This window comes from Streptomyces misionensis (genome assembly GCF_900104815.1).
Lineage (GTDB): Bacteria > Actinomycetota > Actinomycetes > Streptomycetales > Streptomycetaceae > Streptomyces > Streptomyces misionensis.
Genome location: NZ_FNTD01000004.1, coordinates 6564107 through 7025479, shown reverse-complemented (window position 1 = coordinate 7025479; position 461373 = coordinate 6564107). Strand labels below are relative to the sequence as shown.

At 73.3% G+C, this 461373-nt stretch carries 371 protein-coding genes, 4 tRNA genes, 13 pseudogenes and 2 riboswitches (2 of these 390 only partly in view); of the genes and pseudogenes, 173 read left to right on the top strand and 215 right to left on the bottom strand.

All coding sequences use genetic code 11. From position 1 onward, the window contains the following. On the bottom strand, nucleotides 1-918 hold the 5' portion of the coding sequence (locus BLW85_RS33290) for an extracellular catalytic domain type 1 short-chain-length polyhydroxyalkanoate depolymerase (RefSeq protein ID WP_074994850.1). It extends 549 nt beyond the left edge of the window; 918 of the gene's 1467 nt are visible here — the first part of the coding sequence; the start codon lies at nucleotides 916-918; its stop codon lies beyond the left edge, outside the window. A 433-nt stretch (nucleotides 919-1351) separates the two neighbouring features. Between BLW85_RS33290 and BLW85_RS33285 the strand changes: the two genes are divergently transcribed. Then, on the top strand, nucleotides 1352-2179 hold the full coding sequence (locus BLW85_RS33285) for a 3-hydroxybutyrate dehydrogenase (protein ID WP_074994847.1): 828 nt from the start codon (nucleotides 1352-1354) through the stop codon (nucleotides 2177-2179). A 170-nt stretch (nucleotides 2180-2349) separates the two neighbouring features. Next, nucleotides 2350-2446, top strand: a pseudogene (locus BLW85_RS39585). Nucleotides 2447-2510: 64 nt separating this feature from the next. Here BLW85_RS39585 and BLW85_RS33280 read toward each other — a convergent pair. Next, the gene (locus BLW85_RS33280; RefSeq protein WP_074994845.1) at nucleotides 2511-3083 is read right to left on the bottom strand and encodes a hypothetical protein; all 573 of its coding nucleotides are present in this window, start codon (nucleotides 3081-3083) and stop codon (nucleotides 2511-2513) included. A gap of 237 nt (nucleotides 3084-3320) precedes the next feature. On the opposite strand from BLW85_RS33280, the gene BLW85_RS33275 reads away from it, so the two are divergent. Next, nucleotides 3321-4718, top strand: a complete 1398-nt coding sequence (locus tag BLW85_RS33275; protein ID WP_079172493.1) for an eCIS core domain-containing protein — start codon at nucleotides 3321-3323, stop codon at nucleotides 4716-4718. A 145-nt stretch (nucleotides 4719-4863) separates the two neighbouring features. Continuing rightward, a complete protein-coding gene (locus tag BLW85_RS33270) occupies nucleotides 4864-6840 on the top strand; it encodes a lamin tail domain-containing protein (protein WP_074994842.1) in 1977 nt (658 codons plus the stop codon). Nucleotides 6841-6878: 38 nt separating this feature from the next. On the opposite strand, the gene BLW85_RS33265 is transcribed toward BLW85_RS33270, so the two are convergent. Next, nucleotides 6879-7367, bottom strand: coding sequence for a GNAT family N-acetyltransferase (locus BLW85_RS33265; protein WP_070026069.1), 489 nt, complete (start codon nucleotides 7365-7367; stop codon nucleotides 6879-6881). 222 nt (nucleotides 7368-7589) lie between these two features. On the opposite strand from BLW85_RS33265, the gene BLW85_RS33260 reads away from it, so the two are divergent. From BLW85_RS33260 to BLW85_RS33215, 10 genes are all read left to right on the top strand, one after another. After that, complete coding sequence (locus tag BLW85_RS33260) at nucleotides 7590-9344, top strand: fatty acyl-AMP ligase (RefSeq protein WP_167381450.1); 1755 nt, start codon at nucleotides 7590-7592, stop codon at nucleotides 9342-9344. A gap of 74 nt (nucleotides 9345-9418) precedes the next feature. Then, the gene (locus tag BLW85_RS33255) at nucleotides 9419-9685 is read left to right on the top strand and encodes an acyl carrier protein (protein ID WP_070026068.1); all 267 of its coding nucleotides are present in this window, start codon (nucleotides 9419-9421) and stop codon (nucleotides 9683-9685) included. After that, entirely contained in the window at nucleotides 9682-11040 is a 1359-nt protein-coding gene (locus BLW85_RS33250; protein ID WP_074994839.1) for a condensation domain-containing protein, read from the top strand. Before BLW85_RS33255 ends, BLW85_RS33250 begins: the two co-directional genes overlap by 4 nt. Continuing rightward, entirely contained in the window at nucleotides 11037-11834 is a 798-nt protein-coding gene (locus BLW85_RS33245; protein WP_074994837.1) for an FkbM family methyltransferase, read from the top strand. The genes BLW85_RS33250 and BLW85_RS33245 overlap by 4 nt, the downstream gene beginning before the upstream one ends. 86 nt (nucleotides 11835-11920) lie before the next feature. Continuing rightward, the gene (locus BLW85_RS33240; protein WP_074994834.1) at nucleotides 11921-16927 is read left to right on the top strand and encodes a non-ribosomal peptide synthetase; all 5007 of its coding nucleotides are present in this window, start codon (nucleotides 11921-11923) and stop codon (nucleotides 16925-16927) included. Further along, entirely contained in the window at nucleotides 16924-18180 is a 1257-nt protein-coding gene (locus tag BLW85_RS33235; RefSeq protein ID WP_070026064.1) for an MFS transporter, read from the top strand. The genes BLW85_RS33240 and BLW85_RS33235 overlap by 4 nt, the downstream gene beginning before the upstream one ends. A 5-nt stretch (nucleotides 18181-18185) precedes the next feature. Further along, a complete protein-coding gene (locus BLW85_RS33230) occupies nucleotides 18186-19127 on the top strand; it encodes a TauD/TfdA family dioxygenase (RefSeq protein WP_079172491.1) in 942 nt (313 codons plus the stop codon). Between the two features lie 77 nt (nucleotides 19128-19204). Continuing rightward, the gene (locus BLW85_RS33225; protein ID WP_074994832.1) at nucleotides 19205-26095 is read left to right on the top strand and encodes a non-ribosomal peptide synthetase; all 6891 of its coding nucleotides are present in this window, start codon (nucleotides 19205-19207) and stop codon (nucleotides 26093-26095) included. Beyond that, nucleotides 26035-29991: a non-ribosomal peptide synthetase gene (locus BLW85_RS33220; protein ID WP_074994830.1), complete on the top strand. Its 3957-nt coding sequence runs from the start codon at nucleotides 26035-26037 to the stop codon at nucleotides 29989-29991. The genes BLW85_RS33225 and BLW85_RS33220 overlap by 61 nt, the downstream gene beginning before the upstream one ends. Beyond that, nucleotides 29984-31060, top strand: coding sequence for a serine hydrolase domain-containing protein (locus BLW85_RS33215; protein WP_074994828.1), 1077 nt, complete (start codon nucleotides 29984-29986; stop codon nucleotides 31058-31060). The genes BLW85_RS33220 and BLW85_RS33215 overlap by 8 nt, the downstream gene beginning before the upstream one ends. An 87-nt stretch (nucleotides 31061-31147) precedes the next feature. Here BLW85_RS33215 and BLW85_RS33210 read toward each other — a convergent pair whose 3' ends face one another. Further along, on the bottom strand, nucleotides 31148-32128 hold the full coding sequence (locus tag BLW85_RS33210) for a GlxA family transcriptional regulator (RefSeq protein ID WP_074994825.1): 981 nt from the start codon (nucleotides 32126-32128) through the stop codon (nucleotides 31148-31150). 130 nt (nucleotides 32129-32258) lie between these two features. On the opposite strand from BLW85_RS33210, the gene BLW85_RS33205 reads away from it, so the two are divergent. Beyond that, complete coding sequence (locus BLW85_RS33205; protein WP_074996299.1) at nucleotides 32259-33224, top strand: NADP-dependent oxidoreductase; 966 nt, start codon at nucleotides 32259-32261, stop codon at nucleotides 33222-33224. Between the two features lie 90 nt (nucleotides 33225-33314). Here the strand turns inward: BLW85_RS33205 and BLW85_RS33200 are convergent, their stop codons facing one another. From BLW85_RS33200 to BLW85_RS33125, 16 genes are all read right to left on the bottom strand, one after another. Further along, entirely contained in the window at nucleotides 33315-34028 is a 714-nt protein-coding gene (locus BLW85_RS33200) for an alpha/beta fold hydrolase (protein ID WP_074994822.1), read from the bottom strand. Between the two features lie 98 nt (nucleotides 34029-34126). Beyond that, nucleotides 34127-34801, bottom strand: coding sequence for a helix-turn-helix transcriptional regulator (locus BLW85_RS33195; protein WP_244174955.1), 675 nt, complete (start codon nucleotides 34799-34801; stop codon nucleotides 34127-34129). Between the two features lie 232 nt (nucleotides 34802-35033). Continuing rightward, nucleotides 35034-35828 (bottom strand): alpha/beta fold hydrolase, encoded by a 795-nt coding sequence (locus BLW85_RS33190; RefSeq protein WP_244174954.1) that lies wholly within the window; start codon nucleotides 35826-35828, stop codon nucleotides 35034-35036. 372 nt (nucleotides 35829-36200) lie between these two features. Further along, nucleotides 36201-37451 carry a PucR family transcriptional regulator gene (locus BLW85_RS33185; RefSeq protein ID WP_070026057.1) on the bottom strand — a complete coding sequence of 417 codons (1251 nt, stop codon included), beginning with the start codon at nucleotides 37449-37451 and terminating at the stop codon, nucleotides 36201-36203. A gap of 527 nt (nucleotides 37452-37978) precedes the next feature. Next, nucleotides 37979-39226: an ATP-grasp domain-containing protein gene (locus BLW85_RS33180; protein ID WP_074994815.1), complete on the bottom strand. Its 1248-nt coding sequence runs from the start codon at nucleotides 39224-39226 to the stop codon at nucleotides 37979-37981. Between the two features lie 110 nt (nucleotides 39227-39336). Further along, nucleotides 39337-40392, bottom strand: coding sequence for a hypothetical protein (locus BLW85_RS38570; RefSeq protein ID WP_074994813.1), 1056 nt, complete (start codon nucleotides 40390-40392; stop codon nucleotides 39337-39339). Next, nucleotides 40382-41638, bottom strand: coding sequence for an MFS transporter (locus BLW85_RS33170; protein WP_070026054.1), 1257 nt, complete (start codon nucleotides 41636-41638; stop codon nucleotides 40382-40384). The genes BLW85_RS38570 and BLW85_RS33170 overlap by 11 nt, the downstream gene beginning before the upstream one ends. Continuing rightward, nucleotides 41635-42804: an ATP-grasp domain-containing protein gene (locus BLW85_RS33165; RefSeq protein ID WP_074994811.1), complete on the bottom strand. Its 1170-nt coding sequence runs from the start codon at nucleotides 42802-42804 to the stop codon at nucleotides 41635-41637. The genes BLW85_RS33170 and BLW85_RS33165 overlap by 4 nt, the downstream gene beginning before the upstream one ends. Beyond that, complete coding sequence (locus BLW85_RS33160) at nucleotides 42805-43965, bottom strand: ATP-grasp domain-containing protein (RefSeq protein ID WP_074994809.1); 1161 nt, start codon at nucleotides 43963-43965, stop codon at nucleotides 42805-42807. Continuing rightward, nucleotides 43962-44414, bottom strand: a complete 453-nt coding sequence (locus BLW85_RS33155) for a GNAT family N-acetyltransferase (RefSeq protein ID WP_070026051.1) — start codon at nucleotides 44412-44414, stop codon at nucleotides 43962-43964. The genes BLW85_RS33160 and BLW85_RS33155 overlap by 4 nt, the downstream gene beginning before the upstream one ends. Continuing rightward, nucleotides 44411-45175, bottom strand: coding sequence for a class I SAM-dependent methyltransferase (locus BLW85_RS33150; RefSeq protein WP_070026050.1), 765 nt, complete (start codon nucleotides 45173-45175; stop codon nucleotides 44411-44413). The genes BLW85_RS33155 and BLW85_RS33150 overlap by 4 nt, the downstream gene beginning before the upstream one ends. Before the next feature lie 5 nt (nucleotides 45176-45180). Further along, nucleotides 45181-45678: a LeuD/DmdB family oxidoreductase small subunit gene (locus tag BLW85_RS33145; RefSeq protein ID WP_071828592.1), complete on the bottom strand. Its 498-nt coding sequence runs from the start codon at nucleotides 45676-45678 to the stop codon at nucleotides 45181-45183. Then, nucleotides 45675-46910 carry a 3-isopropylmalate dehydratase large subunit gene (locus BLW85_RS33140; RefSeq protein ID WP_070026048.1) on the bottom strand — a complete coding sequence of 412 codons (1236 nt, stop codon included), beginning with the start codon at nucleotides 46908-46910 and terminating at the stop codon, nucleotides 45675-45677. The genes BLW85_RS33145 and BLW85_RS33140 overlap by 4 nt, the downstream gene beginning before the upstream one ends. An 8-nt stretch (nucleotides 46911-46918) precedes the next feature. Continuing rightward, nucleotides 46919-48049: a homocitrate synthase/isopropylmalate synthase family protein gene (locus tag BLW85_RS33135; protein WP_079172489.1), complete on the bottom strand. Its 1131-nt coding sequence runs from the start codon at nucleotides 48047-48049 to the stop codon at nucleotides 46919-46921. Nucleotides 48050-48063: 14 nt separating this feature from the next. Next, nucleotides 48064-49416, bottom strand: coding sequence for an LLM class flavin-dependent oxidoreductase (locus BLW85_RS33130; RefSeq protein ID WP_074994806.1), 1353 nt, complete (start codon nucleotides 49414-49416; stop codon nucleotides 48064-48066). A 17-nt stretch (nucleotides 49417-49433) separates the two neighbouring features. Then, a complete protein-coding gene (locus tag BLW85_RS33125) occupies nucleotides 49434-50438 on the bottom strand; it encodes an isocitrate lyase/phosphoenolpyruvate mutase family protein (RefSeq protein ID WP_079172487.1) in 1005 nt (334 codons plus the stop codon). Nucleotides 50439-50832: 394 nt separating this feature from the next. On the opposite strand from BLW85_RS33125, the gene BLW85_RS33120 reads away from it, so the two are divergent. Further along, on the top strand, nucleotides 50833-52005 hold the full coding sequence (locus BLW85_RS33120; RefSeq protein WP_074994804.1) for an RHS repeat-associated core domain-containing protein: 1173 nt from the start codon (nucleotides 50833-50835) through the stop codon (nucleotides 52003-52005). A gap of 300 nt (nucleotides 52006-52305) precedes the next feature. On the opposite strand, the gene BLW85_RS33115 is transcribed toward BLW85_RS33120, so the two are convergent. From BLW85_RS33115 to BLW85_RS38940, 3 genes are all read right to left on the bottom strand, one after another. Further along, complete coding sequence (locus BLW85_RS33115; protein ID WP_208624931.1) at nucleotides 52306-53724, bottom strand: ISL3 family transposase; 1419 nt, start codon at nucleotides 53722-53724, stop codon at nucleotides 52306-52308. A 500-nt stretch (nucleotides 53725-54224) separates the two neighbouring features. Beyond that, nucleotides 54225-54353, bottom strand: a complete 129-nt coding sequence (locus BLW85_RS40660) for a hypothetical protein (RefSeq protein ID WP_279628622.1) — start codon at nucleotides 54351-54353, stop codon at nucleotides 54225-54227. A gap of 19 nt (nucleotides 54354-54372) precedes the next feature. Beyond that, nucleotides 54373-54990, bottom strand: coding sequence for a hypothetical protein (locus BLW85_RS38940; RefSeq protein WP_167381360.1), 618 nt, complete (start codon nucleotides 54988-54990; stop codon nucleotides 54373-54375). A 271-nt stretch (nucleotides 54991-55261) separates the two neighbouring features. Here BLW85_RS38940 and BLW85_RS33100 point away from each other — a divergent pair, with 271 nt between their 5' ends. From BLW85_RS33100 to BLW85_RS33085, 4 genes and pseudogenes are all read left to right on the top strand, one after another. After that, a complete protein-coding gene (locus BLW85_RS33100) occupies nucleotides 55262-55624 on the top strand; it encodes a transposase (RefSeq protein ID WP_079172485.1) in 363 nt (120 codons plus the stop codon). A gap of 12 nt (nucleotides 55625-55636) precedes the next feature. Beyond that, nucleotides 55637-55816 (top strand): annotated as a pseudogene (locus BLW85_RS33095) (hypothetical protein); the annotation flags it as partial. Between the two features lie 170 nt (nucleotides 55817-55986). Then, nucleotides 55987-56421, top strand: a complete 435-nt coding sequence (locus tag BLW85_RS33090) for a hypothetical protein (RefSeq protein ID WP_074994799.1) — start codon at nucleotides 55987-55989, stop codon at nucleotides 56419-56421. Nucleotides 56422-56446: 25 nt separating this feature from the next. Next, nucleotides 56447-56718 (top strand): annotated as a pseudogene (locus BLW85_RS33085) (transposase); the annotation flags it as partial. 293 nt (nucleotides 56719-57011) lie between these two features. On the opposite strand, the gene nrfD reads toward BLW85_RS33085, so the two are convergent. From nrfD to BLW85_RS33050, 6 genes and pseudogenes are all read right to left on the bottom strand, one after another. Further along, a complete protein-coding gene (gene nrfD, locus BLW85_RS33080; protein WP_079172484.1) occupies nucleotides 57012-58130 on the bottom strand; it encodes an NrfD/PsrC family molybdoenzyme membrane anchor subunit in 1119 nt (372 codons plus the stop codon). After that, entirely contained in the window at nucleotides 58127-59161 is a 1035-nt protein-coding gene (locus tag BLW85_RS33075) for a 4Fe-4S dicluster domain-containing protein (RefSeq protein WP_070026043.1), read from the bottom strand. Before BLW85_RS33075 ends, nrfD begins: the two co-directional genes overlap by 4 nt. Before the next feature lie 92 nt (nucleotides 59162-59253). Beyond that, nucleotides 59254-62475, bottom strand: a pseudogene (gene fdh, locus BLW85_RS33070) (formate dehydrogenase); the annotation flags it as partial. A 270-nt stretch (nucleotides 62476-62745) separates the two neighbouring features. Then, nucleotides 62746-63675, bottom strand: coding sequence for a LysR family transcriptional regulator (locus BLW85_RS33060; RefSeq protein WP_074994788.1), 930 nt, complete (start codon nucleotides 63673-63675; stop codon nucleotides 62746-62748). Between the two features lie 174 nt (nucleotides 63676-63849). After that, nucleotides 63850-64683: a formate dehydrogenase accessory sulfurtransferase FdhD gene (gene fdhD, locus BLW85_RS33055; protein ID WP_074994785.1), complete on the bottom strand. Its 834-nt coding sequence runs from the start codon at nucleotides 64681-64683 to the stop codon at nucleotides 63850-63852. A gap of 237 nt (nucleotides 64684-64920) precedes the next feature. Beyond that, nucleotides 64921-67212 (bottom strand): FdhF/YdeP family oxidoreductase, encoded by a 2292-nt coding sequence (locus BLW85_RS33050; RefSeq protein ID WP_074994783.1) that lies wholly within the window; start codon nucleotides 67210-67212, stop codon nucleotides 64921-64923. A gap of 794 nt (nucleotides 67213-68006) precedes the next feature. Between BLW85_RS33050 and moaA the strand changes: the two genes are divergently transcribed. The 6 genes and pseudogenes from moaA (at nucleotide 68007) to BLW85_RS33020 (ending at nucleotide 73055) form a co-directional block, all read left to right on the top strand. Beyond that, on the top strand, nucleotides 68007-68987 hold the full coding sequence (gene moaA / locus BLW85_RS33045; RefSeq protein ID WP_244175057.1) for a GTP 3',8-cyclase MoaA: 981 nt from the start codon (nucleotides 68007-68009) through the stop codon (nucleotides 68985-68987). A 110-nt stretch (nucleotides 68988-69097) separates the two neighbouring features. After that, a pseudogene (locus tag BLW85_RS33040) lies at nucleotides 69098-69346 on the top strand (DUF6457 domain-containing protein); the annotation flags it as partial. Beyond that, complete coding sequence (locus tag BLW85_RS33035; RefSeq protein WP_079172482.1) at nucleotides 69343-70611, top strand: molybdopterin molybdotransferase MoeA; 1269 nt, start codon at nucleotides 69343-69345, stop codon at nucleotides 70609-70611. The pseudogene BLW85_RS33040 and the gene BLW85_RS33035, both read left to right, overlap by 4 nt. Nucleotides 70612-70663: 52 nt before the next feature. Further along, nucleotides 70664-70768 (top strand): annotated as a pseudogene (locus BLW85_RS40385) (ubiquitin family protein); the annotation flags it as partial. Between the two features lie 71 nt (nucleotides 70769-70839). Continuing rightward, on the top strand, nucleotides 70840-71283 hold the full coding sequence (locus BLW85_RS33025; protein ID WP_070026036.1) for a molybdenum cofactor biosynthesis protein MoaE: 444 nt from the start codon (nucleotides 70840-70842) through the stop codon (nucleotides 71281-71283). Nucleotides 71284-71303: 20 nt separating this feature from the next. After that, nucleotides 71304-73055: an FUSC family protein gene (locus BLW85_RS33020; protein WP_074996296.1), complete on the top strand. Its 1752-nt coding sequence runs from the start codon at nucleotides 71304-71306 to the stop codon at nucleotides 73053-73055. 71 nt (nucleotides 73056-73126) lie between these two features. Here BLW85_RS33020 and BLW85_RS40810 read toward each other — a convergent pair. After that, nucleotides 73127-73301, bottom strand: a pseudogene (locus BLW85_RS40810) (transposase family protein); the annotation flags it as partial. Between the two features lie 163 nt (nucleotides 73302-73464). Here BLW85_RS40810 and BLW85_RS33010 point away from each other — a divergent pair. Continuing rightward, entirely contained in the window at nucleotides 73465-74844 is a 1380-nt protein-coding gene (locus BLW85_RS33010; protein ID WP_070026034.1) for an MFS transporter, read from the top strand. Between the two features lie 218 nt (nucleotides 74845-75062). Next, a complete protein-coding gene (locus BLW85_RS33005; protein WP_074994775.1) occupies nucleotides 75063-77015 on the top strand; it encodes a helix-turn-helix domain-containing protein in 1953 nt (650 codons plus the stop codon). Nucleotides 77016-77045: 30 nt separating this feature from the next. Here the strand turns inward: BLW85_RS33005 and BLW85_RS33000 are convergent, their stop codons facing one another. Genes BLW85_RS33000 through BLW85_RS32975 form a run of 6 tightly spaced genes read right to left on the bottom strand, consistent with a single transcriptional unit; the run spans nucleotide 77046 to nucleotide 82830 of the window. Beyond that, complete coding sequence (locus BLW85_RS33000; protein WP_074994772.1) at nucleotides 77046-77969, bottom strand: alpha/beta fold hydrolase; 924 nt, start codon at nucleotides 77967-77969, stop codon at nucleotides 77046-77048. After that, complete coding sequence (locus tag BLW85_RS32995; protein WP_074994769.1) at nucleotides 77966-79099, bottom strand: branched-chain amino acid ABC transporter permease; 1134 nt, start codon at nucleotides 79097-79099, stop codon at nucleotides 77966-77968. Before BLW85_RS32995 ends, BLW85_RS33000 begins: the two co-directional genes overlap by 4 nt. After that, complete coding sequence (locus tag BLW85_RS32990; protein WP_070029723.1) at nucleotides 79096-79983, bottom strand: branched-chain amino acid ABC transporter permease; 888 nt, start codon at nucleotides 79981-79983, stop codon at nucleotides 79096-79098. Before BLW85_RS32990 ends, BLW85_RS32995 begins: the two co-directional genes overlap by 4 nt. Next, the gene (locus tag BLW85_RS32985; protein WP_074994766.1) at nucleotides 79983-80786 is read right to left on the bottom strand and encodes an ABC transporter ATP-binding protein; all 804 of its coding nucleotides are present in this window, start codon (nucleotides 80784-80786) and stop codon (nucleotides 79983-79985) included. Before BLW85_RS32985 ends, BLW85_RS32990 begins: the two co-directional genes overlap by 1 nt. Then, nucleotides 80783-81595 carry an ABC transporter ATP-binding protein gene (locus BLW85_RS32980; protein WP_079172481.1) on the bottom strand — a complete coding sequence of 271 codons (813 nt, stop codon included), beginning with the start codon at nucleotides 81593-81595 and terminating at the stop codon, nucleotides 80783-80785. Before BLW85_RS32980 ends, BLW85_RS32985 begins: the two co-directional genes overlap by 4 nt. Beyond that, entirely contained in the window at nucleotides 81595-82830 is a 1236-nt protein-coding gene (locus BLW85_RS32975; protein ID WP_070029720.1) for a substrate-binding domain-containing protein, read from the bottom strand. The genes BLW85_RS32980 and BLW85_RS32975 overlap by 1 nt, the downstream gene beginning before the upstream one ends. A 225-nt stretch (nucleotides 82831-83055) precedes the next feature. Between BLW85_RS32975 and BLW85_RS32970 the strand changes: the two genes are divergently transcribed. Further along, nucleotides 83056-83856: a CoA transferase subunit A gene (locus BLW85_RS32970; RefSeq protein ID WP_074994763.1), complete on the top strand. Its 801-nt coding sequence runs from the start codon at nucleotides 83056-83058 to the stop codon at nucleotides 83854-83856. A gap of 2 nt (nucleotides 83857-83858) precedes the next feature. Further along, nucleotides 83859-84497 (top strand): 3-oxoacid CoA-transferase subunit B, encoded by a 639-nt coding sequence (locus BLW85_RS32965; RefSeq protein ID WP_070029753.1) that lies wholly within the window; start codon nucleotides 83859-83861, stop codon nucleotides 84495-84497. A 76-nt stretch (nucleotides 84498-84573) separates the two neighbouring features. Here BLW85_RS32965 and BLW85_RS32960 read toward each other — a convergent pair whose 3' ends face one another. The 8 genes from BLW85_RS32960 to BLW85_RS32925 all read right to left on the bottom strand — a co-directional run bounded on the left by BLW85_RS32960 (nucleotide 84574) and on the right by BLW85_RS32925 (nucleotide 99321). Continuing rightward, a complete protein-coding gene (locus BLW85_RS32960) occupies nucleotides 84574-85695 on the bottom strand; it encodes a hypothetical protein (protein ID WP_074994760.1) in 1122 nt (373 codons plus the stop codon). A gap of 173 nt (nucleotides 85696-85868) precedes the next feature. Then, the gene (locus tag BLW85_RS32955; protein ID WP_074994757.1) at nucleotides 85869-87215 is read right to left on the bottom strand and encodes an MFS transporter; all 1347 of its coding nucleotides are present in this window, start codon (nucleotides 87213-87215) and stop codon (nucleotides 85869-85871) included. A gap of 268 nt (nucleotides 87216-87483) precedes the next feature. Continuing rightward, on the bottom strand, nucleotides 87484-88179 hold the full coding sequence (locus tag BLW85_RS32950) for a formyltransferase family protein (RefSeq protein ID WP_070029716.1): 696 nt from the start codon (nucleotides 88177-88179) through the stop codon (nucleotides 87484-87486). A gap of 34 nt (nucleotides 88180-88213) precedes the next feature. Beyond that, nucleotides 88214-88411: an MbtH family NRPS accessory protein gene (locus BLW85_RS32945; protein ID WP_070029715.1), complete on the bottom strand. Its 198-nt coding sequence runs from the start codon at nucleotides 88409-88411 to the stop codon at nucleotides 88214-88216. After that, nucleotides 88408-89649 carry a cytochrome P450 gene (locus tag BLW85_RS32940; protein ID WP_070029714.1) on the bottom strand — a complete coding sequence of 414 codons (1242 nt, stop codon included), beginning with the start codon at nucleotides 89647-89649 and terminating at the stop codon, nucleotides 88408-88410. The genes BLW85_RS32945 and BLW85_RS32940 overlap by 4 nt, the downstream gene beginning before the upstream one ends. Then, nucleotides 89646-91427, bottom strand: a complete 1782-nt coding sequence (locus BLW85_RS32935; protein WP_070029713.1) for a beta-ketoacyl synthase N-terminal-like domain-containing protein — start codon at nucleotides 91425-91427, stop codon at nucleotides 89646-89648. The genes BLW85_RS32940 and BLW85_RS32935 overlap by 4 nt, the downstream gene beginning before the upstream one ends. A 32-nt stretch (nucleotides 91428-91459) precedes the next feature. Beyond that, nucleotides 91460-93280 carry a non-ribosomal peptide synthetase gene (locus BLW85_RS32930; RefSeq protein WP_074994754.1) on the bottom strand — a complete coding sequence of 607 codons (1821 nt, stop codon included), beginning with the start codon at nucleotides 93278-93280 and terminating at the stop codon, nucleotides 91460-91462. Further along, on the bottom strand, nucleotides 93277-99321 hold the full coding sequence (locus tag BLW85_RS32925) for a type I polyketide synthase (protein ID WP_074994751.1): 6045 nt from the start codon (nucleotides 99319-99321) through the stop codon (nucleotides 93277-93279). The genes BLW85_RS32930 and BLW85_RS32925 overlap by 4 nt, the downstream gene beginning before the upstream one ends. 1101 nt (nucleotides 99322-100422) lie before the next feature. On the opposite strand from BLW85_RS32925, the gene BLW85_RS32920 reads away from it, so the two are divergent. The 4 genes from BLW85_RS32920 (at nucleotide 100423) to BLW85_RS32905 (ending at nucleotide 104518) form a co-directional block, all read left to right on the top strand. Then, nucleotides 100423-102204 carry a fatty acyl-AMP ligase gene (locus BLW85_RS32920; RefSeq protein WP_074994748.1) on the top strand — a complete coding sequence of 594 codons (1782 nt, stop codon included), beginning with the start codon at nucleotides 100423-100425 and terminating at the stop codon, nucleotides 102202-102204. Then, on the top strand, nucleotides 102201-103202 hold the full coding sequence (locus BLW85_RS32915) for a beta-ketoacyl-ACP synthase III (RefSeq protein ID WP_425275354.1): 1002 nt from the start codon (nucleotides 102201-102203) through the stop codon (nucleotides 103200-103202). Before BLW85_RS32920 ends, BLW85_RS32915 begins: the two co-directional genes overlap by 4 nt. A gap of 219 nt (nucleotides 103203-103421) precedes the next feature. Continuing rightward, nucleotides 103422-103964 carry an MOSC domain-containing protein gene (locus tag BLW85_RS32910; protein WP_074994742.1) on the top strand — a complete coding sequence of 181 codons (543 nt, stop codon included), beginning with the start codon at nucleotides 103422-103424 and terminating at the stop codon, nucleotides 103962-103964. After that, complete coding sequence (locus tag BLW85_RS32905) at nucleotides 103961-104518, top strand: GNAT family N-acetyltransferase (protein WP_425275353.1); 558 nt, start codon at nucleotides 103961-103963, stop codon at nucleotides 104516-104518. The genes BLW85_RS32910 and BLW85_RS32905 overlap by 4 nt, the downstream gene beginning before the upstream one ends. A gap of 65 nt (nucleotides 104519-104583) precedes the next feature. Here BLW85_RS32905 and BLW85_RS32900 read toward each other — a convergent pair whose 3' ends face one another. The 3 genes from BLW85_RS32900 to BLW85_RS32890 all read right to left on the bottom strand — a co-directional run bounded on the left by BLW85_RS32900 (nucleotide 104584) and on the right by BLW85_RS32890 (nucleotide 107296). After that, the gene (locus BLW85_RS32900; protein ID WP_074994739.1) at nucleotides 104584-105639 is read right to left on the bottom strand and encodes an enoyl-CoA hydratase/isomerase family protein; all 1056 of its coding nucleotides are present in this window, start codon (nucleotides 105637-105639) and stop codon (nucleotides 104584-104586) included. Nucleotides 105640-105743: 104 nt separating this feature from the next. Continuing rightward, nucleotides 105744-106577, bottom strand: a complete 834-nt coding sequence (locus BLW85_RS32895; protein WP_070029707.1) for a sterol desaturase family protein — start codon at nucleotides 106575-106577, stop codon at nucleotides 105744-105746. Then, on the bottom strand, nucleotides 106574-107296 hold the full coding sequence (locus BLW85_RS32890; protein ID WP_070029706.1) for a FadR/GntR family transcriptional regulator: 723 nt from the start codon (nucleotides 107294-107296) through the stop codon (nucleotides 106574-106576). Before BLW85_RS32890 ends, BLW85_RS32895 begins: the two co-directional genes overlap by 4 nt. Before the next feature lie 246 nt (nucleotides 107297-107542). Here BLW85_RS32890 and BLW85_RS32885 point away from each other — a divergent pair, with 246 nt between their 5' ends. Genes BLW85_RS32885 through BLW85_RS32875 form a run of 3 tightly spaced genes read left to right on the top strand, consistent with a single transcriptional unit; the run spans nucleotide 107543 to nucleotide 110304 of the window. Further along, nucleotides 107543-107752: a ferredoxin gene (locus tag BLW85_RS32885; RefSeq protein WP_070029705.1), complete on the top strand. Its 210-nt coding sequence runs from the start codon at nucleotides 107543-107545 to the stop codon at nucleotides 107750-107752. After that, nucleotides 107742-109097 carry an NAD(P)/FAD-dependent oxidoreductase gene (locus BLW85_RS32880; RefSeq protein WP_074994736.1) on the top strand — a complete coding sequence of 452 codons (1356 nt, stop codon included), beginning with the start codon at nucleotides 107742-107744 and terminating at the stop codon, nucleotides 109095-109097. The genes BLW85_RS32885 and BLW85_RS32880 overlap by 11 nt, the downstream gene beginning before the upstream one ends. Nucleotides 109098-109122: 25 nt before the next feature. Beyond that, nucleotides 109123-110304 carry a cytochrome P450 gene (locus tag BLW85_RS32875; RefSeq protein ID WP_074994733.1) on the top strand — a complete coding sequence of 394 codons (1182 nt, stop codon included), beginning with the start codon at nucleotides 109123-109125 and terminating at the stop codon, nucleotides 110302-110304. 44 nt (nucleotides 110305-110348) lie between these two features. Here BLW85_RS32875 and BLW85_RS32870 read toward each other — a convergent pair whose 3' ends face one another. The 7 genes from BLW85_RS32870 to BLW85_RS32840 all read right to left on the bottom strand — a co-directional run bounded on the left by BLW85_RS32870 (nucleotide 110349) and on the right by BLW85_RS32840 (nucleotide 119763). Further along, nucleotides 110349-111086, bottom strand: coding sequence for a thioesterase II family protein (locus BLW85_RS32870; protein WP_070029702.1), 738 nt, complete (start codon nucleotides 111084-111086; stop codon nucleotides 110349-110351). 71 nt (nucleotides 111087-111157) lie between these two features. Then, complete coding sequence (locus BLW85_RS32865; protein ID WP_074994730.1) at nucleotides 111158-111586, bottom strand: cold shock domain-containing protein; 429 nt, start codon at nucleotides 111584-111586, stop codon at nucleotides 111158-111160. Between the two features lie 98 nt (nucleotides 111587-111684). After that, complete coding sequence (locus BLW85_RS32860; RefSeq protein ID WP_403423734.1) at nucleotides 111685-114075, bottom strand: glycoside hydrolase family 65 protein; 2391 nt, start codon at nucleotides 114073-114075, stop codon at nucleotides 111685-111687. 2 nt (nucleotides 114076-114077) lie between these two features. Beyond that, nucleotides 114078-116183, bottom strand: a complete 2106-nt coding sequence (locus BLW85_RS32855) for a xanthine dehydrogenase family protein molybdopterin-binding subunit (protein ID WP_074994725.1) — start codon at nucleotides 116181-116183, stop codon at nucleotides 114078-114080. 33 nt (nucleotides 116184-116216) lie between these two features. Further along, nucleotides 116217-117212 carry an FAD binding domain-containing protein gene (locus BLW85_RS32850; protein ID WP_070029698.1) on the bottom strand — a complete coding sequence of 332 codons (996 nt, stop codon included), beginning with the start codon at nucleotides 117210-117212 and terminating at the stop codon, nucleotides 116217-116219. Continuing rightward, complete coding sequence (locus tag BLW85_RS32845; RefSeq protein WP_074994722.1) at nucleotides 117209-117748, bottom strand: 2Fe-2S iron-sulfur cluster-binding protein; 540 nt, start codon at nucleotides 117746-117748, stop codon at nucleotides 117209-117211. The genes BLW85_RS32850 and BLW85_RS32845 overlap by 4 nt, the downstream gene beginning before the upstream one ends. A gap of 128 nt (nucleotides 117749-117876) precedes the next feature. After that, nucleotides 117877-119763 carry an ABC transporter ATP-binding protein gene (locus tag BLW85_RS32840; protein ID WP_074996294.1) on the bottom strand — a complete coding sequence of 629 codons (1887 nt, stop codon included), beginning with the start codon at nucleotides 119761-119763 and terminating at the stop codon, nucleotides 117877-117879. 171 nt (nucleotides 119764-119934) lie between these two features. Here BLW85_RS32840 and BLW85_RS32835 point away from each other — a divergent pair, with 171 nt between their 5' ends. Then, complete coding sequence (locus tag BLW85_RS32835) at nucleotides 119935-120918, top strand: lysylphosphatidylglycerol synthase transmembrane domain-containing protein (RefSeq protein ID WP_208624930.1); 984 nt, start codon at nucleotides 119935-119937, stop codon at nucleotides 120916-120918. A gap of 43 nt (nucleotides 120919-120961) precedes the next feature. Continuing rightward, a complete protein-coding gene (locus BLW85_RS32830; RefSeq protein WP_070029748.1) occupies nucleotides 120962-121720 on the top strand; it encodes a crotonase/enoyl-CoA hydratase family protein in 759 nt (252 codons plus the stop codon). Nucleotides 121721-121747: 27 nt separating this feature from the next. On the opposite strand, the gene BLW85_RS32825 is transcribed toward BLW85_RS32830, so the two are convergent. Genes BLW85_RS32825 through BLW85_RS32810 form a run of 4 tightly spaced genes read right to left on the bottom strand, consistent with a single transcriptional unit; the run spans nucleotide 121748 to nucleotide 127265 of the window. After that, the gene (locus BLW85_RS32825) at nucleotides 121748-123037 is read right to left on the bottom strand and encodes a hypothetical protein (protein WP_208624929.1); all 1290 of its coding nucleotides are present in this window, start codon (nucleotides 123035-123037) and stop codon (nucleotides 121748-121750) included. Between the two features lie 39 nt (nucleotides 123038-123076). Beyond that, on the bottom strand, nucleotides 123077-124309 hold the full coding sequence (locus BLW85_RS32820; protein WP_074994719.1) for an FAD-dependent oxidoreductase: 1233 nt from the start codon (nucleotides 124307-124309) through the stop codon (nucleotides 123077-123079). Beyond that, nucleotides 124306-125838, bottom strand: a complete 1533-nt coding sequence (locus BLW85_RS32815) for an FAD-dependent oxidoreductase (RefSeq protein WP_079172480.1) — start codon at nucleotides 125836-125838, stop codon at nucleotides 124306-124308. Before BLW85_RS32815 ends, BLW85_RS32820 begins: the two co-directional genes overlap by 4 nt. Then, nucleotides 125835-127265 (bottom strand): FGGY family carbohydrate kinase, encoded by a 1431-nt coding sequence (locus BLW85_RS32810; protein ID WP_070029695.1) that lies wholly within the window; start codon nucleotides 127263-127265, stop codon nucleotides 125835-125837. Before BLW85_RS32810 ends, BLW85_RS32815 begins: the two co-directional genes overlap by 4 nt. Before the next feature lie 316 nt (nucleotides 127266-127581). Between BLW85_RS32810 and BLW85_RS40970 the strand changes: the two genes are divergently transcribed. From BLW85_RS40970 to BLW85_RS32785, 5 genes are all read left to right on the top strand, one after another. Then, on the top strand, nucleotides 127582-128862 hold the full coding sequence (locus BLW85_RS40970) for a TrbL/VirB6 family protein (protein ID WP_425275352.1): 1281 nt from the start codon (nucleotides 127582-127584) through the stop codon (nucleotides 128860-128862). Between the two features lie 104 nt (nucleotides 128863-128966). Further along, complete coding sequence (locus BLW85_RS32800; protein ID WP_070029694.1) at nucleotides 128967-130496, top strand: amino acid permease; 1530 nt, start codon at nucleotides 128967-128969, stop codon at nucleotides 130494-130496. 189 nt (nucleotides 130497-130685) lie between these two features. After that, a complete protein-coding gene (locus BLW85_RS32795; protein WP_070029693.1) occupies nucleotides 130686-131759 on the top strand; it encodes a mechanosensitive ion channel family protein in 1074 nt (357 codons plus the stop codon). Between the two features lie 38 nt (nucleotides 131760-131797). Next, complete coding sequence (locus BLW85_RS32790) at nucleotides 131798-132214, top strand: DUF4186 domain-containing protein (RefSeq protein ID WP_070029692.1); 417 nt, start codon at nucleotides 131798-131800, stop codon at nucleotides 132212-132214. A gap of 116 nt (nucleotides 132215-132330) precedes the next feature. Continuing rightward, nucleotides 132331-134550 (top strand): NADP-dependent isocitrate dehydrogenase, encoded by a 2220-nt coding sequence (locus BLW85_RS32785; protein ID WP_074994717.1) that lies wholly within the window; start codon nucleotides 132331-132333, stop codon nucleotides 134548-134550. A 56-nt stretch (nucleotides 134551-134606) separates the two neighbouring features. On the opposite strand, the gene BLW85_RS32780 is transcribed toward BLW85_RS32785, so the two are convergent. Further along, nucleotides 134607-135062: a hypothetical protein gene (locus tag BLW85_RS32780; protein ID WP_070029690.1), complete on the bottom strand. Its 456-nt coding sequence runs from the start codon at nucleotides 135060-135062 to the stop codon at nucleotides 134607-134609. 261 nt (nucleotides 135063-135323) lie between these two features. On the opposite strand from BLW85_RS32780, the gene BLW85_RS32775 reads away from it, so the two are divergent. From BLW85_RS32775 to BLW85_RS32760, 4 genes are all read left to right on the top strand, one after another. Continuing rightward, nucleotides 135324-136634, top strand: coding sequence for a bifunctional o-acetylhomoserine/o-acetylserine sulfhydrylase (locus BLW85_RS32775; protein ID WP_070029689.1), 1311 nt, complete (start codon nucleotides 135324-135326; stop codon nucleotides 136632-136634). Then, nucleotides 136635-137771, top strand: coding sequence for a homoserine O-acetyltransferase MetX (metX, locus tag BLW85_RS32770; protein ID WP_071828588.1), 1137 nt, complete (start codon nucleotides 136635-136637; stop codon nucleotides 137769-137771). A gap of 75 nt (nucleotides 137772-137846) precedes the next feature. Continuing rightward, on the top strand, nucleotides 137847-138626 hold the full coding sequence (locus BLW85_RS32765) for an N-formylglutamate amidohydrolase (protein ID WP_074994714.1): 780 nt from the start codon (nucleotides 137847-137849) through the stop codon (nucleotides 138624-138626). A 125-nt stretch (nucleotides 138627-138751) separates the two neighbouring features. Beyond that, nucleotides 138752-139978, top strand: coding sequence for a cytochrome P450 (locus tag BLW85_RS32760; protein WP_074994712.1), 1227 nt, complete (start codon nucleotides 138752-138754; stop codon nucleotides 139976-139978). A gap of 9 nt (nucleotides 139979-139987) precedes the next feature. Here the strand turns inward: BLW85_RS32760 and BLW85_RS32755 are convergent, their stop codons facing one another. The 3 genes from BLW85_RS32755 to BLW85_RS32745 are packed head-to-tail and all read right to left on the bottom strand — an operon-like array spanning nucleotide 139988 to nucleotide 142532. Beyond that, a complete protein-coding gene (locus BLW85_RS32755) occupies nucleotides 139988-140476 on the bottom strand; it encodes a hypothetical protein (RefSeq protein WP_403423574.1) in 489 nt (162 codons plus the stop codon). Beyond that, nucleotides 140473-141048 (bottom strand): RNA polymerase sigma factor, encoded by a 576-nt coding sequence (locus BLW85_RS32750; protein ID WP_070029685.1) that lies wholly within the window; start codon nucleotides 141046-141048, stop codon nucleotides 140473-140475. Before BLW85_RS32750 ends, BLW85_RS32755 begins: the two co-directional genes overlap by 4 nt. Nucleotides 141049-141107: 59 nt before the next feature. After that, a complete protein-coding gene (locus BLW85_RS32745) occupies nucleotides 141108-142532 on the bottom strand; it encodes a S8/S53 family peptidase (RefSeq protein WP_070029684.1) in 1425 nt (474 codons plus the stop codon). Nucleotides 142533-142605: 73 nt separating this feature from the next. Between BLW85_RS32745 and BLW85_RS32740 the strand changes: the two genes are divergently transcribed. Then, complete coding sequence (locus tag BLW85_RS32740) at nucleotides 142606-145218, top strand: CHAT domain-containing protein (RefSeq protein WP_107409223.1); 2613 nt, start codon at nucleotides 142606-142608, stop codon at nucleotides 145216-145218. 43 nt (nucleotides 145219-145261) lie between these two features. Here the strand turns inward: BLW85_RS32740 and BLW85_RS32735 are convergent, their stop codons facing one another. After that, the gene (locus tag BLW85_RS32735) at nucleotides 145262-147022 is read right to left on the bottom strand and encodes a LuxR family transcriptional regulator AbsR2 (RefSeq protein ID WP_074994708.1); all 1761 of its coding nucleotides are present in this window, start codon (nucleotides 147020-147022) and stop codon (nucleotides 145262-145264) included. Nucleotides 147023-147117: 95 nt separating this feature from the next. Here BLW85_RS32735 and absR1 point away from each other — a divergent pair, with 95 nt between their 5' ends. Then, nucleotides 147118-148203 carry a beta-glucuronidase AbsR1 gene (gene absR1 / locus BLW85_RS32730; RefSeq protein ID WP_074994706.1) on the top strand — a complete coding sequence of 362 codons (1086 nt, stop codon included), beginning with the start codon at nucleotides 147118-147120 and terminating at the stop codon, nucleotides 148201-148203. A gap of 102 nt (nucleotides 148204-148305) precedes the next feature. Here absR1 and BLW85_RS32725 read toward each other — a convergent pair whose 3' ends face one another. The 10 genes from BLW85_RS32725 to BLW85_RS32690 form a co-directional block, all read right to left on the bottom strand. Then, nucleotides 148306-149685 (bottom strand): NtaA/DmoA family FMN-dependent monooxygenase, encoded by a 1380-nt coding sequence (locus BLW85_RS32725; RefSeq protein WP_074994704.1) that lies wholly within the window; start codon nucleotides 149683-149685, stop codon nucleotides 148306-148308. 19 nt (nucleotides 149686-149704) lie between these two features. Further along, nucleotides 149705-150934: an LLM class flavin-dependent oxidoreductase gene (locus tag BLW85_RS32720; RefSeq protein ID WP_074994702.1), complete on the bottom strand. Its 1230-nt coding sequence runs from the start codon at nucleotides 150932-150934 to the stop codon at nucleotides 149705-149707. 142 nt (nucleotides 150935-151076) lie between these two features. Beyond that, nucleotides 151077-151199 carry a putative leader peptide gene (locus BLW85_RS40655; RefSeq protein WP_275657241.1) on the bottom strand — a complete coding sequence of 41 codons (123 nt, stop codon included), beginning with the start codon at nucleotides 151197-151199 and terminating at the stop codon, nucleotides 151077-151079. 138 nt (nucleotides 151200-151337) lie between these two features. Beyond that, nucleotides 151338-152357 carry an ABC transporter substrate-binding protein gene (locus tag BLW85_RS32710; RefSeq protein WP_074994700.1) on the bottom strand — a complete coding sequence of 340 codons (1020 nt, stop codon included), beginning with the start codon at nucleotides 152355-152357 and terminating at the stop codon, nucleotides 151338-151340. Nucleotides 152358-152400: 43 nt separating this feature from the next. After that, nucleotides 152401-153189: an amino acid ABC transporter ATP-binding protein gene (locus BLW85_RS32705; protein WP_070029676.1), complete on the bottom strand. Its 789-nt coding sequence runs from the start codon at nucleotides 153187-153189 to the stop codon at nucleotides 152401-152403. Beyond that, nucleotides 153186-154166: an amino acid ABC transporter permease gene (locus BLW85_RS32700; protein ID WP_074994699.1), complete on the bottom strand. Its 981-nt coding sequence runs from the start codon at nucleotides 154164-154166 to the stop codon at nucleotides 153186-153188. Before BLW85_RS32700 ends, BLW85_RS32705 begins: the two co-directional genes overlap by 4 nt. 170 nt (nucleotides 154167-154336) lie before the next feature. Beyond that, nucleotides 154337-154486, bottom strand: coding sequence for a hypothetical protein (locus BLW85_RS39580; protein ID WP_167381447.1), 150 nt, complete (start codon nucleotides 154484-154486; stop codon nucleotides 154337-154339). Nucleotides 154487-154519: 33 nt separating this feature from the next. Then, nucleotides 154520-154630, bottom strand: a riboswitch (SAM riboswitch). Nucleotides 154631-154708: 78 nt separating this feature from the next. Then, nucleotides 154709-155599 carry a glutathione S-transferase C-terminal domain-containing protein gene (locus tag BLW85_RS32695; protein ID WP_074994696.1) on the bottom strand — a complete coding sequence of 297 codons (891 nt, stop codon included), beginning with the start codon at nucleotides 155597-155599 and terminating at the stop codon, nucleotides 154709-154711. A 123-nt stretch (nucleotides 155600-155722) separates the two neighbouring features. Beyond that, nucleotides 155723-155845 (bottom strand): putative leader peptide, encoded by a 123-nt coding sequence (locus BLW85_RS40650; RefSeq protein ID WP_257585193.1) that lies wholly within the window; start codon nucleotides 155843-155845, stop codon nucleotides 155723-155725. A 215-nt stretch (nucleotides 155846-156060) separates the two neighbouring features. Further along, complete coding sequence (locus tag BLW85_RS32690) at nucleotides 156061-157218, bottom strand: hypothetical protein (RefSeq protein ID WP_143060482.1); 1158 nt, start codon at nucleotides 157216-157218, stop codon at nucleotides 156061-156063. A 200-nt stretch (nucleotides 157219-157418) separates the two neighbouring features. On the opposite strand from BLW85_RS32690, the gene BLW85_RS32685 reads away from it, so the two are divergent. Further along, on the top strand, nucleotides 157419-158831 hold the full coding sequence (locus BLW85_RS32685) for an amino acid permease (protein WP_074994693.1): 1413 nt from the start codon (nucleotides 157419-157421) through the stop codon (nucleotides 158829-158831). A 122-nt stretch (nucleotides 158832-158953) separates the two neighbouring features. Here BLW85_RS32685 and BLW85_RS32680 read toward each other — a convergent pair whose 3' ends face one another. From BLW85_RS32680 to BLW85_RS32660, 5 genes are all read right to left on the bottom strand, one after another. Beyond that, the gene (locus tag BLW85_RS32680) at nucleotides 158954-160324 is read right to left on the bottom strand and encodes a cryptochrome/photolyase family protein (protein WP_074994691.1); all 1371 of its coding nucleotides are present in this window, start codon (nucleotides 160322-160324) and stop codon (nucleotides 158954-158956) included. Nucleotides 160325-160328: 4 nt separating this feature from the next. Next, nucleotides 160329-161885 carry an SDR family oxidoreductase gene (locus BLW85_RS32675; RefSeq protein ID WP_070029671.1) on the bottom strand — a complete coding sequence of 519 codons (1557 nt, stop codon included), beginning with the start codon at nucleotides 161883-161885 and terminating at the stop codon, nucleotides 160329-160331. Nucleotides 161886-162102: 217 nt separating this feature from the next. Continuing rightward, nucleotides 162103-164274: a DEAD/DEAH box helicase gene (locus BLW85_RS32670; RefSeq protein WP_079172478.1), complete on the bottom strand. Its 2172-nt coding sequence runs from the start codon at nucleotides 164272-164274 to the stop codon at nucleotides 162103-162105. Between the two features lie 152 nt (nucleotides 164275-164426). After that, nucleotides 164427-165065: a response regulator gene (locus BLW85_RS32665; RefSeq protein ID WP_070029670.1), complete on the bottom strand. Its 639-nt coding sequence runs from the start codon at nucleotides 165063-165065 to the stop codon at nucleotides 164427-164429. Then, complete coding sequence (locus BLW85_RS32660) at nucleotides 165062-166282, bottom strand: sensor histidine kinase (RefSeq protein WP_074994689.1); 1221 nt, start codon at nucleotides 166280-166282, stop codon at nucleotides 165062-165064. Before BLW85_RS32660 ends, BLW85_RS32665 begins: the two co-directional genes overlap by 4 nt. A gap of 171 nt (nucleotides 166283-166453) precedes the next feature. On the opposite strand from BLW85_RS32660, the gene BLW85_RS32655 reads away from it, so the two are divergent. Further along, nucleotides 166454-167539 (top strand): ABC transporter permease, encoded by a 1086-nt coding sequence (locus tag BLW85_RS32655; RefSeq protein ID WP_074994687.1) that lies wholly within the window; start codon nucleotides 166454-166456, stop codon nucleotides 167537-167539. After that, nucleotides 167536-168216 (top strand): ABC transporter ATP-binding protein, encoded by a 681-nt coding sequence (locus tag BLW85_RS32650; protein ID WP_070029667.1) that lies wholly within the window; start codon nucleotides 167536-167538, stop codon nucleotides 168214-168216. The genes BLW85_RS32655 and BLW85_RS32650 overlap by 4 nt, the downstream gene beginning before the upstream one ends. Before the next feature lie 22 nt (nucleotides 168217-168238). Here BLW85_RS32650 and BLW85_RS32645 read toward each other — a convergent pair whose 3' ends face one another. From BLW85_RS32645 to BLW85_RS32620, 6 genes are all read right to left on the bottom strand, one after another. Then, a complete protein-coding gene (locus BLW85_RS32645) occupies nucleotides 168239-168649 on the bottom strand; it encodes a DUF3592 domain-containing protein (protein WP_244174952.1) in 411 nt (136 codons plus the stop codon). Nucleotides 168650-168742: 93 nt separating this feature from the next. After that, on the bottom strand, nucleotides 168743-169387 hold the full coding sequence (locus tag BLW85_RS32640) for an HAD family hydrolase (protein ID WP_070029666.1): 645 nt from the start codon (nucleotides 169385-169387) through the stop codon (nucleotides 168743-168745). Next, nucleotides 169384-170532 (bottom strand): hypothetical protein, encoded by a 1149-nt coding sequence (locus tag BLW85_RS32635; RefSeq protein ID WP_074994685.1) that lies wholly within the window; start codon nucleotides 170530-170532, stop codon nucleotides 169384-169386. Before BLW85_RS32635 ends, BLW85_RS32640 begins: the two co-directional genes overlap by 4 nt. Before the next feature lie 60 nt (nucleotides 170533-170592). Beyond that, on the bottom strand, nucleotides 170593-172203 hold the full coding sequence (locus tag BLW85_RS32630; RefSeq protein WP_074994683.1) for an amino acid adenylation domain-containing protein: 1611 nt from the start codon (nucleotides 172201-172203) through the stop codon (nucleotides 170593-170595). A 32-nt stretch (nucleotides 172204-172235) separates the two neighbouring features. Continuing rightward, entirely contained in the window at nucleotides 172236-172973 is a 738-nt protein-coding gene (locus tag BLW85_RS32625; RefSeq protein WP_167381446.1) for a thioesterase II family protein, read from the bottom strand. A 52-nt stretch (nucleotides 172974-173025) separates the two neighbouring features. After that, on the bottom strand, nucleotides 173026-173274 hold the full coding sequence (locus tag BLW85_RS32620) for an acyl carrier protein (RefSeq protein ID WP_167381445.1): 249 nt from the start codon (nucleotides 173272-173274) through the stop codon (nucleotides 173026-173028). Between the two features lie 315 nt (nucleotides 173275-173589). Here BLW85_RS32620 and BLW85_RS32615 point away from each other — a divergent pair, with 315 nt between their 5' ends. The 9 genes from BLW85_RS32615 (at nucleotide 173590) to BLW85_RS32575 (ending at nucleotide 191629) form a co-directional block, all read left to right on the top strand. Next, nucleotides 173590-174834, top strand: coding sequence for an ATP-grasp domain-containing protein (locus BLW85_RS32615; RefSeq protein ID WP_143060481.1), 1245 nt, complete (start codon nucleotides 173590-173592; stop codon nucleotides 174832-174834). Nucleotides 174835-174960: 126 nt separating this feature from the next. Next, entirely contained in the window at nucleotides 174961-178146 is a 3186-nt protein-coding gene (locus BLW85_RS32610; protein WP_143060480.1) for a non-ribosomal peptide synthetase, read from the top strand. Then, nucleotides 178143-181295 carry a non-ribosomal peptide synthetase gene (locus BLW85_RS32605; protein WP_074994673.1) on the top strand — a complete coding sequence of 1051 codons (3153 nt, stop codon included), beginning with the start codon at nucleotides 178143-178145 and terminating at the stop codon, nucleotides 181293-181295. Before BLW85_RS32610 ends, BLW85_RS32605 begins: the two co-directional genes overlap by 4 nt. A gap of 25 nt (nucleotides 181296-181320) precedes the next feature. Beyond that, the gene (locus BLW85_RS32600) at nucleotides 181321-184308 is read left to right on the top strand and encodes a type I polyketide synthase (protein ID WP_074994670.1); all 2988 of its coding nucleotides are present in this window, start codon (nucleotides 181321-181323) and stop codon (nucleotides 184306-184308) included. Beyond that, a complete protein-coding gene (locus BLW85_RS32595) occupies nucleotides 184305-185453 on the top strand; it encodes a MupA/Atu3671 family FMN-dependent luciferase-like monooxygenase (RefSeq protein WP_074994668.1) in 1149 nt (382 codons plus the stop codon). Before BLW85_RS32600 ends, BLW85_RS32595 begins: the two co-directional genes overlap by 4 nt. Nucleotides 185454-185455: 2 nt before the next feature. Then, entirely contained in the window at nucleotides 185456-188485 is a 3030-nt protein-coding gene (locus tag BLW85_RS32590) for a condensation domain-containing protein (protein WP_143060479.1), read from the top strand. Continuing rightward, nucleotides 188482-189786, top strand: coding sequence for an MFS transporter (locus tag BLW85_RS32585; RefSeq protein WP_074994663.1), 1305 nt, complete (start codon nucleotides 188482-188484; stop codon nucleotides 189784-189786). The genes BLW85_RS32590 and BLW85_RS32585 overlap by 4 nt, the downstream gene beginning before the upstream one ends. 82 nt (nucleotides 189787-189868) lie before the next feature. After that, nucleotides 189869-190858 (top strand): LLM class flavin-dependent oxidoreductase, encoded by a 990-nt coding sequence (locus tag BLW85_RS32580; protein ID WP_079172476.1) that lies wholly within the window; start codon nucleotides 189869-189871, stop codon nucleotides 190856-190858. A 93-nt stretch (nucleotides 190859-190951) separates the two neighbouring features. Next, a complete protein-coding gene (locus BLW85_RS32575) occupies nucleotides 190952-191629 on the top strand; it encodes a hypothetical protein (RefSeq protein ID WP_070029655.1) in 678 nt (225 codons plus the stop codon). A 167-nt stretch (nucleotides 191630-191796) separates the two neighbouring features. On the opposite strand, the gene BLW85_RS32570 is transcribed toward BLW85_RS32575, so the two are convergent. Next, nucleotides 191797-192525 carry a DUF4232 domain-containing protein gene (locus tag BLW85_RS32570; protein WP_074994660.1) on the bottom strand — a complete coding sequence of 243 codons (729 nt, stop codon included), beginning with the start codon at nucleotides 192523-192525 and terminating at the stop codon, nucleotides 191797-191799. Between the two features lie 305 nt (nucleotides 192526-192830). On the opposite strand from BLW85_RS32570, the gene BLW85_RS32565 reads away from it, so the two are divergent. After that, nucleotides 192831-195137, top strand: a complete 2307-nt coding sequence (locus tag BLW85_RS32565) for a helix-turn-helix domain-containing protein (protein WP_074994657.1) — start codon at nucleotides 192831-192833, stop codon at nucleotides 195135-195137. Between the two features lie 136 nt (nucleotides 195138-195273). Beyond that, on the top strand, nucleotides 195274-196047 hold the full coding sequence (locus tag BLW85_RS32560) for a DUF1206 domain-containing protein (protein ID WP_074994654.1): 774 nt from the start codon (nucleotides 195274-195276) through the stop codon (nucleotides 196045-196047). 207 nt (nucleotides 196048-196254) lie between these two features. Here the strand turns inward: BLW85_RS32560 and BLW85_RS32555 are convergent, their stop codons facing one another. From BLW85_RS32555 to crtI, 3 genes are read right to left on the bottom strand one after another with little or no spacing between them, the layout of a single operon-like run. Next, nucleotides 196255-197256 carry a DUF5914 domain-containing protein gene (locus BLW85_RS32555; protein WP_074994651.1) on the bottom strand — a complete coding sequence of 334 codons (1002 nt, stop codon included), beginning with the start codon at nucleotides 197254-197256 and terminating at the stop codon, nucleotides 196255-196257. Next, nucleotides 197253-198269, bottom strand: coding sequence for a phytoene/squalene synthase family protein (locus BLW85_RS32550; protein ID WP_070029651.1), 1017 nt, complete (start codon nucleotides 198267-198269; stop codon nucleotides 197253-197255). The genes BLW85_RS32555 and BLW85_RS32550 overlap by 4 nt, the downstream gene beginning before the upstream one ends. Beyond that, a complete protein-coding gene (gene crtI, locus BLW85_RS32545) occupies nucleotides 198266-199807 on the bottom strand; it encodes a phytoene desaturase family protein (protein WP_074994648.1) in 1542 nt (513 codons plus the stop codon). The genes BLW85_RS32550 and crtI overlap by 4 nt, the downstream gene beginning before the upstream one ends. Nucleotides 199808-200131: 324 nt before the next feature. On the opposite strand from crtI, the gene BLW85_RS32540 reads away from it, so the two are divergent. From BLW85_RS32540 to BLW85_RS32530, 3 genes are read left to right on the top strand one after another with little or no spacing between them, the layout of a single operon-like run. Then, a complete protein-coding gene (locus BLW85_RS32540; RefSeq protein ID WP_074994646.1) occupies nucleotides 200132-201343 on the top strand; it encodes a lycopene cyclase family protein in 1212 nt (403 codons plus the stop codon). A gap of 53 nt (nucleotides 201344-201396) precedes the next feature. Then, on the top strand, nucleotides 201397-202131 hold the full coding sequence (locus BLW85_RS32535) for a class I SAM-dependent methyltransferase (RefSeq protein ID WP_074994644.1): 735 nt from the start codon (nucleotides 201397-201399) through the stop codon (nucleotides 202129-202131). Then, nucleotides 202128-203708 carry an FAD-dependent oxidoreductase gene (locus BLW85_RS32530; RefSeq protein WP_074994641.1) on the top strand — a complete coding sequence of 527 codons (1581 nt, stop codon included), beginning with the start codon at nucleotides 202128-202130 and terminating at the stop codon, nucleotides 203706-203708. The genes BLW85_RS32535 and BLW85_RS32530 overlap by 4 nt, the downstream gene beginning before the upstream one ends. Nucleotides 203709-203711: 3 nt before the next feature. On the opposite strand, the gene BLW85_RS32525 is transcribed toward BLW85_RS32530, so the two are convergent. Beyond that, nucleotides 203712-204209: an MSMEG_6728 family protein gene (locus BLW85_RS32525; RefSeq protein ID WP_074994638.1), complete on the bottom strand. Its 498-nt coding sequence runs from the start codon at nucleotides 204207-204209 to the stop codon at nucleotides 203712-203714. A 69-nt stretch (nucleotides 204210-204278) separates the two neighbouring features. Beyond that, nucleotides 204279-204644 carry a helix-turn-helix transcriptional regulator gene (locus BLW85_RS32520; protein WP_070029646.1) on the bottom strand — a complete coding sequence of 122 codons (366 nt, stop codon included), beginning with the start codon at nucleotides 204642-204644 and terminating at the stop codon, nucleotides 204279-204281. Nucleotides 204645-204774: 130 nt separating this feature from the next. Here BLW85_RS32520 and BLW85_RS32515 point away from each other — a divergent pair, with 130 nt between their 5' ends. After that, nucleotides 204775-205188: an STAS domain-containing protein gene (locus BLW85_RS32515; protein WP_079172475.1), complete on the top strand. Its 414-nt coding sequence runs from the start codon at nucleotides 204775-204777 to the stop codon at nucleotides 205186-205188. Between the two features lie 4 nt (nucleotides 205189-205192). Here BLW85_RS32515 and BLW85_RS32510 read toward each other — a convergent pair whose 3' ends face one another. Continuing rightward, nucleotides 205193-206365: a PP2C family protein-serine/threonine phosphatase gene (locus tag BLW85_RS32510; protein WP_070029644.1), complete on the bottom strand. Its 1173-nt coding sequence runs from the start codon at nucleotides 206363-206365 to the stop codon at nucleotides 205193-205195. A 152-nt stretch (nucleotides 206366-206517) separates the two neighbouring features. Between BLW85_RS32510 and BLW85_RS32505 the strand changes: the two genes are divergently transcribed. Further along, on the top strand, nucleotides 206518-207006 hold the full coding sequence (locus BLW85_RS32505) for a MarR family winged helix-turn-helix transcriptional regulator (protein ID WP_239697711.1): 489 nt from the start codon (nucleotides 206518-206520) through the stop codon (nucleotides 207004-207006). A gap of 268 nt (nucleotides 207007-207274) precedes the next feature. Here BLW85_RS32505 and BLW85_RS32500 read toward each other — a convergent pair whose 3' ends face one another. The 7 genes from BLW85_RS32500 to BLW85_RS32470 form a co-directional block, all read right to left on the bottom strand. Beyond that, nucleotides 207275-207670: an STAS domain-containing protein gene (locus BLW85_RS32500; protein WP_074994632.1), complete on the bottom strand. Its 396-nt coding sequence runs from the start codon at nucleotides 207668-207670 to the stop codon at nucleotides 207275-207277. After that, nucleotides 207667-208752 carry a cobalamin B12-binding domain-containing protein gene (locus BLW85_RS32495; protein WP_074994630.1) on the bottom strand — a complete coding sequence of 362 codons (1086 nt, stop codon included), beginning with the start codon at nucleotides 208750-208752 and terminating at the stop codon, nucleotides 207667-207669. The genes BLW85_RS32500 and BLW85_RS32495 overlap by 4 nt, the downstream gene beginning before the upstream one ends. Then, nucleotides 208749-210419 (bottom strand): PP2C family protein-serine/threonine phosphatase, encoded by a 1671-nt coding sequence (locus tag BLW85_RS32490; protein ID WP_425275375.1) that lies wholly within the window; start codon nucleotides 210417-210419, stop codon nucleotides 208749-208751. Before BLW85_RS32490 ends, BLW85_RS32495 begins: the two co-directional genes overlap by 4 nt. A gap of 215 nt (nucleotides 210420-210634) precedes the next feature. Next, a complete protein-coding gene (locus BLW85_RS32485; RefSeq protein WP_070029640.1) occupies nucleotides 210635-211114 on the bottom strand; it encodes an ATP-binding protein in 480 nt (159 codons plus the stop codon). A gap of 115 nt (nucleotides 211115-211229) precedes the next feature. Next, nucleotides 211230-212168, bottom strand: a complete 939-nt coding sequence (locus tag BLW85_RS32480; protein ID WP_079172669.1) for an RNA polymerase sigma factor SigF — start codon at nucleotides 212166-212168, stop codon at nucleotides 211230-211232. Nucleotides 212169-212218: 50 nt separating this feature from the next. Further along, nucleotides 212219-212581 (bottom strand): STAS domain-containing protein, encoded by a 363-nt coding sequence (locus BLW85_RS32475; RefSeq protein ID WP_177329977.1) that lies wholly within the window; start codon nucleotides 212579-212581, stop codon nucleotides 212219-212221. A 98-nt stretch (nucleotides 212582-212679) separates the two neighbouring features. Next, nucleotides 212680-213558: a helix-turn-helix transcriptional regulator gene (locus BLW85_RS32470; RefSeq protein ID WP_074994621.1), complete on the bottom strand. Its 879-nt coding sequence runs from the start codon at nucleotides 213556-213558 to the stop codon at nucleotides 212680-212682. 150 nt (nucleotides 213559-213708) lie between these two features. Between BLW85_RS32470 and BLW85_RS32465 the strand changes: the two genes are divergently transcribed. Together BLW85_RS32465 and BLW85_RS32455 are read left to right on the top strand one after the other, a co-directional pair. After that, on the top strand, nucleotides 213709-214470 hold the full coding sequence (locus tag BLW85_RS32465; RefSeq protein ID WP_074994618.1) for an SDR family oxidoreductase: 762 nt from the start codon (nucleotides 213709-213711) through the stop codon (nucleotides 214468-214470). Nucleotides 214471-215043: 573 nt separating this feature from the next. Then, nucleotides 215044-215544, top strand: a complete 501-nt coding sequence (locus BLW85_RS32455; RefSeq protein ID WP_244174951.1) for a hypothetical protein — start codon at nucleotides 215044-215046, stop codon at nucleotides 215542-215544. 134 nt (nucleotides 215545-215678) lie between these two features. Here the strand turns inward: BLW85_RS32455 and BLW85_RS32450 are convergent. Both BLW85_RS32450 and BLW85_RS32445 read right to left on the bottom strand, forming a co-directional pair. Further along, nucleotides 215679-215752, bottom strand: a tRNA-Pro gene (locus BLW85_RS32450). A gap of 84 nt (nucleotides 215753-215836) precedes the next feature. Next, entirely contained in the window at nucleotides 215837-216388 is a 552-nt protein-coding gene (locus BLW85_RS32445; RefSeq protein WP_070029634.1) for a hypothetical protein, read from the bottom strand. Nucleotides 216389-216518: 130 nt separating this feature from the next. Here BLW85_RS32445 and BLW85_RS32440 point away from each other — a divergent pair, with 130 nt between their 5' ends. Then, nucleotides 216519-216863, top strand: a complete 345-nt coding sequence (locus tag BLW85_RS32440; protein ID WP_074994613.1) for a cupin domain-containing protein — start codon at nucleotides 216519-216521, stop codon at nucleotides 216861-216863. On the opposite strand, the gene BLW85_RS32435 is transcribed toward BLW85_RS32440, so the two are convergent. Beyond that, entirely contained in the window at nucleotides 216853-217890 is a 1038-nt protein-coding gene (locus BLW85_RS32435; protein ID WP_074994610.1) for a LacI family DNA-binding transcriptional regulator, read from the bottom strand. The genes BLW85_RS32440 and BLW85_RS32435 overlap by 11 nt on opposite strands. A 129-nt stretch (nucleotides 217891-218019) precedes the next feature. Between BLW85_RS32435 and BLW85_RS32430 the strand changes: the two genes are divergently transcribed. Then, complete coding sequence (locus tag BLW85_RS32430; protein WP_074994607.1) at nucleotides 218020-219171, top strand: Gfo/Idh/MocA family protein; 1152 nt, start codon at nucleotides 218020-218022, stop codon at nucleotides 219169-219171. Between the two features lie 49 nt (nucleotides 219172-219220). Further along, nucleotides 219221-220225 carry a Gfo/Idh/MocA family protein gene (locus tag BLW85_RS32425; RefSeq protein ID WP_074994605.1) on the top strand — a complete coding sequence of 335 codons (1005 nt, stop codon included), beginning with the start codon at nucleotides 219221-219223 and terminating at the stop codon, nucleotides 220223-220225. Between the two features lie 40 nt (nucleotides 220226-220265). Here BLW85_RS32425 and BLW85_RS32420 read toward each other — a convergent pair whose 3' ends face one another. The 6 genes from BLW85_RS32420 to BLW85_RS32395 all read right to left on the bottom strand — a co-directional run bounded on the left by BLW85_RS32420 (nucleotide 220266) and on the right by BLW85_RS32395 (nucleotide 224894). Further along, on the bottom strand, nucleotides 220266-220457 hold the full coding sequence (locus BLW85_RS32420; RefSeq protein ID WP_070029629.1) for a hypothetical protein: 192 nt from the start codon (nucleotides 220455-220457) through the stop codon (nucleotides 220266-220268). A gap of 123 nt (nucleotides 220458-220580) precedes the next feature. After that, nucleotides 220581-221009 carry a nucleotidyltransferase domain-containing protein gene (locus BLW85_RS32415; protein WP_074996286.1) on the bottom strand — a complete coding sequence of 143 codons (429 nt, stop codon included), beginning with the start codon at nucleotides 221007-221009 and terminating at the stop codon, nucleotides 220581-220583. Then, nucleotides 221006-221908 (bottom strand): sugar phosphate isomerase/epimerase family protein, encoded by a 903-nt coding sequence (locus BLW85_RS32410; RefSeq protein WP_070029628.1) that lies wholly within the window; start codon nucleotides 221906-221908, stop codon nucleotides 221006-221008. The genes BLW85_RS32415 and BLW85_RS32410 overlap by 4 nt, the downstream gene beginning before the upstream one ends. A gap of 2 nt (nucleotides 221909-221910) precedes the next feature. Beyond that, nucleotides 221911-222810, bottom strand: coding sequence for an ATP-binding cassette domain-containing protein (locus BLW85_RS32405; protein WP_074994602.1), 900 nt, complete (start codon nucleotides 222808-222810; stop codon nucleotides 221911-221913). Nucleotides 222811-222813: 3 nt separating this feature from the next. Continuing rightward, nucleotides 222814-223878, bottom strand: coding sequence for an ABC transporter permease (locus tag BLW85_RS32400; RefSeq protein WP_074994599.1), 1065 nt, complete (start codon nucleotides 223876-223878; stop codon nucleotides 222814-222816). Next, the gene (locus tag BLW85_RS32395) at nucleotides 223875-224894 is read right to left on the bottom strand and encodes a substrate-binding domain-containing protein (protein ID WP_074994597.1); all 1020 of its coding nucleotides are present in this window, start codon (nucleotides 224892-224894) and stop codon (nucleotides 223875-223877) included. Before BLW85_RS32395 ends, BLW85_RS32400 begins: the two co-directional genes overlap by 4 nt. Before the next feature lie 346 nt (nucleotides 224895-225240). Here BLW85_RS32395 and BLW85_RS32390 point away from each other — a divergent pair, with 346 nt between their 5' ends. The 3 genes from BLW85_RS32390 to BLW85_RS32380 are packed head-to-tail and all read left to right on the top strand — an operon-like array spanning nucleotide 225241 to nucleotide 228409. Further along, nucleotides 225241-226554, top strand: a complete 1314-nt coding sequence (locus BLW85_RS32390) for an ABC transporter substrate-binding protein (RefSeq protein WP_070029624.1) — start codon at nucleotides 225241-225243, stop codon at nucleotides 226552-226554. 8 nt (nucleotides 226555-226562) lie between these two features. Continuing rightward, complete coding sequence (locus BLW85_RS32385; RefSeq protein ID WP_070029623.1) at nucleotides 226563-227525, top strand: carbohydrate ABC transporter permease; 963 nt, start codon at nucleotides 226563-226565, stop codon at nucleotides 227523-227525. Continuing rightward, nucleotides 227522-228409, top strand: coding sequence for a carbohydrate ABC transporter permease (locus tag BLW85_RS32380; RefSeq protein ID WP_074994594.1), 888 nt, complete (start codon nucleotides 227522-227524; stop codon nucleotides 228407-228409). Before BLW85_RS32385 ends, BLW85_RS32380 begins: the two co-directional genes overlap by 4 nt. A 74-nt stretch (nucleotides 228410-228483) precedes the next feature. On the opposite strand, the gene BLW85_RS32375 is transcribed toward BLW85_RS32380, so the two are convergent. The 3 genes from BLW85_RS32375 to BLW85_RS32365 all read right to left on the bottom strand — a co-directional run bounded on the left by BLW85_RS32375 (nucleotide 228484) and on the right by BLW85_RS32365 (nucleotide 231305). Beyond that, nucleotides 228484-229542 (bottom strand): CU044_5270 family protein, encoded by a 1059-nt coding sequence (locus BLW85_RS32375; protein ID WP_074994592.1) that lies wholly within the window; start codon nucleotides 229540-229542, stop codon nucleotides 228484-228486. Beyond that, nucleotides 229539-230165, bottom strand: a complete 627-nt coding sequence (locus tag BLW85_RS32370) for an RNA polymerase sigma factor (protein WP_070029735.1) — start codon at nucleotides 230163-230165, stop codon at nucleotides 229539-229541. Before BLW85_RS32370 ends, BLW85_RS32375 begins: the two co-directional genes overlap by 4 nt. A gap of 120 nt (nucleotides 230166-230285) precedes the next feature. Further along, on the bottom strand, nucleotides 230286-231305 hold the full coding sequence (locus tag BLW85_RS32365) for a LacI family DNA-binding transcriptional regulator (protein WP_070029620.1): 1020 nt from the start codon (nucleotides 231303-231305) through the stop codon (nucleotides 230286-230288). A 224-nt stretch (nucleotides 231306-231529) separates the two neighbouring features. On the opposite strand from BLW85_RS32365, the gene BLW85_RS32360 reads away from it, so the two are divergent. The 3 genes from BLW85_RS32360 (at nucleotide 231530) to BLW85_RS32350 (ending at nucleotide 236904) form a co-directional block, all read left to right on the top strand. Next, complete coding sequence (locus BLW85_RS32360; protein ID WP_074994590.1) at nucleotides 231530-234733, top strand: glycosyl hydrolase 115 family protein; 3204 nt, start codon at nucleotides 231530-231532, stop codon at nucleotides 234731-234733. 17 nt (nucleotides 234734-234750) lie between these two features. Further along, nucleotides 234751-236088 (top strand): SGNH/GDSL hydrolase family protein, encoded by a 1338-nt coding sequence (locus BLW85_RS32355; RefSeq protein WP_070029618.1) that lies wholly within the window; start codon nucleotides 234751-234753, stop codon nucleotides 236086-236088. Nucleotides 236089-236223: 135 nt separating this feature from the next. Continuing rightward, entirely contained in the window at nucleotides 236224-236904 is a 681-nt protein-coding gene (locus BLW85_RS32350; RefSeq protein ID WP_074994588.1) for a pyridoxamine 5'-phosphate oxidase family protein, read from the top strand. 65 nt (nucleotides 236905-236969) lie between these two features. On the opposite strand, the gene BLW85_RS32345 is transcribed toward BLW85_RS32350, so the two are convergent. Next, a tRNA-Pro gene (locus tag BLW85_RS32345) sits at nucleotides 236970-237043 on the bottom strand. A gap of 107 nt (nucleotides 237044-237150) precedes the next feature. Here BLW85_RS32345 and BLW85_RS32340 point away from each other — a divergent pair. Together BLW85_RS32340 and cobF are read left to right on the top strand one after the other, a co-directional pair. Further along, on the top strand, nucleotides 237151-237657 hold the full coding sequence (locus BLW85_RS32340; protein ID WP_070029616.1) for a DUF309 domain-containing protein: 507 nt from the start codon (nucleotides 237151-237153) through the stop codon (nucleotides 237655-237657). Nucleotides 237658-237715: 58 nt separating this feature from the next. Continuing rightward, nucleotides 237716-238489 carry a precorrin-6A synthase (deacetylating) gene (gene cobF, locus BLW85_RS32335; RefSeq protein WP_070029615.1) on the top strand — a complete coding sequence of 258 codons (774 nt, stop codon included), beginning with the start codon at nucleotides 237716-237718 and terminating at the stop codon, nucleotides 238487-238489. Between the two features lie 9 nt (nucleotides 238490-238498). Here cobF and BLW85_RS32330 read toward each other — a convergent pair whose 3' ends face one another. After that, complete coding sequence (locus BLW85_RS32330) at nucleotides 238499-239335, bottom strand: cobalt-precorrin-6A reductase (RefSeq protein ID WP_079172474.1); 837 nt, start codon at nucleotides 239333-239335, stop codon at nucleotides 238499-238501. A gap of 61 nt (nucleotides 239336-239396) precedes the next feature. On the opposite strand from BLW85_RS32330, the gene BLW85_RS32325 reads away from it, so the two are divergent. Next, nucleotides 239397-240239: a TIGR01458 family HAD-type hydrolase gene (locus BLW85_RS32325; protein WP_208624924.1), complete on the top strand. Its 843-nt coding sequence runs from the start codon at nucleotides 239397-239399 to the stop codon at nucleotides 240237-240239. On the opposite strand, the gene BLW85_RS32320 is transcribed toward BLW85_RS32325, so the two are convergent. From BLW85_RS32320 to BLW85_RS32310, 3 genes are all read right to left on the bottom strand, one after another. Continuing rightward, nucleotides 240236-241015, bottom strand: a complete 780-nt coding sequence (locus BLW85_RS32320) for a sulfite exporter TauE/SafE family protein (protein ID WP_074994582.1) — start codon at nucleotides 241013-241015, stop codon at nucleotides 240236-240238. The two genes, BLW85_RS32325 and BLW85_RS32320, sit on opposite strands and share 4 nt — an antisense overlap. Before the next feature lie 65 nt (nucleotides 241016-241080). Beyond that, nucleotides 241081-242589, bottom strand: a complete 1509-nt coding sequence (locus BLW85_RS32315; RefSeq protein ID WP_074994579.1) for a long-chain-fatty-acid--CoA ligase — start codon at nucleotides 242587-242589, stop codon at nucleotides 241081-241083. A gap of 77 nt (nucleotides 242590-242666) precedes the next feature. Further along, nucleotides 242667-243854, bottom strand: coding sequence for a thiolase family protein (locus BLW85_RS32310; RefSeq protein WP_074994576.1), 1188 nt, complete (start codon nucleotides 243852-243854; stop codon nucleotides 242667-242669). Nucleotides 243855-243996: 142 nt separating this feature from the next. Here BLW85_RS32310 and BLW85_RS32305 point away from each other — a divergent pair, with 142 nt between their 5' ends. The 4 genes from BLW85_RS32305 to BLW85_RS32290 all read left to right on the top strand — a co-directional run bounded on the left by BLW85_RS32305 (nucleotide 243997) and on the right by BLW85_RS32290 (nucleotide 246426). After that, on the top strand, nucleotides 243997-244806 hold the full coding sequence (locus BLW85_RS32305; protein WP_070029611.1) for an alpha/beta hydrolase: 810 nt from the start codon (nucleotides 243997-243999) through the stop codon (nucleotides 244804-244806). 105 nt (nucleotides 244807-244911) lie between these two features. Further along, on the top strand, nucleotides 244912-245388 hold the full coding sequence (locus tag BLW85_RS32300) for a Dps family protein (protein WP_070029610.1): 477 nt from the start codon (nucleotides 244912-244914) through the stop codon (nucleotides 245386-245388). A 43-nt stretch (nucleotides 245389-245431) separates the two neighbouring features. After that, entirely contained in the window at nucleotides 245432-245782 is a 351-nt protein-coding gene (locus BLW85_RS32295) for a DUF3140 domain-containing protein (protein ID WP_070029609.1), read from the top strand. Continuing rightward, complete coding sequence (locus BLW85_RS32290; protein ID WP_074994573.1) at nucleotides 245779-246426, top strand: endonuclease; 648 nt, start codon at nucleotides 245779-245781, stop codon at nucleotides 246424-246426. The genes BLW85_RS32295 and BLW85_RS32290 overlap by 4 nt, the downstream gene beginning before the upstream one ends. A gap of 104 nt (nucleotides 246427-246530) precedes the next feature. On the opposite strand, the gene BLW85_RS32285 is transcribed toward BLW85_RS32290, so the two are convergent. After that, complete coding sequence (locus tag BLW85_RS32285; RefSeq protein ID WP_070029732.1) at nucleotides 246531-247385, bottom strand: Cof-type HAD-IIB family hydrolase; 855 nt, start codon at nucleotides 247383-247385, stop codon at nucleotides 246531-246533. Between the two features lie 125 nt (nucleotides 247386-247510). Between BLW85_RS32285 and BLW85_RS32280 the strand changes: the two genes are divergently transcribed. From BLW85_RS32280 to BLW85_RS32260, 5 genes are all read left to right on the top strand, one after another. Next, nucleotides 247511-248359: an SAM-dependent methyltransferase gene (locus BLW85_RS32280; protein ID WP_107409220.1), complete on the top strand. Its 849-nt coding sequence runs from the start codon at nucleotides 247511-247513 to the stop codon at nucleotides 248357-248359. Nucleotides 248360-248393: 34 nt separating this feature from the next. Further along, nucleotides 248394-249797, top strand: a complete 1404-nt coding sequence (locus BLW85_RS32275; RefSeq protein ID WP_074994568.1) for a type I glutamate--ammonia ligase — start codon at nucleotides 248394-248396, stop codon at nucleotides 249795-249797. 2 nt (nucleotides 249798-249799) lie between these two features. Beyond that, nucleotides 249800-250978 (top strand): amidohydrolase family protein, encoded by a 1179-nt coding sequence (locus tag BLW85_RS32270; protein ID WP_074994565.1) that lies wholly within the window; start codon nucleotides 249800-249802, stop codon nucleotides 250976-250978. 16 nt (nucleotides 250979-250994) lie between these two features. Then, nucleotides 250995-251522, top strand: a complete 528-nt coding sequence (locus tag BLW85_RS32265; RefSeq protein ID WP_070029604.1) for an NUDIX hydrolase family protein — start codon at nucleotides 250995-250997, stop codon at nucleotides 251520-251522. A 382-nt stretch (nucleotides 251523-251904) separates the two neighbouring features. Continuing rightward, nucleotides 251905-252702 carry a COG4705 family protein gene (locus BLW85_RS32260; protein WP_070029603.1) on the top strand — a complete coding sequence of 266 codons (798 nt, stop codon included), beginning with the start codon at nucleotides 251905-251907 and terminating at the stop codon, nucleotides 252700-252702. 74 nt (nucleotides 252703-252776) lie between these two features. Here the strand turns inward: BLW85_RS32260 and BLW85_RS32255 are convergent, their stop codons facing one another. Further along, entirely contained in the window at nucleotides 252777-253442 is a 666-nt protein-coding gene (locus BLW85_RS32255) for a chaplin (RefSeq protein WP_074994563.1), read from the bottom strand. 223 nt (nucleotides 253443-253665) lie between these two features. Further along, on the bottom strand, nucleotides 253666-255642 hold the full coding sequence (locus BLW85_RS40805; RefSeq protein ID WP_074994561.1) for an FAD/NAD(P)-binding protein: 1977 nt from the start codon (nucleotides 255640-255642) through the stop codon (nucleotides 253666-253668). A gap of 130 nt (nucleotides 255643-255772) precedes the next feature. Here BLW85_RS40805 and BLW85_RS32245 point away from each other — a divergent pair, with 130 nt between their 5' ends. The 3 genes from BLW85_RS32245 to fxsT all read left to right on the top strand — a co-directional run bounded on the left by BLW85_RS32245 (nucleotide 255773) and on the right by fxsT (nucleotide 261899). Continuing rightward, nucleotides 255773-256081 carry a trypco2 family protein gene (locus BLW85_RS32245; RefSeq protein WP_070029600.1) on the top strand — a complete coding sequence of 103 codons (309 nt, stop codon included), beginning with the start codon at nucleotides 255773-255775 and terminating at the stop codon, nucleotides 256079-256081. Nucleotides 256082-256211: 130 nt separating this feature from the next. Next, a complete protein-coding gene (locus tag BLW85_RS32240; protein WP_143060478.1) occupies nucleotides 256212-257696 on the top strand; it encodes a VMAP-C domain-containing protein in 1485 nt (494 codons plus the stop codon). A gap of 273 nt (nucleotides 257697-257969) precedes the next feature. Beyond that, nucleotides 257970-261899, top strand: coding sequence for an FxSxx-COOH system tetratricopeptide repeat protein (gene fxsT / locus BLW85_RS32230; RefSeq protein ID WP_107409218.1), 3930 nt, complete (start codon nucleotides 257970-257972; stop codon nucleotides 261897-261899). Between the two features lie 139 nt (nucleotides 261900-262038). Here the strand turns inward: fxsT and BLW85_RS32225 are convergent, their stop codons facing one another. The 3 genes from BLW85_RS32225 to BLW85_RS32220 all read right to left on the bottom strand — a co-directional run bounded on the left by BLW85_RS32225 (nucleotide 262039) and on the right by BLW85_RS32220 (nucleotide 265285). Then, the gene (locus tag BLW85_RS32225) at nucleotides 262039-263895 is read right to left on the bottom strand and encodes an HEXXH motif domain-containing protein (RefSeq protein WP_074994555.1); all 1857 of its coding nucleotides are present in this window, start codon (nucleotides 263893-263895) and stop codon (nucleotides 262039-262041) included. Nucleotides 263896-263931: 36 nt separating this feature from the next. Continuing rightward, nucleotides 263932-264096 (bottom strand): hypothetical protein, encoded by a 165-nt coding sequence (locus BLW85_RS39575; RefSeq protein ID WP_167381444.1) that lies wholly within the window; start codon nucleotides 264094-264096, stop codon nucleotides 263932-263934. A gap of 127 nt (nucleotides 264097-264223) precedes the next feature. Continuing rightward, a complete protein-coding gene (locus BLW85_RS32220) occupies nucleotides 264224-265285 on the bottom strand; it encodes an effector-associated domain 2-containing protein (protein ID WP_074994552.1) in 1062 nt (353 codons plus the stop codon). Between the two features lie 592 nt (nucleotides 265286-265877). Between BLW85_RS32220 and BLW85_RS32215 the strand changes: the two genes are divergently transcribed. The 4 genes from BLW85_RS32215 (at nucleotide 265878) to BLW85_RS32200 (ending at nucleotide 273380) form a co-directional block, all read left to right on the top strand. Then, nucleotides 265878-267461, top strand: coding sequence for a glycoside hydrolase family 27 protein (locus tag BLW85_RS32215; protein WP_074994549.1), 1584 nt, complete (start codon nucleotides 265878-265880; stop codon nucleotides 267459-267461). Between the two features lie 217 nt (nucleotides 267462-267678). Next, complete coding sequence (locus BLW85_RS32210; RefSeq protein WP_074994547.1) at nucleotides 267679-269199, top strand: arabinofuranosidase catalytic domain-containing protein; 1521 nt, start codon at nucleotides 267679-267681, stop codon at nucleotides 269197-269199. A 152-nt stretch (nucleotides 269200-269351) separates the two neighbouring features. Further along, nucleotides 269352-270791, top strand: coding sequence for a lectin (locus BLW85_RS32205; RefSeq protein WP_074996283.1), 1440 nt, complete (start codon nucleotides 269352-269354; stop codon nucleotides 270789-270791). 180 nt (nucleotides 270792-270971) lie between these two features. Then, nucleotides 270972-273380: a ricin-type beta-trefoil lectin domain protein gene (locus tag BLW85_RS32200; protein ID WP_074994544.1), complete on the top strand. Its 2409-nt coding sequence runs from the start codon at nucleotides 270972-270974 to the stop codon at nucleotides 273378-273380. 227 nt (nucleotides 273381-273607) lie between these two features. On the opposite strand, the gene BLW85_RS32195 is transcribed toward BLW85_RS32200, so the two are convergent. From BLW85_RS32195 to BLW85_RS32180, 5 genes are all read right to left on the bottom strand, one after another. Next, entirely contained in the window at nucleotides 273608-275047 is a 1440-nt protein-coding gene (locus tag BLW85_RS32195; RefSeq protein WP_074994542.1) for a glycoside hydrolase family 10 protein, read from the bottom strand. A gap of 73 nt (nucleotides 275048-275120) precedes the next feature. Continuing rightward, entirely contained in the window at nucleotides 275121-275243 is a 123-nt protein-coding gene (locus BLW85_RS40645; protein WP_279628620.1) for a hypothetical protein, read from the bottom strand. Nucleotides 275244-275410: 167 nt separating this feature from the next. Continuing rightward, nucleotides 275411-276694: an extracellular catalytic domain type 1 short-chain-length polyhydroxyalkanoate depolymerase gene (locus BLW85_RS32190; RefSeq protein ID WP_074994541.1), complete on the bottom strand. Its 1284-nt coding sequence runs from the start codon at nucleotides 276692-276694 to the stop codon at nucleotides 275411-275413. A 394-nt stretch (nucleotides 276695-277088) separates the two neighbouring features. Beyond that, a complete protein-coding gene (locus BLW85_RS32185) occupies nucleotides 277089-278051 on the bottom strand; it encodes a PaaX family transcriptional regulator (RefSeq protein ID WP_074994539.1) in 963 nt (320 codons plus the stop codon). A 263-nt stretch (nucleotides 278052-278314) separates the two neighbouring features. Beyond that, nucleotides 278315-278388 (bottom strand) — tRNA-Pro (locus BLW85_RS32180). A gap of 126 nt (nucleotides 278389-278514) precedes the next feature. Here BLW85_RS32180 and BLW85_RS32175 point away from each other — a divergent pair. Together BLW85_RS32175 and BLW85_RS32170 are read left to right on the top strand one after the other, a co-directional pair. Continuing rightward, on the top strand, nucleotides 278515-279222 hold the full coding sequence (locus BLW85_RS32175) for a thiamine pyrophosphate-dependent enzyme (protein WP_074994536.1): 708 nt from the start codon (nucleotides 278515-278517) through the stop codon (nucleotides 279220-279222). Nucleotides 279223-279290: 68 nt separating this feature from the next. After that, entirely contained in the window at nucleotides 279291-280214 is a 924-nt protein-coding gene (locus BLW85_RS32170) for a transketolase family protein (RefSeq protein ID WP_074994533.1), read from the top strand. Nucleotides 280215-280251: 37 nt separating this feature from the next. On the opposite strand, the gene BLW85_RS32165 is transcribed toward BLW85_RS32170, so the two are convergent. The 13 genes and pseudogenes from BLW85_RS32165 to BLW85_RS32100 all read right to left on the bottom strand — a co-directional run bounded on the left by BLW85_RS32165 (nucleotide 280252) and on the right by BLW85_RS32100 (nucleotide 294112). Then, complete coding sequence (locus BLW85_RS32165; RefSeq protein ID WP_074994531.1) at nucleotides 280252-281562, bottom strand: MFS transporter; 1311 nt, start codon at nucleotides 281560-281562, stop codon at nucleotides 280252-280254. Nucleotides 281563-281632: 70 nt separating this feature from the next. After that, nucleotides 281633-281992 carry an MmcQ/YjbR family DNA-binding protein gene (locus BLW85_RS32160; protein ID WP_074994529.1) on the bottom strand — a complete coding sequence of 120 codons (360 nt, stop codon included), beginning with the start codon at nucleotides 281990-281992 and terminating at the stop codon, nucleotides 281633-281635. A gap of 60 nt (nucleotides 281993-282052) precedes the next feature. Beyond that, nucleotides 282053-282958 carry a LysR family transcriptional regulator gene (locus BLW85_RS32155; protein ID WP_074994527.1) on the bottom strand — a complete coding sequence of 302 codons (906 nt, stop codon included), beginning with the start codon at nucleotides 282956-282958 and terminating at the stop codon, nucleotides 282053-282055. A 30-nt stretch (nucleotides 282959-282988) separates the two neighbouring features. Continuing rightward, complete coding sequence (locus tag BLW85_RS32150) at nucleotides 282989-284182, bottom strand: glycine C-acetyltransferase (protein ID WP_074994525.1); 1194 nt, start codon at nucleotides 284180-284182, stop codon at nucleotides 282989-282991. 29 nt (nucleotides 284183-284211) lie between these two features. Next, nucleotides 284212-285240, bottom strand: coding sequence for an L-threonine 3-dehydrogenase (gene tdh, locus BLW85_RS32145; RefSeq protein ID WP_074994523.1), 1029 nt, complete (start codon nucleotides 285238-285240; stop codon nucleotides 284212-284214). A gap of 180 nt (nucleotides 285241-285420) precedes the next feature. Next, nucleotides 285421-285995, bottom strand: a pseudogene (locus BLW85_RS32140) (GAF domain-containing protein). A 63-nt stretch (nucleotides 285996-286058) separates the two neighbouring features. Beyond that, nucleotides 286059-286661, bottom strand: a complete 603-nt coding sequence (locus BLW85_RS32135; protein WP_070029582.1) for a GTP-binding protein — start codon at nucleotides 286659-286661, stop codon at nucleotides 286059-286061. Next, on the bottom strand, nucleotides 286639-287010 hold the full coding sequence (locus BLW85_RS32130) for a DUF742 domain-containing protein (protein ID WP_070029581.1): 372 nt from the start codon (nucleotides 287008-287010) through the stop codon (nucleotides 286639-286641). Before BLW85_RS32130 ends, BLW85_RS32135 begins: the two co-directional genes overlap by 23 nt. Nucleotides 287011-287012: 2 nt before the next feature. Continuing rightward, nucleotides 287013-287447: a roadblock/LC7 domain-containing protein gene (locus BLW85_RS32125; protein ID WP_074994520.1), complete on the bottom strand. Its 435-nt coding sequence runs from the start codon at nucleotides 287445-287447 to the stop codon at nucleotides 287013-287015. 62 nt (nucleotides 287448-287509) lie between these two features. Then, a complete protein-coding gene (locus tag BLW85_RS32120) occupies nucleotides 287510-289327 on the bottom strand; it encodes a sensor histidine kinase (protein WP_244174950.1) in 1818 nt (605 codons plus the stop codon). Nucleotides 289328-289686: 359 nt separating this feature from the next. Beyond that, nucleotides 289687-290853 (bottom strand): MBL fold metallo-hydrolase, encoded by a 1167-nt coding sequence (locus BLW85_RS32110; protein ID WP_070029579.1) that lies wholly within the window; start codon nucleotides 290851-290853, stop codon nucleotides 289687-289689. 228 nt (nucleotides 290854-291081) lie between these two features. After that, nucleotides 291082-291867: an SGNH/GDSL hydrolase family protein gene (locus tag BLW85_RS32105; protein ID WP_070029578.1), complete on the bottom strand. Its 786-nt coding sequence runs from the start codon at nucleotides 291865-291867 to the stop codon at nucleotides 291082-291084. A gap of 160 nt (nucleotides 291868-292027) precedes the next feature. Further along, nucleotides 292028-294112, bottom strand: a complete 2085-nt coding sequence (locus tag BLW85_RS32100; RefSeq protein ID WP_074994517.1) for an alpha-galactosidase — start codon at nucleotides 294110-294112, stop codon at nucleotides 292028-292030. 171 nt (nucleotides 294113-294283) lie between these two features. Between BLW85_RS32100 and BLW85_RS32095 the strand changes: the two genes are divergently transcribed. Next, nucleotides 294284-295081, top strand: coding sequence for a tyrosine-protein phosphatase (locus BLW85_RS32095; RefSeq protein ID WP_074994515.1), 798 nt, complete (start codon nucleotides 294284-294286; stop codon nucleotides 295079-295081). 20 nt (nucleotides 295082-295101) lie between these two features. Here BLW85_RS32095 and BLW85_RS32090 read toward each other — a convergent pair whose 3' ends face one another. The 20 genes from BLW85_RS32090 to BLW85_RS32000 form a co-directional block, all read right to left on the bottom strand. Further along, nucleotides 295102-295224 (bottom strand): DUF6126 family protein, encoded by a 123-nt coding sequence (locus BLW85_RS32090; protein ID WP_070029575.1) that lies wholly within the window; start codon nucleotides 295222-295224, stop codon nucleotides 295102-295104. Next, nucleotides 295221-295847: a helix-turn-helix domain-containing protein gene (locus BLW85_RS32085; RefSeq protein ID WP_070029574.1), complete on the bottom strand. Its 627-nt coding sequence runs from the start codon at nucleotides 295845-295847 to the stop codon at nucleotides 295221-295223. The genes BLW85_RS32090 and BLW85_RS32085 overlap by 4 nt, the downstream gene beginning before the upstream one ends. A gap of 153 nt (nucleotides 295848-296000) precedes the next feature. Then, nucleotides 296001-297386: an aspartate aminotransferase family protein gene (locus BLW85_RS32080; protein ID WP_070029573.1), complete on the bottom strand. Its 1386-nt coding sequence runs from the start codon at nucleotides 297384-297386 to the stop codon at nucleotides 296001-296003. After that, nucleotides 297383-299281 (bottom strand): 1-deoxy-D-xylulose-5-phosphate synthase, encoded by a 1899-nt coding sequence (gene dxs / locus BLW85_RS32075; protein WP_074994512.1) that lies wholly within the window; start codon nucleotides 299279-299281, stop codon nucleotides 297383-297385. The genes BLW85_RS32080 and dxs overlap by 4 nt, the downstream gene beginning before the upstream one ends. A 38-nt stretch (nucleotides 299282-299319) precedes the next feature. After that, nucleotides 299320-300435, bottom strand: a complete 1116-nt coding sequence (gene ispG / locus BLW85_RS32070) for a flavodoxin-dependent (E)-4-hydroxy-3-methylbut-2-enyl-diphosphate synthase (protein ID WP_070029571.1) — start codon at nucleotides 300433-300435, stop codon at nucleotides 299320-299322. Between the two features lie 4 nt (nucleotides 300436-300439). Next, complete coding sequence (hpnH, locus tag BLW85_RS32065) at nucleotides 300440-301462, bottom strand: adenosyl-hopene transferase HpnH (RefSeq protein WP_070029570.1); 1023 nt, start codon at nucleotides 301460-301462, stop codon at nucleotides 300440-300442. Between the two features lie 5 nt (nucleotides 301463-301467). Then, the gene (locus tag BLW85_RS32060) at nucleotides 301468-302109 is read right to left on the bottom strand and encodes a phosphorylase family protein (protein ID WP_070029569.1); all 642 of its coding nucleotides are present in this window, start codon (nucleotides 302107-302109) and stop codon (nucleotides 301468-301470) included. A gap of 1 nt (nucleotide 302110) precedes the next feature. Then, complete coding sequence (gene shc / locus BLW85_RS32055; RefSeq protein WP_070029568.1) at nucleotides 302111-304183, bottom strand: squalene--hopene cyclase; 2073 nt, start codon at nucleotides 304181-304183, stop codon at nucleotides 302111-302113. A 117-nt stretch (nucleotides 304184-304300) separates the two neighbouring features. After that, nucleotides 304301-305431, bottom strand: coding sequence for a polyprenyl synthetase family protein (locus BLW85_RS32050; protein WP_071828778.1), 1131 nt, complete (start codon nucleotides 305429-305431; stop codon nucleotides 304301-304303). Beyond that, nucleotides 305431-306855, bottom strand: a complete 1425-nt coding sequence (hpnE, locus tag BLW85_RS32045; protein WP_074994509.1) for a hydroxysqualene dehydroxylase HpnE — start codon at nucleotides 306853-306855, stop codon at nucleotides 305431-305433. The genes BLW85_RS32050 and hpnE overlap by 1 nt, the downstream gene beginning before the upstream one ends. After that, a complete protein-coding gene (locus tag BLW85_RS40965) occupies nucleotides 306852-306980 on the bottom strand; it encodes a DUF6380 family protein (protein WP_403423662.1) in 129 nt (42 codons plus the stop codon). Before BLW85_RS40965 ends, hpnE begins: the two co-directional genes overlap by 4 nt. Beyond that, nucleotides 306980-307942, bottom strand: a complete 963-nt coding sequence (gene hpnD / locus BLW85_RS32040) for a presqualene diphosphate synthase HpnD (protein ID WP_070029565.1) — start codon at nucleotides 307940-307942, stop codon at nucleotides 306980-306982. The genes BLW85_RS40965 and hpnD overlap by 1 nt, the downstream gene beginning before the upstream one ends. Then, nucleotides 307939-308835, bottom strand: coding sequence for a squalene synthase HpnC (gene hpnC, locus BLW85_RS32035; RefSeq protein ID WP_070029564.1), 897 nt, complete (start codon nucleotides 308833-308835; stop codon nucleotides 307939-307941). The genes hpnD and hpnC overlap by 4 nt, the downstream gene beginning before the upstream one ends. A 359-nt stretch (nucleotides 308836-309194) precedes the next feature. Beyond that, nucleotides 309195-309977 carry an ABC transporter ATP-binding protein gene (locus BLW85_RS32030; RefSeq protein ID WP_070029563.1) on the bottom strand — a complete coding sequence of 261 codons (783 nt, stop codon included), beginning with the start codon at nucleotides 309975-309977 and terminating at the stop codon, nucleotides 309195-309197. Further along, nucleotides 309970-310899, bottom strand: a complete 930-nt coding sequence (locus BLW85_RS32025; RefSeq protein WP_074994506.1) for an ABC transporter permease — start codon at nucleotides 310897-310899, stop codon at nucleotides 309970-309972. Before BLW85_RS32025 ends, BLW85_RS32030 begins: the two co-directional genes overlap by 8 nt. 55 nt (nucleotides 310900-310954) lie before the next feature. After that, complete coding sequence (locus tag BLW85_RS32020; protein WP_074996281.1) at nucleotides 310955-311800, bottom strand: glycosyltransferase family 2 protein; 846 nt, start codon at nucleotides 311798-311800, stop codon at nucleotides 310955-310957. A gap of 32 nt (nucleotides 311801-311832) precedes the next feature. After that, nucleotides 311833-312612, bottom strand: coding sequence for a CDP-alcohol phosphatidyltransferase family protein (locus BLW85_RS32015; RefSeq protein WP_074996282.1), 780 nt, complete (start codon nucleotides 312610-312612; stop codon nucleotides 311833-311835). Next, a complete protein-coding gene (locus BLW85_RS32010; RefSeq protein WP_070029560.1) occupies nucleotides 312590-313651 on the bottom strand; it encodes an iron-containing alcohol dehydrogenase family protein in 1062 nt (353 codons plus the stop codon). The genes BLW85_RS32015 and BLW85_RS32010 overlap by 23 nt, the downstream gene beginning before the upstream one ends. After that, nucleotides 313639-314391 (bottom strand): phosphocholine cytidylyltransferase family protein, encoded by a 753-nt coding sequence (locus BLW85_RS32005; RefSeq protein WP_070029559.1) that lies wholly within the window; start codon nucleotides 314389-314391, stop codon nucleotides 313639-313641. Before BLW85_RS32005 ends, BLW85_RS32010 begins: the two co-directional genes overlap by 13 nt. Beyond that, the gene (locus BLW85_RS32000; RefSeq protein ID WP_070029558.1) at nucleotides 314388-316187 is read right to left on the bottom strand and encodes a DUF5941 domain-containing protein; all 1800 of its coding nucleotides are present in this window, start codon (nucleotides 316185-316187) and stop codon (nucleotides 314388-314390) included. Before BLW85_RS32000 ends, BLW85_RS32005 begins: the two co-directional genes overlap by 4 nt. Nucleotides 316188-316737: 550 nt before the next feature. On the opposite strand from BLW85_RS32000, the gene galE reads away from it, so the two are divergent. The 3 genes from galE (at nucleotide 316738) to idi (ending at nucleotide 319593) form a co-directional block, all read left to right on the top strand. After that, a complete protein-coding gene (gene galE, locus BLW85_RS31995; protein ID WP_074994503.1) occupies nucleotides 316738-317709 on the top strand; it encodes a UDP-glucose 4-epimerase GalE in 972 nt (323 codons plus the stop codon). Nucleotides 317710-317842: 133 nt separating this feature from the next. Next, a complete protein-coding gene (locus tag BLW85_RS31990; protein WP_074994500.1) occupies nucleotides 317843-318784 on the top strand; it encodes a cation diffusion facilitator family transporter in 942 nt (313 codons plus the stop codon). Nucleotides 318785-318999: 215 nt separating this feature from the next. Next, nucleotides 319000-319593 carry an isopentenyl-diphosphate Delta-isomerase gene (gene idi, locus BLW85_RS31985; RefSeq protein ID WP_070029555.1) on the top strand — a complete coding sequence of 198 codons (594 nt, stop codon included), beginning with the start codon at nucleotides 319000-319002 and terminating at the stop codon, nucleotides 319591-319593. A gap of 44 nt (nucleotides 319594-319637) precedes the next feature. Here idi and BLW85_RS31980 read toward each other — a convergent pair whose 3' ends face one another. Next, nucleotides 319638-320120 carry an ATP-binding protein gene (locus tag BLW85_RS31980; RefSeq protein ID WP_070029554.1) on the bottom strand — a complete coding sequence of 161 codons (483 nt, stop codon included), beginning with the start codon at nucleotides 320118-320120 and terminating at the stop codon, nucleotides 319638-319640. Nucleotides 320121-320267: 147 nt separating this feature from the next. Next, the gene (locus BLW85_RS31975; protein WP_070029553.1) at nucleotides 320268-320849 is read right to left on the bottom strand and encodes an HdeD family acid-resistance protein; all 582 of its coding nucleotides are present in this window, start codon (nucleotides 320847-320849) and stop codon (nucleotides 320268-320270) included. Between the two features lie 120 nt (nucleotides 320850-320969). Here BLW85_RS31975 and BLW85_RS31970 point away from each other — a divergent pair, with 120 nt between their 5' ends. The 3 genes from BLW85_RS31970 to BLW85_RS31960 all read left to right on the top strand — a co-directional run bounded on the left by BLW85_RS31970 (nucleotide 320970) and on the right by BLW85_RS31960 (nucleotide 324889). Continuing rightward, on the top strand, nucleotides 320970-321719 hold the full coding sequence (locus BLW85_RS31970; RefSeq protein WP_074994497.1) for an enoyl-CoA hydratase/isomerase family protein: 750 nt from the start codon (nucleotides 320970-320972) through the stop codon (nucleotides 321717-321719). Between the two features lie 291 nt (nucleotides 321720-322010). Next, nucleotides 322011-322334, top strand: coding sequence for a hypothetical protein (locus tag BLW85_RS31965; protein ID WP_167381359.1), 324 nt, complete (start codon nucleotides 322011-322013; stop codon nucleotides 322332-322334). Nucleotides 322335-322492: 158 nt separating this feature from the next. Continuing rightward, complete coding sequence (locus tag BLW85_RS31960; protein WP_074994492.1) at nucleotides 322493-324889, top strand: Tex family protein; 2397 nt, start codon at nucleotides 322493-322495, stop codon at nucleotides 324887-324889. A 138-nt stretch (nucleotides 324890-325027) separates the two neighbouring features. Here the strand turns inward: BLW85_RS31960 and BLW85_RS31955 are convergent, their stop codons facing one another. Then, nucleotides 325028-326668 carry an ABC-F family ATP-binding cassette domain-containing protein gene (locus tag BLW85_RS31955; RefSeq protein ID WP_070029549.1) on the bottom strand — a complete coding sequence of 547 codons (1641 nt, stop codon included), beginning with the start codon at nucleotides 326666-326668 and terminating at the stop codon, nucleotides 325028-325030. Between the two features lie 359 nt (nucleotides 326669-327027). On the opposite strand from BLW85_RS31955, the gene BLW85_RS31945 reads away from it, so the two are divergent. Then, the gene (locus tag BLW85_RS31945; protein ID WP_074996280.1) at nucleotides 327028-327945 is read left to right on the top strand and encodes an FAD-dependent oxidoreductase; all 918 of its coding nucleotides are present in this window, start codon (nucleotides 327028-327030) and stop codon (nucleotides 327943-327945) included. 60 nt (nucleotides 327946-328005) lie between these two features. On the opposite strand, the gene BLW85_RS31940 is transcribed toward BLW85_RS31945, so the two are convergent. Next, nucleotides 328006-329979, bottom strand: a complete 1974-nt coding sequence (locus BLW85_RS31940; RefSeq protein WP_074994487.1) for a Xaa-Pro dipeptidyl-peptidase — start codon at nucleotides 329977-329979, stop codon at nucleotides 328006-328008. A 185-nt stretch (nucleotides 329980-330164) separates the two neighbouring features. Between BLW85_RS31940 and BLW85_RS31935 the strand changes: the two genes are divergently transcribed. Next, on the top strand, nucleotides 330165-331661 hold the full coding sequence (locus BLW85_RS31935) for a M1 family metallopeptidase (protein WP_074994485.1): 1497 nt from the start codon (nucleotides 330165-330167) through the stop codon (nucleotides 331659-331661). Nucleotides 331662-331740: 79 nt separating this feature from the next. On the opposite strand, the gene BLW85_RS31930 is transcribed toward BLW85_RS31935, so the two are convergent. The 5 genes from BLW85_RS31930 to BLW85_RS31910 are packed head-to-tail and all read right to left on the bottom strand — an operon-like array spanning nucleotide 331741 to nucleotide 339547. Beyond that, on the bottom strand, nucleotides 331741-333285 hold the full coding sequence (locus BLW85_RS31930) for an MFS transporter (RefSeq protein WP_074994482.1): 1545 nt from the start codon (nucleotides 333283-333285) through the stop codon (nucleotides 331741-331743). Between the two features lie 58 nt (nucleotides 333286-333343). Then, nucleotides 333344-333706 (bottom strand): nitrite reductase small subunit NirD, encoded by a 363-nt coding sequence (nirD, locus tag BLW85_RS31925; RefSeq protein WP_070029545.1) that lies wholly within the window; start codon nucleotides 333704-333706, stop codon nucleotides 333344-333346. After that, the gene (nirB, locus tag BLW85_RS31920; protein WP_074994479.1) at nucleotides 333706-336234 is read right to left on the bottom strand and encodes a nitrite reductase large subunit NirB; all 2529 of its coding nucleotides are present in this window, start codon (nucleotides 336232-336234) and stop codon (nucleotides 333706-333708) included. Before nirB ends, nirD begins: the two co-directional genes overlap by 1 nt. Beyond that, a complete protein-coding gene (locus BLW85_RS38560) occupies nucleotides 336234-337451 on the bottom strand; it encodes an NAD(P)/FAD-dependent oxidoreductase (RefSeq protein WP_074996279.1) in 1218 nt (405 codons plus the stop codon). The genes nirB and BLW85_RS38560 overlap by 1 nt, the downstream gene beginning before the upstream one ends. After that, nucleotides 337448-339547 (bottom strand): molybdopterin oxidoreductase family protein, encoded by a 2100-nt coding sequence (locus tag BLW85_RS31910; RefSeq protein ID WP_074994477.1) that lies wholly within the window; start codon nucleotides 339545-339547, stop codon nucleotides 337448-337450. The genes BLW85_RS38560 and BLW85_RS31910 overlap by 4 nt, the downstream gene beginning before the upstream one ends. 190 nt (nucleotides 339548-339737) lie before the next feature. On the opposite strand from BLW85_RS31910, the gene BLW85_RS31905 reads away from it, so the two are divergent. Next, nucleotides 339738-340886 carry a uroporphyrinogen-III synthase gene (locus tag BLW85_RS31905; protein ID WP_070029542.1) on the top strand — a complete coding sequence of 383 codons (1149 nt, stop codon included), beginning with the start codon at nucleotides 339738-339740 and terminating at the stop codon, nucleotides 340884-340886. Continuing rightward, nucleotides 340883-341623 carry a sirohydrochlorin chelatase gene (locus tag BLW85_RS31900; RefSeq protein ID WP_074994475.1) on the top strand — a complete coding sequence of 247 codons (741 nt, stop codon included), beginning with the start codon at nucleotides 340883-340885 and terminating at the stop codon, nucleotides 341621-341623. The genes BLW85_RS31905 and BLW85_RS31900 overlap by 4 nt, the downstream gene beginning before the upstream one ends. Before the next feature lie 30 nt (nucleotides 341624-341653). On the opposite strand, the gene BLW85_RS31895 is transcribed toward BLW85_RS31900, so the two are convergent. Together BLW85_RS31895 and BLW85_RS31890 are read right to left on the bottom strand one after the other, a co-directional pair. Continuing rightward, nucleotides 341654-342175 (bottom strand): macro domain-containing protein, encoded by a 522-nt coding sequence (locus BLW85_RS31895; RefSeq protein WP_074994472.1) that lies wholly within the window; start codon nucleotides 342173-342175, stop codon nucleotides 341654-341656. 42 nt (nucleotides 342176-342217) lie between these two features. After that, nucleotides 342218-343684, bottom strand: a complete 1467-nt coding sequence (locus BLW85_RS31890) for an amino acid permease (RefSeq protein WP_070029539.1) — start codon at nucleotides 343682-343684, stop codon at nucleotides 342218-342220. A 313-nt stretch (nucleotides 343685-343997) separates the two neighbouring features. Between BLW85_RS31890 and BLW85_RS31885 the strand changes: the two genes are divergently transcribed. Continuing rightward, a complete protein-coding gene (locus tag BLW85_RS31885; RefSeq protein WP_070029538.1) occupies nucleotides 343998-344708 on the top strand; it encodes a MerR family transcriptional regulator in 711 nt (236 codons plus the stop codon). A gap of 64 nt (nucleotides 344709-344772) precedes the next feature. Here the strand turns inward: BLW85_RS31885 and BLW85_RS31880 are convergent, their stop codons facing one another. The 3 genes from BLW85_RS31880 to BLW85_RS31870 are packed head-to-tail and all read right to left on the bottom strand — an operon-like array spanning nucleotide 344773 to nucleotide 349423. Next, the gene (locus BLW85_RS31880; RefSeq protein WP_074994470.1) at nucleotides 344773-346962 is read right to left on the bottom strand and encodes a 3-hydroxyacyl-CoA dehydrogenase NAD-binding domain-containing protein; all 2190 of its coding nucleotides are present in this window, start codon (nucleotides 346960-346962) and stop codon (nucleotides 344773-344775) included. A 41-nt stretch (nucleotides 346963-347003) separates the two neighbouring features. Continuing rightward, the gene (locus tag BLW85_RS31875; protein ID WP_070029536.1) at nucleotides 347004-348218 is read right to left on the bottom strand and encodes an acetyl-CoA C-acetyltransferase; all 1215 of its coding nucleotides are present in this window, start codon (nucleotides 348216-348218) and stop codon (nucleotides 347004-347006) included. Continuing rightward, nucleotides 348215-349423, bottom strand: coding sequence for a CaiB/BaiF CoA transferase family protein (locus BLW85_RS31870; protein ID WP_079172468.1), 1209 nt, complete (start codon nucleotides 349421-349423; stop codon nucleotides 348215-348217). Before BLW85_RS31870 ends, BLW85_RS31875 begins: the two co-directional genes overlap by 4 nt. A 197-nt stretch (nucleotides 349424-349620) precedes the next feature. On the opposite strand from BLW85_RS31870, the gene BLW85_RS31865 reads away from it, so the two are divergent. Next, nucleotides 349621-350799, top strand: coding sequence for a saccharopine dehydrogenase family protein (locus BLW85_RS31865; protein ID WP_074994468.1), 1179 nt, complete (start codon nucleotides 349621-349623; stop codon nucleotides 350797-350799). A 152-nt stretch (nucleotides 350800-350951) separates the two neighbouring features. Beyond that, a complete protein-coding gene (locus BLW85_RS31860; RefSeq protein WP_070029534.1) occupies nucleotides 350952-351140 on the top strand; it encodes a hypothetical protein in 189 nt (62 codons plus the stop codon). On the opposite strand, the gene BLW85_RS31855 is transcribed toward BLW85_RS31860, so the two are convergent. Next, entirely contained in the window at nucleotides 351104-351838 is a 735-nt protein-coding gene (locus BLW85_RS31855; protein ID WP_074994465.1) for an endonuclease V, read from the bottom strand. The two genes, BLW85_RS31860 and BLW85_RS31855, sit on opposite strands and share 37 nt — an antisense overlap. Nucleotides 351839-351894: 56 nt before the next feature. On the opposite strand from BLW85_RS31855, the gene BLW85_RS31850 reads away from it, so the two are divergent. Then, on the top strand, nucleotides 351895-352191 hold the full coding sequence (locus BLW85_RS31850; RefSeq protein WP_070029532.1) for a YciI family protein: 297 nt from the start codon (nucleotides 351895-351897) through the stop codon (nucleotides 352189-352191). A 23-nt stretch (nucleotides 352192-352214) separates the two neighbouring features. Here BLW85_RS31850 and BLW85_RS31845 read toward each other — a convergent pair whose 3' ends face one another. Both BLW85_RS31845 and BLW85_RS31840 read right to left on the bottom strand, forming a co-directional pair. Next, entirely contained in the window at nucleotides 352215-352553 is a 339-nt protein-coding gene (locus BLW85_RS31845; protein ID WP_070029531.1) for a plasmid stabilization protein, read from the bottom strand. Between the two features lie 57 nt (nucleotides 352554-352610). Then, the gene (locus tag BLW85_RS31840) at nucleotides 352611-353717 is read right to left on the bottom strand and encodes a WD40/YVTN/BNR-like repeat-containing protein (RefSeq protein ID WP_074994462.1); all 1107 of its coding nucleotides are present in this window, start codon (nucleotides 353715-353717) and stop codon (nucleotides 352611-352613) included. Nucleotides 353718-353935: 218 nt separating this feature from the next. Between BLW85_RS31840 and ssgD the strand changes: the two genes are divergently transcribed. From ssgD to BLW85_RS31820, 4 genes are all read left to right on the top strand, one after another. Then, nucleotides 353936-354352 (top strand): spore wall synthesis regulator SsgD, encoded by a 417-nt coding sequence (gene ssgD, locus BLW85_RS31835; protein ID WP_070029529.1) that lies wholly within the window; start codon nucleotides 353936-353938, stop codon nucleotides 354350-354352. A 304-nt stretch (nucleotides 354353-354656) separates the two neighbouring features. Then, on the top strand, nucleotides 354657-356273 hold the full coding sequence (locus tag BLW85_RS31830; RefSeq protein WP_074994459.1) for an ABC-F family ATP-binding cassette domain-containing protein: 1617 nt from the start codon (nucleotides 354657-354659) through the stop codon (nucleotides 356271-356273). A 271-nt stretch (nucleotides 356274-356544) separates the two neighbouring features. After that, on the top strand, nucleotides 356545-357321 hold the full coding sequence (gene ddaH / locus BLW85_RS31825; RefSeq protein WP_070029527.1) for a dimethylargininase: 777 nt from the start codon (nucleotides 356545-356547) through the stop codon (nucleotides 357319-357321). Between the two features lie 225 nt (nucleotides 357322-357546). After that, complete coding sequence (locus BLW85_RS31820) at nucleotides 357547-358524, top strand: acyl-ACP desaturase (RefSeq protein WP_070029526.1); 978 nt, start codon at nucleotides 357547-357549, stop codon at nucleotides 358522-358524. Between the two features lie 143 nt (nucleotides 358525-358667). Here the strand turns inward: BLW85_RS31820 and BLW85_RS31815 are convergent, their stop codons facing one another. Next, nucleotides 358668-358913: a WhiB family transcriptional regulator gene (locus tag BLW85_RS31815; protein ID WP_070029525.1), complete on the bottom strand. Its 246-nt coding sequence runs from the start codon at nucleotides 358911-358913 to the stop codon at nucleotides 358668-358670. Between the two features lie 264 nt (nucleotides 358914-359177). Between BLW85_RS31815 and BLW85_RS31810 the strand changes: the two genes are divergently transcribed. Next, a complete protein-coding gene (locus BLW85_RS31810; protein WP_070029524.1) occupies nucleotides 359178-359957 on the top strand; it encodes a VOC family protein in 780 nt (259 codons plus the stop codon). Nucleotides 359958-359964: 7 nt separating this feature from the next. Here the strand turns inward: BLW85_RS31810 and BLW85_RS31805 are convergent, their stop codons facing one another. Further along, nucleotides 359965-361059 (bottom strand): LacI family DNA-binding transcriptional regulator, encoded by a 1095-nt coding sequence (locus BLW85_RS31805; RefSeq protein WP_425275351.1) that lies wholly within the window; start codon nucleotides 361057-361059, stop codon nucleotides 359965-359967. Between the two features lie 72 nt (nucleotides 361060-361131). Beyond that, on the bottom strand, nucleotides 361132-362148 hold the full coding sequence (ligD, locus tag BLW85_RS31800) for a non-homologous end-joining DNA ligase (RefSeq protein ID WP_208624922.1): 1017 nt from the start codon (nucleotides 362146-362148) through the stop codon (nucleotides 361132-361134). Nucleotides 362149-362222: 74 nt separating this feature from the next. Here ligD and BLW85_RS31795 point away from each other — a divergent pair, with 74 nt between their 5' ends. Continuing rightward, the gene (locus BLW85_RS31795) at nucleotides 362223-363293 is read left to right on the top strand and encodes an ATP-dependent DNA ligase (protein ID WP_074994453.1); all 1071 of its coding nucleotides are present in this window, start codon (nucleotides 362223-362225) and stop codon (nucleotides 363291-363293) included. Between the two features lies 1 nt (nucleotide 363294). On the opposite strand, the gene BLW85_RS31790 is transcribed toward BLW85_RS31795, so the two are convergent. After that, on the bottom strand, nucleotides 363295-364485 hold the full coding sequence (locus BLW85_RS31790) for a zinc-dependent alcohol dehydrogenase (protein ID WP_074994451.1): 1191 nt from the start codon (nucleotides 364483-364485) through the stop codon (nucleotides 363295-363297). Nucleotides 364486-364663: 178 nt separating this feature from the next. Here BLW85_RS31790 and BLW85_RS31785 point away from each other — a divergent pair, with 178 nt between their 5' ends. After that, on the top strand, nucleotides 364664-365608 hold the full coding sequence (locus BLW85_RS31785; protein ID WP_074994448.1) for a DUF3048 domain-containing protein: 945 nt from the start codon (nucleotides 364664-364666) through the stop codon (nucleotides 365606-365608). 28 nt (nucleotides 365609-365636) lie between these two features. Here BLW85_RS31785 and BLW85_RS31780 read toward each other — a convergent pair. Continuing rightward, nucleotides 365637-368313, bottom strand: a pseudogene (locus tag BLW85_RS31780) (ATP-binding protein). A gap of 170 nt (nucleotides 368314-368483) precedes the next feature. On the opposite strand from BLW85_RS31780, the gene BLW85_RS31775 reads away from it, so the two are divergent. After that, the gene (locus BLW85_RS31775) at nucleotides 368484-369776 is read left to right on the top strand and encodes an MFS transporter (protein ID WP_074994446.1); all 1293 of its coding nucleotides are present in this window, start codon (nucleotides 368484-368486) and stop codon (nucleotides 369774-369776) included. Further along, nucleotides 369773-370948, top strand: coding sequence for an anhydro-N-acetylmuramic acid kinase (locus BLW85_RS31770; RefSeq protein ID WP_074994444.1), 1176 nt, complete (start codon nucleotides 369773-369775; stop codon nucleotides 370946-370948). The genes BLW85_RS31775 and BLW85_RS31770 overlap by 4 nt, the downstream gene beginning before the upstream one ends. A gap of 66 nt (nucleotides 370949-371014) precedes the next feature. Here BLW85_RS31770 and BLW85_RS31765 read toward each other — a convergent pair whose 3' ends face one another. Further along, entirely contained in the window at nucleotides 371015-371356 is a 342-nt protein-coding gene (locus BLW85_RS31765) for a hypothetical protein (protein WP_074994443.1), read from the bottom strand. A gap of 257 nt (nucleotides 371357-371613) precedes the next feature. Between BLW85_RS31765 and BLW85_RS31760 the strand changes: the two genes are divergently transcribed. Then, nucleotides 371614-372414 carry a hypothetical protein gene (locus BLW85_RS31760; protein ID WP_244174949.1) on the top strand — a complete coding sequence of 267 codons (801 nt, stop codon included), beginning with the start codon at nucleotides 371614-371616 and terminating at the stop codon, nucleotides 372412-372414. Between the two features lie 170 nt (nucleotides 372415-372584). Next, complete coding sequence (locus BLW85_RS31755; protein WP_074994439.1) at nucleotides 372585-373826, top strand: DUF2510 domain-containing protein; 1242 nt, start codon at nucleotides 372585-372587, stop codon at nucleotides 373824-373826. Nucleotides 373827-373968: 142 nt separating this feature from the next. On the opposite strand, the gene BLW85_RS31750 is transcribed toward BLW85_RS31755, so the two are convergent. Next, the gene (locus BLW85_RS31750) at nucleotides 373969-374583 is read right to left on the bottom strand and encodes a TetR/AcrR family transcriptional regulator (RefSeq protein WP_071828782.1); all 615 of its coding nucleotides are present in this window, start codon (nucleotides 374581-374583) and stop codon (nucleotides 373969-373971) included. 229 nt (nucleotides 374584-374812) lie between these two features. On the opposite strand from BLW85_RS31750, the gene BLW85_RS31745 reads away from it, so the two are divergent. Both BLW85_RS31745 and BLW85_RS31740 read left to right on the top strand, forming a co-directional pair. Next, the gene (locus BLW85_RS31745) at nucleotides 374813-375613 is read left to right on the top strand and encodes a phosphatase PAP2 family protein (protein WP_070029512.1); all 801 of its coding nucleotides are present in this window, start codon (nucleotides 374813-374815) and stop codon (nucleotides 375611-375613) included. Further along, nucleotides 375610-376599: a DMT family protein gene (locus tag BLW85_RS31740; protein WP_074994437.1), complete on the top strand. Its 990-nt coding sequence runs from the start codon at nucleotides 375610-375612 to the stop codon at nucleotides 376597-376599. Before BLW85_RS31745 ends, BLW85_RS31740 begins: the two co-directional genes overlap by 4 nt. Before the next feature lie 87 nt (nucleotides 376600-376686). On the opposite strand, the gene BLW85_RS31735 is transcribed toward BLW85_RS31740, so the two are convergent. The 3 genes from BLW85_RS31735 to BLW85_RS31725 all read right to left on the bottom strand — a co-directional run bounded on the left by BLW85_RS31735 (nucleotide 376687) and on the right by BLW85_RS31725 (nucleotide 380466). Next, nucleotides 376687-377535, bottom strand: coding sequence for an LURP-one-related family protein (locus BLW85_RS31735; protein ID WP_074994435.1), 849 nt, complete (start codon nucleotides 377533-377535; stop codon nucleotides 376687-376689). A 66-nt stretch (nucleotides 377536-377601) separates the two neighbouring features. Then, nucleotides 377602-379650: a phosphocholine-specific phospholipase C gene (locus BLW85_RS31730; RefSeq protein ID WP_074994433.1), complete on the bottom strand. Its 2049-nt coding sequence runs from the start codon at nucleotides 379648-379650 to the stop codon at nucleotides 377602-377604. Between the two features lie 144 nt (nucleotides 379651-379794). Beyond that, nucleotides 379795-380466, bottom strand: a complete 672-nt coding sequence (locus BLW85_RS31725; protein WP_074994431.1) for an MmyB family transcriptional regulator — start codon at nucleotides 380464-380466, stop codon at nucleotides 379795-379797. Between the two features lie 257 nt (nucleotides 380467-380723). Here BLW85_RS31725 and BLW85_RS31720 point away from each other — a divergent pair, with 257 nt between their 5' ends. Then, nucleotides 380724-381380, top strand: coding sequence for a helix-turn-helix domain-containing protein (locus BLW85_RS31720; protein ID WP_074994429.1), 657 nt, complete (start codon nucleotides 380724-380726; stop codon nucleotides 381378-381380). A 142-nt stretch (nucleotides 381381-381522) separates the two neighbouring features. Continuing rightward, nucleotides 381523-381753, top strand: a complete 231-nt coding sequence (locus tag BLW85_RS31715; RefSeq protein WP_070029506.1) for a hypothetical protein — start codon at nucleotides 381523-381525, stop codon at nucleotides 381751-381753. 89 nt (nucleotides 381754-381842) lie between these two features. Here BLW85_RS31715 and BLW85_RS31710 read toward each other — a convergent pair whose 3' ends face one another. From BLW85_RS31710 to BLW85_RS31700, 3 genes are all read right to left on the bottom strand, one after another. Further along, on the bottom strand, nucleotides 381843-382523 hold the full coding sequence (locus BLW85_RS31710; RefSeq protein ID WP_070029505.1) for a 4'-phosphopantetheinyl transferase family protein: 681 nt from the start codon (nucleotides 382521-382523) through the stop codon (nucleotides 381843-381845). Continuing rightward, nucleotides 382471-383373, bottom strand: a complete 903-nt coding sequence (locus BLW85_RS31705) for a metallophosphoesterase family protein (protein WP_070029504.1) — start codon at nucleotides 383371-383373, stop codon at nucleotides 382471-382473. The genes BLW85_RS31710 and BLW85_RS31705 overlap by 53 nt, the downstream gene beginning before the upstream one ends. Before the next feature lie 82 nt (nucleotides 383374-383455). Then, nucleotides 383456-384793, bottom strand: coding sequence for a 6-phospho-beta-glucosidase (locus BLW85_RS31700; protein WP_074994426.1), 1338 nt, complete (start codon nucleotides 384791-384793; stop codon nucleotides 383456-383458). Nucleotides 384794-385005: 212 nt separating this feature from the next. Between BLW85_RS31700 and BLW85_RS31695 the strand changes: the two genes are divergently transcribed. Continuing rightward, nucleotides 385006-385848 carry a hypothetical protein gene (locus tag BLW85_RS31695; protein ID WP_070029502.1) on the top strand — a complete coding sequence of 281 codons (843 nt, stop codon included), beginning with the start codon at nucleotides 385006-385008 and terminating at the stop codon, nucleotides 385846-385848. 268 nt (nucleotides 385849-386116) lie between these two features. Continuing rightward, complete coding sequence (locus BLW85_RS31690) at nucleotides 386117-387520, top strand: glycoside hydrolase family 16 protein (RefSeq protein ID WP_074994424.1); 1404 nt, start codon at nucleotides 386117-386119, stop codon at nucleotides 387518-387520. Nucleotides 387521-387607: 87 nt separating this feature from the next. Here BLW85_RS31690 and BLW85_RS31685 read toward each other — a convergent pair whose 3' ends face one another. Then, nucleotides 387608-388501, bottom strand: coding sequence for a helix-turn-helix domain-containing protein (locus BLW85_RS31685; protein WP_074996278.1), 894 nt, complete (start codon nucleotides 388499-388501; stop codon nucleotides 387608-387610). Nucleotides 388502-388647: 146 nt separating this feature from the next. Here BLW85_RS31685 and tkt point away from each other — a divergent pair, with 146 nt between their 5' ends. The 8 genes from tkt to BLW85_RS31645 all read left to right on the top strand — a co-directional run bounded on the left by tkt (nucleotide 388648) and on the right by BLW85_RS31645 (nucleotide 398325). Further along, nucleotides 388648-390723 carry a transketolase gene (tkt, locus tag BLW85_RS31680; protein ID WP_070029499.1) on the top strand — a complete coding sequence of 692 codons (2076 nt, stop codon included), beginning with the start codon at nucleotides 388648-388650 and terminating at the stop codon, nucleotides 390721-390723. 19 nt (nucleotides 390724-390742) lie between these two features. Next, nucleotides 390743-391888 (top strand): transaldolase, encoded by a 1146-nt coding sequence (tal, locus tag BLW85_RS31675; protein ID WP_074994422.1) that lies wholly within the window; start codon nucleotides 390743-390745, stop codon nucleotides 391886-391888. Next, nucleotides 391885-393471, top strand: coding sequence for a glucose-6-phosphate dehydrogenase (gene zwf, locus BLW85_RS31670; protein WP_070029497.1), 1587 nt, complete (start codon nucleotides 391885-391887; stop codon nucleotides 393469-393471). Before tal ends, zwf begins: the two co-directional genes overlap by 4 nt. Continuing rightward, complete coding sequence (gene opcA, locus BLW85_RS31665; RefSeq protein ID WP_074994419.1) at nucleotides 393468-394394, top strand: glucose-6-phosphate dehydrogenase assembly protein OpcA; 927 nt, start codon at nucleotides 393468-393470, stop codon at nucleotides 394392-394394. Before zwf ends, opcA begins: the two co-directional genes overlap by 4 nt. A gap of 1 nt (nucleotide 394395) precedes the next feature. Then, complete coding sequence (gene pgi / locus BLW85_RS31660; RefSeq protein ID WP_074994416.1) at nucleotides 394396-396042, top strand: glucose-6-phosphate isomerase; 1647 nt, start codon at nucleotides 394396-394398, stop codon at nucleotides 396040-396042. Between the two features lie 7 nt (nucleotides 396043-396049). Next, entirely contained in the window at nucleotides 396050-396928 is an 879-nt protein-coding gene (gene gnd, locus BLW85_RS31655) for a phosphogluconate dehydrogenase (NAD(+)-dependent, decarboxylating) (protein WP_070021990.1), read from the top strand. 2 nt (nucleotides 396929-396930) lie between these two features. Next, a complete protein-coding gene (locus tag BLW85_RS31650; protein ID WP_070021989.1) occupies nucleotides 396931-397524 on the top strand; it encodes a histidine phosphatase family protein in 594 nt (197 codons plus the stop codon). A 135-nt stretch (nucleotides 397525-397659) separates the two neighbouring features. Further along, nucleotides 397660-398325, top strand: coding sequence for a TetR/AcrR family transcriptional regulator (locus BLW85_RS31645; protein ID WP_074994414.1), 666 nt, complete (start codon nucleotides 397660-397662; stop codon nucleotides 398323-398325). 13 nt (nucleotides 398326-398338) lie between these two features. On the opposite strand, the gene BLW85_RS31640 is transcribed toward BLW85_RS31645, so the two are convergent. After that, a complete protein-coding gene (locus BLW85_RS31640; protein ID WP_074994411.1) occupies nucleotides 398339-398935 on the bottom strand; it encodes a TetR/AcrR family transcriptional regulator in 597 nt (198 codons plus the stop codon). Between the two features lie 138 nt (nucleotides 398936-399073). Between BLW85_RS31640 and BLW85_RS31635 the strand changes: the two are divergent. After that, nucleotides 399074-399963: pseudogene (locus BLW85_RS31635) on the top strand (NAD(P)-dependent oxidoreductase). A 38-nt stretch (nucleotides 399964-400001) separates the two neighbouring features. Here BLW85_RS31635 and BLW85_RS31630 read toward each other — a convergent pair. The 3 genes from BLW85_RS31630 to BLW85_RS31620 form a co-directional block, all read right to left on the bottom strand. After that, nucleotides 400002-400442, bottom strand: coding sequence for a PPOX class F420-dependent oxidoreductase (locus BLW85_RS31630; protein WP_074994408.1), 441 nt, complete (start codon nucleotides 400440-400442; stop codon nucleotides 400002-400004). A gap of 131 nt (nucleotides 400443-400573) precedes the next feature. Then, nucleotides 400574-401281, bottom strand: a complete 708-nt coding sequence (locus BLW85_RS31625; RefSeq protein ID WP_074994406.1) for a YcnI family copper-binding membrane protein — start codon at nucleotides 401279-401281, stop codon at nucleotides 400574-400576. Between the two features lie 38 nt (nucleotides 401282-401319). Then, complete coding sequence (locus tag BLW85_RS31620; RefSeq protein WP_079172467.1) at nucleotides 401320-401886, bottom strand: hypothetical protein; 567 nt, start codon at nucleotides 401884-401886, stop codon at nucleotides 401320-401322. 413 nt (nucleotides 401887-402299) lie between these two features. Between BLW85_RS31620 and BLW85_RS31615 the strand changes: the two genes are divergently transcribed. Beyond that, complete coding sequence (locus BLW85_RS31615; RefSeq protein WP_341867957.1) at nucleotides 402300-403028, top strand: serine hydrolase; 729 nt, start codon at nucleotides 402300-402302, stop codon at nucleotides 403026-403028. Between the two features lie 69 nt (nucleotides 403029-403097). Here BLW85_RS31615 and BLW85_RS31610 read toward each other — a convergent pair whose 3' ends face one another. The 4 genes from BLW85_RS31610 to BLW85_RS31595 are packed head-to-tail and all read right to left on the bottom strand — an operon-like array spanning nucleotide 403098 to nucleotide 407655. Beyond that, complete coding sequence (locus tag BLW85_RS31610) at nucleotides 403098-404462, bottom strand: GH1 family beta-glucosidase (protein ID WP_074996277.1); 1365 nt, start codon at nucleotides 404460-404462, stop codon at nucleotides 403098-403100. 32 nt (nucleotides 404463-404494) lie between these two features. After that, nucleotides 404495-405334, bottom strand: coding sequence for a carbohydrate ABC transporter permease (locus tag BLW85_RS31605; RefSeq protein WP_074994400.1), 840 nt, complete (start codon nucleotides 405332-405334; stop codon nucleotides 404495-404497). A gap of 7 nt (nucleotides 405335-405341) precedes the next feature. Continuing rightward, nucleotides 405342-406334, bottom strand: a complete 993-nt coding sequence (locus BLW85_RS31600; protein ID WP_070021979.1) for a carbohydrate ABC transporter permease — start codon at nucleotides 406332-406334, stop codon at nucleotides 405342-405344. A 4-nt stretch (nucleotides 406335-406338) separates the two neighbouring features. Then, complete coding sequence (locus BLW85_RS31595) at nucleotides 406339-407655, bottom strand: ABC transporter substrate-binding protein (protein WP_070021978.1); 1317 nt, start codon at nucleotides 407653-407655, stop codon at nucleotides 406339-406341. Between the two features lie 379 nt (nucleotides 407656-408034). Between BLW85_RS31595 and BLW85_RS31590 the strand changes: the two genes are divergently transcribed. From BLW85_RS31590 to metC, 9 genes are all read left to right on the top strand, one after another. Next, complete coding sequence (locus tag BLW85_RS31590; RefSeq protein ID WP_074994398.1) at nucleotides 408035-409345, top strand: S53 family peptidase; 1311 nt, start codon at nucleotides 408035-408037, stop codon at nucleotides 409343-409345. A 145-nt stretch (nucleotides 409346-409490) separates the two neighbouring features. Next, on the top strand, nucleotides 409491-409934 hold the full coding sequence (locus tag BLW85_RS31585) for an ASCH domain-containing protein (protein ID WP_070021977.1): 444 nt from the start codon (nucleotides 409491-409493) through the stop codon (nucleotides 409932-409934). A 147-nt stretch (nucleotides 409935-410081) separates the two neighbouring features. Continuing rightward, nucleotides 410082-411938, top strand: a complete 1857-nt coding sequence (locus BLW85_RS40365; RefSeq protein ID WP_074994396.1) for an eCIS core domain-containing protein — start codon at nucleotides 410082-410084, stop codon at nucleotides 411936-411938. 443 nt (nucleotides 411939-412381) lie between these two features. After that, entirely contained in the window at nucleotides 412382-413602 is a 1221-nt protein-coding gene (locus BLW85_RS31575; RefSeq protein ID WP_244174948.1) for an ATP-grasp domain-containing protein, read from the top strand. 107 nt (nucleotides 413603-413709) lie between these two features. After that, on the top strand, nucleotides 413710-414951 hold the full coding sequence (locus BLW85_RS31570) for a radical SAM protein (RefSeq protein WP_074994392.1): 1242 nt from the start codon (nucleotides 413710-413712) through the stop codon (nucleotides 414949-414951). Between the two features lie 20 nt (nucleotides 414952-414971). Then, complete coding sequence (locus tag BLW85_RS31565; protein WP_074994390.1) at nucleotides 414972-416192, top strand: ATP-grasp domain-containing protein; 1221 nt, start codon at nucleotides 414972-414974, stop codon at nucleotides 416190-416192. Then, nucleotides 416189-417061, top strand: coding sequence for a sulfurtransferase (locus tag BLW85_RS31560; protein ID WP_074994388.1), 873 nt, complete (start codon nucleotides 416189-416191; stop codon nucleotides 417059-417061). The genes BLW85_RS31565 and BLW85_RS31560 overlap by 4 nt, the downstream gene beginning before the upstream one ends. After that, complete coding sequence (locus BLW85_RS31555) at nucleotides 417058-418320, top strand: MFS transporter (protein ID WP_074994386.1); 1263 nt, start codon at nucleotides 417058-417060, stop codon at nucleotides 418318-418320. The genes BLW85_RS31560 and BLW85_RS31555 overlap by 4 nt, the downstream gene beginning before the upstream one ends. Further along, nucleotides 418317-419561: a cystathionine beta-lyase gene (gene metC / locus BLW85_RS31550; protein WP_074994384.1), complete on the top strand. Its 1245-nt coding sequence runs from the start codon at nucleotides 418317-418319 to the stop codon at nucleotides 419559-419561. Before BLW85_RS31555 ends, metC begins: the two co-directional genes overlap by 4 nt. On the opposite strand, the gene BLW85_RS31545 is transcribed toward metC, so the two are convergent. Both BLW85_RS31545 and BLW85_RS31540 read right to left on the bottom strand, forming a co-directional pair. After that, complete coding sequence (locus tag BLW85_RS31545; protein WP_107409215.1) at nucleotides 419518-420936, bottom strand: purine-cytosine permease family protein; 1419 nt, start codon at nucleotides 420934-420936, stop codon at nucleotides 419518-419520. The genes metC and BLW85_RS31545 overlap by 44 nt on opposite strands. A 133-nt stretch (nucleotides 420937-421069) precedes the next feature. Continuing rightward, complete coding sequence (locus BLW85_RS31540; protein ID WP_074994382.1) at nucleotides 421070-422071, bottom strand: helix-turn-helix transcriptional regulator; 1002 nt, start codon at nucleotides 422069-422071, stop codon at nucleotides 421070-421072. A gap of 89 nt (nucleotides 422072-422160) precedes the next feature. Here BLW85_RS31540 and BLW85_RS31535 point away from each other — a divergent pair, with 89 nt between their 5' ends. The 7 genes from BLW85_RS31535 to acs all read left to right on the top strand — a co-directional run bounded on the left by BLW85_RS31535 (nucleotide 422161) and on the right by acs (nucleotide 429576). Then, nucleotides 422161-422559 (top strand): VOC family protein, encoded by a 399-nt coding sequence (locus tag BLW85_RS31535; protein ID WP_070021968.1) that lies wholly within the window; start codon nucleotides 422161-422163, stop codon nucleotides 422557-422559. Nucleotides 422560-422665: 106 nt separating this feature from the next. Next, nucleotides 422666-423895 carry a sensor histidine kinase gene (locus tag BLW85_RS31530; protein WP_074996276.1) on the top strand — a complete coding sequence of 410 codons (1230 nt, stop codon included), beginning with the start codon at nucleotides 422666-422668 and terminating at the stop codon, nucleotides 423893-423895. Nucleotides 423896-423926: 31 nt separating this feature from the next. Next, complete coding sequence (locus BLW85_RS31525) at nucleotides 423927-424748, top strand: LytR/AlgR family response regulator transcription factor (protein WP_074994380.1); 822 nt, start codon at nucleotides 423927-423929, stop codon at nucleotides 424746-424748. Then, the gene (locus BLW85_RS31520; protein WP_070021966.1) at nucleotides 424741-425115 is read left to right on the top strand and encodes a hypothetical protein; all 375 of its coding nucleotides are present in this window, start codon (nucleotides 424741-424743) and stop codon (nucleotides 425113-425115) included. Before BLW85_RS31525 ends, BLW85_RS31520 begins: the two co-directional genes overlap by 8 nt. A gap of 10 nt (nucleotides 425116-425125) precedes the next feature. Continuing rightward, nucleotides 425126-426685 carry a sodium/solute symporter gene (locus tag BLW85_RS31515; protein WP_074994377.1) on the top strand — a complete coding sequence of 520 codons (1560 nt, stop codon included), beginning with the start codon at nucleotides 425126-425128 and terminating at the stop codon, nucleotides 426683-426685. Nucleotides 426686-426947: 262 nt separating this feature from the next. Then, a complete protein-coding gene (locus tag BLW85_RS31510) occupies nucleotides 426948-427580 on the top strand; it encodes an acetate uptake transporter (protein WP_079172465.1) in 633 nt (210 codons plus the stop codon). 43 nt (nucleotides 427581-427623) lie between these two features. Next, a complete protein-coding gene (gene acs / locus BLW85_RS31505; RefSeq protein ID WP_074994375.1) occupies nucleotides 427624-429576 on the top strand; it encodes an acetate--CoA ligase in 1953 nt (650 codons plus the stop codon). 7 nt (nucleotides 429577-429583) lie between these two features. Here acs and BLW85_RS31500 read toward each other — a convergent pair whose 3' ends face one another. Both BLW85_RS31500 and BLW85_RS40360 read right to left on the bottom strand, forming a co-directional pair. Continuing rightward, nucleotides 429584-430984 (bottom strand): M1 family metallopeptidase, encoded by a 1401-nt coding sequence (locus BLW85_RS31500; protein WP_244174947.1) that lies wholly within the window; start codon nucleotides 430982-430984, stop codon nucleotides 429584-429586. Between the two features lie 184 nt (nucleotides 430985-431168). Further along, nucleotides 431169-431285 (bottom strand): annotated as a pseudogene (locus tag BLW85_RS40360) (restriction endonuclease); the annotation flags it as partial. 64 nt (nucleotides 431286-431349) lie between these two features. After that, nucleotides 431350-431490: riboswitch (SAM riboswitch) on the top strand. Nucleotides 431491-431685: 195 nt separating this feature from the next. Between BLW85_RS40360 and BLW85_RS31490 the strand changes: the two are divergent. Both BLW85_RS31490 and BLW85_RS31485 read left to right on the top strand, forming a co-directional pair. Beyond that, nucleotides 431686-432399, top strand: a pseudogene (locus BLW85_RS31490) (IclR family transcriptional regulator); the annotation flags it as partial. An 89-nt stretch (nucleotides 432400-432488) separates the two neighbouring features. Continuing rightward, the gene (locus tag BLW85_RS31485) at nucleotides 432489-433151 is read left to right on the top strand and encodes a 2'-5' RNA ligase family protein (protein ID WP_079172463.1); all 663 of its coding nucleotides are present in this window, start codon (nucleotides 432489-432491) and stop codon (nucleotides 433149-433151) included. 101 nt (nucleotides 433152-433252) lie between these two features. Here BLW85_RS31485 and BLW85_RS31480 read toward each other — a convergent pair whose 3' ends face one another. From BLW85_RS31480 to BLW85_RS31470, 3 genes are read right to left on the bottom strand one after another with little or no spacing between them, the layout of a single operon-like run. Further along, on the bottom strand, nucleotides 433253-434122 hold the full coding sequence (locus BLW85_RS31480) for a copper homeostasis protein CutC (protein ID WP_208624921.1): 870 nt from the start codon (nucleotides 434120-434122) through the stop codon (nucleotides 433253-433255). Next, nucleotides 434119-435642 carry a M81 family metallopeptidase gene (locus BLW85_RS31475; protein WP_074994372.1) on the bottom strand — a complete coding sequence of 508 codons (1524 nt, stop codon included), beginning with the start codon at nucleotides 435640-435642 and terminating at the stop codon, nucleotides 434119-434121. The genes BLW85_RS31480 and BLW85_RS31475 overlap by 4 nt, the downstream gene beginning before the upstream one ends. Before the next feature lie 24 nt (nucleotides 435643-435666). Then, nucleotides 435667-436896 carry an ROK family protein gene (locus tag BLW85_RS31470; protein ID WP_070022361.1) on the bottom strand — a complete coding sequence of 410 codons (1230 nt, stop codon included), beginning with the start codon at nucleotides 436894-436896 and terminating at the stop codon, nucleotides 435667-435669. A 311-nt stretch (nucleotides 436897-437207) separates the two neighbouring features. On the opposite strand from BLW85_RS31470, the gene BLW85_RS31465 reads away from it, so the two are divergent. The 6 genes and pseudogenes from BLW85_RS31465 to BLW85_RS40355 form a co-directional block, all read left to right on the top strand. Continuing rightward, on the top strand, nucleotides 437208-439025 hold the full coding sequence (locus tag BLW85_RS31465; RefSeq protein WP_074994369.1) for a peptide ABC transporter substrate-binding protein: 1818 nt from the start codon (nucleotides 437208-437210) through the stop codon (nucleotides 439023-439025). Between the two features lie 50 nt (nucleotides 439026-439075). Continuing rightward, nucleotides 439076-440035 carry an ABC transporter permease gene (locus BLW85_RS31460; RefSeq protein ID WP_070022363.1) on the top strand — a complete coding sequence of 320 codons (960 nt, stop codon included), beginning with the start codon at nucleotides 439076-439078 and terminating at the stop codon, nucleotides 440033-440035. Then, nucleotides 440032-440931, top strand: coding sequence for an ABC transporter permease (locus tag BLW85_RS31455; RefSeq protein WP_074994366.1), 900 nt, complete (start codon nucleotides 440032-440034; stop codon nucleotides 440929-440931). The genes BLW85_RS31460 and BLW85_RS31455 overlap by 4 nt, the downstream gene beginning before the upstream one ends. After that, entirely contained in the window at nucleotides 440928-442655 is a 1728-nt protein-coding gene (locus BLW85_RS31450; protein ID WP_074994364.1) for a dipeptide ABC transporter ATP-binding protein, read from the top strand. The genes BLW85_RS31455 and BLW85_RS31450 overlap by 4 nt, the downstream gene beginning before the upstream one ends. Continuing rightward, complete coding sequence (locus tag BLW85_RS31445; RefSeq protein WP_074994362.1) at nucleotides 442652-443620, top strand: ROK family protein; 969 nt, start codon at nucleotides 442652-442654, stop codon at nucleotides 443618-443620. The genes BLW85_RS31450 and BLW85_RS31445 overlap by 4 nt, the downstream gene beginning before the upstream one ends. After that, nucleotides 443602-444171: pseudogene (locus BLW85_RS40355) on the top strand (maleylpyruvate isomerase family mycothiol-dependent enzyme); the annotation flags it as partial. The gene BLW85_RS31445 and the pseudogene BLW85_RS40355, both read left to right, overlap by 19 nt. A gap of 113 nt (nucleotides 444172-444284) precedes the next feature. Here the strand turns inward: BLW85_RS40355 and BLW85_RS31435 are convergent. Further along, complete coding sequence (locus tag BLW85_RS31435; RefSeq protein WP_244174946.1) at nucleotides 444285-445436, bottom strand: MFS transporter; 1152 nt, start codon at nucleotides 445434-445436, stop codon at nucleotides 444285-444287. A gap of 100 nt (nucleotides 445437-445536) precedes the next feature. Between BLW85_RS31435 and BLW85_RS31430 the strand changes: the two genes are divergently transcribed. Further along, entirely contained in the window at nucleotides 445537-446469 is a 933-nt protein-coding gene (locus tag BLW85_RS31430) for a LysR family transcriptional regulator (protein WP_074994357.1), read from the top strand. 147 nt (nucleotides 446470-446616) lie between these two features. Then, nucleotides 446617-447843 carry a cytochrome P450 gene (locus BLW85_RS31425; protein ID WP_070022371.1) on the top strand — a complete coding sequence of 409 codons (1227 nt, stop codon included), beginning with the start codon at nucleotides 446617-446619 and terminating at the stop codon, nucleotides 447841-447843. Between the two features lie 205 nt (nucleotides 447844-448048). On the opposite strand, the gene BLW85_RS31420 is transcribed toward BLW85_RS31425, so the two are convergent. The 7 genes from BLW85_RS31420 to BLW85_RS31390 form a co-directional block, all read right to left on the bottom strand. Further along, complete coding sequence (locus BLW85_RS31420) at nucleotides 448049-449305, bottom strand: cytochrome P450 (protein ID WP_074994354.1); 1257 nt, start codon at nucleotides 449303-449305, stop codon at nucleotides 448049-448051. Beyond that, a complete protein-coding gene (locus BLW85_RS31415) occupies nucleotides 449302-449919 on the bottom strand; it encodes a GTP-binding protein (RefSeq protein ID WP_074994351.1) in 618 nt (205 codons plus the stop codon). Before BLW85_RS31415 ends, BLW85_RS31420 begins: the two co-directional genes overlap by 4 nt. Then, nucleotides 449900-450256: a DUF742 domain-containing protein gene (locus tag BLW85_RS31410; RefSeq protein WP_070022374.1), complete on the bottom strand. Its 357-nt coding sequence runs from the start codon at nucleotides 450254-450256 to the stop codon at nucleotides 449900-449902. Before BLW85_RS31410 ends, BLW85_RS31415 begins: the two co-directional genes overlap by 20 nt. Continuing rightward, complete coding sequence (locus BLW85_RS31405; RefSeq protein ID WP_070022375.1) at nucleotides 450253-450711, bottom strand: roadblock/LC7 domain-containing protein; 459 nt, start codon at nucleotides 450709-450711, stop codon at nucleotides 450253-450255. Before BLW85_RS31405 ends, BLW85_RS31410 begins: the two co-directional genes overlap by 4 nt. A gap of 81 nt (nucleotides 450712-450792) precedes the next feature. Then, nucleotides 450793-452589, bottom strand: a complete 1797-nt coding sequence (locus BLW85_RS31400) for an ATP-binding protein (RefSeq protein ID WP_074994348.1) — start codon at nucleotides 452587-452589, stop codon at nucleotides 450793-450795. Nucleotides 452590-453269: 680 nt separating this feature from the next. Next, a tRNA-Leu gene (locus BLW85_RS31395) sits at nucleotides 453270-453357 on the bottom strand. Between the two features lie 202 nt (nucleotides 453358-453559). Beyond that, nucleotides 453560-454507 (bottom strand): beta-ketoacyl-ACP synthase III, encoded by a 948-nt coding sequence (locus tag BLW85_RS31390; protein WP_074994345.1) that lies wholly within the window; start codon nucleotides 454505-454507, stop codon nucleotides 453560-453562. A 303-nt stretch (nucleotides 454508-454810) separates the two neighbouring features. On the opposite strand from BLW85_RS31390, the gene fdhD (BLW85_RS31385) reads away from it, so the two are divergent. Beyond that, the gene (gene fdhD / locus BLW85_RS31385) at nucleotides 454811-455659 is read left to right on the top strand and encodes a formate dehydrogenase accessory sulfurtransferase FdhD (RefSeq protein WP_070023467.1); all 849 of its coding nucleotides are present in this window, start codon (nucleotides 454811-454813) and stop codon (nucleotides 455657-455659) included. Between the two features lie 152 nt (nucleotides 455660-455811). On the opposite strand, the gene BLW85_RS31380 is transcribed toward fdhD (BLW85_RS31385), so the two are convergent. Further along, nucleotides 455812-456249 (bottom strand): MarR family winged helix-turn-helix transcriptional regulator, encoded by a 438-nt coding sequence (locus tag BLW85_RS31380; RefSeq protein WP_070023468.1) that lies wholly within the window; start codon nucleotides 456247-456249, stop codon nucleotides 455812-455814. A gap of 133 nt (nucleotides 456250-456382) precedes the next feature. Here BLW85_RS31380 and BLW85_RS31375 point away from each other — a divergent pair, with 133 nt between their 5' ends. Beyond that, entirely contained in the window at nucleotides 456383-457300 is a 918-nt protein-coding gene (locus tag BLW85_RS31375; RefSeq protein WP_074996271.1) for a quinone oxidoreductase family protein, read from the top strand. A gap of 47 nt (nucleotides 457301-457347) precedes the next feature. On the opposite strand, the gene BLW85_RS31370 is transcribed toward BLW85_RS31375, so the two are convergent. Continuing rightward, a complete protein-coding gene (locus tag BLW85_RS31370) occupies nucleotides 457348-458364 on the bottom strand; it encodes a bile acid:sodium symporter family protein (protein ID WP_079172462.1) in 1017 nt (338 codons plus the stop codon). Nucleotides 458365-458531: 167 nt separating this feature from the next. Between BLW85_RS31370 and BLW85_RS31365 the strand changes: the two genes are divergently transcribed. Next, the gene (locus BLW85_RS31365) at nucleotides 458532-459401 is read left to right on the top strand and encodes a LysR substrate-binding domain-containing protein (protein WP_074994340.1); all 870 of its coding nucleotides are present in this window, start codon (nucleotides 458532-458534) and stop codon (nucleotides 459399-459401) included. A 373-nt stretch (nucleotides 459402-459774) separates the two neighbouring features. Continuing rightward, nucleotides 459775-461373 carry the 5' portion of an AMP-dependent synthetase/ligase gene (locus tag BLW85_RS31360; RefSeq protein WP_070023471.1) on the top strand. It continues 228 nt past the right edge of the window, so the window shows 1599 of its 1827 coding nt (coding positions 1-1599); its start codon is at nucleotides 459775-459777; the stop codon falls past the right edge of the window.

Sequence of the window (461373 nt, the reverse complement as noted above, 5' to 3'; positions counted from 1 at the left end):
GGCGCCCGAACCGGGGTTCACGGCGAGGCCGTGCGTCATGCCGGAGATCGAGAACAGGGCGACGGCGGGCTTGCCGGTGCTGTCGTCGTAGAGGCTCTCGGTGGTGCCGCCGGTCAGGCTCCGGGTGCTGGAGGCGGTCTGGCCGATGCCCCATACATCGGTCCACTGGTCGCGCAGTTCGGTGCCGTTGACCTGGTTGACGGTGGTGTCGGACGTCCCCTGCCAGATGGCGACCCGCGGCCACGGCCCCGGGTAACCCGGGTAGGAGTTGCGGACCTTGTCGCCCCACTGCTTCGGGGTGAGGTTCTGGCTGCCGGACTGGCAGCCGGAGGCCGCGGTCAGCGTGGTGGCGCACTGCGCCGGCAGACCGGAGTCGACGGAGCCGCCGGCGAACACGTCCGGGTAGTCGGCGAGCAGGTCCGCGGCCATGCCGCCGCCGGCGGACAGGCCGGTGACGAAGATGCGGCCGCGGTCCGAGCCGTACTGCGCCACGGCGGTGTCGACCATCTGCATCACCGAGGCCGCCTCGCCCTTGCCGCGGGTGTCCTTGGTCGAGTCGAACCAGTTGAAGCAGGACAGGCTGTTGTTGGCCGGGCTGGTCTGCGGGTAGACCACGGCGAAGCCCCACTGGTCGGCGAACTTCTGCCAGCCGGAGTGCGTGTGGTAGTCGCTCGCCGACTGGGTGCAGCCATGCAGGGCCACCACCAGCGGCGCGTGGGCGGGCAGGCCGGCCGGGGCGTACTCGTACATCGCCAGGTTGCCGGGGTTCGAACCGAAGTCGGTGACCTGTGTGAGGGTGCCGGCCGCCGCCGCGCTCGACGCGAGGGGGCCGGCGACGGTCAGGCCCGCCGCGCAGGCGGCCAGCGCGGCGGCGAGTGCGGTGCGCCGGATGAATCCACGCCAGGTGGAGTGAAGCATGCTGCGACTCCGATGAGTGGTGGGGGTGGGAGGGGAGCGCGGGCCCGGCGCGCCGCCCGGCGGTCCCACCCCGCCCGGCTCCGCCCCGCGCCCGCTGCGCCGGCCGTCGCGGCACCCGGCCGCGTGCGGCCCGCCGTCGTACCGGCTTGCTGGAAGCGGACCGTACGACCGGCCGGTCCGGCGCGACATGTGAGGGACAGCCAGGACCGCGCTGCCCGGCGTGGCTCGTCCCCCCATGGTGTCCGCGGTGGCGCTGTGCCTGCGGCGGCGGGCGCCGACCGGTGTGCCCGTGCCTGCCGGGCGCTGCGGACGGGCCATGGCCCGGGGCGTCCACCGGTCGTCGGCACATGGTGGCGGGCCCCATCTCGTCCGTCGAAAATATGTCGGCGACCGACGTGCATCGCGTCCTGGTTCGTCCCTACGGTTGTCGGCCATGGACAGCACCAAGAGCTCCGACGAGGGCTCGTCCCAGCATCCCGGGCCCGGCGACGCCGCCGCGTCCGCTCCGGCCCCGGCCCGCTTCCTCACCGGCCGCAAGGTTCTGGTCACCGGTGCGGCCGCCGGGATCGGCCGGGCCTGTGCCGAGGGCTTCGCCGCGGCCGGTGCCGAGGTCTACGTGGTGGACCGGGCCGCCGAGGCCGCCAAGGAGGTGGCCCGGGTGATCGGCGGCATCGCCGTCGTGGCGGACCTCTCGCAGGCCGACGCCGTGGACGCGCTGCCGGACGACGCCGACATCGTGGTCAACAACGCGGGCCTCCAGCACGTCGCCCCCGTGCACGAGTTTCCGCCCGAGCGCTTCGCGCTGATCCAACGCGTCATGGTGGAGGCGCCGTTCCGCATCCTGCGCCGCACACTGCCCCACATGTACGCGCGGGAGTGGGGCAGGGTCGTCAACATCTCCTCCGTGCACGGGCTGCGGGCCAGCGCCTACAAGTCGGCGTACGTCGCGGCCAAGCACGCGCTGGAGGGCCTGAGCAAGGTGGTCGCGCTGGAGGGCGCGGCGCACGGCGTCACCAGCAACTGCATCAACCCCGGCTATGTGCGCACGGCGCTGGTCGAGGAGCAGGTCGCCGACCAGGCGCGCGCCCACGGCATCTCCGAGGCGGAGGTGCTGGACCGGGTGTTCCTGGACCGCACGGCGATCAAGCGCCTGATCGAGCCGGAGGAGGTCGCCGAGGCGGCCCTGTGGCTGTGCACGGCACGCAGCGGCCACATCACCGGCAGCTCGATCCCCCTGGACGGGGGCTGGACGGCCCGTTGAGGGCCGGTCGTCTCGGGTCGCCGGGCCGCGCGGAGCGACGGCTGCGGGAGCGCGAGATCGAGGGCGTGACGTGCTGGTCCCCGGAGTGCCGACGTGTCAGCCCCGTGTCAGGGGTCCATGCGATTCTCTTTCACGTGAACGGCCCCCGGAACCAGCGGGGCCGGGAGCGAGGAGAGGTGCCCGGAGTGGTTGATCGGGGACCGGCGAGCGCGTCTCGGGGTCGGATCCCTTCAGGGGTCCACGCAGGTTCGAATCCTGCCCTCTCCGCACCATGCGGCGCGCCGCCCGCCGGGGAACACCGGGAGGGCGGCGCGCCGTCGCGGGCAATCGGTCAGCGGTCGGCGACGGCTCGGGGATCGACCTCGCAGTGCGCGATCTCCGCCACGCGCCCCGTGCTCACCGCGGACACCCGGAGGGTCGTCCTGCCCTTCGCGGGCACCGACACCTCGTTGCCCGTGTCGGCGATGGCGAAGCCCCGCGCGTCCTTGAAGCTCATCTTCACCATGAAGACCCCGTCGCGTCCGTTCGGGTTCCTGACCTCGACGGTCGCGTACGGGTCCGCGGTGCTCGCGCAGTGCACGAGCACCGCGGTGCCGTCCCTGAGGGGCCGGGCGGCGGCGCGGGAGGAGGACGCCGTAGGGGTGGGGGTGGGAGTGCGGGTGGGCCGTGACCGGCGCGACCCGCCGCCCGTACTCGTACTCGTACTCGTCGCGGAGTCGTCCGGGCCGCTGCCGGACGAGCCGCTGTCCCGCGCCGTCGACGAACCGTCGTGGTCCTGGTGGGAGCTGCTGCAACCGCCACCACCGTGGCTCCTGTGGCCATGAGCCGATGAGAAGCCGGTCAGGGCCAGCACGACCATCGCCGACACCGCCGTGACCTTGAGCGTGCGCCCCCGTGTGTACATGCCATCACCCTATCCGGAGCCGTCCGGGACGGGTTCGACGGGCGGCCCTCCGCCCTGCCGCCGGAGCCGGGACAGTGGACCGCGGGTGCCGAAGCCCCGCCAAAGGAGCCGCACCGCGCCGGGAGGTGTCCGTTCGGGCAACGGTTCATGCCCTCGCTTCCGTCCGCCCGGCCCTGTACGCAGGTCCGGGCGGGCACGAAAGTGGACGCCCGGTACTTCAGGTCACCGGAGGATGCCATGCGCGCTCAGCGGACCGCTCAGCAGACCGGCGACGAGACGCTCCGTTCCGCTCCCGGGAACACGCGGCGGTCGTCCCCCACCGCGGCCGTCCTGCCCGGCGGTGCGCTCTCCGCCATGAGCCCCGCGGCGGTGTCGGCCCTTCAGCGCTCCGTCGGGAACGCCGCCGTCTGCCGCATGCTCGAAGAACAGCGCGCCCGCTCGGGCGGCGGCCGGCCGGACTCCCGTGACGGGCAGCCGTCACCGGTGGTGCAGCGCTCACGCGTGCACGACGTGCTGAACACTCCGGGACGGCCCCTGGACCCGGCCGTCCGGGCCGAGTTGGAGCCCCGGATGGGCGCGGACTTCTCCGGTGTCCGCGTCCACGACGACGCCGCGGCACGCGCCTCCGCCGCCGAGGTCGGTGCCCGCGCCTACACTTCCGGGCAGCACATCGTCATCGGCGAGGGCGGCGCCGACGAACACACCCTGGCCCACGAACTCACCCACGTCATCCAGCAACGGCAGGGCCCGGTCGCCGGCACCGACAACGGCGGCGGCCTGCGGATCTCCGACCCTTCCGATCCGTTCGAACGAGAAGCCGAGGCGAACGCCCGCCGGGTGCTGGCGGACCACGCCCCGCTCCAGCGGATCACCGGCACGCCCCTCGCGTCGTCCACCACGGTCCAGCGGATGAAGGACGACGAGTTCGATGAACTGATGAACGACAGGGACATCGACGCATCGGGCGACGAAATGGACTTCGAGTTCGCGCTCGAGGAGGCCCTGCGTTTCGCGCCTCGCGGCACCGGGACGGAGGAGGAACCCGCCGAAGAGGCCGTCGAGAAGCCCATGGACGGCGCGTCCCGCCTGAAGCGCGCCAACGAGCGCCGTACCAAGCGCGGAGTGCCGGCGAAGGGCGACCTCATCGGGAGCAAGCCGGTGACACCGTTCGGATCGGTCTCCCTGAACCAGGGATACGAGGGTGACCTGGGGGCCGTCGTCAAGAGCAGGAAGGACGACTACCCCGGCACACAGGGGCGGGAGTGGGAGAAGTACGCCCACCTCCTGCCGCGCCTGAGTCCCGCACAGCGGGTGGCCCTCGCGGACGCGGTGGGAGCGGGCTCGCTGACTCCCGAGAACGCGCGCCTCTTCCAGCAGGACGGCGAAGCCCGGCGTGCCGCCGCCGTGCTGTACGGCATGGCGCACAACGCCGAGGAACTCCGGTACCCCGGAGCGAGCAAGGCGTTGCGCGCGGCCCTGCGGAACAACGACGGGAACTACTCCGTGGACGAGTTCTGCGAGAACTTCCCGATGGCGAAGCCCGGTGGCGCGGGGTCGTTCCGAGGGGAACCCCGGCTGTCGTCGCCGACGCGAGCCACGTTGGAGGCGATGTCCGACTCCTCCGAGGAGGAATGAGCGCTTTCGATCCACACCGCGCCCACCGCGCGGGCCTCCGGCTCGGGTGCGGGTGTCCGGGCACGCCCGGCGTTCCGGTAGGCGGCAGGTGGAGTTCGGCTGGAGTTCACGCTGTCTCAAGCGCGTGTCGCGAGAGTCCCGCCTCGTGCCTACCTCACACTCGCGTGCCGGCGTCGCCTCCGTATGCGCCGCGGCTCTGACGCTCTCAGGACTGCTCGTCACAGGGGTGCTCGCCGCCCAGCCCGCGGCCGCGGCGGACCCGGCCGACTACCAGAACGTCCGGATCAACGAGGTCACCTCGTCGAACAACGACACGGTCGAGCTGTACAACGCCGGCTCGACCGCGGTGAGCGTCAGCGGCTGGAAGGTGTCCGACGACAGCTTCTCGCCGCAGTCGTTCAGCCCGTCCTCCGGCACGATCCCGGCCGGCGGCTTCGTCACCTTCGACTCGCCCAAGGGGCTGGGCGATGCGGACAAGCTGGTGATCTACACGGCCGGCGGCACGGTGGTCGACCGCGTCGAGTGGGCCACCGGCAAGGCCAAGCCCGCGATGGCGCGCTGCGGCGGCGACGGCACCGGCGCGTGGGTCACCACGACCTCGGCGACCACGTTCGGCGCCCCGAACTCACCCGGCTGCCCCGCCTCGGTCCCGGCGGCGAGCCGGGTGCGGATCAACGAGGTCACCTCCGGCGACGCGGACACCGTGGAGCTGTACAACGGCGGCACCAGCGCGGTCGCCGTCGGGTCGTGGAAGTACGTCGACGGTGACACCTCCCACTCCCCCGCCGCCCTCTCGTCCTCCTCGCCGAGCGCGACCAGCATCCCCGCCGGCGGCTACGTCACCTTCGACTCCGCCCTCGGACTCGGCGACAACGACTCGCTCTTCCTCGTCGACGGCAACGGCGACACGATCGACTCGGTGACCTGGGCGACCGGTGGCGCCAAGCCGTCGAGCGAGCGCTGCGCCAACGGCACCGGCTGGTTCCGGACCTCCACCACCGCGACCTTCGGGGGCGCGAACTCCTGCTCGGGCGGCAGCGGAGGCAGCGGCGGCGGTGACACCGGTCGGCTGCTGGGCGGCGGCGGCTCGCTCACCAGCGGCTGCGCCCCCGAGGCGCCCACCGGCACGGGTTCCGCCCCGGCGGGCACCCTGGCGTGGCCGGGCGGGAAGGACGTCACGATCGCCGACGACGTCTGCGCCTTCACCACTTCCACCGGTCCCGAAGGCCGGGATCTGAGCGGCCTGGCGTTCGACCCGTCGAACCCGTCGGTGCTGTGGGCGGCGAAGAACAAGAACTGGCTGTTCAAGCTGGTCAAGAGCAACGGCAAGTGGATCCCGGACCCGTCGTGGAGCGCGACCGGCAAGCAGCTCCGCTTCCTGGGCGGCTCCGGCGAGCCGGACTCCGAGGGGCTGACGGTCGGCGGCAACGGGCACGTCTACGTGACCTCCGAGCGCGACAACGCCAAGAACACGGTCCCCAAGGACACGATCATGGAGTTCGACCCGTCCGCCGCCGGCTCGACGCTCACACCGCTCCGCCAGTGGGACATGACCGCCCAGTTCCCGCAGCTGAACACCGGCAGCAAGGACGACGCCAACCTGGGCTTCGAGGGCGTCGGCTACGTGCCGGACAGCTGGCTGACCGCCAACGGCTGGGTGGACCCGCTCACCGGTGCCGCCTACGACCCGGCGAACTACCCGCTGCACGGGTCGGGCCTGTTCTTCGCCGGCCTGGAGTGGGACGGCACGCTGCACGTCTACGGCCTGAACTCCGACGGCACGTTCACCACGTTCGGCACGATCTCCACCGGCAAGTCCTCCGTGATGGACGTGACGTTCGACGCCGGAACCCAGCACATCATCGCCACCTGCGACAACACCTGCTCAGAGACGCACACCTTCATGAAGGTCGACTCCACCGGCGCGATCGTCCCGGACGTGACGTACACGAACCCGGCCGTCATGCCCACCGACAACCTGGAAGGGTTCGCCATCGCGCCGGCCTCGACCTGTGCGGACGGCTCACGCGAGGCGGTCTGGACCGACGACGGCGTCTACGGCTTCGGCCCCGGCAGCTCCTCGTACGGGCACGCCCTCTACAGCGGCACCTTCCCCTGCTGAACTCCCGGCCCTGACCCAGGGCGAGCCGACGGACCGCCTCACCGCGCGGGGATGCGGAACTCGAATTCGGGGCGGTCCCACGGCACGGCGGGCGGGGTCGCGCGCGCGGTCCCCGTCCGCACCGCACCGACGCGGTGGTAGAAGTCCTCGGCGGGAAGGTGCGACACCACCTTGACCCGGTCGAGCCCGGCGGCACGGGCCTCGCACTGCATGTGCTCGACGAGCATCCGTCCGATACCCCGCCCTTGCGCTTCGTCCGCGACGAACAGCAGGTCGAGCTCCGGCGGGGCGAGGACGAGCGAGTAGAACCCGAGGACCCGGCCGCCGTCCTCCGCACCGCCGACGGCCACGAAACTGCGGTGGGCCTCGATGTAGTCGGGACCGACCCGGTAGCCCTCGACCGCGGACGCGTACTGCCCCTGGTAGGCGCCCGAGCCGCGCACGAGCCGCGTGAGCCGCCTGGCGTCGCGCGCGACGGTCCTCCGTATCGTGATCGACCGGCCGACCGGGGAAGTGCGTGAACCCATCGGGCGAGTATGTCGCACCTTGGAGTGCCCGCCCGCGGCGGGTCGGCGGTCGAGGCGGCGCGGGCCGACGGTCGAGGCGGCGCGGGCCGTCCCTCCCCCACCGGCGCCTGCGCCGGTGGTTCCCGGGTGTATAGCACCGGTATAGCGGGGCGAACCATGCTGTGGCCTGCCCATTCCTGTTCATGTGGCGGCAGGCGGGGCCCCGGCCGATGGAGCCGGAGAGTGTCCGCGGGGAGGGCCGAGGAGGCGTGGATCGTGTGTGCGGCGGAGCAAGTCCGAAGCGGTCCGGCCGGAACCGGCTTCCGGTCCTTCGTCGACGGCTTTCGCGCGCGGGCCGGGGAGGAACCGGAACGCGTCGCGGTCCGGTTCCGCACCGGTGAGCGCGAAGAGGTCCTCACCTACGGCGAGTTGGAGGCCGCCGCCCGTGCGGTCGGCCGGTGGGTCGGCGGGCGCTGCCCTCCCGGGGAGCGGGTGCTGCTCTCCTGCTCCCCCGGCACCGGGTTCGCCATGGCGTTCCTGGGCTGTCTGTACGCCGGTGTCCTGCCGGTTCCGGTGCCCGCGCGGGGAACCTACGCCCGGCAGGAGACGCGGATCACCGGGATCGCGGCCGACTGCGGTGCGCGGCTCGTGCTCGACGACGAGGTGATCGAGACGGCGCGGGTGCCGGTCACCGGCGGGGACGGCACGCCCGCGGCCGTGGATCCGCGCACCGTCGCCTTCCTGCAGTACACCTCCGGATCCACCGGCGATCCGAAGGGCGTGATGGTCTCCCACGGCGCGCTGGTGCACAACATCCGGCTGCTGGCCCGCAACCAGGGCTGGCACTCCGGGATGACGTGGTGCAGCTGGCTGCCGGCCCACCACGACATGGGTCTCATCGCCATGCTGCTGGCGCCGCTGTACCTCGGCGGCACGGTGGTGCTGATGTCGCCGACCGACTTCCTGAAGCGTCCGGTGAGCTGGCTGCGGCTGATCGACCGGTACGGCGCCGAGGTCAGCTGTGCGCCCGACTTCGCGTACGACCTGTGCGCGCGCAAGCTCACCGAGGAGCAGACGGCGGGCCTCGACCTGTCGCGCTGGCGGCAGGCGCTCGACGGCGCAGAGCCGATCGATCCGGCCACCCTGGCCCGCTTCGCAGAACGGTTTCAGTCCGCCGGGTTCCGGCGGGAGGCGCTGACACCCGGGTACGGGCTGGCGGAGGCGACGCTCTGTGTGTCGTCGGCCGCGGTGGACGAGCCGCCCGACGTACGGCTCTTCGACGCGGCCGGGCTGGCCGGCGGGGTGCTGCGGCCCCCCGGGCCGGACGCGGCGACGGTGTCGCTCGTCGGCTGCGGGGCGCCCCGGGGGCTCGACGTCAGGATCGTGGACCCCGTCTCGGGCCGGGAGCGTCCGCAGGGCGCGATCGGTGAGGTGTGGGTCCGCGGCGGCAGCGTCGCGCTCGGCTACTGGCGGCGGCCCGAGGAGACGGCCCGGGTCTTCGAAGCGGTCACCGCGGCGGGCGAGGGCGGGTTCCTGCGCACCGGCGATCTGGGCGCACGGGTGGACGGACAGCTCTTCGTCACCGGGCGGCTCAAGGAAATGATCAGTGTCCGGGGGCGGAACCTGTACCCGCAGGACATCGAGAGGGAACTGCGCTCCCTCGAACCCGCGTTCCACGGGCTGCCGGGCGCGGCCTTCGGGGTGCCGGTGGGGGCGCGCGAGGAGATCGTCGTCGTACAGGAGGTGCGGGCCCGCGACCTCGGGGACGAGGGGCCCGAGGCGCTGGCACGCCGTGTCCGGGCCGCGCTGTCCGCGCGCCTCGGCGTGCGGGTCGGCGGGGTGGTCCTCGTCCGCCTCGGCCAGGTGCGCCGCACCACCAGCGGCAAGGTGCAGCGGGCCCTGATGCGCACGCTGTTCCGGGCGGGCGCCCCGGACGCCTTCCACGCCGTGCTGGACCCCGAGCTGCGAACCGTGCTCGCCCCGGCCCGGCAGCGGTGATCCGACAGGTCCGACGCCCGAGCCCGCCCTCCGTCCGCCCGAACGGTCCCCGACCGCACCGAACAGGAGCCCCCGTGCCCGAACCGACCGCGCGTGTCCAGCCGGACGAGATCCGGCGGTGGCTGACCGAGCGGGCCGCCTACTACCTGGAGTGCCCGGTCGAGGAGCTGGACCCGGGATCGCCGCTGGCCGAGCTGGGGCTGGACTCCGTCTACGCGCTCACCCTGTGCGGTGACGTCGAGGACAGGTACGGACTGGTCCTCGAACCGTCCGCCGCCTGGGACCATCCGACGCTCGACGCCCTCACCGCCCACCTCCTGGCCGCGCTGGAGCGCGGGTGACCGCCGCTCGCGGGGCCGTGCCCGCGCTGATGACCGCGGGTCAGCGCCAGCTGTGGCTCGCCCACCAGCTCGCGCCCGACAGCGCGGCGCTCAACGTGGTCCTGGCCGTACGGGTGCGCGGTGAGCTGGCGGCGGCCCCGCTGGCCCGTGCGCTGACCGCCCTGGTGGCGCGGCACGAACTGCTGCGCTCCCGTTTCGTCACCGGGGCGGACGGCCTGCCGGTGCGCGAGCTGCGCCACGGGTACGCGCCGGAACCGGACGAGCGGCGGGCCGAGGGCGGCGCGGACGGCCTGTTCGAATCGGCCCGCCGGGTCGGGCAGGAGCCCCTTGATCCCGCGCGGGAGGTCTTCCGGCTGGTCGTGCTGCGCCACCGGGACGACGACAACGTCCTCGTCCTGGTCGCACACCACCTCGTCAGCGACGCCACCTCGCAGGTCCTGCTGCTGCGGGACCTGCTCGACGGCTACGCCGCGGAACGCGCCGGGCGGCCGGCCCCGCCGCGGCCCCGGCCCGTCGCGTGGGACGCGTACGTACGGGCCGAGCGGGAGCGTGCCGGATCCGCCCGCGGCCGGGCGGCACGCGGGCACTGGCGGCGGGTCTGCGCCGGGGTGCCGGCGGCCGGGCCCGCTCCCGCCCGGCGCGGGGCGGCGCGCGGACCCGCGGCCGGGGCCACCGTGCGCCGGTCGCTGCCGCCGGACACCGCCGAACGGCTGGCCGCCGTGAGCGCGTCCGCCGGGGTGACGCCCTTCGCGTGGCTGCTCGCCGCCTTCCAGGCCGCCCTGTACCGCTCGGGCGGCGCGGCGCACGCGCTGGTCGGCGTGCCCGCGACCACGCGCTGGGTGCCCGGGGCCCGGGAGGCCGTCGGCTATTTCATCGACACCTTCCCGGTGGTGGCCCGTTTCGACGCGGGCACCTCCTTCCGGACGGCGGCCCGGGCGGCGCACGGCGGGCTGGGGAACGGCATGCGGTACCTGGGCTGTCCGGTCGGACTCCCGGACGGGGCCCGGCTGTTCCGCACGATCGTCACGCTCATCAGGGCCGACCGGCTGCCGGTCCCCGGGCTCCTGGACGGCGAGACGCGGTACGCGGGGCTCGGGCTCTCGCTCCTCGACGTGCCGCAGCAGGAGGGGCAGACGGACCTCGCGGTGGAGATCGTGCAGAGCGGCGGCGGTCTCACCGTCCTGCTCCGCCACGACACCGCGACGTCGGAGCCTGCCGCGGTCGAACGCCTCGGTGACACACTGCTGCGGCTGGTCGACGCCTCGCTCGACGATCCCCGCGCCCGGATCGACCGGGTCGTGCTGACCGATCCCGGGGAGCTGGCCTTCCTGCTCTCCCTGGGAGCCGGTTCATGACCGGCGGCTCCGGGGCGCCGCCCGCGCGGCCCCGCAGGATCACCCTGCCCGACGGGCCGGAGGTGTGGTGCACCAGCGTGCCCGCGGCCACCACGATGTGGCGCGAGATGGCACCACCCGGGACGTACGACCGGGCGGCCGCGTCGCTCACCGAGGGCGCCACCGTCCTCGACATCGGGGCCAACATCGGTCTGATGTCGGTGCTGTGCGCCCGCAAGGCACCGGCCGTGCGGGTGATCGCCGCCGAGCCGGCGCCCGAGCTGTTCGCCTGTCTGCGTCTCAACCTCGAACTGCACTGCGCCAGTTGGGAGGCCGAGTGCGTGGCGGTCGCCGACCGGCCGGGTGAACTGCCCTTCACCTACTACCCGCAGGCGCCCGGCAACTCGGGGCTGTTCGCCGACCCGGTCGCCGACCGGGAGGTCACCCGGCGCTATCTCACCAACACCGGACTCGACCCCGAGGACGCCGCCGAGCTGACCGAAGGACTGCACGAGGGCGTCGCGTACCGGGTCCCGGCCGTCACCGTCTCCGAACTGATCCGCCGGCACCGGGTGGCGCGGGTGGACCTGCTCAAGGTGGATGTGGAGCGGGCCGAACTCGATGTGCTGCGCGGGGTGGCCGACGAGGACTGGCCACGCGTCGACCGGGTGGTCGCGGAGGCCCACGACGAGGACGGGCGGCTCGCGCGGTGCGAGCGGCTGCTGCGCTCGAAGGGCTTCGAGGTGACCGTGTCCCAGGACCCGCTGCTGACGGGGACGGTCCTGTACGAGGTCGAGGCCGGACGCCCGGCATGACCCGACGGGCCGGGTTCCGGGTCACCCCCACCGCACCACCGCTCTCGTCCGTTCGTGCCGATCCCTCTCGCGATCATGGAGCCGTAGTGAACGCCGTATTGCTGCCGAAACGGTTCGCCGAGCAAGCGCGGCGCACGCCGCACGCGGTCGCCGTCGTCGACGGCGAGCACACCGTCGACTACCGGGAACTGGACCGCGCGGCCAACCGCACGGCCCGTCTGCTGCGCGGGCTGGGTGCCGGGCCCGGCACCCTGGTCGCAGTGGCCCTGGAGCGCGGACCGGACCTGATCGTCGCCCTGCTCGCGGTCTGGAAGGCGTCGGCGGCGTACGTCCCGCTCGACCCCGGCCAGCCGCCGGCCCGGCTGACCGGCATGGTCCGGGACTCCGGCGCGGCCCTGGTGCTCGCCGACGAGCCGCTGGCCGGCCCGGTGCGCGACGCGGGCGCCCGGCCGCTGTCACCGGCCCGCGTCCGCGCCGAGGCCGCCCGGCTGCCCGCCACGCCGCCCGACGGCACGGCGGACCCGGACGACCTCGCCTATGCGATCTTCACCTCGGGCTCCACCGGCCGGCCCAAGGCGGTCGCCGTCACCCACGCCGGGATCGCGGGCCGGGTCGGCTGGGGCGTCGCCGCCCACCGCATCGGCCCCGGGGACCGGGTGCTGCTGAAGACCTCCATCGCCTTCGACGCCGCCGGCTGGGAGATCCTGGCTCCCCTGACCAGCGGCGGCACCATCGTCCTCGCCCCGCCCGGCGCGGAACGGGACCCGGCGGCCCTGCTGGACGCCGTCGCCCGGCACCAGGTGACGGTGCTCCAGGCCGTGCCGTCCGTGCTGCGGCTGCTGGCCGAGGAAGACCCGGGCGGCCGGGCCTGGGCCGACTGCGGGGCACTCCGGCTGCTGTGCTCCGCCGGGGAGCCGCTGTACGCGGAACTCGCCGCCCGGATCGGGGAGTTGACCGCGGGACGCGTCGAGTTGTGGAACACCTACGGGCCCACCGAGTGCAGCATCGACGTCACCGCCCAGCGGGTCGACCCCGGGCAGACCACCGGAGCCGTCCCCATCGGCCGCGCCATCACCGGCATGCGGGTCCTGGTCCTCGGCCCGGCCGGCGAACCGGTGCCGGTGGGCGTGCCCGGCGAGCTGTACGCGGGCGGCCCCGGAGTCGCCCGCGGCTACCTGGGCCGCCCCGCCCTGACCGCCGAGCGCTTCGTGCCCGACCCCTACGGCCCGCCCGGCGCGCGTCTGTACCGCACCGGCGACCTGGTCCAGTGGCGGGACGACCTGACCCTGGAGTACCTCGGCCGGATCGACCACCAGGTCAAGGTGAACGGCGTCCGTATCGAGCCCGGCGAGATCGAGTCGGCACTCGCCGCGCACCCCGCCGTCAGCGGCGCCGTCGTCACGCCCTGCGGCCGCGAGGGCGACGCCGCCCACCGGCTGGCCGCCCATGTGACCACGCGCGAGCCGGTCACCGACGAGGCCCTGCGCGCCTTCCTCGCCGAGCGGCTGCCCGAGAGCCATGTGCCGGCCGTCTTCCGCACGGTGGACGGGTTCCCGCTCACGGTCGGCGGCAAGGCGGACCGGGCCGCGCTGGTCGCGGCCGAGGAACTGCGCGGCGACGGAGGCGCGCCGTACGTCGCCCCGCGCGACGCGGGCGAGGAACTGGTCGCGGGCGTCTGGGCCGAACTCCTCGGCCGGGAGCGGATCGGTGCGCACGACGACTTCTTCGCCCTCGGCGGCACCTCGCTGCACCTCGCCCGGCTCGCCGCTCGGCTGCGCGCCGCGTCGGGCGGACGGGTGCCGCTGCGCGGCCTGTTCGCGGCCGCCACGGTCGAGGCCCAGGCCCGGCTGCTCGGTCCGGCGCCCGCCGCCGCACCCGGGGGCGCGGTCGACGGCGAACCGGTCCGCCCGGTGCCGCGGGACGGGGACCTGCCGCTGTCCCCGGGGCAGCGCAGGCTCTGGTTCCTGGACCGGCTGGCCCCCGCGAGCGCCGAATGGGTCGCCCCCGTCATGCTGCGGTTGCCGGCCGGCACGGGCGAGGCCGCCGTCCGTGCCGCACTGCGCGAACTGACGGCCCGGCACGAGGCGTTGCGCACCCGCTATCCGTCCGTCGACGGCGAGCCCCGGCAGCGGATCGCGGCGCCGTACGACGCCCGTGCCGAACCGGAGTTGCGCACCGAGGACACCGAACGGGCCGCGCTGGCCGCACTGTTCGGCGAGGAGCTGCGGCGCGGTTTCGACCTGGAGCGCGGCCCGCTGTGGCGCGCCCTGCTCGCCAGGATCACGGGTGAGGACCACCTGCTGCTGCTGACGGTGCACCACATCGGCTGCGACGGCTGGTCCAGCACGGTCATCGAGCGCGAGCTGGGCGAGCTGTGCGCCGCCCACGAGGCGGGCCGTGCGCCCGAACTCGCGCCGCCCCAGGTGCAGTACGCCGACTACGCGGCATGGCAGCGGCGACGGCTGACCGACGAGTACACCCGGTCCGAACTCGACCACTGGAGGGGCGAGTTGGCCGGGCTCGAAGCTCTGGAACTGCCCGTCGACCGGCCCCGGCCGGCCGAGCGGGACGCGCGGGGCGCGGTCGTCTCCTTCGAGATCGACCCCGAGGTCTCCCGGCGCCTGACCGACCTGGGCCGGGCCGACGGCGCGACCCCCTTCATGACGCTGCTGACGGCCTTCGCCGCGCTGCTGGCCCGGCACACCGGTCAGTGGGACGTGCCGGTCGGCACCCCGGTCCCGGGACGCGACCGGCCGGAGACCGCCTCCACGGTCGGCTTCTTCCTGAACTCGCTGGTGGTGCGGTGCCGGCTGGACGCCACGGCCGGCTTCCGGCAGGCCCTGGCCCGGGTGCGGGACACCGCGCGGAGTGCCTTCGCCCACCAGGACCTGCCCTTCGAGCGGCTCGTGGAGGAACTGGGCCCGGAGCGCGACCTGTCCCGCACTCCCCTGTACCAGGTCGCCTTCGACCTGCACAGCGAGGGCGCGACCAGCGTCGCCGCCCGGCCGGAGGACGCCGCCGCCCTCGCCCGGGCCTGGCGGGTCGCCAAGACCGATCTCTCGCTGTTCGTGCGCCTGCGGCCCGACGGCTCCTTCGGCGCCGCGCTGGAGTACGCGACCGCGCTCTTCGACGAGGCCACCGTGGCACGGCTGGCCGACCGCTTCACCCGGCTGCTGCGCGCCGTGGCCGACCGTCCGGAGCAGCCGCTCGCGCAGGTGGAGCTGATCCCGGCGGCGCAGCGGCGGCGGCAACTCGTGGAGTGGAACGCGACGGCCGCCCCCACACGGCCCGGCACGGTCCTCGACTGGTTCGAGGACCAGGCCGCCCGCACCCCGGGGGCAGACGCCGTGGTCCTCGGCGGGCGGACACTGCGCTACGGCGAACTGGACGCCCGCGCCGGCCGCCTCGCCCGGCATCTGCGGGCCCTCGGCGTGGCGGCGGAGTCCCGGGTGGGCGTGCTGCTCGACCGGGGCCCGGAGCTGATCACCGCCCTGCTGGCGGTCTGGAAGGCGGGCGCCGCCTATGTGCCGTTCGACCCCGAGCACCCGGCCGGGCGGATCGCCGCGCTGCTCGACGAGGCACGGGTGACGGCCCTGATCACCGTCCGGGACCTGCTGGTGGATGCGCCCGCGACGGTGGTGCCCGTACTGCTCGACGAGGACGCGCGGGACGTCGCCCCCCGGCCCGCCGCCGCCCCTTCGGCACCGGGCGGGGACCCGGGCCCCGACCGGCTGGCGTACGTCGTCTTCACCTCGGGGTCGACCGGCCGGGCCAAGGGCGTCGAGGTCACCCACCGAGGGCTGGCCAACCACGTGGACTGGGCCGCGCGGGAACTGGCGTCCCGCGGACCGGGCGGCGCCCCGCTGTTCTCCTCGGTCGCCTACGACCTGGTCGTGCCCACCCTGTGGGCGCCGCTGGTCACCGGTGGCGCCGTCACGGTCGTCCCGCCCGGCACCGACCTGTCCGCGCTCGGCCGGGCGCTCGGCGCGTCGGCGCCGTACGCCTTCGTGAAGCTGACACCGGGCCACCTCGACGTGCTGGCCGACCAGCTCGCCCCCGCCGAGGCCGCCGCGCTCGCGCCGGTCCTGGTGGTGGCCGGGGAACCGTTCACCCGGTCCATTGCCGAACGCTGGCGCGCCCTCGCGCCCGACGCCGAGCTGATCAACGAGTACGGGCCCACCGAGGCCACCGTCGGCACGAGCGTCCACCCCGTGCCCGGCACGATCGGCACCGACGTCCTGCCGATCGGCCGGCCCCTGCCCAACGTCACCCAGTACGTCCTGGACGCCGAGCTGCGGCCGGTGCCCACCGGGGTGACCGGCGAGCTGTACATCGGGGGCGGCGGCGTCGCCCGCGGCTACACCGGACGGCCCGGGCTGACCGCCGGACGTTTCCTGCCCGACCCGTTCGCCGCCCGGCCCGGCGCCCGGCTGTACCGCTCCGGTGACCTGGTGCGCCAACGCGACGACGGGACCGTCGTGTTCGTCGGACGGGCCGACGACCAGATCAAGCTCCGCGGCCACCGGATCGAACCCGGCGAGGTCCGCGCCGTGCTGACGGGGCATCCGGACGTGCGGGACGCGGTCGTCGGTCTGCACCGGCCCGAGGGCGGCGAGCCGTTCCTGGTCGCCCACTACGTGCCCGCCGAACCGGCGCCGCGCACGGAGCGGCTGGCCGAGCACTGTGCCCGGTCGCTGCCGGAGGCCTGGGTGCCGTCGGCCTTCGTGCCGGTGCCGGCCATTCCGCTCAACGCCAACGGCAAGGTCGACCGGCGGGCGCTGCCCGCGCCGGGCCGGGGCGCCGGCGCCGGCAGCGTCGCACCCAGCGGCCCGGTACAGGAGCGCCTCGCCGCCATCTGGACCGAGCTGCTGGGCAGCGAACCCGGCGTCCACGACAGCTTCTTCGCGCAGGGCGGCAACTCGATCACCGGTATCCGCCTCGTCGCCCGCATCCAGGAAGCCTTCGAGATCGACCTGCCGGTGCGGGCGCTCTTCGAGACGCCCACGGTCGCCGGACTCGCCTCCGCCGTCGAGGAGATCATCGTGGCGGAGGCCGGCGCCCTCTCCGACGAAGAGATAGCCGACCGGCTGTGAGCGGCACCGGGGCGGCGGTGCGCGCCGAGGACGTGCTGCCCCTGCGCCGGAACCGGGACTTCCTGCTGCTGTGGTCCGGGGCCGCCGTGTCCTTCCTCGGCAGCCGCGTCAACGCCCTGTCGTACCCGCTGCTGGTGCTCTGGCACACGGACTCCCCCATCGCCATGTCGGCGGTGTCCATCGCCGCTCTGCTGCCCCAGCTGCTGGTGCAGTTGCCGGCCGGGGCGCTGGTGGACCGCTGGGACCGGCGCAGGGTGATGGTGCTGTGCGAGGCGGGCCGCTTCCTGGCCCTCGGCAGCGTGGCCGTGGTGCTCGTCGCGGGCGGCTTCTCCCTGGCCCACCTGGTCCTGGTGGCCTTCACCGAGTCGGTCCTCGCCGTCTTCTACCGGCTCGCCGAGCGCGGCGCCGTACGCAACGTGGTGCACCCCGCGCAGCTGCGGACCGCGCTGTCGCGCAACGAGGCCAGGGGCAGGGCCGCCGGGCTGTTCGGGCAGCCCGGCGGGGTGCTGCTGCAGGCGCTGGCCCGCTGGGCGCCGTTCGCCTGCACCGCCCTCGGGTACCTCGCTTCCCTGATCGCGCTGCTGCTGATCAGGAAGGACTTCCAGGAGCGGCGGACCGCGGCGCGCCCGGACCTGCGCCGCGAGGTGGTGCACGGCCTCAGGTGGCTGCTCGCCCAGCGTTATCTGCGGGCCGCGCTCGGCTATCTGTCGGTCGGCAACCTCCTGCTCCAGGTGGTGCCGCTGGCCCTGGTCGTGCTGATCAAGGACGACGGGCACGACAAGGCGCTGCTCGCCGTCGTCGTGGGCCTCGGCGGGCTCGGCGGTGTGCTCGGCGCGCTGACCGGCGGCTGGTGGGAGCGCCGCTTCCGGCTGCGGACCGTCTTCGTCGGCGGCCTGGCGGCCTGGGCGGTGCTCGTGCTCGCCATGACCCGGACCCACGCGCCCGTGGCGCTCGGCGCGCTGTTCGCGGGCACGGGTTTCGTCGGGTCCGTGTTCAACGTGGTCGGCGCCGTCCACCAGGTGCGCATCACCCCGGACGCCCTTCAGGGGCGGGTGGTCGGCAGCGTCTACCTCCTCGGTTCCGGCGCCAACGTCCTCGGCCCGCTGCTCGGCGGACCGGCCCTCCAGTCCTGGGGCGGCACGCCGACCCTGGTGGTGACCGGCGGCCTACTGGCCGCGCTCGCCGTCGCCGCCGCGCTCAGCCGCGCCCTGCACGACGACCCCGTTCCCGGTACGCCCCGCAGCAGGGAGTGATCAGCATGGCATCCGGCACGACCCTCAGCGCGATCGTGGAGGCCACGGGCCCCGACGATCTCGTCGAGCACCTCACCCGGCACCGCGCCGCGTTGCGCGGCCTCCTCCTGGAGCACGGAGCGCTGCTGCTGCGCGGCTTCGACACCGGCGGGATCGACGGGTTCGAGCAGGCGGTGCGCGCCTTCACGGGCTGCGCGCCCCTCGAATACGCCGAGCGCTCCTCGCCGCGCAGCACCATCAAGGGCCGGGTCTACACCTCGACCGACTACCCGCCGGGCGAGGAGATCTTCCTGCACAACGAGAACTCCTACCAGGCGTCCTGGCCGCGCACCCTGTTCTTCCACTGCGCGCGGCCCGCGCACACCCGGGGCGCGACGCCGCTCGCCGACACCCGGCGGATCCACGCGGCGATCCCGCCCGCGGTGCGCGAGGAGTTCCGCGCGCGGGGCTGGCGCGTGGTGCGCAACTTCCATCCGGATCTGGGCAGTCGCTGGCAGGACGCCTTCCGCACCGAGGACCGGGCCGTCGTGGAGGCGTACTGCCGGCAGCGGGGCATCGCCGTGGAATGGCGGCCCGGCGGAGGACTGCGCACCACCGCCGTGCGGTCCGCGATCCGGGTGCACCCGGGGACCGGCGAGGAGGTGTGGTTCAACCACGCGACGTTCTTCCACGTCACCACGCTCGCCGACGAGATCCGGCAGGGGCTGCGGGAGATGTTCCCGGAGGAGGACCTGCCGACGCACACGTACTACGGCGACGGCGGACGCATCCCCGACGAGGTCGTCGCGGAACTGCGGGCCGTGTACCGCGCCGAGTCCACCCGCTTCGACTGGCGGCGCGACGACGTGCTGATCGTCGACAACATGCTCGCCGCCCACGGCCGGGAACCGTTCACCGGCCCGCGCAGGATCGCCGTCGCCATGGCCGAGTCGTACGACGGCGGCTGACGGCGGCCGAGCCACGCGTCCCGGCACCGCACGCACACCGACCACCGCACCGAGAATTTCCGAGGAGATGTCGCAGGATGACTGGTACCGAGGCCGGAGCAGCCGGCCGAGACGCGCTGCGCGCCGAGTTCCTGCGCCGCCGGCTCGCGGGAGAGGCGAGCGGGCGGCGGACGGTCATCGCGCGCGCGGACCGCGGCCGGCCGCTGCCGCTCTCCTCCGGCCAGCGGCAGATGTGGTTCCTGAACCGGCTGGAACCCCAGAGCCCCGAATACCTGGTGCCGCTGGCCCTGCGGCTGCGCGGCCCCCTGGACCGCTTTGCCCTGGGCCGGGCCTGGCACCGGCTGATCGCCCGGCACGAGATCCTGCGCACGCGCTACGCGATGGACGGGGGCGAGCCGGTACAGCTCATCGACGCCGCGACCGACGACGCGGTCCCGGCCGTGCACGACCTGTCGGCGCTGCCCGCGACGGAGCGCGAGGCGGAGGTGCGGCGGCGCCTGGCGCGCGAGAGCGCGCGCCCGATGGACCTGGAGCACGAATGGCCCGTGCGGGCACTGCTGTTGCGGTGCGCCGACGACGACCACGTGCTCCTCGTCGTCGTGCACCACATCGCCTGCGACGCCTGGTCGACCCAACTGCTCGCGGACGAACTCGCCACCGGCTACCGCGCGTTCGCGGCGGGCGGGGACGGGGAGGCGGCGGACGGGGCGGGCGAGGCGGCGCTCCAGTACGCGGACTACGCCGCCTGGGAGCACGCGCGGTCCGCGACCCCGGCGCTGCGACGCCGGCTGGAGCACTGGCGCGGCCGGCTGGCCGGGCTCACCCCGCTCGACCTGCCGTCCGACCGTCGCCGTCCCCCGGTCCGCGGCCACGACGGCGACGCGGTCACCGCCCGGCTGCCGGCCGGCCCGGCCCGGGCGGTGCGCGCCCTCGCCGACGCCCGCTCCACCACCCCGTTCGCCGTGCTGCTCACCGCGTACCAGGCCCTGCTGTCGCGGTACACCGGCGCCACCGACATCCCGGTCGGCACGGTGGTCTCCGGGCGCGGCCGGCCCGAACTGCAGCGGATGATCGGCTACGGCATCAACAGCCTGGTGCTGCGCACCCGTTGGGACGGCGACCCGGCCTTCGGCACCCTGCTCGACACCGTCCGCGCGACCGTGCTCGACGCCTTCGACCACCAGGACGTCCCCTTCCCGCTGCTCGTGGCCGAACTGGAGCCGGAACGCGACCGCTCCCGCACCCCGCTCTTCCAGACGCTCTTCACCCTGCGGGAGCGGACCGTCACCGACGACCGGCTGCCGGGCCTGCGCGTGGAGCGCCTGACCCCGGCCCGGCCCCGGGCCCGGTTCGACCTGGCGCTCGTCGCCGAGGCGGACCCCGACGGCTACGCACTGCGCCTCGAATACGCCACCGAACTCTACGACCGCGGCACCGCACGGCGCCTCCTGGACCACTTCGTGCGCCTGCTGACCGACGCGGTGGCCGCCCCGGACACCCCGCTCTCGGCGCTGGAACCGCCGTCCGCCGCGGAGCGCGCCGAACTCGGCGCGGAGCCCCGCCCGCCGGCCGGCGACATCCGCACCGTGCCCGAACTCTTCGCCGCGCAGGCGGCCCGGACCCCCGGCGCCGTCGCCGTCGTCGCGGGCGGACAGCGGCTGACGTACGGCGAACTCGACGCCCGCGCCAACCGGTTGGCCCACCACCTCGCGGCGCTCGGCGTGGGCCCGGAAAGCAGGGTCGGCGTCTTCCTGGAGCGGGACGCCGAGCTGCTGCCCGCCCTGCTCGGCGTGCTGAAGGCCGGCGGGGCGTACGTCGCGCTCGACCCGGCCCTGCCGGACGACCGGATCGCGTTCATGCTGCGCGACGCCGACGTCACCACGGTCGTCACCGACCGGGCGCACACCGGCCGGCTGGCCGGCCCGCGTCCCGGGCGGCTCGTCGTCCTCGACGCGCCGGACGAACGGCGGTCGATCGAGGCCCGGCCGCGCACGGCCCCCGCCGCGGGCGCCGGGCCCGACGGGCTCGTCTACGTCATCTACACCTCGGGGTCCACCGGCCGCCCCAAGGGCGTCGCCGTCACCCACCGCAATGTCGTACGGCTGCTCGCCACGGCCCGCCCGCACCTGGGCTTCGGAGCCGATGACGTGTGGTCGATGTGCCACAGCCACGCCTTCGACGTCTCCGTCTTCGAGATGTGGGGCGCGCTGCTGCACGGCGGCATCCTGGTCGTGGTGCCGGCCGAGGTCACCCGTTCACCGGACGACCTGGTCGACCTGCTGGCCGCCGAGCGGGTGACCGTGCTCAGCCAGACACCGTCCGCCTTCCGGGGCCTGGTCGCCGCGGCCGCGGCGGACGACCCGCGGCTGACCGGGCTCGCGCTGCGCACCGTCGTCTTCGCCGGGGAGCGCCTGGACATCCCGGAACTCGCCCCGTGGGTACGGAAGACGGGCCTCGACGCGCCCCGCCTGGTGAACATGTACGGCATCACCGAGACGACCGTGCACGCCACCGCGCACCGGGTCACCGAGGCCGATCTCGACCCCCGCGCGGGCAACCCGATCGGCCGGCCGCTGGCCGACCTCGTGCTGCACCTGCTCGACGCCCACGGCCGTCCGGTACCCGTCGGGGCCCGGGGGGAGATCCACGTCGGCGGTCCCGGGGTGGCCCGCGGCTATCTCGGCCGGCCCGCGCTGACCGCGGAACGGTTCGTGCCCGATCCCTTCGGCCCGCCCGGCGCCCGCCTGTACCGCTCGGGCGACCTGGCCCGCCGCCGCGCCGACGGCGGCCTGGAGTTCCTGGGCCGCGCCGACGACCAGGTCAAGGTCCGCGGCTACCGGATCGAACCCGGCGAGGTGAGCGCCGCCCTGACCGCGGTGGACGGTGTCCGGGACGCGGTGGTGCTGGTACGGGACGGGCGGCTCGTCGCCTACGTCGTACCGGAGGGCGCGGCCCCGCCCGGCGGCGGCGAACTGCGCGGCGCGCTCGGCCGGACCCTGCCCGCGTACATGGTGCCCGCCCACGTCGTGCCGATCGACGCGGTGCCGCTGACGACGAACGGCAAGGTGGACCGGGCCGCGCTGCCCGCCCCCGGCGCGGACCTCGCGGAGGAGGACCGCATCGCCCCGCGCACCCCGGCCGAGGAGCGGATCGCCGCGGTGTGGAGCGGTGTCCTCGGCCTGCCCCGGGTCGGCGTGCTGGACAACTTCTTCGATCTGGGCGGCGACTCGATCAGAGCCGTGGAACTCGTCGGGGAACTGCGCGCCGCCGGTGTCGACGTCGCCGTGCGCGACGTGTTCGCGGAACGCACCGTGGCCGGTCTGGCCGCACTGGCCGCGGGCCGGGCGGCGGCCGGGACGGAACCCGCGGTCCGGCCCTTCGAGCTGGTCCCCGCCGAGGACCGGCCACTGCTCCCGGCCGGGCTGAGCGACGCCTACCCGATGTCGCGGACCCAGACCGGGATGGCCGTCGACCTGCTCACCGGCGAGGGCCGCAGCAACTACCAGAACGTCGCCTCCGGGCGGATCCGGGACGCGCGGCCCTTCGACGCGGACGCGCTGCGCGAGGCGGCCCGGTACCTCGCGGACCGGCACGACGTGCTGCGCACCTCCTTCGACCTGGACACGTACTCCGTGCCCCTGCAACTGGTGCACGCGTGGGCCGAGATACCCGTCGAGGTGCACGCGCTGCCCGGTCTCGGTCCCGACGAGGTGCGGGCACGGCTCGCCGAGTTCCACGAACGGCAGCGGACCGACCTGCTCGACCTGTCCCGCGCCCCGCTGCTGCGGATCGCCGTCCACCGCACGGACGGCGGCTGGTGGCTGTCCGTCACCGAGTTCCACGGGATCGTGGAGGGCTGGAGCCACCACTCGCTGCTGCGGGAACTGACCGAGCTGTACTTCGCCTTCCGCGACGGCTCGGGCCCCGCGCCCCGGCCGCAGGCCCAGGTCCGCTACGCCGACGCGATCGCCGGCGAGCTGCGCGCCCTGGCCTCGGACGAGGACCGCGCCTACTGGACGGGCGTGGTCACCGACCGTCCCCCGTTCTCGCTGCCCGCCGGATGGGGCGACGGCGAGGGCCCGGACGAGGACTTCTGGGAGTCGGTGCCCTTCGCCGACCTGGAGGACGGGCTGCGCGCGCTGGCCTCCGCCGCCGGCGTCTCGCTCAAGAGCGTGCTGGTCGCCGCGCACGGCAAGGTGCTGAGCGCGCTCACCGACCAGCCGGAGTTCACCAGTGGCGTGGTCACCCACATCCGGCCGGAGGCGGCGGGGGCCGACCGCGTCTACGGCATGCACCTCAACACCGTGCCCCTCGCCTTCGGGCGCGGCGCCCGCACCTGGCGCGAACTGGTGCGGTCGGTCTTCGACCGGGAGGTGGAGATGTGGCCGCACCGGCGCTTCCCCATGCCGGAGATCCAGCGGCTCGCGGGCGGCGGACGGGTCGTGGACGTGCTGATCAACCACGTCGACTTCGACCGGCTCGACAACGCGGCCTTCGACCGGGACAGCATCATCGCGCCCGGCACCACCGAGTTCCAGCTGGCGGTGACCACCCTCAACAAGAACATCGGGCTGAAGACCAGCACCCGGGTGCTGAGCCGGGCCAACGCGGCCCGGGTGGCCGGGATGTACCGGTCCGTGCTGGAGGCGATGGCGGCCGACCCCGACGGCGACGCGCGCGGAATCCGGCTGCCCGCCGGCGACCTCCGGGTGATCGAGGCACTGCGACGGCCCGGCTGCGGCCACACCGGCCCCCTGCTGCCCCGGCTGATCGCCGAACAGGCGGCCCGCACCCCGCACGCGCCCGCCGTGTCCGTGGGGGAACGCACCCTGACCTACGCCGAACTCGTCGCCCGCGCCGACCGGGTGGCCCAGCTGCTGCGGGCGCGCGGCGCCGGCCCCGAGACCGTGGTCGGGGTACGGCTGGAACGGGGCACGGAGCTGGTCCCCTGTCTGCTCGGCATCTGGCGCACCGGCGCGGCCTATCTGCCGCTCGACCCGGACCAGCCCGCCGCACGGGCCGTCGAGACGCTCGCCGACGCCGGGGCCCGCCTGGTCCTCACCCAGGAGAAGTCCGCCGCCGAGCTGGACCACCCCGGTGTGCTCGCGGTCGACACGGACCTGTTCGCCGGCTCCCCCGACGCGCCCGCCGGGTTCCCGGAGCCGCCCGAGGACCCGGACCGGCTGGCGTACGTCGTCTACACCTCCGGCTCCACCGGCCGCCCCAAGGGCGTCCAGGTCACCCACGGCGGCCTCGCGGGTCACGTCGCCTGGGCGGCCGGCCGGCTGGCGGGCGGCCCCGGGGGCGGGGGTGGCTCCGCGCTGTTCTCCTCGTACGCCTTCGACCTCGTCGTCCCCGCCATCTGGGCGCCGCTGGCGGTCGGGCAGCGGCTGTGGCTGCTGGAGCCGGACGCCGATCTGTCCGAGCTGGGCGCCCGGCTGTCGGCAGCGGGCCCCTTCAGCTTCCTCAAGCTGACCCCCGGTCACCTGGAGGTGCTGAGCCGGCAGCTGGACGCGGAGCGGGCCGCCGCCCTGGCCGCGACGGTGCTGGTCGCCGGCGAGGCGTTCCCGGGGCCGCTGGCCGACCACTGGCGCGCCCTGCTCGGACCGGGCCGGCTGGTCAACGAGTACGGCCCCACCGAGGCCACCGTCGGCACCTGCGTGTACGACGTCGACGGCGCACAGGGCGAGGAGACCGTGCCGATCGGCCGGCCGCTGCCCGGGATGAGCATGCAGGTCCTGGACGCGGACCTGCGCCCGGTCCCGGTCGGTGTCGTCGGCGAACTCCACATCGGCGGCGCCGGCGTGGCCCGCGGGTATCTGGGCCGTCCCGCACTGACCGCCGAACGGTTCCTGCCCGACCCCTGCGGTCCGCCCGGGGCCCGTGTGTACCGCTCCGGCGACCTGGCCCGGATACGGCCCGACGGGAACGTCGCCTTCGTGGGCCGCGTCGACGACCAGGTGAAGGTGCGCGGTCACCGCGTCGAACCCGGGGAGGTCGCGGCGGCCCTGAGCGCCCTGCCCGGGGTGCGGGACGCGTTCGTGGCCGCCGCCGGGGGACAACTGGTCGGTTACGTGGTGCCGCACCCCGAGGGGGTGCCGGCGCCGGTCGCGGAGCTGCGCGAGGCGCTGGAGCGGTCCCTGCCCGCGTACATGGTGCCGTCGTTCCTCGTGGAGCTGGCGTCGCTGCCCCTGACGGCGAACGGCAAGGTGGACCGGTCCGCGCTGCCCGCGCCGGACCCGCGGTCCCTCGCGCACCGGCCGTACGTGGCGCCTCGTACGGCCGTCGAGCGGCGGCTCGCCGAGGTGTGGGCGAAGACCCTGGGGGTGCCCCGGGTGGGCGTCCGGGACGGCTTCTTCGAGCTGGGCGGGGACTCGATCCGGGCGGTCGCCCTGGTCGGCGCGGCACGCGCGGCCGGGTTCGACGTGTCGGTACGGGACGTGTTCGCCCTGCGCACCGTGGCGGCCCTGGCCGAACTGGCCGCGGCCCGGCCGGCGGCGACGAACCGGACCGTCGCGCCGTTCGAGCTGATCGACGACGCGGACCGGGCGAAGCTGCCGGCGGGCCTGGCCGATGCCTATCCGATGGCGCAGACGCAGGTCGGCATGGTCGCCGAGATGCTGGCCGACCGGGAGTTGCACCGCTACCACGGGGTGGCCTCGTTCCGCATCCGCGACGAACAGCCGTTTCACGCGGACGCGTTGACCACGGCGGTACGCGACGCCGTCGAACGGCACGAGGTGCTGCGCACCTCCTTCGACCTCGGCACCTTCTCCGTGCCGATGCAGCTGGTGCACACCGAGGCGGCCGTCCCGGTCGAGGTCGGTGATCTGCGCGGGCTGCCCCCGAGCGGCTCCGGGAGGCACTGCGCGAGTTCCAGGCGCGCGAACGGGCCGACGTCCTCGATGTGTCGAGCGCCCCGATGCTGCGGATCAGGGCGCACCTCGCCGACGACGGCTGGTGGCTGACCATGGTCCGCTGCCACGCCATCACCGAGGGCTGGAGCAACTACAACCTGCTGATGGAACTGCTGGAGGGCTACCGCGCCGCGCGCGACGGCACCGAGCCCGAGCGGAGCGATCCCCCGCGGGTCCGCTACGCCGACTTCGTCGCCGGGGAGCTGCGGGCCCTGGCCTCGCAGGAGGACCGCGCCTACTGGACGGACGTCGTCGAACGGCACCCCCGGTTCAGCCTGCCCGAGGGCTGGGGCGATCCCGGGGCGCCGGGCGAGCGGTACGTGCTGCGGGTGCCGGTGCACGACCTGGAGGACGGTCTGCGGGCCTTCGCGGCCCGCACCGAGGTGTCGCTCAAGAGCGTGCTGCTGTCCGCCCACCTGACGGTGATGAGCGGTCTGAGCGCGGAGAGTTCCCTGTTCACCGGGCTGGTGTGCGACGCCCGGCCGGAGGCGGCCGGCGCCGACCGGGTGCACGGCATGTACCTCAACACCCTGCCCTTCGTCTTCGAGCAGGGACGGCGGACCTGGCGGGAGCTGGTGCGCACGGTCCACGACCGCGAGGTGGAGCTGTGGCCGCACCGGCACTTCCCCATGCCCGAGATCCAGCGCATCGCGGGCGGCGGGCGGCTCGTCGACGTCTCCTTCAACTACCTGGACTTCCACCAGGTCGACACCGAACTCGTGGACGTCTCCACGGCGTTGGCGGACGGGAACACCGAGTTCGCGCTCGCCGTCACCACCCTCGCGGGCCACATCGGGCTGAGCAGCCGTACCGCAGTGCTGGGCCGCGCGCACGCGGAGCGGCTCGGCGGGCTGTACCGGGCCGTGCTGGAGGCCATGGTGGCGGACCCGGAGGGGGACGCCGACGTGCGGCTGCTGCCGGACGGCGACCACGAGGTGCTGGCCGGGCTGGACCGCACGGCCGCGCCGCGGGAGGCCGACCGTACGGACCCGCTGCCGACGCTGTTCGCCCGGCAGGCGCGCCGTACGCCACAAGCGGTCGCCGTCCTCGACGGCGCCGAGAGCGTGAGCTACGCCGCACTGGACGCCCGCTCCGACCAGGTGGCGCGGCGGCTGCGCGAGCTGGGGGCGGGCCCCGAGTCGGTGGTCGGCGTGGTGCTGGAGCGGGGCGCCGAGCTGGTGGCCTGTCTGCTCGGCGTCTGGAAGGCGGGCGCGGCCTATCTGGCCGTCGACCCGGCCCAGCCCGCCGAGCGCGTCCGCCGGCTGCTGGACGACGCGGGCGTCCCGATCACGCTCACCCGCCGGGGCACCGTCCCCGGCCTGGACCGCCCCGGCACCCTGCGGACCGACGAGCACCCGTTCGACGACGCCCCGGCCACTCCCCCGCCCGTGGTCGCGGAACCCGCCGGGCTGGCCTGCGTCGTCTACACGTCCGGATCGACGGGCCGGCCCAAGGGCGTGCAGATCACCCACGGCGGCCTCGCCGCCCGGGTCGCCTGGACCGTGCGGCAGCACCGTCTGGGGGCGGACGACCGGGTGCTGCAGAAGACCTCGGTCGGCTTCGACGCGGCGGCCTGGGAGCTGTTCGCGCCGCTGGTCTGCGGTGGCACGGTGGTCTGCGCCCCGCCCGGCGCCGAGCGCGATCCGGGTGCCGTGCTGCGGGCGGTCACCGAGCACCGGGTGACGGTGTTGCAGGCGGTGCCGTCCGTGTGGCGGCTGCTCGTGGACACCCCGGGCTGGGAGCGGTGCACCTCGCTGCGGCTGCTGTTCTCGGCGGGCGAGCCGCTGGACGGCGACCTCGCCCGGCGGCTGCTGTCCCGGCCGGGGCCCGCGCTGTGGAACACCTACGGGCCCACCGAGTGCACCATCGACGTCACCGCTCACCCCGTGCCGCCGGACGGCGCGGCCGGCCCGGTGCCGATCGGCCGCCCGCTGCCCGGCACCGTGCTGCGGGTGCTGGACGCGCGGATGCGCCCGGTGCCGGTCGGGGTCACCGGCGAGCTGTACGCCGGTGGCGGCGGCGTGGCCCGCGGCTACCTCGGCCGCCCGGACCTGACGGCCGAACGGTTCCTGCCGGACCCGGCGGGCCCCGCCGGTGCGCGGCTGTACCGCACGGGTGACCTGGCCCGGGTCCGTCCCGACGGCACCGTCGAGTTCCTGGGCCGCGCCGACGACCAGGTGAAGGTGAACGGCGTCCGTGTCGAACCCGCCGAGGCCGCCGCCTGTCTCCTCGCCCTGCCGGACGTCCGGGCCGCCGCCGTCGTGCCCCGGCGGACCGACGACGGGGACAAGCGGCTGGTCGGCTACGTCGTACCGGCCGGTCCCGACCCGCTCGACCCGGGGGAGCTGCGCCGCCGGCTCGCGGCCGAGCTGCCCGCCGCCATGGTCCCGGCCGCCGTCGTCGTGCTGGACCGGCTGCCGCTGACCGCGAGCGGCAAGCTCGACCGGGGTGCCCTGCCCGATCCCGGCCCCGGCACGGGCCGCGCGTCCGTGGCGCCGGCCACCCCGACCGAGCGGGCCCTCGCGGAGATCTACGCGAGCGTCCTCGGGCTGGAACGGGTCGGCGCCGACGACCACTTCTTCGACTACGGCGCGGACTCGCTGCTGATCATCAAGGTGATCGCGGCCGCACGGCGCCGGGCCCTTCCGCTGACCCTGCGCATGCTCTACGAGTACGACACCCTCGCGGCCCTGGCGGCGGCGCTCGGACCGGCGGCGGACACGACGGACGGAACGAACCCGACGGAACGAACGGAAGGACGGGACATGCCGGTCGAGGAGACAGGGCGCACCACGCGGGGCGTACGGGAGGTCCGGGTGGCGCGGGAGGAGATGCTGGAGGCGATGCGGCGGGCCCGGGTGCCCGGCGTGGCCCTCGCCCTCCTGGAGGACGGGGAGGTCGTCTCCGCCGAGGGCTACGGGGTGACCGCCGCCGACCGGCCCGAGCCGGTCACCGCCCGCACGCCCTTCCAGGTGGCCTCGGTCAGCAAGCACGTCACCGTGCTGGCGGTCCTGCAACTGGTCTCCGAGGGCCTGCTCAACCTGGACGCCGACATCAACCGGATGCTCACCTCCTGGCAGGTGCCGGGCAGTTCGGGCATCACGCTGCGCGAACTGCTGAGCCATCAGGCGGGCCTCAGTCATGTCCGTCCCACCAACTTCCTGCCCACCGAGACGATGCCGAGCGTGCTCGACGTGCTGACCGGGCGGCCGCCGGCCGGCAACGAGCCGGTGCGCGCGGAGCACCCGGCCGGCACCCGGTTCCGCAAGACCAACATCAACTACTCGGTGCTCCAGACCCTGCTGGAGGACGTGACGGGGGAGCCGTTCGAGGCGCTGGTGCGGCGCCTCGTGCTCGACCCGCTGAAGATGACGGACAGCAGCTTCGACCAGTCCTACCCGCACCACTGCGGCGTGCCGGTCGCCGTCGGGCACGACCCGCAGGGCGCCCCGATCGCCGGGCGCTGGCGCGTCCGCAACGAGGTCGCCGCGGGCGGCCTGTGGGCCAGCGTCACCGACCTGGCCAAGGTGGCGCGGGAGATCCGGCGCGCCCACCGCGGGGAGCCGGGCACGCTGATCACCCGGCCGCTGGCCCAGCAGATGCTCACGGTCTGGCACCCGGGCAGCTTCTACGGCCTGGGCACGGTGCTGGACGACACGGGCGGCGACGTGGAGTTCGGGCACGGCGGCCGCACCGTCGGCTTCCGTGTCGCCACGTTCACCCAGCTCGGCAGCGGCGAGGGCCTGATCGTGCTGGCCAACGGGGAGTCGGGCAGGCGCATCCAGGCCTTCGTCGCCGACGCCGTGCGCCGGGCCGACGGCCGGGTCCTCACCGGCCGGATGAGCGGCCACTGGCTGTCCGCGCCGGACGTGCCCGTGGAGGCCCCCGAGGGCGTCTTGGCGGACCTCCCGGTGCGTCGTGCCGACGAGGGCGACGCGGATGAATGAGCACCTGCTGCGGGCGGTCGGCCGGCGCCCCGACGCCGACGCGTACGCGGTTCTCGCCCGGCTCACCGGCCCGGACGTGCCGGGTGGCGTCTGGACGGCCGCCGAAGGCGTGGCCGACCCCGGCACCGGGGAGCCGGCCGGGCCCCTGCACGGGTTCCGGATCGGCGGGGTCACCAAGGTCTTCGTCGCCACGGTGCTGCTCGGGCTGGTGGGCGAGGGCGCGCTCGACCTGTCCGACCCGGTCGAGCGGCTGCTGCCGGGCCTGCTCCACCCGGACATCACCGTCCGGCAGCTGCTGGACCACACCAGCGGCCTCGCCGACGAGAGCGACGTCCGTTACAACGACACCGCGTGGTTCCTGGAGCACCGGCACGACACCTTCACCGCGTACGAACGCCTGGCCCTGCCGCGGAGACTGCCGCTCGCCTTCGCACCCGGCACCCGGCAGCAGCTGACGCGGGCCAACTACGAGGTCGTCGCGCTGATCATCGAGCGGATCACCGGCCGCGGCTACGCACGGGAGGTCGAGGACCGCGTGCTGCGCCCGCTGGGACTGTCGGCGACCTCCCTGCCGGGCACCGATCCCACGCTGCCGCGCCCGCATCTGCGGGGGTACGACCTGGGCGTCGACGTCACCGAGCACAACCCGAGCATCCATGGGCCGGCCGGGGAGATGATCTCGAACCTGCCCGACCTGGACCGCTTCCTGGTCGCACTGGTGGGCGGTGAGCTGCTGCCGGCCGCGCAGACCGAGGAGTTGTTCCGGCTGCCCGGCGTCGCGCACGTGCGGGGACACGCCGGGTACGCGGCGGCGGGACTCGACCGGCTGGTGCTGCCCGACGGGGTCGAGGTGTGGGGCATGGCCGGGGTGGTGCACGGTGCCCTGGCCGGCATGGTCACCACTCGTGACCTGCGGCGCCGGCTCACCTATGCGGTCAGCCCCACGGAGCGCGGCACCGAGCGGCTGCCCCCGGTGGGCCAGCGGCTCCTCGCCGCCGCCTTCAGCGAGCGGTTCTGGCCGACCGCCCGGATGATCCCGGGCGCGGTCGCGCCGGACGGGGAGGGCTGAGCCCGGGAAAGTGCCGGCTGCCGCTGCCGGGGCGGCGGCCGGCCCGCGCCGGGCGTTCCCGTGGCGCACGCCCGCCCGGCCGGGTGGTCACGCGGCGGGCACGCGCTCCGGTGCGTGGTGGGCGCGCCGGTAGGCCAGCGGTGACAGGCCCAGGTACGTGTGGAAGTGCTTGCGCAGGGCGACGGGGTCGCCGAAGCCGCAGGTGGTGGCGATCCGTGCGACGGTCAGGTCGGTGGTCTCCAGCAGCAGGCGCGCGTGCTCCAGCCGTCGCTGCGCCAGCCACTTCAGCGGGCTGCTGCCCACCTCACCGCGGAACCGCCGGGTGAAGGTGCGCACGCTCATGTGCGCGTGCCGGGCCATGTCCTCCAGGGTGAGCGGCTCGGCCAGCCGGTCCAGCGCCCACTGCCGGGTCGCCGAAGTGGACCGGTCGGTGTCCCGCGGTACCGGGTGCTCGATGAACTGCGCCTGCCCGCCCTCGCGCCACGGCGCCACCACGCAGCGCCGCGCGGCGGCCGAGGCCACCGCCGCCCCGTGGTCCAGTCGCACCAGGTGCAGGCACAGGTCGATGCCGGCCGCTCCGCCGGCGGACGTGAGGATGCGTCCGTTGTCGACGAAGAGCACGTCCGGGTCGACCTCGACCGCGGGGAACAGCCGCGCCAGCGCGTCGCACAGCGCCCAGTGCGTGGTGGCCCGCCGGCCGTCCAGCAGACCGGCCGCCGCGAGCAGGAAGGCCGAGGTGCACAGGCTGACGATGCGGGTCCGCGGCCCTATCCGGTCCAGCGCCGCGGCGAGTTCCCCGGGGAGCGTGCCGGTGGCGAGCAGGTCCTCGGTGGGCTCCTGGGTGGCGAGCACGACGGTGTCCGCTGTCTCCAGCGCCGACTCGTCGTGGTCGACGACGAGCCGGTAGTCCTCGTGCGTGCGTACCGGCCGGCCGCCGAGGGAGCAGGTGACGACGGAGTACAGACGGGTCCCGTCCGGTTCACAGGCCTCGTTGAAGACCCGGGCGGGGATGCCCAGGTCCAGCGGCAGGACTCCGTCGAGGGCGAGAACGGCAACACGATGCGGCATGGCCGGAATGGTACGACAGGTGACCCTCCGGCCACTCACTCGTCTCCTTGCGCACCCGCCACTCTTTCTTCTGCGGGGGCCGCGGCCCCCGCAGAAGAAAGAGAGTGAGACGGACATGAGCGAGGCGAACATGAGCGAGCACACCATGCGGGCTGTCACCCAGACCGAGTTCGGCGGGCCGGAGGTGCTGACCGTCGAGGAGGTCGCCCGCCCCGAGCCGCTGCCGACCGAGGTGCTGGTGCGGGTGCACACGGCCGGCGTCAACCCGGTGGACTGGAAGACCCGCGAGGGTCAGGGCATGGCGGGGCTCCAGACGTTCCCGCTGATCCTCGGCTGGGACGTGTCCGGGGTCGTCGAGGAGGTCGGCTTCGGCGTCACCACGCTGAAGCCGGGCGACGAGGTGTACGGCATGCCGTGGTTCCCGCGCGCCGCCGGGGGCTACGCCGAGTACGTGACCGCACCGGCCCGCCAGTGGGCCCGCAAGCCGGCCACCCTGGACCATGTGCACGCGGCCGCCGTGCCGCTGGCGGCGCTGACCGCCTGGCAGACCGTGGTCGACACCGCCCACGTGCGGGCCGGGCAGCGCGTCCTGATCACGGCCGCCGCCGGCGGCGTGGGCCACTTCGCGGTCCAGTTCGCCCGGCACCTGGGCGCCCATGTCATCGCCACCGCGAGCGCCGCACGCCACCCGTGGCTCAAGGAACTCGGCGCCGACGAGACCATCGACTACACCACCACCCGCTTCGAGGACGCCGTCGAGGACGTCGACGTCGTCATCGACCTGGTGGGCGACGCCCACGACCTGACCAGCACCCGCTCGCTGAAGGTCCTGCGCCCGGGCGGCCTGCTGGTCGCCGTCCCGTCCGGTGTCTCCCCGGAGCTGACCCGGGCCGCCGAGGAGGCCGGCAAGCGGGCCACCCCGTACCTGGTCGAGCCGGACGGCGTGGCGCTGACCACGATCGCGGGCCTGATCGACGCGGGCGAGGTCTCCGTCGAGGTGGCGGGAACCTTCCCGCTGGAGCAGGCCGGCGCGGCCCACGCCCGCGTCGAGTCCGGCCGTACCCGCGGCAAGATCGTCCTCACCGTCGCCGGCTGACCATCCGAGCGGCTCGTCCCCCACCCGGTCACCGTGCCGACGCCCGGCCCCCGGGGGACGAGCGGGACGGCCGGTGGCTCCACCCCACGGTCAGCCGACCGCCTGGACCGCGTCGCGGATGAGCCGCGCCACGGCCGTGGGCTGGGAAAGGGCGACGGCATGCGAGGCTCCGTCGATCTCGACGACGGTCGCTCCCGCCCGTCGCGCGCCGAACCGCTCCGCGTCGGGCGGGATCACCCGGTCCGCGCCCGCCACCAGGGCCCAGGAGGGCTTGGTGCGCCAGGCGGCCGCAGTGGTCTTCTCCTCGAACGCGGAGACGGCGAGCGGCCGTTGGCAGGAGGCGAGCACGCGGACGACCGTGCGGGACACGTCGGCGGCGAACAACGAGGGGAACGCCTCCTCGGTGATGGTGACCTCGACGGCCTCGCCTCCGCCGGGCACGGGGTACGTCCAGTGCCGGAGACTGTTCTCCAACTCGGTCGCCAGGAAGCGGTCCCGCACATCGGAGAGGCTTTCGCCCTCTTGCAGGATGCAGGCGGCCACGTACACCAGTGCGATCACGTTCTCGGCGGTACCGGCCATGGTGATCAGGGCGCCGCCGTAGGAGTGCCCGACCAGGACGACGGGACCGTCGATCCGGGACACCACCGAGGCGACGTGGGCCGCGTCGGAGACGAGGCCGCGCAGCGGGTTGGGCGGGGCGACGACCGGGATGCCGTGGCTTTGCAGCTCCGCGACGACTCCGAACCAGCAGGCGGTGTCGGTGAACGCTCCGTGGACCAGGACGACGGTGGGTGTGGGCATGGCGGCGCTTCCTTCTCGGAGCGTGGAGTGTGCCGGGCGGTGGGCACCGGACGGTGTGATGCGGGAGTCGCGGGGAGGAGGCCCGGCGGATGAGCGGCTCAGGAGTCCGAGGACGCGGCCGCCTGCCACTGCCTGGGCGAGAGGCCGTAGGTCTGCCGGAAGAGCCGGCTGAAGTGGGAGGGGCTGACGAAGCCCCAGGTGTGGGCGACGGAAGCCACGGTACGGCGCTGCCTGCGCAGTTCGGCGCGGCAGGCGTCGAGTCTGCGCTGCCGTATCCAGGCGCCCACGGTGGTGCCGCCCGCCTGGAAGAGCTTGTGCAGGTAACGCACCGAGATGTGGTGCGCCCGGGCAATCGACTCGGGCGACAGGTCCGGGTCCGTGAGGTTGTCCTCGATGTGGCTCTGTATGCGCACCAGCATGTCGTGGCCCGCGCCGGCGCAGGCGGGTCTCTGCTCCTGGAGGACCTTGTCCACGAGGAGCGCCACGAGGTCCGCCGTGTTCAGGGCGAGCCGTTGCCCACCGGCCAGACGTTCACGGCCTGGCGTTCTGGCGAGGGCGGTCAGGAACTGCGAGACCAGCGACGCCAGGCCGCTGCGGCCGCTGAGATGCGTGTGCGGGACCTTGCGCAGATCGGCCGCCGACGCGTCGAGCAGCGAGAACGGGACCCGGAACAGGGCCAGTCCCACCTCGCCGCCCGTGCGCAGCGCCGGGCGCCGGGCCCCGGTGATGACGAGATCGCCGGGCTCCACGGACAGGACGGACTCGTGGTCCACGAGAACCGTTCTGTCGGAGACGTTGACCGCGAGATGAAGATGGTCGTCGCCGCCGACCGGCGACGGCAGGGTGATGAAATACCCTGAATCGTTTCCCTGGGGCCTGCCGGAGAGACTGTTTTCCCTGTTTTCGGGCATGGCGGTGTCGATCGACCGGGTCACATCAGACTCCCGTCGTTTCCTTTTCGATGTTCGAGTTGTTCAGAAAATGAGAGACGAATGGCCGTGGACGTCAGACTCGGTTGTTCGGGTCGTCCGCCGCGCCTTTTTCCTCGTCGAGGAATGCGCCGAGCACCCCGTTGAACGCGGACGGGTTCTCGAGGAAGGGAAAGTGCGAGTTGGCCACCGAGGTCGGGAAGACGTGCAACCGCGCGCCCGGAATCCGCTCGGCGACGAACCGCTGCGAACGCGGGTGCACATGGCTGCCGTCGCACCCGATGACGAGCGTCGGCACATCGATGCGCGGGAGCACGTCCCGCCAGTCCTGCGCGCAGTGGTCGAAGAGCAGGGGTACTCCGGCGTGGGCCGGCGTGGACCTGATCTGCTCCGCGACGAAGGACCACAGTTCCGGGTCGGGCTCGCCCGAGAACATGCCGCGCACGAAGTCGTGCCGCACCCGGTCGCCGTCCGGGCCCGCGAGATCCGCTCCGAGCGCGACGAGGCCCGCGACGTCGAAGATGGCACCCGACTGCCGCTGCTCCTCGGCCGACATCCACGGCACGGCGGCGACGGCAGCGGGCTGGTCGACGGCGACGAAACGGCGGACGCGGCCGGTGCCGTACTGGTCGAAGAAGCTCCACCACACCGAGGCGCCCATCGACCAGCCGAGCGCGTCGAAACGGTCGAGCCCCAGATCGTCGACGAGGTTCAGGGCGTCGGCGGCCAGGCGGGCGATGCGATAGCCGTGGCGCGGTTTGTCGGACAGCCCGTGACCGCGGAAGTCCAGGGTGATGACACGGCGGGCCGGAGCCGGCTCCCGCGTCTGGTGGCGGAACATCTCCTGCGTCTGCCCCCAACCGTGCAGCATGACCAGAGGAATTCCCTCTCCCCCGCTGTCCCGGTACACCAGACGTACGCCGTCACTGGTCGTCAGTTGGCCCACGGCCCCCACTCCGACTTCTCCTCCATACTCGGCGCGGGCGGTTTTCTCCGCCGCGCGGACGACTGACTTTTCGAAGAACCGACGTACTACGCGGCTTTCCGATGGTCCGATTGTGTGCCACGGGGTCCGGCCGGCACCACCGCGCTCCGTAGGGATCGACGGGCGAATTCTTCGTCACTCTGTAGGAGGTCCTGATCATCACTCTGTAGAAGAGCCCGTTCATCACTTTGCAGGGAAGGCCTGGTCCGCGGGCCGGCGTGGCACATGCGCGGCGGTGCGGACGGGGCGTGCGGTGGGTCAGACCGTGGACTCGGCGGTCTGTGCGCCCAGCAGCGCGTGCATCCGGAGCCCGAGGTGCAGCGACAGCCGGTCGCCGCCGCTGTCCAGGTCGAGGCCGGTGATCTCCTGGATCTGGCGCAAGCGGTAGTAGAGGGAGGTGCGATGGATCTGGAGGGCCTCCGCCGTGCGCGGTATCGATCCGGCGTTGTCGAGGAAACACGCCAGGGTCTCCTCCAGCCGCCGGCCACCGGGACTCTCCAGCAGCAGGGTCAGCGGCCTCGGCAGCAGCGACCGGTTCAGGGCGTGGTCCGGCACCTGGAGGAGTACGGCGAGTTCGCCCAGTGACTCCCACGCGCCGATGCCCTTCAGAGGGGGCAGACGGCGTGCCGCGCGCGCCGCCACGACCGCCTGCCCGTGCGAGGCCCACGCTTCGGCCAGACCGTCCGCGGGCCCGCCGACACCGAGCACCGGTGCCGCCGAGGCGTCCAGGTAGGCGGTGAGCGCCTCCCGTACGGCCGTTGCCTGGTCGGCGAGTTCCCGCGCCGGCAGAGGGCGGTCGGACACCTGCAACAAGGCGGCGCCGTCCGGGGTGACGGCCATGACGCCGTCCGCCGAGCGCGTGCGGAGGAACCGTTCCAGGGCTCCGCGCAGTGCCAGTTCCACATGGCCGGGCGGCTCGGCGGAGCGGGACACCTGGACGACGGTCACCACGGCGTACGGAGCGTCCGGCAGCGCGCCGTCGTCGAGTATCCGCTGACGAGCGGTGGCCCGCGCCGCCTCGCTGGTGCCGAACAGGGAGAACAGCATCTCCTGCATGTCGGCGCCCTCGGCGTCGGCGGCCCGTTGGTCGGCGCGCATCTGGGCGGTGATCGCCGGTACCGCCTGCGCGACGGCGTCGGTCTCCTCGGGCGTCAGCGTCCTGTCCGGCACGACGACCATCAGCAGGCCCAGCAACTCTCCGCGCTCGCGCAGCGGAACGCAGTATCGGGCGAGCAGTCCCAGGTCGTCGCTGCCCTCGATGAAACCGGGCTTGGGCCAACGGGCCACACCCTGGTCGAGGACGTAACGGATGATCTCGTCGTCGGCCCGGCCCCGCAGCAGGCTGCGGATGCGGACCGGGTCCTCGTCCCCGAAGTGCTGGCTGGAGCAGATCAGCCGCACCAGGGGGTCGTCGATGACCACGGCCCGCCGCAGACGCATCGCGAGTTCCTCGACCAGCTCCTGTAGCGCGTCGCTACCCACCCGGACCCGCAGGCGACTCTCGGCCACGGTGCCCCCTTCCTTCAGGTGCCTATTTCTACAAGCTGTGAAAGAGAAGACTCAAACCTTCAACAATCTGCGGACGGCTGTCGCCCTGCGCCGCGTGCCGTTCCACGGCGCGGAGCACGGAGGGGGAGGGCGGGAGCCGCGATGCGATGAAGGCGGAAAAGGCCAATAAATCACCTCAGAACGTGCCGACGGATGAGCACGGCGGACGGCCCGCTCCGCCTGGGCGCGGGCCCGAAAGCGGTGCACTCGGAGAACACTCCTGTGCACTCACGGGAAACCGGGACCGCCCCCACCGGCTGGAGAACAACGAGGAAGGTCGCGACCGTATGGCTGAAACCGACTCAGGTTTCCTTGCCCGTCGTCCGTCCGGGAGGGTCAACTTCTCGACCCGCGCCGGGACTTGCGGTGCCACCGAGCGTGTCCGGACACGCTTGAGCCCCCTGGGGTCTGCCGTCCAGGGGGCTCAGGGGTGTCAAACGGTCTCCGGCTCGGGGGAACACCGCGGGAGCGCGCCGCCGGAACCGCCGTCAGGACGCGGCGGCGGAACGTGCGGCGGCCGTGAACCAGGCGGCGACGTCCGCCGCGGTCGACTCCACGTCCGCGACGCTCGTTCCCCGCACCACGGCGCGGCCGGCGCGGGTGGTGGTGGTCCGGGGGCTCGTCATGACCGAGCCCACCGCGAGCTTCAGCTCCGCGTCGACCACGCCGGACCTGGCCCGGATGTCCTCGACCGAGGGCATGGACAGCACCCTTCCGGGCGGAGCGCTCAGGGTCACCCAGCCGAACAGAGCGCCGTCGAGGGGCCCATCGGTCCGTGCGGGCGGGGCGGCGCCCAGCACCGCCGCCGCCCAGTGCCGGTGCAGATCGACGCCCGTGGTCAGCAGGACGGTCCGGTCGATGCGTCCGCCCGCGATACGGCCGCCGCACTCGCCGAAGACGAGGGTGCCGTCCGCCTGCTCGAAGGCCTCCAGGTGGTACACCCCGTCGGCGAAGCCCAGGGCGTCGGCCGTCTGCCGGACCAGGTGCCGGGCCCGTGTGTAGCGCGCCTCCTCCGCCGCGGCCCGCAGCGCGACCGAGCCGTTGAGCGCGCCGTCCAGCGCGGTGATCTGATTCCTGAAGTACCGGGACACGCAGATCTCGGCCACCCGGCCGTCTCTGACCGCGCCGTCGATGTGCAGTTCGTCGCCCGGCACGAACTCCTCGCACAGCCAGGGACCCGCGCCGTGCTCCCGCTGCCAGCGGGTGACGTCGGCGGCGCGGCGCAGCGCCCTGGTGTCCTGGGCCCCCGCCCCCGACGGCGGCTTGACGACGACCGGCAGCCCGCCCACCTCGGCGACGGCCTGCGCCAGCTCTCCCGGCTGCACGAAGACCGCGGACCGCGCCAACGGCACGCCGGCGCGGCGCAGTGCCGCCTTCTGGGCCTGCTTGTCGCGCAACAGCACCGCGGCGGACAGGGGCAGCGCACGCGCCGCGCAGGACGCGCCGATCAGCGCGGCCGCCACCAGGCCGTGCTCCAGGGCGCTGGTGACCACGTCGAACTCGCCGAGCGCGATCGCGTCCCGGGCGAGTCCCAGCAGGACCTGCTCGGCGTCCATCGGGTCCTCGACCACCACGATCCGCTCGACCAGGCCGCGCCCCGACAGCGAGGCCGCGTGCCGGGGCGTGGCGACACAGGTGATCCGTGCCCCCCGCTCCCCCAGTGCCGCCACGGACTCGTCCGGCTTCGCGCCGAGCAGCAGGACCCGGTCGCCGCCACCACCGACATCACGCACCATCTTCCCCTCCCGAGGTAACCGCCGTCCGACATCGCCGCGGGGATGACCGCGGTGCCCGCCCCCCGACCCGTCACCACACCCCTCGCCACCGGCTCCGCCGTGTCGCCGGGTCACCCGGCCACCAGGGTGGCCCGATCGAACGGGTCGATCCGCCGCGCGAAGTCCCCGTGCTCGGCGACCGCCAGCCCCTGGCTGTACGGCACGCCGTGGCGCTCCAGCTGCGCCGCGACCGCCGGTGACGGGCCGGCGAACCGCAGCAGATCGGTCTCCGGGACCACCGCGATCCTCGGGTCGCGCATGTCCTCGGCGGCGGCCTGTCGCAGGGCGCCGAGGCGGTGTTCGACATGCGGCCAGTAGCCGGCCATCTTGGCGCCGCCCAGCACGTGGCAGTCGCCCAGCAGCGGGAGCATCGCCAGGTTGCTGTAGTTGTCGAACACGGTCGCCTGCCGGGCCGGGCACTCCACGAGCACGCCGTCGGGACCCGCCCGCCGCCCCTGCGCCTGGTCGGTGAGCAGACGGCACCAGGCGGGCAGCGGCTCGCCTGCGGCGGACGCCGGACCGGCCGCCTGTTCCCGCACGAAGGAGACGAGCAGCGAGAGCGGCAGATACGTCACCGTCCGCCCGGACACCATGCCTGCCGCCCGTTCGACCACCGCGCCGAGCAGCATGTAGGAGACGGCCAGGTCCGCCCCCCACCGGGCGGCGCGGGACGCGTCGAGATCGGTCGTGGACGCCTCCTCGGGCACGACGTCCATCGGCGGCCGGCCGGCGACGATCACGTGCTTGCGCTTCTTGTTCCGGGAGAACTGGCGGTGGCAGCGCACCTTCCCGTCCTCGCCCAGGTACCACCAGGCGTAGGGCCGCCAGCCGAGGTCGGAGAAGTTGACGTGGGTGAGGACGACGCGCACGTGGTGGGCCGGGTCCGGGTCCCGTCGCTGGACGCTCCCCGCGTACCAGCAGACCCTTGTGCGCGGGTCGAACACATTGGGGCTGGCGTGCGGCAGCGACACCAGGACGGACTCGCTCGCCGCCCACCGGTCCAGCGCGGCGTCGTCGAGACCCAGCAGGGCCAGGGCCTCGCCGGCCGCGGCGGCCGGAGCGTCCGCGCGGATCAGGTCCAGGCGCCTGCGCCGTACGTAGTCGATGAACGCGGTCTTAGTTCGCACCGACCAGTTCCTCCATCTCCCTGCTCCGTCCCACGCCCCACCAGCTGAACCCGGCCGTGCCCAGCACGAGGGCGAGCGCGATCCAGGCGGCGGTGAGGCCGAGTGCTTCGACGAGCCAGCCGGCCACGAGTGCGGCACCGCACTTGGCGACCCCCGCCACGGCGTTGCGCACCACCGTGAACCGGCCCACCTGGTCCTCGGGCGGCGCCTGGTTGGTCAGCACCTGCATCACCATCACATGGGTGGTGACGACGGCGCTGAGCACGAGGAAGAGCATGACGACGGCGGCCGGCCAGCGGGTGACGGCGATGCCGACGGCCAACGCGGCGCCGGTGAGGAAAGCGGTCCGCAGGACGAGGTCCGACGACAGCCGGCCGCTGGACAGCGCGGTGCCCGCGAGGAACCCGCCGCTCATGCCGGCCACGCTGAGCACCGCGTAGAAGTCGCCGGACCCGGGCGACACCGTCTGCGCCAGCGGCACGGCGACGGTGGACATGAAGGGCAGTGCGCCACTGCTGGGAAAGGAGTACAGCAGGATCGTGCGCAGGACCCGCGAACCGGCCGTCGTGCTCCTCGCCCGCTCTTGCCGGCCCGGCGCCGCGACCGGACCGGCTTCCCGCGCCGCGGCCGCCGGCGGGGCCGCGGCCCCGCGCGGCGACGGCGGTGCGGCGCGCCGCACCGCCATGAGCCCGGCCAGATAGAGCAGGGCCGTGGTGGCGAAGCACCAGCCGACCGCGCCGAACCCCAGCAGCACGCCCGCGGCCCCGCCGCCGACCGCCCCGCCCGCCTGCGCCAACGAGGTCGAGCGCTGGCGCAGCCGTACGGCGTCGGCCGCCGCGTACCCCTGGCGGATGAACCGTCCCGCGTGCGCCTTGTTCATCGTCTTCACGAAGCTCAGGCTGCACTGCACGGCGGCGAACGCGGCCAGGGCCGGTCCCGGCGGCGAGCCGGCCGTCCACACCAGGGTGAGCAGCGCGGACCCGGTGAACAGCACCCAGTTCGTCACGGACAGCCGGTGGGCCGCGTCCCCCGAGTCGGCCCGCTTGCGGACGATCAGTCCGAGGACGACGCCCGGCAGGTACGCCGCGGCGTTCATCGCCCCGGTCACCACCGCGTTGTGGCTCAGGCGGTAGGAGGCCCACATGATGGTGACCGCCTGGAGGGTCTCGGCGACACTGCTCGTGCAGAAGAAGGCGAGCAGCCACCTGCCGCTGTGCGCCGACCGTGAGGTTGCCTCGTGCTTCATTCGGCCGTGCCGATTCCCGTGGTCACCGGCCCAGCGCCGCTCGGGGTCATGACGGCGGCGCGCAGCCGGTCGGCCCCCTCGGGGGTCAGTCCCTCGAAGTAGGCGCGGTACTCGAAGTCGCAGGAGTTCGTCGGATCGGCGCCCCGGGCCCGGTTCCCCTCGCCGATGAGGACGACGCCGGGCAACCGGCCGGCCTGCGCCGCGGGCAGCGGCAGGCTGCCGTCGGGGTTGGGGCGGGCCCACAGCATCCCGCTGATCTCGGCCGCCGGACGCAGCGGCGCGAAGCCGAGACTGTCCATGCCGAGCTGCGTGGCCACGAAGGCGCCCCAGATGTCCGCTCCGGTCGTGACGCGCAGCAGTTCCCCCCAGCCGGCACCGGCCGGGCGCATGCCGACCTCACCGAAGGACAGGCGGGCACCGTCGTACAGGAACTCCACGTGGAAGACGCCGTCGCCGGCGTCGAGTTCCTCGATCACCCGGTGGGTGAGTTCGGTCAGCCGGGGCCGCAGCGGGTCGTCGCGGCGCAGGAACGACGTGCCCCAGGTGCCGGCGGTCTGCAACGCCGGCCGGTCGTACTCGGAGATCACCAGCCAGTTGACCCGGCCGTCGTGGAAGGCACCGTCGCAGTGGAACTCACGCTCGACCGCGACGGCCTCCTCGACCAGCCACAGGCCGTCCTGGCCCGCGAGCCAGTCGCGGGCCCGGCCGACCGGCATCCGGCGTACGTCGCGCGACGCCGAGGAGGCGATCGGTTTGACGACGACCTCGGTGACGTCGGCCCCGTCCCGCGGCCCGTCGGCCAGGAACCGTCCGGACAGCCAGGCGCGGGGGGAGGGCACCACGGAGCTGAGCCTGCCGCGCATCCGCCACTTGTTCGTGACCAGCAGGCTCTGCGCGTAGTCGAGTCCCGGCAGGCCGTACTGGCTGCGCAGGAAACCGGCGGCGAGCATGGTGCTCTCGCTCGTCGCCACCACCGCGGCGAACGGCCGGCGGGCCATCAGCTCGTCGGCGGCGCGCAGGAGTTCGGGTCCGGGCAGGGCGCCGTGCCGCTCGGCGTCGGCGGGGAGACGGACGAACTCGTGGGTGTCCGAGAAGGTGTCCATGGCCCGGCGGGCCCATTCCTTGTCGCGCCCGAGCACGAGCACGCGGGTCCTGGATTCCGACACTTAGGCGCTCCGGTTGAAGTCAGCTATCGCACGCAGTTCGTGCACCAGTTCCTTGTGGGTCGCCGCCTTGACGATGGCGTGTCCGCAGCGGCCGTAGATGCCCTGCCGGCCGTTCTCCGGCGCGGGATAGTCCAGTTCGACCAGCTCGAAGCGGTCGCGGAAGGAGTCCTCCGTCAGCTCCGGGTCGGGGCTGCGGACGAGGTAGATCCAGCCGAACAGCTCGGCGGGCTCGCTCTCCTGCCCGGGCAGCTCGGGCACCCGGCCGAGGGCCACGTCGATCGTGGCACCGTACAGATCGACTCCGTGTGTCATGCGCAGCACCTCGGGTGTCAAGGCGCCGGCCGGCCGCGCTCCCACCTCGCCCAGGACCAGTTCCCCGTCGGGCCTGATGAACGCCTCGAGGTGGAAGACGGTGTCGGGGGCGGCCAGTTCGCGCAGCACGTCGGACGCGAACCGGGTGGCGCGGTCGGCCAGTTCGCTCTCGGCGGGGCCGAGGGGTGCGTCGGCGACCGCCTTCCCCCGGGTCCAGCCCATCAGCGGGTCCAGGTAGCTCGACACCGCCGCCCAGACGGGCCGGCCGTCCCACCACACGCCGTCGACGTGGATCTCGCGTCCCTCGACGTACGACTCGGCGACCGTCCGGACGTCGGACACGAACGGATGGCGGCGCAGGTAGTCGTCGAGTTCGGCCTGGTCGTGGACGGCCTCCGTGGCCTGGGAGCCGAAGCCGTCCGCCGGCTTGACCACGAAGGTCGCGCCCAGGCGTTCCGCCAGTGCCGCGTAGTCGGGATCGGAGGGTTTCACGTACACGCACTCGGCCGTCGGAACGGCCGGGGACACGGCAGCCTTCTGGATCCGTTTGTCGCGGAACCTCAGGCACCGCGCCGGGTCGGTGTCGCCGGGCAGCCCGAACACCGAACGCAGTACGGTCGCCGCGAACATGGGGTGTTCATGGCCGGTGACGACCGCGCTGATGCCGCCGCCCGGGTACTCCGTCACGGCACGCAGGACCTCCTCGGCGTCGGCGAGGTCGGCGACCCTCGTGTACGACAGGCCGCTCAGCCCCGGCTTGAGCTTGTCGACGACGAAGTGCAGATCGAGGTCGCGCCGCCGAGCCGCCTCGACGAACCCCGCTCGATACCCCAGACAGACAACAGTCACTCTCGTACACCGATCTCTTTGACGTACAGGTGGTGGGCCGGGGGGAACGGTCCCGTCGGCCGGTACCCCAGGGAGGTGAAGAACTCGATGTTGGCGCCGAGGCTGTCGCGCAGGGCGACGACCATGCGGCGCGTTCCCAGACCGAGGGCCCGCTCCTCCACGGCGGCGACCAGTCGCGTCCCTATGCCGCGCCGGCGCCAGGGGGCGCTGACGGACAGCGCGTCCAGGGTGTGTCCCGCCGGATCCGGCGTCTGGTGCACCACGCCCACGAGTTCGTCCTCCGCGTGCGCCATCAGCCAGGATGAGGCGCAGGCGCGGACGGCCTCGTCGGACCAGCGCAGAGCGGTCGGCCGGAACCCCGCCGTGAACGGCCGGTACACCTCCTGGACCAGGTCCGCCACGGACGCCGCGTCGGCGGCGCCCGCCTGCCGGATCCGGACGGTGATCACTGCGGTCGGACGGCGTAGAACGCCTCGCTGACGTACGGGAGTTCCAATCGCCCACCGCTTTCGTGCTGCGCGCACAGCCGGCGCACCCGGGCGTAGAAGACCGGCCCGACGGCGGCCACGGCGCGCTGGGCCTGCGTGGAGGAGGAGCTCATGGTGACGAATTCCTCGACCGTCAGCGTCTGGGTCCAGTCCGCCGCTCGGCGCTCCACCCGCGTGAACGTCCCGCCCAGTTCGGCGGCGATGTCGAAGCTGCGGTAGGAGCGGCTGTAGCCCGGGGAGAGTTCCTCCAGCAGGTCCTCGTAGGCGGCGGCGAACCCGCCGGCCGCGTGGTTGCGGTTGTTCTGGACGACCAGGCACACCCCGGTGGGGCTCAGGCTCCTGGCGGCCTCCCGCACGTAGGCGGCCCGGTCCATCCACTGGTAGGACTGGGCGGCGACCACGAGGTCGAGGGTGGCGGACGGGCACGAGGCGAGGTAGCCCTCGGCCGTGCCCTCATGCCATACGACCTGCGGGAACTTCTCGCGCCCGACGCGGATCATGTCCGTCGAGACGTCGACGGCGTGCACCTCCGCGTCGGCGGGCAGTTGCGGCAGCAGTCCCTCGAGGGCGATGCCGGTGCCGGCCCCGGCGTCGACGACCCGCAGCCGGCCGGCCTTCGGGAGGTACTCGACGAGGTGCTGGAACAGTTCGGCGGGGTAGCGCGGCCGAGCCTGGTCGTAGTTGTTGGCCAGTCCGTCGAACTTGGCTTCGGTGGTGGACAAGTGGCTTACTCTCCGGGAACTCGGGTCTTCACACGGGACAGGAGTCCGCCCTGGGCGATCATCTCCAGGAGGAGGGGCGGCGGTTTCGGGAAGGTGGAGAGGGTCGTCCCCTCGCAACGGATCTCCCCGCGTCCGAGGTCGAGGGATATGGTCATCCCCTCGGTCAGGCGGTCGGTGTCGGTCTCGATGGCCGGCAGGGCCAGGTTCCAGCAGTTGCGGAAGAGGATGCGCCCGAAGCGGGGGGCGATCACCAGGCCGATCCCGTTGGCCAGGAGGGTGGAGACGGCCTGTTCCCGGGAGCTGCCGATGCCGAAGACGGAGTCGCTGACGATCGCGTCCCCCGGCTGGACGGTGTCGACGAACCCGGGGAGGTACGCCTCGAACAGGTGCGGTGCGAGCAGTTTCGGATCGGTGTGCATGTGCTTGTACCGGGCGGGGATGATGTCGTCGGTCGAGACCATACCCGTGACCCGGCGTACCCGGTGGGTCGATGTGTGTGTCACGGCAGGTCCTCCACACGGGGAATCGCACCGGACAGCGCGGTGGCGGCGGCCACGACGGGCGAGGACAGGTAGATGTCGGCCTCGGGATTGCCCATCCGGCCGCGGAAGTTGCGGTTCATGGTGGACAGCACGTTCTCGCCCCGGGCGGGCAGCGGGCCCTGGGTGCCCACGCAGGCGCCGCAGCCGGCCGGGGTGACCACGGCTCCCGCGGTCAGCAGAGTGTCGATGTAGCCGGCGCGCATGGCGTCCCGGTACACGGCGTTCGAGCCCGGGGTCACCACGAACTGGACTCCCGCGGGCACCCTGTGGCCGCGCACGACCGCGGCCGCCTCGGCGATGTCCTCCAGCCGGCTGTTGGTGCAACTGCCCAGGAAGACGTACGAGATCGGGGTGCCCGCCGCCTCGTCGAGCGGCACGGTCCGGGCCGGGAGGTGCGGGAGCGCCACGGTCGGCTGGAGACCGCTGATGTCGAAGTCGACGCGGGCGAGTCCCGGGGCCGTCCCGGTGGGGATCGTCTCCTGCTCGTCGGGGACGAACACGCACTTCGCGCCGAGTTCGACGCCCAGGCTGGCCAGGCTCGCGGACGCGTCGCGCGACAGCGCGCGCACCCACGCGCCGGTGAACTCCACCGACCGGTACAGGAAGGGCTCCTGGCCCTTGTCCCGCAAGAGGCTGAGGAGGACGTCCCGCGGCCGGGTGGCCCGGGCCGGTGTCCCGGTGAACCTCACCTCGACGGTCTCGGGGACCCGCAGCCAGGTGGTGCCCGTCACCATCGCGGCGACGATGTCCGAGGCGCCCATGCCGAGCCCCAGCGCCCCGAAGGCGCCGCCCACACAGGTGTGGGAGTCGGAGCCCAGCACCAGGGCGCCCGGGGAGAACCAGCCGAGCTCGGCGGCGAGGACGTGGCTGATTCCCTGTCCGCGTGCGCGTACGTCCACCCCGAGACGTGCCGCGAAGCGGTCCGCGTCCTTCATCCGGTCCGCCATGTCGACGTCGGCCACGAGAACGGAGTGGTCGAAGACGAAGCTCACCCGTTCCGGGTCGAAGACCGTCGTGAAGCCGTGCTGCTCGTACAGTCTGGCGACGGTGGGCGCGTTGCCGTCCTGCACGTAGACCCGGTCGGGACGGACGGTGACCAGCCGGCCCGGTGCGACCGGGCCCTCCTCGCCGGCCAGGTGGCCGGCGATGATCTGTTCGGCCAGCGGGACGCCGGCTACGAGTTCGCTCGTCATCTCGGCCCTCAGCGCTGCGCGGCGCGGGCCTTGCCGGCCATCTCGCGCAGCCGGTGCGCGGGGACGGTGCCACCGGTGGCGATGGCCTCGGCCCGCACCTCCCGCAGCAGCTCGTCCAGCACGTCCGCCTCCAGGTCGGCACCGTCCTCGCCGAGCGCGTGGGCGATCACACCGCGGCCGGAGTGCTTGCCCACGAGGAGCTTGCGCTCGCCGCCGACCCGGTCCGGGGGAAAGGGCTCGAACGTGGAGGAGTCCCGGAGCATGCCGGTGGTGTGGATGCCGGACTCGTGCGCGAAGACGTTGGGGCCCACGATCGGCTGCCACGGCGAGGAGGGGAAGCCGCAGGCGTGGGAGACCAGGCGGGACAGCGCGGTGAGCCGGCTGGTGTCGATGCCGAGGTCGACGTCGTACCACTGGAGCAGGCTCATCACCACCTGGGCGAGGTCCGCCATGCCGGCCCGCTCGCCGATGCCGTTGACCGTCACGTGGAAGTACCGCACCCCGGCCTCGATGGCGGCCAGCGTGTTGGCCACCGCCATCCCGAAGTCGTTGTGGCAGTGCGCCTGGAGGTCGATGTCGCAGACCCCGGTGATGGCGCGTACCCGTTCGGCGTACTGGCTGGGCGACAGGATGCCGATGGTGTCGGACAGGCGCAGCCGGTCCGCGCCCGCCTCGGCGACGGCGACGGCGTACTCCTTGAGGAACTCGGGCTCGGTGCGCCCGATGTCCTCCGCGCTGATGCTGACGAAGCAGCCCTGGTCCTTGGCCATCTTGACCATGTCCTGGGCGGTGGACAGCAGCCACGCGCGGTCCCTGCGCACCGAGTTCTTCAGGTGGTTGTCGGAGGTGGGCAGGCCGATGTGCACGGCCCGGAAGCCCAGGTCGATGCTCTTCTGCACGTCACTGCGCACACCGCGGTTCCAGCCGATGAGGGTGACCTCGTCGCGGCGCTCGAGCATTTCCTTGAGGGCCCTGACCTCCTCGCCGCCCATCGTGGGGATGCCGGGTTCGATCCAGCGCACGCCGGCGTCGACGAGGGCGTTGAAGATCTTGACCTTCTTCTCCGCCGACAGGGCCACCCCGGGGGTCTGCTCGCCGTCGCGCAGGGTGGTGTCCTCAAGGATCAGGTCATCGCGCATGATGGTCTTCCCTTTCAGGAGTGGTGACGTTCTCGGTCGCGTGACTGGTTCTCGGGGCGCCGCAGCCCCAGCTTGTCGCGCAGGGTCCCGGGCTGGTACCGGCGTTTGAAGACTCCCCTGTGCTGGAGCCGGGGAAGAATGTTCTCGGAGAAGTCGACGAGGCTTTCCGGGAGCAGCGGCGGCATGATGTTGAATCCGTCGGCGGCACCGTTCTCGAACCACCTGACGATTTCGTCGGTGACCGTGTCATAGCTGCCGATGAGAGTCATGTGGCCACGGGAAGTGGTCATCCTCTCGTACAGCTGGCGTATGTTCAGGCCGTCCTCGTAGGCGAGTTTCTCTATCAGCGCGCGGCGGCTGGTGTTCGCGTTGCTGGGCGGCAGCTTCGGCAGCGGCCCTTCGATGTCGCACCCGGACAGGTCGAATCCGCCGACGAGATCCGAGAGCATGCTCAGGCCGAACTCCGGCCGGATGAGCGACTGCAGTTCCTCGACCTTCTCCTGGGCCTCTTTCCCGGTCTCGCCCGCGTACACGGTGAGGCCGGGAAGGATGATGATGCCCGGGTTCAGCCTCGGGTAGCGGGACGCGCGCCGGTCGAGGTCCTTCGCGAACACGACGGCGGAGTCCAGGTCCGACTGGGCCGTGAAAACCATCTCGGCGGTCCGCGCGGCCAGTTCACGGCCCGCCTCGGACGATCCGGCCTGCACGATGACCGGGTGGCCCTGTGGTGGCCGTGAGACGTTGAGTTCCGCGTCCAGCGAGAAGACCTTGCCGCGATGCCGGACCTTGTGCCGTTTGGCGGGGTCGTAGAACCGGCCCCGCGCCTTGTCGGCGGGGAACGCGTCGTCCTCCCAGGTGTCCCAGAGCCCGCGGACGATGTCGATGAACTCGTCCGCCCGCTGGTAACGCTCGGCGTGCGCGGGGTGGGCCGGCATCCCGAAGTTCGCGGCCGCCGCGAGCTTCGACGTGGTCACCAGGTTCCAGGCGGCGCGCCCCCGCGAGATGATGTCGAGGCTGGCGTACTCGCGGGCGAGGTTGTACGGCTCCTTGTACGTCGTCGAGGACGTCGCCACCAGGCCTATGTCCCGGCTGACCATGGCCAGCGCGCTCAGCAGGGTGAGCGGTTCGAAGAAGGTCACCCGTCCGCCGAAGCCGGCTCGGTCGTCGTTGAACACGGCCGGGGCGTCGGACAGGAACAGCGTGTCGAACAGGTGGCGCTCGGCCAGGCGGGTCACCTCGACGTAGTGGTCGAGGTTGCGCGTGGCGGTGGTGTCGCTTGCGGGATGCCGCCACGAGGCGGCGTGGTGGCCGGTGCCGTACGACACGTAGGCACCCATGACCATCTGTTCCCTGCGCTGTGCGGGCATCTGGTGGGCTCCGGTGGTCAGTTGCGCGGGGCACGCACGATGGGCCTCTTGTCGTCGGGCATCGACAGGAGCTTCGAGGTCTCGATGCACATCTCGCCGGCTTCCAGGGCGCGGCCGTGGTCGAGGATGCGGTGGCTGACCTCCTCCATCGCCCTGGTCGCCGCGCGGAGCATCTGGTTGGCGTAGATGATCAGGTCGAAGCCCGCCGCGTGGAGTTCTTCCTCGGTCACGGACGGGTAGGCCGTGGGGATCGCCACCAGGGGGGTGCCCGGGTGCCGTCTGCGCAGCTCCCGGGCCAGGTCGAGCAGGGGCGCCTCGTCCGAGCTGCGGCTGTGGAGCACCAGACCGTCCGCTCCGGCCGCCACGTAGGCGGCGGCACGGTCCAGGATCTCCTGTCGCGGCAGGCCGGTGATGAGCCCCTCCAGCCGCGCGATGATCATGAAGTCGGTGGAGGACTGGGCGGCCTTTCCGCGGGAGATCTTCTCGCAGAACTCGTCGACCCGGGCCATCGTGTGCAGCCCGTCACCCGGCAGCAGGGAGTTCCGTTTCTCCCCGGCCTTGTCCTCGATCACCACGGCCGAGACACCGCGGCGTTCCATCGCCTTGACCATGTGTTCGAAGTGGAGCGTCTGTCCTCCGGTGTCCCCGTCCATGACGAGGGGCAGCGTGCTCACGGAGAAGATCTGGTCGATCCAGGACAGCCGCAGTTCCATGTCGAGCAGTTCGATGTCCGGGAGTCCGCGCAGTGCCGAGTCGGTCAGCGAACTCGACCAGAACCCGTGGAACTCCCTTTTGTCGGGGCCCTTTCCCTGGGCATGTTCCGCGATGACGGCGGCCAGCGGACTGTGCACTTCGACGATGCGCACGGGCTTTTCTCGGGCGAAATAATCCCGAAGCGCCGCCAAACGGGTCTCGTTGCCTATGGTGGAGATACTCACTCTTTCCCCTGTCGACGAATGGTCTTCATCTCTGGCCGGGAGTGAATACTGACAGCGATGGAAGCACGGGGCGCCCGCGAGCATGCGGAAGCAGAAATCCGCACGGCGTATGACCCACTGCGCTTTCCCCCATCAGGAGCGCCCCGCCCGGTCCCGGCGAGGCAGATAAAGGAAAGGATCAGTTCCGCCTCTGCGTCAACAGTCGCCCCCGCCGCCGACCGGGCGAGTGTATGTTTCCAGCCACCCCACGGCCCTCTTCGCGTCATGCGAGGTTTACCTATCGCCCATCCGGGGCGCGGGCCCCGTCGACCGATAGTTACCTTTCCCAACCAATGGAAGTTGTATAGATCACGTTTGACCGCCCGGGGAGGCGCAGCGATCCCCGGCTGACGCGTGGCCCATACACCCATCGTTCACTCTGCGTGGCGGCGCCCGCACTTGGCCGGTTGCAGCTCACCGGCGGAGCGGCGCGCGAAGCGTGCCCGGCCTCGCGGCCGACGGTCCGGACGATCCCCGCGGTCTGACCACGTCGGTGACCGACTCGGTCGCGGGCACCTTCGGCGCCCGCTACGACGCCGACGGCGAACTGAACGAGCAGACCCTGCCCGGCGGTTACACCATGACCGAGGCCAAGGACCCGGACGGCACCGCCATCAGCCGCACCTACACACGCGACAGCGACGGCACCGTCCTGCTCGCCGACAGCATCACCGAGACCGCCCAGGGCCAGTGGGCCACCCACGCCGGCACCCCGGGCGTCACAGCCTCCCAGGCCTACGCCCACGACAAGGCCGGACGCCTGTCGCAGGTGCAGGACACCACCCCCGACGCGGTGTGCACCACCCGCGCCTACACCTTCGACAAGCACACCAACCGCAAGACCCTCGCCACCTCCACCTCCACCGCCACCGTCGGCACGGACTGCACCACCAGCGGGGCCACCGGAACGCTGACCCGCAACGTCGACGGCCTGGACGGCAACCTCACCGCCACCACCACCAAGACCGGCGGCGTCATCCTCCAGCTGGCCAACCTGCACGGCGACATCGCCCTGCAACTGCCCGCCGACAGCAGCGCCGCGCCGACCGTCCTCGACTACGACGAGTACGGCAACCCGCGCACCGACCAGCCCGCCACCCGCTACGGCTGGGTCGGCGGCAAACAGCGCTCCAGCGAAACCCCCACCGGCCTCATCCTCATGGGCGTGCGCCTCTACAACCCCGGCACCGGACGCTTCCTGTCCACCGACCCGGTTCCCGGCGGCTCGGCCAACGCCTACGAGTACTGCAACGGCGACCCGATCAACCACTTCGACCTGGACGGGCGCTCCTGGCGTTTCGCGCGCATCCTGTGGCGGAACCGCCGCGTGCAGTCGCTGGCGAACAATGTCGTTGCTGTAGGCGCGATCGCTCCCTATGCCGTATATGCAGGGGCTTATCATGTCCGCAGGCGCCATAGGTTCGGCCGCTGGGGGAATTCCTATCTTCTCACCCTGGAGATAGCCGGACTTCGAGCCGACGAACGCTTGGACGACTTCAAGAGAAGGCATCTGTGGAGGCATGAGGACACGTACGACGAACATATCCATGGCAGCTACTGCCCTCGATTCATGATGGGCCGCCGTCCCGGGATGGAATACATTTCGAAATAAACCCCACCATCAACAGGAAAGCGTACTGTGAAAGAAATCCCGCGGATCGGGGTCTTGGTTGTCATGGCACTTCTCGCCTGTTCGTGTGCCACTACCTCGGATCCGAACGAAGGGTCTGCCCACGTCACGCTGGTCAACGACACGCACACAGAAGTGACTGCCGTATGGTGTGGGTCTTGGGAATGCCGGGACGGGAATCCGCGGCTCCGAATCCAACCTGGCGCATCAGCACGCTCGGAAGTTTCTGGGCTCCAAAATGTCTTCGCTCTGACGGTTAAGCAGTCGGAGACCAGAAAGTATTTATGCATCCGGGACGGCCGACCGGAAGACCATGCCTACTCGTACGCATTTTCCAACGCGCGGGCAACCGTCACTGAAGCCTGTCGGCATCCGGCCGAACGGGTACCAACACCGGGTCTTCGAAGTTAGGCGGGGTGGAGGTGTCCGCGGGCCCGGCGGGTGGTGACGCAGCGTGTGCGTAGGCGTTGGTTGGCGGGGTTGCGGAAGCCGTGGGCGGCGCGGGCGACAAGCTTGATCACACGGTTGATGCCTTCGCTTTTGGCGTTGCTGTGTCCGGTGGCGAGGAATGCGGCGATCTCGGGCCACCAGCGGTCCACCGTGACGGCCAGGGCGGACTTCGGGGATCTCGGAGTCCGCGCACCAGGTCAGGAACTTGAACCGCAGGTGGCCGATGCGGTGACGGCCGACGCCGGTGCGGGCGCAGGCGAGCAGGTCCCGCAGCCGTTCCTTGGCGATCCAGGCGGTCAGCAGCGTCATCCCGATCGTCCCGGCGTCGATCAGTGCGTTCCACATCGTGGTGAACTGGGCGTCGGTGAGGTCCTCGCGGTTGCGCAGAAGCCGGCGTCTGGCTTTCCATTCCGGGTCGGCGGCCCGTCCGCGCCGGCCTCGCAGGGCGGCGGTGGTCCGGCGTCGGACGATGTTGAGCATCTTGTTGGCGAGCTGGACCACATGGAAGTGGTCGACCACGACCTGAGCGTGGGGTAGCCCGGTGCGGATCGCAGCGCGGTAGCCGGCGGACATGTCGATCGCGACGTAGCGGATCTGCCGGCGCCAGGCCAGCGGCGTCGTGGCGAGCCAGGCCAGCACGTCCGAGGGGGCGCGGCCCTCGACCTGCCCGAGCAGGCCCTGCACGCCGAAAGCATCCACGAAGCCGGTGTGCCAGCGATCCGCCACGGGCTCCCACCGACCTGATTCCGGGTTCTGCCGCCACTGCATGCGGCCCCGCCGGGTCTCGTCGATCCCAAGGACGTCGACCGGTTCGAGTGCGGCAGCGCTCACCTCCTGCCCTGCGGTGCGGAAGGCGTGCATCACCGTGGGCCAGGACAGGCCCAGGTCCCGGGCTGCCTGAACGACGGTGGAACCGGCGTCGCACACCCGCCGCCCGGCCGCACTCCGCAGTCGCTCGGTGATCCGGGCCCCGGCCGGGACCTGGCGCACCTGCTCGGTGAAGGTCCGGCGTGGGCAGGCCGGCTCGGTGCAGTACCAGCGTCGCTTGCGCCACACCAGCTCCAGCCCCCGCTCGCCGTAGGGCAGATCCCGTGGGCGAGTCTGCACGAATCCCTTCACATGCACGGCGAATACCCCGCAGGAGGGACAGGCCCGTGCGGCCTCGTCCGCGGTAGTCAGGTACACCCGCCGGGTGCCGTCCGCAAGCCGCTCGACCTTCTCAACTGCCAGGCCGTCCAGGTCGAGCAGCAACGTCGTATTGTTGTCCAAGCCCGTGTGTCCAGGCGTAGAGAACAGTCATGATCACCCACGACCACGGGCTTCCTGCATCCGGGGCCCAACTCACCCCGCATTCATTATCTGTGACGGTGCGACAGGCCGACTACAGCCAGACGCAAGCTCGAAGATCCGGCAAACCGGCGCATGGCGTCCTGCGCGGCCTGCCTGCGGGTGCCGGGTGCCGAGCAGGGGCGTTGCGGTGACCTCCGCGACGCTCTGGCGGAATCCGTCGACGACGGCGCGCAGAATCGAGCGGTGCGTCGCGGTCACGCGGATGACGGTCTCGGCGGCGAGGCGGTCGACGGCCTGCGCGTTCGGCGTGATCTGGTCGACCAGTTGCCGGGCGTGGTCCGTCAGGGCGCCGAGCTCGGCGCCCGCAGCGCGGTGCCCAGGGTCACGGCCTTGCCGAGCCCGTCGACGACGGCTTGTGCGCTGCGCCTGAGTGCCTGCACGGCGGCGAGCTTTCGCTCGGCTCACGTTGGGGCGTCGAGGCCGTCGGCGAGCTGCCGGGCGATGATGCCGAGTAGCCGGTTCTCGCCGTCTGCGTACAAAACGCGGGTGCGCTCGGCGAGGGGTTCGACCATGCCCGGGTGAATCGGCATCCTGCGCACCCCCGAACAATCATCCGCAGTTCTGTAGTTCCTCGCGATGCATATCCACGGGCGAACTGAGGTCATTGGGGTCGTAAGGAGGTCCTGATTCCTTACTCAACCCTCCGCTGTAACCGGTCTCCCACCAGTGGTTGAGGGAGTCGCGAAAGAACAGGAAACCTACTGTCCCTAGGTGTCCATGCTTGGGGAGTTCCGCCAACTTCTCGGGAATTATATAGGTCATTCTGGTGCAGGGCGCTACAGTCTCGGCAAAACGAAGGAACTGGGTGACCGGAGGTAAAACGATTATTGGGTCGTAAATCGGCCGCAGGCTTCGATTTTCAAGTTCGATTTGCAGCCGATCTGCGGGTCCGGGGCTCGAAACTACGAACCAGCTGATCTGTGCCGCCTCCTTGATGTCCCCTTCCTCCTCTTGTTGTCTCGTGTCGACGTACGCCAATAGGGCGAGGATCAGAGCCGGAATTGCGATGAAAGCACTGATGCCTGCGGAAATAGTGTTGATCCAGACGCTCCCTCTACTTTCATCGGTACGCCTGATCTCTTCTTGTGTGGTCCGCTGCCCTGGCAGGCGCGGTCGCCGTCTGGGGTGGGCATAGCCGGATCGTCCGCGTTTTCGTTCTTGGTGCATGGCTGCACTTTGAGGCAAGAGCTACGTCGCCGTTGCGGTTTCGCTATCGGCGGAAAGTTGAGGGGAAAGTGCCCGACGGGATCGGAGGCGGCGGCGCCGGTGTCGGCGAGGATCGCGGCGACGTCGGCCTTTACGGCGGTGTCGCCCCAATCGGGGTGCAGGGTCTTGACCTTCGTCGAGGTCGACACGGCGTCGGCCCGGTTGAGCAGGTCGAGCGTAGTCGCCGTCTGCTGCTCGGACGTGCCCCTCCGGCGTCGATCCGCAGCATGACGTGCAGCATGTGGGCGAAGGCGTGCCGCGCGTACCCGGACTTCTTCTTCCGGGTCACCATGCTGCGCTGCGTGCGGGCGTCGACCGCCACCGCATCGGCCACCTGCGGTTCAAGTTCCTGACCTGGTGCGCGGACTCCGAGATCCCCGAAGTCCGCCAACTGGCCGTCACGGTGGACCGCTGGTGGCCCGAGATCGCCGCATTCATCGCCACCGGACACAGCAACGCCAAAAGCGAAGGCATCAACCGTGTGATCAAGCTTGTCGCCCGCGCCGCCCACGGCTTCCGCAACCCCGCCAACCAACGCCTACGCACACGCTGCGTCACCACCCGCCGGGCCCGCGGACACCTCCACCCCGCCTAACTTCGAAGACCCACCAACACCTACGACACCGCCGACCGGCTGGTGAACAGCGGCTACACGTACAACACCTTCGGCCGCACCACCGCCCTGCCCGGCACCGCCATCGGCTACTACACCAACGACCTCGTCCAGCAGCAGACCGCCGGCGACCAGCGCCAGACCTGGACCCTCGACTCGGCCCTGCGCCGCCGCGGCTTAAGCTGTCTGCGCGAGAGAGTCCACCCGAACATCGACCTCTGGTGGGAGCTCTGAGACCGGTCCGCCCCGGAGCTGATGAGGATCCGCGCAAGACGGCCGGGGGCGTGGGGCGCGTTGAACGGTACCCGGTGCCGTTCAGGTGCAGAGGGAACGGTAGGAGCAGCGTGGGCGCCAGCGAGATGTACGGGACACAGCGGGGGGCGATCGCGGCTCTCCTGGAGGCCGTCGGCGACTCCGTGATGGTGCTCTCGTATCAGGAGGACCGATCGTTTGCCGCCATGAGTCTGGACCGCTTCGGAGCGGCGGGGTCGGTCCGGCTGGACTGGCGTGGGCATGAGGTGATCGACCGGTGCGACGCATTCGATGGCGGGCAGCTGCGCAGGACTGTTCTTGCGCATGCCGAGCCGGGCGAACTCGCGATCGTCTTCTGGGACAACCTTGCGGTGCCGTCGGTGGCGCTGGAGGCCTCTCTGATCGCGGACCACGCCGAGGTGGTCGAAGACGTCCGTCCCAACTGCTGGATCTACCTCGCCGGCAGCGCGGTCCTGGTTGAGCGGCACGACGGTGAGGGGCTGACGGTAGCGCGGGTGCCCGGTTGACCCCGCCCCCCAGTGGTGCGTCCCGTATCGCTACTCGACCAACCACCAGGTGGTCATCGACGCCGACTCCCGCTTGGTCGTCGCCGTCGGCCGGCCCGCGCCGGGCAATAGCAACGAATGTGCGACTGGAAGCAAGAGCACAACCACTCCCACAAGCAGGTCCGTGCCCGCGTTGAGCACGTCTTCGCGCGCATGAAGACCTGGAAGATCCTCCGCGACTGCAGCCTGAAGGGCAACGGCGTCCACACCGCGATGCTCGGCATCGCCCGCCTGCACCACCTCCTACAGCCCGTGTAGACCACCCGCGCAGCGCGAACCCGGCGACCGCGGACGCGCTCAAAGATCGATTGCGGGACAGCCCTTAGGACCTGCGGTTTTCCACGATTTTGGTCACCAGAGTCAGCAGCCGCGCGTGCGGCCACGCCTGACCGGCGAGGAGGAGGCCACCGGAGGTCTGGGCGTCGGCAAGGAGGAGCCACCGACTGAAATCCTCGCCGGGTTACGTCGGTCAGCGCCCCTGGTATCCGCGCCACACCGGAGGTGTGTGCGTGGCCGGTACACCCGTCAGCCGGGCGTGTGCCAGGACGAAGTCAGTGCCTGGCCTGCCCCTGCTTCTTGTCCCGCTCCTCCTGTTCCTCCTGCTCCCTGCGACGAGCCTCGAGGCGTGCGCGCTGCGGCTTCACCACGTAGATCGGATCCTTCGTGGACTCCACGCCGGCCTCGAAGGTCCCGAAGCGCTGGAACCCGCTGCCCGCGAGGAGCGCCAGGCCGCCGAGCGCGGCGACGACGCGGCTGCGCCGGGCGAAGGTGAGCGCGGCGACCGCGCCACCGATGGTGAGGTACTCCGAGATCTTGCGCAGCCTGTGCGGCTCACCATGCGTGTACGTCGACGTCTCGAACGTCGGCTTGTGGTCGATGCGGTGGGCCGCCGCGATCTCGATCGCGGCGCCGAGGAGAGCCAGCCGCCGGGCCGGACCCGCCTCCGACACCGGCGAGCAGACCATCGCCAGACCCGCACCGCTGGCGACGGCGGAGCCCGCGAAGACGAACGGCAGTTCACGGTAGGCCTCGTGCCAGGCGGGCACCGCGGTGTCGGCGAGGAGAACGGCCGTGTAGGAGGCGAGCGCGGGGGCGAACACGGCCGCGGAGATGCCGCTCAGCCGGGCCACCCATTTCAGGGTGGTGCCGAGGGAGCCTTGGGTGCGCCATGGCTTCGGCAGAAGTTCGACCATTCCGGCCAGCGAGCTGCCCGGGCTGTAGAACATCAGGATCCAGGTGCCCATCGACATCGGGGAAGTCGGCTTCGCCACCCGCATCATGTGGTGGAAGCGCAGGGGGCGGCCCAGGTCGCCGATGAGGAAGTAGCTGCTGGCGAGCAGCGCCCCGAAACCGCCGATACGGCAGGACCGGCACAGCTGCGGCCGATCGGTCAGGTCGGCGCCCGCCGCCAGCAGGGCGGCGCCGGCCGAGAGTCCACCGGAGAGGAGATAGGCGGGGACCTTCCACTCCCAGAGCGGAGGTTTGAGCACCGGGCGTCCGTAGTACGACTTGAACTCCGCGGGAGGGACCACCGACTCCTTTCCCTCGCCGCCCTTGTGGCCCTTTTTCCGCTTCTTGCCGCTGCTGCCGCCCGCGGAGGACGTGCCCGTGGAGTCGGCGGCTCCCGCTTCGTCCTGCGGCTCGTGGCGCGCCCGTTCGCCCCTGGTCATCTACGGCCTCCCTTGACGAACACGACAGCGGCCGAGGCCACCATGAGCCCGGCGGCCACGCCCGCGTGCTTCCACATGGACCCCACGTCCCGGGTGGTGACGATCGGGTCCGGCGGCAGCCCGTAGACCTCTGGCTCGTCGAGGAGCAGGAAGAAGGCGCCATCGCCGCCGACCCCGTCCTCGGGGTCACGACCGTACAGCTGAGCGGAGGCCACACCCGCCTCGTGTAGTTGCTCCAGGCGGCGGTCCGCGCGCTCCCGCAGTTCGTCGAGCACGCCGAACTGGATGGAGTCGGTCGGGCAGGCCTTGGCACAGGCCGGCTCCAGACCGCCCTTGAGCCGGTCATAGCACAGGGTGCACTTCCAGGCCCGGCCGTCGTCGGGGCGCCGGTCGATGACGCCGTAGGGGCAGGCGGAGACGCAGTAGGCACAGCCGTTGCAGATGTCGGGCTGGACCACGACGGTGCCGAACTCGGTACGGAAGAGCGCGCCGGTCGGGCAGACGTCGAGGCAGGCCGCGTGGGTGCAGTGCTTGCACACATCCGAGGACATCAGCCAGCGGAAATCGGTGCGGGTCTCCGCGCCGCTCGCGGCGCCGGGCAGTCCGAAGCCGGGGAAGCCCAGGTGCACTGGCTCGGTGCCCAGTTCGCCGCCGGCCCGGTGGCCCTTGCGGATCGCCCCGGCGACGACCTCGGCCGCCGGCCCGGTGCCGGAGGGCCCGGTGGGCAGACCCTGCAGACCGGCGTCCTGCGTACCGAGCTGCAGATCCTGTTCGATGAAGGCGACGTGCCGCCAGCTGCTGGCACCGAGCGAGCCGGTGTTGTCGTAGGACATACCCAGCAGGTCGAATCCGTCGGCCGGTACGCCGTTCCACTCCTTGCAGGCCACCTCGCATGCCTTGCAGCCGATACAGACGGAGGTGTCGGTGAAGAAACCCATCCTGGGCGGGTGGTCCTCGGGGTAACCGGCGTCCCCGGCGGGGTCCTCCAGCGGGCCGAAGAAGCTGTTCTCGTTCTTTCTCGTCTCGGTCATGAGGAGCCCTCCGACCCGTCCGTGCCGGCAGCGTGGCCGTTACCTGGATGCCCGTCCGTCCCCGAATCGGGAACGTCGACCGTCAACTCGTGGGTGCCCGTGTCCAGGGTGATCCCGGCGCGGCGCCGGTAGTCCTCGACATACTCCAGGAGTTCGGGACCGCGGGGGCGCCGTCCGGGCTGAATGTCGCAGGTGACCACCTTGCTCTCCTGGATCAGCACGTTGGGGTCGAGCACCACGCCGATCAGGTCGTTGACCACGTCGCCCGTGGTGATCCCGCGGCTGCCCCAGTGGTAGGGCATCCAGAGCTGGTGCACCTTGCGGCCGTCGAAGTTCAGCGGCGCCAGCCGGTCGGTGACGACCACCCTTGCCTCGACCGCAGTGCGGCTGGTGATCACGTGTGCCCAGCCCATGTGGTGCAGGCCCCGCTCGGCGGCGAGCTCCGGCGACACCTCCACGGTCAGGCCGGGCTGCAGCTCCGAGAGGTAGGGCAGCGTGCGGCTCATCGCGCCGGCCGTATGGTGCTCGGTGTACCGGGAGGCGGTGAACACGTACGGGAACACCTCACTGTGCCCCTGAGGCGGCGAGGGGTTGTAGGGGTTGTAGGTCTTCTTGTAGATCATCCGGGTCGGGTTGGACTGCTGACCGTAGAGGTGGTTGCGTACGACCGACTCCTCCGGCTCGTAGTGAGTGGGCAGGGGGCCGTCCACCAGACCGGTCGGCGTGAACAGCGCTGCCTTCCCGTCGCCCATCATGATGAACGCGTCGTCGCCGGTCAGCGCCTCTGGACCGGCCGCGTCCGGCGGAGGCTCGTAGCGCGGCGGCTTGTTCCGCTGGAAGTCCGGGTCGTCGCCGCCGACCCACTCACCGCGTTCCTCGTCCCACCAGATGAGGGCTTTGCGGTCGCTCCACGGCCGTCCGTCGGGGTCCGCGGACGCCCGGTTGTAGAGAATCCTCCGATTCAGCGGCCACACCCACCCCCACTGGCCGTCCAAGATCGGGTGCTCGAAGCGCGAGTTGCGTCGCCGGGCGTGATTGTGCTCGTTCGCGAAGACGCCACTGTAAATCCAGCAGCCACACGCGGTGGTCCCGTCGGCCTTGAGGTCCTCGTAGCTGCTCACGGTGCGGCCGGTGCGCAGGTCGATGCCGTTGATGTGGCGCAGGACGTCCTCGGCGGACGGCTCGTCCCCCTCCTCCATCTCGTAGTCCCAGGCCATGTCGAGGACGGGACGGTCGCGCTCGTCCTCCGAACCCTCCAGTTTCGCCCGGAGGATCCGGCCGAGGTGGTAGAAGAACCACAAGTCGGAGCGGCGGTCGCCGATGGGTTCGACGGCCTTGTCACGCCACTGGACCATGCGCTGTGTCTGCGTGAAGGTGCCGGCCTTCTCCACGTGCGAGGCAGCGGGAAAGAAGAACACCTCTGTGGGACAGGTCTCGGTGGAGATCTCGCCCCTCTCGATCTCCGGCGCGTCCTTCCAGACGGTCGCGCTCTCGATCATCGCCAGGTCGCGGACGACCAGCCACTCCAGCTTGGCGAGGGCGAGTCGTTGCAGCCTTCCGTGTGCGGAGCCGACCGCGGGGTTCTGCCCCACCAGGAAGTAGCCGTACACCTTGCCTTCGAGCATGTCCATGGCCGTGCGGTAGGTGCCGTGGTCGTCGTTGATGCGTGGCAGGTAGCCGTAGCAGAAGTCGTTCTCCGGGGTGGCCGCGTCGCCCCAGTACTCCTTGAGCAGGGAGATCATGTAGGCGTCGGCGGCGTCCCAGTAGCCCTTGCGCATGACGTGGCGTACGTCGTCCAGGAACATGCCCAGGGTCTCATGGGTGACGTTGGGCATCGGGAGGTAGCCCGGCAGCAGGTTGTACAGGGTCGGGATGTCCGTGGACCCCTGGATGCTGGCGTGGCCGCGCAGGGCGAGGATGCCGCTGCCGGGGCGCCCGAGGTTGCCGAGCAGCAGCTGGACGATGGCACCGGCCCGGATGTACTGGGCGCCGACGCTGTGCTGTGTCCAGCCGACGCTGTAGACGAGTGCGGTGGTGCGCTCGCGGCCCGAGTTCTCGGTCCAGGTGCGGCACACGTCGAGGAACTGCTGCTGGGTGATGCCGCAGACCCGCTCGACCATCTCGGGCGTGTACCGGGAGTAGTGCCGCTTGAGTACCTGGAGCACACAGCGCGGGTGCTGCATGGTGGGGTCGGTGGCGATTCGTCCGGGCGGGCCCGGCGGCGACTCGTGACCGCCGGCCGCCTGTGCGGGGGTTGCGGAGAGGAGTGTGCTGCCCTGCCGTCCGTCGCTCTCTTCGGCGACCTCGTACGCCCAGCTGGTGCTGTCGTACGAACCGGTCTCCGGGTCGTAGCCGCTGAACAGGCCGTCCAGGTCCTCGGTGTCCCGGAATTCCTCGTTGACCAGAAACGTGGCGTTGGTGTACGCCTGCACGTACTCCTTGAAGTGCAGGTCGTTGGAGAGGATGTAGTTGACCACTCCGCCGAGGAAGGCGATGTCGGATCCCACCCTGATCCGCACGTGCTGGCCGGCATGGGCGCTGGTGCGGGTGAAGCGGGGGTCGATGTGGATCACTTTGGTGCCGCGCACCTTGGCTTCGGTGACCCACTGGAACGCGACGGGATGGGCTTCGGCCATGTTCGAGCCCATGATGATGATGCAGTCGGAATTGGTCAGGTCCTCCGGGTAGTTGGTAGCGCCGCCACGTCCGAGACAGGTTCCCAGACCGGGAACGGTGGCGGAGTGTCAAATACGCGCCTGGTTCTCGATCTGCAAGGCACCCAGAGCGGTGAACAACTTCTTGATCAGGTAGTTTTCCTCGTTGTCCAGCGCCGCGCCGCCCAGGCCCGCGAAACCCAAGGTGCGCCGCAGTGGCCGGCCCTGTTCGTCGGTGTCCTGCCAGCCCCGGCGCCGGGCGTCCAGGACCCGGTCGGCCACCATGTCCATGGCCGTGTCCAGGTCCAGGTGCTGCCACTCGGTCGCGTAGGGAGCCCGGTAGAGCACCTTGTCCTCACGCTGCGGCCCGGTGACGAGCTGCTTGCTGCAGGATCCCTTGGGGCACAGACGGCCGCGGTTGACCGGGCTGTTCGGGTTGCCCTCGATCTGGATGACCTTCTCGTCCTTGACGAAGACGTTCTGTGAGCAGCCCACGGCGCAGTAGGGGCACACCGAGTGCACTACTCGGTCGGCTTCCTCGGTGCGGGGCTTGAGATGGGCCGACCTCTTCGACTGGACCGCCAAGCCGCGGCCCAGCCAGTCTGCACCGGTGATCTGCCGGTACACGGGCCACAGATCCAACCACCGTTTCACGCCCATCCGCCTGCTCCTTCGTGCATGGGCCCCCAGCCTGTTCGACGCTACCGGCTCAAAGACCCGTCGCAAGTCAGCGCGCCGCGGACCAGGACCGGCAAGGCCTCTTCCAGGTGGATATATGCACGGCGAACAACGCCACGCGGCGCAAGGTTGTTCGCCTCCGAGCCCGAGCAGGTGAAGACGATCTCCTCCGGACCGCAAGGCGCACCGCAGCGGCGGCACGAGTGAACCCACAAGACCGTTCTCGCTGCGGCACGTCGCGCGCCGTCGGCTTCACCGCGGCCCGGTGTCCCCAGGGAGGCCTTCCAGGTCGGCGGCGACATCGGTGTGCCGGGCGATTTCCGTCAGCGCGCGAGCCATGACCGAGACCGGCTCCCGAGTGGTGACGACCAGCCCGACCGGCACGGTCCGGGCGGGCTCGGTCAGTGGTACCGCCCGCATGCCGTGCGGGACACCGAAGACATGCAGCCAGGTGTGCGGCACGATGCTCGCCCACTGCCCCGTCCTGACATGGGCGAACAGTGCGGCCACCGAATCGGTCTCGACGCGGGGTGATGGCCGCAGCCCGGCCTCGGCGAACAACTCGTCCAGGACCTGACGCCCTTGCATGGACCCGGTCAACAGGCACAGCGGGAGCCTTGAGGCATCCGTCCACGTCGCCGTCGTGGGATCGGTGAGGCCGTCCACGGTGGTGGTCAGCAGCACATACCGTTCCTCGTACAGCGGGACCGCCCGGAAATTCTTGGAGAGGTCCTTGTGTAGATAGGTGATTCCGGCGTCGAGCTCGAAATTCTGCAGTTGCCGGAGAATTTCCTCCGACCGGAGATCCGCCATGACTTCCACGGTGACCAGTGGGTGCGCGGTGCAGAACGGGCCGGTCAGCAGGGAGACGGCACCGGAAGCGGTCGGGACCGCACCGATCCGCATCCTGCCGCTGAGCCCGGTGCGCAGCGCGCTCACCTCGTTCTTCAGGGCGTCGCGATCGGCCAGGATCCGCTGCGCCCACATCACGATGCGTTCGCCCTCGGGCGTGAGACCCTCGTACTTGCGGCCGCGGCGGATCAACGGCACATCCAGTTCGTCCTCCAGCTTTCTGATCGCCTCGGAGAGGGCGGGCTGAGAGACGTAGCAGGACTGGGCGGCTCGGGCGAAATGGTGCTCGCGAGAGAGGGCCACCAGGTATTCGAGTTGACGAAACAGCACGTGATGGGTTTACCGGACAATTCATCCGAAAGCCAATCGTGGTTGCCCGGCGTGCCCCGGGTTACCGCACAGCTGTGTTGCGGCGTGCGGTCCAGGTGGGGGCCGTGCCCTTTCAGGACCGCCTACGCCGCGAGCCAGGCAGGGCCTGCGGTCGCCAGTCACGGCGAGGGCAGATCAGACGGGCACTGTCGCCAGGCGCTCGGTGCCGGTGTATACGTTCATCGAGGCGCCACGCAGGAAGCCGACCAGGGTCAGCCCGCTTTCCGCGGCCAGGTCCACCGCCAGCGAGGACGGGGCGGAGACGGCCGCCAGTACGGGGATCGCGGCCATCGCCGCCTTCTGCACCAGTTCGAAAGAGGCCCGTCCGCTCACCATCAGCACCGTCCCGCGCAGCGGCAGCATCCCGGATCGCAGGGCATGGCCGACGACCTTGTCCACGGCGTTGTGCCGGCCGACGTCCTCGCGCAGGCACAGCAATTCACCGTCGGCCGAGAAGAGTCCGGCGGCGTGGAGGCCGCCGGTGCTGTCGAAGACCCGCTGGGCGGCCCGCAGTCGGTCGGGGAGCACCGTCAGCACCTCCGGTCCGATGCGCAGCGGGTCCTCGGCGACGGACCACGAGGCAGAGGTGCGCACCGCGTCCAGGCCGGCCTTGCCGCACAGCCCGCACGACGACGTCGTGTAGAAGTTCCGCTCCAGCGACGCGTCAGGGGCAGCCACCCCCGGTGCGAGGACGAGGTCCACCACGTTGTAGGTGTTGCCAGCGTCGGATGTGGCGCCCGCGCAGTAGCGGATCGCGGCCACGTCGTCGGCGGCGTGAACCACGCCTTCGCTCACCAGGAATCCGGTCGCGAGATCGAAGTCGTCGCCCGGGGTGCGCATGGTCACGGTGAGCGGACGGCCACCGACCCGGATCTCCATCGGTTCCTCGGCGGCCAGGGTGTCCGGCCGGTAGGAGGACACACCTTCCCGGATACGCAGGACTCGGCGCCGCGCGGTCACTCGTCCCATGGTTCACTCCTCTCTTCGAAGGCCCGCTCCGACGGTGCGTGCGGTTGAGTTCGTCCGACGCATCGGAGGACCAGAGACCGCCATCGGGGGTGTCGCGCCAGTGGATTCCGTCCGTCCGCAGCGGGCGAGGACCTGCTCCAGCCCGGTTCCCGTCCGGCCGCGGCCCGTACGGACCCGCGGTTGGAGCGGGCCCATGGGCTACATCGACGGGCACTGGAGGCGCAATCGGTCTTTGGCTCAGGCCGCTTCGCGGGTGGGTTCGAGGCGGATGATGACGCCTTTGGAGGTGGGGCAGTTGCTGATGTCGGCGACGCTGTCGAGGGGTACGAGGACGTTGGTTTCGGGGTAGTAGGCGGCTGCTGAGCCGCGGCTGGTGGGGTAGGCGACTATCTGGAAGTCGGGGGCCCGGCGTTCGGTGCCGTCGTGCCAGATGCTGACGAGGTCGACGTGATCGCGGTCTTGGAAGCCGAGTGTGGTGAGGTCGTCGGGGTTGACCATGACGACGCGGCGGGCGTTGTGGATGCCGCGGTAGCGGTCGTTGGGGGCGTACCAGATGGTGTTCCACTGGTCGTGGGAGCGCAGTGTCTGGAGGATGAGGTGGCCCTTGGGGGCTTCGAGCTTGGCGAACTCGTTGCGGGTGAAGACGGCTTTGCCGCTGGGAGTGGGGTAGATGTGCGAGTTGACGGGGTTGGGCAGGACGAAACCGCCGGGCTTGCCGACGCGGGTGTTGAAGTCCTCGAAGCCCGGGATCACTCGTGCGATCCGGTCACGGATGGTGTCGTAGTCGGCCTCGAACTGTTCCCAGGGGATGTCCACCTTGTCGCCGAGGGTGCGTCGGGCCATGCGGGAGATGATGGCGACTTCGCTGAGCAGGTGTGGGGAGGCCGGGGTGAGGCGGCCTCGGGAGGCATGGACCTCGCTCATGGAGTCTTCGACGGTGATGAATTGTTCGCCGCTGTCCTGTACGTCGCGGTCGCTACGGCCCAGGGTGGGCAAGATGAGGGCGGTGTCGCCGCAGACGGTGTGGGATCGGTTGAGTTTGGTGGATACCTGTGCGGTCAGCCGGCAGTTGCGTAGGGCTGCTTCGGTGACGTTGCTGTCGGGGGTGGCGCGGGCGAAGTTGCCGGCGACTCCGATGAAGACGTGGGCTTTGCCGTCGCGCATGGCGCGGATGCCGTTGACGGCGTCCAGGCCGTGGTGGGTGGGTGGGGTGAAGTTGAATTCTGTGCCGAGTGCGTCGAGGAATTCCTGCGGCATCTGTTCCCAGACTCCCATGGTGCGGTCGCCTTGCACGTTGGAGTGGCCGCGGACGGGGCAGACGCCGGCGCCGCGTTTGCCTATGTTGCCGCGCAGCATGAGGAAGTTGCAGATTTCGCGGATGGAGGCGACCCCGTGTTTCTGCTGGGTGATGCCCATCGCCCAGCACACGATGATGCTGTTGGCGTTCAGCACCCGTTGGTGGACCTGTTCGATCTCTTCTCGGGTGAGGGAGGTGGCGGCGAGGATGTCGTCCCAGGTGATGGTGCGGGCGTGTTCGGCGAAGGCGTTGAAGCCGGTGGTGTCGGAGCGGATGTAGGAGTGGTCGAGCACGGTGCCGGGGGCGGCGTCCTCGGCTTGGAGCAAGAGCAGGTTGAGGGCTTGGAAGAGGGCGAGGTCGCCGCCGGCACGGATGTGGAGGAACTGGTCCGCGATCGCGGTGCCCTTGCCGATCACGCCACGGGCCTTTTGCGGGTGCTTGAACCGCATCAGTCCGGCCTCGGGCAAGGTGTTGACGGCGATGACCTGGCCGCCGTTGCGTTTGGTCTCTTCCAGTGCGGAGAGCATCCGGGGGTGGTTGGTGCCGGGGTTCTGCCCGACGACGAAGATCAGGTCGGAGTTGTGGATGTCGTCCAGGGAGACGCTGCCCTTGCCGATGCCCAGTGACTGGCCCAGACCGAAGCCGCTGGACTCGTGGCACATGTTGGAGCAGTCCGGGAGGTTGTTCGTGCCGTAGGCGCGGGCGAACAGCTGGAGCAGGAAGGCGGCTTCGTTGTTGAGCCGGCCCGACACGTAGAACAGGGCCTGGTCGGGTGAGGTGAGGTGGTGCAGTTCCCTGGCGAGGATGTCGAAGGCGTCGTCCCAGGAGATCGGCTCGTAGTGGGTGGCGCCGGGCCGCTTGACCATCGGCTCGGTCAGCCGGCCCTGCTGGTTGAGCCAGTAGTCCGACTTGCCGTCCAGCTCCGCGATCGAATGCTCGCGGAAGAACTCCCGGGTGACGCGGCGCGAGGTGGCCTCGTCGTTGATGTGCTTGGCCCCGTTCTCGCAGTACTCGTTCATGTGCCGCTTGCCGGGGGCGGGTTCGGGCCATGCGCATCCAGGACAGTCGAAGCCCTTGGCCTGGTTGATGTTCAGCAGCGTCAACGCCGTGCGACGCACCGACGTCTGGCCCAGTGAGTACTGCAGAGCGTGTGTCACCGCGGGGACACCCGTCGCCCATGTCTTGGGCGGGGTGACCGACAGGTCGTCGCTCGGATCCTCGATGCTGCTCATGATCTGGTCTGCCTCTTTCTGTGACGCGCCTGCGCGGGTGAGGCGAGGCTGGTCCGCGGTTGGTGTCGGCGCCCTGCCCACTCGAGGTTTCTGACCGAAAGCGGCAGTTCATTCCCCTGTCCAGGAACCAGGATTTTCCAACGAATGTTCTCGCGTTCTGCGCGAACACGCGATTTCACTGCGAGGCAGCTTCTGCCGACACCGGAGCAATTGTCAAAGAGGAGTTGCCGATGGCCTGATAGGTGACGCTTATTGATCCCTGGGATGGACTGGTTCCACGGAAGAGGCAGGACGTGTGCGGAGCTTCGGTTTCGGGAACCCCGCAGTGCACTGCTCTCGGTCCGGATAACTGCCACCTATCATGAAATCGAGAATTCCTCTTTGACTTGTCCTGGGGAATCAACCGATGGTGGGACACGAGCAAGTTGCGGCGCCTGCAAGAAAAACAGTGTCGACGGATCTGTCATTTCGCCGGGAGCGCGACCGCACCCGCGGCTGTCACCCTGGTGCCGTTCACCCCGGCGAAGTACTCGTCCGCGTCGAACGGCCCCGGCCAGGCACGGTGGATCCGAGCAGGCGTCCGAGAACTCACCACATGGGTGCCGCTTTCCGCCGGGGCACCGCCGAGTGGTGGCGTCTCACCACCGCCGTCGCTCTCCATTGCGTGACTGCCCCCAGGCAGAGGAAGAAGGCAGACCGTGCCCCAAGTCCATCCTGATCAAGGCGCCGATCGCGCCGGGACCGGTCCGGGTCGGCACTACGTTGCAGAGAGTCCTTCCGGCCGCTCGTCCCCGCTGGTGGACCGATTCGGGCGTGTCCACACGGACTTGAGGGTCTCCATCACCGACCGGTGCAACCTGCGCTGCACGTACTGCATGCCCGCCGAAGGCCTCGACTGGCTGCCCCGCGCCGAAGTGCTCACCGACGACGAGGTCGTGCGCCTGATCCGCATCGGTACACAGAGGCTGGGTATCACCGAGGTCAGACTGACCGGCGGTGAGCCGCTGCTGCGCCGAGGCCTGCCCCAACTGGTCGCCCGCCTCGCCTCCCTCACCCCCTCCCCGGAACTGTCGCTCACCACCAACGGCATCGGCCTGTCGCGCATCGCCTCCGCACTGCGCGAGGCCGGGCTGAGCCGGGTCAACGTCAGTCTGGACACGCTGCGCGCCGAGCGGTTTGCCGAGATCACCCGCCGCGACCGGCTCGCGGACGTGCTGGAAGGGCTGCGCGCCGCGCGCACCGCGGGCCTCACCCCTGTCAAGGTCAACGCTGTCCCGGTGCGCGGAGTCAACGACGACGAGATCGCCGACCTGGCCGCCTTCTCCGTCAACGGCGGCTACCGGATGCGGTTCATCGAGTCGATGCCCTTGGACGCGCAGGGCGCCTGGGCACGAGACCGGATGGTCACCGCGCAGGAGATCCTGGACCGCCTGGGCGAGCGCTTCGAGCTGGTGCCGGTCGAGCGGCAGGACAACGCGCCCGCGGAGGAGTGGCGCATCGCCGGTACACAGACCACGGTCGGCGTGATCGCCAGCGTCACCCGCCCGTTCTGCGGCAACTGCGACCGGGTGCGGCTGACGGCCGACGGGCAGCTGCGCAACTGCCTCTTCGCCACCAAGGAGTCCGATCTGCGGGCACTGCTGCGCGGCGGTGCCGACGACGCGGCCCTGGAGGCTGCCTGGCGCGCCTCGGTCGCGGGCAAGGGACCCGGCCACGCCATCGACAGCCCCGAATTCCGCCGCCCGCAACGACCGATGTCGGCGATCGGCGGCTGATGAACCACTGCCGTCGCCGTCCGCCGGCCGCTGCCCGGGCTTCGGCGACGGCGCCCGGCAGCCCTGTACGGAAGACAAGAACCGAGGAAAGGTGGGCTGACATGCGTAAATGGATTGCCGCCGTCAAGACGGAGCTAGGTGTCGACCTCGACGTCGACATCGCCGGTCTGCTCGACATGACAAAGGTCGTCGCCCAGGGTGTGGCGCGCCCCGCCGCTCCGTTGACCTCCTTCCTGGTCGGCTATGCCGCCGCGCAGGCAGGCGGCGGGACCGCGGCGGTCGCCGAGGCCAACCGCAAGGTGGCAGTGCTGGCCGAACGCTGGGGGGCCGAGTCCCAGGAAGACCCGGAAACCGCATGACCGCCGCACGTACGCAGGGAGCGGACGGGACAGCACAGCAGGCGGCCTCGGCCACGCGGCGCGCACCGGGCCCGGCCATCGCGTGGGAGCAGGCCCGCTCGGTCGCCCGCGGCAGCGCCGGAGGACCACTGCCCGTCCTCACGTGCGACCTCGCCGGGGCTCTCGGTCACGCCCTCGCCGAACCGCTGACCGCGCTCACCGATCTGCCGCCGTTCGACACGTCGGCGATGGACGGCTGGGCCGTGGCCGGACCGGGGCCGTGGCAGCTGCGAGGCGCCGCCGTCCTGGCCGGGGACCGACCCGAGCCGCTCGACGACGGCAGCGCCGTACCCATCGCCACCGGTGCCCCGCTGCCGCCGGGTGCGACCGCCGTACTGCGCCGGGAGCGCGGGGAGACCGAGGACCGGGACGGCACGCTGTACGACCGCACCACCGGACCGGGCCCCCTGCCACCGGGACGCGACGTCCGGCCACGCGGCCAGGAATGCCACTCAGGCGAACCACTGGTCCCCGCCGGTGTCACCATGACCCCGGCCATGCTGGGACTGGCGGCGGCAGCCGGTTACGACCAGGTGGCCGTACATCGCCGCCCGACCGTTGAACTACTGCTGTTCGGCGACGAGTTGCTGACATCCGGCCCGCCTCGGGACGGGCTGGTGCGGGACGCGCTGGGGCCAATGCTGCCGCCGTGGCTGCGAAGCTGCGGCGCCCAGGTGCTTGGCCACCGCATGGTGGGCGACGACCCCGGACAGGTACGGAAGGCCCTACGCCACTCCCGCGCCGATGTCGTCGTCACCACGGGCAGCACCGCCGGCGGGCCGGTGGACTTCCTGCACGACGCTCTCGGCGAGGCGGGCGCCCGACTGCTGGTCGACTCCGTCGCCGTACGACCCGGCCACCCCATGCTGCTCGCCCAACTACCGCCGGCCACCGACGGACGGTCCCGTCGGTTGGTCGGCCTCCCCGGCAACCCGCTGGCCGCTGTGGCCGGCATGGTGACCCTGGCGATGCCGCTCTTGCGTCGGCTCGGCGGGCACCCGGACGCCGAGCCGCTCCGCATGGCCACCGCCGCGCCACTGCCGGGGCACCCACGAGACACCCGGTTGCTGCCGGTGCGCCGCACGGAGTGCGAGGTGGCGCCACTGCCGTACAGCGGGTCGGCGATGCTGCGTGGGCTGGCGCTCGCCGACGGCCTTGCAGTGGTCCCGGCCGGAGGTGCGGTCACCGGGGCCGCCGTGGAAGTCCTCGGGATACCCGGACCATGACCACCGACACCGGGCTCCCCGCCGCAAGGGAGCCAACAGCATCCACAGGAGCCATGTCCTGGTCGACGGAACCCAGGCCGGGCGTCGCGACCATGCTGCGATCCTCCTAGCCGAAGGAGGCACCGTCGAGGTGCTGCCCCCGTTCGCAGGCGGCTGAGTGGGCCTGCCCGTCATACGCCGGACCCACCACGACGCCCACCCGTCTGACCTCTGACTCCGGACCGAACCATGCCGCACTGTCCAGATGCCTTCGCGCACCCCATCCGGCTGCTCGAACTGCGTGACACCCCGCTCTCCCTCGACGAGGTGTACGCCGCGGTCGGCGACCCCACCGCGGGCGGCACCGCCCTCTTCGTCGGTACGGTACGAGACCACGACGACGGCAAGTCGGTGGTATCACTGGAATACAGCGCCCACCCCACCGCCGAGCGCGAGTTGCTCCGAGTGGCGGGGAAGGTCGTCGCCGACTTCCCGGTCCGTGCCCTCGCCGCCGTCCACCGGACCGGGCTTCTGGCGATCGGTGATATCGCCGTGATCGCGGCCGTCTCCTGCCCGCACCGCGCGGAGGCGTTCACCGCCTGCCGCCGCCTGGTCGACGACCTCAAGCACGAGGTGCCGATCTGGAAGCACCAGATCTTCTCGGACGGCGGCGAGGAGTGGGTCGGCACGTGAAGCAGGTGGTATTTCAGACCATGGGAAGTATGCACTCTTCTCGCCCTGCGGGGAGTGGCCGGCGGTGTTCGGCGGCCGTGGCGCGCGTGCTCTCACCACGCGGTGCGCTCGCCCTGCGCAAGGTGGACGGGGCATTTGCCCATGCCCTGCAGGCCGCCGTTGCCACGGCGCTGCCCGTCCTGCCGTTGCTGCTGGTCGGGCGGCCCGACTACGCCGTCTACACGATCTTGGGCTCGTTCACCACCACGTTCGGGCCGAACCTGCCCTACCCGAGGCGTGCTCGGGTTCTTGCGGTGGTCGGGGTGGCCATGACGTTGTGTGTGGGCTGCGGTTCGGCTCTCGCCGCGTGGGCCCAGCCGTGGGAGGGGGGAGCCGGTGCCGCCGTGGTGGTCGCGGCGATGGCCGTGGTGGCGGGACTGGCGAAGTTCGCCTGTGACGCCACGCGGCTGGGCGGGCTCGGCGCGGTGCTACTGCTCTTCTCGTTCGCTGTCGCGGCCAATGCCTCACCCGCCTCCTTCGCCGATGTCCTGCCGCGGACCGCGCTGACCGCGGCGGGAGCGGCCGCGGTCTGGGCCGTGGCCGTGTCGGGCCGACTCGTGCACCCGGACCGGCCACAGCGCCTTGCTGTGGCCGCGGCACTGCGCGCAGTCGCAGAGCTGCTGGAGGCGAGCGGTGCGGGGGAGGAGGATCGGCCCCTCCGGAACCGGGCCACCTCCGCGGTCCTGCTGGCGTACGGGTCTCTCGGCCTCCTGCCACCCGCGGCCGGGCGAGGTGTCCGCGGCAGTGTCTGTGTGCGCCTGACCGACCTCTCCTGGTCGCTGCTGATCGACACCGCACGCCGGCCGCCGGACAACCCCGGCAAGGTGGCACGCAACCTGCGTCGCCAGGTCCGGCTTCTCGTGGACCTGCGCCGCCCGGCCCCCGCCCTGCTGCCCGAGCTGTTGTTCCCGCCCATGGCCGCGCCGACCCGCACCGTCCGGGGCTCCGCCGAGACCGGGCCCGAGACGGCCGGTCCCGCCACCCGCCGCGCCACCAGACTACTGGTGGGGCCGCGCCCCGGTCATGCCTCTGTCCTGCTGGTACCCGCCCTGCGGATGACTTTGGGTACCGGCCTGGCGGGTGCTCTGGCGGTCGTCCTGGGTCTCGGGCACGGTTACTGGGCGGCGATCACCGCCGCGGCAGTCCTGCACTCGGTCAATGTCCGCATCGCGGCGCAACGTGCCGTCCAGCGCACTCTGGGGACGGCTGCCGGGCTGGCACTCACCCTTGGTCTGCTGGCCGCGGAGCCGGGGCCCACCGTGCTCGTTCTCGTGATCGTTCTTCTGGAGTTCCTGCTGGAATACGTCGTGGCCCGCAACTACGGTCTTGGCGTCACCTTCCTCACCCCGCTGGCGCTGCTGCTGGCCGAACTGGCCGCCCCGGAGCCGGCGCGGGCGCTCGTCCTGGAGCGGGGGGTGGGCAGCGTGCTGGGGATCCTCATGGGGCTGGGCTGCGCGCTCCTGGTGGTCCATGACCGTGCAGCGGCCCGGGCGGAGCGAGCCATGGCCGCTTGCGCCCAGGCCGCCGAGCATGCGGAGCGGGCGCTGACCGACGGCTTGGAGCGGTCGATCCCGGTCATTCGGATGCGATTGGCCGCGGCGGTGGTGGAGCTGCGCGAGGCCGACGACGCCGCAGCCGGCGAACTGTGGCCCGCGGAGATCGACCCCACCGAACTCGCCGCCGTGGAACAGCGTGCCTACCAACTGCTGGACCGGCTTGCCCGGTGGCCATGACACCGCCACCGAGTAACGAGCCGGTGCGTGACAGCGGTTGGGTCCGGCCTGGTTGTGGTCTGTTCCCAGGTGCTGGCGGTGCGGTCGGAGACGAGGCCGGCGATGGCTCGGTAGGTGTCCGGCAGGCGGTCGCGGCGGTGGGTCCAGCGCGTCAGTCGCTTCCAGCGTTTGTGGTCGGCGAGGGGCGTGTTCGACTGTGATGCGGTCGCCAGAGTGTCCGTGACGGTCGCGCTCCCGCTGTTCGACTCCGAACCATGCCCTCAAAGAGACTCGGAACCGCCTCCATGGTGACCACACACACTCCGACGCCTCGAACTACGGTGTCCCACCACATACGCCCCTGACCTGCACGTTCCTACGGTGTGGCGACACACGAACGTCCCCCGTCGACCGCCAGGAAGTGGTGCCGATGTCCTCCCCCGCAGCCGCTCCACCGACCCCGTCCAACCTCCGCCGCATCGTCGCCGCGAGCCTCATCGGGACCACCATCGAGTGGTACGACTACTTCCTGTACGGGTCGGCCGCCGCGCTGGTCTTCGGCCGGGTGTTCTTCCCCGAGACGGATCCGTTGACCGGCACCCTGCTGTCCTTCCTCACCTATGCCATCGGCTTCGCCGCGCGGCCGATCGGCGCCGTGGTCTTCGGACACTACGGCGACCGCCTCGGGCGCAAGAAGCTGCTGGTGATCAGCCTGCTGATGATGGGGCTCTCCACGGCGCTGATCGGCTGCGTGCCCGGATACGGCACGATCGGCGTCGCGGCTCCCCTGCTGCTGACCACCCTGCGGCTGATCCAGGGCTTCGCCCTCGGCGGCGAGTGGGGCGGCGCCGTGCTGCTGGTCTCCGAGCACGGGGACGCGAAGAGGCGTGGTTTCTGGGCCTCCTGGCCGCAGGGCGGGGCGCCGGCCGGCAACCTGGTCGCCGTCGGGGTGCTGTCCTTGATGACCACCGTGCTGAGCGACGACGCGTTCGACTCGTGGGGCTGGCGGGTGCCGTTCCTGCTCTCCGCCGTGCTCGTCATGGTGGGGCTGTGGATCCGGCTGTCCGTCGACGAGTCCCCGCTGTTCAAGCAGGCGCTGGCGCAGGCGGAGCGGCGCAAGGCGGAACAGCGCGCCGAGCGGCTGCCGTTCGTGGCGGTCATGCGCAACCACTGGCGGGACGTCCTGGTCGCGATGGGCGCGCGGATGGCCGAGAACATCTCGTACTACGTGATCACGGCGTTCGTGCTCACCTACTGCGTCGAGCACCTCAAGATCGACAAGCAGACGTCGCTGAACGCGGTGCTGATCGGCTCCGCCGTGCAGTTCTGTCTGATCCCGCTGTTCGGCGCGCTCTCCGACCGGGTCGGGCGCAAGCCGGTGTACCTGGTGGGCGCGGTCGGCGTGGGAGTGTGGTCGTGGGCCTTCTTCGCCCTGCTCGACACCAAGTCGTTCCCCGCGCTGGTGCTCGCCGTGACCGTCGGACTGGTCTTCCACAGCGCCATGTACGCGCCCCAGGCGGCGTTCTTCTCCGAGTTGTTCGCCACCCGTATGCGCTACACTGGCGCGTCCATCGGGGCCCAGTTGTCCTCGGTGGCGGCCGGCGCCCCGGCCCCGCTGATCGCCACCGCGTTGCTGGGCTCCTACGGCAACTCCACCCCGATCTCGCTGTACGTCGCGCTGGCCGCCCTGGTCACCGTGATCGCCGTCGTCGCCTCCCGTGAGACGCGCGGCCGGGACCTGGCCGCCATCGAGCCGGACGGCTCGGCGGCACGGCCCGCCGCGGACCAGCAGGCGGCCACGTCCGCCTGACGGACCGGCACCGCTGCCCGGCCGGGGAGGGCCGGAGTCCGCCCTGGCCGGGACGGGCCCCGGCCCTCCCCGGCCATCGCCCGCTCCCCGTCCCCCGACTCCCTCGGCCCGGTCCCGCCCCCGGCCCTCCCCGCCCCTCTCCCCCGATCCCCGCCCCGACGTCCGGTCCCCGCCCCGACTTCCGGTCCCCGCCCCGACTTCGCAACGGTTGTCCGCCCATGCCGCACAGACCCGCCTCCGTCGCCCCGCACCTGCGCCGGCTGCTCGAACTCCTCGCCGCGGGCGCGCCCGCCGAAGACCTCGGCGCCGTCGCCGTCGAGGCCCGGCGCAGCGGTGCCACCGCCCAGGACCTCGCGGAGGTCGAGCAGGCCACCGAAGCGGCGCTGCGGGTGCAGAGCACGCTCAGACAGCACCGGCGCCGGGAGGCGGAGCTGACCGCGCTCTTCGACACCGCGGGCGACCTGGCGTCCCTGCGCGACCTGGACGCGGTGCTCCGGTCCATCGTCCGGCGGGCCAGGATGCTGCTGGGCACCGACACGGCGTATCTCACGCTGCCCGACGAGGAGGCCGGGGACACCTACATGCGGGTCACCGACGGCTCGGTGTCGGAGCTGTTCCAGAATCTGCGGCTGCAACTGGGCGAGGGCCTCGGCGGTCTGGTCGCGCAGACCGCCCGCCCCTACGCCTCGCCGGACTACCGCACCGACGACCGCTTCGTCCACACCGGCAGCATCGACGCGGGGGTCCTCGACGAGGGTCTGGTCGCGATACTCGGGGTGCCGCTGCTGCTGGGGTCGGGAAGCGGCGGCCAGGTCATCGGGGCGCTCTTCGCCGCGGACCGCACGCCCCGCACCTTCGCCCCGGACGAGGTGGCCCTGCTCTGCTCGCTGGCCGACCACGCCGCCATCGCCATCGACACCGCCAAGGCCATGGCCGACGCGCGGGCCGCGCTCGCCGAACTGGCCGAGGCCAACACCGTGATCCGGGAGCACTCCGCGGCCATGCAGCGTGCCGCCGAGTCACACGACCGGCTCACCGATCTGGTGCTGCGCGGCGGTGACGTGTCGGACGTGGCCGCCGCCGTGGCCGGTCTGCTGAAGGGGGACGTCGCGGTCCACGACGGCTCCGGGTGGCCGCTGACCGCGGTCGGCGAGCACGGCGGGACGCTCACCCGGGGCGCGCCGGACGCCGGTGGCGCCGAGGACGCGGCGGCGCTGGTCGCGGCGGCGGAGAGTTCCCGCGCCACCGCCCACGCGGTCTTCCGGGACGGGCGCTGGGTCTGCGCCGTGCTGGCGGGACACGAACTGCTGGGCTGTCTGGTCCTGTACGGGCGGCCGGAGCTGGACGACCCCGACCGGCGGCTGTTCGAGCGGAGCAGCGTCGTCACCTCCCTGCTGCTCCTGCTGAGGCGTTCGGTGGCGGAGACCGAGAACCGGGTCCGCGGCGACCTGGTCACCGATCTGCTCACCGCGCCCGACCGCGACCCGGCCGGTCTGGTGGCCCGCGGCCGCCGGCTCGGCATCGACCTCGACCGCCCGCATGTCCTGCTCGTCGCCCGGGCCGACGACGCGGCCCGGGGGCGGCTCGCCGACGCCGCCGTGCAGTACCTGTTCGGGAACGGCGGGATCAGCGCCGAACACGAGGGCGCCGCCGTGCTGTTGCTCCCGTGCGACGGCACCGGTCCCGGTGCGGCGGCGCGCGCCGCCGCCGGGCAGCTCGGCCAACTGACCGGCGTACCGGTCACGGTGGCGGGCGCCGGACCGGCCGCCGGGCCGCGGGCCCTCGCCGACGCACACGCCGAGGGCCTGCGCTGTCTGCGGGCGCTGCGCGTGCTCGGGCGCACCGGGCACGGCGCGAGCGTCGCCGAACTCGGTTTCCTGGGGGTTCTGTTGGGCGACGGCCATGACGTGGACGGTTTCGTCACCGCCGTGCTGGGACCGCTGCTGGAGTACGACGCCCGGCGCGGCACCCAGCTGGTCCGCACCCTGCGCGCCTACTTCGACCGCGGCGGGAGCCTGACCCGGGCGAAGGAGGAGCTGCATGTGCACGTGAACACGGTGGTGCAGCGTCTGGACCGCGTCCAGGCGCTGCTCGGCCCCGACTGGAACACCCCCGAGCGGGCCCTGGAGCTCCAGCTCGCGCTGCGTCTGCACCTGCTGTCGGGCGCCTGACGCGGGGCTGCCGCCGAGGGGCCGGGGTGCTCACCGGGACGGCACGGCGGCCGGTTCCCCGGGCCCCGGCACGCCGGCCGCCGCCAGCAGGTGCCGGGCCACGGCCCGGGCGCCCTCGTCGCCGACGAGGATGGTGTAGTGGTTGGTGCCGGGTACCAGCCGCGTGCGCACCAGGCGGGGGTCGAGGCCCGCGGCGGCGAGCCGCCGCTCGTCGTACAGGCCCTGCGGCTCGTCCAGCAGGCCGCGTTCGGCCCACAGCAGTACGGCCGGGACGGGCAGCCGGCGCACCGCGCCCGACACCTCCTCGCCGAGTTGGTCCACGCCGTCGGTGCGGACCGCCTCCAGGGCGCAGGAGGAGCGCAGTTCGGGTTCCTCCCCCACGAGATCGCGCTGGATGTAGGCGTCCGCCCACGCCGACCAGGAGGCGGCGAAGGCCGGGTGGCTCCGCCAGAACGCGCGATAGGCGTCCCGGTCCGGGAACGTCATCGACAGCCGCCGCATGGCCGGGCCGATCACGGAGGTGATCAGCGCGTCGGGGTCCGAAACGGCCGGGACGGGAAAGCCGACACCGCCGTCCACCAGCAGCAGCGCCGCCGGCAGGTGCGGGTGGCGCACCGCGGTCACCGCCGCGGCGAAGGCTCCCATCGAGTGGCCGGTCAGCACCACGGGCCCCGCGCCGAGCGCGGCCACCAGCGCGGCCGTGTCGTCGGCGTGGGCCGCGATGCCGTACGGGCCGGGCAGCCGCCCGCTGCGGCCCCGGCCGCGCAGGTCCGGCGCCACCAGGGTGACCCGTCCGGCGAGCCGGTCGGCGACGCGCGCCCAGCTCAGGCCGTTGGCCGTGATGCCGTGCAGCGCGACCACCACGGGGGCGCCCGGGTCGTCGGCGGGCCAGCGCAGCACCGCCAGGCTTCCGCCGGGCACCGGTACCTCGAACTCCTCGGGTGTGCGTGTCATGAGGCGGAGACCTCCTCGGGGTCGGTCGCGGTGCGGGGCGGACGGACGGCGCGCAACCGGGCCGGCAGCCGCACCACACCACCGGGCAGTACGTAGATCACCACGACGAACAGCGTGCCGAGCAGGAACAGCGGCTGCGAGAGCGGCACCCTGACGACGGAGGGCAGGGCGGCGACCGTGCCGGAGCCGGCCAGGTCGCCGAGCCGTTGGTCGGCCCAGGTGTAGAGGATGCCGCCGACCATGGGCCCCCACCGGGTTCCGGAACCGCCCAGCACCACCATCACCAGCAGGGAGAGGGTGAAGTCGGAGGTGGTCGTGCGCGGGGTGGCGCCGCCGGTCAGCAGCAGGTACACGATGCCGCCGAGCGCGGCCAGGGTGCCGGCCAGGACGAAGGCGGCCAGTTTGAAGCCGTACGGACGCAGGCCCAGCACCTCCACCCGGCGTTCGTTCTCCTTGATGCCCTCCCAGACCCGGCCGATGGGCGAGCGGACCGTCCACTGCACCACGACCAGGACCACGACCAGGTAGGCCAGCGCGATCCAGTAGAGGTTGGCGGTGTGGTCGATGCCGACGAGCGAGGCGGGCAGCCGGTCGGCGGGCGCGGCCCGGCCCTCCTCGCCGCCCGTGACACCGCCGGGGTCGCGCTGTACGAGGATCGACGCGGCCTGCGCGAAGGCCAGGGTGACCATGGAGAATCCGATGCCGCCGACCCGCAGGGCGACCGACCCCAGCAGGGCGGACAGCGCCACCCCCGCGAGCAGCCCGAGCAGCGCGGACAGGGCGAACGGCAGGCCCGCTTCGAGCATCACGGTGTTGGTGACGTAGGTGCCCGCGGCGAAGTAGAGCGCGTGCCCGAAGGACAGCAGCCCCGTGCGGCCGAGCAGCAGGTCGTAGCCGGTGGCCAGGCCGCCGAACACCAGGCACAGGGCGAGGAGTTGGAGGTTGCCAGGGCTGCCGATCGGGCCGTCGAGCAGACCCGGCAGCGGCAGCGCGCCGTAGGGCACGGTGAACAGGAGCGCCAGCATCGGCAGCGGCCACCAGCGGGTGGCCCGCCGCAGTCTTCCCGAGCGGCCGGCGGCGGGCCGGTCCGCGGTGCGGGCCCGGCCGCGCGGCTGGGTGGCGGTGGTCATGCGAGCCTCCCGGTGAGCCCCCGCGGCCGGACGAGCAGCAGGGCGGCGAGCAGGACGACGACGGCGACGTCGCCGAGCCCCGCGGTGGTGTAGTAGTTGGCGAACTGCTGGACGAGGCCCACGGCCACCGAGGCCAGCGCGGTGCCGGTGAGCGAGTTCATGCCGCCCGTCACGACGACCACGAAGGCGAAGACGAGCAGGGAGGTGCCCTGGCCGGGATCGACGGAGCCGAAGTAGAGGCCGCCGAGGGCGCCGCCGAGGGCCGCTGCCGCGCCGCCGAGGGCGAAGACCAGGGTGAAGGCCCGGCGCACGTCGATGCCGAGCGCGGTGACCATCGCGCGGTCCTCCACACCCGCGCGGACCACCAGTCCGTGCCGGGTGCGGCCGAGGAACACCTTGAGCGCGATGAGGACCGCCAGGGCCGCCGCGATCAGCACCGGGCGGTTGAGCGGCACCTCGGCCCCCAGCACGCCGAGCGTGCCGGACAGTGCCTGCGGCCCGGGGAAGGGCCGGGCGTCGGCGCCCCACACCGCCGACAGCAGGGCCGGTACGGCAAGGCCCACACCCACCGTGGCGAGGATCTGTTCGCGGGGGCGGGTGTACAGCGGGCGGATGACGGCGACTTCGAGGAGCACGGCGGCGACGGTGCCGACCGCGGTGCCGAAGACGACGGCGAGGACGAACCCCGCCCCGCCGAAGCCGGCGCCGGGCAGGTGGCCGCGGGCGGCCCACCAGGTGCCGTAGGCGCCGATGGACAGCAGGGCGCCGTGGGCGAAGTTGAGCACGTCCATCAGCCCGAAGATGAGGGACAGGCCGGAGGCGATCAGGAAGTACAGGGCGCCCAGGCCGAGTCCGGTGAAGGTGAGCAGTACGACGGTGGCCATCAGGTGTCCGCCTCCGTGGTCCGGGCGGCGGGACGTGCCGCGGTGCGAACGGGCGGGCCGGCCGGTGTCCCCGCCGGGCCGCGCCGGCCGGTGCCGCCGACGCCGAGCAGCCGGCGGGCCGCCTCGGCGTCGGCGAGCAGTTCGCCGGCCGGGCCCTGGTGCACGGTGCGGCCGTCGGCGAGGACGGCGCAGTGGCGGGCGAGGCGGCGCACCACGGCGAGGTTCTGCTCCACCAGCAGGACCGGCACGGTCTCGGCGACGCGCTCCAGCACCTGGGCGACCTCGGTGACCGCCTTGGGCGCCAGGCCCTTGGTGGGTTCGTCGGCGATGATCAGCCGGTTGCCGTTGAGCAGGGTCCGGGCGATGGCAACCATCTGCTGCTGTCCGCCGGACAGGGTGCCGGCGGCCTGCCGGGCGCGTCGCGCGAGTTCCGGGAAGAGCTCGTGGACCAGGTCGTAGGCCGGTTCGCCGGCTCCTTTGCGCTCGGCGAGGCGCAGGTTCTCGGCCACGCTGAGGGCGGCGAAGACGCCGCGGTCCTCGGGGGCGTAGCCGATGCCCCGGCGCACCAGGACGTGGGTGGCCAGGCGGACCGTCTCCTCTCCGGCCAGCAGCACGCTGCCGGTGCGTGGCACCAGGCCGAGGACGCCGCGCACGGTGGTGGTCTTGCCGGCCCCGTTGCGGCCCAGCAGGGCGGTGGTGCCGGAGGCGGCCACGGTGAGGTCGACGCCGTGCAGGATGTGCCTGCCGCCGATCACCACCCGCAGGTCGCGCACGGTCAGCAGGGGAGGCGGGGCGGCGGTCACAACTCCTCCCCGAGGTAGGCCTGTTGCACGGTGGGGTCGGCCATCACGGCCCGCGGGGTGTCCAGCGCCAGCAGCGTGCCGTGGTGCATCACGGCCACCCGGTCGGCCAAACCCAGCAGTACGTCCATGTGGTGTTCGACCATCAGCACGGTGCGTCCCTCTTCCTTGTGCAGCGACCGGATGAGCTCGGTCAGCGCGGGCACCTCCTCGGCGCTCACGCCCGCCATCGGCTCGTCCAGCAGCATCAGCCGGGGCTCGCCGACGAGCAGTACGGCGAGTTCGAGCTTGCGTTTCTCGCCGTGCGAGAGGGCGTCGGCGCAGGTTCCGGCGCGGTGCGCGAGTTGAGTGCGCGCCAGGACCCGGTCGACGAGCGCGGGGTAGGGGTCGGCGCGGCGCCAGACCCGGTACGAGCCGCCGTCGGCCGCCTGGGCCGCGAGCCCGACGTGGTCGGCGACCGTCATGCCGGGCCAGAGGCTGGAGGTCTGGAAGGTGCGCCCGAGGCCGCGCCGGGCCCTGGCGTAGGCGGCCTCGGCGGTGATGTCGCGGCCGTCCAGTTCGATGATGCCGCGGGAGACCGGGCTGACCCCGCTGACCAGGTTGAACAGGGAGGTCTTGCCCGCTCCGTTGGGGCCGATGAAGGCGAGGAACTCGCCCTCGTGGACGTCGAAGGAGACGGCGTCGACGATGGTCGCGCCGCCGACCGTCCAGCCGATGTCGCGCAGTCGGAGCACCGGCGCCGGGAAGGCGGCCGCCGCCCGGTCGCCCGGGGTCTCCGCGGTGCTCTGCGAGGTCGTGTTCGAGGAGGACATCAGCCCGCCGTCCCCGCGGCCGGCGGCGCGACCGCCGTCATCGGGATGCTGTCGATCAGTTCGGGCCGGGCGGTGTCGCCGCTGCCCCTGAGCCGTGCCGTGAACATCGGCTGGAGCAGGGCGTGGTCCTTCGCGCGGACGCGTTCCGCGCCCTTGGGGCCGTCGAAGCTCCAGCCCTCCAGCGCCTTGGCCATGGCCGTGGTGTCGGTGGCGCTGCCGGACTCGATCGCGTGCACGATCATCTGGGCGGCGGTGAAGCCGTCCGGGCTGAACAGGTCGGGGGTGCCGCCGGCCTTGGTGATGCCGTCGAGCATGGCCTTCTCCACCGGGTTGCCGCCCCCGGCGCCCGGGAAGTAGTGCGCGAGGAAGGCGATCTTGGAGCCGGCCTTCCCGAAGACCGGGTACGAGGCGGTGCCCGCGAGGCCGGTGACGACCTTGCTGGTGTCCAGCACGCCCTGCTGGTCGAGCGCGGTCCACAGCGCCGGTGCGCCGGCACCCGCCCAGGCGACGAACACCAGGTCCGGCTTGCCGGCCCGGGTCTGGCGGGCGAAGGGCGTGAGGTCGGTGGCGCTCGGCGGGGCCAGCACGGAGCCGACGTGCGCTCCCTTCGTGCCGAGGACCGCCTTCACCGCGGCCACGTTGGCCTGTCCGAACGCGGAGTTCTGGGCGAGCACGGTGACCTTCTTGCCGCGGGCGTCGCCGAGCAGCGCCCCGGCGGCGAGTATGTCCTGGTACGACTGCCGGCCCGAGCGGAAGGTGTAGGCGTTGACGCCGGTGACCGCGTCGGCGGCGGCCGGACCGCTGACGTACAGCACCTTGTTCTGCGCGGCCAGCGGCGCCATCTGGAGCGCCACACCGGAGTCGGTGGTGCCGGCGAGGACCTTGCAGCCCTTGCCGACCAGGGACTTGGCCGCGGCGACGGCCTTCGCCGGGTCGCCCGCGTCGTCCTGCTCGGTGACCTCGATCGGATGGCCGCCCGCCTTGTTCGTCCCGTGCGTGGCGTAGGCCAGTCCCGCCTTGAAGCCCTCCTCGTACTGCTTGCCGTAGGCGGCCAGGAGTCCGCTGCGCGAGTACACCAGCCCCACCTTCACCGGGGCGGCCTTGCCGCCGGAACCGGCGGACGCGGTGCCGGCGGTGCCGGCCGAGGAGCAGCCCGCGACCAGGGCGCCGATGGCGACGAGGGTGAGCGCGCGGAGGGTTCTGCTTCTGAAGGGGTCCGTGAGGCTGGAACGCATGGCGATCGACTCCTGACAGTGCGGTGCGTGATGGCCGGAACCCTAGGAGCGCCGCCGAACGGTCGGCATGTTGCCGGTCACCGCTCTTCGCGGCCCGGTCATGGCACCGGCACACATGGCCCGCGACCGCCGGTCCGGGCAAAGGTGAGGAGCACCCGGCCCGGTCGCGAGACGGCGGCGGGCCGGGGCGACGAACGGAACGGACCCCGGCGGGAAGGAAACGGCATGGACAAAGTGGTGGCCGCGGCCGCGCAGGCAGTGGCGGACATCCCTGACGGTGCGTCGCTCGCGGTCGGCGGGTTCGGCCTGTGCGGCATCCCGTCGACGCTGATCGCCGCGCTGGCGGAGACCGGCGCGGCCGGGCTGCGGGTCGTGTCCAACAACTGCGGTGTGGACGACTGGGGTCTGGGGCTGCTGCTGCGGGCGGGCCGGATCGCCCGGATGACCTCCTCCTACGTCGGCGAGAACAAGGAGTTCGCCCGCCAGTACCTGTCCGGCGAGCTGGAGGTGGAGCTGACGCCGCAGGGCACGCTCGCCGAGCGGCTGCGGGCCGGCGGCACCGGCATTCCCGCCTTCTACACCCCGGCGGGGGTGGGCACCCAGGTCGAGGAGGGCGGCCTGCCCTGGCGGCACACCGCGGACGGCGCCGTCGCGGTGGCCTCGCCGCCCAAGGAGACACGGGAGTTCGGCGGCCGCCGCCATCTGCTGGAGGAGGCCATCACCACGGACTTCGCCCTGGTCCGGGCCGCGGTCGCCGACCGGCACGGCAACTGCGTCTTCCACGCGGCGGCACGCAACTTCAACCCGCTCTGCGCGATGGCGGGACGGGTGACCGTGGTGGAGGCCGAACGCGTCGTCGAGGCGGGTGAACTTCCCCCGGACGCCGTGCACTTGCCGGGCGTGTACGTGGACCGCGTGGTCGCCGCCGACACGTCGCTGGGCAAACGGGTCGAGCGCCGCACCACGCGTCCGGCGCGCACCGGCGCCGGCACGACCGTCCCGCGTACCGCGTCCGAGGAGAAGTGACCGTGCCGCTCGACCGTGATCAGCTCGCCGCCCGCGCCGCCCGGGAACTGCGCGACGGCCAGTACGTCAACCTGGGCATCGGCCTGCCCACCCTGATCCCCGGCCATCTGCCGGACGGGGTGCACGTGGTGCTGCACTCCGAGAACGGCGTTCTGGGCGTGGGCCCCTACCCGTACGACGGCGAGGAGGACCCCGATCTGATCAACGCCGGGAAGGAGACGGTGACCACCGTCGCCGGCAGCGCCTGCTTCGATTCGGCCCTCTCCTTCGGCATGGTGCGGGCCGGCCGGATCGACGTCTCGGTGCTCGGCGCCATGCAGGTGTCGGCCCACGGCGACCTGGCCAACTGGATGATCCCCGGCAAGATGGTCAAGGGGATGGGCGGTGCGATGGACCTGGTCCACGGCGCCCGGCGGGTGGTGGTGGTGATGGAGCACGTGGCCAGGGACGGCAGCCCGAAGATCGTCGAGGAGTTGGGGCTGCCCGCCACGGGTCGCCGGGTGGTGGACCGGATCGTCACCGATCTGGGTGTCATCGACGTCACCCCCGAGGGGCTGCGGCTGGTCGAGACCGCTCCGGGTGTCGGCGTGCGGGAGGTGGTGGCCGCGACCGGGGCCCGGCTTCTCGTCGGGGAGGACTGACGGTCCCGGACGCCGCCGGCCCGGCACGCGGTCGTCCGCGTGCCGGGCCGGGTGGTGCCGGTGGGGCCGTGTCACGTCACCGCAGGGACTGCGGGGCCAGCCGGGCGAGGGTCGAGTAGTCGTTCACGTACAGGGACCCGTCGGGTGAGGCGGACAGCTGGCCTTCCTTGGACAGGGTGCCGTTGGGGCCGGTGACGAACTCCCAGGACGTGCCGGTCCAGCGGGCCGCCGGCTTGCCGGTGTCGGACGTCAGTCCGGCCCAGAGCCGGCCGTCGTGGTAGGCGAAGTCGCTGACCCAGTGGATGTCCGTGCCCGGCACGTCCGCCCGCTTCCAGGTGCTGCCGTCCCAGTGCAGGACGTAGCCGCCGGTCTTGCCGCCCTTCACGTCGCCCTGGAGGTTGTACAGGTTGCCGCCGAGCCACACGTCGTTCGGGCTCTTGGCGACGACGGCGTACAGGAGGGTGCTGTTGGGGCTGGACGAGGGCAGCGCCGACTCGGTCCACTGGGTGCCGTTCCAGTGCGCCGCGAAGGGCTGGTAGGCGTCGCCGCTGATGGTGCCCTTGTCCTTGAAGCCGGCCACCCAGATGTCGTTGTCCGCGTTCACGCTCATGGTGTTGAGCGTGGCCTTCTGCATGGAGTCCGGCAGCTTGGTGACGTTCCAGCCCCGGCCGTCGAAGTGCGCCACGGCGGGCACCCACTGCGCGGTGGTGACCTGGTAGGTGCCGGCCGCCCACACGTCGTCGCGCGAGAGCGCCTTGCTGTCCTTCGTGTCGAAATGTGCCTTGTCGGGAGAGTTCTCCGTCCAGGCGGTTCCGTCCCAGTGATACCCCATCAGGCCGTTGTCGTTCTTGAACGCCCACACGTCGTCGGCGGCCGTGCCCGTGGTCGAGTCGACGATCTCCTTGCCGGGGGGCGAGATGTCCTTCCACGCCTGGCCGGCCTGCTTCTGCCACAGCTGGTAGGTGACGTTGCAGGGGTCGCAGAACGGTCCCCCGCCCGACCTGGTCGTCGCCGTGTACGTCGAGTCGGCGAGCGGGGTGAAGCTCCATACCTCGTCGGCGAGCGGGTAGTCGATCTTCTGCCAGGCCACGGTCACGGCCGCCGCGGCCGGCGCGGCGGACACCGCCGCCGCCGTGGCGGATGCGACCAGTACGGTCAGCGCGGAGCCGATCAGGCGCCGGACGCCGGTCTTCGTCATCGAGTGCGTCTCCTGGGGTCTGGGCAGTGTGTCCGTGGGGGGACTCGGCCTGCCGTCGACGCTTGCGCAAACAGGCACGAAGATCCTCCGCGGTCGCCCTATACGGCTCCCATACCGGCCGGCGGGCGGGAACCGGCGGCCGGTTCCCGCCCGCCCGGCGAGGCCGCGGGCGCTCAGCTGCGCCGTGTCGCGGCGACGCCCGCGGCACCTGCCACGCACGCCACGCCGGCCACGAGATAGGCCAGGTGGTAGCCCGACAGCCGGTCGTTCGCGGTCGCCGCGACCAGGACCAGGGCCGCGACTCCGGCGCTGGAGCCGATCTGCTGGGCGACGACGTTCACCGCGCCGGCGACCGCGTGCTGGTGCGGCGGCACGCCGCCCAGGCCGGCCGTGGTCATCGCCGGGAAGTTCAGGCCCTGACCGAGGCCGCTGATCACCAGTCCGGGCATCACGTGCAGCAGGTAGTCGCCGTGGTGCGGGGTGGTGACCCACAGCGCCGTGCCCGCGCCGATCAGCACCAGCCCGGTGACCATCAGGGTCCGCGGGCTGAACCTGGTCAGCAGCCGTCCGGTGACGAAGCTGGCGGTGAGGAACACCGTCAGCGACATCGGCACCAGGGAGAGACCCGATTCGACCGGGGAGTACCCCAGCATCCCCTGGAGGTACAGGGGCGCGAAGAACACGATGCCGACCGACGCCGTGTACTGGAGGAACGCCGCCGCGGTCGCCAGCCGTACCGACGGGACCCGGAACAGGCCGAGCGGCAGCAGCGGGTCGGCGGTGCCGCGTTCGCGGACGACGAAGAGCACCAGGAAGAGCACCGCGCCGGCCACCAGGGCCCAGGCCCACGTCCCGCCGAGGCTCACGCCGACGACGAGCAGCGCGAGACCGAGGGTGCCGAAGACCGCGCCGGCCATGTCCACCGGCCCCCTGCGGCCCGTCCCGTCGGGCAGCCCGGCCCGGGTGACCGCGAGCACGAGCACGCCGAGCAGCACGGAGAACCACAGCACCGACCGCCAGCCGAGGAACTCGGTCAGCACGCCGCCCAGCAGCATGCCGCCGCTGAAGCTGGCCGCGCCGACCGCGGCGTACACGCCGAGCGCGCGACCGCGCTCCGGCCCCTCCGGGAACACCTCGGTCAGCAGGGCGAGGGCGGCCGGGCCGGACAGGGCCGCGCCGATGCCCTGGACGCCCCGCGCGCCGAGCAGCACCGCGCCGTCCGGTGCCAGGGCCCCGACCAGCGCAGCCGCCGTGAACAGGGCGACCCCGGCCTCGAACACCCGCCGCCTGCCGAACACATCGGCCAGCCGGCCGCCCACCAGCAGGAAGCCGGCGAACGTGACGGAGTAGGCCGTCATCACCCACTGGAGGGTGGTGTCGGCCAGGCCGAAGCGCGCGCCGACGGACGGCAGGGCCGCGTTCAGTACGGCCATTCCGCTCAGATCCAGTGCGAGCGCCCCGGCCAGCACTCCGAGCGCCAGACCCGACCTCTGCTGCGACGTCGTCGCGACGCTGGTCATGCGGGCCTGCCGGGGAACACGCCGCGGCCGTCCGACGGGCGCCGGCCGCCGAAGCCCGGCTGCCGGCCGTCCGCGGCCGGGCGGGCCCGTCCCCGTGATGATCCGTTGTGCATGGCGGTGTTGCTTCCTCTCCCCAGGCGGGTTGCGTACGAACCCCACAAGCCGATCACCGCGCCCCGCCCAGGTCAATCGATTGCTTCCCAACTGGCCGGAAACGACGTGTAGTTCGCCGCGCACGCCCCGTGTGAACAGGGCGGACGCCGTCGGCTCACCGGGCGTGCAGGGCCCACTTGCTGCCGTCGACGAGTGCCGTTCCGGGCAGCGCGATGAGTTCGGGTTTGAACAGCGGTTGCGCGTCCATCGCGGGCTCCCAGGTCGCCAGCTTCTCGTCCTGGGGGACCTCGATGCGCCGGCCCTCGGCGAGGTCGGCGACCACCCGCACCAGCAACCGCACCCCGAGCGGCGCCAGATGCTCGCGCCACAGGCTCTGCGGGGTCGAGCCCGGGGGCACGAACAGGTGCTCCTGCGCGGCGATCGGGCCGCCGTCGGTGCGCTCCGTGAGGTGGTAGACGCTGCCGCCGGTCACCTTGTCCCCGTCGCGGATCGTCCAGCGGATCGCGTCCCGCCCCCGGTGCAGGGGCAGCAGGCTGGGGTGGTAGCCGATGGCCGCGACGGCGGCGCGGGCGCGCGTTCGGCGGCCGATGAAGGCGTGCGAGTGCGCGGCGACGATGATGTCCACCCCGTCCGGCACGTGCATCGCGCGCAGTTCGGCCGAGTCCGTCCACGGGACGCTCCTGGGGTACGCCCAGGAGCGCAGCCGGTCCCAGGACATCGCGTTGCTCTCGTCGCAGTGCCCCTTGCGCAGCCGGGGGGCGGCCACGCCCGCGATCCGGTGTCCTTCGTCCCACAGGGCGTCCGCGACCTGCACCGCGAACGCCCCCTGCCCTGAAATGTAGATGTTCACTCGCGCTCCCGGCGCTCGCTGGTCGGGTACCTGTTCAGGCCGTCGGCGTGTCCACCGGAGCCGTGAAGTTCTGTTCGGCGTAGTCGAGGGCGTCGTCGCGGCGGGGGCCGCGGTGGACGATCCGCCAGCCCTTCGGCAGCTCCAGATACGGCCGCCACAGCGCGTGCTGTCCGGCCTCGTTCGCCACCACCAGCCAGTCGCCCTCACCGCCGTCGAAGGGGTTGCCGCTCATCGGTCGACCTCTTTCATTCCGGAGTCGTCGGGCCAGAACCGCACCGGCAGCGTGGAGAACCCGGTCAGGAAGTTGGACCGGATGCGCAACGCCTCGCCGGTCTGCTCGAACCCGGTCGTGAAGTCCCGCAAGGCCATGAGGAGTTCGGCGATCTCCACCTTGGCCAGGTAGGAGCCGAGGCAGAAGTGCGGGCCGTAGCCGAAGGCCAGGTGCTTGTTGGGGGTGCGGCCGAGGTCGTACTCGCCGGGCCGGTCGAAGACCCGCTCGTCCCGGTTGCCGGAGGCGTGCCAGAGCGTGACGATCTCGCCCGGCCGCAGCGGTACGCCGTGCAGCTCGGTCTCGCGGACGACCGTGCGCCCGAAGTGCATGGTGGGCGACGCCCAGCGCAGCACCTCGTCCACGGCGGTGTCGATCGCGACCTCGCCGTGTTTGAGCCGCCGCCACTGGTCCGGGCGGGCCGCGAGGGTGTGCACGCCGTCGATCATCGTCAGCCGGCTGGTCTCGTCGCCGCCGATGATCAGGCTGTAGCAGTTGAGCACGATGTCCTCGTCGGACAGCGGCACCCCGTCGATGGAGCTGGCGATCAGCATGCTGATCACGTCGTCGCCGGGCGTCTCGCGCCGCTCCTCGACCATGTCCATGAAGTACAGCAGGATCTCGTTGCGGGCCATCTCGGAGTCGACCTCGTCGACGTCCTCGGTGTCGGCCGACAGCGCGGCCTTGGTCTGTTCGAGCAGGTAGTCGCGGTCCTGCTCGGGCACGCCGAGCAGGTTGGAGATCGTGGTCATCGGGATGCGGGCGGCGATCTGCTCGGCGAAGTCGCAGCCGCCGCTCTCGACCGCCTCGCGGATCAGCTGCCGGGTGTTGGCCCGCACCGCCGCCGCGACGTCGCTGAGCACCCGCGGCGACAGCACCCGCTGGAGGATCTTGCGCAGCTCGTGGTGCCGGTGCCCGTCGGTGACGGCCAGCATCCGGCCGGCCCCGGCGTCCCCGCCGCCCAGCAGGGTGACGAGCACGTTGCCGCGCTCGGACGTGAAGTGCTCGTCGTCCCGGTAGGCGGCCATGATGTCGTCGTGGCGGGAGACCACCCAGAACCCCGGGCGGCCGTCGGCCGGCGGGTTCCAGTGCACCGGCGCGGTGTCGCGCAGGGTGCGCCAGAACGCGTCGAGGTCGTGGTCCGCGAAGGTGCCGGGGTCGCCCAGGTCGACGGTCTCCGGGGCCGGCGCGCGCACGCTCACCAGTCCGTCCGCCAGAGGCGGCGCGGCCGGAACGGGTAGGTGGGCAGCGGCACCCGGTGGCTGGTCTCGCCCCGGTGCAGGGCGTCGAAGTCCACCCGGCGGCCGGTCACCCAGGCCGCGGCGACGTCGAACAGGGCCGGTGCGTCCTGGCCGGACGGCACGATCCCGCGGTCGTCGTGGCGCAGCGAGTCCTCGTCCACCCGGGGCGCGGCGGCCGTCGTGGTGACCAGGCCGCGGGGCGCGTCGGCGGACAGCGCCTCGATCAGTTCCTCGCGGCTGCGGACCACGGCCGCCCACCGGCGGTCCATCGCCCGGCGGCCCAGGTTGAGGCTGAAGCACACGTCGTCCAGGCGCAGTTCGGGGTTGGCGACCAGCCAGTCCCGCAGCCGGGCGCGCCGGTCGGCCAGTGCCTCGTCGTCCAGGGCGGACAGGGTGGCCAGTCGCGGTCCGGCGGTCTCGGGGGCCCGCTCGGCGAGGGCCGGCGGTTCCTCCAGGACCAGGTGCGCGTTGTATCCGCCGCCGCCGATCGCGGTGATGCCCGCGCGGCGGACGCCGGCCTCCGGCTCCCAGTCGGCCGCCTCCAGCTGCGGCACGAACGGGGTGCTGGGGAAGTCGATGTCCGGGTCGACGTCGGTCAGGTTGATCGTCGGCGCCAGCGTCCGGTGGTACAGGGCCAGCGCGGCCTTCACGGCGCCGAAGCCGCCCGCGACCACGCCGCCGTGGCCGACGTTGCTCTTGACCGAGCCGATCGAGCAGGTGCCGGTCTGCTTGCCGAACGCCATGCTCACCGCGTGCACTTCGAGCTGGTCGGTCATCGGCAGTCCGAGACCGTTGGCCTCGTACATGGAGACCGTCTCCGGGGTGACGCCGCCGACCTGCATGGCGCCCGCGATGCAGGCGCTGAGCCGCTCGGGCTGGGCCAGTCCGTACGCCATCGCGCTGACGCCGTTGTTGTTGATGGCCGAGCCCTTGATCACGGCGTAGATGTGGTCGCGGTCGGCGACCGCCTCGGCCAGTGGTTTGAGCAGCAGGGTGGCGACGCCGCTGGACAGGGCGGCGCCGGTGCCGCCCGCGTCGAAGGGGCGGCAGTGGCCGTCCCGGGACAGGATGCGGCCCTCCTCCCACAGATGGCCCCGGGGCTGCGGCAGCCGGACCATGGCGCCGCCGGCGATCGCCAGGTCGGTCTGGCCGAGCAGCAGGGACTGGCAGGCCAGGTGCACCGCGTAGTGGAAGCCGGCGCAGGCGGTGGTGACGGTGACGGCCTCGCCGGTCAGCCCGATGTAGTAGAGGGCGTTGGACGTCATGGTGTCCGGCGACCACGCCAGGCCGTGCTCGATCGCCTCGGGCCCGACCGACACCCGGTCCGGCGGGGAGCTGTACAGGGCGGCGGTCTGCGGGTTGTTGGCGCCGTAGATGCCCACCTCGCCCGTGATCCGGTCGGGGTCGTAGCCGCCGTCCTCCAGCGCCTCCCAGGCGCTCTCCACGAAGAGCCGGTTCTCCGGGGTCATCACGGCGGCCATCCGGTCGCTGATGCCGAACACCGACGGATCGAACGCGTCGTACCCTTCGAGGATGCCGCAGGCCCGTACGTAATAGGGGTTGTTGATCAGGGTCTCGTCGACCGTGATCTCGTCCTTGGCGAGGAACGTCACGGACTCCCTGCCGTGCACGAGGTTGTCCCAGAACTGTTCCTTGGTGCGGGCGCCGGGGGCCCGGCACGAGATGCCGATGACGGCCACGTCGCCCGGGTCGTAGTCCTGCTCTGGACTGTCGGACATGAAAGGCTCCTGCTCGGGTCGGGTCGGGGGACTCAGTTGCCGCCGGAGGCGGCGCGGCCGCGCAGCGCGGCGCGGCGGACGGTGGCCCGGCGGCGGGCCGACTGCACGGCCTCGGGGGTGGCGCCGCTCTCGTCGTCCAGCCAGCGGCCGAGCGAGTGGATGTCACGGAAGCTGAACAGGTCGGGCACGCGGACCCGGCGGTCGAACCGCCGGGTCATCAGCCGGGCCAGCCGGACCAGCAGCAGCGAGTCGCCGCCGAGGTCGTAGAAGGCGGCCCGGACGTCGATGCTCGCCGGTTCGAGGTCGAGCAGCTGGCCCCAGATCTCCGCCAGCGCCACCTCGGTCGGGGTGCCGGCCGGCGTCACCGGGCGCCCGGTGCCGGCGGCCGGCGGCTCGGGGAGCGCGGCGCGGTCGAGCTTCCCGCCCGGCGTCAGCGGGAGCGCGGGCAGCAGGACGATCGCCGAGGGGATCATGTAGTCGGGCAGCTCGGTGGCGAGCTTGCCGGTGACGGTGGCCTGGAGCGCGGCGTCCACCCGGACGCCGTCGGGCGCCTCGCCCTCGGGCACGACGTACCCGAGGAGCCTGCGGCCCCGTACGACGGCGGCGGCCTCCCGGACCTCGGGGCAGCCGGTCAGCCGGGCCTCGACCTCCTCCAGTTCGATGCGGTGGCCGCGCACCTTGACCTGGTTGTCGGTGCGGCCGACGAACTCGAGTTCGCCGCTGTCGGTCAGCCGGACGACGTCGCCGGTGCGGTACATGCGCTCGCCGTCCCGGAACGGGTCGGGGACGAACCGTTCGGCGGTGGTGCGCGGCCGGTTGACGTAGCCGTGGGTGAGGCCGGCGCCGCCGAGGTACAGCTCGCCGGGCACGCCGGGCGGCAGCGGCTTCAGGTTCTCGTCGAGCACGTAGACCCGGGCGCCGTCGGTGGGCGGGCCGATGGTGGGCTCGTCGGTGCCGTTCTCGGGCACCGGTCCGAAGGTGCAGAAGACGGTGCCCTCGGTGGGCCCGTAGGCGTTGAAGACCCGGTCGGCGCCGGTCTCCTGGTACACCCGGTCGACCAGCTTGCGCCGCAGGGGTTCGCCGCCGAACACGACCGTGCGCAGGTTCGGGGGCAGGCCGCCGGCGTCCAGCAGGGTGTTCATCACGGAGGGGATGGCGTGCAGGTGGGTGATGCGGTCGACGTGCGGGCTCTCGGGGAGGTGGACGGCGCTCTCCACGAGCACGACGGCGCCGCCGCGGCACAGCGCGGGGAAGATCTCCATCACGGACATGTCGAAGCAGATGGAGCTGGCCGCGGAGACGCCGCTGAGGTCGCAGCCGGCCAGGACCCGGTCCATCGCGGACAGCATGGCGACGCAGCCGCCGTGCCGTACGGCCACGCCCTTGGGCCGCCCGGTGGAGCCCGAGGTGTAGATCACGTAGGCGGTGTCGCCGGGCACGACCGGTACGGGCTTCTCGCCGGGCTCGGTCGTCACGGTCCCGTCCAGCACCACCATGGTCGGTCCGGCCGGGCAGTTGGCGCGGGAGGCGGGCGTGGTCAGCAGCAGGCGGGTTCCGCTGTCGCGGACCATGAAGGCCAGCCGCTCGGCGGGGTACCGGGGGTCCAGCGGGACGTAGCAGGAGCCGGTGCGCAGGACGGCCAGGATGCCGGCGAGCAGGTCGGGCGTGCGCTCGACGCAGACGCCGACCGGGACGCCGGGACCGGCGCCCTCGGCGGTGAGCCGTTCGGCGAGCCGGCGGGACCGCTCGTCCAGCTCGCGGTAGGTGACGACGCCGGCGTCGGCGTAGACCGCGGTGGCGTCCGGGGTCCGGGCGGCCTGTTCGGCGAACTGCGCGTGCAGGGTCTGGGTCACTGGTCCGTCCCCTCGGACAGGCCGGCCGGCGCGATGGCGTCCAGTGCCAGGTCGGGTCGGGCGATCGAGTCGAAGAGCACGGTGCGGTAGAGGCTGAGCAGTGCCGTCACGGTCTGCTTCTCCAGGTAGCTCGGTTTGTACTGGACATGGCCGACCACTTCGCCGGAGATCTCGGCCATGGAGATCTCCAGGTCGAACTTGGCGAGGTGCCTGCGGACGGGCAGCGGTTCGAGCGGCAGGGCGCCGTCGGGTGCGATGGTGTCGCCGATGCCGTGGAAGAGCTTGACGGAGCGCGGGAAGGCGTCCGCGGACAGCCAGTTGAGCACGACGTCGAACCACGGGGAGCGGCCCTCGGTCCGCGGTGGCTTCAGGGTGGACGCCAGCAGGTCGAGGGGGTAGTTCATGTGCTCCAGCAGGCCGAGCGAGAACGCGTGGACCTCGTGCAGCAGCTCCCGGAAGGAGCGGTCGCCCGCCGGTTTCGCGCGCACCAGCACCGTGTTCAGGTAGTAGCCGATGGCCGACTCCCAGCCGGGCTCGCCGCGTTGGGCGATGGCGGTGGCGAGCACGGAGTCCTCGACGCCGGCCGCGCGGTTGAGGGTGGCGAAGAAGCCGGCCAGTGCCACGGTGCTGATCGACACGCCCTCGCGCACCGCGAACTCCCGCAGGACGCGGGTCTCTTCCGTGCTCCAGCGGAAGGTGAGGTCGCGGCCCTCGTAGGTGACGCCGGGCGGGCGCTGTCCGGGGGACAGGTCGAGGCGGGCGGGCGGGTCGGCCAGCCGCTCGGCCCACCAGTCGAGGGCGGCGTCGGCGGCCGGGCCGGCCAGCCACTGCCGTTCCCACTCCACGAACTCCGTGTAGGGGGCGGCCGGTTCGCGGTCGGCGGGGTCGGCGCCCGCGTAGAACTCCTGGAGTTCGCGGATCATCACGTCGGCCGAGGCCGCGTCCGAGGCGATGTGGTGCACCAGGACCAGCAGGTAGTGGTCGGCGGGGCCGCGGGTGAGCAGCACAACGCGCACCAGTGGCCCGTTGTCCAGGTCCATGGGCAGGTGGCCCTGGACGGCCAGTTCCTCGCGGGCCTCTTCCTCGTCCAGGTCCGGGCCGTCCAGGACGACGAACTCGTACTCCGGGTCGTCGAGGATGACCTGGTAGGGGCTGCCGCCCGCCTCCACGAAGACGGTGCGCAGCGCGGGATGCCGCTCGATCACGGCGGACACGGCGCCTTCCAGGGCCTGTTCGTCCACCTCGGTGCGGATCCGGGCGGCCACCATGAAGTTGTAGGGCACGGCGTCCGGCGCGATCTGCTGCATGAACCACAGGGAGGCCTGGCCGTGCGAGGCCGGGGCGATGCGGAAGCCGAGGCCGTCGGCGCGCAGTTGGTCGAGTGCCGGGGCGTCGGTGGGTTCCAGCAGGCCGCGCACGGCCAGTTCCTCGACCAGTTCCCCGGCGTCGATCTCGGACAGCCCGTCGGGGAGGGCCGCCGCGCGCCCGGGCCCGGGTGCCGGCTCCGGCCGGGGGGCCGGAGCCGGCGGGGCGGGCGCGGCGGACGGGGCGGGCGGGGGCGGCTCGGCCGTCGCGGTCGCGGCCGGTTCCCGGGTGGCCTCGGTGAGGTGGGCGACGATCTCCCCGATGGTGCGCCCGTCCAGGAACACCACCGGCGACACCCGCTGCCCGAACAGCGACTGCACCTTGTTGACCAGGCGGATCGCCAGCATGGAGTCGAGGCCGAAGTCGCGCAGCCGCGAGTCCGCGTCGAGCCTGTGCTCGTCGACGCCGAGCACGTCGGCGATCTCGCCGACGAGTACCTCCTCGGGCGGCCTGGTGTCGGCGGGGGCGGTCGCGGGCGTGGCCGCGGTCTGTGCCGCCGGTGCCGGGGCCGGGGCCGCGACCGCCTCGGGCGCCGCGTCGGCATGCGGCTCGACGTCCAACCAGAAACGTTCCTTCTGCCACTGCACGAGCGGGGTCTCCACGACCTCGACGTCGTCGGCGAACAGCGAGTCGAAGGTCAGCGGGATGCCCCTGACGAACAGCGACGCGGCGGCCCCCAGCAGGCAGCGCAGGTCGCTCTCGCCGCGCCGCAGCGAGTTGACCGCGTGCACGGGGGTGCCGCGGCTCAGCGCGATCTCCTCGACCGCGCCGCGCAGCGTCTCGTGCGGGCCGATCTCCACGAAGGTGCCGACGCCGTCCGCGACCAGCGCGCCGATCGTCTCGGCGAACCGGACCTGGTTGCGCAGGTTGTGCACCCAGTAGTCGACGTCGACGACCGGGTTCACCGTGTCGGCCAGGGCGGTGGAGTGGAAGTCGATGGTGCCGGCGGCCGGGGTGATGCCGGCGATGCGTTCGCGCAGCGGCTCGATCAGCGGGTCCATGCCGGGGCTGTGCACCGGTCGTTCGACCCGGATGTTCCTGGTGGAGACCCCCGCCCGCCGCAGCTCGGCCTCCAGGGCGCGGACGGCTTCGGGCGAGCCGGAGACGGCCGCGCTGGTGGGGCTGTTGACCACGGCGATCGCGGCGTGCTTCGCGTAGGGGACGAGCCACGGCAGCAGGTCGCGCTCGGGCAGGTCGACGGAGATCATCGCGCCGGGTGCGGCCTTGCGTTCGAGCAGGTGCGAGCGGGCGACCACGACGCGGGCGGCGTCCTTAAGGGACAGCGATCCGGCCACGCACGCGGCCGCGACCTCCCCGAGGCTGTGCCCGACGACGGCGGCCGGCTGTACCCCGAGCCCGAGCCAGACCTTGGCCAGCGAGACCTGGAGGGCGAACAGGACGGGTTGCTGGAAGTCCATCTCCTCGAACCGGGCCGACTCCTGCGGCGCGTCGAGCTGTTCGAGGACGGAGCAGCCGCCGGCCGCGCGTACCGCGCTGTCGCAGGCCCGCATCCAGGTGCGGAATCCGTCGTGGGTGCGCATGAGTTCACGGCCCATGCCGACCCAGTGGGTGCCGCCGCCGGAGAACACCAGCACCACGCGCCGGTCGCCGGTGCCGGTGACCGTGCCGGTGACGACGTCCGGGTGCGGCCGGCCGGCGGCGACCCGGGCGAGGCCGTCCAGGACCTCCTGCCGGTCGCGGGCGAACAGCGCCACCCGGTGGTTCTGCGGGGAACGCCTGGTCGCCAGGGTGTAGGCGAGGTCGGACACCCGCAGGCCCGGGTCGCGTTCGACGTGGTTGGACAGTTCCCGGCAGGTGTCGGCCAGCGCGGCGGCCGAGTGCGCCGTGACGGGCACGAGGTGCGGCCGTTCGTCGGTCGCGGGGGCGCCCTGGCGGGGGGTGGCGTGGCGTCCCCGGTCGCCCGCGAGGAACGGGCTCGCGGTGACGGGGTGCCCGGCGGCGAACAGCGCGCCGAGGGAACCCAGCAGGGTCCAGGCCTCGTCGGTGCCGCGGCGCAGCGAGGGCAGGGTGGCGGCGCCGAGGATCTCCGTGACCGACTTGAGCAGCACGGGGTGCGGGCTGAGTTCGATCACCGCGTCGATGTCGTGGTCGCGCAGGGTGGTCAGGGCGTCGACGACCCGGATCTCCCGGCGCAGGTTGTCCGCCCAGTACTGCGGTCCGAGTTCGGCGCCGTCGACGCGTTCGCCGGTGACCGTGGAGATCATCGGGATCCGGGTGGTCCGGGGCGTGAGGCCGGCGAGTTCGGCCTTGAGCGGGGCGAGGACGTGGTCGACCAGCGGGGAGTGCGGGGCGTGGCCCATCCGCACCCGGTGGGTCGTCAGGCCCTCCTCGGTCAGCCGCCGGACGAGGTCGTCGATCTCCTGCGGGGTGCCGGTGACCAGCGTGGAGTTCGGGCCGTTGTGGCCGGACACCGTGAGCTGCCCGGTCAGGTACCGCCTGACGGCGTCGGCGCCGGTGGTGACCACGATGCCCTCGCCGCGCCCGACGGCCAGTTGCTGGAGGAGCCGGCCGTGGCAGGCGGCCAGCCGGGAGGCGTCCTCGAAGTCGAGGGCCCCGGCGATGTGGGAGGCGGCGAACTCGCCGACGCTCTGTCCGACGACCACGTCGGGCTCCACGCCCAGCGAGCGCCAGGCGTCGGCCAGCGCCACCTGCATGCAGAACAGCAGCGGCTGGAAGACGTCCATGTCGTCGAGCCGCCCGTCGGGCGCCAGCAGCTGGTCGACCAGCGAGAAGCCCAGCAGCTCCCGCATCCGTTTGTCGGAGCGCATCATGGAGCGGCGGAACACCGGCATCCCGGCGAGCAGTTGCCTGCCCATGCCGACCCACTGCGAGCCGTTTCCGGAGAACAGGAACGCCACCCTGGGCCTGCGGTCGCCCCGCCGGCCGACGCTCAGCCCGGGCGCCGCCGTACCGTCGGCGAACGCGTCCAGCTGCGCCCTCAGCTCGGTCATGTCGCGGGCGGCGGCCGCGAGCCGGAAGCCGCCGTCGCCGGGCGGCCGGCCGCTGATCGCGCGCAGGTCGTGCTCGTCGCGCAGCGCCCGGGCGCGCTCGGCCAGCGCCTGCGGCGAGTCCTCGGCCAGCAGGACGAGGGAGCCCTCGGGGCGCGGCAGTTCCTCGGCGACGACGTGGCAGATGGCGCCGCCGAAGCCGAACGAGCTGACTCCCCCGCGGCGCGCGTCGGACCGTCGCGGCCACGGCGTCAGCCGGTCCTGGATGGTGAGGCCGTACTCGTCGAAGAGGATCTGCGGGTTGGGGGTGGCGTAGTGCAGGCTCGGGGGCAGCACCCCGTTGCGGATCGACAGCGCGAGCTTGACCAGGCCGACGATGCCGGCCGCGGCCTCCAGGTGACCGACGTTGGACTTCACGGAACCGAGCCGCAGCGGCACCGGGCGGTCACCGCCCAAGACCGCGCCGATGGCGTTGGCCTCGATGGGGTCGCCGAGCGGGGTCGCGGAGCCGTGGCACTCGATGTAGTCCACGAGGGACGGCGCGATGCCGGCCCGCCGGTAGGCGGTACGGAGCATCAGCTCCTGCGCCTGCGGGTTGGGCGCGGTCATGCCGTTGCTGGCCCCGTCGTTGTTGGCCGAGCTGCCCTTGATCAGGCAGTACACGGGGAGTTCGCGTTCGAGCGCCACGCTCAGCGGGGCGAGTACGACGACACCGGCGCCCTCGCCGCGGACGTAGCCGTCGGCGCGGGCGTCGAAGGTCTTGCAGCGGCCGTCCGGGGCGAGCGCGCCCATCCGGTCCATGGCGGTGTAGTAGTCGGAGACGAAGCTCAGGTTGACGCCGCCGGCCAGCACCAGTTCGCTCTCGCCCATCCAGATCGACTGGCAGCCCAGGTGCACCGAGACCAGCGATCCGGCGCAGGCGGCGTCGATGGCCATGCTCGGGCCCTGGAGTCCGAGGACGTAGGAGACGCGGTTGGCGATGATGCCGTCGTGCATGCCGGTCGCGGTGTGCGGGGTGATCTGGCTGTCGGGGCCGCGATAGTGCGCGAGTGCCGCGTAGTCGCCCCAGCAGGAGGCCATGAAGACGCCGGTGTCGCTGCCGACGAGGCCCCGGGGCGCGATCCCCGCGTCCTCCAGCGCCTCCCAGGCCAGCTCGAGCACCAGTCGCTGCTGCGGGTCCATCTGGACGGCTTCCCGGGGCGAGATGCCGAAGAACAGCGGGTCGAACCGGTCGATGCCGTCGATGAACCCGCCCCAGCGCACGCTGTCGCGCAGGAGTGCGCGGCGCTCGGCCGGCACCGGTCCGACGGCGTCGCGGCCCTCGGTCAGCAGCCGCCAGAACGCGTCCGGGTCCGGGCCGCCCGGGAAGCGGCAGCCGATGCCGACGATCGCGACCGGCTCCCGCGCCGCCGTGCGGCGGTCGGTGACCGGTGCGGTGGTCTGTGTGGTCCGGGGACCGTCGACGAGCGCACGGCTCAGTTCGTCGATGGTCGGGTACTGCCACATCCAGGTGACGGGGACCTTCCAGCCGAGGAACTCGGAGAGCGAGGCGGCGAGCGCCGCGGCTTTCACCGACTCCAGGCCGTACTGGTGCATCGGGGCCCAGCGGTCCACCGCGTCCTTGGACACGTCCAGCAGCTCGACGACGCGAGAAAGCAGGAAGTCTGTGACGGCGCGCGCAGTGAGCGCTCCGCGCTCATGGGGCATTTCGCCTCCTCGGCAGGGCGGATGGAAGGGGCCGGCGGACGGCGCCGTCGTCGGATCGGCGGTCCGGGCACGCGAAACGGCGGGGGGGGGGGACGGGGTGATGCGGCGCACGCGTGCGGCGGCGCCGGTCAGCGCGGCCGGGGTCGGCGGCGCCCGGGAGAAGGCCGGTCAGAGCCCGAAGGGACCGGCCGGGGAATGGCTCACCACGCAGAGGTCAAAGCTGTTGCTCTTGACGCCGAGAAACGGCACCCGAGTGAAGGCGCGACTGCCGGAATACCCATGATTGCAATGTGACTGCCCTCGTTGAGTCATCCTGACCGAATCACCTGACGTACTGATTCGGAATCACTGCCCGGCAGTCCACCCGCCGAGTACGTCGTCCGTCTCCTGTCACGGCCACTGCCGACGGGCGCGAGGATCCGCCATACCCAGACGGATCGGATTACGAGGTGCTCGCCCGATCGGCGAACGTCAGACTGCCATCCTGTGAAGGGCGAGACAAGAGTGACCGGGCGGACCACAGGTGCACTGGCAAGAATTGATGCCCCTGTGGCCGGTTCGCTCTTGTCGGTGGCTTGCCGACTGCTTGCCGTTCGCTTGCCACCGGCAGGCGGCCGCCGGCGGCCGGCTCCGGGTCGGCGGAAGTTCGTACAACCGGATATATCGCCCCACCCTTTGACGTCGGCGCGAAACCAACGACACCGACGCTCCGCCTTTTCCCATTATGGGCGGACAATTCCCTTATCTCCCTAGTAATTTCACCAAATGACCGTGGATACAGTCGATGTGACGGCAACTTCGACCGCCGCGGTCCGGTCGCTTCTCGCGCACTCCAGGGAAGTCCCGGGGAAATTTCCACGGAAAGGACACGTCATGGACCGTCGAACGCGTGCGTCATGGCCGCTCGTGACCATGGACCTGGAACACCCGTCGCGTCCCGCCGGGCCGTACCGCGATCCGGAATGCCACCCGCAGCCGGTTCCGAGCATCCCGGAACTGCTGGCCGCGGTTCTCACCCCTTTCTCCGCGCATTCCGCCCCCCTCACCGCGACGACATGCCCGCCCAGGGTGAATTCCGGGCCGCACAAGGAGATATGACACGTGAACACCACCGGACTCGATCCGCACGCGGATGAGGTGCGCACCCTGCCCGACGCCCTGCGGCTGCGCAGCGCCAAGCAGCCCGACGAGACCGCCTACGTCTTCCTGCGCGACGGCGAGGAGCCGGAGTCCGCGCTCACCTACCGCGCGTTGCACGAGGCCGCCCGCGCCAGGGCCGCCCGCCTGGTCGCGGCCGGGCTGTCCGGCGGCCGGGCCGTGCTGCTGTACCCGTCCGGGCTGGAGTTCATCCGCACCCTGCTGGGCTGCATGTACGGCCGGGTGGCCGGCGCGCCCGTGCAGGTCCCCCGGCGCCGCGAGGCCGTCCGGCGGCTGCGGCGCATCGCCGACGACGCGGGCACCACCACCGTGCTGACCACCACCGGGGTCCGTGCGGAGATGTACGAGCGCTTCGGCGACCTGCCGGACCTGGCCGGGCTGACCCTGCTGGCCACCGACGCCCCGGACCCGGCGCCCGGGCCGGGCGTCCTGCCCGAGCCGCCCGGACCCGAGGACATCGCGCTGCTCCAGTACACCTCGGGCTCCACCGGCGACCCCAAGGGCGTCATGGTCAGCCACGCCAACTTCCTGGCGAACGTGGCCGAGACGGACGAGCTGTGGCCCTGCGAGCCCGACGGCACGGTGGTGAACTGGCTGCCGCTCTTCCACGACATGGGCATGCTCTTCGGTGTCGTGCTGCCGCTGTGGTCGGGCATCCCGTCGTACCTGATGGCGCCCGAGTCCTTCATCCGCCGGCCGGCCCGCTGGCTGGAGGCCATCGCCCGGTTCGGCGGCACCCACGCCGCGGCGCCCAGCTTCGCCTACGAGCTGTGCGCCCGCGCCGCCGCCGACGGTGCGACGAGCGGCGTCGGCGACCTCTCCCGCTGGCGGGTGGCCGCCAACGGCGCCGAACCGGTGCGCTGGCCCACGATCCGGGCCTTCACCGCCGCCTTCGCGCCGCACGGCTTCCGGGCCGCCGCCATGTGCCCGGGCTACGGGCTGGCCGAGAACACCCTGAAGGTGACGGGCGACAACCAGGACCGGGAGCCCACCGTGCTGTGGGTCGACGCCGGGGCGCTGCGCGAGGGCACCGTACGGCGGGTCGCCGACACCGCCGGGGACGCGCTGCCGCTGGTGAGCAGCGGGAGCACGGTCGGCACCACCCGGGTGCGGATCGTGGACCCGGACTCCCGGCTACCCCGGCCGCCCGGCGAGGTCGGCGAGATCTGGGTCGACGGGCCCTGTGTGGCGGGTGGTTACCGCGACCGGCCCGAGGAGAGCGAGGCCACCTTCCGGGCCCGCGTCGAGGGCGGGGACGCCCGGCCCCATCTGCGCACCGGCGACCTCGGCTTCCTGTACGAGGGCGACCTGTACGTCACCGGGCGGCTCAAGGACGTCATCATCCGCCAGGGCCGCAACCACTACCCGCAGGACATCGAGCTGTCCGCCGAACGGGCCGTGCCCGGGCTGCACCCGAACTGCGCCGCCGCGTTCTCCGTGGACGACGGCGTGCGGGAGCGGCTCGTCGTCGTCCTGGAGGCGGACGGGCGGGTGCTGCGCTCGCCGGGGGCGGACGCCCTGCGGGAGCGGATCGGCGCCGCGGTCCGGGAGGACCACCGGCTGACGGCCGACGAGGTGCTGCTCGTCCGGCGCGGCGCGCTGTCCCGGACGTCGAGCGGCAAGGTGCAGCGGCGGGCGTGCCGGGCGCGCTATCTCAACGGCGAGCTGGCCGCCCTGGCGGCCGGGCGGACGCCGGCGACCGCCGCCCGTGGGCGGGAGGCGTGATGGCCCGGCTGCGGCTTCCCGATCCGCACCCCGGCTCCCGGATCCTCGGCATCGGTGTCTACCGGCCGTCGCGGGTGGTGACCAACGAGGAGATCTGCGCCCGCATCGACTCCAGCGACGAGTGGATCCGGCGGCGCTCCGGAATCGTCAGCAGGCGTTTCGCGGGCCCGGACGAGACCGTGATCACGATGGCCGTGGAGGCGGCGCGCAAGGCGATGGCGCAGGCCGGCACCGATCCGGACGAGATCGGCATGGTGCTGGTGGCCACCATGTCCTTCCTGGAGCAGTCCCCGGCCGCCGCGCCCCGTGTCGCCCATCAGCTGGGCGCACGGGCGGCGGGCAGCCTGGACATCGGTGCCGCCTGCTCCGGGTTCTGCTACGCGCTGGGGCTCGCCGACTCCCTGGTCCGCTCCGGGGACGCGCGCGCGGTGGTGGTGGTCGGCTCGGAGCGGATGAGCGACATCGTGGACCCGCGGGACCGCGGCACCGCCTTCCTGTTCGGCGACGGCGCGGGGGCGGTGGTGGTCGGCCGGTCCGAGACCCCGGGCATCGGTCCGGTGGTGTGGGGCTCCGAGGGGTCCCGGCACCACATGATCGCGCACGACCGCGCCTGGCCCCCGGTGGGCGAGACGCCCCGGGCGGGTGCCGCGCTGCGGATGGCGGGGCCGGAGGTGTTCCGCTGGGCGACGCGGGTGATGCCGGAGGTGTCCCGTGAGGCACTGCGCCGGGCGGGCCTCGGCGTCGCCGACCTGGCCGCGTTCATCCCGCACCAGGCCAACGCCCGGATCGTCGACGTGGCCGCGAAGTCCCTGGGGCTCGCCCCGCACACGGTGGTGGCCAGGGACGTGGTCACCTCGGGCAACACCTCGGCCGCGTCCATCCCGCTGGCCATGGAGGAGTTGCTGGCCCAGGGTAGGCTCGCCGGCGGCGACCCGGCCCTGCTGGTCGGCTTCGGCGCGGGACTGGCCCATGCGGCACAGGTGGTGACGCTGCCCTGACCGGGCACGCGGTTGCGGGCCACCGGTTCGGGAGGCCCGCAGACCGCCGGTTCGGCGGTGCGTCCGGATGCGCGGCGCACCGCCGGACCCCGTCGGGCGCGAACTCCTCGCCCGCACGGGGGAGTCCACGTGTGCGGGCCGGTGTCCGGGATCGGCGCCGTCGCGGGTCGCGGCATCCGTTAGGCTCGTGAAGTACCCCGGCGAGGAGGAGGACCGCACATGGGCGGATCGGTCACGGCGGTCAGCAGCAACGGCACGTACTCGTTCTCGAAGCCGAACCGGGCGAGCATCACCCTGCTCGCCGGGCTGGGCGTCGAGGGCGACGTGCACGCGGGCGTCACGGTCAAGCACCGCTCACGCGTGGCGCAGGACCCGACGCAGCCGAACCTGCGCCAGGTCCACCTCATCCACGAGGAACTCTTCGACGAGGTGCGCGCGGCGGGCTTCGAGGTCGCCCCGGGCGAACTCGGCGAGAACGTCACCACCCGCGGCCTCGACCTGCTCGGCCTGCCGGTGGGGACCCTGCTGCGCCTCGGCGCCGAGGCCGTGGTCGAGGTGACCGGCCTGCGCAATCCCTGCCTGCAGATCGACCACTTCCAAGGCGGCCTGCTCAAGCAGGTGGTCGGCCGCGACGACCTCGGCAATGTCGTGCGCCGGGCCGGGATCATGGGCGTCGTCAGGGCGGGCGGCGTCGTCCGCCCCGGCGACCCGGTGGAGGTGGAACTCCCCGAGGGTCCGCACCGCCCGCTGGACCGGGTGTGAGCCGGCCGGGCCCCGGGTGGCTGCGCGACGTCTCGCCGGACGACGTCGACGCCTATGTCCGCATGCGGTGCGATCCCGTCATGATGGCCGACCTCGGCGGTCCGCTGCCGCGGGCGGGGATGGCGGACAAGGTGCGCCGGGACGCCGCGGAGGCCGCGGCGGACCGCGCGTGGCTGAAGATGATCGTGCCCGATCCGGACCGGCCCGATGTGGTGGCGGGGACGGTGACCCTGTGGACCCACGACGCCGGTGACGGGCCCATGTCGGAGATCGGGTGGATGGTCCTGCCCGAGTTCCAGGGCCGGGGGCTGGGCAAACGCGCTGTCCGCGCCCTGCTGGAACAGGCCCGCGACCAGGACCGCTGGGGCCTCGTGCACGCCTTCCCGGCGACCGGCAACGCCGCGTCGAACGGCATCTGCCGCTCGGCCGGCTTCCGCTTGCTCGGCCGGACCCGCACCGCCTTCGCCGACCGTGTCCTCACGACCAACCACTGGGTCGTCGATCCGGCGCGGGACCTTCCGGCCGGCCGTACCGCGCTGCCCGGCGGGGGCTGAGACCGCCCCGCCGGACGTGGACACCCGCTCGGGTGCACGGGCTCCCTACTCCGGTGCGGCGAGCCCTACTCCGGTGCGGCGAGCCCGAGTTCCCGCTCGCCGAGCGGGGCGAAGAAGCGCTCCACGTCGGCGTCGGCGACCTCGGCGAGCGTCGCCGGCGACCAGCGGGGGTCGCGGTCCTTGTCGATGATCCGGGCGCGCACGCCCTCCACCAGGTCGTGACTGCCCAGGGCGGCGCAGGAGACCCGGAACTCCTGGTCGAGGACGGCCTCCAGGGACCCGAGCCGCCGGGCGCGGCGCACGGCGGCCAGGGTGACCTTGAGGGCGAGGGGCGACCGGGTGCACAGGGTCTGCGCCGCCTCCTTCGCCTCGGGGCTGCCGTGGTCGAGCAGCCGCCCGATGATCTCCTCGACCGTACCGGCGGCGTAGCAGGCGTCGATCCACTCCCGCTGCTCGGCCAACTCCCCCGGCGGCGACGGCCGTACGTGCCGGGCCAGGGCGTCGGACACGGGCATCACCGCCAGGTCGTCCACCAGGCCGGCGAGGGCCGCGGCGGGCACGTGGTGATCGGCGAGGCCGCACGACACGGCGTCGGCGGCGCCGATCTGATCCCCTGTCAGCGCGAGGTGAGTGCCCAGTTCGCCGGGGGCCCGTGCGAGCAGATGGGTGCCGCCGACGTCCGGCACGAAACCGATGCCCGTCTCCGGCATGGCGATCCGTGAACGCTCGGTGACGATCCGGACTCCGCCGTGCGCGGAGAGACCGACACCGCCGCCCATCACGATGCCGTCCATGAGGGCGACGTACGGCTTGGGGTAACGGGCGATGCGGGCGTTGAGACGGTACTCGTCCCGCCAGAACGCGGCCGAGGCGCTGCCGTCGCCGTCCCGGGCGTCGTCGTGGATGGCGCGGATGTCGCCGCCCGCGCACAGCCCGCGCTCCCCGGCGCCGGACAGGACCACCGTCTCGACGCCGGGATCGTGCTGCCAGGCGGCGAGCGCCGCGTCGATGCGCCGCACCATCGCGTGGTCGAGGGCGTTGAGCGCCCTGGGCCGGTTGAGGACGATGTGCGCGGCCCGGCCGGCGGTGCGCAGCAGCACGGGTGCCTCGGTGCCGCTCATCCGGTGGCCTCCGTCAGGTCGCGGGCCGCGATGTCGTACATGATCTGGTTCCTTCCGGGTTCCGGGGGCGCGGGGCCACCTGTGATCCTCCCGCGCCCTCGCGGCTACCCTTTCACGCCGGGTGCCCACCCCGGCGGCCCGAAGAGGTACCCCGCGCGGTCGCGCCAGCGGCGGGCCCGGCGGACGTCCCGCCAGGCGGCCGCGTACTCGTGGAAGGCCACCCGCAGCGGGTTGTGGGTGGCGATGTTCTTGGTCAGGCCGTACACCACGCGCACGCCCTCCGGTTCGAAGGTGCCGAGGAGCCGGTCCCAGACGATGAGGATGCCGCCGTAGTTGCGGTCCAGGTACACGTTGTTGGAGCCGTGGTGGACCCGGTGGTGGGACGGCGTGTTGAAGAACCACTCCACCGGCCGCCACAGCCTGTCCACCCGCTCGGTGTGCAGGAAGAACTGGTAGACGAGGCTGACGGCCTGCTCGATCAGGATCATCCAGGGCGGCACGCCGAGCAGCGCCAGCGGCAGCCAGAACGGCAGGCCGGTCATCGGCGTCCAGGTCTGGCGCAGGGCGGTGGAGAGGTTGAAGCGGAGACTGGAGTGGTGCACCACATGGCTCGCCCACAGCACCCGCACCCGGTGATGGGCCCGGTGGTAGGCGTAGTAGGCCAGGTCGTCGCCGAAGAACAGCAGCAGCCACGTCCAGCCGGAGGCGGGCGAGAGGTGCCAGGGGGCCACGGTGTACGCGGCGGCGTACACCACGATCGTCGCCACCTTCCACGGCACCGCGATGACCTGGCTGCCGGCGCCCATGGACATGCTGGTGACGGTGTCGCGCAGCTCGTAGCCGCGCTCGTCGTCGTCCGGCAGGAAGCGGTAGGACAGCGCCTCGACGGCGACCAGCAGCACGAACGCCGGTATCGCGTAGACCACGGCCGGGATCATCGCCGTACCCCCTCGCACCCGCGCGGCGCGCTGGGCACGCTGCGGGTCAGCAGTTCGCGCGCCAGTTCCTCGGCCGCCGCGGCCTCGCGGGCCGCGATGTGCGCGGCCAGCCGCCGGTGGGCCTCGACGTCGAGGATCTCCGCGGCCCCGAGGTCGGCGGGCACGTCCGCGACCGGGATCATGCCGTCCACCAGGCTGTTGAAGGCCAGCAGATAGGCGATGTTGCCGGAGCCCTCGATGATCAGCCGCCACCAGGCGACATAGGTGTCGTCCAGCTCGGTCAGATCGGGGCCGGTGCGCGCGTGCCGCTCGGCGGCCGCGGTGATCTCCGCGGCGGTGTCCGGGGAGCAGCGCAGGGCGCACAGCCGGGCCGCGTCGGCGCCGATGCAGGCCCGCATCTCCAGGGCGTCGCGGGCGATGTCCTGCACGGTGGGCCCGGTGTCGGCCGCGGCGATGCCCACGGCGAGGTCGAGCCCGGCGGTGCGGCGCCAGTCCAGCACCTGGGTCCGGCCACCGTGGCTGACCTCGACCAGCCGTGCCTGCTGGAGGCGTTTGACGGCCTCCCGTACGGCGTGCCGGTTCACCCCGAAACCGGCCGCCAGTTCCCGCTCGGGGGTGAGCGCGGCGCCGGCCGGCAGCTCGCCCCCGAGAATCCTGTCCCGCAGCAGGGCGAAGAGCTGGTCGGAGACCGCCGCACGCCGTATGTGTCCCTCAGCCATGGCGATCAGGGTGGACGCAGCTCGTGCAGTGGTCAACTGGTTGGACCAATATTTCCGTGCCGGGCCGGTCGGATGTCGGCGTTCGTCCGGATCCGTCAACCCGCGCCCACCTGACGGGAGTTGGGCCCGCCTTCGCGCGCCACGGCCCGCGTGCCCGTGCGAGCCTCCCGGTCTCCCCCCATGCTGGACGTGAGACCCGGTGCCCCCGTTCGCCGGGACGGGACGGCGGAGGAGGAAGTGGTGACGATGCGGACCGTTGTCGACCTCACGCGCTGCCAGGGCTACGCACAGTGTGTGTTCCTCGCGCCGGACGTGTTCCGGCTGCACGGAGAGGAGGGCCTGCTGTACGCCCCGGCCGTCCCCGACGACCAGGTCGAACGGGTGCGCCAGGCCGCCGCGGCCTGCCCGGTGCAGGCCATCCTCCTCGGCGAGGAGGTGAGCGGCGGTGCACGGTGAGTTCACGGACGGCCGCATCGTGATCGTGGGCGCCTCGCTGGCCGGGCTGCGGGCCGCGGAGGCGCTGCGCGCGAACGGCTTCACCGGCTCGCTGACGGTGGTCGGCGACGAGCCCCACCCGCCCTACGACCGGCCGCCGCTGTCCAAGCAGGTGCTGCTGGGCATCGCCCCGGCCGACTCCACGGGCCTGCCGATGCGCCAGGACCCGAAGGCCGAGTGGCTGCTCGGGGTCCGGGCCACGGGTCTGGACCCGCTGGCCCGGCGGGTGCTGCTCGACGGCGGGGAGTCACTGCCGTACGACCGGGTGCTGATCGCCACCGGAACCCGCGCCCGGCCCTGGCCGAACCCGGCGGAGGCCGCGTTGGACGGGGTGTTCACCCTGCGCACCCGTGAGGACGCCGCGGGGCTCGCGGAGCGCCTCGACGCGGGGCCGGAGCGGGTGCTGGTGATCGGCGGCGGGTTCACCGGCTCGGAGATCGCCTCGGCCTGCCGGGAGCGGGGCCTCGCGGTCACCGTCACCGAGCGCGGCCCCGCGCCGCTGGTCGGCGCGCTCGGCGGGACGCTGTCCAAGCTCGCGGCGGTGATGCAGCGCAACCACGGTGTGGACCTGCGCACCGGGGCGACGGTCACCAGGCTGCTCGGCGACGGGCGCTTCACCGGCGCGGAGCTGTCCGACGGCAGCCGGGTGGACGCGGACGTGTGCGTGGTGGCGCTGGGCGCGATCCGCAACGTGGAGTGGCTGGCGCAGTCCGGTCTGGCGGCGGGCCCGCGCGGGCTGGCGTGCGACGCCGGGTGCCGGGCCTTCACCATGTACGGCATCGTCACCGACGACGTCTTCGTGGCCGGGGACGTCTCCCGCTTCCCGCACCCGCTCTTCGGCTACCAGCTGCTGTCCCTGGAGCACTGGGGCAACGCGGTCACGCAGGCCGAGGTGGCCGCGCACAACATGATCTCCCCGGGGCCGCTGCGCCGCCCGCACCTGTCCCTGCCGACGTTCTGGTCGACCCAGTTCGGGCTGAACATCAAGTCGGTGGGGGTGCCCACCTACTCCGACCACGTGGTCATCGCCCAGGGTTCCCTGGAGGCGCGGCGGCTGGCGATGGTGTACGGCTACCGGGGCCGGGTGACGGCCGCGGTCACCGTCGACATGGCCAAGGTGCTGGAGTACTACCAGCACCTGATCGAGACGGCCGCGCCGTTCCCGCCCCCGCCGGGCGCCGCCGACCGGGCCCTCGCGGCCGAGATCCCGATCCCGTCCGACGTACCGGACCCCTCGGTGCTGTCCCACGGGCCGACGGTCGCGCTCACCGGCTATGCCCCGGACCGCCGGCTGACGGTGGTGTAGCACGCCCCTACTTCGAGGAGCCGCCATGGACCCCGGCACCCTGCTGGCGAGGATCACCGACTACGCCAGCCGTCCCGACCCCTACCCGCTGTACGCGGAGCTGCGCGCGGCCGGGCCCGTCGTCCCGCAGGAGGACGGCAGCCTGCTGGTCGGCGGCTACCACGAGGTCGCCGCGCTGCTGCACGACCCCCGGCTCAGCGCCGATCCGCGCACCCGCGGTCTGGAGACGGCCAAGCCGCCGTTCCTGCGCCTGGACGATCCCGAGCACCATCGGCTGCGCACCCTCGCCATGCGGCCGTTCGGCCCGCCGCACAGCCCGCACCGGGTGGACGGCATGCGTGCCGAGATCGACCGGATCACGGCGGAGCTGCTGGAACCCTTCGAGGCGGGCGGGCGGTTCGACCTCGTGGACGACTTCGCCTACCCCCTGCCGGTCACCGTGATCTGCCGGCTGCTCGGGGTGCCGCGCGAGGACGAGCCGCTCTTCCGGGCCTGGTCGGACACGCTGGTCGCGTCGGCCGACGTACGGCCGGACGCGGGCCAGGCGCCCCGCGAGGAGGCCGAGAAGGCCCGTGCGGACATGGGCGGGTACCTGGTGGGCCTGGCCGAGCAGCGCCGCGACCAGCCCACCGGCGACCTGCTGTCCGCGTTCGTCAACGAGCCCGACCCGGGGCAGCGGCTCACCCGGGAGGAACTCGCGGAGACCGCGGTGCTGCTGCTGATCGCCGGGCACGAGACGACGGTCAACCTCATCACCAACGGGGTGCTGACCTTGCTGCGCCACCCCGAGGAACTGGACCGGCTGCGCCGCACGCCCGGTCTGCTGCCCCGGGCGATCGAGGAACTCCTGCGCTACGAGCCCCCGGTCCACATGCGCGAACGCATACCGCTGGTCGACCTCGCCGTCGCCGGCACGACCCTGCCGCAGGGCTCCTCGGTGTTCCTGGCCCTGGCCTCCGGCAACCGCGACCCCCGCCGCTTCACCGACCCCGACCGGTTCGACCCGGCGCGCCCCGACAACCAGCACCTCGGCTTCGGCACGGGCATCCACCTCTGCTACGGCGCCCCGCTCGCCCGCATCGAGGCCCACTCGGCCCTGTCCGCCCTGCTCCCCCGCCTGGCCACGGCCCAGCTGGTCGAGGACCCGCCGCCGTACCGGCAGAACGCGATGCTGCGGGGCCCGCGCCACCTCCCGCTCAGGCTCTGACGGCAGGAGCGCGGCGCGGGGGCGGCCCCGGCCGTCGCCGCCGCTCAGCCCGTGAGGATCTCGGACAGTTCGACGATGTGGTCCGTGAGGTAGAAGTGGCCGCCGGAGAAGACCTTGAGGTCGAAGGGGCCGGTGGTGTGTTCGCGCCAGGCGTGGGCCTCCTCGGGGGTGACCCGCGGGTCGCGGTCCCCGGTGAGGACCGTCAGGGGGGCCTCGACGACGGCGTCGGCGGGGGCCCGGTAGGTCTCGATGGCGGTGTAGTCGCTGCGCAGGGCCGGCAGGATCATCCGCAGCAGGTCCTCGTCGCCCAGCAACCGCGGGTCCGTGCCGCTCAGTTTGCGCATCTCCTCGATGAGGCCGTCGTCGTCGCGCAGGTGCACGTTCTCGCAGGCGTACGCGGAGGGGGCGCGCCGCGCGGAGGCGAAGAGGTGCGCGGGGCCCTCGCCGTCGCGTTCGAAGCGGCGGGCGACCTCGAAGGCGACGATGGACCCCATGCTGTGCCCGAAGAAGGTCAGCGGACGGTCCGCATAGGGCCGCAGCGCCTCGTACGCCTGGTCCGCCAGCTCGGCGATGGTCTCGATGCCCTTCTCCTCGTACCGGTCCTGCCGGCCCGGGTACTGGAGCACGAGCACGTCCGCCGCGCCGCGCAGTGCGGTGGCCAGGGGGAAGTAGAAGGTCGCCGAGCCGCCGGCGTGCGGGAAGCACACCAGCCGGGCGGACGTGGGCGGTGCGGGGTGGAAGCGGCGCACCCACAGGTCGCCGGTCGGGAAGGCTGTCGTCATGGCGTCATCCAGGGTTCGTCGATACCGGACGGGGGCGCCGACGCGCCGTCTGCGATCATGCGGCCCCGCGGTCAGGTCGTCAACCACCCCTTGGCCCGGGCCAGTTCGACCACCCGCTCCCGGACCTGGCGGATCTGCGCTGCCGTGAGGGAGTCGACCGACGTGACCAGCAGCTCCGTGAGTTCGGTGCGGAAGCGGGCGGCGCCGGTGCCCTCGCCGGCCGGTGCGCCGGTGCGTTCGGCGGTGGTGCCGTCGGAGAAGACGGGGCGGCCGGGGAGGCGGTGCGGCGAGGGCTGGTGGATCAGCCGGATCTGGGAGGCCTTCGGGCCCTTCTCGCCCATCTCCAGGTGGAACTCGACCTCGCTGCCCTCGTGGTAGAGGTACTTCTCGTCGAGCAGGTCGTTGGCGTGCATGAAGACGTCCTCGCCGGGCTCGGCCGGGGCGATGAACCCGTATCCGCGGACCTCGTCGAAACGCAGCACCTTGCCGGTCATCAGCACGGCCCACCCACCTCCAGCACCGACCCAACGGTAACGGAGGCGAACTTACACAGCTTCCGGCACGGATACGACCCCGCGGACCACGGTGCGCCCGCCGCTCACTCCGGCAGCACCAGCCGCACCGTCCGCCCCGGTTGCACGGTCACCACCCGGTCCGGCAGCCGCACGTCGACGGGCTCGCCGCCGGAGTCGGGCACGGCGATCTCCAGGTGCCCGCGGGTCAGCCGGACGCCGATCCCCCAGTGGCCGAGGTAGCGGATCGAGAAGCCGTAGGAGGAGACCGGCGGGAGCGGCACGGGGTCCAGCCAGAGGGCGCCGTGGCGGGTCTCCAGGCCGGTCAGTGCGCGCTGCACGAGGTCGAGGGTGCCCGCCATCGCGCCGAGGTGGATGCCCTCGCCGGTGGTGCCGCCCTGGACGTCGGCGATGTCGCCGCGCAGCGTCTCCTGGACGAACCGCCACGCGTCGGCGCGGCGGGCGCGGGCCAGGATCCAGCCGTGGACGAGGCCGCTGAGGGTGGAGCCGTGGCTGGTGCGGCCCAGGTAGTGGTCGACGGTCGCGGACCAGGTGGTTTCGTCGACGCGCTGCCCCAACCGTGCGAAGAGGGCGGCGAGTTCGCGGGGTGCGAAGAGGTAGCCGAGCATCAGGACGTCGGCCTGCTTGGAGGCCCGGTACCGGTTGGGGGTGTCGCCCTCGGCCTCCAGGATGCGGTCCAGGCGCCGGATGTCGCCGTACCGTTCGCGGTAGGCGCCCCAGTCGAGTTCGGCGAGGTCGCCGTAGCCCTCGAACTGGCTGATCACCCCCTCGTGGCGGGGCACGTGGAGGGTGCGCGAGACCTCGTCCCAGCGCGCCGTCTCGTCGGCGTCGAGGGCGAGGCGCTCGGTGAGTTCGCGGCGGCGCGGCTCGGGCAGCACACGCAGCAGGTCCAGGGCGCGGGCGAGTACCCAGGCCGCGGTGACGTTGGTGTACGTGTTGTCGTCCAGGCCGGGCCGATCCGCGCCGGGATAGGCGTCGTGGTACTCGTCGGGGCCGACGACGCCCCGGATGCGGTGCCGGCCGAGGTGGTCGTCGTACTTGGCCGAGTCGGCCCAGAAGCGGGCGATCTGGAGCAGCATCTCGGCGCCCTCGCCGTCGCGGAAGGCGGTGTCGCCGGTGGCCTCGCAGTACCGCCACACGTTGTACGCCACCGCGGAGCCGACGTGGTGCTGGAGGCGGGAGTTGTCGGGCAGCCAGCGGCCCGAGCGGGGGTTGAGGTGGAGCCGCTGGGTCTCCTCGTGGCCGTCGCTGCCGCTCTGCCAGGGGTAGCAGGCGCCGCGCCGGCCGAGGCGGGCCGCCTCGCGCCGGGCCGCGTCCAGCCGGCGGTGCCGGTAGCGCAGCAGGCCCCGGGAGACCTCGGGCAGGTGCAGGTCGAGGTAGGGCAGGACGAAGAGTTCGTCCCAGAAGACATGGCCGCGGTAGGCCTCGCCGTGCAGTCCGCGCGCGGGGACCCCGACGTCCAGGTCCGCGGTGTGCGGCGAGAGCGTCTGGAGCACGTGGAAGAGGTGCAGGCGCAGGATGGTCCCGGCCTCGCCGGGCACGTCGAGCAGGGTGCGCCGCCACAGCCGGCCCCAGGCGGCCCGGTGGGAGCCGAGCAGGGCGTCGAAGGCGGGGGCGGTGGCCAGCCGGTCGAGGGCCGCGCGCAGCGGGTCGCCGATGGCAGGGTCGTGGGAGGTGTGCAGGGCGACGGTCTTGTCGATGGTGCGGGTGCGGCCGGGCGGGCAGGTGAGCCGCACCGTCTGCACCGCGCGCCGGGGTTCGGCGGCGGCCCTCGCCGGGGCGTTCGCGGTGAGCCGACCGGCGAGGGCGATCCGGATGTCCGAGGTGCGGGTACGGCAGTCCAGCCACACGGTGTCCCGGGTGTCCGTGCCGGTGCGCACCTCGGTGAGGTGGCGGCCGTCGAGGTCGCGGTAGCGGGCGACGCCGCGGTTGGTGACGTCCCCGTCGAGCGCGGCCTCGACCTCCAGTTCCGTGCCCGCCTCGCCCTCGACGGTGAACTCCGTGCGCAGCGCGGCGAGGTGGGGGTCGCCCAGGTGGACCAGCCGCAGCTGGCGCACGACGAGGGAGCCGCTCGGGACCAGCGGGTAGCGGGTGCGGCGCTCCAGCAGGCCGGGACCGAGGTGCAGGGTCAGGTGGTGTTCGGCGACCGGGGTGGTGTCGGGGGTGAGCCAGCCCTCCACGCCGTCCGCCGGCCGGGCGCACGGACGGAAGCGCAGCGGCAGCCAGTTGGGCAGGTTGACCATGTCCTCGTTCTCGACGCGGCGGCCCGCGACCTCGGAGGTGAGCCGGTTGTAGCAGCCGGCCGCGTAGGTACCGGGGTAGTGGACGTCGTCGGCGGCGCACTCGGGCAGCGCCCCCCGGGTGGCGAAGTAGCCGTTGCCCAGGGCGCACAGGGACTCCCGCAGGCGTTCCCCCGCAGGCTGGTAGCCGTCGTACTCCCAGGTCGCCCCGGCCACCGTCACCCCGCGGACAGCAGGCCGGGGAGGATCCGGTCGGGGGTGAGGGGCAGTTCGCGGCAGCGGACGCCGGTGGCGTGGTGGACGGCGTTGCCGATGGCGGCGGCGGTGCCGACGATGCCGATCTCGCCGATGCCCTTGCTGCCCATGGGGTTGAGGTGGGTGTCGTCCTCGTCGATCCAGTGGGCCTCGACGGCGGGCACGTCGGCGTTCGCGGGCACGTGGTAGGAGGCGAGGTCGGACTCGGGGAAGTCGCCGAACGCGGGGTCCAGGGTGCTGTGTTCGGTGAGGGCCATGCCCAGACCCATGATCATGGCGCCGGTGAACTGGGAGCGCGCGGTGCGGGCGTTGAGGATGTGGCCGGCGGCGAAGACGCCGAGCAGCCGGCGCACCCGGGCCTCGCCGGTGACGGTGTCGACGGCGACCTCGGCGAAGTGGGCGCCGAACGCGTGCCGGGCGTAGGGGACCTCGGCGTCGGCCCGGCCCGTGGTGTCGGCGCGGGCTTCGATGCCTTCGGCGGGCAACGGGCCGGTGTGCGCGGCGAGTCGGGCCGCGAGGTCGGCGCACGCGTCGTGCACGGCCCAGCCCCAGGAGGCGGTGCCCATGGAGCCGCCCGCCAGCGGGGCCGGGGGCAGGTCGCTGTGCCCGATCTCGACGCGGACCCGCTCCAGCGCGGTGCCGAGGGCGTCGGCGGCCACCTGGGCGAGGACGGTGCGGGCCCCAGTCCCGATGTCGGTGGCGTTGGTCCGCACGGTGAAGGTGCCGTCGGGCAGGGCGCGGGCGGTTGCGGTGGCCGGGCCGGCGGAGGCGGGGTAGGTGGCGGCGGCGACTCCGGTGCCGAGCAGCCAGGGCCCCTCGCGGCGGGCGCGCGGGCGCGGGTCGCGCTCGTCCCAGCCGAACCGGCGGGCGCCCTCGCGCAGGCACTGCACCAGGTGCCGGCTGCTGAACGGCCTGCCGGTGCCCGGCTCGTGCTCGGGTTCGTTGCGGATGCGCAGCTGGACCGGGTCCATGTCCAGCGCCCCGGCGAGTTCGTCCATCGCGGACTCCAGGGCGTACATGCCGGGCGACTCGCCGGGGGCCCGCATCCAGGACGGGCTCGGCACGTCGAGCGCCACCGCGCGGTGCACGGTGAGCAGGTTGGGGGTGGCGTACATGACGCGGGCGGGCACCGCGGCCTGCTCCACGAACTCCCTCACCCGCGAGGTGTGGGTGGTCACCTCGTGCAGCAGCGCGGTGAGCCGGCCGTCGGGGTCGGCGGCCAGGCGCAGCCGGTGCAGGGTGGGGGCGCGGTGGCCGACGACGGTGGGCAGGTACCGGCGGGGGTAGGCGAGGGTGACCGGGCGGGCGGTGCGCAGGGCGGCCATCGCGGCGAGGACGAGGTCGGGGCGCGGGGTGCCCTTGGAGCCGAAGCCGCCGCCGACGTGCTCGCTGACCACCGTGACCCGGTCCTCGGGCAGTTCGAAGAGCTGGGCGAGCACGGACCGTGCCGTCGTGCCGCCCTGGGTGGAGGTGTACACGGTGAGCCGGTCGTCGTCCCACCGGGCGGTGGTGGTGTGCGGCTCCATGGGGTGGTTGTGCAGCGGCGGCACCCGGTAGACGACGTCGACGCCGGTGCCGGCGGCGGCGAAGGCGCCCTCCGGGTCGCCGTGTTCGACGCGGCCGGGCTGGCCCGCGTTGGCCTCCTCCGGCTCGTAGCTCTCCGGGTGGTCCATGGTGAGGGTGAGGTCGGCGGGCTCGGCGTCGTAGTCGACGCGCACCAGCCGGGCGGCGGCCCGGGCGGTCTCCAGGGTCTCGGCGACGACGAGGGCGACGCACCAGCCGCGGTGCGGCACGTTCGGGTCCTGGAGCACGGCGAGGGTGGCGTCCTCGGGTTCGGCGAGCCGGGGCGCGTCGCCGGGGGTGAGGACGGCGAGGACGCCGGGCTCGGCGCGGGCGGCGGAGGTGTCCACGGCGGTGACCCGGCCGCGGGCCACGGCCGCGGGCACGGGCCAGGCGTGGGCGCGGCCGGACAGCGGGTGCTCGGCGGCGTAGCGGGCGGCGCCGGTGACCTTCTGCCGCCCCTCCAGGCGCTCGGCGGGGGCGCCGAGGACGGTGCCGGTGCGGGGCATGGGGTCTCCTCCTGATAACCGGTGGCGGGCGGGTCAGGCCACGGCGGGGGCCGGGGTGAGGCGGTCGAGGACGTCGAGGGCGAGGTTGCGGGCGAGGGGCACCTTGTAGGCGTTGTCGCGCAGCGGGCGCGCGTCGGCCAGTTCGAGGTCGACGGCGCGTTCCAGGGCGGCCGGGGTGGGGGCCGCGCCGCGCAGCGCCTCCTCGGCGCGCCGGGCCCGCCAGGGCTTGTGCGCGAGCCCGCCGAAGGCGAGGCCGACCTGCTGGATCGCGCCGTCCGCGAGGCGCAGGACGACGGCCACGGAGGCGAGGGCGAAGGCGTACGACGCCCGGTCCCGGGCCTTGCGGTAGGCGGAGGGCAGTCCGGCGGTGGCGGCGGGCAGCAGCACGCCGGTGATGATCTCGCCGGGGCGGATCTCGGTGTCCCGTTCGGGGTGCTCGCCCGGCAGCCGGTGGAAGTCGGCGACGGGCAGGCGGCGGGCGCCGTCGAGGCCGTACAGCTCGACTTCGGCGTCGAGGGCGGCGAGGGCGACGGCCATGTCGGAGGGGTGGGTGGCGATGCAGTGGTCGGACCGGCCGAGGACGGCGTGGTCGCGGTGGACGCCTTCGAGCGCGCCGCAGCCGGTGCCGGGCTCACGTTTGTTGCAGGGCTTGGACAGGTCCTGGAAGTAGGGGCAGCGGGTGCGCTGGAGGAGGTTGCCGCCGGTGGTGGCGGCGTTGCGGAGCTGGCCGGAGGCGCCGGCGAGGAGGGCCTGGGACAGCGCCGGGTAGCGGTCGCGGACGCGCGGGTCTGCGGCGAGGTCGCTGTTGCGGACGGTGGCGCCGGCCCGCAGGGCGCCGTCGGGCAGTTCCTCGACGGCGTCCAGCGGCAGCCGGCCCACGTCGATGAGGACGGCGGGGCGTTCCACGCCGAGTTTCATCAGGTCGACCAGGTTGGTGCCGCCGGCCAGGTAGCGGGCGCCGGGGTGGGCGGCGTACGCCTCCACGGCCTCCTGGAGGCTGTCCGGCCTGAGGTAGGCGAAGCCGTTCACCGGATCACGTCCTCCACCGCCTCGACGATGCCCGGGTAGGCGCCGCAGCGGCACAGGTTGCCGCTCATGCGCTCGCGGATCTCGGGCCGGTCCAGCGGCACCGGGCGGCCGGAGGGGGCCGCGGGGTCGGTGACGTGGGAGGGGTGGCCGGCCGCGGCCTCGGCGAGCATGCCGACGGCGGAGCAGAGCTGGCCGGGGGTGCAGTAGCCGCACTGGAAGGCGTCGCGGTCGAGGAAGGCCCGCTGCAACGGGTGGGGTTCCTCGCCGTCGCCGCCCAGCCCCTCCACGGTGGTGACCTCGCCGCCGTCGAGGCTCACCGCGAGCAGCAGGCAGCTGTTGAGGCGGCGTCCGTCGACCAGCACGGTGCAGGCCCCGCACTGCCCGTGGTCGCAGCCCTTCTTGGCGCCGGTGAGATCCAGGTCCTCGCGGAGCAGGTCCAGCAGGACGCGGCGGTGGTCGACGTACAGGGTGTGGGGCTTGCCGTTCACCCGAAGGGTGATCTCCGATCCCGGAGCCGTTGCGTTTTCGCTGGTCATGACGTGGGGCCTTCCGGACGGGCCGTGCTGCCGGGTGATGCCGTGGGGTCCGCGTATCCAGGTTCGCGGCGCCTCACACGTACGGACCCGGCGGTTGTCCGGCCGGCCGCCGCCGAGGGCGGTGGCGGTCAGGCCGCGCCCACCGGGGTCCCCTCGTCGTCGCGCTGGGCGAACTGGGTGCGGTACAGCTCGGCGTACCGGCCGTCCGCGGCGAGGAGCTGGTCGTGGGTGCCGCGTTCGACGACGGTGCCGGACTCGATCACCAGGATCTGGTCGGCGGCGCGGACCGTGGACAGCCGGTGGGCGATGACCACGGCGGTACGGCCTTCCAGGGCCTCGGTCAGCGCCTCCTGGACGGCCGCCTCGGAGGTGTTGTCCAGGTGGGCGGTGGCCTCGTCGAGGATGACGACGCGCTGGCGGGCCAGCAGCAGCCGGGCGATGGTCATCCGCTGGCGCTCGCCTCCGGAGAGCCGGTAGCCGCGTTCGCCGACCACCGTGTCCAGGCCGTCCGGCAGGGTCCGTACGACCTCGGCGAGGCGGGCGCGGCCGAGGGCGTCCCACAGCTCGTCGTCCCCGGCGTCCGGCCGGGCCAGCAGCAGGTTGGCGCGAACGGTGTCGTGGAAGAGGTGGCCGTCCTGGGTGACCATGCCGAGGGTGGCCCGCAGCGAGGCCGCCGTCAGGTCGCGCACGTCCACCCCGCCGACCCGGACGGCGCCCGCGTCGACGTCGTACAGGCGCGGCAGCAGCTGGGCGATGGTGGACTTCCCGGCGCCGGAGGAGCCGACCAGGGCGACGGTCTGGCCGGGTTCGGCGCGGAAGGAGATGCCGTGCAGGACCTCGGTGCCGCCGCGGGTGTCGAGTGCGGCGACCTCCTCCAGGGAGGCGAGGGAGACCTGGTCGGCGGCCGGGTAGGCGAAGCGGACCGCGTCGAACTCGACGGCGACCGGGCCCTCGGGGACCTCGACAGCGTCCGGGCGCTCCTCGATCAGCGGCTTGAGGTCGAGCACCTCGAAGACCCGCTCGAAGCTGACGAGCGCGCTCATCACCTCCACCCGGGCCCCGGCGAGCGCGGTGAGCGGGGCGTAGAGCCGGGTCAGCAGCAGGGCCAGCGAGACGATCGCGCCGGGCTCCAGGGTGCCGCGCAGCGCGAACCATCCGCCGAGCCCGTAGACCAGGGCCAGGGCGAGGGCGGAGACGAGGGTGAGGGAGGTGATGAACACCGACTGGGCGGTGGCGGTGCGCACCCCGATGTCGCGGACCCGGGCGGCGCGGGCGGCGAACTCCGCCGACTCCTCCTGCGGCCGGCCGAACAGCTTGATTAGGGTGGCGCCGGGCGCGGAGAACCGTTCGGTCATCCGGGTGCCCATGGCCGCGTTCAGCGCCGCCGCCTCGCGCTGCATCCGGGCCATCCGGCCGCCCATCCGGCGGGCTGGCAGCACGAAGACGGGCAGCAGCACCAGCGCGAGCAGGGTGATCTGCCAGGACAGGGTGAGCATGACGGCGAGCGTGAGCAGCAGGGTGACCAGGTTGGTGACCACGCCGGAGAGGGTGTTGGCGAAGGCCCGCTGGGCGCCGATCACATCGTTGTTGAGGCGGCTGACGAGCGCTCCGGTGCGGGTGCGGGTGAAGAAGGCGACGGGCATGCGCTGCACATGGTCGAACACCGCCGTCCTGAGGTCGAGGATGAGTCCCTCGCCGAGCGTCGCCGACAGCCGCCGGCCGAGGATGCCGAGCCCGGCCTCGGCGACGGCGACCAGCGCGATCAGCAGGGAGAGACGGACGACGGTGCCCGGGTCGTGCCCGGACACGATCGCGTCGACGACGCGGCCGGCGAGCACCGGGGTCGCCACCGCGAGCAGCGCGGTCACCACCCCGAGCAGCACGAACCGGACGATGCCGGCGCGGTGCGGCCGGGCGAAGGCGGCGATGCGGCGCAGCGTGGCGCGGGCGAGGGGACGGCGGTCCGCCTGCGCGTACATCACGCTGTGCAGCTGGGTCCATGCGGTGGTCTCCATGCTCATGAGGAAAACGTAGAACCTCAAGCTTCATTGAGGTCAATGTCCGCGGCTTTTCACCCGTACCGACCGCGGCGACGGCCCGCGCGGACCTCGGCGACCACACCCGGTAAGCCGCCGTCCGCGACGGCGCCACCCGCCGTTGGGGCGGCCGGGCGAACCTGTGCCGATGTGACCGCCGTTCCGCTCCCCCCGACTCCCCGGCCGTCCCGGGTACGGCTCCCGCGCCGGGTGCCCGTGCGCCGGCTGCTGTGCGTGGTCCCGCTGCTGCTCGTCGTGCCGGCCGCCGTGCGCGACCGCGCGCTGCTCGCCGAGGGCCTGCGCCAACTGCGCACCGCGTCCTGGCCCTGGCTGCTGGCGGCGGCCGGCGCCACCTGTCTGACCTGGGTGGCGGCGGCCGTCACCCGGCAGGGCGCGGTGGTCCAGCCGCTGCCGAAGGGCCGGTTGCTGGCCACCCAGTTCGCGGCGGCCTCGGCCAATCACCTGCTGCCCACCGGGCTCGGCGCGGGCGCGGTGAACCTGCGGTTCATGACCGTGTGCGGGGTGCCTCCGGCCCGCTCCTCGGCGGCGCTCGCGCTGTATCTGCTCGCGGAGGGCGCGGGCCGGCTCGCTCTGCTGGCCGTCCTGCTGCTGGTCTTCCCGCACGCGCTGCGCCTGCGCCCGCTGCTGCCGGACGGTTCGGCGCCGCCGCTGCTGTGGGCCGCGGCCGGGGCGCTGGTCGCGGCGGTGGCGGCGGGCGCGCTGGTACGGCCGGTGCGCGCCCGCGTGTCCGCGTACCTCCGGGACGCCCTGGACGAGGCGCGTTCGGTGCACGCCCGGCCGGCCCGTGCGCTCGCCCTGTGGGGTGGCTCGCTGGCCTTCCCCGCGCTCCAGGCGGTGGGGCTCGCGGCGGTCGGGCAGGCGCTGCGGCTGCCGGTGCCGCCCGCCCACATCGCGCTCGCCTACCTCGCGGCGACGGTCGCGGTCGCCCTGGTGCCCACCCCGGGCGGGATCGGCTCGGTCGAGGCGGCGCTGATCGTGGCCCTGGTCGCGGTCGGCGGTCCGGCGGCCCTGGCCACGGCGGTGGTGCTGGCCTACCGGATCATCACCGTGTGGCTGCCGCTGCTGCCGGGGGCGCTCACGCTGGCGGCGCTGGTGCGGCTGAAGGTCATCTGAGGCAGAGTGACCCTCCCAGCCGCCTGGAGAGGGAGTGCCCGCCGTGCCGGTCCGCGTGGAGCGCAAGGAGTACGTCACCACCGTCGTCCTGTCCCGGCCCGAGGCCCGCAACGCGGTGGACGGCCCCACGGCCGCCGAACTAGCCGACGCCTTCCGGGAGTTCGAGGCGGACGAGGACGCGCGGGTCGCGGTGCTGTGGGGTGAGGGCGGCACGTTCTGCGCGGGTGCCGATCTGAAGGCGATCGGCACCGAGCGGGGCAACCGGGTGGCCGAGGACGGCGACGGGCCGATGGGTCCGACCCGGCTGCGACTGTCCAAGCCGGTGATCGCGGCCGTCGCCGGGCACGCGGTGGCGGGCGGTCTGGAGCTCGCCCTGTGGTGCGATCTGCGGGTGGCCGAGGAGGACGCGGTGTTCGGCGTGTTCTGCCGCCGCTGGGGCGTGCCGCTGATCGACGGCGGCACCGTGCGGCTGCCCCGGCTGGTCGGCACCAGCCGGGCCATGGACATGATCCTGACCGGCCGTGCGGTGCCGGCCCACGAGGCGTACGCGATGGGGCTCGCCAACCGGGTGGTGCCGGCCGGTACCGCCCGCGCCGAGGCGGAGGCGCTGGCCGCCGGGATCGCCCGCTTCCCGCAGCCGTGTCTGCGCGGCGACCGCGCCTCGGTCCTCGACCAGGAGGGCCTGTCCGAGGAGGCGGCGCTGCGCGCCGAACTGCGGCACGGCACGGGCGTGCTGGCCGAGGGCGTGGAGGGCGCCGCCCGGTTCGCGTCGGGGGCGGGGCGGCACGGTTCGTTCGGCTGAGCGCCCCGCCCGCGCCCCCATTTTGGGTCACTCCTCGGGGAGCCCGGCGTAGGCCCGCAGCGCGTCGCGCGGCACGGGCAGCCCCCAGGAGCGGACGATGCTCCAGAGGTTCGCCCACTGCCAGGTGTCCTTGTCGAGCCCGGCGAGGGCCCGGACCAGGCGGCGCTGGGGCTCGGTCAGCTCGGCGAAGGCGCCGGGGCCGTCCGGGCCGGGTTCGCCGAAGGCCAGCCGCAGCGCGGCCGAGGCGACGGCGAAGCTCGCCGGGCCGGTGGTGGCGGCGAGGGCGCCGGTCACCGCGTCCAGGGCCTCGGTCGGGAAGCGGTCGGCGAGCAGGGTGAGGGAGGCGGCGGAGTAGCCGCGCAGGTCGCCCTCGTGGAAGGGCACGTGCGGCATGTCGGTCCCCGACTCCTCGGCGACGGCGGCGAGTTCGGCCGGCACCCGCGGGCACACCGCGCCCTCGGCCCCCGTGGCGCCGAGCCGGGCCAGCGCCGTGGCCGCGGCCCAGCGCACCACCGGTTCGCCGGCGGTGAGGAACGGCCGCAGCCGGGCCACCGCCTCCGCCCCGCGCGCGCCCTCGCGGTCACGATCGCCGGCGTGGTCGCCGTCGCCGAGCAGTCCGACGGCGACCAGGGCGGTGGCCAGGACCGCGGGCTCGTCCTCCTCGTCCAGCAGCGCCAGCAGTCGCGGCAGGCTGTCCCCGGCCGCCTCCGGGAACCAGGCCGACAGATACGCCGTGGCCGCCCGCAGGGCCGGGTCCGTATCGCTCAGCAGGGGGAGCAGCGCCGGTATCTCGCCGCGTACCGCGTCGTAGGCGGCCAGTTCCGCCGTCATGGCCGCCAGGTGCCCGTCGTGGTCGTACATGTCCCGGCGGAACTCGCGCATCCGCCGGTCCTTGTCGTCGGTCGCCGCCTCGACCCAGGCGTCGTACTCGGCGCGGACCGCCGCCGGGTCCTGTGCGCGGGCCTTCTCGGCCTCGGCCCGCCAGTCGGCCACCGCGACGCCGCCGGGCAGATGCGCCTCGTCGTAGCCGATGGCGAGGGCGGCCAGCAGTTCCAGGAGCGCGGCCCGGTCGGGCAGCGCGGGGTCCGCCGCCATGCGGGCCAGGAACGGCACCGCGGCGGCCGTCGCCGGGTACCGGCTGCCCTGGTGGAAGATGTTGCCGTACAGCTCGTGCAGGGCCTTGTGGCGCTGCCGCGCGTCCGCGGAGCACAGGTCGCGCAGCAGTCCGGGCAGGTCGTCGGCGGGGCCGTAGGCGTGTGTCAGCGCGGACCAGTCGACGGTGTCGAGGCCGGACGGTGCGGTGTTGATCTCGGTCACGCCGGAACTGTCGCACACGGCACCGACAACGGGTCCGGCTCAGCCGGCGCTCACCCGTACCGGACCGCCGCCGGGGTCGACGCGCTCGTGCCAGCCGGTGCCGAGCTTCAGGGTGCGGTGGGGCCGGGCGGTGCCGGGGCCGAGGCGGGCCCGGTGCAGCAGGCGGCCGTCCTGGTGGACGTGGAGGACGGGGCGGGGCAACGGGGCGTCGGTGCGCAGCACATGGGGCGCGGACCGGGCGCCGGGGGTGAGGCGGTTGGGGGCGATCCAGCGCAGCGGCGCCTCGACGGTGACCGGGATGCCGGGCCCCGGCCAGGGGGCGCCCGCCAGGAAGCCGAGGACGGCACCGGCCGCCCTGGCCCCCTCGCGGGCGGCGGTCGCGGCGGGCTCCACGGCGTGCAGGAGGTTCCCGGCGGCGAAGACGCCGGGGCGCGAGGTGTGCAGGGCGGTGCCGACGGCCGGCCCGCGGGTGCCGGGGTCGAGGTCGAGGGCGCCGCGCCGGGCGAGTTCGTGGTCCGGGACGAAGTCGCCGGTGAACACCACGGTGTCGCAGGTCAGTACGGCGGTGCGGCCGTCCCGGTGGCGGACGCGGACGCCCGACAGCCGTCCGTGGCCGAGGAGTTCGGTGACGGTGGTGCCGGTGAGCAGGGGGATGCGGGGGGCCGGCCGGACCGTCCGCGCGCGGGCGCGCCGGGTGCGGGCGCGGGGGTCCTCGGTGACCAGGGCGACGACCTCGGCACCGGCCGCGCGGACCGTCCCGGCCGCCGCGTAGGAGACGTCCTGCGCGCCGACCACCACCGCGCGGGTTCCGATGTGCTGCCCGAACAGGTGCACGGCCTGGTGGAGTTCGCCGGTGGTGTAGACGCCGGCGGGCCGGGTGCCGGGCACCAGGCGGGCCGCGCGGGGGCGTTCGCGGGCCCCGGTGGCCAGGACGACGGCGCGGGCCGCGACGGCCTCCGGTCCCCCGGGCCCCACGGTCAGCAGGACGTTCTCGCCGTCCGCCCAGTCGAGCACGCTCACTTGGGTGCGGAGCACGGCGCCCGACCGCCGGGCCGCCCGGGTGAGCAGGCGGGCGTACGCGGGGCCGGTCAGCGGGCGGCCCCAGGTGCCGAAGCCGCCGTGGGCGCAGTACCGGGGCGCTCCCCCGGGCATCGCCTCCCGCTCCAGCACCTCGACCCGGCCGGCCCCGGCGGCGGCGAGCCGGGCCGCCGCGGCGAGACCGGCGGGCCCGGCCCCGACCACGAGGACGTCGACGCGTCGGGCGTCCGTCATGCGCGTTCCCCTTTCCACCGCCGCTCCAGCAGCTCCCGGACGGCCGCTCCGCAGTAGAAGCCCTGGCAGCGGCCCGCCCCGGCCCGGGTGCGGCGGCGCAGGGCCTCCCGGGTGCGCGGCGGCAGGGGGCCGGCGAGGGCGTCGCGGATCTCGCCGAGGGAGACCCGCTCGCAGTGGCAGACGAGGGTGCCGTAGGCGGGGTCGGCGGCGACGAGGCCGGCGCGCTGGTGGGGGCGCGGGAGGGTCTCGCCGAGGTCGGGCATGCGCACCGGGTCGAGCTCCCGCTCGGGTCCGAGGTCGAGCCCACACGCGGCGAGCAGGCCGGTGACATGGGCGGCGATCGCCAGGGAGGCGGTCAGTCCGGTGGAGCGGATGCCACCGACGGTGACGTACGAGAGTTCGGGGTGGGCGGCGATCCGGTAGTCCTCCTGTCCGGTGGCCGCGCGCAGCCCGGCATACACGGCGGTGACCTCCTCGTCGAGGAGGTCGGGCAGGATGCGGCGGCCCTTCTCCCGGAGCAGGGCGATGCCCTCGGCGGTGGAGCCGGTGTCCCGCTTGTCGTCCAGGTCCTCGGCGGTGGGGCCGAGCAGCACGTTGCCGTGGACGGTGGGCGCGACCAGCACCCCCTTGCCGCGTGCGGTGGGCACCGGCAGCAGGATGTGCCGGACCAGCGGGCGGGCGAACTTGTCGAAGACGAGGAGCTGGCCGCGGCGCGGGGTGACGGTGAAGTCGTCGCGGCCGAGCCGCCGGTCGAGGGTGTCGGCGCCCAGTCCGGCCGCGTTGACGAGGTGGCGGGCGCGCAGGGTGCCGCGCGAGGTGTGCAGGAGGTGGCCTTCCTCGTCCCGGCCGACCTGCCCGACAGCGGTGTTCAGATGGAGTTCGACACCGGCGCGGACGGCCTGGGTGGCGTAGGCCAGGGTGGTGGTCCAGGGGCAGATGACGCTCTCGCCGGGAATGTGCAGGGCGCCCAGCGCGCCGGGGCCGAGGCGCGGTTCGCGGGCGTACAGCTCCGCCCGGTCCAGCCGGCGGGCGTCCGTGTACGAGTTGAGTCCGGCCTTCTCGGCCAGCCGGGGCAGGGCGGCCAGTTGCTCCTCGTCCCAGGCGACGAGCAGCGCGCCGACGTGTTCGACGGGGATGCCGGACTCGGCGGCGTAGGAGGCCAGCCGGGCCCGGCCCGCACGCACCAGCCGGGCCTCCAGGGTGCCGGGGACGGCGTCGAAACCGGTGTGCAGGATCGCCGTGTTGGCCTTGGAGGTGCCCTGGCCCACGTCGTCCTGCGCCTCGACCAGGGCGACGCTCGGACGTGGGTGGCGGGCGAGTTCGCGGGCGATGGCGCAGCCGACGACTCCGGCGCCGACGACCACGACGTCGTACGACCGCCGGGGCAGCGGGCCTTCGGCGGTGACCGTCGGCGGCGGACCCGAGGCGGCCACCGTCGGCGGCGGGGCGTCGGCGTCGGCCCCCGGCCGTGGTTCCCGGTCCCCGCGCACCGGCCGCGCGGGCCGCGGTCCGTTCCCGGTGCCTCTCATGAGCCGGGCAGGGCGGCGACGGCGGCGCGGAAACGGGCGCGGTGCTCGGCCGCCCGGCCGGCCGGGATGCGGGGCTCGTACACCGCGGCGGGTCTCCATTCCGGCAGGGCCTGGTCGGCACCGAGCGCGGGGTCGGTGCCGAGGCGGGCGAGGGCGGCGGCGCCGAGCGCCGTGGCGTCGGGCAGCGCGGACACCTCGACGGGGCGTTGCAGCAGGTCGGCCTGGGTCTGCATGAGCAGCGCGGAGCGGGTGAGGCCGCCGTCGACGCGCAGGGCGGTCAGGGGGGTGCCGAGGTCGGCGGCGGCCGCGTCGGCGAGTTCGGCGACCTGGGCGGCGATGCCCTCGCACAGGGCGCGCACCAGGTGGCCCGCCGTGGTGTCGAGGCCGAGCCCGGTCAGCGAGCCGCGCAGCTCGCCGCGCCACCAGGGGGCGGCGAGTCCGGCGAGGGCGGGCACGAAGGTGACGCCGCCGCTGTCGGGGACGGTGCCGCCGACCGGGTCCAGGTCGGCGGCGGAGCCGATGACGCCGAGACCGGCGAGCCAGCGGACGGCGGAGGCGGCCGTGTACACCTGGCCGTCCAGGCAGTAGCTGGTGGTGCCGGCGAGCCGCCAGGCCACGCAGCTGACCAGGCCCGAGCCGCCGCGCCGGGGGCGTTCGCCCGTGTGGGCGAGCAGGAAGGCACCGGTGCCGTAGGTGCACTTGGCGGCGCCGGGGGCGGTGAGGCGCTGGGCGAGCAGGGCGGCCTGCTGGTCCACGATCAGTCCGGTGAGGGGGATCTCCGGGCCGAACGCCCGGGTGGTTCCGACGGGTTGGGCGACGTCGGTGATCTCCGGGAGGCGTTCGCCGGCCAGGCCGTACAGGTCGAGGGCGCGGGACGACCACCGGACGCGGTCGAGGTCGAGGAGCTGGGTGCGGCCGGCGGTGGCGGCGTCGGTGACGAAGGCGCCGGTAAGGCGGTGCACCAGCCAGGCGTCCGAGGTGGTGACGACGCCCTCGCGGGTGAGGTGACGGCGGATCCAGGCCATCTTGGGCGCGGCGAAGTACGGGTCCAGGGGCAGTCCGGTCAGCTGCCGCAACTCCTCGGCATGGTCGCCCAGTTCGGCGCAGACGGTCTCGGCGCGGCGGTCCTGCCAGACCAGGGCGTCGGTGAGCGGGCGGCCGGTGGCCGGGTCCCAGGCGAGGACGGTCTCGCCCTGGTTGGCCAGCCCCAGCGCCACGACGCCCGTTCCCGCCTCGGCGAGTGCGCGCTGCCCGGCGGCGAGCACCGAGCCGTACAGCTCCTCCGGGTCCGCCTCGACCAGTCCGCCGGGGCGGTGACGGGGGCGGACCTCGGCGTATCCGGTGCCGAGGACACCGCGCTCAGGGCAGACCACGAGGGCCTTGGTGCCGGAGGTGCCCTGGTCGACGGCGAGCACCGGTCCGGTCATCGCGCCGGTCCCGTCATCCGTACCCTCCCGCACCCGCAGCAGAGATCACCGCGCCAGCCTGCCGCCGCCCGCGGTCCGCGTCAACCCACGCCGATAATCGGCCAATCCCCCTGTTCGGCTCATTGAGTTGGCAACAATGGTGAGGGGTAATGGCCGCCTCTATAGTGACCGCCGACCACGTCGTTCGAGCGCAGCCCAGGACGTCTGACCACCGACCACAACGCTCCGCGAACGACCGATCACCGCCCAGGGGAGGGCTGTTGCCACCTCACTGCGCCGCCTCGCCCGTGCCCGTCCGGCCCCGGGGCCTCGGCTGATGGCACGAGAAGCAGCGAGGCCCTGCTACGACCCCGCCGGACCCGACCACGCCCTGCGCGCCGTGCTCCAGGATCTGCGCACCGGCCGCTGGATGGCCATGCGCACCCTGCTGGCCGAGACCACCGAGGCGTGGCGGTGGACCCAGCGCACCCAGATCCTCGCGGCGGCGGCCGCGGGCAGCGATGTGGTGCGCGCCTGGCTGGCCGAGGAGCCGGACTGTGCCCACGCGGCGGTGATGCGGGCCCGGGTGGGCGTGGAGCGGGCGCTGCGGGCGCGCCGCGAACGGCACCTGCGGGCCCATGAGTTGTGGATCGAGGCCTGGGACGCCGCCCAGACCGCGACCGGGCTCGCGCCGCGCGACCCCGTGCCCTGGATCTGCCTGCTGGCCCTGGCCCAGCTGGACCCCGGGCAGCGGTGGGCGGAGCACCGGGCCGACCCGCCCGCGCCGCCGCTGCCGCCGGGCCCCTGGGAGCTGCTGGCCGAGGCCGCAGCGCGCGACCCGTACAACCGTGAGGCCCACCACCGGGTGCTCCAGTTCCTGTACGCACGCGACGGCGGCCGCGAGGGGCCCGCGGCGGCCGCCGGCACGGCACGCTCCGGGGTCGCGGAGACCGCCGGCCGCCTCGGTGCCGGGCTCCAGGAGGCGGGCGGCCGGCCGGGCCCGGGAGTCACGGAGCCGGCCGGTCACCCGGGCGCCGGGGTCACCGAGGCCGCCGTTCGCCCGGTTGCCGGGCTCACGGAGGCCGCGCGCCGTACCGGCGCCGGGAGCGAGGCGGCCGCCGGTCGCCCCCGTACCGGAGCCGGTCCCGACGGGGCCCCCGGTCGTCCCCGTACCGGAGCCGACGAGCCCACCGGTCTCCAGCGGCGCCTCGACGAGGCCTCCGGCTACGCCCGGTGGGCCGCCGGCCAGGCCCCGACCGGCTCCGCCCTGCACCTGCTGCCCCTGTACGTCCGCGTCGAACGCCACCGCCGCCTGGGCGAACGGCAGGCGCGCTGGACGACCGAGACCGCCGCCCGGGAGGCGCGCACCGCCCTGACCTCCTGGTTCGAGCAGGCGCCGGCCGACCGGCGGGCCCAGCCGGACCTCAACCACCTGGCCCACGCCCTGTGGAGCACCGGGCAGTACGCCGCCGCGGCGGCGGTGTTCGAGGCGATCGGCCCGTACTTCACCCCGCCGCCGTGGCTGTACCGCGCCCGGGGCCGCGACCGTGCCGTGGACGTGTTCACCGCGGCCCGCGACCGCTGCCGGATCGCCACCGGCCCCACCCGCACCACCTGAGCCCCCCGCGAGCCCACGACCACGTCCCCCGAGTCCGCAGCCCCTCCCCGGGCATCCCGTCCGAACACCCCGTCCGAGCCCACTCGATCTCCGGAGGTCCGCGCATGTCTCCCACTCCCGAGCCGTCCGCCGCCGCGGGGCTGCCGCAGCAGGACGAGGAGCGGCGGCTGCGCGAACTCGGCTACCGGCCGGTGCTGGCCCGCCGGATGGGCGGGTTCGGCAACTTCGCCATCAGCTTCTCGGTGATCTCGATCCTGTCCGGCTGCATGACCCTGTACGGCTTCGGGCTGAACACCGGTGGTCCCGCCGTGATGCTGTGGGGCTGGGCGGGCGTGGGCCTGTTCGTGCTCTGCGTCGGGCTCGCGCTCGCCGAGGTCACCAGCGCCTATCCGACCTCGGGCGCCCTCTACTACATGGCCGACCGGCTCGGCGGGCGCCGCTGGGGCTGGTACACGGGCTGGCTGAACCTGCTCGGCCTGCTCGGCGCGATCGCCGGGATCGACTACGGCGCCGCCCTGTTCACCGGTGCGTTCGCCCATCTCCAGTGGGGCTTCACCCCGACGCCCGGCAGGACGATGCTGATCTTCGGCGCCATCCTCCTGCTGCACGCGGTGCTGAACCTGTTCGGGGTCCGCGTGGTCAGCCTGCTCAACTCGGTCAGCGTCTGGTGGCACCTGGCGGGTGTCGCGCTCATCGTCGGCGCGCTCGCGATCGTGCCCGACCACCACCGCTCGCCGTCCTTCGTGTTCACCACCTTCGTCAACGAGACCGGCTGGTCGAACCCGTTGTACGTGGCGGCGATCGGACTGCTGCTCGCCCAGTACACCTTCTCCGGCTACGACGCCTCCGCGCACCTGTCGGAGGAGACCTCGCGCGCCTCGGTGTCCGCGGCCAAGGGCATCGTCCGGGCCATCTGGGTGTCCTGGCTGGCCGGATTCGTGCTGCTGGCCGGGCTGACCTTCGCCATCCAGGACTACGACGCGACCCGCACCACCGCCACCGGGGTGCCGCCGGCCCAGATCCTGCTGGACGGCCTCGGCGCGGGCGGCGCCAAGGCGCTGCTGCTGGTGGTGATCGCGGCCCAGCTGTTCTGCGGGAACGCGGAGGTCGCCGCGGCCAGCCGGATGGTGTTCGCGTTCAGCCGGGACGGCGCGCTGCCCGGCTCCCGGCTGTGGCGCACGGTCAGCCGGCGCACCCAGACCCCGGTGGCCGCCGTCTGGCTGTCGGTCGGCGTGGCCGGGGTTCTCGCGCTGCCGTCGCTGTACTCGGCGACGGCGTACAACGCGGTCACCGCCATCAACGTCATCGGCATCACCCCCGCCTACGCCATCCCGGTGCTGCTGCGGCTGCGGGCCGGGGACCGGTTCCGGCCGGGACCCTGGCACCTGGGCCGGTGGAGCAGGCCCGTCGGCTGGGTCGCGGTGGTCTGGGTGGCGTGCGTGACGGTGCTGTTCTGTCTGCCGCAGTCCTCGCCGGTCACCGCCGGCACGATGAACTACGCGGCGGTGGCCCTGGCCGCCGTCCTCCTGCTGGCCAGCGTCTGGTGGTACGTCGCCCGCCGCTCCTACGGCACCCCCACCGCGGCCTACGGCAGCGACCGCGACCAGGCCGAACTCGCGGAGGGCATCATCTGATCCGGGGCCGCGCGGGGGCAAGCCGCCCCGGTGGTATGTCGTGTTCCGGATACGGCAGGATGAACGCTCGTGCCGGTCACCGGAGTTCCGGGACCGGCACGTTCGACATCCCGCACATCGAGCAGGTGACAACGTGACGAGACCTCACATACGGCGCTCCGCAGGGACCCGGCGCGGCGGAGGTGACCGGTGAACCGCGCGCTCACCCTGGACGACCTCGTCCTGGCCGGCATCTCCGTGGCGGCGGGCCTGGCGCTCGCCTTCTGCTCCCGGACCCTGCTGCGCTGGCTGGCCAAGGCCGCCAAGCGGACCCGTTGGAGCGGTGACGACGTCATCGTGGACGCGCTGCGTTCGATCGTGCCGTGGGCGCTGATCGCGGCCGGTGTGGCGACGGCGGCGGTCGTGCTGCCGCTCACCAGGACCGTGCAGCACCACACCGACCAGATCCTCGAGGTGTGGCTGATCCTGGTGGCCACCCTGTCGGCGGCCCGGGTCATCGCCGGGCTGGTGCAATCGGTCACCCAGTCCCGCTCGGGCGTGGCCGGGTCGGCGACCATCTTCGTCAACATCACCCGGGCGCTGGTCCTGGCGATCGGCTTCCTGGTCGTCCTGCAGACCCTCGGGATCTCCATAGCGCCGCTGCTCACCGCGCTGGGCGTCGGCGGTCTCGCGGTGGCGCTCGCGTTGCAGGACACCCTCGCCAACCTGTTCGCCGGCATCCACATCCTCGCCTCCAAGACCGTCCAGCCCGGCGACTACATCCGGCTCAGCAGTGGTGAGGAGGGGTACGTCGTCGACATCAACTGGCGCCAGACGACGGTGCGCCAGCTGTCCAACAACCTGGTGGTGATCCCCAACGGCCAGCTCGCCAAGGCCAACATGACGAACTACACCCGGCCCGAGCAACGGCTGACGGTGCCGGTGCAGGTGGGCGTGAGCTACGACGCCGATCTGGAGCACGTGGAGCGGGTGACCGCCGACGTGGTGCGGCAGGTGATGCACGAGGTCGACGGCGCGCTGCCGGATCACGAGCCCGCGATCCGCTTCCACACCTTCGGGGACTCCCGGATCGGGTTCACGGTGATCCTGGGCATCGGCGAGTTCAGCGACCAGTACCGGATCAAGCACGAGTTCATCAAGCGCCTGCACCGCCGCTACCGCGAGGAGGGCATCCGCATCCCCTCCCCCGTGCGCACGGTCGCCCTCCAGCAGGGCGGCCTCATGATCCCGCAGCAGCGCAGCGCCGAGGGGGTCCCCGAGTAGCGGGCGGCCGCCGGGGCGGCCCGTATGCTCGAAGGAGCATGACCGTTTCGCCCGACCCCGTCCCGCCCGGGGCCCACCCGCTCGACCGGCTGCTGGACGACCTCGCCCGGCAGCCGTTCCGGGCGCGGTTCCACCTGCGCGGGCGGGACCGGGCCACCGCCGAGCTGAAGGGACCGGCCACCGTCCGGTGGCACGCCTACGACCTGATCGCGAAGCGGCTGGCCCCGGCCGCGCCGTACAAGGACGGCAAGCAGACCCCGTACCGGGGCCATCCCGTCTTCGTCGCCCAGCACGCGACCGCCACCTGCTGCCGGGGCTGTCTGGCCCGGTGGCACGGCATCCCGAAGGGCCGGGAACTCAGCCGGTCCGAACACGTGTACGTGGTGGACGTGATCTGCCGCTGGATCGAACGCGAGCTGACCGGCGGCCCCGGGCGGACGGCGGGCTCGGGCTGATCGGCGGCCCCGCCCGGCGCAAAACAGCGGACCCGGTACCCACCCCTGTCGAGCCCGCCCCCGGCACGAGATATCTTGATGTCGAGCAATGTTACAGACGTGGAGCGGAGCACCCGGTGACTGACTCGAGCATCATCTACACGTACACAGACGAGGCCCCGGCCCTGGCGACGCATTCTTTCCTGCCGGTGATCCGGGCGTACGCCTCGCAGGCCGGTGTGCCCGTGGAGACCCGCGACATCTCGCTGGCCGGGCGCATCATCGCCGTCTTCCCGGAGTACCTGACCGAGGACCAGCGCATCCCGGACGCGCTGACCGAGCTGGGCGAGCTGGCCAAGACCCCGGCGGCGAACATCGTCAAGCTGCCGAACATCTCGGCGTCCATCCCGCAGCTCAAGGCGGCCGTCGCCGAGCTCCAGGGCAAGGGCTACGCGCTGCCGGACTACCCGGACGACCCGAAGACCGACGAGGAGCGCGAGATCCGCGCCCGCTACGACAAGGTCAAGGGCTCCGCCGTCAACCCGGTGCTGCGCGAGGGCAACTCCGACCGCCGCGCCCCGGCGTCGGTGAAGAACTACGCCAAGACCCACCCGCACCGCATGGGCGCCTGGACCCCCGAGTCCAAGACCAATGTGGCGACCATGGGCGAGCACGACTTCCGCTCCACCGAGAAGTCGGTCGTCATCGCCGAGGACGGCTCGCTGAAGATCGAGCTGGTGGGCGCCGACGGCACCACCACCGTGCTGCGCGAGTCCGTACCGGTCCTGAAGGACGAGGTCGTGGACGCCTCCGTGCTGCACGTAGCGGAGCTGGAGAAGTTCCTCGCCGCGCAGGTCGCCCGCGCCAAGCAGGACGGCGTGCTGTTCTCCGTGCACCTGAAGGCCACGATGATGAAGGTCTCCGACCCGATCATCTTCGGTCACGTGGTGCGCACCTTCTTCCCGAAGACGTTCGCGAAGTACGGCGAGACGCTGAAGGCGGCCGGCCTCACCCCGAACGACGGCCTCGGCGGCATCCTCAAGGGCCTGGAGAACCTGCCCGAGGGCGCCGAGATCAAGGCTTCCTTCGACGCGGAGCTGGCCGCGGGCCCGGAGCTGGCCATGGTCGACTCCGACAAGGGCATCACCAACCTGCACGTCCCCTCGGACGTCATCGTGGACGCCTCCATGCCCGCGATGATCCGCACCTCCGGCCACATGTGGGGCCCGGACGGCCAGGAGCACGACACCCTCGCCGTCATCCCGGACTCCTCGTACGCAGGTGTCTACCAGGCCGTCATCGACGACTGCCGGGCCAACGGCGCCTACGACCCGTCCACCATGGGCTCGGTGCCGAACGTCGGCCTGATGGCGCAGAAGGCCGAGGAGTACGGCTCCCACGACAAGACCTTCGAGATCCCGGCCGCGGGCACCGTCCGCCTGGTCGACCAGGCCGGCAACGTGCTGATCGAGCAGGAGGTCGCCGAGGGCGACATCTTCCGCGCCTGCCAGACCAAGGACGCCCCGATCCGCGACTGGGTCAAGCTGGCCGTCACCCGCGCCCGCGCCACCGGCGACCCGGCCGTGTTCTGGCTGGACGAGGGCCGCGCCCACGACGCGCAGCTGATCGCCAAGGTCAAGCGGTACCTGCCGGAGCACGACGCCGAGGGCCTGGACATCCGCATCCTGCCCCCGGTCGAGGCCGCCAAGCTGTCGGTGGAGCGCATCCGCCGCGGCGAGAACACCATCTCGGTCACCGGCAACGTGCTGCGTGACTACCTGACCGACCTGTTCCCGATCCTGGAGCTGGGCACCAGCGCCAAGATGCTGTCGGTCGTCCCGCTGATGGCGGGCGGCGGCCTGTTCGAGACGGGCGCCGGCGGTTCCGCGCCCAAGCACGTCCAGCAGCTGGTCAAGGAGAACTACCTGCGCTGGGACTCGCTCGGCGAGTTCTTCGCGCTCGTGCCCTCCCTGGAGCAGTTCGCGCAGGCCACCGGCAACGCCCGCGCCAAGGTGCTCGCCGACACGCTGGACCGCGCCACGGCGACCTTCCTCAACGAGGACAAGTCCCCGACCCGTCGCGTCGGCGGCATCGACAACCGCGGCAGCCACTTCTACCTGTCCCTGTACTGGGCGCAGGAGCTGGCCAAGCAGACCGACGACGCCGACCTGGCCAAGGCGTTCGCGCCGCTCGCCGAGTCCCTCGCGGCAGACGAGCAGAAGATCGTGGACGAGCTGAACGCCGTCCAGGGCAAGCCGGCCGACCTCGGCGGCTACTACCGCGTCGACCAGGCCAAGGCGGACGCGGTGATGCGCCCGTCGGCCACCTGGAACGCGGCCCTGGCCTCGCTCGGCTAGTCCGGACTCATGGCGGCGCTCCGCCCACCGCGCGGTGGGCGGAGCGCCGTCCCGTTTTACGGGTGGTAGATCTCCTGCATGGCGGTGATCCGCCCCTTGCCGTCGACGCGGAAGTAGAAGTACGGGCTGTTGGCGAGCTTGTGCTTCACCAGCCACTGCGGGGCGACCTTCACGGTCGTGGTGTCGCGCAGGACCTCGACGGAGGCGCCCGACGCGAAGCCGACCGACCGGGCGGCGCCGCTCGGGGTGTAGACGACGTCCTCGTCGTTCGCCTTGTTCACCTTGCAGGTCTGCGGGGTGACGCGCACGACGGTGCCGCCCTTGACGGTTTTGGCGGAGTCCAGTTCGACGAAGCGCTGGTACCCGGTGGGCAGGTGACACGGCTTCCAGGCCGTGGCCTTCGCGGTGCGCACCGGGGCGTTCGGGCTGGCGCCGGCCGACCCGCACGTGGTGGCGAGGAGCGCGGCGGCGGAGGCCAGGACGACGGCGGCGGAGACATGACGGTGGTTCATGGGCGTCCTCTGCTGTGACGAGCTGCTGACACCCGGGGAGAGCGTCCTGCACCGGCCCGCGTTTCACCCGCCGCCGGCTGTGACGGGACGGTGACAACCGGCACACGGCCGGGACAACGGCCGTGTGTGTCGCGGACGTTGCGCCCGTGTTGTCGTCCATGACGTCCTCGTGGCGGCTGCTCGCCGTGCCTGTCGGACGGTGCTCGCGCGTGCTTACCTCGTGCCACGTCACCGCCCTGCCCCGCACGAGGAGCACGCACCATGAGCACGCAGCCCGACTCCGCCGCCTGGTCGTTCGAGACGAAGCAGATCCACGCCGGGGCGGTCCCCGACCCCACGACCGGCGCCCGGGCCACCCCCGTCTACCAGACCACCTCGTTCGTCTTCCGGGACACCCGGCACGCCGCCGACCTGTTCTCGCTGGCCGAGCCCGGCAACATCTACACCCGGATCCACAACCCCACCACCGACGTGTTCGAGCAGCGGATCGCCGCGCTGGAGGGCGGCGTCGGGGCGGTCGCGCTGGCCTCGGGACAGGCGGCGGAGACCCTGGCGATCCTGAACCTGGCGGGCGCCGGCGACCACGTCGTCGCCGGTGCCGCGCTGTACGGCGGCACGTACAACCTGTTCCGGCACACGCTGGCCCGGCTGGGCATCGAGGTCTCCTTCGTGGACGACCCGGACGACGCCCAGGCCTGGCGGGCGGCGATCCGGCCGAACACCAAGGCGCTGTTCGCCGAGGCGCTGGGCAACCCGCGCGGCAACGTCCTCGACGTGCGGGCGGTGGCGGACGTGGCGCACGCGGCCGGGGTGCCGCTGATCGTGGACAACACGGTGGCCACCCCGTACCTGCTGCGGCCGATCGAGCACGGCGCGGACGTCGTGGTGCACTCGGCGACCAAGTTCCTCGGCGGGCACGGCACCGCGATCGCGGGCGTGGTGGTGGACGGCGGCACCTTCGACTTCGGCGCGCACCCGGACCGGTTCCCGGACTTCAGCGAGCCGGACGCGAGCTACCACGGCCTGCGCTACTGGCCGGCCCTCGGCCCCGGCGCGTTCGGGGTGAAGCTGCGGGTGCAGCTGCTGCGCGACCTCGGCCCGGCGCTCGCCCCGCACTCGGCGTTCCTGCTGCTCCAGGGGGTGGAGACGCTGAGCCTGCGGCTGGAGCGGCACACCGCCAACGCACAGGCGATCGCCGAGTGGCTGGAGCGGCGCGACGAGGTGGAGACCGTCCACTACGCGGGCCTGGAGTCCAGCCCGTGGTACGAGGCGGCGCGGCGGTACCTGCCGCGCGGGGCGGGCGCGATCGTCTCCTTCGAGCTGCGCGGCGGCGTCGAGGCGGGCAAGCGGTTCGTGGACGGGGTGGAGCTGTTCAGCCACCTCGCCAACATCGGCGACGTACGCAGTCTGATCATCCATCCGGCGTCCACCACGCACAGCCAGCTCACCGAGGAGGCCGCGGCGGCCTCCGGCACCACGCCGGGGCTGGTGCGGCTGTCCGTCGGCATCGAGAACCTGGCCGACCTCAAGGCGGATCTGGAGGCCGGCTTCCGCGCGGCCAAGGGCGCGTAGGTGAACCCGGTCACGGCCACGGAACGGCTGCCGGTCACCGGGGCCTGGCGGGAGGGGGACCCGCCGGGCCGCCGCCGGTGGCACCCGGCCGGACGGCCGCTGCCGCTGGAGGCGGGCGGTGAACTGCCCGGCGTCCGGCTGGCGTTCGAGACCTGGGGGCGGCTCGCGCCGGACGCGTCCAACGCGGTGCTGGTGCTGCACGCGCTGACCGGCGACAGCCATGTCGCCGGTCCGGCCGGGCCCGGGCACCCCACGCCGGGCTGGTGGGATCCGCTGGTCGGGCCCGGGCGCGCGCTGGACACCGACCGCTGGTTCGTCGTCGCGCCCAATGTGCTGGGCGGCTGCCAGGGCAGCACCGGGCCGGCCTCGACGCGCCCGGACGGCCGGGCCTGGGGCGGCGCGTTCCCCTTCCTCACCCAGCGGGACCAGGTCGCGGCGGAGGCGGGGCTCGCGGACGCGCTCGGCGTCGAACGCTGGGCGCTGGTGGTGGGCGGCTCGATGGGCGGCATGCGGGCGGTGGAGTGGGCGGTGTCGTACCCGGAGCGCACCGGGGCGCTGCTGCTGCTCGCCACGACGGCGGCGGCGAGCGCGGAGCAGATCGCCTGGGCCGGCGTCCAGCTGCGCGCGATCCGCTCGGACCCCGGCTGGCAGGGCGGCGACTACCACGACTCGGGCCGGGGCCCGGCGACCGGCCTGGGCCTCGCCCGCCGGCTGGCCCACATCACCTACCGCAGCGAGCCGGAACTGGCCACCCGCTTCGGCCGGGCTCCCCAGGGCGCGGAGGACCCCTGGCGCGGTGGCCGCTACCAGGTCGACTCCTATCTGGACCATCACGCGGCCAAGCTGGTACGGCGCTTCGACGCGGCGAGCTACGTCACCCTCACGGAGGCGATGAACGCCCATGACGTGGGCCGGGGCCGGGGCGGTCCGCGCGCGGCCCTCGCCCGCGTCACCTGCCCCGCCCTGGTGGCCGGCGTCGACTCCGACCGCCTCTACCCGCTCGCCCAGCAGCGGGAGCTGGCGTCGCTGATCCCTGGCGCGGACCGCCCGCGGGTGCTGGAATCGCCGTACGGCCATGACGGCTTCCTGATCGAGTCGGAGCAAGTGGGGTCCCTCGTCCGCGAGTTGCTGGGCTGAGGGGCGGCACGCACGGATGCGGACGGGACCGCCCGGCCCTGGTCCACGCCGTACCCGTCCCGTAGGGAGCCGCCCATGCCGTCGTTCGAACTCCTCCCCGGCGCGCCGGAGTCGGCCGTGCTGCTGCACGTGCCGCACTCGGCGCGGGCGATTCCCGGGGACGTGCGCCGGGGGATCGTGCTGGACGACGCCGCGCTTCGGCGGGAGCTGGACCACATCACGGACGCCCACACCGCGGAGCTGGCCGAGCGGGCCGCGGGGCTTGCCCGGGTACGGCCGTGGCGGCTGGTGAACCGGCTGTCCCGGCTGGTCGTGGATCCGGAGCGGTTCCCGGACGAGCGGGAGGAGATGCGTGCCGTCGGCATGGGCGCGGTGTACACGCGGACCACCCACCGCGAAGAGCTGCGGCCCGCGGAAAGCGATCCGAAGCCGCTGGTCGAGCGGTACTTCCGGCCGTACGCGGAGGCGATGACGCGGGCCGTGGCGGCGCGGCTGGCCGGGACCGGGCGGGCCGTGGTGATCGACGTGCACTCGTATCCGGCCGAGGCGCTGCCCTACGAACTCCACGGCGACGGCCCGCGCCCGCCGGTCTGCCTGGGCACGGACCCCTTCCACACCCCGCCCCGGCTGACCGACGCGGCCCGCGAGGCGTTCGCCGGATGCGGACCCACGGGTCTGGACAGCCCGTTCAGCGGGACCTACGTACCGCTGGAGTACTACGGCACCGATGCCCGGGTCGAGGCACTGATGATCGAGGTCCGCCGGGACACGTACATGCGCGAACCGGGCGGCCCGGCGGGCCCGGGCCTCGATCGACTCGCCGCGGCACTGGCCGCGTTGGTGGACGCCGTGTGACGGTGCCGCGGCCCGGCGCTCGCGGCCGCGCCCGCCCCGTCTCCCGCGAGCGCCCCGGCCAAGGCCCCACCCGCCCGGAGCAACCCCGCACGACACCGTTCGCGCCCCGCCCCATCGTGGAGGGCATGACGACCATCGAGACGAGCACGTCCACCGGACAGGAGCCGCCGCCCGTCCGGGAGTGGCCCGTGATCGATCTGGAGGGCACGGAGTTCGACCCGGTGCTCGCGGGTCTGGTGCGCGAGGGGCCGTTGACGCGGATCCGGCTGCCGTTCGGCGAGGGGTGGGCCTGGCTGGCCACCCGGTACGAGCACGTGAAGCTGATCACCAACGACCCGCGGTTCAGCCGCGCGGAGGTCGCGCGCGGCCGGGTCACCCGGCTGGCCCCGAACTTCGCGCCCCGGCCCGGCTCGCTGGCCTGGGCCGACCAGCCGGACCACAACCGGCTGCGCAAGCCCATCGCCGGTGCCTTCACCGTCGGCGCGATGAAGCGGCTGCGGCCCCGCGCCCAGGAGATCCTGGACGAGCTGGTCGACGGGATCGTCCGCGAGGGCCCGCCCGCCGACCTGGTCGAGCGGGTGCTGGAGCCGTTCCCGCTGTACGTCGTCAGCGAGGTGATGGGCGTACCGGAGACCGACCGGGAGCAGGTGCACGCCTGGACCCGGCAGATCATCTCCCTGACCGGGGGCGCCGCGGCCGCCGACCGGGCCAAGAACGGCCTGTACGGCTGGATCACCGCCATCGTCCGGGCGCGGGCGCGCAGTGCGGGCGAGGACGTCTACTCGATGCTCGCCGGTGCCGTGGCGCGCGGCGAGATCGGTGAGGAGGAGGCCGTCGGACTCGCCGGCCCGCTCCAGATCGGCGGCGAGGCGGTCACCCACAACTGCGGGCAGATGCTGTATCTCATGCTGACGCGGCCCGAGTTGATGGAGCGGATGCGCGCGCGGCCCGCGGAGCGCGGCCCGGTCCTGGACGAGCTGCTGCGCTGGATCCCGCACCGCAGCACCGTCGGGCTCGCCCGGATCGCCCTGGAGGACGTGGAGATCGCCGGGCACCGGATCGCCGCGGGCGAGCCGGTGTACGTCTCCTATCTGGCCGCCAACCGCGACCCCGCGCTGTTCGAGGACCCGGACCGCATCATGCCGGACCGGGACCCCAACCCGCACGTCGCCTTCGGCAACGGCCACCACTACTGCACCGGCGCGGTCCTGGCCCGTCTCCAGCTCGAACTGCTGGTGGACACGCTGCTGGACCGGCTGCCGGGGCTGCGGCTGGCCGTACCGCCCGAGGAGGTGCGGTGGCGGCAGCAGACGATGATCCGCGGGCCGCGCACCCTGCCGGTCACCTGGTGAGGCGTCCGGTCAGGCCCGCAGCCACTCGGTGACGATCACCTCGGTGCCGGTGCGCAGCCGCAGCGCGAACGGCCCGGACGGCGGGTCCTCGCTGGTGAAGCGGCCGAGGGTGTCGACGGGGACCGGGCGGGCGGCGCCCGGACCGCCGAGCACCTCGATCCGCGCCGAGCCGGGCGGCATCACCTGGCCCATCAGTCCGTCCCCGGTGACCTCGACGTCGACGGTGACCGGGCCCGCGCGGAACGTCAGCATGCGCGGGGCGTCGGTGACCCCGCGCACCGGCAGCGCGTCCACCAGCGAGTCGAAGGTCAGCTCGGCGATCTTCGCGTCCAGGTCGTGCAACGCGTAGGCGTCGACGGCCAGTTGGCGCAGGGCGTCGGGGACGGGGTCCAGGACGGCCGCCGCCTGCCGCAGCTCCTCCTCCAGCAGCGCGTCCTGCGCCTCGCCTTTGTCGTCCCCGCGGGGAGATCCCCCGGCACCGTTCGTCTCACCGTTCACGCCGCACCCCGTTGGTCCATCCGGTCCCGCAGCCGGCGCAGACAGCGCTGGCGCAGGGGGCCGATGCTGCCGACCGCGATGCCGAGCGCGGCCGAGATCTCCACATAGCTGGGCGGCGGCGAGGCCACCAGCACGCGCAGCAACTGCCGGCAGCGCTCGCCCAGTTCGTCCAGCTCCTGCCACAGCCGGCGGGCCCGCTCGGCCCGGTCCGCCGCCTCTTCGGAGTCGATCAGTGTCTGTTCCGGCGTACGGTCCTCGCTGGCCCGGTCCAGGACCTGCGGGTCGTCCGTCAGGGTGAGCCGCGTGTTGCCCCTGAGCACCTTCAGGCACTCGTGGCGGGCGGTACTGGCCAGCCAGGCACCGGTCTTGTCGGGTTCCCGGATGCGCCCCAGGTGCTGGGCGAAGCGGAACCACACCGTCTGGTAGACGTCGCGCCCGTCCGCCTCGGAGAGCCGGTGGCTGCGCACCACCGACCAGACCAGCGGACTCATGCCTTCCACCAGCGCTTTCCAGGCCGCGGCGTCCCCGTCGACGGCGGACCGGACGAGCGCGCCGACCTCTGTTCGGTCCACGGCTCCACCCCTCGTGTACGGCTCGTCATGGTACGCCGTGGAGCGGAGGGTTCCGGCCGTCACGCGGGCAGCGCCGGGGCCGGTACGGGGACGGGGCGCCAGGTCGGCGGGCGCAGCGCGGGCATCCGCACCCCGCGCACGTCGGTGCGGTCGGTGGCCCGCGCCAGCAGCCGGCGGCCCGCCCTGCGCGGGTCGCGCTCCCCGTCGGCCGTCATCAGCGCGGCGACGAGTCCGGCCGCGACCGGTGTGGCGAAGGAGGTGCCGCTCCACTGCGCGAGTCCGTCGAACATCACCTGGTCCGGCTTGCCGCCGGTGCTCTCCCGGTCCTCGCTCAGCACCCCGGTGTGGCGCGGGTAGCGGCAGGTGCAGGAGTAGTCGAAGCCGAACCGGCAGTCGTCGTAGGTGGAGTGCTGGTAGAGGTAGGGCACGGGGGCGGCGAAGCCGGTGAGGGCGCTGGTGAGCCGCTCGCCGGGGGCGTAGACCCGCACCCAGCGGCCGTGGTTGCTGAAGCAGGCGGGGCCCTCGCCGTCCGAGCGCAGCGCGCCGACCGACAGCACGCTGTCCGCGTACTCGGGCAGGGCCGCGTAGGCGGCGGGCCAGAACGGGACGTCGCTCCCGTTGTTCCCGGCGGCGGCGACCAACAGGGTGCGGTGGGCGCGCAGTTCGCGCATGAACGCCTCGAGTCCGAGCAGCCCGTGCAGTCCGGCGGCGGGGCTGCCCGCCGACAGGCTGATGACGTCGGGCCAGCCGTCCTGCTCGACGGCCTCGAACAGCTTGCTGCCGAACTCGCACTCCAGCACCGCGCCGGCGTCGTTGAGGCTGCCGCGGACGGTGATGTCGGTGTTGGGTGCGACGGCGGCGAGGATCCCGGCGATGAAGGTGCCGTGGCCGACGTACTGGCGCAGCACTCCCCCGTCGTCCGTCTCGGTCGCCTGGGTGTCGCCGCTGGTGTGGGCGAGCAGCGGGTAGGCGCGGTGGTCGCTCACCAGTCCGGTGTCCACCACCAGCACCCGGACGGCGGTCCGCGGGTCGTGACCGGTCCCGGCGGCGGCGGGGTTGGGCGATCCGGAGCGGGCGATGGGCACCGGCTCGTCGCCCGGGCAGGCGTTCACCGCGATGTGCACCACGTGGTTGCGGCTCACCAGCCGGCGGCCGTGCCGGTCCTCGGCCGCCCGCAGGGCACCCAGCGCGTGCGGCACCGTGTCCTCGCCGAGGGCCGGGTCGCCGACCCTGATCCGGGTGACGCCGCCGCGGCCCCGCTCCGGACCGTCGCGGCGCACGTGGTCGGGCAGCAGGCCCCGGGTCTCGGCGAAGTGGGCGCGCACGGTGTCCTCCACCACCCGGGCCTCCTCACCGGACCGGGCGAGGACGACCCCCTTCTCGTACAGCGGACGGGCGTCGTCGTCCGCGCCCATGGCCAGCGGCACATCGGGCATCGAGCGCTGGATGTGGTCGAACTGCTCACGAAATCGCTGAGGTGCCATGCCGTGTCATCCCCCTGAAGACGGTCTACGAGAGTGAGAGCCGCCGGTCCGCCATCTGATACAGGCCACTACGATGCGAGGCGTGACAGCGGGAAGCGAGCCGGTCCTCGAACTGCTGCCCATGGTGTTCGCCGACCCCGGCGAGGCCAGGGCGCGCGCCGAGCTGGTGCTCGAAGCCGCCCCGGCGCCGCTGGCCGCCAGCATCGCCCACCAGGTGCTCGGCATCTGGCAGCGGGACTTCGGCGATCTGCGCGTCGCGCTGCGGCATCTGCGGCGGGCTCGGGACCTGGCCGCGCGCGCCGATTCGGCGGACCGCGAGGCGGATGTGCTGGCGACGCTGGGGGTCGCACTGGTGCACGCGGGGCGCACGCGGCAGGGGCTCGCCTCCTTCGAGCGGGGGGTCGCGCGCGGCACCGGCCACACCCGGGCCCGGGTGCTCTACCGGCGGGCCTACGTCTGGTGGGTGCTGGGGCACCACCGGGAGGCGCTGGAGGACGTACGGCGGGCCCTGCCGGTGCTGCGGCAGCTGGGCGACGACATCTGGACCGCGCGGGCGCTGACCCTGCGGGCCACCGTGCACCTGGCGCTCGGCGCGGTCGAGCGGGCCGACGCGGACTTCACGGCGGCGGAGCGGCTGTGGGGCACCACGGGCCAGGAGCACGACAAGGCGGACGCGGTGGAGAGCCGGGGGCTGGCCGCCTTCCGCTCCGGGGACGTCCCGGCGGCGCTGCGGCTGCTGGACGAGGCGGAGGAACGGTACGCGAAGCTCGGCACGCCCACCTACATGCTGTCCATCCGGCGCTGTGAGGTGCTGATGGCCGCCGGCCTCGCCCCGGAGGCGCTGGCCGAGGCGGACGCGGCGATCGCCCTGCTCGACCGGATCGGCGGGCAGTCCACCCGCAAGGCCGAACTGCTGCTGGCCGCCGCGCGGGCGGCCCGCTCGGCCGGGGACGCGCCCACCGCGATCGCCCGCGCGGCCGTCGCGGTACGGCTGTTCGCGGCGCAGCGGCGGCTGTGGTGGGAGACGCACGCCCGGCTGGTGCTGATCGAGGCGCGGGTGGCGGACGGGCGCCGCTCGGGGCGGCTGGTCGGGGACGCGGCGGCGGTGGCCGAACGGCTGGCCTCCTTCGGTTCCCCCGCAGCGCCCGAGGCCTCGCTGCTGGCCGGCCGGATCGCGCTGGCGCTCGGCTGGACGGCGGACGCGGAGCGGCATCTGGCGGTGGCGGCCCGCGGCCGGCACGCGGGTCCGGCGCCGGCCCGGATGACCGGCTGGGCGGCGCAGGCGCTGCGGGCCCGCGCGGCCGGTTCCCGGCGGGGCGTCCTGGAGGCCTGCCGGCGCGGTCTGGACGTGCTGGACGACCACCGGATGACGCTGGGCGCCTCGGAGCTGCGCGCCCACGTGACCGCGCAGGGCGCCGAACTGGCGGCGCTGGCCCAGGAGGTGAGCCTCACCCACGGCGGTCCCCGGCGGCTGCTGGAGTGGAGCGAGCGGTGGCGGGCGACCGTGCTGTCCGCGCCGCCGACCCGGCCGCCCGCCGACCCGGCGCTGCTCAGCGGCCTGACCGCCTACCGGGAGATCGCGGCCCGCGCGGAGGAGGCCCGGATGGAGGGCCGTCCGGTCCCGGCGCTGGAGCGGGAACAGCGGCGCCTGGAGCGGGAGATCCGCTCGCGCACCCGCCATATCCGCGGCTCCGCCCCGCACGAGGGCAGCCGCTTCGACGTGTCCCGGCTGCTGGACCGGCTCGGCGACGGCCGGCTGGTGGAACTCGCCGTGGTCGGGGGGCGGGTGCATGTGCTGCTGTGCGGGCAGGGCAGGGTGCGGCGGTTCGCGGCCGGGCCGCTCGCGGAGGCGGTGGCCGAGGCCGAGTACGTGCAGGCGGGGCTGCGGCGGCTCGCGCACCCGGGGGCGGAGGCGCGGCTGCCGCTGGTGGAGGCGGCGGGCGAACGGCTCCAGGAGCTGCTGCTGGGTGGTGCCGTGCCGCAGCTGGGGACGGGGCCGGTGGTGATCGTGCCGCCGGGGGCGCTGCACCGGGTGCCCTGGGCGCTGCTGCCCGCGCTGCGCGACCGGGTGCTCAGTGTGTCGCCGTCGGCGGGCAGCTGGCTGCGCGCCCGGGAGACGGAGCCGCCCCGGGACGGCCGCACCGTGCTGGTGCGCGGCCCGGGTCTCGCCACGGGCGGCGCGGAGGTGCCGGAGCTGGCCGACCGCTACGGCACGGCGACGGTCCTGGAGGGTGAGGGCGCGCAAGTACCGCGGGTGCTGGCGGAGTTGGACGGCGCGGGGCTGGCGCATCTGGCCGCGCACGGCACCTTCCGGGCCGACAGCCCGCTGTTCTCCGCGCTGCGGATGGCCGACGGCCCGCTGATCGTGCACGACTTCGAGCGCCTGGACCGCAGCCCGTACCGCATCATCCTCTCCAGCTGCGACACCGCCCGTCTCGCCTCGGTCGGCGCCGATGAACTCCTCGGTCTGGTCACCGCGTTGCTGCCGCTGGGCACGGCCGGGGTGGTCGCCAGCAGCGCCCCGGTCAACGACGCCGCCGTGATTCCGCTGATGCTCGCCCTGCACAAGGGCCTCACCGCGGGCCTGTCGCTGGCCGAGGCTCTGCGCGACGCCCGCACCACCCTGCCCTCCGACACGGTGCACCAGGCCACGGGCTGGGCGTTCGCGGCCTTCGGAGCGGCGTAGCCGGGCGTGCGGAACGGTCCGGCGGGGGCCGCGGGCGGTACGGCTACGCCGTCTCCGCCACCAGGCAGGGCAGCGCCCCCCGGTCCCCGGTGCCGAGCCGCGTGTACGCGCTGTACAGATGGTTCCCCACCGTGCGCACCGACAGCGTCAGCCGCTCGGCGATCTCCCGGTTGCTCAGTCCCGAGGCCGCGAGGGCGACGATCTGCCGCTGGCGCGCGGTGAGTTCGCCGAGCACCAGCCCGGCCAGGACCGGGGTGCGCGCGCCCTGGCAGCGGCGGGCGAGCGCCAGCGCCCGGGTGCGGGAGCGCCGCGCGGCCCGCGGGTCCCGGTGCGCCCGTACCGCCTGGGCGTGCGCCTCCGCGGCGAACAGCAGGAAACCGCGCTCCTCCAGGGCCATCGCGGCCCGGTCCAGCGCGGCCCCGTCCCGCCGCGCCAGCGCCTCGGCGTGCCGGGCGAACACGCTGCCCGCCGGGAGCGGACCGGCGGGCAGGCCGAGCCGTACGGCGGTGCGGTGCGCGTGGCCGTCGTCACCGTCGGGCCCGAGGCGCCCCGGCTCGTCGGACTCGGCTGCGGCGAGCGCGAGTTCGGCGCCGCACCCGGCGTGCCCCGGTTCCCGCCGCAGCCCTTCGCGCGCCCACGCCGCCGCGTCCCGCACCTCGCCCCGCAGCCGGGCGTACCGGGCCCGTACGGCGGCGTACCCGGCCGGCACCGGGCCGCCCTCCGCCAGCAGCCAGTCCCCCACCGGCGTGGGCGCGGGCCGCACGTCCAGCTCGGCCATCCGCCGTCGCAGATCGTGCTGTTCGGCGTCGAGCGCGGCCCCGAGGCGGTAGGGGCCGCCGGTCAGCCGGCGGGCCCGCAGCCGGCCGGTGGCGGCGCGCAGGGCCGGGCCGTGCAGCGGGTCGGCGAGTGCCACCGCGCCGTCCTCACCCACCACGATCAGCCCGTCCGTCTCCAGGCGCTCCAGGACATCCAGTTCGGAGCCGGACGGGTGGGAGCCGGACAGGCCGAGGGCCGCCGGGTCGAAGCCGGACAGGGGGAGCGTCGCCGGTTCGGCGAAGGCGAGGCGTTCGAGGATCTCGCGTTCGCCGGGGCCGGTCCGCTCCCGTACCGGCGCGAGGCGTTCGCGCACCGCCGGGGTGACCGGCAGCGGCCCGCGCCAGGCCCGCTCGCCGGTGCCGGGCACGGGCACGAGCCGGCCGCCGGCCACGAGCGCGGTCACCAGGTCGCGCAGCAGCCGCAGGTCCCCCCGGCACAGATGGTGCAGCCGGCGCACGGTGAGCGGTTCCAGGGCGGCTCCGGCGAGGAGTTCGGCGGTGTCCTCGGCGGGCAGCGGGGCAAGGGCCAGCCGGGGCAGCACCTCCCCGGTCCACAGCCGGGACACCGCGCCGGGCGCCGGGACGCCGTCGGTCGCGGCCACGACCAGCCGGGTGCGGCCGTGCACGGCGAGCTGGTGGACCAGCGCCGCGGAGGCCTCGTCCAGCAGGTGGGCGTCGTCCACGACGAGGAGCCGGACCCCGGACAGCGCCCGCACCGCTCCGTGCAGCGAGCCGGTGCCGTCCAGCAGGTGCGCGAACGCCGCGAACGGCAGGTGGCGGGCCTCGGGCGTGCCGGTCACCCGGGCGTGCTCGGTGCCCCGGACCGCCTCGGTGATCAGCCGGGTCTTGCCGCGTCCCGCGGGCCCGGTCACCACGATGCCGCGCCGGCCGGTGGCCGACGCCCCCCGCACCAACTCCAGTTCGTCCGCCCGGCCGGTGAACGGCCAGGGCAGTTCGAGGGTCTTCGCGTCCTGTTCGTAAGTCCTCACACCTGACAGAGCAGGCGTACTCAGGTTTGATACAGGGCGACTTGAGTAGCCCCCGACTCAGGCGCCCGCACCGGGCGGGCGGGCACTGTTTCCGCATGACCCGACGCCTGTGCTCGCTACCGCGGCAGCCGGCCCCGTCCTTCGGACCGGGGCTGACCGCCGAGCGGCTGGGCGCGCTGCTCGCCGGGCGGCGCATGTGGGTCAACGGCACGGTGCTGCACTACTGCTTCCTCGATGCCGGCCACGACGCCTCGGTGATCCCGGTGCCCGGCACCGGGGAGCTGCGCCGGGTGCCGTGGGCCGGCGGCAAGGAGCAGCAGGACGTGGTCCGCGAGTGCTTCGCGCAGTGGGAGGCACTGGGGGTGGGCGTCGCCTTCGCCGAGGTCGGCGACCGGGGGGAGGCCGAGCTGCGGATCGGGTTCCAGGCCGGCGGGGGGTCCTGGTCCGCGGTGGGCCGGGAGGCGCTGGCGGTGGGCCGGGCCGAGCGCACCATGAATCTCGGGTGGGACGTGACCGCGCAGGGGGAGCGCGGCACGGTCCTGCACGAGATCGGGCACGCGCTCGGCCTGGTGCACGAGCACCAGAACCCGTCCGCCGGGCTGCACTGGGACGACGAGGCCGTCTACGCGGAGCTGGCGGGCCCGCCGAACCACTGGAGCCGGGAGACGACGTACACCAACGTCCTGCGTGCGCTCGACGCCGGGGAGTCCAGGGGCGCGGTGTGGGACCCGTGCTCCGTGATGGCCCTGCCGTTCGGTCCGGGGCTGGTGCTGGAGCCGGAGCGGTACCGCGGGGGGCTGCGTCCGGCCGGCACACCCTCGGAGCTGGACCGGGAGTTCGTGCTGCGCTGGTATCCGCCGGCCGGCGGGGGCGGGCCGCGGCCGCTGGAGCCGTTCTGTTCGGCACCACTGGCCCTCGGCCCGGGCGAGCAGGCGGACTTCCTGGTCGAGCCGCCGGAGACCCGCGACTACACCGTGGGCACCTTCGGCGACGCCGACGCCGTGCTGGTGGTCTTCGAGGAGCGGGAGGGGGAACCGCGTTTCCTCGCGGGCCACGACGACGGCGGCACCCCGGACAACGCGGCCGTGCGGGTCCGGCTGGTCCGGGGGCGCCGCTACGTCGTCCGGGTCCGTCTGTACTCCACGTGGGGGTCGGGGCGGACGGCGGTGATGTGCTGGTGAGGGCGCGCGGAGGGGACAGGCCATAGTCCGGCACGGGGGGAGTGGCCGCGGACGTCACCCACGGGGGAGGTGACGTCCGCGGCCACGCCGTTGTCCGGGGCCCTAGGAGGCGGCCCGCTCGGCGGCCGGGGCGGCGGAGTCGGGGTGGGCCAGGCCCAGGTGGTCGCGCAGGGTGGTGCCCTCGTAGTCGGCGCGGAAGACGCCCTGCTCCTGGAGGAGGGGCACCACCTTGTCGGCGAACGGGTCGAGGCCGCCGGGGGTGATGTGCGGCACGAGGATGAACCCGTCGGAGGCGTCCGCCTGCACGAACTCGTTGATGGAGCGGGCGACGGTCCGCGGGGCGCCGACGAAGGTCTGCCGGTTGCCGGTGTTGATGACCAGGTCGCGTATGGACCACTTGTTGGCCTCCGCGAGCTGCCGCCACTCGCGGGCGATGGCGACCGGGTCCCGGTACATCCGTACCTGCGCACGGCCCCGGGAGATGTGCTCCTCGCTCACCACCGGGTCGACGTCGGGCAGCGGTCCCTCCGGGTCGTACGCCGACAGGTCGCGGTTCCAGACGAACTCCAGGTGCTTGAGGGCGGTGGCCCCGCTGACCTGCTGCCTGCGCACCTCGCGGGCGAGTTCGGCGGCCTCGGCGTCGGTGTCGCCGAGCACGAAGGTCGCGGCGGGCAGGATGAGCAACTCCTCGGGGCGGCGGCCGTACTTGGCGAGCCGGCCCTTGACGTCGGCGTAGAACGCCCGGCCCTCCGCGAGCCCGGCGTACCTGCTGAAGATGGCGTCCGCGCCGGAGGCGGCGAACTCGCGGCCCTCGTCGGAGTCGCCCGCCTGGAAGATCACCGGGCGGCCCTGCGGGGAGCGCGGCACGTTGAACCGGCCGTGGATGTCGAAGTGCTGCCCCCGGTGCACGAAGGCGCCTGCCTTGGCGTCCCGCAGGAAGGTGCCGGTGGCCTGGTCGGCGAGGACCTCGCCGGCGCCGAAGGAGTCGAACAGCTCGTTCGCGGTGGCCAGGAACTCCTTGGCGCGCGAATAGCGTTCCTCCTGCGGCAGGAAGCCGCCGCGGCGGAAGTTCTCGCCGGTGAAGGCGTCCCAGGAGGTGACGACGTTCCAGGCGGAGCGGCCGCCGGAGAGGTGGTCCAGGCTCGCGAACTGGCGGGCCACCTCGTACGGTTCGTTGAACGTGGAGTTGATCGTGCCGGTCAGCCCGAGCCGGTCGGTGACGGCGGCGAGGGCGGCCAGCACCGTGAAGGTGTCCGGGCGGCCGACCACGTCGAGGTCGTATATCTTCCCGCCCTGTTCGCGCAGGCGCAGCCCCTCGGCGAGGAACAGGAAGTCGAACTTGGCGCGTTCGGCGGTGCGCGCGAAGTGCGCGAAGGAGTCGAACTCGATGTGGCTGCCGGCTGCCGGGTCGCTCCACACGGTGGTGTTGTTGACGCCGGGGAAGTGGGCGGCCAGGTGGATCTGCTTCAGCGGCTTGCTCATGGTCGTACGGTCCTCCGGCTCAGACGGCGGTGGCCGCTGCTGCGGCGTAGCGGTTGGCGGGGCGGGCGAGGCCGAGCAGGCCGCGCAGGGTGTCTGCCTCGTAGGCGGTGCGGAAGCGGCCCCGGCGCTGGAGTTCGGGCACCAGGTCGCGGCCGACGCGCGGCAGGTCGTGCCCGGCGACGGCGGGCCGCAGCCGGAACCCGGTCAGCCCGGCGGCCGCGAACTCCTCCAGCAGATCCGCGAGTTCGGCGGCCGTACCGGTGAAGATCCGGGCGTCGCCGGTGTACGGCTCCCCCGCGAGCGCGTCCAGCCGCTCCCGCCGGGCCTCGGCCGCGGCGCGGCTGTCGTCCAGGAAGACGAGGAGGTCCCCGAACAGGTGCAGGGTCTGACCCGCCCGGCCGGCCGCCCGCTGCTCGGCGCGGATCTCGGCGACGATCGCCCGGGCGTGCGCCGCGTCGTGCGGGGTGACGTATCCGAGGTCGGCCTGGCGGGCGATCAGCCGGTACGGCAGGGTGCGGTGGCCGAGGGCGGTGACCAGCGGCTGCCCCTGGGGCGGGCGGGGCGTGATGGAGGGGCCCTTGACGCTGAAGAAGCGGCCCTCGAAGTCGATGTAGTGCAGCTTGTCCCGGTCGATGAAGCGGCCCGTCGCCCGGTCGCGGATCTCGGCGTCGTCCTCCCAGCTGTCCCAGAGCCGGCGCACGACCTCCACATGGTCGGCCGCCTCGTCCAGCAGGTCGCCGAGCAGTTCCTGGGCGTCCGGGCTGTCGGGGGCCTCGACACGGGCGATGGTGCGGCGGCCGAAGTGGTCGGCCTCGTCGGGCCGTGCGCTGATCCGCACCCGCAGTCCGGCGCGGCCGGTGCTGACGTAGTCGAGGGTGGCGATCGCCTTGGAGATGTGGAACGGCTCGGTGTGCGTGGCCACCACGGTCGGGACCAGGCCGATGTGCCGGGTGAGCGGGGCGACGCGGGAGGCGACGAGGACCGCGTCGAGCCGGCCGCGGACCTGGTCGGTGCGGTCGTCGGGCTCCAGCGGGCGCGAGGACTGCGGGCCTAGGCCGTCCTCGAAGGTCACGAAGTCGAGCAGCGCGCGCTCGGCCTCGGCGACCTGCTCGGCCCAGTATCCGGCGGTGAACAGTTCCCCGGGACGGGCGACCGGCTCGCGCCAGGAGGCGGGATGCCAGCCGGTGCCTTCCAGGGCGACGGCGAGATGGAGGTGGTCGGGGTTGTGCGAGTCGGGTGCAGAGGACACGGGTCGGTGGCCTTCCTGGGTGTCCGTACGAGGGTGTGCCGGACGCACCGGTGTCGGGGTACGGCGAGGGGCGCGGCGGTGCGGGCGATCCGCACCGCCGGCGGGACCGGAGAAAACCGGGGAGTGACCGGGGAAAGGGGTGTCAGGGGCGACAGAGCGCGCCGGCCACGCGCAGGAGGTCTATGTGGGGCCGGGAGTGCAGCACGGCGGAGCGGGCGGTGCGCAGGACGCGGGCGCACGGGACGCGCCTCGGGTCCTCGCTCATGTCCGCCACCTCCGTCCACCGGGCTCGGCGGGCCGCCTGCGCGGCGCCTTCGCACATCTCGTCATGAGTCACAACGTCCCCCTCCCGCCGGGTGTTCCCGTGTCCGCGGTCGCGGGCCGGGTATTTCTCCGTCCGCCGTCAGGAGTCGCTGAGCGGCAGGCCGGGCGGGTTGACCTCGGACTTGGCCACGGCCTCGTCGGAGAGGTTGTAGGCGGCCAGCCACTTGGCGTACTGCCCGCTCCTGATCAGGTGGTTGACGGCGTCCGCGATGGGCTTGGCCAGGCCGCTGTCCTTCTTGGTGGTGGCGGCGATCAGCCCCTGGAGGCTCGCGCCCGCACCGGAGTAGGTGCCCGCGCTGCGGGTGGGGTCGGGTGAAGCGGCGGTGCGGGTGACGTGGTAGGCGACGCCGGGGTTGGCGGCGAAGTAGGCGTCGATCCTGCCGCCGGTCAGCGCCAGATAGGTGGCGTTCTTGCCGGCGTAGCGCTTGACCGTGAGCGTCTTGCCCTCGGCCTTCAGCTTGCTCTGCCACTCCAGGAGGAGCCTCTCCTGGTTGGTGCCGCTGTCGACGGCCACGGTCTTCCCGGCGAGGTTCTCGTAGTCGCCGTCGAAGTTCCAGGTGCTCTTCTTCAGCACCTCGAAGCCCACGTTGTCCTTGCGGTAGGAGGCGAAGTCGTACTTCTTCTTGCGCTCCTCGGTGTCGGTGATGTTGGCGAAGCCGACGTCGGCCTTGCCGCTGTCGATGCCGACGAACATGTTCTCCCAGGTGGCGTTGGAGAACTGGGGCTTGAGTCCGAGGACCGCGGCGACCAGTCGGCCGAAGTCGGGCTCGGCTCCGGTGAGGGTCTTCTGGTCGCCGCCGATGTAGGCGAGCGGCGGGAAGCCGTCGGGCAGCGCGCCCACGGCGATCTTCAGGGTGCCGCTCCTGCGGACGGCCGCGGGCAGTTCGGCGTTGAGGGCCTTGACCTCGGAGACCTTCAACTCGGTCGGCTTGGCGGCCCCGTTGGAGACCCGGCCCACGGTGACCGTGCCGGCCGCGTCGGTCGTGGTGGCCGCCTCGCTGTCGCCGCCGCAGGCGGCGAGGGTGCCGGCGAGGGAGGCGACCGCGGTGGCCGCGGACAGGGCGCGGATCAGACGGCGTCGAAAGGGGTGGCTGGGCATGGCGGTCCTTGTCGTTCGCTGGTGCGTCGGTCGTGGGCGGGGGTCACAGGACCCGGGCGAGGAAGTCGCGGGTGCGTTCGTGCCGGGGGTTGTCCAACACCTGGGCGGGCGGGCCCTGTTCGACGATCCGGCCGGCGTCGATGAAGACGATCCGGTCGGCGATCTCGCGGGCGAAGCCGATCTCGTGGGTGACGATCACCAGGGTGGTGCCGCTGGTGGCGAGGTCCTTGATGACGGAGAGGACCTCGCCGACGAGTTCCGGGTCGAGCGCGGAGGTGGGCTCGTCGAAGAGGATGATGCCGGGGCGCAGGGCCAGGGCGCGTGCGATGGCGACCCGCTGCTGCTGGCCGCCGGACAGCGTGCGCGGGTAGGCGCCGGTGCGGTCGCCGAGGCCGACCCGGGTGAGCAGCTCCCGGGCGAGTTCCCGGGCTTCGGGCCTGCCGAGGCGGCCGGTGGCGACCGGGGCGGCGGCCACGTTGTCGAGGACGGTCAGATGCGGGAAGAGGTTGAAGTTCTGGAAGACGAATCCGATCCGGCCGCGCTGGGCGAGGACGGCGCGCTCGCCGAGTTCCCTGAGCCGCCCGCCCACGCGCCGGACGCCGATGAGTTCGCCGCCGACGCTGACCTGGCCGATGTCGGGCTTCTCCAGGTGGTTGATCACCCTGAGCAGCGTGGACTTGCCCGATCCCGAGGGCCCGATGACGACGGTGACCTCGCCGGGGCGCACGGTCAGGTCGATGCCGCCGAGGACGCGGTGGGTGCCGTACCACTTGTGGACGTCGTGCACCTCCAGCGCGGCCGGGACCGTGGGCGGGGTGGCGGTGGCGGTCATACGGCGGCCTCCTTGCGCAGCCGGGCCCGGAATCCGGTGAGGGCGGCACGTGCCTTCTGCAACGGAGTCGGCGGCAGGGCGCGGGTGGCGCCCCGGGCGAAGTACCGCTCCACGTAGTACTGGACGACAGACACGGCGCTGGTCAGGACCAGGTACCAGACGGTGGCGACGAGGAGCAGCGGCACGATGTCGCCGGGGTAGGTGCTGCCCATGGTCTGCACCGAGCCGAACAGGTCGAGCAGGGACACGTAGAACACCAGGGACGTGCTCTTGACCAGGCCGATCAGCTGGTTGACGTAGTTGGGCACGATGGAGCGCAGGGCCTGCGGCAGGACGATCCGGGTGAACTGGTAGCCCTTGGGCAGGCCGAGCGCGGCGGCCGCCTCGTGCTGGCCCTGGTCGACGGAGAGCAGCCCGCCGCGCACCACCTCGGCCGCGTACGCCGCCTCGTTGAGGCTGAGCCCGATGACGGCGACCGTCATGTCGGTGGCGAGCCTGGACTCGTCGAAGGTGACGAAGGCGGGCCCGAAGGGGATGCCGAGGCTCAGCGTCTTGTACAGGGCGGAGAAGTTGTAGAGGAAGATCAGTACGACGATCAGCGGCACCGAGCGGAACAGCCAGGTGTAGGTCCAGCCCACCGCGCGCAGCACCGGGCTGCCGGACTGCCGCGCGAGGGCCAGCAGCACGCCGCCGAGCAGCCCCGACACGGCGCTGAGGGCGGCGACCTCGAGGGTGACGAGGAGTCCGTCGAGGACGGTGGGCCGCAGGAACCAGTAGCGGAAACGGTCCCACTGGTAGAAGGGGTTGGTGGCCAGGCCGTGCGCGATCTGGGCGACGAGCACCAGGACCACGGCGGTGGCGATCCACCTGCCGGGCCGGCGCAGCGGCTGAACGCGCTGTGCGGCCGGGGGCGTTGGCGGGGACTGGGCGGGCGGCGCCTCGGCGAGGGAGACGGCGGCGCCAGGGGGTCGACTCATGGCGGGCTCCGGCGAAGGACGGGACGTCCCGGGTGCGACGGGCCGGACGCGGCCCGCCGCGGGTGCGCGGGCCCGCGGCGAAGGCGTCGCAACGCACGGGAGAGGAAACGGAGTTGATCCGGAAGCAGGCGGCGAGCGGTGCCCGCGGCCGCCGGGGCGGAAGGTGTGGGTCAGCCCCGGCGGCCGGTGGCGGCGCCCGGCGCGGTACACAGCGCGCTGCTGACGCGGAGCAGGTCGACGGCGCGGTCGGCGACCAGCGCGGCGCACGGCGGTACGCAGCCCAGGGGGCGGCTCGGGGCCGTCCTGCCGGCTGCGTACATGGCGTCACCTGTCACTGTCGCGGCCCCGTGGGGCCTCCGCGCTTACCGAAGTCGTCGTCCGGTCCGGTCGTCACCTGGGGCACCCCACCGCGTCGCGAGGGTTGCCGGTCAGCGAGCCAGGGCTTGGCGCTGACGCTCATGACCGTACTTGAGCCGCAAGTAAGGCAGTCGGCGCCGCGAATGTCAACGCCTGTCCGCCTGTTGGATGGAGCCGGGCCCCTCTCACCTGCGGGGAGTGTTCGGGGAGCCGGTGGCGTGGGCCGCCCAGTCCAGGATCTGGACGGCGGCTCCGGCGGCCTCCAGGCCCCGGCAGCCGTCCTGGTGGCGGCGGGCGATGCCGTCGAGGTCGAGGTGGTGTCCGAAGGCGGGGTGGGCGGTGAGCCGGCGGGCGTAGGCCCACAGGGCCCGGTGCTCGGCGACGCGCTGCACGGCGTGGGCGTCGAGGTGGCAGCGGTGCACCGTGTCGAGCCGTACCAGCGACACCCACAGCTCGATGTCGGCGGCGGTGAGCCGGCCGTCGGCGAGGTACTCCTCCCCCGCCAGCCGCCGTTCCAGGCGGCCGAGGGTGTCCAGCAGCACGTCCAGCGCGGCTGCCCGCCCGGCCGGATCGGTGCCGGCCGAACCGGCGCGCTGGGCGGCGTCCTCGATGCCCTCGCCGCACATCCGCTCGACGGCCTCGATCACGGACTCCAGGCCGGCCGGGAACAGCGGGCCGTGGCCGGTGCGCGGGAAGCGGTCCAGGTCGCGCAGGATGTCGGGGGCGTGATTGCTGACGATCCGTCCGGACCAGTCGTCGCTCAGCACGGGGGCGAGCGCCGGGCCGGTGTAGTGGTGGGCGCCGGCCTCGTACAGCGGGCGCAGCGCGGTGTGGCCGCCGCCGTCGCCGTCCGGGAGCGCGGGCAGGAAGGTGACCGGACAGCTGTCGTCCAGGCCGAGCAGGGTGTGGCCGACGGCGAGGCGGAGTCCGGCGGGACAGGCGGTGGACAGGTGGAGCCGGTAGCGGTGGGCCACGGCGTAGTGGCCGCTGCGCGCGTCCCGGCCGAGCCTGCCCCGGAACAGGGGCGCGGCGGCGCGGTGGGTGGGCGGGACGGCGGCGAGCGGAGTGATGGTCATGCGTCTCCCCGGGTCGTGGGCGTGCGAGGGGCGCGTCGGCGGTGGCCGTCGGAGGGATGGCGGCGCAAGCCGCCGGGAGGCTTGGTGCGGCGCGGGCCCCGGGTCCGTGGACCCGGCCCGGGTTCAGCGCCGGACGCCGATGGCGCTGCAGACACGCAGCAGGTCGATGTGCCGGCGGGAGGTGAGCAGCGGGGTGCGCGGCGGCGTGCGGCCCGCTCGGCCGGCGACCGCTTCGAGGCGCGCCATGATTCCCTACCTGTTCACTAGGATTCCCTCCCAGGAGTGTCGATCCCGGTGGGCACGGCCGTCAAGGGGGTTTCCACCGGAGAGACCCGAGGCGGTCGCGGCGCGGGGCCGCCGGCGCCGGGCCGCCCAACCGCCCGCGCCGCCAAGCGCCTTGGGCGGCGCGGGCACGCGTGTCCCGCGCGGCGGCCGTTCCCCTGCCGCGACCGTTCCCCGCGTCAGGACCGTTCCCGCAGCGACCGGGCGAAGGAGACCGCCCGGCGCAGCTGGTCGGCGGTCAGCGCGCGGACGTCGTGGATCAGCTCGGCGGCCCCATCGACCGCCGGGGCGGGGGGTGGCGCGGCGCACGGCCCGGCACCGACGAGCACGGCCAGATCCGCGGCCGGGACCCCGAACACGGCGGCGAAGTCGGCCAGGAGGTCGTCGGTGACCTCCCTGCCGCCCCGGGCGAGCGCGTGGTACGTGGCGGCCGACCAGTGGCGCCCGGTCAGCACCGCCAGCGTCTTGGCCGTGGCCGCGGGGCCGAGGTTGCGCGTGCGGGCGAGGCGCATCAGGAGGGGGCCGGGGCCGTCGGCCGCGTCGTGGTCCGGTTCGCCGGGGGCGTCGGCGGCCTCGGGGTGCACCGGGTGCAGGCCTGCGGCGAACCGGCGGAGCTCGCCCAGCCCCTCCGGCGGCAGCGCCACGGCGTGCCGCACCAGTTCCGGCACCCACGCCCCGGCGCGGGCCCCGGAGGGCGGCGGATCGTACGGGGACGACCGGCCGGCGAGCGCGAAGACGTCCGGCGTGCGCAGCCCGAGCACCGGGGCCAGCCGCCGGAGCAGGACGTCCATGGGCGGCCCGCCGCACAGCACCCCCCGCACCCACGCCTCGGGCACCCCGGCCTGCCGCGCCAGGCGGCCGGCGTCCGTGCGCCGGTGCTCCGTCCACCGGCGCAGCACGTGGCCGAACCCGCCGTACTCCCGTCGGCGCGCCGCCCAGGCGTCCCGGTCCCCGACGAGCAGGGTGACCGGGTGCTCGCACCAGACGGACGCCCGGGGCAGGGCGCGGACCACGGCGGGCACCTCGGGTTCGAACCGCAGCAGGGCCAGCGTCCGCCAGCCGTGCGGGATGCCGTCGAAGGGGCGGCCGAACTGCTGGGTCACCGCGACGACGGTGACCGTGACCCAGGTGACGGCGCCCTCGTCGTCCGCCGGGAAGCAGCAGTCGTACCGTCGCCCCAGGGGCACGTCCGCGTAGCCGTGCGCCAGGAAGACGACCTCCTCGCCGGCGGCGCGCGGCGGCAGGCAGGCGCCGAACGCGGCGAGCGCGGCGTCGGCGGCGCGGGACTCCACGAGGAGCACGCGCTCCTCCGGCCGAACGGACCCCTCGGTTCTCATACCAGCGGATCATCGCAGTTCGACCGTTCGGGAGCACCGGAGATTTCACGGCGCACGAGGGTCCCGACCTCAGTTTTTTCCGTTCGCGGGCATCCCGGACGGTACAAGAAACGGCGATTTTGCGGCAGGTGGGGGCATCACGGACCATGGCCGGGTCCCGGCGATCCCGGGGCATCGGCTTGATGAGAGGCGCACCACCCATGCACGTCACCGGAACCGCATCCCCGTCGGCTCCGGCCCCCTCGGAGAACCCCGCGGTCGCCGTCGAGGACTCCTGCGGCGGTTCCAGTCGGCACGCCCGCCGGTTCGGGCTCCCGGTGGCCACCGCGCTGGTCATGGGCAACATCATCGGCGGTGGCATCTTCCTGCTCCCCGCCTCCATCGCCCCCTACGGCACGGTCAGCCTGGTGGCCTTCGGCGTGCTCACCGTGGGCGCCATCGCCCTCGCCCTGGTCTTCGGCCGGCTCGCCGCGCGCGACCCCCGCACCGGCGGCCCCTACGTCTACGCGCGCGGGGCGTTCGGCGACTTCGCGGGCTTCCTCGCGGCCTGGTCGTACTGGATCACCACCTGGGTGTCGAACGCCGCGCTCGCCGTCGCCGCCGTCGGCTACCTGGACGTGCTGATCCCGGTCGGCGGCCACCGCTGGACCGCGTGCCTGGCCGCGCTGGTGATCCAGTGGCTGCCGGCGCTGGCCAACTTCGCGGGCACCCGCTACGTGGGCGCCGTGCAGGTGGTCTCGACGGTGCTGAAGTTCGTGCCGCTGCTGCTCGTCGCGATCGGCGGGCTGTTCTTCTTCGATCCCTCTCGGCTCGGGCCGTTCAACTCCAGCGGCCACGGCGCGATCGGCGCGGTGTCCGCCTCCGCCGCGCTGCTGCTCTTCTCCTACCTCGGGGTGGAGTCCGCGGCGGTCAGCGCCGGTGAGGTCGAGAACGCCCGCCGCAACGTGGGCCGCGCCACCGTCATCGGCACCGCGGGCGCCGCGCTGGTCTACCTGCTGGGCACGCTGTCCGTGTTCGGGACGGTCGCCCACGACCGCCTGGTGCACTCCACCGCGCCGTTCTCGGACGCCGTGAACGCGATGTTCGGCGGCAGCTGGAGCGGCTGGGCCGTGGCGCTCGCCGCGCTGGTGTCGATGATCGGCTGCCTGAACGGCTGGACCCTGCTCAGCGCCCAGACCCCGTACGCCGCCGCGCGCGACGGGCTCTTCCCGGCCGCGTTCACCCGGCGCCGCCGGGGCGTGCCGACGGTCGGCGTCGGCGTCACCGTGGTGCTCGCCTCCCTGCTCACCGCGTACAACTACCTGTCCGGCTCCGGCAAGGTCTTCGAGGTGCTGGTCCTCGTCACCACCTTCACGGCGACGGTGCCGTACCTGCTGGCCACCGCCGCGCAGCTGTTCCACCTCGTCTCCGGCCGGGCCGCGTCGGTGGACCGCGGGCGGCTGGTGCGGGACTCGGTGATCACCGCGGTCGCGGCCGTCTTCTCGGTCTGGCTGATGGCGGGCGCCGGCTATGCGGCGGTGTACCAGGGCGCGCTGTTCCTCTTCGTCGGCGTGCTCGTCTACGCGGTGATGGCGGCGCGCCGCGGCCGCCGCACGGAGCCGGTCGCCGAGTAGCGCACCCCGGCGCCGGTCACGCCCCGGCGGGACCGGGCCGACCGGTCATGGCCGTGCGCGGGCTGAAGACACCGGTCGGGCGGAACGCCGTCCTCGGCTCCGGCCGGCGGGGCGGGGCCTGCCTACCGGCCGCGGGCCCGGCGGAAGCGGTCCAGTCCCTCGGCCAGGCCGACCACCGGGTCGGGGTAGTCCAGCGCGGCCCGGACCTCGCCGGGCAGCTTCCACGGCTCGTGGACGGCCGGGGCGGCGACACCGCCGAGTTCGGGCACCCAGCGGCGCACATAGGCGCCGTCGGGGTCGTACCGCCTGGCCTGGAGGACGGGGTTGAGGACCCGGTTGGGGCGGGTGTCCGTGCCGGTGCCGGCCATCCACTGCCAGTTGAGCTGGTTGTTGGCGATGTCGCCGTCGACCAGCCAGTACAGGAAGTGGGCGGCGCCGATCCGCCAGTCGACGTAGAGCGTCTTGGTCAGAAAGCCGGCGGTCAGCAGCCGGGCCCGGTTGTGCATCCAGCCCTCGTGGCGCAGCTGCCGCATCGCCGCGTCGATCACCGGATAGCCGGTACGGCCCTGCCGCCACGCCTCGATGTCGTCCCGCGCGGTGCGCTCCGTGCGCCAGTGGTCGCCCTTGGTGCGGTAGTCGGCGTGCGCCGCGTCGGGGCGGGCGGCGAGGACCTGGCGGTGGAAGTCGCGCCAGGCGAGCTGCCGTACCAGCGCCTCGGCGCCCGGGCCGCCGTGGCGGCGGGCCCGGTGGACCAGTTCCACCGGGGAGAGGGTGCCGAAGTGCAGATGCGCGGAGAGCCGGGAGGTGGCGTCGGCCGCCAGGTCGTCCTGGGTGTCGGCGTAGTCGGCGAGGCCCGTGCGCCAGTAGGCGGTCAGCCGCTCGCGGCCCGCGCGCTCGCCGCCCTGCGGCAGGGCGGGCGAGACGCCGGTGACGGCCCCGCGCACCGGCAGCCGTTCGCCCGTCACCCGGTCCGGCACGCACACCCGGCGCGGGGCGGACAGGACCGCGCGCGGACGGACCCGCGCCCAGTGCCGGTAGTACGGCGTGAAGACCGCGAAGTGATCGGAGGCGGCCGGGGTCACCGCGCCGGGCGGCACGGCCACGGTCACCGCGTCGTGCACGACCAGCCGGCGCCCCGCGGCCTCCAGCGCCCGCCTGAGCCGGTCCTCCCGGCGGGTGGCGAAGGCGCTGTGCGCGGCCGCCATGTGCACCTCCCCGGCGTCCGCCTGTGCCGCCACCCGGCACACCTGCGTCACCAGGTCCCCGGAGCGCACCACGAGCCGCCCGCCGCGCTCGCGCAGGGCGGCGTCCAGGTCGGCCAGGCAGTCGGCGAGGAAGGCGGCCCGGTTCGGGGTGGCGAAACCGGCCGCCTCGACCGCGCGGTCACGGACGAACAGCGGGACCACCTCGTCCCCGGCGGCCAGCGCCGCACGCAGCGGCGGATGGTCGTACAGACGCAGGTCCGACGTGAACAGGACGACCGAAGCGGCCACGTGGTCAGCCTCCTTCCGGGGACCGGCGCACGGCACCGTCCCGCGATGCCGCGGCGGCGCGGACGATGTTGCGGGCCATGCCACCGAAGACGACGGCGTGGAAGGGCGAGACGCTCCACCAGTACAGGTGGCCGAGCAGCCCCCGGGGATGGAACAGCGCCCGCTGCCGGTAGCGGCAGCCTCCGTGGCCGTCGTCCTCCACCCGCATCTCCAGCCAAGCCAGGCCCGGCAGCCTCATCTCGGCGCGCAGCCGCAGCAGCCGGCCGCGCTCGATCTCCTCCACCCGCCAGAAGTCGAGCGAGTCGCCCACCCGCAGCCGGCGTGCGTCCCGCCGGCCGCGGCGCAGGCCCACTCCCCCGACGAGCCGGTCGAGCCGCCCGCGTACCGCCCAGGCCAGCGGGAAGGAGTACCAGCCGTGCTCCCCGCCGATGCCCTCGATCACCCGCCACAGCGCCTCCGGCGGCACGTCGGCGGCGCGTGCCCGTACGTCCGTGTACAGGCTGCCGCCCGCCCAGTCCGGGTCGGTCGGCAGCGGATCGCTCGGGGCGCCCGGCACGGAGGCGGACGACCAGCGGGTGTCCACCCGGGCCTCGCGGACCCGCTGGAGCGCCAGGGCGACGGCCCGGTCGAAGCCGAGGGGGTGGCCGGGCGGGGAGGGCACGTACCGTTCGATGTCGTTCTCGTGGCAGACGACCTCGTACCGCAGCGACTCCGTCAGCGGCCGCGCGATGGCGGCCGGCACCGGGGTCACCAGCCCGACCCAGTAGCTGGACAGTCCGGGGGTGAGCACCGGCACGCGCAGGATCACCCGGCGGGGCAGGCCGGCGACGGCGGCGTACCGCTGCATCATCTCCAGGTAGGTGAGCACCTCCGGGCCGCCGATGTCGAAGGTGCGGGTGACGTCGGCGGGCAGCCGGGCGCAGCCGGCCAGGAGGCGCAGCACATCGCGGACGGCGATGGGCTGGATGCGGGTGTGCACCCAGCGCGGGGTGACCATCACCGGCAGCCGCTCGGTGAGGTAGCGCAGCATCTCGAAGCTCGCGGAGCCCGATCCGATGACGACGGCGGCGCGCAGCACGGCGGTCGGCACGCCCGAGTCGAGCAGGATGCGGCCGACCTCGGCACGGGAGCGCAGGTGCGGGGACAGCTCCCGCTCGGGGACCCCGGCGGGGGTCAGTCCGCCGAGGTAGACCAGGCGCTTGACCCCGGCCAGCCGGGCCTGCTCGCCGAAGGTCCGGGCCGCCCGGCGGTCGGTCCGCTCGAAGTCGCGGCCCGTGCCGAGCGCGTGCACCAGGTAGTAGGCCACGTCCATGCCCGCCATCGCGCGCGCCACCGACCCGGCGTCCGTGACGTCGCCGCGGACGATCTCCACCCGGCCGGCCCACGGGTGGTCGCGCAGCTTGCCCGGAGTGCGGACCAGGCAGCGCACCCGGTACCCGGCGTCCAGCAGTTCCGGCACGAGCCGCCCGCCGAGGTAGCCGCCGGCGCCGGTGACCAGACAGGCCGGTGCCCCGGCGTCGTCCGTGCTCCGGGCAGTCGTCCCGGTCGTCTCGTCCGCCATGGGCCGGCCCCCGTCCGCGCTCGGGTCCCGGTGCGTCCGTGCGCGCTCCCGGGTGTCTCCAGCGTGCTGGCCGTGCCGCCGGATCCGGGCCGGGCGCGGCGTGGCGATCGGGTGACGTCCGCGTCCGGCCCGGCGGCGGGCCCCGGCCGTCGTCGCGGTGCCGCCCCAACCCGCTCGGTGCGCGGCGGTCCGGGGCGGCCGTGCGCGCCGGGCCGCGTCACTCGCTCGGTTGCAGCGGGCGGTCGTCCGCCACGCCGAGGCGGGCCTGTTCCTCCTCGACGATGCGGCGGGCCAGCTCGGTGTCCGAGACGTCGACCGCGTCGGCCGTGGCCTCGGCGACGGCGCTGCGGCGCGCGTAGGCGTCGAACAGGCGGGTCTTGGCCTCCAGCAGCCTCACCAGGCGTTCGTCCACGCCCCCGGTGGCGAGCAGGCGGTACACCCGGACCGGCCGGACCTGGCCCATCCGGTGGGCGCGGGCCACCGCCTGGTGCTCGATGGTCGGCTTGATCTGCGGTTCGCAGATGACGACGACGGAGGCGGCCTGCATGTTGAGGCCGACGCCGGCCGCCTGGATCTGCGCCAGCAGCACCGCGGGGCCCGTGGCGGCCGAGAAGCCGTCGACCAGCTGCTGCCGCCGCCCGGCCGGGACGCTTCCGGTGAGCGGACCGAACACCTGGGTGCCGGGGGCGAGTTGATCCCGGACCACGCCCAGCACGTCCTTGAAGTTGGAGAAGACGACGGTCTTCTGCCCGTTCTCGCCGGCCTCGCGGACGATCTCGCGCAGCCGCTCCAGCTTGGCCGAGCCCTCGGGCCGCATATAGGCGGCCCGGCGCATCGCCATGAAGTTGCCGGCGCGGACGGCCTCGCGGTACTCCTCCTCGTCGGACGCGCTCAGCTCCTCCCATTCGTCGCTCTGCTGGAGGCTCGGCAGTTCGGTCAGGACGTCCACCTGGTTGCGCCGCAGGTACACCGGGGCGACGGCCTTGCGGAAGGCCACCGACCCGGCCGGCGCGTCGCCCTCGCCCAGGGAGTCCGCTATGCCGCGGTGCAGCATGCCGACCAGGTTGCGGAACTCGACGACCCGGTTCTCCATCGGGGTCCCGCTCATGAACAGCGCGCGCTCGCACAGCTCCGTCCACCGGGCCACGGCCTGGGACCGCTTGGCGCCCGGGTTCTTCACGCTGTGCGCCTCGTCCACGACGAGCAGCCCGACCTCCCCGCCGTCCGGCACCGGGAAGCCGCGCAGCGCGTCGAAGGTGGTCACCCCGGCCCCGCCGCGCTCCCGCCAGTCGGCGAACGCGTCGTGCCGGTCGGGGCCGTGGAGCACGGTGACCCGCAGTGCGCTGCGGGCCTCGATCTCGCGGGTCCAGTTGACGAGGACGCTCGCCGGGCAGACGACCATGAAGTGGGTCTGTCCCTCGGCCGCCAGGTGCGCCAGCACGGCGATCGCCTGGATGGTCTTGCCGAGGCCCATCTCGTCGCCGAGCAGCACCTTGCGCTGTGCGAGGACGAAGCGCGCGCCGAAGGACTGGTAACCGCGCAGGGAGACCCGGCGGTGGGTGTCGTCGAGCCGTTGGGTGCGCACCCGCTCGGCGATCTCCTCCGGCAGGAAGCCCTCGGCGGCGGCCGCGTCCGGCAGCCGCCCGGAGATCTCGGCGAGCAGGCCGTAGTAGTCGGCGGAGCGCAGCTCGAAGTCCGCCCAGGCCGCGACGTCGGACGGCGTGCCGCGCAGCAGGTCCACCGAGGTCTGGGCCAGCGACTCTGGCAGGCCGGACCGGTCCGCCTCGTCCACCAGGGCGCGGAGGCCGGCGAGTGCCGTCAGGGCGCGCGCCCTCTTCTCCCGCCCGGCCAGCAGCATCCTGAGCCGTCCGGCGGCGGGCCGGGCCTCGGTCAGCAGCGGGCCGAGCCGCCGGGACAGCGCCGCGGCCTCGTCCACCGCGCGCCGGGCCTCGGGGCCCGCCGCCACCAGGACGTGCAGGGCCTCGACGAGCGCGGTGGTGGCCGGGTCCGGCCGGTCCACGTCGATCCGGACGGCCACCGTCTCGTGCACGGCCTCGGACAGCCGCCGGGCGGCGGCGAGCATCTGGTCGACGGTGCGCTGTCCGACGCCGGGTATCTGCCGCAGCCGGTAGGGGCCCGCTTCGAGGACCTGGCCGACCGTGCCCAGGCCGCTCTTGTCGACGTTGCCCAGCCGCAGGCGGCCCTCGGTGACGTCCTGGAGCCGGGCGACGGGGATGGCGTCCAGCTCCCGCTGGACGGCCGCGTCGTGCAGCGGCTTCAGCGCCGCCCGCACCGCCTCGACCGCCCCGGCGTGGTCACCGGCGACCGCCTGCGCCGCCTCGTACAGCCGCGCTCCGCGCGCAAGCGTCTGCCGCTCGCCGTGCCCCACGCGCCCCGCCCCCCTCGTTCACGATCCCGCACCCGCCCCCAGGAACATCAAAGATTCCCATATGACCGGACCGGCTCGCGCCACCCCCTCGGCGGCGCTCGCCCCCCGAAGGGCCGGTGCGGCGCGGTCGAGGTGCTGTGTGCCGCGGCCGGTCAGCGGCGGATGAGTCCCAGGTCGGTGGCGGTGGCGACCGCGGCGGTGCGCGATTCGACGCCGAGTTTGGCGTAGACGCGGGCGAGGTGGGACTTGACGGTGCCCTCGGTGAGGTGGAGGCGCCGGGCGACGGCCTGGTTGGACAGGCCGTCGGCGACCAGGGCGAGGACCTCGGTCTCGCGCCGGGTCAGGGCGGTGCCGGGGGCGCGCAGCCGGTTCATGAGCCGCTCGGCGACGGTGGGGGCGAGGGTGGTGCGGCCCGCGGCGGCGGTGCGCACGGCGGCGGCCAGGTCCTCGGGATCCGCGTCCTTGAGGAGGTAGCCGGTGGCGCCGGCCTCGATGGCGGGCAGGGTGTCGGCGTCGGAGTCGTACGTGGTGACGACCACGACGCGGGGCGCGCCGGGCCGGGCGGTGATCAGGGCGGTGGCCTGCGCGCCCCCCATGCCCCCGCCGAACTGGAGGTCCATGAGCACCACGTCGACGTCGCCCACGGCGGCACGGGCGACGGCGTCCTCCGCGGTGGCGGCCTCGGCCACGACGACGAGGCCGGGCTCGGTCTCCAGCACGGCGCGCAGTCCGGCCCGGACCACGGGGTGGTCGTCGGCCAGCAGGAGGCGGATGGGCGTGTCGTCGGTCACGGGCGGGCCTTCGGGGTGGTGTCGGCGGGCGGGTCGAGCGGGAGTCGGGCGGTCAGCGAGGTGCCCTGGCCAAGGGCCGATTCGACGGCCAGGGTGCCGCCGAGGGCGTGCATGCGGGCCCGCATGGCCGCCAGCCCGAAGCCGCCGCTGCCGGGGTCGGGCGCGGGCGGGCGGCCGGGGTCGAAGCCGGTGCCGTCGTCGGCGACGCCGAGGGCGATGTGGTCCGTGCCGTAGCCGAGGGTGACCTCGGCGCTGGTGGCGTCGGCGTGGCGGACGGTGTTGGCGAGGGCGGACTGGGCGACCCGCAGCAGGGCGACCTCGTGCGCGGTGGCCACCGGAACGGGGTGGCCGTCGAGCCGGAAGCGGGCGGTGATCCGGTGGTGGGCGCTGGTGGTGGCGCACAGGCGTGCCAGCGCGTCGGCCAGGGTGGTGCCGTCCAGGGCGGGCGGGGTGAGGGCGGCGACGAAGCGGCGGGCCTCGGCGAGGTTGTCCACCGCGGCCTGCCGGGCCGCCGTCACGTGCCCGGCGGCGACCGCGGGCCGGGCGGGCAGGGCGCGTTCGGCGGCGCGCAGCAGCAACTGGATGCTGGACAGCCCCTGCGCGAGGGTGTCGTGGATCTCGCGGGCCAGGCGCTCGCGCTCGGCGAGCACCCCCGCGGTGTGCTCGGCCCGGGCCAGGTCGGCGCGGGTGGCGGTCAGCTCCTCGATCAGGCGCCTGCGCCGTTCGCTCTCGCGGTAGAGGGCCTGGTACCCCCACACCACGGCGACCGCGACGGCGGCGCCCAGCGCGGGTCCGATCACCATGGCCGCGCCGAAGGAGCCCTGGTGGGCCGCGAAGCCGGCGACGGCGGCCGCCGCGGTGGCCGCCACGGCGGCGAGTCCGGCGCGGCGCGGCAGCAGGTGGAGCTGGAGGAAGTACAGCGGGAACGCCACCCATACCGCGTCCGCGGACAGGACCAGCAGCGCCAGCCATCCGGCGCCCACCGCGGCGAGCCACAGGGAGGCGGCCCGCCGGGACCGGCGCACGCCCGGCAGGAGCGGCCCGGCCGCGTACACCGCGGCGCACACGGCCGAGGCGGCGACGACCGCCCCGGTGTGCGGCCGGCCGTCGGTCACGGCGCGTGCGGCGGCCAGGGCGAGCAGGCCGACGACGAGCAGGTGCAGGCACCAGGACAGGGCGCGGGTGGTCGGGGTCGGGGCGGGGGCGGCGGCGTTCACAGTGCCTCCAGGCTACGGAAGCTCCCGGTCGGGGGCCTCCATCGAAAGATGGAAGCCGGGTGGCGGCCTTCGGCCCGGGAAGTGCCGTCCGGCGGGGGACGCGCCCGTGGGGGTCCGGCGGCGACGGTGGAGACGTACCGATGTCCACCACCACACAGGACAGGCAGGGCCGTGTTCGTCGCCTGGAGAGACCTGAAGTTCGCCAAGGGGCGGTTCGCCCTGATGGGAACCGTCATCGTGCTGATCACCCTGCTGGTCGGGCTGCTGTCCGGGCTGACCGCCGGACTGGGCCGGCAGAACGTCTCGGCGGTCACGGGACTGCCCGCCACCGAGATCGTCTTCCAGGCCCCCGCCGCCGGCCGGGACCTGTCGTTCACCGACTCCGCCGTCACCGGGGCGCAGTGGCGGCGGTGGTCGGCGGCCCCCGGTGTCGAGAGCGCCGAGCCGCTGGGGATCACCACCACCCGGGCCACCGCCGGGGACCGGAGCGCCGCGGTCTCCGCCTTCGGCGTCCGCACGGGCTCCCGCCTCGCCCCGGACGGCGGCGCGATCGGCGACCGTACGGTGGTGCTGTCCACCGCGGCCGCCGACGACCTGGGGGTGGCGGCCGGCGGCTCCGTGACCCTGGCCGGGCAGCAGCTGACGGTGGCCGCGGTGCGGGGCGACGCCTTCTTCAGCCACACCCCGGTGATCTGGACCGGCCTGGACGTCTGGCGGAAGGTGGCGCCGCCCACCGGCGGCGGGCAACGCCCGGCCGCCACCGTCATCGCCCTGACCACCACCTCGAAGGCCGCGCTCGCGGCCACCGACCGGGAGGCCGGCACCAGGACCGTCGCCCTCGGCGACTCGCTGTCCGCGATCGGCTCCTACACCTCGGAGAACGGCTCCCTTCAGCTGATGCGCGGCTTTCTGTTCGCCATCTCCGCGCTGGTCGTCGGGGCCTTCTTCACCGTGTGGACCATTCAGCGCGGCGGTGACGTCGCCGTTCTGAAGGCGCTGGGCGCCTCCACCGCCGGGCTGCTGCGCGACGCCCTCGGGCAGGCCGTCGTCCTGCTGGCCGGCGGCACCCTGATCGGCACCGGCGCCGCCGCCTGCGTGGGCGCCCTCGTCGCCGGGACCGTGCCGTTCGTCCTCACCCCCGGCACCGTCCTGACGCCGGCCGCGGTGACGATCGTCCTCGGTGCCCTCGGAGCCGTCCTGTCCGTCCGCCGCATCACCTCCGTCGACCCGCTGACCGCCCTGGGGAGCGCCCGATGAGCCTGCACCTGACCGATGTCACCCTCACCTACCCGGACGGCGACACCCGCCTCACCGCCCTCGACCGGGTCAGCCTGGAGGTGCCCCGGGGCAGCCTGACCGCCGTGGTCGGCCCCTCCGGCTCCGGGAAGTCCAGCCTCCTGGCCGTCGCCGCCACCCTGGTCACGCCGGACGCGGGCACCGTCACCGTCGACGGCACCCGCACCACCGGGCTGAGCCGGCGCGAACTGACCGAGCTGCGCCGCCGCACCATCGGCATCGTCTTCCAGCAGCCCCATCTGCTGCCCTCCCTCACCGCCGTCGAGCAGCTCCAGGTGATGGCGCACCTCGACGGCCGCTCCCCCGCCGGGGCCCGCGGCCGGGCCATGGAACTCCTCGACGCGGTCGGCCTGGCCGACCGGGCGGGCCGCCGTCCGCACCAGCTCTCCGGCGGCCAGCGCCAGCGCGTCAACATCGCCCGCGCCCTGATGAACGAGCCCACCGTCCTGCTGGTCGACGAGCCCACGAGCGCCCTGGACCACGAGCGCGGCGCCGGCGTCGTCGCCCTGCTCGCCCGGCTCACCCGTCATCAGCCCACCGCCACCGTCCTGGTCACCCACGACCGCACCCACCTCGGCGCGGCCGACCGGATCGCCGAGGTCCACGACGGACGGCTCACCGTCCCGGCGGCCGCCTGAGCCGTGACGGGCCGCGGCCCGCTCACGCCGTCACGGCGACGAGCACCGCGGCGCCCGCGAAGACCAGGCCCGCCAGCAGGGCGAACACGACCGGGCCCACCGTGTGCCGCCACATGGACACCCGCGCGCCCTGCGGGTCGTGCGCCAGGTACACCACCGGCACCCGGCGGCCGGTCGCCAGTCCCATGCCGCCGCCGCGCATCCGGGTGGTGAACTCCACCCGGTGGCCGCGCAGGTCGGCGAAAGCGATGACCGGGGCCCACGAGGGGCCCGTGTCACGCCGTTCCACCCGTACGTTGTCCACCACGACGCCCCAGGTGCGTATGCCGTGCCGCCGCAGCCGCCAGACCAGCGCGCCGTCGCGCGCTCCGACCGCCAGGAGCAGCACCGCGACCGCTCCGCACACGATGACGCCGATGAACCCGTTCTCCACCTTGCCGCCTCTTCCGTCCGCCCCCGTGCCGTTCGAACCACGGAAACAGGGGACGCGGATCACGCGCGGACGGTTGCGGCGCGGGCGGCCCGGTCACACCCGGGCGGCGAGCAGCGCGGGCAGTGCGCTCATGTCCCCGAACACCCGGACGCGCCCCGAGCACCGGCTCTCCCGCGGCCGGTCCGGCCGGTACCAGTGGACGCGCAGGCCCGCGTCGTGGGCGGAGCGCACGCCGACCTCGCTGTCCTCGATGGCGACGACGGTCTCCGGGTCCGCCCCCAGCGTCCGTACCGCCTGCCGGTAGAGGCCGGGGTCCGGCTTCCACGTGCCCAGTTCGTACGCCGAGAAGTGCGGGCCGGTGAAGAAGCCGGCGAGGCCGGTGCGGCGCAGGCGGTCCTCGATCATGCCGAGGGGCGAGTTCGACACCACGTACACGGGTGCCGTGATCTCCCGCAGGGCCGCCGCCATCCCCGGGGTGGCGCGCAACCGGGTCGCCAGATACCGCTCGGCGATCTCCCGGACCCGCTCCACCGCGTCGTCCGGCAGCGGGGTGTCCGTGTACTGCCCGATGATGGCGACCGACTCGCTCATCCGGCGGCCCGCGACCCGCTCGGCGAAGCCCTCGGCCGGGACCCGGGCGTGCACGGTCCGGGCGAACTCCAGCAGGGCCAGCACCTCGGCGTCCTGGCTGTCCACGAGCACGCCGTCGAGGTCGAAGAGCACGGTGTGCGCGGTCATGCGCCCAGTCCGTGCCGGCGCAGGAAGGCGTCGTAGCGCCCGGCGAGTTCGGTCGCCGCGGAGCGGGCGTCGGCGACCTTCAGCTCGGTGCAGTGGTAGCCCAGCATCTCCCGCATCACCGCCATGCGTTCCTCGGTGAACTGGACCGTGCCGTTGGCGGCCACGCGCTCGATCCCGTCCAGGAGCTGGCAGCGCCGGTTGACGGCCTCGGCCGCCGCTGGGGCGGTGCCGGGCGGCAGGTCGAGCCGCACGCCCTCGCGCGAGACCCGGACCGGGTAGCCGCCGGTCATGCCGCCGGGGGCGGGCGCGTGCAGGGACTGCTCCGTGCGGGACAGCAGCGCGAGCAGGAGGCGCGCGGCGGAGGTGGCCGTCAGCTGCTGGCCCTCCTTGCCGCCCTGGCGCCGCAGGCCGCCGGCCAGCCGGGCGTACGCCGCGTCGGCGTCGACCGTGGCCGGGGTGCCCGCGACGCGGACGTCGAGCAGGTGCGGGATGCCGCGGGCCTCGCCGAACCGGTGCACGTGGTGGCTGAAGTAGTGGTGCCCCACGGCCTTCACCTCGACCTCGGCCGGGGAGGCGCCCAGTTCCTCGGCGGCCGCCCAGGTGATGCCGGGCACGATGTTGCCGATGTTGCCGATCCCGACGTCGGGCGCCAGGTCGAGGGCCGCGAGGGCGGGGCCGACCGCGTCGGGGTAGGCGCCGTTGACGACGACGGCCCGCGACTCCGCGAGGCGCACCGCCTGCATCAGCTCGTGCACGAGCGTGAGGTGCATCGGCAGCCAGGGGCCGAGCTGGGCCTCGTCGAGCCGTCGGAACAGTTCCTCGGGCAGGTCCATGATGGCGCGGGCGGCCTGGATGGAGGCGCCCATGAAGATGATCGTCGGCCGGATGCGCCTCAGCTGCTCCGCGGTGCGGTCCACGTCGGCCATGTCCATGGCCACCGCCTCGACCTCGCGTATCCGGCCGAGGTTGGCGGCCGCCAGCTTGGTCAGGTTCGCGAAGCGGGTGGCGCGCTCCGCCGAGCGGCTCGCGAGGACGAGCCGCGTCTCCGGTTCCGCGCTCGCCAGCAGATGACCCAACCGTATGGTGAGGTCACCGGAACCGATGAGGAGGATCTTCGGTACCTCACCGGTCGTGGTGCCTGACATGTCTCCTCCGCAGCGGGTCGAAGTGGTGGTGGGCGCGCGCACCCCGGCCGGGCGCGCGGCTCAGTGCGGTGTGTGTCCGGGGCCGGGATCGGGGGCGGGCAGCGAGCGGCGGTCGATCTTGCCGTTGGTGTTCAGCGGGAACGACTCCCGGTGCAGGAAGCGGCTCGGCAGCATGTAGTGCGGGAGCCGCCCGCGCAGGAAGCCGGTGAGTGCGGCGGGCGGGGTGGCGGTGCCCGTGTAGTGGGCGACCAGCGTCGCCTCCGGCCCGGACCCGTGGGCGACCACGACGGCCTCCCGGACCGCGGGGTGGCGCGTCAACTGCGCCTCCACCTCGCCCACTTCGATGCGGTGGCCGCGCACCTTCACCTGGTCGTCCAGCCTGCCCAGGAAGACCAGTCCCTCGCCCTCCGGGCGGACCAGGTCGCCGGTGCGGTACCAGTCCGTGTCGCGGGGCTCCTCCCCCGCCGGCAAGGCGACCGCGGGCTCCCCGGGCCGGCGGCGCAGGAACCGCCCCTCGTTGTGGGCCGGGTCGAGGTAGCCGGCGAACCGCTGGGGCCCGCGCAGGCACAACTCGCCGGTCTCGGCGGGCAGGCCGTCCTCCCCGAGCACGACGCTCTCCAGGTGCGGCAGCACCTCGCCGATGGGCATCGTCCCGTTGGAGCCGGCGGGCACGAGCCGGCCGGCGCCCCCGAGGTCCTTGTGCACGCAGACGACGCTCATCTCGGTCGGCCCGTACATGTTGTGCAGTACGGCGTTGGGCGCGGCCTCGGCCCACTGCCGCGCCTGTTCGGCGGTGAGCCGTTCGCCGCCCAGCATGACCTTGGTCAGGGTGGGCATCGAGTCGGGGGCGAGCGCGCCGGTGCGCTCGGCGAGGCTGCCGAGGGACGGCACGCAGAACCAGTGCGTGATCCGGTGCTCGTTGACGAACCGGGAGGGCCGCAGCACGTCGTTGGCGCGGGGCACGACCAGCGCGCCGCCGGCCGCCCAGGTCACGAACATCTCGTAGACGGCCACGTCGAAGGAGAACTCGACGTTCTGGGAGGTGCGGTCCTGCGGGCCGATACCGCAGGCGTCGACGGCCCAGTCGATGAACGGCACGATGTTCGCGTGCCGCACGGGCACACCGCGCGGCGCTCCGGTGGAGCCCGAGGTGTACAGGATGTAGGCGATGTCGTCCGGCCGCGGCGGCGCGGCGGCCGGTCCGCCCGGGTCCGTGCCGTCGTCGCCCCGCGCCGCGCCGGTGCCGTCGGCCGGTTCCGTCAGCGACGCCTCGTCGACGAGCAGCAGGGGCACGCCGAGGTCGGGCGGCGCCTGGGTACCGCCCCGGGCGCGCGGGGGCGTGCCGACGACGAGGTCGAGGTTGCCGTCCTTGACGACGGCCAGCTGCCGGGCGGGCGGGTGCGCGGGGTTGATGGGCACCGCCGCGGCGCCCAGCCGCAGCGCGGCCAGGTAGCCCGCGTAGGCCGTGAGGCTGCGGGCGGCCAGCAGCCCCACCCGTGCGGGGCGGTGGCCGGTCCGGCGCAGGATCCGTCCGGCCAGCCGGTCCGACAGGCGGTCCAGCTCCGCGTAGCCGAAGGTCCGGCCGTCCACCTCCAGCGCGGTGCGGTCCGGATGGCGGGCGGCGGAGCGGGCGAACAGCTCATGGAGGGTCGCGGGGGCGGCCGCTGCCACGGGCGGCTCCTTTCGTTGCGTACCGGGGGTCGTCACACCAGCTCCGCGAGGGCGCGCAGCACGGCGGGCCAGGACTCGGTGAGGTACATGTGGCCGCCGGGGAACTCGACGGCCTGGAAGCCCGCCGAGGTGTAGGCCGCCCAGTCCCGCCAGTCGGCGGCCGGGACGGAGGCGTCGGCGGTGCCGCGAAGTGCCGTGAGCGGGACCGGCAGCGGGCGGTGCGGCTGCGGGCGGTAGCCCTCGGACATCGCGATGTCGGCGCGCAGGGCGGGCAGCAGGAGGTCGCGGATCTCGGGGTCGGCGAAGGCTTCCGGCTGCCCGGTCAGTTCGCGCAACTGGGCGACGGCCCGCACCGGATCGTCGGACAGTTTCTCGGGGCGGCGGCGCCGGGGGCTCACCGAGCCGCTGACCACCAGGTGCCGGGGCGGGGGGCCGCCGGTCTCCAGCAGGTGGCGGGTCGCCTCGTAGGCGAGGAGGGCGCCGAGGCTGTGGCCGAAGAGGACGTAGGGGGCCCCGTCGGCGTGCCCGGCGACCCGGCCGGCGACGTCCTCGGCGGCCGCCCGGACCGTGCGGTGGAACGGCGCCGCGAACTCCTCCTCGCGTCCGGGGAGTTGGATGGGCACCACGTCGAGGACCGCGCCGGGTCGCTGCCGCCATCCCCGGTACACACCGGCGCCCGCCCCCGCGTAGGGGACGCACATCATCCGGAGGGGCCGGGGAGCGGCCGGTTCTGGGCAGGGCGTCTCTTCCGCGACGCGCGGAGCGGACACGTGTTTCCTCCGATCGCGGATTCTCATTTCCGGGGCCCGTCGGCCGAATACGTCAGGACGAGTCGGCCGCGGAGCGCACGCGTTCGCGCAATGCGTGGGCGTTCTCGCTCTCCAGGATGTCGAGGAAATCCACCTCGACGCCCGTCTCCTCGTGGATCATGGTGGAGAGAGTGAGGGCCCGGAAGGAATCCCCACCGTTCTCCAGAAAACCGAGATTCGGGTCGGAACCGGTTCCGAGGACTTCTGCCCACAACACCGGAATGCGGTCCGCACCGTTTTCCGTACCGGGAGTCTGGCTCATCTGGCTCCTCATCTCATCAAAGGCACGACGATTCCGAGACCGACGCGGACCAACGGACGGGATTGGGCTGCCAACGCTATGAAATTGGTCGGCGCCGCAGATGGCGAAACCTTTCGTCGGTGAATGTGACGCAGGTCACCCGGCAACCTCCGGCGAAACCATCCGGGAGGCGGTGGCCGAAAACCGATGTTTGCCGGGCCCTGGTCGCTGGCTATGCTTCTTCCGCCTCTCATGTACACGGATGCCTTTCTCGCCGCGTGAACCCCGCTGTGGCCCGGCGAGAGAACCGTCGAACACTTGGGAAGGACCACCCACTTGAGCGATTCACCGGTACTCCTCGCCGTCTACGACGTCGGAAGCCTCGCACCGCTCCGTCTTTCCCAGGTCGCCCGCGCCAATGGCTGCGAAATGGCATTCGTCGCCGCGGACTCGGAACACGCACAGCAGATGCTCCCGGTCCTCGGCAGACTGGGCCGGGTGGTGAACTCCGCGGGACGCACCGAGGCGTCGGTCGTCGATGAATTGCGCGGGCTGAACCCCGCCGGAATCATCACGTTCAGCGAATTCCGCATCGCCGACACCGTCCGGCTGGCCGCGGCGCTCGGCCTGCCGTACCACTCGCCCGCCCTGCGGGAGGCGGTGACCAACAAGGACCGCCAGCGCGAGCGGTTCGCCGAAGTGGGCCTGGACACCGTGCGGTTCTGCACGGTGACCGCCGCCGACCAGGTGGACGCGGCCATCGCGCGGGTGGGACTGCCCGCGATCGTCAAACCGGTCGTCGGCGCGTCGAGCCGCAACACCACCGCCGTCGCCACGGCGGACGAGTGCCGCGCGGTGGTCGCGGCGGCGCTCGGCGGGATCGGCGGGCCGGCCGAAACGGCGGTGGTCGTGGAGGAGTTGCTGGTCGGCATGCCGGTCGAGGCTCCGTGGGGCGACTACATGGCGGTGGACTGCGTCGCCCGCGGCGACGATGTGCGCCCGGTCTTCGTCAGCAGCAAGTTCGCGCTCGCCGAGCCCTTCCGGGAACGCGGCGCCTACGGCGGGCAGTCGGTGGTACCGGACGACCTGGTCCGGGAGGTGGCCGACCTGGCGTGCCGGGCGGTCGGCGCCCTCGGTGTGCACGGGGTGGCCGACGTCGAGATCAAGCTGACCCCCGACGGCCCGCGGGTCATCGAGGTCAACGGCCGCCTGGGCGCCTGGGTGGACGACCTCGGCGTGCGCGCGGGCAGCAGCGTGCCGGCCGACATCGCCGTCAAGGCGGCGCTGGGCCGCCCGTACACCACCCCCGACCCGGTGGGGCGCGGTCCCGCCGTCTTCCACTATCTGATCGTGCCGCCCGTGGGGGCCACCCGGGTCAAGGCGGTGCGCGACCTGACGGAGCTGCGCCGGCTGCCGTTCGTGGAGCGGGTGGTGCCACTGGTCGAACCGGGCGCGCCCGTCGACTGGCGGATCGGCGCGGCCGGCAACGTGGCCGCGCTCAGCGGGGCCGCTCCCGACCCGGCGGCGCTCGCCGAGACGGTGGCCGCGATCGAGGCCGTCGACTGGATCGACTATGAGTGAGCCGGTCCGCACGGGGCCGCACCGGCGCGCCGGTGAAGACACCCGGGCCGGCCGGTGTTCCGCGGCGCCGCCCGCGCCGCGGTCCAGCCCGTCACCACCAGGACACGCACCGACTGGAGGCAAGCCGTGATCGACCGCAGTGGCGGGCTCGTGGGGCCGGGCCCGGACGCCAGCGCCATCGACGGCGGTGACCCGGCGGGCGCCGCCCGGCCGGCCGGGGCCGGCTGGCCGCTCGCGCCCAACCAGGTCGGCGTCCACCTCGCCGACGCCCTGGCCGAACGGCCGGGGATGCACACGGTGGTCGCCGCCTACCGCCTCACCGGCACCTTCGACGGCGAACTGCTCGCGGAGCGCTTCCGGGCCCTCGTGCGCAGGCATCCGGCCCTGTCCTCGCGCCTCGTGGACGACGGCCCGGCCCTCGGCATGGCCCGGTCGGACACCGCCCCGGAATGGCGCGACGAGACCCTCCCGCCGTCCGCGGCGGACGACGACGGCGCGGACCGGCGCCTGGCGGAGTGCCTGCGCCCGATCGACACCCGGCACGGGCCGCTGATGCGCGGGGCGCTGCTGCGCCGAGAGGACGGCGACGCCGATCTGGTGCTGACCGCCAGTCACCTCGTCGTCGACGACCAGGCGATGGAGACGGCCGTCGCCGAGGTGCTGACGGGCGACACCACACGGTCCCCGGGCGACTATCCGGGCTGGGCGACGGCCGCGGCCGGGGCCGCCCTGCGCGGGGCCGGCCGGGCGGCCGCCCGCCGCGCCGAACTGGCCGCCCTCCCGCTCGGTACCGAACCGGCCTGGGGGTGCGGCGACGCGGCGGCGGGCGACGCCGACGGCGGCCAGCTGCCGTTCACCGTCCCGGACGACGTATGGCGGAAACTGGCCGGCACCGCCCGCACCCTGGGCATCTCCCGCTACTCGGCGCTGACCGCCGCGGTGGGGCTGGTGCTCGCGCGCAACGGCGGCACGGACGCCTCGCTGGTCGGCAGCTTCGTCACCCGCCGGCCGGCCGCGCAGCGGCACACCATCGGCTACTTCAGCAACACCGTCCCCGTCCCGGTCCGTCTCGCGGAGGACGGCACCGTCGCCGGTTTCCTGCGCACCTGCCACCGCCAGTGCCTCGCCGCCTACCGGGACGCGGACCTGCCGCTCTTCGACGTGCTGCCCGCCGGCCACCAGTCCGGCGCCGGTCCGCTGACCGCCGCCGTCGCCCCGCTGTGGACCCCGCCGCCCCTGCGGCTGCCGGGACTCACCGCGCGGCCGCTCCCCCACCCCTTCGCGGGCGCCGCGAAGTTCCCGCTGCTGGTGTACGTCGACATGGCGGCCGAGGGCGCCGCGCGGGGGCTGCTCCAGTTCCGTCACCGGTGGTTCTCGGCCGAGCAGGCAGCCCTGTTCACCCGACAGCTCGTCGCCGTGCTGCGCGAGTTCGCCGAGCGGCCGGACGCGCGCCTGGTCTCGGTGAGTGTCCTCGACGAAGCGGACCGGCAGCGGGTCCTGGACGCCGGGCTCGGCGCCCCCCTCGCGCCCGAGGAGCTGTCCGTGCCCGCGCTGTTCACCCGGCGCGCCGGGCTGTCGCCCGACCGCATCGCCGTCAACGACGGGCGCACCGCGCTGCGTTACGCCGAGGTCGACGAGCGTTCCGACACCGTGGCCCGCGCGCTGGCGGAGGCCGGGGTGCGGGCCGGGGACCGGGTGGGCGTGCGCATGGAACGCTCCTGCGATCTGATCGTCGCCCTGCTGGGCGTGCTGAAGACCGGAGCGGCGTACGTGCCGCTCGACCCCTCCTACCCCGAGGCGCGGCTGGCCCTCGTGATCGGCGACGCGGACGTGCGGGTGGTGGTCGGCGACGCGGACTCCCGCCCGGCGGACCTGCCCGAGCACATCGACTGGCTGCCGGTGCACACCCGCCCCCGGGACCCGGCCCGGCCGCTGCCCGCCGTCGACCCGGATCTGCCCTGCTACGCCATCCACACCTCCGGCTCCACCGGCCGGCCCAAGGGCGTGCTGGTGACGCACCGCAACGTCACCTCGCTGCTGAACGCGACGCGCGAGGACTTCGGCCTCGGCCCGGACGACGTGTGGTCGCTGTTCCACTCGTTCGCCTTCGACTTCTCCGCCTGGGAGATCTGGGTCTGTCTGCTCACCGGCGGCCGGCTGGTGGTCGTGCCCCGGGCGGTCTCGCGCAACCCGGAGGAGTTCCACCAGCTGCTGGAGGACGAGGAGGTGACCGTCCTCAGCCAGACGCCGACCGCGTTCGGGCTGCTGCTCGCCACCGACCGGCTGGCGCGGGGCGGTCTGTCGGTGCGCCTGGTGGTGTTCGGCGGCGAACCGCTGGACACGCGCACCCTGGCGCCCTGGTTCGAGCGGTATCCCGGGGCGCGCGTGGAGAACATGTACGGCATCACCGAGACCACCGTGCACAGCACCACCCACACGGTCACCCGCGAGGACACCCGCACCGGCAGCCGGGTGGTCGGCCGTCCGCTGCCCGGCTGGGAGATATACGTCCTGGACGCGCACGGCCGCCCGGTGGCGCCCGGCGTCGCCGGAGAACTGCACGTGGGCGGCGCGGGGGTGGCGCTCGGCTATCTCGACCGCCCCGAGCTGACGGCCGAACGCTTCACCACCGACCGCCACCCGCGGGTGCCGGGCGGACGGCTCTACCGCAGCGGCGACCAGGGCCGGCTGCTGCCCGGCGGGGTGCTGGAACACCTGGGACGACTGGACGACCAGGTGAAGGTGCGCGGCTTCCGCATCGAACTCGGCGAGGTCCGCGACGCCCTGCTGCGGGACCCGTCGGTCACGTCCGCGGCGGTCGTCGTGCACGGCGCGGGCACCGCCGAGGCCCGTCTGGACGCCTATGTGGTGCTCGCGGACGGCGGGTCCACCGACGGGCTGCTGCGCCGGGCGGCGGCCCGGCTGCCCGAGTACATGGTGCCGCAGACCGTCACCGCGCTCACGGCCCTTCCGGTCACCGCCAACGGCAAGCTCGACAAGGCGCGGCTGCCCGCCCCGGAACCGGACGCGGACGCCCCGGCCGGCCCCGCCGGCTCCCCGGACGCGGCCGGTGACGTCCTCGACCGGGTCGTCGGGGTCTGGCGCGACGTGCTGGACGTGCCCGTCGCCCCGGACGACAACTTCTTCGACCTCGGCGGCACCTCCCTGCTCGCACTGCGGCTCAAGACGGCGCTGCGCGGCGCCGGACTGCCGGAACTGGCCCTCAAGGAGGTCATCCGCCATGCCACCCCGGCGGCCATGACGGCACTGCTGCGCGACAGGGCCGGCGCACCTGGGGAGGCCGCCGGATGAGCCGGCCCGACACCCGCCCGGCCACCCCCGGACAGCTGCGGTTCTTCCTGCTGGACCAGCAGGACGGCGGCGCCGCCCGCACCCTCGTCAAGCGGATCACCGCGGAAGGGGCGGCCGATCCCGAGCGGCTGCGGGAGGCGCTGCGCGCGGTGGTCACGGCCCACCCGGCGCTGCGCACCTCGCTGCACCTCGACCCCGAGGGGCTGCGCCGGCGGGTGCACGACCCCGACGCGGTGGACCTGGTGATGCGGACGACCGCGGACCCGGACGCGCTGGTGGCGGCGGAGTCCGCCGCGCTGGCGGTGCCGTTCGAACACGGCGGCGGCCCGTTGTGCCGGATCAGGGCGCTGGTCGGCCCGCGCCGCACCCACTGTCTGATCGCCGTGCACCACGCGGTCTTCGACGACGACTCCACCGCCCTGCTGCTGTCCGCGCTCACCGGCGCCTACGCCGAACCCGCTTCGGCCGCACCGGCCGCGGACGCCCCGGTGGACGATCCGGCGCCGCGCGCGGACGGGGAACGGCTGCGCGCCTTCTGGCGGCGCTACCTGGAGGGCTGCCCCCGGCGGACCGAACTGCCCTGGACGCGGCCCGCGGCCGGCCGGCGCAAGCGGACCGTCGTGAGGGACCTGCCGGCCGCGCTCTGCGACCGGCTGCGGCAGCGCGCCCGGACCACCGGCGCCAGCCCGTTCGCCCAGTTCCTCGCCGCGGTCGGCGCGGTGACGGCCTGGTACCTGGACCGGGACGACGTCGTCCTCGCGGTCCCGGTGAGCGGCCGGGGGGACGGCGGCGACCGGCGCATCGACTGTCTCCAGAACACCGTCCCGGTCCGCGTCGGCCTGGCCGGGGCGGACACCTCGACGGTGGTGGACCGGACCGTGGACGCCCTGTTCGACGCGCTGGACCACGCCGCACTGCCCTTCGAGGAGATCCTGTCCTGCGTGCGCGCCGTACGGGAGCCCGGCCGCAAGCCGCTCGCCCAGATCCTGTGCACCGAGACGGTCCCGGTGCCGCCGGTCGAGGCGGGCGGGCTGCGCTGGACGGTCGGCGAGACGGACACCGGGGAGGCCGAGTACGACTGCTGCCTGGCCCTGCGCCATCTGCCCGACGGCGGGATACGGCTCGAACTCGTGTACCGCGAGGGCGCGTTGCCGCCGGAGCGGGCCCGCAACACGGTGGACCACGTGGCCCGTCTCCTGGAGCGGCTCACCGAGGACCCGGTGCGCCCGCTCGCCGCGATCGACCTCCTCGGCGAGACGGAGGAGGCCGAACTGGCCGTCCTCGAAGGCGCCTTGCTGGACCCCGACCCGCGGCCGGTGCACGAACTCGTCCTGCGACACGCCCGTACGACGCCCGAGGCCACCGCCGTCACCGACGGACAGCGGGCGCTCTCCTACGCCGCCCTGGAGCGGCGGTCGCGCGCGGTGGCCCGCGCGCTCACCGGCCGGGGGGTGCGGCCCGGGGACCGGGTGGGCATCTGCCTGCCGCGGGGCACCGACCTGGTGGTGGCCGTGCTCGCCGTCTGGCGGGCGGGCGCGGTGTACGTGCCGCTGGACCCCGAGTACCCGGCGGATCGGCTGCGGTTCATCGTGGCGGACACCGCCCCGGCCGTCGTCCTGGGCGACCGGGAGCTGCCGGGGGCGCTGCGGGACACGCCCGGCGTCCTGCCGCTGGACATGGCCGACGCCGGCGCCGCCGTACCGGCGGACGGCGAGGAGGACGGCGCGGACCCGGCCGGACGCGCGTACATCCTGCACACCTCCGGCTCGACCGGCCGGCCCAAGGGCGTCGTGGTGGGACACGCCCGGCTGACCGCGCTCTTCGACGCGTGCGAACAGACCCTGCCCGGGGCGCCGTTGACGGTCGCGGGCACCAGCCTGTCCTTCGACATCAGCGTCCTGGAACTGCTGTGGCCGCTCACCCGGGGGCGCACCGTCCTGGTGACCGGGCACCGGCAGGCGGCCGAGCAGGACGTGCCTGCCGGGGCGCTGTACCAGTGCACGCCCACCATCGCCCGGCTGCTGCTCGCCGACCCGGCGGGCCGCGCCCTGCTGGGCCGGCTGGGCGCCCTGCTGGTGGGCGGCGAGCCCCTCGCCCCCGACCTGGCGGACGAGTTGGCGGCGACCGTCCCGGGGCCGGTCGTCAACTGCTACGGCCCCACGGAGACCACCGTGTGGTCCACCACCTGGCGGGTCGTCCGGGGCGCCGCCGTCCGGATCGGGCTGCCGCTGCCGGGCGAGTCCTGCCACGTGCTGGACGGGCTGGGCCGGCGGCTGCCCCCGGGCTGCCCAGGCCGGCTGGTCATCGGCGGCCTGGGGGTCGCCGAGGGGTACTGGCACCGCCCGGAGCTGACCGCCGAGCGGTTCGTGACGCTCGGCGGGGGCCGCGGGCGCGGCTACGACACCGGGGACCTGGTCGTCCTCGACGGCCCGGAGGGGCTGCGGTTCCTCGGCCGCCGGGACGGACAGTGCAAGATCCTCGGCCAGCGGATCGAGGTGGAAGAGGTGGAGGCCACCCTGCGCGCGGGCGGCGCGCCGGAGGTCGCCGTGGCCCCGAACGCCGACTCCACCCACCTGGTGGCGTTCCTGCCGGACGGCGTCGCGGCGGACGGAGCGCCCGGCCCGGCGGCCCCCGGCCCGCTGCGGGAGCTGCGCGCCCACGCCGAGGCCTGGCTCCCCCCGGCCGCGGTCCCCGGCGCATGGCTGCGCGTCCCCGCGCTGCCGCAGCTGCCCAACGGCAAACTCGACCGCGACACCCTGGCCCGCTGGGCGGCCGAGCCGCGGCCGGCCGCCCCCGCCGGGCCGCCCCCGGCGGGCGGGTCCACGGCGGGCGGGTCCACGGCGGCGCGCCTGTGCCGGGTGTGGGAGACGGTCCTCGGCCGCCCCGTCCAGAACCACGACGCGACCTTCTTCGAGCTCGGCGGGACCTCGCACGGGGTGCTGCGGGTGCTGGCGGCGCTGCGCACCGCCCATCCCCGGCTCACGGCGGCCGAGTTGTTCCGCCACACCACCGTGCGCGCCCTCGCGGCACACCTCGACGGTGCCGCCGCGGCCGACGGACCCGCGGCGCGGGGCGCGGCCCGGGGCCGCGACCGTTCCCGCGCCCTCAGCGGCTGGCGCGTCGGCCGGCGGCCCTCATCGACCCTCTAGGTACCAGGAATCGAGGCGGACGCAGATGCACGCACCCGACAACGCGGTGGCGGTGATCGGAATGGCCCTCCGAGTGCCCGGAGCCGCCGACCCGGACACCTTCTGGGCCGACGTGGTCCGCGGGCACGTGGCACTGCCGGGTGTCCTGGCCGACGGCACCCTCGGCGTCGGCGGGATCGACCGCGTCGACCGGTTCGACGCGGAGCTGTTCGGCATGAGCCCGACCCAGGCCGCGGTGACCGACCCCCAGCAGCGGGTCGTCACCGAGGTCGCCTGGCAGGCGCTGGAGGACGCGGGCGTCGACACCGAGCGCGACCCGGGCCGGGTGGGGGTCTTCCTGGGCTGCGGCGACAGCGGCTACCGGCACCGCTATGTGGACGCCGACCCCACGCTGGTGCGGGCCGCGGGCCGCCAGCAGATCTCCCTCGGCAACGACAAGGACTACCTGGCGACCTCGCTCGCCTTCCGGCTGGGCCTCACCGGGCCGGCCCTCACCGTGCAGACCGCCTGCTCCACCTCGCTGGTCGCCGTCCACGTGGCCCTGCGCAGCCTGCTCACCTACGAGTGCGACCTCGCGATCGCGGGCGGGGTCACCGTCCAGTTGCCGCCGGGCGCGGGCTACACCTACCAGGAGGGCGACGTGCTCTCCCCCGACGGCCGCTGCCGGCCCTTCACCCGGGGCAGCCGGGGCACCGTGCCCGCCAGCGGTGCCGGGGTGGTGGTGCTGCGCCGGGCCGAGGAGGCCGGGCGCGGTGCCCGGGCGGTGCTGCTGGGCAGCGCGGTCAACAACGACGGCGCCGACCGGATGAGCCTCGTCGCGCCCAGTCCCCGCGGCCAGGCGGCGGTGCTGGAGGAGGCGCTGGCGGTGGCCGGGCGCAAACCGGCGGACATCGGCTTCATCGAGACGCACGGCACCGCGACGGAACTCGGCGACCAGGTCGAACTGGCGGCGCTGGCCCAGGCGTACGGCGACGCGGCGGAGCCGTGCGCGCTGGGCGCGGTGAAGGCCGGCATCGGGCACACGGACACCGCGGCGGGCGTGGTCGGTCTGATCAAGGCGGTGCTCGCCGTCCAGCACGGGGTGATCCCGCCGGTCCCCGCACAGCCCGGGGACGGCCCGGACGCGCCGCTGGGCGCGGACCGCTTCCACCTGCCGCGCGAGGCGATGCCCTGGCCCGCCGGGCGCACCCGGTACGCGGCGGTCAGCTCCTTCGGGCTGGGCGGCACCAACGCCCATGTGATCCTCGCCGAACCGGCGGTCGCCGCCGGGCCGCCGAAGCCGCCCGCGAGCCCGCCCGGGCGCGGACTCGCGGTGCTCTCCGCCGCGAGCCCGCAGGCGCTGGAGCGCACCGCGGCCGGCCTCGCCGCCGCGGTGCGCGGGGGCACCCGGCCCGTCGGCGACGTCCTCGGCACGCTCTGGCACGGCCGGCGGCGGCTGCCGTACCGCTGGGCCTGCCCGGTCGAGGCGGCGGACGAGGCGTCGGCGCGCGCCGCGCTCGCGGACGCGCTGGAGTCGGCGTCGGCCCGGACGAAGGCGGTGCCGGAGCCGACGGTGGCCGTGCTCCTGCCCGGCCAGGGGGTGGCGCTGGCCGGTACCGGGCGCGGACTGCTCGCGGCCGACGCGGACTTCGCCCGGGAGTGGGCGGGCACCCGGGCTCTCGTCCGCGCGTGCGGCGGGCCGGACCTGGAGGGCTGCTGGACCTGGCCGGACGACGATCCGCGCTGGCTGCGCACCGATGTCGTCCAGCCGCTGCTGTTCAGCGTGGAGCTCGCGCTGCTGCACGGGCTGCGGCGGCACGGTGTCACCCCGTCGGTCCTGCTCGGCCACAGCGTCGGGGAACTGGTCGCCGCCACCTGGGCGGGCGTGTTCTCCGAGGCGGACGGGGCGCGGGCGGTGGTCGAACGCGGCCGGCTGATGAGCCGGGCGCCGGCCGGTGTGATGGCCGCCGTGCTGACCGGGGAGAACACGGCGCGGGAGCTGGCGGCGGGGCTGCCGGTGGACGTCTGCGCGGTGAACGCGCCCGACACCGTGGTCCTCGGCGGGGCGGCGGAGCACCTGGCCGAGGTGGAACGCCGCTGCGCCGCCGCGGGGGTGCGGGTGCGCCGGCTGGCCACCGCGCACGCCTTCCACTCCCGGTTCATGGCCGAGGCCGCCGAGGCGTTCACCGACGTGGTGGGGACCCTCGCCCTGCACGCGCCGCGCGAGGTGGTGCTGTCCAACGTCACCGGGGCGCCGCTGGACGCGGCGCAGGCCACCGACCCGGCCTACTGGGGCCGTCAGCTGCGCGCCACCGTCCGCTTCGCCGAGGGGGTGGAGGTGCTGCTCGACGCGGCGCCGCACGTGGTGCTGGAGGCCGGTCCGGGGCGGACGTTCGCCTCGCAGCTGCGGCGCGCCATCCGGGGCGCGGAGCACCCTCCCGTCATCGCCGAACTCCTCGGCGACGGGCGGCGCGACGAGGCGACGGTGCACCTGGCCGCGCTCGGCGCCGCCTGGACGGCGGGCTGCGCGACCGACGACCTGGTCGCCCCGCCGGCCGCCCCGGCCCGGGTCCCGGGCTACGCGTTCGCCGACACCCGCCACTGGCCCGCCGCCGGCCCGGACGGCACGCCCGCGCGGGACGTGGCCGCGCCGGGTACGGCCTCGCCCGGTGTCCCCGAGGTCGTCGCGGCCCGCTCCGGGCAGGACGAGCCGGGCGCCGGGGACGCGTCCGAGGGCGCGCAGACGCGGTCCCTGCTGGCCGACCTGTGGCAGGAGTCGTTCGGCGGCCCGGCGATCCGCGCGCGGGACAACTTCTTCGAACTGGGCGGCACCTCGCTCCAGGCGGCGCAGCTGATCTCCGTCGTCAACGACCAGCTGCTGGTCGAGGTCCGCCTCCAGGACCTGTACGAGCACTCCACGTTCGGCGACTTCGCGGCGCGGGTGGAAGAGCTCCTCGACGAGCGCGACGACGCGGAACTGCTGGAGCTGCTGGCCGAGATCGAGGGTCAGGGCGAAGGGGAGGGACAGGCGTGAGCGACATCGGCGAACGGCTCGGACAGCTGACCCCCGAGCAGCGCACGGCCCTGCGGCTGCGGCTGCGCGAACGCGCCCGGCGGGCCCCGGCCGCCGACGGGCCGCCGGACGCGGTCCCGCCGGTCCGGCTCAGCCTGTACTTCTTCCCGCAGGCCCGCGCGCTCGCGGCCCCCGACTACTACGCGATGATGCTGCGGGCCTGCGAGTTCGCCGACGAGCGGGGGTTCCACGCCGCGTGGTTCCCCGAGCGGCACTTCGTGGACTTCGGCGGCTCGCACCCCAACCCCTCCGTCCTCGCCGCCGCGGTGGCGGCCGTGACCCGGCGGCTGCGGCTGCGGGCCGGCAGCGTCGCCGCGCCGCTGCACCACCCGGTCCGCGTCGCCGAGGAGTGGGCGGTGGTGGACAACATCTCCGGCGGCCGGGTGGGCGTCTCCTTCGCGAGCGGCTGGCACCCGGACGACTTCGTGCTGGCCCGGGAGCCGTACGACGAGCGCAAGAAGACGCTGATGCGCACCGTCGAACAGGTGCGGCGGCTGTGGGCGGGCGAGGAACTGTCCTTCCCCGGCACCGCGGGCGGCACGGCGCGGGTGCTCACCCAGCCGCGCCCGGTGCAGCCCGAGCTGCCGGTGTGGATCACCGCGGCCGGGCACCCGGAGACCTTCCGGGCCGCGGGCACCGCCGGGTACGGCGTGATGACCGCGCTGCTCGGCCAGACCCTGCCCCGGCTGCGGGAGAACGTGGCCCGGTACCGGGCCGCCTGGCGGGACGCCGGGCACGCCGGCCGCGGTGACGTCGTGGTGATGACCCACGCGCACGTCAGCGAGGAGCCCGACGTGGAGGACAGGCTGCGGCCCGCGCTGCACGACTACCTGTCCTCCTACCGGGCGCAGACCGGCGGCGGCGACGAACCCGTCCTGCTGGAGGCCGCCTTCCAGGACTACCTGGCGGGGCCCTCGCTCTTGGGCACGCCGGCCAAGGCCGCCCGGGTGCTGGCCCGGCTCGCCGAGGCGGGCGCCGACGAGGTGGGCTGCCTCGTCGACTTCGGGCTGCCGGCCGGGGACGTGCTGGCCGGCCTGCCCCGGCTGGCCGAGCTGCTGCCGGCCGGCCCGTCCACCACCACTGCCGACGCCGACAGGAGCCAGTGACCGTGACTCGACCGCGCACCGTCGCCGACCGGCTGGCCCGGCTGACGCCCGAGCAGCGGGCGGCCCTCCAGCGCCGACTGCGGCACGGGGAGGAGGGCCCGGCCGCCGAGCCGGAACTCACCCGGCGCTCCGGCGACCGCTCCGTCTCCCCGCTGGGTCTGGACCAGGAGCGCATCTGGATCCTCGACCAGCTCGATCCCGGCCGGCACACGTACAACATCAGCACCGGGCTGCGGTTCAAGGGCGCCTTCGACGAGGAGGCGTTCCGGGCGGCCGTCACCGCGCTGGTGCGCCGCCACGAACTGCTGCGCTCCCGGGTGGAGGTCCGCGACGGCCTGCCGGTGCTGCGGGTGAGCGAGGAGTTCGCGACGCCGGTCGAGTTCTTCGACCTGCGGGCCGAACCGGACGCCGTCGAGGAGACCGTGCGGGCGCTGGTGCGACGGCCGTTCGACCTCGCCGCCGGGGGGCTGCTGCGGGTGGTCGTGGTGCGCGGCGCGGACGACGAGTACCAGGTGATCGAGACGATGCACCACTCGGTGACCGACCAGTGGTCGTTCGTCCGCCTCAACCGCGAACTCCTGGAGCACTACCGCGCGGCCCGCGAGAACCGTCCCGCGCGGGTTCCCGAACTCCCCGTGCAGTACGGCGACTTCGCCGTCTGGCAGCGGCGGTTCTTCACCGGTGAACGCCGCCGGGCGCACCGCGACTTCTGGCGCGCCCACCTGGCGGGCGTGCCGGCGCATCTGCCGCTGCCCTACGACGCGCCCCCCGAGGGCCGCGGGCACGAGGGCAAGCACCACTACTTCCGGCTCGACGACGGGCTCAGCGCCGCCTTCCTCGCGATGTGCCGCGCCCGGCGGCTGACCCTGTCCGACGCGCTGCTGGCCGTCTACGTGGGCCTGCTGCACGAGGAGACCGGGTCGCGGGACATCGTCGTCGGCCTGCCGAGCGCGACCCGCGGCCGGCCCGAGACCCACGACCTGATCGGGTTCCTGCTGACCAACGTCCCGCTGCGCGCCAGGCTGCCCGCCGACCCGACGCCGCAGCAGATCCTGCACGCGGTGCGGCAGGCCTCGGCCGCCGTCGCCGACCACCGCGAGGTGCCCTTCAGCGAGATCGTCGACGCGGTGTCGCCCGAGCGGAGCCTCGACCGGTACCCCCTGCTCCAGACCATGCACCTCGTGCTGGACTTCGACGACACCGTGGTCCGGGTGCCCGACGCCGAGGTGCACGGCGTCGAGGTCGAGGACGGCGTGTCGCCGATGGACATCACGGTCGGCTGGTGGCGGGCGGGTGACCGGATGTACGGGCGGTTCGAGTACCGCACCGAGCTGTTCACCGACGCCACCGTCGACCGGCTCGTGGGGCGTCTCCTGGAACTGGTGCGGGTCTTCGTGGAGCGGCCGGACGAACCGCTGCGCGCCCGCGCCGCGGCCCCCGCTCCCGCCCCGGCGCGGACGGCCGCGGCGGCGCCCGCGGCGCCCGCCCCGGTGGACCCCGGCGAGCTGCGCCGGATCGCCGCGGTCTGGCGGGAGGTGCTGGGCACCGAGCCCGGCCCGGACGACAACTTCTTCGAGTGCGGCGGTACGTCCCTGACCGCGATCCGGCTGGCCCACGCGCTGCGCCGGGCCGGGTTCGCCCTCACCGCCCGGCAGCTGTTCCGCGCCCCCACCATGCGCGGCCAACTGGCCCTGGTCCGGCCGGAGTCGGACACCTTCCAGGGCAGTACCGCGGCGGCGGAGGGCACGGTCGGCCCCGAGCAGGAGGACCTGCTGGAGGGCGGCCTGCCGCACCCGGAGCTGTGGGCGCACAGCCTGGTGCTCACCGCCGCCCGGCCGCTGGACCCCGAGTGGCTGGCCGTGGTCGTCAAACGGGTGGCGGCCGCCCATCCCGGGCTGTGCTCGGCGTTCCGGCGCACGGACACCGGCTGGCACGTGGACGCCACGGACCGCCGGCTGTGGCGCGTCGAGGCGCCGGGCGCCGATCCGGCCCGGGTGGCGGACGCCCACCGCGCCGCCTTCGACCTGCGCGAGGGACCGCTGTTCGCGGCCTCCCTGATCCCCGGCGAGCCCGACCGGATCGTACTGACCGCGCACCACCTGGTCGTGGACGGCCTGTCCTGGCAGATCCTGGTGGACGACCTCGAACGGGCCTACCACGGCGCCCGGCCGGCCCCCGAGGCGCGGCACCCGTCGGTGTACGCGGCCGCCTGGCGCGACCACGATGTGCGCGGGCAACGCGAGTACTGGCGGGACCAGTTGGCGGGCGCCGCCCCGCTGGGCTGCCGCACCGGCGGCCCGGACCGGATCGGCGGCGAGACGGCGTACCGCGTGCGTGCGGCGCTGCCGCCGGGCGCCGACACCACGGACCGGCCGGCCGTGGCCCTGACGGCGGTCGCCCGAGCCACCCGGCCCTGGTTCGGCGGCCGGGACGTCGTCCTCGATCTCATCGCCCCCGGGCGGGAGTTGCCGCTCGCGGACGGCTGGGACCCGGCCCGTGCCGTGGGCTTCCACGCCACCAGCCACCCGCTCCGCCTGCCCTTCGCCGACGACCCCGCCCGCCACCTGCGGCAGGTCGGCCGCGCCCTGGACGCCGTACCGGACGGCGGCAAGGGCTACCAGGCGCTGCGCTGGTCCGCCGATCCCGAGGTGCGCCGCGAGGCCGCCGACTGGGGACGGGCCGAGCTGTCCTTCAACTACCTGGGTACGCTGCTCGCGGGCGCGGAGAACGGGCGGTTGTTCACCGTCGGCGAGCAGATCGGGCCATCGGGGAACGACGACGCCACGCGCTACCACGCCGTCGCCGTCCTCTTCGAAACCGACGGCGAGGAAGCGGTGTTCACCTGGAAGTTCGACCCGGACGCCGTCGACGGGGCGGCCGTGCGGGCCGCGGCGGCCGGCGCCGCCGAGGAGTTCACCCGGCTGACCCGACGGCGCGGCGCCCAACCGCCCTCGACGGCGGGCATGTCCCTGCACGAAGTGAACCGCATGCTCGCCGAACTGACCCGAGAGAAGAAGAGCCCCTCCGCATGACATCGACGACCACCCGTGACAGGCGCCCCCTCACCGCGCTGGTGACGGCGAACTACCTGTCCTGGATCGGCAACACCATGACCTTGGTCGCGGTGCCGCTCTACGTGCTGCAGATCTCGTCCAGCGCCACCGAGGCGGGCGCGGCGGGGTTCGCCAACGCGCTGCCCATGATCGTGGCCGGGCTCGCCGGGGGCGTGATCGCCGACCGGGTCGGCCCGAAGCGCACCAGTGTGGTCGCCGACCTGGCCGCCGGGGCGTGCATGGCCGCGGTGCCGCTGCTGCACGGCACCATCGGTCTGGCCCTGCCGGCCCTGATGGCGCTGCTGTTCCTGCGCACCCTCGCCGACGCGCCCGGCGCCGCGGCCCGGCTGGCGCTGCTGCCCCGGGTGACCGCCCGCGGGCAGGTGCGCTCGGAGACCGCCAACTCGCTGTTCGCCTCGGCCCAGCGGGTGGCGTTCGTGATCGGCCCGCCGCTCGCCGCGCTGATGGCGGGCCTGACCGGCCCGACCGCCGTGCTCTACGTGGACGCGGGCACGTTCCTCGCGTCGGCCCTGCTGATCATGGCGGTGCCGGGCGGAAAGCCCGCCCCGCGGGCCCGAAAGGCGGGGCCGGGCGACGCGGCGGAGCCCGCCGGGGCCCGTCCTGGCCTGCTGCGGGAGGTCACCGAGGGCGCGCGCTACATCCTTCGCACCCCGGTCCTCGCGGCCATCATCAGCGTGGTGGTGTGCACCAACTTCCTGGACGACGCGCTGACCCCGGTGGTGCTGCCGGTCTACAGCCGTGAACTGCTGGGCGGCGAGCGGGCGGTGGGGCTGCTGCTCGCGGCCAACGGCATCGGCGCGGTCGTCGGCTCGTTCGCCTACGCCCCGGCGAGCCGCAGGCTGCTGGCCAACCGGTGGGCCACCTTCGTGGGCTGCTTCGCGCTGATCTGCGCCGCCCGGCTGGCCATGGTCGCCGAGCCCGGGCTGTGGATCATGCTGGTGATCACCTTCGCCATCGGACTGGCCAGCGGACCGGTCAATCCCCTGGTCACCGGCGTGGTGGAGCGCTCCACCCCGCCGGAGGCGCTGGGCCGGGTCTGGGGCGCGGTGATGGCCATGGCCTTCGCCGCCGCGCCGGTCGGCATCTTCGCCACGGGCTGGCTCGCCCAGAACATCGGCCTGCGTCCCACCTTGGGACTGTTCGGCGGTCTGTACGTGCTGCTCATCTGCTACGTGGTCAGGAACCGCCCGCTGCGCGGCCTCGCCGCGCCCGACCCGGCGCGGACACCGGTCGCCGAGGACGCGGCGACGGCGGGCTGACGCCGGGCCCGAGCCGGGCGAAGCGGTTTCGCCACACGCGCAACGACCACCACCCGGCCCGGCCCGGCCCTAGCCTCCCTGCATGCAGTCACCGATCGTTTCCGTACAGGCCCAGCCGCGAGACGCCGCCTCCTGGACCGCGCTGGCCCGGCGCGCGGAGGCAGGGGGGTACGACGCGCTGCTCGCGGGCGACCACCCGGGCACCGCCGCCTCCCCGTTCGTGGCGCTGGCCGCCGCGGCGGCGGTCACCGAGCGGCTCGGCCTGGGCTCCTACGTCTCCCACGCGGGGGTCCGCGAGCCGCTGCTCCTGGCGTCGGACGTCGCGACCCTGGACCTCGTCTCCGGCGGACGCGCGCGCCTGGCCCTGGGCGCGGGCCACACCCCGGCCGAGTGGGAGATGCTGGGCGGGCAGCGGCCCGACGTGGCGGGGCGCGTCCGGCGCTTCCAGGCCGTGGCCGAGGCCTGCCGCGCGCTCCTCGCGGGCGAGACGGTCACGCTCGACGGCCCCGGCGCGCGGGCCCGCGAGGCCCGGCTCACCCGGCCGCGCCCGGTCCAGAGCGAGGTGCCGTTCACCTTCGGGGGCGGCAACACCGCGCTGCTGCGCTGGGCGGGGGCGCACGCGGACGTCGTGGGCCTGAGCGGGCTGGGCCGCACCCTGCCCGACGGCCACACGCACGAGGCGCGCTGGAAGGCCGAGGACATCGACCGCCAGATCGACCTGATCGAGCAGGGCGCCGCCGGCCGGTCCACCGCCCCGGCGCGCGAGGCCCTGGTCCAGATGGTGGAGGTCACCGACGACGCCGAGGCCGCGGCCCACCGCATCGCCGGGCAGCTGAACTGCTCCCCGGCCGACGTGCTCGGCTCGCCCTACGCGTGGGTCGGCACGGCCCGGGAGATCACCGCCGCGCTGGAGCGGCACCGGCGCCGCTGGGGGATCACCCGTTACGTCGTGCGCGAGTCGCACCTGGACGCGGTGGACCGCCTGCGCGCCCACTTCCCGGACGGCGGCGGCGCGGCTGTTACCGAACGCGGACAGAAGTCGATGAACAACCCGGGGTCCGGCGTCATCTGACGGGGTGCAAGAACACAGCAGGGGCGGCCGGCGGCCCGCACGAGCGGGCGGCCGGGGACCACGCCTCTCGACACTCCGTGGGGGATTTGGATCATGATCACTCGCCGTACCTTCCGCTCCGCCGGCCTGGTGGCCGTCGCCGCCGCGGCAGCCCTCTCGCTGGCCGCCTGCCAGAGCGGGGGCAAGGACGCCGCGTCCGGCCCGCAGCCGCAGGCCGCCGCCTCGGTCACCACCGGCGGCGGCTCCACGCCCATCGGCTCCGCGACCATCGCCGCGGGCAGGGCCACGGCCGGCGTACGGACCGGAGCGGACGCCGCGCACCGCGGCGGCGCACCGGCCGCTGCGGCCAAGACCGCGTCCCGGGCCCGCACCCAGACGCTGCCCGACGGCAGCACGGCCGAGATCCGCCGGCTCGGCGACCAGCACTACGTCGCCAGGATCGTGCACGGCGGTTCGGTGCTGGCCACGCTGGAGACGAACGGCTCGGACGCCGGGCTGGACGCCAACGACATGTTCATCGTGCTCACGCTGGGCGGCCAGTTGCACGCGTGGATGGGCGGCGGCCACCAGGGACCGGGCACCTTCGCACTCGCGGGCGGCTGGAGGGCCAAGGTCACGAAGACGGGCGAACTGCGCTGGCGCGCGCAGATCCTCGGCAACGACGGCGCGGTGGACGCCACGCTCCAGACGAACCAGCACGACGTCGGGCTCGACGCCAACGGCGTGTACATCGTGCTCAGCGCCGGCGGTGTGATCAGCGCCCACGCGTGAGCGGGGCACCCGGCCGGTGGGCGAGCGGTGCTCGGCCGGGCGCCGTGCCGTCAGCCGCGAGGTCCGCACGCGGCCCCGGCCCGCCCGCCCCGGCCGGCGCGGTCGCACCGGCACTCACCCGGACCGCGATGCCGGTGCGACCGCGGGTGTCCGCCGTGCGGCCGGTCTCAGAAGTCGTCCGCGCCGTTGCGGAGTTCGCTGGTCCAGTAGCCGGTGAGGGCCTTCGCGCCGTCGACGGCGATGCCCTCGCCGCCGGGCGCGTCGACGGCGATGACCGTCGGGTCGCCCTCCAGCGTCACCGAGAACGCCGACACCGGCTCGACGTCCTCCTCGCGCCCGCCGTCCGACAGCTTGACCAGGGCGTAGGCCGGTTCCCCGGCGGCGAGCACGACCGGCGCGGCCGGCTTGCTTTTGGCCACCGCCGGAGCGTCCTGCTTGTGGCTCTCCAGGAACTGGACGTGCGGGAAACCCGCCAGCCGGCAGGAGTGGCCGGAGGTGTTCCTCGCCGTGAGGACGATGTGGGTGTAGGGCGCCCCACCCTGGAGGGCGGCGGTGACCTTGACGTCCCGCGCGCCGCAGACCGGGCTGCCGGCGGAGGACTGCCGGCCGGTCGAACCGCCCGTGCCCGGGGAACCGGTGGAGCCCTTCGAGGCGTTCGAGGCGTTCGAGGCGTTCGAGCCCGCGGAGCCGTTCGATCCGGCCGAGCCCGCCGGGTCGGTCGTACCCGCCGGGCCGGGCGTGCCGGTGACGTTGCCGTCCGAGCCCTGCGCGGTCGCCGAGGCGGAGGCCGCGGGCGCCGACGCGGCGTCCCCGTCGCCCTGGCAGGCGGTGAGGGGCAGGACGAGGGCCGCGCCCGCGACGGCGAGCAGGACGGAGCGGTGACGGGACATGTTCATGGAGGGTTCCCCCAGGCCGTGGCTCGGTGCCGCCGGCCGGTGCCGTTCTGGTGGTGCTGCGCGGTTCCGGTGGCCCGGTGGCGGGTGGTCTGTACCGCTGCCGGGCCCGCACGTGGTCCGCCCGTGTCCGTCCGCCGGGGCCTTGTCGCCTCGGGTTCGCGGTGTCCGGGCGTCCCGCGCCTCGCCTCCAGTCGATCACTTCCGCTCCCCGCGGCCCAGGCGGTTCCCCCGGCGGAAGTACGGTCCGCCATACTTCTGCCGGGGGCTCGCATCCGCACGGGCCGGGTGATCGGGGGACGTCGACGGTGCAGGGCGGCACGCCTTCCGCGGAGGACTTCGGGCAGCGGCTGCGCCGGCTGCGGGCCCGCGCCGGGCTGAGCCAGGAGGCGCTCGCGCACGCGTCCGGGGTGAGCGTCAGGGCGCTGGCCGACATGGAGCGCGGGCGCACCCGGGGGCCCCAGCGCCGTACGGTCCGGATCCTGGCCGAGGCACTGGGGCTGGCCGAGGAGGAGGCGGCGGAGCTGGAGCGGGCCGCCGCGCTGGGCCGCCCGCGATCCCGGACGGCCGGCGCCCCGGCCGCCCCCGCCACGCTGGCCCTGCCGCGCGACATCCAGGACTTCACCGCCCGCGGCCCGGCCCTCGCCCGGCTGCTGGACCTGGCCCGGGACACCGGTCCGCACCGGCCGCGTGTCACCGTGGTCGCCGGACAGCCCGGCCTCGGCAAGACCGCGTTCGCGGTGCACGCCGCGCACCTGCTCGCCCCGCACTTCCCGGACGGGCGGTTCGCCCTGGACCTGCACGGCATGGATCCCGAGCCGACCACCCCCCGGGACGCGCTGGCCCGGCTGCTGCGCGCGGCGGGGGTCGCCGACGCGGCGATACCGGCCGGCACCGAGGACCGTGCGGGCCTGTGGCGGTCCGTGGCCGGCGAGCGGCGGCTGCTCCTGGTGCTGGACAACGCCGTCGACGAAGCCCAGGTCGGCCCGCTGCTGCCGGGCACCGGCCCGTCGCTGACCATCGTCACCAGCCGGCATTCCCTGGCGGGTCTGGAATCCGTCCACCGCACCGATCTGGCCCTGCTGCGGCGCGAGGAGGCGGTCGAACTCCTCACCCGGATCATCGGCCCGGAGCGCGTGCAGGCGGAGGCGCAGGCCGCGCGCGACCTCGCCGACCTGTGCGGACACCTGCCGCTGGCCGTGCGGATCGCCGGACAGCGGCTGCTGAGCCGCCCGCACGAACGCCTGGGCAAGCTCGTCGCCCGCCTCGCCGCCGAGGGCCGGCGGCTGGACGGTCTCCAGGCCGGAAGCCTGCGGGTGCGGGCCGCCTTCGCGCTGTCGTACCGCCAACTGGGCCCGGACGCCCGGGTGTTCCTGCGCCGGGCGGCGCTGGCCGCGGGCGCGGACCTCAGCCCGGAGACCGGCGCGCTCCTGGCCGGCCTGTCCTACGACGAGGCGGTGGGCTGCGCCGAGGAACTGACCGACGCCGGGCTGCTCCAGAGCGACGCCGTCGGCGAGCGGTACCGCTTCCACGACCTGCTCAGGCTCTACGCGGCCGAGCAGGTCGCGGCCGAGGACGGCCCCGAGGTCCGCGCCGCCGCGCTCGACCGGACCGCGCGCTGGATGCTGCGCCGGGCCACCGCCGCCGCGCTGTACTTCGACATCGAGCACGACCCGGCCGCCCCGCACGACGACCCGGACCCGGACAGCGCGCCCACCGGCCGGGACGAGGCGCGGGCCTGGCTGGAGGCCGAACGGGCCCAGTGGCTCGCCGCGCTGCGCCGGGCCCACGCCACCGGCCACCACCGGCAGGTGCTGGACACGGCGGAGGCGATGCACTGGTTCTCCGACCTCAACCAGCACTGGGAGCAGTGGGTGGAGGTGTTCCGGCTGTCCGCCGGCTCCGCCCGGGCGCTGGGCAGCAGGCGGGAGGAGGCGGCCCACCTCAACTACCTCGCCTGGGCCTACAACCTGTGCGTCGCCGATCCCCGCGCCGCGCTGCGGAGCGCCGACGCCGCGCTCGCCGCGGCCCGCGACTGCGGGGACCGGCTCCAGGAGGGCTGGGCGCTCGGCTACGGCGCGGGCGCCTTCCACCGGCTGGGCAGGGCGCAGGAGGCCCTGGCGCGGCTGGGCGAGGCGGCCCGCTGCCTGGCCTCGCAGGACTCCCCGCAGTCCCGGCTGGCCGAGCTGACGATCCTCAACTCCCTCGGCACGCTGCTGCGCGAGGCGGGCCGGGCGGCGGAGGCCCTGGACATCCACCGCCGCAGCGAGCGGATCTGCGCCGCGGGGATCCCGGGCCGGACGGACGGGGTGATCGCCCTGTACCACGCGGTGGCCCGGCAGCAGATCGGCAACGACCTGGCGGCCCTGGAACGCTGGCACGAGGCCGAGCCGTCGCTCCGTCAGGCCCTCGCGGCGTTCGAGGCCGCGCAGATGCCGGCCTGGTCCGAACCGGCCCGGCTCGACCTGGGCCGGGTGCTGGGCGCGACGGGGCACCCGGAGGCCCGGCAGACGCTGCTGGCCGCCCGCGACGCCCTGACCGCGCTGAAGAACCCCCGCCAGGCCGAGGCCGCCGCCGCCCTCGCCGCGCTCGACGAGGCCGCCACCGCCGGCTGAGGGCCGCCCGGCGTCCTCGGGCGGGGACACGCCGAGGTGTCGAACGGGGTCCCCGGGGCATCGGCGGAGTATGGATGCACAGTCATGGGCCCTGCGGGGGCGGAGCCGGGCACGCGGCGCCGCGGACGGTACGGCGATGGCCGTGGCGGCTCGGTCCGGCTTCGTCGCCCGCGGGCTCATCTACGTTCTCGTCGGCGTCCTCGCGCTGCGGATCGCGCTGGCCGACGACCACCGGCAGGCCGACCGGGGCGGGGCGCTGGAGGAGCTGGCCGGGCGGCCGTTCGGGGCGGCGATGCTCTGGGTCGTCGGGGCGGCGCTCGCCGGCATGGGGCTGTGGCGGCTGTCGGAGGAGGTGTTCGGCGGGCCCGGACCGCGCGGTGCCAAGCCGTCGAAGCGGATCGCGGCGGCGGCCCGGTGTGTCTTCTACGGCTTCGTGTCCTTCTCCGTGCTGTCCTACGCGGTCGGTCACCGGGGCAGCGGCAGCGGCTCCTCCGACCGGGGCACCCGGGACGTCACCGCCATGGTCCTGGGCCGGCCGGGCGGCCAGTGGCTCGTCGGCCTCGCCGGTGCCGCCGTGGTGGTGGCCGGTCTGTGGATGTCGGTCCGGGCGGTGCGCAAGAAGTTCCGCAAGGACCTGCGGACCGACGCCATGTCGCGCGGGGCCGAGCGGTTCACGGACTTCTTCGGCGTGGTCGGCGGCGCGGCGCGCGGTGTCGTCTTCGCGGTGGCGGGGGTGTTCGCCGTCGTCGCCGCCGTCCGGCACCGGCCCGGCGAGGCGAAGGGCATGGACGACACGCTGCGCGCCTTCCGCGACCTGCCGGCCGGCCCCTGGCTGCTCGCCCTCGTCGCGCTCGGCCTCACCGCGTTCGGTGTCTTCTCGTGGTGCGGCGCACGCTGGCGCCGGCTGTGACCCGCAGGCCGTGACGGGCCTCGCCGGACGACGGCGGGCGGGCCTCACGGGGGGGGGACACGGAGACCTCCCGCCGGACGGCCCCGCGCGGCGGACCGGGTGCGGCGTTCGGGGCGCCAGGTGGCCACGAGGGCGCCGGCCGGCGGCAGTCAGCCCCACAGCGCCCGTGAGCCGGCTGCGGCCGGGCCGGCCGGGTGGCAGTCGCGCTCAGCCCGGGAAGCGTCCCGTGGAGCGCAGGCTCCAGCGCCGCTCGGCGTACGCCAGGTCGTCGCGCCACAGCCGGCCCGCGGTACGGCGGACCGCCGGGGCGACGAGCGCCGCGGCCCGGCGTGCCGCCGCGAACCCGCGCCGTTCGGAGGTGGCCACGACCGCCTCCACGACCGCGGTGCGCGGCCTGCCCAGGGCGTCGGTGCCCAGCGGCGTCGCGTGGGTCTCCACGACGGAGCCCTCGCCCTCGCCGTCGGTGATCCGCATGACGACGGTGCGCGGGCCGGGCGCCGTGAACACCGCGCGCACCGGCACGACGAGCCGTCCGGCGAGCCTGAAGGACACGTCGACCGTGAACGCGTCGTCCGCGCCGGGGACGCCGACCACGGTGAGGTCCACGAAGGAGTACGGGTGGAACCAGGCCCCGTGCCACGGGTCGAGGCGGTTGGCGACCACGTCCTCCGGCTCGCAGCGGCCGGCCGCGGTGTACACGGCCGTCAGCGCGCGGTCCGCGCCGGGGCGCTCGGGCACCGGCGGGCTGCCGGTGGGTTCCTCGCCACCGGCGTCGTCGAGCCGTACCCACAGCAGCACGCCGTCGTCGTGGGCCGGCCAGGGCTCCCAGCCGGTGAACGGCCCCCCGTCGAGGGCGAGTCCGTGCCAGTGGCACACCAGGGTGCCGCAGCGCACCGGGCTGTCCCGCAGCGGCGCGCCCAGATGGGGGCAGACCCCTGGCCCGGCGACGAGGCGGCCCGTCGCGTCCCGCCACAGCACCACCTCCCGGCCGGCGACGGTGCGGGCCAGCGGCCGGTCCGGGCGCAGCTCGCGGGTGGCTCCGACGACGTACCAGTTGCCGGTGGGGCGGGCCTGGGCCCGTTTCAGCGCGTCGGCGATCAGTGCGGGCCGGGCGTCGCGCCAGGTCGGACGCTGCCGCTCCCAGGCGACGGGCGTCCGGCGCAGCCGCACCGGCAGGCGTCCGCGCCGGGGCCGGGAACGAGGCGTCACCGGACCTCCTCGGGCCGGGGGAACGGGGGGAAGTGCCCGGCGGGGACACGGACCGCCGCGCGCCGGTCGGCGAGCCGGGCGGCGGTCACCCGCAGCAGCCCGTCGGCGGCGACGAGCGCGCGGCGCCTGCGGGGCACGGCGGCACGGCGGTGCAGCACCGCCCAGCCGTCGGCGGCGACGGCGTCCAGGATGCCGCCGTACAGCACGAACGCGGTGCGGATGCAGGGGCGGGCGACGGGATCGAGCATCGGCAGTCCGGGGGCGGCTCGCCGGTACGCGGCGCGGGTGAGGGCCGCGAACTCCCGTACCGCGGCGGTGACCCGGGGGTCGGTGCGGCCGCTGTCCCGGCAGTACCGCAGCAGCGCGCGGTCGACCCGGTGCGCGGCGAGCAGGTCCTGGGGCAGATAGATCCGGCCGCGGTCGAGGTCCTCCCCCACGTCCCGCAGGAAGTTGGTGAGCTGGAAGGCGACCCCCAGTTCGGCGGCGTAGGGCGCGGCCTGCGCACGGGGCACCACGGTGCCGAGGACGGGCAGCATCTGGAGCCCGATCACGGCGGCCGAGCCGTGCATGTAGGCGCGCAGTTCGTCGTAGTGGGCGTATTCGGTGACCGTCAGATCGCTGCGCATGGCGGTGAGGAAGTCGGCGAAGTGACGGTGGTCGATGGCGTAGCGGCGGCTGGTGTCCGCGAGGGCGACGATCACCGGGTCGGCGCCGTCCCCGCCGGCCAGTCCCCGGGCGAGGTCGTCGGCCAGCCGGTCCAGGGCGGCGGCCCGGCGCGCCGTGCCGGTGCCGTCGTGGCCGGCGGGGGTGCCGTCGGGTACGTCGACGATGTCGTCGGCCCAGCGGGCGAAACCGTACAGGGCGTGCACGGCGGGGCGCCGGGCGGGCGGCAGGAGCCGGGTGGCGAGGAAGTAGGTGCGGCCGTGCCGGGCGTTCAGTTTCCGGCAGCGGTGGTAGGCGGCGCGCAGCCGGGGATCGGTGATGCCGGCGGCGTCCAGTTCCCGTGCGGTCATCGTCGCGCTCCCTGGGCCGCCGGTGTGCCGCGCCTGCGGGCGCCGGGGCGCGGGCGGGGCAGGCCGGTGATGCGGGCGGCGGCCAGTTTCCCGGACAGCAGGACGGGCGGTACGCCCACGCCGGGGGTGGTGCCGCAGCCCGCGAGGACGGCGTTGGCGGTGCCGCGCACCAGGTTGCGCGGCCGGAACGGGCCGGTCTGCGCGAAGGTGTGCGCGGCGGAGAAGGGGGTGCCCGCCGCGTGTCCCAGCACGCTCCAGTCCGCGGGGGTGACGAGGCGTTCGGTCTCGATCGCTGACGCGATGCCCGTCAGGCCCCGGCGGTCCAGTTCGCGCAGCAGGCCGTCGCGGTAGCGGGGGGCGAGGGCGGCCCAGTCGGCGGGTCCGGGGCCGATGTCGGTGTTGGGGCAGGGGGCGAGGACGTAGTGCAGGTGGCGGCCCGGCGGGGCCAGCGACGGGTCGGTCGCGGTGGGCCGGGTGATCAGCAGGGACGGGTCGCTCATCAGCTCGCCGGTACGGGTCAGTTCGTGGAAGGTGCGCCGCCAGGCGTGCCCGAACGACAGGGTGTGGTGGGCCAGTTCGGGCCAGGTGCGGTCGCAGCCGGCGTGCAGCACGACGGCCGACGGGGCGTGGGTGAGCCGGGCCGGGCGGCGCGGGGCACGGCCCAGCAGGCGGTAGGCGGCCGGCAGGTCGGGGGTGAGGACGACGGCGTCGCAGGGGATGCGCGTGTGCTCGGTCACGACGGCGGTGATCCGCTCGCCGCGGCGTTCGAGGCCGGTCACCCGCTCGCCGTAGCGGAACGCCGCGCCCGCCTCCGCCGCGGTGCCGGCCATGGCGCGGGGCAGCGCGTACATGCCGCCGCGGGGGAAGTACACCCCGGCGACGGTGTCCATGAAGGCGATGACCGCGTAGGCGGCCAGGGCCCGCTCGGGCGGCACACCGGCGTACAGGGCCTGGAAGGAGAAGACGCGGCGCAGCCGTTCGTCGCGCAGGTGGCGGGCGATGCGCGCCTCCCAGCGGCCGAAGCCGCCGAGCGCGGCGAGCCGCAGCAGGTCGGGGGTGAGCAGCTGGAGCGGCGAGTCGAAGTCGGCGTCGAGGAAGCGGCCCCGCTCGGTCCGGTACAGCAGGCCCAGCCAGTGCCGCAGCCGGCGGTAACCGGCGGCGTCGGCGCCCCCGGCGAACCGTTCGATCTCGGCCTCCATCGCCTCGGCGTCGGTGTGCACGTCGAGGGAGCCGCCGTCGGCGAAGCGCGCCCGGTAGGCGGGCCGCAGCGGGATCAGGTCGACGCGGTCGCGCAGCGCGGTCCCGACCGCGGCGAACGCCTCGTCGGCGATCTCCGGCATGGTCAGCACGGTGGGCCCGGTGTCGATCAGATAGCCGCCGAGTTCCAGGCGGCCGGCCCGTCCGCCGGGCCGGGGGTCGCGTTCGACCACGGTGACCCGGCGGCCGGCGCCGAGCAGATGCAGGGCGGCGGACAGGCCGGCCAGCCCGGCGCCGACGACCACGACGTGGTCGGTGGGTCCCGTCACCGTCCTGGTCACCGGCCCGCCCCCGGTCCCCCGCGGGCGCGGACCGGGCCCGTGCCGCCGTACGGGCGGGGCGGCGGGTCCGCCGGGGGCCGGGCGGTCGCCTGGGTGCGTCGCATCGCGGTTCCTCTCGCCGGTGGCGAGCCCGGCTGGGCGCGCCGTGCTCGCGTTCGTTCGTAGGTCGTGGTTCTTCCTTCTCCGCCACACATTCCGTGCGGCGGCCCCCGTGGGATGCGCCGTTCGGTGGATGTGCGAGCCCGGTGGGGACCCGGCGGGCGCCCGGCGGAGCCCCGGGGCGGGAAGACTGGCCGGATCAACGGGCCCGTGGAGGGAGCCGCCGTGGACGTGGAGTCGGACGTCGCCGTCGTGGGCGCGGGGGCCGCCGGGCTGTCGCTCGCCCTGCGGCTGGCCCGGCCGCCCGCCGGGGCGCGCCCGGTGACGGCGGTGCTGCTGGCGGCGCCGCCCGGCCCGTACCGGGCGGCGCGCCGCACCTGGTGCTACTGGGAGGCGGGTGCCGGGCCGTACGACGAGGCGCTGACCGCGTGCTGGCAGCGGCTGCGGGTGCGCTCCGGCGACGGGCGCACCCTCGACCGCGCCATCGCGCCGCTGCGCTACAAGATGCTGTCCTCCCCCGCCTTCGAGGAACTGGCCGGACGCGGGCTCGCGGGAAGCCCGTGGGTGCGGACCGTGGAGGCGGTGGTCGAACGGATCGAGTCCGCGGCGGGCGGCGCGCTGGTGCACGGCCGGCGGCCGGACGGCGGCCGGGTGACCGCGCGCGCCCGCTGGGTGTTCGACTCGCGGCCGCTGCCGCGGCTGCCGCCGGCCCGCACGACGCTGGTGCAGCACTTCCGGGGCTGGTTCGTGCGCACCCCGCGGCCCGTGTTCGACGCCGCCGCCGTCGAGCTGATGGACTTCCGCACCCCGCAGCCGCCGCACGGGCTGTCGTTCGGCTACGTCCTGCCGACCGGCCCGCGCGAGGCGCTGGTCGAGTACACGGAGTTCTCCCGCCGCCCGCTCGGCCCCGCGGCGTACGACCGCGCGCTGCGGCGGTACGTCACCGGGACCCTGGGCATCGGCGAGCACGAGGTGACGGGGTGGGAGCAGGGGGCGATCCCGATGACGGACGCGGACTTCCCCCGGCAGAGCGCCGCGCGGGTGTTCTGGATCGGGGCCGCGGCCGGGGCCACCCGGCCCGCGACCGGGTACACCTTCAGCGCCGTGCAGCGCCAAGCCGGTGCGGTGGCCGCCGCGCTGCACGCCGGGCGGCGCCCGCTGCCCCCGCGTCCGCACTCGGCCCGCTCCCGGTTCATGGACGCCGTGCTGCTGCACGCCCTCGACCGCGGCCGGATCGACGGCCCGGCCTTCTTCACCGAGCTGTTCGCACGGGTGCCCGCCGCCCGGCTGCTGCGCTTCCTGGACGGCCGCACCAGCTGGCCGGAGGACCTGGCCATCGGCCTGCACGTGCCCGCCGCCGCGATGCTGCGCTCGGCCCTCGCGCTGCCGTTCGCCCCGCGCCGTGACGGCCGCGCCCCGCGCCCGGAGACCGTATGACCCCGCCGCGCGACGCCATCCCGGCCACCCCCTGACACCCCTACGGAGACGCCATGCCCCTGCTGCGCGACGCCGACCTGGCCGCCGCGTTCGACCGCGCCGCCGACCACTACGACCTGCTGCTGGCGGCCAACCCCGGCCACTACACCCACCTGCGCCGCTCCGCCCGCCGCCTCGGCCTGCGAACTCCGGGGACGGGACTGCGTGTTCTGGACCTCGGCTGCGGCACGGGGGGTTCCACCGCGGCGCTGGCCGCCGCGGTGCCGGGCGCGGACATCACGGCCGTCGACGCCTCGGCCGGCATGCTGCGGCGCGCCGCCCGCCGGTCCTGGCCGCGCCCGGTGCGCTTCGTGCACGCCCCGGTGGAACGCCTCGCCGAGGCCGGGGTGCACGGCCCGTTCGACGCGGTCTTCGCCGCCTACCTGCTGCGCAACACCGCCGATCCGGACGCCGTCCTCGCGCACGCCCACCGGCTGCTCGCGCCGCACGGCCGGCTGGCGGTGCACGAGTACGCGCTGAGCGGGCGCGCGGCGCACCGCGCGGTGTGGAGCGCGGTGTGCGGCGGGCTCGTCCTGCCGGTCGCCACCCTGCTCGGCGACGGGCCGCTCTACCGCCATCTGTGGCGCAGCGTCGCCACGTTCGACACGGCCGGGCAACTGGGCCGGCGGGTGCGGCGGGCCGGGTTCGAGCGGGTGCGGGTGCTGCCGCTGCCGGGCTGGCAGACGGGCATCACCCACACCGTCGTCGGCCGCCGCCCGTGCGCCGGTACCGAGGGGGCGGGGCGATGAACGTTCCGGGCCGCCGCTCCGCATCCGCCCGCGCGCCGCGGCCCGGCCGGGACCGGCTGGCCCGGTCGCTGCCCGCGCCGTCCGGCGCCGCGCGCGCCGAGGGGTCCGGTGTGCCGGGCGTGGCCGTCGTCGGTGGCGGCGTCGCCGGCCTGACCGCGGCGACCGCGCTGGCCGAGCGGGGCGTGCGCGTCACCGTGTACGAGCGCGAGGACCAGCTGGGCGGACGGCTCGCGGGGTGGCCCACCCGGCTGGCCGACGGCACGGCGGTGACGATGAGCCGCGGCTTCCACGCCTTCTTCCGGCAGTACTACAACCTGCGGGCCCTGCTGCGCCGCACGGACCCGTCGCTGGACCGGCTGACCGGCCTGCCCGACTACCCCCTGCGGCACGGCAGCGGCCGGCAGGACGGCTTCCGGCACGTGCCGCGCACCCCGCCGCTGAGCGCGCTCGGGTTCGCGGCCCTGAGCGGCTCGTTCGGCGTGCGCGAGCTGGCCCGGATGCGTCCGCGCGCCGCGCTGCCGCTGTTCGACGTGCGGGTGCCGGAGGTGTACGAGCGGTTCGACCACGTCAGCGCGTACGACTTCCTGGAGGCCATCCGCTTCCCCCCGGCCGCGCGGCACCTGGCCTTCGAGGTGTTCTCCCGGAGCTTCTTCGCCGACCCCCGGCAGCTGTCGGCGGCGGAGATGGCGCTGATGTTCCACATCTACTTCCTCGGCTCGGCCGAGGGCCTGTTGTTCGACGTGCCCCGGGAGCCTTTCCCGCAGGCGCTGTGGGACCCGCTCGCCACACGGCTGCGGGGGCTCGGCGCACTGCTGCGCACCGGTACCGCCGTGGAGGCCGTCTCCCCGCGGCCGGCCGGCGGCTTCACGGTCACCGCCGCGGGCGGTGAGGAGCTGCTGTACGACGCCGTGGTGCTCGCCCCCGATCCGGGGGGCCTGCGTTCCCTGGTGGCCCGCTGCGGCGGGCTCGGCGACGCCGAGTGGCGCGAGCGCGTGGCCCGGCTGCGCACCGCACCGCCGTTCCTGGTCGCGCGTCTGTGGCTGGACCGGCCGGTGCGGCCGGACCGGCCCGGCTTCCTCGGCACCAGCGGCTTCGGCCCCCTGGACAACGTCAGCGTGGTCAGCGGCTGGGAGGGGGAGGCCGCCCGCTGGACCGCCGGGACCGGCGGCTCGGTCGTCGAGCTGCACGCCTACGCCCTGGCCGAGGACGCCGACCCGGCGACCGTGCGCAAGGAGCTGCTGGACCAGCTGAACCGGCTGTATCCGGAGACGCGCCGGGCCGGGGTGGTCGACGCCCGTCACGAGTGGCGGGCCGACTGCCCGCTCTTCCCCGTGGGCGGTCACGCCGACCGGCCCACCGTGGAGACACCCACGCCCGGTCTCGTCGTCGCGGGCGACACGGTCCGCACCGGCCTGCCGGTGGCGCTCATGGAACGGGCGGCCACCAGTGGTTTCCTCGCCGCCAACACCCTGCTGCGCCGCTGGGGGCTGCGCGGCCACGCCCTGTGGACGGTCCCGGACCGGGGCCGCACGGCGTTGCTGCGGTGGGCCGCGGCGCGCGCCGGGGGCGGCGGGTGAGGCTCAGGGGCTCCGCCGGACCCCGCCGTCGTCGCGGCCCTCCCGGTCGGAGGCCGGCCACACGTACGGCAGGTCGTCGGGCACGCCGGGGAACTCGGACGCGTACGCGTCCCGGTCCTTGCGTACGAGCGCGGACTGGTGGCTGCGGTGGAAGGCCTCGTCGCCCAGCCACGGTGGCAGCTCCCCGGCGGCGGCGAGCGCGGACTGGCCACGGACGCGGCCGCCCGGCCGGGCGGCCTCGTACCCGGCGACCAGGGAGGCCGCACAGCCGTCCTGGTGCCCGCGCTCGCGCCAGACCCGGCAGACCTCCAGGCCGTAGCGGACCAGGGCCTCCTCGTAGCCGCTCCACATGCGCACGGCCGGGTGCCTGCGCCAGCCGTAGCCGGGCACGGTCAGGCCGCGCAGGACCTGCAACGCCTCGACCCGCTGTTTGCCCAGCCGGCGCCGGTCGAGGAGCTGCGCCGAGCGCCGGAAGTCGGAGTCGGGCAGGAACGTCTGCATGGGCACCGCCTTTGGGGATGCGGTGGCGCGGGCCCGCACCGCCCGTCCGCCGGCGCGGACGGGCGGGCCCTACGACCGTGCGGCGCCCGCGTGCCGGGGAACGGGCTGTGCGGGCGGCTCGAAGCGGTGCGCCTCGTCCTGAACGAGCAGCGACAGCAGCGAGGCGACCGTGAGGCCGAGTCCGGCCTCGGCCGGGTGGCGCAGGATCTTGCCGGGGTCGATCCGGTAGGTGTTCCCCCGCCCTTCCCGGGTGTGGGAGAGGTAACCCTCCTCCTCCAGATCGACGATGATCTTCTGCACGGCTCGTTCCGTGAGCCGGCAGTGCGCGGCGATGTCGCGGATGCGGGCGTTCTGATTGTCCGCGATGGCCGCGAGGACGCGGGCGTGATTGGTCAGAAACGTCCATCCGGTGTGGGGTTCGGGCACTCCATCCATGCCCTGAGTTTACCGAGGCGGTGTTCATGCACACAAAAACACGTACTACATTTCATGCATCGCTTGACGTATTTTGGTGTCACGGGGAACGCTGGAACCGACCCCGGGCGCTCAGATGAGGGAGTGAGCCATGCAAGACCCCGTCCGTCACGCCTCTCTCCAGCTCTCTCCGGGCCGCCGCCCGGAGGGCCGGGGGGACGGGCGCGGCTCGCTGCCCCCCGGCCTGGCGACTGCCTCGTACACGACGGAGGGCCCCTGGACCCGGGTGGAGATAGCGGGCGAGCTGGACCTCGACTCCGGCGCCCGGCTCCGCGACGGCCTGCTCGCGGCGCTCGCCACGGCCGAGCGCGGCCTCGAACTGGACCTGGACCGGCTCGGCTTCTGCGACTGCGCGGGCCTGGCCGTCCTGATGGACCTGCGCCGGCGGGCCGGCCTCCAGGACAAGGCGGTGGTCCTCCGCGCCGCCGGTCCCGCGGTCGGCCGGCTGCTGTCCCTCATCGGCGCCCAGCGGCTCTTCACGCCCGCGCTGGAAGTGCGGAACTGAGCGGTCAGTGCGTGTCCGGCCGGCCCCGCCAGTCCAGGCAGACCACGAGCGCGTCGTCCTCCGGCTCGGCCCCGTCCCGGTGGCCGGTCAGCTCGCGCAGGACGGTGCGCGGCACCTCCGCCGCGGGCAGCAGCCGGGTGGACTGGATCGCCCGGATCAGGGCGGCGTCCCCGTAGGGCTCCCCCAGGGGCGAGGCCACCGCGTGCACCCCGTCGCTGACGAAGACCAGCCGGTCCCCCGGCTCGACCTCGAACTCCTGGGCCACGTAGTCGGTCTCCTCGAACATGCCGAGGGGCAGCTGGGCGTCGAACGTGATCCGCTCCACCACGCCGCGCCGCAGCCGCAGCAGATGGGGGGAGCCGGCGTCCACCACGCTCACCCGCCCGGTGGCCACGTCGAAGTCGAACATCAGGACGGACAGATGGCAGCGTCCGCGGTAGTGGCCGTAGACGGCCTGGTCCGCGAGGGCGGCCTGGTCGGCGAGGGAGACACCGGCCCGCCGCGCGTTGCGCAGGGCGTTGATGGCCAGGGTGGTCAGCAAGGACGCCTCCATCCCCTCGCCCATGCCGTTGGTGACGTACAGCATCAGCCGGTCGGCGGTGGCCGACCAGTCGTAGTTGTCGCCGAAGATGGCGTAGGCGGGCTCCAGTTGGGCGGCCAGGTCGTACTCGGGCAGCGAGAACGCACGGCCGGGCAGCAGCTGCCACTGCATCTCGGCGGCGAGGGTCAGCCGGTCCTTGCGCCGCGCCTGCACGAACACGTCCGTGTCGCGCTCGGCCACCAGGACCTCACGCCCCAGCACCTCGGCGACCTCGCACAGTTCCGCCTCGTCCTGGCGGGCGTGGTCGGGGCCGGGCAGCGTCACGGACAGCACGCCGATCCGGTCGCCCCGCACGGTGACCGGCAGATGAAGCCGCACCCGGCCGTCCCGGCAGTGCTCGGCGTGGCAGCGCTGCGAGCCGAAGGCACGGCCCGCCGGTGTGTTGAACACCGACACCGGCCAGGACGGCCGCGGCGGCACGGACACCGGCTGGAGCACGCTCAGGCCGTAGTCGGCCATCAAGAACTCGACGGCCTCCGCCGCGTACTGCTCCTTCAGTACGCGGCGGAGAGCTTCCAGCAAATGGTGGGGGGCCGCCGTCCGCAGGGCGCGTTCGGCGGCGATGAATCTCTTCACGATGAGGAATGAACCAATCTCTGTCGCCGCAGGACGTGTGGACCTGGCGGGCGCGGGGTGCCACACCCCGTGGACCGCGCCGTTCGCCCGGGCCATCCGCCTCCGGCACCCATAGCTAGTACGCTGGCGGGCACCCCAGTGCCTGCGAGAGTGTGACCGTGACTGCCTTCCACCGCCGCCCGGAGCCCGCCGAGATCGCACGCGTGACCTCCACGGCCGCGGAGTTGCTGGAAGTCCTGTGGGGCCGGGCCTCCACCGCGCCCGCCTCGGCGTCCCAGCTGCGCCTGCTGCACATCCTGGAGCACAACGACGGCGTCAACATGCGCACGCTCGCCGAGTCGCTCGCCTCGACCCCGCCCGCGACCAGCCGGCTGTTCGACCGGCTCCAGGCGGTCGGCTTCGTGGAACGCCGGCACAGTCCGGAAGACCGGCGCGAGGTGCGCCTCGGGCTCAGCGGCCGGGGCCGCGCCTTCCTCGCCGACCTGCGCGGACGCCGGGAGGCGGAGCTGCGGGCGGTGCTCGAACTGATGCCCGCGGCGAAGCGGACCGCCCTCGCCGAAGGGCTCGAGGCGTTCTGCTCGACGGCGGCGGCGCAGATACACGACGAACAGGCGCACGGATCGGGCAGCAAGTCCGCCTGAACCGCACCGCGGCGCGTCATCGCCCGCCGTGCACGGCGGCTCGCGCACGGAGCGGCCTGCGCGGACCGGAGCATCCCAGTTCCCTCCCCGTGCACATGCGACACGGTTACTTTGTTGCCATCCGGAGATTGTTGTCAAACGGCAACTGCACGTATGTGACCGTCATATGCGGGCATCTCACGACCTCCTCACAACTGCGCTTACCCCGGAATGCACGCTGTCCGCGCCGGGTGTGGCGCACCTCTCGGCGGAGGTCCGAAGCGTCCCTTCAGGAAACCCCGGCCCGGGTGTGGTCGCCTTCCCCCTCGGAGCCGGGCAGGCCCCCGGCACGCACGGGACCGGTGAGGTGATCGAGGATGTCGGTGAGGCGCAGCCGGTGGTCGAGGAAGCCCGGCCGGTTGTCCAGGCGCAGGGCGGCGCCGAGCGCGCTGGTGGTCCGGTGGATCATCAGCAGGGCGGAGAGGCCGGAGGAGTCGATCCAGGTCAGGCCGCCGAAGTCCAGCCGTACCTCGCCGGTGTGCCTGCGGCCGCGCAGATGCCGGACGACGGTCTCCACCAGTTCGTCGCTCGTGTCGTAGTCCAGCTCACCCGCGATGCGCACGGTGCAGCCGGCGGGATGCTCCGTGATCTCCACGCTGAACTCGGCGGGAAAGTAACCGGTCATGCGCGGGTGGCGGGGCCGGCGGCGAGGTCACCGGGGCGGGCGTCGAGGGCGCGGTTCCCCTCCTCCAGGAGACGCAACGCCCGGGGGAAGTCGTGCAGTTGGGCGGCGAGGAGGTCCAGCCCCGCCCGCAGGGAACGCGCCGGGACACCGCGCGCCTCCAGTATGCCCGCGGTCCAGGCGAGGAACGTGGCGAACACCTCGGCGTCGTCGACGTAGAGGGCGCAGGCCAGGAAGTCGACGATGTGGGCGATGTCCTCGGCCGTCCGTTCCCGCTGCACGTCGGTGTAGGAGCGCACCACGTGGAACCGGTCCTCCAGGTCGGCGAGGGTCTGCTTCACCAGCCGCCCGCGGGAGTGGACGACCAGCGTGTACTCCTGGTCGGCCAGGTGAGGCAGGTCGTCGACCACCTGCCGGGCCGCCGCCGGGGCCGGCCGCGGCAGGCCGCGCGCCAGCACGTCCGCCGCGCCGCGGGCGTCCGGGGCCCATGCGTCGGCCCCCAGCGAGCGGGCGTACCCGCCGTCCCGGCCGAAGGCACGGCCGCCGGCCAGGACCGGGACGCCGACGGCCTGGCAGGCGGTGATCGCCGTGTGGGCGGCCGGCAGCCGGGGCGGGAGCGAGCCGGACAGCAGCACGGCCCGCGGGTCGGTGTGGTGCAGATGGGCGATGAGGTGCGGAGTGGGCGTCTGGGCGCCCAGGTAGTCCACCTGCCAGCCGCGCAGCCGCAGCACCTCGGTCACCAGCCGGGCCGGAAAGGCGTGCCACTCGCCGTCCACGCATCCGACGGTCACCCGGCCGCGGGGCGCCCGGCCGGCGTCGCCCGCCGTCATGCGCGCCACGGCGGCGACCACCCGTTCGTTGACGGCCGTGGCGGCGTGCTCCACCGCGACACTGATCCGGTCGGCGGCCCACTCCTCGCCGACCTTCTCCTGCACCGGGGCGATCACGTCCAGCAGCGCCGTCTCCGCGTCCATCCCGGCGGCCAGCGCCTCCTGGACGGCGGCCACGCCGGCGTACTCGTCACCGGCCACGACGGCTTCCCACAGCCGCTCGCGATGCGGGGCAGCCTGGGCGACCCTGCTCACCTGCTCCTCCTGCTCTGCGACGGCCGGCCCTCGCCGCCCGCCACCGACAGCGGACCGTTCCTGGGCGCGCTGATGGCGAGGACGGCCATGTCGTCGTGGCGGCCCCCGCCGAGCCACTGCGCGGCGAGCATCTGCACCCGTTCCACGACCGCTTCGGCCGGCATGCCGGCGCACTCGGCCAGCGCGCGCCTGAGCCGGGCCTCGCCGAAGAACTCGTCACCGAGCGGGCCGCCGCGCGCCTCGGTGATCCCGTCGGTGTACAGCAGGCAGGTCTCCCCCGGCGCCAGCGTCGTCTCGACCGTGCGCGCGCTCACCGCGGGCAGCGCGCCGACCAGCGTGCCGCGGGTGGGGACCTGTTCCACCTCGCCGTTCTCCCGGACGATCAGCGGCGGCAGGTGCCCGGCGCTGGTCAGCCGGGCCCGCACGCGCCCGTCCCGGCGGCTCACCGAGGCGAGCACCAGCGTGGCGAACCGGGCGTGGTGCGAGGTCAGCAGGGCGCCGTTGAGCAGGGCCAGGACCCGCTGGTGGTCGGCGGCGAGCGGCAGCAGCGCGTGCAGGGTGTTGCGGATCTTGCCGGTCAGCACGGCCGCGTCCAGGCCCTTGCCCGCGACGTCGCCGAGGACGACGACGGTCTCCTGGTCGGGGTCGGCGCCGGGGTGGAAGTCGTAGAAGTCGCCGCCGACCCGTTCGTGGTCCTTGGCCGGGCGGTATCCGGCCGCGTACTCCACCCCGTGCACCCGCTCCAGGGTGGGCGGGAGCAGTTCGCGCATCAACGTGGCGGTGATGGCGGCCTGTTCGGTGTAGAGCCGGGCCGCGGACAGGGCGGCCCCGGCCCGCGCGGCGAACAGCCGGGCGAACGCCTCCTCCCCGTCGGAGAAGGACCTCTCGGTGCCGGCGCGCAGCAGGACCAGCGCCCCGGCGGGCACCCCGTGGCCGGGCAGCGGGGCGATGATGACGGAGCCGGGCGGCTCGGTAAACCCGTCGGGGAGCAGCCAGTCCGGGATGTCGCGGGGATCGATCCAGCGCGCCGGCACGGGCGGGAAGCCCTGGAGGGCCTCGCTGAGGCCGTGCACGCCGAACGGATCGATCTTCCGGGTCACCTGGCTCACCGGCCCGCCGCGGCGCGCGTACGTCAGGGTGTGGCGCCGGCCGTGCGGGGGCGCCACGAGCACGGCCGCCTCGGCCAGGTGCTCGGCGGCCATGGCGGCGACCTCCTCCATGCAGCGGGGCACGTGCAGCGTGGACAGGAGCCGACTGGACGCCTCCGCGAGGACGTCGGCCCGCTCATGGGCGCTGTGCAGGGCCTGTTCGGCCCGGCGGCGGTCGGTGTCGTCGACCAGCCACCACACCACGCCCCCGTCCGTGGACGGCGAGGGATGGGCCTCGAAGACGCGTTCGTCGATGGCGCCGGTCAGCGGGCCCGGCGTGGCGCCCGGGGTGCCTTCGACCACGTGCCGATGGGCGTCGGACAGCCAGGCCGGTGCGATGCCGTCCAGCCGGTCGCCGTCGGCGGCCTGTGGCAGGAGGGAGCGGGCGGCCCGGTTGAGCCGCACGAGGGCGCCGTGCCGGTCGACGACCAGCACGGGGCAGGGGGCCTCGCCCCACGCCGCACCGACACGGGCGGCGACGTCGCGCGGGCTTGCAGGGGAGCCGCGAAATGCGCACACAAGCAGGGGCACGCCCGAAGCGCGCCCCACCACCTTCCTGCCCTGGGAAATAGATGCCTTCCGGCAACAGTTGCGCATCCTGCTGCCGGACGCAACCCGCTTCGCCCGGCCGGGGGCAATTCGCGCCGGGGGCAGGCCGGCTGCGGGCCCGTCAGATACCGGGGCAAGGGGTAGGGCCGGATTCCGGGCCCGGCGGGTGCCGCGGGCCGGGTGTGTCACCGTGCGCCGGGGGCGCTCGTAGCCGGGCGCGCGCCGGGGCTCCGGCCGGCCGCGCGCCCGGTGGTGCCGGTGTCCGCGAGGGCGACGCGGGCGGTGACCCTCTTGCCCGTGCCCTCGCGGCGCGCCTCGAAGGTCTCGGCGACGGCCAGGACGATCTCCAGGCCGTGCTGCCCCACCCGGCTCGGTTCGGCGGCCCGGGCCGCCGGCAGCGCGGGATCGGAGTCCCGCACCGAGATCTCGATCAGGCCGCCGGTGATCCGCAGGTCCAGGCCGAACGGGCCGGGGGCGTACTTGCAGGCGTTGGTGACCACTTCGCTGACCACGAGCTGGGTGAGGTCCAGGGCCCGGTCGGAGACCTCGATGCCGTGTTCCGTCCGCGCGCGGTCCAGGAACCGGGCCGCGTGGTGCCGCGCCGCGGCGATGCAGCCGACGTCTCCGTCGAACTCCACGGCCGCGGCGGGCGGTTCCACGGGCATGCTCCGCCCGGCGCCGGCAGGGGCCCAGGACGCCATGGGCGTCGTTCGCACTGCGTTCACTCGCCCGCCAATACCCCGCATCCCGGACTCCATCCCCCGATTTTCATGACGTGTGTCACGTGGTGGCCAGCAGACCCTCCTTGAGCCGCTTGAGCGTGCGCGACAGCAGCCGGGAAACGTGCATCTGGGACACCCCGAGCCGCTCGCCGATCTGGGCCTGGGTCAGCTCCTCCACGAACCGCAGGTGCAGCAGCAGCCGGTCGCGCTCCTCCAGTTCGGCGATCATCGGCGCGAGGGCGTGGAAGTCCTCGACCAGTTCGAGCGCCGCGTCCTCGGTCCCGATGAAGTCCTGCAACGCGGACTCGCCGTCCTCGCTGCCGCCGATGGCCGCGTCCAGGGAGGCGGAGTTGTAGCCGTTGGAGGCCAGCCGGGCCTCGACCACCTCGTCCTCGGACAGGCACATCAGCTCGGACAGTTCCTTGACGGTGGGCGTACGGCCCAGCCGGCTGCGCAGTTCCTCGGTGGCGCGGGCCAGTTGGACCCGGGCCTCCTGCAACCGCCGCGGCACGTGCACCGCCCAGGACGTGTCACGGAAGAACCGCTTGATCTCGCCCACGATGTACGGCACGGCGAAGGAGGTGAACTCCACCTCCCGGGAGATCTCGAACCGGTCGATCGCCTTGATCAGCCCGATCATGCCGACCTGGACGATGTCCTCCATCTCCTCCGGCCCGCGGCTGCGGAACCGGCCGGCCGCGTAGCGGACCAGGGACATGTTCATCTCGATCAGCGTGTTGCGCGCGTACTGGTACTCCGGGGTTCCCTCCTCCAGCCGTGCCAGTTGGTCGAAGAAGACCTTCGACAGCTCGCGCGCGTCCTTGGGGGCCACAGCCGCGGGGTCCGTGACTCCGGTCAACTCCACCGTCCCGTCTGCCGCGCAGACGTCCGTCTTCACCGCGCCGATCGCAGTCAACCCGCTCCCCTTTCGTACCCGAGCCGCCGTTGCGGCGGCTGTCCTTGCTCGCGCCCGGTTACCCCGGTCCGCGCCGCACATGCACGCCGTGACGACGATCACGCCGGCCGGCGCGGCACGGGCGGCGCCCGTCACCACCCGCCGGTGGTACGCACCGCCTCGGCGCGGGAGTTCGTGAGGGTGAAGTGCTCCAGGGTGCCACTGATGGTGAGCAGCCTGGTGACACTCTCCTGCAAGGGGCCGAGGAGGACGAAGACGCGGCCGTTGGCCTGGTGGCGCCGCCGCGCGTCCAGCAGCGAACGGAGCAGCTGGCTGTCGCCGAAGGTCAGCCCCGTCAGGTCCACCACCGTGGCCGGCATGTCGTACTCGTCCGCCTCGTCCCAGGCAGCGCCGAGCAGGTCGCTCTCGTCGTAGTCGATCTCACCGCGCACCACGACCTCGAAGACCCGACTATGCCGTCGGACCTGCACGAACGTCTCTGACTCCCAGCGCATCCCGACATCCTGCCATCCCCCGACACGCCGAGGCGACCCCACCCCTCGGCCGGGTCCTCGACGCGTTCGCGCCGGGCGGTGCCCGCCCCGCGCGCCCGTCACCCGCGCGTGACGTCCGCCGTTCCGTCCCGCGCCGGGCCGGTGGCCTCGCTGTGCGACAGCGCGGCGAGCAGCCGCAGTTTCTCGTCGCTGTCGCTGTCCTTGTCGGGGTAGTAGACGACGAGGATGACGTCGTCGACCGGGAGTTTGTCGCGGTGCAGGCGCAGTTCGCCGACCACGGGGTGGTGGACCGTGGTCGTGCCCCCGTCGAGGCCGCGGACGTCGTGGCGGGCCCACAGGGAGCGGAACCGCTGGCTGGACAGCGCGAGTTCGCCGACCAGCTCGACGAACCGGGGGTTGTCGGTGTCGTCGCCGATGGTGGTGCGCAGGGCCGCGACGAAGTCGGCGGTGGCCCTCGCCCAGTCCTGGTGGAAGGCCCGCTCCTCGGGGTCGAGGAGCAGGGAGCGCAGCCGGTTCTCGCCGGGCCGCAGGCGCGGGGAGAGGGCGACGGCCATCGGGTTCGAGGCCAGGACGTCGAACGCCCGGCCTTCGACGAACGCGGGGATCTGGAGGTGGGCGAGCAGCTGGTGCACCCGCGCCGGCACGTGCTCGGGCCGTTTGCGGCGCGGCGCCCGGGGGCGCGCCGCCGCGAGGCCGAGCAGATACGTGCGCTCGACGTCGTCGAGCCGCAGGACATGCGCGAGGGCTTCGAGGACCTGGACGGAGGGGTTCTTGTCCCGGCCCCGTTCCAGGCGCAGGTAGTAGTCGGGGCTGATCCCGGCGAGCAGCGCGACCTCCTCCCGGCGCAGGCCGGGCACCCGGCGGTTGCCGCCGGGCGGCAGCCCCGCCTGCTCCGGTGTCACCAGCTCACGCCGGGCGCGCAGGTAGGCGCCGAGCCGGTTGTCGGATTCCTCGTCCTTCGTACCGACGTCCTTCATACCGACACCGTAATGCGGTGCGCGGGTGCGAGAGGGGGCCCTGGCAGGACCAGGGAAGGCCGGGACCAGGGAAGACGGGGGCACTGCCACACCCGGCGGGCGCGGCCGAGACTGCGAGGGAACTGTTCATAAGATCGAAGGGAAGATCTCGTGGATCTCTCCAACCGCACCGTCCTGGTCGTCGGCGGAACCTCGGGCATCGGGCGGGAGCTGGCCCGGCGGTTCGCCGCGGCGGGCAGCACCGTGGCCGTCGGCGGCCGCAACCAGGAGGCCCTCGCAAAGCTCGCCGGGGAGGGTTTCGGCACGTTCCGCGTCGACGTCACCGACGATTCCTCCGTCGCGGCCCTGCGCGACGCCGTGCTCGACCGGTTCCCGGAGCTGGACACGGTGGTCACCATGTCGGGCGTCATGCTCCTGGAGGACCTGCGCGACCCCGCGCACTTCGAGGCTGCGCGGGCGACTATCGACACCAACCTGCTCGGCACCATCCGGGTCGTCGACGCCTTCACCCCGCATCTGGTCGGGCGCGGCGCCGGCACCTTCGTCACCGTCACCTCCGGCATCGCCTTCCTGCCGTTCCCGCCCATGCCCAGCTACGCCGCCTCGAAGGCCGCGGTGCACGCCTACTCGGAGGCGCTGCGCGCGCAGCTCGACGGCACCGGTGTCGGCGTCGTCGAACTGGTCCCGCCGGCCGTCGCCACGGCGGGCCAGGAGAAGGTGAACCCGCACGCACTGCCGCTCGACGGCTTCGCCACCGAGGTCATGGAACTCCTCTCGGCGCAGCCCACGCCCCGCGAGATCCTCGTGAAGGGCGTGCTGGGCCACCGCTGGGCCGAGCGCGACGGCACCTACGACGACCTCGTGGCCCAGCGCTCCCGGGCCCTGACCATGCTCCCGGGCCGCGAGGGCTGACGCCTCCCCGGGTCCCAGGGTCGGGACAGGTTGTAGAGGACCGAACAGGTCAGGGAGTGGGTCCGTCCTCGCAGTTCGCGAGACCTGTGTGAGACGGCCGTGAGACGACGAGGCCCCGGCTCGGTGGAGTTCACCGGCCGGGGCTTCGCCCTCCGGGGGTCTCCCGTCACCCGCGCGCCTCCGAGTCCGCCCATACGATCTTGCCCCAGCGCCGCTCATCCGTGCCCCAGTCGGCGGCCGGCGCCGCCCCGAGACACAGGCCGCGCCCGCCCTCTTGGTCGTCGTCCGCTTCGCGCTCCACGGGCCGCGCCCGGGAGAGGTCTGCGACGCCGACACGCACCCGCGCAGCGTCGGGACGGTCGATGATGTCCCGTAAAGATCTTTGACCGGAGGTAGTGAGGTGTTGCCTCAGCAGCAGCGCGCTTGCCGCCCTCGCGCGCCGGGTATCGCAGGCGTATGCCGGCATGGGGAGAGACCGTGTGTGCGGGACCCCGGTGGGAGTTTCTTCTGCGGGGCGTGCTGAAGCGGGCGCTGGCGGGAGAGAGGCCGCGGCCATGGTGGGTGCCGCGGCGCGTGCTGACCGTGGTGTCGGTGGATGTCGACGACTCTGCCGGTGTCGGGGCGATCTGGATCCTGTGGCGTCCGAAGTCATCGCGAATGCGTGAGCACATCGCGCTCCTGGAATGGTTCGGCAGGCAGTGGCGGTACGTCGGGGGCGGCAGCGGCTCCGGAAACGATCCTGTCGATGTTGATGTGCTCGACGTGTGCAATGGCGGGGGCGCGCTCAGCCTCACTCGCGGCCTCGACCCTCCGCGCTCCCTCGCCGCGGCCCCATGGATCGGTTGCGTCACAGTACGCCTCGGGCAGGACGTGGGGCAGGTCCTCATCGGTGCCCGCCGGATCGAGGTCCCCGAGCAGCGCCGTCTCGTCGCTGTGTGGACGTCTCCCCAGAGCAGTCGTGGAGCCCGTCCCGTCATCGTGGCCCTGGGGCGTGACGGCGCCGAAGTCTCCCGCATGGGACCCCATGACAGCCTGGACACTCAGACCTGGGCGCGACTGAGAGAGCAGTCGTAGCCAACCTGCTTCCTGGCTCTCCGTCGTACTGGCCGTCCTGGCTGTTTCCTGCCGGTCGGCCAGCGGGAGGAGACCGCGCCCATGAAAACGATCAGAGGGACCCCGAAGGATCCCTCTGATCTGCGACGTTACCGTCGGGACGACAGGATTTGAACCTGCGACCCCTTGACCCCCAGTCAAGTGCGCTACCAAGCTGCGCCACGTCCCGTCGTGCTCCGCGCGGGCTGTTCCGCGTGATCACGCAGGTCAACCCTACCGTATGCGCGCGGCTGCCCGGACATCGGCGGCCGGATCACTTGATGAGGGCGTTGGCGACCACGACGACGAGGCCGAGGAGGGCGTCGCCGAGGCCCATCAGGACGGCGGACGGCCAGGCGCGGGCGGCCTGGCGGGCGGTGATCAAGCCGAGGCCGAAGAGGATCAGGATGTTGAGGACGAACGCGGGGTACTCCACGCCCTTCGCCGGCCACCACCCCCAGCCCGAGCCGGCGAGCAGGAAGACGGTCGGCAGTACCGCCGTGACCAGCGGCCACTCCCCGCGCACGGCGCGCAGGCCGTCCCCGCGGCGGTGCGGGGCGCGCTCGGCGATGTAGTGGGCGTAGCCGTGGGCCATGGCGGAGGCGAGCGCGGTCACCAGCAGCCAGAGGGCGTCGTAGCGGCGGCTGGCGGGTGTGGTGCCGCCGTAGCGGCTGAGGGCGGCGACCATCGAGCTGGCGAGGACGGCGCCGTAGACCCCGCCGAAGAGGACGGCCTCGCGGGTGCTGTGCCCGCCGGGCGGCCGCCCGCCCGCCGCGTGCTCATGGGGTCCGTCCGGCTCGCGGGCCGCCGCGGTCGAGTCCGCCATGTCTTCCACGGTCGCCCCCGCCGCACGGCACCGCCAGTCGGCGCGGCCCGACGAAGTGTCCTGCGACCAGGTCCGATGCCGCACACTCTGTCGACGGCGGCGGGCGTGCGGGCCCCGCTAGGGTCGGCCCATGACGCACAGCTTCGCGCTCCACATCCCCGACGCCGACCTCGAACCCGAGCCCCTCGACCCCGCGCAGATCGTCTCCGGGAGCCCGGAGGTGACCGGGAAGGTGGTCTGGGAGTCGGCGGACGGCCGGCAGATCCGCGGGATCTGGCAGATCACCCCGGGCGTGGTCACCGACACCGAGGCCGACGAGCTGTTCGTCGTGCTCAGCGGTTCGGCGACGATCGAGTGCGAGGACGGGCCGACGCTGCGGGTCGGGCCGGGCGACATGGCGGTGCTGCGCGCGGGCGACCGTACGACGTGGACCGTGCACGAGACGCTGCGCAAGGCGTACGCCATCAACCTCTAGGGAGCCCCCGCAACCGCTGGGGAGCCCCCGCCGAGGCGGCCAGGGCGGCCGTCGTGCCCCGGATCTCCAGGGTCGGCGTCGCCAGGTGGAGCCGCCCCGGAGTGCCCGGCCGGTCGAAGCGGTCGAGGAGGCAGTGGGCGGCCCGGCGGCCGACCTCGTGCGGGGCGGTGTCCACGGTGGTCAGCCGGACGTGCCGCAGCCGGGAGATGCTGGTGTTGTCGTAGCCGGCCACGGAGAGGTCGCGCGGGACCTTCAGGCCCAGTTCCTCGGCGGCCGAGAGGGCGCCGACCGAGGCCATGTCGTTGACGGCGAACAGTGCGGTGGGGCGCCGCGGGCTGCGGAGCAGCCGTACGGCGCCCCGGTAGCCGCCCTCCTCCGTGAGGTCGCCGGGCTCGACCAGCGGCTCGGCGCCCCGGGCCCGCATCGCCGCCTCGAAGCCGCGCCGGCGCAGCTCGCCGACGGCGCCGCGGCCCGCGAGGTGCGCGATCCTGCGGTGACCGAGGTCGAGCAGGTGTTCGGTGGCCAGGCGGGCGCCGCGCTCGTCGTCCCCGGCGATCACGTCCACCCGGTCCGGCTGCGGTTCCCGGGCGCCCGCCACCACGACCGGCATCCGGTGCGCGAGCGCGCCGAGGGCGCCCGCGTCCGGGACCGTGCCGACCACCACCAGGCCGTCCACGCCGAGGTCCAGGAAGGGTTCGGCGAGGTCGTGGCCGAGCCGCCGGTTGAGGCGGGCGTCGGCGAGCAGCATGCGCAGCCCGGCCGCGTGCAGCGGCGGGTTGAGGCCGTCGAGCAGATCCACGAACCAGGGGTTGCGCAGGTCGTCCAGGAGGACGCCGATGGTGCGGGTGCGCTGTTCGCTGAGGCTGCGGGCGGCCGCGTTGGGCCGGTAGCCCAGTTCGCGCACGGCCCGCAGCACGGCCTCCCGCTTCTCCGGGCGCACCGGGCCCGAGTCCCGCAGCACCAGCGAGACCAGCGATTTCGACACCCCGGCCCGCTCGGCCACGTCGCGGATGGTCGGCGGTCTCATGGGGTGGACCGTTCCATGGGGTGAGTCCCGCTGTCAAAGGGTTGACAGCTCCGCCATGTCCGAACAAAGGTGTCCCGGCAGGGAGATGGACCGGTCCAAGCGCGGGCCGGTGCCCGGAGAGAGGCTGCCATGGTGGATGAACTGGGTGTCGCCGTCGTCGGGTTCGGCTGGATGGGCCGGGTGCACACCCAGGCGTACGCCCGTCTCCCCCACCACTATCCGCGGCTCCCGCTGCGGCCCCGGCTGATCACGGTCGCCGACGAGGTGCCGGGGCGGGCCGAGGAGGCCGCCGAGCGGTACGGGTTCGCCGCCGCGACCCGCGACTGGCGGGAGGTGGCCGCCGATCCCCGGGTGCGGGCGGTCAGCGTCACCGCGCCGAACTTCCTGCACCGAGAGATCGGTGTGGCGATGGCCGAGGCCGGCAAGCACCTCTGGATCGAGAAGCCGGTGGGGCTGACCGCCGAGGACGCCCGCGCGGTCGCGGACGCGGCCGGCGAGGCCGGGGTGCAGGGCGCGGTCGGCTTCAACTACCGCAACGCGCCCGCCGTCGAGGCCGCCCGCGAGCTGATCGCCACCGGCGAGATCGGCACCGTCACCCATGCGCGCATCCGGCTGTTCAGCGATTACGCCGCCCACCCGGACTCCGCCCTGACCTGGCGTTACGAGCGGCGGCGCGGCGGCCGCGGAGTGCTCGGCGACCTGGCCTCGCACGGCGCCGACCTGGCCCGCTTCCTGCTCGGCGAGATCACCGCGCTGACCGCCGACACCGCGGTCTTCGTGCCGGAGCGCGCCCGCCCCGCCGGCGCCACCGCCGGTCACGCCCGCGCCGCCGGCGGGGCGCGGGGGCCGGTGGAGAACGAGGACTACGTCGGCGCTCTGCTGCGCTTCGCCTCCGGCGCCCGGGGCGTGCTGGAGGCCTGCCGGGTCTCGGTCGGCGAGCAGAACGGCTACGGCTTCGAGGTGCACGGCACCCGGGGGGCGGTGTCCTGGGACTTTCGGAGGATGAACGAGTTCGCGGTCGGCCGGGGCACGAGCTACCAGGACCAGCCGATGAGCACCGTCCACGTCGGCCCGGGCGCCGGGGAGTTCGCCGCGTTCCAGCCGGGCGCGGCCAACCCGATGGGGTACGACGACCTCAAGGTCATCGAGGCCTACCGGTTCGTGCGCTCCATCGCCGAGGGCACGCCGTACGGCGCGACGCTCGCCGACGCGGTGCGCGCCGCGGCCGTACTGGACGCGATGGCGCAGTCCGCCGAGAGCGGCACGTGGGTGCGCCCGTAGGCGCGTTCGCCCGACCGGAACCTTCCCGATCAGTCAGGAGTGGCAACCCATGCGTATCGGAATCCTCGGCCTCGGCCGCATCGGCGCCTTCCACGCCGAAACCCTCTGCGCGCTCGACGTCGTCACCTCGCTGGTGGTCGCCGATCCGTTGGCGGACGCCGCCAAGGCCGCCGCCGAACGGTTCGGGGCCGAGATCGCCGACTCGCCCGAGGCGCTGCTGGCCGCCGGGGTGGACGGGCTGGTCGTGGCGGCGGCCACCGACGCCCATCCGGCGCTGATCCGGGCGGGTGTCGAGGCCGGTGTCCCGGTGTTCTGCGAGAAGCCGGTGGCCCGCACCATGGCGGAGGGCATGGCGGTGCGCGACGCGGTGCGCGACGGTACGGTGCCGGTCCAGATCGGTTTCAACCGCCGCTTCGACGCGGGTTTCGCCGCCGCGCGGGAGGCCGTGCGGGCGGGCGAGCTGGGCCCGCTGCACACCGTGCGCTGCACGACGCTGGACCCGGCGCCGCCGCCGGCCGCGTACATCGCCGCCTCCGGCGGGATCTTCCGGGACTGTTCCGTGCACGACTTCGACGTCATCCGATGGGTCACGGGCCGCGAGGTGGCCGAGGTGTACGCGGTCGGCGGCAACCGGGGGGCCGGCTACATCGGCGAGGCCGGTGACGCCGACACCACCGGCGCGCTCCTCACCCTGGACGACGGCACGCTCGCGGTGGTCTCCAACTCCCGTCACAACGGCCGGGGTTACGACGTGCGGATGGAGCTGCACGGCTTCACCGACGCCCTCGCGGTCGGTCTGGACGACAAGCTGCCGCTGCGCTCGGCCGAAGCCGGGGTGAGCTTTCCGGCCGGTCCCCCGCACGACTTCTTCATGGACCGCTTCGCCGCCGCCTACCGGGCCGAACTGGCCGCGTTCACGGAGGTGGTGGCGGGTGAGCGGCCGTCGCCGTGCACCGTCGAGGACGCGCTGGAGGCGGGCTGGATCGCGGAGGCCTGCACGCTCTCGCGCCGCGAGCACCGCCCGGTGCGGTTGGCGGAGGTGCGGCAGGCCTGACGCCGCGCGCCGGGGGCCGGTCGCGGTACCGGGGCGTTCGTCAGCCGCAGTACCGCACCAGCCACTCGTCCGCGTGATAGCGGTCCCGGGCCGGGTCCGGCAGGGTCGCCGGCCTGGTCTCGACCGTGTCCTCGGGGCGTATCCGCTCGGGCAGCTTGCCGAAGCGGTCCCGGCGCAGGGCCGCGTCCGCGGTGTCCTGTGCCGTCTGCCGGGGTTCCGTGCGGTGTGTCATCCTCGTCCTCCCGTCTGCGCGGGCCTCCCCCGTCTCCTTCTCCAACGCCCGCGTGCCCCGACTTGGTTCCCGGCCGCGCCGGGGGTGAATCCGTCGTGGTTGCGCAGGAACCCCGCGCGGGGCTCACGGACGGCAGCTCGCGAGCAGCGCGGCGAGGACGCCCCCGGGGTCGTGCAGCACACGGGCGCCGTCGGTGACGACGCGGCGGGTGCCGGGGTCGACGGGGTCGGTCCGCGCCCAGTCGGGGGTGCCGATGCCGAACTCGATCTCCAGGCCGGAGGGCAGGGCGTAGCGGCGTTCGGTGACCGGGCCCCAGGCCCGGGTGCGCACGGCGTCGCCGAGGGCGAGTTCCCCGGCCCAGGCGTCGGCGAAGTAGTACGCGGGGTCCGTCGTCAGCAGGACGAGGTCGACGTCCGAGTCGGGGCGTGCGGCACCGCGGGCGTAGGAGCCGACCAGGAGCAGGCCGGCGATGTCCTCGCGGCGTGCGGCCCACCGGGTGACGCGGTCGAGGAAGTCACCTGCCTCCGCGAGGCGCTGGGGTGTGACGTTCATGCCCCGCACGACCGCAGGAAGCGCCGGGTCCGTTCCGCGATCGGCAGGGGCCGGTCCGGTTCGCAGGGGTACATGTCCTGCTCCACGATGGCGAACAGGTCCACGCCCAGCTTCTGGGCCGCCTCCAGGACGGGGCCCAGGTCCGGTACGCCGTGCGGCGGTTCGCACATGACACCGCGCTGGACGGCGGGCCCGAAGGGCAGTCCCCGGGCGACGACGTCGGCGAGGACCGCGGGGTCGACCTGCTTGAGGTGCAGATAGCCGAGGCGCTCGCCGTAGGTCTCGATCAGCCGGACGCTGTCGCCGCCGCAGTAAGCGTAGTGCCCGGTGTCCAGGCAGAGGCCGACCAGCGCCGGGTCGGTGGCGTCGAGGAAGCGCGCGACGTGCGCCTCGGTGTCGATGTGCGTGTCGGCGTGCGGGTGGACCACGATGTCGAGGCCGTACGTCTCCTTCACCTCGCGGCCCAGGCGCTCCATGCCCCGGGCGAGGTGGCCCCACTGTTCGGCGGTCAGCTCGGGCGGCTCCAGGATCTCGGCGGTCTTGTCGTCCCGCCAGAAGGACGGGATCACCACCAGGTGCCGGGCGCCCATCGCCCGGGTGAGGGCGGCGACCCGGCCGACGTGCGCCCAGGTGTCGGCCCAGACACCGGGGCCGCGGTGCAGTCCGGTGAAGACGGTGCCCGCGGAGACCTTCAGGCCCCGGCGGTCCACCTCCTCGGCGAGCCGGGCGGGGTCGGTGGGCAGATAGCCGTAGGGGCCGAGTTCGATCCACTCGTACCCGGCCTCGGCGACCTCGTCCAGGAAGCGGTCCCAGGGCACCTGCCGGGGGTCGTCCGGGAACCAGACGCCCCAGGAGTCGGGGGCGGAGCCGACCCGGATGCGGTCGAGGACGTGGGGCATGGTCAGGGGTTCCCTTCGGGGGAGGTGTCGGCGGGGTCCGGCCGTTCGGGGGGCCCGTCGGTCCCCACGTCGCGTACCTGTGCCAACTCGTGCTTGAGGGCGGCCAGTTCGGCCCCGCCCGCCATGTGGTCGGTCAGCTCTTCGAGGGTGATCTCGCCGCGGTCGGCGGACAGTTCCAGGGTGCCGAGGCGCAGCACGCCGAAGTGGTCGCCGACCAGATAGGCGTGGTGGGGGTTGTGGGTGATGAGGACGACGCCGAGGCCGCGCTCGCGGGCGGCGGCGATGTACTTCAGCACCACCCCGGACTGCTTGACTCCGAGGGCGGCGGTCGGCTCGTCCAGGATGAGGACCCGGGCGCCGAAGTGGACGGCGCGGGCGATGGCCACGCACTGGCGCTGGCCGCCGGAGAGGGTGCCGATGGGCTGTTCCAGGTCGTCCAGGACGATGCCCATGCGGCGCAGTTCCCGGTCGGCGGTCTCCTTCATGCGGGCGATGTCCAGCCGGCGCAGCGGCCAGGGGCCCTTGGTCAGTTCGGAGCCGAGGAAGAAGTTGCGCCACACCGGCATCAGGGGCACGGTCGCCAGGTCCTGGTAGACCGCCGCGATGCCCCGGTCCAGGGCCTCGCGCGGGGTGCCGAAGCGCACCGGGCGGCCGTCGACCAGGAAGTCGCCCTCGGTGTGCCGGTGCAGCCCGGAGATGATCTTGATGAGAGTGGACTTGCCGGCGCCGTTGTCGCCGAGCACGCAGGTGACCCGGCCGGCCCGTACCGTGAGGTCGACGCCGTGCAGGGCGCGGACGTTGCCGTACGACTTCCCCGCCCCGCGCAGTTCGACCAGGGGCGCGTCCCCGGCGGGGGCGTCGGGCAGGACGGCGCCGTGGGTGCCGGCCGCGTTGTCGTTCATCGGTTACCTCCGCGTCGCCGTGCGCCGGACCCACAGATTGATCAGGACGGCGCCGAGCAGCATCACGCCGAGGAAGGCCTTGAACCAGTCGGGGTTCCAGCCGGCGTAGACGATGCCCTGGTTGACCATGCCGAACATGAAGGCGCCGAAGAGCGGGCCGATCGCGGAGCCGTAGCCGCCGGTGAGCAGGCAGCCGCCGATGACGGCGGCGGCGATGTAGATCAGCTCGTTGCCGACGCCCTCGCCGGACTGCACGGTGTTGAAGGAGAACAGGTTGTGCATGCCGGTGAACCAGGCGCCGAAGCCGACCAGCATGAACAGGGTGATCTTGGTGAACCGCACCGGGACGCCGACCGCGCGGGCGCTGTCCTGGTCGCCGCCGACGGCGAAGACCCAGTTGCCGTACTTGGTGCGCAGCAGCACCCAGGTGGCGAGCGCGGCGTAGACCAGCCACCACACCACGGTGATCTTCACCTGGACGCCGCCGACGTCGAAGGAGGACGCGAAGATCTTCTTCGCCTGGCCGAAGCCGTCCATGTCGCTGATGTCGTCGGTGGCGACGTTGCCGGTGACCAGCTTGGTGACGGCGAGGTTCACGCCCTGGAGGATCAGGAAGGTGCCGAGGGTGACCAGGAAGCTGGGCAGCCCGGTCCTGACCACCATCCAGCCGTTGAAGGCGCCGACGGCGAGCGAGAGGACCAGGGCGGCGATCACCCCGGTCCACAGGTTCAGGGTCAGCTGGTAGCAGAGCATGCTCGTGGTGAGCGCCGAGGTGATCACGGCGACGCCGGACGACAGGTCGAACTCGCCGCCGATCATCAGCAGGGCGACCGGCAGTGCCATGATGCCGATGGTGGAGGACTGGTAGAGGACCGTGGCCATCGAGCCGCCCTGGCGGACCGACGGCGCGGCGATCAGGAAGAAGACCAGGATGGCGGCGGCGCCGAGGAAGACGCCCACCTCGGGCCGGGCCAGCAGCCGCAGCGCCGGCGGGCGGCGTGCGGTGCGGCCGTCCGCCGCCCGGGGGCCGGGTGCCGGCGGTGCGCCGACGGTCCCCGGGCCCGTCACCGCGTCCCCTTCGCGGCGAACCCGGCGATCTTGTCCACGTTGGACCTGTCGACGAACGCCGGGCCGGTGAGGACCGGCTGGACGCCGCCGCCGCTGTAGTTGCCGTTGTACTTGTAGAGCCAGAGCGAGTCGACCGCCAGATAGCCCTGGAGATAGGGCTGCTGGTCGACGGCGAACTCGACGCTGCCGTTCTGCACGGCCTTGACCAGGTCTTTGTTGAGGTCGAACGTCGCGACCTTCGCCTTGCCGCCTGCGTCGCCGACCGACTGCGCCGCGGTCGCGGCGAACGGGGCGCCGAGGGTGACGACGGTGTCGATGGCGGTGTCCTGCTTCAGTTTCGCCGTGATGGTGGCCCGCACGGAGGGCATGTCGGTGCCGTTGACGTACAGCGTCTCGGTGGTGCCCTTGAAGGTCTTCCTCACCCCGTCGCAGCGCTGGGTGAGGCCCACGTTGCCCTGCTCGTGGATCACGCAGACGACCTTCTTGGCACCCGTGGTGTTCAGCTTGTCGCCGAACGCCTCGCCGGCCACGCTCTCGTCCTGCCCGAAGAACTCCGTCAGCCCGAGCTTGCGCCAGTCCGCGAGCCCGGAGTTGAGGCCCACCACCGGTATGCCGGCGCGCTCCGCCCTGCCGAGCACGCTCTTCATCGCGTCGGGCTTGGCCAGGGTGACGGCGATGCCGTCGACCTTCTGGTCGACCGCGTTCTGGACCAGGTTCGCCTGGTTGCCCGCGTTCGGGTCGGCCGAGTAGACGAGCTTGATGTTGTCCTTGGCCGCCGCGGCCTCGGCGCCCTTGCGCACGGTGTCCCAGAAGGTGTCGCCGGGCGCCTGGTGCGTGACCAGGGCGACGGTCATCCGGGGGGTGTTCGCCTTGCCCGCGGAGGTGTTCGCGGCGGCCTGTTCGGCCTTCTTGCCACCGTGGCCGCTGGAGCAGCCGGTGAGGGCCAGCGCCGCCGCGGCGGCCACGGCCACCAGCGGAACCAGCCTGTGGGGGCCCGGACGGGAAGAGCGGTCCATCGTTGCTTGCACCTCGCTGTGCGTGCGACGGGAAAGGGCGCTGTTGCGTCGGGAGGCGATCCAAGTCCTTGCCGGACCCCCTGTCAAGAGTTTGTCCAGACATAGGTTCACCAGTAAGTCCGGATGTAAGGACAACCGCACCGCGGGAGCCGCGAGCGGCACACGGCGGCGGTCACGTTTCGGGCAAGACAACTCCCGTTGTGCGCCCACCTCTTGACGCCCACGCACCCCCGAGGCTGTGATGACGGCCACACTGTTCGGTCGAGTTGGTTTATGAGCGGTTTCGACAAGTCCGCGGCGATCGACTCACCCCCGTGGCCGAACCCTGTATCCCTCGGGAGCCGCCATGCGTCCGTCCCACCCCGGTCCGTCCGTCCCGTCTCCCAGCCGTCGCTCCCTGCTGCGCGGTGCGGGCTCCGCCGCACTGCTCGCCGGGGCCGGCACCCCGCTGCTCGCCGCCTGCGGCGGCAGCGGTTCCGCCGCCGACCCGAAGACGGTCACCGTCGGCTCCAACGCCTCCGACGCCGTGCCGAAGAAGGCCTTCGAAAGCGTCTACGCGGCCTTCCGGAAGCAGTCCGGGATCACCGTCCGGGTGAACACCAAGGACCACAACACCTTCCAGGAGCAGATCAACTCCTACCTCCAGGGCACCCCCGACGACGTGTTCAACTGGTTCGCCGGGTACCGCATGCAGTTCTTCGCCGCGAAGAAACTGGCCGCGCCGATCGACGACGTGTGGGCGCGCATCGGGGACAACTTCCCCGACGCCATGAAGAAGCTGAGCAAGGGCGAGGACGGCACGTACTACTTCGTGCCGATGACCACCTATCCATGGGCGGTCTTCTACCGAAGAAGCGTCTTCAGCCGGTACGGGTACGAGATCCCCGCCACCTGGGACCAGTTCGTCGCCCTGTGCAAGCGGATGAAGAAGGACGGCCTCGTCCCGATCGCCTTCGGGGACAAGGACGCCTGGCCCGCGATGGGCACCTTCGACCAGATCGACTTCCGGCTCAACGGCTACGACTTCCACGTGCGGCTGATGGCGGGCAAGGCGTCCTGGACCGACCCGAGGGTCAGGGCCGTCTTCGACCACTGGGCCGAGCTGCTCCCCTACCACCAGGACGGCTTCATGGGCCGTACGTGGCAGGACGCGGCCCAGTCGCTGGCCGCCCGGAAGGCCGGCATGTACCTCCTCGGCTCCTTCGTGGCCCAGCAGTTCACCGACAAGACCGCCCTGGACGACCTGGACTTCTTCCCGTTCCCGCAGATCGACCCCGCGCACGGCCTGGAGACGGTGGAGGCACCCACCGACGGCTTCATGGTGAGCAGGTCCCCGAAGAACCACGCGGGCGTGGTGAAACTGCTGGAGTACCTCGGCACCCCGGCCGCCGAAGAGCTGTACCTCAGGACCGACTCCAGCGTGGTGGCCGCCTCCGGCAAGGCCGACACGTCCGCCTACTCGCCGTTGCAGAAGAAGGCGTTCGCGATGATCAGCGGCGCCAAGAACCTCACCCAGTTCATGGACCGCGACTCCCGGCCCGACTTCACCTCCACGGTGATGCAGCCAGGACTGCAGAAGTTCCTGCAGAATCCCAAGGGCGTGGACGGCCTGCTGGCGTCCATCGAGCGCCAGAAGAAGACGATCTTCGCGTCCTCGTGAGCGCCCCCATGACGAGGAAGCCGCCGCAGGCGGCCACCGCGCCGCCTCCCGGCACCCCGCGCGCGAGCCGCACGAGGGGGAAGCGGCAGTTGTTGACCCGCCGGGACCGGCTCGTCCTGGCCCTGATGGCGGGCGTGCCCACCGTGCTGCACGTGGCCCTCGTCTGGGTCACCGCGCTCGCCTCCATCGCCCTCGCCTTCACCACCTGGGACGGCATCGGGTTCGACTCGATCAGCTGGGTGGGCCTGGACAACTTCCGCCAACTCTTCGCGGACAATCCGCAGTTCTGGCCGGCCGTCGAGCACAACGTCGTCTGGTTCGCCGTCCTCATCCTGATCCCCACACCGCTCGGCCTGTTCCTCGCCGTGCAGCTGGACAAGCGGATCCGGTTCAGCCGCGTCTACCAGACCGCGTTCTTCCTGCCGGTCGTCATCTCCATGGCGTGCATCGGTTTCGTCTGGCAGCTGGTCTACAACCCCGACACCGGGCTGATCAACAGCATCATCGGGGCGAACAAGCCCGGCCACTACATCGACTGGATCGGCGACCCGCACCTGAATCTGTGGGCCGTCCTGATCGCCGCGTCCTGGCGGCACACCGGCTACATGATGATCCTGTACCTGGCCGGGCTGAAGAGCGTCGACCCGTCGCTGCGCGAGGCCGCCGCGCTGGACGGCGCGAACGAGTGGCAGGCGTTCAGGAACGTCGTCTTCCCCACCCTGCGGCCGACCAACACGGTCGTCCTCGTCGTCACCATCATCGAGTCGCTGCGCGCCTTCGACCTGGTCTTCGTCTTCAACAAGGGCGCGCAGGGCACCGAGTTGCTGTCGATCCTGGTGACCGACAACATCATCGGCGAGTCCAGCCGCATCGGGTACGGCTCCGCGATCGCCGTCGTCCTGCTGGTCGTCTCCCTCGCCGTGATCATCCCGTATCTGATCGCCACCTTCCGCAAGGAGCGCCGGGCATGAGCGCCTCCACCCTCCCGCAGGGGCGCCGCGCCCCCGTCCGCCCGGCCCGGGTGGTGCTGCACGTCTTCCTCGCCGGCACGGCGCTGGCGTGGCTGGCACCGCTGCTGTGGGCCGTCTTCTCGGCGCTGCGGCCCTACGCCGAGACCAGCGCCAAGGGCTATGTGTCCTGGCCGGACCGGCTGACCTTCGAGAACTTCACCAACGCCTTCCGGCAGTCGGACATGCTGCACTACTTCGGCAACACCCTGGTGATCGCCGTACCGGCCGTGCTGCTCACGCTGTTCCTGTCCTCCTGCGTGGCCTTCTACGTCAGCCGCTTCGACTTCCGGCTCAACCTCGCCCTGCTGCTGGTCTTCACGGCCGGCAACCTCCTGCCGCAGCAGGTGATCATCACCCCGCTGTACCGGCTGTACCTGCTGACAAACCTGCCGGGCATCACCGCGAGCGGCAAGCTGTACGACTCGGCGCTCGGCCTCGTGCTGATCCACGTGGCGTTCCAGTCGGGGTTCTGCGCCTTCGTGCTGAGCAACTACATGCGCTCGCTGCCGCACGAGCTGACCGAGGCCGCGCTGGTCGACGGGGCCTCCGTGTGGCGGCTGTACTGGCAGATCACGCTGCCGCTGTGCAAACCCGCGATGGCGGCGCTCGCGACCCTGCTGTCCATCTGGATCTACAACGACTTCTTCTGGGCCCTCGTACTGATCTCGACCGGCGCGAACATGCCGGTCACCTCGGCCCTGAACAACCTCTCCGGCCAGTACTTCACCGATCCGAACCTGGTCGCCGCCGGCTCCCTGCTGACCGCGATCCCGACCCTGGCCGTGTACTTCGCGCTCCAGCGGCAGTTCGTCAGCGGGCTGACGCTCGGCTCGAACAAGGGGTGACCGCCGGGCCCGGAGGTCCGCTCTCCGCGCGCTCCCCCGCCCCGGCCGGGGCGGGGGGCGTCGGCGGCCGGTCGTCAGGCGGTCCGCGTACCGTCCGCCTCGGCGGGCCTGAGGCCCGCCTTGTCGACGACGGCGTGGGCCAGTTCGGCCGTGCCGGACAGCAGGGTGCCGGCCTTCCCGTACGACGTGTCCCTGATCAAGAAGGTGCGGGCGCCGAGGAAGGAGTAGTCCTTCGGGTCGAAGACCCACTCGGTGCGTACGCCGTAGCGCGTGTCGTCGCGGACGATGCCGAGGCCCTGCCGGCCGATCACGTCGCGTGCCTCGGAGGTTCGGCGGACGCCGGGGATCTCGGCGGCGGCCCGGTAGAGGGCGGCGGCCGTGCGGGGCGGCATCATCCCGCCGAGCAGGCTGCCGATCTGCTCGAAGACCGCCTGGTCGCGCTGGCGTCGCTCGACCTCGGGCGTCTTGGCGTACAGGTAGTCGAGCAGCCGTCCGGGGTCGGTGGGCAGCGAGCCGAGCCAGTGGTAGGTGGGGCGGCCGAAGCCGGCCGGGGTGCCTTCGGTGTCGCCCAGTTCGGCGTTGAGGGGCAGGGTCTCGCCGTCGACCCGGGACAGTCCGAGCCTGTGCAGCGGTCCGGGCTCCTGCGCCAGCCACGTCTCGTCGTCCTTCAGCGGGCCGACGACGGCCTTGCCGCTGGTCACGTCGGCCTCGCGGATCTTCTCCCGGGTGTACACGAACTGGTCGTCCCGCACGGTGAGCGTGTCGTGCCGTGCCGCGGCGGCGGAGATCCGGTGCAGCAGGGCCGCGGCGGGCCGCGTGTCCGCGACCGCCGTCGTGGTACCGCCGTGGGTCCGCCCGTCGGTGCCGGTCATGGCGATGCCCGCGGTCAGCGCGCCGGCCAGGGCCAGCGCGGTCGCCGACGCGACGAGTACGGGCCTGCGCCGCGGGGTGCGCCCGGCGGGCCCGGCGGCCGCGGTGGACGCGGCGCGGTCGTGGTCGATGTGCTGCATGAGCAGTTCCTTGTGCCGTAGGTGCTGCTCGCGCGTGAGGTCCCGGTCGGCCGGGGCCGGCAGCAGACGGGCGATCTCGTCGCGGTCGTCGGGCCGGTTCCGGGCAGCGGTGCCGTCGGTCATGTGAGTTCCTCCCGCACGGGCAGGGCCGCGAGCGCGGCCGCACTGGTTGTCTCTCCGCGGCGGACGCGTGGTTCCCGGCCGCTTTCGTCGGCGAGCCGGGCGAGCTTCTTGCGGGCGCGCGACAGCCGGGACCGCACCGTGCCGACCGGGATGCCCAGCGCCTCGGCCGTCTCCTGGTAGTCCAGGCCCGACCACACGCACAGGACCAGCACCTCCCGTTCCGGCCGCCGCAGCCTGCCCAGCGCGGCCTGGACGGCGTGCAGCCGGCGCGCGTCGTCGATCCGCCCGGCCGTCCGGGCGGCGAAGTCCTCCACCGCGCCCGGGGACTGGCGCGCCAGGAACAGCTGCCGCCGCCGGGCGCCACGGCGCGCGTTGTCCGCCTTGTGGGTGGCGATGCCCAGCAGCCAGGGCAGCAGCGAGCCGCCCTCCTCCTGGACCCGGTCACGCGAGCGCCACGCGGTCAGGAAGGTCTCGGACATGACCTCCTCGGCCGTCGACCAGTCACCGGTCAGCCGCAGCGCGTGGTTGTACACGGCCCGGGCGAAATCCTCGTAGAGCTGGGCGAACGCCTCGCGGTCCCCCTCGCGCACGCGGCGGCGCGTGTCGTTGTCTGACTTGTTCACACCCACTTCTCTCCGCACGGACCGGGCGGTTCCCGTGCGCTGCGTCACACCGCGGGTCCGGGTGACGCGCACGCGGCGCCGGTTCGCGCGGACACGACGGGCGTCGGGCCGAGCCGTGGGTCAGCGGGGCGCGGGACCGGTGCTGCTGCGGACCACCAGCTGGGTGGCGAGTTCGATGTGCGGGCTCTCCAGGGTCTCCCCCTGGATCAGCCGCAGCAGCGTGCGCGCGGCGACCTGGCCCATCTCGTCGAGCGGCTGGCGGACGGTGGTGAGCGGCGGCGGGGACCACTGGACCTGCGGCAGGTCGTCGAAGCCGACCACGCTGAGGTCGTCCGGGATGCGCAGCCCCTGCTGCCGGGCCGCCTCGTAGACGCCGAGCGCCATCTGGTCGCTGGACGCGAAGATCGCGGTCGGCGGGTCGGCGAGGCCGATCAGCTCCGTGCCGGAGGCGAAGCCGGCCTCGTGGGAGAAGTCCCCCTGCCGGACGAGCCGGTCGTCGATCCGCACGCCGGAGGACTCCAGCGCCGCCCGGTACCCGTCCAGGCGGGCCCGGCTGCACAGCAGCGTCGGGGGCCCGGTGATGACGCCTATGCGGCGGTGCCCGAGGCCGAGCAGGTGCTCGACGGCGCTGCGCCCGCCGGCCCAGTTCATGGCGCCGATCGTCGGTATGCCGTAGGTGGGCACACCGGCCGGGTCGACGATGACCGTGGGCACGCCCAGGCGGCGCAGCTCGGCGTGGAGTTCGGGGGCCAGCTCCGAGGTCACCAGGATGACGCCGTCGGAGGCCCGCGCCCGCAGGTTGACCAGCCACTGCCGGGCGGACGTGCTGCGGTGGTGCACCGCGGAGACCACGGTGCCCAGCCCCGAGGCGTGCGCCACGTCCTCCACGCCGCGCAGGATCTCCACGGCCCAGGGGCTGTCGAGGTCGTTGAAGACCAGGTCGATCAGTTCGGCCCGGCCGGCGGCCGGCGCGGCGCGCCGCCGGTAGCCGTGCCGGGCCAGCAGTTCCTCGACCCGGCGCCGGGTCGAAGGGGACACGTCGGCGCGCCCGTTGAGCACCCGGGAGACCGTCGGCAGGGACACGCCCGCCTCCCGGGCGATGTCCGCGATCGTGACGCGCCCCGCGTCCTGTGCTGCCATCCGAGCCTCCTCGCCTGCGCCCCTCAGCATAGGCAATCGCCCCTGCCGGCCCGCGGGCGTGCCGGGCCGGGCCGTCACCGCCGCCAACCCGTCGGCCTGGCGGGGCAGTTGGTGCCGCGAGTATTGACGGCCGGTCGGCCCGTCCCTAACGTTTCGCGACAACTTCCGGAAAGTTTCCGGAAACACTATCGGCGAAGGGGCTCGCGGGCCCCACGGAGGGCGGCATGGACTCTGCGCGGCGCGGGCCCCACCCGACACGACCCGGCACCGGCATGAGCCGGCGAACGGCACTGGCCCTGGGAGCCGGTCTCACCGCCCTGGCGACCCCCGCCGCCTCCCTGCTGGGCACGGCCGGTGCCGCCTGGGCGGGTACGACCGCGAGCACGGTGCGGCCCACCGACCCCGGCGCGTACATCACCACCTCGCGCGGGCCCGGCACCTTCCCGCTCGTCGAACGCGGTGCGGCCACCCCCCTCGTGGTCAGCGCCTCCGACCACCCGGGCGTCGTCCGCGCGGCCGGCGACCTCAAGGAGGACCTCGAGCGGGTCACGGGCGTCGAGCCGGGTCTGTCCCACACCCTCCCGGCGGGCCGGCGCGAGGTCGTCCTCATCGGCACCATCGGCAAGAGCCCGCTGATCGACGCCCTGGTGGCCGCGGGCAAGCTGGACGTGACCGGGATAGCGGGCAAGTGGGAGACCTCCCTGGAGCAGGTGGTGGAGGACCCGCTGCCCGGTGTCGACCGCGCCTTCGTGATCGCCGGCAGCGACCAGCGCGGCACCATCTACGGGATCTACGACGTCAGCCGGGGCATCGGCGTCTCCCCCTGGTACTGGTGGGCCGACGCGACCCCGGACCACCAGGACCTGCTGCACGTCCGGCCCGGCCGGCACACCCAGGGCACGCCCGCGGTGAAGTACCGCGGCTTCTTCATCAACGACGAGAACCCCGCGCTCGGCACGTGGGCCCCGGCCCGCTTCGGCCCCGGCCTGGCCCCCGGCCACCCCGACGGCTTCAACCACCACTTCTACGCCAAGGTCTTCGAGCTGATGCTGCGGCTGAAGGCCAACTACCTCTGGCCCGCGGTGTGGGGGCGCGCCTTCGCCGAGGACGACCCGGAGAACCACGCCACCGCGACGGCCTACGGCATCGTCATGGGCACCTCCCACGAGGCCCCCATGATGCGCGGCATCGAGGAGTGGAACCGGCACGCCGTACCCGCCGTGCGCGACGCCCAGGGCAATGTCGTCACCCCGGGCCACGACCCCTACGGCGGCACCGGCGAGTGGAGCTTCCGCCACAACTCCGACGCGCTGAAGGCGTACTGGACGGAAGGCATCCGCCGCAAGGTGCGCGAGGGCTTCGAGGGCGTGGTGACCCTCGGCATGCGCGGCAACGGCGACACCGCGCTGCCCGACGGCGACGGCATCGAGCTGATGCGCAGCATCGTCTCCACCCAGCGGCAGATCATCGCCGACGTCACCGGCAAGCCGCTGTCCGAGACCCCGCAGGTGTGGACGTTCTATAAGGAGGTCCAGCGCTACTGGGAACAGGGGCTGCGGGCGCCCGACGACGTGACCGTGGTCTTCACCGACGACAACTGGGGCAACCTGCGCCTGGTGCCGAGCCCGTCGCTGCCGCCGCGCGAGGGGGGTTACGGCCTCTACCACCACTTCGACTACGTCGGCGCCGGCCGCAACTACAAGTGGGTCGACACCGCCAACCTGGCCAATGTCTGGGACCAGCTGAACCAGGCCTACACCTACGGCATCCGGCAGCTGTGGATCGTCAACTCCGGTGACCTCAAGAGCAACGAGCTGCCCACCCAGTTCTTCCTGGACTACGCCTGGGACCCCGCCCGGTGGCCGGTCGAGAACGTCACCGAGTGGCTGGAGCACTACGCCCGGCAGAACTTCGGGTCCGAACACGCCGGCGCCATCGCCGCCGTCCTGGGCACGTACGGGCATCTCCAGGCCCGCCGCAAACCGGAGTTGCTCAACCGCAGGATCACCGTGGACCCGGACAAGGACCTGGCCACGGACCCCTCCGCCGTCGTCTACGACGACCAGGCGACGCCGTTCAGCATCACCAACTACCAGGAGATGGAACGGGTCACGCAGGAGTGGCGGGAGCTGTCCGCCGCGGCCGAGCGCATCGAGTCCGCCCTGCCGGCTGACCGGCGGGACGGCTTCTACGAGCTGGTGCTGTATCCGGTGAAGGCGACCGCCAACCTCTACGCCCTGCGCCAGGCCCAGTTCACCAACCTGCTCTACGCCGCCCAGGGCCGGGCCGCCGCCAACTCGCTCGCGTCGGCCGCGGAGTCGTACTTCCGCACCGACAAGGCGCTCGCCGACCGCTTCAACAACACGGTGGCCGACGGGAAGTGGAAGGGTTTCCAGACCCAGCCGCACATCGACTACGGCGATGTCGCCCGGTACGGCCCGGACGCCCCCTGGCAGCAGCCGCAGATCGACAACGCGGCCATCCCCGACGTGATCTTCCCCGCCGTCAAGCGGATCACCCCGGCCGCGGGGTCCCGGATGGGCGTCGCCGTCGACGGCTCCGACCAGGCGTGGCCCGGCTCCACGGCCGAGTGCGCGCTGCCCGCGCTCAGCCCGTACGCCACCGGACCGGTCCCGTACATCGAGATCTTCAACCGGGGGACGACGCCCTTCGACTACCGGATCAGGACCGGCGTCCCGTGGCTGACCGTCGACGCCACGCGGGGGCGGGTCGACAGCCAGGTGCGGGTCACCGTCCGGGCCGACTGGGCCCGCGCGCCCAAGGGCAGGCGGAGTGTGCCCGTCACGGTCACCGGCCCCGGCGGCGAGCAGGTGACGGTACGGGTCCCGGTGGACAACCCGGACGTGCCCCGGCGCAGCCTGAGCGGATTCGTCGAGGCGGGCGGCTGCGTCTCCATCGAGGCCGACCACTACGGCAGCGCCCACGGCGGGGGCGTCGTCTCCTGGCGGCGCATCCCCGGCATCGGCCGGACCGGCTCGGGCATGGAGCCCTTCCCGGTCACCGCGCCCCGGCAGACACCGGGCGGCGACGGCCCCCGGCTGGAGTACCCCGTCACGCTCTTCACGACCGGACCGGTCACGGTGTCCGCGTACCTGTCGCCCAGGAACAACATCCTGGCGAGCGACGGCCTCACCTACGCCGTCTCCTTCGACGACGACCGGCCGCAGCCGGTGAACATCACCAAGGTCACCGGCTCCGACGACGGCACGATGAACATGCAGTGGCAGCGGAACACCTCGGACAACGTCAACGTCACCACCACCACGCACCGGATCACCCGGCCCGGACTCCACGTGCTGAAGTTCTGGATGGTCGACCCCACGGTGGTCCTGCAGAACCTCGTCGTGGACACCGGCGGACTCAAGCCCAGCTACCTCGGCCCGCCCGAGAGCCTCCGGCTGCGCTGAAGGAGGGAACACAGGTCATGGCCCGAACATCCGCACTCCTGGTGAGCCTGGCCGCCGCGGCCGTGCTCACGGTCACCGGTGTCGCCACGTCCTCCGCGGCCGGCGGCGAACGCACGACGAGCACGGCCCAGGTCGCCGCGGCCGGACACTGGGTGAACACCTGGACCTCGATGCCCCAGCTGACCGAGCCGGGCAACATGCCCCCGGCGCCGTTCACCCAGCCGGGCCGGGTCCTCGCCGACAGCACGGTGCGCCAGACCGTGCACGTCTCGGTCGGCGGTACGCATCTGCGGCTGCGCTTCTCCAACGCGTTCGGCGGCGCGGCGCTGCCCATCACCGCCGTGTCGGTGGCGCTCCCGGACGGCAATCGCGCCGGGTCCGGTGCCGTCCAGGCGGGCACCACCCGGAAGGTGACCTTCGACGGCCGCTCCTCGACGGTGGTCCCGGTCGGCGCCGAGGCCGTCTCCGACCCGCTGGACTTCGACCTGCGGGCGGGCTCCAACCTCACGGTGACGCTCTATCTGGCCGACGGCCAGGCGTCGGACGACATCACCTCGCACCCCGGTTCCCGGACCACCTCCTACCTGGTGACCGGGGACCACGTGGACGACGCGGACCTGGGCGGGGCCGCCACCACCGCCCACTGGTACTTCCTGAGCGGGGTGGAGGTCTGGTCGAAGAGCACCACCGCGGCGGCCGTCGTGCTGGGCGACTCGCTGACCGACGGCCGGGGTTCCACCACCGACGGCAACGACCGGTGGACGGACCAGCTGCTCGCCCGGCTGCGGTCCTCGCCCCGCACCGCCGGGGTCGCGGTCCTCAACCAGGCGGCCGGCGGCAACCGGGTGCTGAACGACGGCCTCGGACCCAATGTGCTGGCCCGCTTCGACCGCGATGTGCTGGCGCAGAGCGGGGTCCGATGGCTGATCCTCTTCGAGGGCGTCAACGACATCGGCACCGCCGCGCCCACCGAGGCCGCACAGCGGCAGACCACCGCGGACCTGCTCGCGGCCTACGACCAGATCGTGGTCCGGGCGCACGCGCAGGGCATCCCCGTGTACGGCGCCACGCTGACGCCCTTCGGGGGGAACACGGGCTACGACGACCCGAACGGCTACCGCGAGGCGGCCCGGCAGGCGGTCAACCGCTGGATCCGCACCAGCGGCCGCTTCGACGCCGTCCTCGACTTCGACCGGGCGGTCCGCGACCCCGGCCAACCCCGCAGGCTGCTGCCGTCGTTGGACGTCGGCGACCATCTGCACCTGAACCCCGCCGGGTACCGGGTGCTGGCCGACGCGGTGCCCGCCCGGCTGTTCGGACCGGACCGCCCCGCCCCGGACTTCGGCCTCCGCTGACCCGACCAGCACAAGGGATCTCGTCGCCTCAACCCTCTCTTCCGACGATTTACGAAGATCCATGGCGTTTCTTCGGCGGAATCAGTACTCTTCCCCGTCGTCGTCACCTCGCCATGCCCCGGAAGGGAAGCGCCCATGAACTCCGGTACCCCCGAACGGCAGTTGCCGGTCACCGAGCGCACCCGGCACCGCCGTCTGCGGGAGCAGGGAAGCCTGGACCGCGACCGGCTCGACGCCATCCTGGCCGCGGGCTTCGTCTGTCACCTGGGCGTCGACGTCGAGGGGACCCTGATGGTGGTGCCGACCGTCTACGGAACGGACGGCACCACCCTGTACCTCCACGGCTCGGTGGCCGGCCGCAGCATGCTCGCCTCCCCCGCCGCCACCGTCTGCGTCACCGTCACCCACATCGACGGACTCGTGCTGGCCCGCTCCGTCTTCGAGCACGGGGTCAACTACCGCAGCGCCATGATCTTCGGCACGCCCCGCCTGGTCACGGACCCCGACGAGAAGCTGGCGGGCCTGCGCTGCCTGACCGAGCACGCCGCCCCCGGCCAGTGGGACTACGCCCGGCGCCCCAGCCGCAAGGAACTCGCCGCGACGGCACTGCTGGCCCTCTCCCTGGACGAGGCCTCCGTCAAGATCCGCGAGGGCGCCCCGGACGACGGCACCGGCCCCGACGCCGAACTCGGCCTGTGGGCGGGCGTTCTCCCCCTGCACACCACCTGGGGCGAACTGCGACCGGACCCCCTCCTGCCGAACGACGTCGAGGCCCCCGCGCATCTGACGAGGCGGGTGGGGACGGCGGCGAACTGAGGGAACATGGTCAGGGCCGGTCTCGGATTTCTCCGAAACCGGCCCTGATCTGCGACTCTCTCAAGTCGGGACGACAGGATTTGAACCTGCGACCCCTTGACCCCCAGTCAAGTGCGCTACCAAGCTGCGCCACGTCCCGATGCGTCGACTCGCGGTGGCCCGCGTCATCACGCGAAGAGCACTTTACCGCACGTGCGGGGGTGTGCCGAAAACGGGCCGGGGCGGGGGCGGGGGACAATCGGTCGTATGACGAACGCGGACGGGTCGGCGGGCCGGGACCGGGACAGGGAGGGGCGGGCGCGCAGTGCGCGGCCCCGGGACGGGCTCGGGCGGCCGTTGGCGTACGGCGAGCGGGGGGTGCCGCGGCAGCCGGAGGGTGTCGTGCGGGCGCCGCGGGAGACGGTGGCCGAGGCGCAGGCGCTGCTGGAGGCGGGCCGGCCGTTCCACGCGCACGAGGTGTTCGAGGACGCCTGGAAGTCGGGGCCCGAGGAGGAGCGCGCGCTGTGGCGTGGGCTGGCCCAGCTGGCGGTGGGCCTCACGCACGCGGCCCGGGGCAACGCCGTGGGCGGGGCACGGCTGTTGCGGCGAGGCGCGGGGGCGGTCGAGGAGTGGGAGCGGGGGCGGGGCGAGGACCGGCCGTACGGGCTGGATCTGGCCGGGATCGTGCGCTGGGGGCGGGAGCTGGCCGGGCGGGTGGAGGAGGGCGCCGGGCCCGTGGACGCCGTGGCCGAGGCGCCCCGGCTCGGCCCCTGAGCCGCCGCGTCCGGAGGCGGGGGAGGCGTTGTCGGTGGCATACGGCAGACTCGGTGGCGTGCGAAAGATTCATGTCATCGGTATCGGTGCGGGCGACCCCCAGCAGCTGACCTTGCAGGCGGTCGGCGCGCTGCGCGGCACGGACGTGTTCTTCCTGCTCGACAAGGGCGAGGCGAAGAGCGATCTCACCCAGCTGCGCCGGGACATGCTGGACGCGCATCTGCCCGCGGGTTCCTACCGGGTGGTCGAGGCCCGGGACCCGGAGCGGGACCGCGCGGCGGGCGGGTCGGCGTACTCACCGGCCGTCGGGGACTGGCGCAGCGCCCGCGCCGGCATCTACGAGCGCATGATCGCCGAGGAGTTGGGCGAGGACGAGACCGGTGCCTTCCTGGTGTGGGGGGACCCGGCGCTCTACGACAGCACGCTCGGGATCCTGGAGGAGGTGCTGGAGCGGGGCGCCGTCGCCTTCGAGTACGACGTGGTCCCGGGGGTGAGCAGCGTCTCCGCGCTGGTCGCCCGGCACCGCACGGGGCTGAACCGGGTCGCCCGGCCCGTGCAGATCACCACCGGGCGCAGGCTCTCCGAGGGCTTCCCGGAGGGGGTGGACGACGTGGTCGTGATGCTCGACGCCCACCAGGCGTTCCGGCGGTACGCGGACGAGGACATCGACATCTACTGGGGCGCCTACATAGGCACCCCGGACGAGATCCTCATCTCGGGACCGCTCGCCGAGGCCGGCCCGGAGATCGAGCGGGCGCGCGCCGAGGCCCGCGAGCGCAAGGGGTGGGTCATGGACACCTACCTGCTGCGGAGGAACCCCGGGCAGCGGTAGGCGGACCGCTCACGCCTGGTCCACGCCCAGCCGGTGCAGCACGGCCGGTACGTCCGCGACCGCCGCCACGCCCGGCGGCAGCGGCGGGCGGCGTACGACGACCACCGGCAGGCCCAGTTCGCGTGCGGCCGTGAGCTTCGCGGCCGTGGCCTCGCCGCCGCTGTCCTTGGTGACCAGGACGTCGACGCGGTGGGTGCGCAGCAGGGCGCGTTCGCCGGTGAGGGTGAAGGGGCCGCGGGCCAGGAGCACTTCGGTGTCCGGGGGCAGCGGCGGGTCCGGTGGCTCCACCGAGCGCACCAGGAAATGGTGGCTCGTCAGGTGTGCGAAGGCGGCCAGGCCCAGGCGTCCGGTGGTGAGGAACACCCGGTCGCCCAGGCCGGGCAGTGCCTCGGCGGCCCCGGCCAGGGACGGGACGTCGTGCCAGCGGTCGCCGGGTACCGGTCGCCAGCCGGGGCGGCGCAGCACGACCGCCGGCACCCCGGTGGCCGCAGCCGCGCGGGCCGCGTGCGCGGTGATCGTCTCGGCGAAGGGGTGGGTGGCGTCGACCAGGGCGTCCACGTGGTGGGCCCGCAGCCAGTCGGCGAGTCCGTCGGCCCCGCCGAAGCCGCCGGTCCGCGTCCTTCCCGCCACCGCGTCCGGCCGGGTGGTCCGGCCGGCCAGGGAGGTCGTCACCCGGATCTTGGCGGGGTGCGCCACCAGCGCGGCCGCGAGCCGGCGGGCCTCCGCGGTGCCGCCGAGGACGAGGACGTGCCGGGGCCGCTCGCCCGGCGCGCAGGGCGGGGCCGGTGGTGGCGCGGCGGACCGGGCGGGCGGCCCGGGCCGCGGTTCGGTGGGCTGCGGGGACATGGGGGTGAGCCTACGAGGTGACGGGGGGCGGCCGGGCCGTCGGGCCGCTACCGTCGAAGGCATGCAGTCCGAGGAGTCCGTGCGGTCCGCCGGGGCCGGGGCCGGGTCCCTCGCCTCCGTGCGGGCCCTGCTGGTCGACATCGACGGTGTGCTCACCGTGTCCTGGCGGCCGCTGCCGGGCGCCGTGGCGGCGCTGCGCCGGGTCCGGGCGGCCGGGCCGGCGGTGGCCCTGGTCACCAATACGACGTCGCGGACCCGGGCGTCCATCGCCGGGACGCTGGCGCGGGCCGGGTTCGAGGTGGGCGAGCGGGACGTGCTCACCGCGCCGGCCGTGACCGCCGCGTATCTCGCCGAGCACTGGCCGGGCGCCCGCTGCCTGCTCCTCAACAGCGGGGACATCGCCGCGGATCTCGCGGGGGTCGACCTGGTGGAGGACGATCCCGAGGTGGTCGTACTCGGCGGAGCCGGCCCGGAGTTCGACTACACCGCGCTCAACCGGGCCTTCGGGCATCTCCAGCGCGGCGCCCGGCTGATCGCCATGCACCGCAATCTGTACTGGCGCACCGACGCCGGCCTCCAGCTCGACTCGGGAGCGTTCCTGCTCGGACTCGAACGGGCCGCCCGCGTCGAGGCCGAGGTCACGGGCAAGCCGTCGCGGGCCTTCTTCGAGGCGGCGCTGTCCCGGCTCGGCGTCCCGGCGCGGCACGCGCTGATGGTGGGCGACGACGTCGAGACGGACGTCCTCGCGGCGCAGCGGGCCGGGCTCACCGGGGTGCTGGTGCGGACCGGCAAGTTCCAGCCGGACGCGCTGGAGCAGGCGAGCGGCACCCCCGACCACGTCGTGGACTCCTTCGCGGACGTACCGGCGCTGCTGGGACTCTTAGGCGGCGTGAACGAGTCCTAGCCCACCAGCAGTTGCACCCCGCCGACGACCGTCGCCGCGATCACCAGCTGCTCGAAGAGCCGCTGGTTGATCCGGTGGACGGCCCATCTGCCGAACAGGGCGCCGGGCACGACGAAGGGCACGAGGGCGGCGTCGAGGAGCAGCGAGTGGCCGTCGATCAGGCCGAGTCCCGCGCTGAAGGGGACCTTGGAGACGTTGACGATCAGGAAGAAGAACGCCGAGGTGCCGAGGAAGCCCAGTTTCCGGAAGCCCGCGGAGAGGAGGTACAGCGACATCACGGGGCCGCCCGCGTTGGCGACCATCGTGGTGAACCCGCCGAGCACGCCGTAGGAGCGGGCCTTGAGCCGGCCGGAGCGGGTCGTCACCGCGTCCGGCTTCTGTTCCGCCGCGCCGCCCTCCCCGCGCCGCCGCCACAGCGTGACCCCGGCCATCAGCAGCAGGATCGCGCCGATCGAGGTCCGTACGATCCCGTCGTCGGCCCACAGCAGGAACACCGTGCCGACCACCACGCCGACGGCGACGGCCGGGAACAGCCGCCACAGGGTGGGCCAGTGGGCGTGCCGCCGGTAGGTGAGCACGGCGAGCACATCGCCGGCGATCAGGACGGGCAGCAGGATGCCGGTGGAGGCGCGGGCCGGCAGGATCGCGGCGAAGACGGCGAGGCTGACCGTGTTGGCCCCGCTCACCGCGGTCTTGGAGAAGCCGACGAGCAGGGCGGCGAGGGCCAGGGCGGCGAACTCCCAGCCGGATATGTGCCAGAGCGTCATCATGTTCATGCGGAGACCGATGCTAGGGCCACGCATCGGTCCCGCGTCGGTGGTTTCCGGCGGGGGCCGGTCGGTCAGTCCGTGAAGCGGGCCCGCAGTTCCCGCTTGAGGACCTTCATGCTGGGGCCGAGCGGCAGTTCGTCGGTGAACTCCACGCGCCGCGGGTACTTGTGGCGGCCGAGGTGCTCCTTGGACCACTCGGTGAGGGCGGCGGCGTCGGGGGCGCTGCCCGGCACCGGGACGACGACCGCGCAGACCTCCTCGCCGTGCAGTTCGTCGGGCAGGCCGATGACGGCGACCTGGGCGACGGCGGGGTGCCGTACCAGGACCTCCTCCACCTCGCGCGGGTAGACGTTGTAGCCGCCGCGGATGATGACGTCCTTCTTGCGGTCGACGATCCGGAGGAAGCCCTGCTCGTCCTTGGTGCCGAGGTCGCCGGTGCGGAACCAGCCGTCGACCAGGGCCTCTTGGGTGGCCTCCGGGCGGCCGAGGTAGCCGGAGAAGACGTTGTGGCCGCGGATGACGACCTCGCCCAGCTCGCCGGGCGGCAGCAGCTCGATGCGGCCCTCCACCTCGGCGCGCGCGATCTCCGCGTCGACGCCCCACAACGGGTGGCCGATGGTGCCGGCCTTGGTGCCGAACACCGGCTGGTTGACGGTGGCGGTCGGCGAGGTCTCCGACAGCCCGTACCCCTCGTAGATCCGCGCGCCGAACGCGGCCTCGAACCGCTCCAGTACGGCGACGGGCAGCGAGGCCCCGCCGGAGATGCACACGCGCAGTTCGGGCAGCACGTCGGCGTCGGCCGCGGCGCCCGCGAGCGCGACGAACATGGTGGGCACGCCGTGGAAGGTGTTGACGTCCTCCTTCACCATCAGTTCGATGGCGCGGGCCGCGTCGAAGCGGGGCAGCAGCACCAGCGTGGCGCCCGCCCGCCAGGTGGAGTTGAGCGAGACGGTCTGGCCGAAGGCGTGGAACAGGGGCAGCGCGCCGAGGGCGATGTCGTCGGACCGGATGTCGTTGGCGTCGAAGGCGCACACGGTCGCGTTCATCACCAGGTTGAAGTGGCTGAGCACCGCTCCCTTGGGCACGCCGGTGGTGCCGCTGGTGTAGAGGATCACGGCCGGGTCGTCGGCGGCCCGGGTGGCGTACGAGGCCGGCGGTTCGGCCTCGGCGGCGAGCCGGTCGAACTCCTCGCCCAGGGTGACCACCCGGACGCCGACGGCGTCGGCGGCGGCGCGTCCGGTCCCGGCCTGCGCCGGGTGGACGAGGAGCAGCGAGGCCCCGCTGTCCTTCAGGACGTGCTCGACCTCGCCGGCCGACAGCAGCAGGTGCACGGGGACGACGACACCGCCGGCCGCGGCGATCGCGTAGTAGGCGAGCGGGAACTCGGCGGTGTTGGGTGCCATGAGGGCGACCCGGTTGCCCGGCCGTATGCCGAGGCCGGTGAGCGCACCCGCCTGGGCCAGCGCCGCCTGCCAGGCCGCGCCGAAGCTCAGCCGCCGGTCCCCTTCCACGAGGGCGGTCTTGGCGGGGCGGCGCCTGGCGTTCTCGGCCAGGATGGCGGCGACGGACAGGGTTGCCATGGGGTGCTGCTCCGTTCCTTGCTGCGGCCCGGGAGGGCCGACGGTGGTACCAATCCCTTGACGGGAAGCGTGGAAAGCTAGTCCCTCTCGACCAGCATCGCGGTGCCCTGCCCCACGCCCACGCACATGGTGGCGAGCCCGCGCCGTGCGCCGGTGCGGCGCATGCGGTGCAGCAGGGTGGTCAGGATGCGGGCGCCCGAGCAGCCGAGGGGGTGGCCGAGGGCGATGGCGCCGCCGGTCGGGTTGACCAGGCCGGGGTCGATGCCGAGCTGGTCGACGCAGGCGAGGGCCTGGGCGGCGAACGCCTCGTTGAACTCGGCCTCCTCGAGGTCGCCGATCTCCCAGCCGGTCCGGGCGAGCGCCTTGCGGGTGGCGGGGACCGGGCCGAGACCCATCACGTCGGGGTGGACGCCCGCGGAGGCGCCGGCGACGTAGCGGCCGAGGGACTCCAGACCCAGCTCGGCCAGGGCCTCCTCGCTGACCAGCAGCAGACCGGCGGCACCGTCGTTCATCGGGGAGGCGTTGCCCGCGGTGACCGTGCCGCCCGCACGGAAGACCGGCTTGAGGCGGGACAGCTTCTCCAGCGAGGTGTCCTCACGGACGCACTCGTCCTGCTCGACGACCACACCGTCGGGCCGTTCGACAGGCAGGAGTTCGTCGTCGAAGTGGCCGTTCTTCCGGGCGGCGGCGGCGAGTTGGTGGCTGCGCAGCGCGAACTCGTCCTGCCGGGCGCGGGAGATGCCGTGCCGCTCGGCGACCTCCTCGGCGGTCTCCCCCATGGCGAGCAGTCCGTGCAGCTCCTTCATGGCGGGGTTGACCAGGCGCCAGCCGAGCCGGGTGTCGAAGGTCTCGATGCGCTGCGGCAGGGCCTCGTCGGGGCGCGGCAGCACGAAGGGGGCGCGGCTCATCGACTCGGAGCCGCCGGCGATCACGATGTCGGCCTCGCCCGCGGCGATGGTGCGGGCGGCGGCGGTGACGGCCTCCAGGCCGGAGGCGCACAGCCGGTTGACGGTGGCGCCGGGCACGGACTCGGGCAGCCCGGCGAGCAGGACGGCCATCCGGGCGACGTTGCGGTTGTCCTCGCCCGCCTGGTTGGCCGCGCCCCAGTAGACGTCGTCGATGCGGGCGGGGTCGAGCGCGGGCACCTCGGCGACCAGGTGACGGATCACGGTCGCGGCGAGGTCGTCGGGACGCACCGACGACAGGGCTCCGCGCAGCTTGCCGATGGGGGTGCGGCGGGCGGCCGCGAAGTGGACGGGACGCACGGGTTCGACTCCTGACCTACGACGCTGTGGATCAGCACGACCGGGACAACGCTTAATTAGCACTGCTAGTTTTGGACTATAGACCCAGGGACGGCCCCCTGGGAAGATCCTCCGGAGAGCTACCGAGGCCGCAGGAGGAGAGATGCCCCACGTCCGCGCGCACACCCTCGACGGCACCCGTGGGGAGCTGGCCGTCCGCGAGTGGCCCCACCCCGCGCCCCGCTTCCTCGCCCTGCTGGCGCACGGGTACGGGGAGCACGCGGGCCGCTACGACCCGCTCGCGGCGGTGCTCACCGGACACGGAGCCGCCGTGTACGCGCCCGACCACATGGGGCACGGCCGGTCGGCCGGCGAGCGGGTGCTGATCGAGGACTTCGAGGACGTGGTCACCGATCTGCACGCGGTGGCCGAGCTGGCCGAGTCCGCCCATCCGGGGCTGCCGCTGGTCCTGGTTGGCCACTCCATGGGCGGGCTGATCGCGGCCCGCTACGCCCAGCGGTACGGCGCGCGGCTGCGCGCGCTGATCCTGTCCGGGCCGGTGATCGGCGCCTGGGAGCTGCCGGGGCGGCTGCTGGCGCTGCCGGAGATCCCGGACACCCCGGTCAGCCCGTCCGCGCTCTCCCGCGACCCGGCGGTGGGCGCCGCGTACGCCGCCGATCCACTGGTCTGGCACGGCCCGATGAAGCGGCCCACCCTCCAGGCGTTCGTCCAGGCCCTGGACGCCGTCGCCGAGGCCGGTGCCGTGCCCGGACTGCCGCTGCTGTGGCTGCACGGGGACGACGACCGGCTGGTGCCGCTGCCCGGCAGCCGGACTGGCGTCGAGCGGCTCAGCGGCGGCGATCTGACCGAGCGGATCTTCCCCGGGGCGCGGCACGAGGTGTTCCACGAGACGGTGAAGGACGAGGCCTTCGCCGAGACCGTCCGCTTCCTGGACCGGGTACTGCCCCGCTGAGCTGGGCTGTTTGCGCGCGCCGACGCTGGGCACCCGCCCTTTCGGACGAGATCGTACGGAGGATTCGAAAGCCGTACGACGCTGACGAAAGGGGACGCAGGCACCATGACCGTGGTGAAGAGCACGCTGTCCGAGAAGGCGCTCGGGGTCACCGGGGCCGCGCTCCAGGACACGCTGGTCGATCTGCTCGGCCTGTCGCTGGTCGGGAAGCAGGCGCACTGGAACATCGTCGGCCCCCGGTTCCGCTCGATCCACCTCCAGCTGGACGAGGTGGTCGCGACGGCGCGCACCCACTCCGACACGGTCGCCGAGCGCGCCGCCGCGCTGGGCGTGCCGCCGGACGGCCGGCCCGAGACGATCGCGGCCACGTTCGCGCTGCCCGGCGCGAAGGAGGGCTGGCTGCGCGACACCGAGGTGGTCGAGCTGATGGTGTCGGCGCTGGAGGCGGCCATCGGCCGGCTGCGCGAGCGGATCGCGGCGACCGAGGAGGCGGACCCGGTGACCCAGGACCTGCTGATCGGCATCACCGCCGATCTGGAGAAGGAGCGCTGGATGTTCGAGGCGGAGAACCACCCGCGCTGACGGATCTCGCCACCGACAGTTCTCGTACGGAAGGGGAGCCCCAATGGCCGACGCCCTGGAGACCGAGGCGCTGTGGGAGGATTTCCACCGCGTGGTCAACATGACCTCGGCGGAACTCGCGGCCTGGCTCAGGGTCCGGGACGCCGAGGTGGCGGCGGAGCCGCTGCCCGACCAGGCCGGCACCGAGACCGGGCGGCATGTCCTCGCGATCCTCCAGAAGCGCCGCACCGACCTCACCGAGGACGACGTCCGGGTGATGTACGAGGTCGTCGACACCGTCGGCGACCTGGTGGACATGGAGAACGAGCCGGAGCCCGAGCGGGCGCCGGAGGACACCCGCCGCAGGCACCGGTTGATGACGCTGGGCCACGATCCGCTGAAGCCGGGGCCGTGAACCGCGACGAGCGGGTGGTGCGGGAGCTGGTGTCCGCGTACGGGCGGACCTACGCCGAGGAGGCGGGCATCCGGCTCGCGGACACCCCGCAGCCGCTGTACCGGCTGCTGGTGCTGTCGCTCCTGCTCAGCGCCAGGATCCGGGCCTCGGTGGCGGTGGCCGCCGCCCGCGCCCTGCACGAGGACCGGCTCGACAGTCCGCGCCGGATGGCCGACGCGGACTGGCAGCAGCGGGTCGACGCGCTGGGCCGGGGCGGCTACCGGCGCTACGACGAGCGCACGGCGACCCAGCTGGGGGACGGCGCCGAGCAGCTGGACGAGCGCTGGGGCGGCGATCTGCGCCGGCTGCACGAGGAGGCGCACGGCGACACCGGGAAGCTGAAGCGGCTCCTCCAGGAGGAGCCCGGCATCGGCCCGGCCGGCGCGGACATCTTCCTGCGCGAGGCCCAGCGCGTCTGGCGGGAGCTGGGCCCGTACCTGGACGGCAAGGCCCTCTCCGGCGCCGAACGCCTCGGTCTGCCGAAGGACCCCGCCAAGCTGACGAAACTGGCGGGAGACACCGAACCCGCCGTCCTCGCCGCCGCGTTGGTACGGGCGGCGCTCGACAAGGGCGTGGCGGAGGACTGCCTGCAACGGGCGTCGTGACCACGCCCCGCGGCCGCCGCGATCACGGCCGCCGCCTACGCCTCGACCCGGTCGCCTCCCGTATCGACGCGCACCCCCCTCGACGCCGGCGGACGCGCCGCCGCTTACAGCCCCAGCACCCGGGCGATCGTCCGCAGCACCCCGTTGTCGTTGTTCGACGGCGCCAGGTGGCGGGCCCGGCGGATGACCTCCGGGTGGGCGTTGGACATGGCGAAGGACCAGTCGGCGGCGTCGAGCATCTCGAGGTCGTTGAGGTAGTCGCCGAAGACCATGGTCTGGGCCGGGGTGATGCCGAGGGCGCGCTGGAGCCCCCGCAGGGCGGTGCCCTTGTTCGCGGTGCGGTTCATCACGTCCACCCAGTGCTCGCCGGAGACGACGACCTGGTGGGTGTCGGCGAACGGGGCGAGCGCGGGGGCGGTGGAGCGTTCGGCGGAGCCGAAGTCGAAGACGGCGACCTTGATGAAGTCGTCGTCCACCGCGGTGACGTCGTCGACGACGCGGTGCTCGACGTAGTAGCGGCGCACCTGTGCCAGGAACGCCTCGTCGGTCCGCTCCACGTACGCGGCCCGCTTGCCGCAGACGACGGCGCCCGCGTCGCCGCCGTCCGCGCCGAGCCGCCGTACCGCCCGGGCGACCCCGGCCGCGACGGAGCGGTCCAGGGGGTCCGAGCTCAGCTCGGCGCCGTCGCGCACGACATAGGTGCCGTTCTCCGCGATGAACACCATGCCGTCGGCGACGTCCTCGAACTGCCGTACGAGCGTGGCGTACTGGCGCCCGCTCGCCGGGCTGAACAGCACCCCGCGCCGGCGCAGCTCGGCGAGCATCGGCCACAGGCCGTCCGGTATCCGTTTGGCGTCGTCCAGCAGGGTCCCGTCCATGTCGGTGACGACGAGGCGGATGTCCACGGGACCGGCGGGCAGACCGGGGATGTCGAGGAGGGGCGTGGGCGTGACGGGCATGGCCTGCTTCCGGGCGGGGGTCAGGGTACCCACCCAGTGTCCCCCATGGGGCGGAACGTCCTCCGGCTGCCCCGAACCGCCGACCGTGCGCGGATCCCGGGACAGGGCGATCACCAAACGGCACAATGACGGCGGGCCATCCGCACGGGAGAGGGGCGAGTGACGTGACCGACGGTGACGCCGTGACGGCCGGACCGGCGAGGCTGGACACCTCCGTGGCGCACAACGCCCGGGTGTGGAACTACTGGATCGGCGGCAAGGACCACTACGAGGTGGACCAGCGGGTCGGCGACCAGGTCGCCGGGATGTTCCCGGTGATCCGGGAAGTGGCCCGCGCGGACCGGGAGTTCCTGGCGCGGGCGGTGCGCTTCGTCACCGCCGAGCAGGGCGTGCGGCAGTTCCTGGACGTGGGCACCGGCCTGCCCACCGTGGAGAACACCCACGAGATCGCGCAGCGCATCGCCCCCGAGGCGCGGGTGGTGTACGTCGACAACGATCCGATCGTGCTGGTGCACGCCCGCTCGCTGCTGACCAGCTCCCCCGAGGGCGTCACGGACTACGTGGACGCCGATGTGCACGACCCGGACGCCATCCTCCGGCGCGCCGCCGACACCCTGGACCTGGACCGGCCGGTCGCGCTGATGATGCTGGGCATCCTGAACTTCGTCCTGGACGCCGACGAGGCCCGGGACATCGTGCGGCGGCTGATGGCGGCGCTGCCCTCCGGCAGCCATCTGGTGCTCACCCACCCCACCACCGACCCCGGGGCGGGCGGCGAGGGCAACGCCGCCGCGATGGAGTTCTGGAACGCCCACGCCACCCCGCCGATCACCGCCCGCGGCCGCGCCGAGATCGCCTCCTTCCTGGACGGCCTCGACGTGGTGGAACCGGGCCTGGTGCCCTGCTCCCAGTGGCGCGCCGGCCCGGGCGCCGAAGCCGTGCCGCAGCTCGGCGCGGTCGCCGTGAAACCCTGACGCGCCTGACGGGCCGAGCCCGCGGAGGAGACGCATGACCACGCTTGCCGACCCCGTGCCCGGCGGGCGCCCCGCCGATCTGTGCCGGGTCGCCCCGCTCACCGCCGCCCTCACCGCCCAGGGGGTGCGCGGCATCGTCCTGGCCTATGTGGACACGGCCGGCGTCACCCGGGTGAAGACGATCCCGACGGCCCGGCTGGAGGCCGCCGTCTCCTGGGGCGTCGGGATGTCCCCGGTGTTCGACACCTTCCTCGCCGACGACTCGGTCGTCACCACCGACGTCCTCGGCTCCCCCGACGGCGACCTGCGGCTCTACCCGGACCTCGACCACCTGGTGGTGCTGGCCGGACAGCCCGGCTGGGCGTGGGCGCCGGTGGACCGGATCACCCAGGAGGGCGACCGGCACCCCGGCTGCGCCCGCACCTTCCTGCGCCGTACCGTCGCGGAGGCGGCCGAGCGGCACGGGCTCGGCTTCAAGGCGGCGATCGAGGTCGAGTGGGCGCTCGGGCTCGGCTCGGCGCCCGCCGGGGAGTTCGTGCCGGCGGTGTCCGGACCGGCGTACGGCGCGATCCGGCAGGTGGAACTGAGCGACTGCCTCGCCGACCTGCTGGCCGCGCTCGCCGCCCAGGGCGTGGACGTCGACCAGGTCCACCCCGAGTACGCGGCCGGGCAGTTCGAGCTGTCCACGGGCGCGCTGGACCCGGTGGCGGCGGCCGACCGCAGCCTGCTGGTGCGGCAGACGATCCGGGCGGTGGCCGGGCGGCACGGCCTGCGGGTGTCGTTCTCCCCGGCGGTCCTCGCCGGGAGCGTCGGCAACGGCGGCCATGTGCACCTGTCCTGCTGGCGCGACGGGGTGAACCTGCACGCGGGCGGCGAGGGCCGGTACGGCCTGACGCCCGACGCGGAGTCCTTCGCGGCCGGCGTCCTCGCCCGGCTGCCCGCGCTGACGGCGGTCACCGCGCCCAGCCCGGCCAGCTATCTGCGGCTGCGCCCCTCCCAGTGGGCGGGGGTGTTCACGGCGTGGGGCCGCGAGACCCGGGAGGCGGCGCTGCGCCTGGTCACCGGCACCACGGGCCGCCGGCACCAGGACGCCAACCTGGAGGTGAAGCCGGTCGACCTGGCCGCCAACCCGCATCTGGCGCTCGGCTGTCTGCTCGCCGCCGGACTCGACGGACTCGCGGCCGGTCTGCGGCTCCCCGAGGAGATCACCGGCGACCCGGCCCGCTACGGCGCGGACGAGGCGGCGGCGCTCGGGGTGCGGCGGCTGCCCGCGTCGCTGCCCGAGGCGGTGCGGGAGTTCCGCGGCGACGAGGTGCTGCGGGCCGCGCTCGGACCGGTCCTCGCGGACGCGGTGAGCGCCGTGCGGCTCGGCGAGGCGGCGGCCGTCGAGGGCCTGGACGACGCTCAGGTGGCGGCGGCCTACCGCTGGACGTACTGAGCATGGCGCCCACCGGGCCGGTCCACGAGGCGCTGGCCGAGCTGGAGCTGGTGGACCACCACTGCCACGGCGCGGTGACCGCCGACCTCGCCTTCCACGAGTTCGAGTCCCTGCTCACCGAGGGCGCGGCCTGGCCCGGCGTCTCGCCCTTCGACAGCCCGGTGGGCATCGCCGTACGACGGCACTCGGCACCCCTGCTGGACCTCCCCCGGCACGCGCCGCCGGACGCCTACGTGGCCCGGCGCACGGCGCTCGGCGGGCAGGAGGTGAACCGGCGGTTCCTGTCCGCCGCGGGCGTCGGGACGTTCTGCGTGGACACCGGCTACGCCCCGCACCCCGTCACCTCCCCCGCCGAACTGGCCCGCGCGGCGGGCGCGGTGGCGTGCGAGGTGGTTCGGCTGGAGCAGCTCGCGGAGGCGGTGGCCGCGCGGGGCGTGGAGGCCGGCGAGTACGCGGCCGCCCTCCGCGCGGCGGCCGAGGCGGCGGTGCGGCGGCCGGGAGTGGTGGCGGTGAAGTCGGTCGCCGCCTACCGCACCGGGTTCGCCCTCGATCCCCGGCGGCCCGCGGACGCGGAGGTGACCGTCGCCGCCGGCCGCTGGCTCGCCGCCGGCGGTGGCCGGCTGGCGGACCCGGTCCTGGTCCGTCACCTGCTGTGGACCGCCGTCGACCTGGGTCTGCCCCTGCAACTGCACACCGGGTTCGGCGACGCGGACGTACGGCTGCACCGGGCGGACCCCGCGCTGCTCACCGACTGGCTGCACCGCGTCGCCGGCACCATCCCCGTCCTGCTGCTTCACTGCTGGCCGTACCAGCGTCAAGCCGCTTACCTGGCCGCGGTGTTCGAGCGGGTGTACCTGGACGTGGGGCTGGCCCTGCACCACACCGGTCCGGCGCGGGCCCGGGCGGTGCTGGAAGAGGCCCTGGAGATCACCCCGTTCCGCAAACTGCTGTACAGCTCCGACGCGTACGGGCTGGCCGAATTCCACCACCTGGGCGCCCTCTGCTTCCGCCTGGGCCTAGCCGAGTTGCTGCAAAGCCGGGTGGACGCCGACGAGTTGACCCTGCCAGACGCCCTGCGGATCGCGACCTGGACGGGCCGCGACAACGCCCGCAGGATCTATGGACCACCCGTGTCCGAACCGGTCCGCGATCCCCGCGGCCGCCCCACCCGGAAAGTATGATCAAGCAATGTCTGACATGACCGAGACCACACCCGGCTGGCTGACCACGGACGAGCTGGAGATGGCCAGGGCCCGGATGCCGATCCTGTATGTCGAGGCCGTGCCCGTACGGGTGGACGACAGCGGCGAAGTCACCAGCATCGGGCTGCTGTTGCGCATCGGCCCGGACGGTACGGTCAGCCGGACCCTGGTCTCCGGGCGGGTGCTGCACCACGAGCGGGTCCGTGACGCGCTGCTGCGCCATCTGGAGAAGGACCTCGGCCCGGTGGCCCTGCCCCGGGTGCCCGCCTCGCTCCAGCCGTTCACGGTCGCCGAGTACTTCCCGACGGCCGGTATCACGCCGTACCACGACCCGCGTCAGCACGCGGTGTCCCTCGCCTACGTGGTCCCCGTCACCGGTGACTGCCGTCCGCGTCAGGACGCCCTGGACCTGGTGTGGTTCAGCCCCCAGGAGGCCGCGTCGGCCGCCGTGCAGAACGAGATGCCGGGCGGCCACGGCGTACTGCTGAAGCAGGCCCTGGCCCACGTGGGCCTGGCCTTCTGACACCACCGGTGCCGGACCGCCCACCCGGTCCGGCACCGGCTCCCCGTGCGCGCGAGGTTTCTGCAAGGCGCCGGCCAGACCTCGGTCCGCCGACCGGGGCAGAGTTGCGCACGGTTCCGGGCGCCCCTGATCACGCTGCCGCACCACGCCGACCGCGCTGCGCCCGGCTCGGCATCTGTCTGCCGCCGCCGGCCTCCCGGACCTCCGACGGCTGAACCGACGATCTTCACCCGGCTCACACCCCTCTGACCAGGGGTTTCGGTGACGCTTTCAGGTTGCGTTCAGGTTCGCGGGGCGCTCGGGCAACGGCTGCACCAGAAGCCCCAAAACAATGGCAAAGGGGGCTGGGGGGCGGGCGGGCGCGCGTGCGAAGGTGCGGGGCATGAGCACAGAGCACGTCCTCGACCGGCGGCCCGCCGGGCACGCACGCGCGCGCATACGCGAGAGCGCGAGCAAAGTGCCGGAGGTCACCGTCTACTTCTGGATCGTCAAGGTCCTCACCACCGGCATGGGCGAGACCGCCTCCGACCTCCTGGCACGGGTGCTGGGCCCGATCCCCGCGGTCGGTCTCGGCGGCGTCGCCTTCGTCGCCGCGCTCGTGCTCCAGTTCGCCGTCCGCCGCTACGTGGCCTGGATCTACTGGACGGCCATCGTCATGGTCAGCGTGTTCGGCACCATGGCCGCGGACGTGCTCCACGTGGGCCTCGGCGTGCCGTACACCCTGTCCACTCCGCTCTTCCTCGTCGCCCTGGCCGCCGTCTTCGCGCTCTGGTACGCCACCGAGCGGACCCTGTCGATCCACACCGTGCGCACCCGTCGCCGCGAGTGCTTCTACTGGGCGGCCGTGCTCGCCACCTTCGCCCTGGGCACCGCGGCCGGTGACCTCACGGCGAGCATCGGACTGCGGTACCTGGGGTCGGTGGTCCTGTTCGCGGTGGCCATCTGCGTCCCGGCCGTCGCCCACCGCGGTGGGGTGCTCGGCGCGGTGGCGGCCTTCTGGACCGCGTACGTCATCACCCGCCCGCTGGGCGCCTCGCTCGCGGACTGGATGGCCCTGCCGACGGGCCGCGGCGGCCTCGGCTGGGGGCTGGGCCCGGTCACCCTGTCGTGGACCGTGGCGATCGTCGCGTTCGTGGCGTTCCTCGCGGTGTCCCGCCGGGACAGCCGGGCCGCGCTCTGATCTTTCCCGACGACGGACGGGAAGGCCCCGTGGGACGTGTCCCACGGGGCCTTCCCGTTGTGCGGTGGTGCGGATCAGCGCGACGCGCCGGGGCGGAAGCGCCGGTACAGGGCCGCGCCGCCGATCAGGGAGGCGGCGCCGGTGACGGCGGCCGTGAGGGTGCCGTCGGCGCCGGTCTGGGCGAGCGCGCCCGTCGGCTGGTGCACGGCCACGGACGGCGCGGGCTCCGGCACCGAGGGCGCCTGGGGGCGGGCCGGGGGCTTGGAGTGCACCGGCGGAGTGCTCCGCGGGGGTGTGACGGGCGGGGTGGAGTGGGTGCTCGACGTGTTCTCGGAGTGGTTCCCGAAGACGGGGTTGCCGATCCCCACCACGTCCACGGTGTTGCCGCTGACGTTGACCGGCAGGTCGACCGGCAACTGGATGCCGTTGCCGGAGACGACACCCGGCGAGCCCTTCTCCACTCCGGCGGCCGTGGCTCCGCCCCCCGTCGTGGAACCGCCCTCGTGGCCCTTGGTGGCGGTGCCGCCCTTGTTGGCGCAGCTGTTGCCCATCGCGGGGTTGAGGAGCCCCACCACGTTCACGGTGTTCCCGCACACGTTCACCGGGACGTGCACCGGAAGCTGGATCCCGTTGCCGGAGATCAGCCCGGGCGAGCCGACCGCGGCCCCGTCCGCTGTGGAGTCGGCGTACGCCGTCCCGGCCAGAGCCATCGCGCCCGAGGCGGCCGCGAGGGCGATCACACCGTTTCGGGTAACCCGTTTCATAGGTTCCCTGCCTTCCAGACTTGATCGCGGGCGCTCGCCCGCGTGAAGGTAAACGCAGGGAAAAACAGGTGAGTTATGGCTTGTCAATCTTTCGGCCGGTATATGCCACGATCGCTGGCCGGTATGTGACGTCCGGCCGAGGGTGGAGCCGCGCCCGGCGCCCCTTGCGAGGCGCCCGCGGAACGTGTGCCGCGGCCCCTCAGAACAGCCCCCGTTCGGTGAGCAGGGCGTGCACCGCGTCCGCCGACTCGGCGGGGGTCCGCCAGTGGGACTCCAGCCGCAGTTCCGGGCAGTCCGGCGGCTCGTACGGGTCGTCGGCCAGGCCGGTCACGCCCGCCGCGCCGGCCGGTGCGCCCGCCGCCCGCCGGGTGTGGGGACTTCCGGCCTCCCGGGCGGCGGGGGCCGCCACGGGCGCGGCGACGTGGACCTCCAGGAACGGGACGCGGGCGAGGTCGTGACGCAGCCGGACGCCGTCCCGTGCGCCGCGACCGGGCGCGCGGTCCGGCACCAGGACGATGACGCCGTTGCGCGCGAGCACCTCCGCGACCATGCCGACCCGCCGTACACGCGCATCCCGGTCCTCGCGAACGGAGGCGGGTCCCGCCGGGAGGCCCGCGCCGATCTCGTCACCGTCCAGGACCTCCACCCGGTGGCCCTCGGCCCGTATGCGCGCGGCCAGTTCGGCGGCGATGCCGCTCGTACCCGCGCCGGGCAGCCCGGTCAGCCACACCGTGGCCCCCGGCCGGGCGGGCACCGGCACCGGACGGGCGCGCTCGGCACGCGCGATCGCACGTGTGGCCGTCGAACGGGACTTCAGCAACGTCCGCGCCAACGCGGCTGCCTGCTCCCGGATTTCGGGTACGGCGGTGCTCTCCCAGAGGTCGCCGCGCCGGTGCGCGCCCAGCGTCCACAGCGGCACGACGGCTCCGTCCCGGGCCCGCAGCCGCCCCTCGGCGGTGGTGGCGAGCCCGATCCCGAGCGGGCCGGGCAGGGCCAACCCGGAGGAGACCAGGCAGCTCAGCAGGGGGTCACGGGACTCGACGACCCGCAGGCCCTGGCCGGTGCAGTCCACCACCCAGCCCGCGCCGAGTTCCCGGGAGCCGGTGACCGTCACGGTGAGCACGTCGCCGTCCCGCCGGGCCGCCGTGACCTCGCCCGTGTGCAGGCGCAGCCGCCCGGCGGTGCGCAGCCGGGTGACGGTCTCGGCCGTCTCGGGCGCCATCCGGTGCCGGTGGATCTCCCAGAGGTGGCGGTGGCTGCGCAGGAACTCCGCCCGCTCCTCGTCGTCGAGTCCGGCCCACAGCCGGGAGACCAGCGGGCGCAGGCCGTCGAACGCCGGCCGCCAGTCGCCCAGTTCGTCCGTCACGCGCCGGATGTGCCGCAGCACGGCCGGGCGCAGCTGGCACAGCGGCAGCCCCGTCAGCGGCTCGGCCGGGGCCATCGGCGGCAGGGGGACGAGGGCGTGGCGCCGGGGCAGTCTTCCGTGCCGGGACAGGGCGTGCACGGTGCGTCCCGGGCGGTCCAGCGCGAGGGCGACGTCCACGGCGGTCAGGCCCGCGCCGACCAGCAGGACCTCCCGGCCGTCCGCGAGCGGTCCGTCGAGCGCGCCGGGCGCCCAGGGGTCGGTCACGAACCGTCCGGACTCCCGCAGCTCTGCGGGCGCCCAGGATGCCCGGCCGGCCAGTGGGCCGGTGGCGATCACCACGGCGTCGGCGGTCAGCCAGGCCCCGTCGGACAGCCGTACCCGCGCCCGTCCCCCGTGCACCGAGCAGGCCACGGCACGGGCGGACCGGCGCCGGAAGGCGAGCGGGCCGCGGGCGCGTTCGACGCGGGCGGCGAGAGTGGCGAGGAGGTAGTCGCCGTAGTGGCGGCGGGGCGCGAAGGTCCGCCCGGTCGCGGTGGGCATCCGCTCGCGGACCAGCCAGCGGACGAAGTGGTCGGGCCGGTCGGGCAGGCAACTCATGCCGCCGGCCGGCACGTTGAGCAGGTGACGCGGGTTCGCGGTGGAGAACGCCACGCCCGCGGCGTCCCGCGGACCGGGGTCGACCAGCGTGAGTTCCACCGGCGCGCGGGTCCGTGCGGCCTCCTCGGCGACATGGACGGCGGTCAGGATCCCGGAGGCGCCCGCCCCGACCACGACCAGCTTCAGAGGCTCACGTCCGTGCGCGTCGACCATTCGTACCTCCGCGGGGTTGTCCACCGAATCGGTGGATTATAGGGCGAGCGATCACGGCGGGACGGCGCGCCGCCGCACACGGTGCCGTTTCGGCCTGCGCGCACCACCGGCACGCCGATAGGATCGCCGTGTGATCGAACTCGCTGAAATGATCCGGGAGTTGAGCCAGCAACTGGACGCCGCCCTGACCCAGGGACCGACCGGTGCGGTGCGGTTCGAGCTCGGACCGGTGGAGATCGAGGCGGACGTCGTGGTGGGCCGCAAGGGCGGGGCGAGCGGCAAGGTGCGCTTCTGGGTGGTCGAGGCCGGGGCCGACGGCCGGTTGGAGACCTCGCGCACCCAGCGGATCCGCCTCACCCTGCACCCGAAACTGGTCACTCCGGACGGGACACAGATAAAGGTGCTGATCTCCGGGGAGGAAGACGAGGGGGAGCGCTGACCGGACCGCCGGGGCGGCGCGTTCGCCGTGCGCCCCCGACACCCTGACGTGGCGGGAGCAGTGGCCGTACGCTGGTCGGCACCGTCACCGGGTACGGACTGGCGGCTGGTGGCGATCGGAGGTCACGGGGGTGGAAGGACGGAACCCCGCGCGGGTTCGCAACGAATTGGTGGCCGGTGTCGTCGACGTGCTCCAGGAATCGGCCACCCTGCGGCACCCGGCCAGTGCCGATCTGCTGGTGACCATGCTGAGCCAGGAACTGGGCACGCCCGTCGAGCCGTTGGGGAACGGGACGCTGCGCCCCTATCTGCTGCGCCTCGTGGAGAGCTGCGCGGGGGTCCCCGACGGACTGCCCTGCCTGGTGCGCTGCCTCGGTTATGTGGAGCAGCAGTCCGTCACCGTGCTGGCGCTGCGCCGCCTGGTGGACGAGTGGGAGGCGGTCGACTTCTTCGACGGCGCCGATCTGCACCCGCTGCGCCCGGACCTGATGGAACTGCGCTCCGCGGCCACGCTGGCGGCGATGGCGCGCCGGGCCAGCCGCTCGCGCACCCAGGAGCTGCCCCCCTGGTGCGACACCGGCTGGGCGGTGTTCTTACGCCTGGCCGGCGGCAATTCGGCGGCGCGGGAGCTGCCCGTGAGCATGGCGTTCCTGTCGCTGGCCGCCGACCAGCTGGTCGAGGACGGACAGCGGGAGGCCGCCGAGCGGCTGCGCCGCTGGAACCGCGCCCAGGCCCGCGTCTGGAATCTCGAGGACCAGATGGCCGAGTGGCGGCTCGGGGCCGTCGCCGAGCCGCAGACCACGCCGATGCCGGCCTATCTGATGATCCAGTTCGAGCCGGACGGGGTGGATCCCGACCGGTACTACCTCTCCCACTGGCGGCAGTCGGACGCCGAGGGCTGGCACCCCATTCCCGGACAGACGCTGCACCTGCACCGCGACGAACTGCCGGCCAAGGTGGACACGCTCATCGAGCAGACCGAGGAACGCTGGTCGGATCTGCGGCAACCCGTCGTACTCGAATTCATCCTTCCGTGGGAATTGCTGGGAGAGCCGGTCGAGTGGTGGCACAAGGAGGCGGACTCCGGCTCGCCCACTCCGCTGGTGATGGACTACACGGTCCTCGTCCGCAGTTTCGAACGCCTGCGCAAGGCCGCGTGGCACCGCCCCTGGCACAACAAGTGGCGCCAGTACAAGGAGCGTCCGGCGGACACCCACTCGTACTGGAACCGCCCGGGCCACTCCCACTTCCATCTGGAACGGGAGCTGAAGGAGGACGAGCAGGCCGTCTGCCTGGTGCTCAGCGAGCCGCCGGGCACGGACTCCGGGGCCGGCCGGCAGGAGTACCTGGCGGCCCTGCGCGCGGGCGTGCCGGCCATGATCTGGCACCGCGGCGACTGCTCCGACCCGGCCTTCAAGGAAGCGGTGGCCGACATCGTGCAGGACCGGGGACTGTCCGGGCTGCTGGAGCGGACCGGACGTTGGCGCAAGGAGGCACTGGCCATGGGGCCGGAGGGGTGGGACAACCATGTGGGACGCCATCTGGCGATCCTGTTCGACGATCCCGAGCGCAAGCCCGAGCCGCCGGGTCCCGCCCACGCGCCGGTGAAGCCGTGACGCGGCCGGCCGGGCCCCGGCGGCCTTCGACCGTCCGCGCGTCGTGAGTGGGGGTGCCCGACATGCACCAGCGTGAATCCACCGGCCCCGGTCCCTTCCGCGTCCGCCTTCCTGCTCCCGCCGTGCCGTGGCGTGCACCGCGCGCGAGCCTCCATGCGTCCTTGCTTCGGGGGTGCCCGCGCTGCGAGGCTTGGTCCGTGGATGTCACGCATGCCTGGAGTCTGCGGGACTCCACCGCACTCTCACCGTCACTTCGGCGCCTTGAGAGCACTCATGCACGATGACGACGAACAGCGACCGGAACGGGCCCGCCGGGAGGCCGCCCGTGTGCTGAGCCGGCTCGGGCGGGAGGCCGCCGAGGCGGTGCTCGTCGTCGACGCGCATCCCACGATGCGGGTGTGGGACCAAGCGGTCGAGGACGATCTGGTCCGGGAACTGGAGCGGGCGGGGCGGTTCGGCCGGGTGCGGGTGGTGCGGCTGCTGGGCACCGACGAGACGGACCCGTCGCAGGTGTGCGCCGAGGAGCCGCTCGGCCCGGCGCCCGCGGACGCGCGCCGGGTGGTGCTGGTGCTGACCGACGGCATCGCCACGGGCTGGCGGCTGGGCACGGTGCATCCGCTGCTGCGCGACTGGGGGCGGGCGCAGCCGGTCGCCGTGGTGCAGATGCTGCCCCCGCACCTGTGGTTCCGCACCGGCCTCGACGTGTACCGGGTGCGCATCCGGGCCCCCCGCCCCTGGGTGGCCAACAGCGCCTGGTGCTGGGCGGAGCGGGAGGCCCCGGCGGACGCGGCGGGCGTGGCCGGGACCGGGGCGGAGGGGGCGGCCCCCGTCGTCGTCCCCGTGCTGGCCCTGACCGAGCGCTGGGCCGCCGCGCTGGCCCGGCTGGTGTCCGGCGCCGAACCGGAGTGGCTGGACCTGTCCGCCGTACCGGCGCGGGAGTGGAAGAGCAGGCCGGACGCGGCCCGCGCGCTGCCCTGGGCGCAGGACGTGCCCGATCCGCACAGCCCCGTGCCCGCCGCCGACCGGGTCTCCGACTTCCGGGCCGCCGCCAGCCCCACGGCGTTCACCCTCGCCACCCGGCTGGCCGCCGCGCCGCTCAGCCTGCCCGTCATCCAAACCGTGGTCGCGGCCACCCCGGACGCCGGCCCGGTGCACGTCTGCGAACTGCTGATGAGCGGACTGGCCCGGCCCGTCCCGGCGAGCGGCGACGGCCCGGCCGACGTGCTGTTCGACTTCGCCCCCGATGTCCGCGAGGAACTGCTCGCGCTGGGGCGCCGCAGCGCCACCGCACGAGTGCTGTACGACGTCCGGGGGTTACTGGCGGGGGACGGGACGGACCGTGCCCTGCTGCCCTCCCCGGACGAACCACTGGACACCCTGGCGATGCCCCGCGTCAACAGCCGCAACATCGCCTTCCTCCGTGTGGAGCTGACCGCTCTGCGCGCGCTGTCGGGGCGCTACGACCAGCGTGCCGCCATGTTGGCCAAGGTGTTGAGCTGGCACGATCGGCGATACGCAGTCAGCCTGGAAAAGCCGTTACGCACGTCCACGGGATCCGTGCCCCCCGCCTCGGCCTCGGCGGCGGCAGGACACGCCGCCGAGCCGGAATCCCGGACCGTTTCCGAAGGAGCCACATCGATGCCGACACCGCACCAGGAGACCGTGGAGGGAGAGCGCACCGCGCAGCCGCGCGTCTGGGGGAACCTGCCGCCGCGCAACCCCAACTTCACCGGACGCGACGCCCTGCTGGAGCTGCTCGACCAGCGGCTGCGGGAGGGCACCACCACGGTGCTGCCGGAAGCGATCCACGGGATGGGCGGTGTCGGCAAGACCCAGCTCGCGATCGAGTACGCCTACCGGCACCAGTCCGAGTACGACGTCGTGTGGTGGATCCCCTCCGAGCGGCCCGGGCAGATCGGCCAGGCCCTGGTGGAACTGGCGCAGCGGCTGGGCCTGGTGACGACCACCGAGGCCAACATCGCCGGACCCGCCGTCCGGGAGGCGCTGCGCGAGGGCCGGCCGTACGCCCGCTGGCTGCTCATCTTCGACAACGCCGACAACCCCGAGCAGGTGCGCCACTACTTCCCGCAGGGCGGCCACGGCACCATCCTGGTGACCTCCCGCAACCGGCGCTGGGGGCAGGTGGGCGGCTCCCTCGAGGTGGACGTGTTCACCCGTGAGGAGAGCAAGGAGCTGCTGCGCCGCTCGGGGCCCCCGCTGCGGGACGAGGAGGCGGACGCGCTGGCCGAGGCGCTCGGCGACCTGCCGCTCGCCCTCGAACAGGCGGCGGCCTGGCGGGCGGAGACCGGGATGCCCGCCTCCGAGTACCTGCGGCTGTTCGAGAGCAAGCGGATGGAACTCCTCGAGGTCGCCCCGCCGCCGGACTACCAACTGCCCGTCGCCGCGGCCTGGAACGTCTCCCTCGACCACCTGGAGACCCGCAGCCCCGCCGCGCTGCGACTGCTCCAGCTGTGCTCCTACTTCGCGCCCGACCCGATCTCCCGGTCGATCTTCTCCGGCCTCGGCAACAGCAGCATCTTCCCCGAGCTGGACGCCGCGCTGAACGACCCGATCCGGCTGGCCCGCGCCATAAGAGAGGTGAACCGCTACTCGCTGGCCCGGATCGACCACCGGACCAACTCCATCGAGATGCACCGCCTGGTGCAGCTCGTCCTCAACAACCGGATGACGCCCGAGGAGCAGGTCCGGATGCGCCACGGGGCGCACACCCTGCTGGCCGCCGCCGACCCCAAGGCACCGATGGAGCCGACGAGTTGGCCCCGGTACGCGGAGCTGTACAGCCATGTCATCGCCGCCGACGCGATCCGCTCGGACCAGCCCTGGGTACGGCAGCTCGTGCACAACATCGCCCAGTACCTGTACTGGTGGGGCGACCACGACGTGTCGCTGGACTTCTCCGAGCAGGCGTGGCGGGCCTGGCTGGAGATCTTCGGCGAGGAGGACCAGCAGACGCTGCTGATGGGGCAGTGGCTGTGCTTCATGTACTGGGTGGTCGGCCGGTTCGACGACGCGGCCCGGCTGGTGCTCCACCTCAGGGAGGTGTACGAGCGCACCGCCCCCGCCGACGGCGAGGACAACCGCGAGGACGCCCTCGACGCACTCCAGCTGGAGGCGGCCGTACGCCGGGTGGAGGGCAGGTTCGCCACCGCCGCGGAGCTGGACCGGACCGCGTACGAGCGGGCGCACCGGGCGTTCGGCGAGGACGACCCGACCACGCTCAACATCGCCCACAACCTCTGTGTGAGCCTGCGCCTGGTCGGTGACTTCAAGGGGGCCCTCGAACTCGACCGCAGGACCCTGTCGCTGAAGCTGCGGCTGTACGGCCGGGAGGACCGGCGGACGCTGCACTCCGAGAACCACGTGGCCATCGACGTGCGCGAGACCGGGGACTACGTCGGTGCGCGCGCGCTGCACGAGTCCATGCTCAGCGCCTACCAGGACGTCTTCGGTCAGGGCAACCCCGCCACCATCGAGGCCAAGCGGCAGCTCAGCGAGTCCTCCCGCAAGGCCGGCGACCACGCGCGGTCGCTGGAGCTGGCCACGGAAGCGTACGCCCAGTTCACCCGCCGGTACGGCGAGACGCACCCGCAGTCGCTGGCCGCGGCGCTGGCCCTGTCGATGGCGCTGCGGCAGAACGGCGATCTCCAGGCCGCCCGCACCCGGGGCGTCAAGGCGTGTGAGGGCTACCGGCAGATCTACGACCCGCACCACCCGCACGTCCTGTCCGCGGACGTCGACCTCGCCGTCACCCTGCGACTGCTCGGGCAGCCCGAGGAGGCGCGGCGGCTGGACGAGGCGGCGCTCGGCTCGCTCGCCGACGGGCTCGGCGCGGGGCACCCGCTGGCCCTCGTCTGCGCCATCAACCTGGCGAGCGACCTCGCCGCGCTGGGCCGGCCCGAGGAGGCGCGGCGCCGGGGCGAGGACACCCTGGCCCTGTGCCGGGTCGCGTACGGCGAGGACCACCCGACGACGCTGGCCTGCGCGGCCAACCTGTCGCTGGACCTCCTCGCGGTGGGCGAGGACGCCGCGTGCGCGGCGCTGCGCGAGGACACCCTGACCCGCATGGAACGGGTGCTGGACGCCCCCCGCCTCCAGTCCGACTCCGGCACCCGCCACCCGGCCACGGTGCAGTTCCGCGACCGTCAGCGAGCCAACTGCGACATCGACCCGCTGCCGTTGTGAGCCCGCGCGGGGCGGTGCCCCGCCGGCCTGCGTGACGGAAGCCGGGCACGGTCACGGGACCGCGCCCGGCCCCGGTGGTCGCGGCGGCCGCCCCGGGCCGGGGCTCGCCCGAGCCGGACGGCCACGCGCGCGGAAAGCGTCAGGCGCCCAGCCAGGACGCCAGGCGTACCGGGTCCACGCGGTGGCCGGCCGGTGTTCGCAGGGCGTCGTGGACGGCGCGGGCGCGTTCGGGGTGGAGCAGGAGCAGCCGGGCGGCGGCCTGGTGGGCGGGGTCGTGCGCGAGGGCGCGGCCCAGGCCGGGCCAGGCGGACACGGGTGCGTCCCCGCCCGACAGCCGGGCGGTGAACGCGGCGCGCGCTCCGGTGTGGTCGTCGCGGGCCAGCAGGACCTCGGCCGCGTCGGCTCCCGCCACCGCCCGGGCTCCCCCGGGGTCGCGCCAGGCCCCGTCCGGATCGCCGAGCCGGTGCCGGGCCAGGACGGCGGCGCCGTCCATGAAGCGGACCGCGGTGTCGGGGACCAGCAGGGGCGGTGCCGCGAGGGCGGTCGGCGGGCGGGGATCGCCGCGGTGCCAGGCGCGGACCGCCGCCTCCACCGCCTCGGCCGGGGGCCGCAGATGGTGGGCCCGCCAGCGGGCCCGGTGGTCGTCCGCGGCCTCCCGCGCCAGGCGCAGCTCCGTCGCGGGCACCTCGTCGGCCATCCACTCGGCGCAGCGTTCGGTCAGGCACTCGACCACGTACCGCCCGAGCGGGGTCAGCCGCTCGTGTCCGCGCACCGTGGTCAGCGCGGCCCACACCTGGGCGCGCCACAGCGCGAACTCGAAGTGCGCGAGGGGCGCGTAGGCCGGGTCGGCGCTGTGCCGGTGGGCGCGCCAGAAGCGGGTGACGCCGAAGAAGGCGTAGATGCCCTGGAGCAGTCCGCCGAGCGGGCGCGGGTCGTCGCGCCAGGGGGCGTAGAGCAGGGTGTCCGGCCCCTCGGGGTCGGCCGCCTCGCTCAGCGGCTCCAGGTGCATCAGGGCGCCCAGCTTGGTGTGCTGGAACTCGTGCACCAGGGTCGCGGCGAGCTGGGCGGCGTCGTCCGGCCGGGACGCCGTGACCCCGCCGAACGCGTCACCGGCCGTGCTGCTGTGCGGCCGAAACCTTTCTCTCCTGGGTGTCGGCGCCACCGACATCAGGCCGGTCCGCATCGCCTCGACGCTCCCCGTCTCGTCGCGCAGCAGCATCCGCCATGCCTCGGCGAGCAGCGACTCCCAGTGGGCCGCCTCGGTCGGGGACAGCAGGCTGGGCTCGCTCGGGTGGGGGAACGTCCGGTAGGGGTCCAGCTCCTCCAGCACAACGGTCTTGGCCCGTGCCCCGGTCTCCAGCGTCGTGCGGCGCACCGGTATCCAGTCCCGTCCGTGCCGCTCCCGGTCGGCGGGGACCTCGACCTCGCCGGCCGCCCCGGTGACCCACAGCCGCCCCTCGCGTCCGGTGACCCTCGCGGTGCCCCAGGGCTCGGGGGCGTCCAGCACCGCGCAGCCCAGGGTGGGCAGCGGCACCAGTCCGCGCCGCACCGGCACGGTGATGGAGAAGTCCAGCCCGGCCCGTGCCGCGACCGCCGCCGCGAGCGCCGCCAGATGGCCGAGGACCACCCAGTGCGGCGCGTTCTCGTAGGGCCGGCCCCGGATGCGGCGCACCGCGAGCGAGACCCACATGCCGGTGTTCGGGGACATCAGCACGTCCTCGCACACCTCGGGCGCCTGCCGCTGGGCGTGTTCCAGCAGGTCCCAGGCCTCGGCGAACCAGGCCAGGTCCTGCGGTCGCGCGCCGCCCCGGTCGAGTCCGTTGCGCAGCGCCCTCAGCAGCAGGAGCCTGCGGCTGCGTTCCGCGCGCAGCAGTTCCGCGATGACCGTGCCGTCGCCCTCGCCGTGGGCGAGGGCCCGGACACCTGCTGCCGAAAGCCGGTGGAACGGGAGGTGTTCCCCCGTCTGTTCCCCCGTGGTCGTGGCATCAGCGGCCACGTGTCCCCCACAGCACCCTGCTGATCACCTCGTCGCTCAGTCGAAGCGGGACGGGCTGTATGACACCGTGATGGCCTGCGGGCCGTCGATGTGGTGCAGCAGCTGCTCCAGAGACTCGGTGAACGTGCCGCCCTCCATGGAGCGCAGTGTTTCGAGGGAGATGCCCGAGAGATCGACGAGGCCGGACTCGATGGCAGGCATCGGATGCTCCACGGCTGCCAAGTCCCCTCCCATACCTACGAGTTATGCATTACCGATGTCTCGACCAGCATGACCCAGCGCCGCACGGCCCGCAACCCTGCGACCTGTCGGGGCCCGCGAGTTCGAGTCAGCCGCGGCGCCGGGCGAGCCGGGCCGCCGCGTCGTCCACCCGGTCCATCTCGACCGAGGGGCCTTCCAGCAGGCGTACGGCTTCCAGGAGTTGATCGAGGGTGCCGGGATAGCGCAGACAGGTGCGCACGATGCCGTAGACGTCCATCCGCAGCCGGGGGTCGCGGGGACTGTTGGCCGCCACCCGGTCGCTGATGCCGTCCAGGACGAGCCCCATGCCGTTGCCGCCGCGCAGTGCCGGTACGGCCGTCAACGCGTCCACCAGTTCGGCCAGTTCACGCAGCGGAAGGTCGGGGGGCAGCCCCGCGAGGCCGGTCACCGGGCGGCGTCCCGTGCTTCCGTCGGCGGTGCCGAGCGCCTCGCGCGGGGGCAGCCCGGCGCAGCGCCGGAGCAGGGCCAGTTCGGCCGGGGCCAGCGCGTCGTACCAGCGCTCCACCCGGCCCGCCGCGAGCCTGCCCAGGCCGTCGGACCGGTGGTGCGCGCCCACCATGCCGATCACCGCGCCCCCGCACCACACGAGCGCGCCCGACATGCCCTCCCAGGGGGAGCGGTGCGGCTCGCTGTCACCGGGCGGCACCGCGACCGCCAACTCCAGTGTCCCTTCACGGCGGTTGGACAGCACGGAGACCGAGCCGGCGACATGGCAGGAGTCCCGGTACCGGCCGGGCGCGCCGTCCCCGGCGTCCTCCCGCAGCTTGAAGCGGGGGAACCCCATCGCGCTGAAGGCCAGCACCACGTCCTCGTCGGGCACGGCGGCGTAACGGGGCGGCTCGACGGCGCCCCGGCCGTCCGGTACGGCCGTGATCTCCAGCAGCGCCACATCGGCGGCCGGGGCGCACAGCACCACCCGGGCGTCGGCACCCCACTCCCCCGGCATGTCCGCGTCGAACCGGACCCGCACCGCCGCCTCCCGGCCCGCCACGACATGCGCGGCCGTCAGCACCCAGCGCTCCCCGACCCGGTACCCGGACCCACGCCGCCCCGGCGGACCGCCCTGCCCCGCCACCAGGACCTCCGCGACCCGCGAGGCCTCCAGCCCCTCTTCCCCCGCCGTCCTCACCCCCGTCCTCTACCCCTCACCCCCCGGCACTACGCGACACCGCCGCGACGCCGGAAGCGGCACGGCCCTGCGTCCTCGCGCCGCCGGGAGCCGGCACCGGGACGGGCGCCGACCGCACGCCGCGCCCGGGGGGTGAATCCAGACCTCCTCGCGCAAGCCCACGGCAATGCCGTCCAGACCCTTGAGTCCGCCCCCGCTGTGTGCCAGCCTCCTTTTCAACAACAGCAAACATTTCATTTGGAATTACGCACACTTTCCGTCGGAGAGCGACACGTGAGATCACGTCCCCCGGGAGTTCGTGACTGCCGACCGTAGAGGTGTGACCCTGGAGCGATCCCACCTCGACGAAGGCGGACTTGGCCCCGAGAACGACGGACGGCCCCGGCGCGTCCTGGAGCCGACCGCTTGCGCCACGCCTTCCGACGGTGCACCAACCCGGCTCCCGCGCGTGCACGGGTGACCGGGTGAACCACCCCCTGCGCCCCACCGGCTCCGCTCCCAGGAGCAACTCGTTTCCGGAGGTCCACGGACGATGCCCGCACACATTCCCCCCGCACGACGAAGGCTGCGCCATCTGGCGCGCCGGTCGCGGATGTTAGCGCTCACAGCGGCCGGCGCCCTTCTCGCGTTCGCGCTCCCCCTGCTCGCTGTCGGTACGGCCCAGCCCGCGGCCGCGCTGGGCAACGGCCTGGCGCTGACGCCGCAGATGGGGTTCAACGACTGGAACGCCTACGGCTGCAACGTCTCCGAGTCGCTCATCAAGTCCACCGCGCAGGCGATGCACACCAACGGCATGCAGGCGGCGGGCTACACGTACGTCAACATCGACGACTGCTGGATGACGCACTCCCGGGACTCCTCGGGCCGGCTGGTTCCCGATCCGGCGAAGTTCCCGGACGGCATCAAGGGGACCGCCGACTACGTCCACTCGCTCGGTCTCAAGCTGGGCATCTACGAGGACGCCGGCACCGCCACCTGTGCCGGCTACCCCGGCAGTCTCGGTCACGAGACCACCGACGCCCAGTCCTTCGCCTCCTGGGGCGTCGACTACCTGAAGTACGACAACTGCAACAACAACGGAGTGGCCGCGCAGACCCGCTACACCGCGATGCGCGACGCCCTCGCCGCGACCGGCCGGCCCATCCTGTACAGCCTGTGCAACTGGGGCCAGGACAACGTGTGGACCTGGGGCGCGAACGTCGGCAACAGCTGGCGCACCACCGGGGACATCACCGCGAGCTACTCCAGCATGCTCTCGATCTTCCACTCGAACGTGGGTCTGGCCTCCTACGCCGGCCCCGGCCACTGGAACGACCCGGACATGCTGGAGGTCGGCAACAGCGGCCTGTCGGACACCGAGGCCCGCTCGGAGTTCAGCCTGTGGGCCGAGATGGCGGCCCCGCTCATCGCCGGCACGAACCTGACCTCCGCCTCCTCCGCCACGTTGGCCACCTACACCAACTCCCGTGTGATCGCGGTGGACCAGGACTCGTTGGGCAGGCAGGGAACCATGGTGTCCTCCTCGAACGGCCTGGACGTCCTGGCCAAACCGCTCGCGAACGGCGACGTGTCCGTCGTCCTGTTCAACGAGACCGGGTCGACCGCGACCATCAGCACCACCGCGAACGCAGTCGGCAAGACCGGCGCCGCCGGCTACACGCTGACCGACCTGTGGTCCGGGGCGACATCGACCACCTCCGGCACGATCAGCGCGTCGGTCCCGGCGCATGGGGTGGTCATGTACCGGGTCGCCGGTGGCAGCAGCACCGGAGGCGGGGATGCCACCGGCGAGATCCACGCGGTGGGCGCCGGCAAGTGCCTGGACGTACCCGACTCGGCCACCACCGCGGGCACCCAGGTCGAGATCTGGACCTGCGGCGGCGGAGCCAACCAGCTCTGGACGCACACCTCCTCCCAGCAGCTGACCGTCTACTCGGGCAGCTCCCAGATGTGCCTTGACGCCTACGACAACCAGACCGCGCCCGGCACCAAGGTGGAGATCTGGCAGTGCAACGGCCAGACCAACCAGCAGTGGAGGATCAACTCCGACGGCACCATCACCGGGGTCCAGTCCGGACTCTGCCTGGACGTCACCGGCGGCTCCACCGCCAACGGTGCGCTGGCCGAACTGTGGACCTGCAACGGACAGGACAACCAGCGGTGGAACCTGAGTTGAGCCTGCCGGAACTGCCGTAGGAATCGCCGTCCGGGCTCCGGGCTCCGGGGCCCGGACGGCCTCGGCACACCGTTTCCCGTGTGGACGACCTGAGACGCTCTCGTGCCCACGAGGCCCTGCCGCTCGTCGTCCGGCAGCGGCCCCGGGCGTGTACGCCCGATCCGGGGCCGGCCCGCGTGGCCGCCGTCGTCCCCCCACTCCTTCGAAGGAGGCATCCATGTACGACAGCAGGTCCTTCCCCCTCACCGGCTTACGCCGCGTCAGACCCCTCGGCGTCGTCCTGCTGGTCCTGGTGATGGCGGCGGTGTTCTTTGGCGGTCGGGCCGCCGCGAGCGGCCCGACCGAGCGGACGGCGAAGGTCACGGCGGCCGCGGCGGCAACGCTGCCCTGTGACATCTACGCCGCCGGCGGCACCCCTTGTATCGCCGCGCACTCCACGACCCGGGCGCTGTTCGCCGCCTACAACGGACCGCTGTACCAGGTCCAGCGCGCCTCCGACCACGCGTACCACGACGTGGGTCTGCTGTCCGCAGGCGGGTACGCCGACGCGTCGGCCCAGACCTCCTTCTGCGCCGGAACCTCCTGCACGATCACCAAGATCTACGACCAGAGCAGCCGGCACAACGACATGCCCATCTCCTGGGGCGGCTACTGGAGCGGCCCGGGAGCGGGCGGGGCCGACGTGGGTGCCGACGCCGCGGCCCTGCCCGTCACCGCCGGCGGCCACCAGGTCTTCGGCGTCAAGGTGACGCCCGGCGTGGGATACCGGATCGACAACGCCAGCGGTGCCCCCACCGGCTCCCAGCCCGAGGGCATCTACATGGTGACCTCGTCCAACTACACCAACCAGTGGTGCTGCTTCGACTACGGCAGCGGCGAGAACACGCACACCGACACCGGTAACGCCACGATGAACGCCATCTACTGGGGCAATGCCTGCTGGTTCGGCAACTGCGTCGGCACGGGCCCCTGGGTCGAGGCCGACCTGGAGAACGGCATGTTCCACACCGGGAGCGGCTCCAACAAGGACCCCGACAACCAGGGCGTCCACCATCCCTTCGTCAGTGCCTGGGAGAAGAACAACGGAACGAGCAACTTCACCTTGAAATACGGAGACGCCACCAACGGCGGGCTGACCACCACCTATTCCGGGGGACTACCGAGTGGCTATTCACCCATGAAGACCGACAGTTCCCTGCTGCTGGGTACGGGCGGTGACAACAGCGTGTCCGGGCAGGGGGAGTTCTTCGAGGGCGCCATCACCGCGGGCTTCCCGTCGGACGCCACCGAGAACGCGGTGCAGGCCGCCATCACCGCGGCCGCCTACGGCGGCGGTTCCACCGCAGGGGGCCAGGCCACCGCGCTGCGCAACGGCAACGCCAACCGCTGCCTGGACGTCCCCAACCTCAGCCAGGCCAACGGCATCCAGACCGAACTGTGGGACTGCAACGGCGGCAGCAACCAGCAGTGGACGCCAACCGGCGCCAAGGAACTTCGCGTCTACGGCACCAAGTGCCTGGACGACGAGGCCAACGGCACGGCGAACGGCACCCGGGCGATCATCTGGGACTGCACCGGCGGCAGCAACCAGCAGTGGAACCTCAACTCCGACGGCAGCATCACCAACGTCAGATCCGGCCTGTGCCTGGACGCCAGCGGCAACGGCACCGCCAACGGCACCATGGTCCAGCTGTGGCAGTGCACCGGCGGCAGCAACCAGAAGTGGACCCGTGGCTGATCACCGGCCCGGGCCCTGCCGGCTCTCCGCCCCCTTCACCCCCTTTGTCCCCCAAGCCTGTGAGGATCAGGACAATGCTTCCGTTAGCCGTTTCCCACCGGGGCGCCGCGGTGAGAAGACGCCGCTCCCCGACAGCCGCCGTCGCCTGTGTGATGGCACTGCTGGCCACGATGCTGGCGACGGCGCTGACATGGTCGGCGCCGGCGTCCGCGGCGGCGGTACCGCTGGTGAGTTCGGCCTCGAGCCGGTGTCTCGACGTCAAGGGCGGCGTCGACACGGCCGGCACCGCCCTGGAGATCTGGGACTGCAACGGCCAGGCGAACCAGGCGTTCGAGTTCTCGTCGTCCGGTGAGCTGAGGACCATGGGCGGCACCCGGTGCGTGGACGCCTCCAACGCCCAGACCACGCCGGGAACCCAGGTGATCATCTGGACCTGCAACGGCCAGTCCAACCAGCAGTGGCGGCACAACTCCGACGGGTCCGTCACAGGAGTGCAGTCGGGACTGTGTCTGGACGTCAGCGGGGCCGGCACCGCCAACGGGACCGCGGTCGTCCTGTGGACCTGCAACGGCCAGAGCAACCAGAAATGGAGCGTGTCGTCGCCGACGACACCGCCGTCGGCAGGCGGCCCGCACTCCTGCGACATCTACGCCGCGGGCGGTACGCCCTGTGTGGCCGCGCACAGTACGGTCCGCGCGCTGTACGCCTCCTACAGCGGCAACCTGTACCAGGTCAGGCGCTCGTCGGACAACGCGACCAGGGACATCGGAGTACTCGCGCCCGGCGGCTACGCCAACGCGGCGGCGCAGGACTCGTTCTGCTCGGGCACCGCTTGCGTGATCACCGTGGTCTACGACCAGTCGGGGCACGGCAACGACCTGTGGTACCAGGGCTCGGCACAGGTTCCCGGATCGAGTCAGAGCAGTCCGGCGAAGGCGACCTCGGAGTCGCTGACGGCCGGCGGCACCAAGGCGTACTCGCTGTACATCAACCCGGGCAACAGCTATTGGCGGGACGGCCACCTGACAGGTGTGCCGACCGGCAGCGCGCCCGAGGGCGCGTACATGGTCACCAGCGGCACCCACGTGAACAACGGCTGCTGCTTCGACTACGGCAACAGTGAGACGACACGCAAGGCCGACGCCGCCGGTGCCATGGACGCGATCAACTTCGGCACCGAGTGCTGGTTCGGCGGCTGCTCGGGCAGCGGACCCTGGGTCCAGGCGGACCTCGAATGGGGTCTCTACTCCGGGGGCAGCCAGTCCTGGAACACCGGCCAGCGCGCCTTCACCGGCAAGTTCGTCACCGCCATGCTGAAGAACGACGGCACGTCGAGATTCGCCCTCAAGGGCGGTGACGCGCAGTCCGGTGGCCTCACCACCGTGTGGGACGGCAAACTGCCCAGCGGCTACAGCCCCATGAAGAAGCAAGGGGCCATCGTGCTGGGAAGCGGTGGTGACTGCTGCAAGCCAGGCGGCGGCGCCAACCTGAGCGCCGGCACTTTCTACGAAGGGGCGGTCGTCGCGGGATACCCGTCCGACGCGACGGACAACGCGGTGCAGTCCGACGTCACCGCTGCCGACTACCGCTGACGCCGGACCATATACGCGGGGAAGGCGGCGGTCCTCAGGCCGGCCCGGAGGACCGCCACGTGATCTCCCTCGACGCCCCCCAGGCGCCTCGGCAACCGACGGCGCGCGCCCTCGTCGAGCCGTAAACCGGCAGCAGCGGCTCTCGCAGGCAAGGCACCTTCGCCCCCGAAAGGAAACCACGTGTCAGCTTTCAGCCGGTTGCTCCGGCGCTTACGCACGTCGACGGCCGTGCTCGTCGGCCTCGTCCTGGCCGCCGGCGGCATGGTCACCGGCATCGCCGAGCCGGCCCACGCGGCCGACTCGATCACGATCAACGGCTCCTCCGGAGGCCGCACGTTCGACGGAGTGGGCGCGATCAGCGGCGGCGGCGGCAACAGCAGGCTCCTGATCGACTATCCCGAGCCGCAGCGAGGCCAGATCCTGGACTACCTCTTCCGGCCCGGTTACGGCGCCTCCCTGCAGATCCTCAAGACCGAGATCGGAGGTGACACGAACTCCACGTCGGGGGCCGAACCGAGCCACGAGCACACGCGGGGGGACCTGAACTGCGGCCGGGGCTACGAGTGGTGGCTGATGGAGCAGGCCAAGGCCCGCAACCCGAACATCAAGCTGTACGGCCTCGCCTGGGGCGCGCCCGGCTGGATAGGCAACGGCAACTTCTGGTCCACCGACATGATCGACTACCTGGTCTCCTGGCTGGGCTGTGCCAAGCAGCACGGGCTGACCATCGACTACCTGGGCGGATGGAACGAGCGCGGCTACAACGTCTCCTGGTACGAGCAACTGCGCGCGGCGCTCGACAGCAACGGCTATGGCAGCATCAAGATCGTCGGAGCCGACTCCGACTGGTCCATCGCGAACGACGTGAACTCCGACCCGGCCTTCTCCTCCTCGGTCGACATCATCGGCACCCACTACCCCTGCGGTTACCGTTCCGCGCAGACCGATTGCGGTGTCCCGTCGTCCGCCACGTCGTCCGGCAAGCAGCTGTGGGCCAGCGAGAACGGCTCCGACGACTACAACTCCGGAGCCAACGCGATGGCCCGCGGCATCAACCGCGGCTACATCGACGGCAAGATGACCGCGTACCTCAACTGGCCCGTCGTCGCCGCGCTCACGCCGAACCTGCCGTACCCCACCATGGGTCTCGCGCTCACCCCGCAGCCGTGGTCCGGCTACTACGCGATCGGCAGGAACGCCTGGGTGACGGCCCAGACCACCCAGTTCACCGCCCCCGGCTGGCAGTACCTCGACTCCTCCAGCGGCTACATCGGCGGCAACCGCGGCAACGGCAGCTACGTCTCGCTGAAGTCCACGAACAGGTCCGACTACTCCACGGTCATCGAGACCATGGACGCGACCGGCGCCCAGACGCTGAACTTCAACGTCACCGGCGGTCTGTCCACCGGTACCGTCCACGTGTGGTCGACCAATGTCAACTCCGCCAACCAGGCCGACTACTTCGTGCACTCCGCCGACATCACCCCGTCGAACGGCGGCTTCAGCCTGACCGTGCAGCCCGGCCGTGTCTACACGATCACCACCACCACGGGCCAGGGCAAGGGGAGCGCCGCAGGACCGGCCCGGAGCGCGATGAGCCTGCCCTACGGCGACACCTTCGACGGTTACACCACCGGCGCCGAGGCGAAGTACCTCATGGACTGGCAGGGCGCCTTCGAGGTCACGGCCTGCGGCGGCGGACGCGGCGGCAAGTGCGTGCGGCAGATGAGCGCGCAGGCACCGATCACCTGGGACCCGCTCACCGATCCGCACGCCCTGCTCGGCGACCTCGGCTGGAGCGACTACACCGTCTCCTCCGACGTCCTTCTCGAGAAGTCCGGATACGCCGAACTCCTCGGCCGGGCCAACACCCAGAGCTACAGCGGGGCCGCCGGCCTGAACGCCTACCACCTGCGCGTGAGCGACACCGGAGCCTGGTCGGTCCTCCGCACCGACACCGGCGGCGGCGCGACCACGCTGGCACACGGAACGACCGCGGCGATCGGCACCAACCGGTGGCACACCCTGTCACTCGCCTTCTCCGGCAGCACCATCACCGCCTCGATCGACGGTGCCAGGGTGGGTTCGGCCGACGACTACGGCTACGCGGGCGGACAGGTCGGCTACGCCACCGGCCAGGGCGAGACGGCACAGTTCGACAACCTGTCCATCACCCCCGGCCCGGGCGGATCGGGCGGCGGTACCACCGGCCCCATCACCGGCGTGGGCTCCGGCCGCTGTGTGGACGTGCCCAACCAGTCCCAGACCAACGGAACCCAGGTGGAGCTGTGGGACTGCAACGGCGGCGGCAACCAGCAGTGGACCAGCACGTCGACCGGTGAGCTGCGGGTCTACGGCGGCGACTGCCTGGACGCGGCCGGGCAGGCCACCAGCCCCGGCACCAAGGTGGACATCTACACCTGCGACGGCGGCGGCAACCAGAAGTGGAAACTCAACGCCGACGGCACGATCACCGGCAACCAGTCCGGCCTGTGCCTGGACGCCACCGGCAACGGAACCGCCAACGGCACCCTGCTGGAGCTGTGGACCTGCAACGGCGGCAGCAACCAGCAGTGGACCCGCTACTGATCCCGAACAGGCCGGTCGTCTCGGCGCGACCGGCCCTCCCGTCCGTTCCGCAACGAGTGGACGATCCCCCGAGTACGACATCTCCGAGTCCGTAAGGCAGTCGGCTCCGTCCCGTGATCGGGGCGGAGCCGACTCGTCACCGGGCCGCAGGGGTGGTCCGCACGGGTACCGCCACCGTGTCGGCGCAGCGGTTTCCGTACCGGGCGGCGGCTGCCGTCACGTCAAGGTCAGCCGAGGGTCCATTTCTGGTTGCTCTGGCCGTTGCAGGTCCACAGCTCGACACCGGTGCCGTTGGCGGTGGCCGCTCCCGTGACGTCCAGGCACAGTCCGGACTGGACCCCGGTGACGGTGCCGTCCGAGTTGAGCCTCCACTGCTGGTTCGCACCGCCGTTGCACGGCCAGATGTCCACCTTCGTTCCCGGGGTGGTCTGGTTGTCGTAGGCGTCCAGGCAGCGCTGGGAGGCGCCGGAGAAGACCGTCAGCTGGTTGGCCGAGGTGGCGGACCAGGTCTGGTTGGCCTGCCCGTTGCAATCCCAGATCTGCAGGTTGGTCCCCGCGGTCGTCGTGGAGTTCGGCACGTCGAGACACCGGCCCGCGCTCACCGCGCGCAGCGCGCCGGTGGACCCCCCGCCGCCTCCGGTCGAGGATCCGCCGAGGGCCGTGATCACGGCGCTGTAGGCCGGCTTCTTGTTGCCGTTGCCGTCGAAGAGGAGGGGGCTGTCCCCGGAGCGCCAGGAGTCGCTGTCCCGGATGCCCCAGGTGGTGATCCCTGTGCAGCGGGAGACGTTCATGCACGCCTTGACGGCGTTGGAGTAGGCGGTGGGGGACGCCTGGGCGATGTCGAGCTCGGTCACCTGGACGTCCACGCCGAGGGCCGCGAAGTCGGCCAGAGTGGTCTGGAAGCTGGCGGGCGGTCCGCTGGAGCCGAAGTGGCTCTGGAAGCCGACGCAGTCGATGGGCACACCGCGGGACTTGAAGTCCTTGACCATGTTGTAGACGCCCTGGGTCTTGGCGTCGGACCAGTTCTCGATGTTGTAGTCGTTGTAGCAGAGCTTGGCCGCGGGGTCGGCCGCCCGGGCGGTGCGGAATGCCTCCTCGATGAAGCCGTCGCCGAGCACGTTGTGGAACACCGAGCTGCGCTGCCGGCCGCTGCCGTCGTCGGCGAACGCCTCGTTGACCACGTCCCAGGCATAGATCTTGCCCTTGTAGTGGGTCATCTCGGTGGTGATGTGGTTGTCCATCACACTGCGCAGCGTGGCCGCGTCGGTGATCGAACCGACCCAGCTCGGCAACTGGTTGTGCCAGACCAGGGTGTGGCCGCGCATCCGCTGCCCGTGGGCGGACGCGTGGCTGACGATCTGGTCTCCGGGGCCGAAGTTGAACGATCCGCGGGACGGCTCCGTCGTGTCCCACTTCATCTCGTTCTCCGGGGTGATCGCGTTGAACTCGCGGTCAAGGATGCCGGTGTAGGCCGAGTCACCGAGCTTGCCGGCGGGTACGGCCGTGCCGAAGTAGCGGCCGGACTGCGCCGCCGTGGCCCCCAGCGACCCGGCGTCCACCGCATGGGCACTCGGCGGCGCGGCCAGGAAGGCGACGCAGGCGGTGGCGAGGCCGGCTGCCGCCAGCACCGCTCGTGGGCGTAATCCGCCCAGGACCTGGAACATCATGGATTCTCCTTCACGGGGACAGAGAGGACGGAGAGGACACGGCGGATCGCGTGCCTACCGGTGCGCCGGGGGGTCAGCGCTGGAGGGTGCGGACGCCCGGCCGCCACGGCAGCTGGTCGTAACCGCGGGTCTCATGGGGCGACTTGGCGGTGAACACCCCTGAGATGTGCCTGTGGTTGAGGCTTCGTCTGCGCATGGGGACGTCCTGATCCTCTCGTAGGCGAACGTTGGTGATTTGATCTGTTCATGACATAGCAGGGGGCAGTCCGACCTCTCGGCTGTGAGCCCCTCCCCCCTTCCGCATCGCTCGCCCGGCGGGCGGAGACCTGAAGTTCCGCCCCGCCAGGTGTCCGGCCGGTCAGATCAGCCTGTGGCGCAGGTCGCGCCGTTGAGGACGAAGGCCGTCGGCGCGGCCGTGTCGCCGGTGTGCGTGGCCTGGAAGCCGATCGTCGTCGACTGCCCCGGAGCGATCGCTCCGTTGAAACCCGCGTTGGTCGCGGTCACCTGACCGCTCGACGGCGTGTAGGAGGCATTCCACCCGTTGGTGATCGTCTGCCCGCCGGGGAGGGTGAACTTCAGCGACCATCCGTTCACCGCGGAACCGCCCGTGTCGGTGATGGTGATGTTCTCGGTCATTCCGGTGTTCCACGAGCTGACCGCCGTGGTCACCTTGCACCCGGTGCCGCCGGCCGGCGGGGTGGTACCCGGGCTCCCGGCGAGACCGAAGAACTGGATGGCGTATCCCGCCATCCCGCTCGACGGAAGAGAGTGACCGGCGCCCTGGACGCTGTACGCCTCCACGTCCGTCGTGCCGGACACGTCGGCGAAGCGCTGCCGCGTCCATCCTGCCTGCGGCGTGTCGGTGGACGTCGGTGTCCGGCTCACCCCGAACACGTCGGTCCACTGCTTGATGTCCTCCTGAAGCAGCTGGTACGGCACGAGGGTGTCACTGGTTCCGTGCCACAGCTGGAGGGGCGGCCGCGGCCCGGCGTATCCCGGGTAGGCCTGCCGCACGAGATCGCCCCACTCCTGCGGGGTCTTCGTCATGCTCCCGCCGGTGCACTTGCTGGTCGAGGGCGGGTAGTCGGCCGCGTCGGCGAAGCACCCGAACGGAACGCCCATGAAGGCCGCGCCCGCCTTGAACACGTCAGGGTAGAGGGCCAGCATCTCGTCGGTCATCATGCCGCCGGATGAACTCCCGGTGGCGAAGACCCGCTCCGCGTCGCCGTTGTAGTGCTGCTCCACATAGTTGATCATCGAGATCAGGGAGACCGGGTCACTGCCTCCACCGCGGTGCTTGGCCGCGTCCGACCAGGTGTCGAAGCAGTTACCGAACCCCGCCGACTGTGTGGCGGTCGGATAGATGACGATGAATCCGTACCGATCGGCGAGCGACGCGAACTCGCTGCCGGAGTAGAAGGCCGGGCCGGAGCCGCCGCAGCCGTGCATGGCCAGGACGATGGGCGGCTTCGCGGTGTGGGTGTCCGGCACGTAGACGTACATCTGCATGTTGCCGGGGTTGTCGCCGAAGTTCGTCACCTGGGTCAGGGACGCCGCGGAGGCCGGCGTCGCCATGATCAGGACCGACAGCACGAGGCTGGTCGCCGCCAACACGGCGGCCAGCCTCGCTGACACCTTGCGTGGCATTTCCACAGCTGACTCCCTGGAGTTCGCCGGTGGCACCTGGCGGACGCCGGACGAACCGGCGGTCGGGGGGAACGCTCAGCATGCCCGTGATGCGGGCGCGACGGACTGCGACCGATGCGAGTGCGGTCGATCCGCGCGGCCTCTTGGTCGGAGGGGGCACGGATCCACGGCGCCGGGGTGCGTACCGGGGTGCCGGCCACGCCCGGAGACCGATGCACCGGGAGGCTCAACAATGCGCGAGCTTGTATGACAGTGACGGTACCGACGGGACAGAAAAGCGTCAATTGACTGGGCATCGTCAATCAATTCACTAGCACACGGCCCGTTCCAGGCCCGGGCGGCACCCCGGCTCAACAGGCGGGCGGGCCCGGCACCCCGTGTGTTCGACGCACCGTCACCCTTCTCCCCGCCAGACCCCCGCGAGCAGGTCGCCCGTCGTGTGCGCGCCGATGCCGTCGTGCTCCGCCGCGGACGACGCCGCCACCGCCCGGACGTGCTCCTGGGCCGCCTTCGCGAGCCCGTCGTAGACGGCGTCGAAGACGTTCCGGACCTCCGCCCGTCGCCAGCCCCGCGGCATGCAGCGCATCGGCAGCAGCGGGTCCAGGACGTGGAACCGGCGGTAGGTGTCCATCACCTCGGTACGAGCGGATACCGCCTCGACGCCACCGACCTCACCGCACCGCATCCTCTCCAGCAGCGGACTCCACCTGTCGATGAACGACGCGTACTCCTCGGCGATGGCGGCGACGTCCCAGGCGTCCAGCGGATCGCGGCGCACGGTCTGCTCCAGCTCCACGTGCTGGGCCCGGAAGACCGTCAGCGATCCCGAGCCGACCGCGGCCAGTTCCTCCCGTGCCCTCGGCGTGAAGGGGCGAGGCGACAGCCACAGCCCGTCGTACAGAGGCACGTATCCCAGCCAGCGCAGTTGCCCCCGCAGCGCCCTTCGCTCGGCGCTGCGGCCCTCGGGAAGCGAGAAGGCGATGATCGTCCACGAACCGTCCCACTCCTCGGCCCGCTCGGCGAACGCCACGATCGAATGGCCCGAGAGGGAGAGGTTGACCGCGGCGGGGCCGCTCAAGCGGTAGGAACTGTGCCGCCCCTTCCGGGTGCTCTCCAGTACGCCCCGGCGGGCCAGCCTGCTGATGGCGGTTCGGCTCGCGGCCGGAGTGACGCCGAACTCGCCCAGGAGCGCGACGATCGCGGCCGAGGGGACGGACGCACGGGTGCGCAGCGTGTAGTCGGCCAGCAAGGTGACGGCGAGACTCTGCGGTGAGCCACCGGCCCGCCGCAGCGGGAACCGTACCGAGTCGGCCGGGTCGTCGGAGTAGATCTCATGCACGTCGAAGGGACGGACCATGACGCTCCCGGCACGGTTCTGTTCGGGTGGAGGGTACAACTCAGTCACAAGGACAGGTAGTTGATGAGCTGCCGCGGGCAGGGGTCAGCCACGCGGAACAGGATAGGCGTTGGAGGCGCCGGGGGTGGGACTGCGGCGCCACGACCTCCGGCACACCGGACCGACCCCGGTCGAGGGCGCCGGTCCCCGACCGGTCCCCAGGAACGATCAAGGGCCGGCCTCGGATGCCTCCGAAACCGGCCCTGACCTGCGACTCTCACGAGTCGGGACGACAGGATTTGAACCTGCGACCCCTTGACCCCCAGTCAAGTGCGCTACCAAGCTGCGCCACGTCCCGGTGCCCGTTTGACCTGGGGTTTCCCCTGGCGAAACGCGCAGGGAAACAATACCGCACTCGGGTCGGTGATCGCGCACGACTTACGGTGTTGACCTCAAGCTTGGTCGAGGTTGCAGGCTGGGACGCATGACGATCACAGCGCGCGACCACCGCGCCCACGGCTACGACGACCTGACCGGACTGATGGGTCTGATGACCGGGGACGAGAAGCACGGCCCGGCTGCCACCTCCACGCTCGATGTGCTGTGGGTGCTGTACGACCGGGTGCTGCGGGTCACGCCGGAACGGACCGCGGACCCGGAGCGGGACCGGTTCCTGCTGAGCAAGGGGCACGGGCCCATGGCGTACTACGCGGTGCTGGCCGCCAAGGGGTTCCTGCCGGTCGACTGGCTGCCCGGGTTCGGCGCGTACGACTCCCCGCTCGGCCACCACCCGGACCGCGTGCTGGTGCCCGGGGCCGAGATCGGCAGCGGCTCGCTCGGGCACGGACTGCCCATCGCGGTGGGCACCGCGCTGGGCCTCAAGGCCCAGGGCCTCACCGATCCGGCGGTCTGGGTGCTGATCGGGGACGCCGAGCTGGACGAGGGCAGCAATCACGAGGCCATCGCCTTCGCCGGGCCCGCCGCACTGGAGAGGCTGCACACCGTGGTGGTGGACAACGCCTCCGCCAGCCACGCCCGGCCCGGCGGGATCGCCGCCCGGTTCGAGGCCGCGGGCTGGTCCGCGGTGACCGTCGACGGGCGCGACCACGCGGCCCTGTACGACGCCTTCACCGCCCCGCACCCGGGACGGCCGCACGCGGTCGTCGCCCGGGTGGAGCCGAAGAACGCCTGAGCCGGGGCCCGGCGACAGGCGCCGGCCCGCCACCACCTTCCGAAGCACCCCGAAAGGGCGACATCTCCATGGACACCATGCGCGACCGTTTCGCTCCCGTCGTCTCCCGCCTCCTGGACGAGGACCCGCGGGTCGCGGTCGTCCTCGCCGAGATCGGCAAGGACGCCTTCCACGACACCATGGCCCGGCATCCCGACCGGGTGATCAACGTGGGCATCCGGGAGCAGCTGCTGGTGGGGGCGGCCGCCGGGCTGGCGCTCACCGGGCTGCGGCCCGTCGTGCACACCTTCGCCAGCTTTCTGGTGGAGCGGCCCTTCGAACAGGTCAAACTGGACTTCGGGCACCAGGGCACCGGAGCGGTCCTGGTCAGCGCCGCCGCCTCCTACGACTGGCCGGCCGGCGGGTTCACCCACATGGCTCCGGGCGACGTGGCGCTGCTGGACACCCTGGACGGCTGGACCGTCCATGTGCCGGGCCACCCCGACGAGGCCGAGACCCTGCTGCGCCACGCGGTCGCCGCGGGCGACGACCGGGTGTACGTACGGCTGTCCGTGCAGTCCAACCGGCAGGCGCGGCCGGTCGACGGCGCGCGCCTCGTCACCGTGCGCGAGGGCCGCTCCGGCGTGGTGATCGCCGTCGGGCCGCTGCTGGACGCGGTGCTCGACGCCACGCGGGACCTGGACGTGACCGTCCTGTACGCGACGACCGTACGGCCCCTCGACGTCCCGGCGCTGCGCCGGGCCACCGAGGCGGCGGGCACGGACGTGGTCCTGGTCGAGCCGTATCTCGCCGGAACGTCGACGGCCGCGGTGAACGACGCCCTGTCCGACCGTCCGCACCGCGTCCTCGGCCTCGGCGTGGGCCGCCGCGAGCTGCGCCGGTACGGCACGGTCGAGGAGCACTCCGCCGCCCACGGCCTGGACGCGCGCGGTCTGCGGGAGCGGATCGACGGATTCCTGGGGGCCGGGCGGGAAGCCGCGGCCCGGGTGTGAGCGCGGGTGCCCGCGGCCCGGGTGCGAGGGCCGGTGCCTAGGGTCCGGGTGCGAGGGCCGGTGCCGGGTTCGCGTCCGCCCGCACCAGGCCGCGTATCGCGGGGACGGCGAGCAGGAAGACGACGACGACCAGGCTGGTCGCGGCGGAGACCAGCAGGACGTGCGAGGCGCCCAGCGCGTCGGCCGCCGGGCCCGCGATGGCCTGGCCGACCGGCATCATGGCGAGGGAGCCGGCCACGTCGTAGGCGTGGATGCGGTTGAGGACGTCGGACGGGACCTGCGTCTGCACGGTGGTCGCCCACATGACGCTCCAGAAGGACAGCCCTGCCCCGGCCAGCGCCGCCCCCGCCGCCACGGCCGGCACGCCGAGCCCGAGGCCCACGGCGCCCGGGAAGCCGAAGAAGAGGAACAGCGAGAACGCGCCCGCCCTGAGCATCCGGCGCGGACGCAGCCGCAGGGCGAGCAGACCGCCGACGACGGTGCCCCCGCCGAGGGCCGAGTTGATCAGGCCGTAGGCGCGCGGGCCGTGGTGCTGGACCACCTCGGTCGCCACCAGCGGGGTGGTCGGACCGGACACGGCGATCATGTACAGCCCCCAGATGGCGATCACGCCCCACAGCCAGCTCCGGGACCTGAACTCCCGCCAGCCCTGCACCAGATCGGCCCGGAAGGCGCGCATGCCGCGGCCGGTGGCGGCGAGCGCGTCCGGGGACAGCGGGGGCAGCCGGAGCAGCAGCAGGCACAGGGCGCTGACGGCGTACGTCCCGGCGTGCGCGGCGAACACGCCGCCGGGCGAGGCGAAGCCGACGAGGAGTCCCGCGACGGCCGGGCCGGCGAGCTGGGCGACGGACTCGGCGATCCGGATCGCGCCGTTGGCGCCCTGGACGTCGGCGGACAGCCGGGGCACCGTGCTGGCCACGCCGGGCTGGAAGACGGCGCTGGCCACGCCGTTGACGAAGCCGATGGCGCAGAGCTGCCACAGCAGCACATGGCCGGTGAAGAACATGACCGCGGCGAGGGACTGGGTGACGACCCGCACCAGATCGGCGCCGATCATCAGCCGGCGGGTGCTGAACCGGTCGGCGATCACCCCGCCGAAGACGACGAGACCGGCGAAGGACGCGGTCGACGCCGCCATGGCGAGTCCCACCGCCCCCGCGCCGTAGCCGTGTTCGAGCAGGCCGGCGGCGAGCGCCACGGGCAGCATCGTGTCCCCGAGGCGGGCGGCGGCCCGGGCGGCGAAGAAGAGGCCGAAGTCCCGCGACCAGACGGAGCCCGCGCCGGTGCGGAGGCCGGCTTCCGTCCCGGCCGACGTGCGTGCGCGCCGTCGTGAGCGCGTTCCCGTCATCCCGGCTCCCTCCCCGTGTCGGTCCGCGCGGGATCATGCCACGGCGCCGGCCGCCGCGCCCACCGATATTTCAAGGGGTGGGCGGCAGGCCCAACTCCGGGTGGGCGTCCAGGAGTCGGGGCGGGGCGGCCTGGCGCCAGGAGTCGGCGAGGATGTCCCGCAGTTCGGCCTCGTCCTCCAGCGCCGCGAGCCGCGCCCTGATCCAGGCGAACTGCGCCTCGTGCCCGGCGATCCAGAACTTCTCCGGCTCCGCCAGCACCAGTTCGTCCCGCTCCTCCTTGGGGCAGCGCACGGCGACGGACGTCTCGTCCTCGGGCAGGGTCGCGAACATCTTCCCGCCGACCCGGAACGTGGGCATGTGCCACGCGGCCTTCTCCGAGGTGTCCGGCAGGGACAGGGCGATACGGCGTACATCAGCTGCGTCCGGCATGCTCCGCACCGTAGCCCCCGCCACTGACAGCCGGGCGGCCCGTCCGCCGGGTCCGGTGCGTCAGGTGCCGTCCGCCGCCCGGCCCAGCGCATGAAGCACCGGGCGGATCAGCGGATGCCCCTCCGCGCCCCGGCGCACGGCGGCGAAGACCCGGCGGGTGGGGGCGACACCGTCGACCGGGCGGACGATCACGTCGGTGAGGTCCATGCCGCGCAGGGCGGAGCGGGGCACGAGGGCCACGCCCGCGTCGGCCGAGGCGAGGGCGACGACGGCGCGGAAGTCGTCGGAGGAGTGTTCGAGCCGGGGCTGGAAGCCGGCGCTCTCGCAGGCCAGGACGACCACGTCGTGGCAGGGGTTGCCGGGGTAGGGCCCGATCCAGGGATCCTTGGCCAGTTCGGCGAGGGGCACCTCGGCGGCGTCCGCGAGGCGGTGGCCGACGGGCACCACGGCGTCGAACGGCTCGGCGTACAGCGGGACATGGGTGAGACGGGGGTCGTCGGCGGGCGGTGCGCCCCGGTACTCGACGGCCACCGCCACGTCCACCTGCCGGTCCAGGACCATCGGCAGGCTGGCGTCCCCCTCGGCGTCCTGGACCCGGATGCGTATGCCCGGCGCGGTGCGGGCGAGCCGGGCCACGGCGGGCGCCACGACCTGGGCGATGCCGGTGGCGAAGGCGGCCACGGTGACCGTGCCTGCCTCGCCCGAGCCGTAGGCCGCCAGCTCGGCCTCGGCGCGCTCCAGCTGGGCGAGGACCGCGTTGGTGTGGCTGAGCAGGATCTCGCCGGCCGGGGTGAGCCGTACGCCCTTGGCGCCCCGCTCGACCAGCCGGTGGCCGGTCTCCTGCTCCAGGGCGGTGAGCTGCTGGGAGACGGCCGAGGGGGTGAGGTAGAGCGCGGCGGCCGCCGCGGTGACCGTGCGGTGGTCGGCCACCGCACGGAGGATGTGGAGCCGCCGTGCCTCGATCATGCCTCGATTATCGCAAGGCGTAGGCCCTGGTCAGGCCCCCAGCTCGGCGCGCGCCGCGATGAACGCGTCGACCGCGCGGTTGACGTCGTCCGTGGAGTGCGCGGCGGACAGCTGCACCCGGATGCGGGCCTGGCCCTGCGGGACGACCGGGTAGGAGAACCCGATCACGTACACGCCCCGCTCCAGCAGCAGCTCGGCCATGCGGCCCGCCTTCGCCGCGTCGCCGATCATCACGGGCGCGATGGCGTGGTCGCCGGGGAGGACGTCGAAGCCCTCCTCGGTCATCCGGGAGCGGAACAGCGCGGTGTTCTCGGCCAGCCGCACCCGCAGGTCGTCGGCCGACTCCAGCAGGTCCAGGACCTTGAGGGAGGCCGCCGCGATCACCGGGGCGAGGGTGTTGGAGAACAGGTAGGGGCGCGAGCGCTGGCGCAGCAGGGCGACGATCTCGGCGCGGGCGGCGACGTAGCCGCCGGAGGCGCCGCCGAGGGCCTTGCCGAGGGTGCCGGTGATGATGTCGACGCGGTCCATCACGCCGTGCAGCTCGGGGGTGCCGCGGCCGGTGGGGCCGACGAAGCCGACGGCGTGCGAGTCGTCGACCATGACCATCGCGTCGTAGCGGTCGGCGAGGTCGCAGATCTCGCGCAGCGGGGCGACGTAGCCGTCCATGGAGAACACGCCGTCGGTGACGATCAGCCGGCGGCGCGCGCCGGACGCCTCCTTGAGCTTCGTCTCCAGGTCGGCGAGGTCGCGGTTGGCGTAGCGGAAGCGGCGGGCCTTGGACAGGCGGATGCCGTCGATGATGGAGGCGTGGTTGAGGGCGTCGGAGATCACCGCGTCCTGCTCGCCGAGGAGGGTCTCGAAGACACCGCCGTTGGCGTCGAAGCAGGAGGAGTAGAGGATCGTGTCCTCCTGGCCGAGGAACGCGGACAGGCGCGCCTCCAGCTCCTTGTGCACCTCCTGGGTGCCGCAGATGAAGCGGACGGAGGCCATGCCGTAGCCCCAGCGGTCCAGGGCCTCGTGGGCGGCGGCGATCACCTCGGGGTGGTCGGCCAGGCCCAGGTAGTTGTTGGCGCAGAAGTTGAGGACCTCGCCGGGGCGGCCGCCGGCGGTGACCTCGACGGTCGCGGACTGCGGGGTGCCGATGACCCGTTCGGGCTTGTGCAGGCCGGCGGCGCGGATCTCGTCGAGGGTGGCGCGCAGGTCGTCGCGGACGGTGTCGAACATGACTGAAGCTCCTAGGAAAAGCGGGTGACTTACGCGGTCCAGTCCAGGATGACCTTGCCGCCCTTGCCGCTCGCGGCGTCCGCGAAGGCCGCCTCGAAGTCGCGGTGGCCGTAGCGTCCGGTGATCACGGGGGTGAGGTCGAGGCCGCCCTCCAGCAGCACCGACATCGCGTACCAGGTCTCGAACATCTCCCGGCCGTAGATGCCCTTGATGGTGATCATGGAGGTGACGATCCGGGCCCAGTCGACCGGGAACTCCTGCGCGGGCAGGCCGAGCATGGCGATCCGGCCGCCGTGCGTCATGTTGGCGATCATGTCGCGCATGGCCTCGGGACGGCCGGACATCTCCAGGCCGATGTCGAAGCCCTCGCGCAGCCCCAGCTCCCGCTGCCCGTCGGCGATCGTGGCCGTGGAGACGTTCAGGGCGAGGGACGCGCCGATCTTGCGGGCCAGTTCCAGGCGCTCCTCGCTGACGTCGGTGACGACGACGTTGCGGGCGCCCGCGTGCCGGGCGACGGCGGCGGCCATCAGGCCGATCGGGCCGGCGCCGGTGATCAGGACGTCCTCGCCGACCAGCGGGAAGGACAGCGCGGTGTGCACGGCGTTGCCGAACGGGTCGAAGATCGCGGCGACGTCCAGGTCGACCGGGACGCGGTGCACCCAGACGTTGGTCGCGGGCAGCGCGACGTACTCGGCGAACGCGCCGTCCCGGCCGACGCCGAGGCCGACGGTGGCCCGGCATAGATGACGGCGCCCGGCCAGGCAGTTGCGGCACTTGCCGCACACCAGGTGGCCCTCGCCGCTGACCCGGTCGCCGACCTGGACGTCGGTGACGTCCCGGCCGGTCTCCACGACCTCGCCGACGAACTCGTGCCCGACCACCAGCGGGGTCTTGATCGCCTGCTGCGCCCAGCCGTCCCAGGCCCTGATGTGCAGGTCGGTGCCGCAGATGCCGGTCCGCAGGACCTTGATCAGCACGTCCCCGGGCCCGATCTGGGGCTCCGGGACGTCCGTCAGCCAGAGCCCGGGCTCCGCCTTCTCCTTGACCAGCGCCTTCACGCGTGCGGCTCCTGTGGGTGAGGTCCCGGACGCGGGCATGCCGAAGGCGCCCGCACCGGGTCAGAGGGGTGTGAAATCACCCTGCAATCTGCCGTATGCGCGGGCCGGGGTCCATCGAGCTTTTCTTAACCGCCGCCTCAGCTTTCCTTCACACCGCACCGGCCACGGCGACGTGGGACGTCAGAGGGGCAGTCCGTCCCGCGCGCCGCGTTCGATGCGGGCGACGAGGTCGGCGCCAGCGCCTTGACGGTCTCCAGGCCCTCCCGGCCCCAGGCGCGCGGCGCGACGTCGGCGGCGCACACGGTGCCGAGCGCCATGCCGGTGCCGTCGAGGAGCGGGGCGCCGAGATAGGAGCGGATGCCGTACTCGTCCACGACCGGGTTGCCCGCGAACCGCGGGTAGTCGCGGACGTCCTCCAGGACCAGGGCCTTGCGGCGGACCACCACATGGGGGCAGAAGCCGTGGTCGCGGGGGAGCGTGCGGTCGCACTCCGGTCCGCCGCCGGCCGCCCGCGGCACGGGGGCGGTGGCCGGGACGCTGAGGCCGGCGAAGAACTGCCGTCTTTCGCCGATGAAGTTGACCACGGCGTAGGGCGCGCCGGCGAGTCGGGCGAGGTGGTCCGCGAAGGCGTCCAGCGCGGCGTCGGGGCGCTGCCCGAGGCCGAGCCGGCGCAGCCGCTGGACCCGGGCGGGGGCCTCCCGGTCCTCGGGGGTGAGCAGCAGACCGCGGACCGGCCGGGGCGGCTCGTAGCTCATGGCCGGGCTCCGTGGCGGTGGTGGTGCCTCATCTGGGGGAACTCCGTGGGCGGTCGGGCCGGATCACCGGTGCCCGGCGCCGTGGCGCGGCGCGGGCTCCGGGGCGTGGGCGAGCAGATGGCGTACGAGGATGAGCAGGGTCTGCACCCCGGAGCTGGAGATCCGGGCGTCGCAGCGCACGACGGGGACCTCCGGGGGGAGGTCGATGGCGGCGCGCACCTCCTCGGCGTCGTAGCGGTGGGAGCCGTCGAACTCGTTGAGGGCGACGATGAAGCCGAGCCCGCGCTCCTCGAAGAAGTCCACGGCGGCGAAGCAGTCCTGGAGGCGGCGGGTGTCGGCGAGGACCACCGCGCCGAGCGCGCCCTCGGACAGTTCGTCCCACATGAACCAGAACCGCTCCTGCCCCGGGGTGCCGAACAGGTACAGCACATGGTCCGGATCGAGGCTGATCCGGCCGAAGTCCATGGCGACCGTGGTCTCCGTCTTGTTCTCGATGCCGTCGAGGCTGTCCGTGTCGGCGCCGACCGTGGTGAGCAGCTCCTCGGTGCTCAGCGGGGCGATGTCGCTGACCGCGCCCACGAAGGTGGTCTTGCCGACCCCGAACCCGCCCGCCACGAGGATCTTGAGCGCGGTGGGGAACGGGTCAGAGCTGTCGTCGTAGTCCATCGAGCACTGCCTCCAGCAGGGACCGGTCGGTGGGAGTGTGGTGGAACGCGGGCGGCTTGGTGGTCAGCACCCCGTGGTCGATCAGGTCGGCCAGCAGGACCTTGGTGACCACGGCGGGCAGTCCCAGGTGCGCGGCGGCCTCGGCGACGGAGACGGGCGCCCGGCACAGGTCGAGCGCCCGGGCGTACTCGGGGCCGAGGTAGCCGAGCGGGGTGACCCCGGTGGCCATCACCTGCGACATCAGGTCGAGTGCGACGCTGGGCTCGGTGCGGCCGTCGCTGACCGTGAAGGGGCGCACCAGCCGGCCGGCCTCGTCGTCCAGCCAGGGCCCGTCGCCGGCCGCGGCCACGCTCAATGCCTCGGCGCCGTGGGGTCGTCGGCGTGCTGCCGGGGGGCGGTGACCAGATAGGGGCGGACGCTCTTGACCAGCATCGCCATCTCGTAGCCGAGCACGGCGGCGTCGGCCTCGCGGCCCGCCAGCACGGCGAGGCAGGTGCCGGAGCCCGCGGTGGTGACGAACAGCAGGGTCGAGTCGAGTTCGACGACGACCTGCCGCACCTCGCCGCCGTCGCCGAACCGGACGCCCGCGCTGCGGCCGAGGGAGTACAGGCCGGAGGCCAGGGCGGCCATGTGGTCGGCGCTGTCGGGGTCGAGTCCGTGTACGGACTTCACCAGCCCGTCGCAGGACAGGAGCACGGCGCTGGTGGTGTGCGGTACGCGCTGCACGAGGCCGCTGAGCAGCCAGTCGAGGTCGGATGCGTGGGCGGTCGGCGCATCGCTGGCCATGGTGGATCGACTCCTTGGGGTGTGTGGGCGGTCTGCGGGAGCGCTGCGTCGGGGCGGGGCGGTCAGCCCGCCGGCTCGTCTCCCTGGGCGGGTCCGGTGCCACGGTCGGATATCGGCCCTGCCCGGTACGCGTGTCGCGGTTCCGTGTGGCCGCCGGGGACGCGCGCGGGTTCGGTGGGCCGGAGGGGGGTCGGCTGGGCGTGCCCCGGGTGCGACCGCTCGGTGTCCGGCCGCCGCTGGGCGGCCTCGGCGAGTCCGATGCCGCGCTGGAAGGCGGCCATCAGGCCGGGGTCGTGGCCCACGTCCCCCGCGCCGTCCTGGCGGGGTGCGGGCCCGCCGCGCAGCTGGGGTACGAGGTGTTCCTGGGCGCGGCGGCGCGGGAGCCGGGGCTTGGGCATGGTGCCGCGCACGTTGTCGGCGCGCGGGGTGGGCGGGACGCCCGCGTGTTCCTCGACCACCGCGCGGTGCCGGTCCGCGATCCCGGACACGGCGTCGGCGGGGGTGGGCCGCTCCCGGTGGGCGCCGCGCACGGGCAGCGGGGGCGGGTCGCCGTGCTCGTGCGCCTCCGCCTCGACGGCCGGGGCCGGGGTGGCCCGCACGGGCCGCGGGGGGACGGCGGCGGCCGGTGCCACGGGCGGCGCGGGGACGGCGGCCGCCGCCGGGTTCTCGGCCGGCGGGGCGCCGAGCAGCGCCTCGGGTACGACGAGTACGGCCTGGACCCCGCCGTAGATGTTGCCCTGGAGCCGTACGCCGATGCCGTGCCGGCGGGCGAGCTGGGAGACGACGTAGAGGCCGATGCGGCCGTCGGCCAGCAGGCTGGCGACGTTGACCTGGTCGGGGTCGGCGAGCAGCGCGTTCATCCGGTTCTGCGCGCCGACGGGCATGCCGAGTCCGCGGTCCTCGACCTCGACGGCGAGCCCGGAGGTGACGCGGCCCGCGCGCAGCAGCACCTGGGTCTGCGGGGCGGAGAACACCGTGGCGTTCTCGATGAGTTCGGCGAGCAGGTGGATGACGTCGGCGACGGCGTGGCCGCGCAGTTCGCCGTCGATCGGGGGCACCAGCTTGACCCGGGAGTACTGCTCGACCTCGGCGATGGCGGAGCGCAGCACCTCGGTCATGTCCACCGGGTTGCTCCACTGGCGCCGGGAGACGGCACCGCCGAGCACGGCGAGGTTCTCGGCGTGCCGCCGGATCCGGGTGGCCAGGTGGTCCACGTGGAAGAGGCCCTTGAGCAGCTCGGGGTCCTCGATCTCGCGTTCCAGCTCGTCCAGGAGGGAGATCTCCCGGTGCACCAGGGACTGGAGGCGGCGCGCGAGGTTGACGAAGACTTCCAGCTTCTGCTCGTTGCCCGCGTGGCTGGACAGTTGGGCGGCGCTCATCACGGCGGTGACGGCGGCGGCGTGCGCGCGGGCCAGGTCGGCGGCGAGCAGTTCGAAGCCGTCGGCGTCCGCGGGCGGTCCGCGGTGCGGTGCGGGCGGCGGCGGGGTCCGGCCCTGGCGCAGGGCGTCGACGAGTTCGCGCAGGTCGGCCTCGCCGCGGGCGGCGGTGCGGCGCAGTGTGCCGAGACGGCCGGCGACGGAGCGGGCGGCGCGGTCGGCGGCCACGGCGGCCACCAGGACGCCGGCGACGGCCACGGTGACCGCGCCGCCGAGCACGGCCCACAGGACGGGCCCGGTGCGTGCGCCGGTGGTGCGGACGGTGAACAGGACGGCGGCGGTGGCGCCGAGGGCGACCGCGAGCGGCGGCAGCACGGCGAGCCGCATGAGCTGCGGCCGTATGTGCGTCTCGGGCAGTGCGGGAGCGGGTCGGGCGACCGGCCGCCCGTGCCGGCCGCCCTCCCGGCGGTCGGCGCGGGCGGCCGGTGCGCGGAGGTGAGACATCTGCGTCCTCGTACGGGTCCGTCGGGCTTGGTTCGGACACTCACCGTAGTCGCCTGCGCATCATGTGCGGTGGGCAGTTGACAAAGTCACCCGCGGAGCGTCCCGCTCTGGTATGAGGGCCCGTACGAAAGACCGATGACCCGGCCGGACACAGCTCGGCCGGGTCGAAAAAGATCGATAAAGCCCGATCAAAAGCGGTCGGAAGGAGCGGGCGAGGCCCGGAAGGTCTCCGTCCGGCCCAGACCGCTGCCGCCGCCCGCTTCGCGGTGGTCCCCCTCCGCGCACCGGTCGGCCGGACGCATACTCCCTCCCTCGGATGTCACCGAGAGTATTCCCCTTGGCCTGCGGTCCGTTCGCCGTCAGCCGCGCTTGGGCGGCTCGGCGACGAGCGCGCCGACCGACCCCCAGGTCCGGCGGAGCTCCCCGGACACGCCCCGCCACCAGGCCTCGGCCGGCAGCTTGCCGTCGGGCTCGAAGGGCTCCCCCGGCCGGGGCAGGGCCACCGCCTGGCCGACCTCCTCGGCCGCCTCCTTGGTCCACTCCCCCGGCTCCGCCCACGGGTGCGGGGCGAGGTTGAAGGTGCCCCAGTGGATCGGCAGGAGGACGCCGTGCGGGGCGCCGCCCTGGAGGTCCAGGTGGGCGCGCACGCCCTCGTCCGGGCGCATGTGGATGTCGGCCCAGAACTCGCTGTACGCGCCGATCTGGATCATCGTGGCGTCGAACGGGCCGTGGGCGGCGCCGATGTCCTCGAACCCCTCGAAGTAGCCGGTGTCGCCGCTGTGGTAGACGCGGTGCTCCTCGCCCGCGACGACCCAGGACGCCCACAGGGTGTGCTGGGTGTTGCGCAGGGCGCGGCCGCAGAAGTGGCGGGCCGGGGTGGCGGTGAGGGTGAGCCCGCCGACCCGGGTGGACTCGTGCCAGTCCAGCTCGCGCAGCCGGTCCGGGGAGACGCCCCAGTGTTCGAGGTGGGCGCCGACGCCGAGCGGCACGGCGAAGAGGGTGTCGGTGCCGGCCAGCGCCTTGATGGTGGGCAGGTCGAGGTGGTCGTAGTGGTCGTGGGAGATCACCACCACGTCGACCTCGCCGAGCGCGGCCAGTGGCAGCGGCACGGGGTGCAGCCGCTTGGGCCCGGCGAAGGGGAACGGGGAGCAGCGCTCGCCCCACACCGGGTCGAACAGCACCCGGTGCCCGTCGATCTCGGCCAGCACGCTGGAGTGGCCCATCCAGGTCAGGCGCAGCCCGCCGGCGGGCGGCTTGGCCAGGTCGGCGAAGGTCGTGGGGTACACCGGGACGGTGCCTCTGGGGGCGCGCAGCGGCCGGGTCTCCTTGTCGAAGAAGACCTTCGCGAAGTCCAGCGCGGAGCCGGAGGGCCGGGTGCGGGCGGTGCCGCCGGGGTTCTGGAAGACGCCGTCCTTGAAGTGCGGCGAGCGGCGGATACGGGCCAGGCGCTCGCCGCCCGGGTCCGCGCCGAAGGCCGCCGGGCGCGGCACACGGAGCCCTGGGGCCGAGAAACGCTGACCGGTCACGTGACCTCCCGGTGGAGTGGTGGGTCCTTCATTATGGTCGGCCCCTCCGACAGCCCTCTGGCCCGGCGCTGCCGAACGGCGGCTCGGCGCACCGCCGGCCGCCCGCCGGGTGTCCGCACGGTGCCCATGCCACCGGACCGCGCTCAACTCGCCGTCGACCGGCACGATTTCGGCGCCGACGCCCGCGCCCCGCCGCGAGGAGTCCGGGGCGGGGCAACGCCGGAGCGCTCACGCCACGGCGGCGATGCGCATCCTGATGTCGGCCGGGGACAGGGTGCCCTTCGCCGTCACATGGTCGCCGGAGGACTCGCCGCGCAGACGGCGGCCGATCCACGGGACGAGGTGCTCGCGGGCCCAGTGGACGTCGTCGCGGCGGACCTCCAGGGTGCCCCGGGGCGGCAGCGGCGGCCACGGCTGCTCCGGGTCGGCCGGGATCTCCAGGCCGAGCACCTGGCCGGCGCGCAGCGCGACCCGGGTGTGCCCCTCGGGCGACAGGTGCAGCCGGTCGCTGTCCCAGGCCCGGCGGTCCTGCACGGACCGCAGCGACCACAGGTCGAGCACGGGGCAGCCGTACCGGTCGGCGATGGCCCGGACGTGCCCGTTGTACGTGGCGATCTTGCCGCGCAGGTGCTTGAGCAGGGGGACGCCCCGGGTGTCGAAGCCGGTCGTCACCATGACCGTGCCCGCGGCGGCGGCCAGCTGGGCCACGGCCCGCTCGAAGCGCTCGGCGACCTCGTCCGGGTCGGTGCCGGGCCGGATGATGTCGTTGCCGCCCGCGCAGAAGGAGACCAGGTCCGGGGCGAGTTCCACGGCCTGCGGGACCTGGTCGGCGACGATCTGGTCCAGCAGCTTCCCGCGCACGGCGAGATTGGTGTACTTGAAGTCGCCCTCGGCGCGCCGGTCGGCGAGCAGGACCGCGAAGCGGTCGGCCCAGCCCACGAACGACCCGTCGGGGCCGGGGTCGCCGACGCCCTCGGTGAAGCTGTCCCCCACCGCCACGTACGACCCGATCACTGATCTGTTGTCATTCTTCGAATCGTCTGCCACGTCGGACCATGATTCACCTTGGGGTGTGACTTACGCGACCGTAGGAAGGGGTTGACGAGCGGTGACATGAGCCACTCTCAAAAATTCGCCGATCCAGGAATACGGCCGCTGCCAGGGCTGTTGCCGCTCAGATACGCCGCAGTCTGAGCACCGTCGCGTCCAGGTCGCCGGTCAGCCCGGTGCGCAGCCCGTGGTGCAGCAGGACCGCCCCCCGGTGCACCTCCCCCGTCTCCGGGCACGCGTACGACGCCGCCGGGTCGAGGCCGCGCAGCCGCAGCGCCGGCGCGGGTTCGCCGTAGCGCTGCGCCTGGAGCCAGGCGAGGACCACGGCCTCGTCCCCCAGCAGGTACTGCACCGCGCCGAGTCCCCCGGTCGGGGGCCGCAGCCGGTACAGGTCGCCGCGCTGGACCAGCGGGCGGATCTCCTTGTACAGGGCCACCCACCGCCGGGCCTCGGCCAGTTCCTCCTCGGTCCACCGGCCGAGGTCGCCGCCGATGCCGAGGACGCCCGCCATGGCACTGACGAACCGGAACCGCAGGCTGCTGACGCGGCCGTTGAGCTGGGTGTTCGGGCTGTCGGTGACCCAGGCGGCCATGACCCGGGCGGGGTGGATCTGACTGAAGCCGTGCTGGATGGCGAGCCGGTCCAGCGGATCGGTGTTGTCGGAGGTCCACACCTGGTCGGTGCGGCCCAGCACCCCGAGGTCGATCCGCCCGCCGCCGCCCGAACAGGACTCGAAGGCGACGCCGGGGTGGGCGGCGCGCAGCCGGTCGAGCAGGCCGTAGAAGGCGTGCACGTGGTCCGTCCACAGCCGCTGCGGATACGGCTCCCCGGGCCAGCCGGCGTCGGTGAAGCAGCGGTTGAAGTCCCACTTCACGAAGTCGATCGGGGCGCTGGAGAGCAACGCGTCGAGCCGCTGCCCCACGTACTCCCGGACGTCCTCGCGGGCGAGGTTGAGGACCAGCTGGTTGCGGAACTCCGTCCGGGTGCGGCCGGGTTGGTACTGGACCCAGTCGGGGTGCGCCCGGTACAGCTCGCTGTCCGGGTTGACCATCTCCGGTTCGACCCAGATGCCGAACCCCATGCCGAGGTCGTGCACCTGCTCGGCGAGGGGCCGCAGGCCGTTCGGGAAGCGGTCGGGGTTGGGGGTCCAGTCGCCGAGACCGGCGCGGTCGCTGGTGCGGGCGCCGAACCAGCCGTCGTCCACCACGAAGAGTTCCACGCCGATCGCGGCGGCCCGGCGGGCGAGGGCGGACTGCTGCTCCTCGGAGATGTCGAAGGTCGTCGCTTCCCAGGAGTTGAAGAGCACCGGCCGGTCCCGCTCGGCGTCCGGGACGACGTGCGCCCGCTGATAGGCGTGCCAGGCGCGGCTCGCCCCGCCGAAGCCGCCGTCGCTGTAGAGCCCCGCGAAGACCGGGGTGGTGTACGACTCCCCGGGCGCGAGCCGCATGAGGCCCGAGTCGTCGTGACCGGCGCCGCCGGTGATCTGCACGCGGGCGTCGGGGAGTTGGGCGACGGCGATGCGCCAGGAGCCGGACCAGCCGAGCGCACAGCCGTAGACCTCGCCGCGTTCCTCGGTGGCGTCGGTGTCGAGCGCGACCCACGGCAGGTGCTGGTGGCCGGTGTGGCCGCGGCGGCTGCCGATGACGTACTCGCCGTAGGTGAGGGGGGCGGTGGTGAGCCGGGACTCGGCGGCCCAGCGGCCGTGCAGCCGGGACAGCCGCCAGCCCTCGCGGTCGGGCAGGGTCCAGGTGGCCGCGTCGGCGCGCAGCAGCTCCACCGGTCGCGGCCCCTCGTTGTCCAGGGTGACCCGGCGCTCCACGACGTCGCCGCGCATCCGGTAGTGCAGGGTGATCGCGAGCCCGTCGTCCGCGAACCGCAGCCGCAGCCCGTCCCCGTCCTCCTCGCCCGAGGTGTCGTACGACACGAAGCGCCACTCGGTGCCGCGCCGCCCGGCGGTGCGCACGGACAGGGCCGGGCGCACGAAGCGCGGTCCGCCCTCGACCGGGTACTCCTCGCGGCCGTCGAGCGGTGACTCGAAGGGCCGGTACCCGGGCAGCGGGCGTACGGCGAGGGCCTCGGCGTCCGCGAGGGTGATCCGCGGCCCCCAGTGCAGGTGCACCAGTTCGTCCGCGGCGGTGAGGTGCAGGGCGTAGCCGCTGGTGGGGCCCGACAGCAGCCAGGTACGGCCGTCTTCCGAGATGTCCGCCATCAAGACCTCGCAGCCGCCAACGGAACCGGACAAGTACGCGCATCATGGCCCCGTCCGTCCCTCCCGGCAATGCCCTGTGGACAACTCATTGCCCCGGGAAATCAATGCCGTATGGTCGTCGCAGCGCCCGCCGCGAGCCGTGACGGCGGGGACCGATCGGGAGGAGCCCCCGTGACGCAGCAGGTCCCGTCGACCGAGCCGGAGCTGGCCGGTGTGCGCAATTTCCGTGATGTCGGCGGGCTGCCGACCGTGGACGGACGCCGGGTGCGGCAGGGCGTGCTGTACCGCAGCGGGCACCTGGCGCACGCCACCGCCGAGGACGCGGCCTTCCTCGCCTCGCTGGGCCTGCACACGATCTTCGACTTCCGCAACGCGGCCGACCAGAAGCTGGAGGGCCCGGACGTCGCGCTGCCCGGCGTGCGCAATGTGAACCTGCCGCTGAGCGACCCGGCGGACGGCGCGGAGTTCTGGAAGATGGTCCGCGACGGCGATCTGGACCAGCTGCGCGCGATCCTGGACGACGGCCAGGGCGCGGCCCGGATGGTGGCCTCGTACCGGTCGATCGTCAAGGAGCGCACCGGCGAGCACTCCCGGGTGCTGCACGCGATCGCCGAGGACAGCGTGCCCGCGCTGCTGCACTGCGCGGCCGGCAAGGACCGCGCGGGTGTCTCCATAGCGGTGACGCTGCTCGCGGTGGGCGTGGAGCGCGACGCGATCGTGGCGGACTACCTGGAGTCCAACGCCAAGCACCGCCGTTACAAGGTGCGCCACAGCGGCAGCGCCGAGACGGCGTACACGCCCGAGGTGATGGAGCTCCTCAGCCCGCTGTTCGACGCCCGCGCCGAGTACCTGTCGGCCGCCTTCGACAGCATCGAGGAGACCTGGGGCGGCGTGGACGCCTATCTGGAGCGGGGCCTGCGGCTCACCCCGCAGACGCGGGAGCGGCTGCGGGCGCGCCTGATCGACTGACACGCCCGAGCGAGAGGTCCTCAGCCCTTGCCGCCGACCGCGAAGAGCAGGTAGAGGAACGCGGCCAGGACGTGTCCGAGGGCGATGTAGATGATCAGACGGATCCACAGGGACCGGGGGAACTTGGTCTCGAGGTCGCTCATGGCAGCTCTCCGTTCAGGTGCCCCAGGCACAAGGCGGTCGTGGGGCTCTGCAGAAGGGTGTGGACGAACAGCAGCTCCACGCCGTCCGGGTCCTCGGCGGCGAGGCGATGCGGGGTGAGCGAGTCGAAGTGGGCGCTGTCGCCGGGGGCGAGCAGGTGCGTGGCGTCGCCGAGGCGCAGCCTCAGCCGTCCCTTGAGGACGTAGAGCCATTCCTCGCCGGGGTGGACGCGCACGATGTCGCCCTGTGTGCCGTACGGCGCGTGCACCCGCAGGGCCTGCATGCCGCGGCCGGGGGCGCCGGCCTGGAAATAGGTCCAGCCGGCGGCGCGTGTCGGGTCCATGTCGGCGGCCCGGACGATCGCGTTCTGGTCGGCCACCCGCTCGCCGAGGAGTTCGGAGACCGTCGTACCGTAGATGCGGGCGAGCGCGAGCAGCATCGGCAGCGAGGGCTGCCGCTGCCCGGTCTCCAGCCGGGACAGATGCGCCGGCGAGAGTCCGGCGTCCCGGGCCGCGGCCTCCAGGGTGAGACCGGCCCGACGGCGCAGTGCGCGCAGTTGCGGTGCGACGGCGGGCAGATCGTCGCCCTGGCCCGCCGCCGGCGACGCGGCATCTGAGGCGTTCATGCCTCCATTCAGCCCCACCCTTGCCTGTGGGGCAAATTTATTGCCTCAGAGGCAAAGGCGGGCCCGCCAGGATGGGGCCGGCCGCCACCGGAACCACTCTCGGCGCGGCCGGGTTCCTCTACCCCTTCCTCCCCCTGAGCCCGGGCTGAGCGGTCACCGGTTGGCGACGGCCTGTTTGATCAGGGTCTTGCCGAAGTCCCACATCAGGCCGCCGCCGCTGTGGGCGTCGTCCATGACGGCGGTGAAGGCGTCGACGAACCGGTCCACGTCGGCCTCGTTCAATACCAGCGGCGGGATCAGCTTGATCACTTCGAGGTGGTCACCGGAGACCTGGGTGAGGATCCGGTGCCGCTGGAGCAGCGGCACGACGACCATCTGGGCGAACAGGCCCTTGCGGGCGGCCTGGAGCATGGCCCAGCGGCTGCGCAGCTTCAACGAGGACGGCTTGCCGAACTCGATGCCGATCATCAGGCCCCGGCCGCGGACGTCGGCGAGCAGCTCGTACTTGTCGATCAGCTCGGTGAGGCGGGACTTGAGCAGCTCGCCCGTGGTGCGCACGTTCGCGACGATCTGCTCCTGCTCCATCACCGACAGCACGGCGAGCCCGCACGCCATCGCCTGCGCGTTGGAACCGAAGCTCGCCGAGTGGACCAGCACGCGGTCCATGGAGGAGTAGACCTTCTTGAAGACCCAGTCCTTGCCGAGGGTGGCGCCGACCGGTACGTAGCCGCCGGACAGTGCCTTGGCGACGCACACCAGGTCGGGCTCCACGCCGTCCTCGTGCTGGTAGGCGTAGAAGTCGCCGGTGCGGCCGAGGCCGGTCTGCACCTCGTCGGCGATCAGCAGCGCCTTGTGCTTGTGCAGCAGCTCCTGTGCGGCGCGCAGATATCCGGGCGGGGCCTCGTGCACGCCTTTGCCCTGGATCGGCTCCACGATCAGCGCGGCCACGTCGCCCTTCTTCAACTCCCGTGCCAGGGCGTCGAGATCGCCGAGGGGTACGGCGGTGTCGGGCAGCAGCGGGGCGAAGCCGTCGCGGAAGCCCGTCTCGCCGTTGACGGACAGCGAGCCGGTGGTCAGTCCGTGGAAGGCGTGGTCGCAGTACAGGACGCGCGGCCTGCCGGTGGCGTAGCGGGCGAACTTCAGGGCCGTCTCGACCGCCTCGGTGCCGCTGTTGCCGAAGAACACCCGGTCCAGGTGCGGGGTGTGGGCGAGCAGCCGCTCGGCGAGCAGCCCGGGCAGCGGCTGGCAGTCGAACCGGGTGAGGTCGGCGAGGTCCAGGTCGAGGACGTCGTGCAGGGCCTTGCGGACGACCGGGTGGTGCCGGCCGAGGCCCATCACCCCGAAGCCGGCGAGCATGTCCAGGTAGTCGTTGCCCTCGGCGTCGAAGAAGTGGGCGCCCTCGGCGCGCTCGTAGACCTTGTCGAAGCCGATGGTGTGCAGCATGCGCGGCAGCTGCGGGTTCAGGTACCGGCTGTGCAGCTCGTACCGCTCGGCTCCGCGCTCGGCGAGCAGGGCGCCGAGGTCGAACTCCGTGGTCATTCACTCTCCTTGACGGTGCCGTCGATGTCCTTGACGGCCAGGCTCGCTGAAATGCGTCCGGCGATCTCCACCGGGGTGAGACCGATGTCGGCCAGCACCTCGCTGCGCTTGGCGTGCGCCAGGAACTGGTCCGGGATGCCGAACTGCCGTACCGGCACGTCCACTCCGGCGTCCGCGAGGGCCTGTGCCACGGCCGAACCGACGCCGGAGGCACGGCTGTTGTCCTCCACCACGGCCACCAGGCGGTGCTCGGCGGCGAGTCGGGGAAGTGCGGGGTCGACGGGTTTGACCCACCTCGGGTCCACCACCGTGCTCGATGTGCCGCCCGAGGCGAGGAGTTCCGCGGCCCCGAGGCACACCTGCGCCATCACGCCGACGGCGACCAGCAGCACCTTCGGCCGCTCGCCGCGGTGCAGCACGTCCATGTCGCCGACCCGGTCGACCGCCGGGATGTCCGGGCCGACGGACTCCTTGGGGAAGCGCAGCACGGTGGGCGCGTCGTCCACCGCGACCGCCTCGCGCAGCTGGGCGCGCAGCTGCGCGGCGTCGCGCGGGGCGGCGATCCGCAGACCGGGCACCACCTGGAGGATCGACATGTCCCACATGCCGTTGTGGGAGGCGCCGTCGGGGCCGGTGACGCCGGCCCGGTCGAGCACGAAGGTGACCCCGCAGCGGTGCAGGGCGACGTCCATCAGCACTTGGTCGAAGGCGCGGTTGAGGAAGGTGGCGTAGAGGGCCACGACGGGGTGCAGCCCGGCGGTGGCCAGCCCGGCGGCGGAGGCCACCGCGTGCTGTTCGGCGATGCCCACGTCCCACACCCGGTCCGGGAAGCGCTCGGCGAAGGCACCGAGGCCGACCGGGTGCAGCATGGCGGCGGTGAGCGCGACGAGGTCCTCCCGCTCCTCTCCGAGCCGGACGATCTCCTCGCCGAACACCGAGGTCCAGGACGGCCCGGCGGAGGTGCCGAGCGGCTCGCAGGTCAGCGGGTCCATCACGCCGATCGCGTGGAAGCGGTCCAACTCGTCGGCGAGCGCGGGCTCGTAGCCGCGGCCCTTCTCGGTCAGGCAGTGCACCAGCACGGGACCGTGGAAGCGTTTGGCGCGGCGCAGCGCGGACTCGACGGCCCCGGTGTCGTGCCCGTCGACCGGCCCGACGTACTTCAGGCCCAGGTCCTCGAAGAGCCCCTGCGGGGCGAAGGCGTCCTTGAAGCCCTTCTTCGCGCCGTGCAGGGACTCGTAGAGGGTGCCGCCGACGACCGGGGTCCGCTGGAGCATGTCCTTGCCCCAGGCCAGCACCTTCTCGTAGCCGTCGGTGGTGCGCAGGGTGGCGAGGTGGTCGGCGAGCCCGCCGATGGTGGGCGCGTAGGAGCGCGCGTTGTCGTTGACGACGATGATCAGCGGTCGGTCCGGGGCGTCCGCGATGTTGTTCAGCGCCTCCCAGGCCATGCCTCCGGTCAGCGCGCCGTCCCCGACGACCGCGACCACATGGCCCCGCTCCCCCTTCACCTGGCGGGCCTTGGCGAGGCCGTCGGCCCAGCCGAGCGCGGCGGAGGCGTGGCTGCTCTCGATGACGTCGTGCTCGGACTCCTCGCGCGAGGGGTAGCCGGACAGGCCACCCTTGCCGCGCAGCTTGGAGAAGTCCTGACGTCCGGTCAGGAGTTTGTGGACATAGGTCTGGTGGCCGGTGTCCCACAGGATCCGGTCGACCGGCGACTCGAAGACCCGGTGCAGCGCGATGGTGAGTTCCACCACTCCCAGGTTGGGCCCGAGATGACCGCCGGTCCGTGCCACCGCGTGCACCAGGAACTCGCGTATCTCCTCGGCCAGTACCCCGAGTTCCTCCCCGGACAGCGCCCTCAGGTCCCGCGGTTGCCGGATCGTCTCCAGAATCGTCACGTTCGTGGCCCCCTCTTGCTTCGTGCTTGTGCGTGGCCTCACTTCATCTGCTCGGCGAGCCGCTGTGCCTCCTCGATCAGGGTCTCGACGATCTGTGACTCGGGCACGGTCCTGACGACCTCGCCCTTGACGAAAATCTGCCCCTTTCCGTTGCCTGAGGCAACTCCTAGGTCTGCTTCACGGGCCTCGCCCGGACCGTTGACCACACAGCCCATCACCGCCACCCGCAGCGGCACTTCGAGGCCGTCCAGGCCGGCGGTGACCTCGTCGGCGAGCCGGTAGACGTCGACCTGGGCGCGGCCGCAGGACGGGCAGGAGACGATCTCCAGGCGGCGTTGGCGCAGGTTCAGGGACTCCAGGATCTGGATGCCGACCTTGACCTCCTCGGCCGGGGGCGCGGACAGCGAGACGCGGATGGTGTCGCCGATGCCCTCCGCGAGCAACGCCCCGAACGCCACGGCCGACTTGATGGTGCCCTGGAAGGCGGGGCCGGCCTCGGTGACGCCCAGGTGCAGCGGATAGTCGCACTGCTCGGCGAGCTGCCGGTAGGCCTCGATCATCACGACCGGGTCGTTGTGCTTGACGGAGATCTTGATGTCGCGGAAGTCGTGCTCCTCGAAGAGGGACGCCTCCCACAGCGCCGACTCGACCAGCGCCTCCGGCGTGGCCCTGCCGTACTTCCGCAGCAACCGGCGGTCCAGGGAACCGGCGTTGACACCGATCCGGACCGGAGTGCCGTGGTCCTTCGCGGCGCGCGCGATCTGCCCGACCTGGTCGTCGAACTTCTTGATGTTGCCCGGGTTGACCCGGACCGCGGCGCAGCCCGCCTCGATGGCCGCGAAGACGTACTTCGGCTGGAAGTGGATGTCCGCGATCACCGGGATCTGCGACTTGCGCGCGATGACCGCCAGGGCGTCCGCGTCGTCCTGCGTGGGGCAGGCGACACGGACGATCTGGCAGCCGGACGCGGTCAGTTCGGCGATCTGCTGGAGGGTGGCGCCGATGTCGGACGTACGGGTCGTCGTCATCGACTGCACCGACACGGGGGCTCCGCCCCCGACCGCCACCGGCCCGACCTGGATCCGCCGCGACTGCCGCCGCGGGGCCAGGGGCCGGGCCGGTACCTCGGGGACTCCCAAGGGAACGGCGGTCATCGGGTCACTCCCGGTTTCCGGAGACCGTCTCGCGCATGGCCCGCAGCGACTCCGAGAGGGAGCCCATGGTGGCGAGCACGGCCGTGGGCTCGTAGCCGCAGTGCGCCATGCAGTTGTCGCAGCGCGGGTCCTTGCCGCGGCCGTACTTGTCCCAGTCGGTGTCCTCCACCAGCTCGCGGTACGTCGGCACGTACCCGTCGCTCATCAGGTAGCAGGGGCGCTGCCAGCCGAAGAGCGAGTAGTTCGGGATCGCCCACGCGGTGCACGGGAAGTCGACCTTGCCCTCCAGGAAGTCCAGGAAGAGCGGGGAGTGGTTGAGCCGCCACTTCCTGCGGTTGCCGCCCGAGAACGCCTTGCGGAACAGCTCGCGGGTCTGCTCGACGCCCAGGAAGTGCTCCTGGTCCGGGGCCTTCTCATAGGCGTAGGCGGGCGAGATCATCATCTCGTCCACCTTCAGGTCGTCGTTGAGGTAGTCGAGCACCTCGACGATGGTCTGCGGGGTGTCGGTGTTGAAGAAGGTGGAGTTGGTGGTCACCCGGAAGCCGCGCCGCTTGGCCTCCTTGATGGCGGCGACCGCCTCGTCGAACACACCCTCCTTCGCCACCGACTCGTCGTGCCGCTCGCGCAGCCCGTCGATGTGCACCGTGAAGGCGAAGTACGGCGAGGGCTTGAACTTGTCCATCTTCTTGCGCAGCAGCATCGCGTTGGTGCACAGGAAGACGTACTTCCGCCTGGCCACCAACTGCCGCACGATCTCGTCGATCTGAGGGTGCATCAGGGGCTCGCCGCCCGCGATGGAGACCATCGGAGCACCCGATTCCAGCACCGCGCCCACCGCCTGGGCGACCGGCATGCGCTGCTTGAGCACACCGGCGGGGTGCTGGATCTTGCCGCAGCCCTCGCACTTCAGGTTGCAGGCGAAGAGCGGTTCCAGCTCGACAATGAGCGGAAACTTGTCCCGCTTGCGGAGCTTCTGTTCAACCAGGTATGTAGCGACCTTGATGGACTGGCGCAACGGCATGGCCATCTGGCTCACCTCCGGGGGAGCAGCAAAGAACGGTGCCATTCGAAAAATGCGGGAAGTACGGAACGAAGAACGCGGAAGGCTGATATTCCACCGCGGACCGTACCGATCCGGACGAGTTCGTGTTCGGGAGCGTCCACGACCACCCGGACCGCCGCGACCGGGCGCTCGCCCGCGCGCACGGCGCTGAGCAGCGTGGCCGCGGATTCCATGTCGACCGCGATCGCGCCGGTCGCGCGCAGGGCGGACCGTTCGGGACCGCGGACGACATGGTCGGAGCCGGTGAGCGGGCCGGTGTGCACCGTGCGGCCGGGCAGCGACCGCGCGAGCTCCTTGACCAGCAGTTCGGTGCCGGCGCACGGGACGGTCCCGTGCGGGTCCCGGGTCTCCTCGGCGACCACCAGGTCACCGGGGTGCATGCCGGGGGCCAGCCCGGCGCAGAAACCGGTGGCCACCACGGCGGCCCCGGCGAGCGCGGGCTGGGACAGATGCCGGGTGAGGGACCGCTGAGCCGCCCGCGGCCCCATCCCCGTGCGCACGAACGTGACCGGCCCGCCGGCCCCGCTGCGATCGCCCGAGCGCAGGGCGAGGTGCTCGATGCCGAGGGCGCAGGCGATCAGCAGCGGAACCGGTGCGGGCTGGACGTTCACATCAGCTCCCCTTGGCCTCGGAGAGCGGCGACCCGGCCGGTTCGGGCTGCTCGGGCCGCCCGGTCCTGGGCCGGGCGGCCTTGGCGAGCAGCTGCCGCTCGAAGGGGTCGCCGTGCAGGTAGCGGCCGAGGGCGGTGAGCGGGAACACCTGGCGGTACAGGTGGTAGTTGATGGAGAAGTCCCAGGGGAAGCCGGTACCGGTGAAGTACGGCTCGTCCCAGGTGCCGTCCTCGCGCTGGTTGTCCGCCAGCCACTTGACGCCCCGCTCCACGGCCTCGGAGCCCTTCTCCCCCGCCGCGAGCAGCGCCATCAGCGCCCACCCGGTCTGCGAGGGCGTGGAGGCGCCCCGGCCGCACCATTCCCGGGCGTGCTTGTAGGAACGCAGGTCCTCGCCCCAGCCGCCGTCGTCGTTCTGCACCGACTCCAGCCAGGCCACCGCCCGCCGGATCGCGGGGTGCGAGCCGGGCAGTCCGGCCGCGGTGAGCGCGGGGACGACCGAGCCGGTGCCGTAGATGTAGTTGACGCCCCAGCGGCCGAACCAGGCGCCGTTCTCCTCCTGTTCGGCGAGCAGCCAGGCGATGCCGCGCCGGGTGCGCGGGTCGTCGGCCAGGCCCTCGGCGGCCAGCATCTCCACCACGTGCGCGGTGACGTCCGCGGAGGGCGGGTCGATGACCTCGCCGAAGTCGCAGAACGGCAACCGGTTGGGGAACGGGCTGGTGTTGTCGACGTCGAAGGCGCCCCACGCGCCGTTGCGCGACTGCATGCCGAGGTTCCAGCGCACCGCGCGGCCGATGGACCGGTCCACCCGCTCGGGGTCGTGGTGGCGGACCCGGCGCAGCGCGAGGGAGACCTCGGCGGTGTCGTCGATGTCCGGGTAGTTGTCGTTGTGGAACTCGAACGCCCAGCCGCCCGGCGGCAGTTGGGGACGGCGTACGGCCCAGTCGCCGGGCCGGACGATCTCCTCGCCGAGCAGCCAGTCGGCCGCCTTCACCAGTTGCGGGTGGTCGGCGGGCAGTCCGGCGTCGACCAGCGCGATGGTGGCGAGGCAGGTGTCCCACACCGGGGACTGGCACGCCTCGATCATCCGCGCGCCGTCCTCGCGCCACACGGCGAACCGGTCCAGCGAGGCCAGTCCCTCGCGCAGCACCGGGTGTTCGAGGTCGTAGCCGAGCAGGTGCAGGGCGATGATCGAGTACACGGCCGGGGGCTGGATGCCGCCCCAGCAGCCGTCGTTCTCCTGCCGTTCGATGATCCAGCGGGCGGCGGCGTTCATCGCGGCCTTGCGCACCCGGCGCGGGACCACCTTGCGCAGCTGCTGGAGCTTCTTGTCCAGGCGCTGGAAGGCGCCGTCCCAACTGACCAGCGGCGCGACGGGCTTGGCCGGGTTGGGATCGGCCGGGTCGGTGTGCAGCTCGTCCAGGGCGAACGGCGCCGGGCGCACCGGACGCTTGGCCGAGACGATGGTGAGCGGCACGATCGTCTGCCGGGCCCAGCAGCCGAAGTCGTAGATGTTCAGCGGCATCCACTTCGGGAACCAGATCAGCTCCGGCGGCATCTCCGGCAGGTCTTCCCACTTCCACCAGCCGAACAGGGCCAGCCAGGTCCGGGTGAAGACCCGGGAGGCGGCGATGCCGCCGCGCTCACGGATCCAGGCGGAGGCCTTGGCCATGTGCGGGGCCTCGGGCGTGTCGCCGGCCAGGCGCAGGGCGACGTACGCCTCGATCGTGGTGGACAGTTCGCCGGGGCCGCCGTAGAAGGTGGCCCAGGTCCCGTCCTCGCGCTGCTCGCCGCGGATGAACTTCGCGGCGGCCTGCGTGGTCTTCTCGTCCTGGATGCCCAGGAACTGGCGGAGCAGGAGGTCCTCGGCGTCCATGGTGACGTTGGTCTCCAGGTCGCCCTTCCACCAGCCTTCGGCGTCCTGCTTGGCGAGCAGGTGGTCGGTGGCGCGCCGGGCGGCGCGAGCGGCGGCTTCCGGTACCCCGGCCGTCTCGGGGGTCGTGAGGGTGGCGTGGCTGGCCGCGGCAGCGCGGGACGGCAAGGTGGCCCCGGTGCTTCCGTCGGTCGTCGCTGTCATGGCTTCCCCTTCGTGCAGTCGTGCGAGTCGTGCTGCTGTGGGTCCGCCGTCGGCCGGTGCGCGGGTGTTCCGCGACACCGGCCGGCGACTACGCGAGGCTTGTTCGGCCGATAGTGATCATCTCTTTCGTACGACGACGAAGTCGGCGAGGGCCGTGAAGGCGGCCCGTACCCGGTCCGGCATGCCGACCGCGTCGAGGGCGCTGATGGCGATGGTGTGCTGACGGCGCGCTTCCTCAGCCGTCCATTCGCGGCCGCCCGCCTCCTCGATGAGGGCGGCGCGGGCCGCGAACTCCTCCTCGGAGAAGTTCTCGAAATCGCTGCTCTTGGCGTCGGCGGCGAGGATCTCGCCGAGCCGCTCGGAGGCGGGGCCGCCGGCCGCGAGGGCGGCCACCACCGGCAGCGACTTCTTGCGCTGGCGCAGATCGCTCCAGGTCTGCTTGCCGGTGGCGTCCGGGTCGCCCCAGATGCCGAGCAGGTCGTCCACGGCCTGGAAGGCGAGGCCGAGGTGGTAGCCGTAGCGCTCGAGCGCGTCCGCCGTGGCGTCGTCGGCGCCGCCGAGCACGGCGCCGATGGAGGAGGCGCAGGCGAGCAGCGCGCCGGTCTTGTTGCCCTCCATCTCCAGGCACTCCTCGACGCTGACGCGGTCGCGGTGCTCGTAGGAGATGTCCTGCGCCTGACCGTCGATCAGGGCGCGGGTGGCGGAGGTGAGCCGGCGGGTGGCGCGGCCGGCCTCGACCGTGCCGAGCTCCAGCAGGACCTCGTTGGCCAGGGCGAACAGCGCGTCGCCGACCAGGATGGCCTGGGCGGGGCCGTGCACCTTCCAGACGGTGTCGCGGTGCCGGCGCTGCTCGTCGCCGTCCATCAGGTCGTCGTGCAGCAGCGAGAAGTTGTGGACGAGTTCGACGGCCACGGCGCCGGGCACGCCGGTCTCGGGCGCGGCGCCGGCGACCTCGGCGGAGAGCACGGCGAGCGCGGGGCGCACGGCCTTGCCGCCGTCCCCGGCGGCCGGGTTGCCGGCGGCGTCGATCCAGCCGAAGTGGTAGGCGGCGACGGTGTCCATGGGAGGAGCCAGGCGGTCGACGGCCGCACGCAGGACCGGTGTGGCCAGGGTCCGGCCGCGCTCCAGCAGCGCGGTGACGTCCACCGCGGTCTCCGTCGAGGCCGGGGGCACAGTGGGCACAGTCTCTCCTCTTGTTGCGGTACCGAAGGTGCGGGGGCGGCCTGCCGCCGGCGGTTGATGGGCCATCAGGCCGCCTCCTCGAAGGCGAACAGGCGGCTCGGGCGGGGCCGGCCCAGGGCGCTCAGCGCGGCGTCGGCCGCGCTCACCCCACTGCGGACCGCACTCTCCATGGTCGCGGGCCACCCGGTGGCGGTCCACGCTCCGGCCAGGTACAGGCCGGGGGCCTTGGTGCGGGCGCCGGGCCGCAGCCTGCCGACGCCGGGGGCGGGGGCGAACGTGGCCGTGCGCTCCCGGGTCACGAAGAAGTCCTTCGGCACGGCGCCGCGCGTGCCCGGAATGAGCCTTTCCAACTCCGGGAGGTAGCGCCTGCGCAGCTCGGCGACCGGGAGATCGATGTCGTCCTGCGCGGCCGACTGGGACAGCGCGAGGTACTGGCCCGAGCGCAGTCCGGAGGCGTGGGTGCGGTCGAAGACCCACTGCACGCGGGTGCCGAGGGCGGCGAAGAAGGGCCGTGCGAGCACCTTGCGGTCGTAGACGACGTGCACGTTGAGGATCGGCGCGGTGCCGATGCCGAGCAGTCGCTCGGGGGCGTCGAGGGCGCCGGGCGGCAGCAGTGCGTGCGCCTCGCGCTGGGGCACGGCGAGGACGACCGCGTCGGATTCCAGGCGCTCGCCGGGAACCTCCACGCGCCAACCACCGTTCTCCATGGCAGAGACGGAGGTGACGCGTGAACGGACCTCGGTACGTACGCCCGCGGAGTCGAGCGCCTTGCGGGCCAGCCGGTCGTGCAGTTCGCCCAGCGGCACATGGGCCCAGCCGATGTCGGCCGCGCCCGGGTCGGACAGCAGACCGGTCTTGAACACCATCGCGGCGAGCCCCAGTGAGGCGTCGCCCGCGACCGCGTTGAGGGTGGCGACCCCGACCAGGTCCCACAGGGCCTCGATGGCACGCGCCGACTGGCCGTGGGCGGCCAGCCAGCTGCCGAAGTCCTGGGAGTCCAGGGCCGGATCGGCCGGGTCGAGTCCCTTCAGCGCGAGCGCGGCCCGCCCGACCGCGGCGCGCTCGGCGAGCGAGAGGTGCGGATAGGCGGCCAGGCTGCGCCCCAGGTGGAGGGGGACGGGCAGCGGGTCGCGCCGCAGCCGGCCGAGTCGTCTGCCCTCGGGCTTGGCGAGGTCCACGACGGGCACGTCCAGGCGGTCCTGCAGCGGTGCCAGCTCCGCTCCCCCGATCCGGTCGAGGAACCAGCGGTAGGCGGTGCAGCAGCGCAGGTACACGTGCTGGCCGTTGTCGACGGTCAGTTCGCCGCGCTGGAAGGAGAAGGCGAGGCCGCCCAGCCTGGGCCTGCCTTCGAGCAGGGTGACGCGGACGCCCGCGTCGGCCAGGGCGAGCGCCGCGGTGACACCGGCGAGGCCGCCGCCGACCACGACGGCGCTGCGGGCTGCCCGCCCGCCGTCGTCCGGGGCGGGCGCGGTGCGTGCGCCGTCGTTCATGGTGCGTCCTTCCGTGCGTGCCGAACGTGCTGGTTGAACGGTGCACGTGCGGTCGTCGCAGTCAGTGACGCCACGCCGTGGCGCGGGGTTGCCTGCGGGGTGTCCCCTGGTTCGGTGAGGTCCATCAGGCGCGCCTCCTGACGGACCGGCCGGAGCCGTGGCGGGTGACATGCCGCGTGTCCAGGCCGGACAGGCCGCGCACGGCGACGTAGGCCTTCTCGTGCCCGGGCAGCGAGACCCGGCCGCGCAGCACGGCCTCCGGGTCGCGCGCGATGCGGTCGAGCAGCCGGCGGTAGATGCCGGCCATGGCGGCCACGCAGGCGCCGCTGCGCCGGTCGAGCATGGGCAGCAGCTGGTAGCCCTCGGCGAACAGGGCGCGGGCCCGCCGCACCTCGAAGTGGACCAGGCCGGCGAAGTCGGAGCCCTCCGGGGGCGTCGGCTGGTCGAAACCAGCCGAGCAGCCGAACTTGGCCAGGTCGTCGGCGGGCAGATAGGTGCGGCCGCCCAAGGCGTCCTCGCGCACGTCGCGGAGAATGTTGGTGAGCTGGAGCGCGAGGCCGAGCGTGTCGGCGTACTCGGGGGCGCGCTCGGCGCCGCGGGCACCCGGTTCGGTGCCGAACACGCCGAGCGAGAGGCGGCCGATGGCACCGGCGACACAGCGGCAGTAGACCTTGAGGTCGTCCCAGGTCTCGTAGGTCTCCCCGCGCACGTCCATCTGGACGCCGTCGATCAGCTCGTCCAGGCCGCCGAGCGGGATCGGGAAGGCGCTCGCGGCGTGGGCGAGGGCGACCGCCACCGGGTCGGTGTCGTCCTCCGCGACGTCGCCTTCGCGGACCCGGGCGAGCAGGGCGCGGGTCTCGGTGAGCCGCGCCAGCTTCACCTCGTCGGCCAGGTCGCCGTCGCCGATGTCGTCCACCCGCCGGGACAGCGCGTACAGCGCCGACATGGCGCGCCGCTTCGGTGTGGGCAGCAGCCGGATGCCGTACGCGAAGTTACGGGCCTGCTGTCCGGTCACCGTCTCGCAGTAGCGGTAGGCGGCGAGTACTGGTGCGGACACGTGCGACGGAGACTCCACGGTCCGGATCACCCCTCTCCTCGCAGAATCAAGCCCGTCTCACGCAGCAACTGGACCTTGCCTGGCTTGGGCGGGCCGGGAAGTACGTCGTATTCGGCGGCGGTGATCGCGTGGATCGCCGCCTTCCCCCCCGCCACGAACCCTGCGAGCAGCAGCTTCAACCTGCCGTGGACGCTACCCACCAGGGGGGCGCCTTCATTCAGCAGATCGCGGGCGCGTTGCGCTTCGTATGCAACCAGGGCGCGCACCGATGCGCCCGCGGTTTTCGCGGACAGGTCCGTTTCGCTGACGTGGAAGCGCCTCATGTCCTCGGCCGGAAGGTAGATCCGGTCACGGCCGAGGTCCTCGGCCACGTCCTGGAGGTGTTCCACGATCTGCAACGCGGTGCAGATCGCGTCGGACAGACGGATCCGCTCGGGGGTCGAGGTGCCGGTGACGGCGAGGACGAGGCGGCCGACGGTGTTGGCGGAGAGTTCGCAGTAGGCCAGAAGGTCGTCGTAGGTCTCGTAGCGGGTGACGAGCTGGTCCTGGCGGTTGGCGGCGATCAGCCCGAGGAACGGATCGGGGGTGAGCGCGCGCCGGCGCACGACGGGCTGCAGCCGGCGCAGCAGGGGGTGGCGCGGAGTGGCGTCGAAGACGCGGCGCAGATCGGCCTCGAAGGCGTCGAGCAGCACCAGGCGGTCCTCGGCCTCCGTGGCCGACACGCCGAGCAGCCGGGCGTCGGCGCCGCCGGGGGCGAGGTCGCCGTCGCCGATGTCGTCCACCAGACGGGCGAAGCCGTAGACCGCCATGAGGTCGTCGCGCCAGTCGCGGGGGAGGAAGAAGGGGGCCACGGGGAAGTTCTCGCTCGCGGCCTTGTCGAGGGTGGCGCGCTCCGGGTCCGGCGCCGTCGTGGTGGCCGTCATCGGGCACTGCCCGCGGCGGGGACGGCACATGCTGCGTTGAGCTGGGGAGTTTCCGTAGCCATTGCCGTCACATCTCCCGTTCTACACTGCCGACCCAATACACACTATTTCGGACACGCCGCCCGGCAATTCGCAGGGTTCACCGACGCGAGGCGTCGCGCGTTATCCCCCCACTTGCCGCTTTCCGGCGCCGGTACAGCTTACGTTGTACAACGCATCGAGCTTCGGGGGGGTGTCCCCCAGATCACAACAACACACCGATTGGCTTCAAGATTCCTGACGGGCGCCGGAGTTGACACTTCCTTTGCAGACGCGGGGCCCCGCCGGGAGGTTGCCGACGGGGCCTTGGCCGAAACGGGTCACTTGCCGGTGAACTTCTCGTACTCCTTGAGAACCTCTTCGGTCGGCCCGTCCATGCGCAGCTCACCGCGTTCCAGCCACAGGACGCGATTGCAGGTGTCACGGATGGACTTGTTGTTGTGGCTGACCAGAAACACCGTGCCGGCCTCCTTGCGCAGTTCCCGGATGCGTTCTTCGGAACGCTTCTGGAACTTGCGGTCACCGGTGGCCAGCGCCTCGTCGATCATGAGGACGTCGTGGTCCTTGGCGGCGGCGATGGAAAAACGCAGCCGGGCGGCCATTCCGGAGGAGTAGGTGCGCATCGGAAGGGTGATGAAGTCGCCCTTCTCGTTGATGCCCGAGAAGTCCACGATCTCCTGATAGCGCTCCTTGATCTGCTCCCGCGACATGCCCATGGCGAGGCCGCCCAGGATCACATTGCGCTCACCGGTCAGATCGTTCATCAGGGCCGCGTTCACGCCCAGCAGGGAGGGCTGGCCGTCGGTGTAGACCTTGCCCTTCTCGGCGGGCAGCAGACCCGCGATGGCGCGCAGCAGGGTGGACTTGCCGGAGCCGTTGGAGCCGATCAGGCCGATGGCCTCGCCGCGGTAGGCGACGAAGGAGACCCCGCGCACGGCGTGCACCTTGCGCACGCCGCGCTCCTCGCCCCGCTTGAGGATGCGGCTCAGGGCCGCCGTCGCGCTGCCCTTGCCGGTCTTCGCGCCGTTGACCCGGTAGACGATGTGCAGGTCGTCGGCGATGACCGTCGGGCGCCGGTCGTCTGCGGTGTTCTGCTCAGCCACGGCCGTACCGCTCCTCCGCCTTCCAGAAGTACACGAAACCGCCCGCGAAGATCACCACGGCCCAGAACCCGGCGATGGCCCATACGTGCGGCGGCAGGTTCGAGGCGTCGTAGCCGTCGATCAGCGCGAAGCGCATCAGGTCCATGTAGATCGCGGCCGGGTTGACCTGGAGCAACCGGACCGCCAGCTCCGAGCGGCCCTCCATCATCTTGCTGATGGAGAACATCACGCCCGAGGCGTACATCCAGGTGCGCAGCACGAACGGCATCAGCTGGGCCATGTCCGGCGTCTTGGCGCCCAGCCGGGCCACGATCAGCGCGAGTCCGCTGTTGAACAGGAACTGCAGCAGCAGCACCGGCACGATCAGCAGCCAGGACGGGCCGGGGTAGCTGCCGAAGCCGATCGCCACGATGAACAGCACGATCATCGAGAACAGCAGCTGCTGGAGCTGCTGGAGCGAGAAGGAGATCGGCAGCGAGGCGCGCGGGAAGTGCAGGGCGCGCACGAGCCCGAGGTTCCCGGAGATGGCCCGCACGCCCGACATCACCGAGCTCTGCGTGAAAGTGAACACGAACACGCCGGTGACCAGGAACGGGATGTACACGTCGGAGGACATGCCCCGGCTGGCGTGCAGGATGACGCCGAAGATGAAGTAGTACACGGCCGCGTTCAGCAGCGGGGTGGCGACCTGCCACAGCTGGCCCAGCTTGGCCTGGCTGTACTGCGCCGTCAGCTTCGCCTGCGAGAAGGCGAGGATGAAGTGGCGCCGGCTCCACAGCCGGCGGATGTACTCCGTCAGCGAGGGGCGGGCGCCGCTGACGGCGAGACCGTACTTGGCGGCCAGCTCGGCCGGCGTCAGCCCCGCGTCGGGCGACGGTATCGCGCTCACCGCGACACCGCCGTCATGCGTAGTGTGACTCACGAGTAAGAACCCGGACTCTCTCGGTAAGAAGCTTGCTGTTCAGGTAAGAAGCTTCTCAGATGACCGGGGGCCGGCCCAGCCGGGTGAGCCGCCAGACCGTGCGCCAGCGCATCGGGCGCCGCGGACCGCAGGACGCGGTCCAGCCCTCCTTGAAGCCGCCGAACCAGGCCCGCAGGGCCTCCCGGGAGGGACGGCGGGCCAGGGTGAGCAGCAGCCAGACCCCGAGGTAGACGGGGACGAGCAGGACCGGGAGGTTGCGCCGGGCGAGCCAGACGCGGTTGCGGGCCACCATGCGGTGGTAGACGGCGTGCCGGGAGGGCGCGGTCGTCGGGTGGTACAGCACCATGTCGGAGCGGTAGTCGATCAGCCAGCCGGCGTTCAGCGCCCGCCAGGCGAGATCGGTCTCCTCGTGCGCGTAGAAGAACTCGGCTGGCAGCCCGCCGACCTCCTCGAAGACCTTGGTGCGCACCGCGTTGGCGCCGCCCAGGAAGGTGGTGACGCGGGAGGAGCGCATCGGGTCGGAGGCGCGCAGCCGCGGCACGTGGCGGCGCTGCGTCGCCCCGGTCTCCGGGTCGGCGATGCGGAAGCTGATGATGCCCAGTTCGGGGTCGGCGGCGAAGGCCTCGCGGCACAGCTCGGCGGTGTCCTGCCGGGCGAGCAGTCCGTCGTCGTCCAGGAAGAGCAGGATGTCGACGTCGCGGCCGCCGGGCCCGAAGGCCTCTATGCCGACGTTGCGGCCGCCCGGGATGCCCAGGTTCTCCGGCAGCTCGACGGTGCGGACGCCCTCGGGGACGTCGGGCACCGGCGAGCCGTTGCCGACGACGACCACCTCGACCGGGTCGCCGTGCTGCCCCGCGACCGAGTCGAGCAGGGCGCGCAGCTCCGCGGGCCGGTTGCCCATGGTGATGATGACGGCGCCGACCTTCACGGCGCTCACTTCAGCCTGCTGGAGGCGAGGATGGACACCAGGTGCAGCAGGGTCTGGAGCATCGCGATGCCCGCGAGGACCGCGGTGCCGAGCCGGGTGAAGAACAGGTCGCCGTGGATCTGGTCGGCGATGGCGAGGACCACGATCAGCAGCGAGGCCTCGATGCCGAGGATCAGCCGGTGGAACTTCAGCGCGGAGGCGGCGCGGCGGGCCAGCGCCATCCCGGAGGAGCGCGGCTCGGCCGCGGACTCCTGCACCGGCGGCCTGCCGGTCTGGTGCCGGGCGACGCCGACCAGGTCGGTCTCCGCCTTGATCAGGATCGCGCCGAGCGCGGCCAGGGTGCCGAGGAAGGCCCACAGCCAGTCGATGCGGCCGCTGCCGAACAGGTCGGCGGCCCGCAGCCCGAGGCCGACCAGCACGGCCGCGTCGGTCAGGTAGGCGCCGACGCGATCCAGGTAGACCCCGCCGAGCGAGTACTGCTTCTTCCAGCGGGCGATCTCGCCGTCGACGCAGTCCAGCAGCAGGTACAGCTGGGTGGCGACCACGCCGAGCACGGCGCCCGGGATCCCCGGCACCAGCAGGGCCGGGGCCGCGAGCACACCGCAGACGGTCATCAGGTACGTGAGCTGGTTGGGCGTGACCTTGGTGTTCACCAGGTAGCGGTCGATGCGCAGGGACACCTCGCGCATGTAGAGGCGTCCCGCCCAATGCTCACCGCTGCGCCGGTCCTTCACCCCGGCGGGGTGGACGACCGGACGGAGTTCAGCTACCGATGGCCTTGACATAGTCGGCGTAGATGTCCTTGATCTGGTTCGGCTTGAGGTCGAGGTGTTCGAGGATGGTGTAGCGGCCCGGCCGGGTCTCGGGGGCGAACTCCACGGCGCGGACGAACTCGTCCACCGTGAAGCCGATCTCCTCCGGCAGTACCGGCAGCCCGTGCCGGCGCAGCACCCCGGCCGTGTGCGCGGCCTCCTCGTGGGCCCCGCGCAGATACATGGCGAAGGCCGCGCCGAGCCCGCACTGCTCGCCGTGGGCGGCGGCCCGCTTGGGGAACAGCAGGTCGAAGGCGTGGTTGATCTCGTGGCAGGAGCCGGAGGACGGGCGGGAGTCGCCGGAGATCGACATCGAGATGCCGCTGAGGACGAGCGCCTCGGCGAGCACCTGGAGGAAATCGTTGTCCCCGATGCCGCCGGGGTGGCGCAGCACCGCCTCGCCCGCCTGGCGGGCCATGGCCGCGGCGAGACCGTCGATCTTCTCGCCGTTGACGCGGTGGGACAGTTCCCAGTCCGCGATCGCGTTGACGTTGGAGATGGCGTCGCCGATGCCGGCCCGGACGAAGCGGGCCGGGGCCTCGCGGATCACGTCCAGGTCGATGACGACCGCGATCGGGTTCGGCACACCGTAGGAGCCGCGTCCCGCGTCGTTGTCGAGGGTGGCGACCGGTGAGCACAGGCCGTCGTGCGCGAGGTTGGTCGGGACCGCGACCAGCGGCAGGCCGATGCGGGCCGCGGCGAACTTGGCGCAGTCGATGATCTTGCCGCCGCCGAGCCCGACCACCGCGTCGTAGTGGCCGGACTTCATCTCGCCGGCCAGGCGCACGGCGTCGTCCAGGGTGCCGCCGCCGACCTCGTACCAGGTGGCACCCGGCAGCGAGGGGGCGATGCGCTCGCGCAGCCGGGCGCCGGAGCCGCCGCTGACGGCGACGGCGAGCCGGCCCGACTGGGAGATGCGCTCGTCCGCGAGGACACCGCCCAGGTCGTCCAGGGCGCCCGGGCGGATGTCGACGACGACCGGGGAGGGAATCAGCCGGGTCAGTAGCGGCACGCGATCTCCCGTCCCCTGGCCAGGTCGTCGTGGTTGTCGATCTCGACCCAGTCGACCTCGCCGATCGGCGCGACGTCGATCCGGAAGCCGCGGTCGACCAGTTCCTGGTAGCCGTGCTCGTAGAACTGCTGCGGGTCGGTCTCCCAGACCGTCTTCAGCGCGTCGGCCAGTTCGGCGGCGGCGTCGCCCTCGATGAGGGTGACGCCGATGTACTCGCCGGTCGCCTCGGCCGGGTCCATCAGCTTGGTGATCTTCGTCATGCCCTTCGCGGGGTCGACGACGACCTTCATCTCCTCGTCGGCCAGGGACTTCACGGTGTCCAGGGCGAGGATGATCCGCTTGCCGTCGCCGCGCGCGGCGAGCAGGGTCTTCTCGACGGAGACCGGGTGCACGGTGTCGCCGTTGGCGAGGATCACGCCGTCCTTGAGGGCGTCACGGCCGCACCACAGGGAGTAGGCGTTGTTCCACTCCTCGGCCTTGTCGTTGTCGATGAGGGTGAGCTTGAGGCCGTACTTGGCCTCCAGGGCGGCCTTGCGCTCGTAGACGGCTTCCTTGCGGTAGCCGACGATGACCGCGACCTCGGTCAGGCCGATCTCCGCGAAGTTGCCGAGGGTGAGGTCGAGAACCGTGGGTTCGCCCTCTATGCCCGCGGGCCCCACCGGCACCAGCGCCTTGGGCAGGGTGTCCGTGTAGGGGCGCAGACGCCGTCCGGCGCCGGCCGCCAGCACGAGGCCGATCATGCGGGTTCTCCTTCGTCGTGTACGGCGGGCGCCCCTGCGGACACCCAGAAGCGGATGCTCTCCAGGAGCACCACCAGGGCGACGACCACGGCGAGGACCGTGAGCGCGACCTTGAACTGCGCGCCGGTGAGCACCGCGGCCAGGACGGCGACGAGCAGGGTCCGCCCGTCGTGCCCCCCTATGGAGCGCACCAGCCAGGCCGGGGGCGCTCCCGCGTTGCCACGGATCCGGTACACCGTGTCGTAGTGATGGTAGGCGACCGCCGCCACCAGCCCGAAAGCCGCGGGAAGGGCCCCGTTCACCCCCGCTTTGGCCGCGAGGGCGAGGACGGTGCCGTACTCGGCGGCCCGGAAGAACGGGGGGACCAGCCAGTCGAGGGCGCCCTTGAGCGGGCGGGCGACGGCGAGGGCCGAGGTGAGGACGTAGACCAGGGCGCCGATCACCGGCAGCGCCGAGCCGAAGCCGGAGAAGGCCGCGCAGGCGGCGACCGCGGCGCCGCCGAGGAGGGCGACGGCGGGCACGGCGAGCCCGGGCAGGCCCCCGCGGACGACGCGCCCGACCGCCTCGGCGAGCGGGCCGGAGTCGGCCAGGTCCGCCAGTGCCAGGGCGGCGCGGTCGGTGCGGCGCGCCCTGCGGGTCAGGGAGCGCAGCACGCGGCCGGCGGTGGTGTACGCGGCGGCGAAGGCGCAGCCGACGAGCAGCACGTAGAAGGTGATCCGGGGCGTGGTGGCCGCCGTCAGGACCGCTATCATCGCCCACCGCTCGCCGATCGGGAGCACGATCATCCGGCGCACCCAGACCGTCCAGCCGACGCTGTCCAGCTTGTCGGAGAGGGCGGCGGTGGGGCTGGTGTTGGCGGTGGCGTCGTGGTTGGCCTCGTTGAACGAGAAGTCGACCACGTGCCGGCAGGTCTGCAGGACCATCGCGCCGAGGGCGAGGGCCCACACGTCGTCGCCGCCGCGGGCGGCGCCGAGCGCGAGGCCGGCGTAGTAGGCGTACTCCTTGGCCCGGTCGAAGGTGGCGTCGAGCCAGGCGCCGAGGGTGGAGTACTTCAGGGCGTAGCGGGCGAGCTGGCCGTCGGTGCAGTCCAGCACGAAGGAGGCGATCAGCAGCACGCCGGCGGCTATGAATCCGCCGCGGGTGCCGGTGGCCGCGCAGCCGGCCGCGATCAGCGCGGTGAGCAGCGAGGCGGTGGTGACCTGGTTCGGGGTCAGCCCGCGGCGGGCGCACCAGCGCGCGATGTAGCGCGAGTACGGGCTGATGAAGTGCGTGGTGAAGAAGCCGTCGCGGGACTTCACGGCCGACTTCAGGCGTACGGCCTCGTCGTCCACGGCGGCGACCGACTGCCGGGCCTCGTTGCGGGCCTGCGGGTCGGTGGGTACGACGGCGACGAGGCTGCCCAGCTCGGGGCGGTGGACCTCGCTGCCGTCGGCGTCCAGTTCGGCGACGACGCGGTCGGCGATGCTGTCGACGGCGACCGCGGTGCCGCCGCCGGAGGAGGTGTCGCGGGCCACGGCCCGGGTCAGCGCCTGGCGGGCGGCCGGCTGCGCGGTGACGGCGCCGGGGACGGCGGCGAGCGGGAAGCGGGGGTCGGTGAGGCCGAGGCGCAGGGCGTGCAGATGACCGACGAAGCGGGCGTCGACCAGGGCCACGCGGTCGCCCGCGGGGGCGGCTGCGAGGAGGGTCTCCGCCTCGGCGGTGCTCGCTGCCATCCGGACCTCGAAGCCGAGGGACCGCAGATCGCTCTCCAGCGGCGATCCGGGAACCGGCTGACCGGTGACGATGGCGGTCGGCAACCGAACTCACTCCCTGGGTGCCGGCGCGACGGCGCCGGTCGTGTGCGTGGCGGGCCGCCCCCTGCCTGCGGCACCCGGGCGGCATGTCGGCAGAGGGTATCGGATGGTCCCGGGCCCGTGTTCACCGGCCGTTCACGACCCGTCCCGCGCCCGCTGCCCCGCCCTTTGCCGCGATCATCATGGGCGATCCGCCCCCCGCCCCACAAACCGCCGACGCAGACCCGGGCATCCGGGACAGCGGCGGCGACGAGCGGTGCCCTCCCGATCGCCGACCGCGACGACCGCGGCGGTCGGCGCCGGGGCGGGTGGGGTCCGGGGGGCTCGGGGTTGCGGGGCAGGGGCAAGGGCACGCACGCGCCCTCGACGGGAGCCCACCACGCTCCACCGGTCACCCCCAGCCCCGGCGCGCGCGCCGCGCGCCGTCCTCCCGGCGGGCGCCGCGACCGCCACCAGAGGCCCGGCACGGAAGCCCACCGGCCCGACGACCGCCACGCGCACGCGGGACACCGCGCGTGGGCCGGTCCGGCGCGCACCCATAGGGTGGGGAGCCATGACGTGGCTGATCACCGGTGGGGCCGGATTTATCGGGGCGCATGTGGCGCGGAGCATGGCGGGGGCCGGCGAGGAGGTCGTCGTGCTCGACGACCTGTCGGCCGCCGTGCCCGAGCGGCTGCCCGCCGGCGTGCCGCTCGTCGAGGGGTCGACGCTGGACGGCGCGCGGCTGCGGGAGGTCGTCGCGCGGCACGGGGTGACCGGCGTCGTCCATCTCGCGGCGCGCAAGCAGGTCGCCGAGTCCGTGGCCGACCCGACCCGGTACTACCGGGAGAACGTGGGTGGCCTGGCGACGCTGCTCGACGTGATGGCCGAGGCGGGCGTCGAGCGGATGGTGTTCTCCTCCTCCGCCGCCGTGTACGGCAACCCGGACGTGGACCTGATCACCGAGGACACCCCCTGCGCGCCGGTCAACCCGTACGGCGAGACCAAGCTGGCCGGCGAGTGGCTGGTGCGCGCGGCGGGGCGGGCACACGGGATCTCCACCGTTTGTCTGCGGTACTTCAACGTGGCGGGCGCCGCCGCGCCGGAGCTGGCGGACACCGGCGTGTTCAACATCGTGCCGATGGTCTTCGACCGGCTCACCCGCGACGAGGCCCCGCGGATCTTCGGCGACGACTACCCCACCCCGGACGGCACCTGCGTGCGGGACTACATCCACGTGGCCGACCTCGCCGAGGCGCACCTGGCGGCGGCGCGGCGGCTCGCCGAGGGCACGCCGCACGGTGATCTGACGCTGAACATCGGCCGGGGCGAGGGCGTCTCGGTGCGGGAGCTGATCACCGTCATCGGGGAGGTGTCCGGCGACCGCCGCGCACCCGTCGTGGAGGCGCGCCGGCCGGGCGACGCACCCCGTGCCGTCGGCTCGGTCGAGCGTGCCGCCCGGGAGCTGGGCTGGCGCGCCCGGCGCGATGTGCGCGAGATGGTGCGCTCGGCCTGGGAGGGTTGGCAGCTGCACCACCGCAGGTAGCCGCAACGCCCTGACCAGCGGATCGTTTCCGCAGGTCAGGGCACATGACAACGGTGTTCAGTACCGCGTTGCCCGATACCCCCCACCCGTAGTTCACTGGGCCTTCGGACGGACGCGGAAGGACGGTTTTGTCATGGGGGCTGGGCACGATCACGGGCACGCGCACACACATGCGCCGCCCACGGGTACGGCCGCGGCCGCCTACCGGGGCAGACTGCGGATCGCCCTGGGCATCACCCTGACCATCATGGTGGTGGAGATCACCGGCGGACTCCTCGCGGACTCCCTCGCGCTGATCGCGGACGCCGCGCACATGGCCACCGACGCGGTGGGCCTCGGGATGGCGCTGCTGGCGATCCACTTCGCCAACCGCCCGGCGAGCACCAACCGCACCTTCGGCTACGCCCGCGCCGAGATCCTCGCCGCCCTGGCGAACTGCCTGCTGCTGCTCGGCGTCGGCGGCTACGTCCTGTACGAGGCGGTCCAGCGGTTCGTCACGCCCGCGGACACCCGCGGCGGCCTGATGATCGTGTTCGGCCTGATCGGCCTGGTCGCCAACTCGGTCTCGCTCACCCTGCTGATGCGCGGCCAGCAGGAGAGCCTGAACGTGCGCGGCGCCTTCCTGGAGGTGGCCGCGGACGCGCTGGGCTCGGTGGCGGTGATGATCTCGGCCGCGGTGATCCTGCTCACAGGCTTCCAGGCCGCCGACCCGATCGCCTCCGTCGCCATCGGGCTGATGATCGTACCGAGGACGATCAAGCTGCTGCGGGAGACGCTGGACGTGCTGCTGGAGGCCGCCCCGAAGAACGTCGACATGGCGGAGGTGCGGGCGCACATCCTGGCGCTGGACGGCGTGGAGGACGTCCACGACCTGCACGCCTGGACGATCACCTCGGGCATGCCGGTCCTGTCCGCGCACGTCGTGGTCAGCACGGAGGCGCTCAACGCCATCGGACACGAGAAGATGCTGCACGAACTCCAGGGCTGCGTCGGCACCCACTTCGACGTCGAGCACTGCACCTTCCAGCTGGAGCCGGGCGGACACGCGGAGCACGAGGCCAGGCTCTGCCACTGAGCCGTCGGCGGCCCCGCCGGGCGCCCGTCACCAAGGTCGCTCATGCGTTCGAAGGCACCCCGGCGGTTCCCCCGGGCGGGCTCAGGGCACGATGATCTACCGGTCCCCCTTCCGGCGCCGTGCACCCGCGCTGACATGCGAGTGGGCGGGAAGTGCCGGGAGTGCCGGATTCGTACGGCAGACTTGGGGTGCGAAGACCGAGGCGAAGGATGGGTATGCCGATCACACCTGCCACCGCGACGCACAGCTCGTCGAACGGCACCGCACAGGCGATCTTGCTGGAACTCGTCGACGAGAAGGGCGTGACGATCGGTACGGAGGAGAAGCTCGCCGCCCATCAGCCGCCGGGACATCTGCACCGCGCGTTCTCGGTGTTCCTCTTCGACGAGCAGGGCCGGCTGCTGCTCCAGCAGCGGGCGCTCGGCAAGTACCACTCCCCCGGCGTGTGGTCCAACACCTGCTGCGGGCACCCCTACCCCGGCGAGTCGCCGTTCGCGGCGGCGGCCCGGCGCACGTACGAGGAGCTGGGCGTGTCCCCCTCGCTGCTGGCCGAGGCCGGCACCGTGCGCTACAACCACCCGGACCCGGCTTCGGGCCTGGTGGAGCAGGAGTACAACCACCTGTTCGTCGGCCTGGTGCAGACGCCGCCCGCGGCGGACCCGGAGGAGGTCGCCGCGACCGTCTTCGTGACGGCGGACGAGCTGGCGCAGCGGCATGCCCGGGACACGTTCTCGGCCTGGTTCATGACGGTGCTGGACGCGGCCCGTCCGGCGATCAGGGAGCTGACGGGCCCCGCGGCGGGCTGGTGAACCCATGAGCCACGGGCTCGCGCCGCACGGTGCGGGCCCGGCCCTCAGCGCACGGGCTTGAGCGGCAGCGCGGCCCAGATCACCTTGCCGCCGCTCGCCGTGTGCTCGACGTCGACCACCCCGCCGGCCTCCCGCGCCACCTCGCGCACCAGGAGCAGCCCCCGGCCGCCGGTCCGCGCGTGGTCGGCCTCCAGGGCCGTCGGACGGTAGGGGTGGTTGTCCTCGACGGACACCCGCACCCACTCGGCGCCGACGGCGACCTCCACGGCCAGCGTCGGCGAGAGCAGCGCTGCGTGCTTCACCGCGTTCGTGACCAGCTCGGAGACGATCAGCAGCAGTCCCTCCGCCAGGTCGTCGCAGACCGGCACGCCCTGGCGCAGCAGCAGGTCCCGTACGGCGTGCCGGGCCTGCGGAACCGAGGCGTCCACCGCGGCCGCGGTGAACCGCCAGACGCCCTCGTAGGGCAGTGGGTGGGGCGCGGCGCCCCCCGTTGGGCCCGGGTCGTACCCGCGCCCGTGGTTGTCCATCGTCCGGTCGCCACCCTCGCGCTCGATTGTCACCACGCGTCGAGTGTTGGTAACGACCGGCCACGCCCTGCGGACCTGACCGCAAGTCACCGGGTATCGAGCGCTTTCTGACCGAGTGCGTATGACAACGTCACGTGTCGGACCGGTTCAGACCCTCCGCTGCTCGCTGACCAGGCCGACGATACGACGGCCGCCGTAACCGGTGGCGATGAGCCCGAGGCCGTCGAAGAGCAGGGACAGGGAGAAGAAGGCGCCGATGACGTACTGGCTGCTGCTGGGCCAGTGGCCGAGGACCAGGACCCCGAGCAGCAGGTCGAAGACGCCGAGCAGCAGGGTCCAGCCGAACTGGGGGCCGCGCACCACCATGCTGCCGACCATCCGGAAGAGGCCGGCGGAGAGGAACAGCAGGGCGGCGAACATGGTGAGCGCGTCGGCGGCCGCGTGGGGCAGCCGGATGACGACGACGCCCGCCGCGATGTTCAGGGCGGCGACGATGACGCCGAGCCAGAAGAAGCTGGTGCCGCGGGCCTGGACCGCGTGCAGCAGGCCGACGATCCCGCCGATCAGCAGCAGCCAGCCGAACAGCAGCATCGAGGTGAGCGTGGCGACGCCGGTGTAGACGAGCCCGACGAGCCCGCCGAGGACGAGGACCACGCCGAGCACCGCGAGCAGCCCGAACCCCTGGCGCATCGCCGCCGCCCTGTCCTTGGGCTCGCGCGCCCTGGCCATCGCCGCCTCCTCGCCGGGCCCCGCCACGGGGACGCTCTCCGCTTTCGCCGGCACCCTCCCCCTGTGTCCCCCTCCGAGGCGGTGTCGTAACCGGGTGAACGGGCGGATAGCATCCGGCGCATGGAGCCCCAGCTGTGCCACCAGGTCACCGACTCCGTCGCCACGGTCGTGATCAGCAACCCGGCCAAGCGCAACGCCATGACGGCCAGCATGTGGCGGTCCCTGCCGCCGCTGCTGGAGGGGTTCGCCCGCGATCCCGGCGTCCGGGCCCTGGTGCTGACCGGCGAGGGCCGGACCTTCTGCGCGGGCGCGGACATCTCCACCCTGAAGGGGTCGTCCGATCCGGCGCAGGGGCTCGCGGCGGCGGCGGAGGAGGCGCTGGCAGCGTTCCCGAAGCCGACGGTCGCCGCGGTGCGCGGGCACTGCGTGGGCGGCGGCGTGCAGCTCGCCGCGGCCTGTGACCTCCGACTGGCCGAGGACGGTGCCCTGTTCGGAGTGACCCCGGCGCGGCTCGGCATCGTCTACGCCTCGTCCGCGACCCGCCGGCTGGTGTCGCTGGTCGGCCCGGCAACCGCCAAGTACCTGCTGTTCACCGCCGAGTTGATCGACAGTGGACGCGCGCTGCGCACCGGCCTGGTGGACGAGGTGCTGCCCGAGGGCGAACTCGACAAGCGGGTGGCCGAGCTGACCCGCACCCTCGTCTCGCGGTCCCAGCTCACCCAGGCCGCCGCGAAGGAGTTCGCCGCCGGCCGCACCGACCGGGACGCCCACTGGGCCGAGCAGGCGCGCCGCAGCGGCGACACCGCGGAGGGCGTGGCCGCCTTCCTGGAGCGCCGCACGCCCGTCTTCACCTGGACCCCGCCCGTGTGACGCGCCCGCCGACGCCCTGGCGGCGCGTGGGGGAGGGCACGGGCGCGCCCGTGCGGCGCAGCGGCCGTTACTCACTTTCGGGTGAGGGCGCGCGGGCGAAACCGTCCGATTCCGCAGCAAGACGGGTTTTCACGGCATAAATGGTTGCTACAGGCGACTGTCACAGATGTCTCTCGTATCCGTCATGGCGTCCGCGCGTCCCGCGTCGGCGCCGGGGCGTGGGGCGCAGGGTGTGGGCGTGCGGCCGACCGGCCGCCACGCGCACCACACACCCTTGTGAAGGGGGACCTCGTGTCCGTTCTTGTTTCCGTCCGCAGACTGACCGCCGCCGGTGTACTGGCCGCCGCCCTGATGGGCGCGGCGGCACTGCCGGCCGCCGCCGCGGACCGGCCGTCGGCCCGTCCGCTCCAGGCGGTCTCCGCCGGCGACGGGCGGCACGGCTTCCCGGGGCCGGACGCCCGGTGGGGCCACCGTCATGACGACGACCGCTGGGGCCACCGCCGGTACGACGACCGTTGGGACCACCGCCGGTACGACGACCGGCGCCACGGCCACCACGACGGCTGGGACGGCCGTCGTGACGACCGCGACCACCGCCGGGGCCACTGGCACTGAGCCACGGCTCGCCGTCGGCACCGGGGCCGGGCAGGAAGCTTCCTGCCCGGCCCCGCCATGTGCCACGGCGGCCCGCCACGCGCCGCCCTGATCCCCGGTCGCCGGTGTCACCTGCCACAATTGCCGCGCAACCTCAGTGGAGAAGGCGGTACGGGATCGTGACGACACCCGGGTCCATCGAAGCAGGATCCATCGAAGGCAGGATCGCCGAGGAACTCGGCGTACGGGAGCGGCAGGTGAAGGCCGCGGTGGAACTGCTCGACGGCGGTTCGACCGTGCCCTTCATCGCCCGCTACCGCAAGGAAGCGACCGAGATGCTCGACGACGCGCAGCTGCGCACGATCGAGGAGCGGCTGCGCTATCTGCGGGAGCTGGAGGACCGGCGGGCCGCGATCCTGGAGTCGGTGCGCGAGCAGGGCAAGCTCACCGAGGAGCTGGAGGCCCGCATCCGCGGCGCCGAGACCAAGGCGCGCCTTGAGGACGTCTACCTCCCGTACAAGCCCAAGCGGCGCACCAAGGCGCAGATCGCGCGCGAGGCGGGCCTGGAGCCGCTGGCCGACGGCCTGCTGAGCGACCCGTCGGTGGAACCGACGGCAGCCGCCGCCGCGTTCGTGGACGCGGACAAGGGCGTCGCCGATCCGCAGGCGGCCCTGGAGGGCGCGCGGGCGATCCTCACCGAGCGGTTCTCGGAGGACGCCGACCTGATCGGCGAGCTGCGCGAGCGCATGTGGGTGCGCGGGCGCCTCGCCGCGAAGGTGCGCGAGGGCAAGGAGGAGGCGGGCGCCAAGTTCGCCGACTACTTCGACTTCGCCGAGCCGTTCACCGAGCTGCCCTCGCACCGTGTGCTGGCGATGCTGCGCGGTGAGAAGGAGGAGGTGCTGGACCTCGTCCTGGAGCCGGAGGAGCCCACCGACGGCCCGTCGTCGTACGAGGGGATCGTGGCGCACCGGTTCGGGATCGCCGACCGGGGCCGCCCGGCCGACAAGTGGCTCAAGGACACCGTCCGCTGGGCCTGGCGCACCCGCATCCTGGTGCACCTCGGCATCGACCTGCGGCTGCGGCTGCGCACGGCCGCCGAGGACGAGGCGGTGAACGTGTTCGCGGCCAATCTGCGCGACCTGCTGCTCGCGGCCCCGGCCGGCACCCGCGCCACCCTGGGCCTGGACCCCGGTTTCCGCACGGGTGTGAAGGTCGCCGTGGTCGACGCGACCGGCAAGGTCGTCGCCACGGACGTGATCCACCCGCACGTGCCGGCCAACCGGTGGGACGAGGCGCTCGCCAAGCTGGCGCGGCTCGCCGAGCGGCACGCGGTCGAGCTGGTCGCGATCGGCAACGGCACGGCGTCCCGCGAGACCGACCGGCTCGCCGCCGAACTCATCGCCAAGCACCCGGAGTTGAAGCTCACCAAGGTGATGGTGTCGGAGGCCGGGGCGTCGGTGTACTCGGCGTCGGCGTACGCCTCCCAGGAACTGCCGGACATGGACGTGTCGCTGCGCGGCGCGGTCTCCATCGCCCGGCGCCTCCAGGACCCGCTGGCCGAACTGGTGAAGATCGACCCGAAGTCCATCGGCGTCGGCCAGTACCAGCACGACCTGTCCGAGGTGAAGCTGTCCCGCTCGCTGGACGCGGTGGTCGAGGACTGTGTGAACGGCGTCGGCGTGGACGTCAACACCGCCTCCGTGCCGCTGCTGTCGCGGGTGTCGGGCATCTCGGCCGCCCTCGCGGAGAACATCGTGGCGCACCGCGACGCCAACGGTCCCTTCACCTCCCGCGGGGAGCTGAAGAAGGTGGCGCGGCTCGGTCCGAAGGCGTACGAGCAGTGCGCGGGCTTCCTGCGCATCCGCGGCGGCGTCGACCCGCTGGACGCCTCCAGCGTGCACCCGGAGGCGTACCCGGTGGTGCGGCGCATGGTGAAGACCACGGGCCAGGAGGTGGCCTCCCTCATCGGCAACACGGGCGTGCTGCGCTCGCTGCGGCCGGCCGACTTCGTGGACGACACCTTCGGTCTGCCGACCGTCACCGACATCCTCAAGGAACTGGAGAAGCCGGGCCGCGACCCGCGGCCGGCCTTCAAGACGGCCACCTTCAAGGAGGGCGTGGAGAAGATCTCCGACCTGTCCGCCGGGATGGTGCTGGAGGGCGTGGTGACGAACGTGGCGGCCTTCGGCGCGTTCGTGGACGTCGGCGTCCACCAGGACGGCCTGGTGCACGTGTCGGCGATGTCCAAGACCTTCGTCAAGGACCCTCGGGACGTGGTGAAGCCGGGTGACATCGTCAAGGTGAAGGTCCTCGACGTGGACATCCCGCGCAAGCGGATCGGGCTCAGCCTGCGCCTGGACGACGAGGCGGCGCCGCAGCAGGGCCGCGGCGGCGGCGACCGGCGGCAGCGCGGCGGCGCCCGGCCGCCCCAGCAGCGGCAGGGCGGCCAGGCCGACCAGGGCCGGCGGCAGGGCCGCGGCGGAGACCGCGGCGGCCGTCCCGCGCAGGCCCCCGCCAACAGCGCCATGGCCGACGCGCTGCGCCGCGCGGGCCTGCTGGACCCGAAGCAGCGCTGACCCGCCCCGCGCGCGAGGGGCCGGAACCCGTACGGGTTCCGGCCCCTCTTCGTGTCTTCGGCCCCCGCGGCAAACGGCCGCAGCGGACCTCTGCGCCGGCCACCTGATCCGGCGCGCCGGCACTCCCCTGGTCCGGCGTCAGCGCTCGGTCACCTTGCCCGCCGCGACCTCCCAGCGCCGGGTCACCCGGACCGCGTCCAGCATGCGGCGGTCGTGGGTGACCAGGAGGAGGGTGCCCGAGTAGGAGTCGAGGGCGGACTCCAGCTGTTCGATGGCGGGCAGGTCGAGGTGGTTGGTGGGCTCGTCCAGCACGAGGAGGTTGACGCCCCGGCCCTGGAGCAGGGCGAGGGCGGCGCGGGTGCGCTCGCCCGGGGAGAGGGTCGCGGCCGGGCGCAGCACGTGCTCCGACCTGAGGCCGAACTTGGCGAGCAGGGTGCGCACCTCCACCGGCTCGGTGTCCGGGACGGCCGCGCAGAACGCGTCGAGCAGGGCCTCGGGTCCGTGGAAGAGGCCCCGGGCCTGGTCGACCTCGCCGACGAGCACGCCCGAGCCGAGGGCCGCGTGCCCGCGGTCCAGCGGGACCCGCCCGAGCAGGGCGCCCAGCAGGGTCGACTTGCCGGCGCCGTTGGCCCCGGTGACCGCGATCCGGTCGGCCCAGTCGATCTGCAGGGAGACCGGCCCGAAGGTGAAGTCGCCGCGCCGGACCTCGGCGTCCCGCAGCGTCGCCACCACGGCGCCCGAGCGCGGGGCGGCGGCGATCTCCATGCGCAGCTCCCACTCCTTGCGCGGCTCCTCCACCGCCTCCAGGCGCTCGATCATCCGCTGGGTCTGCCGGGCCTTGGCGGCCTGCTTCTCGCTGGCCTCGCTGCGGAACTTGCGGCCGATCTTGTCGTTGTCGTTGCCGGCCTTGCGGCGGGCGTTCTTGACGCCCTTGTCCATCCAGGTCCGCTGCATCTGCGCCCGGTCCTGGAGGGCGGCCCTCTTGTCGGCGTACTCCTCGTACTCCTCGCGGGCGTGCCGCCGGCCCACCTCGCGCTCCTCCAGGTAGGCCTCGTAGCCGCCGCCGTAGAGGTTGATCTGCCGCTGGGCCAGGTCGAGTTCGAGGACCTTGGTGACCGTGCGGGTGAGGAACTCGCGGTCATGGCTGACCACGACGGTGCCCGCGCGCAGCCCGGCGACGAACCGCTCCAGACGCTCGAGACCGTCGAGGTCGAGGTCGTTGGTCGGCTCGTCCAGCAGGAAGACGTCGTAGCGGGAGAGCAGGAGGGAGGCGAGGCCGGCGCGGGCCGCCTGGCCGCCGGAGAGCGACGTCATCGGCTGGTCGAGGTCGACGGCGAGGCCGAGGGAGTCGGCGACCTCCTCCGCCCGTTCCTCCAGGTCGGCGCCGCCGAGCCCGAGCCAGCGCTCCAGGCTCGCCGCGTAGGCGTCGTCCGCGCCGGGCGCGCCGTCCACCAGTGCCTGGGTGGCCTCGTCCATCACCCGCTGGGCCTCGGCGACGCCGGTGCGGCGGGCCAGGAACTCCCGCACGGTCTCCCCCGGCCTGCGCTCGGGCTCCTGCGGCAGGTGGCCGACGGTCGCGGCGGGCGGGGACAGCCGCAGTTCGCCCTGCTCGGGCGGGACGAGTCCGGCGAGCATCCGCAGCAGCGTGGACTTGCCCGCGCCGTTGGCACCGACCAGCCCGATCACGTCCCCGGGCGCCACGACGAGGTCGAGCCCCGAGAAGAGGGAGCGGTCGCCGTGCCCGGCGGCGAGATTCTTGGCGACGAGGGTGGCAGTCATCAGGAGGCAGATCCTAGGCCCTGTCGTCAAACTCCCGCCTGCCTCGCGACGCCATGCACGCACTCTCGCCGCACCGGGCCCAGACCCAAGTACGCCCAGTACGAGGGTTAGGCCCCGGCACGCCGAGAGCACGCACCTGACGCCGCGCGGCCCGCCCTCCGGGCGGACGGCGGGAGTGTGACGACAGGACCTTGTGCGCCGGGCGCCCGCCGCTCAGCCCGGTTCCCCGCGCGTCCGCCGGTGCCGGGTGGCTGTGAGCATCCCCACGTCAGCGGATGTGCGCCGGGCTCTGCCGGGAACGTGCGGGCGGGGCCTATGGTCCAGGCGTGGACAGTGTGGACAGCAGGTCGGGTGACGAGGTGATCGTGGTCGGCGGCGGGGTCGTCGGACTGACCACGGCCGTGGTGCTGGCGGAGGCCGGGCGGCGGGTACGGGTGTGGGCGCGCGAGGCGGCCGAGGAGACCACGTCGGCGGTCGCCGGCGGGCTGTGGTGGCCGTACCGCATCGAACCGGAGCGGCTGGTCGGCGCCTGGGCGCTGGAGACCCTCACGGTGTACGAGGAGCTGGCGGCGCGCCCCGCGGAGACGGGCGTACGGCTGGTCGACGGCGTGCACCAGGGCGCGCGCCTGGACGAACTGGGCGACTGGGCGGGCCGGGTGCCGGGCCTGCGGGCGGTGCCGGACGGACTGGCCGCGCGGCTGCCGGTGATCGACATGCCGACGCACCTGGCGTGGCTGCGGGACCGGCTCCTGCGGGCGGGCGGCACGGTGGAGGCCCGTGCGGCCACCCGGCTCGCCGAGGTGCCCGCCGACGTGGTGGTCAACTGCTCGGGCCTCGGGGCACGCACGCTGGTGCCCGATCCCGGCGTGCGGCCGGTGCGGGGACAGCTGGTGCTGGTGGAGAACCCCGGGATCACCACGTACTACACCTCGGTCGACCATTCCTCGCCGGTCGCCGCGTACTTCATCCCGCAGCCCCACGGGCTGATCCTCGGCGGTACGGCGCAGGAGGACGACTGGTCCACGGAGCCCGACCCGGCCACGGCGGCGGAGATCATCGCCCGGTGCGCGCGGGTGCGGCCGGAGATCGCGGGGGCGCGGGTGCTGGCCCACCGGGTGGGGCTGCGGCCGTACCGGGACGCGGTACGGCTGGAGCGGGAGGAGTTGCCCGGCGGGCGGACGGTGGTGCACTCGTACGGCCACGGCGGCGCGGGGGTGACGGTGGCCTGGGGCTGTGCCCGGGAGGCCGCCGGTCTGGTGCCGGCCGCGGCGGCCTGAACCGAGCGGGCGCGGGGCCGCATGGTCGATACGATCCCACACCCGTGGGGAGCGGTGCGGTCAGTCGCCCGGGACGCGGTCGGCCGGGCCCGGTGCGCGCAGCCCCTTCAGCGGTGCCGGTGCGGGGGTCGCCGTCGCGCCGGACGTGGCCCGGGCGAAGGCCTGTGCCCCGCCCACCAGCGGCAGCCGGGCGGCGGTGCCGGACAGCCGGACCGTGATCGTCGGCCTGGTGGCCGGTGGGTCGATGAGGTCGCGGTCCGTGCCCGCGACGATCAGCGCGAGCCGGTGGCCCTTGGGGATCACGTGGTCGGTGGCGGCCAGGGAGAGGGTCATGGTGTACGGCTTGCCCGGGGTGAGCGGGACGCCCTCGGCGAGCGAGGCGTAATGGCCGAGGTCCGCCCAGCCGCGGCTGAACACCGTGTAGTCGACGTCGGCCGTCTTCGCCGCGGTCTCCAGGTAGCAGGCGCTGTCCCCGGCCGTGCTCTCCCCCCAGCAGGTGCGGTTCTTCAGCGTGGTGATGCCCTCGTCGGCGTCGGAGTAGTCGCGGATGGTGTCCGGGCCGACGTCCACCAGGACCGCGGACAGGTGGGCCGAGGCGGTGGACGCCGTGGCGGTGACCGTGACCTGGGAGGAGCCGGACAGACGCAGGTCGCGGGTGAGCGGCGCCGTGACGAAGCCGGCCTTCTGCGGGGTGGTTTCGCCGATGTGCGCGGCCCAGTCGGTCTCGCTGAGCCGCGGGTCGTCGGTGAAGGTCTCGGTGCCGGTGGCCGGGCGCGTGCCGAGGGTGCCGACGCCGGGGAGGGTGCCGGGGGCCGGACGCAGGGTGGTGGCACGGGTGCCGGCGGGCGGCCAGGTGGCGGAGGTGACCCACTGGTCGGGGTGGCGTTCGATGTCGGCCATCGGCTCGCGGTCGATGCCGTTGCGATAGCCGAGGAGTTCGTGGTCGAACCAGCGGTGCAGGGTGTCCACCCAGGCGCCGCGCCGGTAGTCGAACGGGTCGACGTGGCCGGTCTGGGAGAGCCACAGCTTGCGCTCGACGCCCTGGGCCGCCAGCGCGTCCCACCACTGCCCGAAGTGCTTGGTGCGCACGTTGAGGTCCTGCATGCCCTGGACCACGAACACGCTGGCGCGCACCTTGGCCGCGTCCTTGACGTAGTCCCGCTCGGTCCACAGCGGGGTCCAGTCGCCGCTGCGCGGGCTGCCGTCGGCGAGCCTCTTGTGTTCGGCCGCGCAGCGCGCCCGCGCGGCGTCGCTCTCGACGTAGCCGGCGAGGTCGTCGGGGCCGCCGTCGTAGAGCGGGGCGCCCTGGGCGAAGTAGTAGTCGTACCAGGAGGAGATGGCGCTGATCGGCACGATGGTCCGCAGCCCCTGGACGCCGGTGGCGGCGACGCCGTTGGCGACGGTGCCGTCCCAGCTCTTGCCGATCATGCCGGTCCTGCCGTTCGACCAGGTCGCCCTGACGGTCCGGGTGCCGGTGCGGCTGGTGTACGCCGTGGCGCGGCCGCCCAGCCAGTCGATCACGGCCTTCGCGGACCGGATGTCCGACCGGCCGCCGACGTCGACGCAGCCGTCGGAGCGGTTGGTGCCGGCGAGGTCGACGCCGATCACGGCGTAGCCGCGGGGCACGAAGTAGTTGTCGTAGAAGAGCGGCATCCCGACGATGTCGCCGTCGGCGTCGTACGTCTTGACCTGGCTCTCGTTGCCGCGCCCGCAGCAGGAGTAGTACGGGCTGGCGTCCATGATGACGGGCACCTTGCGGCCCGCGCGGGCGGGTTCGGCGGGGCGGACGATGTCGACGGCGACCCGGTCGGTGCGGCCGTCGCCGTCCCCGTCGAGGCCCGTGTCCACCCACACGGACTCGCGGACGGCGTGGGCGTAGGAGTAGACGGGCTCGCTCTCGCGGGGCGGCGCGGCCTGGGCGGCGGCCGGGGTGAGGAACGCGGCCAGGAGGGCGGCGACGGCCGCCGCGACGCACGCTCGCCAGAGCGTGAGCCGTGGGCGGGGGCGCCCGCGGGCAGGTGTGCTGTTCGGCATGCGCGGACGGTACTCCCGCCAACTCCCGTGCAGAAGGGGGATTTGCGGTATCCGGGGGACGCGTTGCGGCCGAATGGCGATCGTGTGACAGCGGGGACCATGGACAGGCCGGGGCGCGCCGGGCCTGAATAGGCTCCGGACAGTGTTCGCGAACGGACTTGCAGTCCCGACGACTTGGAGCTGACGTGCACCGCAGAATCATCGCGCCGGGCGCACTGGCGGCGGCCTCCCTCCTGCTGGCGATCCCGGCATCGGCCGCGAGCTACTCCCCCGGCGCACCGGGCATCGGCGACCCCTACTACCCGTACTACGGCAACGGCGGCTACGACGTCTCGCACTACGACCTGAGGCTGCGCTACCAGCCGAAGACGGACGAGTTGCAGGGCACCGCGACGATCCTGGCGCGGACCACCCAGGATCTGTCCAGCTTCGACCTGGACTTCCTGCTGGACGTGAGCGAGGTGCGGGTCAACGGCGCCAAGGCGGCGTTCCGCCACGCCGAGCAGCACGAACTGGTGATCACGCCGCGGACCCCGCTGGCGAAGGGCACGCCGGTCACGGTCGTGGTCCGCTACAGCGGGGTGCCGTCGACGAAGAGCGCCTACGGCTTCGACACCTGGCACCGCACGCCGGACGGAGCGGTCGCGGCGGACGAGCCCGAGGCCGCCTGGTGGTGGTTCCCGAGCAACGACCACCCGAGCGACAAGGCGACCTACGACGTCTCGGTGGCCGTGCCGGACGGCACCCAGGCCATCTCCAACGGCACGCTGCAGTCGACCCGTTCCGAGCGGGGCTGGACCCGCTACAGCTGGCGGCAGAACAAGCCGCAGGCGACGTATCTGGCCACCCTGGCGATCGGCAGGTTCGACATCACCACCGGCACCTCCGAGCGGGGGGTGCCGGTCCTCAACGCGTACAGCAGGGATCTCGGCGACAACGACGGGGCCGCGCGGGCGAGCGTGGAGCGCACCGGGGAGATCGTCGACTGGCTGAGCGACTACTTCGGGCCGTATCCGTTCGCCTCGGCGGGCGGCTACGTCCCGAACACCACCACCGGGTACGCGCTGGAGACCCAGACGCGGGTCTTCTACAGCCCCAAGCAGTTCGCGAAGGGCACCAACACCTCGGTGGTCGTGCACGAGCTGGCCCACCAGTGGTACGGCGACGACGTGTCGCTCAAGGGCTGGAAGGACATCTGGCTCAACGAGGGCTTCGCGACGTACGCGCAGTGGCTGTGGTCGGAGCACGAGGGCGAGGGCACGGCGAAGGAGCTCGCCGACTACCTGTACGCCTCGCACCCGGCCGACGACCCCTTCTGGACGGTGGCGCCGGGTGATCCGGGCGCGGACGACCAGTTCGACGACGCGGTCTACGACCGGGGCGCGGCGGCCATCCAGGCGCTGCGCGACGAGGTCGGCGACACCGCCTTCTTCCGCATCCTCAAGGGCTGGCCGCAGAGCCACGCCTACGGCAACGCCTCGGTGGCCGACTTCGAGAGGTACGCCGAACGGGTCTCGGGCAAGCCGCTGGCGGGCCTCTTCGACACATGGCTGTACCAGCGGTCGAAGCCGGCGGCGGGCGCGGCCCGCTCCTTCGCGGCGGCGGGCACGGCGGGCGAGGCGGTGCCGCGGCCGAAGTCGTGGCAGAAGATCGAGGCGGCGCACGGGGGGCACGGCCGCTGATCCCCGCGGTCTCGTCCCGGTCCCGCGGGCGGGCGGCGGGCCGGGACGGCCGTGCCGCCCGCCGCCCGCCCGCGGGAGGTCACGGCCGCGCCGCGCGGGTTTCGGCGCGCAGGCCCGCGGGCGACTCGCGCGGGGCCGGCGACGCGGCGGTGCCCGTGGTGCCCCGCGGCTCCGGCAGCCACGCGGTCAGCAGGGCCATCGCCGCCGTGCACACCGCGACGGCGAGGAACAGGAGGCGCACGTCGCCCCCGGTGAAGACGAGCACCGAGGTCAGCACGATGCCGCCGACGTTGCCGTACGCGCCCACCAGTCCGGCGATCTGGCCGCCGGAACGGCGGTTGACCAGCGGGACCATCGCGTAGACGGCGCCGTTGCCGCCCTGGATGAAGACCGACGCCAGCGCGACCAGCGCGACGCCCGTCCACAGCCCCCAGCCGCCGGTCATCCGGGAGAGTACGGCGAAGACGGCGACGGCGCCGGTGAGCAGGATCCGCAGGGCCGTCCGCCGCTGCGCGAGCGCGTCCGACAGCAGCCCGCCCGCGGGGCGTGTGACCAGGTTGGTGCAGGCGAAGGCGCTGCCCGCGGCGGCCGCGGCCGCGACGCCGAGGCCGAAGGTGTCGGCGAAGTAGGCGGGGAGCAGGGAGACCATCGCCAGCTCGGTGCCGAAGGTCACGAAGTACGCCAGCGCCAGCAGCGCGACCAGCCGGAAGGGGTAGCGCTCGGCGGGCGGATGGGCGTCGGCGAGCGCCGGTCGGTTCACCGACAGGGTGCGCGCCGCCTGTGCCGCGTAACCGGCCACCAGTACGGCGACGACGGCGACGAACCCGGACCGGGGAAGCACTCCGGCGTCGTACACGCGGTAGGCGACGAGCCCGAGCACGGCGAGCGGCGGCAGTTGCACCACCAGCAGCCCGAACACCGCCCGGCGGCTGGTCACCTCCAGGGCGCCCTGGCGGCGCGGCCGGTGGTACGCGGAGCCCTCGGGGGTGTCGCGTACGGCGAAGAGGTAGACGACGCCGTAGAGCGCGCTGAGCACGCCGACGGTCGCGATGCCCCAGCGCCAGCCGCCGGTGTGTCCGGCGAGGAGGACGGAGAGGCCGGGCAGGACGAGGGAGGCCGCGGCCGAGCCGAAGTTGCCCCAGCCGCCGTAGAAGCCCTCGGCGGTGCCGATCTCCTCGGCGGAGAACCACTCGGCGACCATACGGATGCCGACCACGAACCCGGCGCCGACGACGCCGAGCAGCAGTCGGCTGAGGACCAGGACGGGGAAGCTCGACGCGGTCGCGAAGACCGTGTTGGGGACGGCGGCGAAGATGAGGACGGCCGCGAACACCCGGCGGGGGCCGAAGCGGTCCAGGAGCATGCCCACGCCGATCCGGGCAGGCACGGTCAGCGCCAGGTTGCACAGCGAGAGCGTGAGCAACTGACCTTTGTCCAGGTGGAGTTCGTCGCCGATCTGGCGGGCGAAGGGCGCCATGTCGAACCAGACGAGGAAGGTGAGGAAGAACGCCAGCGTGGTCAGGTGCAGGATCCGGTGACGGCCGCCGAGGGACGCCAGCGCGCCGAGCCGGCGGAACGCCGCGGCGAACGAGGGCGGCGCGGTAGGTGGAGGGGACAAGGGCATGGTGGACTCCCGCGGGAACGGTCGGAACGGTGGAGTGCGGACGCCGGGCGGTGCGGGGTCAGCGGGCGGCGGGCGGGGCGACCCGCACCGGCCAGACCAGCAGCCGCGCGGGGGTGCCGTCGGGCGCGGTCTCCTCGTCCAGGCACGACCCGGTGCGCAGGTCGAAGGCCTGCTTGTACATGGGTGAGAAGACCACCGGCACCTCGCCGCGGCTGCCGGTGATGCCGCGGGACAGGACGTAGGCGTCGCTGAAGGGGTCGTAGTTCTGGACGGCGTAGAGCCCGCCCGCCCGGTCCCGGAAGAGCGCGATCTGCTCACCGTCCAGGAGGACGGCCACACCGCGGCCGGGGAGCAGGTCGCCGTACCGGCAGACGGTGTGCCACGCGCCCTGGTGGGCGAGCTGGATCTCGGCGGTGTGCATCAGACGCGCACCTCCAGGCGCGGCCCGGCGACGGTGACCGGACGGATCTGGCCGCGCTCGGGAGTGAAACGCACGGCGGGGTCGGGGACGCCGGGGGCGTTGACGAAGGAGACGAAGCGGCGCAGCCGGTCGGGGTCGGCGAGGGTGGCGGCCCATTCGTCCTCGTACGCCGCCGTGTGGCGCCGCATCAGGTCGTCAAGGTCGTCGCAGATGCCGAGGGAGTCGTTCATGAGGACGTCCCGCAGGTGGTCCAGGCCGCCGTCGAGCCGCGCCACCCAGGGGGCGGTGCGCTCCAGCCGGTCGGCGGTGCGGATGTAGAACATCAGGAAGCGGTCGATGGTGCGGATCAGCGTGGGGCGGTCCAGGCCGGTGGCGAGCAGGTCGGCGTGGCGCGGGGTCATGCCGCCGTTGCCGCCGACGTAGAGGTTCCAGCCCTCAGCGGTGGCGATCACCCCGAAGTCCTTGCTCTGCGCCTCGGCGCACTCGCGGGCGCAGCCGGAGACGGCCGCCTTGATCTTGTGCGGGGAGCGCAGGCCGCGGTAGCGCAGCTCCAGTTCGATGGCGAGGCCGACGGAGTCCTGCACGCCGTAGCGGCACCAGGTCTCCCCCACGCAGGACTTCACGGTGCGCAGCGCCTTGCCGTAGGCGTGGCCCGACTCGAAGCCCGCGTCGACCAGGCGGCGCCAGATGCGCGGCAGGTCGTCGACGCGGGCGCCGAACATGTCGATGCGCTGACCGCCGGTGATCTTGGTGTAGAGGCCGAAGTCGCGGGCGATCTCGCCGATGGTGATCAGCCCTTCGGGGGTGATCTCGCCGCCCGGGACGCGGGGCACCACCGAATACGAGCCGCCGCGCTGGAGGTTGGCGAGGAAGTGGTCGTTGGTGTCCTGGAGCGCGGCCTGTTCGCCGTCGAGGACGTGGCCGCCGGCCAGGCCGGCGAGGATCGAGGCGACCACCGGCTTGCAGATCTGGCAGCCCTCGCCGGTGCCGTGCTCGTCGATCAGCCGGGAGAACCCGGTGATCCCCTTGACCCGGATGATCTCGTACAGCTCGGCGCGGGTGTGGGTGAAGTGCTCGCACAGGCCGCGCGAGGTGGCGACGCCGCGCGCGGCCAGTTCGTCGCCGACGATGGTGCCGAGCAGCTTCTCGCAACTGCCGCAGCCGGTACCGGCCTTGGTGCACTTCTTCACCTCGGGCACCGAGGCGTGGCCGTCGGCGACGGCCCGGCGGATCGCGGCCTTGCTGACGTTGTGGCAGGAGCAGACGATCGCCTCGTCGGGCAGCGGGGCCGGGCCCGCGCCGGCCTGCGCGGGCAGCAGCAGCCGCTCGGGCGGCACGGTGAGCGGGGGGCCCGCCAGCAGCGGGCGCAGGGTGGCGTAGTCGTCGGTGTCGCCGACCAGGACGCCGCCGAGGAGCCGGCCGTCGGCGCCGACGACCAGCTTCTTGTAGACGCCGGCGCGGCTGTTGGCGTACACCACGTCGAGGGCGCCTTCGGTGGTGCCGTGCGCGTCGCCGAAGCTGGCGACGTCCACGCCGAGCAGCTTCAGCTTGGTCGAGGTGTCACCACCGCCGAACTCGCCCTCTCCTTCGGTGATCCGGCGGGCGGCGGCCTCGGCCATGGCGTAGCCGGGGGCGACCAGCCCGTAGACCCGGCCGTCGGCGGCCTGGGCGCATTCCCCGATGGCCCAGATGTGCGGGTCCTCGGTGCGGCAGGCGGTGTCCACGACGATGCCGCCGCGGGCGCCGACCGGCAGGCCGCACGCCCGCGCGAGCTGGTCGCGGGGGCGCACTCCGGCGGAGAAGACGACCAGGTCGACGTCGAGTTCGGTGCCGTCGGACAGCACCATCGAGCGCACCCGGCCGTCGGGGCCCGCGGTGATCGCCTCGGTGCCGGCGCCGGTGTGGACGGTGACGCCCAGCTCCTCGATCTTGCGGCGCAGCAGCAGTCCGCCGGCCTCGTCGACCTGGAGCGCCATCAGCCGCGGGGCGAACTCCACGACGTGGGTGTCGAGCCCCGCCGCGCGCAGCGCCCCGGCCGCCTCCAGGCCGAGCAGCCCGCCGCCGACCACCGCGCCGGTCCGGGCCCGCGCCGCCTCCGCCTTGATCGCGGCGAGGTCGTCGAGGGTGCGGTAGACGTGGCAGCCGCCCGCGTCGTGGCCGGGCACCGGCGGTACGAAGGGGTAGGAGCCGGTGGCGAGCACCAGGGCGTCGTAGCGGATGGTGCGTCCGGCCGCCGTGGTGAGCGTGCGGCGCTCCCGGTCGACGGCGGTGGCCGGTTCGCCGAGGCGCAGGTCGATGCCGTGCTCGGTGAGGAACTCCGGCTTGCACATGGACAGTTCGTCCTCCGTCGTGCCGGAGAACCAGGAGGTGAGGCGGACCCGGTCGTAGGCGGGGCGGGTCTCCTCGGCGAGGACGGTCACCCGCCAGCCGGGACGGGGCTGTTCGAAGAACGCCTCCAGGAAGCGCTGGCCGACCATGCCGTGGCCGACGAGGACCAGGTCGCGCAGGGGTGCGGTCGGGGAGTGCATCACGCGGCTCCTTCTTTGGTGAGCAGGTGGAGCGGGTCGTCGGGGAGCGCTTCGTCGCACTCGTAGGCACGGGTGAGGTCGCCGACCGTCGCGAGGTCGCCGAGGAGGATGCCGCCGACGAGCCGGTCGCCGCGCAGCACGAGCTTCTTGTACGAGCCGTACGGACCCCGGGTGGCGTCGGCGATGCGCAGCACGTCGGTGCCGGCCGCGTCGCCGGTCTCGCCGAACGCCGCGTACTCCAGCGGGCCCGCGGTCAGCCGGACCAGCGGCCGGGAGCCGCCGTAGCCGGTGTCCGGACCGGCACCGCTGAGCCGCGCGGCGAGGACGTCGGCCTGGTCCCAGGCGGGGCCGGCGAGGCCGTGCGTGATCCCGGCGTGCTCGGCGCAGTCGCCGATCGCGAAGACGTGCGGGGCGGACGCGGCGAGCCGGTCGTCCACCACGACGCCGCTCCGGACCGTGATCCCGGCGGCGTGCGCGAGCCCGGTGCGGGGGCGCACCCCGCAGGCGAGGACCACCAGGTCGGCGTCGAGCAGGTAACCGGTGGCGAGGCGGACGCCGGTGACCCGGGTGTCGCCGTCGAGGGCGCGGGCCCGGTTGCCGGTGTAGGTGTGCACGCCCAGCTCTTCGAGGGCCCGGCGCAGCGCGTCGCCCGCTCCCTCGTCGAGGTGGCGCTCGATCAGGTGGGGGGCCTGGTGGACGATCTCGGTGGGCAGGCCGAGCGCGGCGAGCGCCCGTGCGGCGCTCACCCCGAGGACCCCGCCGCCGATCACCACCGCGCGGCGGGCGCGCGCCGCGTCCTCGGCGAGCCGCGCGCAGTCGGCGAGGCTCCGGAAGGCGTGGACCCCGGCCTTCAGCCCGCCGTCGGCGGTGCGCAGGCCCCGGATCGGCGGCAGCACCGGGTTGGCGCCGGTCGCGAACACCAGCTCGTCCCAGCCGGCCTCCGCGCCGCCCGCCAGCGTCAGCGTCCGCGACCGCACGTCCACCGCGACGACCTCGCGTCCGGTGCGCACGGTGATCTGGGGCGCGCCGCACGGCAGCCCGACGGCGGCGGCGTCGAGGCGGCCGGTGAGCACATCGGCGAGGAGGGTGCGGTTGTACGGGCGGTGCGGTTCGGCGCCGTACAGCGTCACGCCGTCGCCGCGGCCCCGCTCGACGAGCTGCTGTGCCAGCCGGGCCGCCGCCATCCCGGCGCCCACGACGGCGATCCGCCCGCTCACCGGGCGGCCTCGGCGCGCTCCACCCGCACCGCGCACACCTTGAACTCCGGCATCCGCGACACCGGGTCGAGGGCGGGGTGCGTGAGGGAGTTGGCGCGGCCGGGCCCCGGCCAGTGGAAGGGCACGAAGACCGTGTCGGGGCGGATGTCCGGGGTGACGCGCGCCGGTGCGGTGGCCCGGCCGCGGCGGGTGGTCAGGACGAGCGGGTCGCCGTCGGTGACGCCGAGCCGCTCGGCGAGGCGGGGGTGCAGCTCCACGAACGGCCCGGGAGCGGCCCGCTCCAGCTCCGGCACCCGCCGGGTCTGCGCGCCGCTCTGGTACTGGGCGAGCACCCGGCCGGTGGTCAGCCGGAGCGGATAGTCCGCGTCCGGCTCCTCCGCGGCCGGCCGGTGCGAGACGGCCGCGAACCGGGCCCGTCCGTCGGGGGTGGCGAAGCGGTCGAGGAACGGCCGGGGCGTGCCGGGGTGGTCCTCGGCCGGGCACGGCCAGAAGACGCCCTCCTCCTCGCGGACCCGTTCGTAGGTGATGCCCGCGTAGTCGGCGGGGCCGCCCGCCGAGGCGGCGCGCAGTTCGTCGAAGACCTCCCGCGGGTCCTCGGGGAAGCCGCGCCGCACCCCGAGCCGGGCGGCCAGCTCGCGCAGCACGTGCAGATCGGTGCGGACGCCCTCGGGCGGGGCCAGCGCCGCCTCGCGCAGCAGCACCCGGCCCTCCAGGTTGGTCACCGTGCCGGTCTCCTCCGCCCACTGGGCGACCGGCAGGACGACGTCGGCCAGTTCGGCGGTCTCCGAGAGCACCACGTCGCTCACCGCGAGGAAGTCCAGCTGCCGCAGCCGGGTGGTGATGTGCGCCGCGTTGGGCGCCGAGACCACCGGGTTGGAGCCCATCAGCAGCAGGGCGCGCACCCCGCCGGACTGCCCGAGGCCGTCGAGCAGCTCGTAGGCCGAGCGGCCGGGGCCGGGCAGGGTGTCCGGGTCGACGCCCCACACGGCGGCGACGTGGGCGCGGGCGGCGGGGTCGGTGAGGGACCGGTAGCCGGGCAGCTGGTCGGACTTCTGGCCGTGCTCCCGGCCGCCCTGGCCGTTGCCCTGGCCGGTGAGGCAGCCGAACCCGGAGCCGGGGCGGCCCGCCTTCCCGGTGGCGAGGCACAGATTGATCCAGGCGGCCACGGTGTCGGTGCCCTTGCTGTGCTGCTCGGCCCCGCGCGCGGTGAGCACGATCCCGGTGGCCGCCCGCGCGAACTGGCCGGCCACCTCGCGCAGCACCGGCACCGGGACGCCGGTCAGCCGCTCGACCCGCTCCGGCCAGTGCGCCATGGCGGCCGCCCTCGCCTCCTCGAACCCGGTGGTGCGGGCGGCGATGAACGCCTCGTCGCACAGTCCGTCGGCGATCACCAGGTGCAGCACGCCGAGCGCGAGCGCCAGATCGGTGCCGGGCACCGGCTGCACATGCAGGTCGGCGAGTTCGGCGGTGCGGGTGCGGCGCGGGTCGACGACGATCAGCCGGCCGCCGTTCTCGCGCAGCTCGCGCAGCAGGCGGACGGCCGGCGGCATCGTCTCGGCCGGGTTGCCGCCGACCAGCAGCACGCATTCGGCGCCGGCGACGTCGGCGAGCGGGAAGGGCAGGCCGCGGTCGAGGCCGAAGGCGTGTCTGAGCGCGGCGGCCGCCGAGGACATGCAGAACCGGCCGTTGTAGTCGATGTTCGCGGTGCGCAGCACCACGCGGGCGAACTTGCCCAGCAGATACGCCTTCTCGTTGGTGAGCCCGCCCCCGCCGAACACTCCTGCCGCGTCCCGCCCGTAGCGCCGCCCGGCGTCCGCGAGCCCCGCGGCCACCCGGTCGAGCGCCTCCGCCCAGGACGCCTCGCGCAGCACGCCGCCCTCGCGCACCAGTGGTGCCGTCAGCCGTGCTCCGGGGGCGAGCAGCCGGGCCGCGGTGCGCCCTTTGCCGCACAGCGCGCCCCGGTTGACCGGGAAGTCCGGCCGCTCCAGCACCTCCACCGGAGTGCCGTCCGGCCCGTCGGTGCGCGCCAGCCGCATGCCGCACTGCAACGCGCAGTACGGGCAGTGGGTGTCCACGGCTGTGGTGGTCGTCGTCATGCCGTGAGCGTCGCCGGGGCGCGTTTCGCGACCGGGTCGGCCGTGTTGCGCCCGCGGTACGGCCGGCTCACAGCGCCGGCGGTACGGGGTGACGTCCCCGACATCTTCCGTAACCTGCGCGGACGCCCGCTTACGCGGCCGTGACGTGCGGGCAACCGGCTCGCAACGCGGCCGGTCGATGTTGAAGGGCATGGCAACGGGCACCGGCACAGACACCACGGCGGCACGGCGGGGCGGTCCGCTGACCGGCTTCACGGTCGGGGTGACCGCCACGCGCCGCCGCGAGGAGCTCACGGCGCTGCTGGAGCGGCGCGGCGCCCGGGTGGTCGAGGCGCCCATGATGCGCCTGGTCCCGCTCGGCGACGACACCGCGCTGCGCGAGGCCACCGAACGCTGTCTCGCCGGGCCGCTCGACTACGTCGTCGCCACCACCGGGGTGGGCTGGCGCTGCTGGATGAGCGCCGCCGACGGCTGGGGCACCGGCGCGCGGCTCGCCGCCGCCTGCCGCGCGGCGGTGGTGCTCACCCGGGGCCCCAAGGCGACCGGTGCGGTGCGGGCGAGCGGGCTGGACGAGGCGTTCTCGCCGCGTTCGGAGGCCAACGACGAGCTGCTCTCCTGGCTGCTCGCCCGCCCGCTGGCGGGCCGCCGGATCGCCGTGCAGGAGCACGGGGTGCCGCTGGACGGCTTCGCCGCCGCGCTGCGCGAACGCGGGGCCGAGGTGATCGCGGTGCCGGTCTACCGCTGGGGGCCGCCGGACGACCCGGAGGCGGTGCGCCGCCTGGTCGAGCTGACCGTCCGGCGCGAGCTGCACGCCCTGTCCTTCACCAGTGCCCAGGCGATCGAGGCGCTGCTGGCGGGCGCGGACGGCTTCGACCGGCGCGCCGAGGTGCTCGCCGCCCTGCGCGACGACGTGCTCGCGGTGTGCGTGGGGCCGGTGTGCGCGCGGCCGCTGCTGGAACTGGGCATCGAGCCGGTCTGCCCGGAGCGCGGCCGGCTCGGCGCGCTGGTGCGCACCCTCGCCGAGGCGCTGCCGGCCAGGATGCGCAGGGAACTGGTGTACGAGGGGCGCCGGGTGGTGCTCCAGGGCAGCGCGGTGCTCGCCGACGACATGCAGGTCACGCTGCCGCCGGTGCTCGCCGCGGTGCTGCGGGCCCTCGCCGACCGGCCGGGCCACGTGCTCAGCCGCGCAGAGCTGCTGCGCCGCGCCTGGCTGGCGGACCGCGCCGACGAACACGCCGTGGAGGCCGCGATCGCCCGGCTGCGCGCCGCCCTCGGCCCCCACTCCGCGCTGATACGCACGGTGCCCAAACGCGGCTACCGGCTGGCGGTGACGGCATGAGCGGGACACCGGAGCGGACGCGGAAGCAGCTTGGGGAAAGCCCGGTCCTCGTCGCGGTGGGGCACGGCAGCAGGGGCCCGCAGCACGAACGGACGATCGGGCGGCTCGTCGACGCCGTACGGCGCGCGCGGCCCGGGCTGCGCGTCGAGACGGGCTGGCTGGACCTGGTGCGGCCGCCGCTCGCGGAGGTGCTGGCGGGGCTCGACGCCCCGGCGGTCCTGGTGCCGCTGCTGCTCGGCGGGGGTTACCACGTGCGGGTCGACATCCCCGCGGTGCTCGCGGCCGCGCCGGGCGTGCGGGCCCGGGTGGCGCGCGCCCTCGGGCCCCACCCGCTGCTCGCCGAGGCCCTGGGCGACCGGCTGGCGGAGGCGGGCTGGGCCCCGGGCGGCGCCGTGGTGCTGGCCGCGGCCGGGTCGACCGATCCGGGCGCCAACGCGGACACCGCGCGGATGGCCCGGCTGCTGGCGCGGCGGCTCGGCTCCCCGGTGGTGCCGTCGTACCTGTGCGCCGGCGCGCCGACCCCCGCCGAGGCGGTGGCCGAGCTGCGGCGGCGCGGCCACGACAAGGTGGCGGTGGCCCGCTATCTGCTGGCGCCCGGCTTCTTCGGCGGCCGGGCCGCCGCGGCGGGCGGCTGCGTCACCTCACCGCCGCTCGGCGCGCACGAGTCGGTCGCGCGGCTGGTACTGCGCCGCTACGACGACGCGGTCCGCGAGGTCGTGGCGCCCGCGTCGCGCTGAGGCGGCCTCGCGCGGGCAGCACCGCAGCCGTCACCCGCCGACGCCGGCGGGGCCGCCGGCTCCGTTCCCGGCGTGGTCCCCGAGGTCGTACACGGTGACCGCTATGCCCCGGGCGACCAGCCGCCCGGTGACCAGCGGCTCGACACGGGACCAGATGCCACCGGCCAGACCGCAGCCGATGCGGGGCATGTGCACGGACGCACGGAGTTCGAGGGCACGGTCGGCGAGGCCGGCGAGGGCGGTGTCGATCGCCTCGTAGCGCACCGGAACGCCCTTGCCGCCGGTCCTGGTGCCGCGCTGACCGACCATGTTGGCCACCCACGTGCGCGGGCCGACCGGGACGAGCTGGAGCGCGCCCAGCCCGAAGTCGTTGTGCGCGCGGTCGCGGTGCCAGGCGCGGTAGGCCCGCTCGGGCTCCGGCCAGCGGCGGGAGAGGGCGAGGACGAAGCCCTTGCCCCAGCCGCCGATGTCGTTGCAGACATGGGCGATGATCTTCGGGCCCTTGCCCTGCGGGGTGGTGGCGTCACCCCGGACGAAAGTGATCTCCGGCATGACGCCACCGTAGGGGCGGCCACTGACAGTGCCGCCGGACCGCTACTGCACCGGCGCGGAGGGTTCCTGGTCCGCACCGGCGTTCACCCGGCGGCGGACGCCGAACCAGCCGGCGACCAGCATGACCGCGATCACCGGGATGAGCAGCAGGGTCTTGCGGCCGACCTCGTGGTCGTCCCACATCATGCCGAGGCAGACCAGCAGGAAGGCGATGGTGGCGATCTCGGTGACCGGGGAGAACTTCAGCTGGAAGTGCGGCCGGGTCACCAGGCCCGCGCGGGCCCGGCGGACGAAGATCGCGTGGCAGATCATGATGATCACCCACGTGCTGATGATGCCGAGCGAGGCGACGTTCAGCACGATCTCGAAGGCCTGGCTGGGCACCAGGTAGTTCAGGCCGACGCCGAGCACGCAGATGCCGCAGGTCAGCAGGATGCCGCCGTAGGGCACCTGGCTGCGGCTCATCACACGGGTGAACTTGGGCGCGGAGCCCGCCATCGCCATGGAGCGCAGGATGCGGCCGGTGGAGTACAGGCCGGAGTTCAGCGAGGACATGGCGGCGGTGAGCACCACCAGGTTCATCACGTCGCCGGCCGCGGGGACGCCGATCTTGGACAGGACCGTCACGAAGGGGCTCTGGTCGGCGGAGTACACCGAGCCCGGCAGCAGCAGGGCGAGGAGGACGACCGAGCCGACGTAGAACAGGCCGACACGCCACATGATCGAGTTCACGGCGCGCGGGACGACCTTCTCCGGCTGCTCGGTCTCACCGGCGGCGACGCCGACCAGCTCCAGCGCGGCGTACGCGAAGATCACGCCCTGCATGACGAGGACGACCGGCATCATGCCGTGCGGGAAGATCCCGCCGTGGTCGCTGATCAGGCTCAGGCCCGGCGTGTAGCCGTCGACGTGGTGCTGGGTGGCCAGCAGGAAGATGCCGATGAACATGAAGCCCACCAAGGTGGCGACCTTGATGATCGCGAACCAGAACTCCATCTCGCCGAAGATCTTCACCGAGATCAGGTTCACGGTGAGCACCACCGCGAGCGCGATCAGCGCCAGCACCCACTGCGGGATGGGCGTGAAGAAGCTCCAGTAGTGCGTGTACAGCGCGATGGCGGTGATGTCGGCGATGCCGGTGGTCGACCAGTTCAGGAAGTACATCCAGCCGGCGACGTAGGCGCCCTTCTCGCCGAGGAACTCGCGCGCGTAGCTCACGAAGGAGCCGGAGGAGGGCCGGTACAGGACCAGCTCGCCCAGGGCGCGCACGACGAAGAAGGCGAAGATGCCGCAGACCAGATAGGCCAGGGCGAGCGCCGGGCCCGCGTTGTGCAGACGGCCTCCGGCGCCGAGGAAGAGCCCCGTGCCGATGGCGCCGCCGATGGCGATCATGTTGACGTGGCGGGCCTTGAGGTCCTTGCTGTAACCGGCGTCGCCCGCGTCCGAGGGCGTCTGGGCCGCCCCGGTGCGGGCGGCGGCCTGTGCCGAATCCACGGCGTCCTTGCTCACGGGTGGTACCACTTCCTGGTGCGCCCGGACCGCGAGGTTCCGGGGGTCGTGCAGGGCTTGGCCCGCACCACCCCGATGAGTCGCGGTACAGACCAAGCCAGCAGCTTGGCAGACGGTTCCCGCATTTGGCGGTGGTCCACGTCACAGAGCGTTACTTCTCACATGATCCGCCCAGCGTCCACATGATGTTCACCACACCGTGCCTGCGGACAAGGTGACCGGATACCGGTGCGGGTGCCCGGTCCGCGCGGCCGGCCGCCGGTCGTCCGCCGACGGGTTTCACAGCACTGGTGTGACAGCGATACTGCTGCGCATGACGACCGATGCCGGGGAGATGAGCCTCACCGTCGACGAGCTGGCCGCACGGGCGGGGGTGACGGTGCGGACCGTGCGCTTCTACGGGAGCAAGGGACTGCTGCCGCCGCCGGAGATCGGGCCGCGCCGGGTGGGGCGGTACGGGGCCGGGCACGTGGCGCGGCTGGCGCTCATCGAGGAGTTGCAGCGCCAGGGGATGACGCTGGCGGCGATCGAGCGGTACCTGCGGCAGCTGCCGTCCGACCTGTCCCCGCACGACCTGGCGATCCACCGGGCGGTGGTCGCGTCCTGGGCGCCGGACGCCGTGGAGACGCTCTCCCTCGCCGAGCTGGAGCGGCGGGCGGGGCGGGCGCTGTCCGAGCGGGACATGGAGCGCCTGGGGGCGCTGGGCGTCCTCGCGGCGGACGACGAGGCGGAGGCCTTCCGCGTCGACTCCGGCCTGCTGCGGCTCGGGCTGGAGCTGCTGGACGTGCCGCTGTCGCAGGAGGTGATCCTCGCGGCGCGCGGGGTGCTGACGGAGCACTCGCGCGCCGCGGCCCGTGAACTCGCCCGGCTCTTCCGCGGCGAGGTGGCCGAGCGAGACACCCGCGATGTGCGGGACCTGTCGGCTCACATGCACCCGCTGGTGGTGCAGGCGCTGCTGACGACCTTCCAGCGCACGCTGCGCGAAGAACTGAGCGAGTGGATCAAGGGATCGGGAGCGGGCTGAGCCCGTGATGCGCTCGCCCCGCTCCCTGATCCGGCCCGATCCGGCCTGATCCGAACGGAAGACCCTAGTCCGTGAAGCGCTCGCCCCGCTCCGCCTTCTCGACCAGCAGCGCGGGCGGGGTGAAGCGGTCGCCGTAGCGCTCGGCGAGTTCGCGGGCGCGGGCCACGAAGGCGGGCAGGCCGACGCCTGCCCCGGCGCCGCCGTCGTAGCCGTTGATGTACTGGAGCACCCCGCCGGTCCAGCCGGGGAAGCCGATGCCGAGGATGGAGCCGATGTTGGCGTCGGCCACGGAGGTCAGCACCCCCTCCTCCAGCAGGCGCACGGTGTCCAGCGCCTCGGCGAAGAGCATGCGCTCCTGCATGTCCCGGAACGGGATCTCGTGCCCGGGCCGGGTGAAGTGCTCGCGCAGGCCCGGCCAGAGCCCGGCGCGCCTGCCGTCCTCGGTGTAGTCGTAGAACCCGGCGCCGCCGCTGCGGCCGGGGCGCCCGAACTCGTCGATCATGCGGTCGATGACGGCCTCGGCCGGGTGCGCGACCCAGGTGCCGCCGGCCTCCTCGACGGCCCGCTTGGTCTCGCTGCGGATCTTGCGCGGCAGGGTGAGGGTCAGCTCGTCCATCAGGGAGAGGACCTTGGCCGGGTAGCCGGCCTGGGCGGCGGCCTGTTCCACGGAGGCGGGCTCGATGCCCTCGCCGACCATGGCGACGCCCTCGTTGATGAAGTGGCCGATCACCCGGGAGGTGAAGAAGCCGCGCGAGTCGTTGACGACGATCGGGGTCTTGTTGATCTGCCGGACGAGGTCGAAGGCGCGGGCGAGGGCCTCGTCGCCGGTACGCTCGCCCTTGATGATCTCGACGAGCGGCATCTTGTCGACCGGCGAGAAGAAGTGCAGTCCGATGAAGTCGGCCTGGCGCTGCACGCCCTCGGCGAGGGTGGTGATGGGCAGCGTGGAGGTGTTGGAGCACAGGAGCGCGTCGGGCGCCACGACCGACTCGATCTCCTGGAAGACCTTGTGCTTGAGCGCGGTGTCCTCGAAGACCGCCTCGATCACCGCGTCGCAGCCCGCGAGGTCGGCGGCGTCGGCGGTGGGGGTGATCCGGGCGAGCAGCGCGTCCGCCTTCTCCTGGCTGGTGCGGCCCTTGGCGACGGCCTTGGCGCACAGCTTCTCGGAGTAGCCCTTGCCCTTGAGCGCGGCCTCCAGGGAGACGTCCTTGAGGACGACCTCGATGCCTGCGCGGGCGCAGGAGTAGGCGATGCCGGCGCCCATCATGCCCGCGCCGAGCACCGCGACCTTGCGGACCTGGCGGGGCTCGACGCCCTTGGGCCGGTTGGCGCCGGAGTTGACCGCCTGGAGGTCGAAGAAGAACGCCTGGATCATGTTCTTGGCGGTCTGCCCGGTGACCAGCTCGGTGAAGTAGCGGGTCTCGATGGTGCTCGCGGTCTCGAAGTCGACCTGGGCGCCCTCGACGGCCGCGGCCATGATGCTGCGCGGCGCCGGGTAGGGGGCGCCGCCCGTCTGCTTGCGCAGGTTGGCCGGGAAGGCGGGCAGGTTGGCGGCGAACTTCGGGTTGGCCGGCGTGCCACCCGGGATCCGGTGGCCGGGGACGTCCCAGGGCTGCCGGGACTCGGGGTGGGCGTCGATGAAGGCGCGGGCCTTGGCCAGCATCTCCTCGCGGGTCTCGGCCACCTCGTGGACCAGGCCGTTCTCCAGGGCGCGCCGCGGGTTGTACTGGGTGCCCTGGAGCAGCACCTTCAGCAGCGCGTCGGTGATGCCCATCAAGCGCACGGTGCGGGTGACGCCGCCGCCCGCGGGCAGCAGGCCGAGGGTGACCTCGGGCAGGCCGATCCTGGAGCCGGGGGCGTCCAGCGCGATGCGGTGGTGGGAGGCGAGCGCGATCTCGTAACCGCCGCCCAGGGCCGCGCCGTTGATGGCGGCGACGACCGGCTTGCCGAGGGTCTCGATGCGGCGCAGCGCGGTCTTGATCTCGGTCGCGGCGTCGAAGACGTCCTGGGCGTCCCGCGGACCGGCCTTGATCATGTCCTTGAGGTCGCCGCCGGCGAAGAAGGTCTTCTTGGCGGAGGTGTAGACGATGCCCCGGATGGAGTCCTTCTCGGCCTCCGCGCGTGCGGCGATCGCCGTGATGGAGGCCCGGAAGGCCTGGTTCATGGTGTTCGCGGACTGGTCGGGGTCGTCCAGGACCAGGGTCACGACACCGGTGTCGTCCTGCTCCCAGCGGATGGTGGTGCTCTCGGTCATGTGAGTCGTCTCCGTTGAAGTGGCTTGTTTCCGCGGGGAGTTCAGATGCGCTCGATGATGGTGGCGATGCCCATGCCGCCGCCCACGCACAGGGTGGCGAGGCCGTAGCGCTTGTCCTGGCGCTCCAGTTCGTCCACGAGGGTGCCGAGGATCATGGCGCCGGTCGCGCCGAGCGGGTGGCCCAGCGCGATGGCGCCGCCGTTGACGTTGACCTTGTCCAGCGAGATGCCCATGTCCTTGACGAAGCGCAGCACGACGGCGGCGAACGCCTCGTTGATCTCGACCAGGTCGATGTCGTCGATGGTCAGGCCCGCCTTGGCGAGGGCCTTTCGGGTGGCGGGGGCCGGGCCGGTGAGCATGATGGTGGGCTCGGAGCCGGAGACGGCGGCGGAGACGATCCGGGCGCGCGGGGTGAGGCCGTAGCGCTCGCCGACCTCCTTGGAGCCGATCGCGACCAGCGAGGCGCCGTCCACGATGCCCGAGGAGTTGCCCGCGTGGTGGACGTGGTCGATCTTCTCCACCCAGTGGTACTTCTGGAGCGCCACGGCGTCGAAGCCGCCGAGTTCGCCGATGTCCGCGAAGGACGGCTTGAGCCCCGCGAGGGAGTCGGCGGTGGTGCCGGGGCGCGGGTGCTCGTCGTGGTCGAGGACGACCAGTCCGGCGCGGTCCTTGACGGGGACGACCGAGCGGGCGAAGCGGCCCTCCTTCCAGGCGGTGGCGGCGCGCTCCTGGGACAGGGCCGCGTACTCGTCCACGTCCCGCCGGCTGAAGCCCTCGATGGTGGCGATCAGGTCGGCGCCGATGCCCTGGGGCACGAAGTTGACGGCCAGGTTGGTCATCGGGTCGTTGAACCAGGCGCCGCCGTCGGAGGCCATCGGCACCCGTGACATGGACTCCACGCCGCCCGCGAGGACCAGGTCCTCCCAGCCGGAGCGGACCTTGGCGGCGGCCAGGTTGACGGCTTCGAGACCCGAGGCGCAGAAGCGGTTCTCCTGGACGCCCGCCACGGTGTCCGGCAGCCCGGCGGCGATGGCGGCGATCCGGGCGATGTCGGAGCCCTGGTCGCCGACCGGGCCGACGACGCCGAGCACGATGTCGTCGACGGCGGCCGGGTCCAGGTCCGGGAAGCGGTCGCGGATCTCGTGGATGAGGCCGACGACCAGGTCGATGGGCTTGGTGCCGTGCAGGGCGCCGTTCGCCTTGCCGCGGCCGCGCGGGGTGCGGATCGCGTCGTACACGTACGCTTCGGTGCTCACTGGTGTGCCTTTCGGGAGGGTCGGCCGAGCGGGGTTCGGTGGTCGTCGGGTCGGTGGGCCCGGTCGTCGGCCGGGGCGGGCCCGTCGCCGTCGGCGAGTGCGGGCACGTCCCAGTCGCGGGCCACCGCCTCGGTGTCGGCGCCGGGCAGCGCCGGGCCGGTGCGGACGGCGGCGGGGGTGGCTAAGAAGCGGGGGGCGGGGGCCGGCTGGGTGAGGCCCGCGTGCTCGGTGAAGGTGCCGCGGGCGGCCAGGTGCGGGTGGTGCGGGGCCTCGCGCAGTGAGAGTACGGGGGCCACGCAGGCGTCGGTGCCCTCGAACACGGCGGTCCACTCCGCCCGGGTGCGGGCGCGGAAGCGGTCGGCGATCCGGGCCCGCAGTTCGTCCCAGCGGCTGAGGTCGCCGCGCGCGTCCAGCAAGTCCGCCAGGTCCAGCAGGCGCAGGAACTGCTCGGAGAACCGGTCCTCCAGGGCGCCGACGGCCATGTGTCCGCCGTCAGCGGTCTCGTAGGTGCCGTAGTAGGGGCAGCCGCCGTCGAGGAGGTTGGCGCCGCGCCGGTCCTGCCAGGCGCCGGCGGAGAGCATGCCGTGGATCATCGCGGACAGGTGGGCGGTGCCGTCCACGATGGCGGCGTCCACGACCTGGCCGGTGCCGGTGGCGCGCGCGTGGTGCAGCGCGGCGAGGACGCCGACGACCAGGTAGAGCGAGCCGCCCGCGTAGTCGCCGAGGAGGTTGGCGGGCACGGCCGGGGGTTCGCCGGGGCGGCCGATCAGGCCGAGGGCGCCGGTGACGGCGATGTACGACACGTCGTGGCCCGCGCGCTCGGCGAGGGGGCCGTCCTGGCCCCAGCCGGTCATCCGGCCGTACACCAGGCGGGGGTTGCGGGCGTGGCACTCGGCCGGGCCGACCCCGAGGCGTTCGGCGACGCCCGGGCGGTAGCCCTCGACGAGGACGTCGGCGCGCTCGGCGAGGTCCAGGACGCGGGCGGCTCCGTCCGGGGACTTGAGGTCGAGCACCACCGAGCGCTTGTTGCGGTTGGTGACGTCGTGAGCGGGGTCGATGCCGAGGCCGGGGCCGCCGGGGCGGTCCACGCGGACCACGTCGGCGCCGAGGTCGGCCAGCAGCATGGCGGCGAACGGGCCCGGCCCGATGCCGGCCAGTTCGACCACGCGCACGCCGTGGAGCGGGCCCCGCGCTGCGGTGCTCATGCCGTCCCCCAAGTGTGTGACACAACTGATGTAACACCGGTGATGCTAGGAACGCGTTCCATCCGGCACAAGACCTGAACGAGCAAGCGCTTAGCCAAGTGCCCGTCCGGCCGGGGTCACCCGGTCCGGGGAGCGCACGGATCTCACGCTAGCCTCGGCCGCCGACGGCGGCGCGGGCTGCACGACCAAGGGGTGGCATGAACGGACTGCACAGCACGGAACGTCCCTATGACCTGGTGCTCTACGGTGCCACCGGCTTCGTCGGCGCCCTGACCGCGCGGTATCTCGCCGCGCACGCGCCGAAGGAACTGCGCTGGGCGGTGGCCGGCCGCGACGAGGCCCGGCTGCGGCGGCTGCGCGAGGAGCTGCCCGGCGGCGCGGACATCGGTGTGCTGCGCGCCGACGCGTCCGACCCGGCGGCCGTGCGCGAGCTGGCCGGGCGGGCGCGGGTGGTGGCCACGACCGTGGGCCCCTACCTGCGGTACGGCGAGGAACTGGTGGCCGCCTGCGCGGACGCCGGGACCGACTACCTGGACCTCACCGGCGAGCCGGAGTTCGTGGACCTGATGTACGTGCGGCACGACGCCCGCGCGCGGGAGACCGGCGCGCGGCTGGTGCACGCCTGCGGCTTCGACTCCGTACCCCATGACCTCGGCGCGTACTTCACGGTGCGGCAGCTGCCCGAGGGCGTGCCGCTGCGGGTGGACGGCTATGTGACGGCCGACGCGGCCTTCTCCGGCGGCACCCTGGCCTCGGCGCTCGACCAGTTCGCGCGGGGACGGCAGTTGCTCGCCGCCGCGCGCGAACGGGCCCGGCACGAGCCCCGGTTGCCCGGGCGCCGGGTGAGCGCGCCGACCGGGGCGCCGCGGTTCGCCCCGGAGGTCGGCGCGTGGGCGGTGCCGCTGCCCACCGTCGACCCGCGGATCGTGAGCCGTTCGGCGCGGGCCCTGGAGCGCTACGGCCCCGACTTCCGCTACCGGCACTTCGCCGCCGTCCGGCATCTGCCGGTCGCCCTCGGCGGGGTCGCCGCCGTCGGCGCGCTCGCGGCGGCCTCCCAGCTTCCGCCCGCCCGCCGCTGGTTGTCGGACCGGCTGCGGCCGGGCGAGGGGCCGAGCGCGGAGAAGCGGGCGAAGAGCTGGTTCAGAGTGCGCTTCGTCGGCGAGGGCGGCGGGCGCCGCGTCCTGACCGAGGTGGCGGGCGGCGACCCCGGCTACGACGAGACCGCCAAGATGTTCGCCGAGGCGGCGCTGTGCCTCGTCTTCGACGACCTCCCGCCGACGTCCGGCCAGGTGACCACGGCGCAGGCGATGGGCGACGCGCTCACCGGGCGGCTGCGGGCCGCGGGGATCGGGTTCCGGGTGGTGGCGCGGCGGTAGCCGGCCGGCCCGCCCGGCACCTCTCCCCTGGTTTGAGACTTCCGGCCCGTCCAGGGCGTGCCCTGCGGGCCCGTCGCCGCAGAAGTCTCACCGGGCACGTCAATGAGACGATTGAGACCCAGGCCGGTGGAGCCCAAGGAGGCGCGGGAACCGTGAAGTTCGTGCTCGAAGTGACCGTGGACGAGAACGCCCCGGCGCCGGAGCGGGCCGCCGAGCTGGGGCGGATCCTGCGCTACTGGGGCGGCAATCTGCACCACTACGCGCTGGAGCCGGGCGACGGCTCGGCCGTGTACGACTCCGGGTATCAGGAGGTCGGCGCCTGGCGGGTCACGGCGTCCTGAGCGGCCGGACGGGTTGTCGCCTCCCGCAGGGCCCGGCGGCACAGGGCGTCGGCGCGCCGGGTGGTCTCCGGGAGGCGGTAGGCCGGGGTGAGGGCCAGGGTGTGCGCCACCGCGTTGTCCAGGCTCACCCGGTGGCCGACCGAGACGAAGACCGGCTTGACGCGGTCCCGGGTGCGCAGGGCCCGGCCGACCTCCTCGGCGCCGGCGAGCAGCGGCGCCGAGCTGCCCCGGGCGGGGGCGGGGTCCTCGTAGGTGAAGGTGAACGGGTTCTTGGCGACGCCGATGGTGGGAAGACCCGTGAGCACGCCGAGGTGGCTCGCCAGGCCGAAGCGGCGCGGATGGGCCAGCCCGTAGCCGTCGCACACCACCAGCCCGGGCGGGCACGGCAGGGCGTCGAGGGCGGCCAGCACCGTGGGGATCTCCCGGAAGGCGAGCAGTCCGGGCACATAGGGGAAGGACACCGGGCCGACGGCGGTGGCCTCGGCCACCACCTCCAGGGTGGCCGCGTCCAGGACGACGGCCGCCGCGGCGACCAGGTCGCGCTCGTCGTCGTAGGCCACGTCGACCCCGGTCACCCGGCCGCTGCCGGGCGGCGGCCCCGGCTCGTCCAGCACCACCCGGTCCCGCAGCTCGTCCTGGACCGCGCGGGCCTCCTCCTCGGTCGCGGGCCGGCCCGCCGGTATGCCTGGGGTCGTCATGACGGCCGACTCTAACGCCTGTCACCGGGGGCGGCCGCCGGGGTAGGCTCGCGATCATGTTCGTACTGGAACTGACCTACACCAAGCCCCTCGACGCCGTGGACGCCCTGCTCGCCGAGCACGTGGCGTGGCTGGAGGAGCAGTACGAGAAGGGCGTCTTCCTGGCCTCGGGCCGCAAGGAGCCGCGCGACGGCGGGGTGATCCTGGCCGTGGCCGAGGACCGCGCCCGCGTCGAGGAGGTGGTGGCGAGCGACCCGTTCACCCTGGGCGGCGTGTGCACGTACCGGGTGACCGAGTTCATCGCCACCAAGACCGCCCCCGAACTGGCCCGGTACCGGCAGACCCTCGGCTGAGCCGCCCTTCCCGGCTCCCGGCGTCAGCCCTTCTTGGACTTCAGCGCGCGCTGCAGCTCGTCCTTGTTCATGTGCGAGCGGCCCTCGATGCCGCGCTGCCTGGCCTCGTTGTACAGCTGGTCGCGGGTCGGGCCGTGCGAGCCGACCCGGTTGCCCGACCGCTGGCCGCCGCGCCTGCCGGACGACATGTCCTGCGTCGACGTGCGGCTGGCGGTCTTCGACTCGCCGGCGCGGGCGCGTTCCTTGTTGACGGTCCGTGCGGCGATCTCCTTCGCGCGTCCCTCGCTCTCGCCCCGGTCCTGCGCGCTCTCCTTGATGTGCTCGTACTGGCGTTCGCGCTTGGGGCTGGAACCGGCTGGCATGATCGCTCCTTTCCGCTGTGACGCCGCCACGAGTACCCGGCTCGCGGTGCGCCTACCTCACCGTTCCAGCCGGGCCACCCTGCCCTGCTCGCCGGCCGCCCAGCAGCCGAGGTCGGGGGTGCAGGACACGGTGTCGTACGAGCCGGTGTCGATGGTGCGCCAGGTCCGGCCGCCGTCGGTGGTCAGATCGGTGCCGGTGGGGCCCACGGCGAGCGCGGCCGAGCGGCTGTGCGGAAGCCAGGCGACCGCGGAGCGGTAGCCGGGCGGGGGCGTGGCGGCGGGCTGCCAGCTGCGGCCGCCGTCGGCGGTGACGGCGGCGGCGCGGGGCGAGGGCTGGTCCGCGCGGTAGTCGCCGCCGACCGCGAGGCCGTGGGCGCGGTCACGGAACGCGAGGGCGAAGACGCCGCGGGCCGGATCGCCGGCCGGGACCGGGGTGTCGGCGGCGGTCCAGGTCAGGCCCCGGTCGGCGGAGTGCAGGACGCGGGCGCGGGCGCCGCCGCCGGTGGCCGCCCAGGCGTCCCTGGTGCCGGAGGTGACCAGGCACTGCCCGCTCGCCGCGAAGCCCGCCTCGCCGTCCAGGGCGGGCGGCATGCCGGACGCGGGCAGCAGCCGCCAGGAGCGGCCGCCGTCGTCGGTGGCGAGGACGCGGAACCTGCCGTCCACCGGGTCGCCCAGCGCCAGGCCGTGGCGGCGGTCGAAGAAGGCGAGGCAGTCGTAGAACGCGTTCGGGTCGGTGTTGCGGAAGGACTCGGTCCAGGTCGCCCCGCCGTCGTCGGTGCGGTACACCCGGGACGCCTCGCCCTCGCCGATGGCCAGCACCACCGCGTGCCGGGCGTCGAAGGCCTCGACGTCCCGGAACTCCAGGCCGGCCGCGCCGGGCGGGGAGACGTCACGCCAGGTCGAGCCGCCGTTCCGGGTGAGCAGGACGGTGCCCGCGGTGCCGGCCAGCCAGGCGGTGCGCCGGTCCACGGCGGCGAGGCCCCGGAAGCGCACCCGCGGGGTGCCGGGGTCCTTCACAGCCCAGTGCACGCCCTGCCGTCCCGGCTGTCCGAGCGCCTGCGCCGAGGGGACGGTCAGCGCGGCGAGCGCCGCCCCGCACGCGACTCCCGCCGCCACCAGCCTGCCCGTGCGTCGCGTCCGTCCCGTGCCCCGCGTGCTCCCCATGCGCCTCATGGCGGGCGAAGCTAGCCGACCGCCGGGGCGCCGTCCAGAGGGCCAACTGCCGCGCGCCGTACGGCGGCAGTGTCCCGCCCGCCGTGTGCATGAACGCGGTGACCGAGGTCACTCGTACACCAGGTGCACGCCCCGGCCGATTCCGTCGTCTCATCCAGTGCCGGGTGTCACACCAGGACGCAGTCCAGCCGTCACGAGGGAGCAAGGCGTTGTCCACCGTCATCGAGCAGCTCGTAGAGGCCCGTCTCGTCGCCGCCGCACCGCGCATGCCGAACATTCCCGCCACGCTGCGCTACGACCGCAGCGACCCGTTCGCCGTGCGGATGACCTTCCCGGCCCCGGCCACCCTGGAGGGGGTCGAAGTGTGCTGGACCTTCGCCCGCGAACTGCTCGCCGCCGGGCTGGAGAGCCCGGAGGGGCACGGGGACGTGCGGGTGCGGCCGTACGGCTACGACCGCGTCGTCCTGGAGTTCCACGCCCCGGAGGGCACCGCGGTCATCCATGTCCGCGCGGCCGAGATACGCCGCTTCCTGGAGGCCGCCGACGCACTGGTACCGGCCGGCCTCGAACACCTCCAGCTCGACCTGGACGGCGCTCTGGCGGACCTGATGCGGGACAGTCGGTAACGGGAGCGGCCCGCCACGGGGTGCGGTCGGCCGTGCCACCCGTAAATCGCGTTGACTGCCGTCCGGCCTGCTCCTACCGTTTACCTCGGTTCTGTTGCCGTCGATCGGAGAAGGACGTTGCTCGTCTGAGGTTCGGAGACACCGCGTCGCACCGGTGAGGTGTGCGTGGCGTACGACCTCGGCGTTCGAGCCGTCCTCCGGCACAGGGCCTTTTCTTCTGCACGGCCTCCGGATGGTCCCTCGGTTCCGCCTCGCGGTGTCCCCACACGCGCCCACCGAACCGCAACCACCCCGCGAGGCATCCATGTCATCTTCCCTCACCTGCACGTCCCTCTCCTTCGCCTGGCCCGACGGCACCACCGTGTTCGACGGACTCGACCTCGCCTTCGGCCCCGGCAGGACCGGGCTCGTCGGCGCCAACGGAACCGGCAAATCGACCCTGTTGAAGCTGCTGACCGGTGAACTCGTCCCGGCCGACGGCACGATCAAGGTCCAGGGCGAGATCGGCCACCTGCCGCAGAACGTCACCCTGGACACCGCCCTCCGTGTCGACCAGGCCCTCGGCATCGCCGAGCGCCGGGCCGCGCTGCACGCCATCGAGGCGGGCGACGTGACCGAGGAGCACTTCGAGACCGTCGGCGACGACTGGGACGTGGAGGAGCGCGCCCTGGTCACCCTCGGCGAACTCGGCCTCGGCCACATCGGGCTGGACCGCACCGTCGGCGAGGTGTCCGGCGGCGAGTCGGTGCTGCTGCGGCTGGCCGCGCTGCTGCTGCGCCGCCCGGACGTGCTGCTCCTTGACGAACCCACCAACAACCTCGACCTGCACGCGCGTCGCCGCCTCCACCAGGCCGTCGCCGCCTGGCCCGGGGTGCTGGTCGTGGTCAGCCACGACCGCGAACTCCTCGACCTGGTCGACCAGATCGCGGAGCTGCGCGCCGGAGAGGTCGCCTGGTACGGCGGCAACTTCACGGCGTACGAGCAGGCGCTGGCCGTGGAACAGGAGGCGGCCGAACGGATGATGCGGGTCGCCGAGGCCGACGTGCGCAAACAGAAACGCGAACTGGCCGACGCGCAGGTCAAGTTGGCCCGGCGCAAGCGGTACGGACAGAAGATGTGGGAGTCGAAGCGCGAGCCGAAGATCGTGATGGGGGCCCGCAAGCGCGCGGCCCAGGAGTCGGCGGGCAAGCACCGCATCATGCACGAGGAACGGCTCGCCGAGGCCCGCGAGCGCCTGGACGAGGCGGCGGACGCGGTGCGGGACGACGACGAGATCCGCGTCGAGCTGCCGTACACCGCCGTACCGCCCGGCCGGCAGGTGCTCACCCTGGAGGGCCTGGAGACGGCGTACGGCGCGCGGGTCGAGGGGGTCCTCGACCTGCGCGGCCCGGAACGGATCGCGCTGGTCGGCCGCAACGGCTCCGGGAAGACCACGCTGCTGCGTACGGTCGCCGGGGAGCTGGCACCGGTGGCGGGCACGGCGACGGCGCACGTCCCGCTGCGGTTCCTGCCCCAGCGGCTGGACGTGCTGGACGACGAGCTGACGGTCGTCCAGAACGTGGCCCGGTTCGCGCCGGACGCCACCAACAACCGGATCCGCGCGCGGCTGGCCCGGTTCCTGTTCCGGGGCGCGCGCGCCGACCAGCGGGCGGGCACGCTGTCCGGCGGCGAGCGCTTCCGGGCCGCGCTGGCCGCGCTGATGCTCGCCGAACCGGCGCCCCAGCTGCTCCTGCTGGACGAACCGACCAACAACCTCGACCTGGCGAGCGCCCGGCAGCTGACCTCCGCCCTGGAGTCGTACGAGGGCGCGCTGCTGGTGGCCAGCCACGACCTGCCGTTCCTGGAGTCGATCGGCATCACCCGGTGGCTGCTGATGGAGGACGGACGGCTGAGGGAGGTGGAGCCGGAAGAGGTCGGGTAGAGCCGGACCGGGCGCTCGGCGGCCCGTGCCCTCCCCCGGCGCCGGGGGCCGGCTGCCGAGCGTCGCCGGCCCGCGGGGCGGCACGCCGCCCGGACCGGCGGCCCGGCGACGGCCGAAGCGGCGGCCGGCGGTCGTCGGGGCCACGGGCCACGGGCGGGGGACGCGCTGTTGCGGCAGCGGTTTTGTGCTGGGCCCGGCGGGCTGCATGATGGCGGATCGGCGCCGGACGAACCCGGCGCAGGCACCGTGTTCCCGACCGGAAAGGCCCGTCGTGCCCAGCAAGAAGGCCCTCGTTCGCCGTCCCGGCCCCCGTCTGGCCGACGGACTGGTCACGCACGTCGAGCGGGAGCCGGTCGATGTCGCGCGGGCCGTCGAGCAGTGGGAGGCGTACGTCGGGACGCTGCGGGCGCACGGCTGGGAGACCATCGAGGTCGAACCGGCCGACGACTGCCCGGACTCGGTGTTCGTGGAGGACACCGTCGTCGTCTTCCGCAACGTCGCGCTGATCACCCGGCCCGGCGCCGCCGCCCGGCGCCCGGAGACCGCCGGGGTGGAGGAGGCGGTGGCCCGCCTCGGCTGCTCGGTGAACTGGATATGGGAGCCGGCCACCCTGGACGGCGGCGACGTCCTGAAGGTCGGCGACACGCTCTACGTGGGCCGCAGCGGACGCACCGACGCGGCCGGGGTGCAGCAGCTGCGGGCCGTGTTCGAGCCGTTGGGCGCCCGGGTGGTGGCCGTGCCGGTGAGCAAGGTGCTGCATCTGAAGTCGGCCGTGACCGCGCTGCCGGACGGCACGGTGCTGGGACACATCCCGAGGGTGGACCGGCCCTCGCTCTTCCCCGGGTTCCTCTCGGTGCCCGAGGAGTCCGGCGCGCAGGTGGTGCTGCTCGGCGGGCACAAGCTGCTGATGGCGGCGAGCGCCCCGAGGACCGCCGAACTGCTGACCGATCTCGGCCACGAGGTGGTGACGGTGGACATCGGCGAGTTCGAGAAGCTGGAGGGCTCGGTGACCTGCCTCTCCGTGCGCCTGCGGGAGCTGTACGCCTGACCGGGTGACACCTATCCGCCGGCGGCCCCGGGACCGGCGCGCCCCGGAGCCGTTCCGCGTCCCTGACGGTGTGTCGTCCCCGCTGGTCCGGGCGCTTTTACGGCGACTTAACCTACGGTTTCGTAACCTACGGTCTCGTAGCTTACGATCACGTAGGTTTCCCGGCACCGCTCGCCGGTACCCGTGTTTGTGCTCTCCTTCGTTCGGCGTCCCCCTGGAGTTCCCGTGACCATTGCCTCTCCCCACCTCGGCAGCCCGACCGCCTGGACCGACGCCCGGCTGTTGTACGCGCTGGAGGAAGTGGTGGAAAGGGAGTTGAACCGGCATCTGCGGGCCGCGAAGGACTGGATGCCGCACGAGTACGTGCCCTGGGGCGACGGGCGCAACTTCCCGGCCTTCTTCGAGGACGGCGAGGCGTGGGCGAAGGACCAGTCCAAGGTGACGGACATCGGCCGCACCGCCCTGGTGGTCAACCTGCTGACCGAGGACAACCTGCCCAGCTACCACCACGAGATCGCCAGCCTCTTCGGCCGCGACGGCGCCTGGGGCACCTGGGTGCACCGGTGGACGGCGGAGGAGGGCCGGCACGGCATCGTGATGCGGGACTACCTGCTCGCCTCCCGCGCGGTGGACCCGGATCAGCTGGAGCGCTTCCGCATGGCGCACATGAGCGAGGGCTTCGAGTCCGACAACGGGCACTCGATGCTGCACTCGATCGCCTACGTCGCCTTCCAGGAGCTGGCCACCCGGATCTCGCACCGCAACGCCGGCCACCAGTCCGGTGACCCGGTGTGCGACCGCATGCTCTCCCGGATCGCGACCGACGAGAACCTGCACATGGTGTTCTACCGCAATCTGCTCCAGGCGGCGTTCGAGCTCGCGCCCGACCCGACCATGCAGGCGGTGCGGGACGTGGTCGTCGGCTTCCGGATGCCCGGACACGGCATCCCCGGCTTCGAGCGGGCCGCCGCGCAGATGGCGATCGGCGAGGTCTACAACCTGCGCATCCACCACGACGACGTACTCCAGCCGGTGCTGCGCTACCTGAAGGTGATGCAGCTCGACGGCCTCGGTCCGCAGGGGCGCCAGGCCCAGGAGGAACTCGGTCTGTTCATGGGCGGCCTGGACGAGGAGGCCGGCCGCTTCGACGAGAAGCTGGCGGCGCGCAAGGCACGGATGGCGGCGCGGGCCGCGGGGCACTGACGGCACGGAGCGCGCGCGGCGCGGCGTCGACCGCGGGGCGCTGACCGCGGGGCACTGACCGCGCGGGGCGTGCGGCGCGGACGGCACGGACCTGGCCGGTGGGGCGGGCCGCCGGGGGTGAGGGCGGTCCGCTGCGGGGGGGGTCAGCCCGAGGTGCGGCGCAGGGCGAGGCGCTCCTTCTCGGACAGACCGCCCCAGACGCCGAAGCGTTCGTCGTTGGTCAGCGCGTAGTCCAGGCAGGCCGAGCGCAGGTCGCACATCCCGCAGATGCGCTTCGCCTCGCGCACCGAGCTGCCCGGCTCGGGAAAGAAGAAGTCCGGGCCGGTCTGCGCGCACAGGGCCTGCGCCTGCCAGGTCTCGTCGGCCGGGGTGATCGTGTCGAAGTGCATGGCCAGGATCGTGCCCCGCGGCGAAAAACGTTCGATCAACGCGCGCTCAACGCGGTCGTCGGGGCCTCCGGCCGACCCGATGATGCTCCCCGGTGCCCGGCGGGCGCACGGCGGCGCGCGGAAACATCGAAAACTCTGGGAACAGGCCCGGTCACCCGAGGTGAGGGCGGGCCGTGCGGCGGCCGGCGGTCTTCCGGCGGCGGTCGCCGGCGGGCGGTGCCAGACTCGGCAGTGCAGCGGACGGCACCCTTCGAGGAGGGCTCCATGCTCACCACCGATTTCGTCGACGGCGCCCCGAACTGGCTCGACATCGGCGCGCCCGACATCGACGGCGCGTGCTCCTTCTACGGCGGTCTGTTCGGCTGGCGGTTCCGGTCGGCGGGGCCGGACGCCGGCGGTTACGGCTTCTTCCAGCTGGACGGGCGGACCGTCGCCGGCGGCATGCGGACCGAGCCCGGCCAGGGCCCGCCGTCCTGGACGCTGTACTTCCGCAGCGAGGACGCGCGGGCCACCGCGCAGGCGGCCCAACAGGCCCATGGCAGGGTGCTGTTCGGTCCGGTCGACGTGCTGGGCCAGGGACACATGGCGGTCCTCTCCGACCAGGCGGGCGCGACGTTCGGGATCTGGCAGCCCGGCGAGACCAGCGGGGTGGAGGTGGCGAACGCGCCGGGCGCGCTGTGCTGGGCCGAGCTGCACACCCCGGACATCGCGGCGGCGGCCGCCTTCTACCGCCGCGTCCTCGGCCTGGAGACCTCCGGCGTGCCGTTCCCGGGCGGCACCTACACCTGCGTCAACCCGGGCGGCGCCGGGGAGGACGCGATGTTCGGCGGGATGGTGCCGCTGGCCCGACCGGAGGACGAGCCCTACTGGCTGCCGTACTTCGAGGTCGAGGACGCGGACGCCGTCGCGGCCGAGGCGCTGCGGCTCGGCGGGACGCTCGTGGTGCCGCCGGCCACGATCGAACGGGTGGGCCGCATGGCGACGCTCGCCGATCCGTACGGGGCGCGGTTCGCGGTGATCAAGAGCGCGGGCGCGCGGGAGTGAACGCCGGTCAGGCGGACGCGCGCCGTATCAGCGTGGTCGGCAGGATCACGCCGGACGGCGGGGCGCCCGGCCGCCCGCCGTCGGTGCCGTCGGCGGCGACGCCCCCGGTGGTCCTCCGGGTGGCGGCGCCGTCCACCAGCAGCCGGGCCATCAGGCGGCCCATCCGCTCGATGTCCTGACGGACGGTGGTCAGCGGCGGGTCGGACTCCTCGGCGAGCGGCAGCATGTCGTCGAAGCCGACCACGGCCACGTCCTGCGGTACCCGCAGGCCCCGCTCCCGCAGGACGCGCAGGGCGCCCAGCGCGGTCAGGTCGTTCGCGGCGAACACGGCGTCCACGTCGGGGCGGCGGGCGAGGAGTTCCCGCATGGCCCGTTCCCCGCCGGCCGGGGTGAAGTCGCTCTCCACGACCAGCGCGGGATCGGCCCCGCCGGCCGTCTCGGCCACGACGTCCCGGTAGCCGTCGAGCCGGTCCACCGCCGAGGTCTGGTCCAGGGCGCCGGTGAGGTGCGCGATCCGGGTGCGGCCGAGGGCCGCGAGATGGCGTACGGCGGTCCGGGCGCCGCCCCGGTTGTCGCAGTCCACGTACACCGCCGTACCGGTGCCGTCCCGCCAGCCGGGCCGGCCGCCGAACACGGTCGGCACCCCGGCGTCGTGGATCAGCCGGGGCAGCGGGTCGTCCAGGTGCAGGGAGAAGACCAGCGCCCCGTCGACATGGCCCCCGGCGAGGTACCGGGCCACCCGCGTGTGGTCGTCGCGGCCCTCGGTGAGCAGCAGCACCAACTGGTTGTCGCAAGCGGTCAGTTCCTTGCTGATGCCGCGCAGCTGGAGGGCGAAGAAGGGGTCGGTGAAGACGCGGGTCTCGGGTTCGGCGATGACGACCGCGACGGCGTCGTGCCGTTTGGTGACGAGGCTGCGCGCCGCCTGGTTGGGGACGTAGCCCAGTTCCTCGACGGCCCGCCGGACCCGCTCGGCCAGCGGTTCCCGCACGCCGGAGCCGCCGTTGACCACCCGCGACACGGTGGCTCTGGACACCCCGGCCCGCGCGGCCACGGCCTCCAGCGTGGGACGCGACACTGCGTCGGACACAGGGGGACTCCTCATCGGCCGGCTGCCGACCAGGATAACGAGGGCCACCGCGCCGGTGGTCGAGGGGGCCGTACCGGTGCGGCACCGTCAGGACGGCTCCCGGCGGGCCCGGCTCGGCTGGACGCGTTTGGGCTCGCCGGGCATCTTCGGGTACTCCGGCGGATACGGCAGGTCGCCGAGACCGTGGTCGTGCTCGTCACGGCGGGCCAGCTCCAGCAACGCGTCCAGTGAATGGGCCCGTTCCTCCATGCCGGCGTGTACGTCCCCGAGTTCCTCGAACCGGGCCGGCATGGTGGCGAGGTCGAAGTCGGTGGGGTGCACGGAGTCGATCTCGTCCCAGCGCAGCGGTGCGGAGACCGTCGCTTGCGGGCGGGGCCGTACCGAGTAGGCGGAGGCGATGGTGCGGTCGCGGGCGGTCTGGTTGTAGTCGAGGAAGATGCGCTTGCCGCGCTCCTCCTTCCACCACTTGATGGTGACCTGCTCGGGCATCCGCCGTTCCATCTCCCGGCCGACGGCGATCGCGGCACGCCGTACCTGGGTGAAGGTCCAGCGCGGTTCGATGGGCACGAAGACGTGCAGGCCCCGGCCACCGGAGGTCTTGGGCCAGCCGCGCAGCCCGCCGAACTCGTCGAGGACGGCGCGCAGTTCATGGGCGGCGCGGACGGCGTCGGCGAAGTCGGTGCCCGGCTGCGGGTCCAGGTCGATGCGCAGTTCGTCGGGGTGGTCGACGTCACCGGCCCGCACCGGCCAGGGGTGGAAGGTGAGGGTGCCGTACTGGGCGGCCCACACCACCGCAGCCTCCTCGGTGGGGCACATCTCGTCGGCGCTGCGGCCGCTCGGGAAGGTGATGTGCGCGGTGGGGATCCAGTCGGGCATGCCCTTGGGGGCGCGTTTCTGGAAGAACCACTCGCCCTCGATGCCGTCCGGGTGGCGTTCCAGGGTGGTGGGGCGATCGCGCAGGGCGCGCAGGATGCCGGGGCCGACCGCGATGTAGTACCGCGCGAGGTCCAGCTTGGTGAATCCCCGCTCCGGGAAGAACACCTTGTCCGGGCTGGACAGCCGTACGGTCCGCCCGGCCACCTCCAGTTCCACCGCATCAGCCATGCGGCCACCGTAGGCGCCCCCCGCGCGGCTCGCACACCGGGCGCACACGGGCGTGCGCGAGCAGAATCGGAGCCATGGAGCTGCCCGTCATGCCGCCCGTGAAGCCGATGCTCGCCAAGCCGGTGGCGAGGATCCCGCCGGGCATGCACTACGAGGCCAAGTGGGACGGGTTCCGCTCCATCGTGTTCCGCGACGGCGCCGAGGTCGAGCTGGGCAGCCGCACCGGCAAGACGCTGACCAGGTACTTCCCCGAGCTGGTCGAGGCGTTGCGGGAGCGGGTGCCGCCCCGGTGCGTGCTCGACGGGGAGATCGTGATCGCGCGCGGGGGGCGGCTGGACTTCGACGCGCTGACCGAGCGGATCCACCCGGCCGCCTCCCGGGTGCGGATGCTCGCGGAGAAGACCCCGGCCTCGTTCGTCGCCTTCGATCTGCTGGCGCTGGACGACCGGGCCCTGCTCGACGTGCCGCTCACCGATCGCCGGGCCCTGCTGGAGGAGGTCCTCGCCCAAGTCGCCGCGCCGGTGCACCTGGCGCCCGCGACCACGGACCTCGCGGTGGCCGAGCAGTGGTTCGATCGGTTCGAGGGGGCCGGTCTCGACGGGATCGTGGCCAAGCCGCTCGAGCTGCGCTACCTGCAGGACGAACGGGCCATGTTCAAGATCAAGCACGAGCGGACGGCGGACGTCGTGGTGGCCGGGTACCGCCTCCACAAGAGCGGCCCGGTGGTGGGCTCGCTGCTGCTGGGCCTGTACGACGACCGGGGCCGGCTCCAGCACGTGGGCGTGTCGGCCGCCTTCCCCATGAAGCGGCGCGCCGAACTGGTCGAGGAGCTGGCGCCGCTGCGGATGGACGACGTCGCCGGGCACCCGTGGGCGGCCTGGTCCGAGGAGGCCGCCCACGAGACCGCCCGGCTGCCGGGGGCGCCGAGCCGCTGGTCCGGGAAGAAGGACCTGTCCTGGGTGCCGCTGCGCCCGGAGCGGGTGGCCGAGGTCGCCTACGACCACATGGAGAACGGGCAGCGCTTCAGGCACACCGCCCGTTTCCGCCGCTGGCGACCCGACCGCACCCCCGGGAGCTGCACCTACGCCCAGTTGGAGGAGCCGGTGCGGTACGACCTCGGGGAGATCCTCGGCTCGAAGGGATGAGTCAGGGCTTCATGAGGACCTTGATCGCGCCGTCCTCCTTGCGCTGGAACATCTCGTAGGCGTGCGGCGCCTCGGACAGCGGCACCCGGTGCGTGGCGAAGTCCTCGACACCGAGCGGGTCCTCGTCGGTGAGGTACGGCATGATCTGGTCGCTCCAGCGGCGCACGTTGGCCTGCCCCATGCGCAGCTGGATCTGCTTGTCGAACAGGGTGAGCAGCGGCATCGGGTCGGCCATGCCGCCGTAGACGCCGCTGAGCGAGATGGTGCCGCCGCGCCGTACCAGGTCGATGGCCATGTGGAGGGCGCCGAGCCGGTCGACGCTGAAGCGTTCGGCGAAGGGCGCGGAGATCTTGCGCGGCAGGAGGGCGGTGGCCTGCTGGGCGAGCTTCGCGGCGGCGCTGCCGTGCGCCTCGGTGCCGACGGCGTCGATCACCGCGTCCGGGCCCCGGCCGCCCGTCGCCTCCTGGATCGCGTGGATCAGCGTCTTCTCGTCGTCGAAGGCCCTGAGGTCGTACGTCTTCACGCCCCGCCGGTTCGCCCGCGCGAGCCGTTCGGGCACCAGGTCGATGCCGAAGACCTGTTCCGCGCCGCGCGCCAGGGCGATCCGGCAGCTCATGTCGCCGATCGGGCCGAGGCCGAGGACCGCGACGCTGCCGCCGGGCGGGACGGACGCGTACTCGACGGCCTGCCAGGCGGTGGGCAGCACGTCGGAGAGGTAGACGAACCGGTCGTCCGGCGGGCCCTCGGGCACCTTCATCGGACCGAACTGCGCCTGCGGCACCCGCAGATACTCGGCCTGGGCGCCCGGCACCGCGCCGTACAGGCGGGTGTAGCCGAACAGGGCGGCTCCCATGCCCTCGCCGGTGACCTGGGTGGTCTCGCACTGGGTCGGCAGTCCGGTGTCGCACATGAAGCAGTGCCCGCAGGCGATCTGGAACGGCACCACGACACGGTCGCCGGGCCGCAGGTTCGTCACCTCCGAGCCCACCTCCTCCACGATGCCCATGGGCTCGTGGCCGAGGATGTCGCCCGGGGTCATGAACGGGGTGAGCACTTCGTACAGATGCAGGTCCGAGCCGCACAGCCCGCTGGAGGTGACGCGGATGACGGCGTCCGTGGGCTCCTCGATCCTCGGGTCTGGCACGTCCTCCACCCGCACGTCCCGCCTGCCCTGCCAGGTGACTGCCTTCATGGGGTCGCGCTCCCTTGGGTCGCATCGGTACGCACCGATGTATCCGTTTTGCGGTGGCCCCCGGGTACCCGTGGGTCACCGCGCCGAACCTCCTGGTGGGCGCGGTGCGGGTGCGTGGCGGGGCGCGGCCGGGTAGGACCGGAGTGCGCACGGGTCCGGTCGGCGAACGGGGGCGAGGGTGGACGGGAGACACGGTCCGGTCGGGGCCGCGGCGGCGGCGCTCGCCCTGGTCTGCGCCCTCGTGTCGGGGTGTGGCGGGCACGGCCGCGCCGAGATCCCGACGCCGCCGCCGACCGCCACCGCCGCGGGCGGTTCCCCGCTCGCCGTGAAGATCGACAATGTGCCGGGGGCGCGCCCGCAGACCGGGCTGGACGCGGCCGACGTGGTGTACGCGGAGCAGGTCGAGGGCGGCCTGAGCCGGCTGATGGCGGTGTACGCGAGCCGGCTCCCGCCCGTCGTCGGACCGGTGCGCAGCGCCCGGGAGTCCGATCTGGAGCTGCTCGGCCAGTTCCACCGGCCGTATCTGGCCTTCTCCGGCGCCCAGCGCAGGCTGCTGCCGCTGATCGACCGGGCCCCGCTGCGCCCCGAGCCCGCCGACCGGGCCCCCGCCGCCTACTACCGGGACGGCACCCGCGCGGCGCCGCACAACCTCTTCCTGCGCCCGGCGCGTCTGGTGCCCTCCGCACCGGGCAGGACCGCGCTGACCACGGGTTTCCGCTACGGCCCGGCCCCGTCCGGGGGCACCCCGGCGGCCTCGCGCACGGTGCGCTACCCGCAGGCCCGGTTCACCTTCACCTGGTCCGCCGCGCGGCACGGCTGGCTGATCGCCATGGACGGCACGCCCACGACCACCACGGACGGGCCGCGCCCGGCCCCGCCGACCGTCGTCGTCCAGTACGTCACCGTCCGCGACTCCGCGTACCACGACGTCCTCGGCAACCCCACCCCCTTCACACGGACCGTCGGCACCGGGAAGGCGGAGGTGCTGCGCGACGGACGCTCCTACGCCGCCACCTGGTCACGGCCGGCGGCGAGCGGCGGTACGACGTTCACCGGGGCGGACGGGGCACCGCTGGACTTCGCCGAGGGGCAGGTGTGGGTGGTGTTCGCGCGGGCGCGCTGAACGCCGTACGGCCTGCGCCCGTCATCCGTCATCTGAGCCCTCCGGCCGCCAGCGCCTCGCTCGCCTGTGCCGCCAGCCCGTCGGCCCCGCAGGAGCGGGCCAGGTCGAGGCCGCGGCGCAGATCGGCGGCGGAGCGGGCGAGGATGCCGTGTTCGATGCGGGCGGCCGCGTGTTCGTACTGGGAGGGCGAGGCCTCCAGATAGGTGACGGCGCGGGCGGCCAACTGGGCCGCCCGGCAGCCGGTTTCGAGGGCGGCCGCGCAGCGCAGGGCCTCGCCGATGGCGGTGTCGGTGCCGAACCGCTCGGCCTGCCGGCGGGCGTCGGCGGCAAGCCGGGCGGCGCGGCCCGGGTCCTGTCCGGCGAGGGCCTTGGCGAGGTCGATCGACCACGGTGCGAGCACGGGGTTGTGGCCGCCCCGGGAGACGGCGGTCTTCTCGGCGGCCTCCAGCTCGTTGATCCCCTCCTCGGTGCGGCCGACGGCGAGGAGCAGCCGGCCGCGCACGCAGCGCACGTCCGGCAGGACGATGGTGGAGGGGTAGGGCGGGGCGAAGCCGTACTGCTCGGCGACCGACCATGCCTCCGCCACCCGGCCGCGGGCGAGCAGGGTGTCGACCAGTCCGCAGGTGGCCGACCAGTGCAACGGCAGGCGGCGGCCGACGCGTTCGGCGAGCACGAGGGCCTCGCGCAGATGCTCCTCGGCGTCCTTGAGGCGGCCCTGTCTGCGGTAGGCGAGCCCCAGATAGGCGTTGGCCAGGGAGAGGTGGCCGCCGTGCCAGCCGGCGCCGGTGTAGACGCGCAGCGCCTCGGCGAACAGGCTTTCGGCGCGGTCGAGCCGGTCGGTGTAGACGTAGGCGCTGCCGAGCATCATCAGCAGCTCGATGCCCCATTCCCGGTCGGTCCAGCCGAGTCCGGGCGCGAGCCGGCCGTTGACGAGGGCCCGGTCGCACAGTTCGAGGATCTCGGCGGCGCTCTCGCCGTGGGTCATGGCGTCGAAGCCGCGCAGGATCAGCAGGGCGCGCTCGGTGTTGTCGCGGCCGGTGCAGGTGGCGGCGAGTTCGGCGAGGCTGCGGGAGCGGGCCGGGGCGACGGTCTCGCCGTGGATGCCCTCCCACATGTACTGGAAGGCCTGCAACCGCATGCGGACCGGGCCGGCCTCGTGCCGGGCGGCCTCGGCCTCGATGGTGCGGACGGCCTCTTCGAGCTGGTCGTTGTGGAGCAGGGCCTGGGACAGCCGGACCACGGCGTCGACGCGGTCGCGGCCGTCGAGTCCGCGCATGCCGAGGGCGCTGCGCAGATGGCCGATGGTGACGGCGGGCGCGGTGAGCAGCGTGGCGCAGCCCAGTTCGTACAGGACGTGGGCGTGGATCTCGGGCCGGGGCGGTTCCTGGAGGGCGCGTTCGAGGCAGCGGCGGGCCGCGTCGGGCGCGCCGACGGCGAGGTGTTCGCGGGCGGCCTCGCGGAGCTGTTCGACCAGTTCCTCGTCGTCGTCCGGGTGGACCTCCAGGAGGTGCCGGGCCGCCTCGGCGGCGCCGCGGCCCATCTCGGTGACGATGTCGGCGGCGACGCCGTGCATGGCGGTGCACACGGCCGGCGGGATGGAGTTGTAGACGGCGGAGGCGATCAGCGGGTGCACGAACTCCAGGTCGCCGCCGCGGTGTTCGCCCGCCGGGTCGGGCACGGCGAGGATGCGGGCCGCGCACAGCAGGTCGGCGCAGTGCCGGGCGGTGTCCTCGCCCATGGTGGCGAGGCGGGCGACCGACTCCAGGGTGATGCCGGTGCCGAGGATCGCGGCGGCCCAGGCGAACTGGGTGGCTTCCAGGCCGAGTTCCTTGATCCGGTCGACCAGTCCGCCGCCGCGCCCGGCGTGGTTCAGTGCGCGCAGTTCGGCGGCGCGGGCCTCCACCGGCGGCAGTTCGCTGTCCTGGACCTTGGCGAGGAGTTTCGACGGTGTCGTAGGGGTTGCCCGCGGTGACCGCCCAGACCTCGCGGCAGAACGCGTCGTCGGCGTGCCGGCCGAGGGTGGCACGGGTGAGCCCGGCCGCGGCGTCCGGGGTGAGGGCGCGCAGGTTGGTGACGGAGCGGCCCGCGGCGGCGGCGACCGTGTCGAGGTGGCGGGCGCTGTCCCCGCCGACCTCGCCGGGCCTGCGGGCGACCACCACGAGGACGGACAGGTCGTCGAGGCGTTCGGCGAACGCGGCGAGCCAGCGCAGGGTCTCCTGGTCGGCCCAGTGCGCGTCGTCGATGAGCAGCACGAGCGGGTACTCGCGGCGGGCGAGCCGGCGCACGGCGGCGACGAGGCCGTCGCACACGTACTGCGGGTCGGCGCTCTCCTCCTGCGGTTCGGTTATGCCGAGGGCGGGCCCCGCGATGTCGTACCAGTCGCCGAGGTACTCGCGGGCCTCCTCGGGCAGCAGGCAGAGCAGGGCGGGTTGCAGTAACTGCCGTACGACGTTGAAGGGTACGGATCTCAGGGTCTCGGCGCCGCGCGCGTACCACACGGTGCACTTGCGGCTCTCGGCGATGCGGCGGGTCTCGGCCAGCAGCGCGGTCTTGCCGAGCCCGGCCTCGCCGCGGAAGACCAGCAGGCTGCCCGCGGACTCCCGGTCGGCGCGCAGCTCGTCGATGGCCCGTGCGACGGTGGCGAGCTCCGCCTCCCGCTCCCACAGGGAAGCCGCGGCGGCCGCCGACGGCCGTCCCTCCGTCATCCCGTTACCTCCCCAGGTCGCCCGAATGACGTACAGACCCCGAGCGTAGCCGTCCGGTGGGATATGTGGTGGCGGCTCGGGGCAGCTGTTGCCCCGCCGGGTGAAAGTGCGGGCGGACAGGCGACGCGGGCCCGCCCCGAACAGGGTCGTCAGCGGACGGAGCGTCAACAGTGGCCGAGACCAGACGGATTCCGGACAATCGCGCGCGGGGGCGGGGGCCCGGGGTACGGGCCGTGGCGGCGGGGTCGGTGGGCAACTTCGTCGAGTGGTACGAGTTCGCCGTCTACGGCTTCCTGGCGACCGTGCTCGCCGAGCGTTTCTTCACCCCGGCGGGCGGCGGCGCGGCCGAGGGGCTGGTGCGCACGTACGCCTCGTTCGCGCTGGCGTTCTTCTTCCGGCCGCTCGGCGCGGTCCTGTTCGGCAGGCTGGGCGACCGGTTCGGGCGGCGGCCGGTGCTGATCGGGGTGGTGGCGCTGATGTCGGGCGCCACGGCGCTGATCGGGCTGCTGCCGACGTACGGCACGGCGGGCGCCCTCGCGCCCTGGCTGCTCACCCTCCTGCGGATCGTCCAAGGGCTGGCGGCGGGCGGGGAGTTCGGGGGCGCCGTGGCGGTGCTGACGGAGTTCGCCCCGCCGGGGCGGCGGGGGCGGTACGGGGCGTGGCAGTCGTTCACGGTGGCGCTGGGGCTGCTGGGCGGGGCGGGGGTGACGGCGGTGACGGCCGCGGCGCTCGGCGCGGACCGGTTGTCCGCGTGGGGGTGGCGGCTGCCGTTCCTCGCGGCCGTGCCGCTGGGCCTGGTGGCGCTGTGGCTGCGGGCGGGGCTCGCGGAGACCCCGGAGTTCCTGGAGCGGGCCGAGTCGCCCGAGGTCCGGCTGGGTTGGGGTGCGCTCGCGCTGGCGGCGGCGCGGGTGACGGGATGGGCGGCGGCCGGTTACACCTTCCTGGTCGTCCTCCCCTCCTACCTCCAGACCTCGCTGCACACGGGCCTGTCGCAGGCGCTGCTGGCCGCGGCGGTGGCCAACGCCGGTTTCGCCGCGGCGATCCTGCCGGCGGGGGTGCTCAGCGACCGGGTGGGACGGCGGCCGGTGCTGCTCGCGGGGGCCGCGCTGGTGGTCGTGGCGGCGCTGCCCGTGCTCGGTCTCCTCCGCAGTCCCACCGCCTCCCCGGTGGCGAAGGCGCTCGCGCTGGCCGGGGCCGGCGCGGTGGTGGGGCTGATGGCGGGGCCGGGTCCCGCGCTGCTCGCCGAGATGTTCCCGGCCCGGGTGCGCTGGACCGGTCTGGGCCTCGCCTACGCCCTGTCCAACGCCGTGTTCTCCGGCTGCGCGGGCCTGATCATCACGGAGGCGGTCCGCCGCACGGGGAACGCGGACGTGCCCGCGTACTACGCGGCGGGGGCCTGTGCGGTGAGCGCGGTGGCGCTGGTCGCACGGGCCCCGCACGAGGAGAGACGGAGGAAGCGGTGAGGGTGATCGGGCTGATGTCCGGGACGTCGTACGACGCGGTCGACGCGGCGGCGGCGGATCTTTGGCTGGACGGCGGCACGCTGGAGCTGCGCCCCCTGGGGCTGGTCGGCACGCCGTACGAGGAACCGCTGCGCGCGGCGCTGGCCGCGGCGCTGCCGCCGGCCGCCACCGGCCTGGACGCGGTGTGCCGGCTGGACACCGCCATCGGGCGGGCGTTCGCCGCGGCGGCCGTCCGCGCGGACCGCGAACTGTGCGCCGGGCAGGCGGAGTTGGTGGTCTCACACGGTCAGACCGTCTACCACTGGGCGGACGGCGGACGGGTGCACGGCACGCTGCAGCTCGGCCAGCCGGCCTGGATCGCCGAGGCGACCGGGCTGCCCGTGGTCGCCGACCTGCGCGCCCGGGACGTCGCGGCCGGCGGGCAGGGGGCGCCCCTGGTGAGCCTGTTCGACCTGCTGTGGCTGCGCGGCCGGCCGGGCCGGCCGGTGGCGCTGAACATCGGCGGCATCGCCAATCTGACCGCGCCGGACGGCACGGCCTTCGACACCGGGCCCGGCTGCGCGCTGCTGGACGCGGCGGCGCGGGAGTTCAGCGGCGGCCGGCTGGCCTGCGACGAGGACGGCGCCCTCGCCGCGCGGGGCACGCCCGACCCCCGGCTGCTCCGGCGGCTGCTGGCCGAGCCGTACTACGCCCTGCCGCCGCCCCGGACCACGGGCAAGGAGCTGTTCCACGCCGGGTATCTGCGGGCGGCCGGGGCCTTCGACGGCGGACGCCCGGAGGACGTGCTGGCCACGCTCGCCCTGCTGACGGCGCGTACCGTCGCGGACGCGGTGCGGTCCGTGGGCGGGACGGAGGTGATCGCCTCCGGTGGGGGCGTGCGCAACCCGGTGCTCACCGGGCTGCTCCGGGACCGGCTCGGGGAGATCCCGCTGCGCACCTCGGACGAGTTGGGGCTGCCGGCCGCGGCGAAGGAGGCGTACGCGTTCGCGGTGCTCGGCTTCCTCACCGTCCACGGGCTCGCCGGCACCGATCCGCGCAGCACGGGTGCCCGCCGGCCGAGCGTGCTGGGCTCGGTGACACCGGGCCGGGACGGCTTCCGGCTCCCGCCGCCCACGCCGGACGCGCCGGTGCGGCTGGTGGTGCGGGGAGAAGGTGATCCGCGAACGGCCTGAGGGCTGTCCGGCAACCGGCGGTCAATCCCCCGTGCCGATACCGCTGCGGGCCCGGCCGCGGCGAGATCATTCCCCTGCTTCCCGCCCGCTCTGTCCGAAGGCGGTGCGGCAGCGTTCGACCTGGTCGGCCACCAGTTCCATGAACCAGCACATGATCTCGTAGGGGACGACGTGCTCATCGTGACCGTGGATGTGGACGGCCGGCTCCAGACCCGGATCCTCGTCCGGGACGAACGCCACCATGAACGCGTCTCCTGGCAGGTGCCGCACGGCATCCGGGATGTCGTCCCGTGCGGCCGGCGCGGGCACGGCCTCACTCAGCTCCACGGCCCAGGCGTCGTCGGGCAAGGCGTAGTGGAACCGGACGGCGTACTGACGCCCTGCGTGTTCCCTCAGTTCGGCCGGCATGACGCCATGCTGCCAGTCAGCGGGGTGCACTCCTGCCGCTCCGGACCCGCCCACGAACGGCTGATCACCCTCCGGCTTGACTCTGACGCTGCTGGAGGCTTGACGATCGCGCTGTAGGCGACACGCGGATCATCGCCGAAGACCTGCACTGCATCGCGATCCGCATCACGGGCGGCGACCCGGACCGGATCGAGACCACCGCGCGGCATGCGGCCGCCGCCGGGCTGGAGGTCTGGTTCTCGCCCTTCCCCTGCGAGATGACCGACGAACAGATGCTGCCGTACTTCGCCGACTGTGCCGAGCGAGCCGAACGCCTGCGCCGTGACGGCGCCGACGTCGTCCTCGTCACCGGCTGCGAACTGAGCCTGTTCGCCCGCGGCTACCTGCCCGGCGACACCTTCAACGAGCGCATCCCGGTCCTGGCCGGCCCCGATCGCGAAGCCGCGCTGCGACCCCTCCCCGACAAGGTCAACGCCTTCCTCGGCGACGTCGTCCGCACCGTGCGCCCTCGCTTCGCCGGCCCGGTCAGCTACGCCTCGTGCCCCCTGGACGGCGTGGACTGGAGCCCGTTCGACATCGTCGGCCTGGATGCCTTCCGGAGTCTGCGCAACGCCGCCACATACCGCGACGACCTGCGCAAGGAGTTCACCCACGGCAAGCCGGTGGCCATCATGGAAGTCGGCTGCTGCACCTTCCGCGGGGCGGGCGACTACGGCGGCTCGGGCTGGTACGTGGCCATGGAGCCGGACGGTGTCACCCCCAAGCCGCACCTGGTGCGTGACGAGGGCGAGCAGGTCCGCTGTCTCGACGAGCTCATGCCGGTCTTCGAAGACGAAGGCGTCGACTCCGTCTTCTGGTTCAGCTTCGCCGGCTACGGCACTCCCCACCGCCTGTCCGGACCCGACCCCGACCTCGCCTCCTACGGCATCGTCAAGATCCTCGACGAGCACAGCGGCTACCCCGCGGACGCGCGTACGTACCCGGACATGCCCTGGGAACCCAAGGAGGCGTTCCACGCCCTGGCGAACCACTACCGGGCCCGCAGGCAGCAGGGCTGAAGACCGGAAGAGACGCTCCGGCCGCATTGGCCGACAAGAAGCCGGGGCACTCCCCGTCATGGTGTTCGGCGCCATCGGCCGAAGATTTCAGGGGTGAAATATCCTGAGTCGATCGGATTGGCGGCAGATCCTCTCATCCCACTTTCACCGTTGCCTCATACGGTGGGCCCATGACGCAGGTGACTCCTCCCGGGTGGTACCCCGACCCCGGGCAGACGCAGGACGGTCCGCCCACCGAGCGCTGGTGGGACGGCGCGGCCTGGACGGACCGGATCCGCCCCGCCGGCAGCGCCGCCACGTGGGGTCCCCCGGCCGCGACGCCGCCGACGGGCGGGCCCGGGACGGATTCGGACCAGGCGGCTCCCGCGGGTCCGGCGTCGCCGGCCGGTGAGGCCCCGAACGTCGACGCGGCTTCGGGGTCCACGCCGGAGGCACCCGCCGACCTGACTCCGCCCGGGCCTCCGGCGCAGCCCGCCGGCCAGGCGCCCCAGGCGTTCCCCGGCGCGCCCGTGCCGCCCGTCGGCCCGGCCTACGGTTCCCCCTCCGTTCCCCAGCCCCCGCAGGGCGCTCCCGCCTACCAGGGCTACCCGTCCTACTCCGGTTACCCCGCCTACCCGGCCCCGCCGCCGCCTCCCGCCCGGCGGGGGCTGCGGATCGGGATAGCCGTCGCGGCGGCGGTCGTGGTGCTGGCCAGTATCGGGGTCGGCGTGTACGCGCTGACGAACGACGGCGGCGGTGACCGGGCGAGTTCCCAGCACCATCCGGTGGGCGGTCCGGAGGACGGGCCGGGAGGCCCCGGCGGTTCGGGCGGCGGCCAGGACGGGCCCGGCGGCCCCGGTGACGACCAGCCGTCGCCGGGGCACTCCCCCGCACCCAAGATCAAGGGCGGCGGTACGGTGCCGGACGCGATCGACGGCATCAGCCTGCCGGTGCCGAAGGGCTGGACCGGGGAGACGATCAGCGTCGGCGCGCAGGTGACCTCGGACGACTCCTACAAGTGCCCGGGCAACAGCTCCGACACCTGCACCGCGGGCGGCGCCTACACCGCGCCCGCCATGGCGCTGGGCACCGAGGGGAACACCCCGGAGGAGGTCGCGAAGGCGGACATCGCGGCCAACGCGAAGGAGTCGTACGGCGGCGCCAGCTACGGCGGCATCACCTCGCACCAGGTACTGGCCTCCCAGGCGGTCACGGTGGCCGGGCAGAAGGGCTATCTGGTGCGCTGGAAGGCCGTCACCAGCAAGGGCGCCGACGGCCTGGTCGAGTCGGTCGCCTTCCCCTCGCCGAACGACGCCCGGCAGATGGTGGTCGTGCGCTTCGGCGTCGACGTCGGCCACGACGACGCGGTCATCGACGAGATCCTCAAGGGGATCACGGTCTCCTCCGGCGGCGGGAGCGGCCAGAGCGTCTGACACCCCGGAGCAGTCGGCCGGGCGGGCTCCCCCTCCGCTCAAAGGGGAAACCCGCCCGGCCGGGGGTGCGCGCCGCCCCCGTCCCCACGGTGCGGCGCGGACAGACCGCCGTTCAGTCATCCCGTGAACGGCGGCCTGGGTCTCAGTTCAGTCCGAGTGCGGGCAGCACGGTGGCCTCCACGAACCGGACGAGGTACTCGGCGTCGGCGTACTGTCCGCTGAGCACCGGACGGATGCGCAGCACGCCGAACATCATGGCGGGGACGAACTCCAGCGCGGGATGGTCCGCGCGGATCTCACCGCGGGCCACGCCCCGGTCGATCATCTGCTGGATCGAGGCGAGCTCCGGGTACACCAGCGCCTCGCGCAGCGCCTGCGCCAGTTCGTGGTCCTGGGAGACCGCGGGCCCGAGGGCCTGGAGCAGCTTGGTGTCCTTGCGGGACCAGTCACCGGCGGCCCGCGCGGTCTGGCGCAGGTCCTCGGCGAGCGATCCGGTGTCGATGCCGCCGAAGCGCACCCGCCGGTTGGCGCGCAGCGCGGCGGCCACGAACTGGGGCTTGTTGCGCCACTGCCGGTAGAGCGTGGACTTGCTGCACCGGGTGCTGGCGGCGACGCCCTCCATGGTGACGGACTCGTAGCCGCACTCGCGGATCTGTTCCAGCACGGCGTCGAAGAACTCCCGCTCACGCTCCGGCGTGATCTTGGAGCGGCGCGAGGCGACGACCGACTCCGGTCCCTCCGCGGCCTGCGACGTCATGTGCTGCTTCCCCTCACTCGTGTCGGGCGCTGCGGTGCCCGGTTTCCAGTGTGTCGCACTTCAATCGATACGCAAGTGTACCGGTACTCCATCGTATCGGTACACTTCCGTATCGGTACATCAGCGTATCGGTACGGAGGCGTACCGGACTTTCGCGCACCGTACCGCGGGGGGCCGCCGCACGCGGCTCGCCACGACAGACAACGACCGTCAGCGAAGGGGCCGGGGGATGACCGCGCTCACCGAGCCTGCCGAGGCAGAAACGGAGTCCGACGCAGCCGCGCGTCCGGGACTCATACGCGAGTTCCTGCTCGTCGCCGGGCTCTTCCTCGTCTACAAGCTCGGCCGGCAGCTGGCCACCGGCCACACCGCCGCCGCCTTCCACAACGCCCATCGCGTCTGGGGCTTCGAGCGGACCCTGCACCTGCCCCACGAGACCGCCGTGCAGTCGGTGCTGCTGGACAACGGCGCCCTGGTCCACCTGGCCAACACCTACTACGCGACCGTCCACTTCCCGGTCACGGTCGCCTTCCTGGTCTGGCTCTACGTCAAGCGGCCCGCGCACTACGTCTGGGCCCGCCGGGTCCTCGCCGTGGTCACCGCGGCCGCCCTGGTGCTGCCCTTCACGTTTCCGCTGGCCCCGCCGCGCATGCTGACCGGCACCGGTCTGGTGGACACCGCCCGGCTCTACGGCCCCTCCGTGTACGGCCCGCCGGCCGACGACCACCTGTCCAACCAGTTCGCCGCGATGCCCTCGCTGCACTTCGGCTGGGCGCTGATGGTGGCGATCGGACTGATCGCGGCCACCCGCTCGCGCCGGCGCTGGCTGTGGCTGCTGCACCCGCTGCTGACCCTGCTGGTGATCGTGGGCACGGCCAACCACTACTGGCTGGACGCGCTCGTCGCGACCGCCATGCTGGGCATCGCCCTCGCGCTGATCCGCCCGCCGCGGCGGACCACCACCATGGCGGGCCGCGGCACCGGCCCGCTCGTCCCGCGCCAACGGGTCCTGGCGGGAGCGGGCCGATGAGCGCCGCCGAGACGGCCGCCGTGGCACTGTCCCTGGTCTCGGCCGTGGCGTACGCGCTCGCCGCCGTCGCCCAGGAACGGCTCGCCGCCCGGAGCGCCGGCTCCGGGCTGCTCCGGTTGCTCGGCACCGGCGCGTGGTGGTCGGCGGTGGGCCTGAACGCGGGCGCCGCCCTGCTGCACGTCGTGGCCCTCAAGTACGGTCCGCTGACCGTGGTGCAGCCGCTCGGCGCGCTCACCCTGGTCGCGGCCGTGCCGCTCGGCGCGCGGGCGGCCGGACGGCGGGTCAGCGCGGTGGAGTGGCGCGGTACGGCGCTCACGCTGGCCGGTCTCGGCGCGTTGCTGGTCACCGCCTCGGGTCCGGCGCCCTCCCGGGTGCTCAGCCTGCCTGCGGCACTCGCGGTCGCCGGTGCGACGGCCGCACTGGTCGGCGCCCTGTCCTGGCCCGGCGCCCGGCCCGGGCTGCGGCACGCCACCGCGTCCGGCCTCGCCTCGGGCGTCGCCTCCGCGCTGACCCAGACCGTGACCGTCGCGGCCACCGACCGCTCGGGACCGGTGCTGAGCACCGAGGTGATCGTGGTTGCGGTGCTCGTCGCGGCGTTCGCCGTGGGCGGGCTGCTGCTGTCCCAGACCGCCTACCGCGGCGGGCTCGGCGCCCCGCTGGCGGTGGTCACCCTGGCCAATCCGGTGGCCGCCGCGCTGATCGGGCTCACCCTGCTCGGACAGGGCCTCGCCGGCGGCGCCGCCGGTGTGCTGCTGGCGCTGGCCGGGGCGGGGCTGGCCGCCCGGGGCGTGGTGCTGCTCACCCGGGTCGCCCCCGAGCGGACGGCGGACCCGGACCATCCGGTGGCCGCGGTGCTCGCGCTGGAGCCGGACACGGCGGCGGCCGAACCGGCCCTGCGCAGCCGGCCGCCCGCACAGCGGGAACGGCCGGGACGGCGGCGGCAGCCGGACCAACCGGAACAGCCGGGGCACCTCACCGCCCTGTGAACGACCGCGCACACGTCGGCGGCCGGTGCTCGCGCACCGGCCGCCGTGACCGTGTTCGGTGTCGCGCGCTCCCCGTGCGGGTCGCGCTCAGTTCCAGCCCCGCGAGTCCTGCTTGAGCGCGGTGTCGACGGTCAGGGCCGTCGCCACCACCAGGCTCAGCAGCGGCTCGGGCAGCTGGTAGTGGATCTGCAGGACGTAGTTGTCCGCGCTGGTGAACAGCGTCTTGGCGAGGCCTTCCCAGGTCTTGGTGATCCGGGCCACCTCGTTGTCCGCGTGGTCGACGATCGCGAAGTTCCACGCCCGCCAGTTCTCCGCCTTGATCGCGCCGACCTGCCGGCCGTCCGCGTTCATCGCGAAGTTGATCTTGCCGATCATGTTCTGCTGGACGATCTCACCGACCGGCGAGCCGTCCGGCCGGGTCACGATCACCCGGGACTTGAAGAACTTCGCGGGCCGGGTCAGCACCAGCTGGGGCATGCCGTGGGCGTCGCGGATCTCCAGCTTGTGGGTCATGAACTGGTCGAGGCTGGAGACGAAGCGCAGGATCTTCTTCAGCACGCCCTGACCGATCTCGGTGACCGAGCCGATCTCCCGGCCGTGCTGATCCATGACCTTGTACTCGTTGGTCACCTCGATCAGCTTGGCCTTCTGGTTCACCACCAGCACGGGCTCGGTGAACAGGGTGCCGCCGCCGGTGGCGTTCGACACGACCCCGGCCTGCTGCTGCACCTGGCGCTGCACCCGGGGGTCGGCGCCCTGCTGCTGCGGGAACGGGGCGGCGGCCTGCTGCGGTACGGCCTGCTGGGCCTGCGGCGCCTGCTGCGCCTGGTTGTTCGTGTGCTCGGTCCACTGCGTGCCGTCCCAGTAGCGGAGCGTCTGGGGCGCCCCGTGCGGGTCCGGGTACCAGCCGGCGGGAGTGTTCGATTGCGTGGTCACCGGGGCACACTACCCTGATCTGACCGGTACCTGACCAGCCCGCACGGAGCGGTGCTCATCGCCCGTTCACCCCGTCGCGATGGCCGGGTCGCTGACGCCGGGCCGCCCGTTCTCGACGTGACCGGCGAAGCCGCGCACGAACGCCGGGTCGTCCGCCGAGGTCACGGTCAGGTCGTACCAGCGGTGACCGCGGGTGAGGTCCACGGTGTGCCGCACGGTGGCGCCCGGCCGCACGGTCACCGCCGCCGGGGCGCCGCCGTAGCCGTCCGCGATCCGCAGCCGGGCCGCGCCGGAGCCCTGGTTGGTGAGGACCAGTTCGACGCGCTCGCCGGTGTACCGTGCGGTCACCTCCGGACCCGCGCTCCTGTTGCCGCCCTTGAAGACGCGCAGGAAGCCGTTGGGGCCGTGCACGGCGAGGTCGTAGACGCCGCCCGAGTAGGCCGAGTGCCAGGTGTCGGACAGGGTCTTGCCGGCCTCGGTGGTGTAGGTCCAGGGGCCGTCGCCGCGGTTGCCGGAGGTGACGAGGAAGACCGCGCCCGCGTGCGCGCCCGAGGCGAAGGTGAGGGTGAACGTGCCGGCCCCGGTGTCCGCCGAACCGTCCACCACGGGTGCGTACTTCAGCGGGCGGGTGGGCCTGCTGCCGCGCTCCTGGCGGGGCAGCGAGGGGTTCGCTGGCGGCTTGGGCACGTAGTCGGGGTGCCGGTCCGCGTCCGGCGGCCGGTAGCCGGCCGTGGACGGCAGCCGGACGGCCCCGGCGTCCTTGCGGGAGAAGTCGAAGGCACTGGTGAGGTCGCCGCACACGGCGCGCCGCCAGGGCGAGATGTTGGGCTCGCGCACCCCGAAGCGGCGCTCGATGAAGCGGATGATCGAAGTGTGGTCGAACGTCTCGGAGCAGACGTAACCGCCCTTGCTCCAGGGCGAGACGACGATCATCGGGACCCGCTGGCCGAGCCCGTAGGGGCCGGCCGCGTACCCGGCGCCGCCCTGGTACACGTCGAGCGAGGTGTCCACCGTGGACTTGCCCTGCGCCCCGGAGGCGGCCGGGAAGGGCGGCAGCACGTGGTCGAAGAAGCCGTCGTTCTCGTCGTAGGTGAGGAACAGCGCCGTCTTCCCCCACACCTCGGGGTTCGAGGTGAGCGCGTCCAGCACCTGGGAGACGTACCAGGCGCCGTAGTTGGCGGGCCAGTTGGGGTGCTCGGTGAAGGCCTCGGGCGCCACGATCCAGGAGACCTGCGGGAGCCTGTCCGCGCGCACGTCCGCCCTGAGCCGGTCGAAGAAGCCCTCGCCCTGCCGGGCGTCGGTGCCGGTGCGGGCCTTGTCGTACAGCGGATCGCCGGGCCGGGCGTCGCGGTACTGGTCGAAGTAGAGCAGGGAGTTGTCGCCGTAGTTTCCCCGGTAGGCGTCCTCGATCCAGCCCCAGCCGCCGTTCGCGTCCAGGCCGTCGCCGATGTCCTGGTAGATCTTCCAGGAGATCCCGGCCTTCTCCAGGCGCTCGGGGTACGTAGTCCAGCCGTAGCCCTTCTCGTCGTTGCCGAGCACCGGGCCGCCGCCTTGGCCGTCGTTGCCGACGTGACCGGTCCACATGTAGTAGCGGTTGGGGTCGGTGGAGCCCATGAACGAGCAGTGGTAGGCGTCGCAGACGGTGAAGGCGTCCGCGAGGGCGTAGTGGAACGGGATGTCCTCGCGGGTCAGGTGCGCCATGGTGGTGGTGCCCTTGGCCGGAACCCACTTGTCGTACTTACCGCCGTTGAAGGCGGCGTGGGTGTCGGGCCAGCCGTGCGGCAGGTCCTGGAGGAAGGCGAGCCCCAGGTCGTCGGCGTCCGGGTGGAAGGGCAGGACGTCCTTGGCGCCGTCGGACTGCTGCCAGACGGAACGGCCCTGCTGGCTCACCGCCCGCGGGTCCCCGAAGCCCCGCACCCCTCTGAGCGAACCGAAGTAGTGATCGAAGGAACGGTTCTCCTGCATCAGGACGACGATGTGCTCGACATCCTCCAGGGACCCGGTGCGGTGATGGGCGGGCAGGGCGGCCGCGCGCTGGATGCTGCTGGACAGCGCGGTGAACGCCGTGGTGGCGCCCGCTATCTGGAGGAATCGCCGCCGGTTGACTTGGGGCATGGGTGTGGGGGTCCTCTCGTCCTGACGTCTGCCGTCGCGCAGAGCGAAGGTGCGCGGAGCGAGTGTTCCAAGAGCGGCGAACGTCAGGGAAGGGTGGGGTGACACCGAGGTGAAAGTCCCGCGGCCGTGTGCCGCCGGCAGCCGTCAGCTCCCGGGCGGCGGGACCACCGTCAGATGCGCGGGGGCGGCGCGGGACCTGCGCGGGCGGCGCACCGGGGCGGGGGCCCGGCGGCTGTCCCGCGGTACCAGCGTCAGCCTGCGGAAGCCCAGTTCGCTCAGGGTCTGCGGGGTCTCCTCCACGATGCGGCACTCGGTGGGTCCCCGGCGCGGATCGGGGTGGAGGAGCAGCCGTACGGCCCCGTCGAGCCGGGTCCCGCGCTCGCCGACCGCCCGGATCCAGTGCGGCAGCCCCTGCCGGTAGGCCGCCTCCATGAGCGGGTCCTGGGCGATGTCCCGCCGCACGGCCTGGAGTTCGGGATCGTGGCCGTACGCCTCCATGGCGCCCTTGAGCTGCGCGAGCATCGGCAGGCACCAGCCCGCCTCGTGGTCGCCGAGGACACGCCCGGCGTCCGGGTGGAAGAGCACGAACCGCAGGAAGTTGTCCTCCGGCATGGCGGTGGGATGCGGGCGCATGCCGCCGAAGAGCACGCCGAAGGCGGCGTTGGCCAGCACGACGTCCCAGCGGTGGTCCACCACCAGGGACGGGAACGTGACGGTGTCCAGCAGTGCGCCGTAGTCCTGTAGGTAGGTCTGGGTCTCGGAGGTCTCGGGGACGGGCCGCGGCGCCGGCCGCTTCCCTCCTGCCTGATGTGCCATCGGGAGGTCACCCCTCTTGCCTCTGCGGCCTTCACGCGGCGATGCGATCCTGCTTCCCCACGCGAGGTGATGTCAACTATCGTGGCATTCCACGCCGGTTGACGGCTGAAATTCGCCACAGTTGTGGCGACACCTGGATGTGGGTTCGGGGCACCGGCTAATCTCCGGGAGGTTCACGGCGATCGCCGGACCCGGTACCGAGCATGCGGGATGCACGGACGCACCTGTTGCCCTTGAGAGACGTAGGAGTTCTGTCGGTGACGGATGGCTACGAGGATCCGGGCGCCGCGGCGACCGCCCAGCTGCCGGCCGTCGTCGCCCGCGTCACCGCGCTCGCCGAGCGGCTCGGGGTGGCCCAGGCCGAGGTCTTCGACGTCGCGCGGCTCTCGGTCGCCTGCGGGGTGCCGGAGCCGGTGGTCAAGGCCCTGCTCAGCGGCCGCCCGGCCGGCGAACCCGACGTCCAGGCGCGGTTCCTCCAGCGCCTGGGCCTGCTGCGGCGCACCCGGCTGAAGGCCAACGGCCGCAGATACACCCAGCAGGAGATCGCCGACGGCGCGGGCATGTCCCGGCAGCAGGCCGGCGCCCTGATCAACGGCGACCGGCGGCCCACCATGGAGCACTGCGACGCGTTGCAGCGGTTCTTCCGGGTGCACGCCGGTTTCCTGACCGCGGAGGACCCGGAGGCGCTGGCGGGCGCGTTGCAGCGCACCGAGCAGGAGCTGCTGCAGAAGCTGGCCGACCGGGAACGGGCCGCGGCCGAGGCCGCCGAGGACCCGCTGGAGCGGCTGCTCCAGGACCACGGGGTGCGCGGAATCGCCTGGCGGGCCGCGCAGTTGCCGACCGACCAGCACCGGGACAAGGTCGCGGAATGGCTGGACATGCTGCTGGAGAGCGTAAAGCGGCCCGATTCCTGACGGGCACTCGGGCGGGGCGCGGGGTGCGCTTTCGCCCCATTGTCAGTGGTGGACGGCAAGCTGGTCGGGTGCGCCGTACGACATGCGGCGCGCGGCGCCGCAGGGCGCGTGACCGTGACGCCGATTCGGGGAGAGCCGACCGATGCCCACCGCCGTACTGACCGACCACGAGCGCACCGCCGTCCAGGCCTATCTGCGGCTGCTGCACACGGTGCGCGCCGCCTTCGACGGACCGCCCGAGGGGGCGCCGCCCGCCGTCGTGCCGCCCGGTGTGCTCGCCGAGGCGGAGACGGCCCTCGCGGGGGCCGGTCTCGCGGGCAACGAGGCGGAGTTCTTCCGGCTGCTGAGCGAGTGGTGCCCGCCGACCGCCTGAGGACCGCCCGCCCGGCCGTCGTCGGCACCTGGTACGGCGACGACGGCCGGGGCGCCTCGGGCGTGAGTACGGCGACGGCGGCCGGGCCCTCAGGCGTGGGGCACGACGACCGTGGTGGCCACGAGGTGGTCGCGTACGGTCCAGCGTCCGTCGAACACCTGGAGCCGGCGGTCGCCGACCCGGGGCCCGGGGACCAGGAGTTCGGCGTGCAGGGTGCCGTGCGGTGCGCCGTCGGCGGCCGGGTTCAGGGTGATGTCGGCCTCGGAGAAGTCCAGCCATTGACGGGTGAGCGGGAACCAGGCCTTGTACACCGACTCCTTGGCACTGAACAGGATCCGGTCCCAGTGCACGGCGGGCCGTTGACCGGCGAGCCGCTCCAGGCGGGACATCTCGGAGGGCAGGAAGACGGAGGCTCCCACGCCCTCCGGTAGCGGTCCGTGCGGTTCGGCGTCGATGCCGAGGGAGGCCAGGTCGGTGGCGCGGACCAGCGCGGCGGCGCAGTAGCCGTCGCAGTGGGTCATGCTGCCGACGATGCCGGCCGGCCACTGCGGGGCGCCGCGCTCGCCGCTGACCACGGGCCGCGCCGGGATGCCGAGCTTCTCCATGGCGCGCCGGGCGCAGCCGCGCACGGCGGCGAACTCGCGGCGCCGCTTGGCCACGGCGCGGGCGACGAGCACCGCCTCCTCCGGGTGGAGGGGGGCCTCCCACAGCGGGTCGTCACGGTGCGCCTCCACGGCCACGACCGACTCCGGGAGCAGCTCCTCGATCACCGGTCTCGTCCTCCATCGGCAGGATGCGGCGCGGCTTTCCCGGGGCTGCCGGGCGCTTGCGCCATTCACGGGGGTAGCCCACAGAGACCTCGGTGAAGCGGACTCCGTCGTGCCAGGTGGTGCGGGGGATGTGCAGATGGCCGTAGACCATGGTGGCGACGCGGAAGCGGCGGTGCCAGTCGGCGGTCAGGGTGGTGCCGCACCACATGGCGAACTCGGGGTGCCACAGCACCTCGGTGGGGTGCCGGTCCAGGGGGTAGTGGTTGGCCAGTACGGTCGGCAGGTCGGCCGGCAGCCCGGCGAGTCTCTCCTCGGTCCGTGCGACCCGGTCCCGGCACCACGCCTCCCGGGTCGGGTACGGGTCCGGGTGCAGCAGGTACTCGTCGTTGCAGACGATGCCGGTGGACTCCGCGTAGGCCAGGCCCTCGGCCTTGGTGGTGCAGCCGGCGGGCAGGAAGGAGTAGTCGTAGCCGAGGAACAGCGGGGCGACCACGGCCGGGCCGCCGGCGCCGTGCCACACCGGGTAGGGGTCCTCGGGGGTGACGACGCCGAGTTCCCGGCAGACCTCGACCAGGTGCTCGTAGCGGGCGACGCCGCGCAGGGTCACGGTGTCCTTCGGGTGGGTCCACAGGTCGTGGTTGCCGGGCGCCCACAGCACCTTGCGGAAGCGGCCGGCAAGGGTGGCGAGGGTCCAGCGGATGTCCTCGACGGTCTCGGCGATGTCGCCCGCGACGATCAGCCAGTCCTCCTCGCCGCCCCGCAACTCCTCGACCAGGCGGCGGTTCTCCGGGTAGGAGATGTGCAGATCACTGATGGCCAGCAACTGACCGGGACCGGCCGTCGGCTCCACCCCGTGTCCCCTTCCGATCAGCGAGTCGTCCGCTCCACAAGAACACAATTGCGGGCGGCGTTCAAGGGTCCCCGGTCCGCGCCTACCTGAGGTAGGCGAGGCCCGGATGGGCGGCGATGTAGCCGTCCGCGAGCCGGCGGGCCACGTTCACGGAGTCCACCAGGGGGTGCAGGGCGAATGCCTTGACCGCCGTGGCCCGGGAGGCGGACTCGGCGGCGGCGAGCACCTCCCGTTCCACCGCCTTGACCGCGCAGACCAGGCCCGTCGCATGGGCGGGCAGCGGGGCGGCGGCCAGCGGGTGGGCGCCGCCCGAGTCCACCAGACAGGGCACCTCGACGACGGCGTCGGCGTCGAGGGCGGACAGGGTGCCGTCGTTGCGGACGTTGAGGATCAGGGTGGCGCGTTCGTCGCGGGCGATGGCCCGCATCAGGGCGAGGGCCACCTTCTCGTAGCCGCCGGAGAGGTCCTCCTCCTCGCGCTCGCCCGCGCCCGCGCTCTCGCGGTTCTCGGCCATGTACGTCGCCTCGCGCTCGGCGCGGGTGCGGTCCCACGCCGCCAGCGCGGAGACGTCCGGGCGCCCGGCGGCTTCGTAGAAGCGGGCCTGCTGGTCGCGCAGGAAGGCGCCCCGGGTCCGCTCGGCCTCCTGGTACGCGCGCACGGTCTCACGGTTGAAGTAGTAGTAGTGCAGGTACTCGTTGGGGATCGCGCCGAGCGAACGCAGCCAGTCGGGGCCGAAGAGCCTGCCCTCCTCGAAGGAGCCGAGCAGCGCGGGATCGGCGAGCAGCCGCGGGAGCTGGTCGCGCCCGCCGACGCGCAGCCCGCGCACCCAGCCGAGGTGGTTGAGGCCGACGTAGTCCACGAAGGCCTCGCGCGGGTCGGCGCCGAGGACGCGGGCGATGCGGCGGCCGAGGCCGACCGGCGAGTCGCAGATGCCGATGACGCGCCCGCCCAGGTGCCGGGACATGGCCTCGGTGACCAGACCCGCCGGATTGGTGAAGTTGATGACCCAGGCGTCGGGCGCGAGGCGGGCCACCCGGCGGGCGATGTCGTCGGCGACGGGCACCGTGCGCAGGCCGTAGGCGATGCCGCCCGCGCCGACCGTCTCCTGGCCGAGCACGCCCTCGGCGAGCGCGATCCGCTCGTCGGCCGCGCGCCCCTCCAGGCCGCCGACCCGGATCGCGGAGAAGACGAAGTCGGCGCCGCGCAGCGCCTCGTCGAGGTCGGTGGTGACGGTCACCCGGGGCGCGTCGGGGATGCCGGCGGCCTGTTCCTCCAGTACCCGGGAGACCGCATGCAGCCGGCGGTCGTCCAGGTCGTGCAGGACGACCTCGGTGACCCGCCCCTCGCCCCGGTCGGTCAGCAGCGCACCGTGGACCAGCGGAACGCGGAACCCGCCACCGCCCAGAATCGTCAGCCTCACGTCCTACGCACCTCTTTCGAGTCCGCCACGCCTGTCCCGTCCTGTCCCATGATCCCCGCCGGCGGGCCGTCCGCGCACGCCCCGCCCGGCGACTCCGGCCGCCGCACGGCAAGGACGGCCGGAACCGGAGCGTCGATCACGCCCCCGCAACCCCCGGACACCGATCCGTGGTTGCATGCGAACCCCGACTCCACCGAGGTGACAGGAGCCCGATGAAGCGTCAGATCGCCGCGCTCACCGCACTGGTGGGCGCGCTCGTGTGTGCCGCCCCCAGCGCGTCGGCGTCCGAGCCGGCCCAGTGGGTCGCGGCCGGGACGTCGTACACCGACACCCTGGGCGGCGGCCAGGGACTCGCGAGCCGCGCCGACGGCTCGCTGCTGCACCGCGGGTTGCTGGACATCCCGCTGGACCTGCGGACCAAGGGCTGGAACCACGTGGGCGACCCGGACATCGCGCGCGGCTACGTGTTCGACGCCTACCAGGGTGCCGACACGGCCACCTCGAAGATGTACGCGGTGACCACCCCGGAGGGGAAGCGGTACGACTACGTCCATCCGCTGGATCCGGGCGAGAAGGTGAACAACTCCTTCGCCGCCGTCTCGCCCGACGGGCAGTGGCTGGTGTCCGGCGAGTGGGGCGACCAGGACCGGCTCCAGGTGTTCCCGGCGCCGCTGCTCAACCCGGCGACCCCGCGCACCGGGGGCACGCTGGCACAGGCCGGGCGGATCGGCCTGGACAAGCCGGTGCGGGACATCCAGGGCTGTGACTTCGTGAGCGCCACCCGCCTGGTGTGCGCGTCCGACGACGCCTCGGGGCAGCTGTTCCCGCAGAGCAGACCGCTGCTCCAGGTCGATCTGCCGCACCCCCTGGACGGCAAGCCGGTCACCGGCCGGGTGAGCAGCCTGTTCGCCCTGCCCCAGCGGAGCGTGTGCACGGGCACGTTCGAGGCGGAGGGCGTCGACTACGACCCGGCCGCCGGCACCCTGCGCGCCGAGGTGGTGCAGCCGGGCGTGTGCGCGGTGGCGACGACCGTGTACGCGTACCGGCTCGGGTAGGCGGGTCGGGGTCCCGGTGGCGGCGATCCCGGCCCGGCGCCGCCATCCGCCATCCGCCATCCGCCATCCGCCATCCGCCACCGGGACATCGCACGGCGCCGGGCACGTGGTCCGCCGGACAAGGGCTCACGCCTTCATTTTCTGAACTCGCCCGCACGCAACGGACTTTCCGTGTTTCAAGCCTTGACGGCCGCGGAGCCGGGGAGCACATTTGGCGGCGTCGTGAGAGCGCTCTCAGCTCACCTCATCCCACCCGAGAGGCCTCCCCATGAGTGAACCCTCCGGCACCCGCAGACCCCGCACCCGCCCCCTGCGCCGCGCCCTGGTCGCCGCGCTCGCCACGTTCGGGCTGGCCGCGGCGCTCGCCACCACCGCCGGCGCGCCCGCGGACGCCTCCGCCCCGGCGCCGCCCTCCGGCTGGTCGCAGGTCTTCCTCGACGACTTCGACGGTGCGGCCGGCTCCGGCGTGAACACGGCCAACTGGCAGTACGACACCGGGACCTCGTACCCGGGCGGAGCCGCCAACTGGGGCACCGGCGAGGTCGAGTCGATGACGTCCGGCACGAACAACGTCTCCCTCGACGGCAACGGCGACCTGCTCATCACGCCCCGCCGCGACGCCTCCGGCAACTGGACGTCCGGCCGGATCGAGACCACCCGCACCGACTTCCAGCCCCCGGCCGGCGGCAAGCTGCGCGTGTCGGCACGGATCCAGATGCCGAACGTGACCGGTAACGCGGCGGCCGGGTACTGGCCCGCGTTCTGGATGCTGGGCGCGCCCTTCCGCGGCAACTACTGGAACTGGCCCGGCATCGGCGAGCTGGACATCATGGAGAACGTCCAGGGCCTGAACAAGACCTGGGCCACCATGCACTGCGGCACCGCTTCGGGCGGCCCCTGCAACGAGACCACCGGGCTCGGCAATTCGACCGCGTGCCCGAACAGCACCTGCCAGTCGGGCTTCCACACGTACACCATGGAGTGGGACCGCTCGGTGAGCCCGGAGGCGATCCGCTTCTCCGTCGACGGCACCGTCTACCAGACGGTCACGGCCGCCCAGATGGACGCGACGACCTGGGCCAACGCCACGAACCACGGCTTCTTCGTCATCCTGAACGTGGCGATGGGCGGCGGCTTCCCGGGGGCCTTCGGCGGCGGTCCCACCAGCGCCACGGAGCCCGGTCACCCGATGGTCGTCGACTATGTGCAGGTGCTCCAGTCGTCCGGCGGCGGTGGCTCCACTCCCCCGCCGTCCGGCAACCGGGACGCGTACAGCCCGGTCCAGGCGGAGTCGTACGACGGCCAGTCCGGCGTCTCGACAGAGGCGACCACGGACAGCGGCGGCGGCCAGGACATCGGCAGCCTCGCGAACGGCGACTGGGCGCTGTACAAGGGCGTGAACTTCGGCTCGACGGCGGCCACCCAGTTCTACGCCCGGGTGGCGAGCGGCGCGGGCGCCGGGGTGAGCGGTCTGGTGGAGGTACGGCTGGACAACCGCGCCAACGCGCCGATCGGGAGCTTCGCGGTGGGCGACACCGGCGGCTGGCAGTCCTGGCGGACGATCCCGGCCAACATCGGCTCGGTCACCGGCACGCACGACGTGTACCTCACGTTCACCAGCGGCCAGCCGGCCGACTTCGTGAACGTCAACTGGTTCGACTTCGGCCACTGAGCCGACCGCCGCACGGAACCGGGGCGGGCGCCGGGAGGATCCGGTGCCCGCCCCGGTGCGTCCGGGCAGTTCCCGGCCTTCGGCGCGCTACCGCAGTTCCGCCCGGAAGGCCGCCGGCGTGCGGCCGGTGTGCAGTTGGAAGAACTTGGAGAAGTTGGCCGCGTCCGGGAAGCCGACGGCCGCGCCGACCCTGCCTATCGGCAACTCCGTGTGCGCGAGCAGGCGCTGGGCCTCCAGGACGACGCGCCGGTCGATGAAGCCCTTGGGGGTCTGCCCGGTGGCGGCACGGACGGCGCGCACCAGGGTGCGGCGCGAGTAACCGAGGGCGTCGGCGTAGGCGCTGACGCTGTGGTTGGTGGCGAAGCCCTGTTCGACCGCGTCCCGGAACCGGGTGAAGGTGCTGTCCGACTGCTGCCGGGAGCCGGGCGCCGAGCTGGCGGCGAGATGCGCGAGGCGCAGCAGGAACGCGGTCAGGGAGTGCCGCAGGACGGCCGTGTGCAGGCTGAGCGGGAGCGTCGCGGTGTCCTCGTACTCGCGGCGCAGCTGCTCCAGGGCCGCCCGCAGCGCGCCGAGCTGGGCCGCGTCGGGGTGCAGCAGCGGCGGGAGGTCGTAGCGGTACAGGCCGGTGGCCTCCACGATGGCGCGCGGCAGGAAGCCGGGCTGCATGGTGAGCACGGTTCCGCGGTACACGCACTCCCTGGAGAAGCGGTGGACCTGTCCGGGGCGGATCCACAGCAGGTCGCCTGCGTTCGCCTCGTACTCGGTGAAGTCCACCATGTGGCGTACGGGGCCGTCGGTGAAGAGCAGGACCACATGGAAGTCGATGCGGTGGACGCGGTCGAGCGGGGCGTCGGCGTGCCAGGTGTGACCGGCGCCCATGGGGCCGACCTGCATGCCGACGCCTCCGACGGCCAGCTCGGTCGGGAAGGGGAAGGTCCGGATGCCGTCGGCGCCGCTCGCTTCGGGCGTTCTGTCAGCCATGTCCTTTTCGCGCCGTCCCTGCTGTTCGATCACTGTCCCAGATTCACCACAGGGTGACACACCCCGCCCTTCCGCCGAAAAAGTCAGACTTTTAAGTTTGAACACATCCGGTCAGCCCTTCCGTACTGAATGAGGACTTCTTGAAGATGAGCACGCAGACTTCCGGCGGCTTCGAGTGGACCGACCTCGACCGGCGCGCCGTGGACACGGCCCGTCTGCTGGCGGCCGACGCGGTGCAGAAGGTCGGCAACGGTCACCCCGGCACCGCGATGAGCTTGGCGCCTGCCGCGTACACGATCTTTCAGAAGGTGATGCGACACGACCCGGCGGACCCGGAGTGGACCGGCCGTGACCGGTTCGTCCTCTCCCCCGGTCACACCTCGCTGACCCTCTACACCCAGCTCTTCCTGTCCGGTTACGAGCTGGAACTGGACGACCTCAAGGCGTTCCGCACGAAGGGCTCCCGCACCCCGGGCCACCCCGAGTACGGGCACACGGCCGGTGTGGAGACCACCACCGGTCCGCTCGGCCAGGGTGTGGCCAACGCGGTGGGCATGGCGATGGCCGCCCGCTACGAGCGCGGCCTGTTCGACCCGGAGGCGCCCGCGGGCACCTCCCCCTTCGACCACACCATCTGGGCGATCGTCTCCGACGGCGACCTGGAGGAGGGCGTCTCCTCCGAGGCCTCCTCGCTCGCCGGCCACCAGAAGCTCGGCAACCTGGTCTTCCTCTACGACGACAACCACATCTCCATCGAGGGCGACACCGAGACCGCCTTCTCCGAGGACGTGCTGAAGCGGTACGAGGCCTACGGCTGGCACACCCAGCGCATCGAGCCCACCGCCGACGGCGACGTGGACGTGCCCGCCCTGTACGCGGCGCTGAAGGCCGCGCAGGAGGAGACCGAGCGGCCCTCGATCATCGCGATGCGCACGATCATCGCCTGGCCGGCCCCGAACGCGCGCAACACCGAGGCCTCCCACGGCTCGGCGCTCGGCGAGGAGGAGATCGCGGCCACCAAGCGGCTCCTCGGCTTCGACCCCGAGCAGACCTTCCAGGTCGACGACGAGGTCCTGAAGCACACCCGGCGGGCCCTGGACCGGGGCGCCGAGGCGCACGCCGCCTGGGACAAGCGGATCGCCGAGTGGCGTACCGCCCGGCCGGAGCAGGCCGAGCTGTTCGACCGGATCAGCCGGGGCGAGCTGCCCGAGGGCTGGGAGGACGCCCTGCCGGTCTTCGAGGAGGGCAAGTCGGTCGCCACCCGTGCCGCCTCCGGCAAGGTCCTCCAGGCGCTCGGCCCGGTGCTGCCGGAGCTGTGGGGCGGCTCCGCCGACCTCGCCGGCTCCAACAACACCACGATCGACAAGACCAGCTCCTTCCTGCCGGCGGGCAACCCGCTGCCGGGCGCCGACCCGTACGGCCGAACCGTGCACTTCGGCATCCGCGAGTTCTCCATGGCCGCGGAGATGAACGGCATCGCCCTGCACGGCAACACCCGGATCTACGGCGGCACCTTCCTGGTCTTCTCCGACTACATGCGCAACGCCGTGCGGATGTCGGCCCTGATGCAGCTGCCGGTGACGTACGTGTGGACGCACGACTCCATCGGCCTCGGCGAGGACGGCCCGACCCACCAGCCGGTCGAGCACCTGGCCTCGCTGCGCGCGATCCCCGGTCTGAACGTCGTCCGCCCGGCGGACGCCAACGAGACCGCGATCGCCTGGGCCGAGATCCTGAAGAGGCACGCCACCAGCCCCGCCCCGCACGGGCTCGCGCTCACCCGCCAGGGCGTGCCGGTGTACGCGCCGAACGAGGACGCGGCCAAGGGCGGCTATGTGCTGCGCGAGTCCTCGACGGAGGTCCCGGAGGTGATCATCATCGCGACGGGCTCCGAGGTGCAGCTCGCCGTGGCCGCGCGGGAGCGGCTGGAGGCCGAGGGGATCGGCACCCGGGTGGTCTCGATGCCGTCCGTGGAGTGGTTCGAGGAGCAGCCGCGCGCCTACCGCGAGCGGGTGCTGCCGCCGGCCGTGAAGGCCCGGGTCGCGGTCGAGGCCGGGATCGGACTGACCTGGTACCGGTATGTCGGCGACGCGGGGCGGATCGTCTCGCTGGAGCACTTCGGCGCCTCCGCCGACGCCAAGACGCTGTTCGCCGAGTTCGGCTTCACCCCTGAGAACGTCGCCGCGGCGGCCCGCGAGTCGCTCGCCGCCGCGCGCGCCTGACACCGACGCACACAGAAAGATGAGAATCGTGACCGAAGCAATCGCGACCCCGGGAGCCCTCAAGCGCCTTGCCGACGAGGGTGTGTCCATCTGGCTGGACGACCTGTCCCGCAAGCGGATCACCTCGGGCAGCCTCGCCGCGCTGGTGGCGAGCGGCAGCGCCGTCGGTGTCACCACCAACCCGTCGATCTTCCAGGCGGCCATCGGCTCCGGCGAGGGCTACGAGGAGCAGCTCACGGACCTGGCGGTGCGCGGGGTGACCGTCGACGAGGCGGTGCGGATGATGACGACCGCCGACGTGCGGGACGCCGCCGACATACTGGACTCCGTGTACCGGGCGACGGACGGCCGTGACGGCCGGGTCTCCATCGAGGTCGACCCCCGCCTCGCCCACGACACCGCGGCGACCGTCGCCGAGGCCAAGCAGCTGGCCTGGCTGGTCAACCGCCCCAACGTGATGATCAAGATCCCGGCGACCAGGGCGGGCCTGCCCGCGATCACCGAGGTCGTCGGGCTCGGTATCAGCGTCAACGTCACGCTGATCTTCTCGCTGGAGCGCTACCGCGAGGTCATGGCCGCCTACCTGGCCGGCCTGGAGAAGGCCCGTGAGCGCGGCATCGACCTGTCGACGATCCACTCGGTGGCCTCGTTCTTCGTCTCCCGCGTGGACTCCGAGATCGACAAGCGGCTGACCGCCCTCGGCACCGAGGAGGCCCTCGGCCTCAAGGGCCGCGCGGCCCTCGCCAACGCCCGGCTGGCCTACGAGGCGTACGAGGAGGTCTTCTCCTCGGACCGCTGGCTGGCGCTGTCCGGTGACAGGGCGAACAAGCAGCGCCCGCTGTGGGCGTCCACCGGTGTGAAGGATCCCGCGTACAAGGACACCCTGTATGTGGACGAACTCGTCGCGCCGGGCACGGTCAACACCATGCCGGAGGCCACCTTGAACGCCGTCGCCGACCACGGCGAGATCACCGGCGACACGGTGACCGGCGGCTACGCGCAGGCCCGCGCCGACCTCGACGCGGTCGAGCGGCTCGGCATCTCCTACGACGAGGTCGTCCAGCAGCTGGAGGACGAGGGCGTCGCCAAGTTCGAGACGGCCTGGCAGGACCTGCTGGACGCGGTGGCGAAGTCCTTGCAGAACAAGGGAGTTGACGCGCGATGACCGACAAGCAGAGCGCCGCCGCGGCGCCCGAGGAGGTGCGGGTGCCCGTCGCCCCGGCCGCCGACTGGGTGAACCCGCTGCGGGACACCCGGGACCGCCGCCTCCCGCGCATCGCGGGCCCGTCGGGCCTGGTCATCTTCGGGGTGACCGGCGACCTGTCCCGCAAGAAGCTGATGCCGGCCGTGTACGACCTGGCCAACCGCGGCCTGCTGCCGCCGGGCTTCTCCCTGGTGGGCTTCGCCCGCCGGGACTGGGAGGACCAGGACTTCGCACAGGTCGTGCACGACGCGGTGCGCGAGCACTCGCGCACCCCGTTCCGCGAGGAGGTGTGGCAGCAGCTCGCCGAGGGCATGCGGTTCATCCCCGGCGACTTCGACGACGACACCGCCTTCAAGCAGCTCAAGGACGCCGTGGAGGAGCTGGACGCCTCCCGCGGCACCGGCGGCAACTTCGCGTTCTACCTCTCGGTGCCGCCGAAGTTCTTCCCGAAGGTCGTCCAGCAGCTGAAGAAGCACGGCCTGGCCAGCCCGCCCGAGGGCTCCTGGCGGCGCGCGGTCATCGAGAAGCCGTTCGGCCACGACCTGGCCAGCGCCCGCGAGCTGAACGCGCTCGTGCACGACGTGTTCGAGCCGGACCAGGTGTTCCGGATCGACCACTACCTCGGCAAGGAGACCGTCCAGAACATCCTGGCGCTGCGCTTCGCCAACCAGATGTACGAACCGATCTGGAACCGCAGTTACGTCGACCACGTGCAGATCACGATGGCCGAGGACATCGGCATCGGCGGCCGGGCCGGCTACTACGACGGCATCGGCGCCGCCCGGGACGTGATCCAGAACCACCTGCTCCAGCTGATGGCGCTCACCGCCATGGAGGAGCCCATCGCGTTCGACGCGGAGGCGCTGCTCACCGAGAAGCTGAAGGTGCTCAAGTCGGTGCGGCTCCCGGAGGACCTGGGCAAGCACACCGTGCGGGCGCAGTACGCGGCCGGCTGGCAGGGCGGCGAGAAGGTCGTCGGCTATCTGGAGGAGGAGGGCATCGACCCCAAGTCGAAGACCGACACCTTCGCCGCGATCAAGCTCGGCATCGACAACCGCCGCTGGGCGGGCGTCCCCTTCTACCTGCGCACCGGCAAGCGCCTGGGCCGCCGGGTGACGGAGATCGCCGTCGTCTTCCAGCGGGCCCCGCACTCCCCATTCGACACCACGGCGACCGAGGAGCTGGGCCAGAACGCGATCGTGATCCGCGTCCAGCCGGACGAGGGCATGACGGTCCGCTTCGGCTCCAAGGTGCCCGGCACCTCGATGGAGATCCGGGACGTGTCGATGGACTTCGCCTACGGCGAGTCGTTCACCGAGTCCAGCCCCGAGGCCTACGAGCGGCTCATCCTGGACGTGCTCCTGGGCGACGCCAACCTGTTCCCGCGCCACCAGGAAGTGGAAGAGTCCTGGAAGATCCTCGACCCGATCGAGGAGTACTGGGCGGCGCACGGCCGTCCGGCACAGTACGCGTCGGGCAGCTGGGGACCGAGGGAAGCCGACGAGATGCTCGCACGAGACGGACGGAGCTGGCGCAGGCCATGAAGATCGACCTGACCGACACCACGGCAAGCAAGATCAACAAGGCGCTGGTGCAGGGCCGCCGCGCCATCGGCACCCCGGCCGTGGGCATGGTCCTGACGATGGTCATCGTCACGGACGAGGAGAACGCCTACGACTCGATGCGGGCGGCCGAGGAGGCCTCGCACGAGCACCCCTCGCGCACCCTGGTCGTGATCAAGCGGCACGCCCGCACCCTGCGCGACCGCACCCACTCACGGCTGGACGCCGAGGTCCGGGTCGGCTCGGAGGCCGGCACCGGCGAGACGGTGGTGCTGCGCACCTACGGCGACGTGTCCGACCACGCCGACTCGGTGGTGCTGCCGCTGCTGCTGCCGGACGCCCCGGTGGTCGTGTGGTGGCCGGTGGACGCCCCCGACACGCCGTCCAAGGACCCGCTCGGCGCGCTCGCCCAGCGCCGGATCACCGATCTGTACGCGGTGGACCGGCCGATGGAGGTCCTGGAGACCCGGGCCCGCAACTACGCGCCCGGCGACACCGACCTCGCCTGGACCCGCCTCACGCTGTGGCGGTCGATGCTGGCCGCCGCCCTGGACCAGGCCCGGGTGCAGGTGACGTCGGCGGCCGTGGAGGCCGAGGCGGACAACCCGAGCGCCGAGCTGCTGGCCCGCTGGCTGGAGGCGCGGCTGGGGGTGTCCGTGGACCGCGTGGTCACCGAGGGTCCCGTGGTCACCGCCGTACGGCTGGGCACCCGCGAGGGCGAGATCGTCCTGGACCGCCCCGAGGGCCCGCTGGCGACGCTCACCCTGCCGGGTCAGCCGCCGCGCACCCTCGCGCTGAAGGTCCGCTCCACCTCCGAACTCATCGCCGAGGAGCTGCGCCGCCTCGACGCCGACGAGATGTACGCCATCGCCCTCACGGGCGAGGCCGCCAAGGAGAACGCCTGAGATGGCCGACGTCCGTAATTCCGACCTCATCCACCGGCCCGAGTGGACGGCGCTCGCCGACCACCGCGCCAAGGGTCAGCCGCACCTGCGCGAGCTGTTCGCGTCGGACCCCGGCCGCGCCGAGCGGTACGTGGTCCGGGTCGGCGACCTGCACATCGACTACAGCAAGCACCTGATCACGGACGAGACCCTGGCCCTGCTCCAGGACCTCGCCTCCGCCACCGGGGTGTTCGCGCTGCGCGACGCCATGTTCCGGGGCGAGAAGATCAACATCACCGAGGACCGGGCGGTGCTGCACACCGCGCTGCGCGCCCCGCGGGACGCGGTGATCGAGGTCGACGGCGAGAACGTGGTGCCCAAGGTGCACGCGGTGCTCGACAAGATGGCCGGCTTCGCCGAGCGGGTCCGCTCCGGCGCCTGGACCGGGCACACCGGCAAGCGCATCAGGAACGTGGTCAACATCGGCATCGGCGGCTCCGACCTCGGCCCCGCCATGGCCTACGAGGCGCTGCGCCCGTACACCGCGCGCGAGTTGACGTTCCGGTTCGTGTCCAACGTGGACGGCGCCGACCTGCACGAGGCGACCCGCGACCTGGACCCGGCGGAGACCCTGTTCATCGTCGCGTCCAAGACCTTCACCACGATCGAGACGATCACCAACGCCACCTCGGCCCGCTCCTGGCTGCTGAAGGCCTTCGACGGCGACCAGAAGGCGGTCGCGAAGCACTTCGTGGCGCTGTCCACCAACGCGGGCAAGGTCACCGAGTTCGGCATCGACCCGGACAACATGTTCGAGTTCTGGGACTGGGTCGGCGGCCGCTACTCGTACGACTCCGCGATCGGCCTCTCCCTGATGATCGCCATCGGACCGGACCGGTTCCGGGAGATGCTGGACGGCTTCCAGCTGGTCGACGAGCACTTCCGCACCGCGCCCGCCGAGGCCAACGCCCCGCTGCTGCTCGGCCTGCTGGGCATCTGGTACGGCAACTTCCACGACGCCCAGTCGCACGCGGTGCTGCCGTACAGCCACTACCTGTCCAAGTTCACCGCCTACCTCCAGCAGCTGGACATGGAGTCCAACGGCAAGTCGGTGGACCGGCAGGGACGCCGTGTGCAGTGGCAGACCGGACCGGTGGTCTGGGGCACTCCCGGCACCAACGGGCAGCACGCGTACTACCAGTTGATCCACCAGGGCACCAAGCTGATCCCGGCCGACTTCATCGGCTTCGCCCGCCCCGTCGGCGACCTGAGCGGCGAACTGGAGGCCCAGCACGACCTGTTGATGGCCAACTTCTTCGCCCAGACGCAGGCGCTCGCCTTCGGCAAGAGCGCCGAGGAGGTCCGCGCGGAGGGGGTGCCCGAGGAGCAGGTGGCGCACCGCACCTTCCGCGGTGACCACCCGACGACCACGATCCTCGGCACGGAGCTGACGCCGTCCGTGCTCGGCCAGCTGATCGCCCTCTACGAGCACAAGGTCTTCGTGCAGGGCGCGGTGTGGGACATCGACTCCTTCGACCAGTGGGGCGTGGAGCTGGGCAAGGTCCTCGCCAAGCGCGTCGAACCCGCCCTCACCGAGGGCGCCGAGGTCCCCGGCCTCGACCCGTCCACCACCGCCCTGGTCGCGGCCTACCGTTCTCTCAGGAAGTGAACTGATCATGCAGCTCGGTCTCATCGGTCTCGGCAAGATGGGCGGCAACATGCGCGAGCGGATCCGCCGCGCCGGCCACACCGTCATCGGCTACGACCGCAATCCCGAAGTCTCCGACGTCAAGAGCCTCGAAGAACTGGTCGAGAAGCTGGAGGCGCCGCGCACGGTCTGGGTGATGGTCCCGGCCGGCACCGCCACCCAGGGCGTCATCGACGAGCTCAAGGACCTGCTGTCCGAGGGCGACACGGTGGTCGACGGCGGCAACTCCCGCTGGACGGACGACGAGAAGCACGCCGCGGAACTCGGCGTCAAGGGCATCGGCTTCGTGGACGCGGGCGTCTCCGGCGGTGTGTGGGGCCTGCAGAACGGCTACGCGCTCATGGTCGGCGGCGACAAGGAGCACGTCGACCGGCTGCGGCCGGTCTTCGACGCGCTCAAGCCCGAGGGCCCGTACGGCTATGTGCACGCGGGCCGTGTCGGCGCCGGGCACTTCTCCAAGATGGTCCACAACGGCATCGAGTACGCCATGATGCAGGCGTACGCCGAGGGCTGGGAACTGCTGGAGAAGGTCAAGTCGGTGGACAACGTCCGCGAGGTCTTCCGCTCCTGGCAGGAGGGCACCGTCATCCGCTCCTGGCTGCTCGACCTCGCGGTCAACGCGCTGGACGAGGACGAGCACCTGGACAAGCTGCGCGGTTACGCGGAGGACTCCGGCGAGGGCCGCTGGACCGTCGAGGCGGCCATCGACAACGCGGTGCCGCTCCCGGCGATCACCGCCTCGCTGTTCGCCCGGTTCGCCTCCCGGCAGGACGACTCGCCGCAGATGAAGATGATCGCCGCGCTGCGCAACCAGTTCGGCGGCCACGCGGTCGAGAAGAAGGGCTGACCGTGGCGGACCTCTTGCTGGTCCGCCACGGGGAGACGGAGTGGAGCAGGTCGGGACAGCACACCAGCTTCACCGACCTGCCCCTGACGGACCACGGCGAGGAACAGGCCAAGTCCCTCGCCCCGCTCCTGTCCGGACGGACCTACGCCCTGGCCCTGGCCAGCCCGCTCGCCCGTGCGCTGCGCACCGCCGAACTCGCCGGTGTCACCGGGGTCGTGCCCGACCCCGACCTGCACGAGTGGGACTACGGCGGCTACGAGGGCATCACCACCCCCGAGATCCACCGGACCCGCCCCGACTGGGACCTGTGGACCGACGGGGTGCCGCCCGGGCCCGAGGGGCATCCGGGCGAGTCGCCGGCCGAGATCGGTGCCCGCGCCGACCGGGTGCTGGCCCGCGTCGACGCCGCGCTCGCCGAGGACGCCGGTGATGTGGTGCTGGTCGCCCACGCCCACTTCCTGCGGGTGCTGACGGCCCGTCGGCTGGGCCTGCCGCCCGCCGAGGGCCGGCTGTTCCAGCTGGCCACCGGCACGGTGAGCCGGCTGTCCACGGAACACGGACGCCCGGTGATCGCCGAGTGGAACCGGCGGCCGTAACACCGGACGCGACGCGGCCCGGGTCACTGCGTGTGGCCCGGGCCGCGGCATACGCTCCGCCGTGACGGCGTCCTAGAATCACCGGGCAGCAAGCGAGCGCACCACCACGGCGCGTCAAGGCCGAAGGAACACCCCATGACCAGCGTCGAAGAACCGGCACGAGCCGACGGGCGGGGGCGAGACGCCGCGCGCACCCGGGCCGAGATACTCGACGTGGCCACACAGGAGTTCGCCCGGGCCGGTTACGACGGCGCGCGCGTCGACGAGATCGCCGCCCGCACCCGCACCACCAAGCGGATGATCTACTACTACTTCGGCGGCAAGGAGCAGTTGTTCACGGCCGTGCTGGAGCGGGCCTACGGCGCGCTCCGCGAGGCCGAGGGGCGACTGGACGTGAGTCACCTGGACCCGGTCGCGGGAATCCGCCGCCTGGCCCAACTGGTCTTCGACCACCACGAACAACACCCGGACTACCTGCGCCTGTTGAGCGGCGACAACGGCCAGGCAGTCGAACAGATCGCCGCCGCCGGCGCGTTGGGCGCGATCGGCTCCCCGGCGCTCGGCGTGCTGCGCCGCGTCCTGGCCGCCGGGCAGGAGTCGGGGGTGTTCAGGACGGACGTGGACGCGGCGGACGTGCACGCGGTGATCAGCTCGTTCTGCTTCTTCCGAGGCGTGAACGGGCGTACGTTCGGCGCCCTGTTCGGCCGGGACCTGGTGGACCCGGCCCGGCGCGCGCACTACCGGACCATGCTCGGGGACATGGTGATCGCCTACCTCACGGCCGGCCGGTCCGCCGCCTGAGGTCCGGCGGGGCTCAGGCGGGCCGGGTCACGGCGGCGTCGAGCAGCGGGCCGAGTTCCCGCACCACCGTGGTCAGGGGCCGTACGTCCTGTTCGGCGCGGGCCAGCAGGATCGCGCCCTCCAGGGTGCTGATCATCAGCGTGGCCAGGGCCGCGGCGCGGTCGGCGGGCACGCCCATCCGGGCCAGGGCCTCGGCGAGCGGGGTGCGCCAGGTGGTGAACGCGGCGGCCACCGCCTCGCGGGTGCTGTCGCCCAGTGAGGCGCAGTCGACGGTGGCGGCGGCGACCGGGCAGCCCGCGGCGAACCCGTCGCGCTCGTACTCGTCGGTCCACTGCGCGACCATCGCCGCGAACAGGGCGCTCGGCCGCGGCTCGGCCAGCCCTTCGACGAAGCGGGCGATCCGCTTGCCCGCGTACCGTCCGGCCCAGCCGACGGCCTCGCCCACCAGCTGTTCCTTGCCGCCCGGGAAGTAGTGCTGGAGGGAGCCGCGCGGCGCCCCGGCGTGCGCCGCGACCTCGCGCATCCCGGTCGCCTTCACCCCGTCGCGCCGGATGAGCTGCGCCGCGCTGAACACCATCCGCTCGCGCGGGCCCCGCTGCCGCTCGCCCATCACCGGCCTCCGTTCCTCGCCTCGGCCCGCCGTGCCCGCGGTGACCGCCCTGCCAGGGGACAACTCTATGACCGGCGTCATAGCAGCCGCTACTATGACCAGTGTCATAGTCGGCTCGCGGTGCGAAGGACGGCCCCCGTGCACGTCGGTTTCCTCGGTCTCGGAGTGATGGGCGGGCCCATGGCCCTGCGCCTGGCGGCGGCCGGCACGCCGCTGGTGGTGTGGAACCGCACCCCGCACCGCACGGAACCGCTGCGCGCGGCCGGCGCCGTGGTCGCCCGCGACCCCGGCGAGGTGTTCGCACGGACACGGGTGGTGCTGCTGATGCTCGCCGACGAGGCGGCCGTCGACGCGGTCCTCGGCCGCGGCACCCCGGAGCTGGCCGCGCGGGTCGCCGGACGCACCGTCGTCCACATGGGCACGACGTCCCCCGAGTACTCCCGCGCCCTGGAGGCCGAGATCCGCGCGGCCGGCGGCCGCTACGTCGAGGCGCCCGTCTCGGGCTCCCGGGTCCCCGCGGAACAGGGGCGGCTGGTCGCCATGCTCGCGGGCGAGCCGGCCGCCGTGGAGACGGTGCGGCCGCTGCTCGCGCCGATGTGCCACGAGACGTTCGTGTGCGGCGCGGCACCGGGCGCGCTGCTGATGAAGCTGTCGGTCAATCTGTTCCTGATCACCCTGGTGACCGGGCTGACCGAGGCGTTCCACTTCGCCGAACGGCAGGGGCTGGAACCCCGCCTGTTCCTGGACGTGCTGGACGCGGGCCCCATGGCGAGCGCGGTCTCCCGGATGAAGGCGCCCAAGCTGCGCGAGCGGGACTTCGGCGTGCAGGCCGCCGCGCTCGACGTCCTGAAGAACAACCGGCTGGTCGCCGAGGCCGCCCCGCGGCCGGGCTGGCCTCCCCGCTCCTCGACGTCTGCCACGCCCTCTTCCGGGAGACCGTGGCGCAGGGGCACGGCGGCGAGGACATGGTCGCCGTGCTGCAAGCGATCGAGGCGCGCACCGAACGGGCGTCCGGCCAGGTCGCCTGAGCCGGGCGCCCAGGGGCGGGCCGGACCATCGGCCGAGGTCAGCGCTTGGGAACGCCGTACGCCCGCTCGACGCGCAGCCGCACCACCAGGCGGCGGTCGCGGACCATCGACGCGCGGAAGTCGTCCCAGTCCGGGTGCTCGCCGAGCACCTCGCGGTAGACCCGGACCAGCTCCTCCACGGTGTCGTCGTGGGGGTCCCGGGCGACCGGGGACAGCTCGGCCGTGCCCTCGGCGACGGTGTACGCCCAGCGGTCGGCGCTGGTGACGTGGTACGAGGCGCGGGGGTCGCGGCGCAGATTGCGGGTCTTGGCGCGGTCGTCGGTGACGGAGATCCGGATGGTCCGCTCGTCGGGGTCGTAGGCGTGGACGACGTTGGACAGCTGGGGGCGGCCGTCGCGCCGGAGGGTGACCAGTACGCCGCCGTGCCCTTCGGTGAGGAGTTCGAGCAGCAGCGCGTCCTGCGTGGGGTCCTGGGTCATGCGGGGATCAACGACGGGCGTCGGCCGCCGCATTCCCGGTTCCGCTGCGACGGTGCCCACCGCTCGCCGCGGTTCACCCTTCCGGGTCACCGTCGGCGAGCGGCGGGTTCATCCCGCCGAGCGGCCCGCGGTCACGACCGCTCGGGCCTCCGTCCGCGGACCAGCGCGAACGCGGCGGCGGCCAGGCCCAGGGCACCGGTGACCAGGCCCGCGACGCCGAGTCCGCGGGCGGTGGAGTCGCTCCCGCCGGCCGCCTCGGCGGTGGCGGCGGCCGGCGCCGCGGCGGGTGAGGCGTCGTCGGCGGTGAGCTTCAGGACCGGGGCGGGGTTGTCCGGCTCGTCGTCGCCCGAGGAGGGCTGCTCGATCCAGCGGACCACCTTGCCGTCCGAGTACGTCTGCAACGTCTTGAAGACCAACTTCCCCGCGTCCTCAGGAAGTTGACCGAAGGCGACGTTGAAGTCCGCGTACTGCCCGGCGGCGATCCGGCCGCCGCTGAAGGTGATCTCGGAGGCGGCCTCGGTGACCGTGCCGTCGTCGGTCTTGACCGGCGTCTTCAGCTTGGTGGTGGTCACCTTGGCGGTCCAGCCGTCCTGCGGGTGGACCAGGACGCCGAGGACGGGGTGGTCGGTGGGCAGGAAGATCTGGACCTTGGTGGTGGAGGCGTTGTCCTCCTCGTTGGGCACGCGGAAGGTGAGCACGCCGTCGGTGGCGCCCTTGGCGTAACTCTCCGGGTGGACGGTGACGTGGGCCGACGCGGCACCGGCGGCGAGCAGCACCGTGGCGGTGGCGAGCGCGGCGACGGTCGCGGCGCGGCGCGGGGTGGTGCGTGGTGCGGACATGGTGAACCGATCTCCGTACGGGTGAGGAAGGTGAGGGGTCAGAGCGGGTACGGGATCGGGGCGGGCGGCCCGCGCCGGGTGACCGCGTGCCGCAGCGGGGCCCGGCGGCAGGGGCCCGCACCGGTGGTCACACGCGGCACCGGTCCGGCGGGAGCGGGCAGCGGGGCGGGCCGCCACCAGGCGACCAGCACGGGAACGAGTTCGGCGGTACGGCGCAGCAGCGACCACAGCGCCGCCTCGCCCCGCCGCAGCCACCAGGAGGCGGCGAGCGCGGCGAGCAGATGGGCGACGGTGGCGTGGGCCAGCGGATGCGCGGGCTCCGCCATGCCCGGCATGCCGGGCATCCCGGAACCGGTCCGGGCCGCGCCGAAGCCCGCGTGCAGCCCGGCCTGGGTGACCAGCATGACCGCGCCGATGCCGGGCCCCGACCGCTCCCGCCCGCCCAGCGCAAAGCCGAGCGCGAACACCGCGAGGAATCCGGCGGCGTCGCAGCGCGGCGACGGCATCCCGCCCATGGCCAGCCCGTGCCCCGCGGCGGCGAGCAGCACGCACACCGCGGCGAACACCGCGGCCCGCACTCCTCTCACCGCCGGGGATGCGCTCACACCGTGGGATCCTGCCACGCCACCGACCGGCCCGCGCCGGTTCCGTGGCGTTCAGGGGTCACCCGAACGCCCACCGGTTGGCGGCGTGCGGCGAGCAGCGACCGAATCGTCAGAGGAACAACAAACCGAACTCTTACGCGATTATTATCGCGCCCGTGCCCGCGAACCCACCTCGCCATCGCCGTCAGTCCCGCAGGGAGCAGCGGCGGCGCCGGAAGGCCCGCAGACGCCGCCTGATATGGGCGGTGACCACGGCCGTCGTCCTGTCCGGCGCCGTCACCGTGTACGCCGCCGCTCGCCCCCACTCCGGCACGCCGAGTGCACGGGCGGACCCCAAGGCCCCACGGGCCGCCTCCCCTTCCTCTTCCACTGCCGCTTCCCCCTCCGCTTCCGCCTCGCCCGCTCCTGCGCCGATGAGCCTCGAAACCGCGCTCGCGCCGGTCACGGACCTCTTCGGCGACAACGAGATGTCCGTGGCCGTGCAGGACACCGCCAGCGGCAAGTGGGCCGCGTTCGGGGACGACTCCTTCGACACGGCCAGCATCGTCAAGGTGGACATCCTGGCCACGCTCCTCCTCCAAGCTCAGGACGCCGGCCGCACGTTGACCGCGCAGGAGCGCGTCTACGCGGCGAAGATGATCGAGAACAGCGACAACGACTCGACGAGCGCGCTGTGGACCGAGATCGGGAGCGCGGAGGGACTCGACGCGGCCAACAGACGTCTCGGCCTGACCGAGACGCAGGGCGGTGACGGGACCGTATGGGGCGTCACACAGACCACCGCGCAGGACCAGGTCCGGCTGCTGCAGAACGTCTTCGGCGACACGTCGCCGCTCAGCTCCGCGTCGCGCGCGTACATCCGGGACCTGATGAGTCATGTCGCCGTCGACCAGGCATGGGGCGTGTCGGCGGCGGCGGACGGCGACAGCCCGACCGCCCTCAAGAACGGCTGGCTCCAGCGCAGCCAGACCCACACGTGGGACGTGAACAGCATCGGCCGGATAGAGAAGGACGGCCGTGTCTATCTGCTGGCCGTGCTGCTGAACGGGTGCAGCACCGAGGAGGTCGGCATCAGGTTGGTGGAGCAGGCGGCGGTCCACGCGGTGGCGGCCTTCGCCGACTCCCTGACCGGCTCCGGTTGACCGGGCCGGGTGGCCGGCCCGGGGAGCGGGGCCCTCGGGCGCCCGCTCCCGGTGGCACCGGCGCCCGGCTCAGGCGGCGTCGCGGCGCAGTTCCCCGTGGGCGCGGACGATCTCCGCGTAGCGGTGACCGCTGTTCTTGATGGTGCGTTTCTGGGTGGTGTAGTCGACGTGGACGAGGCCGAAGCGCTTGTCGTAGCCGTACGCCCACTCGAAGTTGTCCAGCAGGGACCAGGCGAAGTAGCCGGCCAGGGGGGCGCCGCGGCGGACCGCGGAGGCGCAGGCGGCCAGGTGGGATTCGAGGTAGTCCCGGCGTTCGGGGTCGTCGACGGTGCCGTCGGGGCGGACCACGTCGGGGAAGGCGGACCCGTTCTCGGTGACGTAGAGCGTACGCGCGCCGTACTCCTCGGTGAGGCGCAGCAGCAGGGTCTCGATGCCGCTCGGATCGATCTCCCAGTCCATGCCGGTGCGCGGCACACCCGCGCGGCGTACCGAACGGGCGTACGGCGCCGGGCCGTCGGGATCGTCGGTGACATGGGCCGGGAAGTAGTAGTTCAGGCCCAGCCAGTCCAGGGGCGCCGCGATCGTCTCCAGGTCGCCCGGCTTCAGCGGGAGTTCCACGCCGTAGGTCTCGGTCATGTCGGCGGGGAAGCCGCGGCCGTGCACCGGGTCGAGCCACCAGCGGTTGACGTGGCCGTCGTGGCGGTGGGCCGCGGCCACGTCCTCGGGGCGGTCGGTGGCCGGGTGCACGGTGGAGAGGTTGTTGACGATGCCGATCCGGGCGCCGGGTGCGGCGGCGCGGACGGCCTCGGTGGCGAGGCCGTGGCCGAGGAGCAGATGGCAGGAGGCGCGGACGGCGGCGGTCAGATCGGTCCAGCCGGGCGCCATCGTGCCCTCGTAGTGGCCGATCCAGGCCGAGCAGGAGGGCTCGTTGAGCGTCGTCCACAGCGTGACCCGGTCGCCGAGGCGGGCGGCGACCGCGGACGCGTAGTCGGCGAAGGCCAGGGCGGTGTCCCGTTCCGGCCAGCCGCCGCGGTCCTGGAGCACCTGCGGCAGGTCCCAGTGGTAGAGGGTGACGGACGGGGTGATGCCCGCCGCGAGCAGGTCGTCCACCAACTCGTCGTAGAACGCCAGCCCCTTGGGGTTCACCGGCCCGGTGCCGCCGGGCACGACGCGCGGCCAGGCGACGGAGAGCCGGTAGGCGTTGACGCCGAGGCGGCGCATCAGGGCGATGTCCTCGCTCCGGCGGTGGTAGTGGTCGCAGGCGACGTCGCCGTTGTCGTCGCCCGCGATCTTCCCCGGGGTGTGCGAGAAGGTGTCCCAGATCGAGGGCGTCCGGCCGTCCTCGGCGACGGCCCCCTCGATCTGGTAGGCCGCGGTGGCCGTGCCCCACAGGAAGTCGTGCGGGAAGGCGGCGAGGTCGATGGGTTCGGACACGGAAGTCCCTTCGGAATACGGGGTGTTGCCGGTCACTTGACGGCACCCGCCGTCAGTCCGGCGACCAGGTAGCGCTGGAGCAGCAGGAAGCCGGCCACCACGGGCACGCTGACGACCAGGGAGGCGGCCATGATCTGGTTCCAGTAGACGTTGTTGAGAGTGGAGTAGCCCTGGAGGCCGACGGCGAGGGTGCGGGTGGTGTCGTTGGTCATCACCGACGCGAACAGCACCTCGCCCCACGCGGTCATGAACGCGTAGACGGCGACCGCGACGATGCCGGGGACCGCGGCCGGTACGACGATCCGGAAGAGCGCGCCGAGCGGCCCGCAGCCGTCCACCAGCGCGGCCTCGTCCAGGTCGCGCGGCACCGAGTCGAGGTACCCGATGAGCATCCAGATCGAGAAGGGCAGCGAGAAGGTGAGGTAGGTGAGGATCAGCCCGCCGCGGGAGCCGAACAGGGCGATGCCGGTGGCGTTGCCGATGTTGACGTAGAGGAGGAACAGCGGGAGCAGGAACAGGATGCCGGGGAACATCTGGGTGGACAGCACGGTGACCGTGAAGACGCGCTTGCCCCGGAAGTCGTACCGGCTGACGGCGTACGCGGCGAACACCGCGACCACGACCGAGCAGAGGGTCGCCGCACCGGCCACGATCAGCGAGTTCACGAAGTAGCGGGCGAGCGGCACGGTCGACCAGATGTCGACGTACGGCCGGAACGTCAGCCCGCTGGGCAGCCAGCGGAACTTCCCGGTGACGTCCGCGAGGGGCTTCAGCGAGCTGGAGACCATCACGTACACCGGGATCAGCACGAAGCCGGTGAGCAGGGTCAGGAAGACCCGGCGGGCCCACAGGAACGAGCGCGGCGGTGCCATGGGCGAGTCATGCATCGGCGCCCCTCCGTCCTCGGGACGTGACCAGCAGATAGGCGCCCGTCACCACGAGCAGGAAGAGCAGCAGCAGGACCGACATGGCGGAACCGGTGCCGAAGTTCCAGGTGACGAAAGAGGCCTGGTAGATGTGGACGGAGACGAGGTCGGCGGCGTCCGGCGCGGCCCTGCCGAACAGCACGTACGGGGTGTTGAAGTCGTTGAACGTCCACAGGAACAGGACGAGGATCAGCACCTGGTTGACCGGGCGCAGCGACGGCAGGGTGATCCGGGCGATCCGCTGCCACATCCCGGCGCCGTCCAGCGCGGCGGCCTCGTACAACTCCCCCGGGATGTTCTGGAGTCCGGCCGTCACCACCAGGAAGGCGAACGGCCAGCCCTTCCACACGGACACGGTCAGCAGGGCGTAGAAGCTGTTGTCGCCGATGAGCCAGAAGGCGGGCTTGCCGGTGAGGTGCAACTGGTCGTGGAGGACGTGGTTCACCAGGCCGTTGTCGTGCTGGAACATGAACACCCAGGTGATGACGGCCGCGTAGACGGGCAGCGCGTACGGCACCAGGAACAGGGCGCGCAGCAGGCCCCGGCCGCGGAAGGAGTCCTGGAGGAAGAGCGCGGCGGCGGTGCCGATCAGCCAGCACAGGGCGACGGACAGCAGGGTGAAGCCGACGGTGACGAGGAAGGAGTGCAGCAGCGCGGCACCGACGGGGGCGTCGAAGTCCACCGACATCCGGTAGTTGCCGAGCCCGGCCCAGGGGGCGCTGCTCCAGTCGCGGATGTAGATCTGGACGAGTTCCTTGAAGCTCATCATGACGCCGATGACCATCGGCACCAGATGGACGAGGAGTTCGAGCAGGAGAGCGGGCAACAGGAGCAGGTAGGGCAGCAGGGCCCGGTGGGTCCGTCCGGTGCGCCGGCGGGGCTTGCGGGCCGTCGGCGCACCGGAGGGGGTTCCTCGCACCGGTTCCTGAAGTGCGGTCGTGGTCATGTCGTTACGCCGCCGGCATCTGCTGCTGGGCCTTCTGCAGTGCGGCCCGGACCGAGTCGGTGGTCACCGTGCGGCCGGCGGCGGCGTCGGCGAACAGGTCCTTCACGGCGGTACCGACCGTCGTCTCGAACTGTGACTCGTTGGGCACCTGCGGCAGGGCGGCGGCGCTGGTGGCGAGGGTGTTCTTCAGCACCGTGTTGGCGGGGGTGCTGAACGCGGGGTCGCTCTGGGCGGAGGTGACCGGCGGGATGGAGCTGTAGGCCTTGTTGAGGATCTTCTGCTCGTCGTCCGAGGTCATGAACTTGACGAACCGCGTCGCCCCGTCGACGTTGTGGGTGTTGCGGAAGACCGCGATGTTGATGCCCGCGACCATCGAGTCGATCTGGGTGCCGGGGCCGGGCTTGCCGGAGCGCACCGGCACGGGCGCGATGCCGTAGTCGCTCTCGGGCATTCCCTGCGCCGCGAGGTTGGCGGAGGCCGACTGCCACAGCAGCATGGCCAAGCGGCCCTTGGCGAAGTCGCTGACGGACTGGTTCTGCGCGTACTCGGCGTCCCCGGTCGGGATGACCTGGTCGCCGGCCATCAGGTCGACGTAGCTCTTGACCGCCTCCACCACCTTGGGGTCGGTGAAGGCGGGCTTGCCGTCGGAGGTGAAGAAGTCGGCGCCGTGCTGCTTGGCGAAGACGAAGACGTGGTGGATGTTCTCCGACAGGTTGGAGCCCTCGGCGCCGAGCACCGACTTGCCCTTCGCCTTGATCTTCTTTCCGTCGGCGACCAACTCGTCCCAGGTGGCGGGCGGTTGGGATATCCCCGCGTCGGCGAAGATCTTCTTGTTGTAGTAGAGCGCGTACGCCATCGAGTACAGCGGCACGGCGGCCGGGTCCTTGCCCTGGGCGCCGGTCGAGGCGAGCGCGGATGCGACGAACCGCCCCTTGCCGCCGATCTTGTCGAAGTTCTTCGCGTCCCAGGGCAGCAGCGCGCCGGTCGCCTGCAAAGACGAGCTCCAGGTGTTGCCGATGTTGAGCACGTCCGGTCCCTGGCCGGACGTGGCCGCGGTCAGAATCCGGTTGAGCAGATCCGACCAGGGCACGACCTCCAGCTTCACCTTGATGCCGGTCTGCTTCTCGAACTTGTCGAGTTCCGGCTGGAGCACCTTCTTGTCGACGGCGACGCTGGCACCCTGGTTGGAGGCCCAGTACGTCAGCGTCTTGGGTGCGTCGTTCGACCCGCCCCCCGTCGACGAACCGCCTCCGCAGGCCGTCGCCGCGAGGACGAGAGACAGGGTGACGGCACAGGTGGCCGCGGCTCGGATGCTGCGCATGACTAAGCCCCTCACGTCTTAATTTAGGACGTGAGTTAATCGGCGGGAGGACGACGCGTCAAGGGGTTCGGCCGGATCTCGACCGGCGCGAACCCCGGCGAGGTCAGGGGGCGTTCGGCGGGCGTGCGGCCCGGCCGGTGGCGGACACCTCGAGCGCACCCAGGGCCAAGGTTTCACCAACTGCCCTTGTTCTCAACGGCAAACAGTCAATAGCCTCCCTGTAGCCACCACCGACCGGGGTGGCACATCCGTCACCATGCCCGGAACCCGGCCCCCACCGGCCACCCCCAAACGGCGGATTGTCATGCCTGCAACAAGTGCATGACGGTCCGCCGACCGCCGGTGCGGAACCGGTCATCCCCCCACGGAGGGCAGTTCTTTGCGTTCTCACCGCAGAAGGAACCCGATACGCCGCAGCGCGCCCGCGCTGCTGTCCGCGGCGGTTCTGATCACCGGCGGCCTCGTCGCCGCCACCCGGACACCGGCCTTCGCCGCGACCGCGGCCACCTCGCACGCCGCCGCGGACACCACCGCTTCGCACACCACCACTTCGCACACGAGCGCTTCGCACACGGCGCAAACGGTGCCGACGCACCGGCTGTGTTCGCAGCCGAGCAAGCCCGGCTACATGGCGTGCCAGTCGGTCGTGCGCACCGACATCACGCCGCACAGGACCCTCGGCCGCGACGACACCCCCCAGGGCTTCGGGCCGGCGGACCTCCAGGCCGCCTACAACCTCCCGAAGGACGCCGGCAGCGGCGCCACCGTCGCGATCGTGGACGCCAACGACGACCCGAACGCCGAGCAGGACCTGGCGGCCTACCGCTCCCAGTACGGCCTGCCGGAGTGCAGCACCGGCAACGGCTGCTTCAAGAAGATCGACCAGGACGGCGGCACCGACTACCCGGCTGCGGACGCCGGCTGGGCCGGCGAGATCTCCCTGGACGTCGACATGGTCAGCGCGGCCTGCCCGCAGTGCCACATCCTGCTGGTGGAGGCCAAGTCCGCCAGTATGGACGACCTCGGCACGGCCGTGAACCAGGCCGTCGCGCAGGGCGCCAAGTACGTCTCCAACAGCTACGGCGGCAGCGAGCAGTCCGACGACGCCACCGCGGACGAGCAGTACTTCAAGCACCCCGGCGTCGCCATCACCGTCAGCTCCGGCGACAGCGGCTACGGCGTCGAGTACCCGGCCGCCTCCCCGTACGTGACCGCGGTCGGCGGCACCTCGCTCACGAAGGACGGCAGCGCCCGCGGCTACTCGGAGACCGTCTGGGGCACCTCCGCCGGCGGCGAGGGCGCGGGCTCGGGCTGCTCGCAGTACTCGGCCAAGCCGTCCTGGCAGCAGGACACGGACTGCGCCGAGCGCAGCGTGGCGGACGTCGCGGCGGACGCCGACCCGGCCACCGGCCTCGCGGTGTACGACACCTACCAGGCGAGCGGCTGGAACGTGTACGGCGGCACCAGCGCCTCCGCGCCGTTCGTCGCGGGCGTCTACGCCCTCGCGGGTCCCCCGGGCTCCGGCGACACCCCGGCGTCGTACCCGTACGCCCACCCGGACCAGCTGAACGACGTCACCAGCGGCTCCAACGGGTCCTGCGACGGCTCGTACCTGTGCCAGGCGGGCCAGGGCTACGACGGCCCGACCGGTCTCGGCACCCCGAACGGGACCGGGGCCTTCACCAAGTAGCCGGTGTCACCGCGCGGTTCACACCGGCCCGTCCGCGCCCCGTCGGGCCGGGCGGGCCGGTCGCGTCGGGACACACCATGTCGGACAGACCAACTCACCTGTAAAACAGGTGAGTTCACCGACCCATCTCGGGTACGCTCGGCCCATGATCCCCGACGACCTCCCCACGCTGGCCCTCGCCTTCCCCGGCCCGGAGCGCGACCGCGGGGTCGAGGCCATCATCAGCGGCCGCAAGACCGCGATGACGGCGCTGGCCGAGATCCTGGACCGCGCGGGCGAGCCCGTTCCCGAGACGGGCACCCGGTACGCGGTGCTCGACTCGGACGACCGGCCGGCCGTCGTGATCGAACTGACCGAGGTCCGGGTGATCCCCTTCGGCGAGGTGGACGACCGGTTCGCCCGGGACGAGGGCCGCGGATACGCGGACGCCGCGGAGTGGGCCGCCGCCCACCGGGACTTCTTCGCCGGCGAGACCATGACCGAACTGCTCGGCTACACACCTTCGGTGGACGACGACGCGCTGGTCGTCGCCGAACGCTTCCGCGTCGTCGATCCGGACACCGACGGCACCGCCGCAGGGGCACACTGACCAGGCTCCGCCGAACTCCTCGCGGTTTTCCGCCCGTTGTCCTCGCCAGGCACCTGTTCTGCCCCGGTTCCTGCCCGTTCTCCCCTACCCGGCGGGTGGCCTGCGCCGTACACCGGAACGGAGGATCTCGCCGTGGTGAGGAGCGACGTGCGCGGACACCGGAAGCGACACGAGGAGAGCGCGGGCGCCGAGCCCGCCACGGCGCGAACGGCGGACGCCCGGCGCCCCGGTCCGGGCGCCCCGTTGCGGCCTGACGCACTGCCCGCCCTGCAACGGCTGATCGGCAACGCCGCGGTCGGCGAGCTGCTGAACCGGGCCGGACCGGAGCACGCCGACCCGGAGGCACAGCGGTCCGCGTCGGTGCGCCGGGCGCTGCGCTCCCCCGGCCGCCCGCTGGACGACCCGGTCCGCACCGACATGGAGACCAGGCTGGGCGCGGACTTCTCCGACGTCCGGGTGCACACCGACCGGGCGGCGCACGAGTCCGCCGCCGCGGTCGCCGCCGAGGCGTACACCTCCGGCTCCCACATCGTGTTCCGGCGCGGCCGCTACGACACGGCGTCCGACGCGGGCCGGGAGGTGCTCGCCCATGAGCTGACGCATGTCGTGCAGCAGCGGCGCGGGCCGGTCGGCGGGTCGGACACCGGCGCCGGACTGGCACTCAGCGATCCTTCGGACCGGTTCGAGCGCGAGGCGGAACGAGTGGCGGCCGGCGTCCCGGCCGGCGCCCCGGCTCCGGCGCCGGCCGGGCGACCGGGTGCCGGACTGCCCGTCGCCCGCCTGATCTCGGTCGAGGAATTCCGGCGACGGACCGCCGTGGGCCGCTTCGAGAAGCGCGGCTCTTCCATCGCGGCGGTCGAGCGGGAACTGGCGGCCTATCACCAGCTGCCGCAGGACGGTTACCGTGCCCGGTTCGGGCAACTGGAGAAAATCAGGGCCGCCGCCGAGGAGTACGCCAGGAACTCGAAATCGAAAAGGCACCAGACGGAGGTCGATTCCCTGGTCGCGGAAAGCCACGCGGAATCCAACGACATCCGGCTGGACGCGGTCATCGAGGAGATCATCGAACAGGTACGCGCCCACCAGGAGATCTGCCGGCAGCTGGAGGAGGCCAGGAACACGGCGGACAAACTTGCCCAGGCGCGCCTGCTGCTGGCCGCGCAGGACACCGTCCTCGGGCGGATCCAGGAGACCGGCGCGGCCGTGGACAGCGATCTGTCCCTCACCAACGCCCGGCTCGCGGACTGGGTGAACGGCGTGGTCAGGGATCTGCCGGAGGACGAGAGGCGCAGGCTGGTCGAGGACGATCTGGACCGCCTGGACGCCATCCGCCAGGACCCCGGCGCCCCGCGGATCACCCGGGACCTGCTGGGCGATCTGCTGGCGCACCGCGGCATCGTCGGCTTCACGACCGGGATGCCGGGCACGTCCCTCTCCCCCGCGGGATCCGCCGAGAAGTACTCCATGAGGCACGCCGTGTACCAGGGACAGGGCACGACCGAACGGCTCGGTTCGCTCGCCCACGAACTCACCCATGTGGACGCGGGCGAAAGCTATGCGAACACCGCGATCCTGCTGCTCCTGCGGCGTGGGCTCGGCGACGACGAGATCCGCCGGCTGGCCGAGGAACGGAATGCGGAGATCGACCTTCTGAAAAACCTGCTGGAACACGACGGGGGGACGCTGACCGCCGCCCAGAGCGACCTCTTCAGGGCGAAGCTCGACTACGCGAGCGACCAGCAGAAGGGGGTCGGCCGTTATGCCGCGAGCTTCAAGTCGCACGGGAAGATCGACGAACCCACCTATCAGTACCTGATGCACGTCGAGCTGCTCACCGGTAAGAAGAGTTCCGTGCTCGTGGAGTACGACACGGTGATCACCCAGCTGCTCGTCTACCTGCACCGCTGGGGAGTGGCCCACGACCACCCGCTGTACGCCGAGGTGGCCCGGCTGGCCGCGCGGCTGCGGTCCGACCGGGCGGACGCCGCGACCGCCGGCCGGTAGCGCCTGCCGCCCCGCGCCCGGGGTGCGGGAGGGCCCCGCCGTCCGTGCCGGGCGCGGTCCCGGGTCCGGCCCGACCTCGCCGGAAACGGACCGCTCCCCCCGGATCGCCGCCGCACCCTCACTCTGGTCCGACGTTTGGCCGGAATCCGCCGACGATCCGGACGTCTTGCTGGGGTTTTGTGAACGGAGTGTGTCGTAGTGGCCGGAAAGTTGGCCGGAATGACGTGCCGAGGGGCGTCCGCGCGCGGGCCGGCGCGGGGCCTCGACCGGCCGTACAACTCGTGAAGCGTCCCTTGTGGAGACGGGCCGATGCCAGGTCAGGCCCGCGGTCGGGCGCGATTGTCACGGTGCGTGACCCTGTTGACATCCTCCGAGCACGCTTGCGATTGTCTTGCTCGCCGCGTCGGCCGAACGAGCGATCGGCGCGGAACGGGGGAGGAAAAGTGGACGCAGTGAACGCGGACGGCCCGGACGAGGACTGTCCGGGGAACACGGACGACGTCTCCACTCTGGTGATCGTCGGCGCCAACCCGACCGTGGCGAGGGCGGCGGCGTCCCTGCCCGGCGAACCGGTCCACGTACAGCTGCCCGGCGCTCCCGCCCTCGACCCGGGCACCCGGGTGCTGACGGCCGACTTCCGGGACCTGCCCGCCTTCCTGACCTTCACCGACGAGGTGCTGCGCCCCCTGCGGCCCACCGCCGTCGTCTCGCTCACCGAGTTCGGCCTGGAGCCGGCCGCGCTGGCCGCCCGCCTGCTCGGTGTCACCGGAGTCGATCCGGCCGTCGTGCACGCCACCCGCGACAAACTCGCCATGCGGCGCATCCTGGAGCGCGAGGCGCCGCATCTGAACCCGGCCTTCGCCGCCGGCGACGACACGGCGGCGGTGGACCGGCTGTTCGCCGTCCACGGCCGGGCCGTGGCCAAGCCGGTCGACGGGGTGGGCAGCACCTCCATCGCCCTGGTGGAGAGCGCCGACGCGCTCCCGGCGGACCGCCGCACGGCCGCCACCCTGTTCGAACAGTTCGCCGAGGGGCGGGAGTTCAGCGTCGAGGCCCTCTCCGAGGGCGGGCGGCACACCGTCATCGGCATCGCCGAGAAGGGCACCGCGGACGGCTTCGTCGAGGTCAGCCATATGATGCCGCCACCCTCCCTGGAGCCGCGCCGCCAGGAGCTGGTCGCCCGGGCGGTCGGCGAACTGCTCGACGCCCTCGGGCTCACCGACGGCCCGAGCCACACCGAGGTCATGGTCGACGGCGACAAGGTCGTCGTGATCGAGACCCACACCCGGCTCGGCGGCGACGGCATCGCGGACCTGGTCCAGCTCACCACCGGGGTCGAGTGGCGGCGCGCCGCCCTCGGCTGGGCGATCGGCGCCGGGGTCCGGCGGGGCCCCGCCACGGCCGCCGCGGCCGCCACCGTCTTCCTCACCGCCCCGCCCGGGCGCGTGACGTCCGTCGCACCGCCGCCCGCCCTCACGCAGGGCCGGGTGCACGCCTGGGACCTCACCGTCCGGCCCGGGGACGAGGTGCGCCCGCTGCGCTCCTCCGCCGACCGGCTGGGCATGGCCGTCCTGACCGCGGCCGGCACCGACGCCTGCGCGGCGGCCGTCGCGGAACTCACCGCCCGCCCGGTGGTCACCACCGCGCCCGCGCCTCGTCTCTGACGGGGAGCCGCGCCGCGGCGCCCCGTCCCTCCCGGCAACTCCGGTTCCGTCCTTCCTTCCTGTCTCTTTGTCTCCTTCCAGACGACAAACACCGCATCGGGGGCCACATGTCCGTCCAGAACGCTCCGATTTCCTATGATTTCCACGGCGATGTCCCGTTCTCCACGCCCTTCAAGGACATCGAGCCCGACGACATCCACATCTACCTCGACCTCGACACCAAGGTCGGCAAGAACACCTGCGGCCAGAAGTGCGCGCACTGCTGGTTCGTCAACTACGAGAAGGTGTACGACAAGTCCTTCGCCATGGAGGAGGGCCCCCGCATCCTGGCGGGCCTGCGGTCGCACGGCTACCACGTCTACCCCCGCTACGTGGACAGCTTCGCCTACGACGGCGAGTTCATGAACCTCTACGGCCCGGCCAACAACCGCGAGTTCCGGCAGGAGCTGGACCACACGCCGACCGCGACCATGGAGAAGGGCGACGCCTGGACCAGCGGCCGCCCGCTGCTCGCCGACAACTGGCGGGAACTCCTCGACCGGGCGGTGGAGAACGGCTACGGCACCATCTCCATCACCTACCACGGCGTGATCGACGAGAACCTCCGTGTCACCGACCACAAGACGTACCCCATCAAGGGCGTCTTCTCGGGCGCGGACACCGAGGAGGTGCTGCGCCGGATCGCCGAGTACAACGAGGGCATCGCCCCCGAGGACGCCTTCCGCGTCAACATCGGTGTCACCATCGGCCGGCACAACCACGGCCGCACCTCCCTGGAGCGCTACGCCCACTACTTCAACAAGCTGGGCGTGGCCACCGTCCGGTTCAACAACTTCACCGACCACGGCAACCGCCACCCCGAACTGCGCCTGAGCCGCGAGGAGGTCGAGCAGGCCTACCGCGACTTCAAGTGGCTGCACGAGACGATTCCGCTGGGCTTCCAGCTCGGCGTCAGCGAGGACTTCGGCACCTTCGGCATCAAGGCGATGGGCTTCCCCGGCCACGTCGGCTGGTGCCGGGCCGGCCGTCAGCTCTTCGCCGCCATTCCCGCGCAGGAGGAGGTGCTCTCGGAGGGACCCGAGGGCCGCCGCGAGAAGATCGGCGACATCGTCGGCTGCGTCAACACCTTCGAGCCGCACCTCGGCATCCTGACCCGCACCGTCACCAGCGGCGCCACCACGTACGACGTGGAGTTCGACCACGAGGAGATCGAGGCGTTCACCGCCAAGCGGCTCGCCGGCACGTACAAGGACGGCTGCTTCGCCACCGAGCTGTCCGAGGAACTCGGCCTGATCTCCCGGGTCCCGGAGCGGCGCCGGCTGCCACTGCTCACCGACTCCGCGTCCTGAACCGGGAGAAAGACCCCGCCATGCGTCACATCCTCGTCTTCGCCAAGACGCCCTACGCCAAGACCCCGTACGACCAGTGGCTGGCCGGCTCGGGGATCGTCCCGGTCATCGTGACCGCGCGGGAGTACGCGCAGGGCTACTCCCACCTCCCGCACGTACACGCCTTCGACGCGTACGACACCAACCAGCTGGTCGAGAAGACCGCGCTGCGGCTGGCCCGCGAGTTCGCGGTCGAGGCGGTCTTCGCCCGCGCCGAGGCCGACGTCGTGCGCGCGGCCCAGCTGCGGGCGCTGCTCGGCCTGCCGGGCCAGCACACCGCGAGCGCGCTGGCCTTCCGCGACAAGGTGGTGATGAAGGACCACCTCGCGGGCGGCCCCGTCGACGTGCCGGCCTACCGCCGGCTCGACTCGGCCTACACCGCCCTCGACTTCGTCGCCGAGCACGGCTACCCGGTCGTGATCAAGCCGGTGTCCGAGTCGGGCTCGCTGGGCGCGGCGATCATCCGCGACGAGGCGGAACTCGACGCCTACCTGGCGAGCCCCTGGCGGGGGACCAGCGAGATCGAGGTGTTCGTACCGGGGCAGATGTACCACGTGGACGGGCTGGTGGCCGGCGGGGAGGTCGTCTTCGTCCACCCCTTCCGCTACCTCAACGACTGCCTGTCCTTCCGGAACAACGACTGGGTGGCCAACCTGCCGCTCACCCGGGAGGACCCGCTGTACGACCGGCTGGTCAAGGCGGCACGGGCGGTGCTGGCCGAGCTGCCGACGCCGCCCCAGACCGCCTTCCACGCCGAGTTCTGGATCACGCCGGACGACCGGCTGCTCTTCTGCGAGATCGCCAGCCGCACCGGTGGCGGCATGATCAGCGCGATGGTCCGGCACGCCTTCGGGATCGACCTGGACAAGGAGTGGCTGTACGCCGAGTGCGGTCTGCCCTCGACGCTGGGCACCTCGGAGTACCGGCCCGCCGGGGCCCTGTGCATCCCGCCGCGGAACGGGGTGCTGGAGCAGCTGCCCACCGCGACGGCCGAGCAGCCCGGGTGCGTCCGCGAGGTGATGCTCACCGGGAGCGTCGGCCAGGAGTTCCACGGCGGGGTGAAGTCCGGCCTGTTCCTGGCCGGTTACGTGGTCGACGGGGACAGCGAGGAGGATGTGGCTGCCAATCTCGAACACGTGGCGGGCTGGTTCTCCGACAACTCCCGGTGGCGGCCCGCCGAGTCCTGCGGAGGTACCGCGTGAGCGCCACAACTCGCCCTGAGCACACCACCGTCGAGCCGGCCGGACCGCTCGTGGACGCCGAGTGGGTCGCCGGGCGGCTCGGGGAGGGCCTGGTCCTCTTCGACGCCTCCGTCGGCGCCCGCCGGGGCGCCGCCGCGCGCATCCCCGGGGCCCGCCCCTTCGACCTCGACGGGGACCTGTCCGACCACACCAGCCCGGTGCCGCACACCATGCCCGGCGCAGCCGAGTTCACCGAGGCACTGCGCACGCTCGGGCTGCACGACACCGACACGGTCGTCGTCTACGACGCCCAGGGCATCTACTCCAGCGCCCGCGCCTGGTGGATGCTGCGCGCCATGGGCTTCGACCGGGTCGCCGTGCTGGACGGCGGGCTGCCCGCCTGGACCGCGGCCGGCCACCCCGTCGAGGCCGAGCCCGCCGCGTACGACGGCCCGCGCGGCACGTTCACCGCCCGGCCCCGGCCCGGCCTGATCGTGGACGCCGACACCGTCGCCGCCGCCCTCGCCGACCCGCGTGCCGCGGTGCTCGACGCACGCACCCGCGAACGCTACGCGGGCACCGCCCCCGAGCCCCGCCCGGGCCTGCGCGGCGGCCACATGCCCGGCTCGGCCAGCCTGCCCTTCGGCGAACTCCAGCGCGACGGCGGCGTGATGCGTCCGGCGCAGGAGCTGCGTACGGCGTTCAAGGCGGCCGCCGGGGACCGGGAGCGGCTGTACTTCAGCTGCGGCTCGGGGGTCACCGCCTGCGTCCTCGCGCTCGGCGCCACCCTGGCGGGCTACCGCGAACTCGCCGTCTACGACGGTTCGTGGAGCGAGTGGGGCCTGCCCTCGCAGCGCCCGGTGGCCACCGGTGGGAGCGATTCACCGTGAGCGAGGGGCGCGTCAGCGGCGGACTCGCCGCGAAGTACCGGACGTTCACCGCGCTGCCGACCGCGCTCAAGGCCCTGATCGTCCTGTCGTTCGTCGTCGCGCTGGGCAGCTACATGGTCACCCCGTTCATCGGGGTGCTCATGGTCGAGGCCGTCCACCTGGACGTCCGGGTGGCCGGGGTGCTGGTGGCGGTGGCCACCTTCATCCAGTTCGGCGGCAGCATCCTGGGCGGCGCGGTCGTGGACCGGCTCGGGCTCAAGCGGACCATGGTGTGCGCGCTGACCCTGCGCACGGCCGGACTGGTGCTGCTCGGGGTGGCCGTCAAGGTGCCCTGGGTGGCGTACCCGGCCGTGGTCCTCGTGGCCGGCGGTCCGGCGCTGTACCTCCCGGCGAACAAGGCGTACATCGTCACCAGCGTCTCCGACGAACTGCGCCCGCTGTTCCTCGGGGTGAGCAGCGCCGCGCTCAACGCCGGCATGGGCCTCGGTCCGTTGCTGGCCGCGCTGCTGGTCGACGCCGACCCGATGGCGCTGCTCATCGGTCTGGCCGGGCTCTTCGCGCTGATCACCGTGGCCCACCAGGTCTCCCTGAAACCGGTCGAGCGCCGGCCCGCCGCGACGCCGGGGACGGCCGGGGCGGAGGGGTCCGCCGGGAAGTGGGCGGCGCTGCGCGGGGCGTCGCGCCCGGTGCTGTTCACCGCGCTCGCCTACTACCTGTACTTCTTCTTCCAGAGCTTCATCGGCCTGTACGCGGCCGGGGTGTCCGACATCAAGGCGCTGGGCTGGGTGATGCTGCTCAACTGCGCCATGGTGGTGGTGCTCCAGCCGGTGCTGGCCGACCGCATCGCGCGGGCCGACTACCGGCTGCTGATGGCCGGTTCGTTCGCGGTGATGGCGGCCGGCATGGCGGTCATGGCGCTCGGCGGCACCCCGGCCCTGCTGGCCGGCACCGCGCTGTTCACCATGGGCGAGATCTTCCTCTTCCTGCGCTGTGACCTGGAGCTGGTCGAACTCCTGCCCCGCAGCGCGGCGTTCGCCTTCGGCGTGCAGCGGCTCACGGGCGGCGTCGGCGGGCTCCTGGCCGGTGTCGTCGGCGGTTTCGTCTTCGCCCACTACAAGTCCGGCGGTCACCTGGGCGCGTTCTGGCTGGTGGTGGCGGCGCAGTGCGCGATCGCGGCGCTGCTCGCCCTGGCGCTGGGCCGCGACCGGCGGCCGACGGTCGCCGAACCGCCGCTGCCCGAACCGGCGGTGGGCCGGTGAACGAGCCCGTCGACGCGCCGCAGACTCGGTACGTGCACGCCGGTTCGGACCCGCGCCGGCAGGGCGGCTACGTCAACCCGCCCGTGCACCACGCCTCCACGGTCCTCTACCGGGACGTGGCCGAGATGGACGCCTCCCAGGCCGACCCGCTCAAACGGGGCGGCCCGGTCTACGGCCGGTTCGGCACGCCCACCAGCCGGGCCTTCGAGGAGGCGCTGACCGAACTGGAGGGCGGGCACGCCGCGGTGGTGACCTGCTCCGGCCTCTCCGCGATCACCACGACGATCCTCGCGTACGTCCAGGCCGGCGACCACATCCTGGTCAGCGACTCGGTGTACCTGCCGACCCGGAGGTTCTGCGACTCGCTCGCCGCGCTGGGTGTGGAGACCGAGTACTACGAACCGACCGCGGACGGCGCGGCCGTCGCCCGGCTGATCCGCCCGCGGACGCGGCTGCTGTACTTCGAGTCCCCGGGCTCCACCACCTTCGAGGTGCAGGACGTCCCGGCGATCACCGCCGTCTGCCGGGCGCACGGGGTGGCCACGATCGCCGACAACACCTGGGCCACACCGGCGTTCCACCGCCCGCTGGTCCTGGGCGCGGGCGTGGACGCGGCGGTGCACTCAGCGACCAAGTACCTGACGGGGCACGCGGACAGCATCCTCGGCGCGGTCGTGTGCACCGAGGAGAGTTACCCGCTCGTCCGGGGCGCGGCGATGCGGCTCGGCCAGTGCGCGGGGGCCGACGACGCCTATCTGGGCCTGCGCGGGCTGCGCACCCTCGACGTGCGCCTGGCCCGCCACCAGGAACAGGGCCTGGAACTGGCGCGCTGGCTCGCCGGGCAGGAGGGCGTGGCGGCGGTCCTGCACCCGGGGCTGCCCGGGGACCCCGGTCACGATCTGTGGCGCCGGGACTTCACCGGTGCGGCGGGCCTGTTCGGGGTGGAGCTGGACCCGGACTTCGGCAAACCGGACATCGACGCGATGCTGGACCGGCTGCGCCTGTTCGGCCTCGGCCACAGCTACGGCGGCTACGAGAGCCTGATCGTGCCCGCCGACCCCGTCTCCCACCGGCTGCCCGGCACCTGGGCGGGCCGGGGCCCGCTGATCCGGGTGCACGTCGGCTTCGAGGCCCTGGCCGATCTGAAGCAGGACCTGAGGGCGGGCTTCGAGGTGCTGCTGCGGGGGCGGGCCGGTATCAGGAGACGGGGGTCTGCGCCTTCGTCCCCGGCTCGGCGGTGAGGATCATGCGGTCCGGGACGTGAGCCGTGTCCCGGTGGGCCGCGAGCCAGTAGAGGAGGGCCGGGACCGCCAGGCCGACGATCCAGGAGATGTCCGTGCCGCCGAGGTGCTTCACCAGCGGGCCGGTGTAGAAGCTCGTGGCCAGGAAGGGGAGTTGGACCAGGAGGCCGACGCCGTAGACGACGAGGGCGCGGACGCGCCAGGCGCCGTAGCGGCCGTGCGGGTCGCTCAGCGCGGGCAGGTCGTAGCGCTCCTTGGCGATCAGGTAGTAGTCCACCAGGTTGATCGCCGACCAGGGGGTGAAGGCCGTGAGCAGGAAGAGCAGGAAGTCCTTGAAGGAGTTCAGGAAGCTGTCCTTGCCCAGGAGGGCGATCACGGTGCCCGCGATCATGATCCCGGCGATGTAGGCGGCGCGCACCCGCGGGGAGATCGTGCGCTGGGTGCGGAAGCCGCCGATCCCGGTCACCAACGACATGAAGCCGCCGTAGGTGTTGAGCACATTGACCGTCAGCTTGCCGAGGGCGATGACGAAGTACAGGAACGAGGCCATCAGGCCGGCGCCGCCCAGCCCGACGACGTAGCCGACCTGGTTGTCCACGAAGGCGCTGCCCGCGGTGGCCGCCACGAGGGCGCCGAAGGTCATGGACCACTGGGAGCCGAGCGCGGTGCCGCCGAGGGTCCACCAGAAGGTGGCGCGGGCGGAGGTGGCGCGGGGCAGGTAGCGCGAGTAGTCGGCGACGTACGGCCCGAAGGCCAGCTGCCAGGAGGCGGAGAGCGAGACGGCGAGCAGGAACAGCGGCAGGTGGAAGGAGCGGTCGGCCAGCAGGCCGGTCAGGTCGGCGCGCCCCAGCAGGCGGATGCCGAGGTAGACGAAGGCGAGCGCGCACACGATGCTGGCGACCCGGCCCAGGGTGTGGATGAGCCGGTAGCCAACGATCGTGGTGACCGCGGTGACCAGGGCGAAGATCACGATGCCGGTGGTGTCGCCGAGGTGGGTGAGCCGGCCGACGGCCTCGCCGGCCAGCACGCTGCCGCTGGCGAAGAAGCCGACGTACATGACGATGACCAGCAGCAGCGGGACGACGGCGCCCCGGACGCCGAACTGGGCCCGGCTGGAGATCATCTGCGGCAGGCCGAGGCGGGGTCCCTGCGCCGAGTGCAGGGCCATGACGGCGCCGCCGAGCAGGTTGCCGAGCAGCAGGCCGATGATCGACCAGAAGGCGCCGCCGCCGAAGACGACGGCGAGTGCCCCGGTCACGACCGCGGTGATCTGGAGATTGGCACCCAGCCAGAGGGTGAACTGGCTGAAGGCGCTGCCGTGCCGTTCGGCGTCGGGAACCACATCGATCGAGCGTTGTTCGACCACACTTGTCATACGTATGCCCTCTTCCACGGTTCCCTCACCGATCTGCATATGTCTATGCAGGATGAGAGTGAATGAATGAGAGGTCAATACTCTGGCGCGAATTAGTTGGTGCGGGCCCACGGCAGGTGGCCGCGGTCGCCCCTCACGCTTCGTGCGGTCCGCGGCGGGCGCAGTCCGCGAGGCGCGCGGCGAAGTCGGCCACCAGGGTGCGGAGTTCGTCCGGGCGCTCGATGACGAACGGGCGGTCGAGCGAGGCGAGCACGGCGGGCAGCCAGTCGAGCCGCTCCACCCGCATGTCGACGCGCGACCAGGGCTCGGGCTCCGTGCCGTCGCCGCCCTCCGGCGGCAGCTCCGCCACGATCGCGACACCGGCGGGCAGCCGGGTCCGGATGTCCTCGGCCGCCCCCTGGACCCGCACCGTCACCTCGTGCCGGTACGGAGCCGTGGCGAGGCCCCGCAGGACCCGCCGCGCGGGGTCCAGGCCGGCCGGCGGCTCGAACGAGCCGGGCAGGGTGCGCACGCCCAGCATCCGGTCGAGCCGGAACATGCGGTCCTCCCCCGCCGTGCGGTCCTCGCCGGTCACGTACCACCGGCCCGCGTGGGCGACGAGCCCGTAGGGGTGCAGCGTGCGCTCGCTGCGCCGGCCGTCCGCGGCGACGTACCGGATCGAGACCGGCCGGCGATGCTGCACGGCGTCGGCGAGCGGGAGCAGGACGGCGCTCTCCGGGGCCGCCGGGGCGCCGGGCTTTTCGGTGAAGGCGAGGGAGCCGAGCACGGCGTCGAGCCGGTGGCGCAGCCGTTCGGGCAGCACCCGTCTGATCTTGGCCGTCGCCGTCTCGCTCGCGGCGGCGCCGGCGGGCGTCAGACCGGACCGCCGGCCGGCGACCAGGCCGAGCAGTACGGCGAGCGCCTCGTCGTCGCTCAGCATCAGCGGGGGCATGCGGTGGCCGGGGGCCAGCCGGTAGCCGCCGTACCGGCCGCGCACCGACTCGACGGGGATGTCCAAGTCGACGAGGTGATCGACGTACCGGCGCACCGTGCGCTCGTCGACGTCGAGCCGGCCGGCGAGTTCGGCGACGGTCCGCAGACCGCCGGACTGCAGCAGCTCCAGCAGGGTGAGGACGCGCGCGATGGGTCGGGGCATACCGACAAGTCTGCCGCGGATACCGGGCGGATTCCGCCCGGTATCCGCTCTAGCGTGGGGCCGCAAGCACCACCTTCCTGGGAGATTCCATGAACTTCACCTCGATCCGTGTCATCACCGGCGACGTCGCCCGCCTGGTCGGGTTCTACGAGCGCGCCACCGGAGCGCGGGCGAGCTGGTCCACGGACGACTTCGCCGAGATCAGGACCGCGTCGGCCACCCTCGCCGTCGCCGGCGACCGGACCGTGCCCCTGTTCGCGCCGGGCGCCGCCCGTCCCGCCGACAACCACAGCGTGATCATCGAGTTCATGGTCGACGACGTGGACCGCGTGCACCGGGACCTGGCCGGTCTCGTGCCGGACTTCGTCCAGAAGCCCACCACCATGCCCTGGGGCAACCGCTCCCTGCTGCTGCGGGACCCCGACGGCAACCTCGTCAACTTCTTCACCCCCGTCACGCCCGCCGCCATCGCCAGGTTCGCCCGCTGACACGAGCGGGGGCGCCGCGCCTTCGGCCGTCGGGCGTGGCGCCCCCGGGCCCCGGCCACCGCCGCACCCCGGGCGTCCCCGGCACGGGAGGGCTACCTTGGCCGGCATGGCAGACATATTCCGGCGCCCCGGCCGGCTGCGTCGGCACGCCGGCTTCGACGGGCGCGCCGGGCAGGCGGCCTTCGAGGCGCTGCACCGCGCGTCCCTCGCGGCGCCGGCCCTGCGCGGTGGGCTGACCGAGACGTCGGCCGGTGCGGCCGCCCGGCATCTGCGCGAGTTGCTGGGCGTCCCGGGGCTCGCCCTCACCGACACCGAGCGGCTGCTGGCCTGGGACGGCGGCGGCAAGCACCATGGCGCGGGCGCGGCGGAGCTGGCGCGGGAGGTGCTGGCCGGGGGCGGCAGCGCGGTGCTGAAGGCGGACCGGGTGTGGTGCGGCGAGCTGCGCTGCGAGCTGCGCGAGGCCGTCGCCGCGCCGCTGGTGGTGGAGGACCGGGTCGAGGGCGCGCTGCTGGTCTACGCCCCGGGTGTGTCGGCCGGCCTGGTCCGGGCCGCCGGCGAGGTGGCGCGCTGGACCTCCGGTCAGCTGGAACTCGCGGAGATGCACCGCTCCCGCACCCGGCTGGTGGAAGCGGAACTGCGGGCGCTGCGCGCGCAGATCTCGCCGCACTTCTCGTGCAACGCGCTGACCGCGATCGCCTCGCTGGTGCGCACCGATCCGCAGCGGGCCCGGGAACTGCTGCTGGACTTCGCCGACTTCACCCGCTACTCGTTCCGGCGGCACGGTGAGTTCACCACGCTGGCCGAGGAGTTCCGCTCGATCGGCCAGTACCTGGTGCTGGAGCAGGCCCGGTTCGGCGACCGGTTGCGCATCGACGTCCAGGCGGCCGTGGAGGTGCTGCCGGTGGCCGTGCCGTTCCTGTGCGTGCAGCCGTTGGTCGAGAACGCGGTGCGGCACGGTTTCGAGGGCAGCACCGGGCCGGGGCGGATCACGGTCCTCGCGGGGGACGTCGGTGCCGAGGCGCACATCACGGTCGAGGACGACGGGGCCGGCATGGACCCCGAGAAGCTGCGGCGCATCCTGGTCTCGGGCGGCACGGCCGCGTCGGGCGGCGCCGGTCCGGGCGGGGGCGGCTCGGGCGGGGTGGGCCTGTGCAACGTCGACGCCAGGCTGCGGCGGGTGTACGGCGACGCCTACGGGCTGGTGGTCGAGACCGCGCCCGGCGCGGGCACCAAAGTACGGTTGCGGGTGCCCAAGTACCGTGCGGGGGTGACGGCTCCGCCGGCCGCGGAATCCTCCTCCCGCATGTGGCCAATCCCACACCCCTTCAGAGATTGACCAACTATTTGAGCGCTGCTCGTATGTGCGCATGCTCCGCATCCTGGTGGTCGACGACGAGCCACACGCCCGCGACGAGCTGGTCTACCTGCTCGGACTGCACCAGGGCGTCGGCCCCGTCGAATGCGCCGCGGACGGGCCTACGGCCCTGCTCGCACTGGACCGCGCGCTGGCCCACCGGCACCCCGTGGACGCGGTCTTCCTCGACATCCGCATGCCCGGTCTGGACGGGCTGGAGGTGGCCCGGGTGCTGTCCCGCTTCGCCGAGCCGCCGCCGGTCGTGTTCGTCACCGCGTACGACGACTTCGCGGTGCCCGCCTTCGAGGTGCGCGCCCTCGACTACCTGCTCAAACCCGTCCGCGCCGAGCGGCTCGCGGAGACCGTCCGGCGGATCGCCGAGCGGCGGGCCCAGGCCCCCGCCGCCGCGGCACCGGCTCCCGCGCCCCCCGCCGCGCCCGGGCCGCCCGCGCCACCGGCAAAGCCGCCCGCCGACGACGAGACGATCCCCGTGGAGATCTCCGGGGTGACACGCTTCGTGCAGCGCTCGGAGGTACGGCACGTGGAGGCGTGCGGCGACTACGTGCGCCTGCACCTCGCCTCCGGCAGTTGTCTGCTGCGGGCGCCGCTGTCCAGCCTGGAGGAGCAGTGGCAGGACGCGGGGTTCGTGCGGGTGCACCGCCGCCACCTCGTCGCCACCGGCCACATCGAGGAACTGCTCGCCGACTCGGGACGGTTGTCGGTGCGGGTGGCCGGGACCGTGCTCCCGGTCAGCCGCCGCAGCAGCCGTCGCCTGCGCGAACTGATGCTGCCCGCGGCCGGCCTGCCGCGCGGCGGGAGGGCAGCCCATGGGTGACCCGTCCCGGCGCGTGAGCGTCACCCACCCCCGCACCCGTGCCGCCCGGCCCGGCCGGCGGGACGCCGCGGTGCGCGACGTGCACGAACAGACCCCGCTCGGCGAGGTGTACATGAAGGCGCTGATGCGCACCCAGCTCCGGCTGGGCCTGCTGGTCTGCGCCGCGGTCTGCCTGCCGCTGGCCGCCCTGCCGCTGCTGCTCGGGCACGTCCCGGTGCCGCACTGGGCGCGGCCGTGGGGCGCCGGGCTGCCCTGGCTGGTCCTGGGGCCGCCCGTCTACGCGCTGCTGGTGGCGGCCGGGATCTGCTACGTCCGCCGGGCCGAGCGCAACGAACACGACTTCGACGAACACGTCCGCCGCTCGTGAGCGCAGACCGGTGAACGCGCCGGCGAACCTGATCGCCGTCCTGCTCGTCGTGGCCGTGACGGTGGGCATGGGCGGCTACGGCCTGCGCTCCCGGTCCACCCCGGACTTCTACGTCGCCTCGCGCACCGTCTCGCCGCTGCGCAACGCCGCCGCCGTGAGCGGCGAGTACCTGTCGGCCGCCTCGTACCTGGGCATCGCCGGGCTGCTGGCGACGTACGGAAGCACGATGCTCTGGTACGGCATCGGATACACGGCCGGCTATCTGGTGCTGCTGGTGCTGGTGGCCGCGCCCCTGCGCCGCTCGGGGGCCTACACCGTCTCCGACTTCGCCGAGGCGCGCCTCGGCTCGATGGCGGTGCGCCGGACGGCCACCGTGTTCGTCGTCCTCATCGGGCTGCTCTACCAGGTGCCCCAGCTGGTGGGCGCGGGGCTCGCGCTGCACACGGCCCTCGGCGCGCCCGCCTGGTCGGGCACCGTGCTGGTGGCCGCGGTGGTGCTGGTGAGCGTGATCACCGGGGGCATGCGCAGCGTCACCCTCGTCCAGTCCGTCCAGTACTGGTTGAAACTGACCGCGCTCGCCGTTCCGGCCCTGGTCCTGCTGCTCGTCTGGCGCGGAGTCTGGCACCCGGCCGGCAGCCCGGCGCCCCTGCCCGCGGCACACCCGGCGACCGGGCACGGCGGCGGCCAGGGGCTCTACGGCGTCTACTCGCTGATGGTGGCCACCTTTCTCGGGACGATGGGGCTGCCGCACGTCACCGCCCGCTTCTACACCAACCCCGACGGCCGCGCGGCCCGCCGTACGACGGTGGGCGTCCTGTGCCTGCTGGGCGTCTTCTACCTGCTGCCCGAGGTGTACGGCGGGCTCGGCCGGCTCTACGCGCCGGACCTGGCCGCGGCGGGCCGGGCGGACACCGAGGTGCTGCGGCTGCCCGCCCTCCTGGTGCCGGGTGCCACCGGCCGGCTGCTGGCGGCGCTGGTCGTCGCGGGCGCCTTCGCCGCGTTCCTGTCGACCTGTTCCGGGCTGGCCCTGTCCGTGGCCGCGGTGCTGTCACAGGACCTGTTCGGCGGGGACGTACGGGGATTCCGCCGGGCCGCCGCGCCGGCCGTCCTGGTGCCCTGTGCCATCGCGCTGCTGCTGTCGGGCAACGGCATGTCCGTCGCCCACGAAGTGGGCCTGATCTTCTCGGTGGCCGCCTCGACGTTCTGTCCGCTGCTGGTGCTGGGCATCTGGTGGCGGCGGCTGACCGCGGCCGGAGCCGTCGCCGGGATGCTGGTCGGCGGCGGGCTGTCCGCGGCGGCCCTCACCCTCACGCTGCTGGGGGTCGGCGGACCCGGCTGGGCGGGGGCCCTGCTCGCCGAGCCCGCCGCCTGGAGCGTTCCGGCGGCGTTCCTGACCATGGTCGGCGTCTCCCTGCTCACACCCGGCGGGGTGCCCGCGGCGGCCTCCGTGATGCTGGCCCGGCTGCACCTGCCGGAGGCGCTGGCGGCGGGCCCGGCCGACCGCTCGGCCACGGCCGGCGACCGTTCGTCTCCCGGCACTGTCCGTTCGTCGCTCGACGGCCACCACTGATCGACAAGTCCCGTACGGGGGCTCCCCGGCGGAGCGGGTGTGCCGCACAGTAACCCCGACCAGAGAAAGGCACCGGCGAGGGACGGCCGGCCGCGCTCCTCGACCGGGCACGGCGGCCGGGCCCGCCCCGTCCGTCCGCGCCCCCGCGCTGCGGATCGACCCCCGCAGCCCGGCCCGCACGCTCGCGTGCCGTCGCGTCCGCACCCGCACCGCCTCGCTCCCGGACCCGCGTCCGAGCCCCCTTCGACCCAAGGACCGCACCATGACCGACACCCAGACGCCCGGCACCGACGAGCGGACCCCGGCGAGCCCCGCGGCCTTGCGGCCGCAGATCGCCGACCCCGGCCCCCTGGGCCTGGCGGCCTTCGCCCTCACCACCTTCGTGCTCTCCGTCTTCAACGCCGGCCTGATCGAGGACGGCGCCCTGGAGGCCGTGGTGCTGCCGCTCGCCCTCTGCTACGGCGGCATCGCGCAAGTGCTCGCCGGGATGTGGGAGTTCCGCAAGAACAACACCTTCGGCGCGGTGGCCTTCACCTCCTACGGCAGCTTCTGGCTCTCCTTCGCGGCCTACGTACGGTTCGTCGCCCCGGAGCTGCCGGCGGCCCATGCCCACCAGGCCACCGGCCTGTTCCTGCTGGCCTGGGCCGTCTTCACCCTCTACATGACCGTCGTCGCGACCCGCATCAACGGTGTCCTGCTCGCCGTGTTCACGGTGCTGTCGCTGACCTTCGTCCTGCTCGCCGCCGGGGCACTGGGGCAGAGCACGGGCGTCTCGCACGCGGGCGGCTGGGCGGGGCTGCTCACCGCGGTGCTGGCCTGGTACGGCTCGTTCGCCGGCGTGGCCAACGCCACCTGGAAGGACAGGTCCCTGCCCACCTGGCCGCTCGCGGGCTGAGTCCGCCACCGCCGCACAACCGCCCGACGACGACGGAGTCCCCATGAGTGAGATGAGTCTGGCCAACCTGCTGAAGGAAGAGCGCAGGTTCGCGCCTCCCGCCGGCCTGGCAGCCCATGCCAATGTCACGGCGGAGGCGTATGAGCAGGCCAAGGCTGACAGGCTCGGGTTCTGGGCCGCGCAGGCCGGCCGGCTGACCTGGGCCAAGGAGCCGACCGAGACGCTGGACTGGTCGAACCCCCCGTTCGCGAAGTGGTTCAAGGACGGCGCGCTGAACGTCGCCTACAACTGTGTGGACCGGCATGTGGAGGCCGGGCACGGTGACCGCGTCGCCATCCATTTCGAGGGGGAGCCCGGCGACAGCCGCGCCATCACCTACGCCGAGCTCAAGGACGAGGTGTCCCGCGCCGCCAACGCCCTGCTCGAACTCGGTGTCCGTGAGGGTGACCGGGTCGCCATCTACATGCCGATGATCCCCGAGACCGCGATCGCGATGCTGGCCTCGGCCCGGATCGGCGCCGCCCACTCGGTCGTCTTCGGCGGCTTCTCCGCCGACGCCCTCGCCACCCGCATCCAGGACGCGGACGCCAAGGTCGTCATCACCTCCGACGGCGGCTACCGGCGCGGCAAGCCGTCCGCGCTCAAGCCCGCCGTGGACGAGGCGGTCGCGAAGGCCGGCCATGTGGAGCACGTCCTGGTGGTGCGCCGTACCGGTCAGGACGTCGCGTGGGACGAGACGCGTGACGTGTGGTGGCACGACCTGGTGGCCCGCCAGTCGGCGGAGCACACGCCGCGGGCGTTCGAGGCCGAGCACCCGCTGTTCATCCTGTACACCTCGGGCACCACGGGCAGGCCCAAGGGCATCCTGCACACGTCCGGTGGCTATCTCACCCAGGTCGCCTACACCCACTGGGCGGTGTTCGACCTCAAGGCGGAGACGGACGTGTACTGGTGCACCGCCGACGTCGGCTGGGTCACCGGCCACTCCTACATCGTCTACGGGCCGCTCGCCAACGGCGCCACCCAGGTCATGTACGAGGGCACCCCCGACACCCCGCACCAGGGCCGCTTCTGGGAGATCGTGCAGAAGTACAAGGTGTCCATCCTCTACACCGCGCCCACCGCGATCCGCACCTTCATGAAGTGGGGCGACGACATCCCCGCCCGGTTCGACCTGAGCAGCCTGCGCGTGCTGGGCTCGGTCGGCGAGCCGATCAACCCCGAGGCCTGGGTCTGGTACCGCAAACACATCGGCCACGACCGCACCCCCGTCGTGGACACCTGGTGGCAGACCGAGACCGGCGCCATGATGATCTCCCCCCTGCCCGGGGTCACCGAGGCCAAGCCCGGCTCCGCCCAGCGCCCGCTGCCCGGCATCAGCGCCACCGTCGTCGACGACGAAGCCAACGAAGTCCCCGACGGCGGCGGCGGCTACCTCGTCCTCACCGAACCCTGGCCCTCCATGCTCCGCACCATCTGGGGCGACGACCAGCGGTTCAAGGACACCTACTGGTCCCGCTTCGAAGGCAAGTACTTCGCCGGCGACGGCGCGAAGAAGGACCAGGACGGCGACATCTGGCTGCTCGGCCGCGTCGACGACGTGATGCTCGTGTCCGGACACAACATCTCCACCACCGAAGTCGAATCCGCGCTGGTCTCCCACCCCGCCGTCGCCGAAGCCGCCGTCGTCGGCGCCGCCGACGAAACCACCGGCCAGGCCATCGTCGCCTTCGTCATCCTGCGCGGCACCGCCACCGAAACCACCGAACTGACCACCACACTCCGCGACCACGTCGGCGCCACCCTCGGCCCCATCGCCAAACCCAAGCGCATCCTGCCCGTCGCCGAACTCCCCAAGACCCGCTCCGGCAAGATCATGCGCCGCCTCCTGCGCGACGTCGCCGAAAACCGCCAACTCGGAGACGTCACCACCCTCACCGACTCCAGCGTCATGGACCTCATCCAGTCCAAACTCCCCACCACCAGCGAGGACTGAGAGCCGGTCAGTTGATGTCGGGCCTGCCCTCTTCCCGGAGCCAGGTGGTGAAGAGGGCGGTCAGGTCCTTCCCGGAGATCTTCTCGCACAGGGCGATGAACTGGGCGGTGTCCGCGTTCCCGTGGCGGTGCCGCTCGGTCCAGGTCCGCAGGATGGAGAAGAACGCCTCGTCGCCCACCGCCTCGCGCACCGTGTGCAGCGTCATGGCGCCCCGGCCGTACACGGGCGGTGCGGACACCTCGCTCGCGCCGGGGGGATCCGCCGGCGGGAAGTCCCAGATGCCCTCGCTCTCGGGGTGGGTGCCGTCGTAGAAGGACGCGAAGGTCTGTCCGGCCGTCCTGCCGCCCCGGTCCTCCTGCCACAGCCATTCCGCGTAGGTGGCGAACCCCTCGTTGAGCCACATGTCCTTCCACTCGCGCGGGGTGACGGAGTCGCCGAACCACTGGTGGGCCAGTTCGTGCACCACCAGCGTCTCGTCGGGCGCGGAGTCGAAGTACGGCTTGGTCTGGGTCTCCAGGGCGTACCCGAGGCCGGGGAGGTGGTCGACGACGGCGCCCGTGGAGGAGAACGGGTACGGCCCGAAGCGTTCGCTCGCCCAGTCGACGACCTCCGGCACCAACTCCTCGATCCCCTCGGCGGCTTGGGCCTCGTCGGGGTCCACGGCGAGGTGGACGGGCAGTCCGTCGGACGTCCGGGTCCTGGTGATGGCGAAGGTGCCGACGGCGACGGTCGCGAGGTAGCTCGCCATGGGCTCCTCGGTACGCCAGTGGCGTACGACCCGGTTCCCCCGGTCCTCCTCGGCCACCAGCTCCCCGTTGCTCACCACGTCGTACGGGTCGCCGTCGGCGTCCCTGGGAACGGCGACCGTGATGTCGTAGGTGGCCTTGTCGGACGGGTGGTGGTTGCCCGGGAACCAGGTCGTGGACCCGGTCGGCTCGCCGAGGGCCGCCACGCCGTCGTCGGTCTCCACCCAGCCCTCCACCGCGCCCTCGTCGTCCTCGATGGTGCGGGGCACGCCGTCGTACTCGATCGCGGTCCGGAAGGTCCGCCCCTTGCCGATCGGCTTGTCCGGCGTCAGCGTCAACTCGGCCCCGTCGCGCGTGACATGGGCCGTCGCGCCGTCGACCGTGGCGCCGCGCACCTGCATCCCGGTGAAGTCGAGATCGAAGCGGGACAGGTCCTTGGTGGCGCGCGCGGTGATCACGGCCGAGCCCTTCAGGCGGTTGGTCTCGGGGACGTAGTCGAGGTCCAGGTCGTAGTGGGTGACGTCGTAACCGCCGTTGCCCAGGGCCGGGAAGAGCGTGTCGCCCACGCCGGCGGACCCCGCCGTGCCCGTGGGCGTGTGCCCGCCGCAAGCGGTGCCCGCCAGGACCAGGAGCGTCGCGAGGACCACGTGGCGCGCGGCCACCCGACCGCCGAAGGGCGCGCGCGTCCTCCCCTTCGCCGCGTCAACCGACCGCCCTGTCTGGTCCGTTGGCGTCACCCCGCGCCGTGCGAGCCGCCGCGGACGCGACGCCGCGATCTCGACCACATGCCCTCCCCTTTTGCGTCACCTTACCTTCGCTTTGCGATCACGGTCGTGGGTGCTCCGCTCAGGAGCGGGCGGTCGGCCTGCGGGGCGGCGAGAGCGCCCGGAGGAGTTCCCACAGGGGGCGCGAGCCGGCGGCCCACACGCCGAGGGTGTGGCGGTCGACCGCGTGGAGGCGCCGCCGGGCGCGGGCGCCGAGGACTCCCCCGGACCGGCGCACCGGGGCGTCTTGTAAAGTTGCTCCCGAATCATCCAGAGGGGTGGAGGGACCGGCCCTACGAAGCCCCGGCAACTCCCCGGTCGAGTCGGCGTGCGACACGCGCGTCACCGAGCGGGATCAGTGCCAACTCCGGCCTGTCGCCAACGCGGCGCGGGAAAGATGAGGAGACACGGTGCTCTCTGTGCTGTCCGACGCCCGGGCGCTTCCCGCCCCGGCCCCTCTGTGTACCCGTCTCGTGTCCGGCGCAGGCGATCGGCCGGTCCTTCCGGCCTGCCCCCGCTGACCTCACCGCTCCTCACCCGGGAGCCCCCGTGAGCGCGCCCCCACCGCGCTCGCGGATCTGAGACTGGAGTACCCATTCATGGAGAAGACGAGCGGCGTGGGCGTGCTCGACAGAGTCGCCCTGATCCTCGGTGCCTTGGAGGCCGGACCCGCCACGCTGGCCGGACTGGTCACGACCACCGGTCTGACCCGCCCCACCGTCCACCGGCTCGCCGTCGCGCTCGAACGCCTCCGCCTGGTCACCCGGGACGCGGCGGGCCGGTTCACCCTCGGCCCCCGGCTCTCGGAACTGTCGGCCGCCGCGGGCGAGGACCACCTGCTGACCACCGCGGGCCCGGTCCTCACCCGGCTGCGCGACGCCACCGGCGAGAGCGCCCAGCTCTACCGCAGGCAGGGTGACGAGCGCATCTGCGTGGCCGCCGTCGAGCGTCTCGCCGGCCTGCGCGACACCGTTCCCGTCGGGGTCGCCCTGCCCATGCGGGTCGGCTCCGCCGCCCAGGTCCTGCTCGCCTGGGAGGAGCCCGAGCGCCTCTACCGCGGCCTCCGGGGGGCCCGCTTCACCGCCACCACCCTCAGCGGCGTACGGCGTCGCGGCTGGGCCCAGTCCGTCGGCGACCGCGAGCCCGACGTGGCCTCCGTCTCCGCGCCCGTGCGCGGCCCGTCCGGCCAGGTGGTGGCCGCCGTCTCGGTCTCCGGCCCGGTCCGGCGCCTCACCCGCCACCCCGGCGCCCACCTCTCGCGGACCGTCGTCGAGGCGGCCGCCCGGCTCACCGAGGCCCTTCGCCGCCCCGGGACCCCCGAGCGGCGCCCCGTGACGACGTCCGCCGGGAACGCGGTGGGCGGCACCCTGGAGAAGGGGGTGCTCGCGGGCGAGGAGGCGTGATGCGTACGGACGGCGAGGCGGACGGGGGCCGGGCGCGGGCCGCGCCCGCCGGCGTCCTCGACGTGTCCCCGACGGCCCGCACGGCGGTGGCGTGGATCCCGCCCGCCCAGCTGTGGCCGCCGCTCCAGGACGTCCGCCGGGAACACGATCCGCAGATCCACCGCTGGCCGCCGCACGTCAACGTGCTCTTCGGTTTCGTCCCGGAGACCGACTTCGAGCGGGCCGCCCCGCTGCTCGCCGCGGCGGCGGCCGAGGTGCCGGTCTTCACCGCGCGGCTGGCCGGGGTGCGCGCCTTCCGGCACCGGGCGTACTCCACCGTGTGGCTCGACCCGGCCGCGGCGGGCGCGGCGCCGTGGGCGGACCTGCACCGCGCACTGCGACAGCGGTTCCCGCGCTGCCGGGGGCCGGCCGCGGAGTTCACCCCGCACCTGTCCCTGGGCCGGACCCGGAACCCGCGGCGGGTCGCCGCCGACTGCGCCGCCCGGCTCCCCGCCATGACGGCGACGGTCTGGGAACTGGTCCTGCTCGCGCGCGGCGGGCAGGGGCCGATGCGGCCACGGGCCACGGTCGCCCTGGGCAGCGGCGAGATTTGGTGGCTGCCCGGCCGCGCGGAGGCGGGCCCGGAGGACACGGCGTGGCTCGCCGAGATCACCGACCGGTGAGGGCGGAGCGACTCAGGGGAGGGGACCACGGCGGAGGCTCTGAACGGCCCCCGTCGCGCATCCGTTCGACACGCACGCCCCCACCGAGCAGTGAACTCCCTTCAGGAAAGGGCGGTTTGACCGCTCCCGCCGGGCGCCGCCGGGTATCCGTCCGCCGTGTCCAGTGCCCGCCGGGCCTCGGCCACCACCTGCGCGTCGGTGACGAAATGGGTGTCGTCGGCGGCGGAGGCGCCCGAGACACCGAGGGGTATCCAGGCGCCGCCGCGCCGGGGCCGGCCCCTGGTCTTGGCGGACAGGTGCACGGCGGCCACCCCCGCGGCCACCAGGGCGGGGATGTCGGCGGTGCGCACACCGCCGCCCGCCATCACCTGCACACCGGGAGCGGCGGCGACCATGTCGGCGAGGGTGGCCAGCCCCGCCGGCGCGGTGGCCGCGCCGCCGGAGCTGAGCACCCGGGTGATCCCGAGCGCGGGGAGCGAGGCCGCGACGGCGACCGGGTCCGCGGACTGGTCGATCGCTCGGTGCAGGGTGATCTCCACCGAGCGTCCCCGGCTCCGTGCGGCGTCACGGGCGGCATCGGCCAGCCGGGTGACGGCCCCGGTGTCCAGGGCGCCTTCGGCGGTCAGCGCGCCGACGACCACGCCGGCGGCGCCGGACGCGACGACCGAACGCACCTCGGCGACCATCAGGGCGACCTCCTCGGCGTCGTACACGAAGTCGCCGGGCCGGCACCGCACCAGGGCGTGCGCCGGCACCCCGGCGGCCGCGACCGACTCCACCGCGGCCGCCGACGGGGTCAGGCCGCCCAGTTCCAGTCCGGTGCACAGCTCGACCCGGTCCGCTCCGTGGTCGCGGGCGGTGCGGGCGCCGGCCGGGGAGGTGACGGCGATCTCCAGGGCGACTCGCGGCGTGCCGGTGCCGGCCGGCGGACCGGACCGGGCCCGGTGGGGGGCGGCGGCGCGGTCCGTCACTCGTCGGCCCCGGTGAGCGGCCGGTCGGAGGCCGGGATGATCCGGGCCGTCAGGTCCGGGTCGGCCATGTCGCGGTCGAAGGGGAACATGGGCCGGCGGATGCGGTGGTGGCCGAGCCGTACCAGGTCCTGGTCGACGCCTCCCGGGGTGAGGGCCATCTTCCACGCGGCGGCCATGTCGAACAGCTCCGGCTCCAGGTAGCCGATCTTCACGATGACGACGTCGGCGGCGCGCGGGTCGAGGTCGAGGTCGGTGAAGTCGTGTTCGTGGTGGTACGGCTTGCGCAGCCGGGTGAGGATCGCGTACACGCTGCCGACGCGGATCACGACCTCGGTCTCGGCGTCGCGGTCGCCGTGCCGGACGGCGTGCACCACGCCGGTGAGGGTGACGGGACCGGCGTGCCGGTCGTCCACCTCGGCCCCGGCGGTGACGGTGACGGTGGCGCCCACGCCGGCGGCGACCGCGGTGTCGACGGCGGCGGGGCCGGGCACCGAGGCGTACAGGACGGTCGGTCCGTCGTCCTTCTGGAACTCCGGGCGCTCCAGCAGCCGGGTCAGGCCCCAGGTGACGTCACCGGCGCCGCCCGCCGTGGGGTTGTCGCCGGTGTCGCTGATGAAGTACGGCCGGTGGTCCGAGCGCAGGGCCTCGTCGAGGAGGCCGTCGAAGGTCCCGGTCGGGGCGACGAAGTCGAAGTCGTGGCGGGCCTCCCAGAAGCCCCGGGCGAGGCGTTCGGCACCGGCCGACACCGCCTCTCGGTCCGGGCCGGTCACCACGACGGCCGCGCGGTTGCGGGGAGCGTCGGCCCAGGCGTAGCCGACCCATATCGCCGCGTCGGTGACCCCGTCCATGGCCTCGACCTCGTCGACCGCCGCGTACACGCTCCTGGCGGGCTCGATGCGGGTGGAGGTCTGTTCTCCGGCCAGCAGCACCGGGACCGGCACCCACGCCTTCACCGGGCGGGGGCCGCCCGCGGCGAGCAGGTCGACCAGGTTGCGCACCGCGCGCTCCTTGGTCTCCATGTGGTCCTCGTGCGGGGCCATCCGGTAGCAGGTGATGAGGTCGCTGCGGTGGGCGAGTTCACGGGAGACGTTGCCGTGCAGGTCCATCGAGGTGGAGACGATCACGTCGGGGCCGACGGTCGAGCGGATGCGTTCCAGCAGGACGGCCTCGGGGTCCTCGACGCCCTCCACGCTCATCGCGCCGTGGATGTCGTACCAGAGGCCGTCGAGCCGGGGCAGGGCGGCGAGCCGGTCGACCAGCTCGTCGGTGAGCGCGGACCAGGCGGCGGCGGTGACCATGCCGCCCGGCAGCGACTTGCCCACCAGGGCGCCGTGCCAGTCGGCGGCCTCGCGCAGCTCCTCGCCGGGGGCGAGGAAGGGGTAACGGCCGAGCACGTCGGCGCCCCGCGAGGGGTGGAAGGCGGGGGCCTCGGTGCGGGCCGGGGAGAACGTGGACGACTCGATGCCGAGCCCGGCGATGGCGATGACCGGGCGGGCGACGGCGGTTCGGGATTCCGACATGGCTCCTCGTAGGGGTGGGGTGCGTCAGCGGGTGCGGGGTGGGCGGCCTGGGCGTGCGGCACCGGACCCGGTGCCGCCGAAGTCGCGTACGGCGTGGGCCATGCCCTGCTGCAGGGCGAACTGTCCGGCGCCGACGACTCCGGCGTCCGCGCCGAGGCGGGCCCGTTCGATGGTGAGGTGCTCGGTGACCAGCGGGTGGCAGCTCTCGTACAGCTGGCTGCGGACGGCGGCGACGAACGGTTCGAGGGTGGAGAGGATGCCGCCGAGGTAGACGGCGTCCGGGTTGAAGAAGTTGACGTTGGCGGCGAGGACCTGCCCGAGGTGCTCCCCGGCCCGGCGGACCGCGCCGGTGGCCTCGGGGTCGGCGTCGACCGCGAGGCGTACGACGTCCTCGATGCTGCCGACGTCGGCGCCGCGTTCCCGCAGGATGCGCACCAGGGCGGCGCCGGAGGCCACGGTCTCCAGACAGCCGGTCTTGCCGCAGGAGCAGGGGATGTCGGCGGCGCCGTCGATCCGGATGTGGGTGATGTCGCCGGCGGCGCCGGTCGCGCCCCGGTAGAGGCGGCCGTCGACGATGACGCCGGCGCCGATCGCCGAGCCCATCTTCACCATGATCGACTGCCGGTGTTCGGCGGGCCGCACCGTGTGCTCGCCCATCGCCATGCAGTTGGCGTCGTTGTCGACCGCGCTCGGCACGCCGAAGCGGTCCTCCAGCCAGGCGGCGACCGGGAAGCGGTTCCACCCGGGCATCCGCGACGGCAGCACGACGGCTCCCGACTCGATGTCGACGGGACCCGGCAGGGACAGGCCGACGGCACGCAGCCGGTGGCGTCCGCGCTCCTCGGCCAGCGCCTCCAGGGCTTCGGCGAGCCGGGGCAGCGCCTCCTCGGGGCCGTCGGCGATGACGAAGGGAACGGTGGAGACCTCGCCCAGCCGGCCGCCGGGCAGCACCACGCCGATCCGGGCGTGCCGGCCGCCGAGGTCGGCGGCGACGGCGAACTCGTCGGTGCCGCCGAGCCGCAGCACCTTGCGGGGGCGCCCGCCGGTGGACGACTGGGTGCCTTCCTCGGCGATCAGCCCGCGCTCGACCAGTTGGCCCACGGCGACGGAGATGGTCGAGGGGGCGGCGCCGAGCAGAGCGGCGAGTTCGGCGCGCGACGACGCCTGGCCCGAGGCCACGAGTTCCAGGACCCGGACGGCGAGGGGGGAAGCGCCTTTCGCGGACTGGCGGTTCCGGGCACTTATTTCAGTCATGTACGAAGTAACTTCCGCAACAGTTGGTGTGACGCAGACAGTACGCCCGCACAACGCGGACGGGAACCTTTTCCCGGGTGTCATTGCCGCGGTGAACAGCCCGGCAAATACGGTCAAAGGGTGTGCTTTCGGGGCCGTGAGAAGCCTTCGGGGAGTTATGTCGGGCCCGCAGAAACTTAGTTGTTACTAATTCGTGTTTGTTTGTTCGGCGCGTGGGTCGTTGACTGTCCACCACGCGGCGCCGCTCCCCCCGGCGCCCGCCCCGGCCTGCACCGGGACACATCACGGGTTTTTTCAATCCGAGGAGAATCATGTTTCTTGCTCGTACGGCGACCGGCCGCCGCTGGGCCCTCGTCGCGGGCGCCGCCGTCACGTCCGGCGCCCTGCTCACCGGTTGTTCCGGGGGCGGAACCTCGTCGTCCGGCGGAAACTCCAGCGACACCATCAACTACGCGCTCCCGGCGAACTTCACGCCGAACTGGATCCTCCCGGTCGGCACGGCCGCGCACCTCAACACCAACAACTCCTCCATATCCCAGGTCCTCTGGGAGCCGCTGATCGCCTACGACGGCTCCACCGGCCAGGTCGGCTGGAACAAGGACAACTCCCTCGCCACCGCCGCGGACTTCGGCAAGGACAGCAAGAGCGTCACGATCACCCTCGGCAACCGGCACTGGAGCGACGGAAAGCCGATCACCTCGCGCGACGTCGAGTTCTGGTACAACCTGGTCAAGGCGAACAAGGCCGACTGGGCAAGCTACAGTCCGGGCAAGGCGCCGGACAACTGGACCTCGCTGAAGACCGTCGACGACACGCACCTCACGATCACGTTCGACAAGGCGTACAACCAACAGTGGATGCTCGCCGACGAGTTGAGCATGATCCGCGTGATGCCGCAGCACGTCTGGGACAAGACCGGCGACTCCGGTGCCGTCTCCGACCTGGACCGCACCCCCGCCGGCGCCAAGCGGGTCTGGACGTACCTCAACAACGCCGCCAAGAACATCTCCGGTTACGCCACCGACCCGCTCTGGAAGACGGTCAGCGGTCCCTACACCCTCAAGTCCTTCTCCACCGCGGGCAAGGTCGAGCTGACCGCCAACGCCAAGTACGACGGCGGCGGCAAGGCCAACATCAAGAACGTCAACCTGCTGCCGTTCACCACGACCGACGCCGAGGAGAACGCGCTGCGGGCCGGCACGGTCGACTACGGCTACATCAACGCCACCGACCTCGGCCAGGAAGCCGCCTTCAAGTCCCGGGGCTACACGGTCAAGCCGTGGGCGGGCTGGGCGATCACCTACATGCCCTACAACTTCAACAACCCGGCCATGGGCGCCGTCTTCAAGCAGCTGTACGCCCGCCAGGCGATCCAGATGTCGGTCGACCAGACCAGCCTCTCCAAGGTGGTCTTCAACGGCACCGCGGTCCCCACCTACGGCCCGATCCCCCAGGGGCAGGCCTCCGACTTCGTCTCCCCGAGGCAGAAGGACAACCCGTACCCGTTCGACACCGCCAAGGCCAGGCAGCTGCTGACCTCGCACGGCTGGACCGAGCGGAACGGCACCATGGTGTGCGACGACGCCGGCGGTGGCAGCGACCAGTGCGGCCCGGGCGTCGCCAAGGGCACCAGGTTCGAGATGCAGGTGCTGTCCCAGTCCGGTTCGACCGTGACCGACAACATGATGAGCGCGCTGCAGTCCTCCTTCGCGAAGACCGGCATCAAGTTCACCATCAAGACCGCCCCGGTCAACTCGGTCCTCTCGCAGGCCGGTCAGTGCACCTCCGGCCAGTCGGGCTGCGGGTGGCAGCTGTCCTTCTTCGGCACCGCGGGCAGCTGGTACTTCCCGGCGTACCCGAGCGGTGACGCGCTCTTCCAGACCGGCGGCGGCTCCAACTTCGGCAGCTACTCCAACCCGGCGGTGGACAAGCTGATCACCGAGACCACCACCTCCGACTCCACCGCCGCGGTCCAGAAGTACAGCGCCGCGCTGGCCGAGGACCTGCCGGTGGTCTGGCTGCCGGAGCCCGACTACCAGGTCTCCGTGGTCAGGGACGGCCTGGGCGGGTTCGCCCAGGACTCGCTCGCCAACTTCCACCCCGCCATGTGGAAGTGGACGAACAAGTGAGCCCGTCCGGCGACCCCGCGCACACCTGAGCCGAAGCGACCGGAAAACACATGAGTACTCCCTCGTACCTGATCAGACGCGTCCTCCAGGCCGTCGCGGTGATCCTCATCGTGACGATCGTGGTCTTCGGTCTGCTGCACGCCCTGCCCGGGGGGCCCGCCCGCGGCATCCTCGGCCCGCAGGCCACGGCGCAGCAGATCGCCCGGTTCAACCATGAACAGGGCCTCGACAAGCCCCTGCCCGTGCAGTACCTCTACTACCTGAACCAGCTGCTGCACGGCGACCTCGGCACCTCCTACACCCTGAACGCGCCGGTCGCCCGGCTCATCGGGGAGCGGCTGCCCAAGACCCTGGTCCTGACCGTGCTGTCGGCCGTCATCGGCCTGCTCCTGGCGATCCCGCTGGGCATGTGGCAGGCCGTGCGGCGCAACAAGCCGGTGGACTACGTCATCACCACGCTGAGCTTCGTCGCCTACTCCACGCCCGTGTACTTCCTCGGGCTGATCCTGGTGCTGCTGTTCAGCCAGGTGCTGCCGTGGTTCCCGTCCCAGGCGCCGCAGGGGGACACGCTCGCCCAGGTGTTCTCCGACCCGCGGGCCCTGGTGCTGCCGGTGGTCGCCGGCGCCGCCTCCATGGTCGCCGTGTTCAGCCGCTACATGCGCGCCGCCACCCTGGAGAACCTCTCCGAGGACTACGTCAGGACGGCGCGGGCCGGCGGTTCCCGCTCCCGCGCCATCCTGCGGCGGCACGTCTTCCGCAACTCCCTGACCCCGGTGGTCGCCATGCTCGGCTACTACGTGCCGGTGCTCTTCGGCGGTGCACTGGTGGTGGAGCAGCTCTTCAACTACCCCGGCATGGGGCTGCTGTTCTGGACCGCCGCGCAGGCCTCGGACTACCCGGTGCTGCTGGGCTGCGTGCTGGTCATCGCCATCGCCACCGTGGTCGGCACGCTGCTGGCCGACATCGTCCAGCGGATCATCGATCCCCGAGTGAAGGCAGGCCGGTCATGAGCGCCGTCGTCCAGCCGGCCGAGACGTCCGGCACGGCCGGCACCCCGCGTGAGACCTCGGGCGCCCGGCTCGCCGTCCGGCGCTTCCTGCGCAACCGGCTCGCCGTCGCCGGACTCTGCGTCGTGGCCTTCTTCGTCCTGTTCTGCTTCGTGGGCCCGCTGGTGTACTCCACGGACCAGACCCACACCGCGCTCCAGCAGGTCAACCTCTCCCCCAGCGGCGCCCACTGGCTCGGCACCGACGCCGTCGGCCACGACGAACTGGGCCGGCTCATGTACGGCGGCAAGGTGTCGCTGATCGTCGGTCTCGCCGCGGGCGTCCTGGCCACCGTCATCGGCACCCTGTGGGGCGCGGCCGCGGGCTACGCGGGCGGCTGGATCGACGCGGTGATGATGCGGATCGTGGACGCGGGCATCGCCATCCCCGCCCTGTTCATCCTGCTGGTGGTCTCCGCCATCACCACGCCCGGCCTCGGCGGCCTGATCCTCATCCTCGGCCTGGTGTCGTGGCTGGTGCCGTCCCGGCTGATCCGGGCCGAGACCCTGACCCTGAAGAACCGCGACTACGTGCTGACCTTGCGGGCCATCGGGGGGACGCACGCCCGCGCGATCCTGCGGCACATCCTGCCCAACTCCGTGTCGACCATCATCGTCGCCACGACCTTCCAGATCGCCGACGCCATCCTGCTCGTCGCCTACGTCTCCTACCTGGGCCTCGGCGTGCAGCCGCCGGCCACCGACTGGGGCGGCATGCTCTCGGCGGGACTCACCGCCGCCTACTCCGGCTACTGGTGGCTCATCGTGCCGCCCGGCCTCGCCATCATCCTGGTGGTGTGGGCGTTCAACGCGATCGGAGACGGGCTCCGTGACGCATTCGACGTGAGGGGACGCGGATGACCGCCACCCAGGCCCGTGCCGCCGCGACGGCCGAGCCGATTCTCGAACTCGACGACCTCGGTGTCGTCTTCACCACCGAGTCCGCCCAGGTGCCCGCCGTACGGGGCGTGTCCCTGCACGTCCGTCCCGGCGAGACCCTCGCTCTGGTCGGCGAGTCGGGCTCCGGCAAGTCCACCGTCGCGCTGGCCGCGATGGGGCTGCTGGCCGGCAACGCCCGGGTCACCGGCCGGGCCGTGATCGACGGCACCGACGTCGTCGCCGCCGACGAGGCCGGGCTCGCCGCGCTGCGCGGCCGGACCGTCTCCATGGTGTTCCAGGAGCCGGCCACCGCGCTCGACCCGCTCACCCGGATCGGCAAGCAGATCGCCGAGGTGATCCGCAACCACCGCGAGGTCTCCGCCAAGGACGCCGCCGCCGAGGCCGTCGACCTGCTGCGCAGGGTCGGCATCCCCGAGCCGGAGAAGCGTGCGGCCGCCTATCCCTTCCAGCTCTCCGGCGGGCAGCGGCAGCGGGTGGTCATCGCCATGGCGATCGCCAACGACCCCGCGCTGCTGATCGCGGACGAGCCGACCACCGCGCTCGACGTCACCGTGCAGGCCGAGATCCTCGACCTGCTGCGCAGGCTCGCCGCCGAGACCGGCACCGGCGTCCTGCTCGTCACCCACAACATGGGCGTGGTCGCGGACTTCGCGGACCGGGTCGCCGTGATGTACCACGGCGAGATCGTGGAGACCGGCCCGGTCGAGGACGTCCTGCTGCGCCCGACGCACGACTACACCCGGCGGCTGCTGGCCGCCGTGCCCCGGCTGTCGGTCGCCGAGGCCGGCCGTCCCGCGCCGGCCCGCGAGCCCGCCCCGGGCGGCGGCTCCGACCGCACGGCCGGTGCGCCCGTCGTCGAACTCCGCGGGATCTCCGTGGTGTTCGGCCGCGGCAAGCGCGCGGTGCGCGCCCTCGACGACGTCTCGCTCACCGTCCGCCCCGGCGAAACCCTGGGCCTGGTGGGCGAGTCGGGCTCCGGCAAGTCCACCGCGGCGCGCGTCGCGCTCGGTCTGATCCCGCCGACGTCCGGCACCGTCTCCCTGTTCGGCGCCGACCTCGCCCGTACCCGCTCCCGCGCCCGCCGGGCGCTGCGCGCCGGCATAGGCGTGGTCCTCCAGGACCCGGTCGCCTCGCTCGACGCCAGGATGACGGTCGGCGAGTGCGTCGCCGAGCCGCTGCGGGTGCACCGCCGTGAGCTGTCCGCGCAGGACCGGCGCGACCGTGTGCTGGCCGTGCTCGACCGGGTGCGGCTGCCCCGCGACGTCGTCCGCCGCGCCCCCGGCGAACTTTCCGGCGGCCAGCGCCAGCGGGTCAGCCTGGCCCGCGCCCTGGTGCTCGAACCCCGGCTGCTGGTCGCCGACGAGCCCACCAGCGCGCTCGACGTGAGCGTGCAGGAGTCCGTGCTGGAGGTCATCACCGAACTCCAGGACGAACTCGGCTTCGCCTGCCTGTTCGTCTCCCACGACCTCGCCGTCGTCCAGCACTTCGCCCGCCGGGTCGCCGTCATGCGGGCCGGGCGGATCGAGGAACAGGGGCCCACCGGCGAGACGCTGCTGCACCCGGAGACCGACTACACCCGCCGGCTGCTGGCCGCCGTCCCGGTGCCCGACCCGGTGGTGCAACGCGGCCGCAGAGCCGAACGCCTGGCCACCCTGGCGGCCGGACGCACGGAGGGCGAGGCGTGAGCGCGCACGACCGGACGCTGTTCGCCGGCGTGGACATCGGCGGGACCACCACCCAGGTGGTGCTCTGCGACGACGACCTCACCGTGCTGGACCGGGCCGAGACGACCACCCCGGCGGCCCGCGGCGGACAGGCCATGGTCGACGCCGCACTGGGCGCGCTGGCGCCGCTGCTGCGCCGCGTCCCCGGCCGGCTGGCCGGCGCCGGCGTCGGCGCGGCCGGGGTGGTGGACTCCGCCGCGGGCCGCATCCTGGTGGCCAGCGACTCCTTCCGCGGCTGGGCGGGCTTCCCGGTCACCGCGGCCGTCGCGGACGCGCTGGGCGTACCGGCGTACCTCGACAACGACGTCAACGCCTTCCTGCGCGGGGAGGTGTCCTCGGGCGCGGTCCGGGGCGAGCGGGACGTGCTCGGCATCGCGCTGGGCACCGGCGTCGGCGGCGCCGTCTGGACGGACGGCCGGCTGTTCGCCGGACCGCACGGCGCGGCCGGGGAGATCGGGCACATCCCCGGCTTCGGCGACCTGGGCTGCACCTGCGGGGGGCGCGGCCATCTGGAGACCCTGGCCTCCGGCCGCTCCATCGGCGCGCGGTACGCCGACCGCACCGGCCGCCGCCTCACCGCGCGGGAGGTCGCCGACGCGGCCGCGCACGGCGACGAGGACGCCCTCGCGGTGTACCGCGCGGCGGGCGCCGGGCTCGCCCGCGCGGTCGTCATGACGGCGGGCCTCGTCGACATCACCACGGTGGTGATCGGCGGCGGCGTCAGCCGCGCCTGGCACCTCCTCGAACCGGCCGTCCTCGCCCGGCTCGCCGAGGAACCCCCGGTCAGCGGTCACCCCGTCCGCCTGGTCCGGGCGGGGCTCGGCACGGACGCCGTACCGGTGGGCGCCGCCGCCCTCGCCCGCCTGGGCACGACGTCTGACGGGGGCGCACGCCCCGCCGTCTCCGCATCGGTGCGCGAGCCCTGACGTTCCGGGCGCCCTCGCCGCTGCCCGGCTGGACGCGTGGCCGCGTCCTCACCCATCCGGCCCGCAGCGCCGGCTCCCGCGGCCGGCTGCTCGCCTCCGCCCGCGGGGGCGTCGACCTGCCGCAGTACGCCGACGAAGCCCAGCGGGCGCGGGAGATCGAGGAGGACGCCGGCCGGCCCGCCGCCGTCCTCCTCGACGACATGGACACCGCGCTGCGCCGCTTCCTCGCCGCGGCCGGTGACCACCCGGCGGATGCCTGGGAGGTGCCGGTGCGCTGGCTCGGCGGCGGCCTCCGGCCGGTGCGCGGGGTCGTCGGGAGCATGCTGCGCGAGGTCGAGGTCCACCACACCGACCTGGCGACCGGTCATGGCCCGGACCGCCGGCCCGCCCTGCTGGTCGGCCGCGAGCTGGAGACGACCGTGCGGCGTCTGCGCGACGACCCCGGCGCCCCGCCCATGACGCTGGTCGCCGACGAGGACCGGATCCCACGGGTGACCGGCGCCGGGCCGGGGCCACGGGTGACGGGTCCGGCGGCGGATCTGCCGGGCTGGCTCACCGGGCGGACCGACGGCGGGGCACTGGCCGTCGAACCGCCCGGCCACCTGCCGGCTCACCGGTCCGGCGCAGCTGACCGGGCCCGCCCCGCCACCGGTCTTGCCTCTGCTCAGCGCCGCGGTCGTGGCTGGTGCGCGGCGAGTCCGGCGTGGGCGAGGGCCAGCAGTGCGACGGCCGCGAGCAGCGCCGGTGTCGTCGTGAGGTGGCCGAGGAGCGTGAGGACGTACGGGGTGAACATGCCGAGGTAGGCCACCGTCCAGAACCGGGCCGTCCAGCGGGCGAGCCGGTGCGGCGGGGCGAGGGCCGCGGTCCGGGTGAGGCCGTAGGTGAGGGCCAGTCCGTAGCCCGCGCCGAGCACGACCGCCGCGAGGAGGGCGAGGGGCTCGTTCCCGGTCGCGGCGGCGACGGCCGCGGTCGCCGTGCCGGCCGCCACGACCAGGAGGCCCGCGGTGGGCGTCGACGGGGCGCGCCGTGCGGTGAGCAGACCGGTGCCGGGGACGACGGCCGTCGCGAGGCCCGTGAGGACCAGGCCGGTGTGCAGGGTGCTCGGCAGCGTGACGAACCCGATGGTGGGCGCCGTGAAGACCCAGGGCGCCAGCGGCAGCACGGTACGCCGGAAGCGGCGGCCGGTGTGTTCGTGGGCGGCTGCGGAGCCGAGGGGGCGGGCCGGCCGGTGCGTCTCCGGTGCGGCCAGCGCGAGCCACCCCGCCGCCGCGCCGAGGAGGACGTGCGGAACGTACGCCGTCACCATCGGCCAGGGAGCCCACCGGGCTATGAGCGCCGCCGCGAGGCCGCCCGTCGCGAAGCCCGCGGAGACGAACAGCCCGGCGCGGCGCGGGGAGCCGGAGAGTTCCTTGATCCAGGCGCTGCCCGCGGCCAGCAGCGCGCCCGCGCCGACCCCGGTCAGGAAGCGTCCGGGCAGCAGCAGCCAGGTGTGGCCCCACGCGCCGCCGGCCATGAGGAGCAGCGTGGACAGGACGTTGAGGGCGAGGGCCGCGAGGGCCACCCGGCGCCGTCCCCTGCGGTCCGCGAGCGGGCCCGCGATCAGCAGCGCCGGGATCAGGCCGACGACGTAAACCGCGAACAGGCCGGTCACCGTCGACTCGGTGAGGCCGAAGCGGCCTCGGTAGGCGCCGAGCAGGGCGGAGAACTGGTTGGCGCTCCAGCCGGAGGCCAGCATGATCCAGGCGGCGCGGGCGCCCGGGGCGCCGGCGGTCGCGGGAACGGCGGCGACGGGGGCGGTGACAGGGGATGCGGTCATGCTCCCATTCGTACGTGCCCGACCGTTCGGCGCGCGCCGAACCTTCACGATTCGTGAACGGCCCGCGCCTGCCGTCCGGCTCCCCGTCTACCCTGCTCGTATGGCGCTTGACCTGCGGCTGTTGTCCTCGTTTCTGGCGGTCGTCGAGGAAGGGCACTTCGGACGGGCCGCGGCGCGGCTCTTCCTGTCGCCGCCCGCCGTCACCCAGCATGTGCGCCGCCTGGAAGGCCAGGTCGGCGTGCGGCTCCTCGACCGGTCCGGCTCCCCCGTCGTACCGACGGCCGCCGGTGTGCGGCTCGCCGGACACGCGCGCACCCTCCTCGACGCCGCGAACGCCGCCCTCGACGACCTGGCGGACGTCACGCGGGAGCCGGAACACGGGCGCCCGCTGCGGGTGGGCATCATGGGGCACGGTTCGGCGGAGCTGACCCCCGCGGCCATCAACGCCTACCGGCGGGCGCGGCCCGAGGTGCGGGTGGAGATACGGCAACTGGACTTCACGGAGCATGTGACCGCGCTGGTGGAGGACCGGGTGGACGTCGCCTTCGTGCGGCCGAGCCCACAGGACGAGCGGCTCGTGGCGGACGTCCTCACCACCGAGCAGCGGATCGTCGTCGTGCACGAACGGTCCCCGCTGGCCGACGCCCGGACCTCCGGGGTGCGCGTCGCGGACCTCGCCGAGCTGCCGCTGTTCCGTGTCCCCGGGCACACCCCGCAGACGTTCACCGAGTACCTGTACTTCGAGGACCGCGCCCAGCGCCGCAGCTCCGAGTACGCCGTCACCCCCCAGGAGGTGCTGACCGGGGTGGTCACCGGGCGGGCCGCGGGCTCCGGCCTGCGCTCCTTCGCGCGGTACTACGCGTGGCCGGGCGCCGTCTTCATACCCGTCCTCGACGCCCCCTGGGACAGCAGCTACCTCGCGGTGCGCGCCGGTGACGACAATCCGGAGGTGCGGATCTTCCGGGCACTCGCGGTGGCCCTCGCGAAGGACCTGGGCCCCGCCGTCAACTCCCCGCTGCACGGTTCCGGTTGACGAGCAAAGACCCGGCGCGACCGCCCGACCGAGGAGGGACGCCGATTCCGCAATACCCTCAACCACCCTGGCGCGGAGGGCTTCTTCGGTTGATCATTGTTCAACCACCGTGTGCCGTAAGCCAGTCACTGATCTTGAGGGAGCCCCATGCCCACCGCGCAGGTGCCCGACATCCTCTCGCCCGAATTCGCCGCGGACCCCTACTCGGCGTACCGCCAGATGCGCGATGCCGCGCCCCTCATATGGCACGAACCGACGCAGAGTTACATCGTCTCGCGCTACGACGACGTCGAGCACGTCTTCAAGGACAGGAACGGCGAGTTCACCACCGACAACTACGACTGGCAGATCGAGCCCGTGCACGGCAGGACGATCCTCCAGCTCAGCGGCCGTGAGCACGCCGTGCGCCGCGCCCTCGTCGCCCCCGCCTTCCGCGGCACCGACCTCCAGGAGAAGTTCCTCCCCGTCATCGAGCGCAACTCGCGCGAACTGATCGACGCCTTCCGGGACTCCGGCTCCGCCGACCTGGTCAACGACTACGCCACCCGCTTTCCGGTCAACGTGATCGCCGACATGCTGGGCCTCGACAAGGCGGACCACGCACGCTTCCACCGCTGGTACACGTCCGTCATCGCCTTCCTCGGCAACCTCTCGGGCGACCCCGAGGTGGCCGCGGCGGGCGAGCGGACCCGCGTCGAGTTCGCCGAGTACATGCTGCCGATCATCCGGGAACGCCGCGACAGCCTGGGCGACGACCTGCTGTCCACGCTGTGCACCGCCGAGGTCGACGGTGTGCGGATGAGCGACGAGGACATCAAGGCGTTCTGCAGCCTGCTGCTCGCGGCCGGCGGCGAGACCACCGACAAGGCGATCGCCAGCATCTTCGCGAACCTGCTCCGCCACCCCGACCAGCTCGCGGCCGTCCGCGCGGACCGCGACCTGATCCCGCGGGCCTTCGCCGAGACCCTGCGGTACACCCCGCCCGTCCACATGATCATGCGGCAGTCCGCGACCGAGGTGAAGCTCAGCGGCGGCACCATACCCGCCGGCGTGACCGTCACCTGCCTGATAGGCGCCGCCAACCGGGACGAGAGCCGCTACCGCGAGCCCGACCGCTTCGACATCTTCCGCGACGACCTGACCGCCACCACCGCCTTCTCCGCCGCCGCCGACCACCTCGCCTTCGCGCTCGGCCGGCACTTCTGCGTCGGCGCGCTGCTCGCCAAGGCGGAGGTCGAGATCGGCGTCGGCCAACTGCTGGACGCCATGCCCGACATGCGTCTCGCGGACGGCTTCGACCCGGTCGAGGAAGGCGTCTTCACCCGCGGGCCCCAGCGCCTGCCCGTGCGGTTCACGCCCGTGACGGCCGCCTGACCGGCACCACCGCCGAGGTGAACGGGCCCCGCCCGGGGGCCCGTGCGCCCGCGCCGCCACGCCACCGGGGGCCGGGGCGCCCACCCCACCGGCCAACGGCCATGCGCGCTGCCGGGACGTCGGGCGTCCGCCCCCAGACGGCCACCGGGCATCCGCCCTCCCTGCTCCTCGGGCATCGCCCCTACCGGGTCGTCGGGCACCCGCCCTACTGCACGACCGGCGTGAACCGTACCGGCAGCGCCGTCAGTCCGCGCATCCAGATCGACGGACGCCAGGTCAGCGTCTCCGGCTCGACCGCCAGCACCAGGTCCGGCAGCCGCTCCAGCAGCGTCTCCACGGCCGTCCGCGCCATCACGTCCGCCAGCAGCGGCGCCGGATAGGGGCAGCGGTGCTCGCCGTTGCTGAACGACAGATGCGCGGCGTTCTCCGCGCCCACGTGCGCGTCGGGCCAGATCTGCGGATCGGTGTTGGCCGCGGCCAGCCCCAGCACCAGGCAGTCGCCGGCCCGGATCTGCCGCCCGCCCAGCTGGGTGTCCCGGACGGCCCAGCGCCCGATGAAGTTCTGCGTCGGCGTGTCCAGCCACAGCGCCTCGTTGAGCGCCTCGCCCACGCTGAGCCTGCCGCCCGACACGTTCACCGCGAACCGCTCGTCCGTCAGCAGCAGCCGCAGCGTGTTGCAGATCCAGTTGGCGGTCGGCTGCTGCGCCGCGGCGATCACCGAGATCAGGTCCTGGACGATCTCCTCGTCCGTCAGTCCCGCCGGATGCAGCAGCATGCGCGAGGTGACGTCCGGACCCGGGTTCTCCCGCTTGTCCTTCACCAGTTGCCGCAGCCGCTCGCCCACGCGCCCGTACGCCGCCACCGGGTCGTCGCCCTCCGCCGCGTCGAGCGAGATCCGCAGGTCCTCGACGAGCCGCTGGGTGTCCTCGCCGGAGGTCGGCATCCCGCACATCTGCACCACGGCCCGCATCGGCAGGGCGTGCGCGTATCCGGTCATCAGCTCGGCCTGACCGCTGCCCGCGAAGGCGGCGATGAGCCGGTCGGCGATCAGCTGGCAGTTGCGCGCCAGTTCGAACTGGTCGACGCCCTCCAGCGCCTGGGTGATCACTCCGGCCCGCCGCCGGTGCTCGTCGCCCTCGGTGAACAGCACCGACGGCTGGTAGCCGACGTACGGCAGCAGCGGCCAGTCCGCCGGGATGTTCTCCCACTGGTTCCAGCGCCGGGAGTCCCGCGCGAACAGCTCGTCGTGGCTGGTCACGTAGGTGACCTCGGAGTAGCCGAGCACCAGCCAGGCCGGGATGTCCCCGTCGAGCAGCACCGGCGCCACCGCGCCGTGCTCGCGGCGCAGCGCGCGGTACATCTGCGCCGGCGTCTGCTGGTACTCGAGCCCCGCCAGGCGCACCGCTTCGGTGTGGACGGGGCAGCCCGGCGGGGCCTGGTGCGCGGAAGAGGGATCGGTCACGGTGTCGCCTCCTGGGCCATCGCCAGTTCGTACAGGTGGTCCACGAGGGTGATCAGCACGTCCTTGCCGGACTGCCGGACCCGCGCGTCGCAGTCGACCATCGGTACCTCGTCGGAGAGGGCGAGCGCCTGGCGGATCTCCTCCAGGGAGTACCGGTGGGTGTCGTCGTCGAAGCGGTTGACGGCCACCACGAACGGCGTCCTGTGGTGCTCCAGCCGGTCTATCGCGTACCAGGAGTCGTTCATCCGGCGCGTGTCCACGAGCACCACGGCGCCCAGCGTCCCGGAGAACAGCCTGTCCCAGAGGAACCAGAAGCGCTCCTGGCCGGGCGCGCCGAACAGGTACAGCACCATGCGCTCGTTGAGGCTGATCCGCCCGAAGTCGAACGCCACCGTCGTGGTGGTCTTCGACGCGACCGCGCTGGTCTCGTCGAGGCCGACGCCGGCCTGCGTCATCACCTCCTCGGTGTTCAGCGGCCGGATCTCGCTGACCGAGCGGACCAGGGTCGTCTTGCCGACACCGAAACCGCCCACGATGACGATCTTCAGTCCGGTCTCCGCCGCATCGTCCAGTGGCGTGCGGCGGGCGGGCAGCTCAGAGGTTGCGGAGCCCATGGAGCACCTCCTTGAGAAGGGCGGAGTCGGGGAGCGAGGCGACGGACTGCGCCGCGCGCGGACGGCGGGCGGTGATGCGGCCGGTGTCGAGCAGGTCCCCGAGCAGGATGCGCACCACCGTGATGGGCAGTTTCAGCTCCGCGGCGATCTCGACGACGGCCGTGGGGTGTTCGCACAGCTCCAGGATCCGGGCGTGCTCCGACTGCATGCCCGCCGTGGGCCGGCACTCGCTGACGATCAGGGTGACCAGGTCGAAGGAGTCGTCGGCGCGGCTCCGGCCGGCCGTGACCGTGTAGAGCCGGTCGGGGTCGCCGGTGTCCACGGGCTTGCGCATCACGACGCGGCACTCCCGGGAAAGGGCTCTCGGGGCTCGGCGCGCAGGTGCTCGCCGATCTGCTCCACCAGCTCCGTCATCTGGTGGCCCACCACGCCCGGGTCGGCGTCCTCCTCCGCGAGGACCGCCAGGTGCGCTCCCTCGCCGGCCTCCACGATGAACAGCAGGCCGCCGTGGAACTCGGTCATGGACTGCCGGACGCCACCGGTGCCGTCGCCGAACTCCACGGACGCGCCGTGGGCCAGGGCCTGGATGCCGGAGCAGATCGCCGCCAGCTGGTCGGCCTGGTCGAGCGTCAGGTGTTCGGTCCAGCAGAGCTTCAGGCCGTCCCGGGACAGGGCCAGGGCGTGCCGGGTGCCGGGGGTGCGCTCCAGGAGATTCTGGAGGAGCCAGGTGAGGCTGTTGTCGGTGGTCTGCATGGTGGGTGGTGGGACGGTGGTACCCGGCTGACCGGTCACCGGCCCGTTCCTCCAATCTCATGAACTCGGGCGGAAGCGGGCGCCGGCGCCCTGGGCGCCGTACGGGAAAGGGGTCGGCGGCTACGGGGCGGGCGGCGGCTCGGCCTCGGACCGGGCATCGGACTCGGCGGCGCCCCGCGCGGACCGGCGCCCGCGGTGGAAGGCGCCGAACCGTGCGCCGGCGTCCCGCGCCGGACGCTGCTCCGGGCGGTCCGCGTCCACCGCCTCGGATGCCGCGTCGGACCCCGTCTCGGACACCGCTTCGGACCTCGTGTCGGAGGCCGACCGGCGCTGCTCGCGCCCCCGTTCGGCCTCGGCCATGGTGCGGCCGGGCGCGCGTACGGGCAGGCCGTTCGGCGTGGAGCCGGCGGCGCGCGCGTGCTGTTCCTGCACGGACGGCTCCGGCCGGGCGGCGGGCCGCTCCGGGACGCCGGGGCGCGCGGCGGGCCCGGGCACCGGGGCCGGGGCGGGTGCCGGTGCGGGCACGGTTCCCGCGGTGGCGCGGCCGACGGCCCCGGGCGCCACCGCCTCGCGCTGCTGGGCGATCAGCTGCGGGGGCAGCAGGACGACGACACCGGTGCCGCCGCGTGACGAGGGGCGGTAGTTGACGCTGATGCCGTACTTCACCGCGAGCCGTCCGACCACGGCGAGGCCGAGCCGGGTGCCCTGGAGCGAGGCGAGGTCGGTCATGCGGCCGGACACCGCCTCCTCGGCACGGCGCATGGCCGCGTCGGCCATCTTCAGGCCGCTGTCCTCGATGGTGACGACCAGGCCGGCGCTGCGGTCCTCGACGTAGACGTGCACCTCGTCGATGGGCGGGGAGAAGTTCGCGGCGTTGTCCATCAGTTCGGCGAGGAGATGCATGACGCCCTCGGCGGCGAAGCCGGAGATCGCGGCGGTGGTGGAGCAGTGCAGGCGCACCCGCTGGTAGGCGGCGATCCGGCCGACGGCGCCGCGCAGGATGCTCTCCATCACGATCGGCTTGTTCCAGGCGCGGCTGGACCGGCCGCCCATGAGCAGCGCGAGCCGGTCGGTCATCAGGCCGAGCTGCGAGGTGCTGTGGTCCAGCTTCAGCAGGTCGCCGAAGACCTCCTCGCCGTGTCGTTCCTGCATCTCCCGCAGGTCGGCGAGCATGCTGACGGACTTGGCCTGGACGCGGCTGAGCGCCTTGGCGGAGGCGGCCTGCGCCGCGGCGGCGCGCCGCTCGCTGCGGGCGAGTTCGCGCACATACGACTCGGTCGGGATGCGGACCGCGGGCAGCCGGGGCAGGTCGAGTTCGGCGAGCACCGTGTCGGCGGACGCGCCCTCGCGCAGTCCCGCGAGGGCGGCGGGCAGGGTCTCCCGCGCCACCCGTTCCAGCGCGGCGACCATCTCGTCCAGCTCGTCCCGCGCCCGCCGGCGCTCGCCGTCCGACGCGGCCGCGCGCCGCACGTGTTCCTCGACGGCGGCGGCGAAGACGTACCCGATCCGCCCCAGCTGCGGGTCCGACGGCTGGGTGACACCGCCCAGCGCGTCGGCCGCGCTCATGCCCTCGCGCAGACGGTCGGCCACGGCGGGCAGCGTCACGTTGGCCAGGTGCGCGGTCTCCGCCGACAGCTGCGCCGCCTGCGCCTTGAGACGGCCGGCCTCGGCGGTCTGCGCGGCGGCCGTGCGCCGGGCCCGCGCCACGAGCCGGTGGCCGACGAGGACGGCCGCGGCCAGGCACACCCAGGCGACCGCGACCACGGTCAGCGCCCAGGGGCCGGCACCGGACGGCGCCAGGACGACGGCCACGCCGCCGGCCGCCGCGCCGAGCACCAGCACGGCCAGGGGCACGGCCGGCGAGGTGCGCGGCGCCTTCGTCGGCCGTTGCTGACTGAGCGGTGCAGGCAGTGACATTCCGCGGTCCCTCGGTCCAAGAGATCAGGAGAAACGGGCCGCCGACGCACGGCGGCCGCGGGCCGGAAAGGGGGGCGCCAAGAGGACGACGATCTTCCGACCGGGTACCTGCTCATGCTAGCCACACTGGAGCGCCAGAAAATCTGACTGGCGGCTTAGTCGGCCGCCAACCAGAGTTCGTCGCGAACCGATCGACGGAACGTCCGTGTGTGATAGGGGACTTGCCTGACCCGTCAGCCTGTCGGCTTGCATCGGCAGGGCTGGGAATCGGACTGACATAACGTCAAATCACCATCAGGTGGGCCTCATTCGTAGAACCGATCCCAACAGACAGCGTCACTTTCCAGCCAACTGCGCGTTCCTGGCGGTGAAGCCGGGCGCTCCGCGACGTGTCGGGGGCTGGAGCCGGGGCGGCGACCGACCACCAGTCGCGTCCGCGCACCCACGCCGACGGATCGCCGGGCCGGCAGGGTTCGGCCGCAGCGGGGTTCGACGGGCCAGACCGTCCAGCCCGGCCGCGGCCTGCTCCCCCTCGGCGACGGCCGCCTCCACACCGTCCAGGTTCCGCTGACCACGGTGTGACGCGCGAGGGAGACCGCTCCCCGGCAGGTATGTTGGTCACCGGTCGGCCGGAGTACAGCCCGGGAAGCAGAAGACCCCTGATCAGCAGGGGTCTCAGCTGGTGTCCGAGGGGGGACTTGAACCCCCACGCCCGATAAAGGGCACTAGCACCTCAAGCTAGCGCGTCTGCCATTCCGCCACCCGGACCAGGTGTCTGCCGCCTTGCGAGGGGCTTCCCTCGCGGCGACATGGACAACAATACCAAGGTTTCGGAGTGCGTTTCACCTGCGTATTCGGGCCGCAGGGGGTAGGGCGGCGGCCACATACGGATTGCGAGACGCCGTGCACGGTGAGTCAGGGCGCTGCCCCGGCACGGGCGCCGTGGGCTCCCGCGTTCCCGCGGCGCGCCTCACGGGCAGCGAACGACCTGACCGGCGTACGACAGGTTCCCGCCGAAGCCGAAGAGCAGCACCGGGTCCCCGCTCACCAGCGCGCCCTGCTCGACGAGCTTGGAGAAGGCGAGGGGGATGCTGGCGGCGGAGGTGTTGCCGGACTCGGTGACGTCGCGGGCGATCACCGCGTTGGCGGCGCCCAGCTTCTCGGCGAGCGGTTCGATGATGCGCAGGTTGGCCTGGTGGAGGACGACGCCGGCGAGGTCCTCGGGGGCGATCCCGGCCCGCTCGCAGGTACGGCGGGCGATGGCGGGCAGCTGGGTGGTGGCCCAGCGGTAGACGCTCTGCCCCTCCTGCGCGAACCGCGGCGGCGTCCCCTCGATCCGCACCATGCGACCCATCTCGGGCACCGATCCCCACAGCACGGGGGCGATCCCCGGCTCCTCCCCCGGCGCGCACGCCTCCACCACCGCGGCTCCGGCCCCGTCGCCGACGAGGACGCAGGTGCTGCGGTCGGTCCAGTCGGTGACGTCGGACATCTTCTCGGCGCCGATCACCAGGGCGCGGATGGCGGCGCCGGCGCGGACGGTGTGGTCGGCGGTGGCCAGGGCGTGGGTGAACCCGGCGCACACCACGTTGACGTCCATGGCGGCGGGGCTCGGGATGCCGAGCCGGGCGGCGACCCGGGCCGCGGTGTTCGGGGACCGATCGATCGCGGTGGAGGTGGCGACCAGCACCAGGTCGATGTCGGCGGGGGCGAGTCCGGCGGCGGCCAGGGCCTTGGCGGCGGCGTGCGCGGCCAGCTCGTCCACCGGCTCGTCGGGGCCGGCGATGTGGCGGGTGCGGATGCCCACCCGGGTGCGGATCCACGCGTCGTCGGTGTCGACCATGCCGGCCAGGTCGTCGTTGGTGAGCACCCTGGCGGGCTGGTAGTGGCCGATGGCGGCGATGCGCGAGCCGTGCATGACGGGGTCCCCCTCGTTGCCGTGGGTAGCGGGAGTCACAGTCTGTCCAGTGACTCGCGGGTACAACGGCACGTGAAGCCACAGGAATCGGGCAGGTGATTTGTCGGCTCCGCGCAGCTCCACGGGGTCCGGGCAGGGGTCGCGGTGCACGGATCGCGCGGTGGCCCCCGGGCACGGTCGTCCATGTGCAGGACAATGAGATCGTGAAGGCCGCCTCGCCCCGCCGGCGTGGTGGCCACGGCTGTCACCGCAGGAAGGGCCGTTTCGGCCGCCGGCACACAGAGAACCGGGACTGATCAGGACATGGGACGAGTCACGGACCGACGCAAGGTACTCCGCATCCGGGACGGAGCGGTCTCCACGCGGCCGGACACGCTCGTCGCCGAGGAACCCCTGGAGATCCGGCTGAACGGCAAGCCGCTCGCGATCACCATGCGCACTCCCGGCGACGACTTCGCGCTGGCGGCGGGCTTCCTGGTGAGCGAGGGCGTCCTGGCTTCCGCGTCCGATCTGCTGAACATCGTCTACTGCGCGGGCGCGACCGCGGACGGTTCGAACACCTACAACGTGGTCGACGTGAAGACCGCGCCGGGCGTCACCCTCCCCGACTTCGGTCTGGAGCGCAACGTCTACACCTCCTCCTCGTGCGGCCTGTGCGGCAAGGCCAGTCTGGACGCGGTCCGTACGACCACCCGCTGGCCGATCGCCGACAGCCCCCGCCTCCGTGTCACCACCGAACTGCTGGCGGAGCTGCCCGACCGGCTGCGGGCGGCTCAGCGGGTGTTCGACCGGACCGGGGGACTGCACGCCGCCGCCCTGTTCACCGAGGACGGCGAGCTCCTGGACGTCAAGGAGGACGTGGGCCGGCACAACGCGGTCGACAAGCTGGTGGGGCGCGCGCTGCAGAGCGGCGAGCTGCCGCTGTCCCGGACGGTGCTGCTGGTCTCCGGGCGGGCCTCGTTCGAGCTGGCACAGAAGGCGGTGATGGCCGGCATACCGGTGCTGGCCGCCGTCTCCGCGCCGTCCTCACTTGCGGTGGACCTGGCCGCGGAGACCGGTCTGACGCTCGTCGGTTTCCTGCGCGGCACCTCGATGAACGTGTACGCGGGCGAGGACCGGATCGCCCTGCCGCAGGGTGCCGTGCACGGCTGATCGCCCGGCCCGCCCCCCTGCGCGGCCGACCGCACGGCCCGCATCGCTCGGCCACGCCCGTGAGCCGGTCCGCCCGGACCGGGCGCCGCGCGCAGGTAACGGCGTAACGCCGGCCTGCGGGCCTACCGATGTCGTCCACCGGCCCCGCCCGGTCACTGGTCCGTGCCGGAGATCCGGGTCAGCAGGTCCATGAAGCGGTCGCGTTCGGCCGCGGTCAGCGGGGCGAGCAGTTCGTCGTTCGCGGCGCGCGCGGCGTGTTCGCAGCGCGCGAGGAGCCGGTCGCCCCGGTCGGTGAGGGAGACGGCGTTCTTGCGGCGGTCGCGGGCGTCGGGGGCGCGGACGACGAGACCGGCGTCCTGTAGGTCGTTGAGGATGCCGACGAGGTCTTTGGGGTCGAGGGCGATGCCCCGGGCGAGGTCGGCCTGGGCGACGGGCGCGAGGTCGCGGACGGCGGAGAGCACCACGTGATGCCACATCTTCAGGCCCTCCGCGGCGAGGGCGTCGGCGACCAGGGCACGGCCCCGGGCGGCGGCGCGGCCGAGGAGCCAGCTGGGCAGGGAACGGATCGCGGTCAGGGGTGCTTCGGCCATGACCGGCAGCCTATCCAAGAAATCGTTGGACTCCCCCATGAATTCCCGTCTACCGTTGGCGCCCCCAATGACTTCGTGGGTGTTCCCCACGACCGATCCCGCCGGGCCGTCCGGCCTGGAGGTGGAGGTGGCGATGCGTCGCGTCCGGTACGAGTCCCGCGGCGGCCCGCTGTTCCTGGAGGAGACCGGCGTGCCCGAGCCCGGCCCCGGGCAGCTGCTGGTGCGCTGCGCGGCGATCGGGGTCACCCTGCCGGTCGTCCGCAAGGTCCGCGAGGCCGCCGAGCCGATCGCGCTGGGCGGCGAGGTGGCGGGCGAGGTGGTGGCGGCCGGCCCGGGGGTGACCCGCTTCCGGAGCGGCGACCTGGTGACCGGGCTGTGCTTCGGCCATGGGTACGCCGACTACGCGGTGCTCCAGGAGGCCATGGCCTCGCCGGTGCCGGAGGGCGCCGGCGCGGTGGACGCCGTGGCGCTGGTGCGCAGCGGTCTGGTGGCCCTCGGCGCCCTCGCGTCGGCGCGTCCGACGCCGGGCGAGTCGGTGCTGGTGACGGCGGCGGCGAGCGGGGTGGGGCACCTCGCGGTGCAGTTGGCGCGGGCGCGGGGTGCGGGGCGGGTGGTGGGGGCCGTGTCGGATCGGGGGAAGGCGGAGTTCGTGCGGTCCCTGGGTGCGGACGACTGCATCCGGTACTCCGACGACAGTTGGGGGGATCCCGTCGACTGTGTGGTGGACGCGGTCGGCGGTGACCTGCTCACCCCCGCCCTCGCCGCCCTCGCCCCGCACGGCCGGCTGGTCGCCTACAGCTCGGGCGGCGGCACGGTCCGGGCCTACGACCTGCTGGTGGGCGCCAAGTCGGTGATCGGTTTCCAGATGGCGCTGATCGCGCGCGGCCGGCCCGAGCTGTACGAGGAGTGGCGCCGTGAGCTGTGGCGGCTGTTCCACGAGGGCGCCGTCCGGCCCGTCGTCCACGCCCGGTTCCCTCTGGAGGAGGCGGCGCGGGCGCACGCGGTGATCGAGTCCAGGGCCAACCTGGGCAAGGTCGTCCTGTGCCCGTGAGCACGCCTTGCGAGCCGCGCCTCAGGCTCCGGCAGCCGGCACCGCCGTCACCGCAGGACCCGGTCCTGTGACCGCCCCTCGGCCGTGGGCGCGGCCGGCCCGTCTGCGCCGGTGTCCCCGTCCGGCAGGTCGTGGGCGCGGCGCTTGGCGATGACCGCGCACACCATCAGCTGCATCTGGTGGAAGAGCATCAGCGGGAGCACGGCCAGGGAGGCGTGGGCGCCGAAGAGGACGCTCGCCATGGGCAGGCCCGAGGCGAGGGACTTCTTGGAGCCGGCGAACTGGATGGCGATCCGGTCCCCCCGGCCGAAGCCCAGCGCCCTGGCGCCGTACCAGGTCAGCACCAGCATGACGGCGAGCAGGGCGGCCTCCACGAGGAGGAGCGCGCCGAGCCGGGCGGGGCTGACCTGGTGCCAGATGCCCTGGACCATGCCCTCGCTGAACGCGGCGTAGACGACCAGCAGGATGGAGCCGCGGTCGACCAGTCCGAGGACCTTCTTGTGCCGGGCGACGAAGGGGCCGATCCAGCGCCGCAGCACCTGCCCGGCGACGAACGGCACCAGCAGCTGCAGCACGATGTCGACCAGGGAGTGCGCGGAGAAACCGCCGCCGCTGTTGCCCAGCAGTCCGGCCGCCAGCAGGGGGGTGAGGACGATGCCGACCAGGGAGGAGAAGGACCCGGCGCAGATCGCCGCGGGCACGTTGCCGCGCGCGATGGAGGTGAAGGCGATGGACGACTGGATGGTGGACGGCACCAGGGTCAGGAACAGCAGCCCCTGGTAGAGCGGCTGGGTGAGCAGCACCGGCACGGCCGCGCGCGCGGCGAGGCCGAGCAGCGGGAAGATCACGAAGGTGCAGGCGAGCACGGTGACATGGAGTCGCCAGTGGCGCAGTCCGTCGAGCGCCTCCCGGGTGGACAGCCGGGCGCCGTAGAGGAAGAACAGGAAGGCGATCGCGGCGGTCGACGCTCCCGAGGCCACGGTGGCGCCGGTGCCCCGTGCCGGGAACAGCGCGGCGAGACCCACCGTGCCGAGCAACAGCACGATGTACGGGTCGATCGGCATCCAGCTCGGCCAGCGCAGGCGTGTCACGGTGCTCCGATGGGTGTGCGACGGCGTTCCGGTCCGGGCCCGAGGGCCCCTTTCATGATCCCCTCCCCCGCCTCGATCGGGAATCCCGCATACCACTCTCACTGTCATCATGAATCGCGATAACGGCATACCCTCGTGGTGTGTACGACCCGACACAGCTGCGGACCTTCCTCGCCGTGGCCCAGACGCTGAGCTTCACCCAGGCCGCCCGGCGGCTGGGGCTGCGCCAGTCCACGGTGAGCCAGCAGGTGCGCCGGCTGGAGGATGCGGCCGGGCGCCCGTTGTTCTCCCGGGACACCCACTCCGTGGAGCTGACCGAGGACGGCGAGGCCATGCTGGGCTTCGCGCGCCGGATCCTGGAGGTGCACGAGCAGGCGACGGCGTTCTTCACCGGGACCCGGGTGCGCGGGCGGCTGCGGTTCGGCGCGTCGGAGGACTTCGTGCTGACCCGGCTGCCGGAGATCCTGGAGGGCTTCCGCTACGACCACCCGGAGGTCGACCTGGAGCTGACCGTGGAGCTGTCCGGGACCCTGCACGAACAGCTGGCCGCCGGAAAGCTGGACCTGGTGCTGGCCAAGCGGCGCCCGGAGGACCCGCGCGGAGCCCTGGTGTGGCGCGACGACCTGGTGTGGATCGGCGCCGAGCGGCTGCGCCTGGACGCCGACCGGCCGGTCCCACTGATCGTGTATCCGCCGCCCGGCATCACCCGGGCCCGGGCCCTGGAGGCGCTGGAGCGGCAGGGGCGCGGCTGGCGGATCGTCTGCACCAGCGGCAGCCTCAACGGGCTGATCGCCGCGGCCCGCGCGGGGCTCGGAGTGATGGCGCACTCGCGCCGGCTGATCCCGCCGGGCCTGTTCCGGCTGCCGGAGCGTTCGGGGCTGCCGGAGCTGGGCAAGGTCGACTTCGTCCTGGTCCACGGTCATCGCAGGACCGGCGCCCAGGAGGCGGCGGACGCCCTCGCGGCGGCCGTCCTGGCGGGCGGGGAGCGGCTGCGGCGCCCCGGGGGCTGACCCGCACCCGCGCCCCGCGGCGCTTTCATCGGCGCACGCCCCTCCGCTGTAGCCTCGTGGCGCGGGACCGGCGGCGGGGCCCATGGCCGTCCGCGTTCCCCGCACAGCGGGTTCATGGCCGTAATCGCTCTGTACGGAGCCGTAACCGGCGCGTACAGATTCGGTGGAGATTACGCCCCCGAAACTTACTGACCCGTCAGTATCGTGTCCGGCCCTTACCCATGTGCGCGCATTTCGGGGACACCGGTCGGGCGGAAGGTGCGCTTTGCTCGGTTTCCGCCCCCCTCCCCTGCGGTCGGGGTGTGAGGTAGCTTTCACGGCGCTGTGCCGAGCATCACGGCGCGATCAGGCAGCGAGGATCGGGGAGCGAGGATTGCGCGAGTTCACGAACCCGCCTCTCACGTCGGCACCGCCGGTGGGTGGTCTGGCCGATGTCGTCTTCGAGCACGCCCTGACGGACCCGAGCCGTGTCGCCCTCGGCCGCAAGGACGCCGCCGGGCAGTGGCGCGACGTGACCGCCGCCGAGTTCCGTGACGAGGTCCTCGCCCTGGCCAAGGGGCTGCTGGCGAGCGGGATCCGCTTCGGCGACCGCGTCGCGATCATGTCCCGCACCCGCTACGAGTGGACCCTCTTCGACTTCGCCCTGTGGACGATCGGCGCCCAGGTGGTACCCGTGTACCCCACCTCCTCGGCCGAGCAGTGCTTCTGGATGCTCTACGACGCCGAGGTGACGGCGGCGGTCGTGGAGCACGAGGACCACGCGATGACCATCGCCACGGTGATCGGCCGGCTGCCCCGGCTGCGGCAGCTGTGGCAGCTGGACGCGGGCTGTGTGCAGGAGCTGTACGACGCCGGGGCGCACCTCGACGACGAGGTGGTGCACCGGCACCGGCAGGCGGTCACCCCGGAGTCGGTGGCCACCGTGATCTACACGTCGGGCACGACGGGCCGCCCCAAGGGCTGCGTGCTCTCGCACGCCAACTTCATGTTCGAGGCGGACAACGTGGTGGGGCGCTGGGAGTCGGTGTTCCACTCCAAGCGCGGGGACGAGGCGTCCACGCTGCTGTTCCTGCCGCTCGCGCATGTCTTCGGGCGCATGGTGGAGGTCGCCACGATCCGCGGCCGGGTCCGCCTCGGCCACCAGCCGCAGCTGAACGCCGCCGCGCTGCTGCCCGATCTCCAGGCCTTCAGGCCGACGTTCATCCTGGCGGTGCCCTACATCTTCGAGAAGGTGTTCAACGCCTCCCGCCGCAAGGCGGAGAAGGAGGGCAAGGCGGGACCGTTCGAGAAGGCCGTCGATGTCGCGGTGCGGTACGCGGAGGCCGTCGAGGCGAAGGCGTGGGGCGTGGGGCCGGGCCCGACGGCGGGGCTGCGGATGCAGCACCAGCTGTTCGACAAGCTGGTGTATGCGAAGGTCCGGGCCGCGATGGGCGGTCGCATACGGAACGCGATGTCCGGTGGCTCCGGGATGGACCGCCGACTGGGGCTGTTCTTCGCCGGTGCCGGCGTGCAGATCTACGAGGGGTACGGCCTGACGGAGTCGACCGCCGCGGCGACCGCGAACCCGCCCGAGCGCACCCGGTACGGCACCGTCGGCCAGGCCATCCCCGGCGTGACCGTGCACATCGCGGACGACGGGGAGGTGTGGCTGCACGGCGGCAACGTCTTCCAGGGCTACCTCAACAACCCGAAGGCCACCGACGAGTCGCTGCACGACGGCTGGCTGGCCACCGGCGACCTGGGCTCCCTGGACGAGGACGGCTATCTGACGATCACCGGCCGCAAGAAGGAGATCCTGGTGACCTCCGGCGGCAAGAGCGTCTCGCCCGGGGTGCTGGAGGAGCGGGTCCGCGACCATCCGCTGATCAGCCAGTGCATCGTGGTCGGCAACGACCGCCCCTACATCGCCGCCCTGGTCACCCTCGACCAGGAGGCCGTCGAACACTGGCTCCAGATGCGCAACAAGCCGCTG

Excerpts from the sequence above, each read along its gene's own strand:
- BLW85_RS33285 (WP_074994847.1), top strand. The coding sequence starts at position 1,352 with ATGGACAGCACCAAGAGCTCCGACGAGGGCTCGTCCCAGCATCCCGGG.
- BLW85_RS33280 (WP_074994845.1), bottom strand. The coding sequence starts at position 3,083 with ATGTACACACGGGGGCGCACGCTCAAGGTCACGGCGGTGTCGGCGATG.
- BLW85_RS33275 (WP_079172493.1), top strand. The coding sequence starts at position 3,321 with ATGCGCGCTCAGCGGACCGCTCAGCAGACCGGCGACGAGACGCTCCGT.
- BLW85_RS33265 (WP_070026069.1), bottom strand. The coding sequence starts at position 7,367 with ATGGGTTCACGCACTTCCCCGGTCGGCCGGTCGATCACGATACGGAGG.
- BLW85_RS33245 (WP_074994837.1), top strand. The coding sequence starts at position 11,037 with ATGACCGGCGGCTCCGGGGCGCCGCCCGCGCGGCCCCGCAGGATCACC.
- BLW85_RS33230 (WP_079172491.1), top strand. The coding sequence starts at position 18,186 with ATGGCATCCGGCACGACCCTCAGCGCGATCGTGGAGGCCACGGGCCCC.
- BLW85_RS33225 (WP_074994832.1), top strand. The coding sequence starts at position 19,205 with ATGACTGGTACCGAGGCCGGAGCAGCCGGCCGAGACGCGCTGCGCGCC.
- BLW85_RS33215 (WP_074994828.1), top strand. The coding sequence starts at position 29,984 with ATGAATGAGCACCTGCTGCGGGCGGTCGGCCGGCGCCCCGACGCCGAC.
- BLW85_RS33210 (WP_074994825.1), bottom strand. The coding sequence starts at position 32,128 with ATGCCGCATCGTGTTGCCGTTCTCGCCCTCGACGGAGTCCTGCCGCTG.
- BLW85_RS33205 (WP_074996299.1), top strand. The coding sequence starts at position 32,259 with ATGAGCGAGCACACCATGCGGGCTGTCACCCAGACCGAGTTCGGCGGG.
- BLW85_RS33200 (WP_074994822.1), bottom strand. The coding sequence starts at position 34,028 with ATGCCCACACCCACCGTCGTCCTGGTCCACGGAGCGTTCACCGACACC.
- BLW85_RS33190 (WP_244174954.1), bottom strand. The coding sequence starts at position 35,828 with ATGCTGCACGGTTGGGGGCAGACGCAGGAGATGTTCCGCCACCAGACG.
- BLW85_RS33180 (WP_074994815.1), bottom strand. The coding sequence starts at position 39,226 with ATGGTGCGTGATGTCGGTGGTGGCGGCGACCGGGTCCTGCTGCTCGGC.
- BLW85_RS33170 (WP_070026054.1), bottom strand. The coding sequence starts at position 41,638 with ATGAAGCACGAGGCAACCTCACGGTCGGCGCACAGCGGCAGGTGGCTG.
- BLW85_RS33140 (WP_070026048.1), bottom strand. The coding sequence starts at position 46,910 with ATGACGAGCGAACTCGTAGCCGGCGTCCCGCTGGCCGAACAGATCATC.
- BLW85_RS33135 (WP_079172489.1), bottom strand. The coding sequence starts at position 48,049 with ATGCGCGATGACCTGATCCTTGAGGACACCACCCTGCGCGACGGCGAG.
- BLW85_RS33130 (WP_074994806.1), bottom strand. The coding sequence starts at position 49,416 with ATGCCCGCACAGCGCAGGGAACAGATGGTCATGGGTGCCTACGTGTCG.
- BLW85_RS33125 (WP_079172487.1), bottom strand. The coding sequence starts at position 50,438 with ATGCTCGCGGGCGCCCCGTGCTTCCATCGCTGTCAGTATTCACTCCCG.
- BLW85_RS40660 (WP_279628622.1), bottom strand. The coding sequence starts at position 54,353 with ATGCCGATTCACCCGGGCATGGTCGAACCCCTCGCCGAGCGCACCCGC.
- BLW85_RS38940 (WP_167381360.1), bottom strand. The coding sequence starts at position 54,990 with ATGCACCAAGAACGAAAACGCGGACGATCCGGCTATGCCCACCCCAGA.
- nrfD (WP_079172484.1), bottom strand. The coding sequence starts at position 58,130 with ATGACCAGGGGCGAACGGGCGCGCCACGAGCCGCAGGACGAAGCGGGA.
- BLW85_RS33075 (WP_070026043.1), bottom strand. The coding sequence starts at position 59,161 with ATGACCGAGACGAGAAAGAACGAGAACAGCTTCTTCGGCCCGCTGGAG.
- fdhD (WP_074994785.1), bottom strand. The coding sequence starts at position 64,683 with ATGGGACGAGTGACCGCGCGGCGCCGAGTCCTGCGTATCCGGGAAGGT.
- BLW85_RS33050 (WP_074994783.1), bottom strand. The coding sequence starts at position 67,212 with ATGAGCAGCATCGAGGATCCGAGCGACGACCTGTCGGTCACCCCGCCC.
- BLW85_RS33035 (WP_079172482.1), top strand. The coding sequence starts at position 69,343 with ATGACCGCCGCACGTACGCAGGGAGCGGACGGGACAGCACAGCAGGCG.
- BLW85_RS33025 (WP_070026036.1), top strand. The coding sequence starts at position 70,840 with ATGCCGCACTGTCCAGATGCCTTCGCGCACCCCATCCGGCTGCTCGAA.
- BLW85_RS33020 (WP_074996296.1), top strand. The coding sequence starts at position 71,304 with ATGGGAAGTATGCACTCTTCTCGCCCTGCGGGGAGTGGCCGGCGGTGT.
- BLW85_RS33010 (WP_070026034.1), top strand. The coding sequence starts at position 73,465 with ATGTCCTCCCCCGCAGCCGCTCCACCGACCCCGTCCAACCTCCGCCGC.
- BLW85_RS33005 (WP_074994775.1), top strand. The coding sequence starts at position 75,063 with ATGCCGCACAGACCCGCCTCCGTCGCCCCGCACCTGCGCCGGCTGCTC.
- BLW85_RS33000 (WP_074994772.1), bottom strand. The coding sequence starts at position 77,969 with ATGACACGCACACCCGAGGAGTTCGAGGTACCGGTGCCCGGCGGAAGC.
- BLW85_RS32995 (WP_074994769.1), bottom strand. The coding sequence starts at position 79,099 with ATGACCACCGCCACCCAGCCGCGCGGCCGGGCCCGCACCGCGGACCGG.
- BLW85_RS32990 (WP_070029723.1), bottom strand. The coding sequence starts at position 79,983 with ATGGCCACCGTCGTACTGCTCACCTTCACCGGACTCGGCCTGGGCGCC.
- BLW85_RS32980 (WP_079172481.1), bottom strand. The coding sequence starts at position 81,595 with ATGTCCTCCTCGAACACGACCTCGCAGAGCACCGCGGAGACCCCGGGC.
- BLW85_RS32975 (WP_070029720.1), bottom strand. The coding sequence starts at position 82,830 with ATGCGTTCCAGCCTCACGGACCCCTTCAGAAGCAGAACCCTCCGCGCG.
- BLW85_RS32970 (WP_074994763.1), top strand. The coding sequence starts at position 83,056 with ATGGACAAAGTGGTGGCCGCGGCCGCGCAGGCAGTGGCGGACATCCCT.
- BLW85_RS32960 (WP_074994760.1), bottom strand. The coding sequence starts at position 85,695 with ATGACGAAGACCGGCGTCCGGCGCCTGATCGGCTCCGCGCTGACCGTA.
- BLW85_RS32955 (WP_074994757.1), bottom strand. The coding sequence starts at position 87,215 with ATGACCAGCGTCGCGACGACGTCGCAGCAGAGGTCGGGTCTGGCGCTC.
- BLW85_RS32945 (WP_070029715.1), bottom strand. The coding sequence starts at position 88,411 with ATGAGCGGCAACCCCTTCGACGGCGGTGAGGGCGACTGGCTGGTGGTG.
- BLW85_RS32935 (WP_070029713.1), bottom strand. The coding sequence starts at position 91,427 with ATGTCCGACAGTCCAGAGCAGGACTACGACCCGGGCGACGTGGCCGTC.
- BLW85_RS32925 (WP_074994751.1), bottom strand. The coding sequence starts at position 99,321 with ATGCCCCATGAGCGCGGAGCGCTCACTGCGCGCGCCGTCACAGACTTC.
- BLW85_RS32910 (WP_074994742.1), top strand. The coding sequence starts at position 103,422 with ATGGGCGGATCGGTCACGGCGGTCAGCAGCAACGGCACGTACTCGTTC.
- BLW85_RS32900 (WP_074994739.1), bottom strand. The coding sequence starts at position 105,639 with ATGAGCGGCACCGAGGCACCCGTGCTGCTGCGCACCGCCGGCCGGGCC.
- BLW85_RS32895 (WP_070029707.1), bottom strand. The coding sequence starts at position 106,577 with ATGATCCCGGCCGTGGTCTACGCGATACCGGCGTTCGTGCTGCTGGTC.
- BLW85_RS32890 (WP_070029706.1), bottom strand. The coding sequence starts at position 107,296 with ATGGCTGAGGGACACATACGGCGTGCGGCGGTCTCCGACCAGCTCTTC.
- BLW85_RS32885 (WP_070029705.1), top strand. The coding sequence starts at position 107,543 with ATGCGGACCGTTGTCGACCTCACGCGCTGCCAGGGCTACGCACAGTGT.
- BLW85_RS32875 (WP_074994733.1), top strand. The coding sequence starts at position 109,123 with ATGGACCCCGGCACCCTGCTGGCGAGGATCACCGACTACGCCAGCCGT.
- BLW85_RS32870 (WP_070029702.1), bottom strand. The coding sequence starts at position 111,086 with ATGACGACAGCCTTCCCGACCGGCGACCTGTGGGTGCGCCGCTTCCAC.
- BLW85_RS32855 (WP_074994725.1), bottom strand. The coding sequence starts at position 116,183 with ATGCCCCGCACCGGCACCGTCCTCGGCGCCCCCGCCGAGCGCCTGGAG.
- BLW85_RS32845 (WP_074994722.1), bottom strand. The coding sequence starts at position 117,748 with ATGACCAGCGAAAACGCAACGGCTCCGGGATCGGAGATCACCCTTCGG.
- BLW85_RS32840 (WP_074996294.1), bottom strand. The coding sequence starts at position 119,763 with ATGGAGACCACCGCATGGACCCAGCTGCACAGCGTGATGTACGCGCAG.
- BLW85_RS32820 (WP_074994719.1), bottom strand. The coding sequence starts at position 124,309 with ATGACGGACGCCCGACGCGTCGACGTCCTCGTGGTCGGGGCCGGGCCC.
- BLW85_RS32815 (WP_079172480.1), bottom strand. The coding sequence starts at position 125,838 with ATGAGAGGCACCGGGAACGGACCGCGGCCCGCGCGGCCGGTGCGCGGG.
- BLW85_RS32810 (WP_070029695.1), bottom strand. The coding sequence starts at position 127,265 with ATGACCGGACCGGTGCTCGCCGTCGACCAGGGCACCTCCGGCACCAAG.
- BLW85_RS40970 (WP_425275352.1), top strand. The coding sequence starts at position 127,582 with ATGGCACGAGAAGCAGCGAGGCCCTGCTACGACCCCGCCGGACCCGAC.
- BLW85_RS32800 (WP_070029694.1), top strand. The coding sequence starts at position 128,967 with ATGTCTCCCACTCCCGAGCCGTCCGCCGCCGCGGGGCTGCCGCAGCAG.
- BLW85_RS32790 (WP_070029692.1), top strand. The coding sequence starts at position 131,798 with ATGACCGTTTCGCCCGACCCCGTCCCGCCCGGGGCCCACCCGCTCGAC.
- BLW85_RS32780 (WP_070029690.1), bottom strand. The coding sequence starts at position 135,062 with ATGAACCACCGTCATGTCTCCGCCGCCGTCGTCCTGGCCTCCGCCGCC.
- BLW85_RS32775 (WP_070029689.1), top strand. The coding sequence starts at position 135,324 with ATGAGCACGCAGCCCGACTCCGCCGCCTGGTCGTTCGAGACGAAGCAG.
- BLW85_RS32765 (WP_074994714.1), top strand. The coding sequence starts at position 137,847 with ATGCCGTCGTTCGAACTCCTCCCCGGCGCGCCGGAGTCGGCCGTGCTG.
- BLW85_RS32760 (WP_074994712.1), top strand. The coding sequence starts at position 138,752 with ATGACGACCATCGAGACGAGCACGTCCACCGGACAGGAGCCGCCGCCC.
- BLW85_RS32745 (WP_070029684.1), bottom strand. The coding sequence starts at position 142,532 with ATGGCACCTCAGCGATTTCGTGAGCAGTTCGACCACATCCAGCGCTCG.
- BLW85_RS32740 (WP_107409223.1), top strand. The coding sequence starts at position 142,606 with ATGCGAGGCGTGACAGCGGGAAGCGAGCCGGTCCTCGAACTGCTGCCC.
- absR1 (WP_074994706.1), top strand. The coding sequence starts at position 147,118 with ATGACCCGACGCCTGTGCTCGCTACCGCGGCAGCCGGCCCCGTCCTTC.
- BLW85_RS32725 (WP_074994704.1), bottom strand. The coding sequence starts at position 149,685 with ATGAGCAAGCCGCTGAAGCAGATCCACCTGGCCGCCCACTTCCCCGGC.
- BLW85_RS40655 (WP_275657241.1), bottom strand. The coding sequence starts at position 151,199 with ATGAGCGAGGACCCGAGGCGCGTCCCGTGCGCCCGCGTCCTGCGCACC.
- BLW85_RS32710 (WP_074994700.1), bottom strand. The coding sequence starts at position 152,357 with ATGCCCAGCCACCCCTTTCGACGCCGTCTGATCCGCGCCCTGTCCGCG.
- BLW85_RS32705 (WP_070029676.1), bottom strand. The coding sequence starts at position 153,189 with ATGACCGCCACCGCCACCCCGCCCACGGTCCCGGCCGCGCTGGAGGTG.
- BLW85_RS32700 (WP_074994699.1), bottom strand. The coding sequence starts at position 154,166 with ATGAGTCGACCCCCTGGCGCCGCCGTCTCCCTCGCCGAGGCGCCGCCC.
- BLW85_RS39580 (WP_167381447.1), bottom strand. The coding sequence starts at position 154,486 with ATGTACGCAGCCGGCAGGACGGCCCCGAGCCGCCCCCTGGGCTGCGTA.
- BLW85_RS32695 (WP_074994696.1), bottom strand. The coding sequence starts at position 155,599 with ATGACCATCACTCCGCTCGCCGCCGTCCCGCCCACCCACCGCGCCGCC.
- BLW85_RS40650 (WP_257585193.1), bottom strand. The coding sequence starts at position 155,845 with ATGGCGCGCCTCGAAGCGGTCGCCGGCCGAGCGGGCCGCACGCCGCCG.
- BLW85_RS32690 (WP_143060482.1), bottom strand. The coding sequence starts at position 157,218 with ATGAGAACCGAGGGGTCCGTTCGGCCGGAGGAGCGCGTGCTCCTCGTG.
- BLW85_RS32685 (WP_074994693.1), top strand. The coding sequence starts at position 157,419 with ATGCACGTCACCGGAACCGCATCCCCGTCGGCTCCGGCCCCCTCGGAG.
- BLW85_RS32675 (WP_070029671.1), bottom strand. The coding sequence starts at position 161,885 with ATGGCGGACGAGACGACCGGGACGACTGCCCGGAGCACGGACGACGCC.
- BLW85_RS32650 (WP_070029667.1), top strand. The coding sequence starts at position 167,536 with ATGAGCCTGCACCTGACCGATGTCACCCTCACCTACCCGGACGGCGAC.
- BLW85_RS32640 (WP_070029666.1), bottom strand. The coding sequence starts at position 169,387 with ATGACCGCGCACACCGTGCTCTTCGACCTCGACGGCGTGCTCGTGGAC.
- BLW85_RS32635 (WP_074994685.1), bottom strand. The coding sequence starts at position 170,532 with ATGTCAGGCACCACGACCGGTGAGGTACCGAAGATCCTCCTCATCGGT.
- BLW85_RS32620 (WP_167381445.1), bottom strand. The coding sequence starts at position 173,274 with ATGAGCCAGACTCCCGGTACGGAAAACGGTGCGGACCGCATTCCGGTG.
- BLW85_RS32605 (WP_074994673.1), top strand. The coding sequence starts at position 178,143 with ATGAGCCGGCCCGACACCCGCCCGGCCACCCCCGGACAGCTGCGGTTC.
- BLW85_RS32600 (WP_074994670.1), top strand. The coding sequence starts at position 181,321 with ATGCACGCACCCGACAACGCGGTGGCGGTGATCGGAATGGCCCTCCGA.
- BLW85_RS32585 (WP_074994663.1), top strand. The coding sequence starts at position 188,482 with ATGACATCGACGACCACCCGTGACAGGCGCCCCCTCACCGCGCTGGTG.
- BLW85_RS32580 (WP_079172476.1), top strand. The coding sequence starts at position 189,869 with ATGCAGTCACCGATCGTTTCCGTACAGGCCCAGCCGCGAGACGCCGCC.
- BLW85_RS32575 (WP_070029655.1), top strand. The coding sequence starts at position 190,952 with ATGATCACTCGCCGTACCTTCCGCTCCGCCGGCCTGGTGGCCGTCGCC.
- BLW85_RS32570 (WP_074994660.1), bottom strand. The coding sequence starts at position 192,525 with ATGAACATGTCCCGTCACCGCTCCGTCCTGCTCGCCGTCGCGGGCGCG.
- BLW85_RS32560 (WP_074994654.1), top strand. The coding sequence starts at position 195,274 with ATGGCCGTGGCGGCTCGGTCCGGCTTCGTCGCCCGCGGGCTCATCTAC.
- BLW85_RS32550 (WP_070029651.1), bottom strand. The coding sequence starts at position 198,269 with ATGACCGCACGGGAACTGGACGCCGCCGGCATCACCGATCCCCGGCTG.
- BLW85_RS32535 (WP_074994644.1), top strand. The coding sequence starts at position 201,397 with ATGCCCCTGCTGCGCGACGCCGACCTGGCCGCCGCGTTCGACCGCGCC.
- BLW85_RS32530 (WP_074994641.1), top strand. The coding sequence starts at position 202,128 with ATGAACGTTCCGGGCCGCCGCTCCGCATCCGCCCGCGCGCCGCGGCCC.
- BLW85_RS32525 (WP_074994638.1), bottom strand. The coding sequence starts at position 204,209 with ATGCAGACGTTCCTGCCCGACTCCGACTTCCGGCGCTCGGCGCAGCTC.
- BLW85_RS32520 (WP_070029646.1), bottom strand. The coding sequence starts at position 204,644 with ATGGATGGAGTGCCCGAACCCCACACCGGATGGACGTTTCTGACCAAT.
- BLW85_RS32515 (WP_079172475.1), top strand. The coding sequence starts at position 204,775 with ATGCAAGACCCCGTCCGTCACGCCTCTCTCCAGCTCTCTCCGGGCCGC.
- BLW85_RS32500 (WP_074994632.1), bottom strand. The coding sequence starts at position 207,670 with ATGACCGGTTACTTTCCCGCCGAGTTCAGCGTGGAGATCACGGAGCAT.
- BLW85_RS32485 (WP_070029640.1), bottom strand. The coding sequence starts at position 211,114 with ATGCCCGTGGAACCGCCCGCCGCGGCCGTGGAGTTCGACGGAGACGTC.
- BLW85_RS32480 (WP_079172669.1), bottom strand. The coding sequence starts at position 212,168 with ATGTGCGGCGCGGACCGGGGTAACCGGGCGCGAGCAAGGACAGCCGCC.
- BLW85_RS32475 (WP_177329977.1), bottom strand. The coding sequence starts at position 212,581 with ATGCGCTGGGAGTCAGAGACGTTCGTGCAGGTCCGACGGCATAGTCGG.
- BLW85_RS32470 (WP_074994621.1), bottom strand. The coding sequence starts at position 213,558 with ATGAAGGACGTCGGTACGAAGGACGAGGAATCCGACAACCGGCTCGGC.
- BLW85_RS32445 (WP_070029634.1), bottom strand. The coding sequence starts at position 216,388 with ATGGCGGACTCGACCGCGGCGGCCCGCGAGCCGGACGGACCCCATGAG.
- BLW85_RS32440 (WP_074994613.1), top strand. The coding sequence starts at position 216,519 with ATGACGCACAGCTTCGCGCTCCACATCCCCGACGCCGACCTCGAACCC.
- BLW85_RS32435 (WP_074994610.1), bottom strand. The coding sequence starts at position 217,890 with ATGAGACCGCCGACCATCCGCGACGTGGCCGAGCGGGCCGGGGTGTCG.
- BLW85_RS32430 (WP_074994607.1), top strand. The coding sequence starts at position 218,020 with ATGGTGGATGAACTGGGTGTCGCCGTCGTCGGGTTCGGCTGGATGGGC.
- BLW85_RS32425 (WP_074994605.1), top strand. The coding sequence starts at position 219,221 with ATGCGTATCGGAATCCTCGGCCTCGGCCGCATCGGCGCCTTCCACGCC.
- BLW85_RS32420 (WP_070029629.1), bottom strand. The coding sequence starts at position 220,457 with ATGACACACCGCACGGAACCCCGGCAGACGGCACAGGACACCGCGGAC.
- BLW85_RS32415 (WP_074996286.1), bottom strand. The coding sequence starts at position 221,009 with ATGAACGTCACACCCCAGCGCCTCGCGGAGGCAGGTGACTTCCTCGAC.
- BLW85_RS32410 (WP_070029628.1), bottom strand. The coding sequence starts at position 221,908 with ATGCCCCACGTCCTCGACCGCATCCGGGTCGGCTCCGCCCCCGACTCC.
- BLW85_RS32405 (WP_074994602.1), bottom strand. The coding sequence starts at position 222,810 with ATGAACGACAACGCGGCCGGCACCCACGGCGCCGTCCTGCCCGACGCC.
- BLW85_RS32395 (WP_074994597.1), bottom strand. The coding sequence starts at position 224,894 with ATGGACCGCTCTTCCCGTCCGGGCCCCCACAGGCTGGTTCCGCTGGTG.
- BLW85_RS32390 (WP_070029624.1), top strand. The coding sequence starts at position 225,241 with ATGCGTCCGTCCCACCCCGGTCCGTCCGTCCCGTCTCCCAGCCGTCGC.
- BLW85_RS32385 (WP_070029623.1), top strand. The coding sequence starts at position 226,563 with ATGACGAGGAAGCCGCCGCAGGCGGCCACCGCGCCGCCTCCCGGCACC.
- BLW85_RS32380 (WP_074994594.1), top strand. The coding sequence starts at position 227,522 with ATGAGCGCCTCCACCCTCCCGCAGGGGCGCCGCGCCCCCGTCCGCCCG.
- BLW85_RS32375 (WP_074994592.1), bottom strand. The coding sequence starts at position 229,542 with ATGACCGACGGCACCGCTGCCCGGAACCGGCCCGACGACCGCGACGAG.
- BLW85_RS32365 (WP_070029620.1), bottom strand. The coding sequence starts at position 231,305 with ATGGCAGCACAGGACGCGGGGCGCGTCACGATCGCGGACATCGCCCGG.
- BLW85_RS32360 (WP_074994590.1), top strand. The coding sequence starts at position 231,530 with ATGGACTCTGCGCGGCGCGGGCCCCACCCGACACGACCCGGCACCGGC.
- BLW85_RS32355 (WP_070029618.1), top strand. The coding sequence starts at position 234,751 with ATGGCCCGAACATCCGCACTCCTGGTGAGCCTGGCCGCCGCGGCCGTG.
- BLW85_RS32350 (WP_074994588.1), top strand. The coding sequence starts at position 236,224 with ATGAACTCCGGTACCCCCGAACGGCAGTTGCCGGTCACCGAGCGCACC.
- BLW85_RS32340 (WP_070029616.1), top strand. The coding sequence starts at position 237,151 with ATGACGAACGCGGACGGGTCGGCGGGCCGGGACCGGGACAGGGAGGGG.
- BLW85_RS32330 (WP_079172474.1), bottom strand. The coding sequence starts at position 239,335 with ATGTCCCCGCAGCCCACCGAACCGCGGCCCGGGCCGCCCGCCCGGTCC.
- BLW85_RS32325 (WP_208624924.1), top strand. The coding sequence starts at position 239,397 with ATGCAGTCCGAGGAGTCCGTGCGGTCCGCCGGGGCCGGGGCCGGGTCC.
- BLW85_RS32320 (WP_074994582.1), bottom strand. The coding sequence starts at position 241,015 with ATGAACATGATGACGCTCTGGCACATATCCGGCTGGGAGTTCGCCGCC.
- BLW85_RS32315 (WP_074994579.1), bottom strand. The coding sequence starts at position 242,589 with ATGGCAACCCTGTCCGTCGCCGCCATCCTGGCCGAGAACGCCAGGCGC.
- BLW85_RS32305 (WP_070029611.1), top strand. The coding sequence starts at position 243,997 with ATGCCCCACGTCCGCGCGCACACCCTCGACGGCACCCGTGGGGAGCTG.
- BLW85_RS32300 (WP_070029610.1), top strand. The coding sequence starts at position 244,912 with ATGACCGTGGTGAAGAGCACGCTGTCCGAGAAGGCGCTCGGGGTCACC.
- BLW85_RS32295 (WP_070029609.1), top strand. The coding sequence starts at position 245,432 with ATGGCCGACGCCCTGGAGACCGAGGCGCTGTGGGAGGATTTCCACCGC.
- BLW85_RS32285 (WP_070029732.1), bottom strand. The coding sequence starts at position 247,385 with ATGCCCGTCACGCCCACGCCCCTCCTCGACATCCCCGGTCTGCCCGCC.
- BLW85_RS32280 (WP_107409220.1), top strand. The coding sequence starts at position 247,511 with ATGACGGCGGGCCATCCGCACGGGAGAGGGGCGAGTGACGTGACCGAC.
- BLW85_RS32275 (WP_074994568.1), top strand. The coding sequence starts at position 248,394 with ATGACCACGCTTGCCGACCCCGTGCCCGGCGGGCGCCCCGCCGATCTG.
- BLW85_RS32270 (WP_074994565.1), top strand. The coding sequence starts at position 249,800 with ATGGCGCCCACCGGGCCGGTCCACGAGGCGCTGGCCGAGCTGGAGCTG.
- BLW85_RS32265 (WP_070029604.1), top strand. The coding sequence starts at position 250,995 with ATGACCGAGACCACACCCGGCTGGCTGACCACGGACGAGCTGGAGATG.
- BLW85_RS32260 (WP_070029603.1), top strand. The coding sequence starts at position 251,905 with ATGAGCACAGAGCACGTCCTCGACCGGCGGCCCGCCGGGCACGCACGC.
- BLW85_RS40805 (WP_074994561.1), bottom strand. The coding sequence starts at position 255,642 with ATGGTCGACGCGCACGGACGTGAGCCTCTGAAGCTGGTCGTGGTCGGG.
- fxsT (WP_107409218.1), top strand. The coding sequence starts at position 257,970 with ATGCACGATGACGACGAACAGCGACCGGAACGGGCCCGCCGGGAGGCC.
- BLW85_RS39575 (WP_167381444.1), bottom strand. The coding sequence starts at position 264,096 with ATGCCTGCCATCGAGTCCGGCCTCGTCGATCTCTCGGGCATCTCCCTC.
- BLW85_RS32215 (WP_074994549.1), top strand. The coding sequence starts at position 265,878 with ATGTTAGCGCTCACAGCGGCCGGCGCCCTTCTCGCGTTCGCGCTCCCC.
- BLW85_RS32210 (WP_074994547.1), top strand. The coding sequence starts at position 267,679 with ATGTACGACAGCAGGTCCTTCCCCCTCACCGGCTTACGCCGCGTCAGA.
- BLW85_RS32205 (WP_074996283.1), top strand. The coding sequence starts at position 269,352 with ATGGCACTGCTGGCCACGATGCTGGCGACGGCGCTGACATGGTCGGCG.
- BLW85_RS32195 (WP_074994542.1), bottom strand. The coding sequence starts at position 275,047 with ATGATGTTCCAGGTCCTGGGCGGATTACGCCCACGAGCGGTGCTGGCG.
- BLW85_RS40645 (WP_279628620.1), bottom strand. The coding sequence starts at position 275,243 with ATGCGCAGACGAAGCCTCAACCACAGGCACATCTCAGGGGTGTTCACC.
- BLW85_RS32190 (WP_074994541.1), bottom strand. The coding sequence starts at position 276,694 with ATGCCACGCAAGGTGTCAGCGAGGCTGGCCGCCGTGTTGGCGGCGACC.
- BLW85_RS32185 (WP_074994539.1), bottom strand. The coding sequence starts at position 278,051 with ATGGTCCGTCCCTTCGACGTGCATGAGATCTACTCCGACGACCCGGCC.
- BLW85_RS32175 (WP_074994536.1), top strand. The coding sequence starts at position 278,515 with ATGACGATCACAGCGCGCGACCACCGCGCCCACGGCTACGACGACCTG.
- BLW85_RS32170 (WP_074994533.1), top strand. The coding sequence starts at position 279,291 with ATGGACACCATGCGCGACCGTTTCGCTCCCGTCGTCTCCCGCCTCCTG.
- BLW85_RS32165 (WP_074994531.1), bottom strand. The coding sequence starts at position 281,562 with ATGACGGGAACGCGCTCACGACGGCGCGCACGCACGTCGGCCGGGACG.
- BLW85_RS32160 (WP_074994529.1), bottom strand. The coding sequence starts at position 281,992 with ATGCCGGACGCAGCTGATGTACGCCGTATCGCCCTGTCCCTGCCGGAC.
- BLW85_RS32155 (WP_074994527.1), bottom strand. The coding sequence starts at position 282,958 with ATGATCGAGGCACGGCGGCTCCACATCCTCCGTGCGGTGGCCGACCAC.
- BLW85_RS32150 (WP_074994525.1), bottom strand. The coding sequence starts at position 284,182 with ATGTTCGACACCGTCCGCGACGACCTGCGCGCCACCCTCGACGAGATC.
- BLW85_RS32135 (WP_070029582.1), bottom strand. The coding sequence starts at position 286,661 with ATGGACTACGACGACAGCTCTGACCCGTTCCCCACCGCGCTCAAGATC.
- BLW85_RS32125 (WP_074994520.1), bottom strand. The coding sequence starts at position 287,447 with ATGGCCAGCGATGCGCCGACCGCCCACGCATCCGACCTCGACTGGCTG.
- BLW85_RS32120 (WP_244174950.1), bottom strand. The coding sequence starts at position 289,327 with ATGTCTCACCTCCGCGCACCGGCCGCCCGCGCCGACCGCCGGGAGGGC.
- BLW85_RS32100 (WP_074994517.1), bottom strand. The coding sequence starts at position 294,112 with ATGGCGGACATCTCGGAAGACGGCCGTACCTGGCTGCTGTCGGGCCCC.
- BLW85_RS32090 (WP_070029575.1), bottom strand. The coding sequence starts at position 295,224 with ATGAGCGACCTCGAGACCAAGTTCCCCCGGTCCCTGTGGATCCGTCTG.
- BLW85_RS32085 (WP_070029574.1), bottom strand. The coding sequence starts at position 295,847 with ATGAACGCCTCAGATGCCGCGTCGCCGGCGGCGGGCCAGGGCGACGAT.
- BLW85_RS32080 (WP_070029573.1), bottom strand. The coding sequence starts at position 297,386 with ATGACCACGGAGTTCGACCTCGGCGCCCTGCTCGCCGAGCGCGGAGCC.
- ispG (WP_070029571.1), bottom strand. The coding sequence starts at position 300,435 with ATGACCGCCGTTCCCTTGGGAGTCCCCGAGGTACCGGCCCGGCCCCTG.
- hpnH (WP_070029570.1), bottom strand. The coding sequence starts at position 301,462 with ATGGCCATGCCGTTGCGCCAGTCCATCAAGGTCGCTACATACCTGGTT.
- shc (WP_070029568.1), bottom strand. The coding sequence starts at position 304,183 with ATGACAGCGACGACCGACGGAAGCACCGGGGCCACCTTGCCGTCCCGC.
- BLW85_RS32050 (WP_071828778.1), bottom strand. The coding sequence starts at position 305,431 with ATGGCCCATCAACCGCCGGCGGCAGGCCGCCCCCGCACCTTCGGTACC.
- hpnE (WP_074994509.1), bottom strand. The coding sequence starts at position 306,855 with ATGAACGACGGCGCACGCACCGCGCCCGCCCCGGACGACGGCGGGCGG.
- BLW85_RS40965 (WP_403423662.1), bottom strand. The coding sequence starts at position 306,980 with ATGGACCTCACCGAACCAGGGGACACCCCGCAGGCAACCCCGCGCCAC.
- hpnC (WP_070029564.1), bottom strand. The coding sequence starts at position 308,835 with ATGACGGCCACCACGACGGCGCCGGACCCGGAGCGCGCCACCCTCGAC.
- BLW85_RS32020 (WP_074996281.1), bottom strand. The coding sequence starts at position 311,800 with ATGGGCAACCGGCCCGCGGAGCTGCGCGCCCTGCTCGACTCGGTCGCG.
- BLW85_RS32015 (WP_074996282.1), bottom strand. The coding sequence starts at position 312,612 with ATGTCAAGGCCATCGGTAGCTGAACTCCGTCCGGTCGTCCACCCCGCC.
- BLW85_RS32005 (WP_070029559.1), bottom strand. The coding sequence starts at position 314,391 with ATGATCGGCCTCGTGCTGGCGGCCGGCGCCGGACGGCGTCTGCGCCCC.
- galE (WP_074994503.1), top strand. The coding sequence starts at position 316,738 with ATGACGTGGCTGATCACCGGTGGGGCCGGATTTATCGGGGCGCATGTG.
- BLW85_RS31990 (WP_074994500.1), top strand. The coding sequence starts at position 317,843 with ATGGGGGCTGGGCACGATCACGGGCACGCGCACACACATGCGCCGCCC.
- idi (WP_070029555.1), top strand. The coding sequence starts at position 319,000 with ATGCCGATCACACCTGCCACCGCGACGCACAGCTCGTCGAACGGCACC.
- BLW85_RS31980 (WP_070029554.1), bottom strand. The coding sequence starts at position 320,120 with ATGGACAACCACGGGCGCGGGTACGACCCGGGCCCAACGGGGGGCGCC.
- BLW85_RS31975 (WP_070029553.1), bottom strand. The coding sequence starts at position 320,849 with ATGGCCAGGGCGCGCGAGCCCAAGGACAGGGCGGCGGCGATGCGCCAG.
- BLW85_RS31970 (WP_074994497.1), top strand. The coding sequence starts at position 320,970 with ATGGAGCCCCAGCTGTGCCACCAGGTCACCGACTCCGTCGCCACGGTC.
- BLW85_RS31955 (WP_070029549.1), bottom strand. The coding sequence starts at position 326,668 with ATGACTGCCACCCTCGTCGCCAAGAATCTCGCCGCCGGGCACGGCGAC.
- BLW85_RS31940 (WP_074994487.1), bottom strand. The coding sequence starts at position 329,979 with ATGCCGAACAGCACACCTGCCCGCGGGCGCCCCCGCCCACGGCTCACG.
- BLW85_RS31930 (WP_074994482.1), bottom strand. The coding sequence starts at position 333,285 with ATGCCCTTGTCCCCTCCACCTACCGCGCCGCCCTCGTTCGCCGCGGCG.
- nirD (WP_070029545.1), bottom strand. The coding sequence starts at position 333,706 with ATGCACACCGCCGAGATCCAGCTCGCCCACCAGGGCGCGTGGCACACC.
- nirB (WP_074994479.1), bottom strand. The coding sequence starts at position 336,234 with ATGCACTCCCCGACCGCACCCCTGCGCGACCTGGTCCTCGTCGGCCAC.
- BLW85_RS31910 (WP_074994477.1), bottom strand. The coding sequence starts at position 339,547 with ATGACGACGACCACCACAGCCGTGGACACCCACTGCCCGTACTGCGCG.
- BLW85_RS31905 (WP_070029542.1), top strand. The coding sequence starts at position 339,738 with ATGGCAACGGGCACCGGCACAGACACCACGGCGGCACGGCGGGGCGGT.
- BLW85_RS31900 (WP_074994475.1), top strand. The coding sequence starts at position 340,883 with ATGAGCGGGACACCGGAGCGGACGCGGAAGCAGCTTGGGGAAAGCCCG.
- BLW85_RS31895 (WP_074994472.1), bottom strand. The coding sequence starts at position 342,175 with ATGCCGGAGATCACTTTCGTCCGGGGTGACGCCACCACCCCGCAGGGC.
- BLW85_RS31885 (WP_070029538.1), top strand. The coding sequence starts at position 343,998 with ATGACGACCGATGCCGGGGAGATGAGCCTCACCGTCGACGAGCTGGCC.
- BLW85_RS31880 (WP_074994470.1), bottom strand. The coding sequence starts at position 346,962 with ATGACCGAGAGCACCACCATCCGCTGGGAGCAGGACGACACCGGTGTC.
- BLW85_RS31870 (WP_079172468.1), bottom strand. The coding sequence starts at position 349,423 with ATGAGCACCGCAGCGCGGGGCCCGCTCCACGGCGTGCGCGTGGTCGAA.
- BLW85_RS31865 (WP_074994468.1), top strand. The coding sequence starts at position 349,621 with ATGAACGGACTGCACAGCACGGAACGTCCCTATGACCTGGTGCTCTAC.
- BLW85_RS31855 (WP_074994465.1), bottom strand. The coding sequence starts at position 351,838 with ATGACGACCCCAGGCATACCGGCGGGCCGGCCCGCGACCGAGGAGGAG.
- BLW85_RS31850 (WP_070029532.1), top strand. The coding sequence starts at position 351,895 with ATGTTCGTACTGGAACTGACCTACACCAAGCCCCTCGACGCCGTGGAC.
- BLW85_RS31845 (WP_070029531.1), bottom strand. The coding sequence starts at position 352,553 with ATGCCAGCCGGTTCCAGCCCCAAGCGCGAACGCCAGTACGAGCACATC.
- BLW85_RS31840 (WP_074994462.1), bottom strand. The coding sequence starts at position 353,717 with ATGGGGAGCACGCGGGGCACGGGACGGACGCGACGCACGGGCAGGCTG.
- BLW85_RS31830 (WP_074994459.1), top strand. The coding sequence starts at position 354,657 with ATGTCATCTTCCCTCACCTGCACGTCCCTCTCCTTCGCCTGGCCCGAC.
- BLW85_RS31815 (WP_070029525.1), bottom strand. The coding sequence starts at position 358,913 with ATGCACTTCGACACGATCACCCCGGCCGACGAGACCTGGCAGGCGCAG.
- BLW85_RS31810 (WP_070029524.1), top strand. The coding sequence starts at position 359,178 with ATGCTCACCACCGATTTCGTCGACGGCGCCCCGAACTGGCTCGACATC.
- BLW85_RS31805 (WP_425275351.1), bottom strand. The coding sequence starts at position 361,059 with ATGAGGAGTCCCCCTGTGTCCGACGCAGTGTCGCGTCCCACGCTGGAG.
- ligD (WP_208624922.1), bottom strand. The coding sequence starts at position 362,148 with ATGGCTGATGCGGTGGAACTGGAGGTGGCCGGGCGGACCGTACGGCTG.
- BLW85_RS31795 (WP_074994453.1), top strand. The coding sequence starts at position 362,223 with ATGGAGCTGCCCGTCATGCCGCCCGTGAAGCCGATGCTCGCCAAGCCG.
- BLW85_RS31790 (WP_074994451.1), bottom strand. The coding sequence starts at position 364,485 with ATGAAGGCAGTCACCTGGCAGGGCAGGCGGGACGTGCGGGTGGAGGAC.
- BLW85_RS31765 (WP_074994443.1), bottom strand. The coding sequence starts at position 371,356 with ATGCCGGCCGAACTGAGGGAACACGCAGGGCGTCAGTACGCCGTCCGG.
- BLW85_RS31760 (WP_244174949.1), top strand. The coding sequence starts at position 371,614 with ATGACCGACGAACAGATGCTGCCGTACTTCGCCGACTGTGCCGAGCGA.
- BLW85_RS31755 (WP_074994439.1), top strand. The coding sequence starts at position 372,585 with ATGACGCAGGTGACTCCTCCCGGGTGGTACCCCGACCCCGGGCAGACG.
- BLW85_RS31750 (WP_071828782.1), bottom strand. The coding sequence starts at position 374,583 with ATGACGTCGCAGGCCGCGGAGGGACCGGAGTCGGTCGTCGCCTCGCGC.
- BLW85_RS31745 (WP_070029512.1), top strand. The coding sequence starts at position 374,813 with ATGACCGCGCTCACCGAGCCTGCCGAGGCAGAAACGGAGTCCGACGCA.
- BLW85_RS31740 (WP_074994437.1), top strand. The coding sequence starts at position 375,610 with ATGAGCGCCGCCGAGACGGCCGCCGTGGCACTGTCCCTGGTCTCGGCC.
- BLW85_RS31730 (WP_074994433.1), bottom strand. The coding sequence starts at position 379,650 with ATGCCCCAAGTCAACCGGCGGCGATTCCTCCAGATAGCGGGCGCCACC.
- BLW85_RS31725 (WP_074994431.1), bottom strand. The coding sequence starts at position 380,466 with ATGGCACATCAGGCAGGAGGGAAGCGGCCGGCGCCGCGGCCCGTCCCC.
- BLW85_RS31715 (WP_070029506.1), top strand. The coding sequence starts at position 381,523 with ATGCCCACCGCCGTACTGACCGACCACGAGCGCACCGCCGTCCAGGCC.
- BLW85_RS31695 (WP_070029502.1), top strand. The coding sequence starts at position 385,006 with ATGAAGCGTCAGATCGCCGCGCTCACCGCACTGGTGGGCGCGCTCGTG.
- BLW85_RS31690 (WP_074994424.1), top strand. The coding sequence starts at position 386,117 with ATGAGTGAACCCTCCGGCACCCGCAGACCCCGCACCCGCCCCCTGCGC.
- BLW85_RS31685 (WP_074996278.1), bottom strand. The coding sequence starts at position 388,501 with ATGGCTGACAGAACGCCCGAAGCGAGCGGCGCCGACGGCATCCGGACC.
- tkt (WP_070029499.1), top strand. The coding sequence starts at position 388,648 with ATGAGCACGCAGACTTCCGGCGGCTTCGAGTGGACCGACCTCGACCGG.
- tal (WP_074994422.1), top strand. The coding sequence starts at position 390,743 with ATGAGAATCGTGACCGAAGCAATCGCGACCCCGGGAGCCCTCAAGCGC.
- zwf (WP_070029497.1), top strand. The coding sequence starts at position 391,885 with ATGACCGACAAGCAGAGCGCCGCCGCGGCGCCCGAGGAGGTGCGGGTG.
- opcA (WP_074994419.1), top strand. The coding sequence starts at position 393,468 with ATGAAGATCGACCTGACCGACACCACGGCAAGCAAGATCAACAAGGCG.
- pgi (WP_074994416.1), top strand. The coding sequence starts at position 394,396 with ATGGCCGACGTCCGTAATTCCGACCTCATCCACCGGCCCGAGTGGACG.
- gnd (WP_070021990.1), top strand. The coding sequence starts at position 396,050 with ATGCAGCTCGGTCTCATCGGTCTCGGCAAGATGGGCGGCAACATGCGC.
- BLW85_RS31645 (WP_074994414.1), top strand. The coding sequence starts at position 397,660 with ATGACCAGCGTCGAAGAACCGGCACGAGCCGACGGGCGGGGGCGAGAC.
- BLW85_RS31640 (WP_074994411.1), bottom strand. The coding sequence starts at position 398,935 with ATGGGCGAGCGGCAGCGGGGCCCGCGCGAGCGGATGGTGTTCAGCGCG.
- BLW85_RS31630 (WP_074994408.1), bottom strand. The coding sequence starts at position 400,442 with ATGACCCAGGACCCCACGCAGGACGCGCTGCTGCTCGAACTCCTCACC.
- BLW85_RS31625 (WP_074994406.1), bottom strand. The coding sequence starts at position 401,281 with ATGTCCGCACCACGCACCACCCCGCGCCGCGCCGCGACCGTCGCCGCG.
- BLW85_RS31615 (WP_341867957.1), top strand. The coding sequence starts at position 402,300 with ATGAGCCTCGAAACCGCGCTCGCGCCGGTCACGGACCTCTTCGGCGAC.
- BLW85_RS31605 (WP_074994400.1), bottom strand. The coding sequence starts at position 405,334 with ATGGCACCGCCGCGCTCGTTCCTGTGGGCCCGCCGGGTCTTCCTGACC.
- BLW85_RS31600 (WP_070021979.1), bottom strand. The coding sequence starts at position 406,334 with ATGACCACGACCGCACTTCAGGAACCGGTGCGAGGAACCCCCTCCGGT.
- BLW85_RS31595 (WP_070021978.1), bottom strand. The coding sequence starts at position 407,655 with ATGCGCAGCATCCGAGCCGCGGCCACCTGTGCCGTCACCCTGTCTCTC.
- BLW85_RS31585 (WP_070021977.1), top strand. The coding sequence starts at position 409,491 with ATGATCCCCGACGACCTCCCCACGCTGGCCCTCGCCTTCCCCGGCCCG.
- BLW85_RS31570 (WP_074994392.1), top strand. The coding sequence starts at position 413,710 with ATGTCCGTCCAGAACGCTCCGATTTCCTATGATTTCCACGGCGATGTC.
- BLW85_RS31565 (WP_074994390.1), top strand. The coding sequence starts at position 414,972 with ATGCGTCACATCCTCGTCTTCGCCAAGACGCCCTACGCCAAGACCCCG.
- BLW85_RS31545 (WP_107409215.1), bottom strand. The coding sequence starts at position 420,936 with ATGACAAGTGTGGTCGAACAACGCTCGATCGATGTGGTTCCCGACGCC.
- BLW85_RS31540 (WP_074994382.1), bottom strand. The coding sequence starts at position 422,071 with ATGCCCCGACCCATCGCGCGCGTCCTCACCCTGCTGGAGCTGCTGCAG.
- BLW85_RS31535 (WP_070021968.1), top strand. The coding sequence starts at position 422,161 with ATGAACTTCACCTCGATCCGTGTCATCACCGGCGACGTCGCCCGCCTG.
- BLW85_RS31530 (WP_074996276.1), top strand. The coding sequence starts at position 422,666 with ATGGCAGACATATTCCGGCGCCCCGGCCGGCTGCGTCGGCACGCCGGC.
- BLW85_RS31525 (WP_074994380.1), top strand. The coding sequence starts at position 423,927 with ATGCTCCGCATCCTGGTGGTCGACGACGAGCCACACGCCCGCGACGAG.
- BLW85_RS31520 (WP_070021966.1), top strand. The coding sequence starts at position 424,741 with ATGGGTGACCCGTCCCGGCGCGTGAGCGTCACCCACCCCCGCACCCGT.
- BLW85_RS31510 (WP_079172465.1), top strand. The coding sequence starts at position 426,948 with ATGACCGACACCCAGACGCCCGGCACCGACGAGCGGACCCCGGCGAGC.
- acs (WP_074994375.1), top strand. The coding sequence starts at position 427,624 with ATGAGTGAGATGAGTCTGGCCAACCTGCTGAAGGAAGAGCGCAGGTTC.
- BLW85_RS31485 (WP_079172463.1), top strand. The coding sequence starts at position 432,489 with ATGCGTACGGACGGCGAGGCGGACGGGGGCCGGGCGCGGGCCGCGCCC.
- BLW85_RS31475 (WP_074994372.1), bottom strand. The coding sequence starts at position 435,642 with ATGTCGGAATCCCGAACCGCCGTCGCCCGCCCGGTCATCGCCATCGCC.
- BLW85_RS31470 (WP_070022361.1), bottom strand. The coding sequence starts at position 436,896 with ATGACTGAAATAAGTGCCCGGAACCGCCAGTCCGCGAAAGGCGCTTCC.
- BLW85_RS31465 (WP_074994369.1), top strand. The coding sequence starts at position 437,208 with ATGTTTCTTGCTCGTACGGCGACCGGCCGCCGCTGGGCCCTCGTCGCG.
- BLW85_RS31460 (WP_070022363.1), top strand. The coding sequence starts at position 439,076 with ATGAGTACTCCCTCGTACCTGATCAGACGCGTCCTCCAGGCCGTCGCG.
- BLW85_RS31455 (WP_074994366.1), top strand. The coding sequence starts at position 440,032 with ATGAGCGCCGTCGTCCAGCCGGCCGAGACGTCCGGCACGGCCGGCACC.
- BLW85_RS31450 (WP_074994364.1), top strand. The coding sequence starts at position 440,928 with ATGACCGCCACCCAGGCCCGTGCCGCCGCGACGGCCGAGCCGATTCTC.
- BLW85_RS31435 (WP_244174946.1), bottom strand. The coding sequence starts at position 445,436 with ATGACCGCATCCCCTGTCACCGCCCCCGTCGCCGCCGTTCCCGCGACC.
- BLW85_RS31430 (WP_074994357.1), top strand. The coding sequence starts at position 445,537 with ATGGCGCTTGACCTGCGGCTGTTGTCCTCGTTTCTGGCGGTCGTCGAG.
- BLW85_RS31425 (WP_070022371.1), top strand. The coding sequence starts at position 446,617 with ATGCCCACCGCGCAGGTGCCCGACATCCTCTCGCCCGAATTCGCCGCG.
- BLW85_RS31415 (WP_074994351.1), bottom strand. The coding sequence starts at position 449,919 with ATGGGCTCCGCAACCTCTGAGCTGCCCGCCCGCCGCACGCCACTGGAC.
- BLW85_RS31400 (WP_074994348.1), bottom strand. The coding sequence starts at position 452,589 with ATGTCACTGCCTGCACCGCTCAGTCAGCAACGGCCGACGAAGGCGCCG.
- BLW85_RS31390 (WP_074994345.1), bottom strand. The coding sequence starts at position 454,507 with ATGCACGGCTCGCGCATCGCCGCCATCGGCCACTACCAGCCCGCCAGG.
- fdhD (WP_070023467.1), top strand. The coding sequence starts at position 454,811 with ATGGGACGAGTCACGGACCGACGCAAGGTACTCCGCATCCGGGACGGA.
- BLW85_RS31380 (WP_070023468.1), bottom strand. The coding sequence starts at position 456,249 with ATGGCCGAAGCACCCCTGACCGCGATCCGTTCCCTGCCCAGCTGGCTC.
- BLW85_RS31375 (WP_074996271.1), top strand. The coding sequence starts at position 456,383 with ATGCGTCGCGTCCGGTACGAGTCCCGCGGCGGCCCGCTGTTCCTGGAG.
- BLW85_RS31370 (WP_079172462.1), bottom strand. The coding sequence starts at position 458,364 with ATGCCGATCGACCCGTACATCGTGCTGTTGCTCGGCACGGTGGGTCTC.